The sequence below is a fragment of the Paenibacillus sp. FSL H3-0329 genome, from assembly GCF_037963285.1.
Taxonomy (GTDB): domain Bacteria; phylum Bacillota; class Bacilli; order Paenibacillales; family Paenibacillaceae; genus Paenibacillus_AQ; species Paenibacillus_AQ odorifer.
The window spans coordinates 749,729-1,211,101 of record NZ_CP150150.1 but is presented as its reverse complement, the minus strand read 5'-3'; the positions used below and the strand labels follow the sequence as shown (position 1 = coordinate 1,211,101).

Below are 461,373 nucleotides of genomic sequence, written 5' to 3'. Positions count from 1 at the left end.
TTCCATAATTGAAAGTCGCTCTGCATCTAAATGGTTATAATAGTGCCGTGGAACGCCTATTCTTGCTTGCCGTATAAAGCTTTTATCTAGAAATGGAGTATAGTCCGTAAAAGCATGCTTCTCGCTCGATAATGTTGCTTCATCCCTGTCATCCACTCCCGTTAATGCCCCCAAAATAATCGCCGCATCCGTAACCGTTTTAGCAATAGGTCCAGGAGTGTCTTGGCTAACTGAAATAGGAATCACTCCAGTACGACTGACTAATCCGACCGTTGGTTTGATCCCGATGAGAGCATGCTGACAGGCTGGCCCAACAATTGATCCCGCGGTTTCCGTTCCGATCGAGGCTGCTGCCAAATTCGCCGCAATAGCTGCTGCAGGTCCAGAACTTGAACCACTGACAAATACATTCCCTGGCCCATATGGATTAAGTACTAGACCACCTCGTGAGCTATACCCAGCCGGCATTGAACTAGACATAAAGTTAGACCACTCCGACATATTCGCCTTTCCAAGCAAAACAGCTCCTGCTGACCGGAGCTTCGCAGCTACGAAGGAATCTTTTGCCGCAAATGATCCTGCTAAAGCTACTGACCCAGCACTCGTATGCATTTTATCCGCGGTATCTATATTATCCTTCAACAATATAGGAATGCCGTGTAGACTTCCCCGACTTCCTTGTTCCTTACGTTCAATATCCAGTGTTCTCGCGATGTCTTTAGCCTCTGGATTGATTTCTAAGATTGCGTTTATGTCTATATCGTACTTATGAATCCGTTCCAAATAGGCTACTACCAAATCTTCTGAACTGACTACGCCTGCTTCCATAGCCGCTTGCAGCTTTGCAATATCCGCTTCTATTATCCATTCCTGAAGTTTGATCTTCATCAGAGCAGCTCCTTCAATAATGTAATTCTCCCTAGCATAAACCTACCATAAATGATTAGCTCAATGACATGACGAATTTGACTATAATCATTTAAACCTGTGATTTGACTCCCTCGGCTACAGATGATAGGGTATTTTCGAAGTTAAATTTTTCCGGGAGGGAATGCCCATGACGGAAGTAAAGCTTAGTATCGGATACGACGAATTCGAGGAAGGCCAAAGAATTGGCACGGAAATTGAGAAGCTTAGCAGCACCCCTGAAAGTTCTTCGCTGACAAGTCTAATTATCGGTGATTGGGGGCAAGCCTACGAAAATAGTTCAGAAGAAGTTGTAGAGGCACTGGTTACGCATAGTGCTAGCTTCCCTGCTTTACGCAAGCTTTTCATAGGCGAGATGGGCTATGAGGAATGCGAGATTTCTTGGATTACCCAAAGCGATCTATCGCCGCTGCTCCCTGCTTTTCCAGAGCTACAGTCACTCACGATTCAAGGTGGGAATGAGCTGAGCCTCGCAGAACTAAAACACGATAAGCTAGAAGAATTGATTATTATAAGCGGAGGCTTAGGTAAAGCCGTTCTAGATCATATTGCAACTAGCCAATTGCCGAATTTGCGCAAGCTGGAGCTATATCTAGGTGTAGAAGACTACGGATTTGACGGCAGCCTCGCAGATCTTCTCCCTCTTATAGAAGTAGGAAAGTTTCCTAAGCTTACTTATCTCGGTTTAAAAAATAGCCAGATCCAAGATGAGATCGCAGGTGCACTAGCAAATGCTCCTATTCTGGATCAGCTAGATACGCTCGATCTATCACTCGGTACCCTAAGCGATGAGGGGGCGGAATTGCTTCTAGCCAGCGACAGAATCAAAAAATTAAAAGCATTAAACCTAAGCCATCATTATATGTCTGACGAGATGATTAGCCGCTGGAAGCAAAGTGGATTGCCTGTTGATGTTAGCGACAAGCAGGAAAGCGATGATGAGGAAGACTGGCGTTATCCTTCCATCACAGAGTGAGCCTCTCATGAGGCCGATGATCGTTATCGGTATTCCCGGTGATAAACGGGCTAGCGGCATCCAGCAAGCGCGTTCCGATCTAGGAATGCCCCCTGCCATTATTTTATCGTACGCTGAGTTTCTGCAAGGTAGATCATTAGGTGATCTTATGGAAGAGCAGAAGAAGCAATTATCCCATCAGTCCTCCGTTTACAACGGAGTAGATCTCAGTGCAGCTCCCCCGCTGCTGAGATTGGAATCGCCTGGAAGCAGCTTTGAGGTAGAACGAGCATTGATCGCTCTCGGCGCACCGGATGCCGTTGATGTTGACGATTCGCTGCATCCCTACGCTGAAAGACCTGATCCGCGCCCACTCCGTGTGAAGGTAGCTCATCAATTGAAGGAGATGCAGGGTGTCCTGCATCATCCTTCGCAATGGTTCCGCGGTTATTGCCGCATGCTGGCTAGACTACAGCGCGAAGCCAAAGAGGTTTGTCCAGGTTCGCTATGGTTAAATGACCCCGCAGACATTGCGGCCATGACCGATAAACGTCGGACACAACAGATTCTAAGTGAGGCAGGCATCACTATTCCTCGTCCATTAGGCGTGGAACAGCAGCCTACGGACTATGCCTCTCTCCGTGAGATGATGATATCCCGGCGAATGCACCGGGTATTCATCAAGCTAGCCTTCGGCTCTGCCGCTTCCGGGGTGATCGCCTATCAGCTCCATCCCGTTACAGGTGCCGAAGTTGCCTTAACTACAGTGGGGGTCGAGAATTATATCACCCGACCACCCATTTACTATAATTCCGGTAAACTGCGGCGGTACACAGATACCGCTACGATCTCCGGCATTATTAACTGGATTTATCGACATGGTGGTTATGCCGAGCAATGGATTCCTAAGATCGGCCATAACGGCAAAGCCTTCGATATCCGCCAGCTCGTGGTTCTCCGCGAAGCCTGTCATGCAATTGCTCGTGTAAGTTCCACCCCAATTACGAATCTGCATTTACGCAGCCAGCGGATGTCTCCTTCGGAAGCCGGTCTATCAGAATTCATACAGGAGCAGGTACGAAATACCGCGTTGCAAGCGCTGGCGGCATTTCCCCGTTCTGGAGTTGCCGGGATAGACGTGCTGATATCTGGAGGATCGCAGCAGTGTTTTGTCGCCGATGTTAATCCTTTTGGCGATTTGCTGTACGATGTGAAATACCGTGGCTGCAGCACCTACGAATGGGAAATGAAGGTATTGACCGCCAGAGACTATATTACTCATCCCTCAACACCGCTTATAAAGGAAGGATCCTCTTAATGGATATGAACACTATCGTTGGCACCCATGACATTCTAATGATCACACTCGATACCCTTCGATACGATGCAGCTACTATGGAGGAAGCGAACTGCCCGAACCTGTGCGGAACGGGACCCTGGGAGAAAAGACATACTCCCGGCAGCTTTACTTATGCGGCCCATCACGCTTTTTTCGGCGGCTTCTTGCCAACTCCAGCCACAACGGATAAAACCGAGCATATCCGCATGTTCCATTCCCGAAACACCGGAATGAAGACGCATCCCCATACATGGCTGTTCGATACGCCGGATATCGTGTCAGGACTTGCTGCTGAGGGCTATCGTACGGTTTGTATTGGAGGTGTTATTTTTTTCACCAAAAAAAATCCACTCGCTCGTGTGTTGCCAAGCTATTTCCAGCAAAGCTACTGGCGGATGACCTTCGGTGTGACCAATCCGCGTTCCACAGAGCATCAGGTGAACCATGCCTTGAAGCTGCTAAAGGATACTCCTAGCGAGCAAAGATTGTTTATGTTCCTCAACGTCTCTGCCATTCACGGACCAAATCATTATTTTGTACCTGGTGCTAAAAAAGACTCCGTAGACAGCCAGCGCGCCGCTCTTCGTTATGTGGACGGTGAACTGGGCCGGTTGTTCGATGCGTTCCGGGAACGCGGCAATCCGGTCTTCTGCCTGGCTTTTTCAGATCATGGAACCGCTTATGGGGAAGATGGCTATCAGGGGCATCGCCTAGCCCACGAGACGGTATGGAACGTCCCTTATCGGGAGTTTATTTTATAATATTTATACCAAGGAAAGGATGGAGAACTGATATGACGTTATCGTCCTTCTCTTTAGAAGAGCTTCATAAGTGGAAAAACAGCATTACTGCCCACCCTTACCGTTCTTATCTGTATTCCTATCCACACAAAACGGCTTACAGGGATTTGCAGCCTCCGATGCCGCTAGAAACACTCTGGCGTGATGAGCCTGCGGAATCTTTCTTTCTATATATGCATATTCCGTTTTGTGGCGCACGCTGCGGATTCTGCAACCTATTTACCCTGCCTGATAAACGCGCAAATGTTCATGCCACATACGTGGATGCACTGGAACGCCAAGCAAAGCAATGGGCGGAATTCACCAGACATAAACCTTATGCGCGCTTTGCGATCGGCGGCGGAACTCCCACCCTGCTGGCAGCAGATCAGCTCCGCCGCTTGTTCCACATTGCCGTTGATACGATGGGACTGGATACAAATACAGCCTCCATCTCAGTGGAAACTTCACCGGAGACGATTACCGAAGAGAAGTTGAATATTCTAAAAGAATATACGGTGGATCGGGTCAGCATGGGCATCCAAAGTTTTGTCGCTGCTGAATCGGCGGCCATCTATCGCCCACAAAATCCGGATGAGGTGTATCGGGCACTAGAGCTGCTGGGGAAATATGATTTTCCCATATTAAATTTAGATCTGATCTACGGGCTTCCGGGGCAGACGGTCGACTCTTGGCTATATTCGCTCAATCAAGCGATCAGCTTTGAGCCAGAGGAAATTTTCATCTATCCGCTCTACACCCGAGAGCATACGATTGTGAAGCCTGGTGATATCCAGCGTCAGGACGATATTCGCCTAGATTGCTACAAAGCCGCTGGGCAGCTGCTTAGAGCGAGAGGATATCGCCAATACTCCATGCGTCGTTTCGCCAAGGAAGACGCAGGAACAGCTAAACCCATTCTCGATTATAGCTGCCAAGAAGAAGGAATGGTCGGCTTGGGCTGCGGAGCCAGATCCTACACCCGCCATGTGCATTACGCTTCCCGTTATGGGGTAAGCCGTAAAGCAACCGAGAGCATTATTGCTGATTACATTGCGACGGATCGTTACGATACTGCGGATTACGGAATTGTGCTGAGTCTTGAAGAACAGAAACGCCGCTTTATTCTGAAGGCGATTCTACATAGCGAAGGGCTGAAGCTTGAAGATTACAGCCAGCGTTTCGATCAATCACTCTGGAGTGATTATCCTGAGCTGTCCAACCTGCTTCATTCCGGTCTTGGGCAGGAGGGAGATGGCATCCTGCGTCTTACCACCGAAGGGATGGGTTACTCTGATTCGATTGGGGATTGGTTTATTTCTGGGGAGATCCGAGAGCAGATGGAAAGGTTCGTATTGCCATGAATGCGGTCCTCTACTACCGCGGCTCCCTCACGTCCTGCAACTATGATTGCCCCTATTGTCCTTTTGGCAAAACAAGAGACAGCGCAGCTACGCTCGCCAAGGACCGCCAGGGGTTGGAGGCCTTTGTAGCATGGGCGTCTGAGCAAGGTGCGGCAGGTCATCGGCTTTCTATATTTTTTAATCCCTATGGCGAAGGGCTGATTCATCGCTGGTACAAAGAAGCAATGATTGCGCTCTCCAATATGGACCATGTAGAGAAGGTAGCGATTCAGACCAACCTTTCTGCCAACCTGGATTTCATCTCCCAGCTGAATCGTAAAAAAGTGGCCTTTTGGGCCACCTACCACCCCGGACAAGTGCGGGAGGATAAATTTCTGGCGCAATGTATGACTTTATACGAGAACGACGTTCCGTTTAGTGTGGGAAGCGTTGGAATACGCAGCGCTTTTTCAGCTATAGCTTCACTTCGCTCTGCATTACCGGAAAACGTGTACCTATGGGTCAATGCTTACAAAGATAAACCGGATTATTATACAGCTGAGGATTTTGCCTTCCTTAGCGAGATTGACCCACATTTTTCTGTAAATGCTATGGATTATGAAAGCCTTGGCCAAGCCTGCAATGCAGGAAAAGATGTTTTTTATGTACAGGGTGCTGGACTTGTGAAACGCTGCTATAAGGACAGAGGTGTCATTGGAAATCTTTACCGTGATGGGCTAGAGGGTCTCTCTGCTGTTAGAAGCTGCCGAATGAAGGTATGCGATTGTTATATCGGTTATATTCATATGCCCGAGCTGAAGCTGCGGAGCATCTATGAGGATGGACTTTTGGAACGAATCCCTTATGGCGCTATGAACAACTGAATTAAAATTCCAGACAGGGTTTCTTTACTCTCTGTGGAATATGACAAGTAGCCCCCATCTATAGGGGCATAGCAAACACTAAAGTTGGAGGGACAATAACTTATGAACAACATCATTAATTTTGCGCATCGTGGAGCGTCGGCAGTGTGTCCAGAAAATACTATGGCAGCATTCCGCAAAGGTCTCGAGCTGGGTGCAACCGGAATAGAAACTGATGTACAAATGACCAAGGATGGCGGCCTAGTCCTCATTCATGATGAAACTCTAAACCGCACGACAAGCGGAACCGGCTATGTGAAGGATCATTCACTCGCAGAATTGCTGGAAGTGGACGCAGGCTCATGGTTCGGACCTGAATTCAAAGATGAGCGCCTTCCATTGCTGGAGGATTTATTAGATCTGCTGCAAGGTAGAGATACCATACTAAATATCGAGCTTAAAAATGGCACTTTTTTATATCCGGGCATGGAGGAAAAAGTGATCGCGGCCGTACGGGATTTCAAGATGAGCGATCGCGTCATTTTTTCGAGCTTCAACCATTATTCACTAGCTTACTGTCAGTCGCTGGCACCGGAGATCAGAACAGGAATTCTCTACGGGGAAGGTCTGTATCGTCCTTGGGATTATGCAGCTACGCTTGGAGCGACCGCGTTGCATGCGTATCATTTTGCGGTACTGCCTGAATTCGTCGAAGAAGCTGCAAAGCATGGCGTCGCCTACCATCCTTGGACCGTTAACGATCCCGAGCGGATGAAATATTTAATTGAAGCTGGTGTATCAGGCATTATTACCGATCATCCAGACCTGTTGGCTGGACTTCTGGCTGACAAGGGAGTGTGATGGTGTGAAAAAAGTCTGGCTGCTCGGATTCGGCTTTTTCAGCATCAGCATTACATGGAGTCTGTATAACGCATTTGTACCTTTTTTCCTCGAAAAATATGTACATAGTGTAGCCCTAATCAGCTTCATGATGACGATTGATAATTACTTCGCCTTATTCTTGCAGCCTTGGATCGGCAATCGGAGTGACCGCACGACCTCGCGTTTTGGACGCAGAATGCCTTATCTTATGATCGGTATGCCCTTCGCTGCCGTGCTGACTATGCTGATTCCGTTTCATACCGGACTATTTACACTGCTTTTATTTATGATGCTGATGAATTTAGCCATGAGTTTATACCGTTCCCCTACCGTCGCTCTCATGCCCGACATAACACCTGAAGAGCAGCGTACAAAGGCTAACGGACTAATTAATTTCATGGGTGGATTCGGATCAATTCTGGCTTTCGGCGTGGGTTCGATCCTCTATAAATCAAATCCTGCGCTGCCGTTTCTCGTTGCTGGACTGATTACCCTGTTATGTCTGTTTATCGTATCGCGCTTCATCAAAGAAAAACGGGATGGTGTGAATATAAGCCCTACGCTTCTATCCGATACAGCGGGGAGCCCTTCTGCGACGATAGTTAAGCCTTCCAGAGTCTCCTTTCGCGGCCAGCTGGATCGTACTACAGTATTTCTACTGGCAGCGATTTTCTTCTGGTTTGTAGCTTATCAAGGGGTCGAAACCTTATTCACGTTGTATGGTAAAAACCATCTGGGCCTCAGTGAACAAGCAGCCTCCTTCTCCCTTACCTTTTTCTCCCTTGCCTTTGTGCTGTTCGCTATTCCGAGCGGTTGGCTGGGTGGGCGATTCGGGAAAAAGAAGATCATTATCGTCGGCGTATGTGGCCTGATGACGGTCTTTGCGCTTGTTGGGTTTGCACAGGACCTGCTGGTGCTTCGAGCGTTGCTCCTGACAGGAGGAATCTTCTGGGCTTGTATCAACATCAACTCTTATCCTTATGTTGTTGCTACGGGGACTGAGGAAAGTATTGGTACTCGAACAGGGATGTATTATTTGGTCTCTTCACTGGCAGCGATCAGCTCGCCTCCTTTGCTGGGGCTAATGATTGATATTTTTGATTACTCCATCCTGTTCTATGTAGCAGCGATTAGTATGGCGGTTGCCCTGCTCTGCCTTTTCTTGATGAAGGGACGCAAGCAAGTACCCCACAAGTTTCACACACCGGGAGCCTAAAAAAGCGTCAGCCTTAGACATCTATTTATGTCCAAGGCTGACGCTTATATTTTACATTTAACAAACTAATTTTTAAAAACTGAATAACGACCTGTCCCGAGCTGTTTGGCGGTGTACATCGCTGTATCTGCTTCATGCAGCAGCCTGAAATGATCCACCTTGCCATGACTAATGCTGATGCCTATGCTCGCAGATACAAAGAGGTTGTGCTCTCCCAGCTGATAATGTCTGGTCGTCTTCTCCAGAATCTGCACCGCTAACTGCTCCGCTTCCTTCTGATTGCAGCCTTTAGCTACGATCACAAATTCATCACCGCCTATGCGGAAAATATGGCGTTTTCTTTTGCTGGAGAATTGACTTAACCTTCCTCCCACCTCTTGCAGCAGTAAATCGCCCACATGATGTCCTAAGCTGTCATTAATTGATTTGAAACGGTTCAAATCCATAAACAATACGGCTAGTTGCTCATTTACTTTGCAGCGATCCCAAAAGTGATCCATTCCATTCTTGTTTAACAGCCCCGTTAAGCCATCCTTATAGGCAAGTTCCTTAAGCTGCTCTCTTTCCGCCAAAACAAGGTTCAGCCGTGTAAGCAAAAACATTAAAACAGCTATCGTAAGCGCGTATATCAATAACGGAGTGAAAATCCCCCCATTGACCTCTATAGTTTCTTCTAAGGATTTTTTGCCTAACTGATGCATTGCCCACAATCCAACGACGATAGTTATAATGGAAAGGCCCGTATAAACCGCTCTTTGTTTTGGTTCCTTACTAGCAACATCCCGGTAAAATCTCAATACTAAATAACCTACAACCCCTGCGATGATAATGGACATTAACGTTTGTAAATAAATCTGAACCTCTACCACCTTTAATTCGCACATCCTTCTGAACTACAAATAATTAGCTTACTGTACTGCGATACCAATATATAAAAAAGCTCTGAACATTATCTGAACACTTACTCTTTCTCCAAATGCCGCGCACAATTATATAACTCGCAGTTCCAGGAGCCATCCGATTCGGATTTTGTTATTCGCGTAATTGACGTATTGTTCAATAATACTGTGCCGTCCAGTTCTGGAAGTAGTCTTCTAAGGCTACTGCGTAAAATTGCACCATGGCTAACGATCAGAATATGGCTGCCTGGATGTCTCGCCGCAATTTCTTCAATCACTTCGCTGCCTCTGAGCTCGCTGGCTTCTGGAGTTTCCAAACCCAAATCTAACGTCTTCCAATCGGTTCCCCATCGTTCAATCCGCTCTTGCTGCGTAGTTCCTTCAATAAGTCCCGCATACATCTCTCGAATGCCCGGCGCTAAACCCGTGATCTCAAGGCCTAATCTTTCTGCAATAACCTCTGCCGTTTGCCGCGCTCTGAGTAAATCACTTGAATATATGTAATCCCATTGTTCTGTGCTAAGTCGTTCAGCCAGTAGTTGTGCCTGTTGCAGGCCTTCAGCATCCAATGAATTATCCGTATGCCCTTGCACTCTGCCTTCTTTATTCCACGCGGTACTTCCATGGCGAATTAAACCTATTGTAGTCATAAAAATCTCCTTTTAGCTAATGAGTCTAGTGGCAGTTGTGATACTGGTTGTAGTGCTAGTTATAGTGCTAGTTATAGTGCTAATTTCAGTGCTACTTCAGTGCTAATATAAATAATATAATCTATATTCTATCAGATTCACCCTATGAACATTTAAAAATAAAGGTTATCCAAGTTTTTGAACATGAGGTATAATAAACCTTGTCGTTTTTTACAACAGCTACAAGATAAGGAGTAATTGTTTATGATGAAAAAGCTAGGGTCCACTTTGTTTCTTACCTTCTTACTGCTCATTCCACTTGTCGCCACTTGCCCTTCCACTGTTGGTGCAACACCGCTTCCTAAAAACACCGTCTATGTGGACAAGAATAACCATTCATACATACCACTGCGTCTATTAAATAGCTTCACTGGTATACAATCTGTATGGAATCCTAACGAAAAACGTATAAGCATTACGAATGCAGACACAACCATAACGCTTACATTAGGTCAAACCGCTGCGCTCGTCAATGAAAAGTCGGTTACACTAACTGATCTTGCTTTCAGTGATAACGGCACGGTATATATTCCGTTGTCTTTTATCAGCACAACACTTGGCATTCAATTAACTTGGGATAAGGAAGCCTCTTCATTAACCCTTAAGAGTAATGATATTGCAACCACTGTTCCTGTACAGTCCGGCGCACTAATCAAAGCGGATTCTTCACCAGTTGTCAGCGCTAGTAAAACCTTCAAGGTTGGCGGCAGATCCTTCAAAGCCCAGACGGTTACAGTGTCCCTGCTGCATCCTAAGGTGAAACTTGATGTCGTACTGGCTGGAAATACGGTCGGAAAAGTGGAGGACCTAAGCAGTCTGGCTAAACGTAATAATGCCGTAGTTGCGATTAACGGAACGTTTTTTGATGCCTATACAAAAGGGGCATACAAAGCTCCATACGGTTACATTGTCAGCGGTGGAAAAATGCTTAAAAATAGCTCCGGGGATCGCCGGACGATTTTTACCTATGACAGCAACCATCTAGCGTCACTGATTCCTGGGTTGGATTTCACAAGCCGCTTCGCTTCCGGCTCCATGGAAGGAGCTCTTCAAGCCGGCCCGCGTCTTCTTGTGAACGGCAAGGTATCCCTTAATGTTGCGGCAGAAGGCTTCAAGGATCCGAAAATCTTGACCGGCGGCGGAGCCCGCAGCGCGCTCGGATTAACACGCGACCATAAGCTCATTCTGCTGACCACTGGTGGAGCCACCATCCCACAGCTGGCAGAAATGATGAAGCAAGCTGGAGCGTATCAAGCCATGAATCTGGATGGTGGTGCATCCAGCGGGCTCTACTACAACGGCAAATATCTCACGTCCCCTGGGCGTCAGATCAGCAATGCAATTGTAGCCAAATATCAATAAAATCTCTTGGCCAGACGGCTACTAAGAATATATGATTCTATTGTACAAAGTGTAATCAGAGGCAGTTTGCAGCGCATAATTGCTATAGCGGTATGATTGCTGTACGACGTATGAAACTACTGTGCAGCATATGATTGCCGAGCTCAAACCCAAAAATCCCCTTGACGACTTACCCATCAAGGGGATTTTTCATAGTACGTTGCCAGTTTAGGTACTGCTGACAGATCCAGTGTTGGGGGCAGCCGGTGCAACTTAATCTGTGTGACCTGAATATTCCCACACCTGCAACCAAACTTCAGTAGTAAAGCCCAATTTCTCGTAGAAAGGCTGCATCGAACCTACGTAAACTTTACTAGCTCCGAGTTGTTTTAAACGGTTAAATCCTTCGTGTAGGACCGCCCGTCCCAGTCCCAGCTTTCGATAATTAATGGATGTGCCTACAGGCTCCAGAACGCCAATTCTATTGCTGCTGTCCCAAAAAATATTACAAAAGGAAACCACTTCGCCCGCGTCATTCACAACGCTAAGATCGAGCTGCGGATTATAGCTTGGAGCGTTACTCATATTCCCATAATGCAGCAGCGTGAGCTCTGCCTCCACCGTTTCTGCATAGTCGAAGGCCATAATATGTCCGAGCGCTTTTGCAGTAACCTCGATCTCATCTCCGCTGCAAATTCTGAATCCAGAGGGGAGCTCCACAGGAAATTCCTTATTCAATCGCAAGGAGTTTACGCTTTCCTTACCACCCGTTTGATGATACCCCCTCTTACGAGCAACCTCCGCCGCAGAAGTCATATTCTCCGGTATTGGCACATACAGCTCTACGTAACCACCGTTCTCTTCCTCAGCTTTTTGTTCAGCAAAAGCGAACATTTCTTCAAGTAATTTTTCCGGAGGATTCATCTCAGCACACTGAAAATAGAACCCATCGTCCATGCACACTACAGCTGCAAGCTCTCCATTCTCATACTCCCATAAGCCTACTTTTTGTTCCCACTGCTCCAGCGTTCCACTTCTCGTCTCCTGAAAAAAAACAACGAATTCCCAGCGGTCTATAAGCCAGGTATTTGGAGTCTTTAGCTTACTATAACTTTGTATAAGAAAATGACGTACCTTTAGCAGATCTTCTGAACGGTAGCTTCTAAAATTAATGTTCATTTTCCGCGCCCCTCTCTTTAATTTCATATTAAGGGGGATGCAAAATGAAGCATATATCATAATTAGTTATTATTATTTTATACTACCGAATATGATCCGTACGTTCACAAAACAAACATTTCTTGAGTGGAAATTGTGAGCTCCACACATCCGTTAACTGCATTTAGTGCAACTATTTCCTCAGAATGTTCCTTAAAAAAATAGTTAGTTGTATTTCGTGCAGCTAAATTTCTGGTTTTCCTTTAATTGCACCGAATTCACCCTTTTTAGTTGCACGAAGTGCAATTAAACGGCTTCTAATGAGTATCTACGCAGAAATAAGTGTATAAAGTGCAATTAGAGAAAGTTTTGGAGTGGGCGGTCTTCTTCCGGAGGAAATAGTCACTGATCAAGTATTTTCAAGCGATAATTATGAGCTCCACGCATCCGTTAACTGCATTTAGTGCAACTATTTCCTCAGAATGCTCCTTTAAAAGATAGTTAGTTGTATTTCGTGCAGTTAAATTTCCAGTTTTCCTTTAATTGCATCGAATTCACCCTTTTTAGTTGCACGAAGTGCAATTAAATGGCTTCTAGGGACTATTTACGGAGAAATAAGTGTACAAAGTGCAATTAGAGAAAGTTTTGGCGTTCGCGATCTTCTTCCGGAGGAAAAAGTCACTGATCAAGCTTTTTCAAGCGATAATTATGAGCTCCACGCATCCGTTAACTGCATTTAGTGCAACTATTCCTCAGAATGCTCATTCAAAAGTTAGTTTAGTTGTATTTCGTGCAGTTAAATTTCCGGTTTTCCTTTAATTGCACCGAATTCACCCTTTTTAGTTGCACGAAGTGCAATTAAATGGCTTCTATGGACTATCTACGCAGAAATAAGTGTACAAAGTGCAATTAAGTCTGGATAAGCCGCTTGAGCTAAATTTGGATTGCATAGATCTAGCTGAGTTAGATTTTAGATCAGTTAGTTTTGGATCGATTAGCGGTAGATCGGTTAAAGTTGGATCAGCTAGAGCTATTCAGCTAGAGCTAGGTCAGCTAAAGCTAGGTCAGCTAGAGCTAGGCCAGCTACAGCTAGGTCAGCTAGGCTAGATCAGCTACAGCTAGGTCAGCTAGGCTAGGTTAGCTAGAGCTAGATCAGCTAGAGCTAGGCCAGCTAGGCTAGGTCAGCTAGACTTAGATCAGCTAGACTTAGATCAGCTAGACTTAGGTCAGCTAGACTTAGATCAGCTAAATTCCCCTTCGGTAAAACTAGCTAGATTCTTACGTTGACCACGAATACGAGTACTCTTTTTGCATAATTTTCCTTGTCCATGTTACTGTATTACTGAACAAAGGAGTGAAAATATGGAGACAATTCTAATCATAGAGGACGATGCCAAGCTGGCAAGCTTGCTGAGCACGTACCTATCGAAATATGGGTTCCGTACAATTATTGTAGAGGATTTCAACAGGGTGCTGGAGACTTTTAATGAAAGCTCGGCTGACCTTATCTTACTGGACGTCAATCTGCCTAAATATGATGGGTTCTACTGGTGCCGCCAGATCCGTTCCCTCTCACTCTGCCCGATTCTGTTCATTTCTGCACGGGATAGTGGAATGGATCAGGTGATGGCGCTTGAGAATGGCGGGGATGATTATATCACTAAGCCTTTTCACTATGAGGTTGTACTTGCCAAAATCCGCAGCCACATACGTAGAGCATACGGTTCATACTCACAGACTCAAGAAGAGCATAAACTCCAGTCTGGAGGTTTAATCCTCTATCCTGAACGATATGTGATCCAATACGACGGGCACACGAGTGAGCTAACCCAGAAGGAAGCGGTTCTACTGGAAGCTTTACTGCTTAAGGAAGGACGAGTGGTTAACCGGGAGCGTCTGCTCGATCTCATGTGGAAGGATCAGCATTTCATAGATGACAATACATTAAATGTCTACATAACCCGTGTCCGCAAAAAGCTCAAGGATCTCGGTCTTGGTGACATTGTGGAAACCGTAAGAGGCGCTGGCTATCGGCTTAATGTCTCTAAGGATACGCCATGAGGCTTTTTTGGAGAGACCAGATCTCACTGATCCTATTCTATCTGCTTCAGATGCTGCTTATCCCTTTGCTGTATTGGCTGTCTGGTGAGAACAGACCTATCTCTATCATGCTTTATGGAATCGCCTTGAGTACCGTAGTTCTACTGCTATATCTAGGCTACCGATACGTTCAGCACCGGAGATTGTATGCAGCATTAAGCGAACCTATGGACATGCTCCAAAAACATCTTGTTTCCTTAGGAGACACTCCTCTTTCAGAAGCTATCCATGAGTTATTGCAGCTTATTGACCGCCAGTATCAAGAGCAAGTGAATGCGCATGCGCGCCAGATGGATCAGCATATCGTATTCATGAATCGCTGGGTTCATCAAATGAAGACCCCGCTCTCTGTAATTCAGCTTACGCTAAAGGATCTTGAAGAGGAGGCTGCCGCAAGTATTCAGGAGGAACTGGAACGTCTGCGCGGAGGGCTGGAGATGGTTATCTACACTTCAAGACTTGACCGATTTGAAAATGATTTTCAAGTTGAACCGTTACTTCTGCGCAAAACCGTTAGTGAGGCGGTAGCCGAAAATCGCAGACTATTCATACGCCGGGGCATAAAAGTAGATATACAGGTGGATGCCAATCTAGCGGTATATAGCGATGCCAAATGGTTAATGTTTATGCTGGCCCAAATCTTAACTAATGCCGTAAACTATACCTCCGGTTCTGGCAAAACCGTTACCCTCTCAGCTCAGCGTGTGGGCACCGACACTATTCTGGATATTACCGATCAAGGGATCGGCATTTCTCCTGAGGATCTGAAGCGGGTCTTTAATCCCTACTTTACGGGTGACCGCGGACGACATTATCATGAATCGACAGGGATGGGGCTGTATCTCGTCCGGGAGATTTGCAACAGGCTCGAACACAAGGTGGATATTCAGTCCCGGCTCGGGGAAGGAACCCGCGTGCGGCTTATTTTTAGCAACAGTGATCATCTACAGAAATAATATTGAGGGGACTTCGTCGTCATTATTCATGGCTTTGAAGCCTCCTTCTTCTTTATAGGTTACTTATCTCTCAACCCATTCTTCACAAGGAGAAAGGCGAACATAACCTTAACTTCTCTGTAAGGAAACCTTAAGGTAAATCCATAGCAGCTAATCTCTCGATCTTATAAATTATATACATAACCCGTTCCCCGAATAAGGCGGATGAAATCATTTTTGTATTGGAAGGAATGAATGATATGAACGTATTGGAAGTCAAAGGACTTCATAAGGTATACCCCGGCAAAATAGTGACCCAAGCCCTCACTGATATTCATCTAAATATTGAAAAAGGTGAATTTGTCGGAATTATGGGACCGTCTGGTAGCGGTAAAACAACACTGCTCAATATGGTATCCACAATCGACCAGCCGTCCTCTGGCGAAGTGAATATCAACGGCAGCAACCCTTATCTTTTGAATAAAAAAGAGCTCGCCCACTTTCGCCGAAAACAACTAGGCTTTGTGTTTCAGGACTTCAACCTGCTTGAGACATTAACCGTCGCCGAGAATATTGTGCTGCCCCTGACTTTGGATAACCGTAAGCTCTCCCAGATGGAGATCTTGCTTCAAAGAGTCGCAGAACGCTTAAACATTACCGATATTCTGAGCAAACGCACCTATGAAATTTCAGGGGGACAACGTCAGCGGACCGCAATTGCCCGGGCGATCATCACCTCTCCTTCGATTATTTTGGCCGATGAACCTACGGGTGCGCTTGACTCCAATTCTTCGCGGATGGTGATGGAATCGCTGGAGGATATTAATCACAAAGAAGGCACCACGCTAATGCTCGTAACACATGATCCACTGGCAGCGAGCTACTGCAACCGAATTGTTTTTATAAAAGACGGCAAACTAGCAGCGGAAATTCATCGGGGCGATAACCGTCAGGCCTTCTTCCAAAAGATTATCGACACACTTTCGTTCTGGGGAGGGAATAGTCATGAACTTTCCTCAATTCGCGTTTAATAATGTACGCCGTAATTCACGCGCTTATTTTGCTTTTTTCTTAAGCAGTGCTTTTATGGTCATGATCTTTTTCTCTTATTCAGTCTTTATTTACCACCCTAGTATTACCAACATCGAGCTGGGTGCGAATTCAGCCTCCGGCATGCAAATTGCTTCTTACATCGTGTTTATCTTTGCGTTCTTTTTCGTTCTATATTCGATTAGCGCATTTCTGAAAATGCGTAATCTGGAGTTCGGCATACTGATGATTTTAGGCGCACGCCCTGGCCAGATCAACAAGCTGATTCTTATAGAAAATATGCTTATCGGACTGCTCTCTATTGTAACAGGTGTGTCTTTCGGCATGCTTTTATCCAAGTTATTTTTGCTGCTAAGCACGACAATTATGGGCATGGAGCCACTGCCCTTTTATTGGCCAATGAAGGCGTTAATGATTACCTCTATCTCTTTCATTTCATTATTTCTGGTCATTTCGATCTTCACATTATTGTTCATTCGTAAGCATCAAGTTCTTGAACTGCTTAAGGGAAATGTTAAACCTAAAAAAGAACCCCGTGTCTCCTTATTGTTCTCATTCTTTGGGCTTCTACTGTTGACCGTCGGCGCTCTCGCGATTCGGAAGCAATTGTCCCCGACCTCACTGTTAGTCGCCGCTGTCACAGGTATCGCTGGAACCTACTTTTTCTACTCTCAGTTATCTGTATTGGGCATTCGCTTACTAAAACTAAGACGCAAGCGGCTGTGGCGCGGAACCAATCTGCTGTGGATTTCTGAGATGAGTTATAAGATTAAAGACAATGCAAGAATGCTCTTCCTTGTAACTGTAGTTACCTCGCTTGCCTGCATGGCATCGGGGATTCTTTTATCGATTAATCAAGCGAACTCAGACCTCTATAAAAAATCCCCATTCGCTGTGAGTTATACGATTTATGATCCGAAGGATGAAGCACCAGATTTAGAGCCCATTCACACTAAATTAAAGAATGCTAAAGTCGAGTACACAGAGAATAAAGTAGAACTAATCTCTGCTTCCATTCAAGGAATCGATAAGGAAAAAATACTTGGAATTGATCTGATATCCCGCTCACAGTTCAATCAACTGGGCTTACAAATGGATGTGTCCGAGGTTGGGCCCTTGTCTGAAAAAGAAGCTGTATTACTGCTGAACCCACATATGGATTCACAGAATTTTGCTGCTGATCGAGCGATTCATTTGAAGGTTCAGAAAGATGAGGAGCTGATGCTAAAAGAATTACGAACACCAAAGGTGCATCCAGTAGATCCAATGGCCACCTCACTTCTAATCGTAGATGACAACTTATATCATAAGATTTCTACTTCAACAGAGAAGTACACGAGACCTTATGTGAAATATCTATACAAAATCCCTGCATGGGACGGTCCTACACCTAATGACAGCTCAGCTGAAGCTGTTGTCACCAGAGACCTCATCCAATGGAATAAAGCCGCTAACAAGGCTAATCATCAATACAGCTCTATACTGGGATCGCGAGCAGACAGCTATCTATCGACCAAGCAGGGAGCCGCCATGCTTAGCTTTATAGGGATTTTTATCGCTCTGATCTTCTCACTTTCATCGGCCAGCTTTCTCTTTTTTAAGCTTCATACTGAGCTCAATACAGATAAGCAAATGTATAATGCTTTATCCAAAATCGGTTTAAGCACTAAAGAAATGTCAGCTTCTGCTACCAAACAGATTTCGGTACTTTTCTATATTCCGATTATTATTGCCACCATCCAGACTCTTGTCGTGATTCGTCCGATACTGAAACAGATTAATATCACAAATGTAACTGTGCCCGTGCTTACTACATCAGCTGTATTTCTGGTTGTGCAAACTATCTATTTCCTTATTGCGAGATCACGTTACATTCATAGTCTCAAGAAAATAATGGTGTAACGACATGTCGAAAAGAATCATAACCCTGGATGTACTTCGCGGCTTGGAACTTATGTCAGCACCAAAAGGTTCTCTAGCTGATCATTAGACAATTTGCTATAGTTAGTGAGCTATTAATTAATGAAGCAAGGAGGTTCTTGATTTATGTCCAAGGCTGATCACATGTTATCCATTCTCTGGATGCTCAAGCAACGGGGAAGAACCGCCGGGGAACTAGCAGAAGCGCTAGAGATCAGTGTCCGCTCTGTCTATCGTTACATCGACGCGTTATGCATCAGTGGCGTACCCATTATCGCGGATAGTGGACCTGGTGGTGGCTATAGCCTTCCGGAACATTTTTCCGAGGCCCCGTTATTCTTTGACTCCGACGAACAGCGTTCCCTCCTGCAAGCCGCCTCCTTTGCGCGGGGAACTGGATATCCTTATGTAGAAGCTCTAGATCAAGCAATCGCCAAACTGAAACGATACAGCAATGCGCAGCAATTAGAACAGATGGAGCGTCATGAGGGCGGGATAGAAACCATCCACTCCCCTGCTGTGCCGCTTCCCCACCTGCTGCAAGAGCTTGAATTAGCGACGGCGAACGGACATACCCTCCAGATGGAATATCGGAAGGGAAACGGGGAGACAATTTCTTCCCGCGCTATTGATCCTTATGGACTTGTACTGTGGAAAGGGCAGTGGTACACCGTTGCTTATTGCCATCAGAGGCAAGGAATTCGGTCTTTCCGAGTCGATAGAATGACTGAACTGAAACGTACAGAAGCTGTGTTTGCCCGTCCTGCTGACTTCTCTGCACGTGATTTTTTGTTAAAAAGCTTGCTGCCAACACCAAATACTCCAGAGAAACTCATAGCAGTAGTCATCGCCGCTGATGAAGGAATCCTGAACGATCTATGCAGTCATTGGCTGTTTGGACATACTCTGGTGCAGCGTATTGACGGACAAGCCCGCTTTCAAGTCGATGAGACCTCCTTACTGACTTATGCGCCTTACTTCTTGTTGCCTTATGGATCAACACTACGAATCCTAGAGCCTTTAGCTCTGAAGCAAAAGCTGTCCGCAATAGCTACCGATCTGGCAGCTTATTATAAAACTTAAAATGATTATTTTAGGATCACTGACCGTAATTGTCAGTGATCCTTTTGTATAGTGTAAATAAGTCTAAGGGAATTAATGATTGTACAAACCAAGGAGGAATAACAAATGAAAGAACTTCACTATGAATTTTATATTGGCGGAACACCTGAGCAGGTATGGGAGACTTTGATCTCTCCGGAAGGTACTAAACAGATTTACTACGGTAGCGTAATCCAATCCACCTTTAAAGAAGGCGAATTGCTGGAATATGTTGGTCCCGGTGAAGATGGCGATGAAACGATACATGTATATGGGACTCTGCTGGAGTTCACTCCACAAAAAGCGTTTCGTTTCACGCATAAGGTCGGCCCCTCCTATCATAAGGGTACAGAAAGATATGAATCGCGTATATCTTGGCTGCTTGAACCGGTGGGTGGAACTACTAAGCTTACGCTTATCCACGATGAATGGCATCCTGATGATCCTTCATATGCTGGCAGTATCAACGCCTGGTGGCAGGTTCTGAGTAATATTAAAACCTTGGTCGAGACCGGACGTACACTTGATTTTGGCAGCTGGTCGTAATTTTACTGCTAATTAGGAATTAAGCTCAACCCTGCGGAAAAGAGCGTACAAGCCCTTTTTCGTCAGGGGCTTTTTTTGCTTAATTTTATTTTGCCTAAGGGAAACATTCTTGTTGCAGGGACAAAGTTGTTGCCATATACTAATGTTGTGCCAGACTACAAGAAATGTTCTAATACACAAAATAAAAACCATAGGCGGTAAAAATATAAATGAAAGAAGGGATCTCATGACTGGAACAACTATTCCTTTATCAGAAGCTGCAAAGGGTAGCACGCTGCGCATCAGCGACATTGAAGTCCAAGGTGTGCTTAGAAGAAGATTACTGGACCTCGGGTTCGTAGTCGGGAATATCGTAGAGGTGTTGCGGCGTAGTCCATTAGGAGATCCTATAGCTTTTCGGGTAAGCAATACGACCATTGCATTGCGTAGAGAAGAAAGTTCTTTAATATTCGGAGAATTAATTGGAGGTGTAGAAGCATGAGTCAGTTCACCGTCGCTTTTGCAGGCAATCCTAACACTGGAAAAAGCACACTATTCAACCTGCTAACCGGCATGCGACAGCATACTGGAAACTGGGCAGGTAAAACCGTCATTACTGCCGAAGGGGAATTCAAACACAATAACCATTCATACCTCGCGGTAGATTTACCAGGAACGTACTCCCTATACTCAAATTCCGCGGATGAAGAAGCGGCTAGAGATTATATTATTTTTGAACAGCCAGATGTGACACTTGTAGTGCTTGACGCTACTTCGCTGGAACGTAATCTCAATCTTGCCTTGCAAGTGCTGGAGATTACCGGACGGGCGGTTGTCTGCATCAACCTCATTGATGAAGCACGTAAGCTGGGCATCGACATCAACCTGAAGAGTATCTCCAAACGTCTCGGCGTACCCGTCGTTGCGATATCGGCACGCAATAAAATCGGGATCGATGCCTTATTGGATCAAGTGGAGCGAGTGGCTACAGGCGCATTCACAGCGCAGCCGTTGCGCATTAGTTACAACGAAGAGATCGAACGGGGAATTGCCGAGCTTACACCATTGGTAGAGCAAACCATCGGCACCAAATATCCCGCTCGCTGGATTGCACTGCGCTTATTGGACGGTGATGACAGCCTGCTTACTTCACTCAAAGAACATATGAAAAGCAAGGATTTACCCGAAGCAAAGGAGGTCATCGGCCATGGAGTCACTGCCTATCACTAAGGGTTCTGACGCTCTAGATTCCCTATTGTCTACCGCAAAAAAGCTCGCTGACGGCGGAGCCATTCGGGATGAGATTGTCAGTGGTATATATGGCGTATCCGCAGGCATCTGCGGGGATGCAGTTACTTATCGGGATAAGAAGAAACTGAACAGCACTTATAAGCTGGATAATATCGTGACCTCCAAAATTTGGGGTTTTCCCATCATGCTCGCCATTCTCGGTGTCGTATTCTGGATTACGATTGCCGGGGCTAACTACCCTTCTAGCTGGCTCGCTACCTTCTTTGGCTTCATCGAAGGATATCTGACAGCGGGATTTGAGGCTCTCCATGCCCCAGCTTGGCTGCACGGCGTGCTTGTGCTTGGCTTGTATCGAGGCACCTCATGGGTAATCAGTGTCATGCTGCCACCAATGATGATCTTTTTCCCCGTATTCGCTCTGCTTGAGAATTTCGGGTATCTGCCACGCGTTGCTTTTAACATGGACCGACTATTCAAAAAATCAGGTGGTCATGGCAAGCAAGCTTTAACCATGTCCATGGGCTTCGGCTGTAACGCGGCCGCTATCCTCTCCACACGAATCATCGAATCGCCGCGTGAACGAATGCTGGCTATACTGACCAACAATTTTGTCCCTTGCAACGGCCGCTGGCCCACGCTGATTTTATTGTCTTCCTTATTTATGGCAGGAGCCGCTACGACAGGTGCGCTTCGTACATTCACCACTGCCTCCGTCCTAATGGGGATGGTACTAATCGGCATCATTGTTACCTTGACTGTTTCCTGGGTCATGTCCAAAACCGCGCTGCGTGGGGTTCCCACACATTACACATTGGAGCTTCCTCCCTACCGCCGTCCACAAATCTGGAAGACCATACTTATTTCCTCCAAAGATAAGTCCCTTAACGTACTTACTCGGGCTATCGTCGTTGCTGCCCCTGCCGGGATTATCACTTGGATTCTAGGCAATCTGTTTATTGGCGGCGATTCTGTACTGAATCATATGGCTGCATTCTTTGATCCGTTCGCAAATTTGCTCGGCATGGATGGCTTTATCATCATGGCCTTTATTCTTGGACTTCCTGCGAATGAAATCGTATTGCCTATCCTGCTTATGGGCTATATGTCCTCAGGCGCTATGGTTGATATCGACAGCTTAGGCAGTATTAAAGATGTCTTTCTCTCACATGGCTGGACCTGGTTGACCGCACTCAACATGATGCTGTTCTCCCTGCTCCACTATCCTTGTGGTACGACACTCGTGAACATTTACAAGGAAACAAAAAGCATGAAGTGGGCCGTTCTCTCAGCAGTCATTCCGCTGGGTATCGCCATCGGAGTAACCTTTGCTGTCGCTCAGCTTGCCCGGTTATTTGGGTGGGTGTGACGAGGGCGAGGTAGGCTTGCGATCTAAACCCAACTGACATCGTCTAACTTTAACTAACTTTATCTGACTTCAACTAGCTTCAAGTAACTTCACAACTAACTTCAACTGATTTCAACTTACATCGCAAAAATTCATCATTAACTCATTAAATTCACCTTAATCACATCACCCAAATTAACCTTGCTACACTTTGTAACACCCTACAATATCTAGAGTTCATCTTGCTTCACAGAATTCTGCCCTCCTTGAACTCATATTTAGGGAATTTCTCTCTAAAAATCGAACTTCATAAGCGCACGTTGAACTTTTTGCGGAATTTCTCCCTAATAATCGAACTTTATAAGCATACATTGAACTTTTTGCGGAATTTCTCCCTAATAATTAGCCGATTTTAGGAAAAAAGGGCAATTTCCGCAGAATTTTAGGGAGGAATTCCCCAATTATCGCTAATATTGAGTAAAACACGATAAAATCAGGGAGGATTTCCCTAATTATTGATTCTAGATGGTTCCGAGCTACAATTGAGCACTAGCACCAGCACCAGCACCAGCACCAGCACCAGCACCAGCATCAGCACCAGCATCAGCACAACCACCAGCACAACCACCAGCACCAGCACCAGCACAACCACCAGCACCAGCAGCCACCAACAAGCCCACCAGTTACTCAAGGTCATCTCAAACAAATAAGCGGTCGCTCGGATGTTATCCCGAGCGACCGCTTATTTCAGCACAACACCTTATATACTCTTACTGCCTACTTTGATCTCACCATTACATGACGTGACTCTACAGTTAGAGTCATTTTTTGCGCGTTCCATCATTTCTACGACGGTATAGAACAGCCCCAGCTATAGCTACTAGAACGATAATTATTCCACTAATCCCCACATTAACAAGAGAAAAGGAATCACTGTCCCCAGCAGAATTACCCGTTTGATCAGGCTCATTACTCCCAGCTCCTGACTCCGGTGAATTATTCGGGGTTACCTCCGGAGAAGCGGTAGGTGTCGTTGCCGAAATACCGGGCCCCAGTTCTTTCAGATCCACTGAGTCAGCGGTTAGCCGCTTAGTTCGACTGCATAAACTAGCCTCCAGATTACCAGAGTCTCCACCGTCTCTAGCATAAGCATAGACAATGTAACTTTCCCCTTCCACAAACTCAAAGCCGCAGCTTGCAGAAGATAAAGCCGTAGTCAATGTAACTTGATTCCCCTCGACCCCTTTCCAGCTGGAATCCACCTCAAAGGTTACCTTTACTGGATCAGCAGAAGAAATTATGTTCCCCTGTGACGGCTCCTTCATGTCCACTACTTTCCCGACAAAGACAGCTGTACTTTTCTCAAGAGCTTCCAGTGGCTCCGCAGGCATAACACAGGAACAGGCGTAAGTGACTGAGGGCCGCACCGTCAGCAAAGCCGTAAATATTAATAGGACACCTAGAAATATCATCATTGGACTTCGGAAATTGAACTTTCGGAAATTGATCTTTCGCACTTTGATAACCCCCTTCTTTACCTTACAGACGGAGCAAACGTGGAAAGTGTTACAGGAATTCCCAAACAAGTGATACAAGTTTATCCGGTAGCAATTCCTCTAATCTTCTTAAACTCCTCATATCCTCTTCATTAATCCCCCATACCTGCTGTACCCACTCACAAACTGTGCGCGATCCCAATCAAACGCTGTATTCCTTCGCGTAGCACCCCTTCGCTTGCAAAGGAATAACTTAGGCGAAGCCTTGACTTCATTTCCCCCAGTGGATCAAATAACTCCCCAGGAACAAAAGCGATCGACTGCGCCATACTTGAAGCAAACAGGTGATCCATCGTAAGATGCTCCGGTAGTTTCACCCATAGATTTAATCCGCCTTGCGGAGTCGTCCATTCCCAGCCAGTACCCGCCAGCTCCTCTTCTACGATTTCCTTATGCACTTGAAGCGCAATGCGCAGCTTACCGAGATGCTGTTGCAAGCGTGGGGAGGTGTAGTAATGTAGAAATATTTTTTGATTCAGCAGCGGAGTGCCATTGTCCGCGAGTGATTTGGCCGTGATTAGACGCTCCATAAATGGATATCGGCAAGCCACCGCACAGATTCGTAAGCCAGGGGCTACATATTTACTGAAGCTGCTGATATAGATCACCCACCCCTCCGTATCATAAGCAAAAAAGGGCGGCGGCGGCTCCTCATCAAAATACATATCGCGGAACGGGTCATCCTCCACCAGTAAACAGCGATAACGTTCGGCTAGTTCTACCAACAGCTTGCGTTGTTGCACAGGTACCGTGTATCCAGTTGGATTGTGATGCGTTGGATTAATGTAGAACATACGCGGCTTATGCTTTTTCATCAAAGCTTCTACTTCCTCCAGATCATATCCCTCCGGAGTGATCTCTACCGGAACCAACCGTGCCCCCTCCCGGCGAAAAATATCCATAGCAACACTATAAGTAGGCCGCTCCACAAGCACTGTATCCAGAGGACCAAGTACAACCCGGGCAATCAGATTGATCGCCTGCTGCGCACCCGAGGTAATAAGCAGTTCTTCCGAAGTTAACTGCAGCCGATGTTGCTTCCGAAAATGGTGGCTTAACGTCTCACGCAGCTCGTTATCCCCCTGGACCGAGGCATACGTTCCCATTACCTTGGGATATAGATCGAACACTTTTTTGACATAGTCAGATAGAAAAAGATTCGGCAGCAGCCCCGGATCAATCAGCGCCTGCGAGAACTGATACTTAACTGGCACTCTCTGAATATCAGACAGCGGGTTAGTGAGCGCATAAGCCGATACTGCGGCTCCTACTTCAATAGCAGGAAGCGAGATTATGGGTGCCACGTAATATCCTGATTTATCTTTTACATAAACCTTTCCATCCTCCGTCAACCGTCTGTACGCTTTGAATACGGTCAGTCGATGTACCTTAAGCTCCTCCGCCAGCAGCCGTATAGAAGGAAGCTTATCATGTGCGACCCACTCCCCTCGCTCCATGCGATTTAATAGAAATTCATAGACCTGCCGAAACAAGGGATGATTATGCTCCGCTCCTACAACTTTTTTCATCTGACCAACTCCTCTCCGAACAACCTAGTAATCATATTGTACACGATTTCTGAATTAATCTGTTCTACTCAAGGTAATCTGTTCTGTCCACTCCCCTATATGATTAACAAAATGCCAGCTTATAAATTCTTATATTTTATAAAGCACACAAAAGGGGACTTTCAAAATGATCTTATTTGCTTATGCACTTGTATGTCTGATCTTCGGCACGACCTTTCTAGCTATCAAAATCGGTGTAGATGCCGGTGCGCCTCCTTTTTTTTCAGCGGGCTTAAGATTTTTTGTCGCGGGCGCTGTTCTATTCCTATGGATGGTCTGGAAACGAAAAGCCAGCTTCTCCTTGCTGTTGCGCAAAGAAATGTTGTTCACCGGGTCTGCTCTAACCTTCGGCACCTTCGCGGGTCTCTACTGGGCTGAACAATATGTTTCTTCAGGGCTTGCAGCTGTACTCTCTGCCACTGGACCGATCATGATCCTGCTGCTCCAAACCTCTATTCTTCGGCAAAAAGCACCCGCCATCTCCCTATATGGCTGCATCATCGGCTTCACTGGCGTACTGCTGCTGGTTCTCCCCAATCTCGCCGTTGATATTTCACCACTGTGGCTCATCGGTTGCGCTGTAGTCCTAATTGGAGAGTGTTGCTATGCTGTAGGTGCGATTTACTCCAAAAAAGTAATTAACAGTATACCTGAAGTCTCACCGATCGCACTGAATGCGGCTCAAATGATGTATGGCGGTGCACTGTTATTCATTCTTTCTTTTGCCACGGAAAAAGTACATCCTGCATTTCTCTTCTCATTCGAGACAGCAGGTTCACTGCTCTATCTCACAGTTATCGGCTCCATGGTCGGCCATACCTTATTCTACTGGCTCGTAGCTAAGACCAACCCAGTGTTTCCTTCTACCTGGCTTTATATTTCTCCACCGATTGCGGTGGGTGTAGGCTTTTTCTTTTACAAGGAGTCCGTATCTTGGATTACAATTCTCGGAGTGTTCACCATCATTGCCGGAACAATCCTAGTGAATGCTGATGCTTTAAAGCAATTACTGCAAAAAAAGAAGATAAACACTGTTGCGTTAAAAAAATCAAATATATGACGTACTATATATTGCATTTATGACCACTATTGCGTATTATATAAACAAGTTAAATTAAACACAGCTAAATATGACTCATATATGAAAGGAGGATTCGCTTAACGGCGCTTCTTTTCTAAAGAGGAATGCCTTTTTTATCGGAAGTGGAGGGAATTGTGATCGAACTGACATCACGTCAAATAGAGATTATCGATATCGTTAACAAAAGAGCTCCGATTACCGGCGAACAGATTGCCGAAAGTTTGAATCTTACCCGGCCTACAATTCGCTCGGATCTGTCTGTTTTGGTTATGCTCAAATATATCGACGCCAAGCCGAAGGTCGGGTACTTCCCAGGATTGAAATCATCCAGTCGTCAGGGAAGCGGTTATCTGCTGCAGGAAACGATGGTTAAAGAAATTCAAAGTGTACCTATAGTTATCCGTGAGACCACAACTATTCAAGATGCCGTAGTTACGCTTTTTCTACAAGATGTAGGCACTCTTATTATCTGTGACGAAGAGGGTAAACTCACGGGCGTTGCTTCACGTAAGGATTTCCTAAAGGTAACCTTGGGCAACCCCGGTGCAGTCTCCATGCCCGTAAGCATGGTTATGACGCGCCAGCCCAAAGTGGTCACAACTTCACCGGATGAGCCGGTGCTTGAAGCTGCACATAAGATGATTTTTCACGAGGTAGACAGTTTGCCGGTGGTTGTTCCCAGCGCTGCTGAAGACGGCGGTACAAAACTGGATGTGGTAGGACGTTTAACAAAAACCTCCATCATCAAACTTCTCCTCGAACTTGAAGCCAAAGGATAACAGGAGGAACCCATGAGCATCGAGCAATCTTCCAACTTAATAACGATATGCTCGGATTCTATAGGAGATACGGCAGAGGCTGTCGTGCAGGCCGTTATTCACCAATTTCAGAATCAGCAGGTCACCATTAAAAGATACGGCAATATTAGGCATGAAGACGAGCTACGCAAGCTTATGGAAGAAGCAGCTCAGCATCAAGGTTTTGTCGCCTATACATTAGTGCAGCCAGAATTAAGAGAAATGATCCGCGAGGAAGCGGTACGTCTTGATTTGCGGATCGTTGATATCATGGGCCCTATGATGCAGGCCTTCATTGATACCTTCGACGATGCTCCTCAGCAGCGGCCGGGTCTTCTCCACCAGCTCGACGAGAATTATTTCCGCCGCATAGAAGCTATAGAATTCACCGTCGCCTGTGATGACGGCCGTGATCTGGGTGCCATGCTCAAAGCCGATATCGTTCTGCTGGGCATGTCCCGTACTTCAAAGACACCGCTTAGCATCTTTTTAGCCCATAGAGGAAAAAAAGTCGTTAACTATCCGATTATCCCGGAGATTGGTCCTCCACAAGAACTATTAAGCTTGCCGCCGAACCGGCTTATCGGATTAACCATGAAACCCGAGTACATGCTGAAGGTCCGCTCTGAGCGGCTTAAGGTTCTCGGATTACCGACAGGCTCCCAATATGCAAGTCTGGAGCGGATCACCGAAGAGATGGAATACGCCGCTTCATTGTTCAACAAGCTGGGCTGTCCTGTAATTGATATTACTGACAAGGCTATAGAAGAAACCGCTGGTATTATTATGGGTTATATCTAAATTTCAGTTTACAAAATATATAGAATGCACTGGAGGGAATTAGAATGGAGCGCGAACTGGCCCTTGAGATTGTACGGGTAACTGAACTAGGTGCTTTATCCTCGGCTCGTTGGATTGGGCGGGGCGATAAAAATGCGGCAGATGATGCAGCCACGACTGCGATCCGTTCCATGTTCGATTCTGTGTCCATCGACGGAACTGTTGTGATTGGTGAAGGAGAGATGGATGATGCTCCAATGCTCTATATTGGTGAGAAAGTCGGGAACCAAAAAGGTCCCTCTGTCGATGTAGCCGTCGATCCACTCGAAGGAACTGAGGTTGTTGCCTGCGGCCTGCATAATGCGCAATCTGTTATTGCTATAGCAGATAAAGGCAGCCTGCTGCATGCCCCGGACATTTATATGGAGAAGTTAGCCTGCGGACCCGAGCTTGCCGGTAAGCTTAGACTCGAGGACCCTGTAGAGATCACTCTGCAAAAAGCCTGCCATTACACTGGCAAATCCCTCTCCGAGTTAACCGTAATGGTGCTGGATCGCAAACGGCATGAGCAGCTGATTAATAGCCTGCGTGAAGCCGGGGTACGAATTAAGCTGCTTGGTCACGGAGATGTCGCTGGCGCTATTGCGGCTGCACTACCAGACAGCGATGTCGATTTATATATGGGTTCCGGTGGAGCACCGGAAGGTGTTCTTGCTGCCGCTGCACTGAAATGCCTTGGTGGTGAAATGCAGGGCAGATTGCTCCCGGATGGACCCATAGAGCTGCAGCGCTGTGTACGCATGGGAATTGCCAATCCAACGCGAGTGCTATACATGGAAGACATGGTTGGCACGGGCGACGTCCTCTTTGCCGCCACGGGTGTAACGTCAGGTGAATTCCTGAACGGTGTCCGTTTTATCGGCAAAGAACGCGCGGAGACACATTCGGTAATCATGCGGGCACAGAGCCGGACAATCCGCTATATCCGCAGCATTCATTTCCTGCCAGGAAAAGAAATACCGGCTGCGCAGACCGTTAGACAAAATGCTGTGTCTCTATAAAACCACAAAAAACAGGCTATCTCACTAGCAGTATCCTTTGCTAGTGAGATAGCCTGTTTTGTTTTTTTACACTGAATGCTAATTGCTTCTTATTTATTTCCAATACGCTCACTCGCTAATGGATCTATATTAGCAACTTTCTCAAAGCGTTCTGCGTTCAGGCTGTTATACTTTGTGAAGATTTGTTTCACTTCTTGCTCCTTCTGCTCGCCTTCCACATCCACCATTACTAGAATATGACCTTCATCCACGTAGTTATCGTAGCTTTCTGCTTCCTCTTCAGGGATACCAAGGCCAATAAGTCCGCCGACTAAACCGCCACTGCCTGCGCCTATCGCCGCTCCGGCTAGTGTTGCCGCAAGAGGTCCGGCTGCAATAATAGGTCCAATACCAGGAATAGCCAAAGCGCCAATTCCCATCAGCAGCCCCGTTACTCCACCCAGCAGACCACCAGTAGCTGCACCTGTAGCCATACCTTCCGGGGCCACGGTTCCCGACTCGTCTCTAAGCGTTTCCTCATCCGCTTTATTTCTCGCGATAATCGAAATATCCTCTGTCCTACAGCCCTGACGCTTCAACTCCTCAATAGCTCGCGAAGCTTCGTATTCGGCAGCAAAGACACCCACTATTCTCTTATTCATCTCCATTACCTCCTATTGATGTAGTTAGCTCATACGTTCAGCTTCATAGCTTACTTAACCAAACTGGACAAGGATAAACTACGATATTTAAATTCGCAACAATTCCGAGTTCATATTCCTTCTAAAATATGCTGTATAATAAAAGTAAGCGGGTACAACTACCCTAGATCAACTCTATAAAAGAAAGAGAAGGAATCATCCATGGCGATATTTAACTATAATTCTGAGCGTCCCTTCCGAGGCAATCCCGACTTGCATCTCCATTACTGGGGGCGGGAGCAGTGTCTTCCCGGGCATTTTTTTGGGCCTGGGGTTCGTGACGTATATAAGATACATTTTATCCATGCAGGAACAGGTGAAGTTACTGTGGGTGAACAGACCCATTATCTTAAACCAGGACAAGCTTTTCTCACCTATCCGCATATCGTAACTGCCTACACAGCAGACATAGCAAATCCATGGACCTATTCTTGGGTAGCTTTTACCGGGGAGCAGGTTGATTATATTTTGGCCAAAACCGCCTTGTCACCTGAGCACCCGATCTTTCCAATGGATGAACAGCTTATGCCGAAACTATACGAGCTCCTGACACAAGCAGCTGAAGCTTCGGACAGCCTGGATCTACCTCTAAAAGCAATTATGTATGAGTTCTTTTCTCTGTTACTTCGAGCGGTGCCAGCAGTTCCAGATGTACTTCCTTTACCACGTCAAAAAAGTATTTACGTCGAGCAATGCCTGCACTTTTTGCATACACATTATTGTGAAAATATTTCGGTTGAGATGATGTCCTCTTCGCTCAAGCTGGATCGCAAATATTTATCCTCCTTGTTCAAACGGACAATAGGTATGCCACCACAGCAGTATCTATTAAATTTCCGCATCGCTAAGGCGTGCGAGCTGCTGACAGAGACCCTATGCACGATTGGTGAAATCTCACGTTCTGTAGGCTATCAGGACCCCTTACTCTTTTCGCGGATGTTCAAGAAGGTGAAAGGTTGTTCGCCAAAAGAATACCGTAGCCGTCATCTCGAAAATGACATTGTACTATAAACTCCTTCCTTGCTGACATACGTTTGTCCGCGATCTTTCGCTACAATAAGGACGTAACTTACTAAGTAATAAGTGTTTATAGGAGGAATAAATCATGTATAACGCAAGCGCTACCAGATATGACAATATGAAATATAATCGCACCGGAAAGAGCGGTCTACTCCTGCCAGCGATCTCGCTTGGTCTATGGCATAACTTTGGCGGCAACGACTTATTTGAGAATGGCCGCGCCATGGTAAGAAGAGCTTTTGATCTTGGAATCACTCATTTTGACCTTGCCAATAATTACGGTCCACCCGCAGGCTCCGCCGAAGAAAGCTTTGGCCAAATTCTTAAAAAGGATCTGACCCCTTATCGTGATGAGATGGTTATCTCGACTAAAGCTGGATATTATATGTGGGCTGGTCCTTATGGTGAATGGGGCTCCAAAAAATATCTCGTCTCCAGCCTAGATCAAAGCTTAAAACGTATGGGACTGGATTATGTTGATATTTTTTATCACCACCGCCCAGATCCAAATACACCACTGGAAGAAACCATGGCTGCGCTGGACCTCGTGGTACGCCAAGGTAAAGCGCTGTATGTCGGGATTTCGAATTACGGACCTGAACAAACACGCGAAGCGGCACAAATTCTGCGTCGACTTGGCACGCCATGCCTGATTCATCAGCCAAACTATTCCATGATGTCCCGCTGGATTGAAGATGGCTTGCAGGATGTATTGTCTGAAGAAGGCATCGGCTCCATTGTGTTCTCCCCGCTACAAGGTGGCATACTGACCGATCGCTATCTAAACGGAATCGCTCCTGATTCCCGTGCCGCTGGCCCAAGTGTATTCCTGTCTGAGAATGCCATTACCGAAGAGGCGATCGGCAAGGTTCGCAAACTGAACGAGATTGCTGCCGCACGTGGACAAAAAATGTCTCAGCTAGCTTTATCTTGGGTACTCCGTGGAGGCAAAGTAACTTCTGCATTGATCGGCGCAAGTAAGGTAAGCCAGATTGAAGATGCCGTCGCTTCCTTAAATGCCCCAGAGCTTAGCGCTGAAGAGCTAGAGCAAATTGAGGCGATTCTGCGGGGATAAAGCTTAGTTATAACAAGACAAAGACCAATGAGGTCAGGCAGCTTAAAGCTGCTCTGGCATTTCATTGGTCTTCTTTTTTATAGATTAGAGTTCTATTTGCTCACCCAAATATCTGCGTGATGTACACCATGATCAATAATCCAAAAATAAACGAATACGTCGAAGGACGCTCATAACCATGGCCATGACTCTCCGGAATCAGCTCCTTGTAGACGATAAAGAGCATAGCTCCGGCTGCAAAAGCGAGACCATAACCCACAACATTATGCAGGTAACTGGCAGTAAAATACCCGATCACCGCAGATACCATCTCCATCAAACCGGTAAGCGTAACGATTCCTAAGGCTTTTAGCTTGCTTGTTCGCGAATTCATTAGAAAGACTGCAAGAATCAAACCTTCCGGCATATTCTGTGCGCCAATGGCAATCGCCACGGTAGGACCTAAACTGGCCTGTTCGCTGGCATAACTGAAACCTGTACTGAGGCCTTCTGGTATGTTGTGGATGAACAGCGCAATCATAACAAGCAGCGCTTTTGAATCCATATTGGTATAACCGGGCTTATTCTCCACATCGATATGTGGGATGTTATTTTCAATTAAATCAAGCAGCAGCACTCCGGTAATCAAGCCCAAGGTTAAAGCGATAATCCCCGATTCTTTGATCGATTGCGGCATGAGTCCAAACGTGGAGGCGGACACCATAATCCCCGCAGTGAAGGCTACGAGGATATCTTTCCACTTCTCGGATAACCTCTTCACGAACAGGATCGGAAATGCTCCAAGAACGGTAGCCATTGCCGATACAAAGCTGCCAATAAGCGCAGATTCCAAACCTTCAACTCCTTTGGTACAAGTCGGATAGACCAACATATGTTTCAGAAAAAATAATTATTACTTTTTCATACATTTTCGAATGGTCCAATATAGTATGGATCATATCATAAAAGACCTCCCCTAGGTTCGGTTCATACCCTAAGGAGGTCTTTGTCTCACATATCATTATCCAACTCGGTTACACCAGCTTCTTCCGGATCTTGCCGGAAATCAAATCAATAATTGTGATCATCGCAATGATACCTAGCAGTATAATCCCCACGCGGTCCCAATTCCGTGAACTGAGCGCGAAGATTAACGGTGTGCCGATCCCCCCTGCTCCAATCACACCTAAAATCGTAGCCGAACGAACGTTAATTTCGAATCTATATAAGGTATAGGATAAGAATCCCGGCAGCACCTGCGGTAACACCGCAAACCACAATACCTGCATGCGGCTGGCACCAGAAGAAATTAAAGCTTCGAGTGGACCGTTGTCGATATTCTCAATCTCATCCGCGAACAATTTGCCGAGCATGCCCACCGAATGTAGTCCCAGAGCTAGCACACCTGCAAAAGAACCCGGTCCAACAGCCTTGATGAATAACAAAGCCATAATAATCTCAGGGAAGGTTCGTATAAAGCTCAACATCAGCTTGCCGGAACCTGAAATTACCTTTCCCTTGCTCATGTTAACTGCAGCCCAAAATGCAAAAGGAATACATAAAAAGGTCGAGATAAAAGTGCCTAGGATTGAAATAGCTAACGTCTCGAGCAATCCCCGCAGGAGATCCTCCCCATCTGGTAAATAAACGAAGGCCCAGTCAGGTGAGAATATCCCGGCAAAAATTGCTTTAGTAATGATCCCGGCGGTTTCTTTGAATCCATTAAACGGCACTCCCGAAAAAGCCCAAATATATAACGCGGCTAGGGCTACATAAATCAGCCAACGAAAACGATTTTTACGGGGTTTAGGGACAAGGGTATTCCATGATTTACTCATATTAATTTCTCCCGCAGCTTAGTGCTCACATAATCAATAATCAGTACTACTGCTAATGTGAACAAGATGATGGTGCAAGTCTTATCGTATTCCAAAAAGCCTAGGGTGACTTCATAATAGTGGCCGATCCCACCCGCTCCTACCAGACCTAAAACCGCCGCAGCACGAACATTAATCTCGAAGGCATATAGGACATAAGACATAAAATGAGCCTGTACCTGTGGAATGACTCCGAACATAATGCGTTGAATCTTATTAGCCCCCACTGAAGTCATTGCTTCCAAAGGTCCTTGATCAATCGTCTCCATCGTTTCATAGGTAAGCTTGGCGATCAGCCCCAACGAAAATATCGTCAAAGCAAATATCCCAGGAAGCGCACCGAGGCCGAAAATAGCCACAAAGATAGAAGCCAACAGCAGATCGGGAATCGTGCGGATCAGGTTCAGCAGCATACGGACCGGATAATGAAGCCAACGGCTTTGCGTAATATTGCTTGCACACAACAGCGCAACCGGAACCGCAAGAATGGCACCAAACGTTGTGCCAACCAGCGCCATCCGGATCGTCTCCAGCATCGCATCTATAATGTTGTCAAAATACCCCCAGTTCGGGGGAAACATTTCCTTAAGCAAATCAAGCATATTCGGCAGACCGGAAATCAGCTCTCCGAAGGATGAATCGGTTAAGACAGCACTTCTCCACAGTAATACTACTAATATAATGGCTGTAAAATAATGTTTTATCTTTCTTGGCGGTTTGGGATGTAGCTTCTCTGCATTCACACTCATCTCACACGCCTCCGAGTACAGGCTCACCCAACAACTCATCCTGATGAATCGGTCTGCCGTAAATCTCCGCAAACCTCTCATCGGTTGCCTCTGATACAGGACCATCGAAGACAACCTCTCCTGCCCGGAGCCCGATAATCCGGGTAGCGTATTCTCTAGCCAGATCAATAAAATGCAAATTCACAATGGTCGTAATCCCGAGTTCCATATTAATCTTCTTTAGATCATCCATAACCTGCTTGGTTGTGAGCGGATCTAGTGAAGCTACAGGTTCATCTGCGAGGATAATCTGTGCCTCCTGCGCAAGAACACGGGCAATAGCTACACGTTGCTGCTGACCTCCAGATAGCTGATCTGCACGTGTATAGGCCTTCTCGGCGATATTTACCCGATCAAGGGATTCGAAGGCTAAATCGATATCCTTTTGTGGGAATCTGCCAAGTATCGTCCGCAGTGTGGAATGATAGCCCACCCGTCCTGCCAAAACATTACGAAGCACAGTCGTACGTTTCACTAAGTTGAAGCTTTGGAAGATCATTCCGATATTCCTACGGATCATTCGTAGCCGGCTTCCTTTTGCATTCGTAATGGACTGCCCGTTAATAAGAATATTACCTTCGGAAATATCATGAAGCCGGTTAATGGAACGCAGCAAGGTCGACTTCCCTGCTCCCGAAAGACCAACAATAGCTACAAATTCTCCGGCTGGAATGGTCAGGTTAATGTTGTTTAATCCTTTGGTTCCGTTTAGATACGTTTTGGATACATTACGAAGCTCTATCATGAAATCATCCCTTTATGTGTTTTCGTATATTCGTATAAAAGAGATAGCCAGATCCGGGGGGGAATCCGGAGCTGGCTATCCTTAATGCCTGTTATACACCAACATCGTTGTATCCTTGAACGGCCTGTTCTACTCTGTTTTTACTTTACTGTTGTATTCGCGAACAATGTCAAAGTTGCTGTCTTGTGATTTCACATAACCTTCATGAGAGTAAATGTCTTTGATAATCTCATGGCCTTCTGTGTCAGCTGCGATATCAATGAATGCCTGCTGGATTTTTTCAATCCATTCTTTATTCATATCTGAACGGACCGAAATCGTATCGTTAGGAATTTTATCAGTAAAGGCGAGAACTTGAGTATCTTCAAATACTTTTGGATAATCCTTAACGACCGTGTTCCGGGCATCTTGGAAAATAGCTGCTGCATCTACGTCACCATTCAGCACAGCAAGCACGCCTTGATCATGACCTTTAACCGTAATGGCTTGTACATCCTTCAGCGGATCAAGTCCCGCATCCATAAGCGTTGCAGCCGGCCATACAAATCCTGCAGAGGATGTAACGTTTTGATAGGCAATTTTTTTACCTTTCAAATCGGCAACCGATTTGATCGCAGAATCTTTCTTGACGATAATCATAGATTTATAGAAATCCGCTAATTCATCTGTTGGACCACCGGTTTCATCATTTACACCAAAACGTTGAGCCTGAAGAATAACCTCAGCTGCTCCTTTTTCTTTAGCTAACACGTAAGCAGTTGGAGGAAGGAAACCTACATCCACTTTTTTAGAGGCCATAGCTTCGATAACGGTGTTGTAATCAGTAGAGACACTTACTTCTACAGGAATACCGAGCTTGTCACCCAGTAATTTTTCAAGAGGTTTCGCTTTAGCTTCGAGCGTATCTGCATTTTGAGAAGGAACAAATTGTACAGTAAGCTTCTCTGGAACATAACCCTCTGCTACAGGAGCTGCCGTTTCCTTCGGTGCATTTGCCCCGTCCGTCGATCCTTGGTTTGCATTATTTGTAGTGTTGTTAGCGCCACAACCACTAAGCAATGTAATAGACATCATTAGCGGCAATACGAATTTACTGATTTTTCTCAAACGAAAGACCTCCACTGTTTTCTATTTTTATTTTTGAGTACTTCTAAACTATAGATGTGTTTTATTAAATCAATAGCAACCAAGCATCAAATATATGTAAAATTTATTCCAATCTCTTAAAGTTAGCAATTTATCTGCTAGAATGAGGTCTGAACTTATTATCAGGAGGGGCTACCTATGAATAAAGAGAATTCAATAACCTGTGAAATCCTCGTAACAAGTGATCTACATGGACATTTTGGGCCCGTCGATTACCGCACGGGGGAGAAACGACCAGCAGGCTTAGCAACAATTGCTACCCTCATTAAACAAGAAAGATCCCATACTCCTGAGCTGATCCTTATAGATAACGGCGATCTTATTCAAGGCACACCGTTAACTTATTATGCAGCTACACATTATAGTAATGAGCTGAATCCGGGCATAGCTGCACTAAATGAATTGAAATATGACGCTGCAATTATTGGCAACCATGAATTCAATTTTGGCAAAACTCTGCTGAATAAAGCCGTTCAGGATTCCCGCTTTCCTTGGTTATCAGCTGGAATTATAGATAACACGACAAATCAACCCGCCTTTGGTAAACCCTATATCATCAAATGGGTAGATAAAATCAAAGTAGCCGTTCTAGGGGTTACGACGCATTACATCCCCCACTGGGAGAACCCTAGCCATATTGAAGGGCTTCAATTTGAGGATTCGCTAGAGACTGTAAAGCATTGGTGTGCCATTATACGGGCAGAAGAGCAGCCTGATCTGCTCGTTGTAGCTTACCACGGCGGATTCGAACGCGATCTAAGCAGTGGAGAACCTGTAGAGAGACTAACGGGGGAGAATCAAGCCTACGCCATGTGTACAGAGGTAGAGGGCATAGATGTGCTAATTACCGGACATCAGCACCGCTCCATAGCTGGGAAGTTGAACGGTGTTACAATCATACAACCTGGTTGTAATGGACTTTCCCTCGGTAAAATTTCAGTTATCTTCCAAAAAGAAAATACACACTGGAAGATTCAGCGTAAACATGCCGAGCTCCTTACCGTTAATGAGACAACAGCTGCAGATGAAATAATCCTAGAGCTGAGCAGTACTCTTGAATCAGAAACACAAACCTGGCTGGATGAGAGAATAGGAACGGTTATCGGGGACCTGTCTATTTCCAGTGCTGATGAATGCCGCTTGGCTGACCATCCTTTTATAGAATTTATGAATAAGGTACAAATGGAGGCTGCTGGCGTAGACATTTCTACAGCAGCCTTACTCAGTAACGATTGCAAGGGTTTCAGCGAAACCATCACACGCAGAGACATTTTATCGAACTTCATTTATCCCAACACCTTAACCGTCCTAAGACTGACAGGACAAGATATTAGAGAGGCCTTAGAACAAACCTCTAACTATTTCCAACAAGACGAGAACGGAATAATAGCCGTTAACCCCGCCTACATCGAGCCTAAACCGCAGCATTACAATTATGATATGTGGGAAGGAATACAATACGAGCTTGATACCGCTAGACCTGCAGGCGAAAGAGTCCTCCATCTGCTGTACCGAGGACAGCCTATAGAGGACTCTAAGGAATATGAGGTTGTTATGAACAATTATAGGGCTAGCGGTGGCGGAGATTATGAGATGTATAAGGGTAAACCGATTGTTCAAGAAATTATGATCGACATATCTGAAATTGTCACGGACTACATTGAAAAGCATGGCCAAATTGAAGCTACCTGTGACCATAATTGGAGAGTTGTTTAGGCTTTAGCGATGAACACCCCAATGTCGCTCTCTATCAGCTTCAACGCACTTCTCCAGAAGTCGATGGAGTGAACATCTATATCCATTGTTTGTGCTACATCAACAATATTATGTTTGCTGGTATCCCTAAGGAACTGGTGATACTTAGGGGCGAAATCTTCGCCCCTCTTTAAATATTCCGCGTACAGCCCTTTAGAGAATAACAAACCAAAGGAATACGGGAAATTCAAAAATTCATTACTAGCCATAAAATATCCAGCTTTGTTCATCCACATGTACGGATGGATTGTACCCGGGTCAATGCCCTCACCATAGGCTTCCACCATACAGGCAATCATCAATTCATTTAGCTCTTGAACAGACAGCGGGCCTAATGCTCTTCTCTCATATAATTTGATCTCAAATAAATAACGGGCATAAAAGTCTACAAGATAATAACCGGCATCAGAAATACTTCTCTCCAGAATAAGCAGAGCTTCCTTCTCCGTTGAATTTGTAATTATGGCATGGTTCACTATCGTCTCACAAAAAATCGAAGCCGTTTCAGCAATCGGAATCGGGTAATCCGTATTCAGCATCGTTTCATTAGCCAGACAGGAGCTATGATAGGCATGGCCGAGCTCATGGGCAAGGATACTAATATCTATGGCATTTCCGGTGAACTGGGTCATAATTCTGCTCTCGCCAATCGGAAAAATATCAATGCAGAGTCCATAACCTCCTTTGCCTGATCTAGGTTCTGCATCAATCCATTGCTGATCAAAAGCCTTCTGAGCAAAACCAGCCAGTTCCTCACTAAAGGTTGCGAAGCTCGCGATGATTGTATCTTTGGCGTTAGCGTATGTAATTTTCCCGTTTTCTACACCGACTGGTGCAAAAATATCGTAAAAAGGCAGCTTTGCCGGATGTCCCAGCAGCTCGGCTTTCTTTTGATAATAGGTATGAAAGGCTGGCAGGCTCTCCCCAAGAGCAGTGAGCATAGCTGCTAAAGTCTCACTGTCCATTCTCGAAGCGATTAACACTTTTTCCAGCGAAGATTGATAACCCCGCATGCCATAAATCGTCAGCGCCTCACCACTAATGCCATTTAAGCTGGCTGCGCAGACCTCAGCTATAAGACTACAGGCTTCTGCCTCTGCTTCATAAGCAGCTTTTCTTAAGCTGGCATTATTCTCATAAGCCATACTTCTTAGCTCCGCAAGTGTCACTTGTCTAGTTTCCCCATCCACCACTAAATCTGCAAGTGTACTTAAAGTCCTCTCCATATACAGTCTGCTCCATGCTTTGGATCCTGTACTCTGCATTTTGGCTATAGCCATTTCAAGTTCTTCGCTTAACTCATAGCTGGACTGTAACAGGAGTTCTCGCAAATAAAATTGATGCTCCATTAGATAAGGGGAGCTAACGATAAGCTCATCCATATGATCACAAGTGCTAAACCAGCGCTTAAAAGCCACAACTACCCCAATGATTTCTGAATTGGCCTCCTCAATATCATCAGCAAGATTCATGGCTTCCTCGCAGCAACTATCTGCGCTGAGTGTTAACTCTGCATAAGCTAACAAGCATACATATATGCTTTTATAATCATTATAAATTCTTAAAAAGCCCTCCACAGGCATGGCTGTAACGTCTTTTACATTCAAATGGTGCTTAGCCCACCGCTTTAAATCTTGTACATGCTGGCCCAGTAGCTTGCGATCCCTTTTTAACTGCTCCGATTCAAAGGAAGGATATAAACTATCTAAGTTCCATGTCATATTCATCCGCAAATCTCTCCCCCTTCGATTCCTGTTCTTCTAAGCATAATCCATCCGGCCAGAAAAGTGCATCGACATAATGTACTTCTTCTCTTCTTTCACAAAAAAAGGACCCTGCCAACGTCCGGCAGGGTCAAAGTCTATATTATAAGGGGGTTATGTGATTACTATAACCCTCTTAGCTTAAAATAATATGAATAGTAGATAAAGATTGGCTTAATCTCCGAACCCTATTGACTTAAGGTTGAAGGATTCACTCTAGCCTTGTTAATCTGAATTCCCACATACACGATAAGGAACAACACCATAAACCCAGCCGAATAACGATACATTATCCCATAATCAGTTGCTGCCGAGATTGCCCCCAGAATAATGGCTCCGCTGGCTACACCCAAATCCGTTGAGTTATAGAACATACTGTTGGCCATACCATATTGTGCAGGTGTTGAGGTGCGAAGCATCCAAGCCTGGATCGTTGGCTGAATAGCGCCGAAACCAAGTCCATATAGCAAAGCGGAAACGATGAGCATTGGCATAGAGGTCGTATAAGAAAGCACAGTTAAGCTTGCAACGACGCAAACCGCCGCCGGGATTAGGACAGAAGCTGGTCCTCTTTTATCAAATAATCTGCCGGAGATAGGTCTTATAATGATGATCGTAACCGCATTAAATAAAAAGAACAAACCCACTTGCTCCAGATGAACTGATTCGCCGAATAAAGCGATAAAGCTTAGCAATCCCCCGTAGGTAATTGCCAACATGACATTTAGAATGGCAGGCAATACTAACTTTGTATTAAACGGAACCTTGAGAGGTTTGGTGGATTCGCTTTGATTTGGGGTAGGCTGTTTTTTCGGTTGCGCAGGAAGTGAACGAGAAAATAAAAGTACTGGAAAGGCAAGAAGTAAGGTTACCATACCGATCATAGACAGTGTTCCAAATCCCGAATGCTTCATCACATTCAAGCCAATCATTGGACCGATCGACATCGCCAGGCTGGTAGATAAACCGAAATAACCTATCCCTTCACCCATTCTTTTGCTCGGAATAATCTGCGAAACAATCGTTGGAATAATCGTGCTGGCAATCCCGAATCCAATCCCATAGCCCACACGCATCAGCAGCAGCGAGCCAATGGAATCTGCTACAACATAAAGGCCGGTTATAGCGGCGGCAATTGCTAAGCCAATATATAATAATACATTGCGGCTAACCTTCCGCATCAGGAAAGCGGTCATAAAACGTGAAGCGATCGCAGTTAATGCAAAGACGCTGGTAACGAGGCTGACCATAATATCTCCGGCCTGAAATTCGCTTTTTACGTAAGACGGAAATGAAGATAACAACATCTGTAAATTCATAAATAAAAATAAAGCACTAATCGTTAAAGCAATAAAAGATTTGGTCCATAATTTCGTACGTAGTTCTTGTTGTTCTAACATAACTTGCCTTCCTACTCTCCATCTGTTATTTGATCTACATGATTGTTTATTCTTAGCAGCAATTCCATGAGCAACTCATATTCCTTACTAGAAATACAGTTCATAATCTCTTCTGTTACTTTATCTTCAATAGGAACGGTTTCCTTCACCAGAGACCTTCCTTTTTCCGTAATATAGACTTTAAAAGAACGCCGATCGTTCTCGCCGGTTCTTTTGTAGACCAGTCCCTTTCCCTCCAAATGATCCAGAATTCGCGTTGTAGTTGGCTTATCCTTACCAGAGCGTTTAGCGATATCCTTCTGAATCAGACCTTCCGTTCTGTCAATATGAAAAAGGACTGACCATTGCTCCGGTGTTATATCATGTTCTTTCAGCCCATTTTGAAATAACATGCTTAATTTACGGTAGGTCGTGCCCATCATAAATCCTAACGTAAGCTCGGATTGGTTATGCTTTGTCGTCATGATCGTATCCCTTCTCAATTAACACTGTTTTAATAGTTGCTTAAACAATTATATTCCTAACAACTAATTTTGTAAAGGTGAAGCAAAACTATGAACTAACTATTATAAAGTTGCTTGACAAAGCACACTATGTGCGGTATTATTATCTCATCTTAAAGATACTTAACTTAAAGACAACCAGAGTTTACTACTCTTGAGATAAATAATTTTTAAAGGTTGTGTACTTCATGGGATTTCTAGACAAACTATTTGGTAGAACAAAAATTGAGGAGGAACAAACAATGTCAAAATTAAACATCGGTATTATTCTCGGAAGTACTCGTCAAGGTCGTTTAAGCCCGCAAGTAGGAGAATGGGTTAAAAAGATTGCGGATGCACGCGGGGATGCTAATTATGAGATCATAGATATTGCAGACTTCAAGCTTCCACTATTGGGTGAGGCTGATGCAACTGAACAAGCAACAGCTTGGAACACTAAACTTGCTACGCTAGACGGTTTCGTATTTATCGTACAAGAATATAACCACAGTATTTCTGCATCACTGAAAAATGCGCTCGATTATGCCCGTGAAGCTTGGAATAATAAAGCAGCAGGTATCGTAAGTTATGGTTCTGTAGGCGGCGCTCGTGCAGCTGAACATCTACGTGGAATTTTGGGAGAACTATCTGTAGCAGACGTTCGTGTACACCCTGCGTTGTCACTGTTCACTGATTTCGAGAACGGAACTGTGTTTAAACCAGCGGATCTGCATCTTACCAATCTTAATGGGATGCTAGATCAAGTCTTGGCTTGGAGTGGCGCATTGAAAACTCTACGTTAAGATAGAACGCCTTACCCCTCTGTTATGTTATGAAGTACACCCTTTAGAATAGACATTCGATAAACCTATGGTTTGTCCGGTCGATTCTAGAGGGTGTATTTTTTATGTGTGACGAAATGAGCACCCTGTGTAGAATCTAATCTGGTATAATCGGCGGGGATTTTAATCTACAGCAAGGAGCAATGATTATGTGGTTTATGTTTGCATTATTAACAGCCTTCGCTTGGGGAGGGGCTGACTTATTTTATAAAAAGGGGACCGATAGTCAGGATCGGTATAGCCATATTAAGATTGTCATTATCGTGGGGATAGTCATGGGTATTCACGCGACAGCTTATATGCTCATTCAAGGATTGACCTTTGATCCTATGGACTTAATCCGATATTTCCCTGTGTCTGCACTCTATATCCTGTCGATGGCAGTTGGTTATATTGGACTTAGATATATTGAGTTATCCATTGCCTCCCCCGTACAAAATTCATCTGGCGCTGTAACGACGATATTATTATTTATCTTTTTCACCCATGAGCTAGGGGCGCTTGAAATCGTTGGTGTTGCCGTTATCACCTTGGGCATTATCGGGATCGCCATCTTGGAAAAGAAAGCAGAACACCAAGCGCTTCAAAAAAGTGCCGCACAGATTGATAAAAAATATCAGATGGGTGTGATCGCCATCATTTTTCCAATCCTATACTGCCTAATCGATGGACTTGGCACCTTTGCCGATGCTATTTATTTGGATGAACTTAGCCTGATTAGTGAAAAAGCAGCTCTGCTCGCGTATGAATACACCTTCTTTATATGTGCCATCTTGTCTTTTACATACCTGAAATTTTTAAAAAAGGTAAAGTTCAACCTATTTAAAGAACGGGATAAGGGCTTCGCAGCCATTCTGGAAACGACCGGACAATTCTTCTACGTATTTGCTATGTCCAGCAACGCGATTATCGCGGCACCACTTATTGCTTCATACAGCATTTTTTCCGTAATATTATCGCGAATCTTCCTCAAAGAAAAACTAAGCAAGGCACAATATGCCGTTATTTTCGTTGTGATTCTAGGGATTGCTTTGTTGGGGGTTGCGGACGAGCTGTAGCTTCGGTACACAAAAAGACCTGCTAAGTAGGCTTCATTGCTTACTAGCAGGTCTATTCTATAGTTGCTTATTCTGGCCTATCTATTGTAAAAATCTCTCCAAGGGTTGCGTAATTATTTCCCGCCAAACGGCTCACAGCGTTTAGAACTCTCGGGTCAATACGCCCCTCCTGATAGATCAATTCATCGATATGGAATTGAACAATTTCGCCAATAAACAAGTCACTCTCAGGTTCTTCGCCCCCTAGCGGGATTGCTTGAACAAGCTTGCACTCCATCCGCACCTTCGCTTCCAAAACGCCAGGCACAGCTACACTTGTACTTTGAATCTGTGTAAGATTCGCCAATTCAATTTCACTTTCAGAAGCAGGTAATGTGGCTGCAGTCTGATTGATCTTCGCAACATTCTCCTCATCTACAATATGCACAACAAACTGTTGATTATCGTAAATATTACGGGCTGTATCTTTTAAACGCCCTGCTGGTCTTTGAATAGCCAATGAAACCATCGGAGGATTAGACGAAACGATATTAAAATAGCTAAACGGTGCACCATTTAAGAGACCCTCTTCTGATTGTGTTGTGACAAAGGCTATAGGTCTAGGAATAATAGTGCCAATCAATAATTTATAATTTTCCCGCTCACTGTTGTGCTTTGGATCAATTGAAATCAATCTCCTCAGCTCCTTCTTCACTCTTTCACGAAGTCGATCGTACTTCTAACGGTATCAATAGGACGGACTAACTTCTCAATTTGCTCACGTTTAGGTTCCAAGAAAGGTGGCAAAGAAAGCTTCTCGCCAACGGTTTCATATTCCTCATCTCCCATAAATCCAGGCCCATCAGTCGCAAGCTCAAACAATATTTGTGGTGCAACACGTGTATACAACGACTCGAAGAAGTGACGATCTACATATCCTGAAGTTTGGAATCCAAAGCCTTCAAAACGCTCTGTCCACTCGTCCAGCATCGCACGATCCTCTACACGGAATGCAGCATGGTGAACAGTCCCAAAACCTTGGCGTGAATTCGGTAAGAACTCATTATGCTCTACAATAATTTGTGCACCGTTTCCGCCTTCGCCAACTTCAAATAAATGATATGTCTCTTCCTGAGCGATTTCTTTAAACAACATCACTCTTTCCAATACTTCTTTGAAGTAGTTGAAATCAGCAATTCGTACAAAGATCGGTCCCAAGCCAGTTATTGCATACTCCAAAGGGATAGGTCCTTTTTGCCACGGTGTACCTGATATGACACCTTTATTCAATTCATCTGAAATAAGTTGATACTGCTGATCATCAAAATCTACGAAGAATAATGTCTTTTTGCCGAATTGCTCTTTAATGCCGGTATGCTTCACTTCAAGCCGATCAAAACGCTTAACCCAGTAGTCTAATGCAGCATCTGTTGGTACCCTGAAGGATGTCTTCGCAATCTCGTTAGTTCCATGAACACCCTTAGGGATGTTAGGAAAATCAAAGAAGGTCATATCTGTTCCGGCGCTGCCCTTATCATCTGCAAAAAACAAATGATACGTCTGAATATCATCTTGATTGACTGTTTTCTTCACTAGACGCATACCTAATACGTAAGTAAAAAACTCGTAATTTTTCTCTGCGCTGCTTGTGATGGCTGTAACGTGGTGAATCCCTTTTAAGTTTCTCATTGTTATACACTCCTAATGTTTAGTTGATTTTGACTCGTAATATAATTCCCAAGAATAAGAAGGTTTAGTTTAATTATCTTAATGTTAAGATATCACTTAAAAAAAGATCTTTTCTACTGTACAAGCTCTTTGGTGGATACCATCGAGATTTTTTATCTTCACTTTAAATATCTTTAACTTAAGATAAGTTTAGCACTGAATCTGTAGGAAGTCAACGCTTTGAAGCTTTCCATATAAAAAAAGCTCCACACAAGTTCAATAAACTCTTATGAAGCCGGGATATTTTATATCATCTCATTAGGTTAAGTTATGATGCTGAGTAATGACCGCTGCTTGGCTTTGATGATCCATCTTATAACATATCAAGGTAATCACACATGCCAATATTGCCAGAATGGCAGCAGCTACAGGAAGAGAGATTAATCCTCCATGCCCGGCAACCACTCCACCGATCGCAGACCCGCCTGCAATTCCCAGGTTTGAGGCTACTGGATTCAAGGAAGCAGCAAGATCCTTCGTTTTTGGTGAGAACTGCTTAGCTAAGTCAATCAAATAGAGCTGCGCAGGTGCGCTCACAATACTCGACATCATGGCCAGAGCCATTAGCACAATCATTCCTAGAATGGAAACAGATGCGGTCATACTAAAGATAACATAGACCACAGCTTGGATAAGGAATACGAATCTCAGCTTACTAACCGCATTCCCGGTCGCAACTTTGCCACCAATCCAGTTGCTGACAATCGTGGCAATCCCGTAGGCAAACAGCACGCCGCTAACCGAGCTTTTAGGAACATTCATGACTTGCTCCAGTATAGGTGTAATGTAAGTGTACATCACAAATACGGCTCCCACTGCGGTAACCGGAATGAGAAATGCAAGAATAATGCGGCCGTTTGTGAGCAATCCGATCTGATCTTTGAGTGAGCTAGGCACAGGTTTCGGTAATTGGCGTGGAATATAAATATAATTTAGAACTATGGCAACTCCAGCTAATATCCCATTCAGAACAAACGCTGCTGGCCAATTAAAAAACTGCCCTACAAAAGTACCGATCGGCACACCAAAAACATTCGCAATAGCAAAACCACTCAAAATTGTAGCAATCGCTTTGCCTCTCTTCTCCTGATCAACCGCTTCATTCGCTACCGTAATGGCTACAGAAAGAACAAAGCCACATAGTATGGCAGTAACTATTCTAGTCACCAGCAGCATACTGTAAGTTCCAGTTACAGCACTCCACAAATTCAGCAGCAGAATCAATACAAGTGATACAAGAATCGTAATCCGTTTCGGAACACGGCTGCACAAGGACATCATAATTGGTGTGCCAATGGCATAAGAAATCGCGAAGCCAGATACCAAGCCCCCGGCTGTCGCAAGCGTAACTCCGAGGCTTGAGGATATTTCAGAGAGTAAACCAACAATAATATACTCCGTCGTACCCAGAATAAAAGCCATAAAAGTAAACGAGAAAATCAATGCGTTCTGACGTGTTGTTTTCATGGTGCTCTCCATCCTGTTTATCTCTATTTTTATATGAACATACCTTACTCATAATAATCATTTAGACTATATTGAGCAATCCTATTTTTCATAAAAAAAGAAGCTTCCCACAAGTTCAAAGAACTCATGAGAAGCTTCTAGTTTAAGCCGGTGGCAAAATAATTAAGGTAATGACTTGTTCCTCGGAATAAGATCTGGCTGTTCCAGGTCCATCCGCATCGGCTTTGAACTTAATGAGATAGGTCCCGGGTGCCGGCATCACTTTATTATGAAGTTCAAAAGCGATATCCGAAACACCTATGTTACTTCCTGTGAAAGTTAACGTATGCCCATTATTGCTAATTTGATCACTCGTCGGATGTGTCCATCCACTAATGGTATAATAGTCGTTTGTGGTAAAGATCATGCCTTCCAACGTTACCTGAATTTCAGCATTCGTAAAGCTTTCTCCGGAGAAAAAGTCGAAGCGAATGCGCGATTGTGTAGAACCCGTTATCAGTTGTTTTGTTTTTGAACCGCCGCCTCCGTCAAAACCATATATAGAGCTAGTAACCGTAGGTGTGGTCAGAACACCATTAACAAGCTCAATCGTAACCACATGTGCAGCGTCCTTCGCTGATTCATTATTGGATGAATCCTTAGCGGTAATCACGAAAGTATACGTTCCTGCGGTTAGATCCCCAATATTGGCCGCACTCACAGATCCATCTGCTGCACTAGTGCCTAATGCGATGGCTGTTCCTAATTCGTCGGCATCTACTTCACCGTTCTCATTCGCATCCGTCCACAGGTAGGCTTGTACCGCTGCTCCTTGCTCCCCGATGGCTCCCGCTAACCCGCGAAGCTGATCTTGTGTCCCGTTGTAGTTGTCGATCGCCTCGAACTTGGCTGCGTCCACTACCGGTGCAGTCGTATCCGGAACTTCGTTTTTGCTTAAGGTCACCGTAACCGCATGTGCAGCGTCCTTCGCTGATTCATTATTGGATGAATCCTTAGCGGTAATCACGAAAGTATACGTTCCTGCGGTTAGATCCCCAATATTGGCCGCACTCACAGATCCATCTGCTGCACTAGTGCCTAATGCGATGGCTGTTCCTAATTCGTCGGCATCTACTTCACCGTTCTCATTCGCATCCGTCCACAGGTAGGCTTGTACCGCTGCTCCTTGCTCCCCGATGGCTCCCGCTAACCCGCGAAGCTGATCTTGTGTCCCGTTGTAGTTGTCGATCGCCTCGAACTTGGCTGCGTCCACTACCGGTGCAGTCGTATCCGGAACTTCGTTTTTGCTTAAGGTCACCGTAACCGCATGTGCAGCGTTCTTCGCTGATTCATTATTGGATGAATCCTTAGCGGTAATCACGAAACGATACGTTCCTGCGGCCAGATCCCCCATATTGGCCGCACTCACAGATCCATCTGCTGCACTAGTGCCTAATGCGATGGCTGTTCCTAATTCGTCGGCATCTACTTCACCGTTCTCATTCGCATCCGTCCACAGGTAGGCTTGTACCGCTGCTCCTTGCTCCCCGATGGCTCCCGCTAACCCGCGAAGCTGATCTTGTGTCCCGTTGTAGTTGTCGATCGCCTCGAACTTGGCTGCGTCCACTACCGGTGCAGTCGTATCCGGAACTTCGTTTTTGCTTAAGGTCACCGTAACCGCATGTGCAGCGTTCTTCGCTGATTCATTATTGGATGAATCCTTAGCGGTAATCACGAAACGATACGTTCCTGCGGCCAGATCCCCCATATTGGCCGCACTCACAGATCCATCTGCTGCACTAGTGCCTAATGCGATGGCTGTTCCTAATTCGTCGGCATCTACTTCACCATTCTCATTCGCATCCGTCCACAAGTAGGCTTGTACCGCTGCTCCTTGCTCCCCGATGGCTCCCGCTAACCCGCGAAGCTGATCTTGTGTCCCGTTGTAGTTGTCGATCGCCTCGAACTTGGTACTTTCAACCACAGGTGCATTTGAATCTGAATTACTGCTATGCTCACTTTGCGAAGACGAAGACCCTCCAACAACAGGAGTAGGCACTGTTACCGGCTCTTTACTCGGTTGAGCAGTTGGGGTGGAAGCGGGCTGCTCAGTGTTTCCGTTCTCCTTAAACTTCAGAAACTTAGAAGCTACTAGAGCTACGGCCTGACGATCTACTTTGGCATCAGGATTAAAAAAATTATTATATCCGGTAATCAATCCATATTCCACAGCGGCAGCTATAGAATCCTTAGAATAATCAGCAATTTGGCTACTATCAGCAAATTGCAAAGTTCCAGCTTTACCCGTAGGATTAACTCCCAATGCTCTCACGAACATGACGACCATATCCTGACGTGATAAATTTTGCCCCGTACCGAAAAGATTACTGCCTGTACCCTTAATCAATCCGGCTTTGACAGCCGCCTCCACATAGCTGTATGCGTAGTTACTTGTGGGAACGTCCAGAAAGGTTGGCAGTGCAGGAGGGTTCGAAACATCCAGCTTTAATGTCTTTGCTAAAATAATTGCAAAATCCTGCCTTGTAATATTCGACGTAGGATAGAACTTACTCTCTCCAACACCGGTCACTATCCCCTGATCGAATAGCTCAACAATCGCTTTCTTTGCATATGAGCCATCAATATCAATAAAGGAAGCAGCTGCCGATCCTTTGGTCGGCATAATGATAGGGCTTGATAATACAGCAGCAGCCAATATAGAGCTTATCCATTGCTTTTTGTTCACTTGCTTATCCCCCTGTTCTTTGGATGCGTTATGTCGTTTGTCTATAATCGATTCGTTAACACGATTCGACTTTATATTACAAACTTTTCATCTACAGGATTATAACAAGTATCAATAAACAGATTATAAACAAATAGCCATGGACGAACATTCTCATATCATTGATTCTGTGCATCAAACGAGAAAAAATGATACTATGTATGATGGGTATAGGACTTTGCTATCCTTATATCGTTTTTATATATTACAACAAGAGGAGATAATATGAGTAACGAACAAAACTTTTGGCTTGATTTACCGAAGCCGTTTTTTATATTAGCACCCATGGAAGATGTCACAGATGTTGTATTTCGTCACGTCGTTAGTGAAGCTGCAAAACCCGACGTATTTTTCACAGAATTCACAAATACAGAAAGCTATTGTCACCCTGTAGGAAAAGACAGCGTACGTGGTCGATTAACGTTCACAGAAGATGAGCAACCGATTGTCGCTCATATTTGGGGTGATAAACCCGTATTTTTTGAACAGATGAGCATTGATATGAAAAAACTTGGTTTTCGTGGTATCGATTTAAACATGGGATGCCCAGCACAAAACGTCGCATCGAATGGAAAAGGTGCTGGATTAATAAAACATCCTGAAGTAGCAGCAGAAATTATTCAAGCAGCAAAAGCAGGCGGATTGCCGGTTAGTGTTAAAACAAGATTGGGTTACTCTGATGTTGACGAGTGGCGCGATTGGCTGGGACATATATTGAAACAAGATATTGCCAATCTTTCCATCCACCTTCGTACAAAAAAAGAGATGAGTAAAGTAGAGGCACACTGGGAACTAATCCCTGAAATAAAAAAATTACGCGATGAAATTGCTCCAAATACGTTGTTAACTATTAATGGAGATATTCCTGACCGCGCAACAGGATTAAAATTAGTAGAACAATACGGCGTTGATGGAGTCATGATTGGCCGCGGCATTTTCACCAATCCATTTGCCTTTGAAAAAGAACCTAAAGAACACAGCGCGAAGGATTTTCTCAATTTACTTCTTTTACAGTTGGTTCTTCACGATAAATATTCAAATGAACTTGAGCCACGTTTATTTAAACCACTTCTTCGCTTTTTCAAAATCTATGTTCGTGGATTTAGAGGTGCAGGCGAACTAAGAAACCAATTAATGGATACAAGATCAACTGATGAAGTACGTCGTTTAGTAAAAACTGTTTTAGAGCAAGATTTAGATTAAATTATACCCACAAAAAAATGAGAGACCTCTCAAAAGTTCAATGAACTTATGAAAGGTCTCTCATTTTTGTACTATGTGGTTAAACGGTGTTTCCTCTCAAGGAAACTCATCATCGAATTGCTTCGATAATGATTTCCTTACATCATGCCGCCCATTCCACCCATGCCGCCCATATCTGGCATGCCGCCGCCTTTTTCAGGCTCAGGCTTGTCAGCGATAACAGCTTCAGTAGTCAAGAACATAGCAGCTACGGATGCAGCATTTTGCAGCGCGGAACGAGTTACTTTAGCAGGGTCAACGATACCCGCTTCGAACATGTTCACCCATTCACCAGTAGCAGCGTTGTAGCCGATACCTACTGCTTCTTTTTTCAAGCGGTCCACGATTACGGAACCTTCTTGACCAGCGTTAGCTGCGATGGTGCGAATTGGCTCTTCCAACGCGCGAAGCACGATGTTAACACCAGTTTTCTCGTCACCAGTTACGTCTACAGCAGCAACAGCGTTATATACGTTCACAAGAGCTGTACCCCCACCGGATACGATACCTTCTTCAACCGCTGCGCGTGTTGCGTTCAGGGCATCTTCGATGCGAAGTTTGCGCTCTTTAAGTTCAGTTTCAGTTGCAGCGCCAACTTTGACAACGGCTACGCCACCAGCCAATTTAGCCAGACGCTCTTGCAATTTCTCTTTGTCGAACTCGGAAGTTGTTTCTTCCAGTTGAGCACGGATTTGGCTTACGCGTGCATTGATGTCCGCTTTGTCGCCGCTTCCGTCTACGATTGTTGTGTTTTCTTTAGTTACGCGTACTTGACGTGCGTTACCCAGTTGTTCAATGGAAGTGCTCTTCAGATCAAGACCGAGCTTCTCAGTGATCACTTGGCCACCAGTCAGGGCAGCGATATCTTGCAGCATAGCTTCACGACGGTCGCCAAAGCCAGGAGCTTTAACAGCAACAGCGTTGAATGTTCCACGCAGTTTGTTCACGATCAGCATAGCTTGTGCTTCGCCTTCGATATCTTCAGCGATAATAACAAGCGGTCTAGCTTGTTGAACGATTTTTTCAAGCAATGGAAGAATTTCTTGAGTGCTGCTGATTTTTTTATCAGTGATCAAGATGTATGGATTCTCCAAAACAGCTTCCATTTTGTCTGTATCAGTAATCATGTACGGGGAAATGTAACCACGGTCGAATTGCATACCTTCTACTACTTCAAGCTCAGTAGCGAATCCACGGGATTCTTCAACAGTGATAACACCGTCTTTACCTACTTTTTCCATAGCTTCAGCGATCAATTGACCTACTTCATCGTCAGCAGCAGAGATAGCAGCTACTTGAGCGATAGCTTGGGAATCTTCGATAGGCTTAGCTATTTTTTGCAATTCTTCAACAGCTGCACGAACCGCTTTGTCGATACCTTTACGGATAACCATTGGGTTAGCACCAGCAGTTACGTTCTTCAGACCTTCGCGGATCATAGCTTGAGCCAGAACCGTTGCAGTTGTAGTACCGTCACCGGCTACATCATTAGTCTTAGTAGCAACTTCTTTAACCAATTGAGCACCCATGTTCTCGAATGCATCTTCAAGTTCGATTTCTTTAGCGATCGTTACACCATCGTTAGTGATGAGTGGGCTACCAAATTTCTTCTCAAGCACCACGTTGCGGCCTTTTGGTCCAAGTGTAACTTTTACCGCGTTTGCCAGAGCATCTACACCACGAAGCATAGAGCGGCGAGCTTCTTCACTGAATTTAATTTCTTTAGCCATTGTGTAATTACCTCCTAGAATTTTTTGTATATCCTATTACTTTAAGTAGTTTAGATTTAGCTTATGATCGACTCTTGCTTAGTCAAGAATCGCGTGAATGTCGCTTTCTTTCATAATCAAATATTCTTTACCTTCATATTTGATTTCTGTTCCTGCATATTTAGAGAAAAGAACACGGTCGCCTTCTTTAACTTCAAGCGCTACACGTACTCCATCTTTCAAAGCTCCGCTACCTACTGCGATAATCGTTCCTTCTTGTGGCTTTTCTTTCGAGGAGTCCGGAAGCACAATCCCGAATGAAGTTGTTTCCTCCTGCTCGCTCGGTAGCACCAATACGCGTTCACCTAATGGTTTGATCATGAAAAAATAGCCTCCTTTAAAATTATGTTATTTTGCTTCAAAACATAGTTTAGAACTTACGGGCCAAACTTAGAATTCTGTGATGTTCTTGAAAAATATCAATGGAACCCTGCTAATCTCCAGCCCATCTCCTATTTTTCAAGAGCGTTAGCACTCAACAGCGTGCAGTGCTAACAACAATTTTTATGATACTCAACTTGAGCCCGGATTTCAAGTCTTTTTACACAAATTCGTATTAGTTTTCGCAAAAAAATACGTTTCAATGCTTGTCCAAGCACACACTCTATTACATTGTATCCACGGGTTTTGAAAATATGCGTAGGATTCCAGCGCTTTCCTCTCACCCCTTATAAATATGAACGTTGCTAGAATGGTTAGACCTTTGCATCTAATGATCCTGATCGATCGATAACAATTACTTATTAAGTGTATTCAATCCAACTAATGAAATCAACTTATAGCAAAAAAGCTACCACATTCGTAGAAAATCTACTAAGCGGCAGCCTCTCTCCTCACTCCTGCTTCTGAACATAGCGTTCATCCCGTGCCGCGTCCGCAGCAAGTTGCTTGCGATAGACAAATGCAGATAAAAATACACTGAACTCATACAAAATGAGCAGTGGAATCGTCACCAGAAAGTCTGAGATAAAATCCGGGGGCGTGATAACTACAGCAATAAAAACAAGCGTGAAATAGGCGTACCGACGCATTTTACGCAAGCGTAGCGGGTTGAGAACTCTTAGTTTGGTCAGAAACATCACCAGCAATGGAAGTTCAAACAGCAAGGCCAGCGGCAATACCAGGCTGAACATGAAGTTAAAATACTGTGCAATCCCGTAGGTCTCTTCCAGTCCCATGCTTCTGGTAATTGAGATCGTGAACGAAAGTGCCATTGGAAAAACAATATAATAAGCAAAAGAAAGACCGATAAGGAAAAGAATAAACACATAGGGAACATAACGAAGTGTCGCACTTCGCTCCTCCGGCCGCAGGCCCGGACTGATAAATGCCCACAGCTGGTAGGCAATAAACGGGACAGAAATCACTAGCGAAACGGCCATCGCGATCTTCATGTACATCCCAATGCCATCCCAGAATGAGAATGCATGCAGAACAAAACCTTGCGCCAGGTCCGTGCTAATCAAATAATCGTAAATGGGCTTTGCACAAAATAATCCGCCTATTAATCCAAGGACAAATACGATTAACACATAAATAATCCGTTTGCGCAGCTCGGTGAGATGATCCACCACCGACATTTCTTCCGATTTCAGAGACATCCAGACACCATCCCATGACAAGAGTAAAAAAGATAACACTAACTTTCTTCAAAGCAGTGTCCGTTGCTGCGGAAAGCAAAGAAAAAGGGGCGTCTCCTCAAGTCTAGTAGACTCCTGAGATTGCCCCATTGAAAGATCTTCTATTATTCCGGCAGGCGTTTGTCCTGAGGAATATCTGCAGCGACCGTTTGCGGGGCCGTCGGCACAGGAGCTTCGCTCTTCTTCACCGGTTCATTATCCCCGATGATTTCACGCGCGCCTTCCTTAAATTCACGGAAGGTTCGTCCAACTGCACGGCCTAGCTCTGGCAGTTTATTTGGGCCAAAGAGCAGAAGTGCCAGTATGACCAACAAAATAATACCAGGAGTACCAATTCCACTAAACATTATTATTCCTCCTTGTCCACCTGTCCGTTCATGGTATCGTTTACTTTAATTTAATAATACCATAACTTATGTCACAGTTACATCCACTTTCTTCTATAAATAGATTATCATTGTGACGTGACAAGAAGATGACAAAGGGTTATTGGCGGTATTGGCCAGTTACCATGAGTAGTGCTTCCGGTAATTGATCCATAATAGCTGCCAGATTCTCATGAACACCCTTCGGCGTTCCAGGTAAATTGACAATCAACGTGCGACCGCGAATGCCGCATATCCCACGAAAAAGCATAGCTGCACGGTTTTTTTGCATCACTGTACTGCGCATAGCTTCTGAGAGCCCAGGCACTTCCCGTTCTACCACTCGCCGAGTAGCGTCCGGGGTCACATCACGAATTGCCAGATCTGTGCCTCCGGTGGTCAGTACCAAATCTGCCTGAAAATAGTCCGTCAGTTCAATCAAGGCTGCGATAATCTCATCTTGTTCATCGGGAACGATTCGATATTCAATGATCTCGCCACCTAGTTCCTCTTCCACCAGCTCCCGAATAACCTGGGCGCTCGTGTCTTCCCGTTCACCCCTGGCCCCTTTATCACTGGCCGTTAGGATTGCTGTCTTCCACGCCATAGGTTTGTCCTTCCTCTCTATATGTATAGTTGGCTGTACAGTTCAGCCTGCTCGCATCAGCGCTTCAATTAAAAGCAGCTGATAATTATTTGAGCGCATAATCTCCGTTCTTGCCCCCGCTCTTAGATACCAGAAGCGTCGGTCCGATAATCATATCCTTCTGAATAGCCTTACACATGTCGTACACCGTTAGTGCTGAGGCAGAAACAGCGGTTAAAGCCTCCATCTCTACTCCGGTTTTTCCTGTAGTATGGACTGTTGCTTCTATATAAAGTTCATCTTCGCTGTTATCGGAGAAGCTGATATCAATACCGGTAAGTGGCAGCGGGTGGCACATCGGAATCCAGTCTGACGTCTTCTTAGCCGCCATAATCCCGGCGATCTGCGCAACAGCAAGGACATCACCTTTGCTGATCTTGCCACTCTTAATGGCGCTCAGCGTTCCAGCAGCCATCTTGATCATACTCCGCGCGACAGCTGTCCGCTTCGTGATCTCCTTCTCACTCACATCCACCATACGAGCTCTTCCCTGCTCGTTGAAATGGGTCAATTCCATGGCTCACTCTCCTTTTCGGCAGTGCACTATACCATTTTCAGTAATCAGCATGTCCATTAAAGCGTCATGCTCATCCATCGGCACCCTTGGAACCAACTGCATGCCGTAAGCTAACCCGATCCATATCGGGGGCTGTGCGCTAACGTACCCGGCTTTCTCCCAAGACGCACGTAGCCGGTCATAGTATCCTCGACCGTAGCCAAGCCTGCCGCCCTGAAGATCAAATGCTAGCCCTGGTACGAACACAACAGCAGGTAGCTTAATCTCTTCAATCTCTAATAAATCTCTGCTGGAGACAACAGGTTCATGGATACCATAAGCCCCCGGCTCTAAATCGCTCCATGCATTCACCGCGTGGACACTCATTTCACCGCTTGCTGGAATTACACGCGGCAACAGCACCTTACGCTGATCTTTCCACGCCTGTGTGATAAGTGGGCGGGTATCAAGCTCTGAACGAAAAGACACATAGGCCATTAGTGAAGTTATACCCTTCGTCTCCAGCCACTCCAATGCATAGTGGCAGACTTCAGATGATAGTTTACTTCTCTGGTCCGAAGACAGCTCGTTTCGGGCGATGGTCTTCTCCGCTCGTAATTGTTGCTTTACTTTGGAGATCTCCGACTCCTCGCTGGACATTGTCGGCCTCCCCCTCTTATTCATCCCTAGCTTATCCTTGTTTGTAAATCCAGTTTACCACTCTTCTCCCCGGTTCGCCAAGGTGGATAGAACTGTGTTATCGGACTAGGTCGTTATTCCCTCCTTACATTAGATCGAACCCTCGCTTGGGAAACGCTTTTCATGTAAACTATAGAATAAGTTGTTCATACGGCTGAGGGATAAATACCAAGGCGAAATATGCAAGGGTGGAGGTTTCATCGTTATGCTTCTTCAAGCGACAGGAATTACTAAATCATATGGTATACAGAACGTACTGGATGGCATAAGCCTACAGGTAAATGAAAAGGAACGTGTCGGGCTAGTGGGTGTGAATGGTGCCGGCAAATCAACTTTTCTACAAATTCTGGCCGGTGAGATGTCTTATGACAGCGGTCAAATTCATAAATCAAAAGAAACAACAATCGGATATTTAGCTCAGAATAGCGGACTTCAATCTGACAAAACCATTCATGAAGAAATGATGGCGGTCTTCGCTCCGCTGATCGAAGCCGAAACTGAGCTGAGAGAGTTAGAAGTGAGTATTGCTGATCCCAAGCTCGCGGAAGACCCCAAGCGGTACGAAGAACTGCTTGAACGGTATGCGCGGCGCTCGGATTGGTTCAAGGACCACGGCGGCTACGAAATGAATACACGGATTCGCAGTGTCCTACACGGCATGGGCTTCAGTGATTTCCCACCAGATACACCCATTTCTACCCTTAGTGGAGGCCAAAAGACCCGGCTCGCGCTGGCCCGTATTTTGCTTCAGGCTCCAGATCTTCTGATGCTGGATGAGCCTACTAACCATCTGGATATCGAAACGTTAACGTGGCTGGAGGATTACCTCCGCAGCTATGCTGGCGGGATTCTGGTTGTATCCCATGACCGTTATTTCCTAGACCGGCTCGTGACCACTATTGTAGAGATCGAGCGGCACCAGTCCCGGCGTTATACGGGTAACTACAGTCGTTATGTAGATTTGAAGGCTGCCGAATATGAAGCACGGATGAAGCAATATGAGAAGCAACAGGATGAAATTTCTCGAATGGAGGATTTCGTTCAGAAAAATATTGTCCGGGCTTCCACCACAAAACGTGCGCAAAGCAGACGCAAAGCGCTTGAGAAGATGGATCGTCTAGATCGTCCAATGGGCGATCTGAAGAAAGCTAGCTTCTCCTTTGAGCCAGACTTCATGTCTGGAAAAGAGGTGCTTCAAGTGCGTAATGTTGCGGTTGCCTTTAATGAAGGTTCACCTTTATTCAAGGACGCTTCTTTTGAGCTTCGTCGCGGGGAGACTGCTGCCCTGATCGGTCCCAATGGTATCGGTAAATCCACACTGCTGCAGTGTATGACCGGAACCCGTGAGCCTTCTGCTGGAACGGTGAATTGGGGCACTAAAGTAAAAATTGCTTATTATGATCAGGAACAGACCCGCCTTAATCCACAAAATACGGTTATGGAAGAACTGTGGAGTGAATATCCAATGATCGAGGAAGCCAGAATTCGTACGATCCTTGGTAATTTCCTTTTTAGCGGAGAGGATGTTCTTAAGAAGATTTCCGCACTCAGCGGCGGCGAAAAAGCTCGGGTTTCGTTATCTAAACTAATGCTCCGCGGTGCAAATATGCTAATTCTCGATGAACCTACCAACCATTTGGATCTGGTCAGCCGTGAGGTTCTGGAATCTGCTTTAATTGATTTCGAAGGCACCCTGCTGTTCATCTCCCATGACCGTTATTTTTTGAACAAGATGGCTGAAAGGGTACTGGAGCTGCATCCCGAAGGGATCGACCAATACCTCGGCAACTACGATGACTATGTCGAGAAGAAACGAGAATTAGAAGAGATTGCAAAAGATGCCGCTGAACTAGCTACTAAAAACGTCAATAAGGACGCTGCTGTACCTGAAAAAAGCGCTGTAACCTCTTTTGAAGCAGACAAGCAGGCTAAGCGTGAAGAGCGTAACCGCAAACGGCGTATCGCAGAGCTTGAGGAGAACATCGCCTCACTTGAAGAATCAATCGTATTTATAGAGCATGAAATGACTAAACCTGAAGTTTATCAGGATTATTTAGCACTTCAAGGTTATGAAGAGGACCTGAAGAACAAAAAATCTCAGCTGACAGATTTCTTTAGCGAATGGGAAATCCTTGCTGACGAATAATGTAAATCCTCCTTATAAATATTTTTTCATCGTTCTAGATTTGTTCATAAATAGTTATCCACAGCTCTATACACAGGTTTCGTGTATAACTCCCTACTTCAAAAGACCCTTCGGGGTCTTTTTTATGCGTTAAATCGGTATTTTCAAAGAAAAGGAATTATTATCCACGGATTTATCCACATTATCCACAATTCTCACAGTGTTTCATTGCCAACAAAATTGTTTATTAGAGCATTTTGAAAAAAGCCGTTATTGCTGATTTTACGCACTTTTTACACAACTCAGGCAGAATATGTGGATAACGTTGTCCACAACTTGACAAAAGACGTAACCCCATTTTACAAGACTGATTTTCTGCTAAAAAAGAACCCGCTATCTCCTAAACTGACAGCGGGCACGTCGTATTTTAGACAATCTGTGTAGAGAGCAGGGCAGCATTACAGGCTGCGATATAAGCGATGCCTGCCGCCATAATTATATCTTGATGAGTGGCTGTGCCTCTGAATTTAAGGCCCTCCCACTCCACCATCACCGCTGCTTCTGCTTGCGCATTCTCTCCGCTTCCAAGCGAATGAAGCTCGAGCCCTGCAAAGTCTATCTCCTCAGCAATCCCTTGCCCAATAGCAGCGATAATCGCTTCAAGCGGACCTTCACCAGTGCTGGTATGTGACGTTTCCCGGCCAGTCTGCAGATGGCGTACCGTAACTGCAGCTACACGGCGCTGGGCACTGCCCGCCAATACCTGAACCTCACCCAGCTCATAGACCTGAGCTTGTTGTCCAGTTGTACTGCTTACCATTTGCAGCAGCTGGTCATCACTTACGACCTTTTGACGGTCAGCGGTCTCTTTAAAGGACTCATAAAGTGCATCCAACTCCGCAGGCTCCAGCGTTATTCCATACTTCGCAGCCCGATCCTTCAGCGCATGTCTGCCAGAATGTTTGCCCAGAATGATCATGCTGCGGGGGATGCCCAGCCGTTCGGGATCCATAATCTCATAGGTACTACGATCCTTGAGCAGGCCATCCTGATGAATCCCGGATTCATGCTGGAAGGCATTTCTTCCGACGACCGGCTTGTTATAGGCGATTGGGAAATGCATCGCTCCACTAATCAGCCGTGAAGTATCATACAGTTTATCGAGCACGATGCCTGTTTCTGCACCGATTGCATCGCCGCGGGTTTCGAGCGCCATAACAAGCTCTTCCAGTGCGCAGTTCCCTGTGCGCTCACCTACACCGTTCACGGTGACTTCTATTTGAGTCGCCCCTCCATCAATCGCTGCCAGACTGTTAGCTACAGCCAGCCCCAAGTCATTATGACAGTGGGCACTATAGCTGACCTTGCCGCCACCTCTTGCTCCCTGCCGCACTCTCCGGAACATCTCGCCATATTCATGTGGCAATGCGTATCCTACTGTATCCGGCAGGTTAATAATGGAGGCCCCTTCCTCTATAACTGCCTCAACCATTTCAATCAGATCATCAATCCCTGTCCGTGCAGCGTCCATGGCCGTGAATTCAACTACATCACAGAATTGTCGCGCATAAGCCGTCATCTCGCGCGCTTTAGCTACGACTTCAGCTCTGCTCATACGTAGTTGATGCTGCAAATGAATATCAGAAGAAGAAATAAACAAGTGAATCCGCCGACGTTCAGCGTCTTGAGTGGCCCGGACTGCAGCATCGATGTCTCCTTTTACGGCCCGCGCGAAACCACAAATCTCCACGTTGCGCACCTTGCGCGAAATCGTCTGCACCGCTGCAAAATCTCCAGGACTCGATACCGGGAACCCCGGCTCCATTACATCAACACCCAGATCAGCAAGCTTATAGGCCAGCAATATTTTTTGCTCAGGAGTCAGACTCGCCCCAGGGGCTTGCTCACCATCGCGCAGAGTCGTATCGAAAATTTGTATACGTTTCTTAACTGGAATAATCATCTAAATTCCTCCTAGTTTTGTTTTCATGTAATTGGATGCTTTATCTCTATCCTATGCTTCAGCGCAGAACCACACGTCGACTTGCGGTTCTGCTCATTTCCCACCCACTGCTGCCGGCAGCTGATACAAATGAATCTCTGCACAATGTGCAGAGCGTTCAATTTTGGCGTCTTATGTAGCGATGAGTCCATAACTCGGACTTCTTCTACAAGAACGCAAAAACCCGCCGTCTCTAATAAAGAGACGGCGGGTTACCCCTCCGCGGTACCACTCTTTTTGACGCATCGGCTGTCTTAATAACAAGCCTTAAAGCTGCGTCCAGCTCTTCTTCCCGATTTAAGCTGGAGTGCCAGCTTAAATCCGGAAAGGTCCGATAACGAGGACAATCGTAGGCAGCGTACTCTAGTTCCGCCGCTCCGCTCCCGGGCGAGCTTCAAGAAATCCGGTGACTGCGTCGCACCAACCCGCAGCTCTCTGTTCACCGTCAAACTCTACTACTCCCGTTCTTAGCGTGTGTAATATAAATTATTCACCACTCTAAATCCATACAAAAAAGCCTGCCATCTCATTCAAGAGACGACAGGCTGTTAACCTTCGCGGTACCACTCTTGTTGATGCTCTGTATCGGCTAAGTTACTGTCGATTCCAATTGAACATCCACTCTACGGTCCAGTATGTTAGGTACTAGACCACCCTATCACGGAGGTTACCCGTAAACGGTGTACAAACGTTCCGGCGACAATTGCCAGTAATGCTTCCACCGCTCCGCTCCCAGACGAGTTCAGGACTCCTTCGACTGCGTTGCACCCACCCGCAGTTCTCTTATCCCAGAGTATCCTTACTACTTCCGCTCATCGCGTTTGCTTGTTTAATTGAACTGATTATACTCGTTAGCTCCAAATGATGTCAATAGGCAGATACAGACCATTGTTCCAGTGAGAATCCAGGGTCAGCAACCATATCCAGCGGTATTCCACCGTCATGCTGCCACTTCACGTATGCAGCTGCTCCAATCATCGCCGCATTATCAGTGCAATATACCGGGGGCGGAATAATAAGTTCAATGCCCTCCGTTTCACAGCGCGAGATTAATGCCGAGCGGAGTCCACCATTAGCAGCGACACCCCCACAGAGCAATAACTGTTTGGAGTTAGTGGCTTTAACGGCGCGTACCGCCTTTTCCACCAGCACTTCTACTACCGATTCTTGGAACCCCCGGGCGATGCCTGCGACATTGGGTTCAAGACCTTTCATTTTGCTCTGATTCACCACATTCAGCACCGCCGATTTTAGACCGCTGAAGCTGAAATCATAAGAGTTCGGCTCCAGCCATACCCGCGGCAATGCAACAACTTCCGTCGCTTCGCGTGCCAGGCGGTCTACATGGGGGCCACCGGGATAAGGGAACCCAAGCGCCCGAGCCACTTTATCATATGCTTCACCTACAGCATCATCACGCGTGCGGCCGATAATTCGAAACTCACCCTCACGCTCCATATGAACCAGTTCAGTATGTCCACCTGACACCACTAGTGTCATGCAAGGATACTGCAACTCTGCAACCAGGCGGTTAGCATAGATGTGGCCTGCAATATGATGCGTGCCAATTAACGGCTTGCCCCATGCAAGGGCAAGGCTTTTAGCTGCTACTACACCGACCAGTAAAGCGCCCACCAACCCCGGGCCTTGAGTCACCGCTACCGCAGTCAATTGTTCGGGTGTAACGCCTGCCTTGGCGAGCGCTTCCTCGATTACGAGCGTAATTACCTCCACATGTTTACGGGAAGCCACTTCTGGCACCACGCCCCCAAAAGCGCGATGTGTCTCTATTTGACTCGAGATAATGTTGGATAACACTTCTGATCCGTTTTTGACCACGGCCACCGAGGTTTCATCACAACTAGTCTCTATAGCAAGTATTAGTACAGGTTGAGCTGCGCCTGTTTCTGTCTTCATTTCAAGTCCACGCTTCCTTCCAAATAGCCATGCTCCTTATACTCCGGTAGATCCGCCCACATAATGAGTGCATCCTCGCGATTATCGGAATAATATCCTTTGCGCGTGCCGGCAGAACGAAAGCCTTTTTTACGATATAAATTCTGAGCTACCTCGTTGGATACCCGCACCTCAAGTGTAATGGACTTCATGCCTACGTAAGAGGCAGTATTCATTAACTCTTCCAACAGGCGCTCCCCCCATTTACGTCCATGATAAGCTTCGAGTAAGGCAATATTCGTCACATGCGCCTCATCCACGATAGCCCACATTCCAGCATAGCCAATGATATGACCCGCCAGCTCCATGACCATGTATTTAGCAAAATGATTATGCGTCAGCTCATTCCGGAAAGCTTCCTCTGTCCACGGCATGGTAAAGGCTTCGCGCTCAATAATAAGAATGTCCGGAATATCCTCCAGCTTCATCAGGCGAAAAACAAGATCAGCCTCTTGTGCTCTCAATGATTCCACTTCCGTCATCGTTTTAAGCCTCCTTTACTACTTAACCGCAGATTGGCCTCCGCTTCCGAAATCTGAGTATAGTTAGGGATTAAGCTATGAATATCATCATTCTCTACTTGCAGCCGGGCTTCACCAAGGAAGCCTGTCCAACGCCCCTCCAGCTCATAAGGAACAGCTACAGAAGTGCCGAGTTCCGCCAGCGGATGTAGTGATTCTTCGCTGCCATGCACAGCGGTTTCTCCAACAAACCATAGAATAGCTGGTTTAGTTCCTTCGGCTGAAGCCTGTTGTAAACGTTCTGCCAAGTACTCCACCCAGTCGGCCATCAACCGGATGGCATCTGGTTCAAGGCGGCTGAGAGCACTATTCCCATCCGCTGCGAATAACCCTGTGTAGACCTGTCCCCGGCGCGCATCCATCAGTGGAATGATCCAGTCTGGACCGTAGCCACTGTTCGCACTGGCTTGTCCTGACTCTGCTGTCGTCTTATTCTTAAGGGCAGTTTCATACCCACCCCATGCCACAGCATGCAGGCTCGAAACACCAACTACTGGGACATTCCATGCCCAAGCCAGCGTTTTGGCAGCCGTAACCGCGATCCGTGTTCCCGTATAAGATCCCGGACCCACACCAACTGCAATCCCGCCCAGATTAGCAACGGTTGTTCCCGAAGCTTGCAGCGCCTGCTCTATAATCGGCAGCAAATGCACCGAATGATTCCGTTCACCGGAAGCATTAATTTCATGCAATAATTCTCCATTTTCGGTCACTGCAACCCCCAATACGGCAGTTGATGTATCCAGCGCTAAAAGCCGCTTGCGCGGCTCTGTATTCTCATTCGTCATATTCATTAACCCCACTTCTGGATCAGCTCCCGGCAAAGCTCACCATAAGGCGCCCCGATTCCGGTCACCGTAATGATTCGTTCCTCCGGTCCAACTGTTTCCATGTATATATGCATATGCCGCGGCGGCATTAACTCCGTAATAATACTGCTCCATTCTACCAAACAAACACCCTGACCATAGAAATACTCATCCAATCCAAGCTCATCTGCTTCCTGAAGTGAAATCCGATATACATCCATGTGATATAACGGCAGACGACCTTCGTACTCTTTAATAATAGTAAAAGTAGGACTGTTTACGATCCCTTTCACTCCAAGATGGCGAGCGTAACCTTGCGAGAAGGCCGTTTTTCCTGCGCCTAGATCACCGTCCAAACCGATAACCATTCCTGCCGTTGAAGCAGCAGCTATTGCACTTGCCAGTTGCTCCGTATCCTGCAGATTGTAAGAACGGTACGTGAACACCGCTTCGACTGTTTTGTCCAACTACAACTACCACCTTTTAAAATATCCCTGTCGAAAACCATTACATTCAATTATATCGGTATGGTCCATCCACCGCAACAACTGTCCCTGCCCATTGTTTAAGCCGAAGGAGGTACAGCCCTCTTTTTCACTTGCATGGTTAAGCTGGATTTCGATACAGAACGCTGCGAGATTGAGTGGCTTCGACTACCGCTAATCCGCTCATACTGCTCCTTACCATATCCGTAGCTTGAAAAAATAATACTGTCGCAATAACTCCTGAACTCAGCGCAACAATAATGGACTGTCCTGCCTGACCCAATATATTGGTTTAAATCTTACACCGTCAACCTTGATGTCAGTTATGCACCAAATCAAAAAAGAGACCTTTACGCAAACTTAAGCATAAAAAGTCTCTTTTTTTAAAAACTATAATTCAGCTTTAACGTACGCTCTAAGTTGACCTTTGTTAGTGCTCTTGCTCTTCGAGTCGCTCAACACCCACAGTGTGCGTATTGGTTGGTCGAGAGCCAACTTGTACCGTAGCCATACCGTTCTCTTCATCCACATGTTCAATCCAGACAGGCTCCCCATCCAAATGTACACTTACAGTCTCTTTAGAAGCATAAATATCCTGTGCCCGTTTGACGTCCACAACTGTTCTCCTCCTTTATCTTTCCTAAAGTTTACGATTCTAAGGGTGACGTATCTTCGAGGGTTCGTTCTGCATCCAGCTTTTCCGAATCGGATACCTGACTGGCCTCCGTGGGCGCAATAATGCTCTCCCAATCCACAACTGTGGCCGGAATATCCTGCTCGCTCAGCGCATCGCTCCATTCGTTATCTCTTGGTTCCATACCTTAGATTCTCCTCCTCAACTTCACAGGTCCGAGTTTATTTTTTCCCAAGCTTCTCAAAAAATGCACCCGGCTAGAAAAGCCTTTCCTGCCTCATACTAACCCAAAGCAAATCAACTTAGATCAGGAGGTGTTTCTCATGCATACCGTTTGGAAAGGAGCCATCAGCTTCGGGCTTGTGCATGTTCCGGTTAAAATGTTCTCCGCTACGGAAGACAAGGACATTTCTCTGCGTTATATCCATAAGGAATGTGGCAGCCCACTGTCGTATGTACGCAAATGCCCGGTATGTGACAAAGAAGTAGCTTGGGAAGAGATCGGTAAAGGATATGAGTATGAAAAAGGGAAGTTTGTGCTCTTCGACAAAGAGGAATTGGATCAACTATCCGACGAGACCAGTAAAAGCATCTCCATTCTCGACTTTGTAGACCTGACGGAAATCGATCCGATTTATTTTCAAAAAACCTATTATTTATCCCCGGATCAGGCAGGATCAAATGCTTATCGACTTCTTATGGAGGCCATGAAGCAGACAGGTAAAATTGGCATCGCCAAAATTTCAATTCGCTCAAAAAGCAGTCTGGCAGCGATCCGTGTGCTTGAGGATTGCCTTGCGATTGAGACCATTTTTTATCCCGATGAGGTGCGGCCGATCTCACAAGTGCCCGGTCTGCCCGAAGCAGGGACAGTGAACGATAAAGAGCTGGAAATGGCTAAGCTGCTGATCTCACAGCTATCCACTCCTTTTGATCCGGCAAAATATACCGATGATTATCGCCAGCGTATGCTTGATCTGATTTCACATAAAATTGCAGGCGAGGAATTTCATATCGCTCCTGCTAAACAGGAAAGCAATGTGATTGATCTAATGGCTGCCTTGCAGGCCAGTATTCAAGCTGTGCAGCATATTCCTTCAGACCCTGGTCCTTCATTAACAGGCACCACAAAAACCAAAACTAAAGCGGCTCCTGCTGCCAAAAGAAAAACAACCAAGACCAAAACAACCGCCGCGGAACCTGCGGAGCAGCAAAACGAGGTCTCCGGGCCGACTCCTGTTATTACGCCGAAACCGAAACGCCGCAGCACAAAAAGCAAAACAACCGTATCTTAGGAGGCTCTGCGGATGAAGCTTCAGCCCATTATTCCTTTTGAACCTATACTGGCTGGGCAGCTTCCAGCAGGTGACCAGTGGATCGCACAAATTAAATGGGACGGTGTGCGGATGTTGTCCTATTACGATGGAAGCACTACTCAGCTTATTAACAGACGTGGCAATTACCGTACCATGCAATACCCGGAGCTTACTGATGTATCTGCTTACTGCAAGGCTGGCTCCGTTATTCTTGATGGTGAGATTATCGCACTCAAGGACGGCAAACCCTCATTTCACGAGGTGATGCGGAGGGACAGTTTAAAAAATGGTTCCACGATTTCCGTCGTTAGGCATCAGGTTCCTGTCATTTATATGATTTTTGATATTCTGTTTTATAATGGCCAATCGACGATGGATCAACCATTATTCTTGCGGCAGCAGCTGTTAAGTGACATTCTGCTGCCCCATCCCCATGTTCAAGCTGTGCCAAGTTATACCGATCCTACAGAACTGTTCGCCGCCACTCAGAACCAGCGTTTGGAAGGAATCGTCTGCAAGGACATCAACAGTACTTATGCTCCGGGCGGAAAAGATAAACGTTGGCAGAAACGCAAAATCAGTTCTGATATTACAGCTGTAGCCGGGGGTGTGACGTTCCGTGACGGTATCGTCAACGCACTACTTCTTGGTCTTTATGATGATAAAGGAAATTTGCATTATATCGGACATGCCGGTCCGGGCAAATTGACTGTACAGGATAAACGCGACTTAACTGCGGAGGCACACCGCCTTAAGCTGGATCGGATGCCCTTTGCCGATGTTCCACAGCGAGGCAAGGGTGCTTTTTGGATAAAGCCGGAGCTCGTCTTCAAAGTTCATTTTCTGGAATGGAACACCTCAGGCACTCTGCGTCAGCCTGTTACTCAAGCTAAAGTGGATCTTCCCCCGGAGTCATGCACAATGGAGCAAAAAGGATAAATTAATAAAGAAACGTCCTCCCAATCTGAAGTGGGAGGACGTTTCTTATTGCACTGTAAGTCTTGTTACAAGGGCCTCCAGCTCTGCCTTTGTCTGCGCAGTATTTTTTGTACTCGTAAACGTATAATCGACACTTCCATCAGCACTGGACCATACCAGCTGGACTTTAAGATCTCCGTGATGAGGCCCAAAAACTGTGTAAACCGCCTCAACTCCGTTGATGTTCAAATTCTCATCTTGGTCGCCAGGCAGCTGGGCCAAAGTCAACCCTTCCGGTAGCGTGTATGCAGGTGCAGATCTTAAATTCACCCTCTCTCCATTTCGTAGATAGGTGATAGAAGTTTCTGTATTGCTCCACTTCAAGCTTTGCGAAATCACCTTTTTGCCAGCAGCTTGGGCTTTAGCTTTTAACTGATCCCTGAGAGTCTTATACTCTGAGCTAAAAAACATTGGAATCACTGGATTTAAAACGACATCCTGCAACTTATAATCCTCTGGTAGAGAAGTGGGTATCAGGAGTGACTTCCCGCTTAAGGAAAAAAACTTCTGCGCCGCTTCGTTTACAGAACTGAATCTATATGGCATATAGCTTATACTCAAGGTTTCATATGGATTAGATTTCTTATCATTTACATACAGAACCTTAAGTTCGCCTGCTTGTAAGGGAACCGTATTTTCTTTGGCAATCAAAGCTTCAATCGTTGAAGATACGGGCGTATTCTGCTCAACGGGTGCGGTAGCTTTACTTTTATTATTACTCCCCGCAGGCACTGCGCCTGCTGTTCCACTCACCGCACTCATCAATACTAATAAGCTTAAGGCTGTAATCGCCGCGCTTTCCTTAATCATCATTATGATATCCTCCTTAACCCCTTGGTTATTTGATTATGGTTTTAGCTACCGCCAACATTTCATTTGTCGCCAGCGTACTGGCCCGATTGTCTGAAAGGGTATATTGTATCGTGCCTGAGTTATCCAGCCACACTAGCTTTGTGTTAAAGCTCGCGTCTTTAGCGGAATCAGTTGTAAGTACTACTTTCCTGCCGTTGACCGTTAATTCTTTCTTAGTTTCCGAAGCTCGTACAAAAGGTACCGCTCCTTCCGGAAGTTTGGCGGGCGGCGACCCAGTTACAATGCTAAAATTAGCTTTTCCTTTGGCATACAGCTGCATAGACAAATTCGTCTGGTTCCAGCTGATGATTTTACTAAACAACTGTTTATTAGAATTACCAGCAGCTGCTGCTGCTTTCAATTCCTGCTCTAGTTGCAAGTACAGCTCTGAATCATTAGCTACAGCCGGTGGATAGATGATGGCTGTCGCCAGAGTGAAGCCTTTGGGAAGATTTCCGGGCTGCGGAGAAGACGGACCCTTTAGCGCTTTAAACTTAGCTGCAAAGGATTTATAGTCTTTAAAAACAAACCCTTTACCAGAGAAGCTGATCGTATCCTGTGGATTGGAGACTTTATCCCGTACGTAGTAGGCCAAAAGCGAACCTTCATTCACTCCAGCTACGAGTGCCTGCAATTCCTTTTGAGTCTTCTGATCAGTTTGTGATGCAGCCTGCTGTCCTGATGCCACCGCAATTGTAAGGGACAAGCCAGGTACATCCTCACCCCCGGCCACTCCTGTTCCCAGCAAGATTGCTGCAGAGAGTGCGATCAGTGTTTTTTTGAAATCATAATGAAGCTTCAATTTCTAACATCCTCTCCTTCAAAATGGTAATGTATTTTCACCACTTTTTTTAACTACACTTCTATAACAATCCATCATTAGAAAAAGGGACATTTTCTCACAAAAAAAGAGGTCGTCCCAAGCAACTATTTCATGACTTTGGGGACAGCCTCTTTTTTGTTCTTAACATTACAAGTGACGCACCAAGTGATGCAATAAGTAAAGCTCTTATAGAATAATTGGGGGATTTCTCCCTAAAATTCAGAGATTTCTGTTCATCGGACTTATAATTAGGGAAAACTTCCCTGAAATTCAGCCAATTCGGCAACGAATAAAGAAATTCCCATGATTATTAGGGAGGAATTCCCTGATTTCGTTCATTTAGAGCAAATAGCGGCTATTTTCAGGGAGTTTTTCCCTAATTAGTTTAAAGCACTCTATACATTGCACAAACACAGAACGTAACGCCCATAGTCCACCGTCACATATACCACTAATTCCACAAGATCATCTACTGCAAGCCGCATGAAAATCACACATAGCACATCGCCCACCGCCCCAATCAGTAGCATAGAACACTACGCGTGGCATATCGTCACATGGCACAGTAATATCCATTACTTTTCCTATTCCATAAAAAAAGCTGCCTCCCAAGTAGAATTCACTACTTTTGAGACAGCTTCTCATAATGTACAGTTAGAACAGTAGCTAGTGAATAAAACTGGTGGCAATCTTTTGCCATTGCTCACGAGTCAGTTTACTCTCCTGCTTGTCGCTTAGAGAAAAAACCATCTGGGTGACTTCATCATACCAATACAATCGATTCTGAGAAGACCAAGCTTTCTTCCCTTTTCCAGTACCCGCCGCGATAAAAACTGCCTCTTTCCCCGTGCCTGTCACAGACCATTTTTCAGCAGTCTGGCCTTCCAAGATAGACACTTGCATGGTATAACCCCTAAAGGCACTCTGCCTTAAGGATAGTGTTATTCTTTCATGTCCCTTGTGGTAGGTAACTTCAGCATTATCTATGGAATTTACAGCTATCTTCTCCATAAACAACTTTTGGCCAGTTTTATCGGTTGTAGCCTTTTTTTGAAATTGTTCAAGGATTTCTTCATATTCTGTGTCTAGCGACCTGTATAGGGGAGCTGCATTAAAAGTTCCTTGCTCGAATTCATAACCATCAGCTAACGAGGAAGGCAACCCTGGCCAGAAATCGCCAACATTTTTTAATTCTTTTACGAAGTCTTGATATTTCGAATACACCGGCGAAATAAAAGCAAACTGCAATTGATTTCCATAGCCTAACCCTAACTCCAGCTTATTTAATTCAGCATCCTTCACATAATAAGCAGCCATTTCCCCGGTGTTTAAACGAGCAAGCACTTGCTCTTTATAAGTCATAGATAAGCTCTGATACTTCTCTATCGCAGGCGAGGTTGTCGGATCAGGCGTATTATTATGCACCGTCTTCACAACAGCCTTCCCTCCGCTGTTCACTAGTGTAATAATACCACCTTGGGGTTTTGTGATATCAATTGTAAACTGGCTACCTTGTTCCGATAACTTTCCATGTTCAGACAGCTGCAGAGCACCCAACCCGATAATCCCCAGCAATACAGCCGCGGAGACTCCAGTGAGCACTCTTTTTCTAAACCTAGACGGGTGTTGGGGCATCTCCTTTTGCTTCTGCATAATAGGATCTTCCGGTTCTGGGAACGGCTTCAGCTCGCTAACCATGCTCGTCCTTTCACCGTCAATCCTATTCTGTTGTTCATGAATTGCTCTTACCCGCTTCATAACAGCTGCTTTTACATCCAGCTCTTCGCAGCTCCCTACCGCATCCATTTTCTTGATCATTTTCTCTTCAACAAAGCCTCGTTGCCGCACCATTCCGTTCCCCCTTTCTGAGCATTCAGCATTTTGCCAAGCTTCGTAATCGTTCGCCTGTATTTCTTCTTCACAGCATCAGTATTCTTATCCAGAATCTCCGCAATCTCCGGGAAGCTCTGTTCCTCAAAGATTCTAAGTACTAACAGGTTTCGCTCCTCTGTCTTCAGCTTCGCGAGGGCTAAAGTCAGATGTTCGTTAAATATGTAACGGTCCATCAACTGTTCCGGGCTTTCTGCAGGCGGATCTGGTTGATAAAGCGCCATAAACTTTATATGGCTTTGACGTTTGCGGATTAGACTAAGGCAATGATGGTAGGCAATTTTATATAGCCATGAAGAGAAGCTCGCGGTAGGGCGGTATGTGCCTATATGCTGATATGCCTTTACCAGAATATCCTGTACTGCATCCTCAGCTTCAGTACGGCTCCCAAGCAGCCGACAGCAATAGCGGTAAATCGGCTTTTGAAAAGCCTCGACGACCAAGGCATAAGACTCAACCTCGCCTGCCTGTACCCGAACAACGGTGTGCTCGATCCCGTCCAAAATCAGCAAACTCCCCTTTCTAATAATCGTATATCTTTATAAGTCTTATGATCATCCAAAAGGGACACTTTGGGAATATTTTTTTCATGAAAAGGAGCAGACTGACACATAATACCTTCATTCCTATCACAGAAAGGAGTTTCCCGATGCCGGCAGCGATCAAAGGTACAATTACCATAGACGGAGAAGAAATCATCATCACTAATCCAGAGAAGCTGCTGTGGCCTGAATGTGGCATTACAAAACGGATTTATCTGCAAAAGCTCGCTGCACTCTCTCCCTATCTGCTGCGTTATTGCCGGGACCGGCTGCTTACCGTCATTCGTTATCCGCACGGCATCTCTGGAATGTCCTTTTATCAGAAAAATGCGCCTGATCCTCTTCCGGCCTTTGTCCAAACCGCTGTACACGAGAATATTAACTATATCAAGCTGCAAGGCTTACCTGAGCTGATCTGGCTGGGGAATCTGGCTGCTTTGGAATTTCACCCTTCCCTGCATTATGTAGGCAGCGAGCTGCCCTGTGAATGGATGATTGATCTTGATCCTTCACTTGAAATCGAACCTCGTATCATGGAAGCAACTGCGATCGTTGGGGCGGTTTTAACCTCCCTTGGCCTCTCCTCTGTACCCAAAACCTCTGGTGCTACCGGGGTGCAGATCATCGTCCCTATCGAGACTGGTGTTACTTTTGATGGATTGCGGAAAATCGGGCATTTTGTGGGTCGTTATGTCACCGAAAAGCATCCCAACCTGTTCACCCTGGAACGTCTAAAAAAGAATCGCGGAGATAAAATCTATTTCGACTACCTCCAGCATTATAGCGGCAAAACATTAGCTGCACCTTACACACCGCGTGCAAGACCGCTTGCTACAGTTTCTACACCCTTGCTCTGGGAGGAGGTTCAGCAAAATGTATCTCCCTCTAATTTTCATCTGCTTAATATCGAGGAACGCCTTCAGCGTATGGGAGATCTTTTAGAGAAAGTGCCACCACAGCCTGTTGAACAGCTCATCGCAAAGCTCCCATAAAGGAGCAATCCCATAGAAAAAAGACCCCAAAAACAGCAATAAGCCCGCAGCATCAACTACATGCTACGAGCTTATTTGGCGTCCCACTCAAGGACAGAAGGTATACTATATAAGAATACGGCATGCCGAGCTTTGTTCACCGTATTTATTGCTTTTTTATCCGTAAAAATACCTTCTTTCAGTTAATGATACTTAAGAGCTACGCTAGTGGATGGATTTCTTCTTGAAGCGGCCACCTTTAACATCATGGATGTTACCTATTGCGATGAATGCATCAGAATCCCAATCTTCAACAATGGTTTTAAGCTTAGCTTCTTCCAGACGGGTGATAACTACAAAGATCACTTTCTTGTTCTCACCGGAAAATCCGCCTTCTCCATCTAAATAAGTAACACCACGTCCGAGACGCTCTGTCAGAGCTTCCCCAATATCCCGGAATTTATCGCTGATAATCCATACTGATTTCGATTGATCCAGACCCTCAAGGGTAATGTCAATAACCTTAAATGCAATATAATAAGCAATCAGGGAGAACATCGCGTTATTCCAACCGAACACAAATCCAGCTCCGGACAAGATGAACAGGTTGAAGAACATAACTACTTCACCTACAGAGAAGGGAAGCTTCTTAGCCACTAAAATCGCAACAATTTCTGTACCGTCTAGAGATCCCCCGAAACGTACAACCAACCCAACACCTACACCTAGTATGATACCGCCAAACACGGCAGCAAGCATCGGTTCAACTGTAAAGGCCTCTACATGATGCAGCATTGAAGTGCCGATAGACATAAGTAAAATCGCATATAAGGTAGATAAGGCAAATGTCTTACCGATTTGCTTATAACCGATTAACAGGAACGGAAGATTGAGCAGTGTCAATAAAATACCCAGAGGAATGTCGAATAAATGTGATAAAATAATGGAGATACCGGTAATCCCGCCATCAATCATTTGATTAGGTACTAGGAATATCTCAAGTGCAACAGCCATCATGGCGGCCCCAATGGATAACATAACCATACGCTGCGCGAACTTAGCCATTTTATGGGCACCGGTCTTCTGCAGTTTGTTCTGCTCCTCTTTGGTAAACATTTGTGGACTCACATTCATAGAACTCCCCCTACAATTTAACAATATAGTTTTGAAACATTCGGAAGTATAATTACAATCTATACTTTCTTACATTTCTTCTTATACAATTATTATATCACAAAATATGCTCTAATAATGAATGGAACACGTACTATCCTTCGAAAAATTCAGATTTAGTCCTCTTTCCGGTCATAACAGCGGTGATAACAACTGACATAGCCCTTCACCGAGTTTGACAATTCTCCCTCTCTCCTTAAATTTTACAGGATCAATGAATTCACTATGCTTTTGATCCTTTTCAAACCCCGCGACTAGCACTGCTATCGTCTCAGGATGCAGCAAAACCGCTGTCATTTCGAAATTAGAATAGAAGCTGCGCATATCCAGATTCGCACTTCCCACCGTACCCAGCAGATCATCCACAATCATGACTTTGGCATGCATAAATCCTTTGGTGTAGCGATAGAACTTCACGCCTGCATCTTGTAAATTCTCCAGATAAGACAAAGAAGCATGATAAACGAGCTTATTATCAGGCTTCGCCGGAATGATGATTCTAACATCCACTCCACGAAGGACTGCACTCTTCAAAGCACGACAAATCGCAGGGTCCGGAATAAAATACGGTGAAGTAATCCAGATCCGTTCCCTAGCAGAGCAAAAAGCGGCAAAATACATCTCCTGAGAAGCATCGATCGCAGCATCCGGTCCACTTCCTACAATCTGCACGGCTTCTTGCTCCTTACAAAAATGCTCAGGGAACAAACGAGGATGACTCATACCTTCACCAGAGGCCAGTCTCCAATCCTTCAGGAAGACATACTGAATATAATAAACAGAATCTCCTTCTAGACGCAGATGAGTATCGCGCCAGTAACCCATCTTGGCGTCCTTTCCTAAATAATCATCCCCGATATTCATTCCACCCGTAAAACCAATCAATCCATCCACCACTAGGATCTTCCGATGATTGCGGAAATTAAAACGACGATCCAGTAAAGAACTAACCGGAGGTAAAAAAAAGTGGAACTCCACCCCGGCATTTCTCATGGTTTGAATAAACCTACGGCTTAATCGATGACTGCCCAGTCCATCACAAAGCAAACGCACCTTAACTCCCTGCCGCGCCTTTCGAATCATAACGTCCTGAAATTGCTCTCCGATCTCATCATCACGATAAATATAAAATTGCATGTGGATATGTTCTTTTGCCTCTTCCATGGCTTTCAGCATTGCGTCGTACGCTTCTCTCGCAGTTGACAGTACTCTGCTTTTGTTATGGCCTGTAATAGGCCCTTCCGAGAGCTTTGCAAGCAAAACCAATAAACCTTCGTTATTCTCAAACTGAGCGTTTCCAGTATCCGACGCTTGTTTTACTACCTTAATCTTGCCAGTGACATACGAACGAATTTCCCGGAAGAGCGAAGTACATCTTTTGTTCAATTTTCTATTCTGTCTGTAGTCACGACCTAGAAAATAATAGAATGCCAGACCAAGCGGTGGACAACAGAAGGAAATAAACAACCATGCTATAGCCCTTTGCGGGCGGCGGTACTCCAGAAATACAATCAATGCAATCTGTATGATAAAAAGAATTAGAATTATCGCAAAAATCTTCAATTCTCTACCCCCTCAATTAATAAAAACAGATGCAATAGACTCTCTGCGATGACTCTAGTACAGGTTTTGCCGTAACTCTCCTTCTTTATTCAAACAAACCGTTGTCATGTTCCTGAAAGATATGGAATACATAGAGTAGTAGGACAATTCGGATGAGCCTAATGGAAGAAAAGTCGTTAGCCTCAGGTATCGCAAGCGGCTGCCATAAGCCGCAGAAAGGAGAAGCCATGAAGAGTCAGCCAGATCATAAACGGATTACGCTGCTTGTCGTAAGGGATGCCGGACGTCCAGTCAAACAGCTACACATCTCCAAACCGCTAGCGTTCGCTTTGCCGGCAGCAGCAGCCCTCTCTATCTCCAGTCTGGTCACCTCTATGCATTTCCATGCCTCTCAGTCCATCTCACAGCTAGAAGCCGAGGCAGCCGCACTATCGCTAACCAATCTCCGCATGGAAATGAAGGTCGCCGACAAGGATAAAGATTTAACCCAGCTTCGTAGCCAGGTCAGCGAACTTTCGGAAGAGGCAGATAACATTAAAGACAAGCTGAAGAGTGTAAATGCACTGGAACAGGAGCTGCAAGCATTGATTAACAAAAGCAAAGGTGCTGCTGCCGCTACAGACACGAATGAATCCCAACCGGAGAAATCCGCAACAGAAAAATCAAAAGCTGGATCGGCCACTTCAAATTCAACATTAGGTTTATCGAGCCGTCTTTCTTCTCCTGTTCCTAAAGAGACCTCCTTTAAGCAGAGTACTGAAGAGAACTCATCTTCCACTTCTCTATCCGCCATAAGTTTCCGCTTTGGAGCCATTACTGCAGCCCTTCCAAAAACACTCACCCCACAGGTTGGTGGAGAATACATCGCGGTGTATCAGAACGACGCTACAAGCTTGGTGGAAGAAACTAAGGATGACTTTGAGGAGATTCACGGAATGCTTGATGAAATGGTGGAAAGTATTACACAGACAATCACACAGGCAGAGCATGAGAATAACGTACAAGCAAATCTGCAAGCTCAAAAGGCCCGTGCAGAAAAGGCTAGACTTAACGCAGTACCGCTTTGGCCTACCGAGTCCAAAGTTATTTCTTCAAGCTTCGGCTACCGCTCAGATCCATTCAAAGGTTTGTCTGCTTTCCATTCCGGTGTCGATATTGCCGGGAACATCGGTGATCCTGTATATGCTGCCTTAGATGGCGAGGTTATTACTGCGGAACAAATGGGCGCACGCGGAAAATACATCGTGCTTAAGCATTCAAACGGGTTGGAAACCTGGTACATGCATTTGAACGGAATGAACGTATCTGCCGGAGACAAGGTTAGCAAGGGGCAAAAAATCGGCTTGCTTGGAAGCACTGGCCGAAGCACAGGTCCTCACCTTCATTTTCAGGTTGTGAAGCAGAATAAAACTGTCAACCCTTTGGCGTATGTCAAACCCTAAGGATTCATTCAATTTATATAATAGGAGGAATTTATAAATGTGGAACAAACGGCAGCAGCGTGTCCCCTTTAAATCTACCGATTCCCTAATAGGGCATGGAGGAACACTGGAGGGCAAGGTGCAATGCGATACAAACCTGCGGATTGAGGGTACCTTTAGCGGTGAGATTATTTGCAGTGGTGTCGTGACTGTAGGAGAAGAAGGAACAGTGCGCTCCAGTATTAAAGCGGAGGAAATCGTGATTGCCGGCAAAGTATACGGGGATGTTACCGCAGACCGCAGACTCATTATGACCGGAACCGGGGAGTTACATGGCAATATTTCAGCAGGAGCACTTAGCATTATGGAAGGCAGCCTCCTGAATGGCTCCATTGCCATGCAAGAACAGCCCACCTCTGAAAAAGCAGGTGAGCCCAAAAGTAATATGAAAAAGGACAAGGCAGCCAAGCGCTCCTCCAAAGCACAAGGAACACTCGAAGCCGGCTAGACTTATTTCTATGAGGCAACGTCCCTTTTACGGAAGACAATCCAGGAAATGGCCAGGAATAGGATATAGTACACCGCTAGTACAGCTATGGAGAAGCCAAGTGTAGAGCCCCCCGGACCCGTATCCGACAATAGGTAGCCTCTTAGATCCATATGTGTGAAGATCAAGTATTGGGCCCATTCAAACCGTTCTGGACTAAAAATAACCGTAAAAATACTCTTGGCAAACATAATAAATAAGGATAATCCAATAGCCAGTCCACTTGCGCGGAATACGCTAGATACCATGAAAGCCAGAGCAGCGGTCAGGAAAAGCTCAATGTAACGACATAGGAGATCTAGGAAGGAATATTCCGCTGGGCTCCAAGCCGTAATGGATGACATCGTATCTCCCGAAGATGAGGAGAAGATTAACGAAGCAGCAAAGCCAAAAGCAATCAATACTGCGGTGCTAAGCAAACTGAATAACACCATGGAAATATATTTCGAGAGCAGGATCTTGGAGCGACTCCACGGGCGAATCAGCAACAGCTTGATGGTTCCCCAGGTAAATTCGCCCGCTACGGAGTCAGAAGCCACTACAACGGTAAATATTGTATTCAAGAAGAACGCAATACTCACCGTCATCTGAAAGTTGTCCCAAAGCCCCATAAGCGATGAATCGCCTTCGCTTGTGAAATAAATAAGCGCAGGAAGCAGCACGCTCATCACTGCAAGAATAAGCAGCATAATCCATGTGCGGACACGGCTGTATATTTTGATATTCTCATTATGTATGAGAGCTGTAAATTCACCCAATTCCTTCACCTCCTGTAACCTCTAAGAATTGATCCTCCAGCGTACGGGCAAGGGCTCTGATGCTATACACCTTAATCCCACCTGCCACTAGCTTGGCATTTAATTCTGCGATCTCCTCACGCTCTGCCTCAAGCACAAGTCCCCCACTCTTAAATACTCCACGTCCAATGAGGGCTAGAGCAGCTTCAGCATTATCAACCTCGAACAAGGTTTCTCCCAGAGGCATTGCAGTATTGCCTACCCCTTTCAGCTGCTTCACATCCACCAGTCGTCCATTTTGGATAATCGCCACGCTGTCACACATGAGCTCCATCTCGGAAAGTAAATGACTGGAGACGAATACAGTTGTTCCTTCTTCCTGACATAAACGTCGTAAATAGTCTCTAAGCTCGCGTATCCCTTGTGGATCCAGGCCGTTGGTTGGCTCATCTAGAATCAGCAGCTTGGGTCTGTGCAGCAGTGCCTGAGCCACTCCCAGCCTCTGACGCATTCCCAGTGAATAGGTCTTAACTTTGTCATGAATTCTTTGACCTAGTCCAACTAGCTCGACGACCTCGTCTATCCGTTGCTTCGTTACCCCTGGCACCATCCGTGCATATTGGCGCAGATTCTGATAACCGGATAGGAACTTGTACATCTCAGGATTTTCTACAATGGCCCCTATATTTGCGATAGCCTCTTCAAAATGGTTTTTAATACTACGGCCACAGATCAAGATGTCTCCACGACTAATGGAAATCAACCCCACCATCATCCGTATTGTAGTAGTCTTACCTGCTCCGTTGGGCCCCAAAAAACCGAAGATTTGTCCAGGCGGGATGTCCAGCGTTAAATCGCTCACCAGCGTTTTCGAGCCGATTTTTTTGGTGACTCCCTGCAGGCGGGCAACAGGCTCCATCAATATTTCTGTATTCGACATAGTCTCACTTCCTTTCATCTATAACCTAGTTTACCACATATACCCTTTTTTCCGAAAATCACTAGAGGATACGAGTCTGCCATCTAAAAAAAGGAACCTGACTTCTCCGGCATTAGGAAGAGTCAGGTTCCCTTATTCATTTAGTTCCTATTTCATTCAGGTACAGCAGTTTAGCCGCCAACACGGGCAAGCTCGCGCATATTCGCTTCAAATGCAGCCATCAACGCAGCTTCTCCGGTCAACCCGGTTTGTTCTACCTTACGAATTTGCTCCATCATCCGTTTGTAATCCTTCGGAATGACACGAACGAAGTTCGGCAAGCTATCTGCCCACTGATCCAGTACCCGTGCGCCAGCCGCACTACCTGTAAGCTCGGTATGCCGGATAATCAGCTCACGCAGCTCTTCGATCTCCTCAGACTCTTCCACTCTCTCGAGCAGTACCATTTCGAGATTGCAGCGGCCGATGAAGGTTCTATCCGGGTCGTAGACATAAGCGATACCGCCTGACATCCCTGCCGCAAAGTTACGGCCAGTTTCACCAAGGACAACCACTCGGCCTCCAGTCATGTATTCACAGCCGTGGTCACCCACGCCTTCTACAACAACCTTCGCTCCGGAGTTACGGACGGCAAATCGTTCACCAGCGATACCGTTGATATAAGCTTCTCCACCTGTTGCACCGTAGAATGCAGTATTTCCGATAATGATATTGTCCTCAGCAGCAAAGGTAGCTTTCGGAGATGGCTTGATAATAATCTTACCACCTGACAATCCTTTACCTACATAGTCATTGGAATCTCCTTCCACCGTAAGTGTGATCCCCTTAGGCACGAATGCACCCAAGCTTTGACCAGCAGAACCGGTGAAATGAAACCGAATCGTATCATCTGGCAAACCTGCGGCCCCATACTTGCGGGTCAGCTCGCTGCCAAGGATAGTTCCGACGGCACGATTAACGTTCGTGATTGGCAGTGATGCCTCAACAGCCGTACCCGATTCCAATGCAGGTGCTGCCAGGTCGAGCAGCTGCGAGACATCCAGTGTCTCTTCCAGACCATGATTCTGGTATTTACTGCGGAAGCGTGTGCTTCCTTCCGGTAATTCCGGTGTATGCAGCAGGCTGCTCAAATCTATGCCTTTCTTCTTCCAATGCTTCGACGCCTGAGTTGCGTCTAGGCAATCGGTACGGCCTACCATCTCTTCAATTGTACGGAAGCCGAGACTTGCCATAATTTCACGTAGATCCTGTGCCACGAAGGTCATAAAGTTAACTACATGCTGCGGATCCCCAGTAAAGTTCTTACGAAGATCCGGATTCTGGGTAGCTACACCAACCGGACAAGTATCCATTTGGCAGACACGCATCATAATACAGCCAACAGATACTAGCGGAGCAGTAGCAAATCCATACTCTTCGGCCCCAAGCAATACAGCTACAGCCAGATCGCGGCCGCTTAACATTTTACCATCTGTTTCTAGAACAACACGGTCACGCAGATTGTTGAGCATCAATGTCTGATGGGTTTCAGCCAAGCCAAGCTCCCACGGAAGACCCGCATGACGAATGGAGTTCATCGGCGATGCCCCTGTACCTCCATCATAGCCACTAACCAAGATAATATCAGCGCGCCCTTTGGCTACACCAGCAGCAATCGTACCCACTCCAACTTCCGATACGAGCTTAACATTAATGTTTGCACGTGGATTTGCATTCTTCAGATCATAGATCAGCTCTGCCAAATCCTCGATTGAGTAAATATCATGATGCGGTGGAGGTGAGATCAGACCGACACCTGCTGTTGAGCCACGTACTTCAGCGACCCAAGGATAAACTTTACGTCCTGGAAGCTGTCCACCTTCCCCTGGTTTAGCGCCCTGAGCCATTTTAATCTGGATCTCATCAGCGTTAACTAGGTAGTTCGAGGTAACACCAAAACGTCCGGAAGCTACTTGTTTAATCGCACTGCGGCGTGAATCACCATTGCTATCCGGAATATAGCGAGCTGGATCTTCGCCGCCTTCCCCCGTATTACTCTTGCCACCGATACGGTTCATCGCAATGGCCAGTGTCTCATGTGCTTCCTTACTAATGGAACCAAAGGACATTGCACCCGTCTTAAACCGTTTCATAATAGACGATGCCGGTTCTACTTCTTCCAGTGGAATCGGTTCATAGGCTGACTTGAATTGCAACAAGGAACGAAGCGTCAATTGCTTCTCGCTTTCTCCTTGAACAAGGGCAGCATATTTCTTGTACATATCATAATTCCCACTACGCACAGAGTGCTGAAGCAGATGAATGGTCTGTGGATTGAAAAGATGCTCTTCCCCATCATTACGCCATTGATAATCGCCACCGGAATCAAGCACCTTATCATTTCCGTCTTTTTCTGTAAAAGCACGGTTATGATGGATAAGTGCCTCAGTTGCCACTTCCTCCAGGCCAATACCGCCAATCCGGGAAGGTGTCCAAGTAAAGTAGCGATCCACGAACTCAGAGTTCAGACCCACAGCTTCAAAAATCTGCGCACCGCGGTAAGATTGAATCGTCGAAATTCCCATTTTGGAAAGAATCTTAACTACGCTCTTAGTCGCAGCTTTAATATAGTTCTTCACTGCTTTTTCATGCGAGATTCCCCGCAATAAGCCTTGGCCGATCATATCATCCAAGCTTTCAAAAGCCAGATAAGGATTTACTGCGCTCACCCCATAACCGAGCAGCAGCGCATAATGATGGACTTCACGTGGTTCACCGGATTCCAGCAAAATACTTACTTTCGTCCGTGTTCCTTGGCGGATCAAATGGTGATGCAGACTCGATACCGCAAGCAGCGCTGGAATCGCAGCATTCTCACTGTCCACACCGCGGTCAGTCAGAATCAGAATGTTATGCCCTTTAGCCATAACACGGTCAGCAGCCTCGTTCATGCGCTCAAGCGCGATGCGTAATCCTTCTGCCCCAAGCTCAGCCGGGAAAAGAATTGGAATAGACATCGATTTGAAGCCTGCACGGCGAACATGGCGAATCTTAGCAAAATCTTCGTTCGAAAGAATTGGCGTTTGCAGCGAGATCTGGCGGCAGCTTTCCGGTTCCGGTTTAAGCAAATTACGCTCTGGTCCAATCGTAGTCGTTGTGGATGTAACCAGCTCTTCACGAATGGCATCGATGGGTGGATTCGTTACCTGAGCAAACATTTGTTTGAAATAGTTATAGAGACGTTGCGGGCGGTCCGAAAATACAGCGAGTGGAGCATCATAACCCATGGAACCGACAGCTTCAGCACCAGTAGATGCCATTGGCTCAAGCACCTTGCGCAAGTCTTCAAAAGTATAGCCAAAAGCCTGCTGTAGCTGTTGTACATTGTCATGCTTAGGATTTGGCAGTTCAGGCGCATCCGGAAGCTCATCAAGACTGATCAAATGCTCATCCAGCCACTGGCGATAAGGCTTCTCAGAGGCGATAGCCGATTTAACTTCCTCATCTGAGATAATGCGGCCTTCCTTCGTATCCACAAGCAGCATGCGTCCAGGTTTCAGGCGGTCTTTATATAAGATGTCCTCTGCTGGAATGTCCAGTACACCGGCTTCTGAGGATAAAATAATCATATCGTCTTTCGTTACATAATAACGAGCAGGACGCAGACCGTTACGGTCCAGAATAGCGCCGATTTGTATCCCATCGGTAAAGCCCATTGCAGCAGGCCCGTCCCATGGCTCCATTAGAGTACTGTGATATTCATAAAATGCTTTTTTATCAGCATCCATACTATCATGATTGCTCCATGGTTCAGGAACCATCATCATGGCTACCTGTGGCAGGGAGCGTCCGCTCAAATAGAGAAACTCAAAGGTGTTATCGAACATTGCAGTGTCCGATCCATCCGGGTTAATAACAGGCTTGATCTTGTTCAGATCTTCACCAAACACTTCGCTCTTGAACAATGACTGGCGTGCATGCATCCAGTTCACATTACCACGCAAGGTGTTGATCTCACCGTTGTGGATCATAAAACGGTAGGGATGCGCACGTTCCCAGCTTGGGAAGGTGTTCGTGCTGAAACGGGAGTGAACTAACGCGATCGCTGATTCCAGCTCTTCGTTCTGCAAATCCAGGTAGAATTGTCCGACTTGTTCTGTAGTCAGCATGCCCTTGTATACAATCTTACGGCACGACAAGCTTGGTATATAGAAGGATTCAGCCTCTTCTACACCACCGTAACGAATGGCAAGCTCCGCACGTTTGCGGATAACATAAAGCTTACGTTCAAAAGACAATTCATTCGTGACCAAAGCCGAGCGGCCGATAAACACTTGACGCACAAAAGGCTTAGCAGCTTTCGCTGTCTTGCCAAGCATTTCATCATAGGTAGGTACATCACGATAGCCGAGTACTATTTGACCTTCTTCAGCAATAATATTGCTTAAGAGGGCTTCATGCTGTGCCCGAACTTCTTCGTTATGAGATAAAAAGATCATGCCCACGCCATAATGGCCTTGTTCCGGCAAAGTAAAGCCTAGCTTCTGAGCTTCACTTGCAAAGAAACGGTGCGGAATTTGAAGCATGATACCTGCTCCGTCACCAGAGTTGGGTTCGCTACCTTGGCCTCCCCGATGCTCCATATTAAAGAGCATTGTCAAAGCATTACTTACGATATTGTGAGACGGTGTGCCTTTAATATGAGCTACAAATCCCATGCCGCAAGCATCTTTTTCGAACTGGGGATCATACAGGCCCTGTTTTACGGGCAGTTCAGTGTGTTTCATCGAACGCAACCTTTCTATTATAAAGTATGCAATGTCTTAGGAAAATTTTTCACATGAAAATCTTAATAATCATTCAATCCAGATTAGTGCTATTATTTTATCACCGAGGTAACATCAGCGCAATTTAAACTTTTTTATGATGCTGATTAACATTTGTTTTTGCATCACAGCTTTAGCGAGTAAAAGTTTAAAAAAACTTCACGATGCATAATTATACATAAATAACGCATAAGTGCATATGCAATGAAAGCGTTACAAGATTTTTCATCCCTTCTAATATGTTTGCAAGAAAAAGGGTTTTTATGATTTTAAATCAAAAAAAGCGTCTCCCGGAGGAGACGCTTTTTTATACTTTTTTTTCAAAAAATCTATCAGTTTATACAGTCAAAACTTGTTCACTTTTCACTCCAACTTCATTCTCACGGCTACGAGTCATGAAGTAAGCGAAGGTAAGAGCAAGGAATCCAAGACCAAAGATTGCCAGGATACCTACATCTCCCCACATTGCACTGAAGTCACCTGTAGAAATTACTGCTTTAAGACCACTAACTGTGTAAGTCATTGGAAGCAGTGGATTAAAGAATTTCATCCAATCAGGGATCAATTCAAGTGGGAATGTTCCGGCACTAGTTGTTAATTGGAAAATAAGAATAACGATAACAACGAAACGTCCCGGTTGATCCATCCAAGTAACAATCGCTTGAACTACCCATGTGTAAACTAAACTTGTTAAGAATGTAAATACGAAGAATAGCGGTTTACTTTGTACTTCCAATCCAAGTCCATACAATACAACCACAGCAGCCAGCATAGACTGGATAAAGCTCATGATTGTGAAAGTAAGCGTACGGCTAATGAAACGGTTCATACGGCTAGCACCAAGGACAGCCGAATCACGCATTGGAATAACAATTGTTGAAATCAAAGCACCTACAAACAATCCAAGGGATAGGAAGTAAGGAGCAAAACCTGTACCATAGTTCGGAACATGATTCACAACTTGATCCTCAACCACCACTGGTTGTGCGAACATTTCCATCATTGCATCTGTTTTGTTCACACTGCCTGTTTTTTCAGCAGCATCGCCAAGCTTAGTTGCCAGTTCTGTTGATCCAGATTTCAGATCATCCATACCATCTTTCAGCTCGCCTGCGCCATCAGCCAGTTTTTTCGAACCATCTGCTACAGCACTGATACCGGAACCTAGTTCGCCTACACCGCTTAACAGTTTTGTAGTACCATCGCCAAGCGCTTTACCGCCTTCAGCCAGCTTGCTGCCTCCAGCTGCAGCTTCTTTAAGCTTCGCACCAAATTGTTGCATCCCTGCATTCAGCTTATCTCCACCGGTTACAAGTGCAGATGCGCCTTGTGCCAGTTTTTGTTGTCCTGTCAAAAGCTGTGTGCTACCAGCATTTAATTGCTGTGCTCCATCATGCAACTGAGTTACACCAGCAGCTAACTGCTGTGAACCCGAGTGCAATTGAGTTGCACCTTGTGCCAGCTGCTCTTGCCCACTGTGGAGTGCAGTAGCACCCTGTGCCAGCTGCTCTTGACTTTGTTGCAGTTGCTCACTGCCTTGTGCCACAGCTGCACTGGCTGCCAGCAGCTTCTGTACCGCTGGATTTTGTGCCAGCTCAGGACTAGCCTGTGCCAATTGCTCCAATCCTTGAGCTACCGCTTTAGCACCCTCAGTTACCTTCGTGCTGCCTGCGGCGGAAGCTTGCAAACCTGCTTCCAGTTTCGCGCTGCCATCTACGGAAGAAGTTAAGCCTGCTTCCAGCTTCGCGCTGCCATCAACTAAAGATTGTGTTCCTGCTTGTAGTTTAGAAGTACCATCCACAGCAGACTGCGTTCCCGCCTGAAGCTGTGTTGCCCCTGTTACAGCTTGTTTCAAGCCGTCACTAAGTTGTTTACTGCCGGCAGCACTCTGTGCAACACCGTCTTGAAGCTGCGTATGTGCAGTAGACAGTTGTTGCAATCCGCTTGCCAACGTGGTTGATCCTGTTTTAAGCGCCGTAGCACCTGCATTCAAATCAGTCACGCCTTGTGTAAGGGGTTCTACACCATTTTGAAGTTTACCTGTACCATCTGTCAGTACAAGTAGATTATCTTTCAGCTTCAAGGCTCCGTCATCTAGCTTACCAGCGCCATCAGCGATCTTGGAGGCTCCATCTCCTGCTTCGCCCAATCCATCAGATACTTCTGTAATCTGATTGAATACAGACTCTACATAAGCTTCAGTTACTTTAGCAGATACTTTATTTTTAATTTCTGCTACAGCCGTACCACCGATTTGACCAGCCAAGAAGTTGTAACCTTCATTTGGCTCATAAATAATTTTTGCCGGCTGTGGTTCATCATCCATAAGAGTAGTAGCTTTAGCAGAAAAGTCTTCCGGAACAATGATCGACATATAATAAGTATTGTCCTTCATTCCTGCTTCCGCTTCTTCAAGGGAAACGAAGTTCCACTGGAAGCCGTCGGTTACCTTCAACTCTTCTATAAGATCATTACCGGCTTGTAGTTGCTTGCCTTCATAATTAGCGCCGACATCCTGGTTGACCACAGCAACCGGAAGCTCATTCATCTTGCCATACGGATCCCAGAATGCCTTCAGGAAGAATCCGCTGTACATCACCGGAATAAATAGGATAGCAATCATTGGAATTAGCACCTTCGGATTTCTAAGGGCTGCGCCAAGATCCTTGGTAAATACGGATAATGATTTCATTCTGGTTCTCTCCTTATGAGCTTATGCTCTCTTTAAAATGCTTTGTTTGCGAAATATTACGTAACACTAAGTGACTGTTTTCCCCATTCGGTCAATTCAGGGTATAAAAAAATGCCTCGCGGCTCTTTTTCAATGCCTAATCCATCTTGAGAATTGTTAAGGGAAAGCGAATCGAGTGAAGCTGAGAACGCCATCCCTGTCCTGAATCAACCCTTACTGTGCCAATCCTTCGGCGAGAAACAAATGAAAATACATCTTGATCTGTTCCTTGTCCAAGGGAGTATGTGTTTTATTCAGTTCAGCAGTCAATACAATATATAATCTGAACATGACTACCGAGACGATTTTGGGATCGCAAGGTTTGATTTCTCCCTGTTGGAGCGCTTGTTGCACCTCCCGTTCTAAATATTCTAAAACTACGTTCTCGATCTTCTCGAGTCCTTCTCCAGCCTGCGGCGTACCGAATTCGCGATTCTCCTGGGAAAGTTTTATGAATAGCTCCTGCTCACTTCGAAACTCAAGCAGAGCATCCAGCACACGATGCAAGTTGTCAAAGAAGGGTCTGTCTCGCCTGATCTCCCGCTCAGCAATCGTCTTCATTTCCATCATCATATCGTGCAGGATCTCGTCAAACAATTGCTCTTTGTTTGTAAAAAAGGTGTAGATGGTCCCCTTACCGACATTTGCAATCTTAGCAACCTGATCCATTGTAGTTGCCTTATAGCCAAATAATGAAAAAGATTTTGCTGCGGCCTGAAGCACCTGCTGTCTTCGATCCACCACTGCCACCTGTGCACACTTCCTTTCTCCAGAAAATATCGTTCCCGCTGACTTCTGACCATTTTACTAATCCGGTCAATTGGTCATTCACTACTTTATCATGTTGTTTTCTAGTTTGCAATACTTTGGGCGAACCTTTTATTTTTTTTATTTATTGCAGGGTTTTAACTTTCTATTTACGTCTTACTTGTATAATGTGAGTATAGTATAGATTTCCTAGTATAATTAGAAGAAGAAATGCATTTCTATAGAAAAGGAAAGTAGCAGGTGAACTTATGCGAAAGAAAAGAGTACTGCTGTTTTCGGAAGGCTTCGGTACGGGCCACACAGGAGCAGCCTATGCTCTGGCCGAAGGAATAAAGCTGCTGAATCCGGATGTCCAATGCCGAGTCATCGAGCTGGGGAAATTTCTTAACCCGACGGTCGCCCCTTGGATTCTTTCCGCTTACCGCAAAACAGTTAGCAGCCAGCCTAAGCTGGTCGGCATGATGTATAAGACACAATATCATAAATCATTGAACCCGTTGACTAAAATGGCGCTTCACCGGATTTTTTATACACATGCTTCACAGGTCATTGAGCAGCTAAAGCCTGATTTAATTATCTGCACTCATCCCATTCCGGCTGCGGTCATTTCCAGACTGAAACGTCGTGGACTACATGTGCCTCTGTATACATTAATTACTGATTATGATGCACATGGGAGTTGGGTAAATTCTGAGGTCAATCGTTATCTCGTATCTACCCCACGCGTCAAGTCCATTCTGACAGGCCGTGGGATCGCTCCAGAGCTAGTAACCGTCACTGGCATCCCAGTGCATCCAAAGTTCTGGGAACGCTCCAACAAGACGCTGCTACGCAAGGAGCTGGGATTGGCTGATATTCCAACCGTACTCATTATGGGCGGAGGATGGGGGCTGATGTTCGGCAAAGAGATTATGCATTCCCTCACCGCCAGAATGGATGATATTCAGCTCGTCTTCTGTATGGGCAGCAATGAGAAGCTAATCGCCAAAATGAAGTCCAATCCACTGCTCAATCATCCCAATGTTAAAATTCTGGGATATAGCAGTGAAATCAATAAATTGATGGATGCCTCAGACCTGCTGATTACGAAGCCTGGAGGCATGACCTGTACGGAAGGTCAGGCCAAAGGAATTCCAATGCTTTTCTATAAAGCTATTCCAGGTCAGGAAGAGAAAAACTGCCAATATTTCGTAGAGCTTGGGCTGGCAGAGGTGCTCGACTCGGAAGTAGTGAACAAATGGTTCACTATGATGCTTCGTGAATATTCAGTTCTGGAAGAGCAACGCAGACGACGTCTCGCTCCAGATAAACATCAACCGCAAAGCTGTGCGACTACTGTTCTGAAGATGTTAGGTAACCCCGTAAGCGAGGCAACTGAAATCAGAGGCACAAGAGCGCAAGCACGTAATGAAGAACCTGTATGTATTACACCTTAAAGAATAAGCAGGCAGTCAGGGAATTTCCCCCGGCTACCTGCTTTTTTTATAATATAAATCGGATTGGTTAAATTTCTACGCTCTCACCAGCTTTAAGCGGAAAACCTTCTACTCCCTCTTGATGCAGGCGATCGCAGAAATCAGCACCATCCTGAGCAATATCCGGAAATGTATTGTAATGTAGCGGGATCACTTTATCCGCCCGCAGCCAGCGTGCGGCCAGCAAGGCGTCATCCGGTCCCATGGTTAGCATATCGCCTATAGGAAGAGCTGCCAGGGCAATCGCATTCCTTTCTCCAATGAGGCGCAGATCGCTGAATAGTGCGGTATCCCCCGCATGGAAAATCGTCTTACCCTCAATCGTCAACAAAATCCCCGCGGGTTGTCCAGCATAAATCCAAGAATCGCCCTCCTGAATGGATGAGGAATGAAACGCCTGCGTAAATTTCACAGTCATCCCTGCATAGGTATGACTACCACCTATATTCATGTGCTTAACCTGTGCACCCTTCATCCGGCAATATTCGGCAAGCTCAAACACCGCAAAGATCGGACAATCATTTTGCTTGGCAATTTCGACAGCATCTCCTAAATGATCAGAGTGGCCGTGAGTAAGCAGAACGGCATCAACGGAAATATCGGCAGGTGAAATACCGGAGTTCGGATTACCTGACAAAAAAGGGTCAATAATAACCTTCACGTTCCCCGTCTCTACCAGCAGAGCTGAATGTCCATAATAAGTGATTTTCATGGTTATCTTCCACCTCCAGATTCATATAGTTTAGTTTACCCTATATAGCGCTGAGGTTCACAGATCCACCAAATTATTTATAAAAAGTATGATTGCCAATAGTTTTAACATAAGTCTGTGAATGATGTACGGTCAGATCCTGTGCAAGTTTTAGCGACAAGAAAAAATAAGTATTATCGGGAACTTCCTTTACTCCGGAGAGTGCAGCATTCACCGCTTTAATACTATCATCGTTAGGCTTCACACGGTTAAGACGCCCGTTAGCTACAGGGCTGAACTGGCTCTTCTGATAAATAACTTTATATATCGTGTCGGGGAAATTGGCTGACCGCAGCCTATTCAGAACAACGTTGGCAACTGCCACCTTGCCCTTGTACGGTTCACCTTCCGCCTCTGCCATTACAATTTTTTGTAGCAGAAGCAGTTCTTCTTCGGATACAGCGTAGCGCCGGGTTGCTTTACTTTGCTGCTCCTGGCTTAATAGCTCTGTCCGAGAGAAGTACAATGTTGTGAGGGGATGTTTCTGAGAAGCCGAGGCTATCTTCGCTGTCGCCTGACTACTCTTTGTTGCTGTTTCCGCCAATTGCGACGCTTTTTGCGCAGCTGGCTTGGATTGTACTACATCAGCCTTCACCCGAATAATGGAAACGTTCGATGTGTTTTTTGTGTTTTTTTGTTTTATTTTTTTTACACTAAGCCATTCCACACCCTTCGCCGGTTTCCAAGCGGAACTTAAAAGACTGAATGTGTTATTAAGCTTATTGGCTTGTGTAACTTCAGTAATGCCCCTCGTAATGCTACTCGTTATACTAGACTTCGATTCATCTTGCAAAAGAGAAAGTACGGATGCACGGCTGGTGGATTGCAACTTATCCATCTGCACCCTGTCCATCTTCCCTTCCGCAACTTGTTCGGGTTGCAATAAGCTTATGGCAGAGAAACACACTAGTATAACGCCAACGAGCAACGCAATATAGCGGTTTTGTTTAAAAATTAACATGATATTCCTCCTATTTCACGGCACATTCCTATTGTATGTAACCGAAAACGGAAGCTTTGAAAACTTTATTATCGATTTTAAACTGTAAACTTTTCAATAATTTCATACATAGGAATGGCATACATTCTGGTAGCATACAACACAAAACTATCAATCGTCCAGTCTCTCTGATAGTTTTTTAGGTTCCAATCACCATCCAATTTCAGTAAGTTTTCCAGCAATTTATCATCATATGAATTTTTTCCCCGGTACTTTCGAGCCACGGTAAGATGCGGTTTATAGGCCCTGGATTCGCCTGAAAAACCTAATGGAAACGTCGCAGAATGCACTCTCGCAGCTAATTGATTTAATGCCTCTATTTCGCCAGAAACCCCTATCCACAGGACTCTTGGGGAAGCTGGAAGACCAAATGTGTCCCATTTGTCCAAAGAGAGATTGAAGGGGCTGCCTTGACCCGCGATCTGCCTTAATGATTTTACTAAATCTGGAATTACGGTCTTTGGGGTATCTCCTAAAAATCGCAGGGTAATATGATAATCTTGCGGATTTGTCCATTTAGCAAATTCAAAATTTCCAGCTAGCTTTGAACATGCCTGCGCCACTATTTCTTGCAGCTCAGAAGGTAATTTCACAGCTAGAAAAAGCCGTTCTGATTCGTTCTCTGATACTTTAGTATTCATGGTCAATTTCACCTTCTCCAATAGATTTGGTATTCTTAACCTATAACATGATCCATATCCATTAAACCACAAAGTAGGAGGAACACATCATGACTAAGTCTATAGTATGTCTACAACCACTTACATCTCAGCAGCAGGAAAGGATCAAAGCGGCTGCCCCAGGCTATACATTCACACAAGGAGACGCCAAAAATCCAGATTTGCAGCTGCTTGCAGACGCAGAAATCGTAATCGGCTGGGCTAAAGGTATTTCGGATACAATCCTTCGCCCCGAGTCCTCCCTTCGCTGGGTTCAGTCCTGGTCTGCTGGTATTGAGAAACTTCCTCTCGATCGTCTTAAGGAACAAGGAGTCCTGCTCACCAGTGGGAGCGGAGTGCATGCCGAGCCTATTTCTGCGGTAATCTTCGGGTTCATCCTTCTCTTCACACGTAATTTGCATACGGCTGTACGCAATCAGCAGAACCGGATTTGGAAATCTGATGGCAGTGAAAGCGAGCTGTCCGGCAAAACAGCCGTTATAGCTGGAACTGGAGCGATCGGCAGTGAAACCGCCAGAATTGCTAAAGCCTTCCGGATGAAGACTATCGGTGTCAGCCGTTCCGGTAAGCCAGTCGCAGACTTTGATCAAATCTATACAACAGATCGTTTATCCGAAGCTGTAAGCCAAGGCGATTTCATCATCAATACCCTTCCTATTACCGATGAGACCAAGCATTTATTTAATGCCACCAGCTTCTCCGCGTTTAAAGAAGGCTCCTATTACATTAACATTGGCCGTGGCGCAACTACCGATACTGAGGCTCTGATCGATGCATTGAATCGCGGACAACTCCGTGGCGCTGGGTTGGATGTTTTTGAGACCGAACCCCTTCCGCAGGATCATCCACTTTGGTCTATGGAGCAAGTAATCATCACTCCACACTCCGCTGGAATTACAGATCAATACGCTGACCGGATCGTTAATATTTTTACCGAAAATGTGAAGTCTTACTTATCATCAGGCACACCTTCTCTAAATCTTGTTGATTACGACCGGCAATATTAATAATATGCTTTACAAAACAGGAACATCTGTTCTATAATAAGAAAATCCAAAGTTATCCATAAAGAGAGGGTTAGTGAAATGAAGGTCACGGTCACAGAATTTAACGAGCAATGGAGTCTAATGTTCATTGAAGAAGCTCAGAAGATTAAAGACATCTTTGCTGATGCCCTCGTTGATATTCACCATATTGGCAGCACTTCTGTTTCCGGACTAAAAGCTAAACCAATCATAGATATAATGCCTGTAGTACGAAATATCGAAGCTGTAGATGAGTTCAACCAGCAAATGACAGCACTTGGTTATGAATGTATGGGTGAGTTCGGTATCAGTGGCAGAAGATATTTCAGAAAAGGCGGAAATAGCAGAACCCATCATGTTCATGTCTTCCAGATGGATAATAAGATAGATATCGACCGTCATCTGGCTGTAAGAGACTACCTTCGATCACATCCGGAGACGGTTAAACAGTACGGAGATTTGAAGGATACTCTTGCCAAACAATTCCCAGAGGACATGGCAGCTTATATAGACGGGAAAGAAGAATTTGTGGTTAATCTTGAAAAAACTGCATATGAGTGGTATTTAAATCAATAATCCTTATAAAAATAGCCCCTGCTGTTCATTTAGATTATCCTAAATGAACAGCAGGGACTACTTGTCTAAGCGTCTCTAATCCAAATCATAAATCGAGCCGACTTTCAGTCCGTACAGCTCATTATATATTTTCTCTGCAAAAGCATCAGTCATCCCTGCGATATAATCAATCACCATATGCTCCCAAGTCCAAATCGGTTTTGCCTGCTTCTGATCTTTCTCAAATCGCTGCAGCCAATCCGATGGAATAATGGCTTTAGAGGTTTGTGGATCCAGAAATGCTCCCCACAGACGGCGCAAAATCCACTCACTACGTTTCTGCAGCCGCTGCACACGCAAATCACGGATCATAGTAACCCACGCGAAGCTTTTCAGCACACTTACGGTCCGCAGCATATCTTCGTCTTCTTTTCCTTCCTTTATAAAGGTGACCTTCTTCCAGTCTTCATCTTGGATCACTCCCAAGCTGGCGACAAAGGTACTTACCCAATAAGCCTTAACTTCACGTCGAGTGCGGGAATAGTCATTTTCGCAGGTTGGCATTTTTTCCTTCCAAACCCGAAGAAATGAACTGAGCACTTCCTCGACCTTCGCGCGAATGCCTTCCTCTTCCCAGCCCTTCCAGAAGAAATCCTCGAGCGTGGTGATTTTCTCTACGATTAACCGCTGGATATAAGAATCATGCATAAAGTGTTCATGCACTTCAATCTTTCCGGCTTTAATCCCATCCTCCAGATCATGTGCAGAATAAGCGATATCGTCACAAAGGTCCATAAGCTGAGCCTCTAACGTTTTCTTACCTGTCGGTATTCCCCACTCTTTGCGGATCTCCGAAATATATCCCCATTCGTGAAGGTACATCCCCTTCTTCAGCGAGGTGCCGGGAAAAGGATACTTATTTATGCCTAGCAGCACAGCATCTGACAGATTTAGCCCATCAATATTCTCACGCTTCTCCAGAAACATAATCAGCCTATAATTGTGGGCATTGCCTTCGAAATGCTCATAACGTTGCTTCATCTGCTCATGGATCAGCAGGCGATCCACACCCGTTGCGCCTGATTGCAGCGCAGCTTCGTTAGTTTTCTTTTCAATAAGCTGTTCCAAAATATTATCCAGCACTTCTTCCCCTTTATGTCCAAAGGGAGGATGGCCAAAATCATGAGCGATAGCTGCGCATTCCACTACCTCTGGATCTATAACAAGACCCGGATTCTCCGCCTTGGTGGTTTCCACTTCTGGATACGATCGCAGCAGACTTTTCGCCGCCTCACGAGCAATCTGTGCAACTTCAAGTGAATGAGTCAGACGCGTGCGGTAATAGTCACCCGTCCCAGCCCCGAATACTTGTGATTTACCTTGCAGCCTCCGAAAAGTAGGCGAATGAATCAGGCGTGAATAATCACGCTCATAAGCAGCTCTCGACGTTTCTAGGCGGGTAATCTCCGGATACTGCCGGTGTTCTCTTTTTTCAATAAGTGTCATGTTCCCACCACCCTAACCAAATGTCTGTATATAGTACTTCATTATAAGGCATTTTCATAACAATTTTCACATCAAAATACAAAGGCTAATTTAATTATAGACGGTCACGTGGATAACTATGTAATCGTCAGAAGCCAAAATGAATCTCATAACCTGTACATGAAGATATAGTAGAAAGAAGAATGAGCACGAAAAAAGACTGGTTGCCTATACAAAACTGAAACTATGAATATACCGACCCCCAAAAGGAGCACTCTAAAATAAAAAAAACAGGTGAAATGATGAAAACTTGCAGTAAAATTATGTTGATCACCCTTGCATTCTTTTTATGCTTCACGAACTCTGCTCTAGGTAGTCCAAGCAAAAACCGCGACTACTACGAAAAAAGAGGAGACATGATTTGGGAAGTACATACTAACCAAAAAGTGATTGCATTGACGTTCGACGATGGTCCTGACCCTTCTGAAACCGATCAAATCTTAAAGGTATTGAATCAATATCATGCGAAATGCACCTTTTTTGCGATAGGAAAAAGAATTGCAGCCTATCCAGAGGTAGCGAAACGAGTTATTGCTGAGGGGCATGAATTAGCTAACCATACCTACAATCACGTTTATTTTAAAAAACCTATTAATGAAGCCCAATTTGAGCAGGAGCTAAGATTGACCGAAGAAGAGATTATAAAAGTCTCCGGTAAACATAGTTCACTGTTCAGACCACCAGGCGGCATGTATGACGAGACCTTAGTTGATCTGTCTAACAATATGGGCTTGAAGCCAATATTATGGTCCTGGCATCAAGATACTCGTGACTGGAATCGCCCAGGCGTGTACAGTATTTCGAACAAGGTCATTCGAAATGCACGTAATGGGGACATCGTTCTATTTCATGATCATGTGCACGGGCAGTCACAAACTAGAGAAGCTCTTAAAATTATTTTGCCGGAATTAGAAAAGAAAGGCTTTCGATTTGTCACTGTCTCTGAGTTGATCAAATTATCCAGTACACAGCAGGCGGGTAAACAACAATAGGCTAATTGCACAGGACTTCAAAATAGGGTAGTCTTGTCCTAATATGAAGTTCTGGAGGCTTTTGTCATGTCCGATAATACATCCTATACGACAGAGGAAATTGCCCGCTTATTAAAAATATCAAAATTAAAAGTATATGATCTAATTAAAAAAGGGGAGCTCCCCTCCTACCGTGTAGGAAAACAAATGCGCGTGGATCAATCCGATTTGGAAACCTACAAACAAAATACACGGAGTGGGGCGTCCACCGCTAATCCTACTACTATAATGGCCCAGACTCCACCAGCAATACCCTTGGCCTTTTCCGGTACAACTCCAGCTCAAATGCCAGCACAATCTCCCCACCTTAAAGCTGTAGGACACAGCTTGGTGATTACAGGTCAGGATATGTCACTGGATATTCTAGCTACCTATTTGGAACGGGCTCTGCCTGAACGCCCTCTTCGTTCTTATGCCGGGAGTCTTGATAGCCTGATAGCCATGTATAAAGGGGAGTCGGACATTGTCAGCACACATCTGCTCGACGGGGATACTGGAGAATACAACCTACCCTATATCCGAAAAATACTCGTAGGATGCTCTTATGTTGTAGTTCGCCTACTTACCCGAAGTGCAGGATTTTATGTACAAAAAGGGAATCCCAGGGGTATTCATGAATGGTCTCACTTAGAGCAGAACGGACTCACGCTGATCAATAGAGAACGAGGTTCAGGTGCACGCGTATTATTGGATGAACAGCTTCGATTGCATGGCATTCCAGCAGCCTGCCTATCAGGCTATGAGAACGAGGAGAACAGCCATTTGGCAGTTGCCGGTAAAGTGGCCCGGGGAGAAGCAGATGTAGCCATCGGCACCGAGAAAGCCGCTAAGATTGTCGACGGTGTTGATTTCGTTCCTATGATTCAGGAGTGCTACGATCTGGTGATGATTAAAAAACCGGATCATGAGCAATGGATTGCTGCCGTGATTGATATTTTGCGTTCACCAGCCTTCCAGAGTGAGCTTGGGTCCATTCACGGATATGATCTCACGGAAACAGGGACGATAATTTATGAGACTTAATGGGTCACAGCAGAAGACGGGAGCATTATGCAGAAGCGTTTAACTGTATTTCGTACAACTATATTACTTCGAATAACTCGCAAATTAGATATAACTGTATTTGGTACACCTATTTCTCTTGATTTACTACCCCATAGGCGACTTTTCTAGTTTTAGTTGTATAGAATACAATTAAAGTTAGAACGATTCCTTATGCAGACGGAATAACTGTATAGAATGCAGTTAACTCACAGACTCCATCAAAATCCGACGGCGCTAGAAGCTGACATCAAAGTTGCCGGGTTCACTTGCCCAGCATCTGCTCAAACCACCCGCTTCAAACCAAAAACACCAGGCAGCAACTCTCCAATAACCGGAGAATCGCTGTCTGGTGTTTTTTTAAGAACGCCGATTCACAAACATCAGCATAGCGGCTGAAATAACAATAATTGAACATACCCACATCCACGCGAGCGTCATATTGCCTCCATCTACCGCAACATAGATCGCTGTGGGTAAGGTTTGCGTGCGGCCCGGAATATTGCCAGCTACCATGATGGTAGCGCCAAACTCCCCAAGACCGCGGGCAAAACCAAGAACATAACCGGCTGCCAGCGACCGGCCCGCAAGCGGCAGCGTGACATAACGCAGTACCTGCAGTTCACTTGCCCCTTGTGCCCGCGCCGCATCTTCAAGATCTGCTTCTATCCCTTCGAAACCCGCCTTCACTGTGCGGTATACGAGTGGAAAAGCTACGACTACAGCGGCGATAACAGCTGCCCCCCATGTGAACAGGATCGTCTGCTCCGTCATCTGTTCATACCATCTGCCGATCCAGCTTCGTCGGCCTAAAATAACTAAAAGCACAAATCCTACGACCGTCGGCGGCAATACGAGCGGAAGCAGCATTATAGTCTCTACCAAGCTGTGACCGGGAAACCTCCGGCCCGCCATAGCCTTCGCAGCAGCTGTTGCCAAAATGAATACAATAATGCTTGTAATCACAGATATTTTTACGGAAAGCCATACCGGGGCGAAGAAATCAGTCCAATTTATTTCCAACCTTATTCCACCCGCTTCTACTCGTAATTTCTATTTAAGGAAGCAGGAAGCCATAACTTACAAAGATATCATTAGCTTCCTTGCTTTGAAGGTAACTATACAACTCCTTAGCTGCCTTTTGATTCTTCGAGCTCTTCACGATGCCTGCCGGATAATTAATAGCTTTGTGTACATGTGGACCGACCGTCAAAGCGATTTTAGTTTTCTTTGAAGTAAGCGCATCTGTCTTATAGACAAAACCGGCATCGGCATTTCCTGTTTCTACATAAGAGAGAACCTGACGCACATCCTTGGCAAATACGAGTTTGCTTTGCAGCGGATCCCAGACCTTTTTCGCTGTCAATGATTGCTGAGCATACTGACCCGCTGGTACAGATTCAGGCTGTCCCACTGCCACCTTCTTAAAAGCTTTATCCGTAAGCTGAGTAATCGTTGTTAATTTAACCTTTGAATCTGAGGGTACGACTACAACCAATTGATTCTTAAGCAGAACCTTATGATCGGAGATAAGTCCACCTTCCACCAGTGCATTCATCTGTTTATCACCTGCAGAGAAGAACAGGTCCGCCGGAGCCCCTTGCTCAATCTGCTTTTGCAGAGTACCGGATGCTGCATAATTAAAAACCAAATCAATATCGGGATGTTTCTTTTCATAAAGGAGGGCAATCTTATCCAGGCTATCCTGCAAACTAGCCGCAGCGGAAACAATAATTTCAGTCTTCTTGGTGGCTGCTTGCACCTCTCTCCCTGGACCTGCAGATAAATTCACAACCAGAACGATTGCCAATATCCCCATCACGGAGAGTGTCCATTTCTTAAACATTTCCATTCCTCCCAATTTCGTATGTATATATTTAGATGCTATTCTAGCATACACTTTTTCGTTTTTCTATAACTACAGATATGTTTAGATATGTTTAGTTATATATTGTTATAATTAGACAATATATAATGATGATTTTGGTTTTTTGCACACAAAAAAGATGCCTCTGACTCCCCTAAATAGGGCTGCAAAGACACCTATTTCACGAATGATATTAATTCTTCATCTGTGGGCCAAGCACATCATGTTGACCGTCACCCACCAGGTTAAAGCCAAGTACATTCAACATAATGGATAATCCACTCCCCCAAGAAGCTCACCCGGATTAATATATTCATTTTTAAGAATCAAATGGATCTAGAGAATAGCCCTCTTCTGTATAAAATTGAACAAAGGTCAAATTCGAGGATAAAAATAAACCTCTAAATTACAATTATGTTATTAAATGTATGTGGTATTATAAAAAGACTCACCAAACAAGAGAAATATTCTATAATTTTTGATTTATAACAATATATGTAAACGAATATTTCATTTGAAGGTGAGAATCCATCTTATTTATATTGCGATATCCATTTCTCCAACTGCTGCCTGAGCACTTCACGATAATAAAACGGCTCTATGATTTCCGCATCCTCTTCAAATCGCTTAATCCAGCGGACAAATGCAATATCTTGTTCCAATGCGACTTTAAAATAACAACACCGAGCTTGACGGTCTACTTTATTCGGCTTATAGGGCAAATCCTCTTTCTTTAGCCCTTCCATGATTCGCTCCGAAAATTTCACTTTAAACTCTACCTGCAAACTATCGCGGTCAAGTGACCATTTTTGCTTCATAAAAGCTTGCAAATCAAATGATTCCTTTGAGAAGCAGCGGTTTAATGGCTTTACGTTTGAAAAATCGTTGATATGATATGTACGAATAACACCCTGATGATGGCAAAATCCAATGAGATGAAAACGATTTTCCAGTGGGACTAAACAATAAGGATCGATGGTTATTTCCTTCTCCTCCACCGCATTCTCGCAATAATTCGCTTGAATACTCCTCTGCTTTAATAAAGACTCCAAAATAGGTGTTAAAAAAGATTGATGCTCCATCTGTGCACCGCTTCTTTCCAACCAGCTTGTACCTGCTTCTCTTCTTGCACGTTCTATCGTTTCTTCCCGCTCTGCCTTTCGCTTGTATTCAGCTGCGACTACTTTTTCATAAGCGCCTTCAAAATCGATAGGCAGAACGGGTTTAATATCTTCCATAATATAGCGTAATTGCGAAAACGCAGCCGCCTCTTCTTCCGACCAATCCAAAGGATAAAGTGCAAAATTGCCAATAAAAGCATAGCCTTTTCCATGTCCAAGGTGGGTTATAGGAATATGCATGGCGCTAAGCGCGTCCATATCCCGGTATATCGTTCTCTCGCTGTTGCCGCAGCGTTCCGCCAATTCACGGGCTAATATCCCTGGCTTGGCTTGAACAAGTGTAATAATGCGCATCAGTCGGATTAATCGGTCTGTCATATTCAGTTCCCCTTGATTTATGGTTAAATAGACCCATTATTTTATGAAAAAAAGTAATAGTGTGATAGAACTTTTTTACTATGTTACCACATTTTATATTACAATTCTTCTGATTATTTTCCGCCGAACCCGCTGACAAAACAAATTTATGTATAGGTCTTTTTTCGTCAATATGCATCTTCTAGTTGTATGTCCTATATCAATTTCCAGTAGCAGTTTTACCCCGCTTCTGATACTCGAATCCAATCTGTTTATACAACATTTCGGCCTCTTTAAGTAGTAAAGGATCTCCAGAACGTACGGCTAGTAATAGTAATTTATCTGCGTGACGGCAGAGCATTTCATGAGCTTGACTATGTTGTCCTTCATTTTGCAACGTGGTTGCCTCCTCAATCGTTTCAGCTGTTTTTAACAATTCCAGATGTTTCTCTACATGAAAGCAGCAGGTTTCACTCAGAACCTGAGTATGATGAGTGTATTCTAGCTCAAGAACCTTTACTGGAAGCTCTTGAACACGCTCTACGGTTGGCTTTTTATATTTCCACTGTAAGGAAAGAGCTTCATATCTACCTGCAATAGTAGTAGAGATATTGAATTCCAGTGCAATAAACTTTCGTTGCCCCGTTTTTATTTTGCCAAGCTTAAGAAGTAGCGAACTGCCTTCACCGACTTCAAACTCACACCCATACGAGCGCTTAAAAGTTACATGGGGTTCAAGCCAAACCCGCAGTTCGATTTCACGTGCAACCACTTTATAACTGCTGGGTCGGCTGTGCTCTGAAGGCATATTCCCTTTCCATTCGACAAGCAAGATAACATTACGATTGCCGCCTGCAAAAATACGATTTTGACTCCATGTGAATACGGGATGAATACTTTCTATCATTATTTCCACCTCTTTCTTTTTTTGGGTCTTCTATTAATGTACCAATAATGGCGGACAACTCCATGTCATGGAATGTATGTTCGGTTCTATATTATCGACAAAAAAAGAGTCATTCTACATGCTTAGTAGACTGACTCTTGTAAAAACAACCCCTTTTGTCTTTTTATGACGAAAATTTTATGTTTTTTTTCTCATCGACTCCCTAATTTAGTCTGCACTCGCTCTCGCTTGAAAAATAGTCCCAGTGCCCATTCGGCACACAACAGAGAAAATATAAAAAACAGTGTGGCCCAAAATATAGCCGGTACGGGAGTCATTCTTGCCAGATTGCTGGCATCTCCTGCACGGGACGGTGATACAGCAGCCGCGTATACCAGAAATAAACTTCCCATTACAGACTCCTCCAAGGTTAAAAAGGCCAATAACAAATAATAATATTTGCTGGCCTTCTTCCAAACCACCAGCATTAGAATATTTAACGCAATAAATCCGCCCAACCACATCATGCCAAAGCTTCCTCGTACGTATAGCAGGAGCATAATCAACGCCACACCCGTAGCTAAGATAAGGCCCCAATCATGGCGTCCCTTACTATATAAATAGAAGAGCAGAAGTGCAAATAAGGAGGCTAGCAAATAACCCGAGAGGGAAACTAATATTGCCTTGCCCCCTTCTTGAATGGCTGAATAGGTTACACCGCTATGATCTGCGTATAATTCAATCCTCAGCACACTACCCGACAGTAGTAAGGTCATCAGAGCATGACCAAATTCATGAATCATCGTGTCTAAATTCCGAAACAAAGATGAAAATGGGATCAATCTAGTCAAAAAAGCAGATCCGATCAGAAGCAATATTGTCTTAAGCCATTTGTTCAATCGACAGCAGCCCCTTTCGTCCAAAGTATACGATAAATAGTACCTCTTCTCAATCGAGATAATCACGGACTGATCGTGTTTAATAATGAGTAAACGAAAACCTTAAGGAGGTAAAAATTACTTTCATTATAAGCATTGCCAGTCCCATGGCGTACGCTGTCAGAAGCTGTCAAGCTGTGTTAAAATAAAAGAACTACAAGCCTAAATTGGGTGGTGATTATATAGATGAAGCAACATAAATCCCGAGCATATCTACAGCTGTTATATTCGCTCCTGTTCTTGCTGATGCTTACTGTATGCCTGCCAGCTCCTGTAGCAAAAGCTAATATATTCAGTGATATCTATAATGGAGTTAAAAATTTCTCCGAGCTGCCAAACGAAGTGAATGAATTAAAGGAAGGTTTTCAGCAAACTGCTGAAGAGCTTCAGCAGGCAAAGGATAAGCTCGCGAATACCACGCAGGAGATGGAAGCTTACCGGATACAGAACGAAAGCCTACAAGAGCAGAATCGCCAACTGACGCAGATGGTTGATGAATTAAAAAATGACCGGACGGCACGCGAAGAATATTATCATAAAATCAAAGTGACTATTTTTACAGGGATTGGACTAATCCTAGGTTATTTTATACTGATCCGTTTTATTCGTTTCAGCATGCTTTACCGTTCTCGAAAAGGCGATCGTCTGCGTTAGTCTTACGTATTCATTGAAGATCACAGTCACAGCATGAGGGAGATGAACTATGAACATCGATATCCAAGATGAAAGCGACAGTGGAAGCGGACAAGCCGTAGCCTTCTCCCTTCAGGAGAAGGAAGAGGTTCATGTACTCCATCCACAACAAATTATCGCTTATCAAGGTCCTTCCTCAGGACGAGCGGACAGATTTATGGATGTAAAGGGCATATACCGCAAGCGAAAGTTGATTCGTTCCGATATGGCAGGTCCTTGCCATTTCGTTGCCGCCCTTCCGCCAGGCTATCGCATAAAAATCCTGCAGCTCGATGGTAAAAGCGATCTGCTATACGACTTTAAGCATCTCTTCTTCTACAGTATAGGTATTTCGCTGGAGACCCGGGTGCTAAGCATGAAAAATGTGCTCGTTACACGGGATATTGTAAAGGTGAAATTTTCGGGCAATGGCATGATTGGCATACTGACGGAGGGTACGGTCTGTGAAGCTGTACTGCATCCGACCAACCCCCTTTATGTCGATGCAGGCAGCATTATTGCCTACCCTGAGAATGCCAAGCTGGAGCTCACCGTTTACGGCAACCATTTGGCTAGCCAGCATATGAGCTATCACTGGAAGATGACAGGTCACGGGCCTGTGCTGTTTCAGGCAGGACGTCAGAACCGCCGATTCGAAAGAGATAATAACGATGATGGAATTGTTAAACGATTTCTACGCGAGGTAGTCCCCTTCGGGGGTGTGTTTATTAAATAGTTGTGTTCAGCAGTAAAACAACAAAACAAAGAGCGCCATGCGTATCCTATACGCAGGCGCTCTTTGTGGTTCTATCCTTTATAAGACTGTTGTCTTAGGCGATAAAAGCATTCAACATCCATGCATGTTTCTCAATGCTGCTTCTAATACCAATCAGCAGATCCGCAGTAGGTTGATCAGCCAGTTCTTCTGCAGTAGCAATCGCAGCTTGCAGTTCTTTAGAGACAGTCGTAAAGTCTCTAACCAGCTCCATTACCATACCCTTGGCATCTTCGCCACCACGAGCTTCCTGTAAATCGGAAAGCTCCAAATATTGTTTCATAGAGGAGGCAGGCTGTCCACCAATAGCAAGCAGGCGCTCAGCCAAATCATCTGCATAACCAGCAGCTTCATTGTAGAGTTCTTCAAACTTCTCATGCAGCGTGAAGAATTGGGATCCGCTAACATACCAGTGATAATGATGAAGCTTTACCCCAAGCAGGAACCAGTTCGCGGTCTGGCGGTTCAAAGCAGCGTGCAGTTCAGTTTGGCTCTTTAGTTGTGTACTCATTAATAAAACCTCCTATGGTTAATTTATTATATTGTATTTAGACTCGTTCTAAATCTATATACAATTTAACACATCCTTTTGCTTTTTGCAACCACTTTGAAGATTTACATGTTGCCGATTCTAGCATAACTTTTGTTATACCGCCTATTATCTCTGTCACACTCTGGATAACAGCCTCTTTCTAAACTTAAATCAAAGATATATTTTCCTCCGCCGTCTTCCCTTTCTGACTCCGGAAAAAAGCCCTCATCTCATCGCGTTTGCTCTTTGGACTTAAGACATATACAGTATCCCCTGGCTCAATGACGGTACTGCCATGGGGGGTGACAATGCTTTTATTCCGGATAATAGCAGTAAATAAGATATCATCTGGCAGTCCAATATCGGAGATTTTCTGCCCGGCAATGGGCATGTAAGGTTCAATTCCTATGTGGTTGAACTCGGAATCTGTCTTGCCAAGGGCGACCAGCTCCATCAGTGATGGCTGTGCTGAATCCTCTTGCCCCACCAGCTTCAACCGGGAAGCCAGCGGTGAAATGCTTGTTCCTTGAATCACTGCTGAGGTCAGCACGACGAAGAACACCACATTGAAGAACAGTCGTCCGTGGGGAAGATTGGCTAGCAGCGGATAGGTTGCCAGTACAATTGGAACGGCTCCGCGCAGGCCTGCCCAGGAAATCAGTGTTTTTTCACGAATAGAGAATTTGGAAAAGAGCAAGCTTATAAACACACCAATGGGCCTTGCCACAACCATCAGAATGACGGACAGCAATATACCTTGCCAAGCCACCTCCGCCAGCTCCTGTGGAAATACCAGTAGACCCAGCAATATAAACATAAATATTTGCATCATCCAAGCGAAGCCATGACTAAAATTCATAATTGTTCGATGATACATTAGCTCAGAATTGCCAAGGGTAAGACCCATTACATAGACAGCCAGCAAGCCGCTGCTATGAACGAGTGCAGATAACCCGTAGGTTAGGACAGCAAATCCAATCGCCAATACCGGGTAAAGCCCCGTGGAATCCAGGTTAATTCGATTGATAAGATATACTGCGATTTTGCCAAGTACAATCCCTATCACCAAACCAACTGCCATCTCCCATATAAAGGACAGCACAAGTCCCCATATCGCCATATCCGGATGCTGAATCCATTCGATCAGCGATACTGTCAAAAACACCGCCATAGGATCGTTGCTGCCTGATTCCGCTTCGAGTGTCGAGGTCAGTCGTTTGTCAATATTCTTACCGCCTAATACCGAAAAGACCGCAGCCGCATCAGTCGAACCCACGATAGCTCCGAACAGAAAACTTTCCGCCCATGACACCTCAAGAATCAGCTTAGCGAACACCCCAACGATAGCTGTCGTTAACAATACGCCTACCGTAGATAAGGATAATGCCGGCCGAATAATAGGCTTGATATCCTTAATACTGGTCTGCATCCCACCTTCGAACAGGATAACAACCAGCGCAAAAATCCCGGCCATTTGTGTTAAGGAAGCATTGTTAAAAAAGATAAATTGACTCAGTACCATCCCCGCAGCAAGGAAAAGCACTAGCGCTGGCATTCCAAATTTAGTGGAGAATTTGGTGGAAAACACACCTACAAGTAAGAGAGCTGCCAGCAATAATATGATATTATCTGCAAGTTGGGTCACCGTTTATTCACTTCCCTTTCTCTTCTAGCTTAAAATATAAGCTTCCTTATTTATGTACGTTATTACCCTTATCCACATCCTTTTGAGACATTGAATAATATAAGCAGGATTGAAGATTTCATCCGCTGGGGCTTATACTTAAAATAATTCCTTCCTACCCTGCTCGTATTTACATATAAGGAGGCTGACTGTAAATGCAATTGAGATTAATTAAACCTGCGGAGCTGGATCAAGCCGCGCTTCTAGCCCATTCCATCTTTCGCAAAGCCGGCGACACTTCTATGAAAGAGCTGTTTCCGCTGATTTTCAGCCCTGGTTACACTCACTCTTATGCAGCCGTTGCCGAGGACGGTAACATCGCTGCTTTTATGGGATTAGTGCCCTCCACGATCCGCACTGGAGAAGCTCTCCTGAACGTATTCTCCATCGGTGCAGTTTGCACAGACCCTGCTTATCGCGGCCAGGGACTAGCCGGTCAGCTTCTACAGCTATGCCAGACCCATGCTGCGAATGCCGGCGCATCGCTTATCTTTGTCTCGGGTGACCGCTCGCTGTATACCCGAGCGGGATGCGTACCGTTCGGCGGTACGCAATTTGCCGAGCTGAACGCAAGCTCGGCTCACGCACTTGCTGCCGCAGCAGGGGAAGAATGGACGCTGCGGCCAATGCAGCCGGGCGACTTCTTCGCCGTCAACCGGCTGCTGAATGAACGCGAAGCCGGACAGATGTACAGTCCGGGTGAGCTGGCGCTGCTGCTGGGTGCCGAGGCTTACGCGGGTGTGCTGGGCTTGTCCCAGCGCACACTCGTAGCCGTGCGGGACGGCAGCATCGAGGGGTTCGCCGCGATGGCTGTGCCCGCGGCGGGTGTGCCGGCGGCGAGCCCAGCGACGGCGGTGGAATGGGCCGGCCAGCCGCAAGCGGTAGCGGCGTTGCTGGCCAAGGCGGCTCTGTGCAACGGCGTTGGCACGCTGCAAGTGCCTGTGCCGTGGCAGGAGCGCAGCCTGCTCGCGCTTCTGCGGGACGCCGGCGCCTCCTTAAGCGCCGGCGCGAACAGCGGGACGGTCTGCATAGCAGACCGGGAAGCGCTTTTGCGGCAGACGGAAGTATGCCGCAAGCGTAGCCTCGACTTGTCGTCCGTGGACGACAAGGAGCTGATCTCGCTGCTGTTTGATCCAGCGAGCCCGCTTCGCACCTCAGATTCCTCAGGGGAATCTGAGGCAATTCCATTACCTTATATGTCTGGTCTCCATTTTATTTAAAGCACAAAAATAACCTCAGCGGGAGAATGATCCCGCTGAGGTTATTTAGTATGCTCTATTAACAGTTTTATAAATTCAAAGGATTGCTTATTCTCTGGAGTACACCTGTAGCTCTTGAATAGACCAATAATTCCCGCCCGCTCCGGTCTGTACAATTTTTACATACCTCGTCTTCACTTTAGAAACGGATATCTTAGTAAGCTCTTTCGTACCTTTACCAGACGTGAGTTTTTTCCAGTTTTGAGCATCGTCAGAAATATAAACTACATAGTCTCTTGGATAATCAAATGGTGATAACGTGCTGTCCAAATCTATTCTTTCAATTTCATGTGCTTCACCCAGATCAATCTGAAAATACTCTCCAGAAACCTGATGTTTCCCCGTATCCCAGCGCGTGCGCCGATCCCCATCGATGGCCAGACTTGGAGCTGATGCCACCGTATTCACATTTGAGGTTACCTTCCACTTTGTCCGATCCAGAGGAACCAGGCCGGTGGCTGTAATCTGAATTTTGTCGGAAAGTAGATTTGAACCTGATACCCTTACCGCGTAGGTATATAACGTCCCTTCACGTAAATTATGATCCGTGTATTCTGTAAGCTTCACACCGGTGGCTACCACCTTCATTTCCCCCCCGCTACCTTCAGCACGAAGCAGCTCGTAGCTTGCTCCCGGTGCCTCCAACCAATTTAATTTTACAGCTAAACCTTTTGTTGCTGCGGCTTTGAATCCTTTAGGGGCCGACGGCTTTACTTCAGAGGAAGGCTGCAAAATATACTGCACAGCCTCTCCTGGAGCAAGTGTCTCCGTAAAAGTTAACGTGGGAGTAGCCTTTTTACCTGTTACATAGCTTCTTGCTTTTTCATACGTATCCCCGTTTCCAAAACGTTCCCCTTCATACACCCCGTTTTTCGGCATAGTCACATTTACACTCACAGTTTGTGGAGTAGACTCAAAGTTAACGAAATTAACCAGCACCTTATTTGAGGTCGCTCCGCTTCCCGCAAGAGGCTTCAATGTAGAAGTATCCACGGCCCGAACATATACCAGCTTGTCGGCTAACACATCTTTGTTGGCAACTTGATAAGTTAATGGAGCTCCATGCGTAGCATAGGCAAGACTGAGCCTTCTCATGATGCTGACACGTGAATCCTCATTTTCTTTTGTATAATAAATCTCTGTGGTCGCCGGATCATGCTCTTCTAAATTAAACCCGTATTTGAATAAACTGAAATCCTTAAAAAAAGCAGCATGCTGCACAAACATATCCGCATAACCAATATGTGCACGCATGATCCGGTCGAATACAGCCGCTGTCCGCTCCGTTGCCCCGTATTGATAGGCATCCACATGACTGTCCGAGGTACCAAATTCAGTGGTCAGCATTTTTTTGCCGAGTCCATTTTCTGCGCCAGTGAAGGTCTTCAAATTCTCAGTAAAGCTTCCTCCATTACTAAAAATATAAGAGTCCCCGTAGGAATGTCCATTGGTCAAATCCGTAACCTTCTCCAGCTCCATACGTTGCTCTGGATCACGTTCCCAGCCATCCGGATTTCCACATTCCTTCCCAGTTCCCTTCTGATTACCGCAGGAATCCTCACTGTAACTCGGCCAATACGCCCAGCCCGGAGCAACAGTTTGTAAATGGGGCGCGATTTGCTTGCCCTTTTTATTTAGCCAGTCCGCAATCGCCAAGTTAACTGCCTTAGAACGATTGAATAATCCTGGCTCATTATCTACCTCATAATATTGAAAATAGGGGCTATATTGCTCAAAATAATCCGTCAGCTTTTTCTCTGCATCAGCGGGCAACGATCCGTCTGCCTTAAGCTTAATATCACCAGTATGCAAATACAGAGCAACCGCCTGCATGTTGTAATCCTGCAACACCTTGTAATATTCCATCATATCCGAGCAGGACCGCCCAACATCGCTGGCACAGCTGGTTCGCATCACATTGCCGCTATAAGCCATACCTAGCCATTTGATAACATAAGGCAAGTGCGTAACTGCACCTTCATCGAAATAAAATTGCTTATTATTCACTACTGTTCCGGTCAATGTGTAGCTGCCATGGATAGGCTCAGAAATTGGAGCGTTAAGAGACTCTAAACGGAGATTATCCCAAGTCCACCAGGAATATTCGTCTTCTTTGTCACTGCAATATAAACAGCGAACCGTTTGCAGCTTCAATTCGTTCGTTCCTATCTTCAATTGCTCCTTGGGAATATATAATTCATAGGTCTTTTGAAAGCTATATTCACTTTCTGTGCCAGCAACGCCCGCAATTTGAATGATCCCCGACAATTGATGATTGGAGAACACACTCATTTGCGGCACGGATTTATACGCATCCAGAATACCTACGCTAAATAAGACCCCATTCTCCGGGATCTTATTTAGCTGATATGTGATCGTTAATTCCGGCTGGGTCTTTCCATTCAAGCCTGCAGGCAAGCTCTGCAGAGCCGATGATTTGAGCACCGAAGAAGTAACATTAAAGTCCTTCTTGCTGCCAGAAGTGCCACTCGCAGCGAATTCAGCTGCTGAGCCATCATGTTGTCCCAGATTCCAGATCACAGTACCATCCGGTATTTCTGCTGCAGCATCAGTTCCTGCAGATAGTCTCGGTATATTGGCACCTACCTTATAATCGTTTGTCCTATTCGTTCCGAAGACAGAGACAGACAACAGAAACAAGACGGTTAATGCGGCGAATTTTAGTAATAACAGTAATGGTTTGTTTGCAGATATCTTATTTTTTCTATTAGATATTCTCCTCGTTATTCCCATCCATAGGTCCTCTCTTTCTTCCGGAATGTCTTACCCTATCATTTCATTAGATTAAGGAAGGAACAATGCCCCTTGTGGAATTACCTGCTGCTTCTGGCTGGAACTCTCCCATAGCAAACGAAGATTGGCATCTCCTTCATTCTCATAATATTCAATTTGGATATCATAAAGCGTTCCAGCTGTGAGCGGGATACTTCCTTTATGAAGGGTTGCACTTTGATTTTTCCAATTGTCGATGATCAGCTTTCCGTCAATCCAGACACGGACTCCATCATCAGAGGATGCTGAAATTGTATATTTCTCACTGAATTTGGGTTTGAGCTTCCCTTTCCAGCGTACAGAAAAGTGATCTTCATTTATCCCTGAGGCAGGTGACGCACCATGCCAATTAAAATCAATCTTACGGTCATCGCGGATAAGTACCGCTTCTCCCTCTAAATCAGTATTGTTATAGTATTCTCCAGTTAAACCCGTTAGGGTTACCGGAGTTACGGGTGCTATCGAAGGACCTCCTGTTGTGAGAACATAGTCCTCTCTCGATACTATAAACGAGTCTTTCATAAAGCTTTTAATTGACTGTAGCGTATTATTTTCTGTCAGTAATTTTCCCCAGGTCATCATATAGACCCATTTATTTTGTTTCTCAGTTAATACATCCGGGTTCGGCAGCTGTCCGCTCTCCCCGATTCCGATAGGTTTACCCTCGGCCAATGCGAGCAGATCCTCATAGTAGGACTGCTTATAATCGTTATTGTAGATATCCGCAGCCAGAACATCGAGTTTATCCCCACCGGGATAATATGCAGCATAAGGATCTGACCATTCATTCGGCGCATTCGGATTCCATACCCACAGTAGATTATTTAGCTTGTGTGTGTTTACAAAACGATCATAGACAATACTCCAAAGCTCTGAAAAATTGTCCTTTTTCCCCCACCAAAACCAACCGCCATTCATTTCATGGTAAGGTCGCCATAAGACTGGAACTCCGGCATCACGCAATTGTCCCAAATATCCAGCAACCTCGTCTAGATCTGAGATTAGCCTCTTATACTGAGCTGTCCCAGGTGTAACATAAGCATTAAATTTCTCTTGACTGAGACTTCTGTTTACATTGGACCATTCTGGAGATGTTCCCGGCAAACTCTGATGGAATGTCATGGCTACAATGCCACCCTCGTGATGCCATTCAATTGCACTGTCTATCACTGCTTGCCGCTGTTCTGCGATCGTCCCTTCGGATTGATTATTAATCGCCCCTAATTCATAACCATGTAGAACGGCATTTTGTCCCGAAGTATTCTTCAGCTTATGAACCAGTTCATCTGGGCTTTCTAGATAATCATGCTGGCCGGACAAAATCCCTTTGCCACGTAGATTCACCAAATTACTCAGCAGTTGCTTAGCCTCTTCAGAAGCCGATGGATTACTGGGTATAACCGGAGGTAAAGAGGAAGAAACACTCATAGCCTTCGGAAGACTCTTAACCTCTCCCCAAGGCAGCAAGGAAAAAATAATAAACACCGGTAACATAGTAAACAACAATCTGTTTTTCTTATAATATTTACGCAAATAAATCCTCCTTTCGGTAGCTGTACTGCCTCTACAGGTGCTAAATAAACATACCTGTTATCGGACAATCGTCTTCTGACCTAATGAGGACTATAGCTTAGTAGCTCTGCAATAACGCAGAGCCACTAAGGATCGACCTTTAATTTTCATCAATCAGGAGACATCCGGAAGAAAAAGTGCACTTGCTGGAACTGTCTCTTTAGCTTGACTAGCACTTTCCCACATCAAGCGGACTCTCGCATCGCCTTCATTCTCGTAATACTCCACCTTGATATCGTATAGCCGGCCAGCCTTCAGCGTTATAGTGCCCTTACGCTCAGTACCACTTTGCTTAGTCCAACTATCAATCACGGATTCCCCATTCACCCAGACACGGATGCCATCATCTGAGGTAGTGTAAAATGTATATTGCTCATTATATAACGGCTTAATTTTACCGCTCCAACGTATGGAGAAACGATCAATCCCGAGGGCGGCATCCGGCGAGCCTTGCCGCCAATTGAAATCGATTATTGCATCAGTTCTATTAAGAGCTGCTGCTCCCGACAACAACATGTTGTTGTAATACTCTCCTGCAAGCCCCTTCGCGAGAGGAATTGCTGCCTCCCCCTCTTCTTCGGAAGGTGCCGGCGCTGGTGCGGCGCTAGGTGTCGGTGCCAGACCAGTATTTAATTTATCTCTGGTCAGGGTGTAGTTGCTATTCATAAATGTTTTGATTGTGTCTGCACTGTTATTTTCGTAAAGCATTTTTCCCCAGCTCATCATATACGTCCATTTACTTTGCGATTGCTGAAGCTTCTCCAGATTAGGCATTTCACCATTCTCCCCGATCGCAATCGGTTTGCCTGCGGCTAGACTCAACAAGCTGTCATAGTATTTTTGCTGGTAATCATTTTCGTATATATCTGCTGCCAGAATATCTACTTTATCAGCACCTGGATAAGTTAGCGCATAAGGATCCGACCAAACATTGGGAGCATTCGGACTCCATACCCATAACAAATTATTTAATTTATGAACGTTAACAAAACGGTCATACATTATATTCCATAGTTTAGAAAAGTTATTTTTCTTCCCCCACCAGAACCAGTTCCCGTTCATTTCATGATAGGGTCTCCAAAGCACCGGAACATTGGCATCGCGCAAGCTTTTTAAAGAGACTGCCACCTTATCAAGCTCAGCGATCAGATTATTATATTGCTTGGTACCCGGTGTAACGTAACTATCGAACTCACTCTGGCTGAGTGTTTTTTTCACATTATCCCAGTCATAAGAGGTGCCCGGCAGGTTAGCATGAAAAGTCATAGCTACGATCCCGCCCGCTTTATTCCAGTTGATGGCGCTGTTCACCACATTTTGACGTTGCCAAGCCATCGTTGCTTCGGACTGACCACTGATCGCACCCATTTCATAACCGTGAAGAGCCGCATATTGTCCGCTGGTTCCCTTCAGCATATTGTTAATTTCATCTGGACTTTCTAAATAGTCATGTTGACCAGCAATAATGCCTTTTCCTGAGATCGAGTAAAAATAGTTAAGCAGCTTTACGGCTTCAGGTGAGGCACCTGGGGTAACTGGCGTTCCAGAATTTGAAGCAGCTATGACAATAGACGGCGAAATCCCAACAGCAAGCGGAAGTGCAGTCAGAAACAGGACGAGTGACAGAAATGCACCAAACAATCGATACGTACGGTAAGCTTTCAAAATATTCTCCCTTTCGGTAGCCAGGCTGCCACTCTTTCGAAGGCCCTATAGCTTTGCGTCCCTACCTTTCGATAGGTTTGCCTTTTCAATTTAAGAGAAATATTCTCTCTTACCGTAAGTATCGACGACAATTAATGATATATTTAGTGTTTTTATGACTTTTTTTGATAATTGAGTCATTTTACCTGTTTCAAGAAATTTTGAATTGGTTAAATAGATAGGTTAGACCTATGAAATGAATTGTTGTAGTTCTATATCATTCCAGTCTAAAGTAATACGAATGTTATCTTCTTCTACTAATTCAGACCCCGTCTGTACCTCTATAAACTCAACATCCGTCAAAGCAAGGATCGCGTGTTTCGTTCCTTCCGGTATACGTACCACGTCCCCAGCCTTCACATTATGTTTTTTCTCATTCAGCACAATACTTGCTTCGCCGCTGACGATTGTCCAAATTTCACTACGCTTGCGATGTAATTGATAGCTGATATTATTCCCCTCGGATATAAAAATCCGTTTGGTCAGCACTTCATTGCCTTCATCATATTTCACATAATCAATAACTTTGTAATGGCCCCAGCGGCGTTCCTCGTACATCGGTCTCTGTTCAAAGGTCTTCAGCACTTCTTTAATCCGTGGGCTCTCAGCTTTATGGGTAACTAGAATTCCATCCGGGCTAGCCGCAATGATCAGATCCTTCGCACCAATTACCGTAATCGGAATGTCCAGCTCATTAATCAAGCAAGTCCCCTCAGAATCCGCCGTCACAAAACCTTTTCCTACATGCTTGCTGCTCATTTCCTCTGTCAGCGTATTCCACGTTCCAAGATCCTTCCAGAATCCATCATACGGCTGCACCACAATATGTTCTTCTTTCTCCACCACTTCATAATCAAAGCTGATGGAAGACAATAGCTTATACTGCTTCTGCAATTCTTCATATCCTAAAGGCAACCCTTTACGCTGCAAAATATCTAACAAGTACCCTAAACGGAAGGCAAACACTCCGCAATTCCACAATGCATTTTGCTCGATGAGCTGTTCTGCTTGTATGCGGTCTGGTTTCTCTTGAAAGTGACTCACCTTCATAAAACCATTCCCCCCCGCCTCTTCAGCGGTAGGAATAATATATCCGTATTTCTCTGAGGCATGTTCAGGAACAACACCCATTAGTGCCAGATTTGCTCCACTTTCCAGCATGGTCCCCTCAAGCATAGCTATGGTATCGAAAAAGGATGCTTCTACATAAGGGTCAACAGGCAATATTGCTACCGTCTCCGCTGGAGAAACACCTGCCACTGAATAAAGATAGGTAGCTGTTAAGGCGATAGCCGGAAAAGTATCCCGACGCTCCGGTTCAACGATAATCGGCACATGACTTCCCAGTTGGCTTTGTATCATTTCTACTTGGCCGCGGCCGGTGGCTAGATAAGATGATTCTGCCATCCCTGCTTCCTCCAGCTGTCTCCAGACACGTTGTACCATGGATTCTGGTTCACCTTGAGGGCTTTCAAGTACCTTTAGAAATTGCTTTGAACGTGAGTCGTTAGACAACGGCCATAACCGTTTACCTGAACCGCCTGATAGAAGTACCATTTTCATAGAATGAACCCTCCTTGAATGGAATGTATTAAAAGCTATGTCTTTGTTAGGTAGAATCCACTCCAAGGGATTTTGGACTTCCGATCGCTGTTATCCTCAGATTTCCTGATTGGACCGCTTCTCGCGGTAGAAATCCGAGGATAGCATATGCTTTCGAAGCTAGCTTTCCTACGGAAATCTTTCGGGCGAACACTCCGTTTCTACAGTTCCAAATTCCCTTTCCGTTCTTAACCTAACCAACTACTTTTTAACAATGATCCATGCGCACCGGGCTGTACCAGCCGGAAGCGAGCACGTTTTTCTAAAGATTTGCTTCTGCTCCGGGGGAGGCAGCTGCAACTGCAAGAACAACTGCAAGAACAACTGCAACTACAAGAGCAAGACTAGTTGCCACCACAGAGACAGAGACAATGACAACTACAAATGCTACTGCTACTGCGGTATATAATCAGAGTACCTAACTTTATAAATTGCTTAGAACCTTAAAATAAGGGAATGAAGTGGCGGAAGAGAATTTTGGAACTGGAGGAGCAATAGCATCCGCCTTTGTCTGCGGATTTCTACCGCTATCAGCGGTTAAAATCAGGAAATCTGCAGACAACAGCGGCTGAAAGTCCAAACATTCTCTGGAGTCACGGCTCATCCCTAAATAGAAAAATCACAAGTTCAATCAATATAACTTAGATTAAACCGCTCCAGCCACACTAGCAGAATAACCGCTCAATCCGCCCATCTGCGGGCGGCCGACAGAATGATAAACGAGGCCGGTACCCTCAATTTGCTCCTTGGAATACACATTGCGTCCATCGATCAGCACCCCATTGCGCATGCTTTTCGCCAGCTGATGCAGATCAATCTCCTTGAGTAGGCTCCAATCGGTCAAGAGGCAGACGGCATCGCTGCCCTCAGCCGCTTCCTCAGGCAGATGGCACCAGCGAAGCTGCGGATGATCGTATTGCTGCCTGAAATTTGTAGCTGCGATTGGATCATATAGTTTGACTGTTGCCCCCTCAGCCACCAGTGCCTCAACAATCTCTCTGGCTGGAGCTTCGCGGACATCATCAGTATTAGGCTTAAAGGCAAGCCCCCATATCCCAATCGTCGAACCGCGCAGGCTGCCAAGTGATTCATGCAGCTTGGAGATGATCATAAACCGTTGTCCCTTGTTCACTTCGACTACAGATTTCAATAATTTGAATTCGTAATCGACGTTGCCCGCAATTTGAATGAGCGCATTAGTGTCTTTCGGGAAACAGGAGCCTCCATAACCGATGCCAGCCTGCAGGAAGGATGACCCGATTCTTTGGTCCATACCCATTCCTTCGGCTACCTCGGTTACATCAGCTCCCACTTTTTCACAAATATTGGCGATCTCATTAATAAAGGAGATCTTCGTGGCCAAAAATGCATTCGAAGCATATTTGATCATTTCAGCACTGCGTATATCTGTTACAAATACATTTTCTGTAAAACCCTTATGAAGCTCGCGCATAGTTGGTTCCAGCTCTGGATTATCAAGACCAATGACAATTCTGTCGGGATGGAGGGTATCGCGAATCGCTGAGCCTTCACGTAAAAACTCAGGTGCAGACACGATATCAAAAGGATGATGGGTATGGCTAGAGATCATTTTGGAGATTTTCTCATTTGTCCCTACTGGAACTGTAGATTTAGTCATTATAATTTTGTGCCCTTCCATCGCTTTAGCGATTTCAGCGGCTGCACCCTCAATATAGGTTAAGTCTGCTTCACCATTAGGCAGTGATGGCGTACCTACAGCAAGGATTATAATATCTGAACGGCGCACCGACTCTTGAAGATCTGCAGAAAAAGATAACCGTTCCTCACGAAGATTCAGTTCAATCAGTTCCTCGATTCCCGGCTCATAGATGGGCGATTCCATCTGTTTCAGCTTCTTAATCTTTTCCTCGTCCTTATCCACACAGATGACATGATGTCCGCCCAGTGCAAAGCACACGCCAGATACAAGACCCACATACCCAGTACCGATTACTGTCAGCTTCATATAATCATCCTCCTTTTAGAAAATTGACGTACGCCTGCTCAACATACTGCTTGAACTTAACCATAAACGCCTGCTCATCGAATTTACGTGCATGCTCCATAATTTGATCGATATCCCAAGCGTAGGACTCTACCTCATAAATAGCCTTAAGTAGATCCTCCACTTCTTGATGCTGAAAGAACACACCATTTACATAAGGAATAATAGTATCTAGTGCGCCACCTGCTTGATAAGCAATTACCGGTCTTCCTGCAGCGTTCGCTTCCAGCGGTGTAATTCCAAAGTCCTCTTCTCCTGGAAAAATAAATGCTCGACACTGTGCCATCATTCCAGTCACTTGCTCATCTTCTAGCCGGCCCAGAAACGATACATTATCCTTAGCCATGCCTTCGAGGCGCTTGCGATCCGGTCCATCCCCTACGATATAAAGCTTAAGACCGTTACGATTGAAAGCCTCTACCGCCAGATCAATCCGCTTGTAGGAAACAAGCCGGGAGACAATTAAATAATAGTCACCAATGGTAGAAGAGCTTGTAAACCGGGCTGTATTAATCGGTGGAAATATGACATCTGCATCCCGGTGATAATAATTCTGAATCCTCGTCTTCACTACTGAAGAATTGGCTACGAACTGATTCACATTTTTGGAAGTCCGTTGGTCCCACGTTTTAAGCTGCTGCATGTATACCTTAAGCATTTTCTTGAACAGCCCGGAATTCGACTGACGTTCCATATAGGTGTCATAGTCCCATGCGAAGCGCATAGGCGTATGGCAGTAACAAAGATGAAACGTATGTTTAGGAACCTGAATACTTTTCATAAAAGCACTGCTGGAACTCAGGACGATATCGAAACCGCGAAAGTCCAAATCACGGATGGCCATTGGATAAAGTGGCAGCACCCCTTTAAAATTAGTCTTTACTCCCGGAATCTTTTGCAGCCAGGAGGCACGGATATCCGCATCTTTGAGATTGTCAGTAAGGCGGCTTCCGTTAAAAACCGTTGTGTAGATTGGAGCCTCGGGATACATGTGATGAAAGACTTCCACCACTCTTTCCGCGCCGCCCATTTGGATTAAGTAATCGTGCGCTATCGCAATTTTCATGTGAATCATCCTCAAAGTTTTATGGAGCATCATCTTCAGAATTACCGCGTCATATCATCTGTCAGGTGCCCGCCAACAAACCTTTATAGTAGTCAACGATGTCCTTGACCGTATTCTCGATAACAAAATGCTCTTTCACTCGTTTCATCCCATTGTCCGCCATCCGCCGTCTTTCCTCTGGGTGATCCAGCATCCATTTAATGGAGTCTGCCAGTATCGCCGCGTCACCAGGCTCTATCAGTAATCCTGTCTCACCTTGAACTACAATTTCTACCGGCCCGCCTTCATTGGAGGCGATCACCGGTAATCCCGCTGCCATTCCTTCAACGATAACTTGGCCAAAAGGCTCAGGAGTTACCGAAGTGTGAATCAGTAAATCAGCAGTATTCATAAGGCCTTGAATATCATCCACATGCCCTAGCATGCTTACATTAGTAAGCTCGTCGTTTTTTATCTTTTGCAGCAATTCCTGCTTATAAGCCTCTTCTCCAAACAGAGCGTCTCCGGCCAGCCAGAACTTCACACGAGGTTCGTTCTTAAAGCTTTTTGCGGCTTCCAGCACAATATGCTGACCTTTCCAATGCGCCAATCGACCAACTAGCAGTACGTTAAAATTCTTCTGGTCCCGCATGCCGATCCCATTACCAATCGCTTTAGCGAAAGCGGAGTATACGACCAGCGTTTTTTTGGAACGCGGCAGCTCCAAAGCATTCAGCGTAGAATGTGAATTCGCGATGACTCCATTTGGGAGCAGTCGCGACAGCAAACGAATTCCTTTGGCAACGATAGGCTTTAAATAAGGGGCTCCAATATGATCCCGGATATGCCAGATCAATGGAACGCCTGCTATTTTTGCAGCGATGGCTCCGTATAATGCAGATTTCAGGGAATTGGTGTGCACGCAATCTACCTTCTCCGCTTTTAAGAGCGGCGCAAGCTTGCGACCATAAGCCAACAGCTTGAAGGCTGCAGCAGGTGCTCCCAAGTTGACTGCATTTCTACCACGACTTCTGATGCTCTCATCCAGCGGAATAATACGGACATCCATCCCTTTTTCACGTAGCCGTTCAGCCAGCGCACCATCCTCAGCCAGAATTACCAGTGGATCGATCTGTTCTCCAATATGGGTAAGGATGTTAAACAGGGCAACTTCTCCACCACTCCATTTAGCAGTGTGATCTATATAGGCCACTCTAAGCATTACGTGGTCACCTCCTCTCCTAAGGCTTGTAGGAACACGGATTCTACTTGATCCGTAACATGCTCCCAAGTATATCTCTCTAGTACATGCTCTCTACATTCATCACGGCTCGGAAGCAGCTTTCGATTGCTAAGCATATGGATCATGCCTTCGGCCATGTGGTCGCTACTTGAACTCTTAAATAGCAATTCCGGCCGGAAGCCTTGCAAAATCTCCTTATTGCCGCCAATCGGTGTAGCCATCACTGGCAATCCTGAAGATAAGGCTTCAACGGTAATCAATCCAAAGCCCTCCAATGCCTGTGAGGGAACCACGAACATGTCCGCTGCCTGATAATAAGAGGCTAGTTCGTGATCAGGAATGTAGCCTAGCAGCCTTACCTTGTTGCTTAAGCCATAGTCGGCGATCTTTTCTTCCAGTTCCCCCCGCAACGGCCCTTTACCACCAATCAGCAGAATTGCATTTGGGAATCGCTCCGCAACTTGCTTCCAGGCTTCAAGCAGCTGGAGTAGTCCCATCCGATTGACCAAACGCCGGACAGTCAGCACGGTTGTTGCTCCCTCAGGTAAATTCAAGGTCCGGCGAATCGCCAATCGATTCGTAGCGGGGATAAAACGTTCCACATTAGCTGCGCCTGGAATCACAATAATTTTGTGTAGTGGCACTCCGTGCAGCTTATGGAGAATATCGCGGAACGTCTCACTAAGCACGATGAACTTATCCGCTAGCTTATAGGCTCTATGTTCAATGGATTTGGCGATGGTTGTTTTGACCCGGTGCTTAATGCCTTGACCTTCGATTTTCATTTCTTCATTCCATGGGCCATGAAAAGTCATCACTACAGGAATCCCACGTTTCTTTGCTTCCAAGGCTGGACCAATACCATAAGGAGCAAAGTGAGTGTATAAAATATCTATACGGCCACTGCCCTCTCCCATCAGATCGGCCGCCTTACGCTGGAAAGCATCCTTACGTTTCCAGATCCCATCTTTTGGATCTCCGGCATTGTGAATAATCAATTCCTCAGGGGTAGCAGGCGTCTCTTGACTGCAAATCAGCGCATGCACCCGATTACGTGAGGAGAGTTGCTCGCAAACGGATTTGAAATACGTGTTAAGCCCACCCGGCTGTAGCGACGGCCAGCTAAGGCCTGTCGTCATAATGTTCAATCCGTCACTGTACGGCATAGCTTCTCTCTCCTTTATTCTCCTTCTCGGTCTGACTCGTCTTCGCATTGTGCTGAGTCAGCTTTCCCGATCTAATTAATTCGTAATGCTTGAAGCCGACCATGAATTCATACATGACCCAGAATACGGATACACCGAAGCCTGACATTCCCTTCTTGAACAACCCATGTAAGAAATACTTTTGCAGGAAACGGGCTGGTGGTCTTAACAGCAGATGACTGACCCGAAATCGTTTGCCCTTGGCATACGCACTTTCAGCTTCCAAGTCAGTATACTTATTGAAACGTGCCACATGATCGTTAATACTGCGGTAACCATAATGCCAGAGGGTTCCTGTCAAACGTATGGTTCGCTCTTCTGAGACCTCGGGCATCTCGTGCACCAAGCTATTTCGAATTCCATATGCTTTGCGGTTGTATAGGCGCACTAGATATTCGCCACGATCCAGCCATCTGCCCATAAAATCACCGATCCGGTAGATAGAATAGGCAACCGATTGATCCATAAGCCCCGGTTTCAGTTCAAGAATACTTGCGGCCAACTCGTCGCTGACCACTTCGTCAGTATCAATAAGGAAGACCCAATCATGAACCGCGCGTTCTACTCCGAACTCCCTCTGTTTCGCATATCCGGGCCAAGGGTTGACGTATACTCGACAATTCAAGCTTTCAGAAAGCTGTACTGTACCGTCTTTGCTGCCTCCGTCAATCACAACCACCTCGTCGGCGAATAACCTGCAGGATTGTATGGCCTTAGATATTCGAACTTCGTCATCCTGAGCGATGATGACAGCCGATATTGGATAATTGCCTTGGCCGCCTACCACGCTTTTTACTGAATCCATGAAGGTTTCCTCCTTTATCTTTCGCATTATCCATTCATATCCATAGGTTTCTTGCGAATGTAAGAATTCATCGTCGTCTTCATCCACTGAATGTCCTCGCGGGTAATAAGCAGCCGCGGAAGTTTAACTTTTAAGGTGTACTTTATATTGAGAACAATGAAGAAAAATCGCAGGATTGCTGATGACAACATCGCTATCCCTGCTCCGAGTAAGCCAAATTTAGGGATGAGCAGGAACAACATTGGGATAACCAAGAGTAAGCCAAAACCTTGAAGCATCGAAACAATTTTCGGCTTGCCTAGCGCCATAAAGGCCTGCGCCAGAATGATCGTCCCCCCGCTAATAGTCACTTCAAGGAGCAACAAACGAAACACGGTTAATGCCGCATTGAAGTCTTTGCCGTACATCAACGGAATTACTAAAGGGGCTAAGAGCATCAGAACTACTCCGCCAAGCATGGTGAAGGTCGTACTTATTCGAAAGGCTTTGAATGTTAACTCAACTGCCTGTTCTTTTGACAGCTCAGAAGCCTTAGGAAACAAGACGATCGTAATCGAACTTGAGAAAAAATTAACCATCCGCGATAGACTCACAGCCACTACATACAGCCCCAAATCAGCAGGTCTTAACAAACCGGCAATTACAATCTGATCGATATAGGTAGAGAAATTGCCAAGCAAGTCATTGCCGTAGGAACCCAGCCCGTAAGTGAACAATCTTTTTAAATTCTGATAGGCCCCTCTCATCTTCACCTTATAGGTGCGAAGCAAGGAAATCGTCATTCCGATAAACAGCGGCGCCCCCGGAAGGAGATAGGCAACTGCAGTTGTAAAAGGATTCATCTGATCCAGCGCGATCAATATCCCGATCATCGTCAGTGTAAGCAATGGCACTAGATAGCGAATCCAGTTAAATCTCTTGTATTCTCCTCTGAATTGAAAAGCTGCATTGTTAATTTGAGAGATCGCTATAATCGGACACAGAATCATAGACCACTGAGCAAAGGTCACGACCTCCGGACTGAATGACTTCAGCCAATAAGGCAAGACCACGATACCTATAATCATCGCTATGACCCCAAAAATGGTACCAAGCAGCAACGCCATACGATAAAGCACTCCGGCATCCTCCGGGTTTTTCTTAGCGTTATAGATGAGAGCTGAAGGAATGCCAAAGCTCATGCTAAACGCCAGAAACTGTGACCAGTTAATCATCGCCGTCTGTTCCCCACGACCTGTCGGTCCAAGATAACGGGCGGTCAGTACACCAGTTAACATGTTAATCAATAGGATCATGACACTGACAAACATAGTTTTTACGGCTGCCGAGCTGTTGTCCTTGCTCTTGGCGAACAGTCTAAAAGATGACCAGATTGTTCTAGCGGGGAGAGATTTTGCATTCAACTGCTGCATACGGTGTTCCCTTCCTTCTACTTTGAGTAATCTCCCTTGCGCTGAGGCCAAGACCGATCAGCATCCAGATTAAGTATCCCTTGAGTCCGGGAAACCCATTATCTGAAACTAGACTGACAATCGCACCGGTCCAAGTAGCTAACGCAAGTCGGGCGTAGGGCTGCAATTGGTCCCTGCTGATTACTCTAGCGAATATCTGTTTGACAACTGCGCCTAAAGCTCCGAAGAAGAAAACAGCACCCAGAACACCAAAGGTAAGCAGTAAAGCGATAACTCCGTTATCCATAATTCCGTACTCTCCAAGCTCGCCGTCATTACCAAGCTTAGTCCCTTGGCCTACACTACCAATTCCCTGACCTACTGGATTGGCAGCGACCATCGGCAGCATGTTTTGCCATAAGCTTAGCCGTTCATTATAAGAGTGATCTTCCTGAACAGAAGATAGTGTCTCTACCCGAGCAACCAGTCCTTCGGCGCCAGGCAATTTCGGCACAACCCAGAACAACGCAGCAGCCACAAAAACTAATTGGATCAAGGTTTTCCACTTTCCCTTAGAAGGAGAGGTTCCAACGTACATGAGCAGCATCACCAGAAGTATCAGCCATGCCGCACGTACTAAAGTAGTCAGCAGGCAGATTACAACTAGCAGAACGCCGATCCAGCGCAATGTTCCCCGCCATTTTTTCTCCAGTATCATCGGAACTAAAGCAAACGCTAAGAATGTTGCTGCCGGTCCGGGCGAATTCAACGTAGAGAACACTCGGATTTCCAATGGATATGGATTTCCGATGGACATCATGTCCGCATGTTTCATCCAGAACACATCCCAAGGTGGCACTGTCAAATACTGAACAATCCCGTAAATGGCAACTAGGACTGCAATATTGGCAAAAGCAGTAAGCAATCGATCGATATCCTTCGGCTTGAACTTCGTGACGGCAAAGTACGGCAATAACAGCAGTGGCACAATATAATTCGCTAAGTCATAAACTGAGCCCATGCCATTCTTAGCCAAACCGATTAAAGCACCATAACCCAGCGCAACTGCGAACATTAACATGATCCGCGTGGAGGCTTTTTGAATATTATGAATCTCCTTCAGCAGCGGAATGATCAAGGTCACACCGGTTAACAAGGGAGCTAAGCTCAGCAAGGATACAGAGTGATAAACTCCTTCTGACCAGTCAGCAATGCGGCGCAGCTCTGGAGCTACGGCCCAGATTAGCAAGGTATAAGCAACCAGCATTTTCGGTCTAAGTATGGCTAACAAGAAAGCCGGGAATAGGATGGCTGAGAGAATGGCTCCCTGCAGACTGTTCGATGAACTCAGCATCGCACTGGAGAAGCCAATGATCAGCGGAAGAGAGACACCTACAGCAGCAGTCCCCCCTATTAATCCAGCTGTCTTGATGAACCTAAGTGATGGGGGCGTAAATACACTCATTCCAAGCCTCCTTCCTTCACCTTATCCCGCTTACGCAGTTCCTTAAGTAATAAAAGTAGAAATTGTGCATCGTCCACAAGATATCTTTTCCAGAGCCGGCCGGGCTCCTGGCTAAGCCGCCAGAACCATTCGAACCCTGTTTTTTGCATGAAGCTAGGTGCTCGTTTCACTGAGCCTGACAGAAAATCAAAGGTCGCTCCCACTCCGATCGATATCGGAGCTTGATAAGAGGTATAGTGGCGATAAATCCACTTTTCCTGCTTAGGCGCTCCTACACCAACAAACACGATATCTGGCTGGCACTCTGTCAGCATTTCTATAATGCGTTCATTCTCCTCCTCATTGTGCTCGAATCCATAGGATGGAGAATAACAGCCAACCACATTTATTCCGGGATGCGCTGTTTTCAAATTCATTGCTGCCCGTTCCGCCACGCCTTCAGCTGAGCCTAAGAAGAACAGCCGGTACTTCCTTTGCTCAAAGGCGTTGCCCAATCGATTAAATAGATCCGCGCCGGATACCTTCTGCTTAAGCGGCTTACCTAGCATTTTGGATGCCCAGATCAGTGGCATTCCGTCAGCAACAACTGCGCCTGCCTTCGAATATACCGTTTGAAATTCTTTATCCTTACGAAGCTTGATCACATGATCTACATTACAAGTGAGAATATAAGACTGATTCCTCTCCTGAATGGTTTTATCAATGTAATCAAGCAAATCCATGAAATCATAGTTATCAAAATTGACATCGAACATATTCACTTGACTCATCGTATCACTTCTTTTTGTGGGGAATCGGTTGGCTGTGAAGATCGATACAGGCAGTTCAGGTACCAACAGAACGGAATAATAAATTGGACCGTCGACAGCGTGTTATCGGAGAATGAGTAGATTAAAAACGCTGCAATAAATAATAGATAATAAGGTTTGATCGGCGGAGCCAATGCTCTGTACACCAGTATAAATACAGCCAATAAAGAGAACATCAACAGAATAGCGCCAATATATCCCCCATCGAAGTAAAAGCGGATATACTCGTTGTGCGGAACTACAAAACCCTTATACAACGTTCCATCATTTGCTACCGTCACTGCTCCAAGCCCTCTACCAGACCAAGGAGAGTCCGCAGCCTTATTTAAGAAATACTCCCATGCCTCCGACCTTCCTGATAAATCAACAGCCGTATCTGTCTGTCTCTCAAAGGAACGTTTCTCAAAATTATCAAGCTGCCAGAAAACAGCGACCATAATCAGGAAAAATGCACCCATCAACGGAATTAGCAGATAGGTTCTGCCCTTCAAATATTGGCGAAGAATATCATAGAAGTAGTAGAGAACGGTAAGTCCAAGTGCCAAGATAGGCCCTCTTGTTCCTGTTCCAATCAAGATAAAGAAATTCAGAACTAACATGATATAGAAAAAGCGTGCTTGCTGCGGATTCCGCTTCACCTCAATAAATGGAATCGCTACTCCCATAAAGGCCAGCATCGCTAGATGCGCAGGAATATTAGCCCCCTGAATCCGTACAGCGCCTGTATACTCGATGTTGAGAAAATTATGAACATGCGCAAGCTGCAGCAACAAACCAACCACTACACTAACAAGAGGAAGCATACAGATAATTTTGATTTGCAGCTCGGCTACATTCTTTTTCCAGTTAATTAATAAAAATACGAATGGAATGGATAGACCGATAAAAGCTTTAACTGCAATGGATGAGGTCATTTCCGGCAGCCAGATCGAAGATCCAAAGGTAATCACCAGCAGCGCCACCATTGCCCACAAGGGGTGACTCAGACGAAACCGCAAGCCATTGACCAGAATACAAGGAACAAGCAGCATCACGATAACTAATTTATAAAGGGACAGTATCTCCATTCCGAACATGCTGCCATCATATAAAAAGTTAATCGATATTGCCGTTGTGATTAGAACGAAATAACTGATCAGTTCAGGCCGTGAAATCGAGATTCCCAGCAAAATAATCAGAAGCACGGCAGCTATCGCAATCATCGGCTGGTAGATGACCGCCGTTCCAAAGAACAGGGCCGACATGAGATAGAGCATCCCGTATGGCAAAACATTTAATTTGGAGCCCCACTCAAAATTTGTCATGTTAATCCCTCACCCCGCTGCGGAATGCCTCTCCCGATTGAGAATCATATGAAGCGTTCCACGAATACTCTCCAGCCTGCATTTGTTCAAAAGCCTTCTTCCTTTGCTTCTTGAGAGGATAGAATCAGCCAGGATATACACGAGCTTAGCGGCTGTCTTTCCCACTAGAAGCAGCTTGCCTTTTAGTCCTTCGCTTTTCATAGCGTTAGAGATACCTTGGCTATAATAGCGCCTCATAATCCAGTCTTCCGTCAAGCGGGCCGCCGGCACGAAATGGTCAACCGCCATTTCCGGATGGTAGAGGATGGAATGCCCTTCTTTTTGAATCTGTCCGAATAACCAGGTCTCTTCACCGGAGAGCAGAGAATCACCCTTTCTTCCGAGATCCAGGGGAAAAAGACTGATGTCGAATACGAGCTTCCGCATCGCCATATTGGCCCCACAAGGATGAAGTTGCTTGGGATATTCCTTAATCCGGCTACCTAAATCAACAATCGTGTACGGAAGCTCAAAGGGTTTAATCAACCAGTCCGGACGTTTACTTTCAAATATCGGAGCGATTTTGCCTCCCATAGCCATGACCTCCGGTTTACTCTCGAAAGTACTGACAATCGTTGTTATCCAACGCTGGCAAGGTATCGCATCATCATCGAGAAAGGCAATCAGCGGCGATTTGGAAGCCAGAATTCCTGTATTTCTAGCCGCTGAAAGCCCCTGCATCGGCTCCATCATGTAGCGGATATCCACATCAGCTCCATGCTTTCCTATAAACTTTTTGACGCAAGCTTCAGTATCATCCTTGGAACAGTTATCCACAACAATGATCTCCGCCTGCTCTAAGTGATCCAGCTTTAAAAGTGACTGAAGCGTCTTGATCAATAAAGGTGCTCTGTTGTAGGTACAGATGATAATGGAAAGCTTAGGAACGTCTCCGTATTCACGCATCGGCATTCACCTAATTTCCACATTATTAATAAGCATCTTTTGAACCGAGTAACATCAGTCCGGTTTTAGCAATGATTTTTAGATCCAGCATGGTGCTCCGAATATGGATGTAGGTTAAGTCCAGCTGTACCATTTCGTCGAAGCCGACACTGTTTCGGGCATTTACTTGCCAATATCCGGTACAACCTGGAGTAACCGTCAAACGCTGTTTGTCATAATCCGTATACTGAGCCACCTCTTCTGGCAGCGGAGGACGAGGACCGACCAGACTCATTTGACCTATCAGCACATTCCACAGCTGAGGTAGCTCATCGATGCTCGTCTTGCGCAGGAATCTCCCTATTTGTGTGATCCGCGGATCGTTCTTAATCTTGAACATGGCACCGCTCACTTCGTTATAGGCCATCAGGTTTTCTTTTAACTCCTCAGCGTTACTGACCATGGATCTGAACTTATACATCGGGAATTGCTTTTCATTCTTCCCAACCCGGTTTTGCCGAAAGAACACCTTTCCTTTCGGATCCTCCAGCTTGATCAGAATCGCCACGACAACAAATAATGGCATTAACACGAGAAGACCAAGAGCGGAAAAAAAGATATCGATCATCCGTTTCATTATCAAATAGGACTCTGCTTCTTTCCTTCTCTCATCGGTATGCAGCATGTAAAGTTTCGGCAGGACCGCCTCGTAGTCTTCCGGCAGTTTTTGCATGCTCATCCTCCTCATCTAAAATTTTGCGAACTCAACTTAACTACTCAAGCTGGTTTGTCCCATTTTATTCAGCCATTCCGCCATTGCATCCATCACCGGATAGCGCAAATCTTCGCTTTGCAGTGCAAATTCAAGTGTTGTCAAAATATATCCAAGCCGCTCGCCGACATCATATCTTGTTCCGTCAAAATTATAGGCATATACCCGTTCGCTCTGATTCAGCTTCTGAATGGCATCTGTCAACTGGATCTCTCCGCCAGCGCCTTCTTCCATCAAATCGAGATACTTAAAGATCTTCGGCGTAAACACATACCGGCCCATGATCGCAAGATTGGAAGGTGCCGTACCTAGTGGCGGCTTCTCTACAAAACTGTTAACCCGATACAATTTACCGTCCTGCAAATCCGGTTCAATAATACCGTAACGATTCGTGAATTCATCAGGAATCTCTTGAACTCCGATAACCGAGTTTTGTGTTTCTTCATATTGATCGATCAGCTGCTTAAGGCAAGGTACGGCTCCTGTGACGATATCATCGCCTAACATGACACCGAATGGCTCATCTCCGATAAACCGTCTTGCACACCATACGGCATGTCCGAGACCCTTCGGTTCTTTCTGGCGGATATAGTGAATTTCTACCTTAGCTGAACGTTGAACCTCTTTAAGCAGATCCAGCTTTCCATCTTCCAGAAGCCTAGACTCCAGCTCAAACGCATTGTCAAAATGATCCTCAATGGCTCTTTTACCTTTACCAGTAACAATGATGATATCTTCAATACCGGAAGCAATAGCCTCCTCAACAATGTATTGAATGGTTGGTTTATTGATAATCGGAAGCATTTCTTTAGGCATGGCTTTCGTTGCAGGAAGAAAGCGCGTACCTAGTCCTGCCGCGGGTATGATTACTTTTTTTACCTTTTTCATCGCACTTTACCTCCTAAAAGTTTTGTGAGCATTAGCTTCAATGATTTGACTTCGAGCAAAACTTACTTCGAAAGCATAAACAGTTACTTCGCCTGGTTCATGGCAATTCCGATTAGATTAGAGCCGGTCTGTTCAAGCAGCGTCTTCGCTTTGCGAATCGATTCCCGTTTGGACTTTCCATATCTGGCCACCAGAATCACGCCGTCCGCTTGAGGTGCCAATATACGAGCATCACTGAAATCGACTGCCGAAGGAGAATCCAGCAGGATCAGATCGTAGTTTTCTTTTAGTTCCTCAAGCAAAGCGGTCATTTTGGGGTTGCCTAGCAAATCCGGCGGACTAACATGAGTTTTTCCCGCCGGGATGACTGAAAGATTGGCTAAGTTTCCGAGGACAGCGATGTTATCTGCTTCCTCTTGCCCACTTAAATAAGCCACAAGCCCGTCACTCCCCTCTACTTCAAACACGGTATGAAGACCGGGATGTCTCAGATTGCAGTCAACCACCGCTACCTTCTTGCCATCCTGGACGAAAGAGACCGCGAGATTCGACAATATTGTCGTCTTGCCTGCTCCAGCTTCTGCTGACGTAAAGAGCAGCACTTTTCCTCCGCCGCCCTGTGCTAGTCCAAGCTGACGTATATATGTGCGCAGTGATCGGAACGATTCGGAGATATGCGAGGATGGATTAACGTCTGTAACCAGACTCTTATTTAGCCGCAACATAAGCACCCTCCTTCACTCTGGTGTTGCCTGCCGCCTTACCTAAATCACGTTTACGAATGGTTGCGATCGAAGCAATTACCGGAAGACCAAGGTCATATTCCGCTTCCTTTTCAGACCTTAATGTGCCGTTAAGTGTTTCCATCAGCAAAATAATTCCTAGGGCAGCCATAAGTGATACAACAAAGCTGATGATGAGATTCATCGCAAACCCGCCGTTCGAGGGCCCTGGAACATCAGTCGGATCGGCCGGTGTCAGCAAGGTAACATTGTCTACCCTCATCAGCGATGGCAATTCACGAATGAATGTCTGCGATACCGCATTTACGATCCCGGCAGCTTTAGTGTAGCTTTCATCCTGAACATTGAGGTTGATCACCTGACTCTTCTCTGAAGTTTTAATCTCAAGCTTCTGGCTTAGTTCATCGGCCGTGAGACCAAACTCCGGGTGATTTTCTATTACGCTTTTCATGATGGTCGGTGATTTCATAATTTCCTTGTAACTCTCAATTAAATTCAGGCTAAAGCTCAAATCGTTAAGATTGTTGCTCTCGGGAGCTTTGGCAATGTTGTTGACAAGCAGCTGTCCGGAAGCGGAATAGACGGGTTCAACGAAGTTTTTGCTAACATAGTAAGTCGTAGCACAGGAGATCAAAATGAACACCATGATGAGCCAAAACCTTTTTTTAATCAGGTTAATGTAATCCAGAATCGTCTTTTCCACAGTAACCCTCCTTCCGCTAAAATTACATTCTGAAAGCATTCATGAAAGTTTCAGTTGTTGCTTTAATTCTATCAATCCACACCATTCGCCACATGGCTCATACCATCACTTTCCTCTTCACTTTGGAGTAAGACGTTATACCTCTTAAGAGGGGGATTAGGTATACTTTAGTGCCATATCGAGGGCAAATTTAGGTTTTAACGCACAAAAAAACACGGACAACCTGTCCGTGTTCATGTACTATGCTTACGAATTATTTCAATTTTCACTCGTAAGACATTTCATATTTGGTTAATCCGACAGCATTTGCATAAAGCGCTGCCTGAGTACGATCAGCCACCTGTAATTTAGCTAAAATCTGACTGACATGCTTCTTCACCGTAAATTCACTAATGAAAAGACGTGAAGCAATTTCTCTGTTGCAGGCGCCCTGTCCCAGCTCGATCAGGACTTCCTTTTCTTTGGGTGTTAATTCATCCGTTGGGCTGCTTCCACTCATGCGCATTTTATCTTCCATCAGACCAGGATCGTAATACTTTCTTCCCTTGTGCACCAATTGGATAGCAAACAGTAACTCCTCGGGCAACGCCTCTTTCAGTACATATCCATCTACCAGTACTTCTTCAGCCTTCAGGAAATCCTCTCTGCTCGCAGATGACGTCAACAGAATGAACTTACTAACGATACCACGAGCACGCGCTGTCTTGATGACATCCAATCCCGATTCATCTGCTAGCTTAAGATCAATCAATACGAGATCAGGCTGCGTCTCCTCAATCACAAGAAGCGCTTCTTGGCCATTCGTCGCCTCACCCGCAAACTGCACATTCGGTTGCATCGATATGACAGATGCCAGTCCTCTTCTAACTAAAGGATGATCATCAACAATGACGATTTTCACAGAAACGACCTCCCGCCTAAAGTTTATGCATTCTTTAATTCAGCTACACCGACAGGAATCGAAATCATAATTCTTGTTCCTGTGCTCTCATTACTGGACAACTGAAAGTCGCCACCGAGCGACTGGGTCAAATATTGCATATTCTTCATGCCAAGTCCGCTTACACTATCTTCAGATTCAATCCATAACAAATCAGTATCAAAACCAACACCATTATCACAAATCAATAATCGAATCCAAGTCGGCTTCAGAGACAGTTCTACATCCACTCGACTGGCAGCACCATGCCTGATGGCATTACCCGTGGCTTCGGAGATAATCCGAAAAAGCGCCTTGTGGTAAGGATAAGGGAGACTGAAATCATCGCCCGTTATTTTTAAATCAATATCAACATCATTTAATCTGGATAAGCTCTTCAAATGTGATCTTACCATGCCCAACCAAGTAGGACCGCCACTCTTCTTGGAGCTAAGACTGTAGATCGTGATCCGCAGTTCTTTGGCAACCTTTGTTGCAGAGTCATGAATAAGCTCAATTTGTTCTTCTAGCTCATGATCAGACATTCTCTTCCACGATTCCTTCAGCGAATGCGTCGCATACACAATACCAAAAAGGCTCTGCGACACACTGTCGTGCATTTCATCCGCAATCCGGTTCTGTTCGTTCGTGATGATCAACCGGTTCTCGATCACACCAAGCTCATGTCTTTCAAGAATATTCGCACTTAGCTCAGATAAGAATATCAATTGTTGAATATACCATCTGCGGCCTTCCAGCCCCTCTGTAGACTCCAGCTTGAGTCCAATCATCCCTACAAAACGGGTGCTCATCCGTACAGGCATCAGCAGGAAATCGCCTAATCCCGGCAGATTTCTAAAAATAGGCTCTCGCTGCAATCTCCATTCATGCTCATGTTTTCCCAGTTCTGAGAATAGGAACTGTTCCTCTTCCTGCTGCCAGCCGGTCTGCCTGCTCTGCGGAGCTGGTTCTCCGCTTTTCTTGGCGAACCAAAACAAAGCCTTATCTAGCTTCGTTAGCTTAACAACATAATCGGTGATCACTTGACCGATATTCATGAAATCATGTTGGCTTGAGGTTTCCACGATATGGTACAGGGATTTGATATGCTCCATCGTCTCTTTCGTGCGAGCATTCGATTCTTCACGTTGCCGCTTCATCCGATTAACGATCTGCATTATTATAACCGTAAGTACCAGTGTTAGAAACAGATTCCCATTTATAAATACAATTTCTAAAAAATTTCTGTTCGCAGAATTGATAAAAAAATAACAGAGCACCGCAAAAATACTGATATAGCTTAAGAGCAACGACCATCCAAAATAAATGGACAATGAGCCTGCAGCAATCAATACAGGATTAAGCACATAGAGCCTAAAAGAGCTTTCGTACCCACCCGTAAACAAGGTCAATGCGATAATTCCCACCATCTCTATACTAACAGCCAGGACGAGAGTCTTTGGCCTGCTGCGTAGCCTTCGATAACAAAATGAGAACGTTTGTGCAAACACAACAAGTATAGCAATAATAAGTGATTTATAAATTATGGAAGGTCCCGTCTTATCTAGAAGATACATGAGTGATGTGAGGGACAATGAAAAATACCTGTAATACGCAATCAGTTTGTCTTCTGCAGTTGGTTTGATTTTCATCCCACCACCCTATTCTCCAGTTTTTTGGAAAATGCGAGATTGTACTGTGCTCGATAAAAGCATCATACATGAGAAAAATCACAATAACAAGTTGACATTTCCCATGTTTGCGCTTCCATTTGAAAAATAGTTACAAAAAATTTATTATTTTTTTAGTAGGTTTTATCACTAAAATTTGGAATTTTATCCACTATAGTTAATAAGAACTAACACATTTATGTAATATTAATCCATATTTTTCAACATATCTTATAAAACGACAACAATTATACAAATTATAACAATTACTGTTGGGACTCTAGTAGGAGGATGTCGATTTAAATGTTATTCCGGCAAAGCTGGGGTGCGATCCCCATATATTTTTTAAATAAACGAGAAAAATAGAACGGATCATTATAATGAAGCATACTAGAAATTTCCTTAATTTGTAATGAGGTGTTAAAAAGCAACTTTTTGGCTTCCGCCATTTTTAGACGGTGAATATATTCATGAAGCGGGTATCCACTGCTGCGTCGAACAAGACGACGAAGTGTAGACATCGAAACATGATGTTTTGCCGCTATTTGTTCTAGGTCCATTTCACCATAAATGCATAAGTTCAGGTCTTCCCGAATCTGACGCATATAATCAGCCTGAGAATTCCAACTTTTTTCTTCTATTATAAAAGAACACTCCAGCAGCATTCTTTCGAGCAATAATGCTGCCCGATCCGCATCCACAGGTTCTCCGCTCTCCATCCGTTCCAGCACTTCTTCAAATAAGGTAGTAAGACCTACTATAGATTGGGCTTGAAAAACATTTCCCCCGGCTATGAGGTCCGATTCCAGCCATTCGGATACACGCGTGCCATTAAAGTTAATATAATACTCATCCCAGCTGCCTCCCGGTGGTGGACCAAAGTTATAACTGTAACCTGGGCGAAAAAAGTATAAGCTGCCTTCACGCACCTGCTGCTCTTTTCCCCCAATTTCCATGTAGGAGCCACTACCTGACACTATGTAAACAATGGCCCAGTGCTCAAAAACTACACCTGAACGGAATAACGTTCTTCCTGGCAGATGACCTGCCTGTCCCACCCTTATATTCTTGAGCTTCAGCTTGGAGGATTCAACCTTCGGATCAATAATTCTTATTGGATATGGACTGATCATATAATCCATGTGCTTGGACATTATAGGCATTCCTCCCCTTGTTTAGTAGTGATAAGGTTATTGTGAAGATGATCATATTCTACATGAATAAGAGGTGTCCACGCTATGCTTAATCATTCTACACTACTGCTTTTCCCTAATCCGCGTGAAATCACATTGTCACAAGGCTCCTTCCATTTCCCAACAAGCGGAAGCATCGTGCTTCCTAATATGGAAGAACAATCTGCCATGCCAGCTGCACGAAAACTACAGGAAGTGATTGCACAAGCATTGAATCTGCAGCTGACTTTATCCATTGGCTTACGTCCAACCGTTGTATCTGTCTGTAACTTTAACTATGTGCCATTATTGTCTGCACAGGCATATGAGATTGTTGTCGATCAGAAGGGTATCGTTGTCTCCTATAGCTCTCCTGTAGGCGCCTTCTACGCAGCAGCAACCCTGAAACAAATCATAGAACAAAGTGGCAAATCTATACCTCAGCTGCATATTCGCGATGAACCTGATTTTGGAGCCAGAGGCCTGCTCATAGATATCAGCCGCAATAAAATCCCGAAGCAAGAAACCTTGTACCGGATCATTGACCTTATGGCTGATTTGAAGATGAATGAACTTCAGCTATATATAGAAGGTGCTCCGTTCGCTTATGAATCCTTCCCTCAAGTCTGGGAGCTTGAAACCCCAATTACCGGAGAGGAAATCCTGCTTCTGGATGCCTATTGCAAAGCACGTTATATAGAGCTTGTTCCCAATCAGAACAGCTTTGGGCATATGGAGGGCTGGCTCTCTCGTCCAGAATTCAACGCTTTAGCTGAAATTCCCGAAGGCTTTATGCTTCCGAAGAATTTGTATGCGCAGGACGTTTATCCAGAAGGCTTATTTATGCACCCTGGTACTTTTGATACCGAAGATCCTGCTGTACTACCTCTGCTAGACAAAATGTTTGACGATCTGCTACCTTACTTTAGCTCCAATCAGTTTAATGTAGGCTGCGATGAGACCTATGAACTCGGTCTTGGTAAAAATAAAGCTCTGGCAGAAACTCAAGGCAAAGGTCAACTCTATTTATCATTCCTGCAAAAGATTTATGAGTTGGTTACAAAACGTGGCAAAACGATGCAATTCTGGGGCGATATCATTATCCAGCATCCCGAACTGATTCCTCAGCTTCCTAAGGATATTATTGCTATGGAATGGGGTTATAGCGCTGAGCATCCCTTCGAGTCCGATACGCTCAAATTCCGTGAAGCAGGTATTCCTTTTTATGTCTGCCCAGGCACCAGCTCATGGAACTCCATTACAGGACGCACAGACAATATGTTAGCCAATCTGCGCAGTGCAGCTATTCATGGCAAAAACAACGGCGCTATCGGTTATCTCATTACGGATTGGGGAGATTTTGGACACTGGCAGCATCTGCCGGTCAGCTATGCCGGCTTCGCCTACGGCGCAGCCCTATCCTGGAGTGTAGATCATAATCTGGAAGCAGATACTGCACAGTATTTAAATAGATTTATTTTTGCAGATCGTTCTGAGGGAATTGGCCAGCTGCTCCTGGATCTCGGCAATTACTATCAGCTTGAATCCAGTATCAACCGTTCAAATGATGCAGAAATGTCCCTGCTGCTGCGTACCCATCTGGACAATTTCCTAATCATAGAGAAGCTTACTGAGGAACACTTCAATCATCTCGAAGAATATCTGCTCTCCATTGAGGCGCGGCTATCGGGGTTAGATCTTCAATGTGAAGATGCTGCTCTTGTGCTGAAAGAACTGAGTAATGGCATCCATTTTGTGAAGCATGCTGTGCAGCTGGGCAGAATCAAGCTACAGTTGACATCAGCACCAGATTCGCTTGATCCTGCGCTGATTACGAAGCAAATCAATGACCTTGATGTACTCCTTCACCAATATCGTCTCTTGTGGACGGAACGCAACCGGCTCGGCGGCTTGGAGCAAAGTATCTCGAAACTTCAACGCCTGCGTAGTCAATATGAAGCATTGAAATCAGAACTCTCCGCATCCGTAAGTTCCTAATCCCTCTTATTAATATTCACTATATAGCTGCTGTTGGGTAATCGAACGTTGAACTAACGCTTTCGGTTCGCCCAACGCAGCTCTTCATATTGATTCTCAAGCATCTCCCGCTCACGTTGCTCGTGTTGTTCCCTGCCAATTCCCTCCTGCTGGCTTTCCTCATCCTCATAGATTCGCCATAGGTCAGAGAACAGATAGTCTTTGATTTCTACCACTTTTCCCTTCAAGATTCCGTTTATCCAAAAAAGTCCCGTGGAAGTACGCATAACCATGCGGCCATCCGGTGTTTCCGCCTTTTGACCCATTCGAATAGCCATAAGCATCTGGCCGAAAGTATACCATTCCATATCTGCTAATACCTCCTAAATTTTAGTTGTAATGGAATAAAGAGAAAGCTATAATCAGGGCAAAAGAACCATTTTCGTAAAAATTTTATAGGAGGGTTGTTATGGATTGGCTAAATGACTACGAAGATGAACTGCGCTTGGTATTCCAAGAAAGCAGACGGATTATTTCTGAATTTCCAGAACCTCTAAATCAACAAGGCATGTCCTATCTTGAGCATTTTAACGTATTTAACGCTGAAAGCCACAAAAACTACATATGTTATATTTTACCCTTTTGGCTGCAAAAGGGATGCGGAATCTCTGCAGAGGTTACTCGCCAGATGTCGATGGGCAACGTCTTTTTTATGTTGTATTTCTTCATACAGGATGACCTGATGGACAGCCAAGAATCCTCCGCATACGAAAAATTGCCCTTGGCGAATTTGCTTTATGTGGAATTTTTAAATATCTACCGGATACTATTTCCGGAGCCATCCGCTTTCTGGATCTTATTTAATCGTTATATCATGGAGTGGGCAGATAGTGTTAGCAACGAAAATACCAGTGACTATTTTCTTAATGATCGGGTCAAAATTTCCTATAAAGCCAGTCCGCTCAAGCTATCCAGCACCGCTGCCCTTCTGATGTCTGGAAAGAGTGATTTAGTGCCGCAAGCTGAAGAACTTATCCATTCGGTTTTGCTTACACTGCAAATGCTGGATGACTATGAGGACTGGAAAGAAGATTTATCCGCGGGCAACTATAATTGTCTTCTCTCCCTAACTCGCAAACATCTGCCTAACAGCAGTGCAGCTAAACTCACTTCGCAAGAGGTCGAATTTTATCTATTCACTGCAAATGGTCTACATACCTATACGGAATTAGCACACGACACACATAACAAAGTTACAGCTTCCGACCTTAATGCCCCTCATCTTATCGCGTTCCATTCCATGCTAGTAAGTAACTTACAGCAGATCTCTGATTCCATCGAGGCGGACAAGCAGCTCTTGCTAAACGGAGGATTATATCATTGGTTGTCAAAAAATGTCCATTAATTCTATTATTTTGTAATAAAAAGAATAGTATTAGTAGTTTTGCTATGTTATATTATTAAAGGTAAATATATACAATTTGGGAAGGGTGATTATTATGTCAGAAGCAATTCTTAGAAATCAAGTCATTCAAAAGGCATGGGAAGATCCAAGTTTCAAGAAAAGACTACTCTCAGACCCAAAAGCGGCTCTCCAAGAAGCACTAGGCGTAATCATTCCCGACAGCGTTACCTTGAAAGCCGTTGAAGAAGGCTCCAACGAATTCTATCTTGTAATTCCACCAAGTCCTACATCCGATGTATTGAAGGCAACCGCAGCACCACGCGGTTCGTGGTAAGACAACAAGATTAACCCCCTAAGGAGTGAGAATCATCCGGAGCTTCTGCCAATGGCAGTATGGTGATGGATTCGGTTCCCACTCCTTTTTTGCTTGTGAATTTCACTTTACCTTGCATAGCTTCGATGATACGGAAAGTGACCATTAATCCAAGACCTGTGCCTTTATTCTTTTTAGTGAAATAAGGCTCTCCCAATCGGTGCAGGACATCCGCGTCCATCCCTTCCCCGTTGTCTTTGATATGAATAATTACGTTCTCCTCTTCCGCATACACCGACATATAGATAAATCCTTCGTCACGGAAAGATTCAATGCTATTTTTGATAATGTTGATGAAGGCTTGCTTAAACTTCGAGGAATTCCCCTTCACCCATAATTCGCCCGATACATCGAGAATCATTTTTCCTCCATTTAAATGACAAAGCGGCTGCATAATACTCTCAATATGCTTAAATTCATTATACAAATTCAGACTGGAAATCGTCTCAAATTCCGGTTTTGCGAAGGTTAAGAAATCCGTAATGATCCCGGAAGCACGATCCAGCTCACTAAGGGCCATCGACATAAATATTTCCTCTTCACCAACGGATTTCTCGCTAAGCAGCTGAAGGAAACCCCTAGTTACCTGGAGTGGATTCCGCACTTCATGAGCAACAGATGCAGCAAGCTCGCTAATAATTTCCATTTTTTCTGAACGCTGCAATTCGTTGTTAAAACGCTCTAATTCTTTAGAATAGTTAACAACCTGTTGATGGCTATAGGCTAGTCTTCGCTCCAGAATTACGATCAAGGAGATTATGAAGGCAACAATGCCCCACTTCCACAAGAATAAATCATAGTTCCCCTTATGAATGTAATACCACAGTAACTCTGACACTACAGTAAATGCAGCCGTTCCAAAGCCAATGGCAAAAATGATAGCGTCCCTATTCCCTTTAAGCGAAAATATAATCACACATACGATAAGCAAGATGAACTGAAGGATGAGGATGAACCCGATAATAGTGGTGGATACAAAATAATAAAACTCAATATAGCTATTATTCGATAGAAAATTGATCAAAAGACATAGCAAACAAAATGAGGAGTAAATGACTTGAAATTGACGAAAACGACGGACGATCGCATATTTTCCACTGCCAAATATTTTTTCAAATAAAAGAGTAAGCGCCGGTAAAAGTGAGAATAAAGCCAAATCAAGAAATACATTACTAATCGCGCCCAAATTGCTGTAAAAGGTATAAATAAAAGGAGAATAGGTTATCGAGAGAATTCCGGTTGAACCTATTACAACGGCTAGTGAAGCCACACTGGAAAAATAGTCCCTATTAATGTAGAGAGAACTTATAAATAGAACGATAGCCACAAGAAAAAAAGCACAGCCCAAAATCACATCGCTGAGTCCATTTTTAATATAATCATTGATTAACAGGTTGTGTTCACCGATCACTACTTCATTTTTAATTCCGATTCTATCCTGCAGCGTTTCAGTCCAAATGTATAATGTTTTCCCACTATCGCTTTGACTCAAAGGCAACAACAAAGAATAGTTATCCTTAATATAATTACGATCTTCCTCGAAGATTAAACGGTCGTTCACATACACCTTCACATGAAGAGCATATAAAGTATCAATGTAGATTGAAGGGGAGATATAACTAAAGTTAGGTATGGAAATACGAGTCCAAGAAGTGGATACGCCTGATGGCAGATGTGGGATTTCCTTCGTAGCGTTCACATTTATCCAATACTGCTGGTCATTATTCTGAGGAACCACTACGCCGCTGTTTTCGGTTCCATCGCCCCATCTCATCTGCCAACTGGTAATTTCTTGGGATGGATATGGGGTCGCTGCTGATACAACAATTGAACTATATCCTATCAGAAGGAGAGTAAGGGCTATTGCTATATGTAGGACTTTAATCATCAAGCGCATATATGCACCTCAGAAGTAAGTATCAGAAACAATATTCTGTCTGTACTACTTCGCTCAGCCCCTCACTCTTTCCTTCTAAAAAACGGAATTATCATAAATTACTTCTAAATTCTTCTAAGTTCTGGTATTTTTACTATAATTTCAGTCCCTTCCCCTTTCTCACTGCGAAACTCAGTGCATCCCTCCATCGCCTCAATAATCCGAAAGGTTACCATCAGTCCAAGCCCCGTTCCTTTGGTCTTATTGGAGTAATAAGGTTCCCCTAACCGAGCCAGCTCATTCCGGTTCATCCCTTCCCCATTATCATGAACACTGATTATTATATGTTTTCCAGACTTCCAGGCTGTGACTTTAATCAGCCCATTGTCCTTTAAAGCTTCAATACTATTTTTGAGAATGTTGATAAACGCTTGCTTGAACTTGGCAGATGATCCAGTAACGTAAAGTCCTGGCTGCAGGTTAAGTTCAATGACGCCCCCTTGCAGATTCGCTAACGGAGAAAGAATACCCGTCACATGCCTCAACTCTTCGGACACATCAAGCTGCTCTACGGTTTCAAGTCCTGGTTTAGCGAAGGTTAGGAAGTCTGTAATAATGAGCGTAGCTCGATCCAGTTCTGTAACCGCCATTTGCAGATATTCCCGCTCCTTTTGATCTGAACGCTCCCCAAGAATCTGCAGAAACCCTCGGGTAACCTGCAATGGATTCCGTACTTCATGCGCAACCGAAGCTGCCAGCTCACTAATAATCTCCATCTTCTCCGAGCGCTGCAAATCATTATTGAACTTCTCAAGCTGATGGGAATATTCAATAAGCTGTTCATGGTTTCGAGTAAACCTTCTTCCCAGAATGACGATTAAGGCAATTACGAAAATCACCACTCCCCATTTCCACCAATATAATTGATAGGATTGCCCCGATACATAGAACATGACCAGTTCGCTAAGAGACATGAAAGCAAATATTGAGAACCCTGTAGTAAAAACAACAGCATCTACATTCCCACGATTCGCATGAATAAACGCTAAGCTGATCAACAATATAAATTGCACAATCATAAGGATACCCAGCACACTCGTAGTCATCAATCTATAAAAGTCATCCAACTGATATGACAAAAGGATATTAACAACCATTAGAGAAAAACAGAATATAGAATAGACAATTTGAAACTTGCGGAATCGGGTAACGATTTTCTTTTTCCCTGGACCAAATATTTTTTCAAAATAAAATGTAAAGGAGGGCAGAAGCGTATATAATGCTACATCAAAGAAAACAAGTACAATCTCTCCATAATCGCCTAGGATTGTCGGCAGGAACGATGAATACGTTACCACTAACACGCCAATGGATAAAATAATCAGCACCAATAGAAATCCGCCGGAAAAATAACCTTTTCTCATGAATAGCGAGCAGATCAGCAGTACAATCGCAATAAAAATAAGCGTCGTTCCAATGATCAGATCCATTAAGCCCTGCTTTACATAAACAGATAACAGCTCATCGTATTGGCCTACTCTTATTTCGCCGTGGATCCCTAAGTCTTTGCTGCCACCATGGGTCCATAAATATAGCTGTTGTCCTCCAACACTTTTGGACAGAGGAATGAAAACCTTACTGCCATTGAAATTAAAATCTTTTCCGGAATCATATATTAATTCGTTATTTAAATAAGCCTTAACATTATTTCCATATACTTTATCTATGAATAACGCAGATTTATCACCAATTTGTGGTAAAGTAAACCGCAGCCAGGCTGAGGTTGCCCCACTTGGAGTCTCTGGGCTTTTCCCATGAGGCATAACACGAGTCCATTCTTCATCAAGAGCTGCCACAGCTTCTTCAATATGATCTACTTCTATACGTTCAAATTTAATCTCCCAATTGGGCAGCGTAGAGTCTGATGATTCAGCACTCACTATCGCCGTACCAAAAGGGACCATAGCGGTCAGCAGTAGAATTAATAAAAAAGCAGCCGCTATATTGGGCTTTGGCAACTTCATCGTAGCACCTCAGTAATTCATTAGTTGTTTAAACGTTCATATATGCTTCTTAATTTCGACAAGCTTCGCACTATCCCTGCCTATTCTTGTAAATTTTCTCGAAAAAGGACGTTTTTCATCGGCTTTTGCTTTCACCCATTTTTACTAATCCAATACAGACATACCCATTTATTGGATCAGCGATTCGATCATGGTCAAACGGGTAAAGATAAACATAGGAAGTTCAAATTTTATCATAAAAAAGGAGTGAACGGCTATGGATAGTTCACCAAATAAAACTGAAGCTGACTTTGAATATGAACGTTATATACAAGCTGATATGGATGAAGAGGATATTGTTGATGATGACGCAGATCCTGTCTTGGTTGGCGATAAATACTTGGCAGCAGATATTGGTTTAAACTCACCTAAGGATGTAATCGAAAGAGATGAGTTGGTGGAATCCGATGCATATCTAGCCGCTGAAACCGCAGGATTAACCCTAGATGATACGGATTATACTAAGGATGAGGAACTCTTGGAGATGGAAGAAGAAGATCAGCCGCTAGAGGATGTTCCAGATGCAGACGATGTATATCCAAATTCCATTATTGACCCTGCCTCCCCGCCAGTGGATGTTATGCCGGGAACAGACGTTTTGAACGGTTCGCAGGGAGAATAGCAGCTTAATATGAATAAAGCCGCCGGGCTATGAGCCCGGCGGCTTTATGTTGTTTCTAAATAACGACATGCTCATTGAGTTAGCAGTTAACCCTGCATCGTTGTTGGCTGTTCTGCGGGACGAGCAGCGGCGATTTGTGCTTCCAGCTTGCGGGTCTTAACCAATATCGCTGCTACCAGCAGCATCACTCCATTGATTACAAACACCCAGCGAATTGGAATAACCGCGCCCAATAAGCCGCCGATAATCGGTCCAGCCATCGTCGCAAGCTGAGATGCCGCCTGATTCAGGCCAAAGGCCCGTCCACGGAATCCCGGCTCAATTACTTGTACAATCATGGCATTCACTGACGGCAGCACACCTGCATAGAACAAGCCGTAAGCAAAGCGAAGGATAGCGAACTCTACATAGCCCGAAACAAAAAACTGCAGAATATTACCGATGCCGCCCCCGATCAGTCCAATAAATAAGATCATCCCAAAGCCCTTTCGGCTGCCGATTCTGCCCCACTGCGGAGCCATCAGCACCGTAGCAATCCCCACAGCAGAGAACACTATTCCCGAGCTTAGCGAGGCACTATTTTTGGAGATCCCCATGTCCAGTAGATAAATTGGGATTAACGGTTCCAGAATCATAACGGAGAAGGTACTGATTCCCGCCAGCGAGAGCAAAGTAATAAAGGCTCGGTTACTTCTCGCTTCCCTGATATCATCACTTACATGTGACCTTGGAGCCGAACGGTCGAAGTTCTCCTCTTTTGCAAAAAAAGTAGCAATGAGCGCTGAGATAAGTACAATACCCGCCGAGAATAAAAAAGCAATCCGGTTGCTGGTATAATAGCTCACTACACCGCCGATTAATGGCCCAATAATACTACCTGTAGCTCCGGCTGTAGACATAATACTTAAAGCGTACCCCGTCTTATGCTCAGGGGTATTGGTGGCTACCATTGCAATAGCTGCTGGAACAAAACCGGCAAGCAGTCCTTGCAGCACACGCACAATCAAAAAAACATAAGGATCATGTACAAAATAATTAATAAGATATAAAGCTGCCAGACTAAAACCCGAGCGAATAAGCATCGGTTTCCGACCATACTTGTCGGCTAGCGAACCCCAATAGGGAGAGATTAAAGCGCTGGCAAGAAAGGTTATTCCAAAACTAACCCCTGACCAAATCTCCAAATGATTTGAAACCCCAAGTTCGTCGCTCAAAAAAATGGAAAGGAAGGGAATCGAGATCGAATAAGCTGTACTACAAAAGAAAACCCCTATCCAAAGCACGATCAAATTCCGCTTCCACGAAAAGAGCATCCTATGCACATCCTTTCTCGATGTTCTCTTTGGAAACATCCTACCATTGTAAACTTCTTTTTAAGATGTGCCAATCCCAGAAGTCATAACTGACCTTTGCATGTAATAGGACAAAGGAGGTATTATGGGAAGTACCTACGAGATTATTCAATAAAAAGGAGAGATTATTTAGTGAAGTCTACACGAACAAAATCCGCTATTCTTCTGATCATGTTATGCCTGGTCATGGTTATTGCGGCAGGTTGCGGTAACAAGCCAAACAATAACAATGCAAGCAGTAATAATGGAAGCAGCGGATCAGCACCTGGGGAAGGTGCAGCCCCAACTGAAGGCGTTCCTTCAGCTACGGCAAGTCATCCCTTAGTAACCATTGAAATGGAAGACGGGGATATCATCCAAGCTGAGCTATACCCTGAGGTTGCCCCTAACACCGTAAACAATTTCATCTCACTTATTCAAAAAGGATTTTATGATAACACTATATTCCATAGAGTAATTCCTGACTTCATGATTCAAGGCGGCGACCCTGATGGCACAGGTATGGGAGGCCCGGGTTACAGTATCGCCGGAGAATTCTCTGGCAACGGGTTCACCAATAACCTTCTGCATACAGAAGGTGTTCTATCCATGGCAAGATCACAGGCTCCTGACTCTGCCGGTTCCCAGTTCTTTATTATGGATGCAGCTTACCCTAGTCTAGATGGAAGCTACGCCGCTTTTGGTAAAGTAACCGAAGGTATCGAAGCTGTAAAAAGAATTGTGAGCCTGCCTCGTGACGGTTCTGATCGTCCAGATGAGCCACCAGTAATGAAAAAGGTGACGGTCGACACCTTCGGCGTCACTTACCCAGAACCCCAAAAGGTTCAGTAATTAGGAATAAGCAGAAGCGACGTTACCGTCCTCGAAAGAGGATAAACGTTTCTTGTAGAAATAAAAGAACATAAAAAACTCGGCAGTCCCTCCGAAGTTGTAATCGGATGGAGCTTGCCGAGTTTTTTTACAGCTTATCCCCGCAGCGATCTTCTGGTAAGTGCATGTTGACCATTACGCAGGAAGGTGCTGCGGCTATTTCTTAATAGCGCTATCCGGTCCTCTGCAAGCTGGTTCGCAGCGGCATAAGTAGGTATTCCGTTCAAACGGGAAATTTCCATTACGCGGGTAATATTATCGTAAATCTTCGCCACCTGCTTAAAGGCACGTTCCTTATTATAGCCGTTCAGCTCGTCCGCAATATTAATGACGCCACCTGCATTAATCACGTAATCTGGAGCATATACAATCCCCATCTCATGAAGTGCATCACCATGCGAGGAATCCTTCAGCTGATTATTAGCAGCTCCTGCAATCACTTTCGCCTTGATTACCCGTAAGGATTCGTCGTTAATTGTCGCTCCAAGAGCGCAAGGAGCATAAATATCACAATCTACACTGATGATATCGCCTGGATCTACAGCCTTAGCGCCATAGGCCTCTACTGCACGTTGAACGGCTGGTTTATGGATGTCCGTTACGATAAGCTGTGCTCCTTCTTCATGAAGATGTTTGCACAGTGTAAAGGCCACGTTCCCCACACCTTGAACAGCTACTGTCTTCCCTTCGAGCGAATCACTGCCAAAGGCGGCTTTAGCGGCTGCCTTCATTCCTTGGTAAACACCGTAAGCCGTTGCTGGTGACGGATTGCCCGAAGAACCGTACGTAGGTGAGGTGCCAGTAACATAATCTGTCTCTTGATAAATAATGTTCATGTCCTCTTCCGTAGTCCCTACATCTTCAGCAGTTATGTACCGTCCATTTAAACCTTGTATGTATCTTCCGAAAGCACGGAACATGGCTTCATTTTTATCCTTCTTGGGATCTCCAATGATTACTGTTTTCCCACCACCCAAATTCAGGCCGGATACTGCATTTTTATAGGTCATCCCTTTTGCTAATCGAAGCGCATCAACAATAGCTTCCTCTTCCGTAGCGTAGGTCCACATCCGTGTTCCACCCAGTGCTGGTCCCAGTGTCGTGTCATGAATCGCGATGATCGCCTTTAATCCCGATGCCTTATCCTGACAAAATAATAATTCCTCGTAGTCGTCCCGTTCCAATGCTGCAAACAATTCCATCTCCAATATCCCCTATCCCTTTGTCATATTCCTCATGCTGGTTCAAAGTTCATGCAATTAGAAGAGGATCAGTTGGATCCCCTCCCAAAATATTGTAGCAGAATACGCCGTAAAACAAAAAGAACTCATGTCACCATCTTAACTACTGATGGGGCATGAGCTCTTTTTATCCAATCTACTCTCATAGACAACTGTCAAAATGCTTTACAGTTTAGCAATCGTCTCTGTAAGTACCGGTACGATTTGTGATTTACGGGATACTACACCTTTAAGAAGGGCTTTATTGTCATCAAGCTTCACGTTGTACGCCTGTTCTACTGCACCTGCAACACGGCCCAGAGCCAGACCCACCGAATCGTTGTTGAGGATATCTGTAACTACGAACAGGAACAGATCCAATTCTTTTTCAGCAATAATGGAAGTCAGTGCAGTTTCCAGTTCAGCCTGCTTGGAGAGTACATCATTAACGTCAACCGCGTTCACTTGGGCGATTTCTACTTTGTATTCACCCATTTTGAATTCCTTAGCATCCAAGGAGATCAGTTGAGCGATACTCTTGTCGCTAAGATCAGCACCAGCCTTCAGCATATCAAGGCCGTAGCTTTCTGCATTTACACCAGCGATTTCAGCCAATTCGCGCGCTGCCGCTACATCTTCAGCGGTGCAGGTTGGAGATTTAAACAGCAAGGAATCAGAAATGATTGCAGACAACATCAATCCGGCGATGTCTTTAGGGATAGCTACACCGTTTTCTTTATACATTTTGTTAAGTATAGTAGCAGTACAGCCTACTGGCTCAGCACGATAGTATAACGGATGTGCAGTCTCAAAATTAGCGATCCGGTGATGGTCGATAACTTCAACTACACGCACTCGATCAATGTCATTCGCACTTTGTTGGCGTTCATTATGGTCAACAAGAATAACCTGATTAGCTTCTCCAGCTACGTTCTCTACCAGACGAGGAGCCTCTACTCCGAAATGATCAAGCGCAAATTGCGTTTCACCACTAACGTCTCCCAGACGAACTGGCTCAGCATCCCAGCCTAATTCTTTTTTGAGTGCTGCATAAGCAATTGCCGAACAAATAGTATCCGTATCCGGATTTTTGTGTCCAAAGACCAATGTTTTTTCCATTTCCAATCTCCTTACTATGTTTTAGTGAGATTAATATACCATACATTGATAGCGGCTTCCAGATTGTGCGGGCTGAAAAATTGGTTTAGCCTCTCCCACCTATGGTTGTTCACGTCTGGTCTTTGGAAGCGGATCTGGTTTGGACTCACCATGCAGCGGTTCATTATCGGAGAAAAGATCAGGATTCTCTTTTAGCATCAGGCTTAAAATATCCGTCGTTTCTACTGTTCCACACACTCTAACTAGCGCATCCCCGAAATTCCCCTTACGCATGGCACCGCCTTCCTCAAGCTCGCGTTCCACTTTCCAAAAATGCTCCGACCAAGAGAGACCACAATGTCTGCGAGAAGGCACCATGATTTCATCGCCACCCGGCGTCACAGTATATAATTCCTCATGACTATCCGTCATTCTGCCCGGAATATCCACCCACTCTTCAATACCGTGAATGAACGTATTCCGCCGCAGATCGACGCCCAGCAGTACTATTTCCGCCTTACGATCAAGCAGCTTGCCCCATACTGAACCACGGGCGCATGGCGTATCCCAACGTTCATCCCCTGCAGTAAACGCCTCAGCATCAACACCCAAAGCCGCTACAGAATGAGTCGGATGCCAAGAGCGAACAACGCCCGGACGTTTTCTGAACAGCTCCGGTAATATCCCAACACAAGATGGGGAATCTTGAACAGAGAAGCGTGGATTATCCGCATTAATATAAGCCCATGTATGCGTTGGCAAAACAAGCAGCCCGTCCTTCATATATTCGCTGAGTGCATCCAGCACCGTGTTCGCACCTCCTTCTACTTCGCCAACACTTTTTAACGAGGAATGAACTAGAATGGTCCCCCGTGGATCAATCTCCAACTCCTGTAATTGTTTCATCAAGCTTGTTGTTGTGTGCACTTATACTCTCTCCTTATGTATGAATTAAATTTCATGAAACATTAATATCCACTTGCAAAAGTTTGTTATTACTATTAAAATTATAGTAACTTAATAATATTCACCAATAATTCTATCGATATTAAAAATAATCCACAAACCCTAAGCATTTACACGGAGGTAACTACCATGAGCTTAACGTTAAAAGGACTTCACCATGTCTCAGCTATTACTGGCAAAGCACAGGAGAACTTTAAGTTCTATACAGAGGTACTCGGACTTCGTCTCATTAAAAAAACAGTAAATCAGGATGATATTTCAGTGTACCATTTATTCTATGGAGATGAGAAGGGCAATCCCGGAACCGAATTAACCTTTTTTGAACTTCCGATGGCGGGCCGCAACCGCGAGGGCAATAACAGCATCTCCGCCCTCTCCCTTCGAGTCCCAAGCGATGCCGCACTTACCTATTGGGAGCAACGCTTCACCGAGCTTAACGTGGAGCATGGGACGATACAGGTACTTGGTGGACGCCAGACTTTATCCTTCCGCGATCACGAGAGTCAACGTTTCATTCTCGTATCCGACGAAAATGATAACGGTGTTGCCGGCGGTACTCCTTGGGCTAAAAGCCCAGTGCCTGCCCAATATGGCATTGTAGGCTTAGGTCCCGCACATCTCACAGTCGAAAGTGCAGAACATACAGCGGTGGTGCTGGAGCAGTTGCTTGGCTTCCGCCGTATAGGAACCTACCCTTCAACAGTTGCCTGTCAGCCAGATGTGATCGTATTCGAGACCGGTGAAGGCGGGTCAGGCACTGAGGTACATCTGGAGGAACGCAATGATCTGGATCAAGAGCATTTGGGACGTGGCGGGGTACATCACGTCGCCTTCCGCGTCGATAATGAAGACGAATTGAAGCAATGGATCGAACACATCCGCCAGGCACAGCTTCCTAATTCCGGTTTCGTCGACCGCTTCTACTTCCGTTCCCTCTATTTCCGTGAGCCTAACGGCATCCTTTTCGAGCTAGCTACAGACGGACCAGGCTTTGCTACAGATGAGCCTATGGAAAGTTTAGGTGAATCGCTTGCGCTGCCGCCATTTCTGGAATCGAAACGCCAGCAAATCGAGGCGTATCTGAAGCCGCTGGATACTCGGCAATAAACCTCTTTCAGGTTACTAAATAAAAGGTGTGAGACGCTTATGCGCTCACACCTTATTTTTTTATTGAAGGTTAGTAGCTTTCCCTACAATATCTAGTAGCTCCGAGAGGTTTCGAATTTCGTATTTTGGCTGAACGCCGGACTCATTAATCTTACCGAGCGGGTTAAACCAGCAGGTATCAATCCCATAATTAATTCCGCCTTGAATATCAGAGGTTAAGGAGTCACCCACAATCAATACTTTTTCTTTATCCTCAATCCCCAATTTGGCAAAAGCGTAATCAAAAATCCCGGTCTCTGGCTTCTGACATCCTGCCTCCTCTGAGATAATGATCTGCTCAAATGTATCACTCAGCAGCGAGCCTTGGATTCTGGAAGTTTGCACATCCTTGATTCCATTCGTGATAATCGCCAGGCGGCACTCTGCAAGCTCTCCGCATAGCTCGATCGCTCCCTGCATCAGAAAGGTTCCTTCGCCTAAGAAACGTAGATACGCCTCACTAAATGATTCAGGATCAAGCTCAAGCGCATGTGCAGCAAACAACCGATTGAACCGCTCTACCCGCAGCGCCGCAGATGAAATCCTTCCTTGTTCTAAATCCCTCCACAATGCGTGGTTAATCTCTTGATAACTGGCAGCATAATCTGCTGCACCTGTGGGCATCCCAAAGTGTAGAAAGGCATTAGACAACGCGTGACTTTCTGCCATTCCATAATCAAACAACGTATCGTCGGCATCAAATAAAATAACATCGTATTTCATAAATATCCCCCAAAGAGCTTTTCTCAACAAGGTACTACAGCGATGCTGGCAAGTCAACTTCACACCTCTCACGACAAAATTTTACTTTTTTAAGGTAGATTTAATCGATCTGTGGTATTTTAAAAAGAAAACGGTGGTGAGCGTCATTTTATACGTTTTATCATTTCTAATGTCATTTCTTATCGTCTACTTTCTAATTCCGCCGCTCGGCAAGCTTGCTTTTCGGCTTGATTTTGTGGACAAGCCTCGGCAGGACGTTGAGCGTAAAATTCATAGAGAGCCCATTCCGCTAACGGCCAGCTACGCAATATTTCTCGGATTTTTTGTTACTTATCTGGTGTTCGCGCGTGATTTCTCCATGGAGACTGTCGCATTATTTGTTGGTGGAGTACTGTTGCTGACCATAGGCACGGTGGATGATTGGTACAAAACGAAGGGCAAAGATTTCCCAGCTCTGCCCAAGTTAATTGTACAAGTTAGCGCAGCGATCCTGGTTTATGCTTCTGGCAACGCCTTTACCGGATTTTACAATCCATTTTCAGGTGATTATATCATTTTGCCAGTCATTCTATCGTTTCTGCTGACGATTATCTGGATCTTCGGCGTAACCACTGTTATTAATTTCTCGGATGGCATGGACGGTCTAGCTGGTGCCTTGACGGCCATTTCGGCGGTTACGTTATTCGTAGTCGCACTGGCGAAGGGTCAATCCTCATCTGCCATTATGGCAATTTCGCTGATTGGCGTTACGCTTGCTTATCTGCGCTACAATAAGCCGCCCGCCAAAATCTTTATGGGCGACGCCGGGGCAACCTTTCTCGGCTTCATCCTTGCGGTAATCGCACTCGACGGCGCGTTCAAGCAAGCCACCGTCCTGTCGCTGTTCATCCCTATTCTGGCGCTGGGCGTACCGATCTTCGACAACATTTTTGTCGTAGTCAAACGTTTCATCCAAGGCAAGTCCATTTATCAAGCCGATGCCACCCAGGCTCATTACCGCCTGCTTCGGGCAGGCCTGAACCAGAAGCAGGTCGTTGCCGTGCTATGCCTGATTAGTGTTTGTCTATCCTTATCCTCTATCATTCTGCTGCTGATTGAGACCTAATGTATTAGGGACTAAGGGCATGTCTCATATACTGAGACTGCCCTTTGAAGTTATAAAAAGAGCAAGATTCCGATATGGAATCTTGCTCTTTTTGTGTTTGAGGGTATTCTAGAGTAGCGAGAGATAGCTAAGATGCGATAGTTTGCCAGAGCTTGCGAGATCTACGGGATCTACGGGATCTACGGGATCTACGGTGATCTGCGGTGATCTACGGTGATCTACGGTGATCTACGGGATCTACGGAATCTACGTAGATCCATGGCCAACTCCGCAGCTTTTACTCTTACGGACTCAGTCGCCGTTATTCGTGGATTTGCGGCCATTTAGTGGTGATTTCGGACTCCAGAGACGCTATCTACCCAAAATGGACTCATATTCAGTCTATTTCTACCCAATAGCTGCATTGGAGTCCGATAGCACGCAAATTAGAGTGATTTGTTACTTTTAGCGACTCCTGTGTCCTTTAGCACCCTAACTCCAAATACATCAATCACCCATCGTTCTCTTGCGTAAACTCGGCTAATCTGCGATAAATTCCAATGATCTCTCCCATCGGCATTCTAACTAATCCACTAGAAGAGGGTGCAACGAATTCACGGACACCATCTACCTTTGGAGGCTCGCCCCCTTGAAATCCCCAGTTAGCTTTTGTTCTGCGACTAAACTCTGTATACACACCCTTACCTACAAAACAGGCGACTTGAGGCCGATATTTCTCCAGCTTGGAGCGAAGCAATTCACGACCCTCCTGGTATTCTTCACGAGTAATATCGTCGATTCCCCGTGTGGGACGGGCAACAATATTTGTAAACCCATAGCCCAGCTTTAGCAAGTCCCCGTCCTCAGACGCATCATACAACCGGGGAGTAAGTCCAGACTGATGTAATATTCTCCAAAAATTATTCCGCGGATTCGCGTAATGATGTCCTACCTCACCAGAACGGATACTAGGGTTGAACCCAATAAATACAATCTGTAATCCGTGATCTAAGTGATCTGGAATTTCATCCATGTTATTATGCCTCCTAACCAAACGTCGATCTAGTTCAACTTACGGGGTATACACTTTAAGACATGAAGGCGGTATATGACCTGCCAACCAAACCTTATTACCCGCATTATAAAAGGTTGCACCCATTTGACCCGCTCTAATCGTATCAACGGTTAACAATATCAATTTCCCTCTGCGACTTCCGGCTAAACTGGCAAAATGAGTCCCTTCAGACAAATGAACATACTGCCGTCCCATCGATTGGAGTCCCTCCTCCAAAATCACAGAAAGCACACCAGAATGAGTTCCGTGAAAAAGTACAGCAGGCGGAGTCCCCGGCTCATAAGTGATTTTTGTATGGCTATGCCCGTACCGGGCTTTGATCCGGTCATCAACGATTTCCAATCGTTGCTTGTCGCAGCCTGCGACCACTTGCCGAATATCTCCCACAGTCACCTCTGACCATCTAGGAGTGCTGACAATAACAGACAGCAAATCATTCAACCTACAGGAACCATCCTCTGGATCCAAAATAAGACCATATTGCTCCGGGGTATGCCGAAGCAGCTTAGTCATAAATTTACTTAACGACACTTCCGCTGTATTGCTTAACATTATATTTCCACCTCAATGTTCCCTATTTATATTATTCTACAGTAAAAGATCTGCCGAAGCAGACTCCAGAGGCATTACAGCAATCGCACATCCATGTATTACCTCTAAATATGTAAAAAAAGACCATGGACTCTTTCGTCCATGGTCGGGCTTCACCTAAATACAGAACTCCTTACCAGTTAATACAGCGATGTTATTTTACCGGAACGAATATACTGGCTCTGAGGCTGACCTGAAAGTCCCATTTCATCCTTAACCTATCTCCAAAAGCATATTCCAACTATCCAGTTTATGTCAACCAGTAGTCTTTTATCTTCTGTAATCTTTTACTTACCTTATTCTTAGCTTATTTCAGCAATGCTTTCAATTCGGGCGTCATATCTGATTCTTTTAACATTACAAAATCGCTATAACCCTCTTTGTACATCAACTTCACAATGTAGTTGCCATTCTCAACACCATAATTGAAATGATGGTCCAAAACATCTGTTAATAAAACCTTATCCTTCGTAACAGCCGTACGATTCTTTTCACGTGCAAGCGCTACTCTTTGTTCAGGACTAGTAGGGTTCTTAGGTGTTTTCTCATCCATATAATCATCTTTTATAATCTCTGCCGATTGGATATCTTCAGCTGTTATTCGTATTTTATCGGCATAACCTTTTTCATTCATCCATTTCTCTAACTCATGAAAAGTTGACTTCCACGGATAATAATAACCATAATCTGTAGAAACTTGATTACTGTTCTCTTTTACCTTTACCTCTACTTGGATATTAGCCACATCAGGTTTTCCGTCCTTATCTATCTGTACTTCGTAGGACATATTCGAAATTTCGCGTTTGATAATCTGCTTTAGCTCTGAAATTTCCCCGGGATCCGAGATGGCTACTTTTTTATTCCTGTTAGTAACCCACATAAAATCCAGGTCTTTGTCTAAGAGAGCTAAATTATACTTTTCATACTTGTAAGCTTCGGTATCCTTAACCGCTTTTAGCTCTGATTCAAACCCCTTTTTAGGGATCCAGTATTCCCTCACTAGCTTGTCGCCGTTCTCCAATTGATAAGCCAGAGTAAAATATTCATAAACATATTGTCGTGACGTATGATCTGGACGTACTGCAACTACCGTTTGATGAAGTTTACGGACAGCTTCTATATAATCTTTATCATCGGAAAAAGGGTTCTGCCCCATGTAGGGTGTAGTGTACAAATCATCCGTTGGGGTATACAACCGGTAGTTAGCTCCCATATATACTCCGCTAATCTTATCACCGGAAGGCACTCTGGCTTCATACCCCGTAACACTTGATACCGGGATATACAGAAGTAACCCTATCATTACCGCATAAACTGCAAACTCAGCTACCATTTTACGCGTCATAATCTGCCATGTTTTCCGAATAATCATTTCTGCGGCAACATAACCAATAATGGCTCCGATGGCATATCCACTAATCACCCAGCCCATTTGCTGTTGCTTCATTTGTGCAAAATAATTTCCGGAAATAAGCATAGTACATAACATAACCCCTGCTTTAAACAGTGGATTGAAATATCCAAAAGCAATAGCCTGACCCGCTTTTTCCGTATTACGTTTTCGATATAAAAGGTAAGATAATCCAATAAATAGAAGTGCCAATACCCCATAAATCCATAATTCTGTATTTGTGAAGGGTTTGCCGGTAAAATAATACACGATATGAACAAACGGAGACCAGACTTGCAAACTAGAATCACTGAAGTTTACATTTGCATTTGCATATCCATAAAGATACATGACTAAATGGCTATTGATTAATGAGATCAGTACAACAGGAAGAATAAGCAAAATATAAATGATAATTCCCTGAAGAATAGATTGGCCCGTACATATTCCCACAAAAACACTAAAACAGAAGAGGAACAAAGTCAGAATACTAACTGTGATACACCATTGCCAAATATCTGCGCCTTGAAAAATAAAAAAATTCCCACTCCATGGCTTAACAACGGCAACCACCCCAGCAGTTAACCAAACAGGCAGCAACAGTAAGGTAAGTCCACTCGTCAGATGAGCTGTAAATAAATGCTCTCTGCGTAAAGGCAGGCTATGCCAAAGATCTGCGGGTGATTTTGCCTGAAGGTATCGGAATAAGAATAGTCCTGCGGCAACTGGGATTGTAATGATAAACAAGGCTTGCACACTACCAGCTATGCGAAATAAATGATCAATTTCCTGCGGTTTTGCATCCGGATTGTTGCTCATGAAGAGCTGTAATGGAAGAGCGAATAATAAGCCGAGTGCATATATAATCCCTATCCAGCCATGCTGGCGGAAGTTCTGGCGAAAAACACTGCTATTAAAGTAGTAATGGCTGCGCGTCATATCCGACATCCCCCATTTCATAAATAAAGATCTCTTCTAACGTTAATGGAAGCAAATCGAATACGTATGGCTCGTACACCTGAAAAGCCGCTTTGATCCGTTCACGATCCCCTTTTACAATATATAGGTTCACACTTCCCCGGCGCTCTTGATGCAGAACTTGTAACTTGGCAGCTAACGGAATCTCATGCCGTTCATCCCGAAACGCCACTTGAATCTTATGTGTATCCGCCTTAAGATCATCCAGATCCTTCTCAATCAACATCTTCCCACCATGCATAATCCCGACATGATCGCACAGATCTTCAATCTCACGAAGGTTATGCGAAGATATGATTACCGTCAGCTCGCGTTCAGCAACCTCCTGAAATAGCAGGTTTTTGATCTGACGCCGCATCACCGGATCTAATCCGTCAATCGGTTCATCCATAATCAGCACATCCGGCATACAGCTTAAACACAACCAGAATGACGCTTGCCGCTGCATCCCTTTGGAGAAACGACTGAGTTTGCGCTTTTTATCGAGCTGAAATACGGTTCCCAAATCTTCAAAACGCTTCTGATTCCAGCTCGGATAAATCGAGCGATAGAAGGCCGCCATTTGCAGCATGGTCGATTGTGGGAAAAAATAAGGAGCATCCGGCATAAAAATAACCCGTTGCTTAGTCGTCGGGTGTTCGAATACTGCTTCACCATCCACCCGCACGGTCCCCTTATCTGGAGAGTAGATGCCCGCCAATGTTTTGAGCAGCGTAGTTTTGCCCGCGCCATTAGAGCCGAGCAGCCCATAAATTTTTCCTTTATGTACCGTTAAAGAGATATCGTCGACTGCCTTCTCGCCTTGAAATAACTTGCTGACTCCTCGAATCTCAATCATCACTCTTCCCTCCTTCTCTTTGCTTCTCCACTTGTTGGTACAAAGAACTAATCTCAGCTGCGGTGAACCCAAGGTATACCGCCTCCGCCATCAGCCTCAGCAACTCATTCCGGACTTCCGCTTTTTTGATCGCATTTTGTTCTTTTTTCATTGGGGCTACAAAACTTCCTTTCCCCTGTAATGAATAGATATACCCCTCACGTTCCAATTCACGGTAAGCCTTCTGAATCGTATTGGGATTCACGGTTAGCTGCTGGGATAAAGTCCTTACAGAAGGTAGCTGTTCATCCATCTGCAAAATACCATGCAGAATCATCTCCTTGACCTTATCGGTCAGCTGCTCATAAATCGGCTTCCGACTACGAACGTCCAGTTCGAACATAACCTTCCTCCTTCCACTATCTTGCATTAAATCCATTTTGGTGTGTATTAACTGTACTACTATTATTAATACAGTTTGATTTATATGTCAACAAAAAATCCCCAAGATTATCCTTTGGGGATCTATCTATCCCTTGTTATTAATCAAAATTACGTCCGATTGCGCCGAGCCATCCTCATCCCCGTGGCTTTCGGACACAAATGACGCTGATTCCTGCTTTTAAGTTCACCTGAGGTTGACAGCGCCAAGCCCCCCTATCTCCCGTGGCTTTCGGACCCAGATGACGCTATTCGCACATTTTTCGTCTTTTGAGCAAAGTTTCGGACTCCTGTGCAGCTATTGCCTAGAAAAGCGCTCATTTTGCGCGTTTTTCTAGGCAATAGCGACTTTGGGGTCCGTTACAACTCCAAAAGCCGCTGATTCCCACTTTTAAGGTCATCTGAGTCCGATCGCGCCGAGCCTCCTTATCCCCGCTAGCTTTCGGACCCAGATGACCCTATTCGCACATTTTTCGTCTTTTGAGCGAAGTTTCGGACTCCAGTGCAGCTATTGCCTGGGAAGATGCCCATTTCCGGGCATCCGCTACAACAAACCTCCTAAGTAAACCAAAAAAAAGAGACGTCCCTAAGCCATTTAGGCATAGAAGACGTCCCTTTGAGTATTAGTTACTGTAATTAAGCATACCAGCCCCATACGAAGATGAAGAGCGTACCGAATATCGTAACTAAACCAACGAATAAGGCATAGGCGATATTGATGTAAAGTTCTTTCTTGGTATCTGCTGATTCACCAATATGCATGAACAGGAAGAGCTGCAAGGAAGCCTGAATGAGGGCTGTAACAAGCAGGATTGCCATGTTCGCAGTGTTGGATAGATCAAGGTAGATTACAGCAAGTGCAGCCACAGAAAGGACAAGAGAGGCTAAGAAACCCATCACATGGCGAATTGGAAACAATTGCTTCATCATGCTACATCAGTCCTTTCAGATAGACGAAGCTGAAAATAAAGATCCAGACAACGTCCAAGAAATGCCAGTACAGCGAGAAGATAAAGGATTTATTGGCCGTAGCCGGATTAATACCTTGACGCTTCAACTGGATTAGAATAGCCGCACCCCACAGGAACCCGAACGATACGTGAGCTCCGTGTGTTCCCAGCAGTACAAAGAGACTGGATAGGAAACCACTGGTTTGAAGTGTAGCCCCTTCGTGAACATAAGTGACAAACTCCATGATTTCGATACCAAGGAAGCCGAGACCCATTAGAAGGGTTAGTCCGAAAAAGACCATCATGGCTTTTTGGTAACCATGCCGCATGGCATGAACCGCAAGACCAATCGTAAACGAACTTGTCAGCAGCAGCAATGTTTCGATCATCACCGGACCAATTTCGAAAAGCTCCGGCCCGCTAGGGCCGCTGGCAAAACGGTCTACCATTACAAAGTAAACAGTGAACAACGTAGCGAACAGTGCAATCTCCGCTCCTAGAAAAACCCAGAAGCCAAAGATTTTATTACTATTCTCTTCTGTTGAGTATTCAAGCGGCTTAGACGCATCTATTTTCATACTGTCTCACCCCGCAATTTCTTTTCAGTAGCAATAACTTCTTCTGCTGGGATGTAGAATCCGTGATCCCGATCAAAGGACATAGCAGCTAGAACAATGAGGATACCTACTCCAGAGAGGATCGCTGGAATCCAAAGACTGAAGACCAGAGAGAACCCTGCGATGAAGAAGATAACACCCAGAATAAATGGTTTTCCTGTGTTGCTAGGCATATGAATCTTAGTAATCTTATCTTCAAAAAGTGGTACTTTATCTTGTTTAGCAGACCAGTATGCATCGCGTGTTTTTACATTTGGAACCACTGCGAAGTTGTAAGCTGGAATCGGGCTTTTCGTTGCCCACTCCAAAGTACGTGCATCCCATGGGTCGCCATCAGTATCTCTTGGTTCGTAACGAGTACTCCAGTAAATGTTATAAACCAGGATTACAAATCCAATCGCGAGACCGATCGCACCTACAAATGAAACCATACTCAGCGGGCCAAATCCAGTGTCCGCAGAATATGTGTATTGTCGACGGGTCATACCCTTAAGTCCGAGAATAAACAGCGGGAAGAACGATACGTTAAAGGAAATAATAATCCACCAGAAGGCATGCTTGCCAAGACGTTCATTCAGACGGAAACCGAATACTTTAGGGAACCAGTAATGGAAACCTGCGATAACGGCAAAGACCGCACCTGGAATAAGAACGTAGTGGAAATGGGCAACCAGGAACATCGTATTATGGTACTGGTAATCGGCACTGGCCATAGCCAGCATGACACCTGTTACCCCACCAATCGTAAAGATCGGAATAAAGGCCAGGGTGTATAGCATAGGTGTCGTAAAGGTTATTCGCCCTTTTCGTAAGGTGAATAGCCAGTTAAATATTTTCACACCTGTTGGTACGGCAATGGCCATGGTTGTAATCGAGAAGAAGCTGTTAACCATAGCACCTTGACCCATTGTATAGAAATGGTGAGCCCATACTAAGAAGGACAAGAGGGAAATGATCAACATACTGAATACCATGGATGTATATCCATACAGGTTCTTTTTAGAGAAGGTGGCGATAATTTCACTATAAATACCGAATGCCGGTAAGACAACGATATATACTTCAGGGTGACCCCATACCCAGAACAGGTTGGCCCATAACATATCCATACCGCCATTGGCCATCGTAAAGAATTGAGAGCCGAACAGCCGGTCGAACATCATCAACGCAAGTGCTACCGTAAGCACAGGGAAGGCGAATACGATAATTACGTTGGTGATCAATACGGACCAAGTAAACATCGGCATTTTCATCAACTTCATGCCTGGTGCACGCATTTTCAGAATCGTTACAATAAAGTTAACGCCTGTGATGAGCGTACCAATACCTGAAATTTGTAATGCGAGCGAGTAATAGTTATTACCCACCGTTGGACTGAACTCTAGACTTGCTAGCGGGAAATATGCGGACCAACCAGCATCTGGCGATCCCCCGATAACAAACGAAATGTTAAGCAGCATAGCTCCAAAGAAGAAGAGCCAGAAGCTGACAGCGTTCAGACGCGGGAAGGCAACGTCTCTAGCGCCGATTTGCAGCGGAACGATAACATTCATCAGACCGATAATAAACGGCATGGCCATAAAAAGGATCATAATCAAGCCGTGTGTTGTAAATACCTCGTTATAATGCTGTGCGTCAAGAAATTTCATGTCCGGGGCTGCTGTTTGCAGCTTCATCATAATAGCGTCAACGCCGCCGCGGAAAAGCATAAGCAATGCTGCGAGGATATACATAATCCCAATACGTTTGTGGTCAACAGTAGTCAACCATTCGCGCCATAAATATCCCCATTTTTTAAAATAGGTCAGGCCGACAATAATCCCGATCGTAGCCAGAACAATACTTGCCATAGCTCCGTATATCAAGGGTTCGCCGTGGACCTTAAATTTATCCCAATCCATTAGGAATCGCTCCTTTCAAGTTGTTCAATTAACATTGACTAGTGTCCGTCATGTGTTGTGCTCTCTTCTAATGGAGAACTAGGTGTCGGCTCATCCAGTTCTGGATTAGGCTCGGTGTTGAATTCCGTCTCACTGGATGGTGCTGGAGTCGGGTGAATTTCTTTATTATCCTGATGCTCCATGCTTCCGTTATCCGTATCCATTTCAGTGCCACCATTACTCATATGGTCACCATGGCTTCCCGGAGGCGGGCTAAAGGATAAGTGAGTATTCGTATACGTTTTACGTCCGACATGTTCCATTTCCAAAAGACCTTTAAATTCATCTTCCGTCAGTGGACCCGCCGTTTCTTTAACGTCTTTCACCCATTCCTGATAATCCTTATCTGTCATCGCAAGTGTTTCAAACTCCATGTGGGCAAAGCCCTTACCATTAAAGTTCGCATTTCTTCCGACATAAGAACCTACAGTATCAGCTGAAAGATGCAAGGTTGTGATCATGTCGCTCATCGCGTATTTTTGTCCTCCCAATTGTGGGATCCAAAGACTTGAGATTGTACCGAAAGAATACAATCTGAACTCTACAGCGCGGTGAACTGGAATATTAACGTAGTTTACTGTTTCGATCCCTTCCTCTGGATAGCTGAAATGCCATTTCCAGTTAGAGGAGGAAGCATAGATTACAAGCGGTTTCTGATCTTTATAATCCGCTGCAACATTTTCTACATCTACTGTTGTTTTGACGGTGACTACGGAGAGGAATGCCACGATAATAATCGGAATGGTAATCCAGATAGCCTCCAGCCATTTGTTTCCTTCCTCGTGAGGAGGAATATAATCTTCGTTGCTTTTTTTGGCACGGTATTTCAGAAGCACGAAGACATATAAGATGTAGACAACTGCCAGAACACCGAGCATCATAACAATGGAGAGAATGATCGTGTCAGATAAAGTTCTTGCAGCCGGCCCCTTCGGATTCAGAACAGCGATTGAACTGCATCCTGGCAAGAGTAAAATTAGGCTGAGAAATAAAGCGTATAACGGTCCCTTTTTGTTCATGCTTAAGCTCCTTCCTTCAATACTTCTTTTATTAACCCTCAACATTAACCTTTATATATAGTAAGAATTTATGGGGAAGAAAGCAAAAGACTTATTTTTCCATTTAATCTAAAAAAGACCTTAATAATGGCGAACAAGTTAAATATGTGTGATCAATTTGTTACAAGTTTCTAATAGTATGATAAAGATCACTGTAACGGCGCTGTTTATGGGTTGAAAATTTCCGTTCAAACTTTGTTCAATAGTTTACTAAAGTTGCTAATTTGGACACATCTATTTTGCGCAAAACGGGGTTATTTTAACCATTTTTGTTGATGCGTCAGTATTTAGCCGGAGTTACGTGCTTTTTATGATTGTGGTTGAAATCACAGTTAACTACTAAAAGGTAACAAATTATTCTGCTGGGGGTTACAATCTCTCAAATTTCATTCTATCAATGTATGATAAGGTAATAGACAAATATACATAGATAGGAGATTTTTGACGATGTCTTTAAAGAAAGTATGGCTATTATTAATCGTATTATTCATAGGTTCTGGATCAATACGAGCGATAGATTCAGTGAATGCAGCAGGTGCAGGCTCCCTTAGGTTAGGTGTGAACGATAAGTTAACAACTATTGAAGCAGTTTCGGTAAAAGATACCTATTACGTTCCTCTACGTGATCTGTCACAGGAACTTAAGTTAACGCTAACTGGAGTGAGTGATGGGATAAAAGTTACAGGTCAGAACAGATCAATCAAACTGCTGAATGATCATGCAACAGCTACTCTAAGCGATGGAAAGACCATATCCATGAATACATTTTTGAAAAACGGAAAAACCATGGTTCCACTGAAATTGACTTCTTATCTTGGTTTCGGAATTTCCTTTAAAGCAGATCAAAATTTATTGCGTGTAAAAGATGGCTCAGCTACATTAGATGATGCAACATTTGTGAGTAAATTTAAAAAGGAAATGAAGCCAACCGCAACTCCTGGAACTTCTACGCCAACTGTTGGGAAGCAAGGTAAGACCGTATACCTCACCTTTGATGATGGACCAACGGCCACTACTTCTACATTGCTTGATATTTTGGCAAAATATGATGCGAAGGCAACTTTTTTCATGATCGGACCGAATATGAACCAGCATACTACGCAAGTGAAACGGATTGCGAATGAAGGGCATGGTCTCGCATTGCATGGAATGACGCACCGGAAAGAGAAGTTTTATGCTTCACCTGCCGCTGCACTGGGTGAGATGGATAACGATAACGCCATTTTGAAAAAGATTACAGGTCAAAGCACCACACTAATTCGTCCTCCTTATGGAAGCAAACCTTATTTCACAAAGACCTTTAGAGATAAAGTGTTGGCTCAAGGTTATCATCTGTGGGATTGGAACGTGGACTCTGAGGATTGGAAATACAAGGATGCTAGTACGACGATCTATAATTCGGTTATGAATCAGGTTCATAAGCTGCAGAAATCGCAGACCAATCCAGTTATTCTGATGCATGATCAAAAGGCTACACTTAAAGTGCTTCCTCGTATTTTAGAGTCATTGAAAAAAGAAGGATATACCTTCCACGTCATTAGCTCAGATCTGAAACCTCTGAATTTCTGGAAGGATACACGCTGAGTTTTTATTAAAAATCAAGAGGGCATCCCCACAGCTGTGAACTAGCTGTGGGGATGCCCTCTTTTTTTCAGGTCTTGATCTAAAAACTAATTTTTATTTAATCCGATCACATTCGCGCTCCCGAGTTTTTCTATCGGACCCAGATGACCTTAATTGCTGGATTTGCCACTGTTTCGGGTGCTATCGGACCCCATAGCCGCTATTGGTGCAAAAAACACCAGTTTTCAGCGTTTTCCACACCAATAGCTGCGCTGGTGTCCGAAACTTCGCTACAAAGGCGATAAATGGGCAAATAGCGTCAACTGAGTAGTCCGGAACTCACCCCAATGCCACTAAATGGGCAATTAGCGGCTACTGTGTCCTATAGCCTGTGGGGGTGAGTATAAGCCCACGTTATCGGACCCAGATGACCTTAATTGCTGGATTTAGCTATATTTCGGACGCTATCGGACCTCATAGCCGCTATTGATGCGAAATAAACCAGTTTTCAGCGTTTTCCACACCAATAGCTGCGCTGGTGTCCGAAACTTCGCCCCAATGGCGATAAATGGGCAAATAGCGGCGGCTGTGTCCGATAGCCTGTGGGGGTAAGCATAAGCCCACATTATCGGACCCAGATGACCTTAAACTGGGGAATATCAAGTAGATAGTGTGTTTAAAAAACTAGAGAACAGCCGGGGACACTAGGGGTACGGGGTACGGGGTACGGGGTACGGGGTACGGGGTACGGGGTACGGGGTACGGGGTACGGGGTACGGGGTACGGGGTACGGGGTACGGGGTACGGGGTACGGGGTACGGGGTACGGGGTACGGGGTACGGGGTACGGGGTACGGAGTACGGGGTACGGGGTACGGGGTACGGTTTACAGGTTACGGGGTACGAGCATACCGATCATCGCCGAAGTTTTTATTGTTTCCATCCCTCTGTCTTGCCTGCCAATAGTGTCGCTGGAGGTCACATAGCATATGTTTGCCCGCAACCTACTGAAACCAACTTACATCTCTCCCACCTTGACCAACTGAGACCAACTGGCTCGCGCTTGCTCCCAATCTGCTATAACCACAAACAGCAGAGCAGCGATCTCCGTTACTGGAGAACCGCTGCTCTGCTGGTTTTAACAATATTATGAAGCCTATAGTTTGAAGCTGGACAATGTCTTTTGCAGATCTTCTGCGAGCACCGCTAAATACTGAGCTGAAGCCGACATTTCCTCCATTGCGGATAGTTGCTCCTGACTCGCTGCACTTGTGTCCTGAACACCTTCTGCGCCTTTACTAGATATAACGTTGACCTGTTCCATAGCTGCTGCCACACCTTGTGATTCTAAGGCGACATGAGCAACCGCTTCTCTGATCTCCGCTGTCTGCAGGGTAGCTTCTTTAATGGAAGTCTGAATCTCATGAAAGGCTTGAGATACCAGATGACTTTGAACTACGCCATTAGTGACTAGCTCAGTCCCCAAAGCCATGGATTCTACTGCGCTTTCGGTTTGCTTTTGAATATGTGTAATAATATCTGTAACCCGCAAAGAACTATTTCTAGTTGCTTCCGCCAGATTTCGTATTTCTCCAGCAACTACAGCAAATCCCCGTCCATGCTCCCCAGCTCGTGCCGCTTCTATAGAAGCATTGAGTGCAAGCAGATTCGTCTGTGTAGCAATACCGTTAATCGTTGTAATAATTGTATTAATCTCTTGTGACAATGTCCCCAGATTAGAAACAATCTCCTGACTCTGAGTTACACTGAGGTCAATTTCCTTCATCTGCACAATGATTTGATCTACAGCCTCTACCCCACGATCTGATGAACCAGAGACCACCCCCATAAGGTCTGACATTTCATAGCTGCTGCCCTCTACGGCTGCAATATCATTGGTCATTGCTTTTATGGAACGTGTTGTATTGTTAATGCTCTCTGTCTGTTCATCAAAACCCGCCGCAATCTCTCCAGAAGATACAGCGATCATTTGTGAAGCCAATGAGGTCTGCTCAGCACTAGCGCTCATCTCTTCCGATGAAGCTGACAGCAGTTCTGCACTCTCTGCAATTCCTTGCATCATCTTCCGCAAGCCCTGCAGCATATTGTTAAATGAACTGTTAATTTGGCCAATCTCATCCTTGGCGGTGTACGTTGCTATTACGGTCAAATCTCCATCTTCTGCCCGCTTCATTAGTCCTTGCAGTTCTTTAAGGGGTTTTGTTATCAGTCGAATAATTGCAATACTAATTACGAAACAAATCACCCAGGCGAACGTAATCATTATGGTATTGTTTACCCGCATGCTTTTAGCGGTTGCCATGGAATCTGAATTGTGTTCATCAGCATCTTTAAGCAAAGAATCACTAATTCCTTTAAGTAGGTTGATCATTTTTTCACGGGATTCGTTAAATTCGCCTGAAAATACTTTATAGGCCTCTTGATTATGATTACTATCAGCAATCTTTATAATGTTATCCCGCTGTGCACGATAATCTGGCAAAAAGGACTCATACTCTTTGATTTTACTTACAATAGCAGGATCATTATACTGAATCGCTTTCACCTTGTTCATAAGTTCATTATTATCCTGAACCTTCACTTGAATACTCTCAGAAAGTTCTTTGTTTTTGCTGGCATTTACGCTAATCAAACGCTCCAAAAGATAGGATTCAATAGCCCGATTATTCGTACGCATCTGCCCTACGTAAGAAACAGGCAATAAATTTTCATTATATGTCTCATTTGTTTTTTCGGCCATTCGGGTCATCGTGATGATGCCTATGCCCCCTACAACATTCACCATGATTACAGCGAATACCAAAAGCAACCCTATTTTGTATTTCACTTTCAAATTTTTCATCTACACTCCGCCTTCACATTATCTTATGATCTATCTATTTTTATCGGTCGGAAGGGCTAAGAGTTTGATGATTTTTTAAATATTGTGTCGAATAAAAGTATATATTGTCATAAAACGACTTTTCCAAAAAAATAAAAGGGCGGGCACCCGATCCGCTATTACTCCGAATCCCTGTGCCCGCCTAATTAATCATTCCTCTTCCTTATTCTCCAGAGGTATAGTACCAGTACAAAGTATCACTGTTCTGCAAAATATAACTGTCTGCACTGATGCTTGGATCAGCATCCCGGTTCGTTTTATACTTCCATCCGCTGCTTGGGCCTCCGTCAAATTCAGCCAATCCGTCAATAGATTTCACGTAGATGCTTCCAACGTTGCCGGATGATACTACCTTGGTGCCTAATTGACTGACTAGTAAGCTATAAGCCGTTTCGCCCTCTTTTAGAGCTACTGTTGTACTGGCTAGGATGGTTCCCTTCCGGCTATCTCCAATCACTGAAAGGGTAGCGGTAGCTTTAGCTGGAGCAATAACAGACGATCCAACAGTCAGAGACTGAGTATAACGCGCTACGCTCGGTACGCTGTCTTTAACATAACCGGTAACAGTCATTGTATAGCTATTTGCCGGGAGACCCCCCTCAACAACAGCTACACCTTGTTCATTCGTGATTACCTTCTTATCACCAATCGAAACCTGCACACCTGCAGCTGGTGAGGTAACCGGATCAGAAGTGAAGCTGTCCTGATTCCACACCCACTTTTTCTGGGAAACCTTTACGGTAAAAGCTTCATTAGCTTTTGGCTGCGTTGGGGAAAGCGCCACAGAATCTATAACCTGTGTATTTTCACCTGCATAATAGACAAGCACACGATCGGATTCCTGTAGTTCGAACGCATCCATACCCACACTTGGATATATCCACTCCCCGCCGCGTGATACTACGAAGCTCCACCATCCGTCGTAAGTACCTTGCGAAACTCCATGGATACCTGATACAAAGTTGCCATAAGACGATTTGGTGATATCTACTTTAAAATCATCGGTAGATCCTAGTTGCTGCAACGCTTCAAGAGCATTGGAGGCTTTTAAAGTCCCTTCACTAATCAATCCTTCCGGGCCTTCAACGGTAAGAGAAGCTGTTACATTCTTAGAAGTTACCTTTATAGCTTTTGTATATTTAGCAACCGTTGGCGCTTTACCTTCGCGGTAGCCAGTTACAGACAGTGTATAGTCACCTGCGGGCACATTTCCTGAGAATACGGCCTCACCTTTAGCATTCGTCGTTACCGTGTGAGCTCCAATTTGGACCTGAACACCCGCAGCTTTTGCCGTTACAGGAGAGGTAGTATTCGTAGCAGCGTCCCATTTCCACGTCTTACTAGTTACAGTGACAGTAAAAGAATCGCCCTCTTTAAGATTTTGTTTGGAAAGGGTAACGGAATCCACAAGTTTAGTGTCATCTCCGGCATAATAAACCAGTACCTGATCTGAATCTTTAAGTACAAAATCACTCATGCCTACATCGGGATTAATCCATTTTCCGTCACGTGATACAACATACATCCATCCGTCATAACCACCAAAGCTTCCAGCAGCAATACTTCCGATGCCAGTCACATAACTGCCCGAAGGATTCGTGATCGGCAAGTTCGTTTGAAGCGCCAGCTTCTCTAACGCTCCAAGTGCGTTGCCAGCATAGGCGTACCCTTGTGCCAACGTGGCCCGTGGTCCCTCAATCGTTACAGGAGCGTAGATGAGTGAGCTCTGAACGGAGGATTTGGAAAAATCGTATAGCTTACTGTTGCTTCCTTTATACAGCAAATTATACGCAACCAGCGCCTGAAGTCCTTGCTCTGTCGCCAGAACATTACTGCTTCCACCACGGCTATGGGTGAAGCTACCATCAGCTAGACGATAGCTAAGCAGGTTCTCCATTAGATCCACTTTGTTTTTGGTGTATTCTAATCCACTAGGATCAACTCCGAAGGATGCGAGTCCAAGGATTGCTTGTGCGCTACTTTCAGCACTGTCACCGTAACCCCCATGGCTATCTTGAGCTGCAGATAACCAAGCTACGGCTTGTAGCCCTGCTAAGTAGGCTTCGGGATTATTTTTATGTGCCGCCAGAGCCGTCAAGGTTATCGCTGTCATATCAGGCTCACTTGCGCCTGAGGTTAATGCAAAGCCCCCATCCGGATTCTGTTTGGAGAGAATCTCCGTAAGGAGCTTATCCGCCGTCCATTTCGCGTCACTTGGGATATTATATTTACCAGAATCCAGCGCAAGTAAAGCATATACCGGATTATTTAGCGTCTGTTCACTGAGCTTGCTGTTATTATAAATTTTCTCAATCAGATTATAGCCAGGAGTCGTTCCGTTACCAGCAAAGCTAGTAGGATCTGCACCAATCGCTCTCACTGCGAGCACGATTCGAGCATAATCGGTTACATTGGCGAAATTGCCAGCTGCATCCTTTACTTTTTTCTCAAGCTCTGAATGGTAACTGGCTGGCAGCTTATATCCTGCTTGCGCTAATCCAATAGCTTGCCAATCCGATTGCACGCCACCTTTCAAGAGATATTCTGCAGCCGCATAAGTCGCATCCGCAACATTAATCCGCTCCGCAGCAGTTGCTTCCAGACCGGAGCCAGCGCTCGCTTCTGCAAATATTTGTCCTGCCGGAGCAAGAGATGTTCCTAGAATTGAAATGACCATGAATAAGGCCAGCCCAAGTGCTACAAACTTGGAAGACATGATTTTCTTCATTGTTTAACCTCTTTCTGTATAAGAATGGGTACTGCTGGGAATAAGACGCATAACATAAAGACCGCCCCTTTGGAGGGCGGTCAGGGAAGATTACAAATCGAGGCTGAGGCGCTTGCTTCCTGCCAACAGTCCATCTGTATATGTTCCACATTCTTACCCCACGAAGAATAGAAACGCTCACGAAAAAGGCAGGTCTCCTGGCTGATGCTTCATCGCTGTTCTTCACCTTCCCACCCTACCTTAGGGGCAGTGGCTTATAGAAGAAAAACTCCGCACATACAGTGGCGGGACCGCGCCGGACTCTTGCACCGGACTTCCCTTTTAAGCAGACGACTAGATTGATAGAGTCTGCACCTTTTCCAGTATGTAGTATCTTATTTTGACATCCATAATCATATCTATTAATACATAGCATGTCTATAGAAAAGCTTAGTAAGGGCAGCAAAAAAATGAACAGCAATACGCCACCTGCCGGTAGGTATTGCTGTTCAGAAAGCTTGTTATTCGACTGTTCCTTCCGGACTTGCAGTTGGGGAAGGTTCAGCACTTGAATCAGAAGCTGGTGGAATATTAGGATCGGGATCTACGATCAATGTAAATCTTCCGGCTTTGATCATACTTTTCTCTAAAATTGTCGCTCCAGGCTCCAATGTAACCTCAACCTGATAGGAAGGTTGTTCCCCTTCAGTCACAGCTGTTGCGGAAGGCAACCCAGTGCTGTCCTCAGCATCAGAGGAAGGCGTAGGAGACGGAGATACATCAGCTACAGCATTAGTAGCATCTGCACCTTCTGCTGTTCCTCCAGTAGTGCCAGCGGCATCTGACTCGTCAGCGGCGTTTCTCTCATCCGTCCCATCCGTTGACGGCACTGGACAAGTCCCATTCGTAGCAGCGACCTTAAAGCTTTTATCTATCTCTGTAGACGAAGACATTAAACTAATCTCAGTCGGTTGAAACTGCACACAGTCATCTGCACTTGCGAAGGTGAACACCAATATGCTGCTCCCCTTATCTCCTTCGCCGCTCTGATCCTTCAAGTATACTGAAGCCGGAGGCAGCACATTGCCTGCACTCTGAACAGGGGTCGGCTCAGGGCTTGTTCCCGGCAGAGCCGTCTTCGTATCATCCGGACGCAGCATACTGAATACGATAATTGCAATAATCACCAGAATACCCGTAATGGAGCCGGAGATTAAGAGTCGAAATCGGCTGCGGCTGATCCAGCGCGCCAGCGGGGAAGCCAGTTGGGAGCGGGCTTCATTGTACACATTTTGCAGAGCAGGCCGAGCTGCCGCGACATAGTTCTTTCGGAATTCCCGATTCTTGAACGCTTCACGATCACTGCTCAGGAAATACTTCAGAATCGCCTTACGGTAACCCGGTTGCAGCTTTTTATTCGAAACCGTAAATAAAGGATTGCCTTGCGACCAAGCAAAAAACCGATAGATGATTTCTTTGTCGGAACCGGCTTTACGCTTTAACAGCTCCAGAAGCGCATCGTAATCCAGCGGACCCCCTTCACGCTGAGTTGTATAGTAAAAGGCTAGCGGAAGCCGTTCAAAGGGTTCTAGAACACGCGCCTCTTTTAGCAAACGACGACCCAGTAGCTGCACATCATCTAGTTCCTGCGGAGACAATCCTGTAAAAATCTCTTCATTTGGCTTCTCTTCACCAAACCAGCGGTAAGCGGCACGCAGCGCATTCTCTTTCTGCTTGCTAATCCTATCCAGTGGCGGCTGCCAATCGACAACATTACCATACCGTAAAAAAACTACCTCCAGAAGCTCCTCCTGCGTCATATCAGAAAGCGATAAGCGGTTCAGTAAGAATCTATCTGCTGAAGCAGCAAGATCCTGCATTAGGGAGAGTGCCTTAGGAGCAACTCCTGTTCCTTTGCGGCGATCTTTTTCTGCCTTATCTACAATTTCATGAATTTCCGCCACAGAAGCCACCGGATCATGCTCCAGCTGAAGCTTTTCTAGCAAATAATCCTTCACAGCATTTTGAGCAAAAGACTGCTCTAACGCCACTGGCAGGAACCGCCCCCAATGGAGCACAAAGCTCAGAATATCCGCAGATCTGGACGCCGCAGCTAGTCTTGATTCCATATAAGGCTCAAGTAGCTGCTTACGGAAATAAGTTTCAGACATCACGCGCTGGAAGTAAGCTGCACTTAACTCATCATTACTCTCAATGATCCCGTAAGCAGCACTCAAAATATCCTTGCGGCCCGCTTCCACACTATGAAGCATCCCATTGATGAAATAATCCACGATTCTGACCCTGTAATTGTGATCCTTAAGTACAAAATACTCTTTAAAGCATTCCATAATCGCCGGATCTGGCACATTTCTTTGCCGAATCAGATCAAATTCCCGGTCAAACCGTTCTAAGAAAATATCATTCAAGCGGATTCTAGAATGAATTGCACCGTCTGGCTTTAGGTATGAAAGCAAACCACTTAGCACCGCACTCTTGTTTTCCGTATATAAATGCTCGTTCCCTTGCTCAATCTCATAAAAGATAGCCAGCTCATTATAGAAAGAAAGAGATAGCTTGTGCTCAGGACTCTCTCCACGCAGAATCTGATCGGCGAAGCTTACGAAGTCGTTAATATCTCCTGGATTCAGCAGTAACAGCTTCCATACCAAATCAGCATAAGGCTGGCGGGACTCGCCAAAATCGACATTCCCCATCCGTCCGGAAGCCAAATCAAAGGTATAATCCTTCTCAATACTGCGGTCACCGGGACGAAGTGAACCTTTTTCCACAAAGCTAAGATGTATATATTTACGGCTTTGCGGTTCATTCGCATACGTAATCACGCCTAATCTACGGCGGAATTCATACGGCAGCACGCTATACAGAATTTCTGTAAGCTCCACCGCCCGCGCGGACAACTCGGTGATAGGTACGTTTAGAGCCACGTAGATTTTTTTCTTACCTGCTACAGAGAGCATTACCGCTTGCAATAACGCCTTGAATATCCCTTCATCAATCCCTAGCAAGCGTAAGCCTGCGATTGGATCCGGGCTGCGGTCTGTGCGAACAACTGGAATAGAGGGCAGCTCCGGCAAGGTTCCACCAAGCTCTCCAGTATAACGCTCTGCAAAATCAGCATGCAGCCAGTCTCCATAGCTCTGCACAATTTCTTCGGAACGTGAAGCAGGTACTACATAGTTATGTGCAAAAAAAGCGCTTCGTTGGCCTGTGAAATCGGCCGCTTGATAACGACTAAGCCCAATAACTGTATCCCCGTTCTCAGCATGAAATAGGTGCAGCGCACCAGGATATGCAGCCTCATCCTTCTCCCCACGCGCGGTTAACTCCGCAGGAGCATCGTAGAGGCAGAAGGGATGAAGGATTTTTTTCACAAAATTATTGTCTAGACTATCTGATTTCGCTACCGTATCGAAGCCTTCTGTGGAACGAAACACTCCGCGACGTTCGCGGGTGTACATCTGTTGGGCGATTGTTGACCCTGAGAAAACATTCACGGGCCGTCGCTCCCCTCAATATACTTCAGCTTATGCAGCAGCCAAATAAAAGGCTCGTCTACACGAATCGGGCTTACTACACCCTCAATCTTTTGATTCACAGGGTTGCTGCCCAACGCAGATACTGCAAAATAACCCGTATTCGCGAAATAAACATCCATTGTATCTTTAAAGGGTCTGTCCACCTTACCAATAAATCTGCGAATTTCCCCGTCGATATTATGAAACTCGTCCATGTTTAATGTTTTGCGGTGAACATAGTTATTGAACACATTGCTGTTAGACTTGATGTAATCGCCATCTTCATCCTTGAGTGAATGCAGCATATCACTTTTGGCAAGCACAACCGCTGTTGGAATGTCTGTTTTGCTCTTTTCCTGATAGGCAATAAAATCACCGAACATCGTCAGCACCACATCGCGTGGCTCGTCATATTGTGAGACCCATTCTCCCGGGCGGTCACCGATGTTAATATGAATCTTTTCACGGATAGAACGGATTTGCAGCGGATCGACCATAAACAAAATACCCGCTGAGTTCTTGATATGCTGACCATGAAGTCCAAGATAATCCTGATCCACCATACCCTCACCTGCTACATCAAAGAATACAAGTGTCAGTGGCGGTTTATTTTCATCCTTAAAGACAAATTGAAAGATAAAAGGCTCCTGCATTTTTTCCTTCTGTGTAGAAGCCAGCAGATCCCCACGCTCAAAAAGCGGTTCCTCATACAATGTACGGAACTTACGGCTAATTTCTGCATTAAGCGGCATACAAGCGGCATCAAAATGACCTGCTGTAGTATGCTGCAATGTGTGGATCAGCGAGGTCATATACACCGATTTCCCGACTTGGGATGCCCCGATAATCGAGATGATGTTACTTGGCACCTTCCCGGCAGTCACCGGCAGCTCATTATGGCAGGACGGGCAAAGCCGTCTGCGCGTAAGCACACCGTAACGATCCGTAAGCCCAGTTAACACATGATCTGTGTAATGATGATATTCTTCCGGAATATCTGCCGGGTTGATAATCGCTTCTATGTCATCTACCGTATCAAGCCCGAAGCGCTCACGGTATTTGTTCAAGGCGTCATCCTCACCCAATGCGTAATTTTCATCGTCCTCCCGGCTGTGCATAGCCCGAAAGACGACATCCTCCGGAGAGAACTTGGTGAAGCAATACGGACACACTATATCGTAAAAAAGCGGCCGCGGCTCCGGCTGATTCTTTTTCATAAAACGGCTAAAAAAAGACATCTACTCATCCTCCCAAAAGTTGTATCTACGTACTTGCTATGAACGCACTGCTCATTACCCGCTTGTACGCGTAGACCAAGTCTCACTCCGGTACCAATTCGTAATAAAGCCCATATTTCTTGCCATCGGTGAAAAAGATGCGTACAAAATCATCCTTACCGATTTCAATCGGTGGAAGTACATTGCGTCCAGGAGCGAAATCCTGGACGAAGGGAAAGAGAATACCATCCTCTTTCCCTGACGGATGCCCTCCACGTTTCTTGACATAACAGAGGACATCCCGTGCCACGGGCACTTCTGCCGTAATCGCCATATGTACGGTCTTTTGTTTTCCGAATAAGGCCTTTTTTTGTTGAATGGAATAATAGATCCGGGCTTTGCCTGCACTGACCATCACCCGGTTCACACCATCATTTTGCCTCACCAGGGCAGTCTCACCGTTCTCAGCAAGACGAGCAAATATCGTATAGGATATCAGACCGATCTCATCCAATCGATCACGATAACCATTGTTAGATTTGTATTCCTCACGAGTGTAGAGCTTCATACCGATCGGCGGATCATCTCCGGTTCCCATGTCAGCCGCTTCTGCGGAGGTTTTGTGGATGTACACCGCCTGCACGCCGTCCGGCCAGCGCCATCTCAGCGTACAGAATCGGTCATCCACTTGGGATGTCACATCCGTTATTCCCGGAGCGGAAGCATTAACCTCGGCGTACCTCATTACTGTAAACCCCTTTCCGCTACACTAGAATCCTTTGCTGTTCCGGTTTCTGCGCCGACCCGGAAAGTTATCCGATGCTGGTGCAGGCGCTGCGTTATTGTTTCTTCTATTTCGATAAATACGTCCTTCACCTACCGGAATGACGCCTGTAAATAATGCAATAATAGCAGCTAATATAAGAACAGCCAGAAGACGAATAAGACTATCTGTAAAGGAGTCACCGCTAAGTCCAAATTCCAGAATCAGTCCTGCGAACAAGCCTGATATTACGCCGCCAATCCCAAAGCTTTTAGCCAAATGACGGTTATCAAACATAATTCCCAGACCTAATCCAAGCGCAGCCCCCATCAACATCAATGATAATATACGAACCGCAGCATAATAAGGACTGTCTGCCGTTGAATCACTGCGCTCAGTTAGCAGCGTCCGATCTCCCAGACGGTCATAGATCTGCTGGAACACATCGCCCAGAAGGGCTGAATCCTTGACATCATAATAGTGTCCGCCTGTCACTCTCGCAATATCCTGCAACAGCTGATTGCCTGCTGGATCATTCAGGCCCAGACCAATGGTATTCACGGCAATACCGCGCTCTACATAAGCCTGCAACTCTCTTGTGGTATCGAAATTACTCACTCCGTCAGACAACAAGATGACCATAGCTCCTTGGTCTTTTTTGCCGTCACTATCAATTTCCTTGAGTGCCTCCGAGACTGCACCGCTAATATTCGTGCCGCCTTCGGTTGGCTGCAGATTATCGATTGCAGTCAGCACCTTCTCACGATTCTCCGAATTTGAAAGTGGCGTTAAAGGCTGGACAACTACAGCTTCGTTGTTAAAGGTCACCACGGCCACCTTATTGTCAGTGTCCATTTTTGTAATTAACGCTTTTGCTGCTGAATACCGGCTATTATCGGGATCACTCTGCGTCATACTGCCTGAGTCATCGATAGCCATCACCACATTCTTAACCGGTCTGGCACCGCCAAAATTCAGTTCATAAACGAACTCCGTTAAGGCTCCAACTCCAAGTGCAAGAACAATCATCAGAGGCAGCAGCTTCCACGATAACCCCAGGTAGCGTTGTTTCCATGAAGCTCCGTTCAGTCGTGGCGAGATCATCTCTGCAAGCAGGCAGCCTACACCGACACCCAGCGCCACAATGGCAAAATAAATACCCACAAGCAGGATGGAAGGCAGATCGTTATACCAGCTTAGCAGCCATTCGCCAAAAAGAAAGGCGACCCCGCCGCCGATCAGACTGAAGAAGAGCAGCAGCAGATTGATTTTTCTCTGCATCGTTATACTTCCTTTCCGGGTAAAATCTGAATTGTACTCTTATCCTTTAACATTCCGGGGGTTATGCTGCCTGATAAACGGGCTACCCGGATGTGCTATCATCCCCCAGATTGCGCTTTGTGCAATAGAACGGAATAGGAGGAACATCTATTTCTATTCTATTGCATAGTGTGCATTGAAAATAAGGAGAAATGTCCCTATCCCAGAACTCTAATTAAGGGTTATATCCGATGACTCTATTGCACAAAGGCAATAAAGGGACTCAAAGTGAGGGGACCCAATCTATTACGCCATCAGCGCATCTCAGGAAGCTGATCTTCACTCAGTCCATGGAGCTGATAGCCATTCTGAGCATAAGTCTCATAATAGACCTTACCGTTGCGATAATAGAGCAGGTCCTCTAAATGAAAGCCGCCCATCAGGTTGAGCTTCTCCACTCCGCTCCTCCGCTGCTCATGCACGAATCCTAACCGGTAAATCCGAGTTGTCTCATCCACTCCAAATGCGTAGCGTAGGAATTCTGATGAACTGTCTCCGAAGAAATATTTCTCCTCATGACGATGCTCTTGCGTATATTCGAATAGCCGAACATTAATGGCCGCGCCCTCTTCCAAATTATGATACAAGCGCTTGAACAGCTCTTCCCTCGATAGAACCTGACGATTCTCATAGGCTGCCGCAACATTTGCACGCCGCAGAAGCTCTTCCTCAAAAGATAAATTGAAAGGTTCTGCTGTCAGCAGCTCCCGGCGGCAAATATCAATCAAACGCTCAATCACAGCTTCTTTCCCTTGTTCTAAGAGCTTGGAGATACTGCCCATGTACTTCTCACTGAAGAATATTCCAGGTCCACGCCGGGTTTCGATATCCTTCATCACTTCTTCTGTGACTACGCGGTAGTATTCCATTACGTTCTGGCCCGTTGTTTCGTTTGTTCGCCCAATGCTGTCCATAACAGTAATACGCAATTCTTCCTCCAAAGTCTCCATAGCTTTCACACGAGCCATACTTTCCATATGAAGCTGCTCAAGTGCAGATTCCAAACGACTGCATAGGGCAAGCTCACTTTCTAGGCCCAATAGTTCATATTTTTTGCCATATACGGCTGAGAATAAGTAATGAATGAAGTTACGTACTGTTCTTTTGTCAAAAAGCGGCACACGCTGGAACGGCTGGCGCTCCACGCTTTCTGCATAAAGATCCTCAAGCTCCTCCTGCATGGAGAGAATCGCGGAACGCAAGCCTGCCATGTGCTGACGTAAAAGATGGAGCACACTTCCGGCTTCATCACGATCTGCCGTCCACTCCGCAAGCTGATAAAAGCTTACCGCAGGCGTAGATGTTTCCTGTGCCGCCAGCATAGTGCGCCATTGGCGTAATGGATTCATTCCCTCTACTCTCCGGTTTGACTCTGCCACAAAGTTATTGCGGAAATAAGCTTCGCCCCCTTCACCGAACAACTGCCGTTCAGCTTCACGAAGTGACAGCTGCTTCAGTTCATTATAGGAAGGGCGTCCGTGACTCATTAAACCCGTCATTTCATTCAGGCCGTCTTTCTCCGGAAGTAGCTGTACCGCGTGTTCCCGCAAGCTGTCAGGGTCCAGCCCTAACAACGCCTGCCGTTCACGTATAGTCCACGAACTGCCCTCACGCATATCGGAGACAAGCCGCCGGAACGCATGATACAGCACTGCCAAAGCAATTTGAACATTAGGTCTTCTTACCCCGGAAAAGCCAGCAGAGGCGTAGCCTTGTCTTCCAGTGCTGCCTCTGATGCCGCTTTTGAAGGTCATATTGTTATATCCGCCATGACCAGTAGCCTGATCAGAAGCCGGGCGGACCCGATTTTTGAGCAGACTAATATGAGAAATAATCTCGTAGTTGTCATCCATACCGTGTGCAGACATCATACCGCGCTCATTTTTATCGGAGAGCAGATACACAAGGTCAAATAATGCGGAAGGACCATGGCCAACTGGAATCGACAGACCGTCTTCCGTCACAAGTAACGGCGCATTAAACTTATAGTCCGTAGCCTGCATTCTGTCCAATTCACGCAGAAAAGCCAGCCCTACTGAGCTGGAATATCCAAAATTATCCCCTTGCTCCCGCTCATTGATCAGAGCGTAGAGATCTGTCTGTACGGACTTGAAGGACTGGCCGAGGACAGCACGAGCCAGCAGTGTAATTTCCGGCAGCAATACATTAAGCGGATCATCAACCCGCGTAATGATAGAGAGATGGATGACGTCAAAAGATGAATATAGACGTCCATAATCCGCTATACTGTTGCTCAGCCGCCGGATAACTTTATTCATTTCAGCAAGATAACGTGTATCCTCATGAAACTTGCGGTAAAGTTCATGACGCACAGTGCGTGGATCTGACCCTGCCGTTTCCGGCAAAGCCATGGCCAGCACCCGGTCTTTTCCTCCCGCATCAGATCTACTTTTGCTTCCGTCTGTTCCCTCTTTTTCCGCACCTGACACAGCATGTAATGCCATAACCCCGCCGGCGTTATCCCATTTTCGTTCGCAGCTATCCAGCACCGGACCGATGGCCGGAGCAACCTTGTCGCCTACGAACAGAAACAGGGCAGGGTAATGGATGCTGCTGCGTCCATCCCCTTTGCTGCGCTGTGCCTCTTCCTGTACCGCATATTGTTCACCATAAGATAATGCCTGTGTTTTGATCATAGGCCTATTTCAACTTTCTGCGGATACTGCCGAGCTTGCTAGTCATGCTCTTGTAGAATCCGTACATCTCATCGCCGCTCTCATACTCTACCCGTTCGTACTCCAAGCTGTCGCGTGCTTCCAGGAATGATACATACAGTCCTTCCAGCTTATAGAGCAGCGGGGTAACGTCTTCAGCGGCAGTCATTTCACCTGCACGACGTGCTGCCTTACGCAGCAGTACGCTGCGGCTCTTCTCATCCAGCTCCCGGAAGTGCCGATACACGGCATACTCTACGTAGCTGCGCTCTTTCATCAAATTAGCAAACGGCTCCCAAGCGTCCTCTTCTTCATCACGGTCATAAACGTAGAGTGCGCCTTTTTTGATAATGCTGTCCGTATACAAAGCTTCAATGAACTGATCCATCCACTTATCTTCGTCCAGATATTGATGAAGCACACCTTCAAGCTCAGCGGCTTTGGCAGTCAGTTCAGCATATTTGGCCAACTCCACACGAACACGTGAAATCAGCTGCGGTGAACGAATGAGATTCTCCTGCGCCATGTCCTTGTTGATGCTGCCAAAGATATCTTTAATGCCTTCGCGCTCCAAGCCCTTCTCACGCAGACTCTTCAGCTCATCAACCGCCTTCTTCACTTCACCGAGATTCGGGCGTGTGGATTGCAGTTGCATATCGAAACCACTCAAAATTGCGTCCAGATCAAAAGGTTTGGTGAACACAACAGAATATCTGTTACTTGTGTTCTCATCTACACCTTTTTCAATAATGACTCCACTTGCCAGCGCTTTTGCAAAGTCTGCACGCACTCTAGCGTTATAATCACGTACACGAGAATTGACGTAAGTGTCGCCCCATGATTTTTCCGGAATCGGAGAAGGCAGATACGTCCAGTTGTTCTTATCCGTCATCACGAGATGGCGACCAATCCCTTCCTTGTCGAGAATGGTCCGCTCATAGTTCTCTTCAAACACCCGCAGCGGCGTGTATACGAAAAGTGGCACACCGTTACGTGTGTTAAGCCAGAAAATACGGTTTTTCACTTGGCTTTCCTTGATCGTAAATTGCGATTTGCCAAGCGCATTATTCTGATAATTACGAATCCCTTTTAGGATACCCGGCGCTTTAACAGGCACGGAAACGAAACCCCATGATGGGAAATGTAAGCTGCCCGAGCTATTGCTAAGGTGGAAGGTAGGCACAGCCTCTTCGTCCAATTTACCGGCAATAATCCGCTCAACGAATTTATCCAGCGGCTCTTCATGGCCGAATTTCATCACAAGGAAATCCTCCATCGAACGGGTAATCAGATCCCCAAACTTATCGCTAAGGAATTCCGAAATCGAGCGGACGATATCAATCTCCTGCTCTTTGACCCAACGTCCGGAATGCTTCAGCATTTCACGGGTGAAGTCGCGAATCAGGTCGTCGCCGTCCTTCTGATCCATGATCTTGGAGATGGTCGCCGAAATATCCGGCACGTTAACAATGTTCCAATAATAAGTTTTGTTTCCTTTATAGTCTGCCTGCTCTTCGCCATTGATAAGGATGTCCCCATTCTTGGCAAAAATCGAGCTAAGCGCACTAAGAATCTCTGTAAACACACCGTAAATCCGGCTGTTCTCATCGTTTAAGAGCTCATATAAGTCCTCGTAAAATTGAATCATTTGCTCAGTGCGTTCTACATCGGCATGCAGCCAATACTCATTGATTTTAGCCTCAATATAGGCATTTTTCTTCTTCTCTTTGGATACAAAAGCACTGCGGGCATCGCTCAGCTTCTCATCCGCACTGTCCTGAGCCGTCTCAATATCACGTGGCAAACGCAACAAGCTTTCACGTAAAGCCTCAATATAAGACTGAATCAGCTTCAAAATACAGAAGCCCTTCTCGGTATACAGCAGGCGGGAAACGTAGAATGGCCCTTGCTCTGGGTGCAGGAAGATGCGCTCCAGCTCTTCACTGAAACGTCCCACAATTTCGCCAGGCAACTGCTTTTTCGATTTGATATATTCTTCACGGGCACGAGCCAGGAAGTTCTGCTCCAGCTCTGTATCCATGCTTACCACTTGATTCTTAACAACATTGGCATGGCTCAAGCGTTCGCTGTTCTCGTAGCCTGGCAACGGCTCAGGCACACGGGATTCAAACGTCTTGATCATACTGTCGAGATCAATCCCCAGCTTACGTGCGAATTTCTCTACATCCTCTTGACCAGGGGCCTGCTGGAACATTTTTTCCATTTTATCAAACAAGCGGAAAGCCAGGTAAGTCGTCATTTCCTCAATCGGAAGCACAGCAGACGAGGCACCGATAATGTTGTATTCATAGTTAGCTGGGTAGGTCTTGTTCATCTGCGCAATGTTGGTACGGATATTACTGATATAGTCATGGATGGCGAATTCTTCACCAGACTGTTTTTCTTCACTCGCCATAAAGTTCGTGATGTTCTCCGCCGTTACGTTCATACAGTAATCGTACGCATTCTCCAGCAGCTTACCCTCGGTATTCGTTGCAGAGATCAAATGACATAGATTAAATGGAGGCAGCGGTGAATTTACCGTCAAAATATTACCGTATTGCTGCTGGAATCGCTCACCACGACTGTCCACATTCATCCAGTAATCCAGCTCTTTTAGCGCTGCATAACCGTTCTTGCGAATATATTCACGCGTGTGCTCACTTAGACTTTTATTAGACAGGTTCACGTCAGGTGTAAAGAGATAACCCAGTGTGTTCACACGGTCAATACCGGCTGATCCATAGTCACGTTCAATAATACCGCGTACGATATAGGCAATATCCAAGAAAGCCCCACTGCCTGTACCGCCCGACAGACCTGTCAGCAGAAAGACCATCAGCTTTTTGTTAGTGCCTACGGATAACGTCTTGATCTTCTTATCAATCGCACCTACAACCTGATTAATCTTGGTGAACAAAAGCAGACGTCCAGCCTGCCGCACGCCAGCGGCACCATTCATACCATCTGTAATACTTAACTCAGGTGACAGCCAATCTGTAATATAAGAATCGAGAATACTACGGTTCTGTAGCAGTCCGCCGATTTCAGCATTCGCCAACAGTACAAATTCATTTTGCGGGTCCAGCCCAATGCCTTTGTATTTTTTTCCGCGATCCTGTTCATTCGTCTCAAAAGCTAGAAATTCCACATTATCCGGCTTGTCCCGTTTCTTCTTGGATATCGGATCCTCCGGCAGCTTAAAGCGGCGGTTAATCTGATATTTAAGACGCAGCAGGGCATCAATGCCCGTGCCGCCTAGTCCAATGATCAGGATCGGATTATCAATCGTATCCACCCTGATTTTATCGCTGACAATCCCGCCGCCTAGTGATACATCCAACTGCTGTATATGCTCTCTTACTACTGGTTTCATATGCTTATCCTCCTAAAAGTTTTGCGGAAGCTGTACTTCAGATATCTTGCAGCAAAACTATTTCTGCGGCATACATTGCCATTGCCTACTATACTAAATATTCCAGATAAATCGTCTTATCTACCGTCTGTAGAGATACTGAAACGCGGTCCCCACTCTTCAGTTCAAGACCACGCGAAGCATCCGCAGCACGTCCGGATCTCTCCACAGTAACACCTTCTCCGCTGCGTAACAGCAATCGGTCATTCTTAGCCGGTGTGAAAATAACACTTTCGCTCTCCTTCAGTTCAGGCGCCAATTGCAGCAGCTGATGAAGGGTGAACTTGCCCTTGAAGCCTGCAAGCTTCTTATATTGTGGGTAGGTCTTCTCACCCGTATTGCTGTCTTTAACCTCTACTACCAGCTGTCCTACAAAACCACGTGCCGATTTCTTATTCAGCACATACCATGCTGCACCAGCTGCCAGCACTAAAAGAATGCCCCCTATAATGTAATACAGGGTTTTGGATGAAGCTTCCTTCAGGGGTTCTTCATTGCCAGTCCCTGTAGAAGGTGCTGTTGTTGCTGCTCCGCCTGTCTTCGCGCTGATTTGGACAGGTGCACTTTCCCGATAAAAGCTGCTTTCCTCTGCCCGTACCTTCAACTCGTAGTTATGGCTTTCTTTTACCTCAAATGTACCCTTGAAGACAGCTCCGGAGTTATCCAGTTCGATTTCTTGCACATCACCTGTATCGATATCTGTAGCAAGCAGTACCGCCTTCATATCTTGATACAAATTACTGAGTGTTACCTGAGTACCGTTGCTGAACAGATGCGAGGTGATGTCGATTTTATCACCCTTTTTATAGGTTGCTGATGGCAGCGCATCGATCTTAAGCTCCAAGTCATAGTTAAAGACTAGATTAATATCAATCTTATCCTTTGGCACACCTTTAACCTGAAGTTTCCAATCTCCTTCCTGCGGTGACAGTAGCTTAATCAAGCTATAAGTAGAAGACTTGGACAGCAGGACATTGTTTGAGGGGATCGCAACTTCTTTCCCTGACGGGTCCGTTAATTTCGCTGTCACAGGCTGTGAAGACATAATTGAGATATTGGCTTCCAAAACACTGCCGTTAGGCACGTTGACGGTCACATCCTGATAATCGCCATTTGCAGTAATCGACTGCACAGGCACTACCTTCAGCTTCAAATGGCTGGCAAAAATCTCACTCAGGATTTGCGGCAGATCATCTGCTGAGTCCGTCGAAAATGCTTTACCACCTGTCTCATTGGACAGGTCGGCGAGGCTTTGTTTATTCAGCTTGCCATCTGCATTAAGTCCAATGGTATAGATGGGATAGCCATTCTTTTTGGCAACCTCTACGGCCGCCTTCAGCTCTTTATCTGATTCACTTTGCGTCCGGCCTGTCGCTTTGTTGAAATCATTATTGCCGTCAGCGAGCATTACAATGATAGGCTCATGGGAAGGGTCACTTCCATTCTGCAGAACCTTCACAGCTTCCTCTACGCCAATAGCGATATCGGTGTAAGCTCCTCGGTCCAAACCATCAATAAAATCCTTCAAATCCTGCTTATCGCTCTCCGAGCTAATTTGCAGCAGAGCCTTTTCCCGTTGCACCTTGTCGGTATAGGCAACAATACCTACTTTATCACCTTGGGTGGATAACATATCTATGAACATTTTCATCGCTTCGTTGGCGATTTTGTTCTTGTCACTAGTCTTCATGGAGTTGCTGACATCAATAAGAAGCACAGCATCAATGTGAGATTGCGCCGACGTTGCTGCATAGGCTTTAACAGCTGCAAAAGGCGAGGCAGCTAGACAAAGAGCCAGGAGCAATACCGGAAAGATACGTAGAAAGAGAGTCTTGGTTGTTCTAATACTTTGATATTTACGAAGCATAAATAGGGCTCCTCTTGTGTTATATTAGGCACATATGACAGGTTCAGCACTATCGCTAAAATCTGTAAATAGCATGCCATTATGATATAATTAAACCTTGTAAACTTCAACTTTAGGACCGCCGGACCCAGTGCATTGATGCATAGAAGATTATCATTCTAAAAGCCATCTGGACTGCAGAGCGTCCATGAGAAAGGATTGTTCCATGATTTCATACGTCATTCTTGGGATTACGTTCCTAATTGCCGTAATTCAGATTTCCATTTATGCCGCACATCAGCGCAAACCACTGACACGTGATGATATTAACGATCGACTGCTAGCCGCTTTGAACGGAGGCGATAAAGGCCGTGAATAAGAAAAGACCCGTTACCTTCCGGCCCTTTAAGGCCCCTCGTTACGCTTATGACAAGCTGCGCATCTGTCGCCACTGCGGACGGTATACCGCTCTTGGCGAAGACCGCTGTAGCAAATGTGGCAGAGCCTCACTTATTGCTGTAGAGCAGCACGCAGCATCACTAGCCAGACGGAAGATGCATACCCGTCTACTATTCATCTTACTGCTCACACTAGCCTCTGTCTATTTTGGAAATAGCATCCAACAAATGATATTGTTTGGTGCCGGTGGTCTTGTGCTTGCTGGACTATTGTACTATACGCAGCGAAAAGTAAGGCAGAACGAGAATCTTCGTTCTCTCAATGAGCTGCTTGGTCGTGGGATCGGCATCATCAAGGAAGGGCTGGAGGTCAACCGTCAGGAAGCTGTCTCCGTACTCCGTGAGGATGATGTTCTTGCCTATGAGAAGCTGCGCGAGCTCTCCATCCTGCTTCGCGGCGACCGGATCGCGCGGCAGCGAGTGGCTTTGCTGCATGGATTTTTACTCCGCAAGGATATGGATCTAGAACTGGAGCAGCTTCTTCTAAAAGACTTCGAACCACTGCTAGCCGAATATATCGGCGAGATCGCTAAAGTCCGTCCCGATCTCATTAAGGATCGCACACTACGCTACGTGAAGAACTATGAAGTGGAGATCCGCCAGATGGCTAACGGCTTAACCATCCTTACGAGCGTTGCGGGAGCGGCGGTAAGAATGAAGCGTTATGCCCTGCTCTACTCCAATATGATTGGCCGATACGTGCAAGATCTGCCCAAAGACCGTTTTATGCGGTTGTCCAAACTCATTGCTGCGAATCCCCATGAACCTTGGAACGGCTTAGACCTCAGGGTAGCTGACATTCGTGAAGCCAAATATCACTGGGACCCGGAGGTCCAATAGACCTGAAAGCTAAGATGAGCCAATATAAAGCAAACATCACCCTTATTGATGATAACCAACCGTTTCTCACAGAAATATAAGGATGATGTATACTGTAAAACTTATACTTTCTTAGGCTTTCTTATATTTTGAAAAAAGAGGCTACTCTATATGACGTTCAAACAATTAATAACCCTGCGAAACTTTATGATCATTTTGTGTATATGCATGCTTGTGCTGCTTGGACAGAAGGTTTTTCTCATCGCAGATAAAATACAAATCACCAAAGAAGCCGACCGTCTCTACGCTGCTGGGGATCTGATTAATGCAGAGAATCAGTACCGCCAAGCAGCGGCCAACCATTCTATTCATTACCTGGAAGAAAGAGTCGCAAAGCGTCTGGATGAATTAGCTCCAATCACAGATATCCGCAAAGTTCTGAATGTTTTGGTAGCCTCTACTAAGGAGGAAGCAGCGACTAAGGATTTTGCCGGATTTATGAAGAGCTACCAAGCTCTGCTCAGTTTAAAAGCTACATATATGAAGCCAGACGGCCCCTATGAATCCTATTATCGCCAGTTATCGTCGGCCTCAGGCATTTCAGACCAGTTCACCTCTTATTTCCGTCAGTTTAAGGAGCAGTTCCTTGCCGAGCTTGCCCAGAACCAGAGCGGAGGGGTGAGTAATGAAGAGAACTTCAAATGGAATCTTTTGCAGATTCCTGATGCTTATTATGGAAGTGCAGCTTCCAAAGAGGATTTACTAGCCTCAAAGTTTAAAAGCCATGATACAGCTATATTAAAATCCTTAGCAGGAGCAGGAAACTTTACCGGCATGCTGGAAAGCACCCTGTCCCTGATGAGTGCTTATAGCCAGCATAATTACGAAGCTCCTTGGGTACTTCAACAAGCAGAAAGCAGCGGGAAGATCATCTTGAACAAAGATCTCGAAGGTGACAATATCACAGCTTTTGCTGGGCATGCTGTAGCTTATCGTAATTTTGCAGGATCGGCAGGTGTCACTTCATCCAAGGTGCTGACTTTGATCGATACTAGTAAGACTAAGCTACTAAAAAATGCCAAACGTCTGACTACTAAAGGTCAATATGCTGAGGCGATACAATTATACGGAGAGCTTGCTCCGCTAGAGGATACTTCGACAAACATTGCCGCTGCTAGGCTGGCCTGGAATATCGCTGAGCCTGTTCGCCTCCTTCCTGGCGGTGAAGAGCAAAACAAATACGACAACGTCATCTCCCGCAAAGGACTATCGGGCACAAAAGTGATCGTCGCCGGGACGGATAACAGTGGCGTGCTCTATTATGCTGCGATGAATAACGACGACAATGTGGTCACATTAACCGGAAACAGCTTGCCACGCTTCGAGAGTCTGCGCAGTCTTACTTTTAATGAACAGTTGGCAACCTCTTCAGGTATACCTGTAATTTTAGCCCAATCTGAGGTTGAAGGTGGACGCACCCTTTTCACAGCATATGAGATGAAATCGAATGGTATTTCGCAGTTATTTTCAATAGCTGGCGATAGTTATGAACTGCAGTCCGATGACTCTATTTTCGTGCCTAATGCGGATCTTGGAGACGGTGTTGACGGGCAAACGGCACTTTACCGTAAAGTAGATGGCATCTATCAATTCGCGGAGATTGTTCAGGAGTATGCTGTAATCTCAGCTGCGGATCTGACCACTCATCCTTTTGAAAAGGTCTCTTTTCATGGTGAAATCGTCGTAGATAACTTCGGTAATAGTCTTGCTTACTCGGATGGGATTTATATTTTTCTCCAAGGAGAAGTGGGTTCCGTTACAGGTAACGCGTTAGTTAGTGGCCAATATCAGAATGGATATGAGCTTGTTGGAACAGACATAGGCGAGCAATATGTTCCTGTGTTTATAGTGGAATCCGTGGGTAGCATGAGCTTTGGGCGGTAGAGATTATGGGATGCAGGAGACGGGATTACGGGATTCGGGATTTCGGGATTTCGGGATTACTTATTATGAATATGTGAAGTTGGTAGTGTGGTGGGTGAGATTCAATATAGTGACGGTGGCATAACCTATGTCGACAAGTGAACGACCATGATGAGTAGTGAGATAAGTTTAGCGGGTTGTGTGAATAACTCTGAGTGTAGGGTGTCACCTTCTGACGACTTAGGTGAACGACCCTGGGAGTAGTGAGAACCTTCTAGCGACTTGGATGAAGGACCTTGAGAGTTGCGGGAAACTTTAGCAACTTGGGTGAACGTCCTTGAGAGTCGCGATAAACTTCTAGCGACTTGGATGAACGACCCTGAGAGTTGCGGAAAACTACCTTGAGAGTCGCGGGAAGCTTCTAGTGACTTGGGTGAACGACCTTGAGAGTTGCGGAAAACTTTAGCAACTTGGGTGAACTACCTTGAAAGTCGCGGAAAGCTTCTAGCGTCTTGGGTGAACGACCCTGAGAGTTGCGGGAAACTACCTTGAGAGTCGCAGGAAGCTTCTAGCAACTTGGGTGAACGACCTTGAGAGTTGCGGGAAACTTTAGCAACTTGGGTGAACTACCTTGAGAGTTGCGGGAAACTTTAGCAACTTGGGTGAACTACCTTGAAAGTCGCGGGAAGCTTCTAGCGTCTTGGGTGAATAATCCTATGGGTTGTATGTTCCTTCTATTGGTCATGAGTATGGGAGATCCTGTCTAGTCAGTTTTTGTCCAAGAGGTGTGGGTAGCCCGTCTATACTCTTAGTGTTCTTCTCTCCTCTATATTCTCTCAGACCTGCCTCGCCCTTTTGAATAGACCAACGCTGCAACGTATCTCGCTCACCCGCATAATTCATGAATGGAACCGAAAATCCGCAGGAAGTCTGTACTTTATGAACATCTATCAAAATGATCTGTCTGGCTCCAGGCAGAGATGTAAACATAGGGGACAGTGCTTCCCATTCTGCTGATTCAGGCAAAATCACAGCCCCTGTTCCATACAGTCTTAAAATGTTAGGCGTCCCCTCAAACGCACAAAACATAACCGTCACTCTTCCGTTTTCCAGCAGATGCGCGCTCGTCTCATTACCGCTGCCAGTCATGTCTAGATAGGCCACCTGATTAGGAGACAAAATCCGAAAACAATCATGCCCCTTCGGCGAAAGGTTAACATGCCCATCTTCTGAAAGCGGCGCCGACCCTACGAAAAAAAGGTGCTGCCGAAGAATAAACTCTTCATGTATTGGTAGTATAGCGGTAAATTGTTTTCCCATTTGGCATTCTCCATTTCTGTATATTGGTGTGCTGGCTAATCGGGCATCTCTACTCAACTCCATCAGATCCGCCGACTCAACGAACTACATGAACTACATGAACTACATGAACTACATGAACTACATGAACTACATGAACTACATGAACTACATCAGCTTCACCAATCACTTCAGCTCCATCAACCACATTAGCTTAACTAACTAGCTTTGCCAACTACATCAACTCCATCAACTCCACCAGTTACTTCAGCTCTAACAACTTCGTTAGTTTCTCCCACTAGAGTAGCTCTATCAACCACATTAGTTTAACTAACTAACTTCACCAACTCCAGCTGTTACAAAGTTACACAAGCTCTATCAACTCGTTAGTTTCACCAACTAGATCAGTTCCATAAGCGCATTAACTCCATTAACAATACCAGTACCACTAGCTCCCCTACCAAACTAACTTTGACTAGGTCCGAGCGGCGTTTGCGGCTAATGTAAGGCACTTTTGCCTCTCTTTCTTGCTACTTTGGCTCGATGCGGCTAATGTAGAGCATTTTTGCTCTTATTTCTAACTAATTCGACGCTATGCAGCTGATGTAGAGCATTTTTACCGTTCATCTCTGCTACCTACGCCTAACCCTGCGATTCTACGGGATTTCTACCGTTCATCCCTGCCATTTTGGCTCAACCCAGCAAATCTACGGGATTTATACCGTACATTTCCGCCACTTTGGCTCAACCCAGCAAATCTACGGGATATTTCCCGTTCATTCCCTCCACTTCTGCCCAATCCAGAAAATCTACGGGATTTATACCGTTCATTCCTGCCACTTTGTCTCAATCCAGCAAATCTACGGGATATTTCCCGTTCATTCCCTCCACTTCTACCCAATCCAGAAAATCTACGGGATTTATACCGTTCATTCCTGCCATTTTGGCTCAACCCAGCAAATCTACGGGATATTTCCCGTTCATTCCCTCTACTTCTGCCCAATCCAGCAAATCTACGGGATTTATACCGTACATTTCCGCCACTTTGGCTCAACCCAGCAAATCTACGGGATATTTCCCGTTCATTCCCTCCACTTCTGCCCAATCCAGCAAATCTACGGGATTTATACCGTTCATTCCTGCCACTTTATCTCAATCCAGCTATTCTGCGGGATATTTCCCGTTCATTCCCTCCACTTCTGCCCAATCCAGCAAATCTACGGGATTTATACCGTTCATTCCTGCCACTTTGTCTCAATCCAGCTATTCTGCGGGATATTTCCCGTTCATTCCCTCCACTTCTGCCCAATCCAGAAAATCTACGGGATTTATACCGTTCATCCCTGCCACTTTGTCTCAATCCAGCTATTCTGCGGGATTTCTACCGTACATCCCCGCCATTTCTGCCTAATCCAGCGATTCTACGGGATTTTTACCGTACAATTTTCCGCAGACACATTAGTTATGTATATATACTCTAGGGCTTCTCTTATGTCTCCCCCCGTCTGCCTAAATGCAAGCCTCATCAAGGATTAACAACACATCCCCAGATGAGATGAAAAGTCGTTATCCATTATTTTTACTGATGTATATATTCTTTTCAGGGGTATGTATTCTTTTAATTTGTTTATATTCTCTTCCACCGTCAAGTACCCCTTCATCGCGGTATCCGCTACGCCAACGGAAAAAGGGACTACCTCTCGGCAGCCCCCTTTCTCTCGAAAGTTGCTTGGTACTACTATCAGAAGCAACTCCCTTAAACCCCTTTTTCCCTCTAAAATACTTCCCTTTAAACAATTTCCTATAAAATAAAACTTTTCAAGCACTTAACCCACTAAGCACACAAAAGCATCTTTCCCCTAATCTATTCAATCGCAATATAAATCTCAACCTGCGTGTCAGCAGGATCAAAATTTCGCGAATCATAAATCTCAAAATCCCCCGTGTAAGTTCTTGCCTCCCTAGACTCCTTAAAGTACGCCCAAATCTCCCCCCACGCTTGCGCTACCACTTCAAATACCGGACCTTTTTTCGTCGTAAAAACCATGTATTTGCTCTCCGGTACAACCGCATAGGTGAACTGGCTTTCCTCCAGTCGGTTTTCCTCTAGTTGGTTTTCCACTAGTTGACTTTCCTCTAGTTGGTTTTTCTCTAGCTCGTTTTTCTCTAGCTCGTTTTTCTCTAGCTCGTTTTCCTCTAGTTCGCTTTCCTCTAGCTCGCTTTTCTCTAGCTCGTTTTCCTCTAGCTCGCTTTTCTCTAGTTCGCTTTCCTCTAGCTCGCTTTCCTCTAGACCGTTTTCCTCTAGCTGGTTTCCCTCTAAATGTCTCTCCTCAGCTACTTCATGCCCGATCACAACGGTATACGCTCCGCTCGCATCACTCTCATAATCCGTATACAACGCATAGATATACTCAGAATTTACCGTAGCTACCTGCCCCGCAATATTACTCTGAAAATAAGTTTCCCACAGCTGCGGCAAACCTCCATCAGGTCCCATTTCCACTTCATTAGTTGTGCGTATGCTAACCCCAGCCAAGGTCATTTTTGCTTTCTCTACAAAATAAGTATTCATCATTCTCCCTCATTTCCTGTGATTGAACTTAGTATACACAGGCAAAGTGGACACCTGTCTGTCCAGTTCGAATAGATTGATTTCAGTCTGGGTTATAAAGACACCATTAGGGTAATTAATAGTATGGAACTACACTCGAAGGGAATGACTACAGCATGTCAAAAATCAAATTAGCTGTCATCTACTACAGTGCCACAGGAACTAACTACCAGCTAGCACAATGGGCCGCGGAAAGCGCAGAAGAAGCAGGAGCTGAGGTAAAACTGCTGAAGGTGCAGGAACTGGTCCCCGAGGATAAAATCGCCGCAAATCCAGCCATGAAGGCCCTAGCTGAAGAAACAAAAGATATCCCAGTCGCCACACCCGACGATATAGTCGAAGCAGATGCGATTATTTTCAGTTCCCCAACCCGTTACGGTAACATTGCTTCCCAGATGAAGCAGTTCATTGATACAACCGGTGGCATTTGGGGCAAAGGACTAACAGTAAACAAAGTCGTCAGCGCCATGAGCTCAGCACAGAACCCGCATGGTGGACAAGAAGCTACGATTTTGGCACTCTACACGTCGATGTATCACTGGGGAGCAATTGTTGCAGCACCCGGTTATACTGATCCAGTCACATTCGGTGCGGGAGGCAACCCTTACGGAACAAGTGTCAGCGTAGATGGAGACGGTAAAATGATCGAAGATCAGGATCGGATCCGTGACGCTGTTTTTCATCAAGCGAAGCGTACCGTTGAAGTGGCCGGCTGGGTTCAGGCAGGCAAAAACGCCAATAATCAGAACTAGCGCAGCTTAGTTAATATAACAACACCCCTCGGAGCTACTTGTGCAGCACTACACCGAGGGGTGTTTAATTTATATTTTAATTACTCTCCAGGGTATTTAAGCCCCCACTGTGCACGCACTTGATCCAGCAGTTTCAGAATCGCTAACGATTCATCCAATGTCATCACCGGACTCTCTGTAAGCCCTGCCTGAAGACACCGTCCTACTTCCTCCGCTTCAAAACAATATCCAATAGAAGCACGGTCATCCACAAAGCTCTCTACCTTCTCATCTCCTATATAAAGCGCAGCCGATTTCGGGTTCACTAATGTACCCTCTACAATAATACGGCCTTCTGTGCCAAACACATGCGCTTCCTCCAACATGTTAAGACGAATACCACCGTTCAACGAAGCGGTTTTCCCGTTACCATATGACAACAGCATCGAGAAATGCTCGTCCACTCCAGTCTCACCTATGTGCACTGTGCTGGAAATAGACTCAGGATGAGGTCCAAACACCATGGAGGCAAAAGAAACCGGATAAATCCCCACATCCAGCAGCGCACCCCCGCCCAGCTTCGGATTCAGTAATCTGCCTTCCGGATTCCAGTCGGTACGAAACCCTAGGTCTGCCTTCACCAAACGAACATCACCGATCTTGCCCTCAGCAATCCATTCTCTAACCTTCACAATCGCCGGGATGTAGCGACTCCACATCGCCTCCATCAGGAATAGCTTATGTGTTCTAGCATAGGCCACAACTTCTTCCAATTCACCGCTGTTTACGGTAAAAGGTTTCTCACACAGGACAGCCTTGCCTGCACGCAGCGCCATTAAAGCATTTTCTTTGTGAAAAGGATGCGGCGTTCCAATATATACCGCGTCTACATTCGGGTCATTCAGCAATTCCTCATAGGTTGCATAGGCATGCGGAATTCCATGATTTTTAGCAAATTCATCGGCACTTTCCTGAGATCTTGACCCAACGGCATAAGCCACACCATTACTGGCATGCGCCAAATCAGTAACAAATTGATGAGCAATCCAGCCTGTGCTAATAATTCCCCATCTCACCTTGTAAGCGTTGTCCATTTTCATTTGCATGTTCCTCCTAATCCTTCTGCTAAGTCTCTTTAATTCTATCAGACCATTCTAATGAATGTATAGGAACTGATGCCAGCAAACACCACCGTCACCACCAAAATAGCAATATTCCAGATCTTGCTCAAGGCCGCTGAGTGCTCGTTAGAGCTTTGAATAAACGCTTTATGCAAAAGGAACTGTAAAAGCTTCATGATTATGAATCCCAAACAACCCAGCCCGCTTTGCAAAATAACCTCCAGACTAGCTTTACTTACAAATCGATCAGCCATGTTCCCATCATAATGAATCGGGACGGTATCCGGCATTTTGGAATAAAGGAATAAATAAATAGCTACAGGAATCAAGGCCACCACACTGCTTAAGATCATCGTCAGTTTGGTTTTGAACAACGTTTTACCCTCCTTGTGCGGAAAAATAATCTCCCCGTTATTCTCCTTCCACTTCAATCAGATATATCCCCTTCTTAAATCCACCGCGACGTTTAGCTTTCTCTGCACGTTGCTTCTCCAGCTCCACGCTATTGCTCCCATGTGTCTCCGCCAGAGCCTGAATCACTTCCAGCATATCGGCAAGCTCCTCCAAAGCTTCTTCATCACTTGCTGCCTGAAAATATTCCTCCGACTCTTCTTGCAATTTTTTACGTAGTTCAGTTATGTATTCTTTGGACTCTAATATCCTTGTGTTAAAATCTTTACCTTGAGAAGCTATCAAATCGGGGATGCCGTCACGCACTAGCTTTTCATATACAGGCATTTAAGCTCTTCCTTTCTTCTATATTATATTCTATCTCCCTTCAATCCGGCTTTGATTCCATCAGTAGACGTTCTACAAAAGGAAGATCTGCCGGAGCAAACATGAACTGACCCAGCTCAGCCGGAAGCACCCACCTATGTTCGTCGTGATCCACCAGATCAATTACACCTCCCTGATACCGCGCTTTCCAAGCAATCAATTGGATCTTTATCTCTCCATAGTTATGCTCGTTTATGCCAAAGCTCTCATAGGGAAGGATTGTGATCCCCATCTCTTCCTGAAGCTCTCTTTGCAGACACTCTGCGATGCTCTCATCCTGCTCTATTTTGCCACCAGGAAATTCCCACAGACCTGCCTGCGATTTACCTTGCCGCCGCCGGGCAATAAGAATCTGCCCTTCTACATTATGTATAATTGCTGCCGCCACCTTGATCACAAAGAACACCTCCACTATTGCTAGTTATTCGACAGATACTACTATTAAAACATACAATTCATTCCAAACCAAAGAGACTCTCCCAAACGCCAACACGGCCTGGGAAAATCTCTTCAGTACAGTCTCTCTATAAAATTCACAGCAGCGTTATCCTTACGGAAGAGCTACTATTTTGTCAGCACAAGCTCCAAGCGAACCTCAAGATTATTTTCTGTATCCAGCACAACGGTGTGGGGATTGCTTAGACCAAAGTCAGAAAAGGCTACTGTTGTCGTTCCCGACAACATCAACTGTCCCCCGCTATACGCCGCTTGCGACTGAAAGGTGACGTCCTTTTCTACTCCTTTTACGGTAAGCGTCCCCTGCATTTCAACAGGCACAGTTGCTCCTTCAGTCCATTCTGCCGGCAGCTCCGAAAATGACTTCACTACAAACGTGGATTGTGGAAATTCCGTAACGGATAGAAAATCCTCTCCTTTTACATGCTCGTCCCGTTGGCTATTGCCAGAATCCAGAGCGCTCATATCCACTGTCCCTTCCCCGGCCATCGAAGTAGAATCCTCTATATTTACCTTCCAGGTGCCCTGAACTTTGTTGTCTACGAAGTTTACTGTTTCTTTAGAGGTCGTCACTGACCAATAGACTTTAGAGGTCTCCGCAAGGGTCCAATCCCCGTTTAATTGTTCGGCTGTGACCGCCACCCCTGCTGATGCTCCAGTGTTATTTGTTGTCTCTCCAGCACCTGCTGTTGTTGCTTGATTTGGAATCACGGACTCGATCTCTACATTATTGCCCAGCGATTTATCCAGTAATGTATAACCTGTGACTACTCCTACGATAATAACTCCTGCAGCGATCAAGGCTATTCTTTTTCTCTTCATCCTGTTCCCTCCAATATTCATAATTTCTGTATGCTTTCAAGCTCGTCCCTCATTCTAACAAAGCAATATGTCAGGAAGAAGTCAGAGCAGAGCGGGCTATGATGTGTTAAACTTGTCGTAAATTTTATGGACTGGAGGTACTCCAATTTGACGAAATCCATTCTTGTTGTAGAAGATGAAGAAGCCATCTCTAGGGTCCTCAGTGCTTATCTGAAAAAAGCAGGCTTTCAAGTCACCCGTGTAGCTGATGGACGCGCTGCGCTGGAGTCTTTTGCTATATCTCCTCCTTCATTAGTATTACTAGACATCATGCTGCCAAACATGGACGGCTTTGAACTGCTTAAGCTCATCCGTGAAAAAAGCAGCTGCCCTGTGATCATGCTGACGGCAAGAGATGGGATCAATGACCGGCTAGCCGGCCTCGACGGTGGTGCGGATGATTATATGTCTAAACCTTTTATTCCCGAGGAAGTGGTGGCACGTGTGAACGCTGTCTTACGCCGTCCCTCGCAGTGGTCAGATGGCAGCCGTAAACGGCATTATGGCAGTTTGTTTATCGACTTCACAGCACGTGCTGTCTTTTTGAATGGGGCTGAGCTGAGTCTTAGTCCTCGGGATATGTCAGTGCTGTTATTTCTCGCTGAAAGGCCTAATCAGATTTGTACGCGTGAGCAATTAATAGAATTTGTATGGGAAATGGATTATGAAGGAAGCGACCGGGCGGTAGATTTGTCGATCAAAAGACTACGCCAAGCGTTGTCGCACTGGCCTACTAGTGAGGGGGAAATCCGTACCCTAAGGGGGACGGGATATCAATTATGGACAACTTAAAGAGAAACAACGCCAAACGCACCTCTATCCTTTCTTACTGGACGATACGTTATCTGCTCATTATTAGTGTAGGCCTGCTCCTCACAGCTTTAGCTACATTATGGTGGATCCGTCAGGAGGCTATGAGCAATCGTCTGCAGACTGCGGGGCTTTTGGCACAGGAGATTGCAGATCGCAGCTTAAATATGGAAGGCTCCATTGAAATCAGCCAAAATCTCGAAAAGCTGATCGAAGACCGGAAACGGTTTTTCAAGTTAACCATAGAGATGTGCGTGATCATTACAGATCAACAAGGTCAAATGCTGTTCTCCCTGCCACCTCTAACTGACAAGGAAATGAGATATAAGCTTAATGATAGCCTGAACGACTCCCGTAGTCCGGAGTTTAAAGCTGCTGTGGCTTCCATAAATTCGGATGACAAAACACTGGGACAGGTTATTGTTCTGCAATCCAAAAAATCGCTGCGGCATATTCCACAGGAGGAGATCATATTTTTCTCCATACTGCTGCTGTTTCTAATCATCTTAAGTTGGCTAACCATTTACCTTTTATCTCGTAAACTGGCAAAACCCATTCAGAAGGTAGTCGAGGCAGCGGCTCAAATCAGCCATGGCCGTTATGATATCGTTCTAGATAAGGATGCTAAAGAGCGGGAAATTCATGAGCTGATGATGTCTTTTGAAGAGATGGCAGGCAAGTTACAGCAATTTGAGCAGTCTCGAGCCGTAATGCTGGCCGGAGTCTCCCATGAGTTGAAAACACCCGTAACTTCTATTAAAGGCCTGGTGCATGCCGTCCGCGAAGGGGTCGTTGAAGGTGATGAAGCTGTGGAATTTCTGGATATTGCCCTGCTGGAGGCTGGGCGGTTGCAGCGAATGGTAGCCGACCTTCTGGATTACAATGCCCTGACTGCAGGAATGGTTTCCGTTCGTCACGACCGACTGGATGCCGTACCCCTGATATCCGAAATCGTATATCAATGGAAGCTGACACAGGCGGAAGAAGTTGCTGAACCCGTGCTCCATATGCCGATCAATCCCTTGTTTTTGCGTGGGGACTCCCTTCGTATCCAGCAGATTATCGTCAATCTACTTAATAACAGCGTACAAGCCAAAGCTCCTGATCGAAGGGTGCAGCTTACGATAGAACTGCTGGAGCAGCAAGGTCATGGCTTTGCCGAAATCCGTGTTCAAGATAATGGGCTTGGCATCTCATCCAATCATAGTGAGCATGTCTTCGAAGCCTTCTTCCGGGGCAGCGACAAGCAGAGTACACTGCGTGGTTTAGGACTCGGCCTAACCTTCAGCCGTCTGTTGGCCGAATCTATGAACGGAAGCCTCGTGCTTGAGGAGCACTCAGACAAAGGCTGCACCTTCGTGCTGTCTCTGCCGCTTGATGACTAAAAAAATAGTCTACGATCCATCGACATGGTATAATCATGTGCACAATCACACCGAAAACCGGAGGCTGTATATGCTTACTTTTGAACAAAAATTAGCGATTCTCGACTCTTACCCCCAGCTGGAACGCAAAAATGTATCCCTTGGGCGCGTGAACTATCACTACGAGGAAAGCCAGCATGATAAGAAAACCGTTGCTTTTCACCTGCATCCAAATGGTAATGGCTATGTGTTCGCAGGCTTACTGCGGGGCTACGAGACAGACGATAAGGGCTTCGTGAATATTCGCGACTACTCGGAATCCGAGCTGCGGAGTTTGCTGGATGCCTCCATCACCTCACTGTCTATTTACATTCCTGATGCTCCTGTAGCCAGCAAAAGAAAGAAAAAGGCTGCGGCAACTGCCGATACACTCTGGACTAATGATGAGGGCCATACCCTAACCCTAAAGCTTGAGGATGATTTATGGTATGTCTATGCCGACCTCAATCTGGAGATGGCGTTTGAAACGCTTGAGGAAGCTAAAGAATATTTAGCGGAAGAGGGGTTTACAGCAGCACAGGAGTAATTGTCAGACTTTAATCTACACACTAACAATAAAAGAGGTGTCTGAGCAGCCATTTATTTTGGCCGTTCGGACACCTCTTTTCTAATAAAACGATCCTTAATATACAGGTTCCGTATATATGTAACTATAAATACCCAAATCGAGCTCGGAAACCACTTCATAATCTAGTTGGAATTCTATAGTCTTATTTGATAGACCTCCTACAAAATAACTGCCCTCCACAACCAACCTATCCTTCCCTCCAACTGGGGCGACCAAGATCAGCTGTTCAGCTTTATTGGCTGGGATCACAAAGTTTTGCAGCCCACCCGTCTGATCTTGAATATATTTACGGACAGACACGAGGTTACTGCCTAATTCCGAGAGGCCGGAATTGTTGTTCCGCCATACATCAAGCGCATCTTGTTGGGATTGGTTGGAACTGACACACGCCTGATTAACTGAAAATTCCGGGATTTTATATATATTCCCGCCAATATTATCGATAACTACTTTATGGGTTACTTCCGTACAATTTTCAATTTTCAGAGTCGGCATGGGATCCTTTTCCTTTGAGAACGTCTTTATGATTTTTTGATCACCGGGCTTAAAATTTATTGAGATGTCTTTATTATCCATGTTAGAAAATTCGAGCAAGCTATACAACTGATTATTTTTAATACCGTAGTGCTTTACGTTTATAACAAACCTGTTTCTCTCATCTGATAACGATTTTGATTGCTCTTGACTTCCTACTGAAATTGTTCTGTTAACCGGAGCAATAAGCTTCTCCTCGGCAACTGGTGAGGTTATGTAAATAGATTTTGCACCTTCATCCCAAGTGACACTACTACCCAACACTTCGCTAATAAATCTTAGAGGGACGAGTGTATTATTTTGAAAATTGATACCCTTTAAGACATGCTCATTCTCTTTGGCGTTTACAATTACTCTTCCTTCTTTGACCAGATAAAAAATGTTAATATCCCCTTTAACCGCTGAGACCGACTTCGCATGATTATCCCATTTTATAGTTGCGCCTAAAGCTTCAAATATCGACCGCATGGGTACATATGTAACTCCATCTTTTAGGATAGGACTTACATTAAAATGTAATTGCTTACCGTCCAAATAACATTTGAGATCACTGTCGTCCGCAAAGGCTTGACTTGAAAATAAAACAGCAAAACTTATCATCACCACAAAAAAAGTAATAACTTTTGAAGCAAAGTTGTGGTTTTTCATGTTCTTAATTTAGCTCCTAATCTAGAAAAATAAAAAAATTACAATGCACACCTGAATATATCAAATGGCCAATCAAAATGTAAGTCTAAAAAGAAAACTACCAACAACACCCAAATTATGGTTAGATGAAGGAGAAGCCATATCCTAGAGGGAAAGAAGCGTGAACGCATATGAGTTTTGAAATCGTAGAGGCCACCATACCGGACATCCAAGCTGCATTAGAAGCCGGAGAAATTACGTCAAAACAACTAGTTCTCATGTATTATGAACGTATTGCTGATCACGACAAAAACGGCCTGACGATTAACTCTGTACTGGAGATTAATCCTGATGCGTTGTTTATCGCAGAATCTCTGGATGTGGAACGGGCAATTAAAGGCCCTCGAGGACCCCTGCACGGGATACCTGTGTTATTGAAAGATAACATCAATACTGGGGACAAAATGCATACAAGTGCGGGTTCGCTGGCTTTGGCGAATTCTTTTGCCGGGGAAGATGCGTTTATAGTTACCAAACTGCGTGAAGCCGGAGCCATTATTATGGGTAAAGCCAATATGACCGAATTCGCCAATTTTATGACGAACGGCATGCCCTCCGGTTACAGCTCCCGCGGCGGGCAAGTCCTTAACCCCTACAATATTTCTACGCCAACCGGCGGCTCTAGTGCGGGTTCAGCAGTAGCTGTCGCTTGTAATTTCTGTACGGTCTCTGTTGGCACAGAAACTTCAGGATCGATTCTTAATCCCGGTAATTTGGGCTCCATCATCGGCATTAAGCCAACCGTGGGGCTGCTCAGCCGTTCAGGAATCCTGCCGCTCTCCAATACACAAGACACCGCAGGGCCTATGGCTAGAACCGTTCATGATGCCGTGTTGCTACTAAACGCCATGCTGGGCAATGATCAGCACGATGCAGCGATGGGAACAAATACAGGTAAAGTCCACGGGGATTATACTGTATTCCTTGATCCGAATGGTTTGCAGGGAGCTAGAATTGGGATACCACGTGATTATTATTTTGAGGAGCTAACAGATGAGCAGCTTGCCTTGTTCAACGCTTCCGTCAACAGGATGAGAGAGCTTGGAGCAACCATCATTGATCCCGCGGATATTAAAACCGCCCGCGAAATTAGTTACTCTTCGGTGGTATTAAACGAATTCAAAACAGCACTGAATGCTTATTTATCTCATTTGAGCCCCGGAGCACCTATGCGAACCTTGAAGGATATTATTGATTTTAATCATGCACACCCTGTGGAGACTTTGAGATTTGGTCAAGCTACGTTAATAGATGCGGAATATACCTCCTCCGGCACACAAAGCGAAGCTCAATATTTACGCCATCGTGCGACTGACCTGAAGCTGTGCAAGGAAGAAGGCATCGATGCCACTATGAAAGAATACAATCTGGATGCCCTGCTGTTCCCTGCCGATTTTGGCGCCAGAATTACTTCCAGAGCAGGATATCCGTCCCTCGTCGTTCCTTCTGGGTACACGTCGGCCGGTGCTCCCTTTGGTGTAACCTTCTCAGCAAAAGCTTATCAGGAGCCCACGCTTATCAAGCTAGCCTATGCTTATGAGCAGCATTACAAGGTGCGAAAAGCACCTTCGCTAAAAAGCTTCATTTGATTAAACCTATTCCTGGAGTGGAACAATACCTAAATGCCTGTTTCCCTCATGGGACAGACTCCATGTACGCACTTCATAGCTACGAATACCAGACAGCACGTAAGGATCTTTTTCGGCAAGGAGAACGGCTTCTTCGCGTGAGTTCGCTCTTACAATAACCATGCCGCCAGGACAATCACTAAAGGGACCACACAGCACTAATTGTCCTTTGCGGTCCAGCTCTTGTAAATGTTTAACATGACCACGAATAATCTCCATGTCTCTACGGTCTTGATTCGTCGGGCTAAGCAAAATAACATAACAAATATCTGCTTGATTGACCTCACTCATCCTATTCTCCACCTCTCGTTCAAATAGAAACTAAAGCCCGTAACGGTGATTTCCCAATGCCGATTCGGGCTTTTTTATTTCGCGATGTCTTCGTTCGTAGCTTTATTCATAATCTCGCTGATTTTCTTCATCGGCAATATTTTGAATCTCATCAGAATGAATAAGAAACAGCTCGTAGTCTCCCTCTGCATGCAGCTTCAGCGCTCGTTCTTTAAAAAACTTCGGGCTGCCTTCCGCCGCATCCTCATCATAAAAGAGCAATATTCCGTCACTTTTGCGGAACAACAAGTCATCTCTGGCCCTGAACTGCCAGCTGCCGTCATAAGGGGCATTACTGACCGCCCTGCAAAAGTCCGCACCCGCAATAATACGTCGGTATTCCTCCTGCTTCTCTTCCTTCCACTTCTCTTCCTGTCCAGTATGCGCCGTAATGATCCCCAATTTCAATTCAGGATATTGAGTCTTGAGTTCACATACCACCTCACAAGCCCAAAGATCGACACCATACTGGCCGGGGGTAATAATCCATTCGATGCCTTCTTCAATTAGCGGCTTTAATCTGTTAGACAGCGCCTTTTTGATATAAGGAATTCCCGGATGTTTATTGTCAAAAATACCGAGCTCATGCGCACGGTAGCCTGTTACGAGTAAATTCTTCATGCACTGCCTCTTTCCTGAACGTTGGTTATGTCTTACCATGACTTACCTTTGTAGAGTTTTATCCCACTTATATGATTATTATATAGCATTTCCTTGATCTATTTCTTTAGGCAAACTTTCAGCTGATCTTAAGCAACCTTTCAGAACCGTCTGATATATTTCTCCTAATCAATCTAAAACTATTAAGGAGAGAAAATAAATGAAGAAATTAATACCGATTATGATCTCAGGAAGTCTACTCGCTTCTCTACTATTGGCTGGCTGCAGCACGAATTCGGAGGCCGAAGGAACAGCAGTTGCCAATAACCAAGCGAACACGGCACCCGTAGATAACACTGATGCACAGCAATCTCAAGGAAACGACAATCAACAAAACGGCAGACCCGACATGTCCATGAATTTCGGCAAGATTAAGAGTATTAGCGACAACACGATTACAATCTATACGTCAGAAATGCCTTCCCCGCCCGCACAAGGCACTGGAGGTACGGCTGGAGCCGATATGCAAAATGGTCAGGCCGGTACTCCACCGGAAAGACCCGAAGGTGATCAAGGCTCAGAAAACGGTACACCTCCAGAGGGGGGAATGCCGGAAGGAGGTGGCCCTGACGGCGGTGGACAAGGTGGTGGACCACAGGGCGGTGGGATGCAGCAAACCTTCTCCGAGCAAACCACAGATATTACAATTGATGCTGATACCAAAATTGTAACGGTGACCTCCGACAATGGCACACGTCAGGAGAACACGATCAGCTTAGCTGACCTGAAAGCTGGTGACATTATCCAATATACGCTGAAATCCGATTCCACTTTGGCGGAGAGCATTACTTTAAGCAGCGGAAACCCCATGGGTACGGCTGAAGGCACAATGAGCAGCGACTGAAACACCAAAAGATAACAGAAAAAATCCCCACCTACGATCAGCTTCATAAAAGCGTTTTGTAGTGGGGATTTCAAATTTATATAGGTTAGACGAGACTCAACTATTTTTTATCCGACAAAATCAATACTCCGCGACCCGGCACAACAGCTGAACCGCTAATTACATTACCTGTCAGTAGATCAGTACGCTCAGCCGCCCCAATATCGGCGCTTAAATCACCAGCGGTGTGGTTCAGCAAGAACAGATAAGATACGCCATCCTTCACACGTTGAACAGATTCGATACCTTCCGGTGCAGTTACCAGCGGCTGAATGTTCTTTTCGGCACACAGATTCGCTAGGAATCCTTGCAGGAATCCAGCTTCTGGGCTAGTCGCCACATAATAAGCTTTACCTTCGCCAAATTTATTCACAGTCAGTGCAGGCATTCCTTTATAGAAATCAGAACCGTACTCTGCCAAAACTTCTGCCCCTTCGGCATGGATCAGATCGCAGAGCAGATCACATTTATAAGAACCACTCAAGCTACCCCACGTTTTATCCAGCACGAGCTCATTGCTCATACCTGGCAGTAATGCATCGATTTCCTCTGCCCAAATTCCAAGCACCTTACGCAATTCGCCTGGATAACCTCCAACCGTTACAAGGTCGTTCTCATTAACAATACCGCTGAAATAAGTCGTAATGAATGTGCCGCCCGCTTTTACAAAGGCTTCAACCTTCTCTGCAAAACCTGGCTTGACCATGTACATTACAGGTGCGATAACAATTTCATACTTGGACAGGTTCTCTTCGACCCCGATCATGTCGGCTTCGATATTTTGCTGATACAGCGCATCATAATATTTGTGAACTTCATTCACGTAATCCAAGGCAACCGACGGACCGCTTGATAGATCAAGTGCCCAACGATTTTCCCAATCGTAGATGATCCCTACTTTAGCCGCACTGCGCGCATCCAGTAGTTGATCTCCAAGCTGCTCCAGCTCTTTGCCCAGCTCAGCACATTCACGGAATACCCGTGTGTGTTCATGACCCACATGCTCAATTACCGCTCCATGATACTTTTCACAAGCCCCTATCGAACGACGCAGCTGGAAGAACAACACAGTATCTGCACCACGCGCTACAGCCTGGTAACTCCATAGGCGCATAACGCCTGGACGTTTCAAAGAGTTGTACGGTTGCCAGTTCTGCTGGCTCGGTGTTTGCTCCATCAGCATGAACGGTTGGCCATTTTTTAATCCACGCATAAGATCATGTGTCATTGCTGTAAAGCTGACCGGTGTGTCCAGTGAAGGATAGTTGTCCCAAGAAATTACATCCATATGCTTGGCCCACTCAAAATAATCTAGCTCCGGATAAAAGCCCATCAGGTTCGTTGTAACAGGTACGTTGGTGCTGTGTTCTTTGATCGCTTCATATTCGATTTTGTAACATTCGAGCAAGCTATAAGACATAAAACGGCGATAGTCCAACGAGATCCCTTGGAAGTTAGTACGGTTACCGTTCCATTCTTCACTCAGCTCATTTGGCACCACAATTTCTTCCCAATCATAAAACGTATGTCCCCAAAAGCGTGTATTCCAAGCCTTGTTCAAAGCATCCAGCGAACCATAACGCTCCTTCAACCAGACACGGAAGGCAGCAGCGGACTGTTCGGAATAATCATAGCCACCATATTCATTAGAAATATGCCAAGCTACCAGTGCCGGATGATCCTTGTAACGTTCTGCCAGCTTACCAGCCAGCTTCGCTGCATACTTGCGGTAAACTGAACTGTTCGGATTGGAGTTATGACGTCCACCGAACTTACGTTTTCTGCCCTGGACATCGACACGTGTCACTTCAGGATATCGGTGAGCCATCCAAGCTGGATGCGCTCCTGTTCCTGTAGCTAGACATACATAAGTTCCATTTTTATATAGTCTATCCATTAATTCATCCAATGAGGAGAAATCATAAGTATCTTCGGAAGGTTGAATTAAAGCCCAGGAAAACACATTAATTGTGGCAACATCAATTCCCGCCAGCTTGAACATCCGTTCATCCTCAGCCCATACAGGCGCATCCCATTGCTCCGGATTGTAATCTCCACCGTACCAAATTTTAGGTAATTTATCGTTAATCACACTTCGCACACCCTTTATAGTATAATTATATATCTATTGTAAATGGTTAAGGTTGCCCTTTAAATATAAAATAATATCTCATACATATAAGAATATAGAACTAACAGGAGAGGATAACATTGTCCGAAATCATGCATCGCAGGATCGTATTCGTCCATGAAGGTGGACAGCACTTGCCAATCACTTTAGACAGTATGGGGCACAATCATGATCAGGAAAAAGTATCCCGCCCCGATGGCTATGACACGTATCATTGGCTTCAGACCTCAGAAGGTGAAGGGATTATCCATTTTGACAATAAAACCTTTTCCTTGCCCGTAGGCAGCGGCGTATTACTACTTCCCTATACACCCCATCGTTATGAGGCCTCCACTAAAAACTGGGGTACCTATTATCTAACGTTCGGTGGCGATTCGGCACAATCTATTTTGGAGACGCTTGGGATGAATAGTAATTCTTTTTACCGTTGGGAAAATGAAGCGCCTCTCCCCAATCTGCTGAAGGAAATGCTGGATCGTCATGATGCCTACCAGGATATGTTTGGTCTCGGCGCCTCCACAGATGCTTATCGTTTTTTGCTTACTTTGAGTAAATATGGCCAGCTTCATAACAATACGGCGATTTCCCGCAATGTAGATAAGCTGCAGCCACTGCTAAAATGGATGGACAGCCATTATGGCGATCCTGATCTCGGACTGAACGATCTAGCCGATGAACTAGGGGTATCTGGGCGCTATCTTAACAACCTATTCGTCCAAACTTTCGGACTCTCGCCTTATGCCTACTTCGTACGTTTACGCATCCGCAAAAGCAAAGAAATGCTCGTAAGCCAACCCGATCTTACGGTAAAAGCTATCTCCCAGCTAGTCGGCTTCCGCGATGTCAGCCATTATGTAGCCACATTTCGCAAGCAATCCGGGACTACGCCGGAGCAATTTAGACGCCTGCATTAAAAATGTCCCGCCCACTGTGGAAAAATTGCTCGCTGGGAATATGCGGCTAGAACGTAGTAAGAGTATGGTATGCGCTACTATTGTGTAGAAATGGGCGGTACGGTGAAGTGCGGTACGGTACGGTACGTTGGCTGGGTGCATTTGGCTGCGAGTGTGCGGCACCTCTGAGCTGGATCGTGTAGATCTGTACATGATAGGAGTCTATGTGGAAATCTGATCATGATGGAGTCCATGCGGAAATCTGATCATGTTGGAGCCCATGCGGAAATCTGATCATGTTGGAGTCCATGTGGAAATCTGATCATGATGGAGTCCATTGTGCAGCTCTCTTCAGTTCAGTATGAGTAAGTCAAACGAAATAATTGCACTTTGTACACTTAAAATAGCCTGCAAGGCAGAAATTATCCATATAAGTGTATTCTGTGCAACTATATTCTCGGAAAATGGCCTTGCAGCGGGATAAGCCGATTTTTAGCTGCACAAAGTGCAACTAAAACCAATTAAACACTCCAACACTTCAAATAAGTGTACGAAGTGCAACTATTTTCTGTTGTGCTTCTGTTAAAGTTTCTGCATGCCCTACTCCACTCATTTTTTACTACACACTTCCACTTACTTCACTATTCCTACTCCACACATTCCCCTACACCGCTCTTCCCTTACTCCACACATCCCTCACTCCATCTTCACCAACCTCACTTCACCTTACTCCACACATCCCTCACTCCACTTTCCTCTCTCCTGCCACACTCCCAAACCCACTTCAATACCTCTTTACTCAAAACCACTCAAATCTCCAGCACCTCAACACCATACGGCTCGAGCTGGAGCTCTCCCGATCGAATCTTATTATCCAGCAGGCTGCTGTATTCTCGTGGCAACGGAACGATCACCGACTCGCGGCTCAGGTTAAGCAGGAATAAGAAGCTTCCCTGATTTCCAGTCCGCACGGAGGCTTGTACTCCGTTTGGCAATCCTTCAAAGCGTAATAACCCTTTTTCCTTAGTCAGGTTCTCTAATAGAACTGACCAGTACTTCTCTTCCGCATGAGTTCCGAAGTAATAAACCTGACCTTTACCGAAGGAATTAACAGTTACAGCGGGTGTGCCGCGATAGAAATCATCACCATACCAAGCAATCGGCTGGGCCACTACCGGCCGGAGAATGTCGCACCACTGCGTACATTCGTATTGGTTACCCTCCGCGTCCATGATGGCATGTGTTTCAGCGCCAATCGGATCATACTCCAGCACTTCAACGCCGGTACAGTAGCTCAGCTGCCCGGGCAGCGGTTGCATGACTGCGATGTTGTTTATATTTTTGACACCACTACGGTTGGTGATCAGCAAGGTCCCGCCAGCGAGGGCAAAATCCTCCAGATTACGTACGATCTCCTCATCCAGCAAATATAAATTCGGAGCGATCACTACTTTATATCCATCAAGCGGTTGTCTGAGGTCGATAACATCGCAGCCGATGCCAAGCCTGGTTACCGCCCGGTGAATCTGCTTAATGTTCTCATAATAATCAAAGCCCTCTGCCTGCGGCTGAATATCCAGTGCGGCCTTCTCTTCATGGGAATGGAGGATAGCCACTTCGTTTTTCAGCATCGTTCCTTGGAGCTTGTCGCTCAGCCTATTAACCTCATGACATAGCTGCGTGAACTCCGCTAATCTGCGTCCCGGAACATTGCTGTGGTCAATCAGCCCGTGCCAGAATTGTTCTGCTCCTGAAGTTGCACTTCTCCAGCGAAAATGAACAACCGTATCCGCACCTCTAGCAATCGCCTGCCATGCATAGGCACGAATCAGTCCTGGATAAGGGGTTCGCCACATCGGCATCCAACAACCCGGCGATCCACTCAGCTGCTCCATAATCCAGAAGTTTTGACGTTTGATGCCACGGGTTACGTCCAATGAAAGCGCTCCGCTATAAGGCGTCGTATCTTGTTTGGTTGGCGAAGTATTCGGATAATAATCAAACGCAGCCACATCCAGATCTGCACCCACTGCGTACATATCGAGACGCTGCGGATAGCTGTGAAAGTTATGGGTTATGAAATGCTCTGGACAAATCATACGCAAAATATTGATCTGCGCCGTCTGAAACGCTACCACCGAATCCCACTGAAACCGCTGAAAGTCCAGTAGAAAAGAGGGATTCTGATGAGGTGATCCGCCCAGCGGTACGGTAAGCTCATTCCAATCGCTGTACTCCCCGCTCCAAACTACGGTTCCCCATTCTGCATTGACCTCATCCAGTGTTCCGTATTTAGCTTGTACCCATGCTCGAAAAGCAGTATTACAAGCGTCACAATGACAATCCAACATGCCAAATTCATTATCAGTCTGCCAGCCTATGACGGCCGGGTGTTCACTGTAACGCTCGGCAAGACGCAGAATAATACGGCTGCCATACTCACGCAGTGATGTGCTGTTATAGCAGCGGTGTCCACGTACCCCCGGGTGAAAGGTCTCTCCATTAGCAAACACCGGAAGCACATCCGGAAATTTCGTCGTTAACCATCTTGGCGGTGTAGCTGTTGGAGTACCCATCACAACCTGCAGATCATATTGATGAAAAAGGTTCAGCGCGCGGTCCAGCCACTCGAACTGGTAATTCCCCTCAGTTGGCTCCAGTCGGCTCCATGCGAACTCAGCAACCCGGACTACTTTAACACCTGTTTCTTTCATCAACTTGATATCTGGTTCCCACATGGATTCATCCCAATGCTCCGGGTAATAGTCCACACCCATCTGAACATGATCATATCGTTTCATTGGCGCTTCTCCCCATCCCTTGATATTCAGCCCTGGTTCCCAAAAAAAGCGCTCCCCGTCTCAAATTGATGAGGTATACGGAGAGCGCTTCTGTTAACCACTAATATCCATTAAATCTTCTCTATAAATGTGCTTTACTTATTTTTTAAGCTTGTCCCATGCAGCTTGCATACCAGTCATCCAGCCGTTAACGTCAACCTTGTCAGCGATGAACTGTTGAATCACGCTGGCAAATTCTTGCGTTACACCATCAGGAAATTTGGAGGATTGCAGGCCATAAACTTTGTTTTCTTTTACATAGTTCCATACGTCTGCTCCAAGCATACCGATGTCTTCAGGTGTTGCTTCGATTGTGGACAAAGCAGGGATGAATTTCCATTTTTTAACGATGTACTCTTTACCCATATCGGAAGTTACCAACCAGTTCAAGAAAGTTTTTGCTTCTTCTTTAGAACCGGATTCTTTGTTGACTACTAGGTTCGCAGGGATACCTACAGTCATTTTGTCATTCTTCTCAGCATCTTCATTGATTGGCATAGGGAACATACCAATGTTCATATCAGGAGTGATGTTATCAACAAGAGTTTGTGCCCAGTTACCTTCTTGCATCATTGCAGTTTCGCCTTTAGCGAACATTGCCAGGTGGGTGTTAGCATCTGTGGTCAAAGGATTCTTTTGTCCGTATTGTAAAGTCAGTTTGAGATACTTGCTCCACTCTTCAAACGTTTTATTTCCTACAATTGTACCAGTTCCTTCATTCAAACCTTTGATGAATTCATCTACATTATCTTGTTGTGCAAAGGCTACACTGATCCCTTGGTTACCCAGCAGCCACCATTCCTGATATGCATTACCAAAAGGAGTTACGTCGATAGCTTGCAGCTTTTTAGCTGCTTCTTCAAGCTGTGACAATGTTTTTGGAGTTTCAGTGATTCCTGCTTTAGCGAACAAGTCCTTGTTATACACAATACCGATACCCTCAAGGTTCATTGCCATACCGTATACTTTTCCATCTTTAGTCATAGGCTCAGCAGCCATAGGAATCAGATCTTTTACCCAAGGTTGGTCGGACAGATCTTCCATCTTGTCTCCCCAAAGTTCCATTTCTGCATATCCACCATTGGAGAAAATATCAGGCGCATCGCCGGAAGCGAATTTAGTTTTCAATGCTGCTGCGTAGTCCGCACCACCCCCAACTGTTTGGATATCCAGCTTGATGTTAGGGTATTCTTTTTCGAATTCAACCTTAAGCTCATTGAGGCCTTCTACGATTTCAGTTTTGAATTGGAAGATCTTTACGGTCTTCACTTCACCTGAATTTGTGCCAGCGCTTCCATTTTGTGAGTTACTAGAAGCGTTATTATTACCACCACATGCCGTTAGAGCTAAACTCATTGCCATTACTGCTGATAGAGCAACTGCGGAGTGTTTCTTCTTCATTATATATTCCCCCTTAAAATAGTGGACTGCTTAAAAAATATTTGGAACGAAGGGCTCGGTGTTAACCTTTCACCGAGCCAGCCGCTATTCCCTCAACAATGTAACGTTGCATAAACAGGTAGAAAATGATAATTGGTGCGACCCCGATTACGAGAGCCGGAAGTGCCATATCCCATTGTTTGGTGTATTGACCAAAGAAGGAGAAAGTCGCCAGTGGAATGGTCCGAAGCTCTGGTGCCTGAAGAATCAAGGATGGCAACAGATAGTCATTCCATATTCCAAGTGCGTTTAGCACGATCGTTGTCATCACCATTGGCTTCAGCAAAGGAAGCACAATACGGAAGAACACGGTAATAGGATTACATCCATCTACTGTAGCCGCCTCTTCAATTTCAAGAGGAACGGACTTGATAAAGCCGTGGAACAGGAAGATCGCCATCGGAACACTGATCCCTAGATTCGTGATAATCAAACCAAGGAAAGAGTTGTTTACTCCAATAACATTTACGACCTTCAGAATTGGAATCATGATCGTTTGAAACGGAACTACCATTGCCGCTACAAATATAAGCAGCAAGAACTGATTGAATTTCGTATTCGCCCGAACCATACGATAGGATGCCATCGCACTGAACAGAGAGATTAGAATAACACTGATCACTGTGATAATAACCGAGTTTCGGAAAGCTTCACCGAAACGGGCTAATTTCCAGGCGGTTGAATAGTTCGACCACATAAATACTTTTGGCCAGCTTGCCGCATCACTCAGAATTTCACCGAAGGATTTCACCGAGTTTGCGAGCAAGAAATAGAATGGAGAGAGAAAGAGCAGGGCCAGAAGGATCATTATCACTTCCGTGCCAATATTCCATCTCTTTTTTTCTGTAGGTTTCATTACGCTTCAACCTCCTTGCTCTTCGTGATACGGACCTGAATCAGAGTAATGATGGCTACAATTACAAAGAACAGCAGCGCTTTTGCAGTACCCAGCCCGTAACGATTGTTCAGGAAGGCTTCATTGTAAATATTCATAGCAACGGATTCCGTCGATTTGAACGGTCCGCCCTTCGTCAAGGACAAGTTAAGGTCAAACATTTTGAATGACCAGGAAATGGCCAAGAATAATCCGATAGTTACAGCAGGCATAATTAGTGGAACTACGATATTGCGTAGCACCTGCCAACGGGAAGCCCCATCAATATCAGCCGCTTCTAGTACTTCTTTAGATACGTTACTCAACGAGGCAATGTAGATAACCATTAGATAACCGGAAGACTGCCAAACAAAGACCATTACAATCGCCCAGAATCCTGTTGTGGCATCACCGAGCCAAGGAAGATTAAAGAAGGACCATCCTGTAAGGTCGCCCATAGTGGCGAACCCTTTGATGAAGATAAATTGCCAGATGAAACCAAGCAACAATCCCCCGATCACGTTCGGCATAAAGAAAATGGTCCGAAGCATGTTACGTGTCTTTAAAGGTTTAGTTAACAGATAAGCCAAGAAGAAGCCTACCACGTTAGTCAAAATCACACCTAACACCGTAAATCTTACCGTAAACCAAAAGGAAGACCAGAAGTCAGGGTCATTTGAGAAAATAGTGGAAAAGTTTTGAAATCCGACCCAACTTACATTACCGGATACACCGTTCCAATCTGTGAAAGAGTAATACATCCCCATCAAAAATGGGATAATCGTTATTAAGGTAAAAAACAAAACTGCCGGACCAACGAAAAAAAGCTGTTGACCTAACTGGGACAACTTAGTGCCGCGCATTTATTGCCCCCCCCTTTCTTTTGCTCACTTACTTGTTTATGCTTTATACACATATTATCTGTTTTTTTCAGGGTACCTCACACCTACTAAAGTGATCTTTCAGGTGTAAAATATTGATCGGATGTGACAAATTTCGATGAAATGGAACACGATTCGCACAAAATTGATCGTTTTTATCCTACTGCCAACGTTAATTTGTATTATGGCCACCATGTTTATTAGCTATCACTATAGCACTCAATCCCTAAGAACAAGGGCAGTAGACGAGAATACGAACCTCCTCTTTCAAGGCAATAGAAACATCGAAAGTCTGATTCAGGAGATCAATCGTCTCTCCCTTATCGTTTATTCAGATTCAGATTTCTACAGACTGCTCGAAGCGGGATATGAGGATATGGCAGCAAATACACGAATTTATTCTTCTCTAAATTACATTTCTTCATCCATGCCAGATATATCCCAGGTGTATCTGTACGGTGCCAAGGATAGAAAAGCCACTTTGCTCACCCAGAATACACCCAAACGTTGGCAGGGTATTCCTCCCTATGCCGACTCAGATATCACTAGCAGTTCTCCTGTGGTTATACAAAGTACACATATAAGTCACAGCTACGGCCTAACTTCACCTATCCCGCAACTCATACCGGAGCCTGTGTTCACATTGCATAGACGAATTGAAAGGATTCCAACTACCACTCCAATCGGCTTCCTGTCGATCGATGTTAAGCTAACGGCTCTTACCGACATCGTCAGTCAGTTATATGATCAGAAACAGGAAAACATTTGGCTGCTGGATGGCGATGGCAAGATTGTATACGGAAGCAACAGTGAGGAATACGGCAAGCGTCTACATGCCTCCTGGTACAACAAGCAAATCGCTACCAATCAAAGCTCCCAAGGGTATTTTGAAGAGGAAGATGCTGTGTTTATTTACCAGAGAATCGAAACCCAAGGTTTAAATTGGACCCTCGTGAAGCAGATTCCTACGTCCTATCTCTTCCGGGAAGCCAATGAGGCGGCAGCGATCAATATAATCCTCCTTGTTCTACTTTTGATTACAATTGCCACGTTAACGACCCTGATCTCTTTTCGAATCACGGCTCCTATCAAGCAGTTGACTCGTTACATGAATCAGGTGCAGACCGGTAATCTTGATGTTGAAATTCAGCCTATGGGCAAAGATGAGATTGGCGTGGTTACCGAGCGATTCCGCAGTATGATGGACACGATCAACAACCTGATTTTAAGAGAGTACAAGCTGGAATTGTCCAATAAAACCAATGAACTGCGGGCACTGCAAGCACAAATCAACCCGCATTTTCTGAATAACACGTTGCAAATCATTGGCACGCTGGCCTTAGAGCTTAAAGTGCCCCAAATTTACTCACTTCTTTCAGCTCTAGCCAAAATGATGCGCTACAGCATGTACAATGAGGAGAAGATCGTAACTGTTAAGGATGAGCTGGATCATGTCAAAGCCTACATTGAACTGCAAAAGGAACGTTTTGAAAATAAGTTCAGTTTCCGCTACGATATGGAGGAATCACTTTTAGAGACGTTTATGCCGAAAATGATTTTACAGCCTATTGTAGAAAATTATTTCAAACACGGCTTTAATCTTTCCCGCAGTGACGGATTCATTGAAATCACCGCAGCAAAAGTGGATGACAACCGGATGGAAATCTGTATCCAAAATAACGGAAATGCGATCCCTTCAGCGAAGTTAGATCTTTTAAAGCAGAAGCTACAGCATCCTACTAGAACAGATATAGATTTATTAAGAAATACAGAGCAAACCAAGGAAGCTACAGGATCAGGTATTGGTCTGCCGAACGTTCTGGCTCGACTCAAGTTTGTGTGCGGAGATAGTGCCACTTTAACTGTTGATAACCTTAGAGCGGGTGGAGTAGTAGTGAAATTGGAAATTGAAATTATAGCGGAGCGTGAAAAGATATGAAGGCGTTGATTGTTGATGACGAGGCAAGAGTTAGAAAGGCAGTCAGACTGCTTGTCGACTGGGACGCCCATCAAATAGATGAAGTTCTGGAAGCCGGAAATGGAAATGAAGCCATCGAGATCATCCGGCAGGCTAAACCAGCATTAGTCATTATGGATATGATGATGGAATCAGGTAATGGGATAGAGTTAATGACCTGGGTGAACGAATTCGCCGGCAACACTAAGTTTATTGTAGTCAGCGGACATAATGATTTTGAGTTCGTACGTCAGACTGTGCGGCATGGCGGGATTGATTATATCCTGAAGCCCATCGAAGCCGAGGCAATCAATGTAGCGGTAGCTAAAGCAGTTGCAGCCTGGCGCTCAGAAGAAGATGACCGAAGCGAGCGGCAGAAACAGAGTATTCAGCTTAATGAGTTCAAGCCCATTTATGGGGAAAAGCTATTATCCGCACTAATTGATGATCCGATCAATTCTGATTTATCTTTGCGGAGGTTATGCAGTGATGGTATCATTCCGGAAAACATCCATTCCGCTCGGTTAATATTGGTGCAGACAGATGCGGGTAACAATCCGTTGATTAAACGTTTTGGCGGAGACACCGAGTTAATGAACTACGCTATCGTCAACATTTGTAATGAATTTTTGCACAGTCCGCATAAGGGTGTTGCTTTTCGTTATTGGGGAGGTCCTCCGGAGATTGCAATTATTCTGTGGGATATTCAGACCTCTGTGGTCGAGCTAATAGGCAGAATCAATCATGGCATCTACTCTACCTTGCAGGTCCGAATGCATTTTGGAATCAGCAGCATCGGCAACTTACCTAAGCAGTTACCTTATCAGCGTGCAGAGGTGGCAGAGGCATTACAGCGCCGAAACTTATTAATTCATGAGGATTACTGCCATTTCTCCTCTTCCTCCGAAGAATTCAGAGATCGTAAAGAGATCGCCAAAGCAGAGGTTCGCGGTAATGTATCAACAACGAACTTTGCTGACGTCAAGGAAGATTGGAAAATGGCAGTCATCAGCGGAAGTCCAGAGATATTATCAACAGCTGCGCAGCACTGGGTGGATGAGCTTAGCCGAGGCGGAGTTGTGACACCAGAAATCCTAAACTCATGGAAAAATGATGCTCTACTATTTCGTTCCCAGCTGGTACGGGAAATGTTAGGCCCTGAAGCTGAAGGTGCACTGGCCGAGCTTGAACAGGCCGACCAGCTTCACCCAGCTCCTTATACGAACGGTTACTCGTTCTCCTTATTCGCTTGGCGTGACTGGTCGTATACCCTAATGCAGGAGCTGGCCGAAGTAATCGCCCTGAAACAAGCTAAAGAACGTAATCCGATGCATGATATCGTCAAATATATCGAGCTTAATTATGCTTCCGACCTGTCCTTACAGGAAGTGGCCGGAAAGTTTTTTGTTAGCCGTGAATATATTTCCCGCCGATTCAAACAGGAATACGGTATTAACTTTTCCGACTTTATTGTTAATATCCGAATAGATAAAGCTAAGCTGCTATTGCAGAATCCTCGTCTGAAGCTGACCCAAATCTCCGAAATGGTCGGTTTTCATGATGTTAAATATTTCAGCAAAGTGTTTAAGAAGCAGGTCGGATCTTCACCTAAGGACTACCGGGACACATTTAAGAGTTGATCAATACCAGTTTAAAAAGGCGTCCGCAACCGTCTTACCGGCTATGCCGTTCGGATGCGGGTCGTCTTGTCCACTCATATATTCCGGTCTGATCCGGTGATCGTCTGGTGCAGGCAACGATAATAGGCTTGCTATATCAAACACACGGTCTACTCCAGCGGGTGGGTTAGTCAGGATTTCATGATTCACTCTACGCCAAGTTTCTTCTCTTGCCTCCTGAAAATTAAACGGCGGCACCGTACTTAGAATAATACTAGCATCAGCATTTGCTGTTTTGATCTTAGCAATAATAGTTGTCAGATCACCAAGTAACTCATCTGCAGAGCGGCAGCCAATATCAATATCATTTACGCCGAGGACAATCATCAGTTCATCACTCTGTTTAGCTTTGTGAAGCCAAGGGCCATCCGCAGCCACATCATACGCTCTAGCCCAGCCTGAGCCGAGATTCCATACGCCAATCTCTGCACCAAGACCATCCGCAATTCTCGCTGCCCAATATTCGTATCCGTCCTTTAATGTCCGCACACCTTGAGTAATCGAATCTCCCAAAAATACTAGCTTCTTATTCACAGCTTTCTTATACCCGATATAGCTTGGCAGTACCAGAAGCTTGTCGGATTCTGTAAATCCATCGGCTGATTCCTGTGCAGCCAGATTTCCGGGCGCATCATAAGCGGTTGCCAGCATGCCTTCTACATTGAAAGGAATGGATTTGCCCGCAGCGGTTGTCTTAATCGTCCATGTAAAAGCTAAGTAATGGCCATCGGGTAGATTAATGCTTGTCTCATCACTCCAGAAGCATTCACCGGCCGCTACTGGTTTGGAGACATTGCCTTCAAAGGTGACAGCATGTTGTGTATGCTCAATAATAGCTCCGTTTGGCTCAGTTCCTCCATCAGCGATAAAAGCCGATTCGATCACCCAACTGCCCCCAGGTTCACTACCCGAAGCTTCAAGCCCTTGGTCCCAAGTGGAATCCACTGCATTGCTATGCCAAAATTTTAGCTGCAACGGGCCGTTTTCCCGTAACCGAATATAAGTCCGGAAGGTATGTGTAAAAGGTTCTTGCCTATTCATAATAAAATTAGCGGCGGTTGAAAGAACCGTAGCAGAGGTATAGTCCGTCTGATTCAAAACTCCACTTCCCTTAATTAAATTAGTATTCATAACGTTTCCCCCGTTATTAGTTAAGATTGTAACACTAAAACCTCTCCTACAGACCAGGGAATAGATCGTTCACCCAGTCTACAAGAGAGGTTATGGCTATATCAATATGCTTTAAGAAATCATCTTATTTCAGTGTAATGGTAAACGATACGGATTTTGCACCTGCGTTTACTTTCACTGTAGTCTCATCTACTTGCTCTGCACCTTCTACGGAAGCGATAGCTCCCAGATCTTTAAGGGAAAGCGAGAATTCTTTACCGCTGCCTTCTGCAGTAACTGTTACGCTGTTGCCTTTGCGGGCAGCCTTCACAGTCAATTCAGGAGCACCTTTAAGATCACGTACGGTTGCAGAAGTAGTAGTACCTTCTTCAAGTGAATACAGGCCAAATTTCACGCCATCCGCAAAGTCATAATCGGGTTTGTTGTCGATGCTGCCGATTGCCAGCAAGGAGTTCTGACGAACGAACAGTGGCAAGCTGAAGAAATCATATTTCTCTTTGCGCCATGATCCGCCTTGTACAGTTTCACCAGATAGCAGGTGTGTCCAGCGACCCGCTGGCAGATAGTATTTCACTTCGCCGTTTTCTTGGAAAATAGGTGCTACGAGCAAGGAATCACCCAGCATGTATTGGCGATCGAGCACTTCGCATGTTGGATCTTCCGGGAATTCCATAACCATCGCCCGCATAGAAGCCCAGCCATGCTCTGCAGCCTGGCCAGCCACATCATACAGGTAAGGCATCAAGCTGCATTTAAGCTTCGTGAAGAAGCGGGTAACATCACAAGCTTCATCATCGTACGCCCAAGGTACACGATACGAAGTGCTGCCGTGCAGACGGCTGTGGCTGGACAACAGTCCAAAAGCTAACCAGCGTTTGAATACATGTGCCGGAGCAGTGTTCTCGAAACCACCGATATCGTGACTCCAGAAACCGAAACCGGACAAACCTAGGGACAAACCGCCACGAAGGCTTTCTGCCATGGATTCATAATCTGCGTAGCAATCTCCGCCCCAGTGAACTGGGAACTGTTGGCCGCCAGCAGTTGCAGAACGTGCGAACAATGCTGCCTCATTCTTGCCAAGCTTCTCTTCCAATACTTCAAATACAACTTTGTTGTACAGTTGAGTGTAGTAATTGTGCATTTTCATCGGATCAGATCCGTCGAAATAAACTACATCTGTAGGAATCCGCTCACCGAAGTCTGTCTTAAAGCTGTCTACGCCCATATCTACCAAATCACGCAGGTAGCCGGCATACCATTCACAAGCCGCAGGGTTAGTGAAATCCACCAGTCCCATACCCGCTTGCCACAGGTCACATTGATAAACGTCGCCGTTAGGCTTTTTGATCAAGTATCCGTTTTTCTTGCCTTCTTCAAACAAGCGTGAACGTTGGCCAATATAGGAGTTGATCCATACGCAGATCTTCAGGCCTTTTTCCTTCAGGCGTTTCAGCATGCCCTCTGGATCTGGGAATACACGTTTATCCCATTCAAAATCAGTCCATTGATACTCACGCATCCAGAAGCAGTCAAAGTGGAATACATGCAGCGGCAGATCACGTTCTGCCATACCTTCTACGAAGGAATTTACAGTTTCTTCATCATAGTTGGTAGTAAACGAAGTTGTCAGCCACAATCCAAAAGTCCATGCTGGTGGAAGCGCTGGTTTACCTGTAAGAGCAGTATAGTTGCTAATAACGTCTTTAATGGTAGGTCCATCGATCACGAAATATTCCAAGCTTTCTCCAGCTACGCTGAATTGGGCCTTTTTCACTTTTTCTGAAGCGATTTCATAGGAAACCAATTCCGGATGATTAACGAATACTCCATAACCTTTGCTTGATACATAGAAAGGAATGTTTTTGTAAGCTTGCTCGGAGCTAGTACCGCCGTCTTTGTTCCAGATATCTACGGTTTGTCCATTTTTCACGAAAGCTGTAAAACGTTCGCCCAGACCATATACGAATTCGCCTACGCCGAGATCTAGCTCATCACGCATGTACGTGTTGCCGTCTTGGTCGGTGATGTAAGCCATGGATTTAAAGCCACTGCCTGTAATACGTTCTTCGCCGCGATAGAAATCCACCGCCCATTGTTCGCCTTTGCGAATCACTACACTAAGTCCGCCGCTGATCAGCACGGTTTCGAGATCCGTTTCTTCAATCTTCACATGATCGCCAGTACCTTTAGTCAGTTCGAAAACCGGACCACGTTCCTGTACACCATCATGATGAATAATTTTAATGCCTACCACGCCTGGAAGCGGGGAATGGAATTTTACAGTAAGCAGGGTTGAATTCAGCGTTGCTGCGCGCCCTGTGATTGGAGTCGTTTGTGTAATTGCTGTTAATCCTTCGGGAGTCTTTTCTACAACATAATTTTGAACTGCGCCGTTAATCGTGATACCATCACGAACCAGCCAGAGACCATCAGTAAATTTCATTGTGTACTTGCCACCTTTCAATTTGGTGTTTATAGTTGCATTATACCGATAAAAAATGAACAAAACTAATACTATATAGCTCATTTATAACACTATTTTGATGTTTTTTAAGAAAAGAGGCGTTTATATGGACCGTACAACTCAGAGTTTGCTAAAAGAAAACAGAGTTCATGGAGATAGTATGTTTCCACTCGCAGCTTATTGGATCGAGCTTCCATCCGGAACGCATGTACTTGATACACATTGGCATGAAGAAGCGGAGTTCTTTATGCTACTAGAAGGAGAAATTCTGTTCCAAGTAGACACAGAATATTTTCCACTCCGAGCTGGAGAAGCGGTATTTATCGAATCTGGCGATATACACGCCGCCTATGTGCTGAACGAAGACACCCCCTGCAAATTCTGTGCGCTTGTATTTCTGCCTGATCTTTTGGCTAGCGCCCAGTACGATACGATCCAGCAAAACGCGATTTTGCCACTGCAAGAGAAACGCCAAAGCTTTCCGAGACATATTACACCCGCTATCCCTTGGCAGCAGGAGCTGCTTCATCATCTGAAGCAAATGATGGAGGCATACGCTAATAAAATGCCCGGATTTGAGACCTTTATGAAAGGAACTTTGCTAATCATGCTTTCCAAGATTACCGCAGAGGGCCGATTTGAGAACCGCAGCCAATCGGATGATGCAGATACTACCAAGATTAACCGCCTTAAAAAGGTGATCCTTTATATCCAAGATAACTATCAGGAACCGATCCGTACCCGTGATCTATCAGAGCTTATTCCCATGAGCGAGGGGCAATTCTGCCGCTTCTTCAAAATGATGACTCGTAAAACGCCAGTCGATTACATCAACTCTTACCGGATTCGCCAGGCTGCCGATCTGCTGCAGCAAAGTGAAAGAAAAATATCCGACATCGCATTCGAGGTCGGATTTGATAATGTAAGCTATTTTATAAAGGTTTTCCGCAAAGCGATGAAATGCTCGCCTTCGGAGTTTAGGAAAGGTGCGGGCTAGTTTCATCTACTTCATGCAAAAACGATGGATTCCAACCTGATTTTTAGGAATTACAACCTTTTGGAGGCTCGCGATGAACTCACCGATTCTTAGCTTTATCACACCGCCTATTCCTTATTTCATAGACTGTGGCCGTGCTCACTACAATGCTGGAGACTATCATATCAGTCGTAATTGCATCGGCGTATTTGATCTAATCATTGTTAAAAAGGGTACGTTGCCTATCGCCGAGAACGAGGTGCACTGGGAGCTAAAGGAAGGAGAATTCCTCATCCTTCGACCAGATGCCCATCACTATGGCTTTGCCCCCTGTCCTATCGAAACAGAAATCATCTGGATTCATTTTCAGACTTTCGGCAGCTGGATCGAGTGTCAGGATATGAACGAATGTCTGGAAAATCAGAGCGAGCTCATCGAGAGCCATAAACAAAAAGCTTATTTAAATCACTGCGATGTATGCTCGATTTTTATTCCGAAGTATATGAAAATTTCAGAGAAGGCAATGGAGGTATTAGAGTTCTTTTTCCATCTGGAACAAGAACCCCAATCGATGCGCAACTGGAAGCGCCAAGCCTCCTTTCAACAGTTTCTGCAATTCTTGGACCGCGATCTCGCCGAGGCATCCGATGCAACCGCCATTCATCTCGCCGAGAAGATTGAATTGTTCATTCGGCAAAATTATACTCGTGATATAACTAACTCCTTACTTCAAAAAGAACTTAACTATCATCCCAACTATCTCGCCAAAAACATGCTGAAAATATATGGTGTGACCCCTATGGCCTATCTCCTGTCCTATCGTCTAGAACAATCCAAACGGCTGTTAATTCAGACTTCCTGGTCCATCGCCCGCATTGCTGAAGAGGTTGGCTTCCATCATATTACTTACTACTCTTCCTGCTTCTCCAAAAAAGAAGGCATCTCTCCCTCTCATTTCCGACAAAAATTCACTGGAAAATAGACATGAAAAAGCCTGGAATCGAAAACAGCTTCCTCTTCCGGGCTTTGTTCAGATAGGCTAATCAAATCTTTAGACACGCTGCAAACGAATAACATTCCAGGATAATTAGGACAAAGAAGCCGTTAAGTATCCATCAACCAGCGCTGCGGCTAACAGCTCACCTTATTAAGTATTACTGCTGATTTGCCGATATATTATAGATAGATCTTATCGTCGTAGGAGGATAAAGAACCATGCACATAACGAATATGACCTCATCTATGGGAACGAGGTTTAATGTATCTGTTAGTCACCAAACTAACGATAAAACCATGAAATCAAACAGCAATACTAATGGTAATGGAGACAAATTATCAATAAGTAAATCTGCAAAGGCCGCTTTTCAAAATCAATCCAAAATGGACGGAATGGTTAACTCCCTGCTTAAACAAAAACAAAGTATCATCGACAGTAAGAACAGTCTGATTGAAAGAACTACCAAAAGTTCGCATAATCTCGAATCTATTCAAGATCAACTTAAGGAGTTCGACAAGCAGCTCCAAACGATTGACCAACAAATTGCAAAATACAGCTTCGAAGAGCAACAAAAGAACTTAGAAAATGCTCAAAAAGAAAATCAATCGGATGAACCTAAAACCGAGCAAGAGATACAAAACGAAAGATTAATTACGCTTGTTTCTGTAAGCCAAGATGTTAGCCAAATGGAGGTAGTTTCTTCTACCCACACTAAGATGCGTGGCGAGGCTAAAGTTCTGACCAAGGAAATAGAGCTGGATGAGGCTCGTTCTACTCATTCTGCAACAGCCAAACGGGAGCAGTTATCCAAAATCGAAACTAAACTATCGGAAATGAACGAAACGTTAGGCGATGCCATGAAAGACACGGGAGATAAAATTAAAGATCAGATCGATAAAGCAGGTTCAACAGAAATTAAACCTTCTGAAGAGAATACCAATGAGCGGACAGAACAATTAGCTACCTATCAAGAAATTCAACGTTTAGCCGAAGAATCTGATAAGTCGCAGCTAGAAATACTAATCTAACAAGGGCAAGATTCTCTATATAAAAAAGCAATCGGATCTCCTCTGCATCAGAGGGTCTGCCGATTGCTTTTTTAGATGCAGCTAATGTTATTCTTCGGCTATTCCTTCCGAATCACAATAAAGCAGGTGCTGTCCGGCAGCGCCACTTCCTGTCCGCTCTCATCCATGAACCTTACTCTATCACGCAAAGCTTCGGTATAACCTTCTTGCAGGTAATGCCGGAAGATCTCAAGCTTCGCCTGCTTTCCTAAAATCTGTTCAATAAATGAGGCAAACTCCGTAGGGGTGAAATAACCAAATTGTTCTTGGACTTCATGAATATAAGCCTCTTCCCCCCAGGTATACGTATATAAAAATTCCATGGCATCATTAACGGGCATGAGCACTTCTTGTTCCCCTAATCTTTGAAACTGAATCTGACGTCCAGCAAAATCCTTCGCATAACGCTCCAGCCACACCAGACCGTCCTCTTCAAGAAAGCGAACTCTCCGCAGCAATGATGCGGGTTCGGTCATGATCCCATCGCGGATAATGATAACCCCGCCAGCTGACAATACATCAAAGGCACTTCGCAGAGCTGCGGAGACAGTGTCATGATTGAACTTATTACCATTTAGCGGCACATAAGAATATAGCTCATGCAAAATCGAAGAGAAAATTACCGTGTCCACCGTTCCAGCCTCCACGAAATCTTTAAGGTTCAACGCATCTCCCTGCAGCACCTCCCACTGGCGACCTTCCCGCTGCTTGCGTTGCCGCAAGGCTTCTACTACATTGCTTGAGATATCAATGCCGATAGGGGTAACCTCGGGCATACGCTCTTCCAGCAAATCCAGCAGCACACCGCCGCCCGGGCCGATATCCAGCACTTTTTGACCAGTGACATGTTCCAGAATTACGGCTTTATAATCTGCTGTATTATTCATTTGGCTTAAGTAGGTATCTTCATTATGAAAACGGTCGAAAGCGTCCCTGCGCAGCTCGAATAGGTCGAACAACAGCAATACAGCACGTTCATACAAGGGTGATTTTTCAGCCTCCATACAGAATTCGATCAGCTTCTCAGCCGCTGCCGAGAATTGGAATTGAAAAAACACCGTGTCTGGCAGATGTTCCTTAGAATATTGCCGTAAGATTAGGTGAGGGTTCTCAGCAGGTAAAGTCCCTTGCTCGATATCCTTCCATGTAAGCTCCGCTAAATATTTTTCGATAATCCGCTTCTTATAGACATTGGTCTTCTTAACACCCTTGTAATCATAGTAAATGCTGTTCATGACATGCTCGAAGCTGATATGGCTTAAGGATTCATTCTGCGCCTTCTGGGCAGCAAGCACCATCACCTTCAGAAATTGCTCCAGCGAAAAGGTCTGTAGTGCAGATTCCACATACCAGAAGGTAATCTTACTTAATGACTCCAACCGTTCAGCATGGAAACCTTCCTGCGTCAGCTTAGCCCATTCCGTAGTGAAATCCTCTCCTCTAGAGATCGGACCCATCCGCATTCTGCGCAGTCGTTCCTTCATCGGCATAGGACTAGCAAGATTGCCTGAAGAAATCAGCTCAATAAGCTGCTTCACTTCATGCTGCACATTCTGCCATAACTCGGGAGACACAGCTCCGATGATGCAATGATTGAGCACGGTCAGCAGGCGTTCCAGTTCCTCCGTGGTCAGCAACTGATCTTCCACTATATCATGGAGTGGCTTATTGACTTCCGGCGGCACTTCTCCGCGAATTTGCTGTCCTATGAGTCCATGAGTCTCAATTAGCCGCTGAATCATCGTACCTTTCTCGGAGACAGCCCTCCCTAAATATCTCTCATATAACTGTGCGGAACCTAAATTATGTACAAAACAATTGATCCCTTCCTCCTGCCAAACCAGCCGCTCCTTTGCTGTACCTCCCTTAGCCGTTTCTGACCAAATTAACGTTTCTTCCACCAGCTCTTTTATCCAAATAGAACGGGGGAGTTGGTCCAGAATCTGCAAGCTACGTTCCACATAATCCAGTACGGGATTCCTGCGATCCAGCTCCTCCAGAGATTCCACGCGTTCCAAATTTACTATCTGCTCCTCCGCTTGGACAATAAGCTTCAGCCAAAGGTGATCCTCCAAATGATCTTGCACACCTTCACGGTATAAGGCGATGGCTTCCAGTGATTTCAGCATATGCTCCTCCTTCGCTCCAAAGTGGAGACTATAAAGACCTATTATTATATATATACAATCCCGTTAATTAAAAAACAGAACCAGGATTCATGAAATAGCCATGTCCCGGTTCTGTTTGCATTCCAATCATTAGGTTCCGAACCGCTGCCGATACCCACATTTGCGGCATAGCTCCTCCACAGCTTCTCTACGTGAGAAGCCATAGAATAAATTGTTCGCCCGCTCCCCCTCCACAATCTCTGAGAACGGAGTCTCATGGATGTTGCCTAGGTTAATTACTCCTTCACCATCCAGACAGCATGGCACAACAGTGCCATCCACAAGAATCGCCGCTTGGCTCCGCAGGGCATGACAGAACCCTTTTCCGTCATCTTCCGGCTCATTTAGCGCTGGCCAACGGAACTCATGATCCTGATTAAGGTAGACGCGCGGGGCAATCTTGACACCACTGCCAGGCACAACCTTTTCTTCGATCTTGAAATCCAAGTTGAAGGCTTCCTCCAGCAGGGCAAGGGTTTCACGGTTACGGTTTCTTTCCAGATTCGTCAGATTATCCTCCGTCAAATTCCACAAGCGGAAAGAAATAATGACCCCTTGCGCAGAGGCTTCCCGTACAAAAGAAATTATCTCTGAAAGATAACCTTCACGGTTCTCTGACCCTTCATGCCCATCAAAGCTGTGCAGAGAAAAGTTCATCTGACGCAGTGCGGGCTTACCAAGAATTTTAGGTCCGGCTTTATGAATTAACGTGCCATTAGTTGTAATATTAACCTTGAACCCTTTGGCATGAGCAGCATCCAGCAGTTCACCTATCTTGGGATGCAGCAACGGCTCCCCTTTGACGTGAAGATAAATATGATTGCTGTGTGGTTTAATTTCATCCAATATCGTATTAAACGTATCCAACTTCATGAAATTTTTCGTCCGGGCGGTTTGTGGACAAAAGCTGCAGGCGAGGTTGCAGACGCTTGTTATCTCAATATAAACCTTTTTAAAAGTCTTCAAGTCCTGCTCCCCATTCTATTTATTATAAATCTGAGGCATAGCGGAGACCGATCTGTGCTCTGGCTTCCTCCATAATCTCTGCTGCGGCCATGGAGTTCTCATGAGTATTAATTCTGCTCTCCCGTTCACCATTCTTAATCAAGTTGATGAATTCCTCAACCTCATAATACATAGGTTCAAACACTTGAGGCAACGTAAGCTCCTCAACTGTACCATCACGATAGTAAATCTTCACCTGATAAGGCTCATTGATCTTGTCGATCACCATCGTACCGTTCTCTCCATGAATCTCAGCTGGCAGATAGGAATCGGAAATTTTGGAGTGCATAACTACCGCATCCATATCGTCATATTTCATAATGAGACTTCCTTCACCATCCACACCTGAGGAGAGCATGACACCCACTGCCTGTACTGATTGAGGCTTGCCAAAGAGCACCACCATTGGATACAAACAGTACACACCAAGATCCATTAACGAGCCATTGGAAAAAGCGGGATTAAACGCATTTAGCACAGTCCCCTGCCGATAAGCATCATATCTAGAGGAGTACTTACAATAACTTGCAAAATAACGGCGAACTTGGCCGAGTTTATACAAATTATCCCGAATCACTCCAAAGTTCGGCATAAAGGTCGATTTCATCGCCTCTACCAGCAGCACATCATTTGTGCGCGCAGCTTCAATCATAGCTTTAAGCTCTATACTGTTGGATGCAGCCGGTTTCTCGCAGAGCACATGCTTGCCGTGATTTAAGCACATAATCGCTTGCTCTGCATGCATAGAATTTGGGCTGGCAATATATATAGCATCTACATCTTTGCTTTTCACCATATCTTCCAGATTCGTATAAATTGTAGCTCCCGCATATTTAGCAGCAAAGGCCTGACCTTTCTCCATTGTGCGAGAGTACACGGCTGTCAGGATAAACTCCTCATTCTCCAAGCCGGCTTGCACGAAGCGGTCTGTAATAAAGTTTGTTCCAATGACCCCGAAACGAATTGTCATGATGTTATCCCGTCCTTTTTAGTTATTACTAACTCTACATGCTATTTTCTCACTCATAGGTAGTCATGTCTACTTTTTAAGGCAAATTAACGACAATTTCTGATAAATTCAGCAATTCCCTTGTTACTGGCGGAGCATCTTTCATCGTACAATGCAAAAAAAGGCGTATCCCAGCCACCCTTTCATGGCTTTTGAGATACCCTTTTTTTGGAGTTACAACTATTGCCTCAACTTACGGACCCAGATGAACTCTATATAATCGTCCAGCCGCCATCTACAAACAAAGTCTGACCTGTAGTGTAGCTGGAAGCATCTGAAGCAAAGTAGAGTACAGCACCGTTTAATTCTCCCGGATTACCAGGGCGGCCCATCGGACACACTGCGTTGTACATTTTTAGCGCTTTTTCTGCAAATAACGTATTCTCAGTCATTTCAGTTTTGAACAAGCTTGGTCCAATCGCATTAACAGTAATCCCATGCTTAGCATAAGTTGCCGCCACCCCTCTTGTCAGATGGATCACTCCACCTTTAGCAGCATTGTAAGAATGCGTAGGAACCGAAGCAGAAGCTGTAAGGCCTAGCATTGAAGCTGTATTGACGATTTTACCGTAATTCCGTTCTTTCATATGCCGGATCACATGTTTCGACATCAGGAACACGCCCTTTAAATCAGTATCCAATACCCGATCCCAAGCTTCTTCTTCCAGCGCTTCAATCGGAACCGCATCCACCACACCAGCATTGTTCAGCAGAATATCAATTTTTCCAAAGGCTTCCATAACCTTTTGAACAGCCACAATAATCTGGTCCTCTTTTCTTACATCACACTCAATAGGAATTATTCTGCGTTCAGGGTATTTAGCCCGGATATCCTCGGCTACTGCTACAAGCTTGTCATATCTTCTGGCCAAAATAGCAATGTCTGCTCCTTGCTCAGCAAGCATCTCTGCGAATTGTACCCCGATCCCACTGGATGCTCCTGCGATAATAGCTGTCTTACCCGTCAAATCAAAAAGGTTAGTCATTCTAATTCCTCCTAATGTTTGGTTAGCCAATCCTTCTTCGGTTTCATTTCGCACAAACTCACTTCAAACACATAGGCTTATACTGAGGAAACAGGTTGCAAATTGTTTTCCCACCAGTCCCAGCGGAGATAGCAGTATGGAAGATACTCCATTGGATTCAGAGGCTCCAGAATTTTACCTTTTTCAAGCACATTTGTACTGACGGTGTAAACCGCGCCCAGCATATTCACAACTTCAAGCTCACTCCAAGGATCATGCGGGGAGTCTTGGAAGGTGATAGAGGCTTCTGCCGCTTTATAGACTTTAACCTCACTTACTAAACGCTGTGTGACCAAGGTTGGCATCAGATCGAAGCCGTTTCCGTCAATTGCATTGGCATATTTGATGTTATACAAAGGGATATCTTTGCCGTAATATTCCTCCAGAATCTTCTCGGCTCCATTGTCATTGAAGTGTCCATCCATAGTGGCTTTTACGTTGAAAAAGTCAATGCCATGCCGGCCGATTGCCCCATCAATGCCAGCTTCTGAGGTGTTCATACGCACATCGGCCATTTTCTTAGGCAGCCCACATACTTCCCGGCCCATAGCCATCCCGATATCGCTTGTAATAGGCATCGACAGGCAGTAGTTGCCTAATTGTCCGTTATAGTCTGCTAGAACGAACAATCCAGCTTCACGATAAGGTGGACAAAAGTTCGTAGCTGGGTAATTGGCGATAAAAGCATTTACCAGCGGCCGGCTTGTTGGCTTCAGTGGCTTCGGCAACAAACGCTCGATAATCTCTGGTTTGGTCTCCCAATACACCGTCAGCATCTCAGCATCATAAAAGGTTGTTGGCTTGCCTCCGTATTTCTGCATATCTGCGAAACTTTTCACAAAACTCACCATGAATGAACCCTCCTTAGATTAGTAACCCTTTAGTTCAGCACAAATGCCGTTTCGAATCCAGATTGAATGGCCTGTCCGATTCGTCCTGGCTTGCCTGCATCGCCGATTACCTTCACATTGGGCAGTACCTGCTTCAGCTCATCAACGAATGAGCGATCGGGTGTAACACCAATGGATAATACAACAGCATCCGTCTTTTTCAGCGAAGTTTCCCCAGTGGACGTATTCTCGAGCACGATCGCGCCGTCCTGCACTTCTACCAGCTTGGTTGATGCTAAGAGCTCCACGCCATTCTTTTTCAGCCTAGTCACAATGTCGATCAGATTTGGCAGATAGGCGTCTGGGCCAACCCGCGGCTGCATTTCCACCACCGTGACCTGATTTCCCATATCGGCTAAATATTCAGCCGTTTCCAGCCCTGTCATGCCGGAGCCGATGACCACAGCCTGCTTGTTCTTAATCACAACTGACCCACTAAGTACGTCAACAACCGTGCAGACCGTTGCCTTTTTCACTCCCGGAATAACAGGCACTATAGGCTGTGCCCCAGCGGCAACAAATACCGCATAAGGGTTCAGTTGCTTCAGTTGTTCCAGCGTAGGTTTCGTAGAGAGACGGACATCAACATCCAGGTCCTCTAACTGATGCTGCATATTATCAATAAACCAGTTCAGCTTCTCCTTCAATGGTGGCCGGCTTCCCAGCTCCACACTGCCGCCTAGCACATCTCTGGCTTCGAACAATACAGGTTTAAAATCTCTGAGCGCCAAAATCCGTGCTGCTTCCATACCTGCTGGACCCCCGCCGATCACAGCTACTACTTTGCCATCGCCATCTTTTGCTGGTTCTGCAAATTCAAGCTCCCGGCCCACTCTGGCATTGACAGCACACTTGATTACCTTGCACTCCATCACTTCCTGAATACAGTACAGGCAAGAGATACAGGTTCTGATCTCTGCTTCTTTGCCTGCTGCCGCTTTGTTACCCCACTCCGGATCGGCCAGTTGGGCTCTTCCAAGGGCTACAAAGTCCGTGTTTCCTTCCTGTAGCAGACTCTCAGCAAATTCAGGCTTACGGATCACATCACAAGCAATCACTGGAATTTGCACCGCTTGCTTAATGGCTGCGGAGAGATGTTTTTTCCAGCCTTGCGGGTAGGATATCGGCTCAATGATCGTATTGGATGATTCATAAGTGCCGGAGCTTACATTTATGCAATCCACTCCGATGCTTTCCAGATGTTTCGCAGTCTGGATAGCCTCATCCAGTGTAATCCCGCCTGAGACAAATTCATCGCCGTCGATTCGCACCGATACTGGGAATCCTGCGCCACAGGTCTTTTTGATGCCAAGCACAATTTCATTCAGGAATGACATTCTACCTTCCAGTGAACCGCCATATTTATCAGTTCTCAGATTGGTAAGCGGGCTCAGAAACTGTCCTACAAGATAGCCGTGGGCACCATGGATCTCCACGCCATCAATACCTGCTGTTTTAGCTATATAAGCTCCGAACACAAATTTACGAACTAACTCTTCTACCTCTTCAGTAGACAGCTCCCGGGGCATTTCCCCAATCGCTGAAGACATCACTGCGCTAGGAGCAACAATTTGTTTGCCTCCAATAAGCCGTCCGTGATTTTGCCGGCCCGGATGCTGGAGCTGAAGGAATATTTTGCTGTCATGACGGTGAACAGCTCTTGCCAGTTTCTCCAGACGCGGCACAAACAGCAAGTCACTTGCATTCAGCTGGTTCGGTGTACCTACTCCGGTCTCATTATCCACACGCGTAATTTCCGTAATGATTAGACCACAGCCACCCGCGGCACGTTCCTCATAAAAAGCAATCATTTCGTCCGATGCTTCACCACTGGCCGCGGCCAGTGACGTTCCCATAGCCGGCAATACAATTCTATTCTTAAGTTCAAGGCGTCCAATTTTACCTGCTGCAAACAGTTTTTCATATTTCATCTGCTTAGCACCTCCACCTTTAGTTTAAGGCGTCCAATACTTTGTGAATATATTTACAAGCACCAAAAATCACTTCTTTATAGTGCATATTGCACTATTATTGAACTAGGGGGCGATATGAATGGATGTTTCCTTAAATGAGCAAATATCAGGTAAAATCGAAATGGAGCATTATACCGCATCTTTGTTTACTGCATACATTTCAGGTGCAGGCCTTTCAGCTATCGTACAGACAGCTGCTGAGCTACTGCAGAATCCCGTCATTGTATTTGATTGCAGCTTCAAAATTGTAGCTCACTCTGACCTATCCGATATCGACGATTACATATGGAGTGATAATATCCGCAAAGGTTATTGCTCTTACGACTTCATTGCGGCTGTGAGTAAAATGAACAGTGTCCAGCGTGGGAAACAAAGCGATGAATCTTATGAAGTAACCTGCGAGGAAACGTCAAACTCCAAACTGATCTCCAAAATAAAAGTAGCCGGCAAACAAATCGGCAATGTATTGCTTCTTGGATGCAAAAATCCTTTTCGCGCCAGAGATAACGAGCTGCTGTCCATCACCGCTACCATACTTGCCGAAGAGATGGGCAAAAACAGCTACTATCGCAACGCCAAAAATATAAAAGTTGAAGATTTTATCTGCGCACTGCTAGAGGAACAGCTTCAGGACAACCGGATCATTCAGGACAGAATGCGGAGTGCAGGATTAAAGTTCGGAAATCAGCTGCTTGTGCTGCTGTTCGATCTTACCTGGTATGAGGGTTCAGGCCGTTATGATGATTATTTAAGAGAACGTTTGCAACAGCTTTTTCCGGGCAGTCCTTCCACCTATTATGATGGGCAGATTGTAATGATCCATGACGGAAATCTCTCCAAAGAGCTTGTAAATAAGCAACTGCAGGAATTTCTAACTCAAACCGGCATCTCGCTTGGCATCAGCAATATATTCACTAATCTTACGCAGTGTAGGAGACACTATCTTCACTCCCGAAACGCTATTCGGATCGGTTCCATTCTCAGCCCGCAGCAGCAGCTGACTTACTACTCAGATATCCAGCTCTATGAGATGCTCTCTGCTGATGTTGTGTTTAACGAGGATAATAACTACTACCATCCAGAGCTGCTCAAGCTTCAAGAATACGATACTGTGCACCAGTCCAATCTGTATCATACCTTTTACGTTTATCTCAAAAATAACCGGAACATGCAGATTACCTCAGACGAGCTGTACATTCACCGGAATACACTCAGATATAAGCTCGATCTTATTAGCAGACTGCTGGACACCGACTTTACCGATTCTGAAAAAATGCTGGCGTACTATGTCTCTTACAAGGTCGCTGCTTTTTGTGAAAAAGCTAGGGAGCAGACCCGTACGCCGCAACGTTAATGTTAGAAGCTACTATAAACGCACAAACAGCCCCCGTTCTTATCCCAAGAACGGGGGCTGTGCTGTGAAGTAGAACTGTATATGATATTACAATCCGTAAAAAGCTTGCAGCTGACGCACGATTTCATCCTTGTCATGATCCACTACGGTTTGATGTTGTGGCATCTCGAACAATGCTTTAATCTGTGCCGGGAATTCCTGCTTAATATCGATCAAAGTAATTGCCTCATCGAACTTAGCTGGATGTGCAGTCGCAAAGGTAATGCCAATCTCATCCGGGCCATTAAAGGCTTCGTAAGCCGCGATTCCACATGCTGTATGTGGATCAAGCAGGTAGCCATATTCTTTTTGATACTTAGCGATCGTATTCAAGCATTGATCATTCTTCACACCCAGCGCTGCAAAATCCTTCTGTACCTGCTGAAGCGCCTCGCCTTCAACCGTAATCTTGCCTTCGGTTTGCAGCTTGGACATATACGCGGATAACTTCTCAGAATCCTCGCCTACCAGATAATACAGATACCGTTCGAAATTACTTGCCACTTGGATATCCATCGAAGGGCTGTAAGTGCTTGTGAAATTACCTGGTTTGTATTCGCCAGTATTCACGAAACGCTCCAAAATATTATTTTCATTCGTAGCAATGATTAGCTTGTTAATAGGAAGCCCCATTTGCTTAGCCAAATAGCCCGAGAAAATATTACCGAAGTTACCGGAAGGCACGCTGATATTAATCTTTTTCTCGTTGCTGCCATCGACATGCAGATATGCATAGAAATAATAAACAGTCTGCGCCAGAATCCGCACAAAGTTAATGGAATTGATTGCACGCAGATGATACCGACCTTTAAAGTCCAGATCTGCGAACAGATCCTTAATCACCTTCTGGCAATCATCAAAGTTACCATGAACAGACAGATTCAGTACATTGCTGTCTTCCACCGTAGTCATCTGCAGCTCCTGCACTTTACTTACCTTGCCGTGTGGATGCAGAATACAGATCTTGATGCCTTCTTTGCCGCGTACACCTTGAATAGCCGCCGCTCCAGTGTCCCCAGAGGTTGCACCGAGGATGTGGATGATTTTGTTTTGTTTTTTGGAAATATATGAATACAGCTCACCCATAAACTGCAGCGCTACATCCTTGAAAGCAAAAGTAGGCCCATGGAACAATTCAAGTACATATAAAGAATCATTTACTTGGTGTATAGGCGTTACTTCAGGTGTGCGAAAATTGGCATAACTGGTGTTGACCATTTCCTGCAGATCCTCGTAAGGAATCTCATCATTGGTGTAATAGGCAACAATCTTCAGGAACAACTCCTGATAGCTAAGACTTCTCCACTCTTCCAACGTTGCTGCTGAAACCACTGGAATCTCGGATGGAACCATCAGCCCACCGTCGTCCGCAAGTCCCATCAACACCGTATCAATAAAACCTTTAGGTTCCACATTACCTCTTGTGCTTATAAACTTCATGCTCATCCTCCTGAACCCCTCGTTAATATATGACAAGAATATATGATAAGAAGAAACAACGTTGTCGTCCTATAGAGATGACAACTGTTTCTCGCAGAAATATAAGGCTATTATAGTTGCACCACTTATAAGTTCTTATAATTAACTATAAGTTTCACCCTAAACGTTATCCTTAAGCTAGTTAGGGATGATAAAGCTATTTCTGCTTGTTTTCCCTATATACTACCACGTTTACGCGCTAAAGTCCGTTAATTCTTTGTCTTATTTTGCAGCTCTCTCCAGACTGTTTTGTTGCTGTATTGCCGTTCTGTACTAACATCCTTACCGAACCATTCCGGCTCTTTAAAGCTTTCCGCTTCCTCCAGAGATTCAAATTCAACCTCGAGTACGGACAATTTCAGCTGGGAATATACGTCGATCTCAACCGTTGTGCCATTCCACACCGCTGTAATTCGCTCTTTGACCAAAGCTACCGCATTTACCGCTTCGATCATCTGATTATATAAACCCTCTGAGATAAAATATTCGATCTCTTCGCGTTTGATCCCTTTGCCATCCTTAAACGTATGCGTGTAGGTTACCTCACCTGAGTCCAGATCCGTAATTTTACGCACACGAAGCTCTTGACCACCATCTATCGCCAGATATGTCTGATCGATATTATGACGGGTAACAATCTTCAATTCTCCCTTTTGAATCAGCTGCTCCGGAAATTCCGGCAGCAGAAACTTGCGTTCGATCTCCAAAGCCATGATGTTTCGCTCCTCTTCGTGTCATATATTTTATATTAATAATCATCATAGGGGTGTGACAAACCCAAGTCAATGTGGATTATAGAGAAATAGGACATGCTCTAGCTTAAAAAGGCTACCGTGGTGCTCATTGTGGGATTTATGGAGGTTGTGGAAGCTGGGGCTCACCATAGATTACTGGAAACTACGGATAATTAGCGAGTCAGCCGGCGATCATTGGGAAGCATCATTTGATTAGTTGGTCAGTGTGCCACTGGTCGTACTCACCTATTCGATTAGTTGGTCAGCGCGCACTGGTTGTACTCACCCATTCGATTAGTTGGTCACGCGCCACTGGTCGTACTCACCCATTCGATTAGTTGATCACGCGCTACTGGTCATACTCACCTATTTACTTACGGACCGTATAGCCACTATTTGCGAAAAAAGCACATATTTGAGATGGTATCGGACTCAGGTGCAGCTATTTACTCCAAAACACCCCATGCGGTTGCGATAATTAGTCAATAGCGTCGCTGGAGTCCGAAAGTAGCCTCAATTGCCTCTTTTTCAGCAAATAAGGACTCCTGAGTCCGATCCGAAGCAGGGTACCTAGACCTAGCAGCAGCCAAGAGAACTCTCCATCAAATGGAGTCGGCGCCTTCTCATTCTTATCCCAGACCAGACCAGACCATAATGATTGGAACATCGTTAACTTGTGGCACTCCCCCATACTTTTTCATACTTTCTCATACTCTCTCATACCACCCCTAATCCCTATTTACTTACGGACCGTATAGCCGCTATTTACGAAAAAAACGCTTTTTGGGGAAGCTATCGGACTCAGGTGCAGCTATTTACTCCAAAACACCCCATGCGGTTGCGATAATTAGTCAATAGCGTCGCTGGAGTCCGAAAGTAACCTCAATTGCCTCTTTTTCAGCAAATAAGGACTCCTTAGTCCGATCCGCAGCAGGGTACCTAGGAACCTAGCAGCAACCAAGGGAACTCTCCATTAAATGTAGCCGACGCCTTCTCATTCTTAACCCAGACCAAACCCTAAAGATTAGACCATTGTTAACTGGTGGCACTCCCCCATATCTTACGGACTAATAAAAAACCGAACGAAAATCAGAGGAAATCCTGAAATCCGCTCGGCTCGACGGCAAACTTATTTTATTTCTTTCATAAATGCCTGAAAGTCTTCTACGATTTCTTTTGCTTTAGTGCGATATAAATAATGTCCCTCTTCAAACTTAACTATTTTTCCATGTACAGAGTCCTTGATTTGCTTTTCATGCTCTGGTATCCATCTATCCGTTGCTGGTTGATTCGCTTGTATAAAGAAAATAAGAGGAAGATTTTTAGGAAATGTTAAACTTTCAGCTGATTTAAAATTAGAATACATCATTCCAGCTTCATTTAATTGGGTGGGATTAAATATGTTTTTGCGATTGATCAATCTCATTTGTTCTTTTGTTTTATCATCAAATGGTAGTTCAGCAATTGGGTCAGCACTGAATTTCATTTGCAATCTGATTAGACCTGATTTTTTGAGCAGATTTATAGTTTTTAATTCCGAAGCTTCGATTTTCCTCTCGCTTATCGATGGAACACTACTATCAAGCCCGACAAATGCACTCACTTCATTTTCATACTTGTTAACATAATCTAGTCCATAAATGCCTGAAATGGAGTGGCCCATTAGAATATAACGGTCAATATTAAGAGCCTGTAAAGCCTCATGAATTTCACTTACAATATTCTCTGTGCTGCGCTCCTTTTTGGTCAGATCACTTAATCCATACCCAAAAGGCTCAATCATGACGACTTTGTAAAACGGTGACAGCTCATCTATTAATGATTTAAAATCAAGAGCTGGCGCTGCTGTGCCATAACCCGGTAGTAGCACGACTGTTTCTTCACCTTTTCCTTGAATATAAACATTCATATTTTTCCCATCAACAGGTACTAACTGACCATAGGGCTCTATTTTACTCTGTTCCGATTTGTTGCTGATCAGATTAACTGTATAAACAATGGCGAGAAAAAGCAGGATTGCGATAATTATTGCTCCTATTACTTTAAGTAGTATGTTTAGTATTTTACTTGTTCTCGTGCCCGCCTTCATTTTCATTACTTCTTTTATTTTCAATCGTATCTTCTCCTGTCATCACCTGTGTATTGGACTGCCATAACTAACTGCTAATCTAAGATTAACCAATAAAGATGTACTCTCTATGACCTTAATATGAACGGAATATGAACAGGTAAAAAAGCTACAGCGTCTTACGCAAGGTAGCTGCACAGGATGTCATAACATAAGGAATATATGTGTATAGGCGGAGACGGTCAAGGCTGCCTTGCCATCCGCAGCTTCAGCTGGTTCAAATTCGTCATTGCCAACAAAAAAAGCAAGCCACGAGCTAGGCTCATGGCTTGCTGGTGGCTTGCTCGTGTTTGCTCATGGCTTGCTCGTAGCTTGCTTATGTCTTGCTCGCAGCATTGCTCGTGTTTGCTCGGGGTTTGCTTTCTGTTTATCTAATGAATTCTAATCCTGCACCTTCAATTTATAACATCCGCTAACAAAATCCTGCTGGATATCCGGCAGAGCCAGTCCAGCCTGCATTAGCCGATCACCACCGTAAACCTCACCACTCACCTCCAGAATATAATCCAGCTCCGGATTCAAACCATTCAGCTTCAGGCTACGGCGGGGCGGGTGCGGCACAGCCATTACCCGGAAGTAATAAACTAATGCCTCACGCTGATCATCGGACACGAACATCCATGCTGTCTCATTGCCCTCAAACGGGCTATGCAGCCGGTACAGATTCCCTTGCTGCACAAGACTGCGGATTTGCTTATAGTTCGCAACCTGTTCCTTCACAATTTCCTTCTCTTCGTCTGTAAACTTCGTAAGATCCAGCTCATAACCGAAATTACCGGACATAGCTACATCTCCACGGAAGGACAGCGGGGTGATCCGTCCTACCTGATGATTCGGCACGGCAGACACATGCGCGCCTATCGAACTAACCGGATACACCAGACTTGTTCCATACTGAATCTTCAGTCGTTCCACAGCATCGGTATCATCACTGGTCCAGGTCTGCGGCATGTAATGCAGCATGCCTGGGTCGAAGCGGCCACCACCACTACAGCAGCTCTCGAACAGGATATGTGGAAATTCTGAAGTTATTTGCTCCAATAGCTCATACAGACCAAGCACATAACGATGTGCGGTTTCCCCTTGGCGTTCAGAAGGTAACTCTGCAGAGCCAATCTCCGTTAAACAACGGTTCATATCCCATTTCACATAACTAATGGGCACGGTCGAGAAAATCCGGGACAGTGACTCATAAATGTACTGGCGCACATCCTCCCGAGTATAGTCCAGCACCAATTGCCAGCGAGCTTCGCTGCGGCGGCGTCCCGGCACATGCAGACACCAGTCGGGATGCTTACGATAGAGCTCGCTGTCCGGCGAGATCATCTCCGGCTCGAACCAAAGGCCGAACTGCAAGCCTAGATTGTTCACGCGCTGCGCCACATCAGACAGTCCGCCCGGAAGCTTGCGCAGATCCTCCACCCAGTCTCCGAGAGAGGAGTTGTCAGCGTCTCTTTTGCCAAACCAGCCATCGTCCAGCACGAATAGCTCTATCCCGAGCTTGGCTCCTTCCGCCGCAATCGACTCCAATTTATCCGCATCGAAGTTGAAATAGGTAGCTTCCCAATTGTTGACCAGAATGGGCCGTTCCTTATCTCTATATAATCCTCTGCATAAACGGGTCCGGTACAGGCGATGATAGGTTCTCGACATTTCCCCGATCCCCTCGGAAGAATACACCATCACTACCTCAGGGGTCTGGAATTGTTCGCCCGGCTCCAGCAGCCAGGAGAAATCAAAAGAGTTCAGTCCCATCGTAAACCGGGTCATCCCGAAGGAATCGACCTCTGCCTCAGCTTCAAAGCCTCCACTATATACAAGACTGAAGCCGTAGGCCTCTCCATGATTTTCATCCGTTTCAGGTTTCACCAGCGCAGCAAATGGATTTAACTGGTGGCTGCTCATCCCTCTGCGGCTCCCAATGGTCGTACCACCTTGCACCAGACGTCTACGAGTCAGATTACCTTCCCTTGACCAAGCTCCTGCCAAATAGATCATATCCATATCGCCAGACGAGAAATCGACACTAGCACTCAGTGCACGCTGCAATTGCAGCTGCGTTTTCCCCGCATTGGTGAACTCCACAGAGCGGGTGATTACGTTAGTATGTTCAAAAACTGTATAGCGCAAAATAACATTCAGCTTGGTGTAATCATCTTTAAGTGTAAGCTCCAACGTCTGTGCTTCTTGCGCAGACTCAACATATACGGATGGTAGACCCGGCAGTGAAGGTTTACCCTCAACTACCCGATACCCGCTGTATTTCAACTCTGTAATACGAGTGCCGTCTTCGAGCCGAACTTGATAAGCAGGTGTTCTGAAATCTCCCGTCCCGTATTGTGGGTATTCCTGCGGGAGCCGGTCGAGACCCGTATTTCCTCCCAGATTCAACAGCCCTTCCAAATTGCTGTCACTACGCAGCTTCTTGCCCCAATACGCATGTGCCGGATAATCATTTACAAGCTGAAGAATGTAACTCATCCCTGCACTCTGTAAATGGAATAATCCCTTATCTTCCTGAACTAAAATCCCCATGTGCCAGTCCTTCTCTCCTTAGGATTTACAGCAAATCTTCGCTCACAAAATCAACCATCGATTGAACCTTTAGCCCCTTAGGTGCGGCTGGAATCCAGTCTCTTCCATCGTTCCCGCGTTGTGAGAACTCTATCGTCTTGGTCTGACCTGGGAGAAGGTCAAAATAATTGTCAGAGAATATTCCTTCGTCTTCTGAAGTCAGGTATACGCCTCTAGCTAATACATCACTGGTCACGGTGAAGCTTAATCCGCCACTCTCTGGAGTTTCCAGCACGGTAATCACTGAGCGCTGTAACGCAATTTCTTTTTCCGGAATAAAATAATGCAGCTTGTGATCTATCACCCGGCCATCCGCCTGCAAGCAAATTCCAAGCAATACATCACCCACCCCTTGACCTTCTAGCAGGTCTGCCACAGGAGAAGAGAATACGATAGCAGCAGAATCAGCTCCCAGCTCAAAGGGATGTGTCCACTCTCGCAGCACCGAACCGTTAAACTGATACAAAGTAAGCACCAACTCAGCGCTCACTGCTGTTCTTAAATCAGATACGACATGAACGTCTACCTTCTCACGGTCTGTACCGTCGATAGACAACAAAACATCTTGGAAGCTTGAACGCACGGTATATTGCAGAGCTTTCCAGCGCCCGTTATAATCCATCCCCGCCCAAGAAGCCACCGGCCAGCAATCATTCATCTGCCAATATAAAGTGCCCATACAATAAGGTTTATTTCTTCTGTGGCTTTCAATCGCGATTCGGATCGCTTCGGCCTGCAGGATTTGACTCATATATAAAAAGGCTTTGAAGTCCTTCGGCTGCGGCAGATACATATCCATATATTCTTTAATCAGCAGATTACCGCGACCATTCTTCTGATGTGCCAGCATCACCTCTGAGGTAAGCTCCATATCCTGCTCTTCTGCATAGCTCATTACGGTTTTCAGTTCCGGGAACGACTGGAAGCCGTATTCACTCATAAAGCGGCCAACCTTTGTATTATAGTTCTCAAATGGCTCGATCCCGTGCCACACACCCCAGTAATGCACATCCCCTTCGCCCACAATCCGCGTCGCATGCTGATTTATATCGCCAGTCAGCTCCCGCAGCGGCGAAGACGGCCAATAGTCCACACCTGGATGGAATGCGGCTACAGCCTCCGGCAGAATACGGTGGAAGATTTTAATATAATCGGCCCACATTGTCGCTCTTTGCTCAGCGCCGAGTTTTTCTTTCCAGCCCCAGCCCATATTTTCCTCGAACTGTGACCAGGCCGAATCAATCTCGTTATTGCCACACCATAAGGCGATGCAGGGATGATTGCGCAATCTTTTGACGTTGTATTCGGCTTCTTTTTTCACATTCTCAAGGAACGCCTCGTCCCCGGGATACATACTGCAAGCGAACATAAAGTCCTGCCAGACCAGCAGTCCGTATTCATCACAGAGCTGATAAAAAATATCTTCTTCATATATACCGCCGCCCCAAACGCGCAGCATGTTCATATTCGATTCTACTGCTGTGGCAATTTCATGCCGATACCGCTCCTCGGTTACTTCTGTGGTGAAGCTGTCATTTGGAATATGATTGGCACCTTTGGCGAAGACGGAAACTCCATTCAGCGCAAAAGAAAACGAAGCTCCTTTGGCATCACGCTCCCGAATCAATTCAATACTGCGGAGTCCGGTTTTTACACTTTTGCTAACCTCTACTTCCGTTCCCTGCAGCAATTCCGCTTGGAAGGTATATAAATGAGGCTCTCCAAGGCCCCTGCACCACCAGAGCTTTGGCTCAGGTATAACAATATTCATCTCTAATTGCTGCTTGCCTTCCTCTAAAGTAACCGCTTGCATCCACTCCAAACCATCGGCACTTATTCGCAGCATTCCCCGCCAAGCAGCAGGAGCATCCACTTCTACCATTGCGGTCAGGCGAGCTTCTTCCTTAGCAATCACATTTTGACGGATATAGAGGTCAGTAATTTGAACGGTGTCACGTCCCACCAGAGATGCTGCACGCCAAATTCCACTGGTCAAAAAACGCGGGCCCCAATCCCAGCCGTAATGATAAGGTGCTTTGCGCGCAAAAATACTAATCCGTTGTTCATCTAATCCCCCAAGCTCGGATTGATCATTCGAGGCAGGCAGCGCATAACCCAGCTTCGCTAATTTCGGTAAATCTTCCTTAACCACAGAGCGGAACTTCACCCGTATATTATTTTCTCCAGTCTTCAGCTGACCTTTGACATCCACTTTCCATGCCAGAAACATATTATCAGCAGCGAGCACATGTACATTATTCACGTACACATCTGCATAAGTATCCAGTCCCTCAAAAACTAACTCCGTACAAGCAAGCTCCTGCCACTCTTCCCCCAACTGCAGCGAGGTTTGATATTCCCAGTCCTTCTTATCGATCCACTGTAGATCATGTTCATTTGTTCCATAAAAGGGGTCTGAAATTTTTCCGTTCTTTAGTAAATCCGTATGAACTGTACCTGGCACAGTCGCCGGAAGCCACTCCTCATCACCACAGCCTCTAAATTCCCACTTCGCAAGATTCATATGCAAATGTTTCATAATACCTCCTAAAAGTTTTGTAAGCATAGACTTCTCTGAATGACTTCGCGCAAAACTCGCTTCGGAAGCATATGCCTAAGTTTGGTAAGCATAGACTTCTCAAAAATAGCATAAGACTCAAATTAATTCATTGAACCCTTTTGATATTCTTTGTATTTTGTTATCTTATTGTTAGGTACATGCTAATTATAAACGCAGAAACAAAACAAATAAAGACAATAAATAATAATACAATACATTTATTAACGGCTTCGATAAAGCTATAATGTTCATGTAAACGCTAACAATAAAAACGAAAAGGGGATTAAGCTATGAGAAATAAGTTATTTTCGTTATCCTTTGTTATGATTATGGTCTTATCTTCAACGCTTGCTGGCTGTGGTTCGAATAATGACAACACCACGAATAACGGTGCTGCCGCAACTGATAAGCCCGCAGCAACTAACACAGAGAATACCGGCGGTGACACGAATGCAACTGCAGAACCTGCAGCAGGAGCTGATATCAGCGGCAAAATCACCTTCCTAACTAACAGAACAGACATGATCGGTAAAGAATATGACGAATATGTAAAGCGCTTTAATGAAAAATACCCGAACATTAAAGTCGAGTTCGAAGCTTCCCAAACCGACTATAACCAACAGGCTAAAGTCAGAATGGCCAGCGGCGAGCTTCCAGATGTTATGTTTATTCCTTCCATCCCTAACTCTGACTTGCCGAAATACTTTGCTTCACTGGATGATCTCGGTTTGAATGACCAAATCACCTTTAAAGACTTCAAATCCTTTGATGGTAAGCTGTACGGAATTACTACAGGGAACTCTACTTCCGGAATTGTTTATAACAAAAAAGCATTCACCGATGCCGGCATCACCGAAACGCCTAAGACTTGGGATGAATTCCTGGCTGCCTGCGAGAAGCTGAAAGCAAAAGGTGTCATTCCACTGTCCTCCAACTTCAAAGACAAATGGCCACTTGGTACTTGGGCTTATGATACACCACGCCTAATTGAAGGCAATCCCGACTTTCCTAATGCTAAGCTGAACTCTGAAACACCATTCACTATGGACAACGGTTACGGTAAAGCCTTTAGCCTGCTTAGTGAGCTCAACGAAAAAGGTTATCTGGAAAAAGACATCAACTCCACCAACTGGGAACAATCGAAAAAGGACATCGCTTCCGGCAAGTTCGCCATGTATTATCTTGGCAACTGGGTTATTAACCAAGTCATCGGAGCAGGCGCTGCTTCAGACAATGTCGGCTTCTTCCCATTCCCTTATGACAATTCGGGTAAACCATCTGCTACCCTAAGCCCTGACTTCTTCTATGCCGTTGCCAAAAACAGCAAAAATTTAGAGGCAGCTAAAGCCTTCGTAAAATGGATGATTGAGGATTCGGGCTATGAGGATTTCGCTGGCTTTATCTCTCCATTAAAAGGCAAGGAATCCAATCTGACTCAGCTGAAAGAATTCCAAGCTACCGGAGTAGAACTGGTAGAAGGAACTGTTGACGATGCGAAGGTTACAGAGATCGGTAACAAGGCACAACTGGATCTTCCTGCTGTAGTACAGGAATTCGTGCTTGCCAAGGATCCACAAACTGTATTAGACAAGTGGAATAAAGCTTGGGCTAAAGCCAAGAAGGACCTCGGCTATTAATTTGAGCTTGTGATTAGAAGTACAGAACGGCGCAAAATGGATTATTGCCTTTACGGATAATCCATTTTGCCTTTCCATACCACGCTTTTATGAAAGAAGGGCTAGCGATGTTCGGAACACTTTCCTATAACAAACAGAAGACTATAATCATTGTATCCTTCCTCACGATTCCATTGTTGCTGCTTGCAACATTCACGTATTATCCGGCACTTAAACTGATCTATTACAGCTTTACAAATTGGGATGGCTATAGTCCCGAAAAACCTTGGGTTGGCCTAGATAACTACCGCGAGGTCTTCTCCAATCCTGATATCTTCAAGGTTTTCACACATAACTTTGCTTATTTTGCAATGGGAATTCTCCAGAATATCGTTGCTATTTATTTTGCGGTTGTGCTGAATAGTAGACTAAAAGGGAAAAATGCATTCCGCATCTTACTTTTCCTTCCTTATATCATGAACGGAGTCGCTGTAGCCTTTATGTTCGGTTATGTCTTTGACACTACTAACGGTTCATTGAATATGCTCCTGAATAGCATTGGCCTGACCGGCCTCGGACAGACCAGTTGGCTTGGAACAGAAGGACTAGTCAACTACTCCCTTGCATCCACAGGATTTTGGCGTTTCATGGGCTACAACATGGTCATTTATATCGCATCCTTGCAGGCCATTCCACGTGACATTTATGAAGCTTCTAAGATCGATGGTGCCGGCTCCTTTCAAACGCTGTGGAGAATCACTTTGCCCAATATGAAGGCTGTTATTCAGCTTAATTTATTTCTTACCGTTACAGGGGCACTGGAAGTATTCGATCTCCCCTTCGTGTTGACCAAAGGTGGTCCAGCAGGGGCCAGCCAAACTTATGTACAACGGGTTGTCGATACCGCATTTGCATTTAACAACTACGGCCTTGCATCTGCAATGAGTATAATCCTACTCTTCTTTGTCGTCATCGTACTGCTCATACAACAACTTGTTCTTAGCCGGGGAGGAGATAAGTAGCTATGACACACTCTAAGTTTCGTTTTACAGATATCATTAAATACTTTTCGCTAATTATCGGCGTATTCGTCGTGCTCTTCCCTCCATATGTGGTCATCGTTAACGCCTTCAAATCGACCGAAGAATTCAACAGCAGTAGCTCCACCGCGTTGCCAAAAAGCTTTTTAAACTTCGATAACTTCATTGCCGTGTTTCAGCGTGGAGGTCTACTCAATGGCTTTGGCAACGTATTAATTATTATAGCTATCACTTTAATTCTGAACATTTTGTTCGGGACTATGGTAGCATTTGTATTAGGACGCTTTTCTTTCAAATTGAAACCCATTGTTTTCGGTGCTTATTTAGTAGCCACTATCATTCCTAGTATCACGACACAAGTAGCGACTTTTGGTATCATCAAAAATATGGGTCTTTACAATACGCTTGGCGCCCCGATCGTGCTCTATATTGGAGCAGATGTAATTCAAATCATTTTATACCTGCAATTTATCCGTAATATTCCCGTGGATCTCGATGAAAGTGCGATGGTAGAAGGTGCCTCTCTGTTCAGAATCTATCGGTCGATTATTTTCCCTTTACTTACGCCAGCAACGGCTACTTTGATTATTTTAAAAACCATTAGTATCTATAATGACATGTACATCCCTTATCTCTATATGCCTAAACAAAGCCTTGGTGTAGTTACGACGATCCTGATGCGTTTTCAAGGGGTCAATTCGGGGGAATGGAATTTAATCTGTGCAGCTATTCTGCTTATTCTGCTGCCAACAGTAATTTTATATTTCTTCCTGCAGCGTTACATCTTTGAAGGCGTAACCAGCGGAGCGGTCAAATAAGGTAGCTTATTACAGGAAAGGAACAACGCAAATGCTATCATACATCCGGTTAACTTTACGCAAAATGTGGTTGTTCCTTGCCAATCTACCGATGGAGCGCAAGCTGATCGTTATCTTTGTTTTTCTGATCTCTCTGCCGATCACTTATGTAAGTTATCTATCATCCCGCTCCATGTTCAACTCGGTTCTTGTGAATGCGACTGACGGTGCGGGTCAAATGACATCGAATGCTTCAGATACCATTGACCGGTATATTGCCGACCTCAAGAGATATACAGCCCTGCCGCTGTATAACACCGATGTGCAAGTCTACCTGACACAGCAAAATACCGACTGGGAAAAAAATACGGGCATGGCGATGTTCCTTAGCTATTTGAATCATACTAAGGAAGAGATCATTGCCGTGTATTTGGTAGACCAGTACGGTTCGGTCTTTTATGATAAGGACGCCGGAATTAATGAGCTGTATCCAGAGGAACGATTAGCTAAATGGAGAGCCATGAGTGAAGATGCCGGAGCGGCGCCTGTCATTCAGAGCAGACATACAATCCGTACCAACTCGAATGTCCATAAAGAGGTCTTTAGTGTTCTGCGTACGATTAACTCTGTAAGTACTTTGCAGAATATAGGAATTCTCGTTTTCGATGTAGACATCAATCTGTTTAAGGGTATTATCGATCCCGTAAATGCAGTTACGCAAGGAAATACGTTCATTGTAGATAACAATGGAGAACTGATCTATGCCAGTGAAGATTCAGCGGTTCCGAATCTGGCTGCCGATACACAAACTCTGAATACAAAGCTGTTGCTGCAGCAAGTAAATCAGCAGCAGGATCATTTTCAAATAGACTTGAATGGCCAGTCTTATCTTGCAGTGTATACCGTCTCGAAACAGACCGGTTGGACCACCATGGTTACGATTCCTTTAACACGTATCCTATCCCCTGTACAAAAGAATCGGAATACGCTTATCTTGACCACACTGATCATCATTGCCTTTGCGCTTTTTGTTGCGACTATAATTTCCCATGCCCTGACCAAACCCCTTAAATCCTTGGTCCGCCTAATGAAACGGGTGCAGCATGGTAATCTGGATGTCTGGCAGCATTCCAAATATAATGATGAGATTGGGATGCTGGGCAGTCATTTTAATCGGATGATCGTAAGGGTCAAAGATCTGTTACAAGAAGTATCCATCACGGAGAAACGGAAGCAGAAGGCTGATATGCGGGCACTTCAGAACCAAATCAATCCCCATTTTATTTATAACACGCTGGAATCCATCCGCATGCTTGCAGAAAGCAATGATGATCCACGTGTGGCGAAGCTAACCTATTTACTGGGACTTCAAATGCGTTACAGCATTGTCCGAAACGAAGAGGCTGTTACAATTAGACAAGAGCTGGATCATGTACGGAATTATTATCAGCTGCTGGAAATCCGATTCCCAGACAAATTCAGACTTAACATTGACGTGCCGGACGAACTCCTTCATCTTCCTGTTATTAAACTTGTCTTTCAACCGATCGTAGAAAATGCAGTCTTTCACGGCTTGGATCAAAAAGTAGGACTGGGCACCTTGAGCATCACCGCATGGAGCGAGCATGGAGATGCCGTTTTCTGTGTAGAAGATGATGGGATCGGTATGGATGAAGCTAATCTTCGTTCCTTAAACAATAGTCTGCAAACTGGAACGGACAATGAAAGGTTCGGGATTGGACTACGTAATGTAAATGAGAGAATCCGCCTGCATTACGGCAGCTCGTTTGGACTGCTTGTAGAGAGTGAGCTTGGAGTCGGCACTCGTGTTACCCTGCGCATTGAGGATATTAACGCTAAATATAGCGAAGATGAATTTATTTAGGAGAGGGGCTGCTCTGATTGCTGCGTATTGCGATTGTTGATGATGAGATCTTAATCCGCGAAGGACTGGCTCGAATGATCAGTAAAGAAAGCGCCGAATTTCTGGTCATCGGCACCTACTCCGACGGAAAACATCTATTAGATGAGTTAACCACACTTCAACTTGATGTCGTGATTACAGATATTCGTATGCCGCAAATCAATGGTTTGGAGCTGATTAAGCAGTTAAAAGCCACCCATCCGCAGATCTATTCTATTCTAATGAGTGGATTTGTTGAATTTAATTATGCCCGAGAAGCCATCCGCAGCTCAGCTGTAGACTATTTATTAAAACCAATCAATAAAGAGCAGCTGTTCGAGCTGCTATATCGGCTAGACAAAGAACGGCAGCTCGCGCGCGACAAGGAAGAACGCCACCGTTCCGGGCTTTTATTGACATTCTTACATATCGAAGAGCCCTCTTCCCCTCTACTATTATCCAGCCTTACCTTGCCCCAGACTTATTTCTCGGTCTTTGTCCTCAAAGGGAGCACCAGAGAAACCGTCTGCTCCTGTGCAGACAGTCTGCGGCAAGAGAAGGCGTTGAGCTTTGACAGCTTAGAGCCTCAAAAGGGACTATACGTGTGGATTGTATATTCTGCTGAGCCGCTGTCAGACAACGATTTAAAAGATATCGGTGACATTATGCGGATATCTGCGCACGGAAAGATCCTACATGTAGGTACCAGCGGTTGTTATAATGAGGTTTCCAAGCTTAGACAGGCATACCTAGATGCTAAACAAGCGTGCAACCTGGGCATATATAATCCGGAGCCTGTGCATTACGCGAATATTCAGGATATTCAACAGCCGGAGATAAACATCCTGGATCACTTTAATACAATTAGAGAACCGCTGATCCATAACCTGCAGATTCTGAATGTGACAGGCATCTTAGAATGGGTTCATGACCTGTTCTCAGTGTTGAAAGCGCAACAAGCCGGCCCTGACCAAATTCTCCGTGTCTGTCGATGGATTGAAGAAACCGCACAAAAGGAACTGCAAGAATTCGAGGCCCGCAATAAAAGTGCTCCCGACCTCAGGTTGGATGACAGAATCGCGTCCAGCTTAAGCTTTAGCGACATTGAGGAGATGTTTACCGCCCACTTTACAAATATTCTGACCGAAATCAGAACCCATCGTCTGGAAATGTCCGGTACAGCCATAGAAACCATCAAACGCTGGATATCCGCTAACTATAATCAGCATGCGGATCTGAACACTTTGGCGAATATGGTTTTTTTGACCCCAAGCTATTTAAGCAAGCTGTTCAAGCAAGAGACTGGACTTACACTGACGGACTACATCACCGAAATTCGGCTGCGCAAAGCCAAACATCTGCTCAAGAATGCTCCGGACCTAAAGGTTCACGAGATTGGGGCAGAGGTTGGATATGGCGACCCTGCCTATTTCAACAAGCTTTTTAAACGTGTTGTCGGGGTTACACCCAATGAATATAAACGAATTTCTATTGTATAAGGAGATTGATCACTTGCATTCAGAGCTTCAAAGAAATAGCGAAAATCATGAAATAACCGTCTACGACACAACAGAACTATATGGTGAAAAAGGCTCCTTCCGCGTTATGCAGTTCTCGAATCATGCCACTCAAGGTGCGATGGATCTTAATGACCCGCAACGAATTCTCTTTGAATATCCGCGGGCCATCATTCACTTCATGGAGTTCAACCTCCCCTCTTTTGAGGATGTTTTTCTTATTGGGCATGGAATTGGAACAATTGCCGGGCATTTTCCGGAGAAAAGATTTAAAGTAGCCGAGCTAGACAACGAAGTAGTCGAATTAAGCCGCCGCTGCTTCGGATATAGTCAAGATAACGTAGTGATCGGTGACGGACGTCAGATCCTTGAAGGTGAAAATCCGCAAGTATATGATTACATCATTTTGGACGCATTTACTGCCGCTGGTACACCAAGGCATTTAGTCTCCCGTGAATTTTTCAGTATTACCCGTTCGAAGCTAAACACAGGCGGATATATTCTCATGAATCTAATGGGAAAAGGTGAAAATGACCCGCTTATCAACGCGATTTATACGACGCTTACCGAAGAGTACGCCTATATCAAAGCCTTCTCCCTGCCTTCAGAAGGGGCCGCTGATATCCAAAATATCATTATGGTTGGCGGCAGCTCCCCTGTCCGCTTTCAAGCCCGCCATTTGGCAGGTTTCAAAGAAATACAGCTGGGACAAGGATATCTGATTCAGGATTAACTATAAAAAATGACCTCATCCTCCACTTCATTGTGGATTTCGAGGTCATTTTTGGGTTGTTTTCATATCGCACCATTTAAACCGGATTAGGCACAAAGCTGCCACCACGGCAATATTTCAAGTAATTCAGTGCATGCACCTGGCCGGTCATTTCCAGCTCATCACGATACACTGGATCATGCCAGCCTTCGATATCAATCGTACCTTTATAACCCGCTTGGCGCAGGATGGTGATTACATCTACCCAATTGGTATCCCCGAAGCCAGGGGTTCGATCCCATACATAAGGTTTGGGGCCATGAATACCGTATTCCTTGACGATGTCCCAAGCGATGGTCGCATCCTTGCCATGCACATGGAATACTTTATCCATCCATTTGCGCAGCTGCGGAAGCGGATCAATTAATGCGATCATCTGGTGGCAAGGCTCCCATTCCAATCCCAGATTATCTGCCGGAACGGCATTGAACATCTTCTCCCAGGCCGAAGGATTGTGAGCGATGTTCCACTCTCCGCTCTGCCAGTTTCCGCCCATAGCACAATTCTCAAAAGCAATTCGCAGGCCGCGATCTGCCGCTCTCTTCGCCAGTTCTCCGAACACCTCTGTAAACTTCGGGATGGACTCGTCAATGGACAAACCTGGCAATCGGCCGGTGAACCCGCCTATAATATCTGTGCCAAATAAATGTGCATGATCAATCAGCCGCTCCCAGCTGGCCAATGTGTCGGCATTGTCGCCGCTGCCATCCAGCGGATTGCCATAGATGCCCACAGAAGAGATGACAAAATCATGCTCAGCAGCTAACTCCCTCAGTCGTGCAGCCGTTTCGATCAAATCGGTTTCGCCGGTGGTCTGCCAAAAGTTCAGATTAAATGATTCAAATCCATGCCCCACAATTTGTGGAATGACCTTAACGGCTTCTCCACCACGAACAATCGTACCTATTCTCAGTGTATCTTGCATTTCGGTTCCACTCCAATAAAGGTTTATAGTGTGATCTTAACGAGGTTTAATCATCTTGCAGGAACCACGCTTGAGCAATACCGCATCATAGACAATATGCTGATGGTTTGACCGTCCGGAAATGAGGTCGAACAGAACACCTACACTGGATAAGGCCATTTCCGTACCCGGCTGGCTGATTGTATCCAGAGAAGGATGATAATATTCAGCCATCTCGATCCCGTCAAAGCCAATGATTGAAATGTCATCAGGGATAGATAACCCCGCGGTAAGCACCGCTTTGGCAGCACCGATGGCAATCGTGTCGGAAGCGGCAAATATAGCTGTAATTCCCTTGTTCTTGTTGAGCAGTCTTCGCGCAGCATTAAATCCCGAGCTGGGACTGTATTCACAATCCTCGACCAGCCCCGAATCGTAGGGCAGACCCTGCTCTTCGAGTGCTTTTTTGTAGCCCAAATACCGCCGGTTGCCCGTGGTTTCATCCAATAAAGGAGACTTGGCTAAAAAGCCGATATTCGTATGACCTAATGAGATCAAATAATTGGTAGCCTTATAGGCTTCCTTCGTTTCATTGATAATAACGCTGGAAAAAATAAGCGGGTTCACCTCCTGCGTTGAGGTGATCGTTGTCAGCACAAACGGAACCGTCAGCTGTTTGAACTTCTCTTCAGAATGATCATAGGTTCCACCCATGAAGATAATCCCGCACAGATTCTTCTCCTTCACCAGTTGAATAGCAGCATTGATTTCATCGGTCCCATCCTCTACTTGCTGGATAAGAAACGGGTAGCCCCGCAGATTGACCTGCCGTTCAATTTCTCTGATCATATTAGAGAAAAAAGGATTGGTAATCCCCTTGACCATAAGTGCAATGTTCTTAGATTGTGTAGTTTTCAAATTCCGCGCGTTGGAATTGGGAATATAATTGTATTCCTTAACCACACTCATCACTTTCTCACGTGTAGACTTGCTCACCGGTCCCTTGTTATTGATTACCCTGGAGACCGTCGAGATGCCCACACCGGAAATCCGCGCGATATCCTTGATATTTACATCCACTTTACTCCCCCATTTATGGGTAAAGGAGCTATATCGAATTATAGCTCCCTTACACCCCTTAACTTTCTTTAGTTGACAGGAACAAACGCAGCCAATTGCTTCTCTACTTCGGCAATGACCTTGTCAACTCCTGCTTTTTTCAGCTGATCGCGGTACTCTGCAACAGCTGCTTTTGGATCTTTGCTTGTTTTACCAAGCATCAATTGAATACCGAGCTGTGAATTTACGTTGGAAATTGAAGCAATTTCAGTTGTAACATTGGTTGGATCAAAGCTGAAGCCATTGTAAGGATCATCGATAGCCACTTTATCCCATTCTGCGAATAAGGAGTTACGGATTGGGTTTTCTGTATCCGTAGGAACTACGAATTTGTCATTACGAAGTGACCAAGCAGCGAAACCTCCGCCGTCCGTTTTATCATTGAAGCCTGCAGGCTGCTTTTTAACACCATTTTCCATCACATATTGTTTGCCTTCAATACCGTTTTGGATGAGGTTGTAGTAGCTTTCATCGGTCATGAACTTCTCGATCACCATCAGAGCGCGCTCTGGATTAGCTGAGTTCGTGCTGATTACAGTCGAGTTATCAACGCCCATTTTACGTTTGATCTTCTTATTAGCTTCCGCAAAAGTAAAGAAGTAAGGATCTGATTCCGGTTGTGCTTTCAAATCCGCACCGTATTGGCCGATCCAGTCCTGAGCATGAGTCAAATAACCTGCGGAGTTGGCTGCTCTGAAGTTATCCTTGCTGCCAAGGGTTGCAGACAGCACATCTTTACTCCAGTAGCCTTTATCCGCCCATTCACGCATCTTCACAGCCCAATCTTCAAATTCCTGAGTAAAGGCTGGATGGAAGACGGTCTTGTAGTCCTCTGGACTTTTGGTCACAAGATTCAGCTCATTCAAGGATATACCAGGTGCGTTAAGCCACATCCCTGTAGTATCTACGAGCATTCTGAACATATTGGCCGCATCTTCTGCCTTGCCGTTAATTGGCGGGAAGGACTCATTAGCAACCACATTATCCATGTATTTAACCATATCATCAATGGAAGTGATTTTGTCCATTCCATATTTCTTCAGCAAGTCAGAACGGTAGGCATAACCGGCAGGTGTATATTCGCTATAAAGACTTGGTACACCATAAATTTTGCCTTTGTATTTTGTATTTTCCCACACACTTTCCGGAATTTCCGCCTTCAGCTTAGGAGCAACTTTATCCAGCATTTCTGTAAGGTCCACTAGAGCACCTTCACTAGCCAATGTGAAATAAGACACCGGAGCTCCGGGAGATGCATGCGACATATCAAATTCTTCGCCTGAAGCAAATAGCAGCGGGTACTTAGTAGCGATATCCGGCCAGTCAATATACTTCACTTCAATCGTAGCGTTTAGATCAGCTTTGAGCTTCTTGTTAATCTCAGCGAGGATTTCTTTATTTTTAACTCCTTCGCTGCCCCACAGGTAGTACACCAGCTTAGCTTCCTTGGAAGTATCCACTCCGCCTGCATTGGCTGAAGCCTCTGGAGCTTTCGTGGCTGCCGGATCATTACTCGGCTCATTGTTGTTCTTGGATGTGCAGGCTGTCAGTGCTCCAGTAAGCATGAGGACAGCAATTAAAGAAGACGCGATCTTTTTACCTTTCATTTAGGTAAGCCTCCCTTTTCTCTTCTATTTATGAAACTTTCATTTATAATAAACGCTCTTCGAAAAGAAGATTGCGTCCATTAACCCTTTACAGCCCCGATGGTGAGGCCTGTTACGAAATAACGCTGTACAAATGGATACAGGAGAATAATCGGTCCAGTGGCCAGCACAGCTGTAGCCATCTTGATGGATTGCGTCGGAAGATCAGCAGTATTGATGACCGCTCCCGAGTTGATTAGCGCTCCTAAGTTCGTCTGATTGACCATTCGCTGCAAAAAGTATTGGAGCGGATATTTCGTCGGACTGTCAATATACAACATCCCGTTATACCACTCATTCCAGAAGCCTAGTGCTGAGAAAAGCCCGATGGTAGCCAAGGATGGAACCGCCAGCGGAATAAATATCCGCCAATAGATGCGAAAGTCGCCAGCACCGTCAATGGTAGCGGATTCATATAAGGAATCCGGAATCGCCTTCATGAAATTACGCATCAGGAAGATGGACCATGCGCCAACTACACCTGGCAGAATCATAGCGAATAAGCTGTCCTTCATATGCAGGTGCTTCACCATCAGGATGTATGTCGGAATCAAGCCGCCACTGAATAGTGTTGTAAAGTAAATCAAGAAGGAAAAGAAGTTGCGGTACTTGAAATCCTTACGGTTGAGCACGAATCCGGCCATCGACATCATAAACAGTCCGAGTACCGTACCCACTACGGTAATGAAGATAGTTACCTGATAAGCATTCACCAGCTGAGTAGAGTTGTTGAATAGCATCTCGTAAGCTTTAAAGGAAAATGCCTTCGGCAGCAGCTTATAACCTTCACGAACAATTTCCTGCTCGTTCATGAACGATGAGGAGATCATCAACGCGAAGGGGAATAAACAGAATAGCGCAAAGATTGCGATACAGATATAACTGACTGCTTTTATGAGAATGCTTCCGGAATCCTGTTTGATGGTCGTATTTTCCATATTTATCACCCCTGTTTCGTGTCTAGTCTTAGAACAAAGCGCTGTCCGGTTCTACCTTACGTACAATAAAGTTAACCACAAGCACCAGAATCAGGCCGAATAAGGATTGGTAGAAGCCCACTGCGGCACCCATAGAGAAGTTGAATTGTCCCACCAGTGAACGGAAGACATAGGTATCGATGATATCTGTCTGCGGATACAGTACGGAGTTCGTACCGATCAGATTATAGAAAAGGTCAAAGGATCCCTTGAGAATTCCACCCATACCGAACAGTAGAAGCAGAATAAAGGTTGGCTTCAGAATCGGCAAGGTCATATAACGGATTCGCTGCCAGGTAGTCGCTCCATCCATATAAGCAGCCTCGTACAGATCATGATTAATTCCTGTGATCGTTGCCAGATAAACAATCATTCCATATCCGGTACCCGCCCAGATCTTGAAAGCCACAATAATATATTTCCAGATGCCCGGATCGGAATAGAACTCGTAACGGTCTAGCCCCATTCCAGTTAACATCGTATTGATAAACCCGGAATTGAAATTGAATATATTGTAGGCAAACACACCGACGATAACCATGGAGATGAAATTCGGTAACAGGATAACGGATTGTGATATTTTTTTGAACCACTTGCCTGAGATCTCAGACAACATAATGGCAAATACTATTTGAATGATATTACCTAGAGCTAGAAAGACGATATTATAGAGCAGCGTATTTTTGGTAATATTCCATAGATCCCCATTTTGAACCAGAAACTCAAAGTTCTTAAGGCCGATAAAGTTACTTCCAAAAATCCCCTTATTGAGCTTGTAATCTACAAATGCGACGTAAGCTCCAGGCATTACAGCATAGTGAAAGATAACGAAATATACGATTACAGGCAGCAACATTAGAAAAAGAACTTTGTTCTTAATGACTTCCCGAACAATGTTTCCACCCACAAGCTTCAGTCTCGCCAAAGTGCCCACCTCCAATTTGAAAGATGCATTCAGTCACATGCATAAATTACCTTCCTTTCTTGTCCAGCAGCCAGAATAAAAACAGTTTGCCCAACCTTCATAAAAAAGTGTATCGAGCGTTGTAGAAACGTTTCCAGTGTTTCTGTAAAACTCTCTGTGTGAGAAGCATACTCCCAAAATGTATGCGCTGTCAATTCATTTTATTTTTGAATTACAAGTACTAAAGTTACATTTTTCACGTAAAAAAATATAAATTAGCTGTTTTTCCAAAGGCGATTGACTTTTTTTGGTGTTCAGACTAATATCGAGGTGTATCGTTTGTGGAAACGTTTTTATACTTTTCTTTCATAGACATGTCAGTCTCCATATGTAACATCTTAATGATGCAATCCTCTTCTGATTTAATTCATGCCTCATCCCTGTATCCGAAGAGAGAAATGCTATGATTTTCACAACAATTGAACCTGATTATAGCGCAGGCCCATTCCGCATCTCGGAGCTGCGTGCCAGGAGAGTTAACGGTTCACTCCCATCCTTATCGCCTATATAACGTAAGCTTTGCAAATAAAAATCATGCTTACGCTGCCCGGCGGGGAACTACACATCTATTTAACAAACTAACTTTCGATGCGCTCACGAGGAAGGAGTTAACCATGACTAAAACGTTTATCCAAGATCTTGTGAACGATATGACCCTGGACGAAAAGCTGGCCCAATTAACCCAGCTAGGTCCTCACTATTGGGGTTTGGACGATACCGTGGATTTAACCGGACCATTTAAGGAACTGAACATTAAGCCGCAGGTAATGAAGAACATCGGAAGTGTTCTGAACGGTATTGGAGCTAGGAATGTTATCGAGCAGCAAACCCGACATTTGCAAACCAGCAGACAAAAGATTCCTCTGCTCTTCATGGCGGATGTCATTCACGGCTACCGGACCATCCTCCCGATTCCGCTGGCCATGGGCAGCAGCTTTGACCTTGAAGCCTGTGAAAGGTTTGCCGAAATCGCCGCCAAGGAAAGTGCGGCTGCCGGTATTCACGTTACCTTCTCGCCCATGACTGATCTCGTACGCGACCCGCGCTGGGGACGCGTCATGGAGACATCTGGTGAGGATCCCTATCTGAATGCCCGTGTCACCGAAAGTATGGTGCGGGGTTATCAGGGCAAAGACCTAAAAGAAAAAGGACGCATCGCTGCCTGTGTGAAGCATTTCGCTGGTTACGGTGCTCCCGAAGGCGGACGGGAATACAACACAGTGGATATGTCTTCCGGCGTATTGCGTGAGTTCTACCTGCCAGCCTATAAGGCTGCCGTAGATGCTGGAGTGGCCATGGTTATGGCCGCATTTAATACCATTGACCGTATCCCGGCAAGTGGTAATTCCGAGCTTCTTCGCGGGATTTTACGGGAAGAATGGGGCTTCAACGGCGTTACCATCGCCGATTTCAATTCCGTTAATGAGCTGATTCCCCATGGCGCCGCGATAGATGGCAGTGAGGCAGCGGAGAAAAGTCTGGCTGCTGGGCTGGATATTGAGATGATGTCCACTCACTATCTAAACCACGGCGCTGCTCTGGTCGAGGAAGGCAAGCTTGACATCGCCTTGATCGATGAAGCCGTCATCCGGGTGCTGGAGCTCAAGGATGCGCTCGGCCTGTTCGATAATCCATTCAAGGATGCAGATCCGCTGGTGGATGAGGCTCCGAAACCTAGCGCTGAGCATCTGCAGGCCGCACGGGAGCTTGGAGCTAGCTCAGTTGTGCTGCTCAAAAACGACAATGAAGCTCTGCCCCTTAAACGTGGCATGAAGATTGGTCTGGCTGGTCCTTTCGCCACCTCCATTCATGTGCTGGGCGGTTGGGCCGGGACAGAAAAAGATCCGGCTGTATCACTCTACACCGGCATTTTGCAAAAAACATCTGCCGAAGATATACTTACGGCCATGACTGGTGAGCTGGGAAGCATGCTTGAAGGTGTTTTTGATGTGGAGGATGAAATCGAGGACGCCTACCAGCAGCTGAAGGATTGTGATGTAATTCTCGCCGCTGTCGGTGAGAATCAGCAGGATACCGGGGAAGGCGGAAGTAAAGCCAATCTCCGCCTATCGGCCAATCAGGAGAAGCTGATCTGGCGTCTGAAGGATACCGGCAAAAAGATCGTCACCATTGTATTCAGCGGCAGACCACTGGAGCTGAAACCCGTTCTTGATGCCAGCGACGCTCTGCTGCAGGCTTGGTTTCTGGGTACAGAGTCAGGAAATTCATTGGCCGATGTGCTGTTCGGAGACTATAATCCTTCCGGACGTTTATCGATGAGCTTCCCCTACTCGGTTGGGCAAATTCCTGTCTATTACAACGCTTATCAAACGGGACGACCTTATGATCCTAAGTATCCTAATGTGCGTTACGTGACCCGTTATCTGGACTGCCCGAATGACCCGCTGTTCTGTTTTGGTTATGGCCTGAGCTATTCCAAGTTTGCTTACAACAGCTTCAATGTTGAAGCTGCGGATCGGGTGGTTACCTCCATTGAAGTAGAGAATACTTCGGACATCGCCGGCAAGGAAACCATTCAGCTCTACATCCACGACGTCAGCGCAAGTGTCGTGCGCCCGGTCAAGGAACTGAAAGGCTTCCAGCAGATTACACTCGCACCGCATGAGAAACAGGTGGTTTCCTTCGAAATCACCAGAGAAATGTTAATGTTCTACGGAAAAGACGATCAGTTGGTCTTCGAGCCTGGGGAATATGATATTATGATCGGTAGAAACTCTGGAGATCATTGCACTCAGCGGATCTGGATCGGTTGACCTGCGTATAGCTATGCTTCTAACGACGTCAGCCCTTATTGCCCTCTTGGCGCAATGAGGGGTTGGCGCCTCCACAGCTTGCTATTCAATATTCGATAGTAAGGGAGATTATTCTAATGAGACACAGTTTATCATTTCAGCAAGATGGCACTTTTAAAATCGTACAATTTACAGATCTGCACTGGATGGATGGAAGAGCTGAGGATCAGCTTACCCAGGCACTGATGGAACGCATTCTGGATGCGGAACAACCTGATCTTGTGGTTTTCACGGGAGATCTTATTTACACTGGTCCTGTATCACCGGGAAACAAGGCATGCGAGCACCCCGCACAAGCATTTCGTGAGGCTGTCGCTGCCGTGGAGAGATCCGGCATCCCTTGGACCTTTGTATTTGGCAACCATGACACAGAAACTCTGATTTCAAAGAGTGAACTGATGCAAATTGCCCTGGAACATCCCCACTGCCTGACCGAAGCCGGTCCAGAAGAGCTGGAAGGCTCGGGCAATTACACTCTTGAAATTAAAGATCAGGAAGACCACGCGGCCGCTATTTTGTATTTTCTAGACTCTGGCGGCTATTCCGAGTATGAGGATATCCCGGGCTACAATTGGGTTGGGCGGAATCAGATCAACTGGCTGACGGCTGAATCTGCGCGGGTGAATCCGAAAACTGCTGAGAACAGGCTGCCTGCCTTGGCTTTCTTCCATATCCCAATTCCTGAATATCGGGATGTCTGGTCTACACAGGTCTGTCATGGGCATAAGTTTGAGCGTGTATGCTCACCTGAGGTGAACTCGGGCTTATTCTCGGCTTTGCTGGAAATGGGTGATGTGCTTGGCACCTTCTGTGGACATGACCATATCAACGATTTTAGCGGCAACCTGTATGGCATACGTCTTTCTTATGGCCGTGCTACCGGCTACAATACTTATGGAAAAGAAGGCTTTATGCGGGGAGCACGCGTCATAGAACTGGTCAAAGGCACCCAAGACTTCAATACCTGGCTTCGTCTTGATGACGGATCTGTTATAAATGAACAGCCGATTCATATGCCTGAACCTGCTGCCGATTCAGGACATTAATCTTTTATAGGATTAAATTTAAATACTGATTAAATGAACCAGTGCGCAAATGTTGTGCTGGTTCATTTTTTTGTGCAAATATTAGCTTGTCTCCATATTCCCCATTACATCACTTTTTTTGTTAAAATAGAGAAGTCGACGTATTAAGCACTACAGCGTCAGTCATGGAAACGGAGGCAAGTACCTGTGGATTATATTATTCTGGACATCGAATTCAACGGCCGTAAGTTTGCCAGCGAGCACCCTATGGAGGTCATTGAGATTGGAGCCGTCCGGTTAGACTCTTCACTGCAGTATAAGGATGAATTTTCTTCCTTGATCAAACCTATATATTTCTCCACCCTGAATTCCTTTATTAAGAAAAAAACCGGTATCCCTCAAGAGGAAATCGACATTGCCGCCCGCTTCCCCAAAGTCATCACTGCTTTTAGAGAGTGGCTTGATCTAAGTACAGATGGAGTTCTGCTGCTTACCTGGGGTGGCGAAGATATGAAGCGAATCATTCAGGATGTGCGCATGCACAAGATGGACGAATCCTACTGGATGTCCGCTACGTATTTCGATTTGCTCAAAGGAGTTCTACGTGCGCGTGGTCTTAGCAATGATGTCAGCGTGGAAAGCGCGATGGCATTGTTTGAGCTTGAGCCTACTGGATCTGCACACCGGGCGCTGGATGATGCACGGATGACGTCAGAGATCTTCCGCGCCGTGTTTAAGGATCTGGATTTTGAACGTTCACAGCATTACGTAGATACCTTCTCCAATGCCAAAGAACGCAAAACAGTTAAGGTAGCCATTAAGGCAATGACCTCACAAAAAATTGTACCTACCTGGGACCTTGTCGTTGAACACTACTTCTCAGACAAAGCAACCCTTGCGGACCCTCGCAAGCTGGAGGAATTGCACAATTATTTCACAGCACAAATGGGCCATAAATAAATTCAGGCAGCAGCAAAGCTCAACATTATAGACTTATTCATAGCAGCGGCAGACTTCCCCATGATCATTCAGAGGGTAGCTGCCGCTGTTTTGGATATGCTAAAAAAACCATTTGACCTTCACGTTACGTAAAGGTGTACATTTGAATTGTAGGAGGTGATACTACGGAATACACAGTGCAGAAGCTCGCAGAGTTAGCTGGAATCAGCACACGGACCCTGCGCTACTACGATGAGTTTGGCATTCTTAAGCCGGCGAGAATCAACTCTTCAGGGTATCGTATCTATGGCCGTACCGAAGTAGATCTACTACAGCAAATTTTGTTTTATCGGGAGCTTGGCTTAAGTCTGGAACGTATCAAGGCTATTATGACAGAGCCCTCATTCGACGGAGCCAAAGCGCTGCGGGAGCATCATGACAAGCTACTGGAAAAAAGACAGCAATTAGATCTATTAATCGCTAACGTCGAAAAGACGCTGGCTCAAAAAGAAGGGAGAATTACCATGAGTGATACTGAAAAATTCGAAGGCTTTAAGCAAAAGCTGGTAGATGATAACGAAAAGAAATATGGCCAAGAAATAAGGGAGAAATACGGAGATGACACCATTAATCAATCCAACCAAAAGCTTAAAGGGATGACAGAAGAACAATATGCAGCTATACAACAGCTTGAGGAAGAGATGTTCGAAACGCTCTTGCAAGCGATGGAGCATGGAGATCCTGCCAGTATATTGGCGCAAAAAAGTGCTGACCTACACCGTGAGTGGCTCTCCTTCTACTGGAATTCCTATTCCAAAGAAGCTCATGCTGGTGTTGCACAATTGTATGTTGATGATGAACGTTTTACCGAATACTATGACAAGCGCCACCCTGGACTCGCTGCGTTTCTAAGAGATGCCGTACATGTATATACGGGAAAAAATGCGTAAGCGCACCAACAATACTTTAAAATAGAAAAAGGCATCCGGATATTCCGGACGCCTTTTTTTGCGGCAATATCAACAGCAGAAATCACAGACTGCGGTGCAGCAGTGACAATGTATTCCGAAGCTCAACCACAGCTACCTGTCCAGGTGCAGAAGGTTTATCTGCAGCTCCGAAGGTAAGCGCTGAACCGAAAATTTCACCAGCTAAACGGCTGATCACCCCGGCTCCCGCCATAGACATCGTTATAATTGGGCGGTCTGCATATTTTTCCTTCATGATGTGTGTAGCTTCCAGCAAAGTTAGCACATCGCCTGCATCTCGGGGCATAACGGCAATTTTGGGCAAATCCCCGCCAAGCTCCTGCGCCTTGCATAACCGCGAGATGATCTCCTCTTTAGGAGGTGTTCCCTGAAAATCATGATTTGAAATAATGACAGATACATTATGAGTATGAGCAGCTTCGACCAATAGCTTTACATCCTGCTCATCATTAAATAATTCAACATCTATTATATCTACTAGACCGCTCTCGGCAGCAGCTTTATTCAGTGCTGTGTAATATTCCGTGCTGACTTGCTTCTCTCCGCCTTCTTTTGCACTCCGAAAAGTAAAAATCAGCGGCAGATCTGGAATCACAGAACAGATTTCGCTTAGTGCGTTCTTAACAGAAGCAACGTCTTCCACTTCAGCAAAAAAATCCGTCCGCCACTCCACCAAATCAGGTTGCAGTACTTTCAGCGCTTCAGCTTCCTGCTTCAGCTCAGACAAGGTCGCTCCAATTAGCGGAACACATATCTTAGGGATTCCTTCGCCGATGATCACATTTTTAACGGTTACTGTTCTGCTCATTATTTAAGCTCCTTATCCTATCTCATCTAGTATAGATCTTGAGTATCCTGTACTGTCTATTCTACAGCGATTTACGATTTAGAAACTGCTCGACCTCGGACAACTGCGGCAATGAAGGGATCGCCCCTTCTTTCCCTACAGCCAATGCACCTACAGCATTAGCGAAGCTCACGGCTTCCTCCAAGGTCTTTCCTAAGACTAACTGCTGGGCTAATGCGCCATTAAATGAGTCTCCGGCAGCAACTGTATCTACCGCCTTTACCGGGAAGCCTGGAACAGCCTTGGCTCCTTCAGCATTCACAATCAGAGCGCCTTTTGAGCCCAAGGTTACGATAACGTTCTGTACTCCTTTTTGCAGCAAAATACGGGCTGCCTGCTCAGCAGTCTCTGCGCTATCCACAGTCATTCCGGACAAAATCCCGGCTTCTGTCTCATTAGGTGTCAGGTAAGATACCTGAGCCAGCATCTCATCCTTTAGCACTCTAGCTGGTGCAGGATTAAGGATCACCGGAATCCTCTTACGATGGGCAATCGCAATCGCCTGCTCACTCATCGCCAGATCCATTTCAAGCTGCAGCACAATGATCTTAGCCTGGCTAATCACAGCCTCCAATGCCTGAATATCCTCTACCGTAAGCTCAATATTCGCTCCAGGTACCACGATAATCCGATTTTCTCCATCTTCTTCAATAACGATCGAAGCGACTCCTGTTGCCTGATGTTCACTTACAGAAATATGCTCTATATGAATGCCTTCATTCCTGATAATCTCCAGCATTTCGCTACCAAAGGTATCTTTTCCAACTCTTCCGATCATACTAACCTCTGCACCCAGACGTGCTGCGGCAACGGCCTGATTTGCCCCTTTTCCGCCAGGAGATAGAGCAAAGGCTTGTCCAATTAGGGTTTCTCCAGCATCCGGTGACCGGTTTGTACGTACTACCATGTCCATATTCAAGCTTCCAATCACAACTATATCCAACTTAGACACCACCATTAATTATTTCTTCAATCTCTTTATCTTAGGGGCTTCTGTCCACTTTATCAATCAATTCCGCTCAATTGGATTCAAAATGGTTGTTTTCACCAAATTGACGTTATGCTTTTATTCATCGAGTGTGCTAGAATAGTGGTGCAATCGCTTCCACAATGATTGCTGCACTATTTTGAGCAAACGTTTGCACCTGAGATAATGCCCGCAGCTTCACTGCAATTTAATCTAATCCGTGATTAGGAGGCTTATCAAGTGAACGAACAAAAATTACCGTCAGTCGCTTATTTTAGTATGGAGTACGGGCTGCATTCCGATTTCAAAATGTATGCCGGAGGTCTGGGCATTCTTGCCGGAGACTACATTAAGGGTGCAAAAGATATCAACGCCCCTATCATCCCTATTGGGCTGAAGTGGAAACAAGGTTACACGGACCAAAAGATTGATGCAAACGGCAATCCGTACGACTCCTATCACAATTATGTTTATGAGTTTCTTGAAGATACAGGGGTTAAGGTAACTGTTAAAGTCCGAAAAACCGATGTGGTATGCAAAGTATGGAAAACTGATTATTTTGGCAACAGCACATTGTATTTACTGGATACAGATATACCCGAGAATAATGATGCCTGGATCACAGGCCAATTGTATGGTTGGTTCGGCGAGGAACGGATCGCACAAGAGATCGTGCTTGGGATTGGTGGAGTCAAAGCTATGCGTGCGCTGCAAATCCCTATTGATGTCTATCACTTCAATGAGGGTCATGCGGCTCTAGCGGCTATCGAGCTAATCCGTGAAAAAATGTCCGGAGGCCATACCTTCGAAGAAGCTTGGAAAGCGACTCGCGAAGAAGTAGTATTCACTACCCACACACCAATCAAAGAAGGCAACGAAACCCATCCTCTCGACCGACTTGAGTATATGAGTGCGTTCAACGGCTTAACCCGTGACCAGATGGAGCGGATCGGCGGCGAGCCATTTAATATGACGGTTGCAGGTCTAAGGCTGTCACGTATCTCCAACGCAGTTGCCCAGCTACACGCCGATACGGCTAATAAAATGTGGAAGGAAGTAGCCGGAAGATCAGAAATTATAGGCATTACTAATGCCATCCATACTCCTACCTGGGTAGATGAAAGAATGACGCAAGCCTACGAACAAGATGGCGACTTATGGGCAGTGCATAAAGAGATCAAGGGAGAACTGATCCAGTTCATCAAAGAACGTTCCGGCATTAGCTTAAATGCTGACAATCTACTCATTGGCTTCTCACGCAGAGCAGCTCCATATAAACGAAGCGACCTGATCTTCTCGCAGCCAGAAATTATCGAACCTTATCTGGAGTCTGGAAAGATACAAATTGTATTCTCCGGCAAAGCGCACCCACTCGATGATAACGGTAAAAAAATCGTCAGCAACCTAGTAGCGATGATGAAAAAGTATCCAAAGAGTGTGGTGTTCCTCGAGAATTACGATATGACGATTGGCGCCCAGCTGACGCGCGGTGCCGATATTTGGCTCAACAATCCACGTAGACCATTGGAAGCCAGCGGCACCTCCGGGATGAAAGCAGCTATGAACGGTGTATTGAACTGTTCTATTCTGGATGGCTGGTGGCCGGAAGCCTGCATCGATGGTGAGAATGGCTGGCAGATTGGAGACGGCTTCGAAACTACAGACTTTGAGGTGCTGGATAAGCATGATAGTGATGCACTGTACGACACCTTATTGAAACGTGTGCTCCCAACCTTTTACGAGAATCGTAAACAATGGGTGCAAATGATGAAAAAGAGTATCGAAACCACCCGTACGGAGTTTGCCACCAAAAGAATGCTAGATGAATATTACAACAGAATGTACATTAAAGCCTAAGCACAAGAACCGAATATCTTCTATATCAAAAAATGCAGCGCACCCCTCCAGTCATGGTAGGGATGCGCTGTTTCTTTTTTAATTCTGCTAAGCAATTAATCACTTTGTCTATCATATATATCTGAATGTGCCAACGATGTAATGACGATTCCCACATATTGTAATGTGCCAATTATTTAAAAAGTGTTGCAATTTCTTTAAAAAACATTAATATAGAACTTATACTAAATCTAAAATCAAATCTCATGAGGTGATTCTATTAATGAGCTCCAATAATAATAATCTTACAACCAGCTGGGGTGCTCCAGTAGGCGACAATCAGAATTCAATGACAGCCGGTGACCGCGGTCCCACTTTGCTGCAAGATGTCCATCTGCTTGAGAAATTAGCCCACTTTAACAGAGAACGTGTTCCTGAACGTGTCGTTCATGCTAAAGGTGCTGGCGCTCACGGGTATTTTGAAGTTACAAAAGATCTGACCCAATACACAAAAGCTAACTTTTTGTCTGAAGTAGGCAAACGTACACCGTTGTTCATTCGTTTTTCTACTGTAGCTGGTGAATTAGGTTCTGCTGATACCGTACGCGACCCTCGTGGTTTTGCCGTGAAGTTCTATACTGAAGAAGGAAACTATGATCTCGTAGGTAACAATACGCCTGTATTCTTCGTTCGTGATGCGATTAAATTCCCGGACTTTATTCATACACAGAAACGTGATCCACAGACACATCTGAAGAACCCGAATGCTGTATGGGACTTCTGGTCTTTATCGCCTGAATCTCTGCATCAGGTAACGATTTTGATGTCGGATCGCGGAATTCCAGCTACGCTGAGACATATGCATGGGTTTGGTAGCCATACCTTCAAGTGGGTAAATGCCGAGGGTAATACAGTCTGGGTGAAATACCATTTCAAAACAGAACAAGGCATTAAGAATCTAGATGCAGACCTTGCTTCCAAAATCGCTGGGGAAAACCCGGATTATCATACAGAAGACTTGTTCAATGCTATTGATAAAGGAGATTTCCCTGCTTGGAAGCTCTACGTGCAAATTATGCCGATCGAGGATGCGAAGACTTACCGTTTTGATCCATTTGATGTAACAAAGGTCTGGTCACAAAAAGATTATCCGTTAATCGAGGTTGGCCGTATGGTATTGGATCGCAATCCGGAGAACTACTTCGCTGAAGTAGAACAAGTCACATTCTCTCCCGGCTCTTTCGTTCCTGGTATTGAAGCTTCGCCGGATAAATTGCTACAAGGCCGTCTGTTCGCGTATGGTGATGCACACCGCCACCGGGTTGGCCCTAACCACAACAGCCTGCCTATCAACCGTCCAAAAGTAGAAGTGAAGAACTATCAACGTGATGGTGGCATGGCCTTGGGCAACAATGGCGGTTCCGGAGCCTATTACGAGCCTAACAGCTTAGGGGGACCAAAAGAATCACCGCAGCATAAAACATCGCCGTTCGAAGTCTCCGGATATGCGGATAGTGTCGCCTACAATAGTGACGATCACTATACACAACCAGGTGACTTGTACCGTCTAATGTCTGAAGAAGAACGTACCCGTCTAGTTCAAAACATCGTTGGCGCTATGACTCCCGTTGAAAGTAACGATATCAAACGCCGCCAGATTGATCATTTCTTTAAGGCTGATCCAGACTTGGGACAGCGTATCGCATCCGGTTTGGGTCTATCCGTACCAGACGGAATGTAAGACTGTAAATGCACTTATAAACTAAAGAGGACCTTTGCCCGTAGATGGGAAAGGTCCTCTTTTTACTAATTAGCTGAAAACATAATAAATGATGACAATCACAACGCACAGCGTAGAGACAATGGATAGACATGAAAAAAACGTGTTCCAGTTATTGCCTTTCATTTGTCTTATACACGACCAGTATAGTGGTTCTTTGGTGCTCTGCCCCATCACGTGATGATTTAACTACCGAACCGTAACAGATATTCACAATCTGTTCCTCCCGTAGTCCTGCCAGGAACTCATTAGCTTTATTCTCTGCATAAGAATTATCAGCATCTACAAACTCTTTAACTTGAATCATCCTGATCTCCTCCTTTAATAAATTAAGTAGTTATTTTATAGTTCTGGAATCTATATGTGAACTCAACGAAATGTACATGGCGTATCACTCCCCAGGTAACAATTAATGTAAAAATATCTTCAAAATACAGTATAGGCATTTCGCAGTTTTCTACGAAATGCCTATGCATCAGCCTATCATAGCACCCAAGTATGTAATAGTCAAAGGTTTTCATTACAATATTTAGAAGGTTTTAATTCCCCTTTTAAAATGGATTGGATTTACAAATAGAAGCTGGTATACTGATCAGAAGGTCTCCATTGGGGGACCTCTATTTGTATAGGAGGGATTTTAAGATGGCAACACACCATAACAAGTTTACAAGGAATGTGCTACTTAGAGGGGGTGAAATCTACTATGAACCATAGTCTTATCTATGAAGGCTCACGGACACAGCTGCTTCAGCAGCTTATTTATTTTGATGAGGAAAAAATCGCATTTCTAAATCAATACTTTCCGGTACGAAGCAAGGATAGAAGCAATGCTGAAACGCTGTTGTCCCGTTATTGCTCCGAGCTGGAACAATTACTAACTGAGTTTAATGGTGAAGATTTAAATTCTCAGGTCTTTATCGGAAGCCAGTTGCAGCTTCGTTACTTGGACGATAATACTACAGATATCTATACCATCGTATTTCCTAACCAAGCAGAACCTAACGATAACAAGATTTCTATGTTGTCACCTATAGGCATGCAGTTGCTGCTGGCTGAGCTCGGCAGTACTTGTCAGCTAGCGATTCCTTCAGGTCAACTAGAGGTGAAGATCGAAAGTATTAAGTTCGTGAATAATGGTGAGGTAGGCGTTCTTATATAAGGACGATCCCTTATAAACCCACTACAGCAGCGTCCCTTTCCTATATTAAGGAGGGGGGCGTTTCTATTATTTAAGTCTCCGTAAGATATGTCCAATCAAAAAAACACCCGCCTAATACCGGCAGGTGTTTCTCATTATAAGCGGGTGATGGGAATCGAACCCACGCTATCAGCTTGGAAGGCTGAAGTTCTACCATTGAACTACACCCGCAAAGGTATAAAATCGGGATGACACGATTTGAACATGCGACCCCCTGGTCCCAAACCAGGTGCTCTACCAAGCTGAGCTACATCCCGTTAACAATACTATAACTGCTTAGTAATAAAAATGGCGCGCCCTGAGAGATTCGAACTCCCGGCCTTTTGATTCGTAGTCAAACGCTCTATCCAGCTGAGCTAAGGGCGCAAAATCTATATGGAGCGGACGACGGGAATCGAACCCGCGACCCTCGCCTTGGCAAGGCGATGCTCTACCGCTGAGCCACGTCCGCAAAAACATGGTGCGCGTGAAGGGACTCGAACCCCCACGTCGTGAAACGCCAGATCCTAAGTCTGGTGCGTCTGCCAATTCCGCCACACGCGCACACTTTAAAGAAAATGGTGAGCCATGAAGGACTCGAACCTTCGACACCCTGATTAAAAGTCAGGTGCTCTACCAACTGAGCTAATGGCTCTCATAAATGGCTGGGGATATAGGATTTGAACCTATGCATGACGGAGTCAAAGTCCGTTGCCTTACCGCTTGGCTAATCCCCAATAATAATTAACTAAATGGCGGAACCGACGGGATTCGAACCCGCGATCTCCTGCGTGACAGGCAGGCATGTTAGGCCAACTACACCACGGTTCCATAGACATAATGCATAAGTGTAAATTGGTTGCGGGGGCAGGATTTGAACCTGCGGCCTTCGGGTTATGAGCCCGACGAGCTACCGGGCTGCTCCACCCCGCGTCATTAATAAGTATATACTATTCATTTTCACCATACCAGCTTATCCCTAAACATAATGTATAAGAGTAAATTGGTTGCGGGGGCAGGACTTGAACCTGCGACCTTCGGGTTATGAGCCCGACGAGCTACCGGGCTGCTCCACCCCGCGTCAGTGAAAATAATATGGTGGAGGCTGAGGGGATCGAACCCCCGACCCTCTGCTTGTAAGGCAGATGCTCTCCCAGCTGAGCTAAGCCTCCATGATATGACCCGTATGGGATTCGAACCCATGTTACCTCCGTGAAAGGGAGGTGTCTTAACCCCTTGACCAACGGGCCATGCTAATAATTTTTATGGCGGAGAGAGAGGGATTCGAACCCTCGAGACGCTTGTGGCGCCTACACGATTTCCAATCGTGCTCCTTCGGCCAAACTCGGACACCTCTCCATAAATGGCTCCCCGAACAGGACTCGAACCTGTGACAACTCGATTAACAGTCGAGTGCTCTACCAACTGAGCTATCAGGGAATATGGTGGGCCTTAGTGGACTCGAACCACCGACCTCACCCTTATCAGGGGTGCGCTCTAACCAGCTGAGCTAAAGGCCCTTCTAAGACATATTAATATTAAGGGCAAAAAAAATACCACGGGTAATGTGGTTGTCCGCTTGGCGGCGTCCTACTCTCCCAGGACCCTTCGGTCCAAGTACCATCGGCGCTGGAGGGCTTAACGGTCGTGTTCGGGATGGGTACGTGTGGAACCCCTCCGCTATCGCCACCAAACGGGCATTTACAGCGTAAATGCTCAGGCTTAATCGCCTGAAAACTGAATCCGAATTGAATTTGCGTCGCCCGTCATCTCTTCGGGGCCCCCGGAAAGTATTCGGAATTAGCTTCGCAGCCTTTTCTTCACTTTTTGGGGTATTTTTAGGATAAGCCCTCGACCGATTAGTATTGGTCAGCTCCATGCATTACTGCACTTCCACCTCCAACCTATCTACCTCGTCGTCTTCAAGGGGTCTTACTAATTGGGAAATCTCATCTTGAGGGGGGCTTCACGCTTAGATGCTTTCAGCGCTTATCCCGTCCGTACGTAGCTACCCAGCCATGCTCCTGGCGGAACAACTGGTGCACCAGCGGTACGTCCATCCCGGTCCTCTCGTACTAAGGACAGCTCCTCTCAAATTTCCTGCGCCCACGACAGATAGGGACCGAACTGTCTCACGACGTTCTGAACCCAGCTCGCGTACCGCTTTAATGGGCGAACAGCCCAACCCTTGGGACCTACTTCAGCCCCAGGATGCGATGAGCCGACATCGAGGTGCCAAACCTCCCCGTCGATGTGGACTCTTGGGGGAGATAAGCCTGTTATCCCCAGGGTAGCTTTTATCCGTTGAGCGATGGCCCTTCCATGCGGTACCACCGGATCACTAAGTCCGACTTTCGTCCCTGCTCGACTTGTAGGTCTCGCAGTCAAGCTCCCTTATGCCTTTGCACTCTGCGAATGATTTCCAACCATTCTGAGGGAACCTTGGAACGCCTCCGTTACTCTTTAGGAGGCGACCGCCCCAGTCAAACTGCCCGCCTGACACGGTCCCCGTACCCGGTAAGGGTACTAGGTTAGAACCTAGATACGATCAGGGTGGTATCCCAACGGCGCCTCCACCGAAGCTTGCGCTCCGATTTCTACGGCTCCCACCTATCCTGTACAGATCGTACCCAAATTCAATATCAAGCTGCAGTAAAGCTCCATGGGGTCTTTCCGTCTTGTCGCGGGTAACCTGCATCTTCACAGGTATTAAAATTTCACCGGATCTCTCGTTGAGACAGCGCCCAAGTCGTTACGCCATTCGTGCGGGTCAGAATTTACCTGACAAGGAATTTCGCTACCTTAGGACCGTTATAGTTACGGCCGCCGTTTACTGGGGCTTCGGTTCATAGCTTCGGGTTACCCCTAACCACTCCCCTTAACCTTCCAGCACCGGGCAGGCGTCAGCCCGTATACTTCGCCTTGCGGCTTCGCACAGACCTGTGTTTTTGCTAAACAGTCGCTTGGGCCTTTTCACTGCGGCCCCCTCGTGCTATTCACACTACCGGGGCACCCCTTCTCCCGAAGTTACGGGGTCATTTTGCCGAGTTCCTTAACGAGAGTTCTTCCGCGCGCCTTAGAATTCTCTTCTCGCCTACCTGTGTCGGTTTGCGGTACGGGCACCTTCTCCTGGCTAGAGGCTTTTCTTGGCAGTGTGAGATCATGACCTTCGCTACTATAATTTTCGCTCCCCATCACAGCCCAGCCTTAATGATGTGCGGATTTGCCTACACATCAGCCTCACTGCTTAGACGGACATCCATCAGTCCGCGTCACTACCCTCCTGCGTCACCCCATCGCTCATAGCGGATTACGGTGGTACAGTAATTTCAAACTGTTGTCCTTCGACTACGCCTTTCGGCCTCGCCTTAGGTCCCGACTTACCCTGAGCGGACGAGCCTTCCTCAGGAAACCTTGGGCTTTCGGCGGATCAGATTCTCACTGATCTTTTCGTTACTCATACCGGCATTCTCACTTGTGTAGTGTCCAGCGCTCTTTTCAGTACACCTTCAACCCCTACACAACGCTCCCCTACCCCAGATACATAGTATCTAGCCATAGCTTCGGTGGTGTGTTTAGCCCCGTTACATTTTCGGCGCAGAGTCACTCGACCAGTGAGCTATTACGCACTCTTTCAATGGTGGCTGCTTCTAAGCCAACATCCTGGTTGTCTGTGCAACTCCACATCCTTTCCCACTTAACACACACTTGGGGACCTTAGCTGATGGTCTGGGCTGTTTCCCTTTTGACAATGGATCTTAGCACTCACTGTCTGACTCCCGGCAATAAGTATATGGCATTCGGAGTTTGACTGAGCTTGGTAATCCTTGCGGACCCCGCACCCAATCAGTGCTCTACCTCCACTACTCTTATACCGAGGCTAGCCCTAAAGCTATTTCGGGGAGAACCAGCTATCTCCGAGTTCGATTGGAATTTCTCCGCTACCCCCACCTCATCCCCGCACTTTTCAACGTACGTGGGTTCGGGCCTCCAGTGCGTGTTACCGCACCTTCACCCTGGACAGGGGTAGATCACACGGTTTCGGGTCTACGTCCACATACTCATTCGCCCTATTCAGACTCGCTTTCGCTGCGGCTCCACCTTCTCGGCTTAACCTTGCATGTTAAACGTAACTCGCCGGTTCATTCTACAAAAGGCACGCCATCACCCATAGATCGGGCTCTGACTTTTTGTAAGCACACGGTTTCAGGTTCTATTTCACTCCCCTTCCGGGGTGCTTTTCACCTTTCCCTCACGGTACTGTTTCACTATCGGTCGCCAGGTAGTATTTAGCCTTAGCAGATGGTCCTGCTGGATTCATACGGGGTTTCACGTGCCCCGCACTACTCGGGATCCGTCTCGGAGAGAACACAGTTTAGGTTACAGGGCTTTTACCTCTATCGCGGGCCTTTCCAGACCTCTTCACCTACCATATTCCTTTGTAACTCCATGTGAGACGTCCCACAACCCCAAGAGGCAAGCCCCTTGGTTTAGGCTGTTCCGCGTTCGCTCGCCGCTACTGACGGAATCACTATTGTTTTCTCTTCCTCAGGGTACTTAGATGTTTCAGTTCCCCTGGTCTGCCTCTACACACCCTATGTATTCAGGTATGAGTAACTGCGAATTACCACAGCTGGGTTTCCCCATTCGGACACCCCCGGATCAAAGCTTGCTTACAGCTCCCCGAGGCAGTTTCGTTGTTCGCCACGTCCTTCGTCGGCTCCTGGCGCCTAGGCATCCTCCGTGTGCTCTTATTAGCTTAACCTTGATTCTTCCGAAGAAAAATCTCACTAATAACATTTACTTGTTTACACAAGTTGCTAAAAGATGTTCTAAAACGCAAATTCGTTTCGGTATCCAGTTTTCAAGGATCAAGTCTTACTTGAGAGCTTAAACTCTCAAAACTGAGCAACGAGTGAGTAACAGGCCTAAACCTGAGTTTTGGAAGCTTAGCTTCCGATTTGAATGTTCTCATTGCAGAGAACGATTCTCCATAGAAAGGAGGTGATCCAGCCGCACCTTCCGATACGGCTACCTTGTTACGACTTCACCCCAATCATCTACCCCACCTTCGGCGGCTGGCTCCCTTGCGGGTTACCCCACCGACTTCGGGTGTTGTAAACTCTCGTGGTGTGACGGGCGGTGTGTACAAGACCCGGGAACGTATTCACCGCGGCATGCTGATCCGCGATTACTAGCAATTCCGACTTCATGCAGGCGAGTTGCAGCCTGCAATCCGAACTGAGACCGGCTTTGATGGGATTGGCTCCACCTCGCGGCTTCGCTTCCCGTTGTACCGGCCATTGTAGTACGTGTGTAGCCCAGGTCATAAGGGGCATGATGATTTGACGTCATCCCCACCTTCCTCCGGTTTGTCACCGGCAGTCACTCTAGAGTGCCCAGCATTACCTGCTGGCAACTAAAGTTAAGGGTTGCGCTCGTTGCGGGACTTAACCCAACATCTCACGACACGAGCTGACGACAACCATGCACCACCTGTCTCCTCTGTCCCGAAGGCCGCTGCTATCTCTAGCAGATTCAGAGGGATGTCAAGACCTGGTAAGGTTCTTCGCGTTGCTTCGAATTAAACCACATACTCCACTGCTTGTGCGGGTCCCCGTCAATTCCTTTGAGTTTCAGTCTTGCGACCGTACTCCCCAGGCGGAGTGCTTACTGTGTTAACTTCGGCACCAAGGGTATCGAAACCCCTAACACCTAGCACTCATCGTTTACGGCGTGGACTACCAGGGTATCTAATCCTGTTTGCTCCCCACGCTTTCGCGCCTCAGCGTCAGTTACAGCCCAGAAAGTCGCCTTCGCCACTGGTGTTCCTCCACATATCTACGCATTTCACCGCTACACGTGGAATTCCACTTTCCTCTTCTGTACTCAAGCCACCCAGTTTCCAGTGCGACCTCAGGTTGAGCCCAAGGTTTAAACACCAGACTTAAATAGCCGCCTGCGCGCGCTTTACGCCCAATAATTCCGGACAACGCTTGCCCCCTACGTATTACCGCGGCTGCTGGCACGTAGTTAGCCGGGGCTTTCTTCTCAGGTACCGTCACTCCGGTAGCAGTTACTCTACCGGACGTTCTTCCCTGGCAACAGAGCTTTACGATCCGAAAACCTTCATCACTCACGCGGCGTTGCTCCGTCAGACTTTCGCCCATTGCGGAAGATTCCCTACTGCTGCCTCCCGTAGGAGTCTGGGCCGTGTCTCAGTCCCAGTGTGGCCGTTCACCCTCTCAGGTCGGCTACGCATCGTCGCCTTGGTGGGCCGTTACCCCACCAACTAGCTAATGCGCCGCAGGCCCATCCCTCAGTGACAGATTGCTCCGTCTTTCATTCTTCTCTCAGGAGAAAAAAGAAATTATCCGGTATTAGCTACCGTTTCCGGTAGTTATCCCAGTCTGAAGGGCAGGTTGCCTACGTGTTACTCACCCGTCCGCCGCTAAGTTATTTTGAAAGCAAGCTTTCAAAATAACTCCGCTCGACTTGCATGTATTAGGCACGCCGCCAGCGTTCGTCCTGAGCCAGGATCAAACTCTCCAATTAGTATTGAAAAGAGCGATATGCTCATTTTGAAACATCTGACGAGAAAATTAATTCTCTAATTTTGGATATCACTTACGTGATTTCCTACTCACTCGTTGTTCAGTTTTCAAAGATCAAGTTCTCGTTGGCGCCGTTTAATGTCTCAGCAGCAACTCTTATACTATATCATGTTCGGCTATTTAATGTCAAGCTCTTTTTTCAACTTCTTTTTCGAGCTCGGCATGTGTATTTCTTGGCCGGACTTAGAATATATCATGTATAGAGATTCATTGCAAGCTTTATTTTAAAAAACTAAACACATACTTTTCCCCAATTGTATCGCAACCGCATTCCCCTTTTCCGCGTCTATCTATTCAACATCAAAGTCCCTTCATACATAGGTATCAACTCCATTATTTTTTGGCAAAGAGGTGATTCATATAAAGACCTTGCATGATCTCTAGCTTCCCTCTAAAAGGAGGTTGGAGAATCAATGAGCAGAAGTGTGAAAAAGCAACCCGTGTGCAGCGACCAACAGAAACACGGTTCCTCATGGGCTAAAAAGCAAGCCAATAAAGCCGTCCGCCGCTCCCCTGGCGACATCCCTAAAGGGAAATGGTATCAGAAACTGTATAACAGCTGGAACATTTGCGACTACAGCTTTTACCAAACTAAACAGCAGGCGATTCATGAATGGGAGACAAACAACTGGATCCAGATGAGATTTCCCTCCCGCCAAGAGGCCATTCAAGATTGGCACAAGTCTTATAGAAGAAAGTAAATCAAAAGATGCCCCGGCAGGGAAGCGCCGGGGCATCTTTTTACCTAGAAGCTTAATTTCGCACCTACAGTTACAATCTCAGATGGACCTATCTCTAAGTGGTGAACCGAAGACGTTGCTCCTTGTAAAGCAGGGTTAAGCTGCTCTAAGATATTGCTTTTAAATAAATACTCTTGAGGACTGTTCACTTTCAGTTGCAGTTGTGTCTGCTGAGCGGACATATTGTACCAACGCAAAAACAAGTCGCCTGAAGTTCCGTTCATTTTCATGGATGAGAAGGCCATGTTGTCTCCTTCCCAAACCAATGGGGTATATCCAGAGTTCAACTTCCCGCTATGCAGACCGGTCTGACATACCGTCCAAGGGATCTGGAATTGATAGGCCTCTGTAAATGCCCGCTGTTCACTTCCCTCACCAGAATGAGGAATCAGCTCCAGTTGTGCTGTATATTCACCCAGGCACTGAGCTTCCGGAGTTGGGAACCAACCCCAATCCCCCAATTCCCCTACGCTGCGTAGCAGGGTGACGGCAATAGTATTGCGTCCATCCCGCAGAACCTCATATTCGTTCAATCCCTGGTTGGCTACCGTAAGTCCTACATCGCCATTGCTGACATCCACAAAGGATTGCTGATGTTGAGTGTTGCTCGGATTTGCCCATTCTGGTGCCGGATTATTGTCCCTCGTAGCCACTTCGAACATAGAATCTACACGATGCACATCGGTAGACAGATCGGTAGGGAACAGCATCCGCACCCGGTGATCCTTGGCTTGGTTATTAATTGTGGATTCAATATGCACACCTTTGCCTTCCCGCTCCAGCGAAACGACGGTACGAAGCTTCAAAACCACCGTATTTACACTCCGCTGCGCTTTACGCTCAGGATAATACACAAGTGCACGCTGTTCCGCCTCCAAGGTGTCATCCGCCGAAGCCGGAATCTCCCAGTCTATTCGGATCTCAATGGCCGCACGGAAGGGAGAGTCTTCAATCACCTTAATGACTCCAGGCTGGCCTTTGGTCGTCAGCGCTTGTTCACCTTCTGGCTGCTTGTACATGTATTCATTGCCTACGTCTCCGGTATTCTCGTAAATCCCCAACTCACGATAAGTGGTACCGCTATGCTTATCCAATAACGTAAATGAACCATCCTCAGCAACAACTACCTTGAGAGATGCATTCTCCAAGCTGCGCTCTCCTTCTATTAAAGAGCTTCCCTGAGCGGATTCCGTAGTTGATTGTACCCAAGCGTAAGTACAGAGTCCAAGTGCAGGCACATTGCGGGCTTCAAAAGTAAGTCTCACCTTGCGGCACATATACGGCTGGCGGAATTGGTCATCAGGCAGATCATAACCAAAGCTTAAACCTAGATCTTCCACTGTAGACGCTAATTCCTCCCCTGTGTGATCGACGAGAATCCGGCCGGACAAATCAACAGCCAACATTCTGCGGGCGGTCTCATCCAACGGATAACCCTCGCGCAGATATAACCGTTCAGCATCCAGCTCTATAGTCACCGTTCCCGTACGCTTCCACCCCGTGGTATTCATCACTACAAAAGGAACTGCATCTTCCCCGTAGGCGGAAAAGCCCGAAGTCTCCACTTGATCTGCGATAAACTTAGCACTGTCATCTATGATGCTTTCGGCAACATGCCGGCTTTTATCAAAACGCGTTACCATCTCACGATGCACTTCATCCACACTACAACCACAGATACTGTCATGCGGATGGTTCTGCATCAGCGTCTTCCAGGCATAGGTGAATAGATGATGTGGGTAGTCCTGTCCGGACAGGCGGGCGATGGAGGCCAGCGGCTCGGCTACTTTTTCCAATAGAGTCTGGCCCAGCTGGTTCATCTGCTTCAAATAAACCCGGGCTGAGGCTGTGTTCACTAAGGTGCCCCATCCGTCTGTGCGCTGACTGCGCAGTTCCCCTGTAACGGTGGAGAGCTCCCGCTGATCCGAGGATAATTGCTGATCCAAGGCTTGCAGATAGTCCGGGAAATTTGAATGCACGAACTTCACTTCAGGGTATAGCTTTTCGGCGGTGCGGATAGCTTCCGGCAAATCCAATTGCAGAGGCTGGTGGTCGCACCCGTTCATGAACAATAACTCCCCCGTTGAAGCATACTTCTCTGCATCCGCAAGCTTACGCTCCCAGAATTCCCGGGCCGCACCTTCCTCTACAGGAACTTCATTGCCGTTAGAATACCAGTTGGCAAATAGGATACCGAGAATTTTGGATCCATCCGGCCCTTCCCAGATCAGCTCGGAGAAAGAGGACTCATAACCCGCATCCGATACAGTGTTGTTAAATCCCGTAGGCTTCACCCCGCGTCCAAAAAAAGCATTCGTAATCCCTGACTGCAACATCAGCTGCGGAGTCTGTCCGACCAATCCAAAGGTATCGGGAAAATAACCGATTTTGGAAGGCTCGCCGTATTTCTCGGCATCCTGATGGCCGATCTGCATATTCCGCACATTTGCCTCACCGCTCGTCAGGAACGCATCCTGCAAAATGTACCAAGGTCCAATCAAGATTCGCCCATCCCGGATATACTGCTCCAGCTTCTCTTTGTTCTCTGGCCGAACCTGAAGATAATCCTCCAGAATAATGGTTTGCCCATCGAGGTAGAAACTGCGGAAGGCGGAATCTCCGTCCAGCTTGGCAAGCAGTGCATCCACCAGCTGAACCAGACGGACGTGGTGTTTCTCATAGGGCAAATACCATTCACGGTCCCAGTGAGTATGGGACACGATATGGGCTGTTTTGGTTGTTGTGTGGGTCATCTGTGTGTACACCTCAGTTCTTCAGCATTTATTAAGCGTAATGTTAACCTCTTCAGGTCTATAGACAGCTACCAGCTTGCCCGTTGAATCAGCTGCAAACAACACCGAACGTTCCTTCTCCAGTAAAAATGAGTAATGAGCTCCAGTTGCAGGATCTTTTACTTCAAGTTCGGCATCCCAGGCGTATTCAGATACGAAGATATACAATGAACCTTCTGCAAAAGCAAGCATTCGCCCGTACACACCTGGCAGGTCTCCACCGCTGATCCATTCCAGCTCGGTTTCGATACCTGCGGCTTGTGCAGCATATTGGTAGAGCGCGGCGATTGGCTCGTCGCGGTCATTCAGTTCTAAAGGCAGCGGGCACCAGATCAGGCGACCTGTGCCAATCTGGCGTTCGATGAGGTGATCACCTACACCTCCTGAGCTAGACGAATCAACATCTGCATTTGCTGGCGTTTCTTTGACTAGCTCCGCGATTCGCTTCTGTCCGTAGGAGACGGCAAACTTGCGTCCGTTCAATAGAAGCTGCTCCTCACGGCGCATGTTGCCAAGTTTACGGACTCCTACTATTGCGTCCATACGATCCGAAGGCTGCCAGTATGCATCTACACCCAATGCTCCAGTAATGAGCAGAACGGCACCTGTACGCTCCACTATGTCCAGCAATTGCTGAAGGGCGTCATTATCCAGATTGTGCACACTCGGCAGGAGAATCAACTTAGCCGGCTCTGCCTCCAGCGGAGCCAGATCGTATTCCGATACGGCGCGGAAAGGCAAATGAAGCTGATAAGATAAGATCCGTGTCAGGCGGGTAGTCGCATCATAGGTAAGCTTCCGGTTCGAGAAGTCATTAGAGTAAGGGAAAACCACGGAAATCTCTTCCAGCTTCCGCCCGTCAAATAACCCCCCCGCTTCGCCGATGAACCGCCCAAAATCATAAGACACATCCGCTTCCGGCTTCTCAGTCCCATCGGCCCGCAGCGCACCGATCTGTGATTCATTGGCATTATCCATATAAAAGTTCGTGTTCCAGATCCATTGCACAGCCCCGGCACCTCCAGAAGCAAACGCATAGGCATATTTGCGCTCCAGCATGGCCCGCAATTCTTCCTCACTGCGTTTAGCCCGTCCGTCTGGCGTCTCCACATACATGATGCCGGTCTCCTGGATGAGGTTCGGTTTGTGATGGGTTTTGGCAAAAATCCCATCCCAAAGCAGATTGTCATTCAACCACCAGCTGTGAACAGTGGTGTAATCGACATCGCGCTCATAAAAGAACGGCGATGGCCGCTGGGCACCCAAAGCCTCATCCTGCCCTACAGTCACTAAATGATCTGGGCAGAGTTCCTTGATAGTGCCACTAAGCTCCCTTGCCCATACGTTGTGCATGTCCATGGAGAACAGGCAGTAGTCGAGCCAACGCGTGCCGCGCTTCCCGGAATGAATATCCTGCACACTGAAGTTAATCTCTTCTTGCTCAGGAGGTTGTGCAGCCGCAAAATCCGGCAATTCCAGCGGCGTCATATTCCAGCGCTCTTGCAGCGAAGTTATATCACCATGGCGTTCCTCCAGCCAAGCAGAGAAAGCAGCGCGTTCATATTTATCTCGCGCCGAGCTCGGTCCGTCCGAGAAAATCCGCGGCGGATCAAACATTGACGGTTCATTGATCAGATCCCAATCGACATGGGTTGTCGTGCGATGCCGGGCGACGATGGAGCGGATGAACCGTTTTTGCGCTTCTACACTGCGCGGATCGAGATAAGGATTCGTCCCTTCCCAAGTCTCCGGCGTAAAGGAGAAGAACGTAAAGGTAACTTGCAGCCCATGCCGCTTCGCAGTCAGTAGAAAAGCATCAATCGCCCGCAGCACTTCTTCCGAGGCATGGCCGTCTACCTGCATAATATTGCGGTAGGCTGTCCAGATGCCGGTACGAATCCAGTTGATGCCTGCCTTCCGCATCTGTGCCATATCCCGATCCCAGACATCAGCATTTGGCAGGAATAGAAACTTCCGCGCTACGTCAGAGGTCATATAAGTCATGCCGACAACAGGTAAAGGCTGACCGTCTTTGATAAAATAATCTCTTCCAGCCTTAATCGCTTCCCCCTGCGATAACAGGCCCACGTCATATCCCCAGAAGCCTTGACGCAACATCCGCACTTCGCCTTCTTCAGAAACAGCATGGCAAGAAAGATGATACAGGCCAGGTTGAATTTCTACAGCAAGCGGTACACGCAGGAAGTTCAGCTCGCGACTGACCTCAAGCTTGCACTCGTGAGTAAAACATGGGATAGACTCCCCGTCTTTGCTCAGAGTGATGTTCAGGGTCCACTGCGCTGATGTCGGTGACGATTGGCTGCGGCTTAGCCGCTGGCCCTGCAAAAACAGCAGCGGCCGCTCGCCTTCTTCATAAGAAGCATAGTTAGGCTTCAGCCACAGCTCTGTTACACCCCGAGCGGCAAAAGTTGCCCAGCGGGTTAATGCTTCCGTGCCGCCTTGATTCCAGAAGTCAGGCGTAAGCGGTTGGCCGATGAAGATCCAGCGGCCACCGGCAAAAGGCCCGCCGATATGCTCCCACAGCACAGCTGGAGCTGAAACTTCCCGCCCGGCGGCGGTAATGCCCTTAAGCAGCGGATAAATCCGCGTGTCCATAGGTCCACTGGAACCCATCTGCTCCGGCAGGTCACTGCTTTTAGTGACATGCGGCACCAGGTTCCAGGTATCCGCCAGAGCCAGCAGCTGCTCATCACCTACGAAGAGCGGAATGTCTCTAAGCGCAACATGCTGCTGTATGCGATCTGCGCTGCTCACACGCAGCGCTTCATGGATATGCAGCTGGCGGTGATAGGCAGTCTGCTCAGCTTCGATCCGCCACTCTTCAGCGACTAGGCGGACTGGATGCTTAAACGGGGCACCCCCAATGCTGATCAAGCTGCCGCCTCTGCTCAAATAAGCGACGATGGAAGGCCAAGCCTCCTTCGGGAAGTATGGAGCATGGAAGCTAACGAAGCAGTCCCCGGCCTTGGCGCTGTCCAGCGTTTCGGCCAGCTGTTCTGCATGAACAGGAGAGTCAGTATGATGTAATCCTATGGACTGTGCCTGTTCTGTGGTCAGTCCGCCCGCTGCGGTATACCCGGGAAAAGACGGGTCCGCGAACAGGATGATACGGCCCCCGCTCACAGAATACCTTCCTTCATCGCCCGATAGACGAGCTGCGAAAATAAGCTGTTAGACCATGCAAACCAGCTGCGGGTAAATACACTAGGATCATCTACATGGAAACCTTCATGCATATATCCGGTTCCGGCATCCGTACTTTCCAGCATCGCAATCAGTTCCAGCTTCTCTTCGGCAGTCTGAGCCGTAATGCCCTGCATGGACAACGCCATGTGCCAGATATAGTTCTCCGGAGTGTGCGGACTGCCGATCCCTTTGGCAGCTGTGCCTTCGTAATAGAACGGATTTTCTTTGCTCAATGCGAAACTTCTGGTGTTCTGGTAGATGGGATCATCCGCCGAAGCGTAACCCAGATACGGAATGGAGATCAGTCCGGGCGTTCCCGCATCATCCATCAGGCAGTAATTGCCGAAGCCATCGGTCTCATAAGCATAAATCGGACCAAACTCCGGATGGCGATAAATGCCGTAGAGTTTGATGCCATGATCCACTTCAAATTCCAATTCTTTAAGTTCAGCCAGGAAGTCTAGGTCGCGGAAGACCCACTCCGCGAATTCCTGCATCTGGCGCAGCGCGACAACAGCGAACATATTGCCAGGAATGTTGTAGTGGAAATCACAGGCATCATCGCTGGACCGGAAGCCCGACCAGATCATTCCGGTATAGTTCACCGGCATGCCGAGACCGCTATTGTGCAGAGAATCTTCCGGAATGCCGTTATTGCGGCTGAACCGGTACGGAGACTGCTCGTAATGCCGCTGCTCTCTTTTGAACAAATCGAAGATCTGGCGCATGGCCGACTTGAACCCCGCGTCGAAGAAATCAGTCAGACCCGTCTCTTTCCAGTAGGTATAAGCGAGGCGTACGACAAAACATAACGAATCAATCTCAAATTTACGCTCCCACACCCATGGCGACATCTCGGTCACATCCGTAGTGTTCCAGTGCCAGTCATTGGCCGACTCATTAAATGCATTGGCGTAAGGATCGATATGAATATACTGAATATGGCGTTTGATAAGACCGCCGATAATGCGCTGGAGATCGGGATCGTTTTTGGCCAGAGGCACGTATTGAATTACCTGCTCCACTGAATCACGCAGCCAGGAGGCCGGAATATCGCCGGTAATCACAAAGGTGGTTCCGTCATCCAGCAGTTTAGTCGTCGTCTCCAGCGTATTCGGAAAACAATTCTTGAACAGCTGCAACAGCTTCGGGCGATGTGCCAGCTTCTCCTCTGCTTCGGCAAGCACTTCTTGTACAGCCTGCGGCAGCGGTAGCTGGGGCATTGCTATTTTGGGTAATCGGAATTGTTCCAAGTGAGTTATGCTCCTTTGCATCTGTGATGTGATTATTTAACTTCTGATGTAGATTGTTTTGATCTCGTAAGGGGCAAAGTGAAGTTCCAGTTCACCGCCAGCCGTGTGTTCGATCAGTTCCAGCTGCTCTTCCAGAGCATTGGACAGGTAGACGCTCTGAACCGGATGCTGCCATTTGAGCTGAACCCGCTCGCGGCCTCCCGAGGATTCGTAGAAACGCAGAACAGTCCCCTGCCCATCCTCGGATGGCTTGATCGTATCCAGCACCACATGCTCACCGGAGAATCCGATAAATGAGCCCGTTGGCGGCAGCTGCCCCTGTGTTGATGAAGCGGCAAAAGTATACAGCTCATGATTTAGCTCTGCTGCACGGCGAACAGTATGAGCCTCCTGCCAATCCCCACGGTGCGGATATAGCGAATAGGTGAAGTCATGCTCGCCGAGATCCGCAGTAGCATCCGGCCATTTCGGCGCGCGCAGGAGCGACAAACGAATGGTGCTGCCTTGGATGTCATAGCCGTATTTGCAATCATTCAGCAGACTGACACCATATCCGCGTTCGGATACATCGGCAAAACGGTGCCCGCAAACCTCATATTGCGCCTGCTCCCAGCTGGTGTTGCGGTGGGTCGGACGTTCCAGCGCACCAAAAGGTATCTCGTAAGTCGCTTTATCCGCCAGAACATCAATTGGAAACCCTACCTTAAGCAGCTTATGGGCTTCGTTCCAGCTTACATGCGTCTGGAAATCAATCCGGGGATTATGGTGATGTAGAATCATATCCTGAGTAATCTCGGATTGGCCCAGCTTCCAGCGGAAGCGCAAAATATCCTGCACCGCCCCAGTGCGGATCACTGCCTTTTCTATAAGTTCAGCCTCCCCGGCGGGTTGGGCTTCATAACGGTTGTCAATGTCCCAGGCATCCCAAAGCGTGGGACGGTCGTGGAAAAAGTGGAAGCGATTCGCCGGCTCACCGGATTTTACGATCTCCCGGTTTACTTTTTTATCAAAAAGGCTGGTGATTTCTCCCCGCTCGTTAAAGGTAATACGATAATAGTCCGTCTCCCAACGGTCGCCGAAGGGAACAGCTCCTACAACTGTTTGATTATGTTCAGCAGCGGCAGATTCTGCATGACTTTCATCGGATGTGTTCTGAGACAGTTCACGAATCCAGATCGTTTTGTAACCAAAGGCTGGAATCTCCGGAACGAGAACCGAGACACCAGAAACTGCTGCCTCTTCCGTCAGGACATCTGCTTCCAGCAGTACGTTATCCTCGCCATACACCGCAAAGTTTCCGCTGGCGACTCCTTCTTCATTGAGGGCAAGTTCGACCACGGCATCCCGAGTCCAACCCAAACTATTAAAAACAATGTAAGGTGTGCCCTCGCCTGATGTGTTAATGTTCCCCGCCAATGCCGCAAGCCCCGGCTGAAGGGCAACACGGCCAAGCTCAAACACCTCTGCGTATTCCTTCTCTGAGGTCTCGTAAGCTTCGGTAATCGCCGAGCCCGGAATAATATCATGGAACTGGTTCAACAAAATCAGCTTCCAGCCCTGATGCAGCTGCCCGGCAACTACGGCACGTTGCTCTGTGTCCAGCTGCGGCGAAGCTAGTGTCTGCCACAGCTCCGCTTCACGGTACAACACTTCCGCCTTGCGGTTGTTCCGCTTGTTGCGGCCGTGCGTAGTGTAGGTGCCGCGGTGCAGCTCCAGATACAGATCGCCCCGCCACTGCGGCAGCTGCGGCTGACTGTGCGTAATGCCCGCGAAAAAATCCGCGGCATTACTGTATTTGCTTTCCGGCTGGCCGACCATTAGCTCGGCACGCTGGATATATTCCAGCATCTCGCGCGTGACCCCGCCGCCGCCGTCACCATGCCCATAGAGCAGCATCTGCTCGTTATGTTTATCTTTTTCGCGGAAGGACTGATAGTGTTCATGCACATCTTTGGGCAGCGTATTCTCATTAACCCCGTGATTCAGATAAGACAACATTGGTGTGCCGTCAATGCCGACCCAATGGAACAGATCGTAAGGGAAGACATTAGTGTCATTCCAGCCCAGCTTGGTGGTCATAAAATATTTGATTCCACCATGCTGCAGAATCTGCGGCAGAGAGGCGCAGTAGCCGAAGGTATCCGGCAGCCACTCAATCTGCGAGGTGCGCCCGAACTCTTCCAGATAAAAGCGTTGGCCATACAGCATTTGCCGCATCAGCGATTCTCCGCTCGGAATGTTCAGATCCGGTTCGATCCACATTCCACCGACCAGTTCCCAGCGTCCTTCACGGATGCGCGTCTTGACCTTCTCATAGAGTACCGGGTCATTGTCTTTCAAATATTCGAACAGCAGCGGCTGGCTCTGCGCATATTGATAGTCAGGATATTCGTCCATCAGGGCATTCACCGTCGAGAACGTCCGGCTAGTCTTGCGCACGGTCTCGCGCGCAGGCCACAGCCAAGCAATATCGATATGGGACTGGCCCACCATGTGGATTGTTCCTTCGGCATGACCGCCGATCTCCCCGACTCTGCCCCGCAGCTTCTGCTCGATTCGCGTAATCTCACCACCATCGCGGATCTCCTGCGTGGTAAGGCCGACGAATTCATCCATCGCCACATACAAAGCTTCCAGCATCCGGTTACGGCGCTGGTCCTGCTCAGGCAGCAGAATTGCCGAATCGCGAATCACTACTGCCGTGTACATTAGACTCTGCACAGGTCTGTTCACCAGCACCAGCTGGCTGTGGATCAGCCGAATCGGCGGCTGGATCACCGCCTGTTGATTTAATGGGTCCACCGGCTCGGGGACCGGATCGAAGAGTTCGATTTCCAGTTCCAACGGACGGCCAGAAGGATCACCTGTCAGGGTCACAAAGGTATGATTGCGGTCGAGTCCTTGCCGCGATTCACCGTTCACCCGCAGCAGCCCTTCCCCACCTGAAGCAAAAATCAGTCCGATGTGGCCCGGCAGCCAGTTAGCCGGAATCTCCAAAGTACGGCGGAAGAAATAGGTCGTTCCTTGCACACTCGGGAAGAGATCATAATTGCTGGCGTCCTTGTAAGGCTGCAGCTTGTCATACTGTCCCGGCAATTGATACACCGAGGACATAATCTCCCAATCGCGCAATTCCTCCACCTCTAACCATTGCTGCTCGGAGAGCTCGCGGATGAAGCGTTTAATGCGTTCCATGTCTTTACCCCCTCACCGTCAAATCGGTGCTCAGTGTATCATTCACATGCTTACCCACCAGCACTTTAAAGGCTCCTGGCTCTACAACAGGTCTTAAATCCGGTCCGATATATTGCAATTGCTCCGGTCCTACCGTGAACAACACGGTTTGCTTCTCACCCGGAGCCAACTTGATTTTGTCAAAAGCCTTCAATTCCCTGGCGGGACGGGTGACCTTACTGGCGACATCGGAAATGTACAGTTGCACCACCTCTGCGCCCTCACGGTCTCCTGTATTCTGAACGTCCACGGAAACTGTAGCCGTCTCCCCAGCCGTAATTACTTCTGGTTCTACCTTTAAGCCGGAGTACGTAAATTCGGTGTAGCTAAGCCCGAAGCCGAACGGATACTGAGGCTGGGAATCGGCCTCCAGATATCTTTTGCCACGGGAACGTTTGCCGTTGTAATAGACCGGGAGCTGGCCCACATGCTTCGGCACAGATACAGTCAACTTCCCGGAAGGGTTCACATCGCCGAACAGGATATCCGCAACAGCGTGTCCGCCTTCTTGGCCTGGATACCAGGCTTCCAGAATGGCATGTGCATGCTCGTCAATCCAAGGCTCGCTCACCGGACGGCCGTTAATATAAACGACGATCACAGGTTTGCCGAGCTGATGAACCTGCTGGATCAGTTCCAGCTGCACTCCCGACAGGGTCAACGACACCCGGTCAATGCCTTCGCCGCAGTCCATATCATTCCAGGCATTCTCCGTCACCTTGGACGCGCCTGTCTTGAGATCGATACTGCCTTCCCCGAAATCGCGTGCACTGGAGCCGCCGACGACCATAACAACGGTATCGGCCTGCTCTGCACAAGCGAGCGCGGCTTCAAAACCTTCGCGCGAATCGCCTTTGATCCGGCATCCCGGTGCATAGAGCACCCGCTCCGGCTCTGCAGCCAGCTTGCTGCGGATGCCGCTGAGCACGGTCGCTACCTTAGCCGGAGGCTGTGGCGAGGTGTAATCGCCGAGCTGGTTGTACCCGGCATCGGCGTTAGGGCCAATGACGGCGATCGTGCCGGCCGTCTTGGATAATGGCAGCACACCTGCTTCATTTTTCAGCAGGATGATGCTCTCGCCCGCCACTTGCCGGGCCAGCTCTTGATGCGCCTTACTGCCGATGACGCGTTCAGCCGCATCAGGATCAGCGTATGGCTGCTCGAACAGGCCCAGCCTGAATTTGAGCGTCAGCACGCGGCGGACCGCACGATCCAGCAGTGCCGGGTCCAGCTTGCCATCACGGACGGCAGCCACCAGGTATTTGCCGTACATTTCCCCGGACATCTCCATGTCGATGCCGGCTTCCAGTGACTGCACTGCTGCATCCATGCCATCTTCAGCCACATCATGGCCAGAGGCCAGCATCTCTATAGCTCCGCAATCGGTAATGATTAAGCCATCGAACCCCCATGCTTCGCGGAGTATATCCTCTAGTAGTTCTGTATTTGTCGTGCAAGGCACGCCGTCTATTTCGTTATAAGCAGGCATAATGGAGACTGCACCCGCTTCGACCGCTTTTTTGAAGGGCAGCAGATCCACTTCCAGCAGTTCACGCCAGCCCATGTGCACAGGCCCGGCATTCCGGCCGCCTTCTGAGCTGCCGTATCCCACAAAATGCTTCAGCGTAGCCCCCACGCTGCCGCCGCTCTGCAAGGATTCCCCCTGCAGACCTTCAACGGCCGCAACCGCCATCTCGCTGATCAGGTAAGCGTCCTCGCCGAAGCACTCCTCGGTGCGGCCCCAGCGGGGATCACGCACCACATCCAGCACCGGCGAATACGTAACCGCGCCGCCCTGACTGCGTGTCTCCAGCGCTACGGCGCGGCAGACCTCACGATACAGCTCCACATTCCAGGAGCTGCCAAGCGACAGGGGCACCGGGAATACGGTGGCCCCGATCGCCATGTGGCCATGCGAGCATTCCTCGCCGATCAATACCGGAATGCCCAGCCGCGAATGCTCCAGCACATACCGCTGGAGCGTATTCACCGCTTCCGCACCTTCACGCGGAGACAGACCAGTGGCCAGCGTCACACCGGTCCACGGGTCAGCGCGTAACATCCCGTAAAGCGAGCCCACGCCGCCCCCCGCAACCTTCTCCTTGAAGCTTTCTGTCAAGGTCATCTTACCGTCTCTATGTTCATAGGCCTGCCAGCCAAAAGGCTGAATCAGCTGGCCGGCCTTCTCTTCCAAAGTCATCAGTCCGAGCAGATGCTCCGCCCGTTCTTCAGCAGGTAAATTCGGGTTTGTATAACTCATTCTTTAACAGCCCCTACAGTAAGACCTTGAATGAAATAACGCTGGAAGAACGGATAAGCAAAAATAATCGGCCCTGTCGCCAGCACCACCATCGCCATCCGCGATGTATCCTGCGGCATGGAGCGAAGAGCTTCCAGACTGAGCGAACTGTTCTGGGAGTTCTGCAAAATAAACTGCATACTGGTCTCGATCCGCATCAGCATCGATTGCAGCGGGACTAAATTCGGGTTGTCGATGTACAGCAGCGCATTGAACCAGTCATTCCAATAGCCGAGGGTGCTGAACAAGGCAATCGTAGCCAGACCGGGCAGTGATAAAGGCAACACCAATTTCAGGAAGATACGGAACTCGCCCGCCCCGTCGATTTTGCCGGATTCGATTATGGCATCAGGCACACTCGTGCTGTAGAAGGTGCGCAGAATCATAATGTAAAAAGCATTCACCGCCAGCGGCAAAATCAGCGCCCAGATCGTATCCTTCAGGCTTAGAAACTGCGTAACGATAATATAAGTCGGCACAAGTCCACCGTTGAACAGCATGGTAAAAAACGCGAAGAAAGAGAAGAAATTGCGGTAACGGAAGCTTTTCCGGGAAATGGCATACGCATAAAAAGCGATAAACAAAAGGCTGATGATCGTCCCGATCACCGTAACAAAAATCGTCACACCATAGGAACGCAGCAGCATATCTCCGGATTCAAACACATAGCGGTATGCGCCGAGACTCCATTTTGCCGGAATCAGCTTATAGCCATCCCGCGCCAGTGCCACCTCATCGGTGAAGGAGATGATCACGACGAACAGAAACGGAAACACGCACAGAAACGCAAAGATGCCGGCTATCAGATTAAAAGTGATATTCCAGGGCGTTGAGAGATGGTGGAAATCACGTTCTTTTTTAGTCTTAGTAATGGAAGACATATGGCCCACTCCTTTCATGAGGTTCTAGAACAAAGCGCTATCCTTGTTGTATTTGCGGACAATATAGTTGGAGGTCATCACTAGCGTAAAGCCGACAACCGATTGATACAGACCTGCGGCAGTGCTCATACCAATCTCACCCGTTGTTTTGAGCCCTTGATAGACATAGGTATCAATAACATTCGTGACACTGTAGAGCGTACCGGAATTACGAGGCACCTGGTAAAAGAGACCGAAGTCGGCGTAGAAAATTTTACCGATGGCCAGCAGGGTCATGATCGTGATAATTGGACTCAGCAACGGCAGTGTAATATTGCGAATCTGTTGGAACTTACTAGCTCCGTCTATCATTGCCGCTTCATACAGCGATTTGTCGATCCCCATAATAGCTGCGAGATAAACTACGCTGTTGTAACCAACCGCTTTCCACAGATAGACTAAGATCAGGATAAACGGCCAATAGGCTTTTTCCGAATACCACTGAATTGACTCTGCGCCAAAAAAGCCCATGATCTGGTTCAGCATCCCACGTTCGGAGCTCAGGAAACTAAATGCAAAATAGCCGACCACGACCCATGACAGGAAGTAGGGCAGGAACATGCCGGTCTGATACACTTTGGCCAGCTTCTTGTTCACAATCTCGGACAGCACAATCGCCATCAGAACCGACAAGATCAAGCCAAGCAGGATAAATGCTCCATTGTAGAGCAAGGTGTTGCGGGTAATGATATATGCATCATTGGTGGTGAACAAAAACTTGAAGTTGTCTAGCCCTACCCATTTACTGTTGATAATACTCGCCCAGAAGCCGTCGCGGCTAAAGCGGTATTCCTTGAAAGCAATAATCGTTCCTATCATCGGCAGGTAAGAGAAAAAGAGAAACCAAAGCGCACCTGGTAAAACCATGAGCAGCATAATCTTGTTATTCATAATATTTTTTATAAATCCGCTGATTGTCTTCACACTTAGATCCCTCCTGTATGTCCTTATATTTCAAAAAAAGACCGGGTCAGAGGCCACGCCCCTGCCCCGATCTTCTCTTACGTTGATGTTTTACTTGTTGTTGGACGCTTTCCAGGCATCAATTTGCGATTGCGCTTCAGCGATAATTTTGTCCAAACCAGCTGCCTTGAATTTCTCAATAGCTTTCGGTAGATACTCGTCAGGATCAACGGTTCCAGTCATCAGTGGTGACCAGTATTCTTCTTTTACGTTCTGAACCGCAGCGATTTCAGTGGTCACCTTAGAAGTGTCGAAGTTAAAACCAAGCAGCGGTGCATTTACACCGGATTCATTAAACTTTTTGAACTCTTCCCATTTGTTCTCAGGGTCACCCTCGTTCAAATAGTTGATCATGATATTGCCCAGCGAGAAGGTTGGCATGTCATAGTTCTTGGATTCATCCAGGTTCTTCATGGAATTCTCACCGGTCTTCTCGTAGTGCACGCCTTCGATTCCGGAGTCAATCATGTTGCGCAGCACCGGATCGGTGTTGAGCAGGTTCAGGAACTCCATCGCTTTCTCCGGATATGCGGAGTTAGCCGAGATGGCTTGCATCGAACCCATAACGGACCAGTTGTAGATGTAAGGTTTGCCAGCTGGCGTGGAAACTACAGGATAGCCGTAGCTTGCCGACCACAGATTGTCCGCCATCGGCTGGGTAGCCGCGCGATCCATGAACCAGTTCGAAGATTTATATAGATCATCCACCGAAGTTGTAGTTGCTACTTCCGGCGAGATATAACCTGCCTTGTAATATTTGCGAACGGTTTCAAGAGTGCTTTTGAGTTCTGGGGATTCCAGAATGTTCACGATCTTGTAATCCTTCGTGTCCATATAAACAGCCATTGGCATCTTTTCAATGATGTAGTCGAACGGCAGTACTGGCATGAAATCCTTCACCATAGCGTAAGGCGTGATGCCCGGTTCATTCTCTTTAATCGTCTTCAGCAGTGGTTCAATGCTTTCCATTGTGTTCACCCCGGAAATGTCGAGGTTATATTTGTCGAGCAGCTCTTTATTGAAGCGCCAAACTTCTTGCGCCGGAAGCTCTTTGTTGGCAGGAACGGCATAATTATGTCCATCTACCTTGGAACCTTCCAGGAACGCCGGATCAATCGTGTCTACGATGCCTTTTCCATATTCATTAAGCAGGCTGTCCAATTCCATAAAAGCGCCTTTGCGGGCATTTTGCACATAATCGAACGCCCAAGAGCACGTAAAGAGAATGTCCATGGGTTCACCAGCGGCTACTTTGACCTGCATTTTTTGTGTATAATCACCAAAATCAATCATATTCATCTTCAGGGTGACATTTATCTTCTCTTTAGTGTACTTATTGACTTCTTCCACGACACGGTCCAGATCCTTCTGCGGTCCGCCGATCGTGTACCAGATCAGTTCGACTGGTTTCTCGGATGATGCACCGTCGCCGCCCGCTCCTGAACTGTTAGTTGCCGCGTTGTTTGAATCGCCGCCACATGCGCTGAGCGCAAGCGAGAATGCCATAAGTGATGTCAGTAACAGGGAAAACCTTTTTCTTTTGTTGTTGCCCATTCCTGTATAACCTCCCCTTTGTTTACCTCAAGATCGCTGGCCTAATCCGGAATTAAACCAGCAGCTTTCTCCTTCAAGGACTATCTTTACTGTAATTTATGAAAGCATTTTCAAACAGAAGATAAACTAAATAAATCATGTAGAAAATAAAGAAAAGCTTGCAGCGGGGGTCCGCTAGACAAGCCCTTTGTACTCCGTAGGAGATATCCCGACATGCTTCTTAAATTGTTTGTAAAAATATCCAGTCTCCCAATAACCTACTTTGAGAGCGATTTCATGAACTTTAAGTGAGGTAATCCGCAGCAGCTCCTTCGCCTTCTCAATCCGGTATTTATTGATATATTCGGTGAATGACTCATTCACCTCTTTATGGAACAGCTGTCCCAAATACACCGGGTGAATATGGTATTGGGCACCGAGGGTCTTCAGTGACACATCTTCATTGTAGGACTCATGGATATAATTCAGCACCTGCTGCACGACTGGACTCTTTACGTCCCGAACTAAGGCGTCTACCGTAATGGTAGCGGCTTCCTGAATAATCTGAGTTAGTTCATTTATGGAAACTGTGGAGCGAATGAGGCCAAAACCGTCTGCGAAAAGCTCCGGTTCTTCCACATGACGGATCTCCTGCAGCTGCATCTTGAAGCGGATCAACCATTCCATGGCAATGCCTTGCAGCAGCACAGGTGTAATCCCCTCCATTTGCCGCAGCTGCTCAAAATGATCCTGAATCCGCACCAGCAGCGCTTCCTTATCCTTCGCCATAATCAGCTTGAAATCATCTTCCCAATTCAGCGGCATACCTTGGACAGCAACCTCATGCCTGTCCTGAACTTCCTCATAATGCAGCAGATTCCGCTCTGGAAACAGCATGAAATATTCCTGAGTCATCTTTGCATGGGCATAACTCTGAGCCGCAGCCTCCTCCATCTCCTCCACCGTTCCTACGGAGAGACGCATTGGCGGACCGCCAGTTAGGGATAACAGCAGCTGCGCATGAAGCCTCTCCACCGCTTCTTTGCCCTGCTGATACTCACTAAGCAGATGCAGCAGCACGGTATCTCCATCCATATCCCGGAATGCAATCAAAGACGGGTTACTGCCTACAACCTCTTCCACCGCTTGGAATAGCTCGGCAGCGTCCTGTTCAGGGCGAAGCAGAGCTACCTGCACCAGCGGCTTATCTAGTCTAAGTCCCAGAAAATCAGTCCGTTCGCTGAATTCCTTCGGCCCAATCTGGCACCGCAGCCAACGGTACATCACATTATCGCGCAGAATGGAAATACTATGCGCATTGAATTGACTCTCTTGGCGGGAGACACCCAGCTTCTCGGCGGCAGTTACTAATGTTGCCCGGAACTCTTGCAAATTAATAGGCTTGAGCAGATAATTTTCAATGCCGAGCGCCATTCCTTCCTTAAGATATCCAAATTCATCATAACCACTGAGGATAACAACTTTGATCTCCGGTTGAATCTCCCGCACAGCCCGGATCAGATCCAGTCCGTTCATCAGCGGCATGGAAATATCCGTGATCAGAATATCTGCTGGGACAAAACGCAACGACTCCAGCGCTTCCTGGCCGTTCTCGGCGTGGCCGACAATCTCCATCCCCAGTGCTGCCCAATCCACAATGTCATATAATCCTTCGATAATAAAAGGCTCGTCGTCCACAATGAATATTTTATACATGGTTTGGATCATCCTCTCCCAGATCGGGAAAATACACAGTCACGGTTGTGCCGGTACCCGCTTCGCTTTGTAATTCAATGCCATACTCACTGCCATAAAGCAGCTTCAAACGTTCATGAATACTGCGCAGGCCGAATGATTCCGATTGTTCATCTGGCTGCAAAAGACCTTCTTTGAGCTGGACCAATCTGTCCGGGGCAATCCCCCGCCCATTGTCTGTAACTACCGCACGCAAATATTTGCCATCCTTGGCCACAACCACACTGATGTGATTATCATTCTTGTCCACGCGCATCCCATGTAGAATGTAATTTTCAATGATGGGCTGCAGCGACATTTTGAGTACAACTCTTCCGGTAAGCTCTTTCCCGCATTCCATTGTATAAGAGAATTTATCCTTATAACGGATGCGGAACAGCTCCAGATATAAACGGCAGGCCTCTAGTTCATCCTTCATCGTATGCTTGGGTTTCTGGTGAACATAGCTTTTGAACAACACCGACAAGCTGTAGATCATCTCCCCGACATCTGAAGCTCCTTGAGAGATGGCCCTCATCCGGATCACCTCTAAGGTATTGTAGAGAAAATGTGGGTTTACCCTGGCTTCAAGCGCGGCAATTTCGGTATGTTTTTGCTTGATTTCAGCCTTGAACACACGGTCTATATGAAGATTCAGCTCATCCAGCATGTCGTTGAAGCTCTTGGAGATCTGCCCCAGCTCGTCTTCTCTGACATCGGTAATCCGGGCATCCAGGTCACCGTTTTTCACTTTGCGGGTGAACTTGATAATTTTATGAGTCCGTCTGGCAAAATTATTGATAAATAAAGTGGGCGTAATAATCGCAAACAACAGGCAGATCAAGCAGATAATGAAGATCATGTTCCGCAATCCCCTATAGGTGGCGGCTAATTCCTGCTTAGGCACAGCACTCAACACAGTAAATCCGCCTTGGGTATGAGTCTGCTTAGTAATGATCATCCCGCCAACTTCTTCACCATCTGTATAGGCGGAATTCATCTGCTCGGGATAAGGATAGCGCTTTCCATAATAAGTGCCCGAGGTATCAAATAACACATCCCCATCCGCTGCCAGCACCAAAATCTTTCCCTTGAAGTCATCCTTATAATTGCCCATACTCCCCCAGACCTCGCTGGCATCAAAATAGACTAGAAGCTGACCAATGTTGCGCAGTGATATCTTGTTATTGACCGGGGTACGAACCGTAAACATCGGCCCCTCCGGAGATGAGATCGCCTGACTGACCCAAGTGTTTGGAGCGGTGACACTGCCTTCCTCCTCCAGATACAGCGCATCCGGTACAAAAGAATGGGCTGCATTAGTGGAAATAATCTGAAATTTGCCTTGGTCGTTATAGACATACAACTGCTGCTCAGCTGCACTGTAGAGCATTAAACTGCGGATATCAGAATCATCTTCAACTTGATTGCGAAAAAACTGCACGGTATCCGTCGTAGCATTACTTTCGTTGAAATACCGATCCAGCCGGTACCTCACGTAATCTTCATACGGGTGCTCCAGCAAATACGACGTATTAGCAGTCAGCTCCGTGTCCCGGTACACGTCCCGCATCATAGACTGTACAGAGTCATATTTCTGCTCAATATAGCTGTTGATGCTCTCCACGGTACGTTTCTGAATCTCCATCTGCCGCTGCACTACGGCCTGAGACATGAGCAAGAACATCAGGTAAGAGAAGGTGATAATGGTGACCACGGCAATGACTGAGAAGAGCAGGATGATTTTCATAAACAGATTATTCTTCAGATACTTTCTGTACAATTTCCCCGGAAACATCAGCAACCTCCTACAGCAGGGGGGAAGCCTAAGCTTCGCTGCTTGTCATTATGAATAAAGTATAGCATGAGGTGCTTCCTGCCTGTGGCTGGTAAAAGCTTGCATTCCTCCGCTAAGCAAAGACAGTCTGCCCATGGAGCAAAGGGCTCCTTGGGCAGACCGGGGTGGGACTATATAATCTACCGGATGTAATTCAAGATGAACTGCGCAGCCTCGGCACGGGTCGCCAAGCCACCGGGTACAAAATTCCCGTCCGTGCGGCCATTCACCAGACCCAGTGATGACGCAGCATTCACGCTGTCTGCCGCCCAGGCTGCTACCTCACCGGAATCGGTGAATGTTGCCGGGGCTGAAGACTGAAGCGCTCCATGCTCCAGTACATAGGCACGCATTAGCATAGTCACAATCTCCTGGCGGCTGATGTTCGCACTCGGATCGAAGTGTTCAGCAGTGCGCCCGCCTACAATACCTGCCCGGACCAGACGCGCCAGGTCTTGCTCATACCATACACCAGATGGCACATCACTAAATTTCAATTCCGCCTGAGCTTGCAGTCCCAGCACGCCAGCCAGCAGCTTCACAAATTCCGCTCTTGTAATACTGCGGGCGGGCTCAAATCCATTTTCGGAAGTGCCTTGTATCAGATGTTTAGCCGCCAGCTGGCGGATAGTGTCCGCAGCCCAATGGGTAGACGGAACGTCAGCGAAGGATTTATTGTACTCCAGCACAGCCAGCCTGCCTGTTCCGCTAAACTCTCCTAGCAGGAAGCCATTCGCGTATACTCCGCCGAGATAGGTAAGCGAACCCCCTTCAGCAATAGCATATAAACCAAGCAAATTAGTATTATAATCCGTATTTGCTGCACTCCATTGTATGGTTACTGGTTTGCTGAAGCTTGGAAGACGGTTAGATGTACCATTCCCCGCGATGATGCTCAGATCAAACGTCATCCCCGTACCCCGCAAGACCACCCCACGCTCTGCTTTCAGTGTGCTCATGTTCAAAGTTTCCGGGCTGAGCTTCACCTGAATCTTGCTGCCTGAAGCTTGAGCTTCATTAAGCAGCGCCTTCAATTGCACCAGCAATTCTGGCGCAATACCAAGTGTGGTTCCCGAGGCGGCCAATTCAAGTTGACGGATCCCTAGCAATTCACCTGCATTCACAGGCAGCTCGATAGCTGTAACGCCTGCCGGCACATTTACCGTCACTTTGCCGTTCTCAGTAGATGTACTGAGTACACTTGCTGGAACAGTCAATGTTGCACTAGTCGGACTTGGAAGCGGCGTTGCTGTCGCTGCTGAAGTCGTTCCGCCAGTTCCTGTACCTGTCCCTGGAGCCGATGTCGGCTGCGGTGTAGATACAGGAGTATTGTGGACCTCCAAATCAATAATCCCGCTCTTTTGAACAGCCGTATAAGGGCGGCCATTCAGTATTTTGGTGTTGGTGACTACGGCCGTGTATTCGCCGCTGTCTGTTTCTTTTGCAGAAGCAATTGTATAGTTACGCTCCACAGCGCCTTCAATGGCCTGCCCGTCTTTCAACCATTGGTAGCTTAACTCGCCATAAACTGTAGAAGCCACTACTGCAAAAGACACCTTATCACCTACAGCTGCCGGATTCTTATCTACGCTATAAGCGGTGATAATTGGCGCATCGGGTGCCGGATGTACTGTCACCGTAAGTTCATTACCGGTTCTTGTTGAAGGCTCCGTTCCCTCTTTTCCAGTCAGAACCACACGGAACTGCGTACCGCTGTCTGCTTCAGAAGCAGTAAATGCGTATACCGCCGAAGTCACGCTCTCCGCCACAGTCCATTCCTCTGCGGTTGCTGCCTTCGTCTCCCAGCGAACCGATTCCACATCCCCGCGGATCTGTACGAACAGCTTCACTTCTTCACCAGCAATGACATCAAGTGCAGAAGGAAGATCGGTTATGAAATCAGGCGCTTCCCATGGTGCTTCAGCCGGAGTTACGTTAAGTGTGTACTCTGCTTCACTGCTGTCACCAGATTCATTGATGACGATGACCTTGTACTTATTGCCATCCATCCCGGTAGTCAAAGCAGGGATAGTATAGGAGGCGGACATTCCCAACGCATCTCCATAACCGCTGCCTGTGTCCGCATACCAGGCATAAGTCAGCTGCCCTGCGCCAGTGGCAACTGCCGTTAGTGTCGCGGACGTATTTTCACGGAAGGAGCCTTCCCCTACGATCTGCACCTTTGGAGCTTGCAAGGCCCACTTCGCCTGTAAGTTCAGTTCTCCGGTTATTAGATCTTCGGCAAAATTCCATCTTCGCGCACCTTCTCCTTCTCCAACGTACCAGCCTTCCAGGTCATAGCCCTCTCTAGCAATGCCCGTAGGCTCCAAGAGCAAAGTGCCATACACAGCCTCGGCCACAGTATTTGCTGGTTCACCCCCATTAGCATCAAAGAGAACGGGATAGCTGCCTTTCAGATAGACCGGTTTGGAGCGGTTGCCTGCATAATCCTCCATCACCACATGCACAACTTTTGCCGTCGAGGTAAAGCTTAAGCTCGCCTTAGTTGTCCGTCCACGGATAATCATCGGCTTATTGCCAGAGCTATACGTTGTGGCAAAAGATTTCGGATTCCCATCTTCATACACATACATATACCGCCAGTCTCTGGTATTCGGCATCGGCAGATTCAGCTTACCGTCCGTCCAGGACCATTCTTCCGCGTAAGGTTCCGCGACCGTGTCGATGAACCGGCCGCTGACCGAGACTGGATCGGTGTTGCCTGCGGTAACGGTGACAATGTAATCATCGCCGTTTACCGGCATCCCCGTGAACAGCGCAGTGCTTGCACCTGCCGGGACAACCACTTGCTGTGACACCGGTTCGGATGTCGTAATCCAATTCAAAGACTGCACTCGAACGGTAATGTCACCGGAAGCTTGGGCGGAGTTCGTCCAGTTCACAGTCAACTCCCCGTCCGCGCTTGAATCCACCTTCACTCCGGAAACCGCCGCATCCAGATCAAAAGCCAACGATGCCGCTTCACCCTCCACTCCATCCGCACCCACTGCAACCACTTTAAGGGTTCCAGATTTCACCGGGAGATGCTTCAGATAGAACACCTCATCGTATTTGCCGCCCATAAATACATCATTCACGTACACATTATATTGCTTGATCTTAGTGTAATCGGGACCTAGCTTCCACTTCACAACCATTTCACCTGTATCTGTAAAAGCTTCCGCAACTGTTAATTCCGCAGGAGCTGCGGGCTTTACGGCAGACCCGTCATAAACGCGCAGCTGTCCGACGTTCATCTGGTAGGTGGACGCTGTTCCTTGCCCGGGATCGAAGACCAGTCCAAGGGCTACAATATTATGACCCGCGTATGCACTCAGGTCCAACTCCTTTGTCACCCAACCTTCCGAGTGCTGACCACTGTTTGGAATAGCGACCTCTACTACGGTATTCGGATCATCAGCCAGGATGAGTCCTACCGCCATCGCCGAAGCATCCGTGGCAGATGGCTTATTGAAGCTGATCGACAGCTTGGAGTTGCCATTGACCTCCAGCTCTGTTTTGTAAAGACGCAAGAAGTTCTTCGCATTCAGATTGCCGTTCACCACCAGTGAACTGCCACCGTTATACGCACCGATCTGCTCATAGTTGTAACGGTTTGTACCCGCAAGGTTGTACTCCGGTCCATAATCAAAATCTACAGTAAGCTTATTGCCAGCAGTATCCTGCCACCACTGCCAAGTCACTGGGATATCCTGCAGGCTCATATTAGACCACTCATCCGGGTTCGATATTTCACCGTTCACGGAATAGGACAAGCCCTGTCCAGTGTTAAAATTGGTATAAAAGTTCTTGTCCTTAATTACCGAACGCTCCGCAATGACGGAGGAGATTCCCGGCCAGTAACGGTTGTCGGCATAAACATCGGAAACGGTATTGGTTGCAGATTTGACCGTATTCTTAGGGTCCATGTTCGGGCCTGACCACCATAGCTGCTCACGCAGTTTTGTCATCCATTGGTAGTCATTTTCGGATCTGTGCGAGACCGGGTAGGACAAGTTCATATCCTCATCCAGACCGGCATGAACAAAGTCCGCACCGAGTGTAGCCAAGCTGAGCCGTGGCAAGCCATTGCTGTCCAGCTTGTTCATCAACGCTGTTCCGTTAACGGACTTGAACCGGTCGCGGCCTGCTTCCAGCCCTGCAAAACCAACGTCAAACAAGTTGTAGCTTGTTCCCAGACTGGCATTCAGATTGCTTAAGTAATTAGCCGCGTTGGTAATCTGTGTATTGCCAGCCCCGTAGTCGAAGAAAAACGAATTGGAGACGGGTTCCTTGGTGCTTTTATCCACTAAAAAGGAGATATTGGTATCATTAATCGTCCGGGCGAACGTATTAGCACCGGTATTGGTGTTCAGAGAGTCATACCACTGTACATATAGGCCGCCCTCTTGCAGCACCTTCATAAAACCGATGTAATCGGGGATATCCTGGGTCGCGACATTCGGATTCATCTCTTCCTGATTTACAAAATAACCGTCAAACCCGAAATATCCGGCCATCTCGATCAGTTTATCCGCCACCGGAAAATTACCATTCTTCTCGTCTTTAACTATCATTTGTTTGTACGTCTGCTGTCCACGGTCATTATTGGAAAAAAAGATTCCCGCCAATGACAGCACGCCGTTCTTATGCGCTGCATCGGTGTAGGTAGGGTTCGGGATATTCAGCATGCCGAATTCGAACCATTTTTGCTGCCAGTCCTTCTGGGCCAATTCATCATAATATTCCGGCGGGGTGTACGCAGTTGCTGTACCGTGCCAATAGGAGTAGTAATCGATATATTGCCAAAAGTTAAAATGATACTGCGCAAACTTGTTCGTATACGGCGCGTTCTCAATAAAAGCATTCCCGTAGTCGCCAGCAACGTTGATCATCTGTGTGTCTGCGCTAAGCGCTGGGTTAGCTTGGGTTGCAGCAAATGGGGCATTCCGCTTCTGCAGCGGCACCCGCGATCTCAACAGCTCTGCATCCGGATCAGTTGCCGGACTCCAGTTCGCAATATGGCTGCTCGTATATCCATGTACATTAGGCTGATTGGCACCCGGCGCACTGTCTCCTGTAAAAGGCCACGTATCGCCGGCGTAAGCCGTTAGGGGAAGTCCTGAAACTAGCAAAGCTGCCGCCAGAACAGCTGATGTCAGCTTACGACGCGCCTTTTTACCGGTGTGAAGGTTCATTTTCCACTCTCCTCGTCCTGTAGTTGTTTCGGTTACTCTCATCCATGAAGCGTAATGTGTGCTCAGTATATCGCCGAACAGCAAGTAGATTACTTCTGTTATCCCGTCCCTCTGCCGCTCCTACCCTCTTCTGCCTGCACATTCTGTATCCAACCACATATGTGCAAGCGCATTCATATTTGTCGGCAACCCCCCTGTCTTACTTTGATTAGTCCACCCTAATCTAACCCAGATCTTTCCTTACAAATAGCCGCAAAATTAAAGATATGCTGGATAAATTAAAGATTATCGCGCCAGCAGGGATCGATATCCTGGCAATGAGTGGGTCGTTAAACATATGTTGGTTGAAAATATAAAGAGGATAAAGAAGCGTGGCCTCTTTTGCCTCCTATCTCCGCCACTCCGCCGTATTCGCTCAAATCAGAGGCACTTTTGCCCCTCTTTCACGCCACTCCGCCGTATCGCCGCCCTCCCTCAGACTACCCAGCTACGAAAAAAAGATTGTCTCTCCGTCATCAACGATGACCTTGAGGCAATCTTTTTTCAAACCATCCGATTTAGTTACTTTCCTTGCTTCTCAAGCAAGTTCAGAATGATTGTTACTGCTTCGGCCCGGGACGCTACCTGGTTAGGTGCGAAACGGTTTTGTCCTATGCCATTCACAATGCCCGCGTCTGCTGCTGCCGCAATATATGGTACTGCCCATGCGGGTACATCCTTAGCATCATTGAAGGTTAAGGTCGCTTTTGGATCTACTGTAATGCCCAGAGCCCTAACAACCATAACTGCTAATTCAGTGCGAGTAAGCTCCTGCGTAGGACGGAAGGTACCATCGTCATAGCCGCTGATAATTTGCAAAGCTACTGCCTGAGCTACAAAGGACTTAGCCCATGCCGGAATCTTCGCTGAATCCTTAAAGCTTGAAGTGTTACCACTGTCCGGCAATTGCAGGGCACGAGCCAGCATAGTGATAAATTCAACCCGATTTACTTTCTGATTAGGACGGAAAGTATTATCCGGATAACCGCTAACGAAGCCTCCTGCTACTGCCTTCTCAATAGCCGCTGCTGCCCAATGGCTGCCAGTATCCGTCAATGATGGTTTGACTACTGGCGTTGCAGATGGTGTAGGCACCGTTGTTGGTGCTGGTGTAGCTGTTGGTGCTACTGTTGGCGTTGGTGTTGCTGTCGGTTTTGTTGTTGCCACTGGACCTGTTGATGATCCTGTTGTTGGTGCTGCTGTTGGTGCTGTCGTTGGCGCTGTTGTCGGTTCCGTCGTTGGCGCTGTTGTCGGTTCCGTTGTCGGCGTTGTTGTCGGTTCTGGTGTTGGATTTACTTCCGGATCTGCTTCTTTAATAATACCGAACTCTTCCAGAACGTACGGTTTAGCATCATTAATATTCTGATCGATCTCATAAGATACAGCTGTTAATTTGCCACCATCTACAGTAATACCTACAAAGGTCTGAACTTGACCGCGTTTTGGACGCGTAGCATCACTTGGGTCCGGTCCGTATTTTGCTGCTGTATTCTCATTTGCTACTTCGAAGAGATTATAATACGCATCTCCCAATTCTGGTTTCATGTTCTTGTAGTAAACCTTCGCTCCCGCTGTAGCTGGGATCAGATAAATCGTTCCATCTGGATTTACTGTGTACTCTACAGTTTGACCATTGAAGCTTTCCTTGATCTTCACTGTGTCTGCCGCAGTTCCATCAGCTTTAATTGGCTTGGTCCGGGCATAAATATGGTCGTGTCCTTGAAGAACCAAGTCAATGCCCAGTTCAGCCATCATTGGAGCAACCTTCGCTCTTTCTCCATTTGTACCCATAATGTCTTTGTCAGTAGCATGGTTAGAGGTTGTGTAAGGACCTTTATGCATAGCTACGATAATCCACTTCGCACCAGCAGCCTTCGCTGCTTTTACGTCAGCCTTCATCCAATCCAACTGCGCTTGGCTGAAGTTAGCAAATTCATCTGAATTCTCATTTGTATTTAGGACTACAAAGTGAGCATTGCTGTAGTCATAGGAATAATATGCTCCAGTTTCTGTTGCAGAGCCCGGTGCTTCCTTAATATTGTAGTGCTCATAGAAGGCATTTGCCTTATCCTCATGATTCCCCGCAACAGGCACGATGGTCGTGTTAAGCAGGGTATCCTGCGAATGACCAAGCAACCAATTCCATTGTGATTCATTAGTTCCGGTATCTACGATATCTCCGTTAATCGCCACAAACTCAGCATTCGGGAACGTCGTAAGGGCTTTTGCCATCGTTTCACCGGAAAGAATCGCTTCATCTTCGGTCTTAGCCTGTGTATCAGCCAAATCGATGAAAGTAAATGCTCCTGTCTTAGCGGCAGTTTCAAAAGTTCCCACTGCACTCCACAGGCCTAGTGCTTTATCACCTACACGGAAGTAGTATTTTGTATCAGCTTTCAGGCCAGAAGCTTCCGCTTTATGAACTAATTCATCCTTTGAATTTCTGGAAACCGCCGAACGTCCTGTAAACTCAGCAGCCTTAGCAAAGTCTGGAGTAACGCCCGTATTTTCTACAACCTGCAGATCGTTTCCAGTAGACTTCAACGCTGTGTACCAAGTGAATCCTTTTGCACTCACTGGATCGCCATTAAAGGTAACTGTAACTTTTTTAATCGAATCCGTTGAAGCGATAGCAGCTTCTGAATTTGTTCTTTCACTTACAGCTTTGATAACAAATTGATAGGTTTGGTTTGGATTAGTATTTTCTACAGTGTAAGTATAAGAAGTTTTACCTTCTTCATTAGGAACACTGACCATCCAATTTGCGGATACCAGATCATTTTGCTCATAAATTCGATATCCAGACACTGGTGCACCGGAAGCTGGCGCATCCCAAGTCAACGTTATTTTACCACCATCTGCTGCAGTAGCCTTTGCATTTTGCACAGGTTTAACTGCTACTTCCGATTTATGAATGCTGTAGTTATCATACGAGTCTGTAGAACCACCAGTTGTTGTGGTGTAGGCTTCGTAAGATAGCTCATCATTCGTTACCGTCATCCCCGTGAACATTTCCTTGCCAGGCTGTCCGTATTTAGCTGCAAAAGGGAATGTTCCTGAAGCTACGTTGTATTTTTTATTGCCCGCTGCATTTGTAATCAGGTATAAAGTACCCTTAGGATCAGTTACTACTCCGTTTGAGTCCGGAACAATATCCGTCAATGGTTTGTTGTTGTACATCTGATAGCTTCTAGCAAAGGTGTGGTCATGCCCGCCAATTACCATGTCGATACCAAGCTCATCAAACACCTTCGTTAATTGCGCTCTGTAAAAGAGTACATCTGTATCATTGGTGTGATTGGCAACGGAATAAGGAGATTTATGCAGAAGCACAACCTTCCATTTCTGATTGCTTTTTGCCGCTTCGCTCCGAAGCCACTCCACTTGTTTATTGTAAATTTCGTTATTCTCAAGATTCGAGCTTGCACCATAATATTCTGTATTAATTACCATAAAGTGCGCTGAACCGTAGTCAAAAGAATATACAGAACCATCAGGTTTCGCACCTGTATTCGATACATTCGGCAAGTTAAAATGAGAGCTATAATTGCTATAATTTTTGCTTTCATGGTTGCCTACCAAAGGCACCAACGGAATATTCGCTAAAATATCCTTAGGCTTATTGAAAAACCATCCCCATTGCTCCTCAATATCACCGTTATCCACCAAATCACCAGAATTCAGAATAAACTCACTTTCCGGGAATTTAGCTAATCCTTCTTGAAGGGTATGATTCCAGATATCAAAATCTTCTTCAGTTGTTCCTTGGGAATCCGTTGTATATAGGAATTTAAAAGCTTGGTTGCTGGAACGTTCTGTCTTAAAAGTTCCTACGTCGCTCCAATTATCAGCTTGTCCATCTCCAGCACGGTAAGCATATTCCGTGCCCGGCTGCAGATGATCCGCTATTACCTTATGGCTGGTTAGCACAAGTGGTTTTTTAGCTGATTTATCCGCTTTTGTCATATACACACTAGTTGTAACGGATGTTCCTTCATACAATTGAGCTCCTGCCGCTGGAAACTGGCCATTCTCCAATTTAGAAGCTTCTACCACTTCCAGTTTGGTGCCAGTCACACTTTCAGGTGCATACCAGTTAAATCCCATACTAGTCTGCGGGTTGCCATTAAAAGTAATTGCGATAGAATCTGGCTTCCCAACTCCAGGTTCTACTGTCTCCACTACAGGATAAGCAATCAGGCTCATATCCCAATAAAGGTCAGAGCTAGTGTCTCCCGTCTGGTGAACTTCAGCTGAAAGCTCATTACTTCCATCCTTCAGATTGGCTTTTACGATTTCCGTTAGGTCAACCTTTGTATACTCATTTGGATCACTGCCATTAGTTGTACTAAGTGTCTGATAGTCGATTTCACCAGCTGGCATAGCCTCGCGGTAGATTTCTGCACCGTTCAGATACAGCACAACTCCGTCATCAAATGCAAAATTACCCAATACTTTATCCGATTTTGTAATTTCTTCCTTATTCACAGTTACATTTGTACGGAAATAGGAAGTACGATATTTCTTCTTTTTATCCGAGCCGTAGCTTATATTTGTATTCAGAGCACCAAATTGCTTGCTGCTGACTCCGGCCCCAGAATCTTTATAACCAAGCGGCGCTTGGCCTGATGCCCATGTAGAATCATCGTAAACAGACCGCCATACCGAACCTTGATCCGTTCCGTTATCTAGATATTTCCATGTAGAATTGCCCGCCAGTAGTGTAATTGGCTCTAGCGTTTGTAATTGCAGTAATCCAGCATCCTCATTGCTGTCTTCTGCAAAAGCTGGCATTCCTGTAAATGTAAGTCCCAGTACCATAACGAAGGCTAGTGTCATGGATACTGCTTGTTTAAATAACCTGTTCATAATCAGTCTCCCTTACTGTTATTATGAAATGCTTGCATCCATTCATAGTAACTACTAAATATTTTCACAATGTACGGATTAATCCACTAGTTTGTAAAAACGGCTTGTGTATTTAATCAGGCAAAAGTGGTTACAGTAACGGCAAGGTTATGATCAAGGAGGACAAACATGGACGATACTCAAGCTTTTGTAGACAAAGTACACGACACCCAGAAGAAAGCAGAAAAGAACAAACAGAATCACGGTAAAGGAACACCAAGCCAAAAGCTGCCTAATAAACAGCACAGTAAATAGAACACGCCTCCACGAAAACAAAAAAAGCAGCAAGCCCTCCCGGATCGGAGTGACTTGCTGCTTTACTTTTTGTAAATTGAGCTTTGCTTTTAAAGGAGTTATTTACTCCATTTCACCACATTCACGGCTACCTTCTCTAATTGCGCCTTGCTCAAAGCCTTGTCTGGAGAACTAATCGTCACAAAACGATCATCCAGTTTATAGGTCAAAAACAATGAATCGCTGGTAGGGCTGTACCACTTAGCTTCTGTACCATTGGAAAGCTTTATGGTATCGCCTTTGTAATCATAGGAGTAGTCACGTGGAGAAACGTTCACCCTCATATGGTTGAACAAAAAGTACACTCCATCTTCAGAGCTAGCTGCCTTTTGATAAGCGTCTCCACTCACCATTTGTGCTGGTGCATAAACCGTTTTAAACCCATCGAAATTTGCAAAAGCTTTAGAAATTTGTTCTTTTTGAGCGTTGCTGTACTGTACTGGTGTTAATGTATCTTTATCCGGCACCACAGTTCCAGTACCCAGAATGACCTGATTCGCTGCCGCATCAAAAGTCACTGGCACCTTCAACACATCAGCCAAGGCACGTACAGGAAGATAGGTTGTATTGTTATAAGTAATCGGAGCTAATGTGTTACCTTTATTATCAACAGGCGTATAAGCTGCACCATTCACTTTAAATCCAATGCTGTGATTAAGATATGCGGTGATTTTTTGCAGCTTAGTTCCCGCGTACACACCAGCTGAACCTGTGATTGCCATCCCAAATACCATCGTTGCTATAATGAACTTTTTACTTTTCATATGTTATGCCTCCTTAGAAGATCAATCTCGGTTTTTACTTTAGCTCAAGTTTTGAAAGAATATGTCTCTAAGTTGTATTTAACTTGTACCCAATTTGTAAAGAAACTATTCATCTGGAGCTCTGGTTTGTATAAAAAAAACAGCAACCCGCTTATCCCATAAGGATTTAACGGATTGCTGAGAGCTTTAACCTTGATACGGAGTTGTAACCTTATACACTTCTGAATATAAAATTTCTCTATAAAGTTGGAATTCTTCTTCATCAACAGGGTTAGGGTAAGTCATAATTAAGAGTGGTAAGTCTTCATTTCCTTCACGCAAAGGAGGCTGCACATAATCGTAAGGATTCAAATGAAAGCCCAGCCGCTCATAAAAGCCAATTCTCCGCTGCTCCATTTCACCCAGTGGCCGCTCAACTTCCAAAAGGACAGGCTTGTTAGATAGACTGATGTATTCAGTCATCAGCTTTTTGCCAATTCCTCCGCCTCTAATGCTTGGGTCGACTGCTATATGTTCTACAAAACGAAAGCCGGGAAACTCCCAGCAGGCCATAAAAGCAACAATTTTACCCTCAGAGTTCATCTCGGTAATGAGACGATAATCTGGAACGTCCAATAACTCCTGTTGTCCCTCAAAGGTTCTGATCTCAGAAGTAGGAAATGAGGCTTCCATAATAGCGAATATTTCATCAAAAGTTGTGTGATTCATAACATAAGTTCTCACTTTCTGGATTTGTGGTCTATTATAAGTATACCTTACACATATTATCTTAACCCGAAATTCATTAAGAACTCAAGGTACTAGTACCTGGTACTAGGATAACGTGATATACTAAATAGAACAGTTATACACATCTTGTTTGATATAGGAGAGGTTCATATTGGATAATCAGCAATGGATCGCACCTGAGTTCTACAATCTCACTTCGGAAATGGAAAGCCATGCTCCTGAGAAGATTGCGCTTAAGTGGTTAAATGAGCAAGGAGATTATGAGGAAATTACTTACGGTGAATTACGCAAACAAGCTAACCGGCTGGCCGGAGGACTTGCGAAGCTTGGGCTGCAACAAGGGGATCGTGTTCTTGTTATGGTTCCACGCCGCATCATCGCTTATGTCATCTATTTAGCTTGTCTGAAACAAGGACTTGCCATCATTCCATCCTCAGAAATGCTGCGTGCCAAAGATTTATCCTACCGCCTGCGCCATTCTGAAGCCAGAGCGGTTATTGCTTGGTCCGAAGTAACCGGGGAAGTTAATAAAATCTCAGAGGATCTTCCTGCTCTCGATTACCGTCTTTCCGTATCTGGCAGCTCAGACGAACTCGGTGAAGGCTGGCTGGATCTAGAAAGTCTGATGGTTGGACAACCAGATACCTTCACAGCAGTCGCAAGCCGCCGGGATGATATGGCTATTCTCGCCTACACCTCAGGTACTACCGGCAACCCTAAAGCGGTCGTTCATAGTCATGGCTGGGGTTATGCTCACTTGCGGATCACCTCACCTCAATGGCTGGATATTCAAGGATCTGACACCGTCTGGGCAACAGCAGCTCCCGGCTGGCAAAAGTGGATCTGGAGTCCCTTCTTAACCGTTCTTGGCAACGGAGCTACAGGTTTTGTATATAGTGGATCCTTTCATCCCAAAAAATATTTGCAGCTATTGCAGGATCACAAAATTCAAGTATTATGCTGCACCCCAACGGAATATCGTCTAATGGCTAAAACAGAAGACTTAGGTCGTTACGACTTGTCTACCCTGCGTTGTGCAGTATCTGCCGGAGAGCCATTAAATCAAGAGGTCATTAACACCTTTCAGCGTGAATTCGATATCACAATCCGTGATGGGTACGGCCAGACGGAAAGCACCCTAATTATCGGAACACTCAAAGATACTCCAATACGCATTGGTTCTATGGGTAAATCAATCGCACCCGGCTTAGTCGAGGTTGTGGACGAAGACGGCAAGCCACTACCTGCTGGAGTGGTTGGTGATATTGCCGTACATTTGAGTATGCCAGCCCTGTTCCACACTTATTACAAAGATCCCGGTAGAAAAGAAAGCTCCACACACGGCGAATTCTTCATAACCGGCGACCGGGCAAAAAAAGATGAAGATGGTTATTTCTGGTTCGAGGGCCGTGGGGATGACATTATCATTAGCTCAGGTTACACTATCGGTCCTTTCGAGGTAGAAGAAGCATTGATGAAGCATGCCTCCGTTAAGGAATGTGCGGTCGTAGCCAGTCCAGACGAGATCCGTGGGCACATTGTTAAAGCATTTATCGTGCTCAAGGATGAGATTGTTGGTTCACCAGAGCTTGTAAAAGAGCTGCAATCCCATGTTAAAGAGTGGACAGCCCCTTATAAATATCCGCGCAAAATCGAGTTTATTCAGGATCTTCCGAAAACGACCTCCGGTAAAATACGGCGAGTAGAGCTTCGTGAGCAAGAGAACCAAGCTGCGCAGGAATAAACATAGCCATGGAATTCACCTTATTAAAAAATAAAGAGCAGCTAGTCCATAAATGGACTGCTGCTCTTGTTTATTTGGCATCAGGTCGTTACTCGGACCAATATTTCGCATCCGGGTTCAGCGCCGCGCCAACTTCGCCTTCTAATACTAAATCGCAATCGAGGTAGCCCTCTTCATCCAGGAAATAAACCTCCTGCTTGTAGAACTCGCATAAGGTCTCCAAGAATTTATCGGGCGAATCATACATCACGATTAAATCGCCGAAATCATGGAGCAGGTCACATACCTGTTCCACACCATCGGCAGACTTATAATAACAAATGAAATCACTGCCATAGTTCGTTAAGATAGGCAAGATAACTCCATCAGGATGTTGACCTTTTTCCTCCAATATCCCAGCTAATACCTTCATCTCCTCTTCATATTCATCCATATGAATCAGGCGGTACCCTGGAATAAATTCGATAAGGCTTGGTTCCTCTTCCTCACTGCTTGTCCCTGAGACAGTGCTATAAATAGCTTTCAGCAGTTCAGGAGTCTCCGGCAAAACTGCCGTAATCTTTGCTTCGTTACCGCCCTTGCCCAAGCTGGCAATATAATCAGGGCGTAATTCTGCGGACAGCTTAAGGTATTCTTGAAATTGTTCTGTCAATTTATTGGTGTGCATATTGTCATCCTTTACTTATTCGCAGAAGTCCACATCTTCATCAGCCACGTATCGAAGTCAGCGCCTTTTTCACCTTCATAAGCGTCGTACACGTCAACTCTCATCTTCTTCAGCTTCTCTTTGAAGTCCTCGTAAGAATGATCTCTTGGCAGGCTCTTTTTAATTCTCAGCAGGATCTTGGATACGCCTTTAACTAGTTCAGGCTTGTTCTTCGATGGCACCTTAACGTCTTCACCAAAAGCCTTCAGCTTAAGGTAAGCAGCTTCTTGAACTGTATATACAGGATCGCTCTCCATTAAACGCGTCAGGATATCGATAATTTGTTTGTGGTTGGTCTGTCCCAGCTCTTCAACTGCTTCTAGACGTGCTCTCCAATCCGCAGAGCGGTTGGCAGCTTTCTTTAATTCCTCATAATTCTCCGGTAGTTCATTGTTCAGTTCTTCGATCATTCCGTTCAATCCCCTTCTATTAAAAACTATCTATCTTACAGTAACAGTATAACCAACCATTGCGCAAGCTAAGAGAGGAAGATCTTTGCATGAATTCATGTGAATATCATATTTCCGCAAAAATATGGGTAAAGTATCCGAAGTAAGTATCCAGCGCAACATTCTATCGACTATATACGTTAGTAACTAGAGAAATTCAGACAATACATCAAGGAGAGTGACCTAAGTTGAAAAAGCATACCTTCATGCTAGCGTTAACCATTGTACTAAGTGTGGTGCTTGGCGCCTGTTCCAGCAACAACAGTAACAATGGAGCTGCCATTGAAACGAATCTAACTGCAAAAGAAATGGTCGATCAAATGCTGAGCAAAGTTGAGCAGCCATCATTAATGGAGCTTGATGCGGCTACTGTCGAACAGCTATATCATCTCAACCCAGAATTGCTTGAAGATTATAGCATTAGAATGCCTATGATGAATGTGAAAACTAACGAAATCGCCGTTCTGAAAGTTAAAGATGTAAAAGATATGACCACTGTTGAGGATGCCATTAAAGCGCGTGCAACAGATGTTCAAAAACAATTCGAAACCTATCTGCCTGATCAATACGAAAATGCCAAGAACTATAAACTTATTAAAAAGGGTAACTATTTCCTGTTCGTTATTGCTGATCCTGCGGATCAAGATAAACTCGTAGCAGACTTCGATACTTACTTCACAGAAAAATAAATAACCATGGTATTCAGCAGCCTACTTTTCCTATTCCTATTCCTGCCGGCTGTCCTAGCGCTCTATTATGTTTCGCCCTGGCGAATCAAAAACCTCATATTGTTTTTAAGCAGCCTGGTTTTTTATGCTTGGGGCGAACCTGTCTACATTGTAATCATGTTGCTGTCCACCATTACAGATTACAGCTTTGGTCTACTGCTCAGCAGACCAAAGCTGACTGCGGTGCAGCGCAAGTGGATTGTGGTTAGTTCTGTCATTATTAATCTAGGCTTATTGTCGTATTTTAAATACGCAGATTTTCTCATCCAAAATATAAATGGACTCCTCGGTACACATATTCCTTTAACGGATTTACCTTTACCTATTGGGATTTCATTTTATACTTTTCAATCCATGTCCTATATTATTGACGTCTATAGAGGAACTTCGAAAGCACAACGCAATTGGATTGATTTCGGTACATTCGTAGCGCTGTTTCCACAGTTAGTAGCAGGTCCGATTGTTCAATATAACACCATTGCCGGGCAACTACGTGAACGTTCGGTCGATATCCCCATGTTCGCAGAAGGTGTACGGAGATTCATAATCGGATTAGCCAAAAAAGTACTGCTCGCCAACAACATCGGTCTGCTCTGGCACACCATATCCAGCTCCAACCTAGATTCCCTGCCTGCTTTAACCGCTTGGCTTGGGATTATTGCGTTTGCTTTTCAGATCTATTTTGACTTCAGCGGGTATTCGGATATGGCTATTGGTCTCGGTCTCATGTTCGGCTTCCGCTTTAACGAGAACTTCAACAAACCTTATATCTCTCAGAGTATTACTGACTTCTGGCGGAGATGGCATATTTCCCTTAGCAGTTGGTTTCGTGACTATGTCTACATCCCGCTTGGAGGCAACCGCCGGGGGTTAGGCGTTCAAGTGCGCAACATCCTCATCGTATGGCTGCTCACGGGTATCTGGCACGGGGCAAGCTGGAATTTTCTGCTCTGGGGATTATACTTCGGGGTCATTCTTATCTTTGAAAAATGGTGGGGATTAAAGCTATTAAGCCACCTCCCCCGTTGGACAAGACATTTATATGCTGTAGTACTTATACTCATCGGATGGGTCTTATTCGCTTTTGAAGAACTTCCTCTGGTCATTGGCTACTTACAAGCGATGCTTGGCTTTAATGGACAGCCGTTATGGAATAATACCACTTTATACTTCACTTACACGAACGCGATTCTACTCGTGGTGTTAACCTTTGCCTCTACACCTGTGAAGCTCTCCAAGCGGATGGATTCTAGATCGGTTCCTGCTCTTGTTTGGTATGGCGTGTTATTTTTCCTATCTGTAGCCTACTTAGTAGATGCAACCTTTAATCCATTTTTATATTTCCGATTCTAACCATTAGGGGGTGATTGTTTATGAAGCTGAAGACGGATCGAATCCTGGTTGGGGGATTTGCTGCAACGTTATTTCTGGTCGCTATCCTTTTTTTCTTACTGCCTGTTCAGCGTTTCTCTGAGCTTGAGAACCGGTATTTGCAAAAGGCACCCCATCTGACATGGGACAATTTATTATCCCACACCTATGCGGAAGAGGCCGAAAGCTTTGTAACCGATCATTTTCCATTTCGGGCCAAATGGGTATGGGTGAAATCGGCGGTGGAACAGATGAGGCTGCAGCAAGAGAATAACGGAATCTATAAGGGAAAAGACGGCTATCTTTTCGAAAAATTTGCAGCACCTGATTACACTAAAGTTCAGCAATATGCAGCAGCTGTGAAACGCTTCGCCGATAACAATCCTGATGCAAACACCACTTTCTTATTGGCACCTACATCGGTTGGCTTGTACAAGGAACGTCTACCCTGGTTAGCTCCTGTCTACTCGCAAGCTGAGGTGAATCAAACAATAGCTAAGGATGTAGGAGATAGCCTTACTTTTATAAATGGATTTGATGTTCTTAGCCCACATGCCGCAGAACCCATTTACTATCGGACCGACCATCACTGGACAACCTACGGTGCCTACTTAGCTTATGTAGCCTATGCTCAAAGCATGGGCTGGCAGCCTCTGTCCCGGAGCGAATACCAGATTCAGACTGTGAGTAATTCATTTCTCGGGAGCTATCATACCCGGGGGCAATTTATCGGGGTCACACCTGACTCCATTCAAATGTACAAACCTAATCATGAGGTATCCACCCAAATGTACATTCAAGATACCGGTGAGACTTTAACAAGTATGTATGACCCAAGTTATCTGGCGAAAAAAGATAAGTACTCTTATTTCTTAGGGGGCGTACATGCGCTCATGAAAATTACCAGCCAGCTTGATCCAACAACGGTCAAACAGGAAAAGCTGCTCGTCATCAAAGACTCCTATGCACATAGCGTTATTCCTTTCCTGACTCAGCATGTGCCTGAAATCCATGTGATCGATATCCGTTATTATAATGGAAACATCAGTGATTATATGGCTCAAAATGACATCAAGGATGTCTTGCTGCTTTTTAATACGGCTACTTTTATTGATAATGCGGCGCTTTTGAAGCTTAATTAATGATATTGCGATGGATGCGGTGAAAAGACCTTTAATATGGTGTTGTGCGTAACTGCGGGAATGTTGGACTTTCGGTCGCTGTTGTCTCCAGATGTTTTTGATTTTACCGCTATCAGCGGATAACATCCGGAGACAGCTTATGCTTCCGATGCGAGCTTTCCTTCGGAAAGCTTTCAGGCGAACGCTAACGCTCCTACAGTTCCAAAATTCCCTCCTTAACTTCAAACCAAATACTAAAACTAATATACGAGTCCTCTAATCTGGACTCGTATTTCAGATCGTTTTTAGCAAGTATCTCCGCGACGATGGACAGGCCAAGTCCAGTACCGGAGATTTCTTTATTTCGAGACTCTTCAATTACATAGAATGGGTCCCAGATATACGCTAAATGCTCCGTTTTCAGGCGAGTGGTTTTATTGGAGATCGTAAATTTTAATGTACGCGTAGTGTCACTCCGTAGTTTTATTTCAAAAAAATCCTCTTCACCATACTTAATGGCATTACTAATTAAGTTGTTGAATACTATCTCGATTTGGCTGATATCTTCTTCAACGATAGAGGATTCAAGCGAATGAAAGTCGCTCATTAAGGTTATGTTTTTATTTTTTAACGTAATATTATATTGTGAGATCACTTTTAGCAGAAGCTCTTTAAGATCAAAAGGCTCTTTATGCACTTCTGACTTCTGGATCTTGGACAATTTAATTAAATAATCCACCATATCCGACGTATACTTCACTTGCTCCAAAATGATATCCGTATACGTGCCATCATCCAGACCGTCCTGAATGCCAATCGTATATGCTTGGATTAAGGATAATGGTGTTTTCACTTCATGCGAAATGCTTGAGATAAGGGTATTTAAACTTTGATTTTTCTCCTCCAATTTGGCATGGGTGCTCTTTAGACGCTGACTCATCTGATTGATGCTTTTCGAGAGCTCTTCGATTTCATCCCCCGTTTGAATCGTCACTTGTTTAAAATCGAGATTGGATATATCCTTTGCGACATCCTGCAATTGTTCTAACGGTGTAATGATCTTTTTTGAAAAATAAGCCACTAACAGCAAACTGATAATAATCCCCAATAGAATGGAGTAAAAGCTGAATTGATTTACGAGGGTCAAGGCATCTGTATTGTGCACAACCACAGTTCCGATGAGGATCAGACTGCTATCCTGCTCGTATATTTTCGTTAACAGACTCGATTTCAATTTGCCCTGATTAAATAAAAGATTAACCGTGTTGCCTTGTCTTACTTTTTGTAATACCTCATCTGTGATCCAAAATTTATTAAGTGCCACCTTATCTTTAAACAACGCAAATTGAATATTTTCATTAATTTCTGCTGTACTTCCACTGTTTTCAACCCTAACAATCGTTACGTTATTATTGTTCTCGATCCTGCTTTCATTTTCCATGAGTTGATCCAAACGGAGATCCTTTACTTCGTCATAAATGGTGTTGATCTTGGTTTTCATTTTGTATAGGTAATAATCTGCTGAGAAATAGTTGTGCAGGAAATAAGACGTACCAAAAACAATCAGCAAAATAATGCTCACCATGATCAATAACTTCGTACTTATTTTATGAATTTTTATCATGGAAGCTGTACCCCATTCCCCTATGCGTGATCACGTGGTCGGCCCCAATCTTATCGCGCAGCCTCTTAATATGCGTATCTACCGTTCTTTCTTCGCCCAGATAATCCATTCCCCAAACCGCAGACAATAAGGCATCTCTGGATAAAATACGCCCTTTATGCTCGTACAGGAAGGTTAGCAATTCAAATTCTTTTTTATATAACGCCAGTTCGGCCCCATTCTTGTACACTTTCTTCCGCTCAAAATCGATTTCTAAATCCCTAATCGCAGCCACTTTTTCGGTGCCTAGCATTTTTTTAATTCTAAGCATCAAAATCCGTGGGTCGAATGGTTTTCTTATATATTCATCTGCCCCTATATCCAAGGCACTGAATTCATCATCATGGGAAGACCTTGCGGTCAGCATTACAACTTTAGCCAAACTGACCTTCTTGATTTCATTACAGACCTCAAGACCGCTTCGCTTAGGCATCATCCAATCCAGCACCACAAGATCGATCCTATTCGAAAAAAAGAGCTCAAGCGCCTCCTCACCATCCGCAGCTGTCCAAACGTTATAGCCTTCTTTTTCAAAATAAGTCTTCAATATAGTGATCATATGTTTCTCATCATCCGCAATTAAGATATTCAAAGTTTAGATTCTCCTTGCTGTAGTTATCAGAAGAAAAAGGCGAAATCCTTTACAGGTTTCACCTTTTCATATATTTTCATGCTACGCTATTGCAACTTCTCTAGTCCCTTCGTCAGTACGTTCCATATCGGGTTATCGACTGTCTTTCGATCAGGCTGTTCACCCTTCTCTATCGCTTCCCAATACTCCCAGGTTGGAGGCTCAATGCCAAGTTCATAATCCATGCCATCCCAAGTATCCTCCCGGAACGCATAAAACGCCCAGTGCCAGCCGTAATCATCAAAAATCGAGATTAAATCAGCCAAGTATTGATCTGCACCTTTTACAAGCCGGTTCGTGCCAAATTCTTCAGCGACAATACGATTAGCAGGGATGTTATTCTTTTCTGCCCACTGTGCGATAGGTTCTAGAAAATCCTTTAAAGCTTTCTTATTAAATGCTTTTTCCGTCTTCTCCTCACCCACTTTAACCGTTCCAGGATATTCATAGGTTAAGCCTTTTTTCTTATTTTGGCTGGTGAGTTCGTAAGGTTCATACATATGAAAAGCATATAATACATTTGCATCATCGATGGGTTTCAAATATTTAAAGGCCCATGGCGTGGCATACAGACCTGAATTAACGATAATAGGGGTTTCCGTATCTACGGTTCGAATCGCTGTCACAATAGTCTCATATAAAAGATTCAAATCCGCCGGAGTATTCTCCACTGAGCTATACCACTCGTTGTAATCCTCTGTCCAGAAATCATTAAATCCAGTAGCTTGTTCAGGATGTGGCTCATTAATAAGATTATAGCCGACCACTGCAGGATGATCTTTTAATCTTTCCGCAAGATCCTTCCAAAACGTTGCCGCTTGTTCATGATAACTGAAATCCTTCCAGATTCGATCATCATTTGTATAATCATTAAACTGTCGCCACCGATCTCCGGGCAGACTAAGGACTGTCAGCACTACTTTTGAACCCCGCGCCTCGGCTGCATCCAAGTCTGCCTTTAACGCTGTGAAATCGTCCTCAACAAGCCCCTCGTATTTATCTGCATTCCCTATTAAAAAGTCTTTGTCTGGATTGGCATCCGGTTGATCGTTAAACAGGAAATCACTATCTTTTGCCCATTTATCTGGCGCAAGTCGAATGAACTCTATATTATTTTCTTTCGCCGCATCATAATTTTCGGGTATAGATTTGGAGTTCATAAAATTTGTTCCTTTTCGCTGTTGATCCCAGAAAACGATCTTCTCATTGACCTCTTTCTTTACCTCCTTATCCGGTTCAAGATTTGCTTGTGGTGTTGCTGCACTGCATCCTACAACTGCCAACAAAATCAATACGATAAACCCTTTAAACTTCTTCATTCTCTCACCTCGTAACCTATCGTAGCCAATCTCTGTTACAAGAGTGTCACAAGGCATACCTAAAAAGACTGCCCTAAGGATGTCGGCAGACATTTTAGGACAGCCCGATCATATTAATAGAATATAAAATAAATGCTTACTGATTAGTACTTCGACGGGAATGTGACTCCGCATAGGCATCATGACGGAAGTTCAGAATAGGATCTTCTGAGCATTCAATGCCGGCAGGTACAACCGTCGGATCAAAAACGTACTCTTGAGCCTTCTCGTCTGCCACGCCGGTGATCGACAAATGTCCGACGACAATCCGTTCCCGGTCTTCGGGCCAAGCAGACGTCGGGTCATCCGTAGGATCTCCCTCCTGTCCGAGAATTACTGTCAATTGAAACGTCACAGGACCTTTGGACAGTCTCTCGATTAGTTCATCCTCCAAATAATCGGGAGATCGATTCTCCACCTCTTCCTTGACCAGAAAGTGCAGACCCGCTTCCGGTTCCCACTCATATTTAATAGCCCGCCGCTCGCCAGCAGCATTGATGAAGTAATAGGCATGAATGGAATGATAACGATTGGTTGCAAAACTGAGTGGCGATTGCAGCATTTTCACGGCTTGAAGCCCAGCCCGGCTTTCCGAATACTTCTCCATGACCGCTTTGAATTTGTCTGCAATGGTCGCTCCCTCAAACGAATTTTCTTTAATTGTACGTAAGATATTAATAAAGGATTGCGGTGTTTTGGCAAAAAAGATCGGTAATGTAATTGTCACCAAACTTGTCACGCCCCCATCAGGCAATACAAACTGAACCGCCATTCCTTTTGCAGGCGAAAAAACATCAGGGATGGACGGATTAGTCGAGCTATTGGAGAAGCGTACGAGAGCTTGCACCTCATGATTTTGCAAATGTGCCGCTGTTGTCAAAGGACCCGCTTGGCCGTTAGGGGTGAACACCGCCTGGTAGACAACACCTTTGGCGTGCGCGCGTCGATAACCCGGATATTTGCCTGCTACCTCCTCAATGGAGTTTACTGCTTCTTCTGCGAGTTCAGACGACACTGATTTATTATTGTTCATTTTCGTTCACCTCTTTGTAATTTATCAGGAAGGAAAAGGGGACAAGGCCCCCTTTTCTAGTTTTTCAGCTTTGTGATGCGTCAAGTAGGTCGTTCCAGGCCTTCGTAATTCGCTGTCCACGCCAAATATCTCTGACCGTGGCATCGGGATAAGCACTGTACCAGCCAGATGCAGTGATCTGATGGTTGGCGATGAAATCTTTCGCTTCCGAAGATTCAATTCCCGGAAAATCCTTCACTTCATTAAACATGTTATTCAACAACTCTGGAATTTCAGTTCCAAAATCATCAATATAACTATCCCAGTCGCCATCATAAGCCGTCGCGAACAACAGCCGCGTGTCGTTATCAAAGATTACGAAGCGCATGTCGTGAACGGTCGCGATCTTCGCCATCGTTTCGGCTTGTCTCGATGCGCTTTTTTTCAGCTTCTCACGGAGACGATCCGCCCCACCATCTTTAAGCGGCGCAATGATGGTAAGCTCAGATATTTCACCTTCCCGCAGGCCGGCACGTCCAGCGCTTGTAATCGGATTAGTCTGATCTTGTCCTTCTAACATGTTAATTCCTCCTTAGATATATGTTGATCCAACTCTGCCATCCACCGTAATGCAGTCATGCTGGGAACAAAGAAATACTCCCCGCCTTTGGTGATTGAAAAACTTGGAATTTCTTTCATCCGGTGGCGAATAGGTTTGTCCGGAATGGTAAACATCCCTTCCCCCTCATTCTTACCGGTAATAGGGTCTTTCTCGGTTGACATACCCGCGAAATTGCCTCCATTTAACCAATCGGTCTTGATAAACTCGAATTGGCGGGACAATGAGCTGCATATACCTGCAAAAATAAGGCCTCTATCCTGACCATCATCCTCCATTACACCTTTTGGCAGTATAGGGCCATACATCGTTGACCGCCGGAGCAACCGGTGGATGTTCACATTAACAACCGAACCCTGCAAGCTGTCACGGGGAAATGCACGACGGATATGCGAGCTTACCGGACATTTCAACCCTTTATGATCATCCCCGTACGTAAATGCGTTCCGTCGGCTGACATCTTCGCCCAGTGCCGGGTCATCTGCTTCAGGAGCCAGACTTAAAGGGGCTCCGCTCGGCCATCTTCCTACCATTTTAGCGGCCAAAAGTTCTTCCTCTTCCCGATTATCCGCATGCTCCCGCAAATAACGACGGAAAGCCGCGACCCTCATATGCAATTTGCGGAAACTGAGGTAACTTCCATTGTGGCCAAGTTCTGCCGGCTGTGGTCCCTGTGTTATGGTGCCAGATTCATTTAAATGCCCGAACAGGAATTCACCGGCTTTAATCTCCGCTTCCTGCCCCACCGCGTTGAGTACATGGTTTCCTTCGATTCTCGGATTGCTGATTCCATCCATGAAGCCCAGATGAGTACGTCCGTCAGGATTCATTCCGACATCCAGCTGGTAAACGACGGATACACCATTCAGTTCACAGTGGATTCGACGGGCTGCTTCTTCTGCTTGAAGCAGCGCTTCTTTGGTGGGCGCGAACAGAGCAAGCGCCACATCGACTTTGTCAGTACCCAGCGGGTCTTCCCAGTGCTCCGGGCTGCTTTCGTTTACATCCCCTAGCTTAGCTGCCCGGGCAGCCATACCCTCCCGGAACTCCAGGTCGAAGCTGTTGAGCGACTCCTGAGGAATCCCCAGCTTCTGGAGTCCTTGATAAGTAAAACCAACGTTGACCCAAGCACCTTCGTGAGGATTACTCCACTGTCCGGCCGACGTCACTTCGTCGAGAAGCCGCTTCAGCATCACTTTCCCGTCCTGTTGATGATCGATGGACAGCAATATATAGGTCCCAACGTAAGGGGTAGGGCGTTCTTGTAAGACGATTCCTTGAATGTCATCATAATTCAGTTCTTCCGTTTCTGTACCTATGACGTTCACTCCTCCCTCGTCTTAAAGTTGTCTTCATAATATTAAAAACGGGTATTCTCTCATCCATCTCTCGATCTAATTAAACTTAGCTCTAAATGGTTAATCAGGTTAACAGTCCTCCCCAACTAGACAATAACGGTGCATTGTCTAAAAAATAGACACATCGTTAGATTTGTCTAAAATCGAGACAAAAAAAGAGATATTCCAAAACCGGACCGGCTTTAGAACATCTCTTATCTTCGACTAACCTCACAAATCATATTCATAGTTATCAAACTTGCCATCTGAGGCGAAGACATATTCACAGATGTTCTCACCCCATCTAGCTATAACACTAAAGACGCGACCCGAAGTGGGAATATCACTGGTGGATGCTGGGGGGGTCACAAATTCATATTTCCCTTCGACGAGTGTTACAGGAACTTCTACAATTGGAAGCTGCGATTCATCAAAGCTCTCAGTTAGATAGGCCATCTTTACTGTGACTTCACTCGGTGCGTAATCTCCAAAGTCGACCTGCATTTTCTCCCCTGGTTTCAAGCGATGCAGACCCGTTAGAAGCGTAGGTTCACTATGCCAAGCCGTATAGTAAAAGGAAGCCCGATCATAGTCCGCTCCATTCCAGCTCGTCTTTAGAATGACATAGTTCTCTATAGCATCTGTACTATTCTCATGTGTAATGATAAGGGGCGACGGTTCAGCAGGACTTTTGAAAGAGCTCTCGGATTTACTCATTATTCCTCCGCGTTCCCCAAGCACCACCGCACCAATGATAACCACTGCCAACAGCATTAATGAAATCAATAATATCCTTTTAGACTTATTCCTATGTTTGATAATAGCTCCCGCCTTTCCTTAAACTTCTAACCCTTCTTTCATTTAACACTTGATCATCAAGCCATGCAAGTAGGTAGCTGATGAATTACATAGCAAATCCAAGAGTTAACTCTCCTTCTATCATATTCTATTTCTAGGAGGTGAATATAATATGACCATTCAGTTTGTAGATTTAAGACTATCCAACCAAGCTGCTTCGGATGCTACACCAGCAGTTATTCCACTAGCAGCGACCCCCCTTGTTTTTGGGGATATTGGTATTCAGACCGCAGGCGTGTCGGCTGAGAATCAAGGCAATGTCCGCGTACTTTTGACCGGATTTCTAAAAGTAGAAAACAATCCTCTTTTCAATACCAATACCGTTAATGTTCGCAGAAACGGAACGATCATTTTCACCACGACATTTGGGGTTGCGATCAGCAGAGAAAATGAAGCTTTCGGTTTTACAGCAGTAGATATCCCACCACCAGCGGCTGTCGCAACAGGTCAAATTCAGTATACAGCGGAGATCTTCACCAATGCAGCCGCAACAGATCCCTTTAATAATGTCCAAGCCAGAAACTTTAGTGGCGTTGCAGCTGCGGGTAACTCCTAACATGAACATGTAGTGGGTGAGGGAGCGAATTGCCCCTTTAAAAACAGAAGCTCAACCAAAGGTACTGGTTGAGCTTCTGTTTATTCCCCAAATAATAGATCCAGAATCCGTTCATCCGCCTTTCGGTTCTTCCCTTTATAAGGATAACAATGAATATGAATCGCTGGATTAAAGTTAATCTCAATAACGCTATAGTTGGTATCATTGGCTTCTTCCTTGATGTCATCAATCATCATATCCACTCCACAAAAAGTGGCGCCCGCAGCTTTAGCCGCTTGAATCGCCAGAGCCTTATAACTATCTGGGATCTCATCCGTAAAATCCAGGCTGTCACCACCCGTGCTAATATTAGAGTTCTCCCGAAGATAGATGACTTCGTTTAATGGAGGAATATCACTCCAAGCCTGAGCGTGGTTGTTCAAGAACATCGCTTCTGCTTCACCGATCTGAATTTTCTCAAGTGGTGTCTTGTACCCGCGGCCTCTTAATGGATCCTTATTCTTCTCGTGCACCAGTTGTTCAATCGTATGTACACCATCTCCAATCACATTCGCAGGAACCCGGTGCAATACTCCGACTACTTCATCACCCATGACAAGAAAACGATATTCTTTTCCCGTCATGAACTCCTCTAGTAGCACAGTTCGATCAAATTCGAAGGCGATTTCGAAAGCTTTTTGATAATCTTCTTTAGAGAAGTCGTCTGTAAAAATAGTAATGCCGAGTCCAAAATTGGTTGATTTGGGCTTAATCACAATAGCCTTGTTACGGTAAGTGCCATGCGCATTCATTGCCTCTTCCAGATTTCGAAAAGCTTCTCCTGCGGGAACCCGAATGCCTTGCTGTTTAAGAACTTCTTTCGTAACGATCTTATTTTCCATGATTAATACCGTACTGTAAGAATCAAGGGAGGTCTTCGTTGCTTGCTTAACATATTCTTTATGATCACCTTGCGTAAGCACTACAAAGTTCTCTTCCCGATCGATCAATTGAAACTTAATGCCACGTTTAACCGCTGCCTTCAAAAGAAGCTGTGTAGATAGCTCCAGATCCTCATATCCCACAAAACGGTAACCATTCGCAAGACTTTCCTTAGCACATTGTTTAGCTTTATTCAGATGGTATTGTACAAAAGAGGATTGTTGAACTTCCGACTTCACAATAGCTGCAAAACTCCGGTCTGGCTCTACAATTTTATTCTTAGCTCCATGCAATACGTTCAAAAACACTTCATTTTCCGGGTTCAACAGTTGGATCATATCCTGCATCTCATGAATACAAGTTAATGCCTGCTGCTCCATTGTTGTACATGAATCCCCGTAATCATGCAAACATCCCTTTATCCCTTCCATGATTAGTTGATCATGATTAAGATTCGCCATCTTCTGATCCTCTACTCCGAACGGTTCGTCCTCCTTCAGCAGCATATACAAGATAAATAGATGAATGAAAATCATCGTTTCTTTGCCGATTCCTATTTTGTAGAGTGGATTCAGATCAATAAACCGAAGCTCCAAATAAGCTATCCCATCTTGCATCAGTTCCTCTAAAGGATGTTTGCCTCTTGCTGTCTTCACTCTAACCGGACTATAAAACTCTTTTACACTTAATAATTCTTCCGATTCGATCAAAGCTTGTAAATCATGAACATAATCCTTTAACGAAGCAAAAGATACATAAAGAGGCTTTTCATTTCGATACCCACATTCGCTATTCCGAAGTGAATTCATATTCTGATAATAAAAGCTTTTGTCGTCATCTGATTCCCCGCGAGCTACACATTGTTCCATATAAGTCTTATCAAAAACAGGGCTGGCGCCTGTTAAATAGATAAGAAGCCAACGGTACCGCAATAGGTTGCGGGCTATTTTTAAGTAGGTAGCGTCTTTGAATTCTTTAAAGCTCACCTGCGGATCTGCTATGTCATGAAGCTGTCTCAGAAATTGTTCATCAAAAGAGAAATTGTAATGGATTCCGCTCAGCAATTGTCTTTTGCGACCGTATTTGTCTGCTAGCTGATGTCTGTATTCATCCTCAATCGGATTACCCATCTTGGCAATGGGGATGTCCTGATCATTCGGTAGCCTCGGAGGATTACTACTTGGCCACAGATATTCTTCCTTGAGCTCAAGCGACACAATATCCTGCAGCGCCTCCAGAAAGTTATAAGTTTCATCAATAGAATCAAAAGAAGGGGTGACCATTTCAATTTGACTCTCTGAGAAGTCGGTTTGAATATACGGGTTCTCCATTTTGTTGCCAAAAGCTTTAGGATGTGGTGTCAGCGCAAGTCTTCCCTCTGGATCCACTCTGACATTTTCTTTTTCCAGTCCAAATTCGCCGTGAAAAAGCTCCTTATTCAAATGGTTATCCCTCAGAAGCTGTATGAGTTTACGATTTAATAAAGCCATTTCAACGATCATCCTTTGCTTAGTAGTTTACCTGCTGTTTGTTCATTTTGAATAAAGATCTTCTAAACCAGAACACAAGAATAACTCCTTTAAACACACTGCTTAGAGCAATCGACATCCACACCCCACTCAAGCCAAAAGGTCCGGATAAGATCAAGGCTAGTGGAATTCGCAGTGCTGTAAATGTAATACTAAAGATCGGCGGGATATGGGTTTGGCCAATACCGTTAAAAGCACCTACTGTCATCAATTCCATACACATGAATAATTGTGAGTAACCAATGATGCGCATATAATTAGTGCCTAATTCCAGGCTTGTCTGATCTGATAAAAATAAGGAAAATAGCTGCTGCGGGAACGCGATAAATATAAGCGATATGATCACGCCAAAGATGGAGGTTAAGATCAAAGCCTTACGATAGCCCTGCCCAATACGGTCCAATCGGCGTGCTCCATAATTTTGACCAAAAAAGGCAGCAATAGCTCCCTGTAGTCCTCCAATTGTCATATAAGAAATAGATTCAATTTGAATCCCTACTTTTTGCACCGCAATCGCATCCGCCCCAAAACGTACAATGATCTTAGCAATGACGATCGATATGAGCGTAAAGGTGACCCGTTGGATTGTGATCGGAAGTCCCATACGGATTACTTCTTTCATTTGACGACTGTCCCATGCTGATGTGTTCGAAATGATTTCTGACTTTCTTGTCTTTATGATAAAAAGAGCCGTAACTAAGATGTTCGCTGTCAATGTTGCCGTGGCTGCCCCCGCTACTCCCCAACCTTCAAAACTGCCCCAGCCAAAAATTAAAAATGGATCAAGAACAATATTAACCATAAGACCAATGGAGAAGATCTGAAACGGTTGTTTACTATTTCCCATCGAGTTTAAGAGTGTGGCAAACAAAGTATTTACGATGGAAAATACCGTCCCGAAGATCGAAATCATTAAAAATTGCCGTGCCATCCGTTCAACTTCATCACTTCCAAGATCAAAAAAACCAATCAACCGATTGTTGGTCAACAGAACTAAACTCATATAGAGAAATCCTAATAAAATAGACATCATAAACCCGTTTTTCATATAAGATTTAGCCTTCTCTATCTGGCCAGATCCCATACAAAACGCAACCTTAATCCCTGTACCGATCGTAATCATAGTCGACAATGCAATCGCTAGATTAATGAAAAAACTCGCCGTGCCAATCGCGGCAACAGGACCACTTCCTAATCTTCCAACCCAAATCATATCGACGAGGCCATAAGTTGTGGAAATGAAATTCGTCGCAATAATGGGAAGCGTTAATTTCATTAAGGTAGGCATAATAGGACCCTGAGTCAAATCATTCATGCCCTTCAATTCCTTCAAATCTAATAACACCTTCTTCATCTGATTTTCAGATTTATTATATAACCAAACACTTATATAATCAATTGATTATATTTCAGCAATCTGTTGGACCAGCCTTTCAAGCATCCGTATCCGATTACGGAGTTCCAATTCTTCTTGTCTCAATCCGTCCAGCTGAAGATTCAGAGAATCACCTACTTCCTTAATCAACTCGGCATGGCCACACCCATAACTCCTTTTCAATTTAAAAATAGACTGGATATCCCTTAGTATAACTCCATAACTTTTCAACTCTTGAATGACAAAATAATCTGCCAGATGCTGCTCTGTATATATCCGTTTACCATCTGGTCCCTTGGACATAATCAAGTCCAGATCCTCATAATGTCTGATGGTGTCTTTCGTAGTTCCTGTTAGGGCTATAAATTCACCGATTCGCAAAAGTACAACCTCCTCCATACAAATATAAATTGACACGGGGTTAACCCCGCAACGTTTAATTTTATTAATGGGGGTGCATCAAATGATAGGTTCAAGCCTTATAATCTTGTATGGAATGGTTAGTGTGCTTGGGGCAGTGGGGATTCTAATTAAGGGCTCCGCTAAATCTGCTGTGGGTTATATTTATTTGTTTTTGCTTTCTCATATTACGTTAGTCGTCATCACCCTTTATGCCTTATGTAAACCGCTTAACTTCATTTGGTTTATTATCGGTTTTCTCACCTGTCTTATCTCCCGCTGGCTCAACGGTAAGTTTGTCTTCGGTTGGAATAACTGGCTTCATTACTTTATTGTTGCGCTGATCTTTACTGTGGGCTACTTCTTAACCTAGTCTCTTCATTATGAGCCTGAAGACAGAAAGTGGAACTCCTAAAAAGTATATAAATTGTGTAGACATCAAAAGACAGTTCCTAGTGCACAAAATGTGCCTACCGGAACTGTCTTTTTTCGTAATTAAAATTTCTTTTGTTTTTCAGTCGAATGGCTATTGAAAACGAATTTTAGTTCGTTTACAATAAAACCAATAATAAGTTCTATAATTATAGAACAAATAAATGTTTCAGCAACTTACTCAAAGAATGGAGAAGCTCATGGAATATAAAGTAGAAGTCGATTTTGCCCCCATGTATGAATGTGTGAACAGTATGACTGCTTTTCTAAGCAAGCAGAACCATACTGCTATGGATTCCGGTAAGCTCTGGGTACGTGAAGTCCAAGCAAGATTTGCCCCGATGTTGCTTCGTAAAATGCAAGAGGTCGTTAAAAAACTTGATGATTTCAGTTTGGCTCCCTACATTTGGTCTTCACCGGGCGAGCGTTCTGTAGACGGCTTTTTGAATTGGTTCGATGGTTTATCTTCGGGTGAACTGTATGAAATATCTGGACGTTTCGGCCAATCGGTTCCCTCTAATCTTTCTGAGCTAAGGGACACTGCCTCTGACATCCTGCGCGAATGGAACGCGGGTTACTTCAATGGAATCGACCCTAATATCCTCAAGGGGCTTGAACAGGAAGCCGAGTCAAGACGAACGACACTGAATGGGAACAATGATATGGAAGTCTTTGAAGCAGCAACCGACGGAATGCGCCTCTATCCAACCGAACGTCTGAAGCAGGTCATTATCATTCCGCAATATCATGCCCGCCCACTGGTCACCACCTCTATGTTTGATGAATTCGTGTTCACTAGCTACTCTTGTGATGTTCTCCCTCCGGAAGCTGGCCGGCCTGCTCCAGCACTGCTTCGACTTACCCGGGCACTCTCGGATGAGACGCGGCTGTATATCCTTCGTTTGCTTACAGGCAAGCAGTTGAATTTCACGGAAATCGTGCGGGAAGTCGGACTTTCTAAAAGTACAATCCACTACCATCTGATCGCGTTGCGCGCAGCAGGTCTGGTCATTGTCCATACCAACGTTAAAAGCACATCGTACAGCCTGCGATTGGAAGCCTTAAATGGGCTACCGCAGCAGATTGGGTCGTATCTAGAGAGTCAAGCATAAACGCCTTAAGCGTCCATATAAGGACGGTAAGCGTATATGCGAGAAATATAAGAAAGGAGTGAACAGGCTATGATAAAACGCAGCTATTATGGTTTACTCTCAACCATAACTTTAAGTGCTTTTGGGGATGCTTTTGGCTTGTTGGCTATGGAATGGCTCGTCTATGAATTGACGGGTTCCAAGCTAGCGATGGGAGCACTCGCGCTCAGCTCCGGCATACCTGAGCTGCTGCTGCGCTTGCTGGGCTCGCCGCTGTCCGACCGACTCCACCGGGTACGCTTTATGGCCTGCTTGGCAGCCATTCGCCTGCTGGCTATAGCATTGCCGCTTGGCATGGGTCTGGCTGGCCAACTGCAGCTGTGGCATCTGTTTGTCGCCGCTGGTCTCAGCGGGGCCTGCGCCGCCCTGTTCATGCCAACAGCCATGGCTGTTATTCCCGGCGTTGCCGATAGCGGGAAGCTGGTGCGGGCTTTTGCTATCATCGATGGCAGCAAAAGTGCAGCCGTCTTGCTGGGCCCCGCCCTGGCTGGGGCGTTGACCGCTGCCAGTGGAGCGCTGCCAGCCCTTAGCATCAACATGTTATGTTATGTTGCGGCCATCACTACCTTGCTGTGCCTGCAGAAGCTACCCAAGCCCTCTCCAGCTCCAGGCCGTTTCTCCATTACCGTCTATGTTCGCGAAATAGCTGAGGGTTTTATCTTCTATAAACAATTCCCCGCTATGCTTACGATAATGATGATGGCCTCTATTAGTAATCTAAGCTCAATTGCCGTCTGGACCATGATGGTTCCTTTTGTACGCGAAGTGCTCCACCGTGATGCGGCGACGATGGGCACACTTAGTACAGTTTTCGCACTTGGAACCTTAGTCGGACTAAGCATCATTTCCATGATAGGGGAAATTAAAAAGAGGCGGCTTGTCATGCTCGGCAGTCTGGGGACCATCGGTTTAGTAACAACATTATGGGGGTTATTTCCTAGTTTTTCTTTTGCCCTTGCCGCCGTATTCGCCACCGGAACGATAGCTCCCTTCTTCGGCTCCTTAAGCTCTTCACTCCATGGACGTCTGGTTCCGGGTAATCTGCAAGGAAGAGTCAACTCCATCCGTTTTTTAATCGGTGGCGGCTTGCAGCCTTTTGGTGCTTTTGCCGGCGCCGCGATTGCTGAACTCTATGGCGTGCCTGCGCTTTTTGTCATCGCCGGATTGCTTCCACTGCTCTGTGCCATCGCTGCCTTGCTGCTCCCCGGACTCAAAACACTGGACGGCGACCTCTCCACACTTGAAGCCACTCATCGGCGCCCCGTGGTGGAATGTTCATCGCAAAGTGTTGTAACTGAGCGATAGATGGTAATAGGCTTAAAAAATTCATTTTAATTATTTATGATGAAATGAATAAAAAAAAGAGATGCTTATAAGCATCTCTTTTTTTGACTAAACAGTTAACCTTTGTCTCGGATAACTCGCCGTCACGCACGATTATTTTATGTATAGATAATAACATATATTCTAAAATTAATAAAGAAAAAATCATTTCATTCCTAGTTTAAACCAATCTGAATGCTTTCCCCGCCCCATTCTTTCGAACATCTTTACCATTAAGCTTTTTTCACGTTTTGAATTACAACGTCTAAAATAAAAATCTTTAAATAGCTTTTCTATATCTTTTAGACTTTCAAACTGGGAAAGTACTAATAAAGTGTCATATAGTCTTATTTCATAATAAGTTGAAACTCCTGCAGTATTAATTTTAGTTCTTAAACCTAAATCATTTATTAAACCCGAATCAATCCTTAAACGATTCGATGTCCGAAATCTATTAACTAATTGAAAATGTGCACAAGTATTTCTTAATTCAATAAAAATTCGTACTGAGTTGATAAACTTTTGTTTATCAATGTACTTCATCCCCATATCTTCAATAACCTTTTCAAAAATATCTCTTTCAAATCCTAATAATAAACTAAAGAGAGAACCAAACTCAAGGACTTTAATAGTCACCCAGAACGGCGGGTGATCATAAGTAGATATATAAGGATATTTAGCTCTGCAATGCTCAATGAAATTACTATACGTAGCCCCATTGAAATAAATATTTGTCTGAAATATTTTATGTCCTGTAATATTCTTAGCTAAATCTTTAGGTAAACTCAAATGATTTGAACGTGGATTGGTATACTTATTGATATCAATGTAACATGCAGAATCAGAAGCATTTAAATAATGTTTTTCACAAAACCGATATGCCATGGAAGATTTCAAACGAATTTCAAATTTATCTAAAATTTTCAAAATCTCTAAATTCAATTTTTTATCAAAATCATACAACAATAAAAAGTCTTCAAAAAAAAGACCATTGTATTCTTTATTAGTAGCTTTTGAATCAGTTAATAACAATGTTTCAAATCCATTTATTAAGTCAAAATAATTCTTTTCTAATAAGTGTCGTTTAGCTTTTTCTTCATCCCTAATAATTAATTTTCTTTCTTTTAATAAGTCAATTTGTTGGTCTAAAGATTTGAATGTTTTGGTAACATGTGTGCTCAAATAAATCTCCCCATTATTTTTAATCTATTTATTTAAAGGTTCTATAATTTTCTAAATGAGCGAGCTGCCTAGTTTACTTCCATTTTTCGTAAGAAAATGTAAAAAACCACTCTGAATTATACATTAAATAAAAAAATAGGGATATGAACTTCTAGGACGTTTGGCATAATGAATGAGATACTCCACACAATCGACAAAAACAGGCGATACCGGTATACCGGAACATCGCCTGTTTTTATAAGTTTTCACCTAGGAGCATCACTACTAGGTATATTCTCTTTTCAGTGGTTTGTCACAGTGGCTTGATTCGTAGCCACTAGTTCCCCTCCCCCTTCCGGTAAAAACCGAAGCGGGAGGCGTTGAGCCTTTAGTTTGTGTTTGTGTTTGTGTGTTGGTGTTTTGGAATTCGCGCTGATAGCAGCGGAGAGAACGGACTGATTGTGGAAAAGCGGAGCGTTCGCCCGAAAGCTTTCCGAAGGAAAGCTCACTTCGTAAGCATATGCTGTGTCCGGATTTTACCGTTGAGGTTAAAAATTCAAAAAAATCTGGACACAACAGCGATTGGAACAATAGTCCGTTCTCGGAGCGTCCGCCAGCGTAAAAAGCCCACAGCGCACAACGTCCAAAAGCTAACACCAAGAACCTAAGGCTCAATCAACCCATATTTCGTTTTTATCCGATCCAACTTCTCAATCATAGGATTAGCAATAAAAAACAAAAATACCACCGTCGAGATCGCATGCACCATATCAAACCAAAAACCTGAAATATAAGTGGTCATTAAAGCCGGCCAGGAGAACTCTGAAGTGAACATCATCAACGAGCCTATATTGATAATGCCTCCGTATACGAAAAACGTCGCTAAGCCTCCGAATATACATAGCGACAGCTTATTCTTTTTAAGCAGACCCTTCTTGAAGAAAATGCCCGCCAGGAAGCCAATGATGCCAAAACAAAACATTTGCCAAGGCGTCCAAGGACCCTGCCCAAAGAAGAAATTCGAGACAAAACCTGCAACAGCGCCAACCAGAAACCCTGCCTCCGCACCCAAGCTTACCCCTGCGATGATGACAATAGCAACCACTGGCTTAAACTGCGGCAACATAAAAAAGGCTGCGCGTCCCGCCACGGCAATGGCTGCTAACACTGCTATAACGATCAGCTCCCTCGCCTGCGGCTTCCGGTTCTCGAACACCATCGCAAAAGGAACCATCGTATAGATAACAATTAATAGACTGATAAAATAATACTTCCGATCATTTAGCACAAAGATGCCTAATAAAATCGTAGCTGGAATGACTATGAGGATTAGTAGTGCCGCTAATAAAGTTCGACGACTCAAACGACGATCCGTTATCTGCTTCTTTGACATAAATCAATCACACCCTCTATCGTTACTCCCTCATTCCATACATGACGCGCCATACGGTTGGCAGCAGTTGTATAGAAGCTGTTTCCCGCAAAAAACTTCTGCGCTTCATTCGTAGTGATAATGCTTCCATCAAAAAACATGGCGCAGACCTCAGCGTATTTGGCACAAAATTCAACGTCATGCGAGACCATTACAATAGTAACGCCTTCGGCATTGAGCTTTTGCAGGAATACGGCTAGCTTCTCTTTGAAGGGCCCATCCAGTCCTTTGGTCGGTTCATCCAACAGCAGAATCTTTGGTTCTAACAAAAGGACCTTCGCCAACGCTGCACGCTGTTGTTCTCCCCCGCTGAGATCATACGGATGCATGGAGAGGAGATGTTCCAGTTCTGCGAACTTAACCACAGCTTCAACTCTGGCGTTTTTTTCTTCCTTCGTCAAAGAGAGCTGGGATAACATTTCATATAAATCTAGCTCGACTGTTTTTTTCACAAATAAGGTTTGCGGATTTTGCGGGAGGAAGCCCAGATTGTTAGTAAACAACGCTTTGGCATTCATCTTCGCAGGGTTGCTCCCGCCGATAAGAACTTTCCCTCTATAAGGCTGAAGGATTCCGCTCATCAGCGACAGCGTCGAAGTCTTCCCTGTTCCATTCCCGCCAACAATACAATAAAATTGCCCTTGCTTCACTTCAAACGACAAATCTTTAATGACATTCGGCCCATTTTTATCATATTTAAACCATACGTCCTTAAACTTTATGACTACAGGGCCGGCCTCTTTCGTGCTAGGCTGAGTTTCTGCCATCGTTGCAGGAGTCTTACCCTTTAGAAAAGCATCCAACCATTGGCGTCCTTCCTTTACAGTAACAGGCCACACTAAGTCATGATCTACTCCTGCAACAATCTGCATCGGTGAGGGCATGGACAGAAACATCGGATGGTTCAGCTTACTTAAAGCCTCGCCCACCTTTTGCGGGGTATCATCGGCGATCACAACTCCCTCATTCAGCACAATCAACCGATCTGTAAGCGGAAGAACATCCTCTAGACGATGCTCGGTCATGATCACGGTTGTTCCCAGCTCACGATTTATTTTTTTGACCGTCTCCAGAAAATCGGAAGCCGCAATAGGATCTAGCTGGGAGGTAGGCTCATCGAGGATTAGAACCGAGGGATGCATAGCCATTATGGATGCTAAGTTAAGCAGCTGCTTCTGGCCGCCTGATAGCTCGGTCACACTTTTATGAAACCAGGTCTGGATCCCAAAAAAACTAGCCATTTCCGCCACACGCAGGCGAATCGTAGAATTATCGTACCCTAAGCTCTCAAGCCCAAAAGCAAGCTCATGCCATACTTTATCTGTCACAATTTGATTGTCCGGACTTTGGAGTACATAACCAATTTCCGCTGCCTGTGTGCGTTGATCGATCTCCTCTACAGGTTGACCCTTATAATAAATTGCCCCTTGGCGATTGCCATGTGGGGTTAGGATTGTTTTCAGTTGTCTAAGCAGAGTGCTTTTGCCACAGCCTGACTTTCCACAAATGGTAATGAAGTCTCCACTTTCAATCGTTAGATTAATATTCGAAAGAGCCGCTTGCTCTTGTTCAGGAAAAGTAAAGCTTAGTTCTTCGATTCGATAGATTTCCATTTCATTGCCTCCACCATATTGATGAGCACTGGGATCATACATAACGCAAAATAAGCGATATATATAAGAATACTAAAAGGTGTAATTGTGCTCGCTTTAATCGATGGATAGAATCTCATGGTGTTCTCACCCATCACTGCCCCTACGGCTACCAGCGCAATTAAGCCTGTCATGATCAAGAGAACTACTTTGTCTCGGGCATCTAACCGAAAGATAGAAAAGCTTGTACGCCCCGGCAATCCATACCCTCTCGATCTCATGGAATCCGCTGTCTCAATCGCATTTTCCAAAGCCCAGGTGGTCATAATGGAGAGAATCGTAATCCCATTCCGCGCACGCGCGAGGAGATTTCCCTGTGAGACATCCCGGCCTATACATTTTTGAGCATTAGAAATCACCTTTATTTGCGCTAAATATCTAGGAACAAAACGAAGCACCATCGAAAAAATCAACGACAGTGCCGGCAGTATTTTTCCGAATATATAAATAAACTTATCCGAGGTCATCACGACGTTATAACAGGAGAACCAAATAATTACCGTCACAAACATACACGCCGCTGCCACGCCATAAAGAATCGATTCCTTCGTAATGGGGTTCCCGTTGTTTAAATAGAACAAGATCGTTACCCCTTGATGATTAAAAACAGGATTCATCACTGCCATAAATAGCAGAAAAGGAATCATGTAAAGCAGATTAAATCGGATGCCCTTTTTTCCTTTTAACATAATTGAGTAGGCTACAGCACTACTAAGGGCGATCACCTGAAATATAGGATGCATAAACACCATGCTAAACAGCAATACAACAACAAAATATAGAAAATTCACAAACGGATGAAAGGTAGAAAAGCTATCCTTCATTATTTCTGAGCTCCTCCTGTGGCTACATACCCACCTACATCTCGACCTAGATCACAAGTGTATACCCAATCAATGACATCGCCATCTTTGAGAACATAACGGCTACTGCCGTAGTTAGGGAACCAGCCATTTACTTTGTACATCCATCCACTGAGCTCTCCAGCATCGAATTCATACAGATTATTTATGCCTTCAATATAATTACTGTTATAGATCGGCGTCATGCTAAATTCCATATGGATTTTATTCTTCTTCATTTCTCTTAGTAAAACATCAAACACAGACTCACCTTCATAAAAGGTTACCTTCTGCGCTTTATAAATGATACCATCTGCCGGCAATACTTCAAGCTTATCCTCATTAAAAATATCCATGTTATCTAAAATTGTTGCCGCTGAGACGGACAAGGTAGCCGTTAATTGCTTCTTCTTATCTACTGTTGCATCTTGCCATTCCACTGGTTTAGGTTTCCCGCTCGGCACTGGATCGGTAAGAAATTTATCCCTTTTCGGTTCCTGCTTGGTTTCTGTTGTCGCTACTTTTGAATCAGGTTTTGTTACGGGTTTTGCCGTCGCTTTCGTTTCCGGCACGGGCGTTTTAGCCGCTTTCGGCGTTGTGGTAGGTTGCTTCGTTGCAGCAGGTTTTGTTGTTACGACCGGTGTTACAACTTCTGTTGGTGCTGCAGTTCCTGTTGGTGTTACAGCTTCCGTTGGTGTTGCCGATTCATTTGGTTTTAGGGCTTCAATGGGCTTAGCTGTTTCACTTGGCGTAGCTGACGGTGTTATCTCTGTTGTCTCAGTAGCGATTGCCTCAGTGGGTTCAACATCATCATTTGTTGCGGAAGCAGTGTTCTCAGGCTCTATAACCTGTGTCTCAACGCTACTATTAGCGACCTTGTTTGGGCTCTTCTGGTAATCCCCGCCCCAAAAGAAGGCGATAGCCAATACACCTATGATTAGTATCGCTGTTAACCATTTCTTCTTGTTCATTTCTCTAGTCCCACCTTAAATAATAAGCAAGGGTATACACGCTACCCTTGCTTATCTCTCTAAATAAAATTCTATTTGACGTCTGTCATATCATAAAGACGTGTCTGGCCATTAACGAGCCGATCATAGGAAACCAGTGCATACATCGCCTGATCAGTAGCCATAAGATCTACTTCTCCTGGTTGCGCGCCTCCATTGCCTACTCCACCCTGCTTCACGTGATAAAAGCCACCTTCAGGTGCAGCAAAACTAAGCAATGCGTCTACTGCGGAATGTCCATTTTTAATAAATCTGGAATCCTTATGCGGGTCAATACCAAGGCCAGTTAAAGCTACAATCACCTGAGCGATGCTTTCGGAATTTGTAGATTCCCAGCTTGCAAAACCACCGTCTGCTGTCTGTGTTTTGGATAACCAAGCAATCCCCCGGTCCACAGCAGCTGTTACTTTGGCGTTGGTTTTGTAATAAGGCGTTAAGCCTTGAATGACCATCCCCGTGATATCTGGATCAGCCGCTGTAGCATTACTGCCTAGTGCCCATCCACCGCCGCTGATCTCTCTGCCCAAAATATAATCAATGAGCATCTCTCTAGTCGTCTGCGTCTTTACATCCTTAACCACTGGAATGTCGTAATGATTACTGTCCAGTGCAATGAGAGCAAACACAGGTCCATTAATACCTTGCTTAATTACAGTATCAAAATCCGCGAGCGGTTCCAGTAGGTTATAACCCGCCACTTTATCAATATTTTTGTTGATTGAAGTTAATGCCAAAATAACTCTATCATATTCCGTATATTTTACGCTATGCAGCTTCCCTGATTTTTCTTTAAGAGTCGCTTCTACATTTGCATAGTACTTAGTGTAATAACTATCTGGAACCTTCACACCTGAACGTGCCAGCCCGAAGACTGTCCAGTCCCCGCCAACCGAGGAAATGACCGGGTTTGTTACTGTTTTTTGCAAAAAGGCAGCTGTGTTCTGAATGTAAGAACTAACTGCTGTATTCTGAATAGTTGGACTAACCACTTTGTTCCCACTCTTATAATCATGGGTTCTAGTAGCTACAACAGCCGCCATTTCTCTGGTTACTAGCTCTTTAGGCTTAAATTGATTATCATCACCTAACATCAAACCAGTCGCAACAACGGTCTCTACATCTGCTTTGGCCCATGCCGATACTGTGTTGATATCTTTAATCGCTGTTCCAGGCTTCGTCGCCGGGATGGCCAATGCTCTGACGATAATTGCGGCCATCTGCTCACGAGTAATCTTGTCATTCGGCTTAAATTCATTATTAAAGCCTGTGATTAGACCTGCCTTATGCGCAGCATTCACATATGGATAGAACCAATCGCCTAGAGCGACATCCTTATAGGTAATGCCTTTATCACTCTTAATATCAAGTTCTAATGCAGAAACGAGAATCTTAGTGAACTCCGCTCTTGTGATATAAGCCTTCGGATTCACCTGACCATTGTTACCTTGGATATACCCTTTTACTGTAGCTGTTTCAATCGCTGAATAGGCCCAGGAAGAGATCTTATCAGCATCTGTATACAGTTGTTTAATATCATTCGTATTCTGGGTAGGATCCTTAGGAGTCACTGTTGGAGATGGACTCACATTTGGATCACCACTGCCTTCCGGATTAGCTCCCCCACCAGGAGCCGGAGTAGCACCAGGCTTAGGCGTTGGGGTTGGGCTCATCGTTGGTATCGGTGCATTTAGATCCACACCCAAATTCGTAGTATAACGCCACTGAATTCTGTCCCCGGCACTTAGGTCATATGAAGATGCACCATAATTAGGATATTTCCCATTCACATTATACATCCATCCACTGCCGCTGCCATGGTCAAATTCCCCATCACCAGCTATGGATTCAACATACACACTTCCAAAGTCACTGTTCCAGGAATCTCTATAGTCGATACCGCGGCTATCCAGCACTCTTTTTAGTACAGACCACACTGTGTCACCAGATTGTAGCTCTACCTGTACAGATGGAACAACATATCCCTTATTAATCGTAAGCTTATCCACGGACAGGATTACATATGGTTTCGATGGAGTGGTTCCGCCACCATTGTTGCTGCCATTTCCTTCACCATTTCCACTACCATTACCTTCGCCATTACCGTTACCACCGTCGCCGCCAGGTGTTTGTACTGCACTGGAAGCATAAGCAATGTAGTCAGTGAAGTGATTGGTTTTTACAATTAAATCATTTCCACTATCATAGGCATACTCAGACTTACCGCTTGCAAAACCTAAGTCATCACTTGCAAATTTTTGAATGGCATGAGGAGTGCCATTTTGAATATAAGCTGCATCTTTTCCTTTAAGGTCCTTAAAGGTTAACGTAATAAATTGACTGAATTCTACTCTTGCACTACCACCCATGGAAAATGTTTGAAGAATGTTATCAAGCTTCTTGTCCCCGGGAATAATCTGATTCACACTATCTTTTAGTGCAGATTCTCCACCGGTTAAAGCTGAAATCAGTTCAATTGCAGAGGCATCCCCACTTGTAACTTTTGCACCCTTAGGAATGACTACAGATACGTTACCTTTTATGGCCTCTATCTGAGGAAGGTCGCTGTTACTTGGTAAATTGACACTAACCTTCGATTGATTTCCCTCCGGAATAGCTACTGTGATTTCTTTGTTGCTATCTCCAGTGCTGATCGGAACGATATAATCATTAGCGTCATTTGGGATTTCAACTTTCGGGTTCTCCCCAGAAGGTAACGGAAATTCTTTCGGACCCTCTGGTTGCCCAGGCCCAGGTTCTTCTGGTTGTTCCACTTTCACATCATTCATATCAAAGAGACGGTTGCTATGATTGATCAGACGATCATAAGACACAAGTGCATACGTACCTTGGTCCGTTGCCATATTGTCCACTTTGCCTGTGAGGATATGCTTAAATCCACCCTCAGGTGCAGCAAAGCTAAGCAGTGCATCAATAAGCGAATTTCCACTTTTAACAAATCTAGCGTCCGTGTGCGGATCTACACCTACACCAGTTAAGGCTACAATTACCTGCGAGATACTCTCGCTGCTAGTGCTTCCCCAGCTTGTAAATCCGCCTTGATTGTTTTGGTTATCGGACAGCCATTGGATGGCCCGATCCACGGCAGCTTTTACATCATCTCGGGTTGCATAATAAGGTGCAAGAGCTTGCATCGCCATCGCAGTCATATCGATATCGGCTTTGGTTACGCCTAATGCCCAGCCACCAGCTTGTGCTGTACCTTTTTTAACCTCTTTATCTAAAATATACTGAACTAGTTTTTCTCTTGTGGTCTGTTCTGTAACTCCATCAACTACAGGGATCTCATAGTTATGGCTATCTAGCGCAATCAGAGCAAAAATCGGACCATTATTGCCTTGCTTTTGGATATATTGATAATCAGCGAGTGCTTTTCTCAGATCATATCCCGCAACATTTGTGATATCTTTTCCGATAGAGGTAAGTCCTAGAATCGCTCTGGAATTCTCTGTGCTTTTATTGGCGTCGAGTTTTCCATCCTCTTTAATGATCGATGCTATTTTCGTTGCTACATTGTTGTAATAAAGATCGTAATAACCGTTAGGTACTGTATAGTTCGCCCGTGCCAGAGAAAGGATCGACCATTCTCCACTACCTGTACCAAACGACGGATTCTTTACAGTGTTTAGAATATAGGCAAGGCTTTTATTTAATTGTTGTTTGGCTACAACAGTAGTAGGTTGTTCTAATTGCACATCATTCATATCAAAGAGACGGCTGCTATGATTGATCAGACGATCATAAGACACAAGTGCATACGTACCTTGGTCCGTTGCCATATTGTCTACTTTGCCTGTGAGGATATGCTTAAATCCACCCTCAGGTGCAGCAAAGCTAAGCAATGCATCAATAAGCGAATTTCCACTTTTAACAAATCTAGTGTCAGTGTGCGGATCTACGCCTACACCAGTTAAGGCCACAATTACCTGTGAGATACTTTCGCTGCTAGTGCTTCCCCAGCTTGTAAATCCGCCTTGATTGTTTTGGTTATCGGACAGCCATTGGATGGCCCGATCCACGGCGGCTTTTACATCATCTCGGGTTGCATAATAAGGTGCAAGAGCTTGCATCGCCATCGCAGTCATATCGACATCGGCTTTGGTTACGCCTAATGCCCAGCCACCAGCTTCTGCTGTACCTTTTTTAACCTCTTTATCTAAAATGTACTGAACTAGTTTTTCTCTTGTGGTCTGTTCTGTAACTCCATCAACTACAGGGATCTCATAGTTATGGCTATCTAGCGCAATCAGAGCAAAAATCGGACCATTATTGCCTTGCTTTTGGATATATTGATAATCAGCGAGTGCTTTTCTCAGATCATATCCCGCAACATTTGTGATATCTTTTCCGATAGAGGTAAGCCCTAGAATCGCTCTGGAATTCTCTGTGCTTTTATTGGCGTCGAGTTTTCCATCCTCTTTAATGATCGATGCTATTTTTGTTGCTACATTGTTGTAATAAAGATCGTAATAACCGTTAGGCACTGTATAGTTCGCCCGTGCTAAAGATAGAATCGACCATTCTCCACTACCTGTACCAAACGACGGATTCTTTACAGTGTTTAGAATATAGGCAAGGCTTTTATCTAACTGTTGTTTGACGGCAACTGTAGTTTCCAGTTTGTAAGTAACTTGATAAGTTACATTTGTTTTGTTTCCAGCTCCGTCAAGAGCCGTTACAGTAATTGCATTACTGCCTGAATTCAGAGAAGCTTTGTACTCCCCATTCGCAGGTGATAAAGTAACACCATTCAACTTCACTTCTGGAATGATGTCACTATATACATTGTCTGTGACAGCTACTTTGAAGCTTATATCTTTATTAGATACTTCCTGTTTATCTTGTATGCCACTTACAGTAATAACAGGGGGTTCTATATCTAATGCATGGTTAAGCCCTACAAGCGCATGATCTACACTTATTTGAGAGCTTGCCATATTTTCGAGCACGGAATAGGCTTGATAAACTGCCGATTGTACTACTGGTCTGTCCAAAATAGTTTCTTTATTAGGGTCACTGTTAATCTCGGCGATTTCCGCAGTTAAAGCATCCTTATTGGCAAGTTGAACTGGGATTTCTCCACAGCCGCCAAGATCAGAACCATAGCCATAAGTGGTGAACTGAGTTCGAATGATATCACCGTCTTGAGGCTTATAATCGGTCATCCCAAACGGAGGAAACACATTATTTACTGCATACATCCAACCCGACATGGAAGTATAGTCAAACTGACTTAACCACTCTGGGTCTGCTTTAGTGCCGACTGTATTCCCATCAGCTGAAATCATATCTAAAATATATTGTGGAATATTGACTTCGCTTCTGCCACTATCTTTAACTTCTGATAAATAAAAACCACTATCTATATTTCCTAAATATCTATAATTCCCATCTCCTAGCGCACGTGTTATTAAAGATGCGCCATTATCGCCTTCATAAATCGGAACTTTAATAGGTTCCTTAATATACCCTTGGCCTACGGTGAATTTCTCTACGGCTACAGTTACGTACCCTTTAAGAGTAGAGCTTGCTCCATTTGCTTGAGCCGGGATAACACTTGTAGAGAATGTCGTAATAAATACAGCTACAATGAGTAACCACGCTAAAAACTTATTTTTCTTCATTTTTCCATAACCCTTCCCTTCATACCTATGATAAAAAAACAGAATAAACTTTCTTATAACCACAAAAAAACCACTCAACATAAACGTCAAGAGGTTAAGATAGTGAACCACAATACTAGCTGGCAAACACTATTCAAGCACCTCTCTATCGATCGTAGAGTTTGATGGTGTAACAGAAAAAGGCAGATATTCTGGCTCAAGTATCATCACCCTTGCTGCCTTCCCAGTTTCCCAGTGGCATTTTGCAAGGACTCCTCTTTCACAGCGGCGGGACCGCGCGGGATTCACACCCGCTTTCCATTTAACCAATCTATGATTGTACTTCCGCAACTATCATAGTTGGCACCTATTTCTAATTTTAAATTTTCATGCTTCATCATATCTAATATATATGCTTTTGTCATGTTATATTTCTTTTTTGTATAACGGGCAGCTAGAGATAATCCTATTGAATAACCAATTTCTACGAGTAGGGATATTTAAATAATTTCTTTATCCAACTGTGGGGAAAATTAATTTAAATCACTAATTCTTATATGAATTTGCCACAAATTAGTAAGGTACTCGCTGAGTGAATTCTATGTTAGGGTATATTCAGAAAGCGTTTACAAAAATAACATTGGAGGTGTTCGTGTTCATCTAACCACCAAGTACAGCGTCAAAGCCAGGTCCAAGCATCCTAAATTTATCTCACAAAGGAGAATTCAATGACTACGCGAATCCAGAAATCCTTCTTATCATTGACACTTGTCACCGCTCTTCTGCTCTCTCTGTTCTCATCCATGGCTGCAGCTGCAACTAAGGATGAGCAACAAGCTAAGGCAGCGCCAAAGAGTAAGATCCAATCCTATGTAGACGAAATGCAGCCCGGATGGAACCTCGGTAATACTTTAGATGCTACAGGTGAGGACGAAACCTCCTGGGGCAATCCTCGTGTGACCCAAGAACTTATTAAAAAGATCGCCGCTCAAGGCTATAAAAGTATTCGGATTCCTGTGACCTGGGATACTCACATGGGTGCGGCACCAGACTATACCCTAGAAAAAGCCTACCTCGACCGTGTGGAAGAAGTTGTCGGCTGGGCACTGGACGCCAAGCTTTATGTCATGATTAATGTCCATCATGATTCCTGGCTATGGGTAAGCCATATGGAAGAAAAACACGATGAAACGCTGGCGCGTTATAATGCAGCCTGGACTCAAATTGCCGATCGCTTTAAGGACAAATCCGATAAGCTGATGTTCGAGAGCATAAATGAACCTCGGTTCACCGATGGTGGAAGCACAGACGAAGCAAAAATGGAGCAAATGCTTACTGAACTCAATAACTCCTTCTATCAGATCGTGCGGAAATCCGGTGGGAAAAACGACCTCCGCCCACTTGTATTGCCTTCATTAGAGTCTTCACCTACACAAACAAGAATGGATCATCTCTATAAGACGATTACGGCTCTAAACGATCCGAATATTATTGCGACCGTTCACTTCTATGGCTTCTGGCCTTTTAGTGTGAACATTGCCGGCTACACCACATTTGAAAAAGATACAAAAAACGATATCACTCAAACTTTTGATAACGTTTACAATACATTTGTAGCTAAAGGCATCCCTGTCATCGTCGGCGAATTTGGTTTATTAGGTTTCGATAAAGACACGGGTGTGATTGAACAGGGCGAGAAGCTTAAATTCTTCGAGTATCTGACTTATTATTTGAAAGAAAAGAAAATGACTTCCATGCTCTGGGATAACGGGCAGCATTTCAACCGTAAAACTTATAAGTGGTCTGATCCTGAACTCCACAATGTATTAATGTCTGGTCTGAAGGAGCGTTCCTCCAGCACCGAAAGCGATTTGGTCTACCTAAAAAAAGGTGCACAAATCAAAGATACCAAGGTTAAGCTAAACCTGAACGGCAATAAGCTAACCACCATTAGTGCCAACGGAAAATATCTGACCAAAGGTAAAGATTACACATTAAATGGTGAGGAGCTCATCCTCAAAGCCAGCCAACTCAAAAAGCTCACAGCTTCCCAAAAATACGGTGAAAATGCCGTGCTGACTCTGAAATTCAACAAGGGTGTTGCGTGGAGGCTTAAGGTGATTGTGTATGACACAGCTAAATTAAGCGATGCAAAAGGCACGACTGAATCCTTTGCCATTCCGACCACCTTTAATGGTAACCAGCTTGCCACAATGGAAGCTGTATATACCGCTGGTGGCAATGCAGGTCCGCAGGACTGGACTCCATTTAAGGAATTCGGCAATACCTTCTCACCTTCTTATAACACTAAAGAAATCAAGCTGCTTCCCGCGTTCTTTAAAGATGTTAAAGACGGCGAGGTTATCCTAAAATTCCACTTCTGGAATGGTGATATCATCACCTACAAGATCACGAAGAGCGGAGCAAACGTTGTAGGAAAGTCCTCTTAAGCATCTGTCCTGTTAACAATACAAATAGGGGTGTCCCTACGCGGGAACACCCCTATTTGTATTGTACCCATCACATATAAACCTCGTCATACGAAATTATCATCAACCGATAAATTAAATAAACGCCAAGATAGGCTCCGGTAATAAGAAACATTGGATTTAAAAATATCGCATGGATCGAGGTCATAAATACAGCATGATCCCTTAATATTTCGTAAATCGCCAAAGCGGAAATATTTCCAAAGATAATCGCACTTAAGACCGAAGCAACATTAAATACCATACGCCACTTTATCGATTTACCTTGTAACATCAGCATGACAATGGGAACAATAATACTACCAAGTACGATTAGAAATTTCATCCAGTCACCTCGGTAAATTTTTAATCGTCCAGTTCCACGCTTTCGATTTGTCCGTCTGCATTTACCGTCCACTCGATTTCAACGCCATTATTTAATCCGAGCTTGTCTTCATCTTCAATGACTATATGATCAGGAATCGTTAAGGTTTGCTCTTTACCGCCCTCCACTTGAACGGTAATCTGTTTATCCTTAACCGCAGTGATCCTTCCGTCATATTCAATCTGCTGCAAAACAATCTTTTGATTCGGATCTGTAATGGTAACCCGCTTGCCACCGTCGCTTAACAGTTCAACCTTTTTATGATAGCTATCTTTTAACGAAACATCCTTGATAACTCTCTGAATGCTCACTCCCTCTGGAAGTTCCCCAGTATTTGAACCGGGTGACGCAGATGTCATGGGTTGTTCTGTTGCGTTATTCGTAGGCGCAGGTGTAGTAGCTTCTGCAGAAGGTGCTGTGGTTTCTACTTGAGCCGTTGGAGTAGCCACTTGAGTCTCATCCGCTGCTTTAGTGCATCCACTTAACAATACCGTACATGCACAAATACAACAAAGAATTGTAGCCCTGGTAAAACGTTGTGTTGTTCCTTTATTCGATCTCATCTTTTACCCCCGCATTTTAATGTATTCTTTTTTATATAGTGGACATAGTTTTACCTCTTATCTTCCTTTTATTCACCAGAATATGGCCATCTGAAAGCAGCAGTTGAGTAACAATTCATGAACATGTCAAAAAACCGCCCTGATTTAGATCAGTGGCGGTCTCCATGAAATGATGAGATAAATAAGATCATATTAATTTACAATATGTGTGCCAGCCTGTTGGCTCATCGCAGCTTTCATATTTTCCGGATTAGTAATGATAACTCTACGTCCCTCCTTTTTCAAAAAGCTAAGACTTGCTTCAATTTTAGGCTGCATACTTCCAGCAGGAAAATGACCCTGCTCCGCATATACCATCATTTCTGCCGCTGTAACTTCTTCAAGAGCCTTCTGCTCAGGCGTACCGAAATTTACACATACCTGAGGAACTCCTGTTGTAATGATCAGCGATTCTGCGTCGATCTGTTCGGCCAGCAGACTTGTAGCAAAGTCTTTGTCAATGACCGCATCGATACCTTCGTAGGTATTATTTTCGGTTTTGATCACAGGAATCCCGCCTCCGCCAACAGCGATCACCACATAACCCGTCTCAATGAGTGATTTAATGACGTTCTTTTCAACGATATCAATCGGCTTAGGCGATGGAACAACACGGCGGTAACCACGACCTGAATCCTCAATGATGACCCAATCTGGCTTGGCACGCTTCATCTCCTCTGCTTGCTCAAGCGTGAAGAAGGAGCCCACTGGTTTCGAGGGAGACTGAAAATTCGGATCATTTTTGCTAACCTCGACCTGAGTAATAACTGTGGCAACCTTCTTGTCTAATCTGCGGTGAATGAATTCATTTGTTAAGGCCTGCTGGATTAAATAACCTATGCCCCCTTGCGTGCCCGCCACGCAATTGACCAGCGGAGTAACATCCATTCCAGTGACTTCCGAAGCCACCTCGCTTCGTCTCAGCTCGAATCCAACCTGTGGACCGTTGCCGTGAGTAACCACCACATCGTTGCCTGCTTGCACCAGATCAGCGATATTGACAGCAATTTCACGTACTGCCTCAGATTGATCCTCTATAGAATCGCGGCCATTGTCTTTCACCAATGAATTACCGCCAATGGCTACAACTATAAATTTACTCATTCCATTCCTCCTGACGGATCAGTTGATCCTCATTGATTAGCTTTTAAGGGCCAGCTGAAATTGTTCCTTCGCGGAGTGAAAATCCGGATTGGCAGGATTATAGCTGATAGCAATATCTATTTCTTGAATGGCCATTTCATGATCACCAAGTAAACCAAGTGACTGAGCCTTATGATGATGATATAAAGGATTGCTCGGATCGTTAGCAATTGCGTTCTCAATCGCCTCAACTGCCTCTTGATGCCGGCCAAGTGATCTCAAGCTGTTCGCCTTATGGAACGAGAAATCATACCGGGCAGGCTGCTGTTCCAGAAGCTGATCCATAACTTTGACCGCTTCCTCATGCCTGCCCAACTCTCTTAAATAATTGGATTTATGATAGCGGAAGAAGCTTTCGCCAGGATCGCGTTCTATCGCTTTGTCATACTCTGCTAATGCTTGCTCGGATCGCTTCATCATTCGGTAGGCATTTGCGGTATAGAAATAGAAATCAAGGTCATCCGGATCAATAGTAAGTGCCTGTTGATAAGCTGCCAGAGCTTCGTCATATCTCCCGAGTTCCCCTAAGAAGTATCCTTTATAGTAATAGAAATCTGAATTATTACTGTCCACTTGCATTGCATGTTCCATAACCAAACTTGCTTTCCGGAAATCCTCTGCCCGAGCTAGCTCTTGAGCGCTTTGAATACTTGGATGAATCGTTAGCTTTTCTTTATTGAGAATACGGATGACCCTCTCCTGACCCAGCTCTTCTGCATGCTGCAACGATGATTTTCCGTCACGATCCGGCAAATGAACATCCGCTCCAGCATCCACCAACAACTGAATAATATCGGAGTATAAACGGCCACCATTCCCGAGAATTACTGCCTCCAGCAAGGCAGACCATCCCAGATTGTTCATATGGTTAACTGCAACACCTGCTTCCAAGCATTTCTGAACAGTTCTTAGATACCCCTTCTCGCTGGAGGGAAGCAGTGTAGTTCCCCCAAAACGATTTACACTGGTTGTATCCGCACCTGCGGCAAGAGTTAAAGACAGAATCTCATGAAATCCATTGGCACCGGCACACAGGTAGGGTGATAACATAGTGATATCTCTTGCATTCACATCACTGCCTGCTTCAATCAGCTTTTGAGCGAGAGGAATATGATTTTTTTGCGTTGCCGCCATCAGCGCAGTACGACCACTGGCATCCTTATGATGAACATCGGCACCACGAGCCAAAAGCTGTTCTACGGCAGCTAAATCCCCGCGATCCGCTGCTTGAATTAAATCTTCTGACAGAGTTTGATTAGTCATGGCTTAGCTCTCCTATTTCTTTTTATCAATTATTTATTCGGATTGCAGCTTGTTCGCTGGGTCACGAAGGTCTGAAAAATGCTTATAAACAAATAATCCTGCCACCATCAAGTAGGCGTATACGAACGGCATAAGTGAAGCTTGAGCAAATCCAACAGTCGGCGCGTGAATGATTCCAAATAAAGATAGGCCAGACGCGATTACAGCAAAGACAGCAGCCCGCAGTGGTTTATTCAGGATAGAGAAAATAGTGATGGAGCCCCAAATCAAGCTGCTAAGCGGTGCACCATTTCCTAAATGCATCAGGCCGTTGTAATAAACCCCTTTGCTTAATAAGAGATCAATCCCCACCTTGGAAGCCGAAGTTTCAGCCGCATTAAAAATGTTGTTCGCAAGCGTTAAAGCCCAGTTGGCGATCCATGGGAACAAGGTGATAAAGATAACGGGCACTTCATTTTTAGGTGTCTCTCGAACCACCTGATTCGCCGTAACGACCCCGACATAGACCAGAATCGGAACAATCGCCACAACAGGTATGATAGACAACAGCAGTGCTCCTATGCCAAAGAGACAAATAATTAACATGGAGAAACCAGAAGCTATGGTATAACCAAGTCCAGCCCCAATAGATTTCCAGCCTGCATGACCAATATACACAGTTACCGGGAACGGATTACCTGTGAAAGCACCAATACTTGAAGCAACCCCATTCGTTAGCATAACGTTACGAGTGTTATAAGGGTCTCCGGCAGCATGTGCGCTCTCAATATTTTCAAGGTCAAAAATATAATTCGCCAGTCCCAATGGAATTGCAGAAGCCAGGTATGGCAAGGCATGCGGAATCCCTTGAATTAAGCTGGTAATATGCACCTCAGGTGGATTAAACCCAAGTGTTGAAAGAGCCGTTGTGATCGCTTCTGGATTCTGCAAGCCGAATATCCAAGCCAGCGCGGTTCCAGCAATCAGCAGCAGAAATCCTGTAGGAATTTTTTTGAATATTGGCGATTTGCCAAACCAGTTAATAAAGATGATCACAAGTACAACAAAAGCAACCACTGGTGTTTCGAAGGATTGTAGCATCGGGTTCATGGCCAGCAATAACAATCCAAGTCCAGATAAACAAGATAAAAGTACGGTTCTTGGAATAACCTTGCGCAGCACATCTCCCAGAAATGAGCCGACAATAAGGATCAAGGCTTCGAACAAACACCATACGAGACCAATTTGCAGCGCAAATGATGCATCATTGGTTTCTCTAAATACGGGAATTAACACTAGAAAAGTTACCGTAAAAATCGATGGAGCACTAGGTCCTGAAGGTAATGCGGTTATATCCGTTCGGCCTGTTTTTTTGGCTAGCTGATATCCAAACCAGCCATAAGCAATACTTGCGATAAAAATCGCGAGTCCAAACGCAGGAACGACTCTGCCGTAAACCATACCTTCCGGAAATCCTACTACAAAAATTAACAATGAAATCATCGTAAGCAGATTGGTTAAATTGTTAGCAAGCAGCCCGAAAAACGCGGCCCAATCTCCCTTTTTCCAGAACATCTTCATAAATACTTGATCCATAATAAATCTCCCCCTAGATCGTTAGCGCTTACATACCAATGGCTTATGAAGCCCTCAGACCCTTGAATAGGCCTGAAGGGCGGGTGGTTCTATGAATGCATGCTCTGACTAAAAGCGAGAATGGCTTGCTCGAAACACTCGATTGGAGGATGAGTGATTCCGGCTCCAATCATTCCGATGCCTGGATCCTTATGGGCAATAGCCGTGTTGATCACTGGCATAATGCTGGTTTGACCCACTTTACGAATATCGATTCCAGTAGGAATTCCGCGGAAGTTCAACAAAGGAATCGTCACATTTGGATTCTCCGTCGTAGTGATTTCCTTCATTTTCACAGAATAGTTCATGGCATCATCTACGGTTCCCCCAACTAATGCTACAATCGCCGGCGCGGTTGCCATGGCGAAGCCACCTATACCATACGTTTCGGTAATCGCACTGTCTCCGATATCGAGTCCCGAGTCTTCCGGCTTATACCCTGCAAACATCGGTCCGACAACCTTTTGCGCAGGACCGGTAAACCAGGTATTGCCTTGCATTCCACTGACACGAATACCAAATTCCACGCCATTGCGGGCCATCGTTGTTACGATGGTGCTATGCTCGATGCCATGGGCAGCATCAAGTGCACATTTACAAAGAGCCATCCAAGTTGGTCCGGAGAAATAATCACTCATTGCCACAAAGTCGAACACTTCGATTTTCTGCTCATTAGTAAAATCTGTTCTCAGGATAAGCGGCGTTAATGCCTGAATCAAAAGAGTTGTTCCAGCGTTGTTGCGGTTATGGCATTCATCTCCCATATGGAGCGCCTGTGATAACATGAGCCGCAGATCAATGCCGTTCTCAGAGAACTTCATCGCCTCACGCAGCATCGGTCCAAGCACATCTCTCATCCAGATCAAACGGGCAACGACCGTTTCATCGTTTGCACCCATCCGCAAGATTTTCGACAGTTGCTCACTAAGGTTCGTATAAGCGATGTTGCCATACGTTTTATTCTCTACAATGTGCATAAACATAGAGGCTGAGGTTACCCCTGCCATGGAACCCACACAATTATGCTCGTGACAAGGGGAGAACGTAATCTCACCTGATGCCGCTAGTTCGGCAGCTTCATCGAGATCCTTCGCCAAGCCCTCAAAGACCAAAGCGCCGGTAACTGCACCTTTCATGGGACCACTCATCTTATCCCAAGTAATCGGAGGCCCTGCATGTAATATCGTAGTCTTAGTCATCCCTGGTACGACGTTGATCGCTTGGTCAAAACCAACCAATACCGGTTGTGAATTCACGATTCGCTCTACAGCCAGCTTGTTGGCAGCCTCAATCTTTGCAGCAATTTCCTCTTGCTCTAACGCATCCAGTGCGGCAATTAATTCGGGCTTACCTCCACCAGGTGGCTTCCATTCCAGATGGGTTACGTTGCCTTTTTGCTTCAGGATATCATCCTTGAACATTTCTAGGCCGACATTGATAACGTGAAGTTCACTCTTAAATAACTCATTAATTCTGCTCATGTTATACTCCCTTCTCTACAAAACCTCTGGCAAGAAGTCCTGCATTCGTATTACTGCTTGCATAGGTAACACCCACGGATACCAGCTTATCAAGCTGTTCTTGGACCGAAGGTGTATCCAGATCGGTTCCAAGGACATAGCCGATAATCTCCAAATGTCTGCCTTCTTGTTCCGCTGCTTGCTTAGCCTCAATAATTGCAGGCACCATAACACCTACTGGATCCTCATGCGATCCATAGCCTAATACAAAATCCATAATGATCACGCCCACCGCCGGGTCCTTCGCTTCCTGCTTGAATCTGGCAATCCGTGAAGAAGGATCAATCATCGGATGTGGTTTGCCGTTAGTGAACCCATCATCCCCAAAGTCAATAAACGTATGTGCTTGGCTGATATGGATATCACCCAGCTGATATTCCGGATCTTTTGGAATGTTGCTATAGACATCGTCGTATTTCTCCATCGCTAGATACATTGCTTCATCACATAAAGTACCGCCGCAGAATAGCCCACGAATATACTTCTGTTCTGGCTTCAGCTTGACCTTAATCTCTTCAATCAGCGGAAGGTTTAGCGGATGCTTATCAATTTGACTCTCATCAATGCCGGATAGAATTACCGCCTTCAGCGCGGCCTCTTTGGTTGTTTTGGCAAAATGTCCACCTGCCTCCAGAACAGCTTCCTCCGTTCCTCCGATAAAGCAGACTACGACAGGCTTATGCATATTTTTGATTTCATTCAGCACTTTTTGTTCCACACTTTTGGCTGGTGGCTTGGAAATCAACACAATGATCTTAGTGGCTTCGTCTTCGTTAAGCGCTTTCATAGCATCAAGCATCATTACTCCGCCGACACGTTCACTTAGGTCTCTGCCGCCTGTGCCAATCAACTGTGAGATGCCTCCGCCAAAATCGTGAATCCGCACGCTGATTTCCTGACTTCCTGTGCCGGATGCACCCACGATGCCGATATTGCCTTTACGAACTTTATTGGCAAAACATAAGGCCATATTTCCAATGATCGCGGTTCCGCAATCCGGCCCCATCATCAGTAATCCACGCTCATGTGCTATTTTTTTTAATTCAATTTCGTCTTCTACGCTTACGTTGTCACTGAACATCATGACATGGAGATTATTCTCCAGCGCTTTTCTTGCTTCTCTGGCTGCAAACGCTCCGTTGACTGAAATCACTGCAAGATTAGCTGCTGTCCTATTCTTCACTGCCGACTCAATTGTTGGATATTTAAGCTCTGTACCGCCAACTGCACTGTCTTTTTTAATAAACAGCTCTTCGATTGCTCCAAAGGCAACTTCAGCCAGCTCAGGGGATGCTGCTTTGATTACGATCATCAGGTCACTATTCTTAGCTTCCTCTAGCTCAGGGGTTATCAGCCCTACATTCGCTAATACCTCTTTATTCATTTGAGTAGCCATTGCGATAAAAGCTTGTTCGACACCCTCTATTTGATTCGCTTTGGTCGACAACGACATGAGCGAGACGGAATCAAAGTATGTGTTTCTTTTAATTACTATTTTAGTCGACATATCTTACCTCCAACGTTGTTCTAGATTAAGATCCAAACCGCTAATGATCCCCAAGGCAATATCTGTTCCGGAAGAAGAACCTATATCCAGCACTGCCGATAAGCCAAGAAGCATATTTTCCTTACTCTCATACATGAGCGAATGCAGCATCTGACCCATTGACTCTCTCACCTGACCCCAAGCCGCTTTTTTCAGAGCCATATAGCTTATTTCATTCGTTAATTCAGCTGCTTCGTTCACGACTTCCCTGCACCACGGCTGATATTTATTAATAGGACTCTGAGGCAGATGGATCACAGCAAACAATCCAACTAAAAAATCATCTCCCGACGGAGTCAGACCTGGGCCTAATCCCATTAGTCGAATTGCATAATGAGCAGCATCTCCCATGCTGTCATTCGCCAAAGCATTTAGAAGACCTGAAGATCGCTCTTCCAGCAGCCGCATCGTTTCTCTCTCAAAGCAGCTAGAACCCGCAAACTGCTTCATACCGCCTGGTTTTCCATAGCTATTGATATAAGCTTTTGCCACAGCCAAATTATCTCTTAGCGTCTTTACTTCTTTTGGAAAAATAGATAGAGAGCTCTGCCAAACTGTCAGTTCCTTGATCGATATTGAAAGCTTAGTGCCAATATATAATTGATCATTCTCCGCAAAAACTTCTTCTCCCACAACCAGTCCAAGAACCGAAAAACTACTAACCTCTGTAATCAAAGTATTAGGCGCATTATCTACCCTACTGCTCGCAATGGTATATAATTCATCAGTTGCCTTGCACCTTACATTTATCGTCCGCTCAAATATGCTGTGTATATTTCCGAAAAATCTTGATTCTCGAATCCGATGAAAGAACGCGCTATCACTGGATATCCCAGCTTTTAAATAAGAGGTACACTTGCTCTGAGAATACTCCGTTTGATCGCCCCCTTGAGAAGGAAGTAGATAATGGTTTGGTCACTTATTGTCAGGTTATCCTATATAGAAAGCGTTCTCATAAAAAACCGTAACGGTTGATGATGAATGATAGAAGATGTTACACTCAGTTCATAAAATTCCAAGAATGATGAAGATTGAGCTGCTTTCTGTGTGAAAAAGGATATTTTTGTGAAATATATCACAGTTTAACGGTTAAACGTTACCTGACACCCTTATTGTAGTCCTCCGTACACTGGGGGTCATCATACAAGAACACTAAAAACAACAAGTAATCACTATGCACATTGCACAATGGGTGATGATGAGAGGTGTGAATTGATGCTAACGATAAAAGATATCTTACAAATCAAATCCATCGAAGGCATAAAGATCGTTGCGGGGCATTCTGGCCTAAACAATCAAATCTCCGTAGTTAATATCATCGAGAATCCGGACGTATTTGACTGGCTGACCTCGAACGAGCTGCTTTTATCCACCGGATATATCTTCAAAGACAGCACGGAGCTACAGAACAAATTCATTCATGAGCTGGTGGAGAATAACTGTGCAGGACTCTGCATCAAAATGAAGCGATATTTCGATGCTATCCCGCAGAACATGATCGAGCTTGCTGATAAGCATGGACTTCCGCTACTGGAGCTCCCTTTTGAATACACCTTGTCCAGAGTCATTGCGATCATTAACGAAAAGACCAACGCGGATTACGATGCAGTGAACCGACGTTCGCTCGACCTTCATAATGCGCTGTTCAAAATCGCGCTCGAAGGCGGCGGTATTGAGCAAATATCGGCGGAATTGTCCGACACGATCCATAACCCTGTTCTTATATTAGATAGAGACTGGAACCTACTCTGCTATACAGATCATAAGGACAACCCATCTCCACTTCAGGAATTCCTGCCACTGGTGAAGAACAGGCCTGTTTTTCCAACAGAGTTCACGGTAGCTTTCCCAAAGTATATTACTGAAATCAAAAAATCCATCAAACGCACCTACTATTCTCAGGGACAGCCGTACAAGTGCTGCATTATGCCGGTTTCTGTATCCAGTAATGCTTACGCGTATATCGTCGTTCTGCAAACGGTACGCAAGCTGGTTGAATTTGACTACACCGCGTTAGAGCATGTATCCACGATGCTTGCACTGGACCGGATCAAAGCCAAGGAAATCGAAGAGGTAAAGCATAAAATTAGGCAGGACTTCTTCGACGACTTATTAGCTGGCAATATTACTTCAACAGAAACACTGCATTCCCTATCTGCTATGCATGGGCTTAAAGTTAACTATGCGTATTACTGTACAGTTATCCATGTTGAAGCTACACAGCTGGAAAACTACACGGACATGGTTTATAGAAAATATGAAATGGAGCATATGGTCAAAAAATGTGTCAATTTGATCTATGGCTTGTCCAGTAATGCAGGTGGAGAGCTAATCTGTTACTATCGCAATCAGCAAATCATCATCTTGATCGGCAAAAATGAAAATAAACCGCCAATTTCCGTAAGCGATACGAAAGCCTTTGCTCAAGAGGTGCTGCAGTTGCTGGCTCAGGAAATGACTAAAAATCATTTTCTCATCGGCATTGGCAGTCAGTATAAGACACTTGCTTCGCTCCATCGAAGCTTCTTCGAGGCCCAGGAAGCTATGCGGCTCATGCAGCGGTTTAATAAAGACAGCCGGAGCATTGCTCACTTCGAGGATTATTCTGTCTATCATTTTCTGGATTCCAACATTAAGCCTACGGAAATGGAGACATTCTTTAACAAAGTTCTGGGAGGCATTCATGAACATGACCAGACGATGAACACGAGATTCATGTCTACCTTGGAGTATTATTTTATGTACAATCAGAATGTAACCGAAGCCGCCAAAGCGATGTTTATTCACCGCAACACCTTTATTTACCGGATTGATAAAATCAAAGATTTGCTAAATATAGATCTGAAAAACTCTGATGAGTTATTCGAGATTCAACTGGCACTTAACCTCTATCGATTGCTGCAAAGGGGTTAAAATAACGAAGGGTATTCCCAGCAACCATTACTCTAGTTGCACTGGAATACCCTTTTTTTCATAACGTCATAGCCCGTCCATATCTTGCTAAATATTCTTCCTTCTCCTTATAATCCGGCATTAGGCTTCCAACCCGTCGCCAAAAGGAGCGATCATGGTTCATATGCAGCAAATGACATAACTCATGGATGATCACATAATCGATAACCTCCACGGGAGCCATGGCCAGACGATAGTTAAAGGTTAGCTTTTTATCGGAGCTGCAGCTTCCCCATTTGGTCCTGGACTCTACAATTTCGATACTCTTAGGTTTTACTCTAAGCTGCGTCTGGTACCTAGTGATCCGCTCTCCTATAAGCTTCTTGCAGCTAGAGAAATAGAACTTTTTCAGCTTTAACTGAAGTTGTTCTTCACTTAGCTCCGCTGTCTCTATAAGCTCATGCAGAGAATAATATTTGCCTAGATACAGGAACTTTCCTTCATCTTCGTACGCTCTGATCATCTTTGGCGTTTCACGAGCCGCTTCGAGACTTTGCAGCTTCTCCACAATCATTTTGCCATTACGCTCAACCACACTTTTAATCGTCTCTTCAGATGTTTTCTTAGGTACCTTGAGTGTTATGCGCCCTGACGAATCTATATGAATGGAGATTTTTTTCCCGTTTCCATATTGAACATTAAACTCGATCACCTGATTGTCGTAATCAATCTTCATACCCACCATCGTTTCTATAAGATTATTCGCAATAAAAAAGAAGAACGCACCTAGGCGTTCTCCTATTTTAACACGATTCCTCAATACACCGGATATCCCGCTACAAACATTGCCAAGTAAAGTATACTACCCACAACAGATATAACAGTAAGTGCAACATCCTTCGGCTTTTCATTAGTAAGCGCAACGGCTGCAAAAGCTAGCGGAAAGGCAACAAGCAAATAACGCGGGGCTGACAGCAGCCAGGTAGCTCCCACGACGAAAGCAAAATACACGATAAAATAAGCAGTATAGGATGGCCGTAGTTTTCTTGCTCCCATAAACATGATAATTAGTGCTGAGAATATAGCGATTAAATTGGGCAGCCACATGCCGAGAAAAGAACGGCTATCTCCACTTTTAAAGGTGCCCACCGCATATTCCATCTGATATCTTACGGTATCGAAAAAGAGATAGAACTTCTGTGACCAATGCTCCCTCTGGTAAATACTGAACTGAAAAGCATTTCCCGTAACATAGTAGTTGATGTAAAGATAAGCCAGCAAACCCATCGAAATGATAGCAAGACAACCAATGGCGGTGGTCAGCTTATGTATAAACGCTTTTTTATCTAGTAATTTATAATTCCCTATAAGTTCCCGTGCAAATTCAATCGCAACCGGTACAATCAACAGCACCCCTGGAGAACGCGTATACGCTGCGAGTGCACCGCATAAACATCCGATGAGCCATTCTTTTTTTCTCACAAAATATAAACACAACAGCGATAAGGCCAGAAATAGAGATTCGGTCATAGGGATGAAGAAAAAGAACGCAGCCGGAAATATAAAAATATACTTCACTACTCGCATAGCACTCTTTCGATGCATGTCTAGTGAGGCAAGCTCATAGGCGACCAAGGCAGCAACAAGCGAGCAAATATTAGAAACGATAAATCCAGCGACGAGATAATTCCCTACGAATACCTGAACTACTTTAATTAGATTTGGAAAAAAAGGAAAAAAAACAATATGGTATTTCGGATCTCCCTCCGTCACATACCAATTCTCCGCGATGCCCAAATAATGTGAAGCGTCGATCCCCGATATATGCCAGGTCTCAGCTATCTTGTTAAACAAACCACCGGAATAGCCATTCTGTATGATCAAAAATATATACCCGATAATCATAAGCAAGACCCTACTAGCCACTACCCAGCCGATAATATATAGCCAAGCCTGCTTTCTGTCCCGTGTTTTATTCTCCAAAGTTACTTCAGGCGCTGGATTTGTCATAACAAAATCTGTCAAAACAGGTATAGTACGGAGTCCCAATAATATAAAAAGTACGAAACAGGCCACGGAAGCAAGGGTACCCATCATAGTCCAACTAGTGGTCGAGTTTACCCAGAAAATAGCCGTCACCATCATAATGAACATGAAGATGAAGGAAATGATTTTGTCGTGCTTTTTCATTTGAACCTCCAGAGATAAATTCTTACAATAATCTAGTTAAAAAAGGAAAATATTACGCATAGAAATATAATAGTCTCTGGAAATTTTTTTGTAAATCATTTCTTAGATCATCATAGATTCTAAAAAAGTCTATGCACTGAAATGCATAGACTGTATGTATAGCCCTATTTTAACAACTCTAACACGCCTTGAGGCTGTTGATTAGCTTGAGCCAACATGGCTTGTGATGCTTGAGATAGGACATTGAATTTGGTAAGCTTCATCATTTCCTTTGCCATATCCACATCTCTTATTCGTGATTCAGCTGCTGTTAAGTTTACTTCGTAATTGGTTAGGTTATTATGGATATGTTCTAATGCATTTTGATACGCGCCGTACATTGAACGCTTAGATGAAACGGTATTTATAGCCTTGTCTATTTTCGAAATCGCTAATTCGGCACCTTGTCTAGTTGAAAGATCTATATCCGCAATTCCCAGAGCAGTAGTTCTAGCATCTGTTAATTTAACAGCGAAGTTATCCCCAGAGTTTGCTCCCACCTGAAGGTTTACTGTTTTGTAATCATATGTGGTACCAGGGTTTGATCCGTAAGATACATTGAAATTGGTTATTCCAGTTGTAGTTGAAAAAGTGTAACTTCCGTCATCATTACTAATAATGTTATTTAATCGATCCGTAGAGCCCCCACCATTTAGATTAACATTAGCCAATTCATTTCCCTGTGAATCAAAAATGGAAAGACGATAATTATTATCTACTATTCCTCCAACGATGTAATTCCCATCTTTCATTTCTGTAATGCTAGTAAGTTGACTGGAGTTGGAAGTTTCATTTGAGATATTCTTCTCCCATAATACGTTTCCACTACTGTCTAGTTTATAGATTAATCCACTAGTTTTAGTAGAGTCGTTATAAGAACCAACAATTATGGCCCCTCCATCACTGGTTGCGATGGCGCGGTAACCTTCATCATCCCCAGCAGCACCGACTCGTGTGTCCCATAACGGATTTAAGTTACTATCATATTTCACAACCCAGCTTGACTTATCGGTATAAGAACTGTTTAGTTTGAGACTTGATGAACCAATAGCCAAATAACCGCCGTCAGCAGTTTCAATAATAGAATTAAATTCTTCGCTTCCATAGCCAACAGGATTGGATTGTGAAGAACCCACTATCGAGGTGGATTGTTGCACACCACTGCTATTAAATTTAGCCATAAGGCCATCCCAATTTTGAATACCGGAACCCGTCCCTGCCACAATAAAGGAACCGTCACTAGTCTCAATTACTTCATTCCCCATAATGGAGTAGACGCCAGATACCCCTGTACTCCACTGCTCATTCAAATTCCCATCCCATTTAATTATATTTATCCTTTGATCGGAAATTGCCCCTGCTGAGAAATCATTTCCTAATAAAATATAACCACCATCACTAGATTCCTTAATACTATACACATCCATATTAGGAATTGCTTGTGACCAAACCAGATTACCCATACTATCTAATTTGAAGGGATTATTACCGGGAATTCTTATTCCGACGTAACCTCCATCTGAAGTCTTAGATAAATCTCTGGCAGGTATGTTAGCTGTCCAGTTCGTACTTATATTGCCCTGTACTGGGGTAATATTCGTGTTTACTTCGAGGTCATTATTCAATAAATGAATTCCATTAAATTGAGTGTTATTAGCAATATCATTTATCCCAAGCTTTATCTGCTCAACTTCTTTTTGAATCAATGTTCGATCAAAATTTGTTAAGGTATCATTTGAAGCCTGTATTGCAAGCTCCCGAAGTCTTAGCAGATTAGGATCTTGTATAGTTCCAAGTCCACCCTCAGCAGTCTGAATTAGTGAAATACCATCCTGTGTATTCCTTGCTGCCTGAGATAATCCACGAATCTGTGCTCTCATTTTCTCAGAAATTGCTAATCCTGCAGCATCATCTGCCGCTATATTTATCCGAAGTCCAGAAGATAACCTCTCTTGTGAACTTGTAATAGATTTATTATTTTTATTTAATCTGTTCAAACTATTTAAAGACGTGATGTTGTGACCGATTCGCATTTAATCACCTTTCAATTGTTAGTATCTTCTATATCGGATAGTCCTTAGTAATTTTTTAGGTCAAATTACCCGTGTCTTAAGGCCTCGCCTTAAATTCCCACCGTCCCCCGCTGAAAAGTTGAATATTCACATACTAAAACGGCGATCTATCACCGGTTAAGCACCGACAACAGATCACCGCTAAAATTCTGACTAGATCATTATCATTCAAACGGATAAATCCAGAAATGCTCTGTTCCAAACCGAGCTTGGATCTCTTTATCATTTAAAGGTTTGCTGCCCAACAGCTCAGCAGCTTGGAATTGGGAACGATGCGCCTGAATGGACGCCATCTTGTGCTTGAGGAAATCTCTCACATCATTGATAACCTTTGGCTCCCCAATCTCTACAATATTATTAGCAAAAGCTATACAGTGAACAGGAGGTCTTTCTTCCTTCGGCAATCTTGCAACGGTTCGGATCACTGCAGCTCCAGTAGCATCGTGATCAGGATGAACGCTGTACCCTGGATAGAAAGTGATGATCAGCGAAGGTTTAAGCTCTTTCAAGAGCGCATCAATCTGCCCATCGAGCAAGACTTGATCTTCGAATTCTATCGTCTTGTCGTGAAAACCAAGCATTCTTAAATCCTGTATGCCAATAGCCTCGCAGGATTCCTCCAGCTCCTTCTTACGTATTTCCGGGAGGGTTACCCGATTCGCAAAGGGCGGGATGCCCATATTTCGGCCCATTTCTCCAAGCGTTAGGCATGCGTAGGTAACTTGGGTCCCATTTTGTATATGTTTGGCAAGGGTCCCTGATATACCGAAGGCCTCATCATCCGGATGTGGCAAAATAACAAGAATATGTTTTTCCACAGAACTCTTCATCTCCTCTTCCATTAGAACGGCTCTCGGCTTAATTGTAACGATACGATCAGTTTGCCTTGAGCATCATGTCCAGCCATAATCAATCTGCCTGTCTCACTCTCTTCATAGTGAGTTAGCCCTTCTGAGTAAACCCAGCCCTGCGACATTTTTAAGCCGACCCGATAAGGACCGTTGCCGGAAATCGAACCATGGGAATATCGAATAATAGCATTGGTAATAAAAGTAGCGGCTGGATGCTTCGAACTATCTAAATGGGCAGCGTAGGCTCCCGTTGTCATCTCAAGATGGATATATAGATCCTGATCTTTAAGCAGGTCGATCCTATCTTGTACTTCCGATTGATTGATTAGCTGCAATGTTGCGCCTCCATCTCTGACTGAATATATACATACAAAAAATAAGATCCATACCTTATAGAAGGACGGATCTGTTATATGATAAGCGGGTCCGTATTTCTTTTCAAAGTATAACGTGCAATGCTATGTAATTCAATGGATAGAGCGATCCCCTCCAAGTGTAACAGTTAATGGACTGGCTTTTTACTGTTCACCTGAAGGGGATAATATCACTGAGAGGTTATGCTGTTTATATTAGATCACAAACTGATCTAACATCTTTACGATGACTTCACGCTTTACAGGCTTGCTGATATACTCGTCCATCCCGGCAGCTAGACAATTTTCGCGGTCACCCTTCAAAGCATTAGCCGTGACCGCGATGATGGGCGGACATTTCTCTTGATGCTCATCTCTTAACATCTTCATAGCCTCTATGCCGTTCATAATGGGCATGTGAAGATCCAATAAAATAAGATCAAAGGGTTCTTTCCGTGCTGCTTCAACCGCATCTATGCCGTTTGTTACGGCGATAACGCTGTGACCCATTTTTTCGAGTATTTTGGTCAGTACTAGCGCATTGATAGTGTTGTCTTCAGCAAGTAAAATTCTTGCTTCACGTGCGGTATGAAGCTTGTTAATGTTAGCCTCTTGGCGAGGGATTACCACTGATTTCTTGGGCTTGATTGTGAAGGTAACCGACGTACCGCTCTTGCCGTCACTCTCCGCATAGATCTCACCACCCATCATTTCGACAATTCTGCGGCTGATGGCAAGGCCAAGCCCCGTACCTTCATGTCTCCGCATCATAAAGCTATCCACCTGCTCAAACGGTTCAAAAATATCAGTAAGTCGATCAGGATCAATTCCAATGCCAGTATCGGTTACCGTAAAGGCAAGCAGGGAGGGATCTTCCTTTACAAGCCTAACTTTTACCGATATGCTGCCCGCCGGTGTGAATTTCACAGCATTGCCTAGCAGGTTCAAGAACACCTGCTTCAAGCGTTCCTCGTCACCGTAAATAAATTCCGGAACGTCATGATTTATGATGCTGGTGAGCTCCAGATTTTTTTGTTCAGCTTTTATTGCGATAACAGAAAAGCTGTCCTTGAGGCAAGTTCGCAGATCGAATGTATCCTCTTGCAGCTCGCTACGGCCTGCCTCAATTTTTGAAAGATCAAGGATATCATTGATTATATTGAGCAGGATTCCTCCGCTTTTGCGAATGATTTCTACATATTCACGTTGTTCTTCATTAAGCTCTGTTTCAAGCAGAATATCAGTCATGCCGATCACCCCGTTCATGGGAGTGCGAATTTCATGACTCATCATAGCCAGGAACTCACTTTTAGCTCTATTCGTGGACTCTGCGGCTTCCTTTGCTAGCGACAATTGCCTTTGCTCGGAAATGTCCTTGCATATAAGGTAAAATCCGATATTATGATTGTTCACATAAATGGGTGCAATACTGGTGAGCACTTCAACTACTTCGCTTTCCTTAGTGACAAGCTTATTGATATACTGCTCAACCGTATTATCGTAAAGGGCTCTTTCCAGAATGCGCTGGACATTCTCTTCTCCAATCAGACTCGCAAGCTTCATCCCGATCAACTCGGACTCGATGGCGTAGCCCGTTATCTTTTCAGCCATACTATTAGTGTTAATGATTCGACCGTCAAGGTCAAAGGAAATGACGGCGTCATGGTTGTATTTTTTAAGCGACGTATACCGTTCAACAGACTCCTGAAGGCGTTGCTCGGATTCCTTTTGCTTTGTAATGTTAACGATTTGGCAAATGAAATATGCTGGCTGGTTCGACTCGTCGCTGAATAAGTGGAGAGTAAGCTGTCCCCAAATATAATCTCCATTTTTTGTGATAAACTGCTTTTCCATCTGCACTTCTGTTTCCTCACCCAAGAGTGCTTTTAAATCATGAAGGTTGCCGAAATCTTCGGGGTGAGAAAGGTCTTCTAACCGCATACCCTCAAACTCTTCAGTGGAATAACCAAAAGTCTGTTCAAAGGCTGGGTTTACGGTCAGAATCAAACCATTTGGCGCTAAAAGGGCGATCCCAAAGGAGGCGTGATTAATCACCTGTTGGTTGAACTGTTCCTGGTTTAGATTTACGCGATGCATAGCGACCTCCATGGATGATGTGATTTTTGCGTGAAAAAATAGACCTTCTAATTAGAAGGTCCTATTTATAGCTTATAGTCTAATTTACCCACTTTGTTATTAATTGAATCCGTTAATTTAACGGGATCGAATAGAACACTCGGGACCCCTTATTGTTAGTATACCAAATAATTTTATCACCACTAATAATAGGACTGCACTCTGATAAGGCAAAATGCTTGACCGTTTGGATGTCGCTAGTAGCTTTCCCCGCTCCATCTATAAGAACATATTTCAGATCACCCGGATGATTCTCTTTATCAAACTCCTGCCACAGCACCATCATTTTGTCGTCTGTGATTTTTACTAGTTTAGGGATGGAAGCGATCAGGTTCGTGCCTACATATTTAGCCAAGGTAATGTGATTCACCGAAGTACTGCTCAGGTTGGACTTGGGCAACACACTAAGCATGACATCCCTTTGGTCCGTTTCTAAACCCACCATCTCATAAGATGTATACTCTTTGACTAGGGAATGATCTACCGAATTCATAGCGACTATATAGTTCGCCGGGGACAGCTCAAATCCGCCTATAGAAACACCCGTCGCGTTAGCTCCGATTTTGCCGGGAATATTAAATAAGTCTACTTCGTTATAACTGGCTCCGTCTCCTTTATTCAGAACAATCGAACGGGGATAAGCGTCTCCATGATCGACTAGAACATGCGCTGCACCATCAAACAATACATATTGGTCAAAAGAGTGACTGACATGATTCTTCTGGAATCTTCCCAGATCATTGGTCACGGTCATGGATTTAGTATTTACGATAATGGTAAGCTGGGATTGATGATTTAATTTATCTTCTGTCGTGTATCTTGTACGTGAGGTGTGAAATACAAGCGTATCTCCAGCCTCAGCCATACTACCGGAGCCTGAATCAAACGGGCTAACGGTATAGCTCTCCCCACCCTTTATGGAGACACTGTCTACTCTATTGAAGCTTTTATCATAACGGACAATACGAATGACTTCTTTGCTATCATTCTCTTCGCGGTTCTCTTGGCCAAAAGCAATATAGTTATACTTCTCCCCACAGTAGAAACCACCAAATATCGGAAGCTCAAAAGGGATACTCTTATTTCCAGTTAGTTCAAACTTCTCATTATATGATTCAATCGTAACCTCCTTATTCGCCTCAAGGACACTTACAGTCCCGTCCTTATTATTCACGAGATAGGAAGTGGCCGTACTTTTCCATCTAGGAAAATAAGAAGATTCTGCATTACTCTCAGCTACAGCTGCCGTCTTTACCCGGTAAGCATGATCTGGGATCTTGGAGAATAACGATATGCGATCAGACTGAACGTCAAATTCAATATCGAACGGGATTTTGCCCGCCAAATCTCTCAACTGAAAATAATTGTTATCATCAATATTGTACGCCGTAATAGACTGCAACTGTCCATTTACCAGCACCTTAGAGTTGGAAAGCGTAGCTGCATAATTTTTATTGCGGCTATAATAGTTACTCGTAGTTTTCTTTTCGGGCGTATATGCTTGCCCAGTTATGATCTCAATCGCATTGTTCGCTTTATTCCAAGTGATATCAAACTGGCTGCTCGTTCCCGAGAAATACTCTGCCAAATCGCGTAGTCTGAAATAATTGTTATTCGATATGTTGAACCCATTCAGGTTCCGCTGTTCTCCATCAAAATATGTACTGCTCTCTGTCACCTTAGCCTTCACCGTATTGCCCGCAAAGGTTGTAGTGCCGAGTGCTGGTGTAACCAGTAATAACATCAGCAATATACTAAAAATCCTCTTCATCCGTCTTTCCTCCATTTATATATAAATAACAATACTATAATTTTTATCGGTATTTTATTCGTATTCCTCCACCACATAACTTACAAACGCCAAGCGCTTACTATCCGGAGACCACGAATTCACGTTAATCGTACCTTGTCCTCCAATCAATTGTACTAGTGTGCGATAATCTCCTCCCGTGCTTGCCATCAATCGAATCTCAACATCCTTATTCGCAGGGTGATCGCCAGGATCTACATCTCCTTTGCGGTAACTCAAGTAAGCAATCGTCTGCCCATCTGGCGATACATGCGGGAACCAGTTATTACTCTCATCAAAAGTCATCTGTGTTTGCTCAGTGCCATCGGCATTCATTCGCCATATCTGCATCAGCCCTGTACGCACCGAGTTGAACCATATATTTCCCCCATCTGGTGAATATTCAGGCCCATCATCCAGCCCAGGCGAATCCGTCAGTTGTACCTCTACTCCCCCGTCTACTGGAATGGTATAAATATCATATTGACCATTGCGCTCTGCACAGTAAGCTAACTCAGCACCGTTTGGAGACCAACCATGTAAATAACTTGGAGCATTCGGTGTAACTAGAACCGGTTCGCCACCCTCCATGGGAAGAATATATATACGAGATTTACCATCTTCTTTCGTATGGTGACTAATTGCGATCTTAGTGTTGTCAAAAGACAGAACATGATCGTTATTACATTCCGCAGCAAACCCCGAGTCAATTTGAACAAGCTCACAGGTTGCGATGTCGAACGAATAGAGACAACCTCGACTATTATAAATAAGACGCTTACCATCGCTAGTCCAATTGGGTGCCTCGATTAAATAATCAAATGAGCGGAGGGCAGTACGCTCCCTAGTCTGTACATCTACGATTTCTAATGTGCTAATCACTTTCATTGTCCTCTCTCCCATCGTTAAAATATGTACATAACCCACTTCGACAGCTATTCTAAATCCCCTTTCTTTCTTGGTAATACAATTATAAAGACAAAAAGATCCGCCTCGAAGAGTTCACTCCTCAAGGCAGATCCATAATCATCTTATAAACGTCCAGCCGCTTTTACTTTTACCAGCAAGGCATTACCCGGCAAGTATGCAATCGGAATATCCTCAGACAATACGATCTGAACGGTATCGCGATCTGCACCGGCTAGAACAGCTTGCTCTATTGCATGGCTGCGGGCATCTTCCTTAGCTTCATCATAAGACATTTCGTCCAGGGAATAAATCCGCTCTGTCTCCCCGCTCACCTCACCTAACGCAGCGCCAATCGCATTTGCAGCATCATAGTGATCCGGTCTTACAATCCGTGATACACCTTCAAGCTTGTCTGCCACAAGAATACTTCCGCCACCGACCAAAATGACGTCAACAGGATCTGAGCTTGTCTTCATCCGATCAATCGCTTCCTCGATATCCCGCGTAATGATCTCATCTGCTCTCTTGCAGATCGATTCATCAAGTGCCTCAGTCTGCGCATCTTTCCACTCGTATCGATTAAGCTTCACCGCCACATCGGTTGCTGTGAGCGTATCACCACCAAAGATGAGACCGCGCTTCAATAGCTCGTACCCCACGCTATCCGGACCCACTGTTACCTGATCCTGCGTTTCATCCAAGCGAACGATTGTACCGCCGCCGATCCCGATCGATAAGATATCCGGCATGCGGAAGTTCGTGCGAATCCCGCCAATCTCAACCGCAGCGGAGGATTGACGCGGGAAGCCTTGCATCAGGACGCCGATATCTGTCGTGGTGCCACCGATATCAACAACAAGTGCATCATTCAGACCTGACAAGTGTGCCGCGCCCCGAATGGAATTCGTCGGACCGCAAGCAATCGTCAGAATCGGGTAACGAAGCGCATATTCACTGTACATCAGTGTTCCATCGTTCTGACAGATGTATAGGCTCGCGTCAATTCCATAAGTGTGAAGCGCCTCTTCGAAGCCCTTTACGACTCCAGCAATGACGTTAAGTAATGCGCCGTTCAGCAACGACGCGTTCTCACGCTCGAGCAATCCAATACTTCCAATCTCATGAGACAACGTCACAGGCATATCTGCGCCAAGTACTTGCTTCGCTAGTTCTTCGACACGTTTCTCCTGCGAGGTATTCACTGGGGAGAACACACCACAGATCGCAACCGCTTCGACTTCACCCTTCATTTTCAAAAAGCAGTCTAGAATCTCTTCTTCATCCATTTCAACAATCGTGCGGCCATCATATTCATATCCACCATGAACAACATAAGCATGTGGGCAAACCGTTGCCTTAAGTGTATCGTCCCAATCCGCAAGTGGAGGAACCGCAGTTGTTGCCGGTGCCCCGATTCGAATCAAGCCGACTTTCCCCAAGTGCTTGCGCTCTACAATAGCATTCGTACAGTGCGTAGTTCCGAGCATTGCATAACGAATCTGCGCCGGATTCACACTACTCTCTGCTAACAAACGACGGATGGATTCAGTAATGCCTTCATTCACATCACTTGTGGTATGCACTTTTATCGTATGAATGGTGTTTAGCTTGGAGTCGAGCAAGGCTGCATCTGTATTTGTCCCGCCGACATCAATCCCAATGCGGTATATTTCTTCCATGTTGTCTACATTCGTATGAGACATTACTCTGCTCCCCCTTTCTCTGCTGCCAATTGTTCAATTGGAACATAAGGTGCGTCATAGCCAAAATATTGTGGACCTACCGTCTCGAGGCCCTTTGGTGAACGCCATTTCGGATCACAAGGGAAACCAACCACACTAACCCGAGCACCGTATTTCAAATTCTCAGTCGTGATTGGCATACCGGTATCCTGGTCAAGCACAGAGATCAGATCAGGAGTAATAGCAATTGAATGTCCATCTTCTGTGGCAAGAAGGAACTCATTCTGGAAGAACAAAGTCATCGTACGTCCCTTTTTAGCATCTGTACCTTCGAAGATCGCTTCACCGCGTGTAAATCCGCCTTCTGTACGACGGCGAATGTCTACTGCCTTACCCTGGAACAACGCATATCCATTCAGCTGCTTCAGCAGCATTTCAATTGGATTCTGCTTCAATTCCTTGGACTCAAACAATGTTTTTCCAATTTCATACGCAAGCGTCAAGGTATGTGGAATTGCACTTTGCTTTACCTGCGCTCCAGTTACCGGATAATCACAAATCGAAGCTGATCCGCCCATTTGAATCGTAACCGCACGCGCCATCCGCTCTTCCCAAACACCGTCGATCGCATGCATAAGCACACCATTGCCGCGTTCATCTGCCATCGTAATCGGACTGCAGTCAATACCGTCCAAGTAGAATGTCACCATTTGCGATTCTGGAAAAGCCCGTCCCATGGCATCCGCATCTACGATAGGAATATTGCGTTCCGCAGCCGTAATTACGGGAACCAGAGAGTTACCGCCACCGACCTCAATCGGCATAATGGCGCTCACCTTGCGGCCCAGCTCTTTCTCAATCATATCCAAAGGCTTGATCATTTGCTGAATCGAAGGAATCTTCTCATTCATAACCGTAGGTGCGCCAATCATGGATATAGGAACAACCAATGCATCGTCCTCCAGATCCTCAGGACTTACTAAACGAACAGGACCATATTTGCGAATGGCTTCCATCGCCATCAATTTACCAATATGCGGGTCACCGCCCCCGCCTGTTCCAAGAACGGCTGCACCAACAGCAATGTATTGCACCGCTTGTTCATTTAATTCTGTTAGTTTGTGATTTCTCATGTTGTTATCCCTTCTTTGTCATGATTTTGCCGACAATCCACTGCACGATAAAGGCGAACATAAACGCATCTAATGCCGGTACGCTCGTGATTTGGAACCATCCAAATCCATCTGGCGCTGCGGTTGTCATAAAAGCGAACAACGTAGCTGCAACCCACACCGCTAAGGAGCGAATCACCCAGTTCTTATTGCGATCCAGACCTTCAAAAGTGAATTTCTTTCGATCTACAAGCAAAAATTCGGACGTGTAGATCCCCCCGATTGGAGCGACAAACACCGTAATAATATTTAGGAAAGATAAAAACTTATCATAGATGCCAAATACGGCAAGCAACGTAGCAAAGATACCCGCCACAATAGTAATTAGCTTTTTCGGAACCTTTTGGAACACGACAGAGAACCCTAACGAAGCAGAATATAAATTGTTCGTGTTTGTCGTCCATTGGGCAAGGGTTAAGACGATAATGGCTGGAAGCCCAAGTCCTAGCGCAATGAAAATATTCGTCAGATCATCTGTGTCCATAATTCGAGATAGGAAAATAGCTACAATCGTCATGAAGCTGTTACCCACAAAGAAGCCGATAAAGGCCGCGGTTATAGCATGCTTCGGTGTGCGCGCCCAACGAGCGATATCCGGTGAAAGCACCGTACCGACAATAAATATACCAATAACAAGCGAGATCGCTGTCCCCATCGGGATCGCTGCTCCGCTAATCGGTTCCCACACGGCTGAAGCTCCTTTGGTATGGAACGCGGAATAAATAGCCACTCCGATAAACAAAATAAGCAATGGTACGGACCAGGTGCTTAGTCGTTCAATAGATTGATATCCCCAAATAGCTGTCGACATCATCAAAAGCCCACCTATGAATGAAAGCACCCCTAAGGACAGATGAATATCCCATAATTGACTAAAAGCAGTCTGCATATTCGAAGCGAAGAACCCGACCTGCACCCCAAACCAACCGAGTGAGAAAATACCGAGGATAACTGCTACGACACGTGCACCCACATTTCCGAATAGAAACCGAGAGATCATCGATGTCGATAACCCTGTTTTAGCCCCTACATACGCACATAACGCTCCGATCACCCCTAGGATTAACGAACCGATTATTGTTGCTGTGAGTGAATCCGTCAGATTCATTCCATTGCCAAGCTGAGCACCCAAGAACATCGCTGATAGGTCAATCCCGATGGCGATCCAGACGAGCGACATAGATAGCCATTTTTTACGCAAATGCGCTGGAACCGGCTCTCTCTCAAAATCCCCCGAGCTAAGCTCGTTCCCCTTTACTTCACTTACTTCTGCCATTCTCCCCATCCCCTTGTTGTTATCTTCTTCTGTAGCGCTATGAGGACGCACCTTTCCAATACATTTCAAACGCATGGTTTAGCTTACGCTCATAAATTCCCTTAGAAGTGTAATAGAAATACTGCATGCTTAATCCATCCATCAAGTTGAGAAAAGCATCTGCGAGAAGCTGCACGGATTGATCGCGAATTACGCCCTCTTCCATTCCTTTCGAGATGAATTGTTCAATGATCTTCGTCAGCATCGCGTCGGACTCTAGAAATGCTTCCTCAATCGTTTCCTTTAAGAATGCCGGTGGGAAGACCACATACCTCAGTACAATTTTGCTTGCTTCAGGGCTCTTCTGATAGAACTCATACTGTCTAGACAATATGCCTCGTAGACTTTCCTGCGCACTCAATACTTTCTGCTCTTCCGATAGCTCTTGAATATAAGTGTTATAGGACTGCATAGCCTCACGAAAGACCGTCATAAACAAATCCTCTTTATTCTCAAAAAAGGCATAGATCGCCGGAGTCTTCACGCCAACTTCCTTCGCAATTTCAGAGAGAGCCGTACCCTCGTAACCCTTCTCTCCGAATAGTCGCATCGCTACTTCTTTCAACTTGTTTTTGGTCAAGACATTCCACATCCCTTACTTACTTAATTAACGTTAATTAAAAAACACTATACATCTTTATGCATAATAATTCAATGTTTTTCATAAAAAAAATAGCCCTCAATACATACAAAAAAAGCCGACCAACATCAGGATAATCCCTGAATTATGATCAGCTGAACGGTGAGCTGGGTTTACTTTAGAAGCAAAGTTGTTAATGTAATCTTTCATCAAACATAAGTTGAATTTGAATACCAAAGGGATCCTCAATGATACCGTAGGCTTTACTAAACACATTGCTGGATAACGGAGAAATAATTTTCACGCGCTCGTCTGTGATTAAGCTTTTATAAAAACCTTCAATCCCCTCTAAATCAGCACTTTGAATACATAATGAAGTGTTATTGCCCACTGTATATTTCTCATTCGTATTCATTGTATCTTCTGCTATCATTATTTTTGTTTTTCCGATTAACAGGACAGAGTGAGTAATATAATCCTTATTTTCATCCGTAAGCTGTATGGAGCTGTCACGCTCTGCAAGTTGTTGATAGGTGACACGTAACAATTCCTCTGCGTTAAAATGTTTTTTGTAAAATTCTATAGCTTCCTTGGCTCTTCCCTTCATCGATAAGAAAATAGCTACTTCTAGTGTTGTACTCATAGTGTAAATCTCCTTCGTATATTTGATATGTGATCTTAAACTTATTATCATATATAAAGGTATCAAAACATGACACCTTAATAAGGAGCTTTTTATATGAAGAAATCAGAACGATTAAATGACATGATGAGATACTTAAACGGGCGAGAGTTTTTTAATCTAAGTAACCTTATGGAGAAATACAATATTTCAAAAAGCACAGCGCTACGTGATGTTACTTCATTAGAACAATTGGGTATGCCTATTTTCGCGGAACATGGAAGACACGGACGTTATGGTATTCTAAAAAACAGATTGTTATCCCCTATTATTTTCACGATAGATGAAGTCTATGCGCTGTATTTTGCCATGCTGACGTTAGAATCTTATCAATCCACACCCTTTCATCTAAGTGTTAACAAGCTAAACGAAAAGTTCGAGCACTGTCTATCGAGTACACAAATCAACCAGATTCACAAAATGAAAAAGGTCCTGCAATTCGAAATGTATCAGCATAAGCATGTCAGCCGTTTTTTAGATAAAATCCTAGCAAGTATTCTAAATGAGAGTGCCTGTAACATTGAATATACAAAAGAAAACCAAACAAAAAGCTACCCTGTTCAATTCTTTAGGATTTCCGCTAAGTTTGGTCAATGGTATGCCACTGGAATAGAGCTTGCGACGAATACATATAGAGTTTTTAGATGTGATCGAATAACCTTCATTGAAGAAGAGGAAAGCAAGGCTCGTTATTCTATAGAAGAACTTCTTAGTCGTTCATTAGAAATCTATCAGTCTGCGAAAAGTATTGACTTTGAAGTTGAGATTGCGGAACAAGCAAAGGATATTTTTTATAAAGAACATTATCCTTCTATGGAAATAGAGGCTGGTCCGAAAACAGTCATTAAGGGATTCTATAATCCAGGTGAAGAGGATTTCTTGGCTAATTATTTTATCCGATATGGTCATGCTGTTACATCCGTGAAACCTGAAGCCTTAAAACAAATAATCAAAGATAAGTTAGAGCAACTGGTAAATCACTATCAAAAAATATAAAGCTAATCAAAAGGGGTAAAAAACATAGCTTGGAGAACTGCCTTAGCCTTTTTGAGGTTGCGCGTATCCAGTTGGTTAAGCATGTCTACGATTTGACTCATTTCATCGTTTTCCACTGGCTCAAGAGATGCTCCGGTAGTTAATAGTTCTTTTTCAGCAACAGATTCCGAATGAACCCATGACGCTTCCAAAGTATCCTCGAAGGCTTGGATTATAAATAACAATTCATCCGTGTTATATCTCTGTAGAAACCGGTTTATCCCTTTATTCATCTGCTTATGTAGGGCTAAATGCAAATCGAATATTTCTTTCCCTAGAGATGTTGTAAGAAAAAGCACTTCTTTTTTATTATCGGGGAGAAACTCCGTGCGAATAATCTCCTGTTGTACTAATTTTCTAGTGATTTTGGACACGCTGCCTTTTGGAATTCCGAATTGCTTCGAAATGGTAGTACCATTCACCGGCTCAAGCTGTCCAATCGCATCTATTACATGCAGCATCATGACTGTGGAGTCTTGGAGGAAATCAATGATAAGGGGATTACTGCAGTTCTGAATCAACCATTCCTTCTCTTCGTCATCCTCCGATTGAAATCGCTTTTGTAATTGGGGAATCTTCTCTATTAATTTTTTTATCAAAATATCCTTATTAGGTAAGTTCTCGAAAGAATGCGTCACTGTTACGTCTCCTCGTAAATTCATCTTATGCTCATTTTAACAAGATACAGCTCATAAATAAAGTTTCCTAGAAATAATATTGACAACAAGGAAACTTAAAACGTATTATTGTTTCCATAGTTAATATTTAATTTCTAGGAAACAATAAATCATAAAGAAGGTGTTTATATGAATGTCTTAATTATTTTTGATCATCCCTACGGTGCATCAGCGTCCGAGAATATCCCCCATCAGCGAAGCTATTCCGCAGCTTTATTAGCCTCCGTTATGCGAGGTCTCACCACCAAAGGCCATACGATTGATCTTATCGACCTGCATGCCGATGGATTTGATCCGGTCATGTCACGCGAAGAACTCACTGCTTGGCGACAAAAGAAAACCACCGACCGGCTAGTCGCCAATTATCAGCAGCGTCTTATAGCAGCGGATCATATCGTCTTCATTTTCCCTATATGGTGGGAAGCCATGCCCGCTCTTACCAAAGGTTTTCTTGATAAGGTATTCGCAAAAGGCATTGTCTACGAAGAAACTAAACCTGGGCGGCCCTTCAAATGCTTACTCCCAAATATTAAAGGAGTGTCCTTGCTGACCGTAATGAACACACCCGACTTCTTTTATCGCTGGATTTTTGGCAACCCCATCACCAAAATTCTATTTAGAGGCACCTTCCGCAAAATGGGAATACGGAAGAACCTCCGTTGGTATAATTATTCCGGGATGTCAGATCGCAGCTTAGAAGAGCGGGTGAAGCATCTCGATAAAACAGAACAACGGTTTGCACGACTGTACTAAACTAGACTAGATTAAATTACTCAAGCGCTGACTGATTCTGAGGCTAGCCTAATATAAAAAAACACGCCAATAACTGGCGTGTTTTAGTTAAATTTATTAAAATTCTTCATACGATGCGGGATCTTGATCAGCTATGCGACCTGTTGGCGAGGTTAATGCGGAAATAACGGTCATCTCAGCTTCCGATAATTCAAAATCAAAAATATTCAGATTATCACGCTGATGCTCTAGAGAAGAAGCCTTTGGAATGGGAATAGCCCCAAGCTGTATATGCCAACGTAAGATAACTTGCGATATCGATTTATTATGAACCTTGCCTATTTCCGCTATTTCCTCATTTTCCAGTACACTGCTAGCCCGTCCCAATGGACTCCACGATTCAATCACTATCCCATGCTCTTTGTTCCATGCACGTTGCTCTTCCTGATTAAAATGAGGATGCAGCTCAATCTGATTCATACTCGGCGCTACACCAGTTTCTTGTGTCAAACGCTCAATATGCTCCGGCAAAAAGTTACATACACCGATGGAGCGGATCAAACCTTGCTTACGTGCCTCGACCATCGCCTGCCAGGCTTCAACATATAAATTCACTCTAGGGTTAGGCCAGTGGATGAGATAGAAATCATAATAATCCAATCCGGCTCTGAATAAAGACTCCTGTATGGTGGCTAATGCTTCTTTATAAGAGTGATGGCGACCTGGCAGCTTGGAAGTAATGAGCAGTTCTTCCCTAGGCACAGAAGTTTGCCGAACAGCCTGGCCTACAGCACCTTCGTTCTCATAATTAAACGCAGTGTCGATCAGACGATAGCCAACATCAATCGCCTTAGTGATGTTTTGTGCTCCCTCAGTACCATTTAACGCGTAAGTACCAAAACCAATAGCAGGCACCTTCACTCCATCGTTCAATATGATTTCAGGTATTCTCTCAGTCATCGTCGCACTTCTCCTTTGTTGTCATTTAAGCCCCTGCCGATCCATCTTATAATTATTATAACATCTTCATAGTAAACTCAATCATTGGGTTACCTGAACAACCTCTAGCTTATTGGTATGCCGCTTTCGTGGGCATCCGATTTATTTTTTATAGTAAAATGAATCTACAGCACTGGATTTTCGTAATGTTATGAATTAAAAGTAGAGATAAGAGGTGTACCCAATGAAGGAGCAATATCCAGCTAGGCTTGAATTGTTCGCAGACAACGCTCAGAGGATCAAAAAAGCTTTTCCATGGCAAAATGCAATGGTTAATCGGTTAGCGGCACTATTGTATGCTGTAGAGGACAAAGTTGCAGATGACGAAGCCATTCGTGCTAGCTACGAGCTAATTAAGGAGAGTACCGGGATTTTCTCTCAATTTAGAGGGGCTTCGGTGATCAGCATTGCTGCCCTGCTTTCACTTTCTGACGAAAAGGAAACTCTGCTTGCCAACACATTTACCGTGTATGATTTAATGAAGGAAGCCAAATTCAGAGCCTCTGATTATCTCGTCGTTGCTGCCTATCAAATCGCTGCTAATGCAACATCGGATCGATATCAGCGTACGGTAGAACGGGCAAAGCTATTTTACGATAGTATGAAGGCAAAACATCGTTTCCTTACCGGACAGGACGATTATATCTTCTCCGCTATGCTTGGTCTTTCCGATATCGATGTTGAGAGTGGCGTGGACCGCATGGAGCAGCTCTATGTAACACTTAAGCCCGAATTTATGTCAGGCAACAGTGTGCAAGCCCTGACCCAGGTATTGGTTCTTGGGGAAGAAGCCTCTCAAGTAGCGGACCGTGTATTGGCATTAAGAGATGCATTTCGTGCACAGGGTATCCGGCTAGACAAGGAATACACCCTCTCCTCACTAGGCGTGCTATCCCTGCTCCCTTGCAACAAGGAGGACATCGTTACTGATGTCTCGGAGACTTACGAATTTTTGCGTACAAAAAAGGGCTTCGGTAACTGGTCTATTGGCAAGCAGGAATTACTGCTCTTGTCTTCTGCGCTGGTAGCCTTCAGATCTGTGGAGGATGTACAAAACGGCGTATTAACTACGATGCTTTCCACCAACATTACCAATATTATAATTGCTCAGCAGGCTGCTCTTGCCGGGGCAGCGGCTGCGTCAGCTGCGGCTGCAGCTTCTTCTTCGAATTAGATTGAATCGTGAGGGAAAGATATGGACTCAATAAAAATCTTCACAACTAGAAATGAAGAATTATTAAACCGTCTACTGAACATTTGGGAATCATCCGTGCGGCATACTCATCTTTTTCTAACCGAGCAGGATATTGATGCTTTGCGGCCACTGGTCACGCAGGCGCTTGAGGGCATAAGCGATTTGTTTGCTTTTACAGATGATGAGGAACAGTTGATTGGCTTCATAGGGGTTCAGAATAATAAGATTGAAATGCTGTTCGTAGAACCTGCTGTAATGGGAAAAGGCGTTGGAAAAGCACTTGTAGCTTATGTCATGCAGGAACTCGACGTACACCTCGTAGATGTGAATGAGCAAAATCCCCAAGCTTTAGGTTTCTATGAGCATATGGGATTTCAGGTTTTTGAGCGTTCAGCACTCGACGAACAAGGTAATCCTTTTCCTATCCTGCACATGTCGCTTAAGTAGCTTTTTCCTATGCAGGAGACAGTTCGATGCATTTTAGTATCGTAAAAAAACAACAGAGCAGCGATTCTCAAACGAGAGAATCGCTGCTCTGTGTTTTAGTTGTCTGCTTCAATAGAGTTTAGGTTAGCGAAGCTAGGAGCGGCTAGGAGTAGATATGAGGAGCTAGAAGCAGATAAGAGGAGCTAGGCGAAGCGGCTTCGAGTATTCGGTTCACCTATAACTAATATCTGCAACTACTTCTACTTCTACTTCTACTTCTACTTCTACTTCTACTTCTACTTCTACTTCTACTTCTACTTCTACTTCTACTTCTACTTCTGCTTCTACTTCTACTTCTACCTTTACATCTACTTCTGCAACTACTTCTAAATCTACGCATATCCCCTCATGCACATCACCCAATCAAAGCTCTCTGTTGCTTGCGGACTCAGATGACGCTATTTGCTCATTTATCGCCCTTGAAGCACAGTTTCGGACTCCAGTGTCGCTATTCTATAGAAAGAGCATCATTTCTGGCGTTTTTTATGCCAATAGCTGCTATGGAGTCCGATAACATCCCAAATGGCGGATAATCCGGCGTTTAAGGTCATCTAGGTCCGATAGCGTCGGGCAGAGATTCAGATAGCAAACTATATCGTCAGAAATCGTCGGATGGCATCCGATAGCGAACGATAGCGTCGATTCCTAACCATCCCCTGTTCCTTACGGACCCAGATGACGCTATTTGCTCATTTATCGCCTTTGAAGCATAGTTTCGGACTCCAGTGTCGCTATTACATAGAAAGAGCCGCATTTCTGACGTTTTTTATGCCAATAGCTGCTATGGAGTCCGATAACATCCCAAATGGCGGATAATCCGGCGTTTAAGGTCATCTGGGTCCGATAGCGTCGGGCATAGATTCAGATAGCAAACTATATCGTCAGAAATCGTCGGATGGCATCCGATAGCGAACGATAGCGTCGATTCCTAACCATCCCCTGTTCCTTACAGAGCCAGATGACTCTATTTGCTCATTTATAGCCTTTGAGGCATAGTTTCGGACTCCAGTGAAGCTATCCATAGAAAAAGCCGCAACTATGGCGTTTTTAGATGCTATTCCACCGACTTCAAAGCCTCAATCATATGGATTCGTTTGAGCTTAATATGCATGAACGCCATGACAATACCGGAAAACAACAGTGTTAGGAGCGCCGCATAAATATAACTTGGCCACTTGATGATCGGAGCGAACATCGTCGCATCCAGCTCAGCCGTCTTCAGGACGAAGCTATGCAGCACTATGCCGAGACCCGATCCCGCCACAATACCGAGTAGGCTAAGCAGCATATTTTCGCGGTAAATATACATGGTTACTTCCTTATCGTAGAAGCCCAGTACCTTAATGGTTGACAGCTCCCGGATCCGCTCGGACACATTGATATTGGTCAAATTGTAGAGGACGACAAAAGCCAACGCCGCCGCTGAAACAATGAGCACCAAGGTTACAACGTCCATACTCTTCATAGTCTCATCGAAGGCGGAGCCTACACTGCTGGAAAAGCTGATGGCAGCGACGCCCTCATTAGCCGTCAGCTTTTCACCAAATTTATCTTCCCATGTCTTATCATGTGCGGCGTAGTTCAGCAGTTCTGTGTTGAATAGCGGTTTTTCTCCGAACACAGAAGCATAATACGCCGGTGTCATATAAACATAGTGCATTACATAATTCTCTGTAATCGCTGCGACCTCAATTTCGAACGTCTCATTATCTTTGTCCACCACGGTCAATTTATCGCCAGACTCCAGCCCATACAGCTTAGCCAGTTTTTCTGAGATAATAGCCCCATCATCCGTAAGCATCCGCCCTTCTCCACTCTTTCGATCACGCAACTCCACGAAATCGGATAGAGAGTCAACGGAGGTAGGAACGAACAGATGAACCTCTTGATCATTTACACCACTAGCATGTGCGGTCATCCGTTCTTGCGCCACACTCAGCGTCCCAGTTACTGCAGATTCACCAGTGATTAGTTGGTCGTAGGCTTTTAGCACATCGGTAGATACATCTTCATGCAGTGCCACAAGTGCATCATATTTCATAATCGTGCCGAATTGCGACCCGGCGATGCTGCCAATTGAATCCTTGAGACCAAATCCCGTCAGGATCAGCGCTGTACAGCCAGCCACACCGAATACAGTCATGAACATCCGCTGCTTATAGCGGAATAGATTCCGTGCGGTAACCTTTTGGACAAAGCTCAATCGCTTCCATACAAAAGTGATCCGCTCCAGTAAAATACGCTGGCCACTCTTTGGTGCCTTCGGACGCATCAATACGGAAGCATTGCTGCGTAATTCTACCCGTGAAGCAATCCACGCCGTCAACGTAGTACATATTAACGCTACGATAACGGATATGATCGAATACGAAAGATAGAAATTCTTCGTGATATCCGGCAAGTTATAGATTGCACTATACGCATCGTAGATAATACCCGGAAACAGGGTAAAACCAACCGCAAGACCCGCAATTGAAGCCGCCAGACTGGCAAGCGTACCATAGACCAGGAATTTGGCCATGATGTCGCGGTTAGCATAACCAAGTGCTTTCAGGGTCCCGATCTGCAGGCGATGCTCCTCAACCATCCGTGTCATGGTCGTCAAGCTGACCAGCGCAGCAATCAGGAAAAAGAACACAGGAAACGCACTCGCAATCGCCGACAAGCGATCAGCGTTATCTTTATATTCGGCATATCCCGGATTAGCGCTTCGGTCAGTAACGTAGACCTTAAGCTGCTCCAGCTCTGCAAGCTTTTGCTCCCCTGCCGCCAATTCCTCCTTGGCAGAAGCAAGTCCGGCAGCAATTGCCTTCATGCTTGCAGCCTGTTCCTGCTGCACTTCCTCCGGCTGGCGCTGCAAATCCGCAAGCTGCTGCTCGGCGGCGGCCACCTTTGCGCGGCCACCAGAAAGCTCTTTCTCGCCTTCCGCCCGCAGCTCAGCAAGCCGTGCTTCCGGCACGCCGGACATCGCCTGCTCTACAGCATGGGTATGCTGTTCGATCAGATCTTCATACTCCGGCGAATAAGCCTTCACCCCAGTTGTATCCTTAAATGACAGATAGGCTTCCGTATACACCGGAAGCTTGAAATCTGACTCCGGGATCGCGGCGAACGCATCCGCCGTACCTTTGCCGATCCCACTGGTGCCACGGGTACTTTGCTCAATAAACTGTGGACTTCTAACAAAGCCAACTACGGTATACTCCAGTGTCTCGAAGCTGTTCGACAGCTCCGCATCCGTACCGTTTCCACTGAAAGATACCTTGTCACCCAACGCATATTCTTCCGCTAGCTTATCGTCCAGCACGATTTCACCGGAATGCTCCGGTAGATGGCCTTCAATTATACGGTATTGATTAAGTGGTTTATCCGTGTTGTAAGAATTGACTTTAAGTATTAAGGCATTATCACCCATGAATACATCTGCGCTATAGCTCGGCTGAATCTCATCGATCCCCTGTACATTTCTGAGTAACCCGATGTTGTCTTCAGTCAGGCCGTAGTTAGTCTGCACCTTCAGATCCATCAAGCGCTGCTCTTTGTAAAAGGTTCCAGCTGTATTCAGCATATCTGGCCCTGTAGCCTTGATTCCGGCAAAAAAGCTGACGCCTAACATAATAATTGCAAAAATCGAAATAAACCGGGCTTTGGTATGCCCAATTTCACGAAAAATATCTTTCCACAATGCTCGCTTTTTCATAGATGCCTTCTCCTTACCATTCAATATCGTCAACGGATACCGGCGAAGGATTGATCACCATCTTCCGTACCTTAGCGTTGTTAATCTCTATAACCCTGTCAGCCATCGGAGCGATCGCCAGATTATGTGTAATTACGATGACCGTTGTCCCGGTGTTACGACAAGTATCCTGCAGCAGCTTCAGCACCTGCTTGCCGGTGTTATAATCAAGCGCTCCTGTCGGCTCGTCGCAGAGCAGCAGCTTCGGCTGTTTAGCCAACGCTCTGGCGATAGCGACACGTTGTTGCTCACCACCGGACAACTGAGCCGGGAAATTATCTAACCGCGCGCCCAGACCCACATCCTCCAGCACCTTACGCGCATCTAATGCACGCGGAGAAATCTGTGAAGCAAGCTCAACATTTTCCAGTGTGGTCAGATTAGGCACTAGATTATAGAACTGAAATACAAAACCTACGTCATTTCGGCGGTAGCCTGTCAGCTCCTTGGCACTAAACTTGGCGATATCAATGCCATCCACAATGACCTGACCTTCATCGGCGGAATCCATTCCACCCAGAATATTAAGCACTGTAGATTTACCCGCACCGCTTGGGCCGACGATCACGGCAAATTCACCTTTTTTTATCTCAAAATCAATCCCGTCATTCGCGACAATTACATTCTCGCCCATCTTGTAACGCTTGTACTCCCCTTTTACAGCAACAAAACTCATTCCTCTTCCTCCTGTCCCTATCCCAACTAAGTCTAATTACTCTACATTGTCTCAGTTTATCATAATTAGAACGCCCAAGCCCGAATGGCAAACCCTCATTACACAAGGTGAAATTCACATCATTAATAAGTTCATTTTTTTGTAACAATAATGTAACAAGGAAATTTTACCGTAAACGATACTTAGTCATTTGATAATGTTATAATCACTTTGTTTTATTTACTCTTTTCAGGCAAGAGTGAAAGAACAAGAACAATCAGAAACAGGTGATCAGATGTTCGAACTGAAATGGCTATGGCAGAACCTAGAGGGAAACCGGACGCGATACATTCTGGCACTCTGCCTTTCGGTGGTGGGCTCAAGTCTTACAATCGTGAATCCGTACATCAGTCAGCGCATTGTCGATACGTTTATAGCCGGTGACAACGCCCTGCAGAATCTTACACAAGAACGGCAATTATTGATTATGCTCTGTCTGGGCATGATCGGATTTTCTCTACTGCGCACAGGTCTCGCATATTTCACGACCATGCAGTACGAGATATCCTCGCAAAATATGATGTACAATGTCCGCATTTATTTGTACAACAAAATTCAGGGACAGGACAGAAAATACTACGATCATAATCGTACCGGCGATCTCATGACCAAGATGACAGGCGATCTGGACATGGTCCGTCACTCTATGGCCTGGATTTTTAAGACGATCATTGAATCGCTAACGATTTTTCTTGCCGCCGTTATCTATTTTTTCACCATAGATGCGGAACTGACGCTGTGGATGCTTATCCTGTCACCGCCCATTTTTATCGTGGCTTACATATTCGCTAAACGCGTCCGTCCTATGTATATTGACCTGCGTGAACGGCTGTCCCAGCTTAACACGACTACACAGGAGAATATCTCAGGCAACCGTGTGGTCAAGGCTTTTGCCCGCGAGGAATTCGAGGTCGAAAAATTCACAGAGAAGAACGTCAACTATTCTACGGCGAACAAAAAGGCTGCCCTTGTATGGCTTGATTATTTTCCTTATCTGGAATCCTTCGCTCAGGGCTTCAACGTAATACTTATGTTGGTTGGTGGTTTGTTCCTTATGAACGGCCGGATCACCTTCGGTGAGTTTATGGCCTTCTCTTCGCTTATTTGGGCTATATCGAACCCTATGCGCAACATCGGTATCATTATCAACGACATTCAGCGCTTTTTTGCGAGCTTGTCCAAAATTGTAGATATCTATTATGCCCGGCCAAATATTGTTAACGAGCATACTGTCACTGACAAACGCCGTTATGAAGGCCGTATTGAATTCGATCATGTCCGCTTCAAATATGATAGCGCTATCGTACTGGACGATATTAGCTTTACCGTTGAACCCGGTGAAACTGTAGCAATCATGGGCGCGACAGGATCAGGCAAAACAACAATCATCAACCTCATCCCTCGCTTCTACGATGTAGCTGAAGGGCGCGTACTCGTAGACGGTGTTGATGTTCGGCAGCTGGAGCTTGATGAACTTCGTGGAAATATCGGCATGGCGACCCAAGATGTACTCTTGTTCTCTGATACCATTGATGGAAACATCGCCTATGGCGATCCTGATCTTCCGGAAGAAGATGCAATGGGTTATGCAGAGCTCGCAGCCGCACACGACTTCATTACCAAAATGCCTGAAGGTTATGATACCGTTGTCGGGGAACGCGGAGTCGGACTGTCGGGGGGGCAAAAGCAGCGTATTGCCTTAGCGCGTGCTTTGGCGGTACACCGTCCTATCCTGATTCTCGATGATACGACCTCTGCGGTCGACCTTGAGACGGAGGAGCATATCCAAAAAAGTCTACGTGAACTGGACTATCCTTGTACGAAAATTATTATTGCGCAGCGTGTATCTACTACCTCGCAAGCGGACCGTATTCTCATTCTGGATGGCGGGAAGCTAGTTGAGGAAGGGACTCACACTGAACTGCTGGCGAAACGTGGTTACTATTACGAAGTGTTTAAACTGCAGAACGAGGGTATTGGAAGGCAGGTGACCGCAAGTGGCAAGGAATAAATTTGACGTCGATGAAAATCTTGAATCGCCGTTTAATATAAAACACTTCCGGCGTGCGATGGTATATATCAAACGAAAGAAAACGCCAATGATTGTTGCGTTCGTGCTCAGTGCACTTTCAGCAGCCATTTCACTGTCGGCTCCGCTGATCATGCAACATGTCATCGACGTGACCATTCCGGCAAAAGAGAAGCTTGCACTGCTGGGTTGGGCTGCACTGATGCTTGTGACCATCGTGGTCAGTGTTTATCTGGCTACGATACGCTCGCGCATCATGACGAGTGTTGGGCAGGATATTATTTTTGACATCCGAACGGATTTGTTTAAGCATCTGCAAGAATTGCCTTTCAAATATTATGACGACCGCCCACAGGGCAAGATCCTTATCCGGGTCGTAAACTACGTCAACGCCGTTTCAGATGTGCTGTCCAACGGGATTATCAACTTTATTCTAGAAATCGTGAATTTACTCTTTATCGCAGCCTTCATGTTCGCTGTCGATGTACGACTCTCATTTGTCATCCTTGCCGGACTGCCAGTCTTCCTTGGCATCATGCTGCTGATCAAAACCCGGCAACGCCGGGCATGGCAAGCAGTGTCCAACAAAAGCTCTAACCTGAACGCCTATCTGCAAGAGAGCATCAGCGGTATTGGTGTGACACAAATGTTCTCCCGGGAACAACGTAACGAAGGAATCTTCACACGTCTCGCAGGTAATTTCCGTAAAGAATGGATGAAGGCTCAACGTTACAACTTACTTATTCCGTTCTCTGTAGACAACTTGTCTACGATTGTTACATCATTGATTTTCCTTGTAGGCCTACTAACTCTGAGTCCTCAAGATATGACCCTCGGTGTCATTCTGGCGATGAGCAGCTACGCTGCCCGCTTCTGGCAGCCGATTCTGAGTCTTTCGAACCTGTACAATAACTTCATCAACGCCGTTGCCTATCTTGAGCGTATCTTCGAAACGCTGGATGAACCGGTTACCGTCAGTGATATTCCGGATGCAAAAATACTGCCATCTGTACAGGGCCATGTCACCTTCGACGATGTAACTTTCGCCTATGACCCGGGGCTTAATATTCTGGAAAATATCTCCTTCAAGGTCAAAGCGGGAGAAAGCATCGCGCTGGTAGGACCCACAGGTGCGGGCAAAACAACCGTCGTCAATCTGATCTCACGGTTTTATAACATTTCCAGTGGTCAGATTCTGATCGACGGCCAGGATATCTCGCAGGTGACGTTAAAATCTCTTCGCAGCCAGATGGGGATTATGTTACAGGATAGCTTCATCTTCTCCGGTACCATTCTGGACAATATTCGGTACGGCCGACTGGATGCGACCGAAGAAGAAGTAATCGCCGCTGCAAAGGCCGTTTGCGCCGACGAATTCATCCGTGAATTCGATCAAGGCTACATGACAGAGGTCAATGAACGTGGCTCCAAGCTGTCTCAAGGACAGCGGCAGCTCATTTCGTTCGCAAGAACACTTTTAGCAGATCCGCGCATTCTCATCTTGGATGAAGCCACTTCTTCCATTGATGCGAAGACTGAGCGCTTATTGCAAAAAGGGCTGAATGAACTGCTTAAGGGACGCACCTCGTTCATTATCGCGCATCGCCTCTCCACCGTAAAAAACTGCGATCGTATTATGTACGTATCTAACAAAGGCATCGCGGAAAGCGGCTCACATGATGAGCTTATCGCACAGCGGGGCCTTTATTACCGCCTCTACACAGCACAGAAGATGGAAGCTTAATTGAAGAAATACCAAAAGAGCTCAGGCCGATTTGCAGCCTGAGCTCTTTTGGTGTTTTATATTTTCAAAAAAATATCAAAAACTAATCTATCGCCGTCCAAATATTTAGCGCAAGTGAGCGAACCGCAAGGTTCGTGTGATTTCTGTACAACCGCAGACGCTCTGCAGGCTCTGGACTCCACAATAGAGCACTTCCGGCAACTTCAAGCAACGAAAGTCCAATATACTGAGATTCATAACGGCTCTCAGACCCTAGAACATCTACAATTTCCAATAAAGTTTCCGGACTCCAGTATCCCGTGCTCTCTTCTAAATTATACGCGACCTGCTTATAAACATCGCTTAATAGCTGGGGCTGATTTGAAATAGTGGTAACGATCCGATTCAGATAATTGGCGGATTCCTCCACGTTATTCCAGTCTATTGCTGCTATATACAATTTCATCACAGCTTGCTGTAAGGTCTCATCAGATGCCAGACAGTCAATCAGATCCGTATACAAAGGGATAAGGTGCATCCGGGTGATTTTTGGCAAAGCTATCAGCTGGTTGACTAATTTCAGTAGACGTTGCCGATGAGGCAAATCTCTTTTGGCAGTAGCGTTCCATTCATCACTTATCGCTGCACTAACCAGTCTCTGACATACACCAACTACTACCTCATTGATCTTACCATCGCGACAGGTTTCTACCAGCGTATTCATAGCAGTTTCCCATCTAGTGCTGTCTTCCAAATCCGTAATAGACTGAGCGGTGGCAGCTGCAACAATCCCTTCATTTCCATTTGTCCACCGCATCATAGAAATGAAAGCATATCTGCCAATATACGCATCCTGGTGCCTTGCAATTTCAAGGATTAATCCTAGATAACGTGGTCTAAAGTCTAGCGGAAGAGCATTAGGCTGTTGAGATAATAAACTTCCTGCGATGTCACTTTCTGATGAAGAAGCCATTGTACTTAACATGTCCCAAGCGCGTTCATCATCTAAAAGCTGTTTCGCAGCATGCCCTATGGCTATGATTACATCCTTGTGTGCATTGGGTTTCTCGAACTCGTTCATCAATAGCGGAAGACTGTCATCGCTTCTATAAGCGCCCAGTAAGCGGATGGCTTCTTTTCTGACAGTGATCTTCAGCTTATCCCGATTCAGCAGCTCTTTCAGCATGGTAACCAGTAACACCGGATTCACCCTGCGGATGCATCTGGGTATCGAGTACATGGCTATACGGGCCCGGTCCCCATCCAGATTCTCCAGCAGAACGGGAAGTGCCTTCTCCGGTTCTTCCATAAGTGAAAAGGCATGAAGTGCAGCTTCTACTACAGTTACTTCCTTATCCTGCATAAGCCCCAGTAACCTATCCGAACCGAGATCAGGCATGCTTGCCATGATCTTAATAACGCTTGCACGCTCCCAAAGATTACGTTTGGCATCGTATGCAACTTTTTCTAATAAGGCACTTAAAGCTTGTTGCTGACGTGGCAGCCATCTGTGGAATCCATCCGCGGCCGGCACAAGATAGATAGTTTTGCCTGATAGGAACTTGCCCTTAATGACAGCCCCTGAAATAAAAGGATCGAGCCATTCCTGTCGCTTCAGATGCATATGCTGGAACACTTCATGGATCGTAATATACGATTTATCTAAAGCTAATAATTCCTTAACTCTGGCATCACGCGTTGTATGAGGCGCAAGCCAGTATCTGGCCGCTTGTATGGCTGTAGAATCTGCCTTTGCCCTCGTTGCTTCCTTTAACAGATTCTGAAGTTTTATGATGCCGTAACCTCTTTTACCGAATGAGCTAGCTAGGCTTAACACCAGATTGTAATCTTCTCTTTTGTTGGCCTGTACAGCTAATGTATAAATTTCGTCGAAGATAATCTCTTCTACTCCCCGGGGTAAATTCTTCTCCAATGATGGAAGAGAAAGCTGCCCATTCTGCTTGGCCAATTTCTGAATCGTCTTTAAGGAAAACTTAAACAGCTCACCGTGAGGAAGTAATGCGTTATGCCGGAGAATAGCAAATGCCAGTTGTTGAACGGAAAATTTTGTACCATATGAAGTATCTCTGGCCTCTATAACACTATCAACAAGCAAAGTAAGCTCTTGTACATGGGTATCCGTGAACACAGACGCAGGACTTTCCGATAGCTCTTTAAACACAGCGCCCCGGACAGGATCCTGATCATTTTTAATCCGGCCCAGGTACACCAAAGTTTCATTCATGCCCTGTCTCGACAGAACGGTACTTCTGATCAGCTGCATAAGCGCCGTGGCACGTTCGTCTGCACTGGATACCTTTGCTGCTTGTTCAAGTCCTGCTCTTGAATGAAGAATAGAACGGCAAGCTGTAAATCTGACTGTTCTATCCCGGTCATCATTGATTTCACGAAGGGCAAGCATCCGGGTGGCTTCCTTGTCACGCAAGGCATGCGGTAATACATACAGTAATCTTTCCGGAAAAATACGTTCATTACGTTTATCTTCTTCATACACAGCATCGAAAATGACTTTGCGGTTAGAAGGTGCAATATTATGAAGCAGCTTTGCTATGTGCATAGGGTGATCTGCGAGTAGTTTCGCTATCTCAATCCATTGATCAATGGATAAATATTTTTTCCTTTTAAGAACAGCTTCAGGAACGCCATAAGAAATCAGATCGCTCCGCGACTCCGTTCGTGTTAACAGCTGATACACCTTATTAGGATTTTGGCGTACAAGCGTGCCAAGCTGCTCTTTTAACGCAGGATGTATGATGCCCATCGGTCCATGATTCAGCGCACACTCCAGCACCAAGTCTGCCTTCAGATTGCATAGGATCTCCAGAGCTGATGAGAATCTCCACCAGACATAGCCTTTTTCCCTGAGTGGTGTGCTTTCCAGTGTTGTTGCAAAGTATTCTGCTACTACGTTAAGATGCCGGCTGGATAATTTCTTCCAGTCTTTTATGGCATACCCGATATCAGCAAGCCATTTACTTACCGTTGCCGAATAACAGGCCTGCAATATAATCGCGGCTTCCTCCGCTCCCCATCGGGCATACACTAAAGGCAATAAGCGTTCCGCTAATTCCTGACGGTTAATCTGTGAAATACTATGCAGCAGCTTGCGGCGGCAATCATGGGATAAATGGGGGAGCTCACGTTCAATATCAGCATCCGAAGCCACCTTTGCCAAAAGACCCGCAGCCGTATTTCTGATACTTGCCTTGGGATGCCGCAGTGCTGATAGAATAATAGCAGCATCTTGTGTTGCAATGGCGCCGATTAAGGCAAGTCGCGCTTCATAAACGCCATCCTCCAGCAAAGAGGCTAGTAATTGGGAGTACTGGACAGATCCGAGATGATCACGGCCTAAGATTGCTACTTTTTTGATTCTGTCGGAATAGCCTAGCGAATCCAATTCTTTAAGTAAGCTCTGTTTATCCAATGGATCTCTTTTGAAAATCATAAGTCCTCCTCGTTAACCTGTTCTTATTCCACCCGAACTTTATTCTCTATACCCTAATCTATCCCCTTTATAAAAACTAGAATTCAGCATCTGGTTTCGTTGACCAAAAAATAAAGGTAACCCTGAAGCCGGTTATTCAACCTCCTTCAGGATTACCTTCATGTACTGCTTGCTCTAGTCATTCTTTTTCTGAATAAACACATACGTACTCTCATCCGACAGCTCATCAGCAAAGCTGAAATCAAATCCGTCGAAGCCTTTGATATCCTCCACACAGCTGATTTGCCGCTCAGCCATGAAGCGTACCATTTCACCTCTGGCCATCTTGACCAGGGTCGCTCTCTCCACTACCTTACCGCCGATCTCCTGCCCGAATATACAACTAACCATGCGAACGTTCCCGCCAATATAAGGGGAGATGCACTTGCTGTATTCCTTAGAGGCCAGATTCAGAATGATGTCAGTCTCCGAAAATAGCTGATCTGCCAGCTTCCTGTTCCAGAACTCGTAGATAGACTTGAAACCAGGTCCGCTAAGCTTAGCCTGCATCTCCAGCCTGTACGGAACAACGCCGTCAAATGGCCGGACGATTCCATAGAATCCGGACAATATCCGTAAATGCTGCTGAAGATATTCCAGCTCCTCCATTTGAAGTACCCCGGGTGCCATGTACTGGTACTGGATTCCCTCATAAGAAAAGATAGCCGGTGTAAGATTCCGTGTTACATCCATATCCCGAATCCGTTCCACATTCAGCGTGGCGATGGCATCATTGCATTTCCATAACGATTTGGCTTCTTCATAATTCAACTTTTGTAATAAGGCCAGAAGAGTCTGCGACTCGCTTATGAATTGCGGCATCTGGCGGCAATCCAAGAAATCTGTATCCATCTTCATCTTCTTGGCAGGCGATATAATGATTCTCATGGTGCTCCCTTTTCTTACCCCCGCGGGGAATTTAAATGTAACCTTATCCTATCACACTTAATCTTCGTAGGCTTGGGGCAAGTTCATGAAATTTGTTCACTGCCGCCCACCTTGTGCGCCACCGCCATCTGTACCTGGGTTGCCGTTTCTCCTTGTCCCACCATTCATGCCGGGAGATCCGCCCCCATCTTTCCCCCGCCCGCCGGTGAAGCCCTGTCCCCCGTTCGCTCTTGACCCGGAGTCAGTACTCGTTATCTTCTGTGCGGTAATAGCATCGCAGGAGACGAGCACCATGGAACAACTTAGCACTGCTATGAGCAAAGCGAAATATCGCTTGATCCGCATCTTTGAATCCCCTCTTTCCGAGCGAACATAGTTAACGTGGAAAATATCTTTTTAACATATAATCGTATACGTCCTTAAAACCCATGTAGGATAATACGATCAGCAGCGGATACACCGGGTAAATATACCGGGACTTGATCTCCCATAAAAGATAGAATCCGATAAAGCCCAGCACCACAAGAATCAAAGAGGTCTCTTCAAATCTTTTGGCTCTTATTCCACCGATTAAGCGAACGAGTATAAACACATACATCAGAAAATTCAGAACATACAGCAGCCACAACATTCCACTTCTATAATTGGAGTCTGCCTTAAACAAATCCGTAGCAGCATTAGTGTAGCTATAACGGTCCATGACAAAGCCCATTCTTCCCCCGTTACTGGATGATCCGTCATTTCCGAGCCCATATCGTTCCATCTGGTAGGTTCCTTCCGTCCAGGTCCAAACGATTTTTTTATAATACATCTTCACTAAGTCACTTAGGCCCGCCTCGGAGAGTTTATTACGGATTTCTTCTTTAAATAACTCCGTACTTTCTGCCTTATTATAATTTGCATCCTGCTGATAGATAGCGTAGCTCTCCCGGTTGTCCCAGAACCCAAACGTCTCCAGATTGATCCCCATATTCAGCCACATGTAGACAGGTGCGGAATTTTCGTTCATCGGTTCATCTACAACATTCGTCGCCTGCAGCACAGCATTTTGCGTCCAGCCGGGAACATTAAACAATATGGCCGTGATAAACAAAGCGCTAAGAACCTTTTTCACTCCGATAGAACGTATGTTAAATAAAAGACCCGCCACCACGGTAATCAGAAAAATAACACCGATACTGCGGAAATAGTTGCCTATTGCCAGTAAGAGAGCTGCGAAGAAAATATCCTTAATGGACCTTCTTTTGATAAATCTTATGGCAAAATATAAAGCACTTGTCAGAAAAGCGGTAGCGATCACATCGTTATAGATAAAATTACTCATAAACAATGAAGGGATATAGGTTGCGGCAAACACGAGGATGCCATAATCCTTATCCTTGGACTTATAATTGAGCTCTTTATACAGCATATAAATCATTAATGAGGTTAAGAGTGTAAACAGAATATTAAATATTTTGATTACCAGATAATTATCCGGAAAGATCAACAACAACGTCTTTAAATATAAAACGATCGAAAAATTAAACGGAAACATATGCAGATAGCCGTTCGTGTCAAACGACGAATAATCATTCCTGTACAGCATGTCGAGTGCCAATGAAAGCACTGTCTGCGAATCATCCGTCGGCAAGCGTGGAAACAGAAAGATAATCACCATCTGGATTGCAAAAGAAAATAGCAGTGTGGCTGGAATGACTATTTTCCAACTGTACTTATTAAGCCTCAGGCACATTTTATACAAAATAACGCTTAATGCCAGCACCCCTGCGATCACTAGAATAAAAAGACCCAGCTGTTGTCTCTCCAAAATTGGCGTATCCCCATATACGAAATAATTATATTTCGCCCTAATAAAAAAGGAGGATGCGATAAAAAGACCGATAAAGAATGCAAGTATGAGATACAATGTTTTTTGAATTCCTCTTATCATGGAAAACCTCCTTTGCGCAATCGAAAGCCCTTTACAATCCGCTGCCCCGATTCATAAAAAGCATTATAAACACCCAAACTGAAAATCCAATGAAAATCGGATGTTTGGGAATTCGCAAGGAGGAGATTTAGAAAGAGGGGTACGTCCTACAATTGGGAATCAAAAAATCGCAAATGTGATACGGAAGTTTCAAAATGGAGAAAGTTGCGGAGACAAAGAGAGAAAATGGAAAACTACTCCAATCCTAGGGAGTATTATGACAAGAGTCTTAATTCTCTTTCAAACGATTATGCTATACTGGTGGAGCAAATAGAATAGGCTTAAAGGGTCGGTCGGCTACCTCTCACCGAAGGGAGGGATGCCTTGTGACAGTGTTTGAAGCAATGATGCTTATGCTAACCTTTGGTTCGCTTATCGTAGCGCTGCTGTCCAATAAACGCAAATAGACCGCCCACTCACAAAGGCATGCGGTCTATCTGTCGTGTCCTATTTGCTGAAGCCTACCGCCCTTAAAAGCGGCTATTGCCTTGGGAGTCGTGTTACAGCACGGCTCTCTTTGCATTTTACGTCTTTTCTGCCTTTAATATACCACAAATAATTTAATAACGTAATAATGTACGGTGTTACATTACATTTCCAATCTCCCAGAAAATCCATCCATCCTTGCGTACATCAGAAGAATTTACTATCCATCTTTTTTAAAAACCGATTATCAGCGATTAAACTTTTCACTCTCTTCGTTGTATTAGGCCCTTTCGGTGTGCTACCTCTTCTATTCAGCAAAATCCACCGTAGACATGCCCAAGCTTCAAAGATCTCAAGTTCTTCCTGATCCATATCATTTTCCAATAGATAAGCAGTTCGGAACACATCAGCATAACGCTCGGAGATATATATTTTCAGCAGAATAAGTGACCAGGCAAAATCATATCTAGAGTCTCCCAACTGGCCGTTCGTCCAATCAATTATGGTATATCGCTCTTTATCCTCCACTATATTTCCGATATGAAAATCCCCATGAATGATACAGTCTTGCTTCATTGGAGTTTGCTCAACAAGAATAGTCAACACATTAGAAATATCAGATTGTTCTTTGGCTTCAGGGAAAAAGTAGCCGATGAAATTGTATTTTGGCAGTTGTATATTTCCAATCTCTTCAACGCGAATTTTATGTATTTTTGCTAATAGGCTTGCGAGTTCCTTCATTTTCCTGGTATTCATTTTATGAATAGGGGTTCCGTCAAAACTTGTTAACAACACCTTATCTCCATCCAAATTGATTCCCCAGCCCACTGGTTTAGAGACGGCTACTCCTCGTTCGGATAGAACATCCAATAAACGATATTGAAACTGGACATCCGGTCTGGATTCCTTATTCCATGTTTTCAGTACATAGCTCTCTTGATCAGAATTAATCCTTATGACCTCAGCTTCAAATCCTTGATCCATTGTATGCGCAGTTAAGCTGTCTTCCTGATTTAATAAGTCGTTTATGATTTCGTTGTGCTCTAGCCAATTTATGAGAGATATAGGAGTTTTCAAAAATGGTTCTTCCTTTCGGAGTCAGCTACAACAGATTTACGCAACCCAAAACTACAAATAACATAAAATAGATTGTTCTATCCAGTACATAAATACAGTATCCGGGCTTTTCTTTTCAAACTTTTTCATTTTTAAATACATGTCCATTCCATCAGAAACATCATGCCATAAATCCGTAAATACAAAATCATATTTTTCCTTAGACATATGTTGTTCTGCATATTCGAAAGCATCTGCTTGGATAAGCCTGATCTTGTGAGCATTACTGAATTGTGGCAGTACGTATTTATTAAATAGATCAATGACATCTTGATTTTTTTCAACAACCGTTATGCTTTCAACATTATCTTTTTCAGAAACCATATAAGCATAATAGCCAAGCCCAAGTCCAAACGTAAGAACATTCCCACACGCTTTATCTACAGCTTCTTTCATTGTTTCTATTTCATTTGGCGTGATCGTCATCCAGATTCTATCATTCTCTAATACGGCCGGGAACATGAATTCAGTTTGAAAAAAACCAACCTGAGGAATTTGTCTTCCCTCTTCTGTCCGGATGATATCATTGCAAACAAAACCTTCAAAAGGTTTATATTTTTCATATTTTAATTCACTATTATTAATCTTTATAGTTGGTATCTTGATATTTTTATAATATGGATTGTCATAATATTCATTTGCATCAAGCTTATGAAGCATATTGCTAAAATATTGGTTGAACAATTCCTTATCATCAACATTATCAACCGTATCCATCCCAAAGGCAGAAGCCAACATTAAACCAAAAGCGTATTCATAAGACACTCCAAAGTTAACAATTTCTTCAATTTCTTCTTTGCTAATAAAGTCGGGGGTATTATTCAAATAATGACTTAGTAAAGCAAACACTTTATAGTTATCTTCTTTTACCTTTTCTTTTATTACTCTATTAGATTCCATATCCTCACCTGTTTATTAGAAATTATTTCCACGACTCTTATTAGTCTTTCCAGTATGCCTAGTAGGCAATACTCCCATTTTACCATTTAAAAATCCAGAAGAACAAAAATCGCTTTACTAATCCGTGACAGTTACCACTTCTACAGTGAGAAAATCTTACGTCAAAATCTTCTAATTGCAAGGTTTATGGTCCATTTTTCAGCTAATCTGCTCAATATTTCGTTACCCTATGTTAGAATAGACGACTTGTATAATTTGTGAAAACATTCACTAATAGTCATGATTGATGGTATACTTAATAAGAAGATGAACTAAAGAGAATAACGATGGAAACTGTGGACGTAACCGTAGAAGATTTGAAGTTAGGAGAATAACAGCGACGCGCGCGCTTCTCCACTTCCAACTCCCTCTGATACTTCCTTTCTTTTTTGTCGGGTTCTTTTGGTACATCTTAATAGAGAAATATAAAAGTGGAGGGTTAACAATGAAAAAGAAAGCAGCTGGTGCTCTGAGTCTCGTCCTCTCTGTCATGCTCGTTACCGCAGGTTGCGGTAATGGAAACGACAAGGTGAACGAGAGCAAGAGTAATAACAACGAGAAAAAAGAAGTTGAAGCCGTCTCCGGGGCATCTGAAGCAAGCTACACACCATTCGATCAATTAAAAGATAAATATGATATCATCATTGTCGGTGCGGGTGGTGCGGGAATGTCCGCGGCGCTTGAGGCCAAAGAGAAAGGCATGAACCCTGTTATTTTGGAAAAAATGCCGGTTGCCGGCGGGAACACAACCAAATCCTCTTCGGGAATGAACGCTTCTGAAACAAAATTCCAAAAAGAACAAAACATTGAAGACAGCAATGATTTATTTTATGAAGAGTCATTAAAAGGTGGCCATGACACTAACGACAAAGAAATGCTTCGTTTCTTCGTTGATAATTCCGCGAGTGCGATCGATTGGCTGGATTCCATCGGAATCCGCTTGAACAATATCACCATTACAGGCGGCATGAACGAAAAACGTACACACCGTCCTGAAGATGGCTCTGCTGTGGGTCAATACCTTGTCAAAGGTTTAGTGAAAAACGTACAAGAGAAAGAAATTCCACTTTTCGTGAATGCTGATGTCAAAGAAATTACCGAAAAAGACGGCAAGGTTAATGGCGTTAAAGTCCTCTTTAACCAAACAGAGGAAAAAACAATTACGGCAGATGCTGTCGTTGTAACCACTGGCGGGTTCGGTGCCAATATGGATTTGATCTCCGAAGTAAGACCTGACTTGGAAGGCTACGTTACTACTAACCAAATCGGCAGTACCGGAGACGGCATCAAGATGATTGAGAAACTCGGAGGCACAACCGTCGATATGGATCAAATCCAAGTTCACCCGACTGTGCAGCAAGAAAAATCCTACCTCATTGGCGAAGCTGTTCGTGGGGAAGGCGCTATCCTTGTTTCCAGTGAAGGTACACGCTTCACCAACGAATTGGATACCCGTGATAAAGTAACGGCTTCCATTAATACACTGCCTGAAAAAGCAGCTACGCTGGTCTTTGATTCCGGTGTTAAATCCCGTGTGAAGGCTATTGAACAATATGACAAAATGGGTTTCGTGATTCAGGCGGATTCCATCGAAGCTTTGGCCAAAGAAATCGGTGTTCCAGAGGATAAGCTGGCAACAACGCTTGATACTTGGAACAGCGCCGTTAAGAATAAAAAGGATGCCGAATTTGGCAGAACTACAGGAATGGACAATGACCTGTCCACTGGTCCTTTCTACGCTATTAAAATTGCTCCTGGGATTCACTACACCATGGGTGGCGTGAAGATCAATACGAACACAGAAGTTCTAAATAAAGATGGTGAAGCTATTCCTGGTCTGTTTGCGGCTGGTGAAGTTACAGGCGGCTTACACGGACAAAACCGGATCGGCGGCAACTCTGTTGCAGAAATCATTATTTTCGGCCGTCAAGCTGGGATCAAATCTGCTGAATTCATAAAAGCAAAATAAGTAGATAATAGATACTATAAGCCTCACAGCAAAAAGCTCAAGCATCGGCAAGTTAGCCGCTGGCTTGAGCTTTTTTAATGTAATTAATCGCCAATAGTCCGGATAATAGTATCAAACGGATCTAATTCCAACGTTTGTTGTCCATATTCTGTATCAATCGTAGTTTTTTGAAGCTGGTCGCTATTGTTAATCACGACGAGTATTTTACTTTCTGGATAATACGCACACTCTGTATATAAATTATCCGTAATATACTTTGTGTCCTTTAACTCATTCCCGGCATAACGAATCACATTTAACAGCAATCTTGTATTTTCAAAGCTTAAGGTGAAAGAAGGCAGGTAGATCCCCTTTCCTTTACCAAAGGTATGGGCAGACAATGTTATCATCCCACTCTTTTCACACAATACCGCTGCCGAGCCATCCGTAAGATAAATGTTATTTTTAGGTGTTATACTGGCTCCTTCAGGCACTAAACCTTGCTCATCTCTAGCCTCAAATGTCCATCTTCCATGAGCTACCTTGGAGCCTGTATCCTCATCGAGACCAAGCACATGGGCCATTCTGAAAAAGCTGTCATAACCTTCAAGCGCCGAAGGCTGATTGACACCTATAAAAGTACCGCCCTCATAAACCCACGCTGTCAGTAAGTCCACGCACTTATGGTCACTCCAGTATTCTCCGCCACTCCATGCTGAACCTGCCGAGCCGGCATTAATCACTACATCACACTCTTGTAATACTCCCTTACGGATATCTTCAAAATCAATGAACTGGACTTCAATCGGCAATCCGGACAAAGCCTCATTGATATGAATCAGATCATGGATATACGTTTCATGGAAATGCCCGGACAAAGTCCACGATCTCAATTTACCCCAAGCGTGTAAAATGGCTACCTTCGTCTTAATGTGATACGGTTTGCCTTTATGATGCAGCTCTTTAATTTCTCTGAATTCATCCGCGATCTTTTCGATATAATCACAAAAATCCGGATAAGGCTCTACAAGATGCAAATATCCGCCCAGTCCAATCCGATCTATAGGCTCTCTGAGCAAGGCGCGCCGGATATTAATCCAATACTTTTTGGCATCGAGCGTAGGGTTACCTCCCTCCATAAACGTAGGAAGCCCTCCCAATCCAACCGGAAATAAATAGGGATGCAGCCGAATCTCATGGGTATCTACTTTTACACCAGAACAAAGCCTTGCCTCATATCCTGAGAACACACATTTAATCATCCCGTCAAAACCAAATTCTTCAAAACGGTCATTGTAAGGCTCCATGCCAACCCAACTATCATCATAGAAGACATACGCCAGCTTATCGTGCTTATGCACAATATCAATTAATTGCTTACCAAATTCGATGACAAAATCATTGATAAATGCCATATAGTCCAGCTTCCGTTGCTGCGCCGGGATATGACTGACCCGATATTTCCCACCATTCACAAAATCCTCGGCCGTGAGCGAATACCCATATTTTTTGGCAAACAGATCAAGCGCTCTTGAGCTTACCGTAAAATCATATGAACCCCAGTCCGAGAACAAATGGCGATTGCGCTCATCACTGCCCCAGATCCAGGCGAAATTATAAAAGAGGGAGGTAAATCGAACCACTGTTGTTTCCTTATGCTTATGACACCAATCTTCTATCCAATGGAGTAAATATTTTTGCGTTTCTACATAGATGGGATCAATCTGCATCAGATGCTCTTTTTCCCAGTGATTCGTGGTGTGATTGTACATGGAGATCTCTTCCCAAATCCGATAGACCATGAAGCTGACTGTGTATTTATGCCAAGGTGCAATTCCAGTAATGACTACATTTCCCGATTCCCGCTCATAATTCCACAGTTCTCTTGGAACCTCTTCGCCCGTCGTTCGGTCAAAAACCTGCCAGTACTTAAACGCCTCTTTGGAATCATTCACTCGGAATTGTTCAGCAAAAAAATCCTCCATCAGATAGATGGATAAATAATCTTGTACCGCTACCTTAGGATTTGTTATTAAAAAGCTCTGCTGCAGCTTGTCTGAATTCTGGGACGCCCATTCGTTATGATCTCTGATGATGCAGATTGTAGAATAAATGCCGTATCCTGCGTTGATAATCTCATCGGACAACTGTGTGCCGTCACTGTCACGGATGACATCGGCACCCCAACGTTCAGCTAATTCCAGGGTCAATGCCTCATAACCGGATTCTCCCGGCAGTGTAAAGGCCCCCGTTGTTTTTTTGGACAACTTGGATCCCTCCTATTTAAGCATATCGGATAGAAAAGCTAATGCTAAGCCTTGCCCCCAGCCTTGATTCCAGTCTTTTGGAATATTGCGGTATCCTTCCCGATCCTTCATAACCGCTGTTCCGCCAGAAACACCTAGTACCCGTCCATCTTCACTGATATTGTTCAAAATACCTTTCAGGGCCTTTTGCACATATTTGGTATGCAGCGGATTGCCGTTATTGATCATAGCAGCCGCAATGCCGCAAGACGCGGATACTTCTTCATAAGACTCCTCGTCATCTAGTACAGTCCGCCACAGGCCGTTCTCCGTTTGCACCAGCTTGAGTGCGGCCAGCTGATCGCGCAGCGAACACTCCACGTCCATACACTGCGGATACAGATACCATTCTTTCAAAAGCTTTTTAACTTGCGACATAGTGTATGCGCCCCAAGCATTCGCTCTGCCCCAGAATAGTCCAGACATGTGATCCTGCTTCACATTATTGTAGCCGTGGTACCAAAACCCGCTGCTAGGATCTTGCAGGTATTTGATATGCCAATAATATTGATTCAAGGCATCTTGGATCATTTCCTGATCCTTTAATTTGCTTCCTACACGAAGCAGAAAAAATGCCGCCATAAACAAGGTATCCGCCCATGCCTGTTCTGGAAAATCATTAGAAATAGAGACGGTATGCTGCAACACATGATCTCCGAATCTAAGCGCATTGTTCTGCAGATAATCCACCTTGCTCATCACAATATCCCAATACTTCTGGTTACCTGTTTCTTCATACAAGGTGATCAGCATATGGCCCATAGCACAGGTGTTAACTGTCCAATCCGGCAGACCCAGCTCGATATATTCATCTGCCCACTGGACAAGCATATCCAAATACTCTTTATTTCCTGTAGTTTCATAAGCTCTGGTTACCCCATAATAAGCCACACCACAAGGCCAGTCCCATGTTAGATCCATCGCCATTGTTTTTCTGACCACTTTATCGATGACCCTTAAAATCTCTTCTCTGTCATAATTTAATTGAAGCATCTTGTTTCTCCTCTCTTTCGCACACGCCCCCAAAGGCGCTTGAGAGCTGTCCGTCCATATTGTAAACGCTTTACTAACTCTATTGTAAGTAGTAAAATGGTCTGATTCTAAGCATATTCATAACTAAACTGTGCAATTTCAACCATTAACTAGTAGTTCTTATATTTCGGGATTGGCCGTGACTACAGAGAATGTTTGGACTTCCGGCCGCTGTTGTCGTAAGAATTTCTTGATTTTATACCGCTCTTCGCGGTGGAAATCTGCTGACAAAGGCGGACGCTAACGCTCCTACAGTTCCAAACTTCTCCTCCGCCACTTTTTTCCCAAATTGTATAATATCAAGTTCTCTTTATATAGTTGAATTTGATATAACGTTAACCTATAATCTACTCAACCTACGTAATAAGAATGGGAGTATTGAGAATATGCCCAGAAAAAAGAAGCCCATCATTGAATACCGCCACTACAGCTTACCGATAAACTTTCCTATCCTGCTGTTAAGCGGTGAACGTTGGAAGATTTCTGATATTAAAAGTGAACATCTGCATTTCCATAATCATTTGGAGATTGGCATTTGCCATTCGGATAGCGGCATCATGGAGATCAAAGGAGAATCTGTGCCTTTTAAAGCCGGAGATGTGACCTTCATCCCTAGGTATCTCCCTCATACAACTTATAGTTCGCCGAATGAAGCCAGTCTGTGGTCTTATATCTTTTTTTCGCCTGAGGATCTTTTTCAGCAATCCTTCAAGAGCGCTTACAGCAACTTTGAGCCGAATCTGTGGGCAATTAAGGGAACAAACTGTATTTTGAACAAAGAGGAACATCCCAAGGTTTATACCCTTGCGACATCGGTCTTAGAGGAATTGAAGCAAAAAAATCCTTACTATCAAGAAAGTGCCTACGGCTTATTGTTATCGCTTTATATAGAGCTTCTTAGAATTCATTCCCGGAATGAACCCTTGATTAATCAAGACACAGAGCATAGCCTGAAGGGCGATTTTGTCATCTCACCCGTTCTGGAATACATCACTAAAAACTACATGATGCCGATTACCATCGATTTTTTAGCTGATCTGTGCCACCTAAGTACCACTCATTTCCGCAGGAAATTCCATGAGATTATGGGGTCCGCACCTCTCGACTTCCTAAACAGTACCCGTATTGAAGAGGCCTGCAAGCAGTTAAAAAGTACGGACGATTCCATTCTCTCCATCTCTGAGCAAGTCGGTTTTCAGTCCATATCCAGCTTCAACCGATGTTTCTCCAAGCTTATGGGTGAGTCACCTAAACAATGGCGTAAAGGCGCACAATCCGAAGCACAATCCGCTAAAGCGTCTATTTTGGAGTTTACGGGGTGGATTTGATCCATTTATCCATTGGTCTATTCTAGATCATCTTTCTCCCGATCGTTTTATATAACATGGTTCTTATCTTCTTTAACTGCGCAAAGTTTTCTTCAAATGAAATGCTGTGGGTCAGTGCCAGCCCTTTTGAGAAATCTTTTTTATATAGAAAAATTGATTCCAAATACAAACCTATGACATGAATCTGATTCCAAGTAGGATAACTTGAATTATGATAGAAGACAGTCAGCGTTTCTAATGCATAAAAATTATGACACCATCTCGCTTCCTCCATTATGTACTTCATTGCCGGTCCGTTATTGTTAATCATTATGTCCCGGAATTCATCTAAATGATTAGGCTGAACATCGACATATTCAATTGCATAAAATGGCTTTACATGCCGTTTTCGCGCGCCTTCCCCTGGTGTAGGGTACGTACTGTTTGGTGTAGTTACAAGTAACTCCATACGGATTGTTTCAAGCACGAAAGGTATATTCACATTTTTCAAGGTAGGTAAAATGATTTCGGCATCTTCTTTTTCCTTGATCTGCATTAGGATAAGATAATCCCATATAATGAATTCTCCATGTTTTTCGGCTGTTTTGTTATGACTGTAAACTGAAATATCCTCCACAGCATTATTTTGAGTCATGGATCCTAGAACGTCTGTGAGTTGGCTCTTTATTTCTTTTTTCATATGCTTTTTATACTTCTTATCGACTCCGATACTCCAAGCAATATAATAAGTATCATTTTGTGGTGTCAGTTTTAGATTCTCTACGCTTATTTTCTTATCCATTTCTGTTTCCCTTTCTGTACATGTCCCCAGCCATCGATGTATAATTCGTCTAAGATTTCTAATAGCTCAGGAGGGGTTTGAAGCAAGGCTGCTTATGATTAATCGTAACGCTGCTTCCCAATAAACGCAAATAAGCCAACCCCTATGAACTGCCCCATCAGGCACAACAAAAAGGCATGCGTCCGGTACACTACCGAATTCATACCTAACAAGTCGCCTAATAAAATAAGCTGTTATGTGATAAGGCTCCCCATATCATCCGAGGGCGAAGTTTAAAAGGTACCAAGATAGTCCCTTACTTCAGCAAGTATGTCCACATGGCGAGCTCAGACTTTACAAGCACAGTAGGACTAAGTTGAATTACTGATAGCTCAAAAGAAAGCCTACCCAAGATTTAATTATTTTGAGTAAGCTTCTTTACCTTCAAATCAAAACCTCACTTACTTATGATAAGGTTCTCCGTGATAGTGATAAGCTAAGTTCTATAAATAATTTAGATACTAAAAAATCCCTGAAACAATTACACAAGTAATAATTGTTTCAAGGATTTTGATTCCTTTAATCTAGAAATAGCTGTTACCCTATTTTCCAGACGACCTTGCGGAAGGGTCTTTCATCTAAACTGAATTTTACCACTGTAAAATAGTCAAGTCAATAACATCTTAAGGTTTCACTTTATAATTTCTGACCAGTTTGAATAAAATGTACATTATCTCTCCAAACTCAGAATGTTCTTCATAAAAGGATTTCTTCAATCTACATCTTTTAATGAGACTTACTAATTCTTTTTTACGTTCAACTCTTGAAATTCTTCCTTTAACATAATAATCATGTAAATACAGTAGGGCAGTAATATCATGTGTTTTAAGATTTCTAAGTAGAATATTAGTACTTGAATCACTCATATTACAATTTTGAGTTATATAATTTCGAACTTGCAATTTTATATGCTTTTCATTAGATATAAAAATTGATTAGGCCCTACAATATTAAAATAATAGGTCTACTATGTGCAGAGGAATCTCTAATATTTTTCGAATCAAATAATAGGCTATTCGCCAGTTTTAATTCTTTATATTTATATTTCTTTTTTTGAACATAAAAATTAATAAAGAAACATAATTGACCATAAGACATTAATTCAATGAGTACCCATATGGAAGGTTTGTTTTTCCTTTTAACAATCAAATCATAGCTATAATCTCTTTGAGACTTAAATGCCTCCAATAACTTTTTATCTATAGTTTCATATTTTTTCATTTTATTTTCGATTACTTCAAGCGTTAGTTCTTTTGTTATAAGTTTTCGTCTATAACTTTCTAACTCAAATAATTTATACTCATCAATAATTTCAAAACCATCTTCATCACTCTCAGTTATCAAGCGAATAATTAAAGATTTTATATTATGTTCGATATCTAAAGACAACTTTAAAAATAAATACCTAAAATGCATATCTATTGTAGCTAAATCATTTAAAATTGAAAAATCAACATTTGTGTATTTGTTATCTCTATCTTTATTAAAATTCTTTCTGAAAGCAGTAACTTTATAATAGTAAGTTCGATCCGTTAATATTTCTTTAGCTAATGACTCATTATAGGAATTGAAAGTAATGCCTTTAAATTTTAAATACTCGATTTGCTCTTTTACTGATAACTTCTCTTTTAATTTCGTCTTTTCTACCAAATTCAAAACAGGTTCTTTGCTCAAAATCAGTAAATCTTCTACCGTAGCTGCAACTTCATCTTTAGCCTCTATTCTTTTAAGTGGACTTAAAGATTGTTTAAACTTCAATAACTCTTCTGTTGATGCTCTTTTCAAAAGTATATTCACCACCTATTAGATAACATTGTGACAATTATATCATGTATTACCTAATTCTATCGATGAGTTAAAAATACTCCCTGTTGCTAAACCTGCTTAATTAACAGTTCACAAAATTTCGCCCTAATGATACGGTTCCCCTTTACTTTACCTCACAAAATCTATTTAACAAGGGAATGATTTGTTCCTTGCTCATAGGGGCGTCGTGCCCTGGGATATACGTAGTAAATGAAAGAGTCGATAAAAGCTCAATATATTCTTTCATTTTTATCGGATCAATTTTACCTTCTCCATGATAATAATCCCCGCTATGTGCATCTTATCAAACGTGCGTGATCAAAGCATATTTGGGACGTGGCAGATTGTTATCATCTAAACACTTTATAAAGGCATCTAAATGCGATTTTGAATTGCCACAATCAATCATTATTGAAAAGCTGTCACCTAAAACATATCCCAAAACAGGTCTGTCTGTTTCTCTGACATTTTCTAAATAATAAATAGAGTCATTTATTTGTTTCAGTTTCATCCTATGGGTTCCTCTCCTGTATTCACAATGTACTACGACGTAGTTCATAAAAATATTGCACAATCGGATGCTTTAACTGGATCTTCTCGCTCATGTTTAAAATCCGCTTTTTCCCAACCCGTCTGTCCACTAAAGCCAGAATATTCAATAGGATATCATCGCTCTCTAAGCTTTCTTCTATAGAAGTAGATAAAAACTTATTAGCTATAACGATAAAATTCGATTTACTTAATGAGGTCTGTGCTGACAAAAGCTCCTTTGCAACTTCTGATATCTTTCTGCTTCTTGCAATGACTATTAGACGATCCTCCGGGATGTTCCCTTTACTATCTTTTCTAACCGCTTCGATGTCTTCAGGGTGGACAGGAATTTGGAGTTCTGAATCATTCTTAATCTCCTGCTCCGTCTGATACCATCTGATTGAGCTAGTTCTATCATTCATATTGAGTACGTTCTTTTTATCTACCGAAATATAACAGCTCCCTGATTTATCAGGTAAATAACGGTAACTGCTTGCACGATATTCAACCTTGCCGGATAACGCAGGACAGAGAAAACTCTCCAGTTGTTGCTTTAATTTGCTCCAGGACATGTATCCTCCAACAAGACGATCTCTTCTCCTCGTCTTTGTCTTATTTTTATATTTTCTTTTCCCCAAGAACACATAACATCCACGATCTTATTGGCTGTAACGCCATATTCCGTGAGGCTGTATTCAACTTTTGGCGGCATCTGCTGGTACACGAATCTTTTGACAAGCCCATCCCTCTCAAGTTCACGAAGCTGCTGGATCAGAACCTTTTGTGAGATGCCCTGAATATTACGCTGTAATTCACTTGTTCTTTTGGCACCGGACATCAAAAAGCAAATGATCAAAGCTTTCCACTTTCCGCCGATGATTTCTAGTGTTGCCTCTATCCCTAGATTATATTGTTTCATAGACTAACACCTCGTTCATACTGATCAAATTAAGCTTACTCAAAACTTCATTGTTGCATATATTTTTTTCGGAGTCCAGTACACACCTCGAAGTAACCATCTTACTTTATTGTGTGTATTTTCTTTTTTTACAACCTGCAAGATAATAATAATATTCATAAATAATATAGGCCTGAGAATGGAGATTCATCATGAAAACACTAGTGATTTTGGCGCATCCGGGCCTTGAGAATTCGAGGGTCAACCAGCGCTGGAAAGAAGAACTGCTATTATATCCCAACGATATTACCCTTCATGAGATTTATATGGAGTACCCTGACTGGAATATTAATGTTCCTAGAGAGCAAAATCTAATGGAAGCTTATGACCATGTGATCTTTCAATTCCCGTTGTATTGGTACAGTTATCCGCCGCTATTAAAAAAATGGTTTGACGATGTGTTGGCTTACGGATGGGCTTATGGATCAAACGGTGACAAGCTTAACGGGAAAAAGCTAGGGCTGGCCCTGTCCATCGGTGATAAAAAAGAAAATTATCAGCCAGAGGGCTCTGTATCTTTTACCGTAGACGAAGTGATCGCACCCTTTAAAGCCAGTGCCAAACATGTAGGTGCAGAAGCCCTACCGTACTTTGCTGTTTTTGGAGCTTCATTCCAAGCCAGCGATGAAGAAATTAATACTAGCGCAAAAGAATATATCACCTATATCTTTAATCACCGTATTTGACACAAAACAAATTGGGCTATCCTTAGTCTTGTTCAAAGACTTTAAGGATAGCCCATAACATTGTTGAAGCGGTCTAAAGATTCTCTGTAGTAAGTGTGAATCCTTCGATCACAGCATCTTCGTCAACCTCAATCAAAATGCAGCGTCTCCCATGATAATTCACTTGCTTCACATATTTTAAATCCTGCGGGCTGACCGAAATCGTAGCTACCTTTGTATCGATCTTAATCGATTTGGTAGTGAATTTCGGCATTACGCTGCTCGCCTTCATCTCATAATGCTTATCGTCAACGATCGTTTCAAACGCCCGTTCCACTTTTTCCATTGTCACGTTCTCTACGCCACTTACCGTCAGTACACGTTCCAGATCTCTATAATCGAGCATTGGAGGTTCTTCCTTATCGTCGTTGGTTTCGATGACCTGATGGATCTCCTCGTACACCTGTGCGAGAGTGGTTGCATCAAGCTGTTCGCCCGCCACTTCCTTCACGATGTCTTCGAATATAGCTCTCTCTTCCAGAGCCGTATTGGATCTTTCGGCATTCAAGACCTCTCCGACAAAATGCGGATCCGGGAAGTTCGACTTCCCCGTACAATACAGAATGCGGTTCACATCGGAATAATTGTCCGTCACGCTTGGGTAAAAGAAACCTTGCTCCGGCGTACTTAACTTGACGATCGGATCTACAATGACATTGTACTTGAACTCCCGCTCCACGTAATCAAACAAGAGAGCTTTCCGTTGTTTCTCCGTGGAATTCACGCTGCATAGAATAAAAGGATGCGCGAATAGTTCGTTTTTCTCACTTTCCTCAGCTTCATCGTTTCTATCTTTAGTCGGGCGGAAATACTGTCCGCGAACGAAAGTGATCACCGTATCCCGTTCATAATGAGTATCCGCCATCATTCTGTCCACCAACAGCAGCATCAGGTCCTGCCATTCATCCGGATCCCCTGTCACCAAAGCTTGGTGAAGCATCACCTGCGCTGGCTCCTCCGCTTCCGCTTGAAACTTCAACTCGAACAATTTCTGATCCAGTTCACCGGTCAGGAGTTTTTTGAAATTGCCCATATACAGCTCCTGCTTCTCTCTGTCCACCATTCCAAACGGCTGGCGCTCCCAATGATAGATTTCGTTGCTTTCCTTCATAATATACACGTTGAGAATATCGTAAATACTCATTAAATCGTGATCCAGCTTAAATTGCTTGCGTATATGCGCGACTTCTTTCTTTATCATGATTCGTTAGACAACTCCTAGGAAGATTAATTGGTCTTTTCAGTATAAAGGATAAAAAAAACCTTCGCTATATTAGTTGAACTTAAGATTTTTCTATTAAGGTAAGTACGTGACTGCGGTGAATGTTTGGACTTCCCCTCCATTCGTGCTCGTACTCATCAATTTATCGCATGCTCTAATGCATAGTCTTCAAGCGGAATATCTACCTGTTGATTCATGGCCAGCTTGGCTAGCTGCTCACCAAGAAAGGGTCCCATCGTTAATCCGGATGACCCTAGTCCATTAGCAACAATTAGTTTATTCCATCCTTGAACCCTGCCTAACACGGGAAGAAAATCTGCAGTAAAAGGACGGAACCCTACTCTTATCTCATTTAGGCTACAATCCGCAAGACCGGAAGCCGTTTGCAGACCTTTATTTAATATTTCTTGCATTCCTCCTGCGGTTACAGCAGTATCATAACCTACGACATCATTTTCGTGAGTAGCACCTACCACGATATTTTGATCCGCAAACGCAAGTATATATTGATCTGTAGGCGGCATTACCACAGGCCATTGCTCTGTACTCGCTTGTTGAGCAAGCTTCAAATGCATAATTTGAGCTTTTTGATAACGCACCTGGAGCATGATCCCAAGCGGATGAAGCAAAGCGTTAGACCAAGCCCCTGCGCACACAATCACTTCATCCGCTGTGAATGTCTGTTCTCCTACGCTAACCCCTTTAATTTCATGATCAGCATGCTCTAAAATAGCATCGCCCTCAATCATTTGCGCACCGTTACGCTGTGCCGCTCTTAGCAAAGCATCACGTAATTCACGTCCGTTCACTCTTGCTGCACCAGATACATGCAGCGCATGATAACCTTCCGACAATAATGGAAACTTCTCTTGCGCTTCAAGATCCGTCAGCATCGTAAGTTCCCCTATTTCAGGGGCGTCCTCTCTGCGCAGCTCCGCTCTTTCTTTCATCGCGAGTAACTTTTTCAAATCCTCATGGATACATATCGCTCCTACTTTTGCGTATCCAGTCTCGGTTTCTCCAGCCTCTTCCAACTCTTGAATAAGTGCCGGATAAAAGCTTGCACCCGCTTTAGCAAGACGATACCATGCTTTGTTTCTGCGTTGAGACAACCATGGACAAATAATCCCTGCTGCTGCATCCGTTGCTTGTCCAACATCCTTACGATCTATAATGATGACCTCAGCACCTAACTTACTTAGCTGATAAGCTGCTGAAGCCCCTAATATGCCTGCACCAATTACAATGACCTTGTTCATGTTCGAAGTCCCTTCAGTTATTCATTTTTTTAATCATTCACTACTTACCCATTGTATCTTAAATTTGACATTTATAATGAATTATCGTACTATAAATCTCACTCAGTTAAAAGTACTTTAATTGGAGTACTAAAATAAAAGTGTTATTCAGAAGAAAGAAGGTATACAGTTGAAGTTTTCACAGTTTTTGAAGTCCAAAGGGGCCATTGGTTCTATTTTTATGGGTGTGTTCTATGCCATTGCGATGCTTGGTATTTTCTTACCAGGGTATACAGCACTTCCAGGGAACATGGATGATTTAAAAATTGCTATCGTCAATGATGATGCCGGTCAATATGGGGCTCAGATTTCGAGTCAGTTCACGGAGAGCTTACCATTCAAAACGATAAAAACCGATGTATCGAATAAAAAGGCGATGGATGAATTAGAACATAATAAGTTAGCTCTAGTTGTCCATATTCCAGAAGAATTTTCCGCCAACGTTCAAAGCGGTAAGGTATCCGCAAGTATTGATTTCACAGTCAACGAAGCTTCTGCCACCATGGTATCTTCAGCCATGTCTTCCGTTGTAGGAGAAATTAACAAACAATTAAGCGCGAACTTCTCAGAGCAAACCGCAAAAGGTGTGTTAATGAACTTTAACGTACCAGAAGAACAAGCCACCGCAATGGCTACACAAATTGAAAATAGTTATGTCGGGAATTATGTTGTCATCAATGATGTTCCGGACGGCATGCACAACAACATGCTACCTATGTTCTTAACTATGGCTGGTTATGTTGGGGCAATGATTGCCTCCATGCAATTAGTTGCTTCTTTTAAAGCGAACCGCGGGAAAGCAAGCAAGACAAAACTATTTATGTTCGTTCAACTCACAGCTTTATTAATCGCTGTATTATCAACTGTCGTTGCTTTAACCATTGCCTTCTCTGTTGCAGATGTAGACCTATCCTTACTGTTACCAGTTGCTGCTCAGCAAATTCTAATGTATATGGCTGCATTTAACGTGTGTGCGATTATGGTCTTCCTAGTTGGCGAAGGCGGTATGGTCTTAAATATTCCAATCCTGCTCATGCAAACCATCGCCAATGGTGCTACCATGCCTCGTGATATGATGTATACACCATACGATTGGTTCGGCCGCATCACCCCGATGTATTATTCTGTGCAAGCTTATTTGGCACAAATGTTTGGTTCTATTAGTCCAGCACCCTTCTTATGGGGATTAGCAGGCGTATTTGCCGGGGCTATGATGATTAACATTGTTATCGTCCGGTTTGTTCATAAATCTGTACCTCTGACTAAAGAAACTATACTGCCCGTTGAAGTTAAAAATACAGCTGAAATAACCGCCTAGGTTTGGTAAGATAGAGTTTAGCCAACAATTAGGAGTGGGTTCTGTGATGTCAATTCAAATTTATATCTTAAGTAAGTTAATGGATGAAAATAATTATCCTTATAAATTAAAAAAAGAACTATCCACCCCTATTCCTTTTGATAAATTGCTCAATCTATCTGAAAGCAAACTGTATTATCACTTTGAATCTCTTACGAAACAGGGCTTAGTTGAACAGGTAGAGATTATCAAAGAAGAACATCGTCCAGACAAACAGGTGTTTTCCATTACCGATAAAGGGCGCAAGCAGCTCCCGCTCAAAATTTATAAGGTAATAGAAGATGCAGAATCTATTTCAGATATGATTGTCGCTCTTGTGAATCTTCGTTTTGTAGAGACTGATAAAGTGATCCCGATTATCGAGAAGAAAATTGAACAGTCACTTATAAAAAAAGATCAATTAAATCAAATTTACCAGCAAATAGATGTAGATAGCTCCACCCGTGACGTCGTAGATTTCATGGAAAGCTACTACGCTTCTCAACTAGAGCAATCTATTTACTGGTGGAAAGATCTTTTAGAAAAGCTGAAAACGAAAACTATATAAAAAAGAATGCCTTGGATTATAGTATAATCAAGGCATTCTTTTTTATATCCAGCACCAATCGCAAAGTTTTTTTCAATTATTCACTTTTAATCAATAAATATAAAAAGTATGGAGCACCGATTAAAGCCACGATTACTCCTGCTGGTATTTCAGTATTGGCTACTACCATTTTACCAAGCGCATCTGCAATAACAACTAATCCGCCACCTATTAGTAGGCATGCGGGAATCATTATTTTATGACCACGAAAGAGTCGTCTAACTAAATGTGGAACTACTAAACCTACGAATCCAATACTTCCACTAACGGCAACCGCTGGTGCCGCTAATAAGACACTACACACTAAAAACCAAACACGATATTTATTTAGAGATACCCCTAAACTAATGACTACAGGATCGTTAAGCCTTAGTACATCCAATATAAGATGATTCCGAATTAATAAAGGCACAATAAGAAGTAACCAAGGCAGCATAGCATACACGTGACTCCAATTACTATTCCCTATGTTCCCTGCCAGCCACACCTTAATCATCTGATATTGCGAAGGATCTAGTACAAAGGTTAACACAATCATAAATGCACTAATCGCAGCCGCAACAGCAATACCTGTATAAATTAATCGAATGGGAATAATGCCTTGATTACGATCATAGGAAAGCATAAATAATAGAGCGACAACAATAAATCCGCCCAATAAAGCATACAGTGGCTGAACATACGTATGTAAGCCGGTTGAGCTATTTTGTAACAGTAAAAATAACATCATGGATAATCCAGCACCAGCATTTATCCCCAATATGCCCGGGTCTGCTAAAGCATTTCGGCTTATGGCTTGCAGCAGCATTCCTGCTATTGCCAACGCGCCACCTACTAGAAAACCCAAGATCATACGTGGAATACGGAACTGAAAAAGTACAAGCTCCTGCCTCGGTGTTCCCTTTCCTAATACGGTTTGCCATAACTCTTGTAAGCTTAAGCTGCTTTGACCAGTAGATACACTATATATAAAGCCTAGCAGTAAAATGATTGCTATAATTATAAACTTCCATCTTAGCTTCACTATAGTTCCCGCCTTTCTTTACGTGCCAAATATAGAAAGAACGGAACACCAATAACCGCAATTACAGCACCTACAGGGATTTCATAAGGGGCATTTACGATACGTGCCACTAAATCAGCAAGCACAACAAGGATGGCCCCCAGAACTGCGGATAATGGAATAATATAACGATAATCCACACCCACTATGTAACGTACCAAATGCGGAGCAATTAAGCCCACAAAGCTTACAGATCCAGCTAAAGCACATGAAATCCCAGCCAACATAAATGCGGATAAAAGCGAGAGATTTTTGATAAGCTTAATATTAACGCCTAACCCTTCCGCTGTCTCATCCCCTACAGATAGTATAGTAATCGACTTTGAAATTACGATGGCAAGTAATAGCGCAAGAAGCATCCACGGCAACATTTGCTGTAAATGAGCCATACTAATGCCACTTAAACCTCCTCCATACCAAAAAGCCACCTGCTGTGCCACTGAAAAAAAGATACTTATTCCTTCACTTAGGGCAGTTAGCATTGCAGAGATGGCAGCACCCGCCAATACAAGCCGAATAGGCGTCATGCCTCGTTTACTTAATAAACCAACACTAAAGACTAAACCCGCTCCTAATCCCGCACCTAGAATACAGAGCCAAAGTGTACCTGTGAATGAAATCGTCGGCAGGAAAACCATAGCAATAACTAACGTGACCCCGGCCCCAGCATTTAACCCAAGAATCCCCGAATCGGCTAAAGGATTGCGACTAATCCCTTGAATAATTGCTCCACTTACTGCAAATCCAGCGCCCGTTGCCATAGCGGCAAGTACCCGGGGCAAACGAATGGATTGGATCACCTGATGAGTAGAAGCCTTATCATCAAAAGCGATGATCGACATGAATACATCTGCGAAGGGTATTTTTTTCGCGCCAAGGGCCATAGCAAGCACTAATACGCCTATTAATAGGAGGAGCATGAGGATTAGTAATACTAAAAAGGAGAACTTTTTTTCTCCTGCTAGTGATGATTTCTGAACATTTGCGGCCAATGTTTCCAACCCTTTCCCTTCACTTTACAAAAAGATCCAGCCAAGGGCCAGCTCAGATGCAAACGAATATGATTTCTAACGCAAGTCAGAGGATGTGGTAAGCAAAAATTTGACGGCCCGACTAATCGCACCCGAGATTACACTTACATGCTCCTCTTGCTCAAGCAATGCCCAGCTTACTTCAAAGCTTGGAAGGTGTAAGGACATCATGCTGTTACATAAATCCAAGCTATCCTTGACCATATAATCCAGCTCTTCTCCACCGGCAATCATAAGCGTTTTAGGTAACTGACTTAGCATATTACTGTGTAAATCAGCTTTAAAATTCTCATATTCCTTTAAAAGTGCGTAGTCATTCCACCAGATGGAAGCACTGCTTGCAATATAATGCGAAAACAAGGTAGGTTGTGTAAATAAGGCATGCAGAACAAATAATCCGCCAAAGGAATGACCATATAATGCTTGCTTCTGCTTATTGATAACGAACTGCTGGGCAATGGCTGGCATTAACTCTTTTTCAAAAAAGGCTAGCAGCTCATCTGCCCCGCCAAATGCTGGCCAAGGCTCGCCGTTGGGACGTTTCGGTAAATTCGCGAGCTCGGCGGGCATGGTTAAATCATAGGTTCGACGCACGGTATCAAACGCCTCACCTCCAGGATAACCAATGCCAACAACAATCGCGGGTGGATAGCCTTTAGGCTTACGCGTCAGCAATCGGGTGATTTCTGCTGCGGTTTCAAAAAGTCCATTACCGTCAAGAACATAAATGACACCGTAGCCATCTTTTGCAGGCTCATCCAAAGGTTTGGCAATAAAAATTTCATAGTCCTTATTGTTAGCTTTACTCGTGATCAGCATCGTTTCATAGTTTGGTTTTACATACGGTTTGATAATCATGGCAGCAGGAACGCTACAATATCGTCCATCGTTTTTTGATAAGCAATTAATCCGCTGGATCTCCAGTGATCGCCATCCACCTCGAACACTTTACCTGCTTGAACTGCCGGCAGCGCCTTCCATAAAGGACTAGCTTTAATGTCTGCCAGGAAGGCATCTCCCAGACCATCATTATCGTTAATAAAGATATAATCCGCGTCTAAATCAGACAGCATCTCCAGCGAAATATCAGCGGACATTTCACCTTCTACAAGAGCACTTTGAGCAAAGCCTAGCTCACTCAGCACATAACCCCCGTAATGGAAGTTACCCACTAAAAAGATCGCACGGGCATTCGCATTAATATAAATTGCTTTTTTACCGGCAGATACGCTGGCTAACTGTGCTTTAGTTGCTTCCAGCTTTGTATTGTAAGCAGCAATAGCTTCTGTTGCTTTATCCTCTAAACCTAGCAATTTCGCAATCGTTTCTGTGGCCTCCACTACATTGCCGAGTGCATTCTTAAACACGTAAGTTGGAGCAATTTGCGAGTAGTTTTCATAAACACCATTTTGTGCATAAAAAGCAGTGGGGAATATAATTAATTCCGGCTCCAAATCTACTACAGATTCTGGAGAGGGAACACCATTAGCGAAGCTGATTTCTTTTACACCACTTAACGTATCCTGTAGATACTGCTGCGGTCTTTCACCCGTGGACCATTGGGCTACTGGGGTTACACCAAGGGTAACTAAGTAATCCTCTAGACCAGGGGCATACACCTTTTGTACAGTCCCCGGAATGTTTACTGTATTGCCAACTTGATCAGTTACTACAAACGCTTCTCTAGCCGCTACTTCCGTTTCTTGTACAGCGGGTTCCTCCGTTGCAGTTGCACTCGTTTCGCTAGTTGTTGCTGGAGTATCTGTTGCTTGCTGATTCGCTGTATTATTGCCGCCGCAAGCTGTTAGTAGAATGGATAATAAACCAACCATTACAACATAACTTATTGTTTTTGTATTAAACCCCTTCATGATAGACCTTCCCTCTTTCTTATATTCTCAATAATAATCATTCTCAGTATTGAGTGTATAAGAGATAGGACGCATTGACCATGTAACATCTTATGATTAGACATGTACATTTTCAAGGTATCATCATTACTGCAACTTCCTCTAGCATTCGTTTTAAAGCCACAGGAGAGTATTCAAACCAAGGATCAGAATGAATAACATAGATTTGTTGCTGCTTAATAGCCTCTAACTGTCTAAACCCAGCGTCTCTCTGCAGATGATGCCATGTTGCGCGTGATTCATCATCGGGGCATATAATCGTAAACAGCTTATCTACCTTCAATTCACTTAACTCATCAAAAGTAATCTCGGCATTATATAGAACAGGCTGCTCATAACCAGATTCCGCTCCCAAATCCTGAAACAAAAGATGCTGAATGCCTGTATTACAATAAGCAAAAACTTGTTGCTGATAGATACGTATAACTAGAATTTTAGGTGGATTTGTGATCCACCCTAACTCGCGACGAACGTCTTCCAATCTTGCCCTATACTGCGTGATCCACTGTTTCGCTTCTTCTTGTTTATTTAATCGGGCAGCAAGTTCAGTTAACGCTATTAAGCAATCTTGTTTATCATCCAGCCAATAGATTGGAAAATGATCCTCTATCTGTTTTACCAGCTCTGACGACAGATCTTTTGGAGAAATAAGAAGATCAATTGGCAAATGCAATAGCTCATTTGGGCTGCAATAATTTTTGTTTTGGGTCAAGATTACCTTATGCTCGATTTCTTGCGACCACAAATTATAGTAGTACGGTGTCCATTTTGCACTTAAGGGTGCAGCAAAAGGGACCACTCCTGCCGCATGTAGATATCCCATCATATTCCCAGTTACAACACCGATATTTGATTTTTGTTGGCTGGAATACATCGTTGGGGAGATCCCTTCAACCTTTTTGAACACTCGGCTAAAATAAAACTCATCACTATATCCAACCGCTTCTGCTATAAACTTCAAGCGAACGTCTTGTTTCTGCAATAATTGTTTAGCCTTTTGAATCCGCAGCTGAGTAACATACTCCATTGGACTTTGTATATATTCCTGTTTAAACGCCGAGGAAAAATAACTGGAGCTAAGACCAGAAAGATTAGCTAAATGGGCTAAAGACAAGTGCTTCGTGAAATTCTCTTCTATATATTTTCTAACCTCGCTTAAATCCGTCTTTTGCGATTGTTTTTGCATGCTGTCACCTCTTTACTGCTTATATAAATGCACATAACTCTTTATTCATTCATTAATTGATAATCATTATCAATTATACTTTTGTTTTTGGGGGGTGGCAATGGTTGGGGAACGTTCTATAAAAGTGTGCTCAAAAAAGAAGACGCTCAGGGGACTAATCCCCTCGCGTCTTCTGTGTGTAACTATAGGCTGCTGCTGCCCGGAGTAAGTCTTTTATTTTGAATCTACAGCCGGAGCCGGAGCTGCAACTGCTGCGCCATTCTTTTGCAAGTTCTCCTTCACTTGACCTTGCTCTAAAGGCTGAACAGGCGCACCAATGTTAAAGCTATCAATGATTTTCCCTAGTGTAGCTTGGTCAAAATCTACTTGGGAATACAACTCTACTGTATAGCCATCCTCTTCCCAAATCACAATTCCATTTGCAAAATAAACTTTAGTCCCGTTGATTACTTCTGTCTTCACTTCTTCTGTAGTGCTGATCCCATTGTCGCCGCCCTTGGAGATTAGAAAATTCACAGCATTCTCACCGGAATTATACTGCACTTCAACCATGCTGGTCCCCTGAAGAACACAATTCATAAACTTATAGTCTCCCATCCAGTCGGGTGCCGGGAAGTTCATGCCAAGTGCTGCACGTGCTTCATCTAGGCTCAACTTAGCTGCAACCGGCAATTCAATGACCGCATTCTCCCCGCCTTGGGCATCTTCAGAAGGAGTCATTGACTGTGCAGCCGATGGGATTTCCTTATCGTATTGTGTGATTTCGAGATTTCCCACTTCAAACTTTGCCATGATCGACTGGAACATATCCTGTGCATAGGAGGTTGCAGAGAAAGCTCCACCCAAACAAATTACTGCACTGCCAATCACTATTGCATTTCTCCAGCTGCTTTTTTTCATCGTTATCCCGTCCTTTATCTCTGATTGGGGGTTAAGTGCCCCATGGTCCAATTTGTATATCAAGCGGTTATAGATTCTTTCTTTGGAGATAGTGCTGCCCTGTTCGGCATTCTCAAGCAGTTCTATGGTCTTACTGAATTTGGTGAGATCATCTTTCTTATTCATTTTTGAACCCTCCTGCCTTTAAGGAAATATGCAGTTTTTTCAAGCTTCTATATACTACGACACCGATATTGGACTCACTAACTCCCATGATCTGTGCAATTTCGGAATTTTTCAGCCCAGCCCCATATTTCATTGCAATGATATTGCGTTCCTTCTCACGCAGCTTGGAGAGCGCCTTGAACAGTGCCTGATTATTATCCTCACGGATCACCAGCTCCTCAGGAGACGGCTTGGGAAATATAAGCTCCAGCAACGAATCCAGTGAGGTATAGCTTCTTTTCTTCTGCGCCCGAAAGTAGTCCGTCACAGCATTTCTTACAATGGCAAACAGCCACACCTCAAAATTCGATTTTTCTTGTGAAAAACTATAATACTTACACATCACAGTCTCAAACACCTGACTGCATATGTCCTCTGCCGCGTGGTGGTTATTAATCCGATAACAGATATATTTGTAAACACGTTGGTAGTACGTATCATACATCCGGGTAAATTCCTCTTTGGACATGATAGCTTCACGTGATCTTTCGGTATTCATGTAACGCTCCACTTTACCCTGGATAACCTCCATCTCCACCCTCCTTCCACCTCACCTTCATCGAAAAGCTAAACAAATTGCGCAATTTGTTGTGAAGAAACTTACATAAGTTAATACGGAGAAAAGGGCGGAGCATTAACAAAATGTTTTGATAATTGTGGAATGGCAAGAAACCATCATACAACTTATAGTTCACCAAATGGAGACTGGGGACCTTTTTCAACGTTCGTTCATGAGATTAATAATCACAACACAAAAAACGCAACCCCGAAAGGCTGCGTTAATGTTACCCCCTAACTTCCTGTTCTCCCTAGTCTAATTAGTTATTTTTGCAGGTACAAGCTTTAGTAATTCCACGGTTAGCCTCTGCTCCGCTTCCTCATCAATACGATACCCATCAGCTTCTAAACGTTCAATTTGCCGATCCAAGAAATAAACCGTATTTAAAATCTCAGTAGCACCCAGTACAGATAAGACGGGTTTTAATGCATATTCAATCGCTAGAAGATGGCCTAACGAACCCCCAATAGCAATAGGTACAATTCGCTTACCAACCAGCGCTTTTTGCGGAAGGAGATCTAAATAGGTCTTCAAGATTCACGTATAGGAGGCTTTATAGATAGGCGTTAATACGGCGACAATATCCGCTTCTTCCACTAGCGCATTGGCCCGCAGAATCTCCTCACTGGCGAAATTGGCCGTAAGCAAATCGTCCGCTGGTAACTCATGTACATAGATCGAATGATGCCAAATCCCCTCTTGCGTTAGAAATCTTTCAACCTGCTGATGAATAGCTGTTAATCGAGATTTTCTAGTATTTCCTCCATTAATAATGACTGCTTTGCTCATTACACATTCCCTCCTGTGCTCGCAACGATTAGTACTTTTTCAAGTGTGGGTACAACAGGTACAGATAGTCCTAAATTTCCTCGAAGCGTGTTACTCTCATATTCAGTGCGGAATAAGCCCCTACGCTGTAGTTCAGGAATTACCAATTCAACAATATCGTTAAAGCCCTCTGGGAAATGGGGAGGCATCACATTAAATCCATCTGCCCCTTCATTTAAGAACCATTCTTCTAATTGATCTACGATTTGTTCAGGGGTTCCAACGATTTCCCGGTGTCCGCGTGCTCCAGCGATCCGTTCATAAATTGCACGTATGGATTGCAGATTTTCACGTTTGGCAATATCACGAATAATGTTGTAGCGGATACGCGGATTGGTCTCATCTTCAATGGAACTGAATTCTGGAAGTGGTTCATCGACGTCATACCCAGACAAATCAATGTTGGTGAAAGCTGACAAATACGATAATCCTACGTCAGGCAAAATGTAGCTGTTTAATTGCTGCTGTTTCAACAAAGCTTCTTCCTCAGTTTTCGCTACAGTAATAAACACACCGGGCATGATCGTCAAGTCCTCCGGCTTACGACCATATTTAGCCAACCGACCCTTAACATCCCGATAAAAGGTTTGCGCTTCTTCAAGGGTTTGCCATGCTGTAAAAATAACTTCCGCGGTCTTCGCGGCCAATTCTTTTCCAGATTCAGACGATCCGGCTTGAACTATCACGGGATGTCCTTGTGGTGTTGTGGATGAATCAAGTGAACCTTGTACTTTAAACCAGGCTCCTTCATGGTCAACGGGATGTACCTTGTCTACATTTAAATACTGGCCTTGTTCCTTATCGATGACTAGCGCCTCAGACTCAATGGATAACCAGAGCTGTTTGACAACCTCCACAAATTCCTCTGCACGTTCATAGCGGGATGCATGCTGCAAATGTTTATCCTTACCAAACAGGAGAGCTTCCCCCTCATTAGCTGATGTTACTACATTCCAGGCGGCACGCCCCTTAGACAAATGATCAATGGCTGCGAATTTACGCGCTACATGGTATGGATCGTTATAGGTAGTCGTCAAAGTGGCCGTTAACCCAATATTCTTAGTTACCGCTGCGAGTGCCGAAATAATAATAACGGGGTCTAGCTTCAATGATGATTGTGCATTTCCCGAAAGCTTTTGACCCAATACATCTGCAAAAAACACCATGTCGAACTTACCACGCTCAGCCGTTTGTGCAATCTCCGTTAAATACTCCAAATCAAATGCCCGACTTGCCCCTGAATAAGGATGACGCCAGCTTGCTACATGATGACCAGGTAGATTAATGAATGCCCCGAGTTTCATTTGTTTTTTTGTCATGCTAATCACTCCTATTGTTTATTTTTCAACTTATATAGAAAATTATTTAGCAAAAGGATTAAATTCGTTCGTATATAACTCTTCCGGTTTCACTTGGCCTTCTTTAAGCTCCCCATTTGCCACAAGCCAATCAATCCAAACATCGTATTCCGATGGTGTAATGACGCCGCCCTCTTCAGATATGCCTGTACTCTTCCAAAACTTAAGATTGTCCGTTGTTTCCTTTCGTTCACGCTTATTAATAATTTCCTCAAATCGCTTAATGACTTCCTCCCTAGGTGTGGTTCGTGCCCATTCAATCGCCTTAGCCACTCCATCTACAAATTGCCTGACGGTATTAGGATTATCCTTGATATACTGATCTGTGAAAAAGTAATCACCCGCAGTAAACTCTGTCCCAAACACATCAATATCCTTGAAAATTTCTGCGACCCCTCCTGTTGTTAAAGCCCGATCCCGGGCAATCCCGCTTAACATAACCACATCGATCTGATGATTTCGCAGAATCTGTTCTGCACTAGAACTTGGGACTGTAACCAAGGTTACTTGTTCAATTTCCTTTTCGGTCAAGTTGCCTTGGCGTAAATAATCTTTAATGACGAATTCCGAATGGGCACCGAGAATATTCACCCCTACCTTTTTACCAATAAAATCTTTAGCCGACTTTATAGCTCCCCCCTCGAGGGCATATGCACCTACAAACGTATTTTTATCACTGCCATAGGAGCCAATGACCGACTTTATTTTTACGTTCTTGGCGTAAGATTTAATAATGGCTCCATTGAATGCTGCACCAAAGTCAATTTGTTTCGTCGCGGTTAATTGAATGCTTTCCGGACCACCCACGCTGTCACCTATAGACTCTAGCTTCAAATCTCCTAAGTAACCTAAATCCGCCGCCAGCTCTGGGAAAGAGACACTTCCAGGTGCAGACTGATATTGCAGAATCTGATCTTCTCCACTTTTCGCGGAGGACTTACCCTCTGAGCAGCCAGATAAAATCTCACTAACCAAGCCTACAAGTATAAGCAGTGCTACTGTTTTGTTCATCTCGCTTCTCCTTCGCTAAGCGATTTGCATTCCTTAGGGAGTTGATCAAGATGAATATTGATTTTATACTCGCCTAACTCACCAATTCGTGTGGGAGCAACCTTATTTGGCTTGGAAGTTTGTACCTTTCGCACAGCCTGTGGCGGTATAGTGGCTGATTTTTTGAAGAGACATTAGGACTTTAAACATAGGACGACCTCATATAATCTGTATTTACAGTATGTATGGTTAATCGACAAAATGGAAAGGTCCCCCTTCAAAAAATGCACATAAGAAAAAGACTATCGCGTGGACAGCCTCAGCATAAGCATGTATATGTTTTTTAGTCCATCTTAATCCGAGAGAATAGAAGGAGGAGTAAAGGCATTTGCAAGTTGCATGCCATCCTTGAGCCCTTGGAGATATAGACGTTCATAAAGACGGAGTCCTTTAAAGAAAGCTTATCCTACCAATACTCAAACTCTGGCTTGCGTGCAATATCCATGGAGGCAAACAACGCTTGAAAAGCTTGGTGCTCTTCTTCAAAAGCTTGTCTAGGCTCCGATTGACGTTCAATCCGTGCGCTCACCTCAACCAAGCGACCTTGAATCGTTTGTATAAACCATGCTGGAAAGCTCACCACATCTCCTCCTAGACAGAAGTTTAAACGAACAGCCTCTGAAAATCCCTTATTTTCTTGATGCATCTGATTGCTGAATTCGTCTACCCGACGACTCTGGGCCTGAAGCGCCTCATTGTTGTTTATGGAATCCCCTGCTCCAGTGATTGCTGCCCGAGTTCATTCAGCTTGCGCTTTTCCTCCTCATATTTGTGCATCAGATTGTGATTGCATCCTCACCCTTCTGGAAAAGCTATGTCTGTAGAGACGATGTACAGAAAATTTAATGCGTATTAACCAAATTGTATGCGAGGTAAATATTATTTTAATGCGAATATCGAATTAAAATAAAATATTTTGCGGCGACACCGAAATGTAGCATCGCCAAGAACCACCGGGTGACAAAAATATGATCGGAACCTATGGGATAGCGAATAACAACACGAATGAAGCAAAAGGTTTTTCTCGCCAGGTTGCAAACCTTTGGATTAGACATTAGTTCGACCAGTTTATCACGATTGGAAGGTCAATATAGGCTCGTGTAGAATTATGAGGAAGAGGTTTCTGTTGGGGAGTTGTTGGAGGAGAGTTTGAAAGGTCCCTCTACTCTATAATTAGTAAATCTAATATAAAAATCTTTATATGATATTGGGATAATCATGGCCAAGCTACATCTTTCTATTATTCACAATTAATTAATTCATACAATAAATCTTCGCCTAATTCCTTATATCTGTTCATTGGCATCATCCTCCAAATTCCATGCGCTAACCGCAAGCGACTTATTTTCAATATACCTATCTGCTCTAAAAAGATATCATAGCCTTGATATTTATTCATGAATGTAATAAATTTATCCTTAATGTAATAAAATTCATCTTCAGGTATCAGCCTTATTTCTGCATCTTCGTAAAGAATTCCAAACAAATAGGCCATCTCATCTTGATTATCACCACCACGAGCATTTAAAGACTCACCTAACAGAGGCTTTCCATTAAATTTTTCATGGATTTTTTTATGACATTCTCCACATAATGATATACCATTTCCAAGCTCATATGCCCCTAGAAAACAAACTGTCTTTCAGATGATATGATGAGCTTGCAAATTGTAGGTAGAATGGAAATTAACACATCGATATTCATCACGAGTTCTAATAAAAGTCACTCCATAAATGAAGGCACCACTTTTTAGATCTGCCCTTAGAAATCGCTTTGTGAAGCTTGGATTTTTTTATATTCAACTGTTCCCACAATTTTATCCCCTACCTTCATACAAGAAAGTAAAAAATTCCCTCTTCATTTAGAAATTAAATAAATGTAAAAAAGAACCGCCTCTCATATTTTTTAGAGGAACGATTCCTTAGTTTAATCAGTACTCTTCAGTATTGATAATAACTTCTGAATATAAAAAATCACTTATTATCAATTTAACTACTATCTCTTCACCAAATCTGTAACAGGTATAAATGTATTTATTATCCTGTACATCAATCCAGTCCAGTAATACTAATTGCGTCTTCAATTTCTGTTCTGAACTATGTACAGCCGCCAAATCCAATTCAATAACCATTATTCTGTCATACACCCTGCTTCCTATCTCTGGAAGGAATGAATCACCGATGTTAAATGGAAGTTTAAACTCTTCAATTTCCTCATGGGACATCATATTAGCAAATGAATATCTTAAACTTCCGTTATTTAAACAATAACCTTCTGACAGTTCAAATACTGAGTGCCCTATAGCAAGTTTAAAGATAATTTTAGAAATTCTATCTTCAAATTGAGTTAAACGGTTTTTCTCAATCGTAGTTTCAATCTCTTTGACCAAAGTTTTGTTGTAGACCATTCTTCCCGCTGTATCTTCAGTAAAAACATAGCTATGGCCATAGTGTTTACTTTTTAGTATCTCGATTAAAAGCGATAAAAAAAGCTCATCTTTGGAAAATGATTTATTGCATTCAACGCATGCTGGGACAATCCCTAAATTATCAGGAAATGGTTTTTCAAGAAATACCTTTGAGGGTATATGTTCTCTTGTCTTTGCTTGTTTTCCACAATATATACAGTCGGAATATTGCCCTTCTTTGTAGACGACCTTATGTCTTAATCTTTCGTCTCCTAAATATTCCACATGCTTCACAATGATCCACCCATATTCTATAGAATAATTATTGGTTTTTATATTTGCAATCCTCATGGACATACCAAAAACATCCTTGAACGAATGTTGCAGTGTTATATTTGGGTATCGTGCAATTTGTATCGGAAATCGCTATGTTGCCGATACTTCCTGACTATCATTTCTAGAACCGTATTTTTTAGATCGGAGTTTAGACATCATTTGCATCATTTGCCGCCGTTGCTCTTTCGTCAACGATTCCATCATCAGCGATGTCTTCCTACTCATCCATATCTAAATTGCATGCATCAAGCAATTCCGCAAGTTTTATTGCAATGGCTTTCGCCATTATTGGTGGAACAGCGTTACCTACTTGCTGATATTGTGAATCTTTAGTACCAACAAATATAAAGCTATCTGGGAAAGACTGTAGTCTAGCAGCTTCACGAATACTTATAGCTCGATTCAAAACAGGGTGAATCCACATTGATTTACGAACGTTCGTAACGGTTCCTGACGGCTTGTCATAAACTAAACGTAAATAAATTGAATTCTGTGTTCTTTCTGGTCTTGTATACGTATCCTCAATTAAGCTGCGGTCAAGATCGTGAAAATTCTGTCCAGGCTGCAGAGCTTCAAAACGTTTCATAGCTTTCTCTCGAGTTTCAGTTGCAATATGATTAGTGAGAATATCCGCATTGCGAAGTTGCGCTGTTAATGGGGTCGCCAGATATTCATCGTCTAGATAAACTGGATTATCTTCTATAGTAAAACATGGAGTTACGATTTCTAGATCGCTTATGGCATCACATACAGTATGATATTCGGCTGAAGCAAACTCTGCTTTTGGCAATTCTGGTTGAATATCCAAATCATTTCTTAAGCCTAATGCAATATACCGCTCCCTTAACTGCGGCACACCATACCAAGCTGCATTAAGCACACTGTCAGATATGTTATAGTGCTCTCCCAATCTTTTATTGATATAGTCAATAACTGAGTAAGATTTCACATCAACATATACTCCTTTTTGTTCAAACCTTAAATTGCTCAAGATAATATCACTGTCCAGTAACTCTTTGGCGTACAGTAGCAAACGCTGGACATTAATATAAGCAGACATTAAGGGTTCGGCTTCATCAAAGGATATTTCTCCTCCGGCAAATTGAATAAACTTGTTTAATGCTATCCGTTCAAAATCAACATAATGTCTTGATACATCGACATTTTTCGAGGGCATCAAGGCAATAATTTTAATGCATTTTTTCCCTTGTTTATCTAGAACTTCTTCACGTTTTTTCTCATTCCTTGAATTCTTAAGTAGCATGCGCAAAGCATAAAGAGATTTTTCAGGTAAAATCAGTTTACTGATTATGTGAGTGTTGAATAAATAATCTTTGAAGTCCTCAACAGGACATATTAGATCAAGAAGACATATAGTTTCGTTGCGAGTAGCTATCCCCAAACGCTCTACCTCATATCCATCATTTCTTGAACAGTAGAAGCGGTGAATCTCAGATCTCAGCATTCGAACATTCTCCATAATGAACGCTTTCGGTCTAAGATTGAGTATAACTTCAACATATTTTTTGACTAGGCTATTATTTTGACTAACAATATGATTTTTTTGGCGATTAGCATTTGAGAATCCTTGGCAGGGTGGTCCCCCGACTACAATATCAAATTCACCATATATTTCACGGAACTTATCGTAATCAGTAATATCTAGAATGTCACTTAAAATTTCAGTATCCGAATGATTCAGCTTATACGTTTTCTGGGCGTTTTCATTTTTTTCAACTGCCACAGCGATTTCATACTTACCTGTCTGTGTAAATCCCAGACTCATTCCGCCCGCCCCAGCAAATAAATCCAGCACTCTATACAATGTTCCACACCTCTTTTCAATCCTCTTTCCAGCCTTCCGCAACAGCTTTATTCAGCAATTCAAGCAACTTTTGGCTATGTACTGAGTTTGGCAGCTTAAAAGGGATTTGGCAAGCAATTTTTAATGATTCAGCTTCAGCTTGATAAGGTATCTTCTTTTCAGCAACATAATATTGAACTTTCTTCCAAAAATCCGCACCATAGTTGACAACCCTCGTTTGCGCTTCAATTCCCGTTACCATCCTCTGATCTTTTCGGGCTTTTCTTACTTCTGACTTAACGTTATCTATGTCGATAAGTACAGATTGAATATTTGCATCCAATGTAATATCAAGTTCCTTAACACGGTCCCAGCAGGCCTCACGTTTGCACCATTGAGTTACGTTCGCCATCCCCCTAGATGGATCAGTAATGGAGTCAAGCACAGATTTAGCTATTCTGGCCATTTGGTCCGACAACACACCTGGTATTTCTTGTCTACTCCAGATAATTTGAAGGTCCAGAGTATTGTTCGGATACTGCTTCTTAATTAAATGTGCCATAAGTGATATTGAGTAAGTCACAATATTAGCACGATATCCCTGTTCATACCATTCTTGATGTGTAACCAGCTTTTCAACATGTTTAAATAAAATATAAAGTGCAAGTGATTCCTGAAAATATCGTTCGTTGAATGACTCATCAGATATTGACCATTCATCATCAACCCATTGCGCAAATTCACTAAAATTAGACTGCGCACCTTTACTAACTTTATGGGGAAGCCCTCTCCACGAGTTTCTTGCTTTAGCAAGGTCAGTCTTTGTAATGAGCTGATGCTTTGGATTCTGTGTTATAAAGCGATTGCGTTCAGCTTTTGTCATTCTCATTTGCGCTTGCAAATACTGTCCTCTTGCACGTTCGTAAAACCAATGTGTATCATGCTGCGCCCCTCCTACCGCTGGAGCAAAAATCCTTCTGGATATCTGCTCCATTCGAATATGAAAGGGGTGTGTGGAGAAAAAATCGGCATCGCTAACCTTGTTTTGGCTGTTCGAAGACCGAGATATCTTCTGCATAAGATTATGAGTCTCATCTAAATCTGCATTAATTACTGTTAATTTCATCTGCAAGCTGACTGTGCTGAGATCAGCTTTATCCTTATAACGAGCATTGGATAGTGAGGCAGTTGTCTGCCCGCCATTAATTATTTGAAAGTCCTTTACTGAAGTAATAAACTTCCCTTCGAGTCTATCTTCAATAATTACGTCAACAGCTGTCGCAGATATTCCATTATTGAATGCAAAAAACATTTGTGGCGAACTAATTATGGTCTCTCTTATTTTCTTGTTAACGGCCACCTTAGTACTAAGGAAAGAGCGTACATTCCCCTCTAATAACTGAGCACCGTAGCGATCGTATACATCTGCCAATACCGTGCCTGAAATAACCCCCAGATAACAATCATAAGGATTATCGCCATAATTGCTGGTATCCAAGCAAGGAATGCCTTTTTCTGAATATTGAGTAAAATCAACCTCTATATTCTCCCTTCCCGAATCAGCAAGGAACATTTTATAAAGCCGTTCAATATCCCATATCTGGAATTCGATAGAAACTCCATCGAAATCACGTACAGGGAAACTTTCAATCCTCCCACTCATGTTGCCATCAGAAAAAAGTAGAATGCGAAATTTACGAATTTTCTCCTTATTTGTTAATAGGATATCAATGAGGTCTGCTGCCGAACTGCTAATTTCAATTTTTTCAAGAAGTTTGTTGTGGTATGTCTCATCCAAAAATCTGATGGGCCACTCAAATATCTGTTGAGCTTCTGATCTCGTTAGTGTCTTTACTTTTTCATCATTAGTGTAGTTAGCGACTATTAAATTCATTGTATAATCAAACTCATCTAACGCATACCCATCAATTCGCAACTTGCGATTGTACATACCAGAACCAATATAAAATGCTGGTTCAAAGTCTGGAAGTACTTCTGCATTCACCAAATAATTCGCAACTATTCCAACAAATGCAGCACTCGACCCTTCTCCAAAAGTTGCAGCAGAAGATCTCACATCTTCCAAGAGTTCTTTTCGGAATTCTTGCAGCTCCATAGTAGCCCCCGCTTGTTATTCTATTTTCCAAGCCTCAATAGCCTGAATGCTTATCTGGTAACTGGCAGCAGCTATCTGAGACTGTACATTGCCTTTAACCAACTTAGGAAAATGTTCATCTACTATATAACTCATACTTTTTCCAACCCGATACCACTGCTTGTCATAATCAGGCATATCCATATAACCATACTTTAATAATTTTTGATTATACAAATCGAGTACTGCTGGACTGCTCTCAAGCATCAATCGCAAATCAGCAACTTTACTGGATAACGTAAAAGCATTGTGTCCATTTGGAGCGGTCTTATCAATCAGAAACAAAACAAGCTTTCCAGGATTGTTAACATCCAGCTGTTCAAGGGAGGATATCGAAACAGTCTTTGCACTGATTCCTATGGCTTTTATTTCGTGCCAGCCATTTTCATCCACAAAATCCTGATCTGCCCCTTCGGGTCCAACCCAACTTGCTACTGAATTAAGCAGAGTCTGGCCCTGTTCTATAATCCGCTTCAAAAAGAGCATTTCGCCTAAGAGTCCCTTTCTTTCCGGCTCACTAAGCAGACCACTCCTTTGGAGTTCAAGAAGTTTAAACCACTGAGAGTAGCGTTGCAGAACATACTCAATGCCCTGTTCAGTATCAAGCTGATTACGAGAGGATTCAATTAAGTCGTAGCAGAGTCTAATATATACTTCTTCCTGCTCTTCTCTAATAAGCTTGAAAACAAGCGCCCATTTGCCATCTGTTCTTTTAGCAAATGAAACTAGAATTGACTTTGAGGACTCAACATTTGTCGGTTCGTTTGAAGTTACAAGCAATAACGAGCGTTGATTAATGCCCTCATATCCTATATGCCACTCAAGGGGATGCTCTGCATCGATTCTAACATAGCCGTTGTTATAATGAATGAGAGAGTTCCACCTATTAATTAAAGCTTCATTAGACAGCATCATCATCGTCCTCATCATCATCATCCAGATCCATCCAATTACGCAACTCAACTAAATTAACGACGTAATTGGCAGTGAGAATCCCTCCATTGCCTGGAAGTCCAATTCCTATTGCAAAGAGTATTTCAGGAATTCTTGGGTTGCGAGGTTCATCTTCGTCCTGCATACTCTCAATAACATGAAGCATTAAAAGTGGATTGCGTTCCTTTATTAAATAAGCGCTGTCAGGTATATTTTTCTTCCCAGGATGTGTTCTAATAAAAGCATTCTTAGCATCAGCAATTTGTTTTTTTGAAAGTCCCGCTTTAGTACATCCCCCTGCACCAACACGCACCTTCGTACCCGATACTTTAATCATACCGTTTGCTTCTGTAATCGTTCTGCGCTCAGGTTTTACTGTGATAAGCCCATTTAATCCTTCTATCTCGTAATCCTGATTACTTGAACCATTTGGTAGAAAAACGTCCCACTCTGCAAACTCTGATTTATTTTCTATATATTCCGCTAATGCTTTTCCTTGAAATGATAAGTGCCATGGATGTGTGTCGAAAGTGCGAAGCAGGTCAATAACATATTCTTTTTTAATACCAGACCACATCTTACCATTTTGATCTACTTCAACACCATAATCTACACTGTTTAATTTAGAAACAAATTGTTTAAATACTTTTTCATTTAGTTTTAGTATTTCAGCCTTCGATTTCAATCTTGGAGTTTCCAATAATTTTCCAGTAACCGTTATTGGTCTGCTAACTGGTGTTCCTGTTCGCATTTTATTTCGAGCTGTTACAATTAGAGAGTTAGGGTCCTGTCTGACCTTGAGTCCGAAGTCTCTTGGTGTCTGCTGCAATTTATTCATTTTTCCAATTTCATCTTTTAATTCATTGGCGGCTTCAGTGATATATCCGTACCAATCAATTGCATCTTTTGCCATCCACACTTTAAAAACATCATCATAGTTAGGACGATAGCCAAACCATCGTCCCATTTGTAAGAGGGTATCGTACATTTGCGAATTGCGATAAAAATAGCTGACACACAGTCCCTCCAGTGTCAGTCCACGGGATAAACTATTTCCACCAATTGCAATAACTCTAAACCCACTTTCTTTGTAACTATAATAGTCAAGACTGGAAGCTCCAGTTTTTTGGTTTACAGCCCTCACTTCAATTGGAGCTATTGCCTTATGTAAATAGTTCTGTTGTATATCTCCCCATGAAACCCCAGATTTTTCTGAAAGCCCGTGCTTATCCCAGACATGTTTTAAAAATCTCAAAGATCTAATTTGCATCGCACGATGCTCATCTAATAAAGCATAATTTCGAACATCAGACTGCACCTGGTTTAACCACGCATTGACATGTTCCTTTGTTTTAACTTGAACATCTGTAAATCTACTAACATTTATGAGCATTGAACGATGCTCAGTTGCATCTTTTCTTAGGTCTCTAATAGAATTTGCTAACAAAAAATATGCCATTGCCTCATACATGCTAGGTGGAAGATCATCAATTTCAAGATCTTTCTTATGCTTAAAAGGATAAAACTGCTCAACCTCTTCGGATTCTATTCTTACAAGGCAGTGATCGTATTTAGGCTGTTCCCCAAAAATCGCATCAGCCCCAATATAATTAGTTGGTGGGGAGAGCACATAAATAAAATCTCTTGGGAACAGGTCATCGCCTACCATATCATCATTCGTTTCAGGATTAATAAAGATGTTGGCGAAAGGCGTGGCTGTTATTCCTAGGTATGAAGCCTGATAAAATCGCCCTAAGATTGATCGAATAGCTGTGTTGATAGCAGCTGGATCTTCGTCTTCTTTCTTCGTGTTCACAGATGCATTGTCGGCTTCATCATCAATCAGCAACAGTGGCAGATCTATTTTTCCACTGTTATCCGCATTATTAGACATCAACCAGCTTTCCAGACTCCTAAGAACAGACTTATTTTTCTTTACTACAAAAAGTGCTGGCCCACTACTATCTTTTAATGTTAAATCATTACTATTTAAAATAGATGAATTAAAATCATATAGCACAGTTGTAAATGCAGAGATTCTTCTAGTTGAATCTATTTTTCCAACTCCATCAAATACATTTCTGACTTCTTGCTTACCCTTCTTTTTCAGCAGATCTTTGCTTAATCTTCCAGCAAACTCTTTGTCCAACCTCTCTTGTGTTTGTTTACGCAAGTTTTCCGTTATACCCGTCAGAACTATTATCACCTTATACTCTGTATCGGCAGCCTTATTGCAAATAGCAGTATAATTGGCTGTTTTTCCTGATTGAACATCTCCTAATACAAGCCCTCTTCGTTGCCATGGACTTTTATTCTTAGGATCACCTAGCAAATTCACAATTTCATCAGATACCGTGTCTAGACTAGCTGTTACACGTGAATTCCATCCTTTGCTATCTTCGAGATATCGTCTATAACGATTCCAATAATAGAACTCAAGATCTGCCCTCCGTGCTGGCAACCAAGATTGATGCTCACCACTCTGCTCTGTAATATAGACACCAACGTCCATAGTTATTGGCACTGTAGATTTCAGAATTTTAATAATTTCTTCAAACTCTTCATCAGTTACTGGCATATTGACTCGAAGCGCTTTTGCTTCTTGCATGAATTGCTCTTCAGTTGGCGGTAGAACTTGGTACTTTGTATTAATAGTAATTGAAATGAACCGTTCAAGCATCTGGCCGTTTTGGCTTAACATCTTCATTACCTCCTACAGAAATTCATATAGCCATTCTGGATTTTGATCAAATGGCTCTGTTATTGATAGTCTTTCTGCCATTTCCCTTCGTTCTTGATCACTACTGCATCCAGAAAACATTTGATTTAACATTGGCAGTAAATCGGTCTTAGTCAGTACCTTCTCATTTAAAACTCGTTCGTCACTTGTAAGATCAACATATAACTGGTTTAGAGGCAAACCAAGTTCAATTTGTATAAGCAATTGTTCCACAACATCTTTCTCTGATTTATTCATAGCTTCAATCAGGGGATATCCTCTATTAATTTCATAGACTATGCCCCCCTCTCTAGTTCTAAAGCGGTCCCATATATGTATTTTAGAGTCCTCGGTTTCCTTTTTTCCACGGTAAGTCCAGGTGCGTTTACTGCTCCCAGCAAGCTTCTCAACAATTGGAGCAAGATTCTTTCTTACAATCTCTGGCGGTATTGCTACGGACTTTTTAATATCCAAAGTCCACAGATAATCTAATGAATTAGGAATGTCTACTCTAACACGAGCTAACTTAGACAGTTCCCCTTGCCGCATCAGCCTGAACCAAGTTCCCCATACCAGCAACCGCTTATTGCGGTAAATATAAAATCCTTGCAGTTTGCGAAGACCTTCATCTCCACCAAGCATTTTGATTTCTGCTTGCGACAGCATTGATATATGCGGCAATGTATAAGGACGCACAACAATTTTTTGTCCGTTGATAACAACATTTTCCTCATCCATAACCTGAGTGCTCTTCCCTGATAAAAAAGGATCTATGGATTCCAGATATACCTTATTAATTGAAATTTGAATTTTCTTTACTCCTACTTCCCCAGAGAGGTAGCGATGAAATACAAGTGATAAGTGATCTCTCACACGGTCCATATACTTGCCCATGTTTTCATTGAAATTCAGTTCTCCAACTTTTAGCCGATCAAGTTCTTGCCAAATTACCATTGTGCCATTGCCTCCATTCAACAATTCACTAAAATGAGGAAGAGCTTGGAGCTCATCATTATCCAACAATTTCAATGACCAGTCGTTTGTAGTAGCAATAAAATCCAAATCCCACTGTGCGCCTGTCACTATTTCATCTTTCAAGCTAACAACTGACAATTTCCTGCACTGTGACATAGATGCAGTTTTCATACCAAGTCCAAATCTTCCCAAATCGTTAGTTGTTCTTGTGTCCAGTGGGTTTTTACTGCCATAGCGCATAGCGTTTATTAACTCTTCTTGATCCATTCCATGTCCATTATCTGTTATCGCTACATAGGGACTTCCCATTGGGAAGAATAGTATATCTATTTTTGTCGCATCTGCAGTAATACTATTATCTATTATGTCTGCTAATGCTGTTTCTAGCGAATAACCAATTGCTCGAGTCGCCTCCATAAGTATCGGGGCATTCGGAGGTAAAGATAATATTTCCACACCACTATCTCCTTCCATTAGGTTGCAGAGTACGCATTAATCCCCAATAAAAAATCTCCCTTTTATGTAAATTTCGACTTCATAGTTCTTTCTTCCTGCTTTTGGAACAGAACGAGACACTGAGATTAGGTTTCACTTGCATTCGTACCCTAATAAAAACAAGCAAACAGCTTCCTCATGAGCTTACAAAAAGATTAAATTAATTAAACTTCAAAAAGTGATCCTTGAAAATTTTCATTCCTTGTTGCCTAACTCTTCTTAAAATACTTACTCTCCGCATTACTTTCCCAGCTTATATTTAATGTTAGTCTTGAAGGATTTTCGGAATATTTTAACGAATTCTTCATACTAATTCCATTCTATAGATTTGAGAGGATAAAGATGACAAATACAGGCTCGAATTCATTAGTTCTAAGTTGGTTGAGTAAGCCAAAAATCATAAATTGGTCTATTAAACTTGGTGTTAATACAAGGAAATCCCCAATAGTTTCAGGATCTTTTACCACAACTCTTTCTTACCTTGATGATCAGGGAGAAAAGTGGGGAGACACCTATGTTAAAGTTGTTGGTCAGCATTATGATGACTATGCTCACTGGAATCATGTGAGTCATTTACTTCCAATTGGAGGTATCACTAATCAACTTCAAACATTCGTCCCCTCCTCTTTTAGAGGGCGTCAATATAAAGACGCCGCACCAGGGGTAACAGGATTAATAGGCGAAGTCCTTACAACAACATTTCTACAAAAAGAAGTCGGACTTAAACCTTTTCAAATGGCTCATTTGAAGGGAAATGTTAAAGCGCCTGATCTTTGCTTAGATATTCAACCGAGTATGCTTATTCCCCTAATTCAAAAAGCTAAAAATAGTTCTAATAAAAACGAATTGCTTAATACTTTGAATAATTCTTCTTGGCATGATCCATTTCCTATTGAATGTAAAAGTAGAAGAGACAAAGGAAATAGGCAAATTAGAGATGCATTGAACCAATTAATATCTTATTGGGGAAAGGTTACTTCAATGGCTGGTTTTGGTGTAATAGCTCAGATAGATGTAATCCCTACTACAAATATCAATCTTCATTTAATAATACCCAAAGCCACCGAACTCATTAATGTACAAAAAATCATTTTAGGAGATGTTAGAGGAACAAATTTAACTCCTCTTCCTATTAATCCTACAATCAGCCAATTCAACAGTCTATTAGGAGGTAGAATAATTGGATAAAGAATCTATAGTCCAAAAGTTTCAAATGGCTCGTCTATGTCAATGGATAGGAGCCACTGACGAGGCAGAAAATATATATAGTGAGCTTGAGGAAATGGAAGGTGGATTATCATACGTATTAAAACCTGTAGTTAGAGAAAGAAAAAAAGAAATTCCAAAAAAAACAGAAATAATGCGAGAGCCTGTTACCAATTCAGTTAAAGAAAATCACTTGAAACAACAGCTTTACTTATTCGATGTAGCCAAATTGAAACTTGAGAACAAACATAATATAATACCAAAGTATACAAGTACAAAATGGAAATATTCTATATCAGTAATGTCTAAACTTGATGAAGACCTCAGATTTGAATTAAGAGGTTTTAACCCAAGTGGGGAAATCCCTTTGTTTAATATAGGGGAGTTTTCAGAATTTAATGTAGAACAGTGGAACACCGATGACTCTGATTTAATTTGGTATAGTGGAATTCTGTCTGGTTCAGCAGACTTGCTATATATCTCTGTCGATCGTTGGGGACTACTAAGTGGTACAGCTATAATAAAAGAGAGCCAGCTCGCTATTAGCTTAGCCCTCATACATACTACTATTTGTGAGTTAGATAATTTTATCTGGAAAAAATAAAATCAAAAACTAATCTTAACTAGGCTCTACTTCATCAAAATCATAACAAAAGAAACCAACAAGAAAATCGGACTGCCCCAAAGGGGCATCACAAAACAATCCACGCCATAGCAAACGTGCTGGGGAATCCATTTCGCCTGTATTTAACGTCTGGAGATGTCCATGACTACACAAGTGCGATGGAACCCTCTTTGGAGTAATGTTGTCTTGCTCTTCATGCTTTTCACTATAAAACGGTTAGTTACAACAATAAAATACGTTTTACTGAATGCAACCTGTGCTGGCATTAGCCCTTTGGCATGTTCCGTACTTTTTCTGCTTCCGGACATTACGATTAGGCGATCCTCCGGCACTGGCACCTTGGCAGCTTTTCCGACAGCTTTAATGTCGTTACTAGTGACAGGAGTTTGGGTATCTGAATCATTCTTATTTCCAGCTCTATTGATACCATCTGGTCGTTCGTCTTATCACTCTTAATGAGCACGTTCTTCTTAACTACCCAGAAATAGTAAATCCCTGATTTATCAGCAGATAACGGTAACCATGTGCGCGGTATCCCCTCCGTCCATCTAACGCAGGACTGAGAAAACCCTCCAGTTGCTGCTTTAATTTAATCCAGAACATTTAAACCTTCCATAACAAAACAGAGGAAAGGCTGATTGGCTCCGGGTTACCCCCGCTCCATTCATCCGATCCTCAATTTTTTCAAATTAATGATATAACTCTCCATAGCCCTCAAATGGCCTTATCCCGAAATTACCACCGAACTTTGGATAGCCAATCGCCTTTGTAAGTACGCCTTCAGATGAGGGTCCACACAGTAGATATAGCATCCCTTCGTTCCCCGGGTCATCAAAGTCCTGTAGGTGTTTCGTATAATTTGATCGGCCATTCGGAGCGCCCCGTCCTTATCTTTCTTATACAAGGTCTTGAAGCCAGAAAGAGATTTATCCGTCTTCGCACGTTTAAACGGGTCGGTAATGATACGGTTATTTTCAAAACGCATATCTTCGCCAATGATAACTCCGACATATTCAAATTCAAGTCCCTGTGAGGTATGTATGCAGCCCACTTGTTCGATGGATTCAGGGTCGATCGCCCAGGTCGTCGTATTGTTAAGGTTCCAGCTCATGAAAAATTGATAGCGATCTAATTGAATGTCATGAACGCCAGGATTGTTCTTTCCATCCGTCTTCCAATCCCAGCAGTATCCGGCAAGCATTCTTGCCTTATTATTTATCTGATTTTTGCTGAAGATTTCGTCCCGTAATTCATTCGGGTCATCATAGAGTCGAATGTCATAGTCGAAATCGAAACCATCTGCATTTGCCGTTTCACGGATATCGAGTACATCATCGAGCCATGCCAGATATCCATCGGAGCCATTGCACCGAAATTGAGAAGCCAATGTCAACTCCGTGATATCCGCGTCCATTTGCTTCGCATACCCTCTAATCTGCTCTTTGCTGCCAACATCGTGCATCGCAATCTTCTGATATTCATCGATAAAAAATACAGAAAACCGAGCAGCGCGGATAATCTCCATGGTTTGATTAATTCCTTTATTTTTGAACAAACCCGACTTTTCATTTAAGCGATGAGCCTCGTCAACAATCAAGCAACCGAATTCATCGGGCAATGCTTCATAGTAAACGCCTGATCCCTTAAACAAGTTATCAATGACTGATCTCTTTACGTTTTGCTGCAGCTTTTTCATATATACGGCACGAGGAGCGCTATTTTTGGTTACATATTGGCAGACTAGTTCCCGTGCCGTAAGCTCTACCAAAAGATTAATTCCGAGAACCGACTTACCTGTCCCTGGTCCGCCTTCGACAATCAAGACTTGTTTCTTTCCCGACTGGGCCTGCTGCGCCAATCTTAACGCTTCCTCTTATACTACCTTCTGATCGTCAATCATGATGAATTCTTGATTTCCCTGCAGCATGCTAACGAGTGAATCCTGCAGTGATTTAGAGGGTTTAATTTTGCCATGTTCAATGAGGTACAGCGATTTACTTCTATCAGTTTTTTTGATGTAGGTTGAGATAAACCCTCTTAACTTTAGAACATCCCCCTTCGAGAAGATAGGAGCCTCCTCAATGTATTGATTGTAGACAGGATGCAATAGAGGGTCGTTATCGGTCCGTATATAGTTATGTAAATAAGCACAAGGATAGAGCTGGACCGCTTCGTTCTGCACGGTCTCATTATAATCCCTAATCAACCTAGCATAAGACCATGCCTGATAAGAAGGATGCTGCGTTTTAGTCTTTGTTCGGTTATAGCGAGTTTTAACAAGACCATCTGCATCCTCAACCGTTTCAACTTCTGTCCACTGCTTAAGCTCGACGATGACGACGGAGTATTGATCCTTTTCATTCAAACCTGTAATCATGAAGTCGACTCTTCTCGAGGTCGCTGGAATTTTATATTCAATCGCGATTCCTACGTCATCTGGAATGGTTGATGTGTTTAATACTTTATAAAGGTAGTTCATTGAATTGTTCCATGCGTTGATTTCTCCCATGGAAACTCTGCCGACTTTTTGGACATACTGGTTATGAATCTTTACTGCGATGCTGTCTTCGGTCACATCATTCATAAATTGCTGCTTGGTCGATTCATAGATAATCATGGTGCTTCTCCCCTATTCGTTCACTGCCGCGTACTTTTTTGCGAACTTCCCTTGAAACGGGATACTGGATATTTCTCCGCATTTTTGTTTATTTTCTGAAGGATGGCATCCTTTACGTCGATTTTCAAATCATGAACGAGCGTTAGTGTGTAGATGAGAATATCAGCGATTTCGTCCTGCATGTCGGAATAATTTTGCTCTATGGCTTGCTGGCTGTTCTTCCATTGGAAGAGTTCCAACAGTTCACTCGACTCCAACGAAATGGAAAGAGCCAGATCTTTGGGATCATGGAATTGCTTCCAGTCCCTTTCGTCGCGGAATTGGATAATTTTTTCGATTAGTTCGTCCATTTGTACCCCCGTCTGTCATGTTGTTCAAATTCAATCTCTAGCACTTGCTCTGCACAAAACAATGATAGCCCAATCCTCAATGTAAATCCACGAAATTCCTACAAATTAAAAAGAAAAAGACTCCTGTTAATCAGAAGTCCTCACTGACTAAAAGCGTATATCCAGTCAGGGCATCTCCCACATTTGGTACGACTACGCTACCAGCGCCAAAGTTCTTATAAAAGAGCTTATGCCCTTCAGCCAGTGCAGGCGTATCGGTGATTTGTGTATAGCCGTTATTTGCCGAGCCACTTGGATCGATGGCGCTCACCTTCAGGCCACCCGCAGGGTTAAGCATATTAATTGTAAAAGTCAGCATGGTTGCCGGTCCCGCCGGAACGGACCCGCTAGCTACCACACGTACCTTAACGATGTGCTCACCACTCAAATCCGGCAAGTTGGTTCCGTCGTACCATACGTAAGGTCCGTCGTCCACAGAAAATTCCATACTTGTGTCCAGACCAACAATCGTATTGTTCAGATCATCAGCCGTGACTTCAGGCGCGGACGGGATGACAGCATTCGAGTCATGAACAGTAATCTGAGTGGCAATAGAAGCGAATGCTGTTGCCGTTGCCTTTTCCCGAACATAATACGTGTCTGGCGCAAGGTCAGTAATCATTGTGTCTGTAACTTCTGTCCAAAGACCAGTGCTGCCTATTTTGTATTCCATTTGGACTGTCAGATTCTGAATGGTACCGTTATTAGCCCCATTGTACGTTACATCCGTAACAGTCACACCTACCGGTTTCTCACGTTAGTTCTCGTATGGTTTGTATTCTTTAGTAGAATGAACATGAATAACTTCATATTTCAAGCTAGTTAACTGTGGGAAAGATTGTCGTGAAAGGAGGATTTAGAAAAACATATTACGCGAGAGATCGGTGCGGGATTGTATGTCTGGATAACGAAACATTGTTTGATTCCCGAAAGTTTAAGACGATGGAGGATCAGTTCTTAAGCTTTTGGCTTATGTCGCTGAACAGTAACGAAAAGAGAATCGTTCGAGGCTGGCGAAGGCATTGGTGTAACTCGAGTTGAGTGAGTTACATTTGGACGACCCTAATAAGGAACTGATAATAGATTCATTGAAATTTATGAGGCTTGGAAATCGGGTGAGTTTATTGCCACAGAAGCGACGAGAAGAATTGGAATGAAGAAGGCCCCCATTCTATCGTAAAGTTAAAGAATATGAGAAAACTTTAGTGGTTCATTAAAAGCTTTACTGATAAATTTCATAAATATCACTAACCCTATTCAACTAATAATGAAACCCATATAAATATTACATACAATAATATTGCTACTACAAGGGCGCTTAATGGAATAATCCATGTTAGGTGTGTTTTGAAGGGTTTCAGTAAAGCTATGCATTTTTCTCTTTTTGTGAGTAATTGATTGTTAGCTATTCTAATTATATTTTCAACTTTATGTTCATCTGTGTTAAGCAGTGCCTCCCAAAGTTGATCATACTGTTCTTTGATTGAATCTTTATTGGCGCTATCTTTTAGTATAACCATATCTCCCTCCTATAAATATTTTATATTAACAAAAGATCAGGAGAATATTCATATACATTCTCCTGATTTGAGATTATTAGTTTAGTTATTAGTTCTCATAGACATGACCTCTAATTCTTACTGCATGTGCTACACTTGGATTTGATATTTTTAGATAAACACCTTGTGGAGGGTGTGCTGATGCTACAGATATAGTTTCATAAAAAGCAGCGCCATTCCAAGTGTTAAAACCTGGATGGAATTTTTCCCCTATTGTATCATCGCTAAAAAAACCTTTATATACAACACTGTATCTCATCGTGCTTTCTACAGTTACCCCTGGAACCTGCTGCCATCCTGTTATACCCAGAGAATATTGTGTCATATTAAATTGGCTACTATAAGTTGATTTACCCGTACCAACAGTCTCGTCTCCATAACTTGCTATTAATGTAGATGCTAGGGGAGAAATAAGACTTTTATTATTTTGTAAATTGGATAGTTTTTCTACAGCCGTACTCTTTGTTTCTACTCCGTTTAAAAACAATTTCCAAATTCCATCACGTTCAATTACTGGAAGAGATATTTGGTTTATTTCTCCACTTTCTTTTCGGGTTAGATCAAGAGTAGCTATAAATGAACTATCAGAATCAGGCACAACACTCTCAATACTTGCATTAGAAAAGGGGTCGGTGGTCAAAGATTCCTTGTACTGTTCAATTTGATCCTGCTCTGAACTAAATCTGGTATCAACAACCCATTTCACTGCCTCTGTTATATCTCCAGATTGAACGGCTTCAACATAATTACTTACAGACTCTTTTGCCAATTCTAATGGGGAGATCGATTCTGCATTACTCAATCCAGGGAATACAGAAAGTAAAACTAAGGGTACAACAACCAAGGTTCTTTTCATTTTACTAAAAAATCTATAATTTGTCATTATTGCACTTCACCCTTTCGCCTATTTTTAGAATACTCTATCATTCTACATTATTTGGAGATTATTATAAATAATAGGTTTAATTATGGAATATTATGAGGTATATGGTTTTTGTTATTCATGAAATTTAGTGTAGTAATTAGTTTATATAACACGGAACATCATATGTTCCTGTTCATGTGTATATAACCATCGTTACCAATACACCAAGAGAGCTTCAAATGTTTTATTTTTGTATAGAGAAGGCGCTCAGAAAAATATCGCTGATGAAACCGTAGATCTAGTGGTTACCGATCCACCATATAATCTTTAAAATTCTGCGGAACGTCGAAGACAACCAAATAAAAAACCTAGTTTTCAGATTCCCCCCAATGATAACCTGCTATATCCTGACTACCGCTAGTTTTGGCTCCCCAAGCTGACGAAGCCATCGCTCCTGATGGTGATAACATGAGAAAAAAATGCCTTTGACACTAAAGGGCATGTAATATCGCAATGAATTAATTCAATAAACTCAGATTAAAAGACGAAATTAACATGAGTGTACCAGCTTTACTTGAAAGATCATGATTAGAAGCAAAAAAACTGTCCGCGAGTTCTGGAGAACTGCACTGTTGAGCGATGTGATAAATACGACAATGGATGTTAATCTCGCAAGCAATACTCCTAAAAGGATCAACGGAACTGAATGCTCAAGTTAATACAAAAAACCGAGAAAGGCACTTTATTTAAAAGTGTCTATTTCTCGGTTATAGTTTATTCATCCGTTACGTTAACTAGCTAGATTGCCCTTCCATCGCTCTAATGGATTCATCCACCTTCACCATCATGGAACATTCGACTCTTTTGCGGAAGACGTCACAGCTGAAGTCATAGGTACCAATTAAGGAACCCGTCGCGTGCAGTGCATTGGCAGGACAACCACCGCTGCAGTAGAGTTTAGCCCAGCAGTCTTTGCATTCCGGCTTCGAGTAGCAGTTGCTCTCTTTAAATTGACATTGCAGCTCTGGCTTTGTGATGCCATCCCAGAGGTTTCCCATGCTGTACTCTTCATCCCCTACGAACTGGTGGCAAGGAAAAAGCTCTCCCCAAGGGGTGACAGCAAGATATTCGGTTCCCGAACCACAGCCAGTGATTCTCTTCTGGATGCAAGGTCCTTCCGAGAGGTCAAGCATGTAATGATAAAAGGTAAACCCCTTGCCTTGTTCACCGCGACCAATCATTTCCTTGGCGAGAATTTCGTACTGGTTGTATATCTCCGGGAGGTCCTCCTCGGTAAGTGCATAGGGTTCCTTTGGATCACAGATGACTGGTTCCATAGAGATTTTGTCAAAACCAAGGTCTGCGATATGAAATATATCATTGGTAAAATCGACATTGTTACGAGTGTAAGTTCCCCGTACATAGTACTCTTGGTCTCCGCGCTTTCGAACGAATTCCTGGAACTTCGGAAGAATATGATCGTAGCTGCCTTTTCCGTTAACCGTTTGGCGAAGCCGGTCATGAACCTCTTTTCTTCCATCCAGGCTTAATACGACATTGTACATTTCCTGATTTAAAAACTCGGTGACCTCATCGTTCAGCAGCATCCCGTTCGTCGTGAAGGTGAAGCGGAACTTCTTTTTGTATTCTTGTTCTTTGCTTCTTGCATAAGCTACGATCTGTTTAACTACTTTCCAGGCCAAAAGCGGCTCCCCGCCGAAAAAGTCGATGTCCAGGTTACGATGATGACCCGAATTTTCAAGCAGGTAATCGATAGCCTTTTGTCCAACCTCATAGCTCATGATTGCTCGATCTCCGTTGTATTTCCCCTGGCTGGCGAAGCAATAGTCGCATGATAGATTACAGGTATGCGCAACATTAAGGCAGAGTGCCTTAACATAAGTTTTTCGTTTTTTTAAATCAAGCGAGAGGTTCTCATACTCATCTTTTGTAAAAAGCTGACCATCATTTATAAGCTCCTCGATATCCACGATGGTTTCTCGAATGTCACTCTCAGAAATGCTGGAATCATGCTTATATTTCTCTAACATCATTGTCACGATTTGGTCGACAGAAGTTTTCTCATAAAGCGCTATAATTTCATATGCTAGGTCATCAACAACATGTACTGAGCCACTGTAAGTGTCGAGCACGATATTGTATCCATTTAGTTTATATTGATGAATCATACTTACTAATCAAGCTCCTTTTGCACACTAGTAGAAACGGCTTTGCCATCCTTTAGAGGAAGCGTCCATTTCTTAAAAATAGCCGCCCATCAGCAGAGCAATGGGCGGTAAAATTCCGAATCTTATCTGTTCATTGCATTTTCACACTTCTGGTTTGCAACGCCGCAAGAAGTCTTACAAGCGGACTGGCAAGATGTCTGGCATGCGCCGCATCCGCCGTGTTTTGCGGTATCCATCAGTTTGCGGGTGCTTAGGGTTACGATTCTTTTCACGATAAATAACTCCTTCTGTAATTTCTTGTGATCACTTTCACTTAATTTCCATGGAACATCGTAGCAACATCACGCAAGAACGTCTATGATGCCCGTCACCTAACAGAGTAGAGAGGGCTTAAACATAAGTATCAACGTTAATTTTCGTGCAGTCTTTCATGCTTGTGATCGTAGGATGCGGTAGCAGGAACCAGAGTCAGGGCAATACTAAAAAAGTGAAATCGAGTAGGAGGGGGCGGCTAGCCCCCGACCTCTCACACCACCGTACGTACCGTTCGATATACGGCGGTTCATGAAATATTCCGTAAGGAGTTGTATCTGTCCAATACACTCTTTAATCCATTGGCTTCCCAATATTGGTTATTCAATACATGTTGTAGAATTGGACTCCCTGCAATTCGCCAATACCCTTTTCGGGTATTTCCCCACTCATAGGCTTTATCCTTAGGTACCCCTAAGGATATAAGTCTTTTGACTTTGGTTCTAGGGGTCTTCCACTGCTTCCAGAGGCACATTCGTAGCCTTCTTCGTATCCATTTATCCATATCTCGAAAGGTACTTGGGGTATCCGCCAGCGAGAAATAACCGCACCATCCCATGAGGTAGTGGTTTAGTTCCTTGATTCGCTCTTCCATCTTCATCGATCTCTTTCGAGAGGATATCTCCTGTATTCGAACCTTGACTCTCTGTAAGGATTGCTTCGCAATTCTCACCTTTGGTTCTTTGTCCACACTAAAACTAAATCCTAGAAACTTTCGTTTCCAGGGACGGTCTACCGCGCTCTTTACTTGGTTCACCTTCAGCTTTAGCCTCGTCTCGATGAATCGGGTGACCGTTGTCTTGACTCTCTCTCCTGCTCTTAGCGTTTTCACGTAAATATTGCAATCATCCGCATAACGAACGAAGCGGTGCCCACGTTTCTCGAGTTCTTTGTCGAGCTCATCCAAGACAATGTTAGATAATAACGGACTCAGTGGACCGCCTTGCGGGGCACCTTCCGTTGTCGGGGTTACTAACCCGTTCTCCATCACACCTGACTGAAGATATTTGCGGATAAGCAGGAGAACTTTCTTGTCCTCCACTTTCTCCGAAATCTTCATCATCAGTCGGTCATGGTTGACGCGATCAAAGAATTTCTCCAAGTCTAGGTCGACTACGAATCGATAGCCTTCTTTCATAAAGGTTCGAGCTTTCCTCACCGCATCATGCCCTCGTCTTTTCGGACGGAATCCATAGCTATGGTCGGAAAACTCTGGATCAAACAATGGAGTTAACACCTGCGCGATTGCTTGTTGGATCATTCGATCTGTCACGGTAGGTATTCCTAGTAACCTAACACCTCCGCCACCGGGTTTCGGGATTTCGACTCGGCGCACGGGGCTCGGTTCATAGGTTCCTTCTTCTATGGCATGCCGCAAGGTCTGCCAGTTTTGTACGATGTGTTCTCGTAAGGATTTTACGGACATCCCATCTACGCCATGACTTCCTTTATTCGCTTCAACACGCTTTAAGGCTTGCAGAAGATTTTCCCGTGATAGCAGTTGCTCCAACATTTTTTTTTAACCTCTCTTTACGTGATTTATACCTTCCATTTGTGCCAAAGATGAACTCCGCCCTGCTGAAGTCCCCCACGGGATTCACCGTTTCCTTCTTCAGTCAGGTCCTTTCGGATTTTTTTTTCTGCATTCATCGCTCATCTTGAACGCCTGGATGTATAAATCCTATTCCATGTTCAGCCCTTCCGCAGCTGTTGCAACAGCTTGCGTACTATGGCGTCTGCTGACTTCTGTGCACTCAGCCTACTCTCACAAGTAGGGTTACGAAGTATACTCGCCTATCACACAGATCTCCCCAGGTAAGAACGCTATCTTCCCCTCCATCTATCTGCTTCATTTACTCTCGTACGCCTTTGGCAGTATGGACTTTGGTTTGTTGTGCAACCTCATCCAGCCTACGTTAGCCTTGTATGAAGTTCGTATTCCTCAGACCGGAGATTTGCCGCTGGCTTCCTTCAGATTCCACCTCGCGGTGGACACCCTTGCCTTAAGCTAATGGCTACTACTGCCTTCGCCATTCGGGACTTCAACCCTATAGATAGCGCCCATGCTGGGCGCACACAAAAAAGAGACGGCAATAATGCCATCTCTTTAACAACATTTTTTCTCATACTTGTCCGTAAAGTCCAATAAATATAAGGATCTCATAGCACTGTATCCTTCCTTACCAGTAGAGCGACATTCTCCACATGCGTGGGTGGACAGTGTGAACAAACTTATATTAGGAGCCCTAAGACACTTCCGGACATTTTATCTGCTCTTGAATATTCAATGAATTTATTTATTTTTATAATGTACTACGCCTTAGTTCATAAAAATATTGCACAATCGGATGCTTTAACTTCATCTTCTCGCTCATGTTTAAAATCCAACCGTATTGATAGAAAGCAACTCCGAGCATAGCATCTATGACGTGCTGCAGAGGGACGAGAATGGCCCTCCTATCCATAACCGAACGGATGCTTTTTGTACTCTAGGGGGCTTGAGCCGACTCTATTTTTGAACACACGACTAAAATAGTACTGGCTCTTATACCCTACCTTCACGGCCAGATCCCCGATTTTGATATTCGGCATTACGTCATCCAGAATCTCCTTCGCCTTCGATATCCGAAGCTCGGTGACATAGTCAAGGAATGAAGCACCGATTTCTTGCTTCATACGCTTACTAAGATAGGTTTGGTTGATATGAAATAGCGCTGCTACTCGAGTAATAGACAGCTCCGGATCCTGATAATGACTGTCGATATACTCCGTCACTTTTTGGATAAGCACTGTTCCATCCCCTGTATACCCGGGAAGCTCCCGCTCCTTATCCACCCTGCCTTCATGTGAATGCAAAGGATATTTTACCTGAAGATGCTCATCGATCCGATGAAGCAGCTTGTTCAGATCACTCTTCGGCACAGGTTTCAATACATAATCGAATGCTTGCAGTTGCACGGCTTGACGCGCATATTCAAAGTTATCGTACCCGCTGATGATGACAACCAGAACCGACGGGCAGCGTTCGCGCAATATATTCATCAGATCGAGCCCATTCATATTCGGCATGTTGATGTCCACAAGACATACATGTGGTGGGGCTTCCTCCACCATATTCAATGCTTCGTTTGCACTTTTCGCTTCTCCTGCAACCTCAAAAAGATACGGACTCTCCTCAATGTATTGTCGCAAGCCTTTGCGAATGATCGTTTCATCATCGACGATGACAATCTTCCACATCTTCATTCCACTCCCCGTCCAAAGGTATTCGAATGACCATAACGGTAATGCCATCTTCGCTCTTCACTGCAAGACCATATGGCATCCCGTAAGCTAGTCGAATGCGATGGTTTACACTGTATAGCCCAAAGCCTGTGGCAGAACGATCATATGTATCATCAAGAAGGGCTTGATTCATCTGTTCAAGCTTCTCTTCGGCAATCATAACCCCATTATTTTCAACCTTAATGACCAAATAATCGGCCTGTTTATATGCTGTAATCGAAATTTTGCACTTTTGATCCCCAAGTGGCTTAATCCCGTGATAAATCGCATTTTCCACCAAAGGCTGCAGCATGAAGCGAACGACTTGGCACTGAGCAAGCTTTTCATCATATCGAAGCTCGTAGTCCAGAATCTCCTCATATCGCACACCTTGAATATGAAGATAACTCTCGACATGGTACAACTCCTGATCAAGCAGAATGTAGGGACTGCCTGTGCCAAGCCCTAACCGGAAATACGCGCTAAGCGCTTCCACCATCTCCACCACATTGTCTGCTCCATGTTCCGTTGCCATCCACTGGATCGTATCCAATGTGTTGTATAAAAAGTGCGGCTTGATCTGCTCATGAATCAGTCTGAGTTCCATCTCCTTTCGGTCCTGCTCCACAGCGTATAATTGAACAAGCATGTCATTGAAGCTTCGTCCAAGATCGCCGATCTCATCCGAGCGCGTAACATCTGCTCGTATGGTTTGGTTGCCGTTCTGCACATTTTCCATTACCTGGCGAAGCGACTGAATTGGACGAATAATGGAAGAAGCAAGCAGCACCAGAAAGACGATAAACGCACTACCGATAAGAACGCCTACCAGCAATGCAGTCCGCTGGGTTTTGATCACCGCTAACGATAGACTTGAATTCGGTACTTTGAGTACTAACTTCCAGCCCTCTACATTTTGAATTGGAGCCTCAAATACACTCATGTTCTTCTTATCTGCTGCCTCCTCCGCTCCATCTCCTTCACCCAGCTCTCTGCAATCGACGATAAGCTGGCCTGACTGGTCATATAGCATTACATCTTGAGCAATCTCCTTCATCTTCTTGACGGAGACGGCTGCGGCAATATAAGCTACCTCATCATTCACCGATGGATTAACACGATAAAGAATGACGACGATTTCGGCTGCATTCGCTTTGGATACGATCGGATTGCTCACCACATAATTGGAATCTGAATTCAGCAGTTTTCGATAGTAGGGTCGGTTTAGTATCGAAAAAGGCTTGTCCCTTGCTGACCAGGAATTTCCGTGAATATCCACCACACGTATGGATTCGTACTCTACTTGCTTCTTCGCCTCGAACTTATCGAACTCTTGCAGCAATTCATCTCGTGTCCACTGATGGTCCGAAGCTAGAGAAGCAAGCATGTCTATCTCTCCAATGCGCTGATTAAACCAATAATCAATCTGGTCGCTGCGTGCAGTAACCACTTGCTGCGTTAAGTTCTTATTCAAAGGGACAACCGTATGGTTCATCTCCAAATATATTGTTACAAGCAATGCAACGAACAGCAGCAAGAAGCAGCCTCCTGCGATTAACGTGATTTTTAAGTGAATTGATTTCATTGTAATCATAGCCCTTCACAATATCCGTCTCTTACATGCCCGAAAAAGACAAAAAAACACTAATCTGTGCAAATACATAATGCTGTACTAAATCTATAATAGGTCTTGTGCATATTTTCACATGAAATAACATTCATGTCTAGGCTAGAGATAAAGGATTTGCCTAGCAAATCTTCCTCTCCCTAGTGTATGTAACCAATTCACAACAGAATGAAGGAGATATTATGCGAACTCACACGAAAAAGCTGTTATCTATTCTACTAGTCCTCAGTCTTATGTTCACGCTTGCTGCCTGCGGCGGTAAAGATGCAGAACCCGCTGCAGATGCAAACGGAGTTCAAGTCTTTGAAGGAGTTGGGCAAGGTAAACATGGCGATATTAAAGTACAAGTCTCCTTATTAGATAACAAGATCACTGACATTAAAGTGACAGAGCATAAGGAAAATGAAGTACTTGCAGAACCTGTTTATACGCAGCTCAAGCAAGATGTCATGGCAACTAACAGCGCAAAAGTTGATGCCATTAGCGGATCTACAGTTACAAGCAAAGGATATCTCGAAGCCATTCAAGATGCAATTACGAAGTCTGGACTTACCCTTGTCGCTGGCGCTGCAGTCAGTGGAAGCAAAGACAAAGAAGAAGTCGAGCAAACCTATGATGTTGTCGTCATCGGTGCCGGGGGTGCTGGCTTTAGTGCGGCTATCGAAGCGAAGAGCGCTGGAGCTAATGTAGTTCTGCTCGAGAAAATGCCAGCTGTTGGCGGCAACACATTGATTTCCGGTGGTGAGATGAATGCGCCGGACAACTGGGTTGAACGTGCTCTTGGCATCACTGATGACACGGCTGACTTGTTCTATGATGATACGATGAAAGGCGGAGACAACCTCGGGGATCCAAAGATGGTTCGTATTCTTGCCGACAATGCTCTAGCATCTGCCGAATGGCTGCGCGATGATATCAAGGTAGAGTTCTTACCTGATCATCTGTTCCAATTTGGAGGCCATTCCAGAAAACGTGCGTTGATTCCTGTAGGTCATACAGGTGTTGAATTGATTACTAAGTTAAAAGCCAAAACAGACGCTGATCAAATCACGATCAAAACGAATATGAAAGCCGAAACCTTGCTGAAGGACGAAAGCGGCAAAATAACAGGTGTAACTGCGACTTCGGGTACTGGCGACAAGATCACATTCCATGCGAACAAAGGCGTCATCATCGCTACCGGTGGTTTTGGATCCAATGTAGAGATGCGTAAGAAGTATAACCCTAAAATGGATGAAAAATATATGTCTACCGATACACCAGGATCTACAGGTGACGGTATCGTTATGGCAGAAACGATTGGCGCCAAACTGACAAACATGGAGAGTATTCAAACGTATCCAATCTGTAATCCTGAGACAGGTGTTATTTCCCTGGTTGCAGATTCCCGCTTCGATGGTGCGATCCTGATTAACCAAGAAGGCAAGCGCTTCGTTGAGGAATTAGAACGTCGAGACGTTATTTCTAAAGCAATTCTTGCCCAAACGGGCGGATATACGTATCAATTATGGAACCAAGGTATTGAGGATATCGGTAAAACGATAGAAGTTCATCAAGACGAATACGATCAACTCGTTAAACAAGGCTTGCTCTTTAAAGCCGATACGATTGAGGAGGCAGCTGATTTCTTCAAAATCGACGTGAACACTTTGAAAGAAACGATTAATAAAGTAAATGATTATGCGAAAACAGGTAATGACCTTGATTTCAAACATCGCGGTGGATTGAAATCTCTTGAAAAAGGCCCTTACTACATCGAAAAAGCTGTACCCTCCGTTCACCATACAATGGGCGGCTTGGTGATCGACGAGAAGACTCGCGTATTGAATGAAAAAGGCGAAGTCATCCCTGGGTTGTTCGCTGCAGGTGAAGTAACAGGGGTCATTCATGGTGCAAACCGTCTTGGCGGTAATGCCATCGCTGATATCTTCACATTCGGCCGGATTGCAGGCAAACAAGTTGTAGCAGAGTAATCTTATTTTTTGTGTAACTGCTCTATTAATAAGGTAGACTTAAAAACGTGCAAGATAACTTGTAGAGTGCCGGTTGACTGCTAACTTTCAAGCTGCCCTCTATGACATAGCAAACCGCCCTGTTAGCAACATTGCGAACAGGGCGGTTTATTATGGTGGAGTCTAGGGGCTACGCTCGTCTAACTCGCGGCTCTTTTATCGTTCTCCGTTCGTGGAATTAAAATTCCCCAATTATTTAGTGACTAATTGACAAGGGTTCCTTCAAATTTCCTAGACACTGGAAAACTTAAGTAAGTAAAGGGGGTTGAATCACTGTTACATCCCTCACCAACAAAGGCACTGACTCCACATGTGTGGAAACAAGATATACGATTCCTCCTCCCCTTCAGGCCCAAGTCTACCTTGAACAAAAGCGGAGACCCACAGTAGAACACGTAAATGTGTATCTCAACTACATTTTAACCTCGTCACCTTAGTTTACAACAGCATGAAGCTCATCGTAGATCATGTTAGCAAATAACAAGACATGCAAACAGCATAAAAATAAAAGTGTAATACGATGACATTGGAGTCGTCTGTAATTTTTCAAGTCAATGCATTTTGAAAATGATTCACTTATCGAAAAACTATAATAACATATCTTCGGCAGGGTCAACTCTATAACAATGCTCTGAATTTCGCTTACACTCTAATGCAGGAACCCTTTTTGTAGTTTCACGCTTTCTTCTACCATCACTGTACTGTACCTCTCTCCATTCCACTGGTTTATTATAATATTTCATCTTTCCCCCACATTGAGGACATTTATCAATATGTATTTTCTCTAATGTCAATCTTTTACCATAACCACTGATTGCAAAATTAAAAAACAGAGGGTACCTCGTTTGACTTTTGGCAATTCTCCTAAGACTAAGAAAAACCACAAATAAGATAATCAGTATTACAAATATTATTAAATAAGTCTGGCTTTCAAAACCTACTGATGCCTTCAGAGTTCCATTAAAAACATTCAGACCACTTTTTACTATTTTAATGCCAATAGGAAGGACCCCTCCAATTGCAATGGCAAAGCTAATCCACGTTAAAACAGCCATAGTAAATGGGCTCCGCCATGTTGGTTCAGGCGTATATTTTGCCTCTTGATGATTAGTGTTTTGTATGTTGTTAATGATATCTCCTGCAGCAATTTGTGTTGGTCCATTAAAATTTGTCTTTTCATTAAAATTATTTTGATTAATATTTTTTTGGATTTTCCCCATATTTCCCTCACTTAGTTTTATTTATTTCTTTGAACTATACTTCTTTGTTTTATATTTTGTGACCTGCTAAGTTTGGAAAAACCATCAGCCTTCCCAAGAGACTTATGCAGGTCTTTGGTTAATCTGTTCAATAATCCTAGGATGGATGTAGGAGTAACCTGTAGCCCCATCTTCACTCTATTCGATGAGATAGCTGGTCACCAAGCGAATGCAAGCATCCCGGCCGTCCTTCCGTTTATTCAATTATTTATTTAGAATGATAAAACACCCATGACGCTAGAATTACTTCTATAGACCCAGTACAAAGTCCTGCAAAATATTACAAATTAATCTTTCAATTGCAAACGACAACAGGTTCGAATTCGACCAGCCGACGAGCAAATGGCATTTCAAGAAACGGAGTATTTCAAGGAGAAGGCAAAAGAAAGTTGCAAAATCGAAGCGAAGAACTGCGAACTCAGGCATCGGCACGGGTACGACGTAGCGTCGTCCTCGGGTCTAATAGGGATGCAAATACAAGGGGCAATGGCGATATTCGCGGAACTTGAAGCGAATAATGAACCTGGCAGACTAAGAACAAGGAAAAAACGCCTTGAAAAAAGCGGCACCTTCCGAAAAATCCGGATCAGGTACCGCTTTTTTATTCGCTTGATTCTTGGTCTCCCCGAAAAATTGCTAGTTCTTCAGCGGCCTCTCACAAAGGATTGGGCTTTTAATATAGGTAAATGTGGCTCAGAGATATTACTTTTTAATAAGCGACACACAGCACTCCACATGCACCGTATGCGGGAACATATCCACCGGAGTTACCTCCACTGTCTTGTACCCGCCATCCTCCAACACACGCAAGTCCCTTGCTAATGTCGATGGATTACACGACACATACACCACACGCTCCGGCTTCATAGCCAGAATCGTCTCTAACAACCGCGGATCGCAACCCTTACGCGGTGGATCGACCACGATAACATCCGCCGTAATCCCTTGCTCTTTCCAATTCGGAATGACATCTTCAGAGGCACCAACCTCGAACACTACATTCTTCATCTCATTCAACTTCGCATTCGCCCGGGCATCCTCAATAGCTTCCGGTACAATTTCGACACCGTATACCTTAGCCGCATGCTGCGCCAAAAAGAGGGAGATCGTACCGATCCCGCAATAGGCATCAATAACCGTTTCACTGCCAGTCAGTCCGGCATATTCAACGGTTTTACCGTACAACACCTCAGTCTGTGCCGGGTTCACTTGATAGAACGAACGCGCTGAGATAGCGAACTGTACATCGCCGATGTAGTCATAGATGACGTCTCTGCCCCACAGGACGCGGGTTTCGCCACCGAAGATGACATTCGTGCGCTGAGTGTTGACGTTCTGGCAGATGCTGACTACATCTGGCAGCTGTTCGCGGATGCTGCCGAGCCAGGCGTCCAGGTGTGGGATGTCGCGGCCGTTGGTTACGAGGACAACCATCATTTCACCGGTACGGAAAGCTTTCTTCACGACGACATGGCGCAGCAGGCCACGACCGGTTTCTTCACTATAAGCAGAGATGCCAAGTTCTCTGCCGATGTCTTTCACCTTGCGCACAACGTCATCATTATCCTCATGCTGGATTAAGCAGGTTTCCATATCGATGATACGGTGACTTCCGCGTGCATAGAAGCCTCCTACAAGACCGCCTTCGGTTACACCAATTGGTACCTGAGCCTTGTTGCGGTAACGCCAAGGCTCGTCCATGCCGAGTGTCGGGCGGACAAGAATGCCATCTGTATGAGCTACTCCAGCGCCATCAGTCGTACCATCTGCAATGCCGCCATAGTTGGCACTGTCCGTCTGACTCTCAACAGCTTCATTCTCTTTGCTCTTTCCGCTATCCCCGCCACCACTCACCCGAAGCTTCCCAATCCGCTCCAGGTTGTCCACCACCAGCTGCCGTTTCCACGCCAGCTGAGCAGTGTAGTCCATATGCTGCAGTTGGCAGCCGCCGCATTGGTCATAGATCTCGCAAGGCGCCGCGATGCGGGCGCTGCTCGCTTCTACTATATTCAGCAGTTTGGCGTAGCCATACTGCTTTTTGGTCTTGAGCACCTTTGCCCGGACTTTCTCTCCAGGAAGGGCTCCCTGCACAAAAAGGGTAAAGCCTTCTACGCGGCCTACCCCTTCACCTTCATGGGTCATGCCGATAATATCGAGCATAACCTCATCATTTTTATTCACAGGCAGTCCGGCGACAGGCGCCTTGCCGGCTGGGCGGCTGGTGCTGCGTCCACTGCGGTGTTTACTCATTATTTATAGTTCACTTCTTTCATTATCATCGCTGTATAATCCCACACTCTTACTTTCAAACAACCCTAATTATTCTGAGCAAAAATCCGCAGATGCTGCGGCAAAATCCGAAAACGACCCGGCAGCTCTCCGCCAAGTTCTCCATCCAAGTTCAATTGGACATGCCCTGGAGAGATTACATCCATTGCATCCGTACGGAAATACACAACCTTTTTATCCTGCAAATGCTCGCCACGAAGGGCCAATCTAACCAAACGGACAAACTCTGCTAGGTTGCATTTTTTGACCGCAATAACATCTAACAGACCGTCATCGATTCGAGCGCCGGGAGCAAGCTTTTCAAAGCCGCCGACAGAATTCGTATTTGCAATCAGGAACAGCATGAACTCATCATGAATAACCTCCTGCCCATTGGCACGAATGATTAGTTCCTGAGGAGATAGGCTGACCATTTTTTCAATACCTTTTAAATAGTACGCAAGCTGCCCTATCATGGTCTTCAGCTTACTGGGAACTTCATAGGTCAGTTCGGTTAGACTGCCACCGCCTGCTATATTAATGAAATAACGATCATTGGCTTTACCGATATCAATCGGACGCGACTCTTGACGAAGGATCAAATCAACGGAATCTTCCCAATTCTTTGGGATCCCCATCGCACGTGCAAAATCATTGGTAGTCCCAAGTGGCAATACGCCAAGCGGGGGGAGATTAGGTTTCTCCGCCATACCATTGATAACCTCATTTAAAGTGCCATCCCCACCGGCTGCTATGATTAGATCATAACCGCGCTCTACTGCATCCGCAGCAGCTAACATAGCATCGCCTTCTCCGGTCGTTGCATGGCAGGAGGCTTCAATGCCACCCGTATCCAGCCGGTCCAAAATGTCGGCGAGCCGCTTCTTCATTTCTTCCCGTCCAGAAGTGGGATTATAAATCAATCTCGCAGTTTTCATTACCGGAACGCCACCTGTTTTTTATAATAGAATAACCTAATTGATTATACCTAATTCGGACCACTACAATCAATGTCAGAGGACATTAATCGTAAATATTCCATTATACAACAATTCACGACACCTTATTAGGCAAAAACAACTATATATATGTCTATGCAGCAAATCCCGTATTATCCACGGAAATGGGCACTATTTTTCATGATTAAGTGGGCTAAAAAGGAAGCTTTTTAACTCTTTTTTCGAATCTGTTCGAGGAGTGTCTCTACCTGTCTCTCAATCCAATGCGGAAGAAGCGGATGCGGCAAAAGCGTCTGGCCAGAATACTTATAGGTTAACCCTTTAAGTCTGTTCGGAACCACATGTTTAGTGAAATAACCTTCACTCAAAAAAAGCGGCGCCACCAATACCTCGTGACCCTGCTCCTGCCAATACTCCACTTTGCTTCTTACACTGTCCGGATTCAGCAGACCGTAATCGGCCGCCGCTACGCCGCTCACCTCACGTACACGTCCTGCCAGTGAAGAGATGCCCTGCTGCCAACGCTGGCGGAAGCCCTCATAGATGCTGCCATGACCCACCAGCAGAATTGTCTCACGTTCAGGTTCCGTAGACAGCTTACGAAGCTTGTCCCAGATCATCACAGCGATGTCCGGGTCATCGTCGACAGGATAGCCATAGTGAACCTTAGCCTTCACGTAGAACGGCTCTAAATCGGTCTCACGTTCAGGCTCAGGTTTAGCCCCTAGTGCATATTCTATTTCATCGACATGTGTGCTTCCCGAGGAAACGAACAATGGGATCACAATTATATCTGTGACCCCTGCATGTTCCAGTTCATTTATTCCATCTTGAATCAGACGGCCCTCTACCAGCTCTAAAAAAGAGACCACCACTGGCATCTCTTCATCTAGCGATAATTCGCTTACGGCCTCTTCCACGATCGACACCCAAACCTCGTCGCGGGAGCCGTGACTGATAATAAGTACGCCCGGTACCATAAATTAGCGTCCCAAACGTTCCAGCGTTAATTTATAACCATCGTTTCCGTAGTTCAGGCAACGTTTTACACGGGAAATAGTAGCTGTACTTGCTCCTGTCTCTGCTTCGATCTGATTGTAGGTCGAGCCTTTGCCAAGCATACGCGCTACTTCCAGTCGTTGCGACAGCGATTGAATCTCGTTCACGGTGCACAAGTCATCAAAGAAAACATAACATTCTTCCATATTCTTCAATGTTAAAATGGCTTCAAATAATTGGTCTATACTTTTATCATTTAACTTCTTAAGTTGCATCAATTTTTCATCCCCTAAAAGTTCTATCAGCATTAGTTTCTCTGATTAAGCTCCGTACAAAACTAGCTCCGGAAACATCAACCTAATGTCACTATCCTGCCTTTACTATATTGCACTGGAGCGCATTTTTCAAGCATTAACGATTTCACGCTGTAAAGAACGAAAATGATGGACAAACGTCCACCCCACACGCACACCATTTATGTACCCCAATACAAGTATTTTTCTCTACATAAGAATTATCGCCTACACTATAGTACTACAAAAGCGCCGAAAATCAAGCTCGTACACGGTTTCTTCACTACTTTAACCTGTTTATAGGCATACGCCCTTTTCCGCTCCTATCCCTATTACCCGGGCATTCGTCTATACCGTATGTTCGCCCATGACATACAGTATAGCAGACCACTAACAAAGGAATGTGATATTATGCCTGATCATTACTATAATCATTCCCGCCGGAATCAGCGTTCACTGAGCGATTCGTATAATGCCTCTGCCTACCCTGGCCTCAGTTCATATGCGCCCTCAGCTCTCCCAGGTGAGACCGGAATCCTTCCTGCTTTAGGAGCAGAAGCTGCCACCGAAACTGCGCTAGCGCTCCCTGCAGCTGAAGCTGCAACAAAGGCAAGCGGCGGGCTTGCCGGACTGCTCAGCGGCTTAGGCGGCGGTGGCGGAATTGGTGGGAATATGGAGCAAATCAAAGGCATCATCGATCGAATGGGCGGCATTGACGGGATCGTAAACTCTATGGGTAAAGTACAAAAGGTGATGTCCGGCTTCCAGCAGATGGCTCCAATGGTTAAGCTGTTCATGGGTAGCTTCGGTAAAAACAAAGGCGCAGCAGGCGCACTAGCCGCCGAAGAGGATGCCGCCCTGTACAGTCCTAATCGCCGCAAAAAAAAGCGTTCCACCTCACCCCGTCGCAAATCTACTACAACTACTCGCCGGCGCTCTACTTCTTCTACCGGAAAACGTCGCCGCAAATAGCGGTGACGTTTTCTAGCTATGCACCAGAAAAACAGCAATTCTCGCGGGAAAGAGATTTGCTGTTGGCGCTTCTGCTCTATTTTTACTTAAACCAGCCACTCCGTCGAAACCATCGGAACATCCCAAAACCAACCACCAGCATAAACAGCAGCACACCAAAATAACCATATTCCCACTCTAGTTCAGGCATCTTCACAAAATTCATCCCGTAGATCCCGGCGATAAGCGTCAGCGGCATGAATACGGTCGTGATTACCGTTAGTGTTTTCATAATCGAATTCATCCGGTTGGAATTGAGTGAAATGTAGCTGTCACGCAAATCCGCGGTCATTTCTCGATCAGCCTCAATCATATCCGAGAGCTTTAGCAGATGGTCATAAATGTCGCCAAAATAAATCCGTTCCTCGCCGTTGCTCTGGACATGCTGTGAATTCACGATCCGGTACATCAAATCGCGCATTGGCACAATCGTCCGCCGCATTTTGAGGAGTCTTCCGCGCACGCCAAACACCTGGCTCATCAATTCCTCCACCGACTCACTGCTGCCGCTACTTTCTAGATCCGCAAGCTCGTCCTCTAAACTGTAGAGACATGGAAAATACTTGTCCACCAGCTTGTCCATCACCGTATAGGCAGCTGCCATCGGCCCACCCGACCAGCCTTTTCGACTATGTATTTCGCTTTTCACTTGTTCCCACGCTTCATTCATCTCTGCTTTTTCCTGATGGTGATAGGAGACAAGAAAGTTCGCGCTTAAAAATAGGTCAACCTCCTCAGCATCCAACGTCCGCTCATTTAACGCATGCAGAACAAAAAACTGCACATTCTCATAATGATCCAGCTTCGGCCGCTGCAACACATGCATACAGTCCTCTATCGCCAAGGGGTGAAAATGAAAATATTGATCCAGCAAAAGCGTCTCTTCTGGCGTAGGCGTAGCAAAATCTGCCCATATCCAAGCATAATCCTCCAGCCGGATATTTTGCAGAGGGATCTCTGTCAGCACCTCACCTTTATGTGTGACAACAAGTGTACGTATCATAAATGTTCCTCCGCTTCATCTTCTTCCACGCCTCTATTGTACAGCAAGAAGACAAGTCTTCCAAAAAGCAAAAAACATAACCAGCAGCACCTCTTAAGCTAGACTAAGAAACATTTGGTGCTTCGTCGTTCGTTAATGCTCGATTTATTTGTGTAGGGTTAGTTGCGCTGGGAGCGAGCTATCCTTATTCTCTTCTGTCGGTATCGGGTTTATGAGTGAGATGAATTCATAGCTGTGAATTACTATCGCTATTTTTACTAATTAGTTGGTGAAAAAGTGCTCCTTTGGGGATGGTAAACAACCCTTCGATCGTAAGCAAGCTGGACTTGAATTCGCAAAAGATTGAGTCCATCGCCTCGCGTTCATTTAACGTAAGTAACATATGTTTTACTTTGGGCTGGTAGTGATTTGTGGGATTGGGATGCAATCCTTGCATCGTACATGTAAAGTTCCGGGCAGGATACTGTGAATATAGCGATGCTCATGGACGGCAGAAAAGCAGGGAGAAAGAGAATAGGGTTGGGTTGGGTTGGGTTGGGTTGGGTTGGGTTGGGTTGGGTTGGGTTGGGTTGGGTTGGGTTGGGTTGGGTTGGGTTGGGTTGGGTTAGTTTGTACTAGGTTACTTTGCGATGGACTGGATTAAGGTGCGCTGGGTTTCCTTGAAATGTGTTACGTGGGACTATGCTGAGTTAACTTTGGCTAGGTTACTTTGTACAGGGCTGGACTTCGGTGCGCTGGATTCTGCTGAAATGAGGTAAGTTGGGCTGCGTTTAGTTAGTTGGATCTAGGTTACTTTACGATGGACTGGATTAAGGTGCGCTGGGTTCCCCTGAAATGTGTTACGTGGGACTATACTGAGTTAACTTTGGCTAGGTTACTTTGTGCAGGGCTGGACTTCGGTGCGCTGGATTCTGCTGAAATGAGGTAAGTTGGACTGGGCTGAGTTAGCTTGTGCAAGGTTACGTTACGATGGGCTGGATTAAGGTGCGTTGGGTTCCCTTGAAATGTGTTACGTGGGACTATACTGAGTTAACTTTGGCTAGGTTACTTTATGCAGGGCTGGACTTCGGTGCGCTGGATTTTGCTGAAATAAGTTAAGTTGGACTGTGCTAAGTTAATTTGTGCTAGGTTACGTTACGATGAACTGGATTAAGGCGGGCTGGGTTCCCTTGAAATGTGTTAAGTTGGGCTGGTCCAACTTAACACAAGTCAGGTGCCGTCATTCTAAGGCATTTATGCCTTTCTTTCTGCTTCTTCGACGAAGTGTCTCCAATTCTAGGGCAGTTATGCTCTTCTTTTTGTCACCACCCTCGAATTTCGTAAATTCAGCGGGATTTATACCGTACATTCCCCCTCCGACGCCAAACTCCGTCATTTCTACGGGATTTATACCGTACATTCCCCGTCCGACGCCAAACTCCATCATTTCTGCGGGATTTATACCGTACATTCTCCCTTCAACGCCAAACTTCGTCATTTCTACGGGATTTATACCGTACATTTCCCCTCCAGTGCCAAACTTCGTCATTTCTACGGGATTTATACCGTACATTCCCCCTCCAACTCCAGACTTCGTCATCTCTACGGGATTTATACCGTACATTCCCCCTCCATCGCCAAACTCCATCATTTCTACGGGATTTATACCGTACATTCTCCCTCCAACGCCAAACTCCGCCATTTCTACGGGATTTATACCGTACATTCTCCCTCCAACGCCTAACTCCGTCATTTCTACGGGATTTATACCGTACATTCTCCCTCCAACGCCGATTTCCGCCATTTCTACGGGATTTATACCGTATATTCTTCACTCTCCTCATGTCCACACAACAAAAAAAGATGTCCGCAGCCCAATGGCTAACTGACATCTTTATTAAAGGGTGTTTAAAAAATGATTTTGAAAATCAGACCTGCTAATACCGCACTGATTGGAATCGTGATGAACCAAGTGACCACAATACGTCCGGCTACTCCCCATTTCACTGCAGAGAAACGTTTGGCAGAGCCAACCCCAAGGATCGCTGATGTGATCGCATGCGTTGAGCTTACTGGCAAATGCAGCAGCGTTGCTGAGAAAATAACAGATGCCGCGGAAATATCAGCCGCGAAACCGTTAATAGGTTCGATTTTAAAAATCTTCGTACCCATAGTCTTAATAATCTTCCAACCGCCAATGGAGGTACCGAGCGCCATAGCCGTAGCTGCAGCTATCTTAACCCACAAAGGGATAACATCCATAGTTTCTTGACGTCCTGAGGTAACGAGTGCAAAAGTAATGATCCCCATCGCTTTTTGCGCATCATTTGTACCATGTGTGAACGACTGTAACGCTGCCGTAAGGACTTGCATAGAGCGGAAGCCCTTGTTGACCGTATGTGGACTACGCTTAGCAAAGATCCATTTCAGGATGGTCATGATAATATAACCGATAACAAACGCAATGATTGGGGAGAAAATCAGTCCTTCGACAATTTCCACAAACCCGCCCCAATTGATGTGTGCTGAGCCTGCCCCCACGTATACTGCACCCGCTAAAGCGCCGATCAGTGCATGAGACGATGAGGATGGAATCCCGAGCCACCAAGTAATCAAATTCCAAATAATCGAAGCAATCAGCGTGGCTATTATGATATCCAACCCATTTTCAAGCAAGGTCGGGTCGGTGATACTTCCGCCGATTTTTTTGGCCACACCTGTAAACATCAAGGCCCCAACAAAGTTCATCAGTGCTGCCATAATAATTGCTGTTCGCGGTTTTAAGGCACGTGTCGAGACAGAGGTAGCAATTGCGTTGGCCGTATCATGGAATCCATTGATAAAGTCAAACGCAAGCGCGAGAAATATAACAATTCCAAGAATCCATATAGATGTTTCCATATTCTAGTACCCCTTATGAGTTGCGCATGATGATCGATTCCAACATGTTGGCTACATCTTCACATTTGTCTGTAGTGGTCTCGAGCCGCTCATACAGTTCCTTGCGTTTAATCAGCTCAATCGGGTCTTTTACAGTTTCGAACAGGACCTTAGTACAAATACGCAGCACTTCGTCCCCTTGATTCTCAAGGTCATTCAGACGGATTGTATATTCACGGATCGCCAACAATTTCTTCTGGGAGAGCAAATGAACCGCTTTTTGGATTTCATAAGCACACTGACGAAGGATTTCGGCGAATTGTACAATGTATTCATCCGGGTCAAGAAGGTTGTACATATAGAAACGTGAGGCGGATGCCTCCAGACCATCGATGACATCATCCATGCTTGTGATCAAGTCCATAATGTCGTCACGTTCAAGCGGCGTAATAAACGTCTTGTTCAATTCTTTGATAACGGTGTGAGTGTAAGTATCACATTGGGATTCGTACTTTTTCATCTCTGCAGCGAAATTATCAACATTATTCCGGAGATCAGTGATATTCTGAGCAAAATAATCTGCAGCTTGGACAATAGTATCGGCCATATTTTCCAGCGTCTCAAAGAATATGTCCTTTTTTCTCAACTTCATTGTTTTAAACCCCTTTACATAAAATTACCGTGAATACAGAGCCATTCATATGTAAAAAGCATGAAAATGAATGACAACCCTTGTTATCTTATCATATCCGTACAAGGTATAGAAGCTATAGAAATGAACTTTTTTACACTCTATTAACACATACCCATTATTCCGAACACAAATCTGTATAACACTGGATATTCCGACTTTCTTATGTTGTACCATCCGCCCCGCCATATACCACATGACTGCTAAATGAAGGCGCATTAGGGACCACCAAAATATGGGTAATTCCTGGATACATCAGCTCTTCTTTTCCATCCCTCACAAAGCGGATCACATCCCCTGGTTCACGCGACCATCTGCCTTGGGTGACCTGTCCCCGCTGAAAAAGCAACGCTTCCCCGCCAAGCTCCACATCAATCTGAAGTCTTCCGACATCATCAAGCACTTTATGATCCGCTCCTATAACCATAACATTGGCCGCTTCCACCGGATTATCGTTATTTAGATCCAAATGAGGTTTGTCATTCACATAACGCTGATAGGTCTGACGTTTAGGATCATATTTATAGTCAACTTTATAACTTTTGAGCAGATAGTTTATGCTAAATTCAGCGGCTTTCTCTCCGTCCGCCGGTATGTAATCTGGATTATTAAAAAGATACCCGGGCACCTTCACACTTTGCGCAAACCCAAGCTTCTCGGCACCTTCCCGCAGTTTGGCTGCGTTGCTGTACAGGTTATGTGGTGCTTTTCGCGCTTTATCCCGCCAAAAATAAGCTCCGGCACGGCCGATCTCGTCCATATCTTCTTTTTTCTCTTTTTGCAAAATGGCATAAGCCGCCGGACTCCCTCCGGCATGCACCGTCACACCACCATAGCTCTCGCCAATATCAAGCAGATAGGGGCGAATGCTGCGAATCGGTCCGATTTTCACAACACCTGTATGGCTCTGAAAAATACCAATCAAACGCGTAATGCCACCTTCGGCAAGAATCTCATACAAAATATCTGCTTCACTAACCCCCGATTGCGGCCGGGCGGCAGGAGCATTATTTATCATTACGGCCAAGGGACGTGGAAGACTGTCTTCAGAAACTGGAAGACCTGTTAATCCGGATACGAGCTCAGCAGCGGGATCAATAGTAGGTGAGGGTTGAATCGTTTCGATAGGCGTGGGCTCTGCGGTAGGCTGCTGTGTCGGGGTGATCTCATTATTTGCACTCTGTGTTCCGCAAGCGGAGAGCAATAGGGTGGTCAATACAATGGCAGATAACAGACGGGAAGAAGAGCAATTTACTTTCATAAGCTTGTAGTTCCTCCTAAACGTTTTATGAAACTCACTGATTCCTTCCATTTAATCACAGTCAGTCCCATTTGTCTTGATTACCTACTCCCTTTTTCATAGCAAGCATAAGGAAATTTTATAACATGGAATAGATAAATTCTTATATTAAAAAAAGGGTACAGCCATTGCGGCTGCACCCTGCAGGTTTCTTATTCATTCAGTTAGTCTAGCTTCCAGCAATTCAGACTTAATGTCCCATACTGATAAGCCTGAAAAATCCGCTCTGCCTTCCTGCTGCCATCCGCTGTTCCCATCACGTAAAAGAGAGGTGCAAAATGCTCTCTTCCATAAGAAGGAACCGCATCGCGTACATTTGGAGCCTTTTTCTCATACGCAAAAAGTGAAGGCAAATCCCAGGATTCTAGTCCCTTGGCAATCCAGGCATCGAATTCAAGTGCCCAATCCTCAGGCTGCTCACTTTCACTTAGCATCCGCAAATTGTGAACAAGTCCACCGCTTCCAATCAGCAGTATGCCTTCGTCACGAAGCGGCGCTAACATCCGCCCGATATTGTACTGCTCCTTGGGAGAGCGCAGGGAATCGACGGATAAAGCAACTACCGGAATGTCGGCGTTGGGGAACATTTTTTTCAGTATCACCCAGACTCCATGATCGAGTCCTCGCCCCAGAACGGGCTGATGTGATAGATTGTTATCCTTGAAGAGCTCAGAAATCCGTCTTGTTAGGGCCGGATCGCCCGGGGCCGGATAGGTCAGCGTGTAAACTTCTTCAGGGAATCCGTAGAAGTCATGCTGTGTCTCGTGCAGCTCATCAACGGTAAGTAGCTGTTCAGGGCTATCCCAATGCGCTGAGAAAACTACTATACCGCGTGGCGCTTCAAGTTCTTGACCAAGCCGCTCCAGAAAACGGGTATACTCGTTATCCTCCAGTGCGAGGAGCGGAGAACCGTGCGCAATAAAAAATGACGGTAATTTCATAGGATGCCAACCTCCATAACCCAGTATATGGTGTGCATCTTTATTTTACCGCTTATTGCAAGTTAATGCGAATAAAAACCTTCTCCTAAATCATCCAATTCTGCCACTCTGTCTGCAGATGCTCTTGTTCGTTCATCCATTCTATAGTCCGCTTAAGCAGCTGCTGCTGCGCTGGTCCAGAAGAAAAGGTGTGATCCCCTTGAAAAATGATCTCTTTATCGCAACGTCCTTCCGGACGTGTCCAGAACAGCTTCTGATAAAGAAAAGCGTAATCCACCGGGATGACATCATCAGAGGTGCCATGGATAACGAGTACATCGCCGCTAAATTTGCTCGCTTCTTGGAAGGGCTGAAATGCCGCCAAAGAATTAAAATATACCGGCGTAAACGAGTAGCCCACATAATCGGCTGATCCATTCTTCACAGCACGATCATAAGCCTCCCGCCCTACAATTTTCACAATATCATTGAAAGGATAACCCACAGAGGCCCATAACACGAGATTCTTCACGCGGCGATCGCGAATACTTGTCAGCAGCGCCACCGCGCCACCGAGGCTATGGCCAATCAGCGTCACGCGCTGCGGGTCCACATCAGCAGAGCTAATTCCGTAATTCAGCACTGCTCTAGTCTGAGCGATCATCGATTCCATGTCTTCGCCGCCATAATTTCCGCTGCTCTCGCCGCAGCCCGCATAATCAAAACGAATAACCATATATCCCTCTTGTGCCAGCTCACGAGCCGCCTTCACAAAAATCCGGTCTACACCAATCCGATTCCCCACAAATCCGTGGCAGATCACGGCTAATGGCAGTCTATCCTTGCAACGCGAAGAGGTTCCCTTCTCTTTGTTCGGGTAATGTATGCTCGCCGTCAATTCTTCTCCGTTATGCCGGATTACAATATTCCGTTCCATTGCCGCATCCTCCTATAATTATATTTATATTAATAATTTAATTTATTTTAATTTATTAGAATTCCGATTAACTTAGTATGAATTATAATCTAATTATAAAGATTTCGTTCATATTGTCAACAGCAAGGGACAATTCTTAATAATCTGCGGGGAGTATTGGGCATTAGAGTCTGCACGACAAACAGGGTTTTCTGTAAGATATGAACATGACTCTGGGGCGCACACGTCGAGTGGATTGGAACCGCCAATCGCGCGGGATTCAGCAGCTCTATCGGATTCAGTAGCTCCATCAAACTCGGCGGCTCCTTGAGACTCAGTAGCTTCATCGGGCTCAGCGGCTCTATCGGTCTCACCTGCTCCTTCGGACTCAGCGGCTCCTTCGGATTCAGCGGCTCCTTCGGACTCAGCGGCTCCTTCGGACTCAGCGGCTCCTTCGGACTCAGCAGCTCCTTCGGACTCAGAAGACCCTATTCGCAGATTTAGCACACCTTTTGAATTCTATCGGACCCCATAGTCGCTATCACCCTGAAAAACAGCAAATACGAGCTTCTTTTCGAGCAATAGCGTCACTGGGGTCCGAAACTGTGCTGAAAAGGCGATAATTTGGCTAATAACGTCATCTGAGTCCGAAAGATGATGAATCTAAGACAACCGGGGGCTCTGGGAGCTCTGGGATTCCCGGGTTCCGGGGGTGCTTGGGTTTGGCTTTGGCTTTGGGTATGAGAACCCCACCAAAAAACAAAGAGCAGCGATCCCCAGATCGGAGGATAGCTGCTCTGTTGTTTTTTCGAGATGAATGACCAGGGTTGTTAATCAATCGTAGCTGTCGTTAAACATCTCATGGGTTTCATGGCTGCCTTCCCAATCCTTAAGCAAGCCCTCGGGGGTATCTTCCGCGGAAATCCCGCTGCTGAATCCATCGGATTCAGCAGCTCTATAGGACTCAGAAAACCCTATTCGCAGATTTAGCACACTTTTTGAATTCTATCGGACCCCATAGTCGCTATCACCCTGAAAAACAGCAAATACGAGCTTCTTTTCGAGCAATAGCGTCACTGGAGTCCGAAACTGTGCTGAAAAGGCGATAATTTGGCTAATAACGTCATCTGAGTCCGAAAGATGGTGGATGCTACGACAACCGGGGGTCTGGGGTTCGGGGGTGCTTGAGGTTTGGGTTTGGGTTTGGGTTTGGGTTTGGGTTTGGGTTTGGGTTTGAGAACCCCACCAAAAAAACACAGAGCAGCGATCCCCAGTATCGGAGGATCGCTGCTCTGTTGTTTTTTCGAGATGAATGACCAGGGTTGTTAATCAATCGTAGCTGTCGTTAAACATCTCATGGGTTTCATGGCTGCCTTCCCAATCCTTAAGCAAGCCCTCGGGAGCATCTTCTGCGGAATCCCACATGCTGAATCCATCGGAGCCGCCCCAATCCCCCATTGAATTATTGGGCGTAGGCTCGAAACCGTTGCCCATGGATCTTCCCTGTTCTTTCTTGTTCTCATGTTCCATAAAGCTCCCAACCTTTCCCAATGCTATATTGATCAAGCAACAACATTATCAGTGTTCACTCTTCTAAAAGGATTATGCATATCGCCATAGAAATGGTTGTCCTTGCGTAGACCTGTCATGCAAACGTATACTCTAGGTTAAAGACTATACCGATTAACAACACTGGAGGTTTACATCCAAATTATGAAAGTGAAAGATATGATTAAGGAAAATAACGCCCTGCGTGAGCAGTTGACGCCCTTCAATCGCTCCTATTTAGAAGATATGATTCTTGCAATGCGGGCCAGTCGAATTGACACCCTGCGCGGAGAAGAACTTTTGCTGGATGCGGCCAAGCTGCTGTTGAAGGAACAACGTAAAGGGAAAAATGCCAAGCAAGTATTCGGCGAGAATCCGCACGATTATTTTAAAGAAATCATAGACAGTGTTCCCGGGCGCCCGGTGCGCAGTAAATGGAACTATTACTTGATGATTCCCTGCGCAGCTCTGACCTGTCTTTTTGGGATATTGGCAATCGGTGGACTCTTCTTCCAATGGACTGACGATTCACCTGGAATGTTCGGACAGATCAGCCTTTTCACCCTGTTCGCTGTGGGAGTAGGCTCCATTATCTTAATTGAACTGATTATGAAATGGATGTCTTCCTTGTCGGAAAGCGATGCACCCAGTGCCAAGCCTTTTGATATAAAAAGCCTTGGAATCTATATTGGCATCGCAGTAGCTGCTGTATTTATCGGCATGTTCCTCGATCGGTTATTTCCGGTCATTACAATATCCCCGTGGGTAAGCTTAATTCTGTGCATCATTGGGGGGTTGGGACTGAAATTTATATTTTTCAAAAAATAAATATCTAGGCTGAAAACTTTATTCCATCCGATAGATAGGGGGAAACTTCCATGATTAAGAAACATTATATTCTCTACTCCGTTCTAGCTATAGCCTTAGGGCTAGGCATAGTACCCAGTGCTATTCACGCCGAAGGTGCTACCAGCCCTCCTGGGGAAGGCGCTAAGGCAATTCCTCAAGCAGCTAGCAATAATCATGCAGAGGCTGTCTATAAAGCTGCATTACCGCTGTTATCTACCTCTGACAAGTTACCCGAAGCCATAAAATATTTGAACTCCAATATGTATGCGGTAGGGTCATATCGTGCAACAATGATGACCCTGAAGCTTGAGAATCTGCATAAAGCTGCGCTGCAAGCCTGGGAAAGTAAATTCAGTACCAATGCTGTCCAGCGGAAGCTCACCGCCATTTATAAAGCAGGCGCCAGCATGTCGTCTCTTGCCGCTATTACTGATGATCTCCAGCTACGTACACTGCTGAAAAGTGCCAGCGAAAGCGGATATAAGCTGGAGACAGCAGAGGGTACTTTTTTCCCGGTGATCGATTATGGGGCTTACCGCAAGTACAAGCTATACGTTACCAATGATATCAGCGCTTATATTTCCATTATGGCCACCGAATCGGATCTGCCCTCTTCCAAGGACAACGGGCTAGTTATCGCCTGGACTGAGGTAGCAGCCAGAGCTTTATCTCAAGAGCAATTCATTCAAAATCATCCGAAATCAAACCGAATTTCTGCTGTAAAAGCCTTGTACACTATGTATGTGAATAATACGTTTTACGGCCAGAATAACACTCCTCTCTTCCATTATGACAATCTGGAAATGGATTTGGAGGCGCAAAAGGCTTACTCCAGTATTCTGACCAAAAATAATGACAACAGCCCATTTCTACAAAAGCTGGATAGCTTCATGAAATTAATGAAAGACAATAGCTATAAATTGACCGATGAGGTCGAGCAATATCGTAAGACTTCGTTACCTCTCTAATAAAGAAATCACAAAAGCCCGTCCCTGAAATGAATAGGGACGGGCTTGTTTATGTTTATTAACGTGATTATTAAGTGGATAAGAGAATTAAATAAGGATGTTAAAGAGATTAGAATCCTTATTGATCTCTACATAATCGACGCCCTTCTGCTGCATCCGTTCGATGAGAGGTTCGTAGGCATCCGTTGACAATAATTCAATGCCCACAAGCGCGGGACCATTTTCTTTATCATGCTTCTTGATATACTCGAAACGGGTAATATCATCGTGAGGTCCAAGGATTTCGCCCAAGAACTCACGCAGCGCACCTGCCCGTTGCGGGAAGTTCACCATGAAATAGTGTTTTAAGCCTTCATAAATCAATGAACGCTCCTTGATCTCCTGCATCCGGTCAATATCGTTGTTCCCGCCGCTTATGATACAGACAACTGTTTTGCCGCGGATTTGATCACGATATTGATCAAGCGCTGCGATAGGCAGCGAACCTGCTGGCTCAACCACTATGGCATTCTCGTTATATAGTTCCAGAATCGTGGTACAAGCTTTGCCTTCAGGCACCATCACGATGTCATCCAGATGACGGGAACAAATATCATATGTCAGTCCGCCAACACGTTTTACAGCCGCTCCGTCCACGAACTTGTTAATTTCCTTTAGAGTCACCACTTCTCCAAGCTTGATCGCTTCCGTCATAGAAGCGGCTCCGAGTGGCTCCACACCAATCAACTTGGTAGAAGGACTAACTGTCTTCACATAGGTGGCTATACCCGCTGCCAGGCCGCCTCCACCAATGGTTACGAACATAAAGTCTGCAGGGTTGTCCAGACTCTCCATCACTTCCATTGCAATGGTGCCGTTGCCCGCAATGATTCGTGGCTCATCAAAGGGATGGATCAACGTCATCCCATGATCTATACAAGCTTGCAGTGCTTCATCATAAGCGTCATCAAAGGTATCGCCCTTCAGAATGACCTCAACAAACTCACCACCGAACCGCCGTACCTGCTTAACCTTCTGGTTAGGCGTAGTGCTTGGCATATAGACCTTGCCTTTAATTCCAAGCGCCTTACAGGAATAGGCTACGCCTTGTGCATGGTTGCCCGCACTTGCACAGACAATGCCTTTTGCTCTAT

General features: G+C 44.8%; 369 protein-coding genes, 15 tRNA genes, 3 rRNA genes, 3 pseudogenes, 3 riboswitches and 2 other annotated features (2 of these 395 only partly in view). Of the genes and pseudogenes, 111 read left to right on the top strand and 279 right to left on the bottom strand.

Going from position 1 to position 461,373, the window contains the following annotated elements; genetic code table 11:
* Nucleotides 1-888, bottom strand: the 5' portion of a protein-coding gene (locus NSQ66_RS05240; RefSeq protein ID WP_036680384.1) for an amidase family protein. Its footprint begins 588 nt before the window's first position; the window shows 888 of its 1,476 coding nt (coding positions 1-888); it begins with the start codon at nt 886-888; its stop codon lies off the left edge, out of view.
* A gap of 169 nt (nt 889-1,057) precedes the next feature.
* On the opposite strand from NSQ66_RS05240, the gene NSQ66_RS05235 reads away from it, so the two are divergent.
* The 7 genes from NSQ66_RS05235 to NSQ66_RS05205 all read left to right on the top strand — a co-directional run bounded on the left by NSQ66_RS05235 (nt 1,058) and on the right by NSQ66_RS05205 (nt 8,304).
* Nucleotides 1,058-1,903, top strand: a complete 846-nt coding sequence (locus tag NSQ66_RS05235) for an STM4015 family protein (protein ID WP_036680382.1) — start codon at nt 1,058-1,060, stop codon at nt 1,901-1,903.
* Entirely contained in the window at nt 1,863-3,200 is a 1,338-nt protein-coding gene (locus NSQ66_RS05230; protein WP_249267751.1) for an STM4014 family protein, read from the top strand. The genes NSQ66_RS05235 and NSQ66_RS05230 overlap by 41 nt, the downstream gene beginning before the upstream one ends.
* Nucleotides 3,200-3,982, top strand: coding sequence for an STM4013/SEN3800 family hydrolase (locus NSQ66_RS05225; RefSeq protein WP_038568987.1), 783 nt, complete (start codon nt 3,200-3,202; stop codon nt 3,980-3,982). The genes NSQ66_RS05230 and NSQ66_RS05225 overlap by 1 nt, the downstream gene beginning before the upstream one ends.
* Nucleotides 3,983-4,014: 32 nt before the next feature.
* Nucleotides 4,015-5,364 carry an STM4012 family radical SAM protein gene (locus NSQ66_RS05220; protein WP_038568985.1) on the top strand — a complete coding sequence of 450 codons (1,350 nt, stop codon included), beginning with the start codon at nt 4,015-4,017 and terminating at the stop codon, nt 5,362-5,364.
* A complete protein-coding gene (locus NSQ66_RS05215; protein ID WP_076100449.1) occupies nt 5,361-6,227 on the top strand; it encodes an STM4011 family radical SAM protein in 867 nt (288 codons plus the stop codon). The genes NSQ66_RS05220 and NSQ66_RS05215 overlap by 4 nt, the downstream gene beginning before the upstream one ends.
* A gap of 102 nt (nt 6,228-6,329) precedes the next feature.
* Nucleotides 6,330-7,067, top strand: coding sequence for a glycerophosphodiester phosphodiesterase (locus tag NSQ66_RS05210; RefSeq protein WP_036680373.1), 738 nt, complete (start codon nt 6,330-6,332; stop codon nt 7,065-7,067).
* Between the two features lie 4 nt (nt 7,068-7,071).
* Nucleotides 7,072-8,304, top strand: a complete 1,233-nt coding sequence (locus tag NSQ66_RS05205) for an SLC45 family MFS transporter (RefSeq protein WP_036680370.1) — start codon at nt 7,072-7,074, stop codon at nt 8,302-8,304.
* Nucleotides 8,305-8,369: 65 nt separating this feature from the next.
* On the opposite strand, the gene NSQ66_RS05200 is transcribed toward NSQ66_RS05205, so the two are convergent.
* Together NSQ66_RS05200 and NSQ66_RS05195 are read right to left on the bottom strand one after the other, a co-directional pair.
* A complete protein-coding gene (locus NSQ66_RS05200) occupies nt 8,370-9,188 on the bottom strand; it encodes a GGDEF domain-containing protein (RefSeq protein ID WP_081382558.1) in 819 nt (272 codons plus the stop codon).
* Between the two features lie 77 nt (nt 9,189-9,265).
* A complete protein-coding gene (locus NSQ66_RS05195) occupies nt 9,266-9,853 on the bottom strand; it encodes a histidine phosphatase family protein (RefSeq protein WP_038568983.1) in 588 nt (195 codons plus the stop codon).
* Nucleotides 9,854-10,099: 246 nt separating this feature from the next.
* Between NSQ66_RS05195 and NSQ66_RS05190 the strand changes: the two genes are divergently transcribed.
* Nucleotides 10,100-11,254, top strand: coding sequence for a phosphodiester glycosidase family protein (locus NSQ66_RS05190; protein ID WP_076100456.1), 1,155 nt, complete (start codon nt 10,100-10,102; stop codon nt 11,252-11,254).
* Nucleotides 11,255-11,506: 252 nt separating this feature from the next.
* Here NSQ66_RS05190 and NSQ66_RS05185 read toward each other — a convergent pair whose 3' ends face one another.
* Nucleotides 11,507-12,412: a GNAT family N-acetyltransferase gene (locus NSQ66_RS05185; RefSeq protein WP_052096804.1), complete on the bottom strand. Its 906-nt coding sequence runs from the start codon at nt 12,410-12,412 to the stop codon at nt 11,507-11,509.
* An 873-nt stretch (nt 12,413-13,285) separates the two neighbouring features.
* Here NSQ66_RS05185 and NSQ66_RS05180 point away from each other — a divergent pair.
* The 10 genes from NSQ66_RS05180 (at nt 13,286) to NSQ66_RS05135 (ending at nt 22,639) form a co-directional block, all read left to right on the top strand.
* Nucleotides 13,286-13,498 carry a hypothetical protein gene (locus NSQ66_RS05180; protein ID WP_141118572.1) on the top strand — a complete coding sequence of 71 codons (213 nt, stop codon included), beginning with the start codon at nt 13,286-13,288 and terminating at the stop codon, nt 13,496-13,498.
* Between the two features lie 255 nt (nt 13,499-13,753).
* On the top strand, nt 13,754-14,452 hold the full coding sequence (locus NSQ66_RS05175; protein ID WP_076100491.1) for a response regulator transcription factor: 699 nt from the start codon (nt 13,754-13,756) through the stop codon (nt 14,450-14,452).
* Nucleotides 14,449-15,447 (top strand): sensor histidine kinase, encoded by a 999-nt coding sequence (locus NSQ66_RS05170; protein WP_036679831.1) that lies wholly within the window; start codon nt 14,449-14,451, stop codon nt 15,445-15,447. The genes NSQ66_RS05175 and NSQ66_RS05170 overlap by 4 nt, the downstream gene beginning before the upstream one ends.
* A gap of 239 nt (nt 15,448-15,686) precedes the next feature.
* Nucleotides 15,687-16,457, top strand: coding sequence for an ABC transporter ATP-binding protein (locus tag NSQ66_RS05165; RefSeq protein ID WP_036679832.1), 771 nt, complete (start codon nt 15,687-15,689; stop codon nt 16,455-16,457).
* The gene (locus NSQ66_RS05160) at nt 16,432-18,378 is read left to right on the top strand and encodes an ABC transporter permease (protein ID WP_038568977.1); all 1,947 of its coding nucleotides are present in this window, start codon (nt 16,432-16,434) and stop codon (nt 18,376-18,378) included. Before NSQ66_RS05165 ends, NSQ66_RS05160 begins: the two co-directional genes overlap by 26 nt.
* A 144-nt stretch (nt 18,379-18,522) precedes the next feature.
* Nucleotides 18,523-19,479 (top strand): YafY family protein, encoded by a 957-nt coding sequence (locus NSQ66_RS05155; protein ID WP_038568975.1) that lies wholly within the window; start codon nt 18,523-18,525, stop codon nt 19,477-19,479.
* Nucleotides 19,480-19,584: 105 nt separating this feature from the next.
* Nucleotides 19,585-20,043, top strand: coding sequence for an SRPBCC domain-containing protein (locus tag NSQ66_RS05150; RefSeq protein WP_036679837.1), 459 nt, complete (start codon nt 19,585-19,587; stop codon nt 20,041-20,043).
* 226 nt (nt 20,044-20,269) lie between these two features.
* Complete coding sequence (locus NSQ66_RS05145) at nt 20,270-20,524, top strand: FeoA family protein (RefSeq protein ID WP_036679839.1); 255 nt, start codon at nt 20,270-20,272, stop codon at nt 20,522-20,524.
* Nucleotides 20,521-21,252: a FeoB small GTPase domain-containing protein gene (locus tag NSQ66_RS05140; protein ID WP_038568974.1), complete on the top strand. Its 732-nt coding sequence runs from the start codon at nt 20,521-20,523 to the stop codon at nt 21,250-21,252. The genes NSQ66_RS05145 and NSQ66_RS05140 overlap by 4 nt, the downstream gene beginning before the upstream one ends.
* On the top strand, nt 21,230-22,639 hold the full coding sequence (locus tag NSQ66_RS05135; RefSeq protein ID WP_076141940.1) for a nucleoside recognition domain-containing protein: 1,410 nt from the start codon (nt 21,230-21,232) through the stop codon (nt 22,637-22,639). Before NSQ66_RS05140 ends, NSQ66_RS05135 begins: the two co-directional genes overlap by 23 nt.
* A gap of 487 nt (nt 22,640-23,126) precedes the next feature.
* On the opposite strand, the gene NSQ66_RS05130 is transcribed toward NSQ66_RS05135, so the two are convergent.
* The 3 genes from NSQ66_RS05130 to NSQ66_RS05120 form a co-directional block, all read right to left on the bottom strand.
* The gene (locus NSQ66_RS05130; RefSeq protein WP_170914276.1) at nt 23,127-23,324 is read right to left on the bottom strand and encodes a membrane or secreted protein; all 198 of its coding nucleotides are present in this window, start codon (nt 23,322-23,324) and stop codon (nt 23,127-23,129) included.
* A gap of 115 nt (nt 23,325-23,439) precedes the next feature.
* Complete coding sequence (locus tag NSQ66_RS05125) at nt 23,440-24,135, bottom strand: hypothetical protein (protein WP_081388109.1); 696 nt, start codon at nt 24,133-24,135, stop codon at nt 23,440-23,442.
* Between the two features lie 158 nt (nt 24,136-24,293).
* A complete protein-coding gene (locus NSQ66_RS05120) occupies nt 24,294-25,703 on the bottom strand; it encodes a PLP-dependent aminotransferase family protein (RefSeq protein WP_038568972.1) in 1,410 nt (469 codons plus the stop codon).
* Nucleotides 25,704-25,869: 166 nt separating this feature from the next.
* On the opposite strand from NSQ66_RS05120, the gene NSQ66_RS05115 reads away from it, so the two are divergent.
* From NSQ66_RS05115 to glpX, 4 genes are all read left to right on the top strand, one after another.
* Nucleotides 25,870-26,802 (top strand): EamA family transporter, encoded by a 933-nt coding sequence (locus tag NSQ66_RS05115; RefSeq protein WP_038568971.1) that lies wholly within the window; start codon nt 25,870-25,872, stop codon nt 26,800-26,802.
* Nucleotides 26,803-26,927: 125 nt separating this feature from the next.
* On the top strand, nt 26,928-27,602 hold the full coding sequence (locus tag NSQ66_RS05110) for a helix-turn-helix transcriptional regulator (protein ID WP_051490920.1): 675 nt from the start codon (nt 26,928-26,930) through the stop codon (nt 27,600-27,602).
* A gap of 18 nt (nt 27,603-27,620) precedes the next feature.
* A complete protein-coding gene (locus NSQ66_RS05105; protein WP_080742671.1) occupies nt 27,621-28,421 on the top strand; it encodes a pyruvate, water dikinase regulatory protein in 801 nt (266 codons plus the stop codon).
* Between the two features lie 44 nt (nt 28,422-28,465).
* Nucleotides 28,466-29,461: a class II fructose-bisphosphatase gene (gene glpX / locus NSQ66_RS05100; protein WP_036676445.1), complete on the top strand. Its 996-nt coding sequence runs from the start codon at nt 28,466-28,468 to the stop codon at nt 29,459-29,461.
* A gap of 89 nt (nt 29,462-29,550) precedes the next feature.
* Here the strand turns inward: glpX and NSQ66_RS05095 are convergent, their stop codons facing one another.
* Entirely contained in the window at nt 29,551-30,102 is a 552-nt protein-coding gene (locus tag NSQ66_RS05095; protein WP_076100480.1) for a general stress protein, read from the bottom strand.
* Nucleotides 30,103-30,303: 201 nt separating this feature from the next.
* Here NSQ66_RS05095 and NSQ66_RS05090 point away from each other — a divergent pair, with 201 nt between their 5' ends.
* On the top strand, nt 30,304-31,152 hold the full coding sequence (locus NSQ66_RS05090; protein ID WP_036676452.1) for an AraC family transcriptional regulator: 849 nt from the start codon (nt 30,304-30,306) through the stop codon (nt 31,150-31,152).
* A 91-nt stretch (nt 31,153-31,243) separates the two neighbouring features.
* A complete protein-coding gene (locus NSQ66_RS05085) occupies nt 31,244-32,236 on the top strand; it encodes an aldo/keto reductase (protein ID WP_036676471.1) in 993 nt (330 codons plus the stop codon).
* 100 nt (nt 32,237-32,336) lie between these two features.
* On the opposite strand, the gene NSQ66_RS05080 is transcribed toward NSQ66_RS05085, so the two are convergent.
* The 5 genes from NSQ66_RS05080 to NSQ66_RS05060 all read right to left on the bottom strand — a co-directional run bounded on the left by NSQ66_RS05080 (nt 32,337) and on the right by NSQ66_RS05060 (nt 36,732).
* Nucleotides 32,337-33,068 carry a ZIP family metal transporter gene (locus tag NSQ66_RS05080; RefSeq protein WP_036676473.1) on the bottom strand — a complete coding sequence of 244 codons (732 nt, stop codon included), beginning with the start codon at nt 33,066-33,068 and terminating at the stop codon, nt 32,337-32,339.
* 181 nt (nt 33,069-33,249) lie between these two features.
* Entirely contained in the window at nt 33,250-34,053 is an 804-nt protein-coding gene (gene phnE, locus NSQ66_RS05075; protein WP_036676480.1) for a phosphonate ABC transporter, permease protein PhnE, read from the bottom strand.
* The gene (gene phnE / locus NSQ66_RS05070) at nt 34,050-34,841 is read right to left on the bottom strand and encodes a phosphonate ABC transporter, permease protein PhnE (RefSeq protein WP_036676482.1); all 792 of its coding nucleotides are present in this window, start codon (nt 34,839-34,841) and stop codon (nt 34,050-34,052) included. The genes phnE (NSQ66_RS05075) and phnE (NSQ66_RS05070) overlap by 4 nt, the downstream gene beginning before the upstream one ends.
* Nucleotide 34,842: 1 nt before the next feature.
* Nucleotides 34,843-35,625 (bottom strand): phosphonate ABC transporter ATP-binding protein, encoded by a 783-nt coding sequence (phnC, locus tag NSQ66_RS05065; RefSeq protein ID WP_038568965.1) that lies wholly within the window; start codon nt 35,623-35,625, stop codon nt 34,843-34,845.
* Between the two features lie 129 nt (nt 35,626-35,754).
* Entirely contained in the window at nt 35,755-36,732 is a 978-nt protein-coding gene (locus NSQ66_RS05060) for a phosphate/phosphite/phosphonate ABC transporter substrate-binding protein (protein ID WP_038568963.1), read from the bottom strand.
* A gap of 177 nt (nt 36,733-36,909) precedes the next feature.
* On the opposite strand from NSQ66_RS05060, the gene NSQ66_RS05055 reads away from it, so the two are divergent.
* Nucleotides 36,910-38,487 carry a bifunctional metallophosphatase/5'-nucleotidase gene (locus NSQ66_RS05055; protein WP_339279618.1) on the top strand — a complete coding sequence of 526 codons (1,578 nt, stop codon included), beginning with the start codon at nt 36,910-36,912 and terminating at the stop codon, nt 38,485-38,487.
* Here NSQ66_RS05055 and NSQ66_RS05050 read toward each other — a convergent pair.
* From NSQ66_RS05050 to NSQ66_RS05040, 3 genes are all read right to left on the bottom strand, one after another.
* Entirely contained in the window at nt 38,484-40,253 is a 1,770-nt protein-coding gene (locus NSQ66_RS05050) for a M3 family oligoendopeptidase (RefSeq protein ID WP_339279617.1), read from the bottom strand. The genes NSQ66_RS05055 and NSQ66_RS05050 overlap by 4 nt on opposite strands.
* A 224-nt stretch (nt 40,254-40,477) precedes the next feature.
* Nucleotides 40,478-41,689, bottom strand: a complete 1,212-nt coding sequence (locus NSQ66_RS05045) for an MFS transporter (protein ID WP_339279616.1) — start codon at nt 41,687-41,689, stop codon at nt 40,478-40,480.
* A gap of 11 nt (nt 41,690-41,700) precedes the next feature.
* Entirely contained in the window at nt 41,701-42,153 is a 453-nt protein-coding gene (locus NSQ66_RS05040) for a MarR family transcriptional regulator (protein WP_076145539.1), read from the bottom strand.
* Between the two features lie 281 nt (nt 42,154-42,434).
* Here NSQ66_RS05040 and NSQ66_RS05035 point away from each other — a divergent pair, with 281 nt between their 5' ends.
* Nucleotides 42,435-42,974 carry an NADPH-dependent FMN reductase gene (locus NSQ66_RS05035; protein ID WP_036676495.1) on the top strand — a complete coding sequence of 180 codons (540 nt, stop codon included), beginning with the start codon at nt 42,435-42,437 and terminating at the stop codon, nt 42,972-42,974.
* Nucleotides 42,975-43,162: 188 nt separating this feature from the next.
* The gene (locus tag NSQ66_RS05030; protein ID WP_339279614.1) at nt 43,163-44,071 is read left to right on the top strand and encodes an EamA family transporter; all 909 of its coding nucleotides are present in this window, start codon (nt 43,163-43,165) and stop codon (nt 44,069-44,071) included.
* Between the two features lie 67 nt (nt 44,072-44,138).
* Here the strand turns inward: NSQ66_RS05030 and NSQ66_RS05025 are convergent, their stop codons facing one another.
* From NSQ66_RS05025 to NSQ66_RS05010, 4 genes are all read right to left on the bottom strand, one after another.
* A complete protein-coding gene (locus NSQ66_RS05025) occupies nt 44,139-44,744 on the bottom strand; it encodes a flavin reductase family protein (RefSeq protein ID WP_339279612.1) in 606 nt (201 codons plus the stop codon).
* A 17-nt stretch (nt 44,745-44,761) separates the two neighbouring features.
* The gene (locus NSQ66_RS05020) at nt 44,762-45,739 is read right to left on the bottom strand and encodes a ring-cleaving dioxygenase (RefSeq protein ID WP_339279610.1); all 978 of its coding nucleotides are present in this window, start codon (nt 45,737-45,739) and stop codon (nt 44,762-44,764) included.
* Between the two features lie 297 nt (nt 45,740-46,036).
* Complete coding sequence (locus NSQ66_RS05015; protein ID WP_076104713.1) at nt 46,037-47,245, bottom strand: MFS transporter; 1,209 nt, start codon at nt 47,243-47,245, stop codon at nt 46,037-46,039.
* A gap of 142 nt (nt 47,246-47,387) precedes the next feature.
* Entirely contained in the window at nt 47,388-49,970 is a 2,583-nt protein-coding gene (locus NSQ66_RS05010) for an S-layer homology domain-containing protein (protein WP_339279609.1), read from the bottom strand.
* Between the two features lie 264 nt (nt 49,971-50,234).
* Here NSQ66_RS05010 and NSQ66_RS05005 point away from each other — a divergent pair, with 264 nt between their 5' ends.
* Nucleotides 50,235-51,212, top strand: a complete 978-nt coding sequence (locus tag NSQ66_RS05005; protein WP_076141788.1) for a tRNA-dihydrouridine synthase — start codon at nt 50,235-50,237, stop codon at nt 51,210-51,212.
* Between the two features lie 137 nt (nt 51,213-51,349).
* Here the strand turns inward: NSQ66_RS05005 and groL are convergent, their stop codons facing one another.
* The 7 genes from groL to NSQ66_RS04970 all read right to left on the bottom strand — a co-directional run bounded on the left by groL (nt 51,350) and on the right by NSQ66_RS04970 (nt 56,827).
* Nucleotides 51,350-52,981 carry a chaperonin GroEL gene (gene groL / locus NSQ66_RS05000; protein ID WP_036676504.1) on the bottom strand — a complete coding sequence of 544 codons (1,632 nt, stop codon included), beginning with the start codon at nt 52,979-52,981 and terminating at the stop codon, nt 51,350-51,352.
* Between the two features lie 78 nt (nt 52,982-53,059).
* Nucleotides 53,060-53,341: a co-chaperone GroES gene (gene groES, locus NSQ66_RS04995; RefSeq protein WP_036676506.1), complete on the bottom strand. Its 282-nt coding sequence runs from the start codon at nt 53,339-53,341 to the stop codon at nt 53,060-53,062.
* A 512-nt stretch (nt 53,342-53,853) separates the two neighbouring features.
* Complete coding sequence (gene tatC, locus NSQ66_RS04990) at nt 53,854-54,621, bottom strand: twin-arginine translocase subunit TatC (protein WP_076099398.1); 768 nt, start codon at nt 54,619-54,621, stop codon at nt 53,854-53,856.
* A gap of 143 nt (nt 54,622-54,764) precedes the next feature.
* Nucleotides 54,765-55,007, bottom strand: coding sequence for a twin-arginine translocase TatA/TatE family subunit (locus NSQ66_RS04985; protein WP_036676510.1), 243 nt, complete (start codon nt 55,005-55,007; stop codon nt 54,765-54,767).
* Nucleotides 55,008-55,146: 139 nt separating this feature from the next.
* Nucleotides 55,147-55,632 (bottom strand): MogA/MoaB family molybdenum cofactor biosynthesis protein, encoded by a 486-nt coding sequence (locus NSQ66_RS04980; protein WP_036676512.1) that lies wholly within the window; start codon nt 55,630-55,632, stop codon nt 55,147-55,149.
* 85 nt (nt 55,633-55,717) lie between these two features.
* Nucleotides 55,718-56,188, bottom strand: coding sequence for a cyclic pyranopterin monophosphate synthase MoaC (gene moaC, locus NSQ66_RS04975; protein ID WP_076099399.1), 471 nt, complete (start codon nt 56,186-56,188; stop codon nt 55,718-55,720).
* A 3-nt stretch (nt 56,189-56,191) separates the two neighbouring features.
* Nucleotides 56,192-56,827 (bottom strand): 5-formyltetrahydrofolate cyclo-ligase, encoded by a 636-nt coding sequence (locus NSQ66_RS04970; RefSeq protein ID WP_076137219.1) that lies wholly within the window; start codon nt 56,825-56,827, stop codon nt 56,192-56,194.
* Between the two features lie 244 nt (nt 56,828-57,071).
* Here NSQ66_RS04970 and abc-f point away from each other — a divergent pair, with 244 nt between their 5' ends.
* On the top strand, nt 57,072-59,012 hold the full coding sequence (gene abc-f / locus NSQ66_RS04965; RefSeq protein WP_076129226.1) for an ABC-F type ribosomal protection protein: 1,941 nt from the start codon (nt 57,072-57,074) through the stop codon (nt 59,010-59,012).
* A gap of 406 nt (nt 59,013-59,418) precedes the next feature.
* Here the strand turns inward: abc-f and NSQ66_RS04960 are convergent, their stop codons facing one another.
* From NSQ66_RS04960 to NSQ66_RS04925, 8 genes and pseudogenes are all read right to left on the bottom strand, one after another.
* The gene (locus NSQ66_RS04960; protein ID WP_036676518.1) at nt 59,419-60,954 is read right to left on the bottom strand and encodes a 2-isopropylmalate synthase; all 1,536 of its coding nucleotides are present in this window, start codon (nt 60,952-60,954) and stop codon (nt 59,419-59,421) included.
* A 236-nt stretch (nt 60,955-61,190) separates the two neighbouring features.
* Nucleotides 61,191-61,471 (bottom strand) — a binding site (T-box leader).
* Nucleotides 61,472-61,523: 52 nt separating this feature from the next.
* Nucleotides 61,524-61,818 (bottom strand) — a binding site (T-box leader).
* 42 nt (nt 61,819-61,860) lie between these two features.
* On the bottom strand, nt 61,861-62,910 hold the full coding sequence (gene tsaD, locus NSQ66_RS04955) for a tRNA (adenosine(37)-N6)-threonylcarbamoyltransferase complex transferase subunit TsaD (protein ID WP_036676520.1): 1,050 nt from the start codon (nt 62,908-62,910) through the stop codon (nt 61,861-61,863).
* On the bottom strand, nt 62,907-63,431 hold the full coding sequence (rimI, locus tag NSQ66_RS04950) for a ribosomal protein S18-alanine N-acetyltransferase (protein WP_076141787.1): 525 nt from the start codon (nt 63,429-63,431) through the stop codon (nt 62,907-62,909). Before rimI ends, tsaD begins: the two co-directional genes overlap by 4 nt.
* Complete coding sequence (gene tsaB / locus NSQ66_RS04945; protein ID WP_036676654.1) at nt 63,428-64,258, bottom strand: tRNA (adenosine(37)-N6)-threonylcarbamoyltransferase complex dimerization subunit type 1 TsaB; 831 nt, start codon at nt 64,256-64,258, stop codon at nt 63,428-63,430. Before tsaB ends, rimI begins: the two co-directional genes overlap by 4 nt.
* Before the next feature lie 5 nt (nt 64,259-64,263).
* On the bottom strand, nt 64,264-64,725 hold the full coding sequence (tsaE, locus tag NSQ66_RS04940) for a tRNA (adenosine(37)-N6)-threonylcarbamoyltransferase complex ATPase subunit type 1 TsaE (RefSeq protein WP_235219385.1): 462 nt from the start codon (nt 64,723-64,725) through the stop codon (nt 64,264-64,266).
* A 175-nt stretch (nt 64,726-64,900) separates the two neighbouring features.
* Nucleotides 64,901-65,047, bottom strand: a pseudogene (locus NSQ66_RS04935) (multidrug resistance efflux transporter family protein); the annotation flags it as partial.
* A gap of 147 nt (nt 65,048-65,194) precedes the next feature.
* Nucleotides 65,195-65,380 carry an H-type small acid-soluble spore protein gene (locus NSQ66_RS04930; RefSeq protein ID WP_036676525.1) on the bottom strand — a complete coding sequence of 62 codons (186 nt, stop codon included), beginning with the start codon at nt 65,378-65,380 and terminating at the stop codon, nt 65,195-65,197.
* A gap of 31 nt (nt 65,381-65,411) precedes the next feature.
* Complete coding sequence (locus tag NSQ66_RS04925) at nt 65,412-65,582, bottom strand: hypothetical protein (protein WP_155288087.1); 171 nt, start codon at nt 65,580-65,582, stop codon at nt 65,412-65,414.
* Nucleotides 65,583-65,721: 139 nt separating this feature from the next.
* Here NSQ66_RS04925 and NSQ66_RS04920 point away from each other — a divergent pair, with 139 nt between their 5' ends.
* Nucleotides 65,722-66,693, top strand: coding sequence for a Ku protein (locus tag NSQ66_RS04920; protein WP_038568938.1), 972 nt, complete (start codon nt 65,722-65,724; stop codon nt 66,691-66,693).
* A 12-nt stretch (nt 66,694-66,705) separates the two neighbouring features.
* Nucleotides 66,706-67,653: an RNA ligase family protein gene (locus NSQ66_RS04915; protein WP_038568937.1), complete on the top strand. Its 948-nt coding sequence runs from the start codon at nt 66,706-66,708 to the stop codon at nt 67,651-67,653.
* A gap of 45 nt (nt 67,654-67,698) precedes the next feature.
* On the opposite strand, the gene NSQ66_RS04910 is transcribed toward NSQ66_RS04915, so the two are convergent.
* The 5 genes from NSQ66_RS04910 to NSQ66_RS04890 form a co-directional block, all read right to left on the bottom strand.
* On the bottom strand, nt 67,699-68,505 hold the full coding sequence (locus NSQ66_RS04910) for a hypothetical protein (RefSeq protein WP_076141785.1): 807 nt from the start codon (nt 68,503-68,505) through the stop codon (nt 67,699-67,701).
* 25 nt (nt 68,506-68,530) lie between these two features.
* Nucleotides 68,531-69,346 (bottom strand): hypothetical protein, encoded by an 816-nt coding sequence (locus NSQ66_RS04905; RefSeq protein WP_076141784.1) that lies wholly within the window; start codon nt 69,344-69,346, stop codon nt 68,531-68,533.
* Between the two features lie 416 nt (nt 69,347-69,762).
* Nucleotides 69,763-69,897 (bottom strand): hypothetical protein, encoded by a 135-nt coding sequence (locus NSQ66_RS04900; RefSeq protein ID WP_339279607.1) that lies wholly within the window; start codon nt 69,895-69,897, stop codon nt 69,763-69,765.
* A 136-nt stretch (nt 69,898-70,033) separates the two neighbouring features.
* On the bottom strand, nt 70,034-71,218 hold the full coding sequence (locus tag NSQ66_RS04895; RefSeq protein WP_076141783.1) for a hypothetical protein: 1,185 nt from the start codon (nt 71,216-71,218) through the stop codon (nt 70,034-70,036).
* Nucleotides 71,182-71,760: a sigma-70 family RNA polymerase sigma factor gene (locus NSQ66_RS04890; protein WP_052096798.1), complete on the bottom strand. Its 579-nt coding sequence runs from the start codon at nt 71,758-71,760 to the stop codon at nt 71,182-71,184. The genes NSQ66_RS04895 and NSQ66_RS04890 overlap by 37 nt, the downstream gene beginning before the upstream one ends.
* Before the next feature lie 146 nt (nt 71,761-71,906).
* Here NSQ66_RS04890 and ligD point away from each other — a divergent pair, with 146 nt between their 5' ends.
* Nucleotides 71,907-72,791, top strand: a complete 885-nt coding sequence (gene ligD, locus NSQ66_RS04885) for a non-homologous end-joining DNA ligase (protein ID WP_036676536.1) — start codon at nt 71,907-71,909, stop codon at nt 72,789-72,791.
* Between the two features lie 204 nt (nt 72,792-72,995).
* On the opposite strand, the gene NSQ66_RS04880 is transcribed toward ligD, so the two are convergent.
* Both NSQ66_RS04880 and cls read right to left on the bottom strand, forming a co-directional pair.
* A complete protein-coding gene (locus NSQ66_RS04880; protein ID WP_235219386.1) occupies nt 72,996-73,835 on the bottom strand; it encodes a YitT family protein in 840 nt (279 codons plus the stop codon).
* A 240-nt stretch (nt 73,836-74,075) separates the two neighbouring features.
* Nucleotides 74,076-75,506: a cardiolipin synthase gene (cls, locus tag NSQ66_RS04875; RefSeq protein ID WP_076104236.1), complete on the bottom strand. Its 1,431-nt coding sequence runs from the start codon at nt 75,504-75,506 to the stop codon at nt 74,076-74,078.
* A 152-nt stretch (nt 75,507-75,658) separates the two neighbouring features.
* On the opposite strand from cls, the gene NSQ66_RS04870 reads away from it, so the two are divergent.
* Together NSQ66_RS04870 and NSQ66_RS04865 are read left to right on the top strand one after the other, a co-directional pair.
* The gene (locus tag NSQ66_RS04870) at nt 75,659-76,948 is read left to right on the top strand and encodes a M23 family metallopeptidase (RefSeq protein ID WP_076179869.1); all 1,290 of its coding nucleotides are present in this window, start codon (nt 75,659-75,661) and stop codon (nt 76,946-76,948) included.
* Between the two features lie 37 nt (nt 76,949-76,985).
* A complete protein-coding gene (locus NSQ66_RS04865) occupies nt 76,986-77,435 on the top strand; it encodes a polymer-forming cytoskeletal protein (protein ID WP_038568928.1) in 450 nt (149 codons plus the stop codon).
* Nucleotides 77,436-77,443: 8 nt separating this feature from the next.
* On the opposite strand, the gene NSQ66_RS04860 is transcribed toward NSQ66_RS04865, so the two are convergent.
* The 5 genes from NSQ66_RS04860 to NSQ66_RS04840 form a co-directional block, all read right to left on the bottom strand.
* Complete coding sequence (locus tag NSQ66_RS04860; protein WP_038568926.1) at nt 77,444-78,232, bottom strand: ABC transporter permease; 789 nt, start codon at nt 78,230-78,232, stop codon at nt 77,444-77,446.
* The gene (locus NSQ66_RS04855) at nt 78,225-79,151 is read right to left on the bottom strand and encodes an ABC transporter ATP-binding protein (RefSeq protein ID WP_235219382.1); all 927 of its coding nucleotides are present in this window, start codon (nt 79,149-79,151) and stop codon (nt 78,225-78,227) included. The genes NSQ66_RS04860 and NSQ66_RS04855 overlap by 8 nt, the downstream gene beginning before the upstream one ends.
* A gap of 170 nt (nt 79,152-79,321) precedes the next feature.
* Nucleotides 79,322-83,917 (bottom strand): glutamate synthase large subunit, encoded by a 4,596-nt coding sequence (gene gltB / locus NSQ66_RS04850; RefSeq protein WP_076141782.1) that lies wholly within the window; start codon nt 83,915-83,917, stop codon nt 79,322-79,324.
* Nucleotides 83,918-84,293: 376 nt separating this feature from the next.
* On the bottom strand, nt 84,294-86,648 hold the full coding sequence (locus NSQ66_RS04845; RefSeq protein ID WP_038568922.1) for a YhgE/Pip domain-containing protein: 2,355 nt from the start codon (nt 86,646-86,648) through the stop codon (nt 84,294-84,296).
* 213 nt (nt 86,649-86,861) lie between these two features.
* The gene (locus NSQ66_RS04840; protein WP_036676550.1) at nt 86,862-87,437 is read right to left on the bottom strand and encodes a TetR/AcrR family transcriptional regulator; all 576 of its coding nucleotides are present in this window, start codon (nt 87,435-87,437) and stop codon (nt 86,862-86,864) included.
* A 266-nt stretch (nt 87,438-87,703) separates the two neighbouring features.
* Here NSQ66_RS04840 and NSQ66_RS04835 point away from each other — a divergent pair, with 266 nt between their 5' ends.
* Nucleotides 87,704-88,891 carry a UDP-N-acetylglucosamine--LPS N-acetylglucosamine transferase gene (locus NSQ66_RS04835; protein WP_038568920.1) on the top strand — a complete coding sequence of 396 codons (1,188 nt, stop codon included), beginning with the start codon at nt 87,704-87,706 and terminating at the stop codon, nt 88,889-88,891.
* Between the two features lie 67 nt (nt 88,892-88,958).
* Here NSQ66_RS04835 and NSQ66_RS04830 read toward each other — a convergent pair whose 3' ends face one another.
* From NSQ66_RS04830 to thpR, 3 genes are all read right to left on the bottom strand, one after another.
* The gene (locus NSQ66_RS04830) at nt 88,959-89,642 is read right to left on the bottom strand and encodes a metal-dependent hydrolase (RefSeq protein WP_036676555.1); all 684 of its coding nucleotides are present in this window, start codon (nt 89,640-89,642) and stop codon (nt 88,959-88,961) included.
* 73 nt (nt 89,643-89,715) lie between these two features.
* Nucleotides 89,716-90,642: a cell wall hydrolase gene (locus NSQ66_RS04825; RefSeq protein ID WP_076141781.1), complete on the bottom strand. Its 927-nt coding sequence runs from the start codon at nt 90,640-90,642 to the stop codon at nt 89,716-89,718.
* 77 nt (nt 90,643-90,719) lie between these two features.
* On the bottom strand, nt 90,720-91,322 hold the full coding sequence (gene thpR / locus NSQ66_RS04820; protein ID WP_076141780.1) for an RNA 2',3'-cyclic phosphodiesterase: 603 nt from the start codon (nt 91,320-91,322) through the stop codon (nt 90,720-90,722).
* 89 nt (nt 91,323-91,411) lie between these two features.
* Between thpR and NSQ66_RS04815 the strand changes: the two genes are divergently transcribed.
* The gene (locus NSQ66_RS04815) at nt 91,412-92,368 is read left to right on the top strand and encodes a D-2-hydroxyacid dehydrogenase (RefSeq protein ID WP_076141779.1); all 957 of its coding nucleotides are present in this window, start codon (nt 91,412-91,414) and stop codon (nt 92,366-92,368) included.
* Between the two features lie 78 nt (nt 92,369-92,446).
* Nucleotides 92,447-92,962: a GrpB family protein gene (locus tag NSQ66_RS04810; RefSeq protein ID WP_076141778.1), complete on the top strand. Its 516-nt coding sequence runs from the start codon at nt 92,447-92,449 to the stop codon at nt 92,960-92,962.
* A 75-nt stretch (nt 92,963-93,037) separates the two neighbouring features.
* On the opposite strand, the gene dgt is transcribed toward NSQ66_RS04810, so the two are convergent.
* Nucleotides 93,038-94,447: a dGTP triphosphohydrolase gene (dgt, locus tag NSQ66_RS04805; protein WP_076141777.1), complete on the bottom strand. Its 1,410-nt coding sequence runs from the start codon at nt 94,445-94,447 to the stop codon at nt 93,038-93,040.
* 395 nt (nt 94,448-94,842) lie between these two features.
* On the opposite strand from dgt, the gene NSQ66_RS04800 reads away from it, so the two are divergent.
* Together NSQ66_RS04800 and NSQ66_RS04795 are read left to right on the top strand one after the other, a co-directional pair.
* Nucleotides 94,843-95,478: a polysaccharide deacetylase family protein gene (locus tag NSQ66_RS04800; RefSeq protein WP_305953520.1), complete on the top strand. Its 636-nt coding sequence runs from the start codon at nt 94,843-94,845 to the stop codon at nt 95,476-95,478.
* Nucleotides 95,479-95,544: 66 nt separating this feature from the next.
* Nucleotides 95,545-96,540 carry a helix-turn-helix transcriptional regulator gene (locus tag NSQ66_RS04795; RefSeq protein ID WP_076141776.1) on the top strand — a complete coding sequence of 332 codons (996 nt, stop codon included), beginning with the start codon at nt 95,545-95,547 and terminating at the stop codon, nt 96,538-96,540.
* Between the two features lie 378 nt (nt 96,541-96,918).
* Here the strand turns inward: NSQ66_RS04795 and modB are convergent, their stop codons facing one another.
* The 5 genes from modB to NSQ66_RS04770 all read right to left on the bottom strand — a co-directional run bounded on the left by modB (nt 96,919) and on the right by NSQ66_RS04770 (nt 101,688).
* A complete protein-coding gene (gene modB, locus NSQ66_RS04790) occupies nt 96,919-97,575 on the bottom strand; it encodes a molybdate ABC transporter permease subunit (protein ID WP_170914257.1) in 657 nt (218 codons plus the stop codon).
* A gap of 40 nt (nt 97,576-97,615) precedes the next feature.
* Nucleotides 97,616-98,404: a molybdate ABC transporter substrate-binding protein gene (gene modA, locus NSQ66_RS04785; RefSeq protein ID WP_036676571.1), complete on the bottom strand. Its 789-nt coding sequence runs from the start codon at nt 98,402-98,404 to the stop codon at nt 97,616-97,618.
* A 554-nt stretch (nt 98,405-98,958) separates the two neighbouring features.
* Nucleotides 98,959-99,924, bottom strand: coding sequence for a WYL domain-containing protein (locus tag NSQ66_RS04780; RefSeq protein WP_036676573.1), 966 nt, complete (start codon nt 99,922-99,924; stop codon nt 98,959-98,961).
* Nucleotides 99,925-100,123: 199 nt separating this feature from the next.
* Nucleotides 100,124-100,810, bottom strand: a complete 687-nt coding sequence (locus tag NSQ66_RS04775; protein ID WP_036676574.1) for a hypothetical protein — start codon at nt 100,808-100,810, stop codon at nt 100,124-100,126.
* Nucleotides 100,811-101,001: 191 nt separating this feature from the next.
* Nucleotides 101,002-101,688, bottom strand: coding sequence for a M50 family metallopeptidase (locus NSQ66_RS04770; RefSeq protein WP_339279605.1), 687 nt, complete (start codon nt 101,686-101,688; stop codon nt 101,002-101,004).
* 225 nt (nt 101,689-101,913) lie between these two features.
* On the opposite strand from NSQ66_RS04770, the gene NSQ66_RS04765 reads away from it, so the two are divergent.
* Nucleotides 101,914-102,381 carry a hypothetical protein gene (locus NSQ66_RS04765; protein WP_036676577.1) on the top strand — a complete coding sequence of 156 codons (468 nt, stop codon included), beginning with the start codon at nt 101,914-101,916 and terminating at the stop codon, nt 102,379-102,381.
* A 49-nt stretch (nt 102,382-102,430) separates the two neighbouring features.
* The gene (locus NSQ66_RS04760; protein WP_036676578.1) at nt 102,431-103,135 is read left to right on the top strand and encodes an AIM24 family protein; all 705 of its coding nucleotides are present in this window, start codon (nt 102,431-102,433) and stop codon (nt 103,133-103,135) included.
* Between the two features lie 94 nt (nt 103,136-103,229).
* Here the strand turns inward: NSQ66_RS04760 and NSQ66_RS04755 are convergent, their stop codons facing one another.
* Nucleotides 103,230-103,685 carry a Dps family protein gene (locus NSQ66_RS04755; protein WP_036676579.1) on the bottom strand — a complete coding sequence of 152 codons (456 nt, stop codon included), beginning with the start codon at nt 103,683-103,685 and terminating at the stop codon, nt 103,230-103,232.
* Between the two features lie 187 nt (nt 103,686-103,872).
* Nucleotides 103,873-105,351 (bottom strand): potassium/proton antiporter, encoded by a 1,479-nt coding sequence (locus tag NSQ66_RS04750; RefSeq protein WP_036676580.1) that lies wholly within the window; start codon nt 105,349-105,351, stop codon nt 103,873-103,875.
* 194 nt (nt 105,352-105,545) lie between these two features.
* Between NSQ66_RS04750 and NSQ66_RS04745 the strand changes: the two genes are divergently transcribed.
* Nucleotides 105,546-106,610, top strand: a complete 1,065-nt coding sequence (locus tag NSQ66_RS04745; RefSeq protein WP_076141775.1) for a GNAT family N-acetyltransferase — start codon at nt 105,546-105,548, stop codon at nt 106,608-106,610.
* 87 nt (nt 106,611-106,697) lie between these two features.
* Here NSQ66_RS04745 and NSQ66_RS04740 read toward each other — a convergent pair whose 3' ends face one another.
* The 21 genes from NSQ66_RS04740 to NSQ66_RS04640 form a co-directional block, all read right to left on the bottom strand.
* Nucleotides 106,698-109,403 carry a discoidin domain-containing protein gene (locus NSQ66_RS04740; protein WP_080742406.1) on the bottom strand — a complete coding sequence of 902 codons (2,706 nt, stop codon included), beginning with the start codon at nt 109,401-109,403 and terminating at the stop codon, nt 106,698-106,700.
* A 51-nt stretch (nt 109,404-109,454) separates the two neighbouring features.
* Nucleotides 109,455-110,975 (bottom strand): glycosyl hydrolase, encoded by a 1,521-nt coding sequence (locus NSQ66_RS04735; protein ID WP_036676584.1) that lies wholly within the window; start codon nt 110,973-110,975, stop codon nt 109,455-109,457.
* A gap of 153 nt (nt 110,976-111,128) precedes the next feature.
* The gene (locus tag NSQ66_RS04730; protein WP_081390153.1) at nt 111,129-112,679 is read right to left on the bottom strand and encodes a glycosyl hydrolase; all 1,551 of its coding nucleotides are present in this window, start codon (nt 112,677-112,679) and stop codon (nt 111,129-111,131) included.
* A 12-nt stretch (nt 112,680-112,691) separates the two neighbouring features.
* Nucleotides 112,692-112,771, bottom strand: a riboswitch (cyclic di-GMP riboswitch).
* Nucleotides 112,772-112,907: 136 nt separating this feature from the next.
* Nucleotides 112,908-114,281, bottom strand: a complete 1,374-nt coding sequence (locus tag NSQ66_RS04725) for a sugar phosphate nucleotidyltransferase (protein WP_076104223.1) — start codon at nt 114,279-114,281, stop codon at nt 112,908-112,910.
* 685 nt (nt 114,282-114,966) lie between these two features.
* Nucleotides 114,967-116,307, bottom strand: coding sequence for a UDP-glucose/GDP-mannose dehydrogenase family protein (locus tag NSQ66_RS04720; RefSeq protein ID WP_076141774.1), 1,341 nt, complete (start codon nt 116,305-116,307; stop codon nt 114,967-114,969).
* A gap of 4 nt (nt 116,308-116,311) precedes the next feature.
* Nucleotides 116,312-117,412 carry a glycosyltransferase gene (locus NSQ66_RS04715; RefSeq protein WP_036676592.1) on the bottom strand — a complete coding sequence of 367 codons (1,101 nt, stop codon included), beginning with the start codon at nt 117,410-117,412 and terminating at the stop codon, nt 116,312-116,314.
* 61 nt (nt 117,413-117,473) lie between these two features.
* Nucleotides 117,474-118,613 (bottom strand): glycosyltransferase family 4 protein, encoded by a 1,140-nt coding sequence (locus NSQ66_RS04710; RefSeq protein ID WP_076104221.1) that lies wholly within the window; start codon nt 118,611-118,613, stop codon nt 117,474-117,476.
* Nucleotides 118,613-119,800, bottom strand: coding sequence for a glycosyltransferase family 4 protein (locus tag NSQ66_RS04705; RefSeq protein WP_036676596.1), 1,188 nt, complete (start codon nt 119,798-119,800; stop codon nt 118,613-118,615). Before NSQ66_RS04705 ends, NSQ66_RS04710 begins: the two co-directional genes overlap by 1 nt.
* Complete coding sequence (locus NSQ66_RS04700) at nt 119,787-120,644, bottom strand: glycosyltransferase family 2 protein (protein WP_038568901.1); 858 nt, start codon at nt 120,642-120,644, stop codon at nt 119,787-119,789. Before NSQ66_RS04700 ends, NSQ66_RS04705 begins: the two co-directional genes overlap by 14 nt.
* A gap of 26 nt (nt 120,645-120,670) precedes the next feature.
* Entirely contained in the window at nt 120,671-122,056 is a 1,386-nt protein-coding gene (locus NSQ66_RS04695) for an oligosaccharide flippase family protein (protein ID WP_036676601.1), read from the bottom strand.
* Nucleotides 122,022-123,500 carry an O-antigen ligase family protein gene (locus tag NSQ66_RS04690; RefSeq protein WP_038568898.1) on the bottom strand — a complete coding sequence of 493 codons (1,479 nt, stop codon included), beginning with the start codon at nt 123,498-123,500 and terminating at the stop codon, nt 122,022-122,024. Before NSQ66_RS04690 ends, NSQ66_RS04695 begins: the two co-directional genes overlap by 35 nt.
* Nucleotides 123,497-124,270: a WecB/TagA/CpsF family glycosyltransferase gene (locus NSQ66_RS04685; protein WP_036676606.1), complete on the bottom strand. Its 774-nt coding sequence runs from the start codon at nt 124,268-124,270 to the stop codon at nt 123,497-123,499. Before NSQ66_RS04685 ends, NSQ66_RS04690 begins: the two co-directional genes overlap by 4 nt.
* Nucleotides 124,267-125,613, bottom strand: coding sequence for an O-antigen ligase family protein (locus tag NSQ66_RS04680; RefSeq protein WP_036676609.1), 1,347 nt, complete (start codon nt 125,611-125,613; stop codon nt 124,267-124,269). Before NSQ66_RS04680 ends, NSQ66_RS04685 begins: the two co-directional genes overlap by 4 nt.
* Before the next feature lie 9 nt (nt 125,614-125,622).
* Nucleotides 125,623-126,558, bottom strand: a complete 936-nt coding sequence (locus NSQ66_RS04675) for a glycosyltransferase (RefSeq protein ID WP_036676610.1) — start codon at nt 126,556-126,558, stop codon at nt 125,623-125,625.
* Between the two features lie 25 nt (nt 126,559-126,583).
* Nucleotides 126,584-127,276 (bottom strand): sugar transferase, encoded by a 693-nt coding sequence (locus tag NSQ66_RS04670; RefSeq protein ID WP_076129267.1) that lies wholly within the window; start codon nt 127,274-127,276, stop codon nt 126,584-126,586.
* Nucleotides 127,277-127,306: 30 nt separating this feature from the next.
* Nucleotides 127,307-128,197, bottom strand: coding sequence for a UTP--glucose-1-phosphate uridylyltransferase GalU (gene galU, locus NSQ66_RS04665; protein ID WP_339279604.1), 891 nt, complete (start codon nt 128,195-128,197; stop codon nt 127,307-127,309).
* Between the two features lie 83 nt (nt 128,198-128,280).
* The gene (locus NSQ66_RS04660; RefSeq protein ID WP_076141773.1) at nt 128,281-128,922 is read right to left on the bottom strand and encodes a CpsD/CapB family tyrosine-protein kinase; all 642 of its coding nucleotides are present in this window, start codon (nt 128,920-128,922) and stop codon (nt 128,281-128,283) included.
* Entirely contained in the window at nt 128,906-129,643 is a 738-nt protein-coding gene (locus tag NSQ66_RS04655) for a Wzz/FepE/Etk N-terminal domain-containing protein (RefSeq protein ID WP_076141772.1), read from the bottom strand. Before NSQ66_RS04655 ends, NSQ66_RS04660 begins: the two co-directional genes overlap by 17 nt.
* Before the next feature lie 265 nt (nt 129,644-129,908).
* The gene (locus NSQ66_RS04650) at nt 129,909-130,544 is read right to left on the bottom strand and encodes a response regulator transcription factor (protein ID WP_036676623.1); all 636 of its coding nucleotides are present in this window, start codon (nt 130,542-130,544) and stop codon (nt 129,909-129,911) included.
* 23 nt (nt 130,545-130,567) lie between these two features.
* Nucleotides 130,568-132,214, bottom strand: coding sequence for an ATP-binding protein (locus tag NSQ66_RS04645; RefSeq protein ID WP_036676625.1), 1,647 nt, complete (start codon nt 132,212-132,214; stop codon nt 130,568-130,570).
* 317 nt (nt 132,215-132,531) lie between these two features.
* Complete coding sequence (locus tag NSQ66_RS04640; RefSeq protein WP_076141771.1) at nt 132,532-133,386, bottom strand: helix-turn-helix domain-containing protein; 855 nt, start codon at nt 133,384-133,386, stop codon at nt 132,532-132,534.
* An 84-nt stretch (nt 133,387-133,470) separates the two neighbouring features.
* Between NSQ66_RS04640 and NSQ66_RS04635 the strand changes: the two genes are divergently transcribed.
* The gene (locus NSQ66_RS04635; RefSeq protein WP_036676630.1) at nt 133,471-135,402 is read left to right on the top strand and encodes a glycoside hydrolase family 20 zincin-like fold domain-containing protein; all 1,932 of its coding nucleotides are present in this window, start codon (nt 133,471-133,473) and stop codon (nt 135,400-135,402) included.
* Nucleotides 135,403-135,455: 53 nt separating this feature from the next.
* On the opposite strand, the gene NSQ66_RS04630 is transcribed toward NSQ66_RS04635, so the two are convergent.
* On the bottom strand, nt 135,456-135,749 hold the full coding sequence (locus tag NSQ66_RS04630; RefSeq protein WP_036676631.1) for a hypothetical protein: 294 nt from the start codon (nt 135,747-135,749) through the stop codon (nt 135,456-135,458).
* Nucleotides 135,750-135,850: 101 nt separating this feature from the next.
* Between NSQ66_RS04630 and NSQ66_RS04625 the strand changes: the two genes are divergently transcribed.
* A complete protein-coding gene (locus NSQ66_RS04625) occupies nt 135,851-136,786 on the top strand; it encodes a hypothetical protein (protein WP_076141770.1) in 936 nt (311 codons plus the stop codon).
* A 94-nt stretch (nt 136,787-136,880) separates the two neighbouring features.
* Nucleotides 136,881-137,120 (top strand): NHLP leader peptide family RiPP precursor, encoded by a 240-nt coding sequence (locus NSQ66_RS04620; RefSeq protein WP_170914256.1) that lies wholly within the window; start codon nt 136,881-136,883, stop codon nt 137,118-137,120.
* A 10-nt stretch (nt 137,121-137,130) separates the two neighbouring features.
* On the opposite strand, the gene NSQ66_RS04615 is transcribed toward NSQ66_RS04620, so the two are convergent.
* Nucleotides 137,131-139,047, bottom strand: coding sequence for a sensor histidine kinase (locus NSQ66_RS04615; RefSeq protein WP_235219388.1), 1,917 nt, complete (start codon nt 139,045-139,047; stop codon nt 137,131-137,133).
* A gap of 113 nt (nt 139,048-139,160) precedes the next feature.
* Nucleotides 139,161-141,059, bottom strand: coding sequence for a sensor histidine kinase (locus NSQ66_RS04610; RefSeq protein WP_036676638.1), 1,899 nt, complete (start codon nt 141,057-141,059; stop codon nt 139,161-139,163).
* 256 nt (nt 141,060-141,315) lie between these two features.
* On the opposite strand from NSQ66_RS04610, the gene NSQ66_RS04605 reads away from it, so the two are divergent.
* A complete protein-coding gene (locus tag NSQ66_RS04605) occupies nt 141,316-141,720 on the top strand; it encodes a hypothetical protein (RefSeq protein WP_051490926.1) in 405 nt (134 codons plus the stop codon).
* A gap of 86 nt (nt 141,721-141,806) precedes the next feature.
* Here the strand turns inward: NSQ66_RS04605 and NSQ66_RS04600 are convergent, their stop codons facing one another.
* Nucleotides 141,807-143,033, bottom strand: a complete 1,227-nt coding sequence (locus NSQ66_RS04600) for an MFS transporter (protein ID WP_036680852.1) — start codon at nt 143,031-143,033, stop codon at nt 141,807-141,809.
* A 210-nt stretch (nt 143,034-143,243) separates the two neighbouring features.
* Between NSQ66_RS04600 and NSQ66_RS04595 the strand changes: the two genes are divergently transcribed.
* Nucleotides 143,244-143,903 carry a peptidylprolyl isomerase gene (locus tag NSQ66_RS04595; protein WP_051491160.1) on the top strand — a complete coding sequence of 220 codons (660 nt, stop codon included), beginning with the start codon at nt 143,244-143,246 and terminating at the stop codon, nt 143,901-143,903.
* 134 nt (nt 143,904-144,037) lie between these two features.
* Here the strand turns inward: NSQ66_RS04595 and NSQ66_RS04590 are convergent, their stop codons facing one another.
* The 3 genes from NSQ66_RS04590 to NSQ66_RS04580 form a co-directional block, all read right to left on the bottom strand.
* A complete protein-coding gene (locus NSQ66_RS04590) occupies nt 144,038-145,144 on the bottom strand; it encodes a Glu/Leu/Phe/Val dehydrogenase (RefSeq protein WP_038568887.1) in 1,107 nt (368 codons plus the stop codon).
* A 204-nt stretch (nt 145,145-145,348) separates the two neighbouring features.
* A complete protein-coding gene (locus NSQ66_RS04585; RefSeq protein WP_036680844.1) occupies nt 145,349-146,281 on the bottom strand; it encodes a manganese-dependent inorganic pyrophosphatase in 933 nt (310 codons plus the stop codon).
* 99 nt (nt 146,282-146,380) lie between these two features.
* Nucleotides 146,381-147,187 (bottom strand): AAC(3) family N-acetyltransferase, encoded by an 807-nt coding sequence (locus tag NSQ66_RS04580; protein ID WP_052096796.1) that lies wholly within the window; start codon nt 147,185-147,187, stop codon nt 146,381-146,383.
* 168 nt (nt 147,188-147,355) lie between these two features.
* Between NSQ66_RS04580 and NSQ66_RS04575 the strand changes: the two genes are divergently transcribed.
* The gene (locus NSQ66_RS04575) at nt 147,356-148,333 is read left to right on the top strand and encodes a ring-cleaving dioxygenase (protein ID WP_038568883.1); all 978 of its coding nucleotides are present in this window, start codon (nt 147,356-147,358) and stop codon (nt 148,331-148,333) included.
* A 60-nt stretch (nt 148,334-148,393) separates the two neighbouring features.
* Here the strand turns inward: NSQ66_RS04575 and NSQ66_RS04570 are convergent, their stop codons facing one another.
* The gene (locus NSQ66_RS04570) at nt 148,394-149,095 is read right to left on the bottom strand and encodes a YjjG family noncanonical pyrimidine nucleotidase (protein ID WP_036680840.1); all 702 of its coding nucleotides are present in this window, start codon (nt 149,093-149,095) and stop codon (nt 148,394-148,396) included.
* Nucleotides 149,096-149,264: 169 nt separating this feature from the next.
* Between NSQ66_RS04570 and NSQ66_RS04565 the strand changes: the two genes are divergently transcribed.
* A complete protein-coding gene (locus tag NSQ66_RS04565; RefSeq protein WP_038568881.1) occupies nt 149,265-150,200 on the top strand; it encodes an MraY family glycosyltransferase in 936 nt (311 codons plus the stop codon).
* Nucleotides 150,201-150,690: 490 nt separating this feature from the next.
* Here NSQ66_RS04565 and NSQ66_RS04560 read toward each other — a convergent pair whose 3' ends face one another.
* The 9 genes from NSQ66_RS04560 to qoxA form a co-directional block, all read right to left on the bottom strand.
* Entirely contained in the window at nt 150,691-151,212 is a 522-nt protein-coding gene (locus NSQ66_RS04560; RefSeq protein ID WP_036680837.1) for a mismatch-specific DNA-glycosylase, read from the bottom strand.
* 39 nt (nt 151,213-151,251) lie between these two features.
* Nucleotides 151,252-151,806, bottom strand: a complete 555-nt coding sequence (locus NSQ66_RS04555) for an RNA 2'-phosphotransferase (RefSeq protein ID WP_036680834.1) — start codon at nt 151,804-151,806, stop codon at nt 151,252-151,254.
* A 346-nt stretch (nt 151,807-152,152) separates the two neighbouring features.
* Nucleotides 152,153-154,174, bottom strand: coding sequence for a hypothetical protein (locus NSQ66_RS04550; RefSeq protein WP_339279602.1), 2,022 nt, complete (start codon nt 154,172-154,174; stop codon nt 152,153-152,155).
* Nucleotides 154,149-155,051 carry an ABC transporter ATP-binding protein gene (locus tag NSQ66_RS04545; protein WP_076104214.1) on the bottom strand — a complete coding sequence of 301 codons (903 nt, stop codon included), beginning with the start codon at nt 155,049-155,051 and terminating at the stop codon, nt 154,149-154,151. Before NSQ66_RS04545 ends, NSQ66_RS04550 begins: the two co-directional genes overlap by 26 nt.
* The gene (locus tag NSQ66_RS04540) at nt 155,044-155,433 is read right to left on the bottom strand and encodes a GntR family transcriptional regulator (RefSeq protein WP_339279599.1); all 390 of its coding nucleotides are present in this window, start codon (nt 155,431-155,433) and stop codon (nt 155,044-155,046) included. Before NSQ66_RS04540 ends, NSQ66_RS04545 begins: the two co-directional genes overlap by 8 nt.
* 674 nt (nt 155,434-156,107) lie before the next feature.
* Nucleotides 156,108-156,398 (bottom strand): cytochrome aa3 quinol oxidase subunit IV, encoded by a 291-nt coding sequence (qoxD, locus tag NSQ66_RS04535; RefSeq protein ID WP_036680878.1) that lies wholly within the window; start codon nt 156,396-156,398, stop codon nt 156,108-156,110.
* 4 nt (nt 156,399-156,402) lie between these two features.
* Entirely contained in the window at nt 156,403-156,999 is a 597-nt protein-coding gene (gene qoxC / locus NSQ66_RS04530) for a cytochrome aa3 quinol oxidase subunit III (protein WP_036680826.1), read from the bottom strand.
* A complete protein-coding gene (gene qoxB, locus NSQ66_RS04525; protein ID WP_036680823.1) occupies nt 156,996-158,939 on the bottom strand; it encodes a cytochrome aa3 quinol oxidase subunit I in 1,944 nt (647 codons plus the stop codon). The genes qoxC and qoxB overlap by 4 nt, the downstream gene beginning before the upstream one ends.
* Before the next feature lie 38 nt (nt 158,940-158,977).
* Nucleotides 158,978-159,997, bottom strand: coding sequence for a cytochrome aa3 quinol oxidase subunit II (qoxA, locus tag NSQ66_RS04520; RefSeq protein ID WP_036680822.1), 1,020 nt, complete (start codon nt 159,995-159,997; stop codon nt 158,978-158,980).
* A gap of 486 nt (nt 159,998-160,483) precedes the next feature.
* Between qoxA and NSQ66_RS04515 the strand changes: the two genes are divergently transcribed.
* The gene (locus NSQ66_RS04515) at nt 160,484-161,620 is read left to right on the top strand and encodes a polysaccharide deacetylase (RefSeq protein ID WP_076104213.1); all 1,137 of its coding nucleotides are present in this window, start codon (nt 160,484-160,486) and stop codon (nt 161,618-161,620) included.
* Nucleotides 161,621-162,754: 1,134 nt separating this feature from the next.
* Here the strand turns inward: NSQ66_RS04515 and NSQ66_RS04510 are convergent.
* From NSQ66_RS04510 to NSQ66_RS04470, 9 genes are all read right to left on the bottom strand, one after another.
* Complete coding sequence (locus NSQ66_RS04510; RefSeq protein WP_094903429.1) at nt 162,755-164,461, bottom strand: methyl-accepting chemotaxis protein; 1,707 nt, start codon at nt 164,459-164,461, stop codon at nt 162,755-162,757.
* 202 nt (nt 164,462-164,663) lie between these two features.
* Complete coding sequence (locus NSQ66_RS04505; protein WP_339279596.1) at nt 164,664-167,228, bottom strand: DUF4430 domain-containing protein; 2,565 nt, start codon at nt 167,226-167,228, stop codon at nt 164,664-164,666.
* Nucleotides 167,229-167,397: 169 nt separating this feature from the next.
* A riboswitch (cobalamin riboswitch) is annotated at nt 167,398-167,601 on the bottom strand.
* A gap of 127 nt (nt 167,602-167,728) precedes the next feature.
* A complete protein-coding gene (locus tag NSQ66_RS04500; protein WP_076137120.1) occupies nt 167,729-170,725 on the bottom strand; it encodes a hypothetical protein in 2,997 nt (998 codons plus the stop codon).
* Complete coding sequence (locus NSQ66_RS04495; RefSeq protein ID WP_076129587.1) at nt 170,722-171,984, bottom strand: hypothetical protein; 1,263 nt, start codon at nt 171,982-171,984, stop codon at nt 170,722-170,724. Before NSQ66_RS04495 ends, NSQ66_RS04500 begins: the two co-directional genes overlap by 4 nt.
* An 82-nt stretch (nt 171,985-172,066) precedes the next feature.
* The gene (locus NSQ66_RS04490) at nt 172,067-172,708 is read right to left on the bottom strand and encodes a beta-mannanase (protein ID WP_339279593.1); all 642 of its coding nucleotides are present in this window, start codon (nt 172,706-172,708) and stop codon (nt 172,067-172,069) included.
* Between the two features lie 24 nt (nt 172,709-172,732).
* Nucleotides 172,733-174,007 carry a VWA domain-containing protein gene (locus NSQ66_RS04485; protein ID WP_036680812.1) on the bottom strand — a complete coding sequence of 425 codons (1,275 nt, stop codon included), beginning with the start codon at nt 174,005-174,007 and terminating at the stop codon, nt 172,733-172,735.
* Between the two features lie 293 nt (nt 174,008-174,300).
* Nucleotides 174,301-176,703 (bottom strand): transcription initiation factor TFIID, encoded by a 2,403-nt coding sequence (locus tag NSQ66_RS04480; protein ID WP_339279591.1) that lies wholly within the window; start codon nt 176,701-176,703, stop codon nt 174,301-174,303.
* A gap of 4 nt (nt 176,704-176,707) precedes the next feature.
* Nucleotides 176,708-180,097 carry a tubulin-like doman-containing protein gene (locus NSQ66_RS04475; RefSeq protein WP_076104209.1) on the bottom strand — a complete coding sequence of 1,130 codons (3,390 nt, stop codon included), beginning with the start codon at nt 180,095-180,097 and terminating at the stop codon, nt 176,708-176,710.
* 88 nt (nt 180,098-180,185) lie between these two features.
* Nucleotides 180,186-182,003: a vWA domain-containing protein gene (locus NSQ66_RS04470; RefSeq protein WP_036680809.1), complete on the bottom strand. Its 1,818-nt coding sequence runs from the start codon at nt 182,001-182,003 to the stop codon at nt 180,186-180,188.
* Nucleotides 182,004-182,208: 205 nt separating this feature from the next.
* Between NSQ66_RS04470 and NSQ66_RS04465 the strand changes: the two genes are divergently transcribed.
* From NSQ66_RS04465 to NSQ66_RS04455, 3 genes are all read left to right on the top strand, one after another.
* Nucleotides 182,209-182,361 (top strand): hypothetical protein, encoded by a 153-nt coding sequence (locus NSQ66_RS04465; RefSeq protein WP_155986556.1) that lies wholly within the window; start codon nt 182,209-182,211, stop codon nt 182,359-182,361.
* Entirely contained in the window at nt 182,354-183,280 is a 927-nt protein-coding gene (locus NSQ66_RS04460) for a hypothetical protein (RefSeq protein ID WP_076316996.1), read from the top strand. The genes NSQ66_RS04465 and NSQ66_RS04460 overlap by 8 nt, the downstream gene beginning before the upstream one ends.
* Before the next feature lie 150 nt (nt 183,281-183,430).
* Nucleotides 183,431-185,203, top strand: coding sequence for a hypothetical protein (locus NSQ66_RS04455; RefSeq protein WP_339279588.1), 1,773 nt, complete (start codon nt 183,431-183,433; stop codon nt 185,201-185,203).
* Between the two features lie 720 nt (nt 185,204-185,923).
* On the opposite strand, the gene NSQ66_RS04450 is transcribed toward NSQ66_RS04455, so the two are convergent.
* Nucleotides 185,924-186,502, bottom strand: coding sequence for a pyridoxamine 5'-phosphate oxidase family protein (locus NSQ66_RS04450; RefSeq protein ID WP_038568865.1), 579 nt, complete (start codon nt 186,500-186,502; stop codon nt 185,924-185,926).
* A gap of 718 nt (nt 186,503-187,220) precedes the next feature.
* Here NSQ66_RS04450 and NSQ66_RS04445 point away from each other — a divergent pair.
* Nucleotides 187,221-187,892, top strand: a complete 672-nt coding sequence (locus tag NSQ66_RS04445) for a hypothetical protein (protein ID WP_339279587.1) — start codon at nt 187,221-187,223, stop codon at nt 187,890-187,892.
* A 453-nt stretch (nt 187,893-188,345) separates the two neighbouring features.
* Here NSQ66_RS04445 and NSQ66_RS04440 read toward each other — a convergent pair whose 3' ends face one another.
* Nucleotides 188,346-189,056, bottom strand: a complete 711-nt coding sequence (locus NSQ66_RS04440) for an effector binding domain-containing protein (protein ID WP_339279586.1) — start codon at nt 189,054-189,056, stop codon at nt 188,346-188,348.
* 152 nt (nt 189,057-189,208) lie between these two features.
* Between NSQ66_RS04440 and wrbA the strand changes: the two genes are divergently transcribed.
* Nucleotides 189,209-189,844 carry an NAD(P)H:quinone oxidoreductase type IV gene (gene wrbA, locus NSQ66_RS04435; protein ID WP_339279585.1) on the top strand — a complete coding sequence of 212 codons (636 nt, stop codon included), beginning with the start codon at nt 189,209-189,211 and terminating at the stop codon, nt 189,842-189,844.
* An 80-nt stretch (nt 189,845-189,924) separates the two neighbouring features.
* Here wrbA and NSQ66_RS04430 read toward each other — a convergent pair whose 3' ends face one another.
* The 5 genes from NSQ66_RS04430 to NSQ66_RS04410 form a co-directional block, all read right to left on the bottom strand.
* Nucleotides 189,925-190,917, bottom strand: coding sequence for a Gfo/Idh/MocA family oxidoreductase (locus tag NSQ66_RS04430; RefSeq protein ID WP_076274915.1), 993 nt, complete (start codon nt 190,915-190,917; stop codon nt 189,925-189,927).
* Between the two features lie 50 nt (nt 190,918-190,967).
* Nucleotides 190,968-191,318, bottom strand: a complete 351-nt coding sequence (locus NSQ66_RS04425; RefSeq protein ID WP_143766260.1) for a DUF1648 domain-containing protein — start codon at nt 191,316-191,318, stop codon at nt 190,968-190,970.
* Between the two features lie 37 nt (nt 191,319-191,355).
* Nucleotides 191,356-191,682 carry a nucleoside triphosphate pyrophosphohydrolase gene (locus NSQ66_RS04420; protein WP_076274911.1) on the bottom strand — a complete coding sequence of 109 codons (327 nt, stop codon included), beginning with the start codon at nt 191,680-191,682 and terminating at the stop codon, nt 191,356-191,358.
* A 40-nt stretch (nt 191,683-191,722) separates the two neighbouring features.
* The gene (locus NSQ66_RS04415; protein WP_036680800.1) at nt 191,723-192,118 is read right to left on the bottom strand and encodes a (deoxy)nucleoside triphosphate pyrophosphohydrolase; all 396 of its coding nucleotides are present in this window, start codon (nt 192,116-192,118) and stop codon (nt 191,723-191,725) included.
* A 167-nt stretch (nt 192,119-192,285) separates the two neighbouring features.
* Nucleotides 192,286-192,999 carry a YceI family protein gene (locus NSQ66_RS04410; RefSeq protein WP_038568856.1) on the bottom strand — a complete coding sequence of 238 codons (714 nt, stop codon included), beginning with the start codon at nt 192,997-192,999 and terminating at the stop codon, nt 192,286-192,288.
* A gap of 147 nt (nt 193,000-193,146) precedes the next feature.
* Here NSQ66_RS04410 and NSQ66_RS04405 point away from each other — a divergent pair, with 147 nt between their 5' ends.
* The 3 genes from NSQ66_RS04405 (at nt 193,147) to NSQ66_RS04395 (ending at nt 195,798) form a co-directional block, all read left to right on the top strand.
* A complete protein-coding gene (locus NSQ66_RS04405) occupies nt 193,147-193,830 on the top strand; it encodes a response regulator transcription factor (RefSeq protein WP_232061150.1) in 684 nt (227 codons plus the stop codon).
* Nucleotides 193,818-195,233, top strand: a complete 1,416-nt coding sequence (locus NSQ66_RS04400; RefSeq protein ID WP_036680794.1) for a HAMP domain-containing sensor histidine kinase — start codon at nt 193,818-193,820, stop codon at nt 195,231-195,233. Before NSQ66_RS04405 ends, NSQ66_RS04400 begins: the two co-directional genes overlap by 13 nt.
* A 70-nt stretch (nt 195,234-195,303) precedes the next feature.
* Nucleotides 195,304-195,798: a hypothetical protein gene (locus NSQ66_RS04395; protein ID WP_038568853.1), complete on the top strand. Its 495-nt coding sequence runs from the start codon at nt 195,304-195,306 to the stop codon at nt 195,796-195,798.
* Nucleotides 195,799-195,894: 96 nt separating this feature from the next.
* Here NSQ66_RS04395 and NSQ66_RS04390 read toward each other — a convergent pair whose 3' ends face one another.
* Nucleotides 195,895-197,022 (bottom strand): copper amine oxidase N-terminal domain-containing protein, encoded by a 1,128-nt coding sequence (locus NSQ66_RS04390; RefSeq protein ID WP_076141759.1) that lies wholly within the window; start codon nt 197,020-197,022, stop codon nt 195,895-195,897.
* Between the two features lie 170 nt (nt 197,023-197,192).
* On the opposite strand from NSQ66_RS04390, the gene NSQ66_RS04385 reads away from it, so the two are divergent.
* Nucleotides 197,193-198,650: an amidase family protein gene (locus NSQ66_RS04385; protein WP_076141758.1), complete on the top strand. Its 1,458-nt coding sequence runs from the start codon at nt 197,193-197,195 to the stop codon at nt 198,648-198,650.
* A 6-nt stretch (nt 198,651-198,656) separates the two neighbouring features.
* Here NSQ66_RS04385 and NSQ66_RS04380 read toward each other — a convergent pair whose 3' ends face one another.
* Both NSQ66_RS04380 and NSQ66_RS04375 read right to left on the bottom strand, forming a co-directional pair.
* A complete protein-coding gene (locus tag NSQ66_RS04380; protein WP_051491142.1) occupies nt 198,657-198,980 on the bottom strand; it encodes a YciI family protein in 324 nt (107 codons plus the stop codon).
* 102 nt (nt 198,981-199,082) lie between these two features.
* Nucleotides 199,083-199,640: a DUF1273 domain-containing protein gene (locus NSQ66_RS04375; RefSeq protein WP_076141757.1), complete on the bottom strand. Its 558-nt coding sequence runs from the start codon at nt 199,638-199,640 to the stop codon at nt 199,083-199,085.
* Nucleotides 199,641-199,839: 199 nt separating this feature from the next.
* Here NSQ66_RS04375 and NSQ66_RS04370 point away from each other — a divergent pair, with 199 nt between their 5' ends.
* Nucleotides 199,840-200,523 carry a hypothetical protein gene (locus NSQ66_RS04370; RefSeq protein ID WP_036680782.1) on the top strand — a complete coding sequence of 228 codons (684 nt, stop codon included), beginning with the start codon at nt 199,840-199,842 and terminating at the stop codon, nt 200,521-200,523.
* Nucleotides 200,524-200,623: 100 nt separating this feature from the next.
* On the opposite strand, the gene NSQ66_RS04365 is transcribed toward NSQ66_RS04370, so the two are convergent.
* Nucleotides 200,624-202,654 (bottom strand): beta-galactosidase, encoded by a 2,031-nt coding sequence (locus NSQ66_RS04365; RefSeq protein WP_036680780.1) that lies wholly within the window; start codon nt 202,652-202,654, stop codon nt 200,624-200,626.
* 119 nt (nt 202,655-202,773) lie between these two features.
* Between NSQ66_RS04365 and NSQ66_RS04360 the strand changes: the two genes are divergently transcribed.
* On the top strand, nt 202,774-203,607 hold the full coding sequence (locus NSQ66_RS04360) for an AraC family transcriptional regulator (RefSeq protein WP_235219448.1): 834 nt from the start codon (nt 202,774-202,776) through the stop codon (nt 203,605-203,607).
* A gap of 788 nt (nt 203,608-204,395) precedes the next feature.
* Here the strand turns inward: NSQ66_RS04360 and NSQ66_RS04355 are convergent.
* The 4 genes from NSQ66_RS04355 to NSQ66_RS04340 all read right to left on the bottom strand — a co-directional run bounded on the left by NSQ66_RS04355 (nt 204,396) and on the right by NSQ66_RS04340 (nt 209,603).
* Complete coding sequence (locus NSQ66_RS04355; protein WP_339279583.1) at nt 204,396-206,387, bottom strand: beta-galactosidase; 1,992 nt, start codon at nt 206,385-206,387, stop codon at nt 204,396-204,398.
* Nucleotides 206,388-206,525: 138 nt separating this feature from the next.
* A complete protein-coding gene (locus tag NSQ66_RS04350; RefSeq protein WP_094902687.1) occupies nt 206,526-207,827 on the bottom strand; it encodes an extracellular solute-binding protein in 1,302 nt (433 codons plus the stop codon).
* Between the two features lie 61 nt (nt 207,828-207,888).
* Nucleotides 207,889-208,722: a carbohydrate ABC transporter permease gene (locus tag NSQ66_RS04345; RefSeq protein WP_036680774.1), complete on the bottom strand. Its 834-nt coding sequence runs from the start codon at nt 208,720-208,722 to the stop codon at nt 207,889-207,891.
* Complete coding sequence (locus tag NSQ66_RS04340; protein ID WP_036680772.1) at nt 208,722-209,603, bottom strand: sugar ABC transporter permease; 882 nt, start codon at nt 209,601-209,603, stop codon at nt 208,722-208,724. The genes NSQ66_RS04345 and NSQ66_RS04340 overlap by 1 nt, the downstream gene beginning before the upstream one ends.
* Nucleotides 209,604-209,739: 136 nt before the next feature.
* Here NSQ66_RS04340 and NSQ66_RS04335 point away from each other — a divergent pair, with 136 nt between their 5' ends.
* Complete coding sequence (locus NSQ66_RS04335) at nt 209,740-211,560, top strand: histidine kinase (RefSeq protein WP_339279581.1); 1,821 nt, start codon at nt 209,740-209,742, stop codon at nt 211,558-211,560.
* Nucleotides 211,557-213,218: a helix-turn-helix domain-containing protein gene (locus tag NSQ66_RS04330; protein ID WP_036680768.1), complete on the top strand. Its 1,662-nt coding sequence runs from the start codon at nt 211,557-211,559 to the stop codon at nt 213,216-213,218. The genes NSQ66_RS04335 and NSQ66_RS04330 overlap by 4 nt, the downstream gene beginning before the upstream one ends.
* Here NSQ66_RS04330 and NSQ66_RS04325 read toward each other — a convergent pair whose 3' ends face one another.
* Both NSQ66_RS04325 and yicI read right to left on the bottom strand, forming a co-directional pair.
* Nucleotides 213,219-214,388 (bottom strand): GDSL-type esterase/lipase family protein, encoded by a 1,170-nt coding sequence (locus NSQ66_RS04325; RefSeq protein WP_076099536.1) that lies wholly within the window; start codon nt 214,386-214,388, stop codon nt 213,219-213,221.
* Nucleotides 214,389-214,512: 124 nt separating this feature from the next.
* Nucleotides 214,513-216,834: an alpha-xylosidase gene (gene yicI / locus NSQ66_RS04320; RefSeq protein ID WP_339279579.1), complete on the bottom strand. Its 2,322-nt coding sequence runs from the start codon at nt 216,832-216,834 to the stop codon at nt 214,513-214,515.
* Nucleotides 216,835-216,961: 127 nt separating this feature from the next.
* Between yicI and NSQ66_RS04315 the strand changes: the two genes are divergently transcribed.
* The 3 genes from NSQ66_RS04315 (at nt 216,962) to NSQ66_RS04305 (ending at nt 219,856) form a co-directional block, all read left to right on the top strand.
* Nucleotides 216,962-217,852 carry an AraC family transcriptional regulator gene (locus NSQ66_RS04315; RefSeq protein ID WP_036680763.1) on the top strand — a complete coding sequence of 297 codons (891 nt, stop codon included), beginning with the start codon at nt 216,962-216,964 and terminating at the stop codon, nt 217,850-217,852.
* A 73-nt stretch (nt 217,853-217,925) separates the two neighbouring features.
* The gene (locus tag NSQ66_RS04310; RefSeq protein WP_036680759.1) at nt 217,926-218,813 is read left to right on the top strand and encodes a helix-turn-helix transcriptional regulator; all 888 of its coding nucleotides are present in this window, start codon (nt 217,926-217,928) and stop codon (nt 218,811-218,813) included.
* 233 nt (nt 218,814-219,046) lie between these two features.
* The gene (locus NSQ66_RS04305; RefSeq protein ID WP_339279577.1) at nt 219,047-219,856 is read left to right on the top strand and encodes a hypothetical protein; all 810 of its coding nucleotides are present in this window, start codon (nt 219,047-219,049) and stop codon (nt 219,854-219,856) included.
* Nucleotides 219,857-219,954: 98 nt separating this feature from the next.
* Here NSQ66_RS04305 and NSQ66_RS04300 read toward each other — a convergent pair whose 3' ends face one another.
* The 6 genes from NSQ66_RS04300 to NSQ66_RS04275 form a co-directional block, all read right to left on the bottom strand.
* Complete coding sequence (locus NSQ66_RS04300) at nt 219,955-222,024, bottom strand: class I SAM-dependent methyltransferase (RefSeq protein ID WP_036680755.1); 2,070 nt, start codon at nt 222,022-222,024, stop codon at nt 219,955-219,957.
* A gap of 129 nt (nt 222,025-222,153) precedes the next feature.
* On the bottom strand, nt 222,154-223,029 hold the full coding sequence (locus tag NSQ66_RS04295; RefSeq protein ID WP_036680750.1) for a radical SAM/SPASM domain-containing protein: 876 nt from the start codon (nt 223,027-223,029) through the stop codon (nt 222,154-222,156).
* A gap of 22 nt (nt 223,030-223,051) precedes the next feature.
* On the bottom strand, nt 223,052-224,038 hold the full coding sequence (locus NSQ66_RS04290; RefSeq protein ID WP_036680747.1) for a Gfo/Idh/MocA family oxidoreductase: 987 nt from the start codon (nt 224,036-224,038) through the stop codon (nt 223,052-223,054).
* 251 nt (nt 224,039-224,289) lie between these two features.
* Complete coding sequence (locus NSQ66_RS04285; RefSeq protein WP_036680744.1) at nt 224,290-225,063, bottom strand: glucose 1-dehydrogenase; 774 nt, start codon at nt 225,061-225,063, stop codon at nt 224,290-224,292.
* A gap of 77 nt (nt 225,064-225,140) precedes the next feature.
* A complete protein-coding gene (locus NSQ66_RS04280) occupies nt 225,141-225,953 on the bottom strand; it encodes an acetoacetate decarboxylase family protein (RefSeq protein ID WP_052096788.1) in 813 nt (270 codons plus the stop codon).
* A 29-nt stretch (nt 225,954-225,982) separates the two neighbouring features.
* On the bottom strand, nt 225,983-227,923 hold the full coding sequence (locus NSQ66_RS04275) for an NAD(P)/FAD-dependent oxidoreductase (RefSeq protein WP_339279575.1): 1,941 nt from the start codon (nt 227,921-227,923) through the stop codon (nt 225,983-225,985).
* 121 nt (nt 227,924-228,044) lie between these two features.
* Here NSQ66_RS04275 and NSQ66_RS04270 point away from each other — a divergent pair, with 121 nt between their 5' ends.
* Complete coding sequence (locus tag NSQ66_RS04270) at nt 228,045-229,319, top strand: helix-turn-helix domain-containing protein (protein WP_036680738.1); 1,275 nt, start codon at nt 228,045-228,047, stop codon at nt 229,317-229,319.
* 87 nt (nt 229,320-229,406) lie between these two features.
* On the opposite strand, the gene thrC is transcribed toward NSQ66_RS04270, so the two are convergent.
* The 6 genes from thrC to NSQ66_RS04240 all read right to left on the bottom strand — a co-directional run bounded on the left by thrC (nt 229,407) and on the right by NSQ66_RS04240 (nt 238,812).
* A complete protein-coding gene (thrC, locus tag NSQ66_RS04265; protein WP_076214919.1) occupies nt 229,407-230,798 on the bottom strand; it encodes a threonine synthase in 1,392 nt (463 codons plus the stop codon).
* Nucleotides 230,799-231,046: 248 nt separating this feature from the next.
* Nucleotides 231,047-231,550 (bottom strand): CYTH domain-containing protein, encoded by a 504-nt coding sequence (locus tag NSQ66_RS04260; protein WP_036680734.1) that lies wholly within the window; start codon nt 231,548-231,550, stop codon nt 231,047-231,049.
* A 499-nt stretch (nt 231,551-232,049) separates the two neighbouring features.
* The gene (locus NSQ66_RS04255) at nt 232,050-232,238 is read right to left on the bottom strand and encodes a hypothetical protein (RefSeq protein ID WP_141118538.1); all 189 of its coding nucleotides are present in this window, start codon (nt 232,236-232,238) and stop codon (nt 232,050-232,052) included.
* A 462-nt stretch (nt 232,239-232,700) separates the two neighbouring features.
* Nucleotides 232,701-233,666, bottom strand: a complete 966-nt coding sequence (locus tag NSQ66_RS04250) for an alpha/beta hydrolase (RefSeq protein WP_038574125.1) — start codon at nt 233,664-233,666, stop codon at nt 232,701-232,703.
* Nucleotides 233,667-234,080: 414 nt separating this feature from the next.
* Nucleotides 234,081-236,234 carry an alpha-galactosidase gene (locus tag NSQ66_RS04245; RefSeq protein WP_036686930.1) on the bottom strand — a complete coding sequence of 718 codons (2,154 nt, stop codon included), beginning with the start codon at nt 236,232-236,234 and terminating at the stop codon, nt 234,081-234,083.
* Between the two features lie 25 nt (nt 236,235-236,259).
* Nucleotides 236,260-238,812 carry a glycoside hydrolase family 2 protein gene (locus tag NSQ66_RS04240; protein ID WP_076100564.1) on the bottom strand — a complete coding sequence of 851 codons (2,553 nt, stop codon included), beginning with the start codon at nt 238,810-238,812 and terminating at the stop codon, nt 236,260-236,262.
* Between the two features lie 311 nt (nt 238,813-239,123).
* Between NSQ66_RS04240 and NSQ66_RS04235 the strand changes: the two genes are divergently transcribed.
* From NSQ66_RS04235 to NSQ66_RS04210, 6 genes are all read left to right on the top strand, one after another.
* Complete coding sequence (locus NSQ66_RS04235) at nt 239,124-240,470, top strand: extracellular solute-binding protein (protein ID WP_038568815.1); 1,347 nt, start codon at nt 239,124-239,126, stop codon at nt 240,468-240,470.
* Between the two features lie 107 nt (nt 240,471-240,577).
* The gene (locus tag NSQ66_RS04230) at nt 240,578-241,471 is read left to right on the top strand and encodes a sugar ABC transporter permease (RefSeq protein WP_036686923.1); all 894 of its coding nucleotides are present in this window, start codon (nt 240,578-240,580) and stop codon (nt 241,469-241,471) included.
* A gap of 2 nt (nt 241,472-241,473) precedes the next feature.
* The gene (locus NSQ66_RS04225; RefSeq protein WP_051491485.1) at nt 241,474-242,307 is read left to right on the top strand and encodes a carbohydrate ABC transporter permease; all 834 of its coding nucleotides are present in this window, start codon (nt 241,474-241,476) and stop codon (nt 242,305-242,307) included.
* A 31-nt stretch (nt 242,308-242,338) separates the two neighbouring features.
* Nucleotides 242,339-244,171 (top strand): sensor histidine kinase, encoded by a 1,833-nt coding sequence (locus NSQ66_RS04220; RefSeq protein WP_076142372.1) that lies wholly within the window; start codon nt 242,339-242,341, stop codon nt 244,169-244,171.
* A 17-nt stretch (nt 244,172-244,188) separates the two neighbouring features.
* Complete coding sequence (locus NSQ66_RS04215) at nt 244,189-245,688, top strand: response regulator (RefSeq protein ID WP_076142371.1); 1,500 nt, start codon at nt 244,189-244,191, stop codon at nt 245,686-245,688.
* On the top strand, nt 245,660-246,439 hold the full coding sequence (locus NSQ66_RS04210) for a fused MFS/spermidine synthase (protein ID WP_051491484.1): 780 nt from the start codon (nt 245,660-245,662) through the stop codon (nt 246,437-246,439). The genes NSQ66_RS04215 and NSQ66_RS04210 overlap by 29 nt, the downstream gene beginning before the upstream one ends.
* A gap of 76 nt (nt 246,440-246,515) precedes the next feature.
* Here the strand turns inward: NSQ66_RS04210 and NSQ66_RS04205 are convergent, their stop codons facing one another.
* From NSQ66_RS04205 to NSQ66_RS04185, 5 genes are all read right to left on the bottom strand, one after another.
* Nucleotides 246,516-247,403, bottom strand: a complete 888-nt coding sequence (locus NSQ66_RS04205) for a sugar phosphate isomerase/epimerase family protein (protein WP_036686914.1) — start codon at nt 247,401-247,403, stop codon at nt 246,516-246,518.
* Between the two features lie 36 nt (nt 247,404-247,439).
* The gene (locus tag NSQ66_RS04200) at nt 247,440-248,462 is read right to left on the bottom strand and encodes a LacI family DNA-binding transcriptional regulator (RefSeq protein ID WP_036686912.1); all 1,023 of its coding nucleotides are present in this window, start codon (nt 248,460-248,462) and stop codon (nt 247,440-247,442) included.
* Nucleotides 248,463-248,530: 68 nt separating this feature from the next.
* Nucleotides 248,531-250,108, bottom strand: a complete 1,578-nt coding sequence (locus NSQ66_RS04195) for a DUF3502 domain-containing protein (protein ID WP_036686909.1) — start codon at nt 250,106-250,108, stop codon at nt 248,531-248,533.
* 80 nt (nt 250,109-250,188) lie between these two features.
* On the bottom strand, nt 250,189-251,085 hold the full coding sequence (locus NSQ66_RS04190; RefSeq protein ID WP_036686906.1) for a carbohydrate ABC transporter permease: 897 nt from the start codon (nt 251,083-251,085) through the stop codon (nt 250,189-250,191).
* 28 nt (nt 251,086-251,113) lie between these two features.
* Entirely contained in the window at nt 251,114-252,058 is a 945-nt protein-coding gene (locus tag NSQ66_RS04185; RefSeq protein ID WP_305953532.1) for an ABC transporter permease subunit, read from the bottom strand.
* 644 nt (nt 252,059-252,702) lie between these two features.
* Between NSQ66_RS04185 and bglX the strand changes: the two genes are divergently transcribed.
* The 4 genes from bglX to NSQ66_RS04165 all read left to right on the top strand — a co-directional run bounded on the left by bglX (nt 252,703) and on the right by NSQ66_RS04165 (nt 257,815).
* Complete coding sequence (bglX, locus tag NSQ66_RS04180) at nt 252,703-254,862, top strand: beta-glucosidase BglX (RefSeq protein ID WP_076100566.1); 2,160 nt, start codon at nt 252,703-252,705, stop codon at nt 254,860-254,862.
* Nucleotides 254,863-254,978: 116 nt separating this feature from the next.
* On the top strand, nt 254,979-255,947 hold the full coding sequence (locus NSQ66_RS04175; RefSeq protein WP_036686900.1) for a metallophosphoesterase family protein: 969 nt from the start codon (nt 254,979-254,981) through the stop codon (nt 255,945-255,947).
* Between the two features lie 186 nt (nt 255,948-256,133).
* Nucleotides 256,134-256,886 (top strand): 3'-5' exonuclease, encoded by a 753-nt coding sequence (locus NSQ66_RS04170; RefSeq protein ID WP_036686897.1) that lies wholly within the window; start codon nt 256,134-256,136, stop codon nt 256,884-256,886.
* Between the two features lie 176 nt (nt 256,887-257,062).
* The gene (locus NSQ66_RS04165) at nt 257,063-257,815 is read left to right on the top strand and encodes a MerR family transcriptional regulator (protein WP_235219544.1); all 753 of its coding nucleotides are present in this window, start codon (nt 257,063-257,065) and stop codon (nt 257,813-257,815) included.
* Between the two features lie 82 nt (nt 257,816-257,897).
* Here the strand turns inward: NSQ66_RS04165 and aroD are convergent, their stop codons facing one another.
* Together aroD and rbsK are read right to left on the bottom strand one after the other, a co-directional pair.
* Nucleotides 257,898-258,662: a type I 3-dehydroquinate dehydratase gene (aroD, locus tag NSQ66_RS04160; RefSeq protein WP_036686891.1), complete on the bottom strand. Its 765-nt coding sequence runs from the start codon at nt 258,660-258,662 to the stop codon at nt 257,898-257,900.
* 61 nt (nt 258,663-258,723) lie between these two features.
* Nucleotides 258,724-259,653, bottom strand: coding sequence for a ribokinase (gene rbsK / locus NSQ66_RS04155; RefSeq protein ID WP_200870230.1), 930 nt, complete (start codon nt 259,651-259,653; stop codon nt 258,724-258,726).
* A gap of 255 nt (nt 259,654-259,908) precedes the next feature.
* Between rbsK and glgP the strand changes: the two genes are divergently transcribed.
* Nucleotides 259,909-261,525, top strand: coding sequence for an alpha-glucan family phosphorylase (glgP, locus tag NSQ66_RS04150; RefSeq protein ID WP_036686887.1), 1,617 nt, complete (start codon nt 259,909-259,911; stop codon nt 261,523-261,525).
* Between the two features lie 262 nt (nt 261,526-261,787).
* Entirely contained in the window at nt 261,788-263,245 is a 1,458-nt protein-coding gene (gene katA / locus NSQ66_RS04145; RefSeq protein WP_339279574.1) for a catalase KatA, read from the top strand.
* A gap of 151 nt (nt 263,246-263,396) precedes the next feature.
* Here katA and NSQ66_RS04140 read toward each other — a convergent pair whose 3' ends face one another.
* The gene (locus tag NSQ66_RS04140; RefSeq protein ID WP_036686883.1) at nt 263,397-263,591 is read right to left on the bottom strand and encodes a sporulation protein Cse60; all 195 of its coding nucleotides are present in this window, start codon (nt 263,589-263,591) and stop codon (nt 263,397-263,399) included.
* A gap of 396 nt (nt 263,592-263,987) precedes the next feature.
* On the opposite strand from NSQ66_RS04140, the gene NSQ66_RS04135 reads away from it, so the two are divergent.
* Entirely contained in the window at nt 263,988-264,443 is a 456-nt protein-coding gene (locus NSQ66_RS04135) for a GreA/GreB family elongation factor (protein WP_036686880.1), read from the top strand.
* A gap of 139 nt (nt 264,444-264,582) precedes the next feature.
* On the opposite strand, the gene NSQ66_RS04130 is transcribed toward NSQ66_RS04135, so the two are convergent.
* The 18 genes from NSQ66_RS04130 to NSQ66_RS04045 all read right to left on the bottom strand — a co-directional run bounded on the left by NSQ66_RS04130 (nt 264,583) and on the right by NSQ66_RS04045 (nt 271,016).
* Nucleotides 264,583-264,653, bottom strand: a tRNA-Gly gene (locus NSQ66_RS04130).
* Nucleotides 264,654-264,665: 12 nt separating this feature from the next.
* Nucleotides 264,666-264,739, bottom strand: a tRNA-Pro gene (locus NSQ66_RS04125).
* Between the two features lie 32 nt (nt 264,740-264,771).
* A tRNA-Arg gene (locus tag NSQ66_RS04120) sits at nt 264,772-264,848 on the bottom strand.
* 10 nt (nt 264,849-264,858) lie between these two features.
* Nucleotides 264,859-264,933, bottom strand: a tRNA-Gly gene (locus NSQ66_RS04115).
* A gap of 7 nt (nt 264,934-264,940) precedes the next feature.
* Nucleotides 264,941-265,025, bottom strand: a tRNA-Leu gene (locus NSQ66_RS04110).
* 15 nt (nt 265,026-265,040) lie between these two features.
* A tRNA-Lys gene (locus NSQ66_RS04105) sits at nt 265,041-265,116 on the bottom strand.
* A 7-nt stretch (nt 265,117-265,123) separates the two neighbouring features.
* Nucleotides 265,124-265,198, bottom strand: a tRNA-Gln gene (locus NSQ66_RS04100).
* A gap of 16 nt (nt 265,199-265,214) precedes the next feature.
* Nucleotides 265,215-265,292 (bottom strand) — tRNA-Asp (locus tag NSQ66_RS04095).
* Between the two features lie 25 nt (nt 265,293-265,317).
* A tRNA-Met gene (locus NSQ66_RS04090) sits at nt 265,318-265,394 on the bottom strand.
* 71 nt (nt 265,395-265,465) lie between these two features.
* Nucleotides 265,466-265,542 (bottom strand) — tRNA-Met (locus NSQ66_RS04085).
* A gap of 15 nt (nt 265,543-265,557) precedes the next feature.
* Nucleotides 265,558-265,633: transfer RNA gene (locus NSQ66_RS04080), tRNA-Val, on the bottom strand.
* 6 nt (nt 265,634-265,639) lie between these two features.
* A tRNA-Glu gene (locus tag NSQ66_RS04075) sits at nt 265,640-265,711 on the bottom strand.
* 16 nt (nt 265,712-265,727) lie between these two features.
* A tRNA-Ser gene (locus NSQ66_RS04070) sits at nt 265,728-265,820 on the bottom strand.
* A 5-nt stretch (nt 265,821-265,825) separates the two neighbouring features.
* Nucleotides 265,826-265,901: transfer RNA gene (locus NSQ66_RS04065), tRNA-Asn, on the bottom strand.
* Between the two features lie 3 nt (nt 265,902-265,904).
* Nucleotides 265,905-265,981: transfer RNA gene (locus NSQ66_RS04060), tRNA-Ile, on the bottom strand.
* 57 nt (nt 265,982-266,038) lie between these two features.
* A 5S ribosomal RNA gene (gene rrf, locus NSQ66_RS04055) occupies nt 266,039-266,155 on the bottom strand.
* Nucleotides 266,156-266,300: 145 nt separating this feature from the next.
* A 23S ribosomal RNA gene (locus NSQ66_RS04050) occupies nt 266,301-269,226 on the bottom strand.
* 232 nt (nt 269,227-269,458) lie between these two features.
* A 16S ribosomal RNA gene (locus tag NSQ66_RS04045) occupies nt 269,459-271,016 on the bottom strand.
* The 16S, 23S and 5S rRNA genes sit together here with 15 tRNA genes alongside, the layout of an rRNA operon.
* Nucleotides 271,017-271,488: 472 nt before the next feature.
* Here NSQ66_RS04045 and NSQ66_RS04040 point away from each other — a divergent pair.
* Complete coding sequence (locus NSQ66_RS04040) at nt 271,489-271,776, top strand: hypothetical protein (RefSeq protein ID WP_036684938.1); 288 nt, start codon at nt 271,489-271,491, stop codon at nt 271,774-271,776.
* 44 nt (nt 271,777-271,820) lie between these two features.
* Here the strand turns inward: NSQ66_RS04040 and NSQ66_RS04035 are convergent, their stop codons facing one another.
* The 12 genes from NSQ66_RS04035 to NSQ66_RS03980 all read right to left on the bottom strand — a co-directional run bounded on the left by NSQ66_RS04035 (nt 271,821) and on the right by NSQ66_RS03980 (nt 301,693).
* The gene (locus NSQ66_RS04035) at nt 271,821-274,568 is read right to left on the bottom strand and encodes an alpha-mannosidase (RefSeq protein WP_076098664.1); all 2,748 of its coding nucleotides are present in this window, start codon (nt 274,566-274,568) and stop codon (nt 271,821-271,823) included.
* 21 nt (nt 274,569-274,589) lie between these two features.
* On the bottom strand, nt 274,590-277,751 hold the full coding sequence (locus NSQ66_RS04030; RefSeq protein ID WP_339279573.1) for an alpha-amylase family protein: 3,162 nt from the start codon (nt 277,749-277,751) through the stop codon (nt 274,590-274,592).
* Complete coding sequence (locus NSQ66_RS04025) at nt 277,748-279,067, bottom strand: glycoside hydrolase family 125 protein (protein ID WP_339279727.1); 1,320 nt, start codon at nt 279,065-279,067, stop codon at nt 277,748-277,750. The genes NSQ66_RS04030 and NSQ66_RS04025 overlap by 4 nt, the downstream gene beginning before the upstream one ends.
* 36 nt (nt 279,068-279,103) lie before the next feature.
* The gene (locus NSQ66_RS04020) at nt 279,104-282,262 is read right to left on the bottom strand and encodes an alpha-mannosidase (RefSeq protein ID WP_339279571.1); all 3,159 of its coding nucleotides are present in this window, start codon (nt 282,260-282,262) and stop codon (nt 279,104-279,106) included.
* 4 nt (nt 282,263-282,266) lie between these two features.
* Complete coding sequence (locus NSQ66_RS04015; protein ID WP_339279570.1) at nt 282,267-284,561, bottom strand: glycoside hydrolase family 3 N-terminal domain-containing protein; 2,295 nt, start codon at nt 284,559-284,561, stop codon at nt 282,267-282,269.
* Nucleotides 284,558-285,481: a carbohydrate ABC transporter permease gene (locus NSQ66_RS04010; protein WP_036684927.1), complete on the bottom strand. Its 924-nt coding sequence runs from the start codon at nt 285,479-285,481 to the stop codon at nt 284,558-284,560. Before NSQ66_RS04010 ends, NSQ66_RS04015 begins: the two co-directional genes overlap by 4 nt.
* Nucleotides 285,482-285,505: 24 nt before the next feature.
* Nucleotides 285,506-286,435 carry an ABC transporter permease subunit gene (locus NSQ66_RS04005; RefSeq protein ID WP_036684959.1) on the bottom strand — a complete coding sequence of 310 codons (930 nt, stop codon included), beginning with the start codon at nt 286,433-286,435 and terminating at the stop codon, nt 285,506-285,508.
* Nucleotides 286,436-286,534: 99 nt separating this feature from the next.
* Nucleotides 286,535-288,037 carry an ABC transporter substrate-binding protein gene (locus NSQ66_RS04000; RefSeq protein ID WP_036684926.1) on the bottom strand — a complete coding sequence of 501 codons (1,503 nt, stop codon included), beginning with the start codon at nt 288,035-288,037 and terminating at the stop codon, nt 286,535-286,537.
* A 174-nt stretch (nt 288,038-288,211) separates the two neighbouring features.
* Nucleotides 288,212-289,732 (bottom strand): response regulator transcription factor, encoded by a 1,521-nt coding sequence (locus NSQ66_RS03995; RefSeq protein WP_339279568.1) that lies wholly within the window; start codon nt 289,730-289,732, stop codon nt 288,212-288,214.
* Nucleotides 289,725-291,548: a sensor histidine kinase gene (locus tag NSQ66_RS03990; protein WP_038568798.1), complete on the bottom strand. Its 1,824-nt coding sequence runs from the start codon at nt 291,546-291,548 to the stop codon at nt 289,725-289,727. The genes NSQ66_RS03995 and NSQ66_RS03990 overlap by 8 nt, the downstream gene beginning before the upstream one ends.
* A gap of 179 nt (nt 291,549-291,727) precedes the next feature.
* Nucleotides 291,728-296,827 (bottom strand): S-layer homology domain-containing protein, encoded by a 5,100-nt coding sequence (locus NSQ66_RS03985; RefSeq protein WP_339279566.1) that lies wholly within the window; start codon nt 296,825-296,827, stop codon nt 291,728-291,730.
* Nucleotides 296,828-297,346: 519 nt separating this feature from the next.
* Nucleotides 297,347-301,693, bottom strand: coding sequence for an S-layer homology domain-containing protein (locus NSQ66_RS03980; protein WP_076142144.1), 4,347 nt, complete (start codon nt 301,691-301,693; stop codon nt 297,347-297,349).
* Nucleotides 301,694-301,861: 168 nt separating this feature from the next.
* Between NSQ66_RS03980 and NSQ66_RS03975 the strand changes: the two genes are divergently transcribed.
* On the top strand, nt 301,862-301,987 hold the full coding sequence (locus NSQ66_RS03975) for a DUF4023 domain-containing protein (RefSeq protein ID WP_051491363.1): 126 nt from the start codon (nt 301,862-301,864) through the stop codon (nt 301,985-301,987).
* 98 nt (nt 301,988-302,085) lie between these two features.
* On the opposite strand, the gene NSQ66_RS03970 is transcribed toward NSQ66_RS03975, so the two are convergent.
* Together NSQ66_RS03970 and NSQ66_RS03965 are read right to left on the bottom strand one after the other, a co-directional pair.
* Nucleotides 302,086-302,790: a hypothetical protein gene (locus NSQ66_RS03970; RefSeq protein WP_036684919.1), complete on the bottom strand. Its 705-nt coding sequence runs from the start codon at nt 302,788-302,790 to the stop codon at nt 302,086-302,088.
* 186 nt (nt 302,791-302,976) lie between these two features.
* Nucleotides 302,977-303,498: a GNAT family N-acetyltransferase gene (locus NSQ66_RS03965; RefSeq protein WP_036684918.1), complete on the bottom strand. Its 522-nt coding sequence runs from the start codon at nt 303,496-303,498 to the stop codon at nt 302,977-302,979.
* A 169-nt stretch (nt 303,499-303,667) separates the two neighbouring features.
* Between NSQ66_RS03965 and NSQ66_RS03960 the strand changes: the two genes are divergently transcribed.
* Nucleotides 303,668-305,263 (top strand): AMP-binding protein, encoded by a 1,596-nt coding sequence (locus NSQ66_RS03960; RefSeq protein ID WP_036684916.1) that lies wholly within the window; start codon nt 303,668-303,670, stop codon nt 305,261-305,263.
* An 88-nt stretch (nt 305,264-305,351) separates the two neighbouring features.
* Here the strand turns inward: NSQ66_RS03960 and NSQ66_RS03955 are convergent, their stop codons facing one another.
* Together NSQ66_RS03955 and NSQ66_RS03950 are read right to left on the bottom strand one after the other, a co-directional pair.
* Nucleotides 305,352-305,930: an SMI1/KNR4 family protein gene (locus NSQ66_RS03955; RefSeq protein WP_076098672.1), complete on the bottom strand. Its 579-nt coding sequence runs from the start codon at nt 305,928-305,930 to the stop codon at nt 305,352-305,354.
* Between the two features lie 11 nt (nt 305,931-305,941).
* The gene (locus tag NSQ66_RS03950; RefSeq protein ID WP_036684913.1) at nt 305,942-306,379 is read right to left on the bottom strand and encodes a HEAT repeat domain-containing protein; all 438 of its coding nucleotides are present in this window, start codon (nt 306,377-306,379) and stop codon (nt 305,942-305,944) included.
* Between the two features lie 227 nt (nt 306,380-306,606).
* On the opposite strand from NSQ66_RS03950, the gene NSQ66_RS03945 reads away from it, so the two are divergent.
* The 3 genes from NSQ66_RS03945 to NSQ66_RS03935 are packed head-to-tail and all read left to right on the top strand — an operon-like array spanning nt 306,607 to nt 309,659.
* A complete protein-coding gene (locus tag NSQ66_RS03945) occupies nt 306,607-307,107 on the top strand; it encodes a DUF4358 domain-containing protein (RefSeq protein ID WP_036684911.1) in 501 nt (166 codons plus the stop codon).
* Between the two features lie 6 nt (nt 307,108-307,113).
* The gene (locus NSQ66_RS03940; RefSeq protein WP_036684909.1) at nt 307,114-308,499 is read left to right on the top strand and encodes an MBOAT family O-acyltransferase; all 1,386 of its coding nucleotides are present in this window, start codon (nt 307,114-307,116) and stop codon (nt 308,497-308,499) included.
* 20 nt (nt 308,500-308,519) lie between these two features.
* Nucleotides 308,520-309,659 (top strand): DHHW family protein, encoded by a 1,140-nt coding sequence (locus NSQ66_RS03935; RefSeq protein ID WP_076142145.1) that lies wholly within the window; start codon nt 308,520-308,522, stop codon nt 309,657-309,659.
* A gap of 193 nt (nt 309,660-309,852) precedes the next feature.
* Here the strand turns inward: NSQ66_RS03935 and NSQ66_RS03930 are convergent, their stop codons facing one another.
* The 7 genes from NSQ66_RS03930 to NSQ66_RS03900 all read right to left on the bottom strand — a co-directional run bounded on the left by NSQ66_RS03930 (nt 309,853) and on the right by NSQ66_RS03900 (nt 317,044).
* Nucleotides 309,853-311,262, bottom strand: a complete 1,410-nt coding sequence (locus tag NSQ66_RS03930) for a HAMP domain-containing sensor histidine kinase (RefSeq protein ID WP_081390173.1) — start codon at nt 311,260-311,262, stop codon at nt 309,853-309,855.
* Nucleotides 311,246-311,893: a response regulator transcription factor gene (locus tag NSQ66_RS03925; protein WP_076142146.1), complete on the bottom strand. Its 648-nt coding sequence runs from the start codon at nt 311,891-311,893 to the stop codon at nt 311,246-311,248. Before NSQ66_RS03925 ends, NSQ66_RS03930 begins: the two co-directional genes overlap by 17 nt.
* 86 nt (nt 311,894-311,979) lie before the next feature.
* A complete protein-coding gene (locus NSQ66_RS03920; protein ID WP_052096780.1) occupies nt 311,980-313,251 on the bottom strand; it encodes a cellulase family glycosylhydrolase in 1,272 nt (423 codons plus the stop codon).
* A gap of 136 nt (nt 313,252-313,387) precedes the next feature.
* Nucleotides 313,388-314,323, bottom strand: coding sequence for a catalase family peroxidase (locus tag NSQ66_RS03915; RefSeq protein WP_038568789.1), 936 nt, complete (start codon nt 314,321-314,323; stop codon nt 313,388-313,390).
* Nucleotides 314,324-314,387: 64 nt separating this feature from the next.
* The gene (locus tag NSQ66_RS03910; protein ID WP_052096778.1) at nt 314,388-314,882 is read right to left on the bottom strand and encodes a hypothetical protein; all 495 of its coding nucleotides are present in this window, start codon (nt 314,880-314,882) and stop codon (nt 314,388-314,390) included.
* Nucleotides 314,876-316,249 carry a Dyp-type peroxidase gene (locus tag NSQ66_RS03905; protein ID WP_081386542.1) on the bottom strand — a complete coding sequence of 458 codons (1,374 nt, stop codon included), beginning with the start codon at nt 316,247-316,249 and terminating at the stop codon, nt 314,876-314,878. Before NSQ66_RS03905 ends, NSQ66_RS03910 begins: the two co-directional genes overlap by 7 nt.
* Before the next feature lie 240 nt (nt 316,250-316,489).
* Nucleotides 316,490-317,044, bottom strand: a complete 555-nt coding sequence (locus NSQ66_RS03900) for a hypothetical protein (RefSeq protein ID WP_076142147.1) — start codon at nt 317,042-317,044, stop codon at nt 316,490-316,492.
* Between the two features lie 184 nt (nt 317,045-317,228).
* Here NSQ66_RS03900 and NSQ66_RS03895 point away from each other — a divergent pair, with 184 nt between their 5' ends.
* Nucleotides 317,229-317,672: a hypothetical protein gene (locus tag NSQ66_RS03895; RefSeq protein WP_036684901.1), complete on the top strand. Its 444-nt coding sequence runs from the start codon at nt 317,229-317,231 to the stop codon at nt 317,670-317,672.
* 80 nt (nt 317,673-317,752) lie between these two features.
* Here the strand turns inward: NSQ66_RS03895 and gshAB are convergent, their stop codons facing one another.
* The 3 genes from gshAB to NSQ66_RS03880 are packed head-to-tail and all read right to left on the bottom strand — an operon-like array spanning nt 317,753 to nt 321,896.
* Nucleotides 317,753-320,083, bottom strand: coding sequence for a bifunctional glutamate--cysteine ligase GshA/glutathione synthetase GshB (gene gshAB / locus NSQ66_RS03890; RefSeq protein WP_076142148.1), 2,331 nt, complete (start codon nt 320,081-320,083; stop codon nt 317,753-317,755).
* 19 nt (nt 320,084-320,102) lie between these two features.
* Nucleotides 320,103-321,476: an MATE family efflux transporter gene (locus NSQ66_RS03885; RefSeq protein ID WP_249267769.1), complete on the bottom strand. Its 1,374-nt coding sequence runs from the start codon at nt 321,474-321,476 to the stop codon at nt 320,103-320,105.
* A 48-nt stretch (nt 321,477-321,524) separates the two neighbouring features.
* The gene (locus NSQ66_RS03880) at nt 321,525-321,896 is read right to left on the bottom strand and encodes a MerR family transcriptional regulator (RefSeq protein WP_218640741.1); all 372 of its coding nucleotides are present in this window, start codon (nt 321,894-321,896) and stop codon (nt 321,525-321,527) included.
* 64 nt (nt 321,897-321,960) lie between these two features.
* Here NSQ66_RS03880 and NSQ66_RS03875 point away from each other — a divergent pair, with 64 nt between their 5' ends.
* The 3 genes from NSQ66_RS03875 to NSQ66_RS03865 all read left to right on the top strand — a co-directional run bounded on the left by NSQ66_RS03875 (nt 321,961) and on the right by NSQ66_RS03865 (nt 324,784).
* A complete protein-coding gene (locus NSQ66_RS03875; RefSeq protein WP_076098680.1) occupies nt 321,961-322,269 on the top strand; it encodes a hypothetical protein in 309 nt (102 codons plus the stop codon).
* Between the two features lie 259 nt (nt 322,270-322,528).
* Nucleotides 322,529-323,440 carry a winged helix-turn-helix domain-containing protein gene (locus tag NSQ66_RS03870; protein ID WP_036684895.1) on the top strand — a complete coding sequence of 304 codons (912 nt, stop codon included), beginning with the start codon at nt 322,529-322,531 and terminating at the stop codon, nt 323,438-323,440.
* Between the two features lie 69 nt (nt 323,441-323,509).
* Nucleotides 323,510-324,784 carry an MFS transporter gene (locus NSQ66_RS03865; protein ID WP_076142149.1) on the top strand — a complete coding sequence of 425 codons (1,275 nt, stop codon included), beginning with the start codon at nt 323,510-323,512 and terminating at the stop codon, nt 324,782-324,784.
* Between the two features lie 183 nt (nt 324,785-324,967).
* Here NSQ66_RS03865 and NSQ66_RS03860 read toward each other — a convergent pair whose 3' ends face one another.
* The 6 genes from NSQ66_RS03860 to NSQ66_RS03835 all read right to left on the bottom strand — a co-directional run bounded on the left by NSQ66_RS03860 (nt 324,968) and on the right by NSQ66_RS03835 (nt 336,541).
* On the bottom strand, nt 324,968-325,984 hold the full coding sequence (locus NSQ66_RS03860) for an Abi family protein (RefSeq protein ID WP_076296212.1): 1,017 nt from the start codon (nt 325,982-325,984) through the stop codon (nt 324,968-324,970).
* A 643-nt stretch (nt 325,985-326,627) separates the two neighbouring features.
* Nucleotides 326,628-327,356: an ECF transporter S component gene (locus tag NSQ66_RS03855; protein ID WP_076105347.1), complete on the bottom strand. Its 729-nt coding sequence runs from the start codon at nt 327,354-327,356 to the stop codon at nt 326,628-326,630.
* Nucleotides 327,338-329,008 carry an ATP-binding cassette domain-containing protein gene (locus tag NSQ66_RS03850; protein ID WP_076142151.1) on the bottom strand — a complete coding sequence of 557 codons (1,671 nt, stop codon included), beginning with the start codon at nt 329,006-329,008 and terminating at the stop codon, nt 327,338-327,340. Before NSQ66_RS03850 ends, NSQ66_RS03855 begins: the two co-directional genes overlap by 19 nt.
* Nucleotides 328,981-329,871 carry an energy-coupling factor transporter transmembrane component T gene (locus NSQ66_RS03845; RefSeq protein WP_076142152.1) on the bottom strand — a complete coding sequence of 297 codons (891 nt, stop codon included), beginning with the start codon at nt 329,869-329,871 and terminating at the stop codon, nt 328,981-328,983. The genes NSQ66_RS03850 and NSQ66_RS03845 overlap by 28 nt, the downstream gene beginning before the upstream one ends.
* Entirely contained in the window at nt 329,871-330,860 is a 990-nt protein-coding gene (locus NSQ66_RS03840; protein ID WP_076142153.1) for a DUF4430 domain-containing protein, read from the bottom strand. Before NSQ66_RS03840 ends, NSQ66_RS03845 begins: the two co-directional genes overlap by 1 nt.
* Before the next feature lie 71 nt (nt 330,861-330,931).
* On the bottom strand, nt 330,932-336,541 hold the full coding sequence (locus NSQ66_RS03835; RefSeq protein ID WP_339192742.1) for an S-layer homology domain-containing protein: 5,610 nt from the start codon (nt 336,539-336,541) through the stop codon (nt 330,932-330,934).
* A 163-nt stretch (nt 336,542-336,704) separates the two neighbouring features.
* Nucleotides 336,705-336,906: riboswitch (cobalamin riboswitch) on the bottom strand.
* 342 nt (nt 336,907-337,248) lie between these two features.
* Between NSQ66_RS03835 and NSQ66_RS03830 the strand changes: the two genes are divergently transcribed.
* Nucleotides 337,249-338,970, top strand: coding sequence for a cellulase family glycosylhydrolase (locus NSQ66_RS03830; RefSeq protein WP_038568775.1), 1,722 nt, complete (start codon nt 337,249-337,251; stop codon nt 338,968-338,970).
* Nucleotides 338,971-339,040: 70 nt separating this feature from the next.
* Here the strand turns inward: NSQ66_RS03830 and NSQ66_RS03825 are convergent, their stop codons facing one another.
* From NSQ66_RS03825 to NSQ66_RS03790, 8 genes are all read right to left on the bottom strand, one after another.
* Nucleotides 339,041-339,334 carry a hypothetical protein gene (locus NSQ66_RS03825; protein WP_036684881.1) on the bottom strand — a complete coding sequence of 98 codons (294 nt, stop codon included), beginning with the start codon at nt 339,332-339,334 and terminating at the stop codon, nt 339,041-339,043.
* A gap of 20 nt (nt 339,335-339,354) precedes the next feature.
* Entirely contained in the window at nt 339,355-339,936 is a 582-nt protein-coding gene (locus NSQ66_RS03820) for a hypothetical protein (protein WP_076142348.1), read from the bottom strand.
* A gap of 192 nt (nt 339,937-340,128) precedes the next feature.
* Entirely contained in the window at nt 340,129-341,079 is a 951-nt protein-coding gene (gene arcC / locus NSQ66_RS03815; protein ID WP_076142349.1) for a carbamate kinase, read from the bottom strand.
* A gap of 36 nt (nt 341,080-341,115) precedes the next feature.
* A complete protein-coding gene (locus tag NSQ66_RS03810; protein WP_076142350.1) occupies nt 341,116-342,381 on the bottom strand; it encodes a tetratricopeptide repeat protein in 1,266 nt (421 codons plus the stop codon).
* Between the two features lie 33 nt (nt 342,382-342,414).
* Nucleotides 342,415-343,956, bottom strand: a complete 1,542-nt coding sequence (locus NSQ66_RS03805; protein WP_036684876.1) for a hypothetical protein — start codon at nt 343,954-343,956, stop codon at nt 342,415-342,417.
* Nucleotides 343,957-344,045: 89 nt separating this feature from the next.
* Entirely contained in the window at nt 344,046-345,476 is a 1,431-nt protein-coding gene (locus NSQ66_RS03800; protein WP_076142351.1) for a DUF1116 domain-containing protein, read from the bottom strand.
* 1 nt (nt 345,477) lies between these two features.
* On the bottom strand, nt 345,478-347,022 hold the full coding sequence (gene fdrA, locus NSQ66_RS03795; RefSeq protein WP_036684874.1) for an acyl-CoA synthetase FdrA: 1,545 nt from the start codon (nt 347,020-347,022) through the stop codon (nt 345,478-345,480).
* Nucleotides 347,023-347,025: 3 nt separating this feature from the next.
* The gene (locus tag NSQ66_RS03790; RefSeq protein WP_081383599.1) at nt 347,026-347,736 is read right to left on the bottom strand and encodes a DUF2877 domain-containing protein; all 711 of its coding nucleotides are present in this window, start codon (nt 347,734-347,736) and stop codon (nt 347,026-347,028) included.
* A gap of 540 nt (nt 347,737-348,276) precedes the next feature.
* Between NSQ66_RS03790 and NSQ66_RS03785 the strand changes: the two genes are divergently transcribed.
* A complete protein-coding gene (locus tag NSQ66_RS03785) occupies nt 348,277-349,974 on the top strand; it encodes a PucR family transcriptional regulator (RefSeq protein ID WP_038568767.1) in 1,698 nt (565 codons plus the stop codon).
* A gap of 58 nt (nt 349,975-350,032) precedes the next feature.
* Here the strand turns inward: NSQ66_RS03785 and NSQ66_RS03780 are convergent, their stop codons facing one another.
* The 13 genes from NSQ66_RS03780 to NSQ66_RS03720 form a co-directional block, all read right to left on the bottom strand.
* Nucleotides 350,033-350,689, bottom strand: coding sequence for a SprT family zinc-dependent metalloprotease (locus NSQ66_RS03780; RefSeq protein WP_038574107.1), 657 nt, complete (start codon nt 350,687-350,689; stop codon nt 350,033-350,035).
* A gap of 80 nt (nt 350,690-350,769) precedes the next feature.
* Nucleotides 350,770-352,143: a hypothetical protein gene (locus NSQ66_RS03775; protein WP_076142352.1), complete on the bottom strand. Its 1,374-nt coding sequence runs from the start codon at nt 352,141-352,143 to the stop codon at nt 350,770-350,772.
* A gap of 164 nt (nt 352,144-352,307) precedes the next feature.
* Nucleotides 352,308-354,215 carry a flagellin gene (locus NSQ66_RS03770; protein WP_036684867.1) on the bottom strand — a complete coding sequence of 636 codons (1,908 nt, stop codon included), beginning with the start codon at nt 354,213-354,215 and terminating at the stop codon, nt 352,308-352,310.
* Between the two features lie 203 nt (nt 354,216-354,418).
* Nucleotides 354,419-355,072 (bottom strand): bacillithiol biosynthesis deacetylase BshB2, encoded by a 654-nt coding sequence (gene bshB2, locus NSQ66_RS03765; RefSeq protein WP_038574105.1) that lies wholly within the window; start codon nt 355,070-355,072, stop codon nt 354,419-354,421.
* A gap of 23 nt (nt 355,073-355,095) precedes the next feature.
* Nucleotides 355,096-355,440 (bottom strand): YojF family protein, encoded by a 345-nt coding sequence (locus tag NSQ66_RS03760; protein WP_036684865.1) that lies wholly within the window; start codon nt 355,438-355,440, stop codon nt 355,096-355,098.
* 234 nt (nt 355,441-355,674) lie between these two features.
* Nucleotides 355,675-357,555, bottom strand: a complete 1,881-nt coding sequence (locus NSQ66_RS03755; RefSeq protein ID WP_076142353.1) for a PAS domain S-box protein — start codon at nt 357,553-357,555, stop codon at nt 355,675-355,677.
* Between the two features lie 112 nt (nt 357,556-357,667).
* A complete protein-coding gene (locus NSQ66_RS03750; RefSeq protein WP_052096774.1) occupies nt 357,668-359,365 on the bottom strand; it encodes a hypothetical protein in 1,698 nt (565 codons plus the stop codon).
* 54 nt (nt 359,366-359,419) lie between these two features.
* Entirely contained in the window at nt 359,420-360,271 is an 852-nt protein-coding gene (locus NSQ66_RS03745) for a transporter (RefSeq protein WP_244886420.1), read from the bottom strand.
* A gap of 143 nt (nt 360,272-360,414) precedes the next feature.
* Nucleotides 360,415-361,995, bottom strand: coding sequence for a hydantoinase/oxoprolinase family protein (locus NSQ66_RS03740; RefSeq protein ID WP_038568758.1), 1,581 nt, complete (start codon nt 361,993-361,995; stop codon nt 360,415-360,417).
* Nucleotides 361,995-363,107: a DUF917 domain-containing protein gene (locus NSQ66_RS03735; protein WP_038568756.1), complete on the bottom strand. Its 1,113-nt coding sequence runs from the start codon at nt 363,105-363,107 to the stop codon at nt 361,995-361,997. Before NSQ66_RS03735 ends, NSQ66_RS03740 begins: the two co-directional genes overlap by 1 nt.
* Before the next feature lie 4 nt (nt 363,108-363,111).
* Nucleotides 363,112-364,422, bottom strand: coding sequence for a cytosine permease (locus tag NSQ66_RS03730; protein WP_076142354.1), 1,311 nt, complete (start codon nt 364,420-364,422; stop codon nt 363,112-363,114).
* Nucleotides 364,423-364,459: 37 nt separating this feature from the next.
* Complete coding sequence (locus NSQ66_RS03725) at nt 364,460-365,041, bottom strand: TetR/AcrR family transcriptional regulator (protein ID WP_038568754.1); 582 nt, start codon at nt 365,039-365,041, stop codon at nt 364,460-364,462.
* 193 nt (nt 365,042-365,234) lie between these two features.
* Nucleotides 365,235-365,684 carry a VOC family protein gene (locus tag NSQ66_RS03720; protein ID WP_036684862.1) on the bottom strand — a complete coding sequence of 150 codons (450 nt, stop codon included), beginning with the start codon at nt 365,682-365,684 and terminating at the stop codon, nt 365,235-365,237.
* 96 nt (nt 365,685-365,780) lie between these two features.
* On the opposite strand from NSQ66_RS03720, the gene NSQ66_RS03715 reads away from it, so the two are divergent.
* Nucleotides 365,781-366,719: a YafY family protein gene (locus NSQ66_RS03715; protein WP_038568750.1), complete on the top strand. Its 939-nt coding sequence runs from the start codon at nt 365,781-365,783 to the stop codon at nt 366,717-366,719.
* A gap of 2 nt (nt 366,720-366,721) precedes the next feature.
* On the opposite strand, the gene NSQ66_RS03710 is transcribed toward NSQ66_RS03715, so the two are convergent.
* Nucleotides 366,722-367,396: a MarR family transcriptional regulator gene (locus tag NSQ66_RS03710; RefSeq protein ID WP_080742398.1), complete on the bottom strand. Its 675-nt coding sequence runs from the start codon at nt 367,394-367,396 to the stop codon at nt 366,722-366,724.
* Between the two features lie 168 nt (nt 367,397-367,564).
* On the opposite strand from NSQ66_RS03710, the gene NSQ66_RS03705 reads away from it, so the two are divergent.
* Nucleotides 367,565-368,188, top strand: coding sequence for an NAD(P)H-dependent oxidoreductase (locus NSQ66_RS03705; RefSeq protein WP_076214952.1), 624 nt, complete (start codon nt 367,565-367,567; stop codon nt 368,186-368,188).
* Nucleotides 368,189-368,284: 96 nt separating this feature from the next.
* Here the strand turns inward: NSQ66_RS03705 and NSQ66_RS03700 are convergent, their stop codons facing one another.
* Complete coding sequence (locus NSQ66_RS03700; protein ID WP_339279565.1) at nt 368,285-369,127, bottom strand: aldo/keto reductase; 843 nt, start codon at nt 369,125-369,127, stop codon at nt 368,285-368,287.
* A 223-nt stretch (nt 369,128-369,350) separates the two neighbouring features.
* Between NSQ66_RS03700 and NSQ66_RS03695 the strand changes: the two genes are divergently transcribed.
* Together NSQ66_RS03695 and NSQ66_RS03690 are read left to right on the top strand one after the other, a co-directional pair.
* Complete coding sequence (locus tag NSQ66_RS03695; RefSeq protein WP_339279563.1) at nt 369,351-370,340, top strand: DUF4003 family protein; 990 nt, start codon at nt 369,351-369,353, stop codon at nt 370,338-370,340.
* 21 nt (nt 370,341-370,361) lie between these two features.
* A complete protein-coding gene (locus NSQ66_RS03690) occupies nt 370,362-370,808 on the top strand; it encodes a GNAT family N-acetyltransferase (RefSeq protein WP_339279561.1) in 447 nt (148 codons plus the stop codon).
* Nucleotides 370,809-371,018: 210 nt separating this feature from the next.
* On the opposite strand, the gene NSQ66_RS03685 is transcribed toward NSQ66_RS03690, so the two are convergent.
* The 3 genes from NSQ66_RS03685 to NSQ66_RS03675 all read right to left on the bottom strand — a co-directional run bounded on the left by NSQ66_RS03685 (nt 371,019) and on the right by NSQ66_RS03675 (nt 375,262).
* Nucleotides 371,019-371,210 carry a hypothetical protein gene (locus tag NSQ66_RS03685; RefSeq protein ID WP_339279559.1) on the bottom strand — a complete coding sequence of 64 codons (192 nt, stop codon included), beginning with the start codon at nt 371,208-371,210 and terminating at the stop codon, nt 371,019-371,021.
* 691 nt (nt 371,211-371,901) lie between these two features.
* Nucleotides 371,902-374,547 carry an ABC transporter permease gene (locus NSQ66_RS03680; RefSeq protein WP_076142575.1) on the bottom strand — a complete coding sequence of 882 codons (2,646 nt, stop codon included), beginning with the start codon at nt 374,545-374,547 and terminating at the stop codon, nt 371,902-371,904.
* A 13-nt stretch (nt 374,548-374,560) separates the two neighbouring features.
* On the bottom strand, nt 374,561-375,262 hold the full coding sequence (locus NSQ66_RS03675; protein WP_036684849.1) for an ABC transporter ATP-binding protein: 702 nt from the start codon (nt 375,260-375,262) through the stop codon (nt 374,561-374,563).
* Between the two features lie 238 nt (nt 375,263-375,500).
* Here NSQ66_RS03675 and NSQ66_RS03670 point away from each other — a divergent pair, with 238 nt between their 5' ends.
* Together NSQ66_RS03670 and NSQ66_RS03665 are read left to right on the top strand one after the other, a co-directional pair.
* Complete coding sequence (locus NSQ66_RS03670; RefSeq protein WP_256717556.1) at nt 375,501-377,312, top strand: ABC transporter ATP-binding protein; 1,812 nt, start codon at nt 375,501-375,503, stop codon at nt 377,310-377,312.
* Nucleotides 377,299-379,074, top strand: coding sequence for an ABC transporter ATP-binding protein (locus NSQ66_RS03665; RefSeq protein ID WP_076142576.1), 1,776 nt, complete (start codon nt 377,299-377,301; stop codon nt 379,072-379,074). The genes NSQ66_RS03670 and NSQ66_RS03665 overlap by 14 nt, the downstream gene beginning before the upstream one ends.
* 82 nt (nt 379,075-379,156) lie before the next feature.
* Here NSQ66_RS03665 and NSQ66_RS03660 read toward each other — a convergent pair whose 3' ends face one another.
* From NSQ66_RS03660 to NSQ66_RS03635, 6 genes are all read right to left on the bottom strand, one after another.
* Entirely contained in the window at nt 379,157-382,522 is a 3,366-nt protein-coding gene (locus NSQ66_RS03660) for a hypothetical protein (protein WP_076142578.1), read from the bottom strand.
* A 174-nt stretch (nt 382,523-382,696) separates the two neighbouring features.
* A complete protein-coding gene (gene yaaA, locus NSQ66_RS03655; RefSeq protein WP_036684841.1) occupies nt 382,697-383,449 on the bottom strand; it encodes a peroxide stress protein YaaA in 753 nt (250 codons plus the stop codon).
* 96 nt (nt 383,450-383,545) lie between these two features.
* Nucleotides 383,546-383,794 carry a hypothetical protein gene (locus NSQ66_RS03650; RefSeq protein ID WP_036684840.1) on the bottom strand — a complete coding sequence of 83 codons (249 nt, stop codon included), beginning with the start codon at nt 383,792-383,794 and terminating at the stop codon, nt 383,546-383,548.
* 31 nt (nt 383,795-383,825) lie between these two features.
* Nucleotides 383,826-385,382, bottom strand: coding sequence for a glycosyltransferase family 39 protein (locus tag NSQ66_RS03645; protein WP_076142294.1), 1,557 nt, complete (start codon nt 385,380-385,382; stop codon nt 383,826-383,828).
* A gap of 672 nt (nt 385,383-386,054) precedes the next feature.
* Nucleotides 386,055-386,831, bottom strand: a complete 777-nt coding sequence (locus NSQ66_RS03640) for an aminoglycoside phosphotransferase family protein (RefSeq protein ID WP_081383604.1) — start codon at nt 386,829-386,831, stop codon at nt 386,055-386,057.
* A 144-nt stretch (nt 386,832-386,975) separates the two neighbouring features.
* On the bottom strand, nt 386,976-387,863 hold the full coding sequence (locus NSQ66_RS03635) for a hypothetical protein (RefSeq protein WP_036684835.1): 888 nt from the start codon (nt 387,861-387,863) through the stop codon (nt 386,976-386,978).
* A gap of 484 nt (nt 387,864-388,347) precedes the next feature.
* Here NSQ66_RS03635 and NSQ66_RS03630 point away from each other — a divergent pair, with 484 nt between their 5' ends.
* Nucleotides 388,348-389,871 carry a flavocytochrome c gene (locus tag NSQ66_RS03630; protein ID WP_036684833.1) on the top strand — a complete coding sequence of 508 codons (1,524 nt, stop codon included), beginning with the start codon at nt 388,348-388,350 and terminating at the stop codon, nt 389,869-389,871.
* Nucleotides 389,872-389,954: 83 nt separating this feature from the next.
* On the opposite strand, the gene gnpA is transcribed toward NSQ66_RS03630, so the two are convergent.
* Both gnpA and NSQ66_RS03620 read right to left on the bottom strand, forming a co-directional pair.
* Nucleotides 389,955-392,117: a 1,3-beta-galactosyl-N-acetylhexosamine phosphorylase gene (gene gnpA / locus NSQ66_RS03625; protein WP_036684832.1), complete on the bottom strand. Its 2,163-nt coding sequence runs from the start codon at nt 392,115-392,117 to the stop codon at nt 389,955-389,957.
* Nucleotides 392,118-392,129: 12 nt separating this feature from the next.
* Nucleotides 392,130-393,149, bottom strand: a complete 1,020-nt coding sequence (locus NSQ66_RS03620; RefSeq protein ID WP_036684830.1) for a glycoside hydrolase family 88 protein — start codon at nt 393,147-393,149, stop codon at nt 392,130-392,132.
* A gap of 425 nt (nt 393,150-393,574) precedes the next feature.
* Here NSQ66_RS03620 and NSQ66_RS03615 point away from each other — a divergent pair, with 425 nt between their 5' ends.
* Nucleotides 393,575-394,516, top strand: a complete 942-nt coding sequence (locus NSQ66_RS03615; RefSeq protein WP_076142293.1) for an AraC family transcriptional regulator — start codon at nt 393,575-393,577, stop codon at nt 394,514-394,516.
* Between the two features lie 22 nt (nt 394,517-394,538).
* Here the strand turns inward: NSQ66_RS03615 and NSQ66_RS03610 are convergent, their stop codons facing one another.
* The 5 genes from NSQ66_RS03610 to NSQ66_RS03590 form a co-directional block, all read right to left on the bottom strand.
* Nucleotides 394,539-395,297, bottom strand: a complete 759-nt coding sequence (locus NSQ66_RS03610; protein WP_051491358.1) for a hypothetical protein — start codon at nt 395,295-395,297, stop codon at nt 394,539-394,541.
* A gap of 981 nt (nt 395,298-396,278) precedes the next feature.
* The gene (locus NSQ66_RS03605; RefSeq protein ID WP_076142292.1) at nt 396,279-397,121 is read right to left on the bottom strand and encodes an Abi family protein; all 843 of its coding nucleotides are present in this window, start codon (nt 397,119-397,121) and stop codon (nt 396,279-396,281) included.
* A gap of 325 nt (nt 397,122-397,446) precedes the next feature.
* Nucleotides 397,447-397,653 (bottom strand): hypothetical protein, encoded by a 207-nt coding sequence (locus tag NSQ66_RS03600; RefSeq protein ID WP_036684827.1) that lies wholly within the window; start codon nt 397,651-397,653, stop codon nt 397,447-397,449.
* 22 nt (nt 397,654-397,675) lie between these two features.
* On the bottom strand, nt 397,676-398,245 hold the full coding sequence (locus NSQ66_RS03595) for a hypothetical protein (protein ID WP_036684825.1): 570 nt from the start codon (nt 398,243-398,245) through the stop codon (nt 397,676-397,678).
* On the bottom strand, nt 398,227-398,592 hold the full coding sequence (locus NSQ66_RS03590) for a helix-turn-helix domain-containing protein (RefSeq protein WP_076104112.1): 366 nt from the start codon (nt 398,590-398,592) through the stop codon (nt 398,227-398,229). Before NSQ66_RS03590 ends, NSQ66_RS03595 begins: the two co-directional genes overlap by 19 nt.
* Before the next feature lie 191 nt (nt 398,593-398,783).
* Here NSQ66_RS03590 and NSQ66_RS03585 point away from each other — a divergent pair, with 191 nt between their 5' ends.
* Nucleotides 398,784-399,317 (top strand): NAD(P)H-dependent oxidoreductase, encoded by a 534-nt coding sequence (locus NSQ66_RS03585; protein WP_076142290.1) that lies wholly within the window; start codon nt 398,784-398,786, stop codon nt 399,315-399,317.
* Nucleotides 399,318-399,390: 73 nt separating this feature from the next.
* Here the strand turns inward: NSQ66_RS03585 and NSQ66_RS03580 are convergent, their stop codons facing one another.
* Nucleotides 399,391-400,557: a DUF4317 domain-containing protein gene (locus NSQ66_RS03580; protein ID WP_036684821.1), complete on the bottom strand. Its 1,167-nt coding sequence runs from the start codon at nt 400,555-400,557 to the stop codon at nt 399,391-399,393.
* A 158-nt stretch (nt 400,558-400,715) separates the two neighbouring features.
* Nucleotides 400,716-401,837 (bottom strand): FAD-binding oxidoreductase, encoded by a 1,122-nt coding sequence (locus tag NSQ66_RS03575; protein WP_076142289.1) that lies wholly within the window; start codon nt 401,835-401,837, stop codon nt 400,716-400,718.
* Nucleotides 401,838-402,006: 169 nt separating this feature from the next.
* On the opposite strand from NSQ66_RS03575, the gene NSQ66_RS03570 reads away from it, so the two are divergent.
* Together NSQ66_RS03570 and NSQ66_RS03565 are read left to right on the top strand one after the other, a co-directional pair.
* On the top strand, nt 402,007-403,194 hold the full coding sequence (locus NSQ66_RS03570; protein ID WP_076142288.1) for an ABC transporter permease: 1,188 nt from the start codon (nt 402,007-402,009) through the stop codon (nt 403,192-403,194).
* Nucleotides 403,195-403,240: 46 nt separating this feature from the next.
* The gene (locus NSQ66_RS03565) at nt 403,241-403,780 is read left to right on the top strand and encodes a helix-turn-helix transcriptional regulator (RefSeq protein ID WP_076142287.1); all 540 of its coding nucleotides are present in this window, start codon (nt 403,241-403,243) and stop codon (nt 403,778-403,780) included.
* A gap of 76 nt (nt 403,781-403,856) precedes the next feature.
* On the opposite strand, the gene NSQ66_RS03560 is transcribed toward NSQ66_RS03565, so the two are convergent.
* The 19 genes and pseudogenes from NSQ66_RS03560 to NSQ66_RS03470 form a co-directional block, all read right to left on the bottom strand.
* Nucleotides 403,857-404,843, bottom strand: a complete 987-nt coding sequence (locus tag NSQ66_RS03560) for an iron ABC transporter permease (RefSeq protein WP_170914305.1) — start codon at nt 404,841-404,843, stop codon at nt 403,857-403,859.
* A complete protein-coding gene (locus NSQ66_RS03555; protein ID WP_076142286.1) occupies nt 404,843-405,883 on the bottom strand; it encodes an iron ABC transporter permease in 1,041 nt (346 codons plus the stop codon). The genes NSQ66_RS03560 and NSQ66_RS03555 overlap by 1 nt, the downstream gene beginning before the upstream one ends.
* A 66-nt stretch (nt 405,884-405,949) precedes the next feature.
* On the bottom strand, nt 405,950-406,771 hold the full coding sequence (locus NSQ66_RS03550; RefSeq protein ID WP_076142285.1) for an alpha/beta hydrolase-fold protein: 822 nt from the start codon (nt 406,769-406,771) through the stop codon (nt 405,950-405,952).
* The gene (locus NSQ66_RS03545) at nt 406,768-407,784 is read right to left on the bottom strand and encodes an ABC transporter substrate-binding protein (protein WP_076142284.1); all 1,017 of its coding nucleotides are present in this window, start codon (nt 407,782-407,784) and stop codon (nt 406,768-406,770) included. Before NSQ66_RS03545 ends, NSQ66_RS03550 begins: the two co-directional genes overlap by 4 nt.
* Before the next feature lie 112 nt (nt 407,785-407,896).
* Complete coding sequence (locus NSQ66_RS03540) at nt 407,897-409,009, bottom strand: helix-turn-helix domain-containing protein (protein ID WP_076142283.1); 1,113 nt, start codon at nt 409,007-409,009, stop codon at nt 407,897-407,899.
* Between the two features lie 213 nt (nt 409,010-409,222).
* The gene (locus NSQ66_RS03535; protein ID WP_076098727.1) at nt 409,223-410,074 is read right to left on the bottom strand and encodes a hypothetical protein; all 852 of its coding nucleotides are present in this window, start codon (nt 410,072-410,074) and stop codon (nt 409,223-409,225) included.
* Nucleotides 410,067-410,645 carry a sigma-70 family RNA polymerase sigma factor gene (locus NSQ66_RS03530; protein ID WP_081384440.1) on the bottom strand — a complete coding sequence of 193 codons (579 nt, stop codon included), beginning with the start codon at nt 410,643-410,645 and terminating at the stop codon, nt 410,067-410,069. The genes NSQ66_RS03535 and NSQ66_RS03530 overlap by 8 nt, the downstream gene beginning before the upstream one ends.
* A gap of 282 nt (nt 410,646-410,927) precedes the next feature.
* Nucleotides 410,928-411,461: pseudogene (ssuE, locus tag NSQ66_RS03525) on the bottom strand (NADPH-dependent FMN reductase).
* Nucleotides 411,461-412,819 carry an LLM class flavin-dependent oxidoreductase gene (locus NSQ66_RS03520; RefSeq protein WP_076142282.1) on the bottom strand — a complete coding sequence of 453 codons (1,359 nt, stop codon included), beginning with the start codon at nt 412,817-412,819 and terminating at the stop codon, nt 411,461-411,463. The pseudogene ssuE and the gene NSQ66_RS03520 overlap by 1 nt, the downstream one beginning before the upstream one ends.
* 42 nt (nt 412,820-412,861) lie before the next feature.
* Nucleotides 412,862-413,869 (bottom strand): ABC transporter substrate-binding protein, encoded by a 1,008-nt coding sequence (locus tag NSQ66_RS03515; protein ID WP_076142281.1) that lies wholly within the window; start codon nt 413,867-413,869, stop codon nt 412,862-412,864.
* A gap of 445 nt (nt 413,870-414,314) precedes the next feature.
* The gene (locus tag NSQ66_RS03510; RefSeq protein ID WP_249267781.1) at nt 414,315-414,488 is read right to left on the bottom strand and encodes a hypothetical protein; all 174 of its coding nucleotides are present in this window, start codon (nt 414,486-414,488) and stop codon (nt 414,315-414,317) included.
* Nucleotides 414,489-415,148: 660 nt separating this feature from the next.
* Nucleotides 415,149-415,403 (bottom strand): hypothetical protein, encoded by a 255-nt coding sequence (locus NSQ66_RS03505; RefSeq protein WP_076142280.1) that lies wholly within the window; start codon nt 415,401-415,403, stop codon nt 415,149-415,151.
* Nucleotides 415,404-415,838: 435 nt separating this feature from the next.
* Complete coding sequence (locus NSQ66_RS03500) at nt 415,839-416,672, bottom strand: hypothetical protein (protein WP_076142279.1); 834 nt, start codon at nt 416,670-416,672, stop codon at nt 415,839-415,841.
* 69 nt (nt 416,673-416,741) lie between these two features.
* The gene (locus NSQ66_RS03495; protein WP_339279557.1) at nt 416,742-416,876 is read right to left on the bottom strand and encodes a hypothetical protein; all 135 of its coding nucleotides are present in this window, start codon (nt 416,874-416,876) and stop codon (nt 416,742-416,744) included.
* Nucleotides 416,869-418,467: a DNA cytosine methyltransferase gene (locus NSQ66_RS03490; protein WP_249267780.1), complete on the bottom strand. Its 1,599-nt coding sequence runs from the start codon at nt 418,465-418,467 to the stop codon at nt 416,869-416,871. Before NSQ66_RS03490 ends, NSQ66_RS03495 begins: the two co-directional genes overlap by 8 nt.
* Nucleotides 418,468-418,492: 25 nt before the next feature.
* Nucleotides 418,493-420,571, bottom strand: coding sequence for an AIPR family protein (locus tag NSQ66_RS03485; RefSeq protein WP_076142277.1), 2,079 nt, complete (start codon nt 420,569-420,571; stop codon nt 418,493-418,495).
* 15 nt (nt 420,572-420,586) lie between these two features.
* Nucleotides 420,587-421,528 (bottom strand): PD-(D/E)XK motif protein, encoded by a 942-nt coding sequence (locus NSQ66_RS03480; RefSeq protein ID WP_256720286.1) that lies wholly within the window; start codon nt 421,526-421,528, stop codon nt 420,587-420,589.
* Entirely contained in the window at nt 421,512-424,244 is a 2,733-nt protein-coding gene (locus NSQ66_RS03475) for a Z1 domain-containing protein (RefSeq protein WP_076142276.1), read from the bottom strand. The genes NSQ66_RS03480 and NSQ66_RS03475 overlap by 17 nt, the downstream gene beginning before the upstream one ends.
* 12 nt (nt 424,245-424,256) lie before the next feature.
* Nucleotides 424,257-425,711 carry an ATP-binding protein gene (locus NSQ66_RS03470; RefSeq protein ID WP_339192739.1) on the bottom strand — a complete coding sequence of 485 codons (1,455 nt, stop codon included), beginning with the start codon at nt 425,709-425,711 and terminating at the stop codon, nt 424,257-424,259.
* Nucleotides 425,712-426,074: 363 nt separating this feature from the next.
* On the opposite strand from NSQ66_RS03470, the gene NSQ66_RS03465 reads away from it, so the two are divergent.
* Both NSQ66_RS03465 and NSQ66_RS03460 read left to right on the top strand, forming a co-directional pair.
* Nucleotides 426,075-426,920: a hypothetical protein gene (locus tag NSQ66_RS03465; protein ID WP_076142274.1), complete on the top strand. Its 846-nt coding sequence runs from the start codon at nt 426,075-426,077 to the stop codon at nt 426,918-426,920.
* Nucleotides 426,913-427,542: a hypothetical protein gene (locus NSQ66_RS03460; RefSeq protein WP_076142273.1), complete on the top strand. Its 630-nt coding sequence runs from the start codon at nt 426,913-426,915 to the stop codon at nt 427,540-427,542. The genes NSQ66_RS03465 and NSQ66_RS03460 overlap by 8 nt, the downstream gene beginning before the upstream one ends.
* Nucleotides 427,543-427,685: 143 nt before the next feature.
* Here the strand turns inward: NSQ66_RS03460 and NSQ66_RS03455 are convergent, their stop codons facing one another.
* The 10 genes from NSQ66_RS03455 to ltrA all read right to left on the bottom strand — a co-directional run bounded on the left by NSQ66_RS03455 (nt 427,686) and on the right by ltrA (nt 437,007).
* Nucleotides 427,686-427,895, bottom strand: coding sequence for a hypothetical protein (locus NSQ66_RS03455; RefSeq protein ID WP_170914304.1), 210 nt, complete (start codon nt 427,893-427,895; stop codon nt 427,686-427,688).
* A 392-nt stretch (nt 427,896-428,287) separates the two neighbouring features.
* Nucleotides 428,288-429,421 carry a DUF2075 domain-containing protein gene (locus tag NSQ66_RS03450; protein WP_249267778.1) on the bottom strand — a complete coding sequence of 378 codons (1,134 nt, stop codon included), beginning with the start codon at nt 429,419-429,421 and terminating at the stop codon, nt 428,288-428,290.
* Between the two features lie 15 nt (nt 429,422-429,436).
* Nucleotides 429,437-430,180 carry a hypothetical protein gene (locus tag NSQ66_RS03445; protein WP_249267777.1) on the bottom strand — a complete coding sequence of 248 codons (744 nt, stop codon included), beginning with the start codon at nt 430,178-430,180 and terminating at the stop codon, nt 429,437-429,439.
* Between the two features lie 20 nt (nt 430,181-430,200).
* Nucleotides 430,201-430,530, bottom strand: coding sequence for a MazG-like family protein (locus tag NSQ66_RS03440; RefSeq protein ID WP_076142272.1), 330 nt, complete (start codon nt 430,528-430,530; stop codon nt 430,201-430,203).
* A gap of 130 nt (nt 430,531-430,660) precedes the next feature.
* Nucleotides 430,661-431,242, bottom strand: coding sequence for a hypothetical protein (locus NSQ66_RS03435; protein ID WP_170914303.1), 582 nt, complete (start codon nt 431,240-431,242; stop codon nt 430,661-430,663).
* A 580-nt stretch (nt 431,243-431,822) separates the two neighbouring features.
* Entirely contained in the window at nt 431,823-432,089 is a 267-nt protein-coding gene (locus NSQ66_RS03430) for a hypothetical protein (protein WP_076142270.1), read from the bottom strand.
* A gap of 88 nt (nt 432,090-432,177) precedes the next feature.
* On the bottom strand, nt 432,178-433,011 hold the full coding sequence (locus NSQ66_RS03425; RefSeq protein WP_076142269.1) for a hypothetical protein: 834 nt from the start codon (nt 433,009-433,011) through the stop codon (nt 432,178-432,180).
* Nucleotides 433,012-433,787: 776 nt separating this feature from the next.
* Nucleotides 433,788-435,182, bottom strand: coding sequence for a thioether cross-link-forming SCIFF peptide maturase (gene scfB / locus NSQ66_RS03420; RefSeq protein WP_076142609.1), 1,395 nt, complete (start codon nt 435,180-435,182; stop codon nt 433,788-433,790).
* 122 nt (nt 435,183-435,304) lie between these two features.
* Entirely contained in the window at nt 435,305-435,454 is a 150-nt protein-coding gene (gene scfA / locus NSQ66_RS03415) for a six-cysteine ranthipeptide SCIFF (protein ID WP_076098734.1), read from the bottom strand.
* Nucleotides 435,455-435,744: 290 nt separating this feature from the next.
* A complete protein-coding gene (gene ltrA, locus NSQ66_RS03410; protein ID WP_076317345.1) occupies nt 435,745-437,007 on the bottom strand; it encodes a group II intron reverse transcriptase/maturase in 1,263 nt (420 codons plus the stop codon).
* A 364-nt stretch (nt 437,008-437,371) separates the two neighbouring features.
* Here ltrA and NSQ66_RS03405 point away from each other — a divergent pair, with 364 nt between their 5' ends.
* Nucleotides 437,372-437,506, top strand: coding sequence for a hypothetical protein (locus NSQ66_RS03405; protein ID WP_256720279.1), 135 nt, complete (start codon nt 437,372-437,374; stop codon nt 437,504-437,506).
* 445 nt (nt 437,507-437,951) lie between these two features.
* On the opposite strand, the gene NSQ66_RS03400 is transcribed toward NSQ66_RS03405, so the two are convergent.
* On the bottom strand, nt 437,952-438,734 hold the full coding sequence (locus NSQ66_RS03400; RefSeq protein ID WP_036684791.1) for a response regulator: 783 nt from the start codon (nt 438,732-438,734) through the stop codon (nt 437,952-437,954).
* Nucleotides 438,709-440,343 (bottom strand): histidine kinase, encoded by a 1,635-nt coding sequence (locus NSQ66_RS03395; protein WP_339192737.1) that lies wholly within the window; start codon nt 440,341-440,343, stop codon nt 438,709-438,711. Before NSQ66_RS03395 ends, NSQ66_RS03400 begins: the two co-directional genes overlap by 26 nt.
* 224 nt (nt 440,344-440,567) lie before the next feature.
* Here NSQ66_RS03395 and NSQ66_RS03390 point away from each other — a divergent pair, with 224 nt between their 5' ends.
* Nucleotides 440,568-442,358, top strand: coding sequence for a flavocytochrome c (locus tag NSQ66_RS03390; protein WP_076142561.1), 1,791 nt, complete (start codon nt 440,568-440,570; stop codon nt 442,356-442,358).
* A 626-nt stretch (nt 442,359-442,984) separates the two neighbouring features.
* Here NSQ66_RS03390 and NSQ66_RS03385 read toward each other — a convergent pair.
* A complete protein-coding gene (locus tag NSQ66_RS03385; RefSeq protein ID WP_036684787.1) occupies nt 442,985-443,617 on the bottom strand; it encodes a hypothetical protein in 633 nt (210 codons plus the stop codon).
* A 375-nt stretch (nt 443,618-443,992) separates the two neighbouring features.
* Here NSQ66_RS03385 and NSQ66_RS03380 point away from each other — a divergent pair.
* Nucleotides 443,993-444,191: pseudogene (locus NSQ66_RS03380) on the top strand (IS5/IS1182 family transposase); the annotation flags it as partial.
* 167 nt (nt 444,192-444,358) lie between these two features.
* On the opposite strand, the gene rlmD reads toward NSQ66_RS03380, so the two are convergent.
* From rlmD to NSQ66_RS03360, 4 genes are all read right to left on the bottom strand, one after another.
* The gene (gene rlmD, locus NSQ66_RS03375) at nt 444,359-445,906 is read right to left on the bottom strand and encodes a 23S rRNA (uracil(1939)-C(5))-methyltransferase RlmD (protein WP_076142559.1); all 1,548 of its coding nucleotides are present in this window, start codon (nt 445,904-445,906) and stop codon (nt 444,359-444,361) included.
* 65 nt (nt 445,907-445,971) lie between these two features.
* Complete coding sequence (locus NSQ66_RS03370) at nt 445,972-446,862, bottom strand: diacylglycerol kinase (RefSeq protein WP_036680719.1); 891 nt, start codon at nt 446,860-446,862, stop codon at nt 445,972-445,974.
* A 230-nt stretch (nt 446,863-447,092) separates the two neighbouring features.
* Nucleotides 447,093-447,863: a CbiX/SirB N-terminal domain-containing protein gene (locus NSQ66_RS03365; protein ID WP_076142557.1), complete on the bottom strand. Its 771-nt coding sequence runs from the start codon at nt 447,861-447,863 to the stop codon at nt 447,093-447,095.
* 3 nt (nt 447,864-447,866) lie between these two features.
* Nucleotides 447,867-448,157 carry a YerC/YecD family TrpR-related protein gene (locus NSQ66_RS03360; RefSeq protein ID WP_019913624.1) on the bottom strand — a complete coding sequence of 97 codons (291 nt, stop codon included), beginning with the start codon at nt 448,155-448,157 and terminating at the stop codon, nt 447,867-447,869.
* A 429-nt stretch (nt 448,158-448,586) separates the two neighbouring features.
* Here NSQ66_RS03360 and NSQ66_RS03355 point away from each other — a divergent pair, with 429 nt between their 5' ends.
* A complete protein-coding gene (locus NSQ66_RS03355) occupies nt 448,587-449,147 on the top strand; it encodes a hypothetical protein (protein ID WP_038568686.1) in 561 nt (186 codons plus the stop codon).
* An 82-nt stretch (nt 449,148-449,229) separates the two neighbouring features.
* Here NSQ66_RS03355 and corA read toward each other — a convergent pair whose 3' ends face one another.
* The 9 genes from corA to NSQ66_RS03310 form a co-directional block, all read right to left on the bottom strand.
* Complete coding sequence (corA, locus tag NSQ66_RS03350; protein WP_038568684.1) at nt 449,230-450,189, bottom strand: magnesium/cobalt transporter CorA; 960 nt, start codon at nt 450,187-450,189, stop codon at nt 449,230-449,232.
* A gap of 1,219 nt (nt 450,190-451,408) precedes the next feature.
* Nucleotides 451,409-451,972, bottom strand: coding sequence for a hypothetical protein (locus NSQ66_RS03345; protein ID WP_339192736.1), 564 nt, complete (start codon nt 451,970-451,972; stop codon nt 451,409-451,411).
* 104 nt (nt 451,973-452,076) lie between these two features.
* Nucleotides 452,077-453,069 carry an inorganic phosphate transporter gene (locus NSQ66_RS03340; protein WP_036686873.1) on the bottom strand — a complete coding sequence of 331 codons (993 nt, stop codon included), beginning with the start codon at nt 453,067-453,069 and terminating at the stop codon, nt 452,077-452,079.
* Between the two features lie 13 nt (nt 453,070-453,082).
* Nucleotides 453,083-453,700, bottom strand: a complete 618-nt coding sequence (locus NSQ66_RS03335) for a DUF47 family protein (RefSeq protein WP_036686871.1) — start codon at nt 453,698-453,700, stop codon at nt 453,083-453,085.
* Nucleotides 453,701-453,902: 202 nt separating this feature from the next.
* The gene (locus tag NSQ66_RS03330) at nt 453,903-455,000 is read right to left on the bottom strand and encodes a DUF3048 domain-containing protein (protein ID WP_036686869.1); all 1,098 of its coding nucleotides are present in this window, start codon (nt 454,998-455,000) and stop codon (nt 453,903-453,905) included.
* Nucleotides 455,001-455,203: 203 nt separating this feature from the next.
* The gene (locus NSQ66_RS03325) at nt 455,204-455,980 is read right to left on the bottom strand and encodes a class III extradiol ring-cleavage dioxygenase (RefSeq protein ID WP_076142589.1); all 777 of its coding nucleotides are present in this window, start codon (nt 455,978-455,980) and stop codon (nt 455,204-455,206) included.
* An 85-nt stretch (nt 455,981-456,065) separates the two neighbouring features.
* Nucleotides 456,066-456,896, bottom strand: coding sequence for an alpha/beta fold hydrolase (locus tag NSQ66_RS03320; RefSeq protein WP_076142596.1), 831 nt, complete (start codon nt 456,894-456,896; stop codon nt 456,066-456,068).
* A 108-nt stretch (nt 456,897-457,004) separates the two neighbouring features.
* Nucleotides 457,005-457,382, bottom strand: coding sequence for a hypothetical protein (locus NSQ66_RS03315; protein WP_076142598.1), 378 nt, complete (start codon nt 457,380-457,382; stop codon nt 457,005-457,007).
* Nucleotides 457,383-458,204: 822 nt separating this feature from the next.
* Nucleotides 458,205-458,405, bottom strand: coding sequence for a hypothetical protein (locus NSQ66_RS03310; protein WP_036680885.1), 201 nt, complete (start codon nt 458,403-458,405; stop codon nt 458,205-458,207).
* A gap of 183 nt (nt 458,406-458,588) precedes the next feature.
* On the opposite strand from NSQ66_RS03310, the gene NSQ66_RS03305 reads away from it, so the two are divergent.
* Nucleotides 458,589-459,251 (top strand): DUF1129 family protein, encoded by a 663-nt coding sequence (locus NSQ66_RS03305; RefSeq protein WP_076100613.1) that lies wholly within the window; start codon nt 458,589-458,591, stop codon nt 459,249-459,251.
* A 50-nt stretch (nt 459,252-459,301) separates the two neighbouring features.
* The gene (locus NSQ66_RS03300) at nt 459,302-460,240 is read left to right on the top strand and encodes a hypothetical protein (RefSeq protein ID WP_081390193.1); all 939 of its coding nucleotides are present in this window, start codon (nt 459,302-459,304) and stop codon (nt 460,238-460,240) included.
* Between the two features lie 87 nt (nt 460,241-460,327).
* On the opposite strand, the gene ilvA is transcribed toward NSQ66_RS03300, so the two are convergent.
* A protein-coding gene (gene ilvA / locus NSQ66_RS03295; RefSeq protein WP_076104158.1) for a threonine ammonia-lyase IlvA crosses the window boundary here: on the bottom strand, nt 460,328-461,373 show its 3' portion. 217 nt of this gene lie beyond the right edge of the window; 1,046 of the gene's 1,263 nt are visible here — the last part of the coding sequence; the start codon falls outside the window, past its right edge — the gene reads right to left on this strand; the stop codon is at nt 460,328-460,330.

What these genes read in the sequence shown, in the direction of transcription:
- NSQ66_RS04565 (WP_038568881.1), top strand. Translation starts at nt 149,265, where the DNA reads ATGTCATTTCTTATCGTCTACTTTCTAATTCCGCCGCTCGGCAAGCTT.
- NSQ66_RS03530 (WP_081384440.1), bottom strand. Translation starts at nt 410,645, where the DNA reads ATGGAGGTTATCCAGGGTAAAGTGGAGCGTTACATGAATACCGAAAGA.
- NSQ66_RS04605 (WP_051490926.1), top strand. Translation starts at nt 141,316, where the DNA reads ATGGATAGTTCACCAAATAAAACTGAAGCTGACTTTGAATATGAACGT.
- NSQ66_RS03435 (WP_170914303.1), bottom strand. Translation starts at nt 431,242, where the DNA reads ATGGAATACAAAATAGGCAGCACTGGTCTTTGGACAGAAGTTACAGAC.
- NSQ66_RS03505 (WP_076142280.1), bottom strand. Translation starts at nt 415,403, where the DNA reads ATGGCCTATTTGTTTGGAATTCTTTACGAAGATGCAGAAATAAGGCTG.
- NSQ66_RS04240 (WP_076100564.1), bottom strand. Translation starts at nt 238,812, where the DNA reads ATGAAACATTTGCATATGAATCTTGCGAAGTGGGAATTTAGAGGCTGT.
- NSQ66_RS03955 (WP_076098672.1), bottom strand. Translation starts at nt 305,930, where the DNA reads ATGCACACCAATAAATTGACAGAACAATTTCAAGAATACCTTAAGCTG.
- NSQ66_RS03845 (WP_076142152.1), bottom strand. Translation starts at nt 329,871, where the DNA reads ATGAAGGATAGCTTTTCTACCTTTCATCCGTTTGTGAATTTTCTATAT.
- NSQ66_RS04210 (WP_051491484.1), top strand. Translation starts at nt 245,660, where the DNA reads ATGAATATAAACGAATTTCTATTGTATAAGGAGATTGATCACTTGCAT.
- NSQ66_RS04380 (WP_051491142.1), bottom strand. Translation starts at nt 198,980, where the DNA reads ATGAGTGAGGTCAATCAAGCAGATATTTGTTATGTTATTTTGCTTAGC.
- abc-f (WP_076129226.1), top strand. Translation starts at nt 57,072, where the DNA reads ATGCTTCTTCAAGCGACAGGAATTACTAAATCATATGGTATACAGAAC.
- NSQ66_RS04490 (WP_339279593.1), bottom strand. Translation starts at nt 172,708, where the DNA reads ATGAGGTACGCCGAGGTTAATGCTTCCGCTCCGGGAATAACGGATGTG.
- NSQ66_RS03800 (WP_076142351.1), bottom strand. Translation starts at nt 345,476, where the DNA reads ATGAGCAGAATTAATGAGTTATTTAAGAGTGAACTTCACGTTATCAAT.
- NSQ66_RS05150 (WP_036679837.1), top strand. Translation starts at nt 19,585, where the DNA reads ATGAAAGAACTTCACTATGAATTTTATATTGGCGGAACACCTGAGCAG.
- NSQ66_RS04300 (WP_036680755.1), bottom strand. Translation starts at nt 222,024, where the DNA reads ATGCTGAAATCACTGGAAGCCATCGCCTTATACCGTGAAGGTGTGCAA.
- NSQ66_RS04780 (WP_036676573.1), bottom strand. Translation starts at nt 99,924, where the DNA reads ATGACAGACCGATTAATCCGACTGATGCGCATTATTACACTTGTTCAA.
- NSQ66_RS03880 (WP_218640741.1), bottom strand. Translation starts at nt 321,896, where the DNA reads ATGGAGGAGGTTGTACTTTTGCGAATCGGTGAATTTATAGCCCTAACA.
- NSQ66_RS04275 (WP_339279575.1), bottom strand. Translation starts at nt 227,923, where the DNA reads ATGAAATATGAAAAACTGTTTGCAGCAGGTAAAATTGGACGCCTTGAA.
- NSQ66_RS04315 (WP_036680763.1), top strand. Translation starts at nt 216,962, where the DNA reads ATGGACCGTACAACTCAGAGTTTGCTAAAAGAAAACAGAGTTCATGGA.
- gshAB (WP_076142148.1), bottom strand. Translation starts at nt 320,083, where the DNA reads ATGGCTTTATTAAATCGTAAACTCATACAGCTTCTGAGGGATAACCAT.
- NSQ66_RS04910 (WP_076141785.1), bottom strand. Translation starts at nt 68,505, where the DNA reads ATGATGATTAAGGAAAGCGCGGCGATTACAGCCTTAAGCTTATTAGTA.
- NSQ66_RS04195 (WP_036686909.1), bottom strand. Translation starts at nt 250,108, where the DNA reads ATGAAAGGTAAAAAGATCGCGTCTTCTTTAATTGCTGTCCTCATGCTT.
- NSQ66_RS04755 (WP_036676579.1), bottom strand. Translation starts at nt 103,685, where the DNA reads ATGAGTACACAACTAAAGAGCCAAACTGAACTGCACGCTGCTTTGAAC.
- NSQ66_RS03600 (WP_036684827.1), bottom strand. Translation starts at nt 397,653, where the DNA reads ATGAAACTGAAACAAATAAATGACTCTATTTATTATTTAGAAAATGTC.
- NSQ66_RS03320 (WP_076142596.1), bottom strand. Translation starts at nt 456,896, where the DNA reads ATGGAACGGAATATTGTAATCCGGCATAACGGAGAAGAATTGACGGCG.
- NSQ66_RS03675 (WP_036684849.1), bottom strand. Translation starts at nt 375,262, where the DNA reads ATGAGTTTTGTTGCTGTAAAAGGGGAGTACAAGCGTTACAAGATGGGC.
- moaC (WP_076099399.1), bottom strand. Translation starts at nt 56,188, where the DNA reads ATGGAATTGACCCATTTCAACGAGCAGGGAAGAGCTCGTATGGTGGAT.
- wrbA (WP_339279585.1), top strand. Translation starts at nt 189,209, where the DNA reads ATGTCAAAAATCAAATTAGCTGTCATCTACTACAGTGCCACAGGAACT.
- phnE (WP_036676482.1), bottom strand. Translation starts at nt 34,841, where the DNA reads ATGAGTGTGAATGCAGAGAAGCTACATCCCAAACCGCCAAGAAAGATA.
- NSQ66_RS05035 (WP_036676495.1), top strand. Translation starts at nt 42,435, where the DNA reads ATGTCAAAATTAAACATCGGTATTATTCTCGGAAGTACTCGTCAAGGT.
- NSQ66_RS04285 (WP_036680744.1), bottom strand. Translation starts at nt 225,063, where the DNA reads ATGACTAACCTTTTTGATTTGACGGGTAAGACAGCTATTATCGCAGGA.
- NSQ66_RS04020 (WP_339279571.1), bottom strand. Translation starts at nt 282,262, where the DNA reads ATGGAACGCATTAAACGCTTCATCCGCGAGCTCTCCGAGCAGCAATGG.
- NSQ66_RS03770 (WP_036684867.1), bottom strand. Translation starts at nt 354,215, where the DNA reads ATGCGAATCGGTCACAACATCACGTCTTTAAATAGTTTGAACAGATTA.
- dgt (WP_076141777.1), bottom strand. Translation starts at nt 94,447, where the DNA reads ATGACACTTATTGAAAAAAGAGAACACCGGCAGTATCCGGAGATTACC.
- NSQ66_RS04715 (WP_036676592.1), bottom strand. Translation starts at nt 117,412, where the DNA reads ATGAAAATTGCGATAGCGCACGATTACTTAATCCAAATGGGCGGCGCG.
- NSQ66_RS04660 (WP_076141773.1), bottom strand. Translation starts at nt 128,922, where the DNA reads ATGTTGCGGCTAAATAAGAGTCTGGTTACAGACGTTAATCCATCCTCG.
- aroD (WP_036686891.1), bottom strand. Translation starts at nt 258,662, where the DNA reads ATGAGCAGAACAGTAACCGTTAAAAATGTGATCATCGGCGAAGGAATC.
- NSQ66_RS05235 (WP_036680382.1), top strand. Translation starts at nt 1,058, where the DNA reads ATGACGGAAGTAAAGCTTAGTATCGGATACGACGAATTCGAGGAAGGC.
- phnE (WP_036676480.1), bottom strand. Translation starts at nt 34,053, where the DNA reads ATGAGTAAATCATGGAATACCCTTGTCCCTAAACCCCGTAAAAATCGT.
- NSQ66_RS03740 (WP_038568758.1), bottom strand. Translation starts at nt 361,995, where the DNA reads ATGTCTCATACGAATGTAGACAACATGGAAGAAATATACCGCATTGGG.
- NSQ66_RS04255 (WP_141118538.1), bottom strand. Translation starts at nt 232,238, where the DNA reads ATGTTCCAATCATTATGGTCTGGTCTGGTCTGGGATAAGAATGAGAAG.
- NSQ66_RS04960 (WP_036676518.1), bottom strand. Translation starts at nt 60,954, where the DNA reads ATGATTATTCCAGTTAAGAAACGTATACAAATTTTCGATACGACTCTG.
- NSQ66_RS04040 (WP_036684938.1), top strand. Translation starts at nt 271,489, where the DNA reads ATGAGCAGAAGTGTGAAAAAGCAACCCGTGTGCAGCGACCAACAGAAA.
- NSQ66_RS03920 (WP_052096780.1), bottom strand. Translation starts at nt 313,251, where the DNA reads ATGAAGAAGTTTAAAGGGTTTATCGTATTGATTTTGTTGGCAGTTGTA.
- NSQ66_RS04640 (WP_076141771.1), bottom strand. Translation starts at nt 133,386, where the DNA reads ATGTCCAAGCACATGGATTATATGATCAGTCCATATCCAATAAGAATT.
- NSQ66_RS04915 (WP_038568937.1), top strand. Translation starts at nt 66,706, where the DNA reads ATGAAGCTTCAGCCCATTATTCCTTTTGAACCTATACTGGCTGGGCAG.
- NSQ66_RS03940 (WP_036684909.1), top strand. Translation starts at nt 307,114, where the DNA reads ATGGTATTCAGCAGCCTACTTTTCCTATTCCTATTCCTGCCGGCTGTC.
- NSQ66_RS03975 (WP_051491363.1), top strand. Translation starts at nt 301,862, where the DNA reads ATGGACGATACTCAAGCTTTTGTAGACAAAGTACACGACACCCAGAAG.
- NSQ66_RS05160 (WP_038568977.1), top strand. Translation starts at nt 16,432, where the DNA reads ATGAACTTTCCTCAATTCGCGTTTAATAATGTACGCCGTAATTCACGC.
- NSQ66_RS03500 (WP_076142279.1), bottom strand. Translation starts at nt 416,672, where the DNA reads ATGTCCATGAGGATTGCAAATATAAAAACCAATAATTATTCTATAGAA.
- NSQ66_RS05140 (WP_038568974.1), top strand. Translation starts at nt 20,521, where the DNA reads ATGAGTCAGTTCACCGTCGCTTTTGCAGGCAATCCTAACACTGGAAAA.
- NSQ66_RS03335 (WP_036686871.1), bottom strand. Translation starts at nt 453,700, where the DNA reads ATGAAGTTGAGAAAAAAGGACATATTCTTTGAGACGCTGGAAAATATG.
- NSQ66_RS03630 (WP_036684833.1), top strand. Translation starts at nt 388,348, where the DNA reads ATGAAAAAGAAAGCAGCTGGTGCTCTGAGTCTCGTCCTCTCTGTCATG.
- NSQ66_RS03895 (WP_036684901.1), top strand. Translation starts at nt 317,229, where the DNA reads ATGACCATTCAGTTTGTAGATTTAAGACTATCCAACCAAGCTGCTTCG.
- NSQ66_RS04825 (WP_076141781.1), bottom strand. Translation starts at nt 90,642, where the DNA reads ATGTTAATTTTTAAACAAAACCGCTATATTGCGTTGCTCGTTGGCGTT.
- NSQ66_RS03590 (WP_076104112.1), bottom strand. Translation starts at nt 398,592, where the DNA reads ATGAAACAATATAATCTAGGGATAGAGGCAACACTAGAAATCATCGGC.
- NSQ66_RS04455 (WP_339279588.1), top strand. Translation starts at nt 183,431, where the DNA reads ATGACGTTCAAACAATTAATAACCCTGCGAAACTTTATGATCATTTTG.
- NSQ66_RS04540 (WP_339279599.1), bottom strand. Translation starts at nt 155,433, where the DNA reads ATGTTCGAACTGGACGTTCGTAGTCGGAAGCCGATTTATGAGCAGCTG.
- NSQ66_RS05050 (WP_339279617.1), bottom strand. Translation starts at nt 40,253, where the DNA reads ATGAATATGACATGGAACTTAGATAGTTTATATCCTTCCTTTGAATCG.
- NSQ66_RS04555 (WP_036680834.1), bottom strand. Translation starts at nt 151,806, where the DNA reads ATGTTAAGCAATACAGCGGAAGTGTCGTTAAGTAAATTTATGACTAAG.
- NSQ66_RS03470 (WP_339192739.1), bottom strand. Translation starts at nt 425,711, where the DNA reads ATGGAAGGAGATAGTGGTGTGGAAATATTATCTTTACCTCCGAATGCC.
- NSQ66_RS03475 (WP_076142276.1), bottom strand. Translation starts at nt 424,244, where the DNA reads ATGTTAAGCCAAAACGGCCAGATGCTTGAACGGTTCATTTCAATTACT.
- arcC (WP_076142349.1), bottom strand. Translation starts at nt 341,079, where the DNA reads ATGAGTAAATTTATAGTTGTAGCCATTGGCGGTAATTCATTGGTGAAA.
- NSQ66_RS03810 (WP_076142350.1), bottom strand. Translation starts at nt 342,381, where the DNA reads ATGACTAATCAAACTCTGTCAGAAGATTTAATTCAAGCAGCGGATCGC.
- NSQ66_RS04575 (WP_038568883.1), top strand. Translation starts at nt 147,356, where the DNA reads ATGAGCTTAACGTTAAAAGGACTTCACCATGTCTCAGCTATTACTGGC.
- NSQ66_RS03970 (WP_036684919.1), bottom strand. Translation starts at nt 302,790, where the DNA reads ATGAAAAGTAAAAAGTTCATTATAGCAACGATGGTATTTGGGATGGCA.
- NSQ66_RS03620 (WP_036684830.1), bottom strand. Translation starts at nt 393,149, where the DNA reads ATGCTTCAATTAAATTATGACAGAGAAGAGATTTTAAGGGTCATCGAT.
- NSQ66_RS03520 (WP_076142282.1), bottom strand. Translation starts at nt 412,819, where the DNA reads ATGACAAAAAAACAAATGAAACTCGGGGCATTCATTAATCTACCTGGT.
- NSQ66_RS04630 (WP_036676631.1), bottom strand. Translation starts at nt 135,749, where the DNA reads ATGGAATGGTATACTTTCGGCCAGATGCTTATGGCTATTCGAATGGGT.
- NSQ66_RS03855 (WP_076105347.1), bottom strand. Translation starts at nt 327,356, where the DNA reads ATGTCAAAGAAGCAGATAACGGATCGTCGTTTGAGTCGTCGAACTTTA.
- NSQ66_RS04430 (WP_076274915.1), bottom strand. Translation starts at nt 190,917, where the DNA reads ATGGACAACGCTTACAAGGTGAGATGGGGAATTATTAGCACAGGCTGG.
- NSQ66_RS03910 (WP_052096778.1), bottom strand. Translation starts at nt 314,882, where the DNA reads ATGTTAGAAGGACAAGATCAGACTAATCCGATTACAAGCGCTGGACGT.
- NSQ66_RS04685 (WP_036676606.1), bottom strand. Translation starts at nt 124,270, where the DNA reads ATGAGTCAAGTGAATATGTTCGATGTCAATTTTGATAACTATGATTTC.
- NSQ66_RS03395 (WP_339192737.1), bottom strand. Translation starts at nt 440,343, where the DNA reads ATGAAATCAATTCACTTAAAAATCACGTTAATCGCAGGAGGCTGCTTC.
- NSQ66_RS04720 (WP_076141774.1), bottom strand. Translation starts at nt 116,307, where the DNA reads ATGAAGCTGACAGTAATCGGTACTGGGTATGTGGGTCTTGTATCTGGC.
- NSQ66_RS04600 (WP_036680852.1), bottom strand. Translation starts at nt 143,033, where the DNA reads ATGCTCTTTTCGTGGAAGCGGAATTTGATCGTGCTTTGGATAGGGGTT.
- NSQ66_RS03390 (WP_076142561.1), top strand. Translation starts at nt 440,568, where the DNA reads ATGCGAACTCACACGAAAAAGCTGTTATCTATTCTACTAGTCCTCAGT.
- NSQ66_RS05110 (WP_051490920.1), top strand. Translation starts at nt 26,928, where the DNA reads ATGCCTTTTTTATCGGAAGTGGAGGGAATTGTGATCGAACTGACATCA.
- NSQ66_RS05030 (WP_339279614.1), top strand. Translation starts at nt 43,163, where the DNA reads ATGTGGTTTATGTTTGCATTATTAACAGCCTTCGCTTGGGGAGGGGCT.
- scfB (WP_076142609.1), bottom strand. Translation starts at nt 435,182, where the DNA reads ATGATTCATCAATATAAACTAAATGGATACAATATCGTGCTCGACACT.
- tsaD (WP_036676520.1), bottom strand. Translation starts at nt 62,910, where the DNA reads ATGAAGACAGAAACAGGCGCAGCTCAACCTGTACTAATACTTGCTATA.
- NSQ66_RS03430 (WP_076142270.1), bottom strand. Translation starts at nt 432,089, where the DNA reads ATGGTTATACTAAAAGATAGCGCCAATAAAGATTCAATCAAAGAACAG.
- NSQ66_RS04675 (WP_036676610.1), bottom strand. Translation starts at nt 126,558, where the DNA reads ATGCGTGAATACGGAGACGTTCCTAAGCTTTCCATTATCATCTGTACC.
- NSQ66_RS04000 (WP_036684926.1), bottom strand. Translation starts at nt 288,037, where the DNA reads ATGGGCAACAACAAAAGAAAAAGGTTTTCCCTGTTACTGACATCACTT.
- NSQ66_RS03965 (WP_036684918.1), bottom strand. Translation starts at nt 303,498, where the DNA reads ATGAATCACACAACTTTTGATGAAATATTCGCTATTATGGAAGCCTCA.
- NSQ66_RS04410 (WP_038568856.1), bottom strand. Translation starts at nt 192,999, where the DNA reads ATGAAGAGAAAAAGAATAGCCTTGATCGCTGCAGGAGTTATTATCGTA.
- NSQ66_RS03585 (WP_076142290.1), top strand. Translation starts at nt 398,784, where the DNA reads ATGAAAACACTAGTGATTTTGGCGCATCCGGGCCTTGAGAATTCGAGG.
- NSQ66_RS03875 (WP_076098680.1), top strand. Translation starts at nt 321,961, where the DNA reads ATGATAGGTTCAAGCCTTATAATCTTGTATGGAATGGTTAGTGTGCTT.
- NSQ66_RS04485 (WP_036680812.1), bottom strand. Translation starts at nt 174,007, where the DNA reads ATGCAGAGAAAAATCAATCTGCTGCTGCTCTTCTTCAGTCTGATCGGC.
- NSQ66_RS03360 (WP_019913624.1), bottom strand. Translation starts at nt 448,157, where the DNA reads ATGCAACTTAAGAAGTTAAATGATAAAAGTATAGACCAATTATTTGAA.
- NSQ66_RS04895 (WP_076141783.1), bottom strand. Translation starts at nt 71,218, where the DNA reads ATGGTGCGGCAACGAGGCTTTGTTGAAGAGAAAATGATCAAGAAAATG.
- NSQ66_RS04220 (WP_076142372.1), top strand. Translation starts at nt 242,339, where the DNA reads ATGCTATCATACATCCGGTTAACTTTACGCAAAATGTGGTTGTTCCTT.
- NSQ66_RS04325 (WP_076099536.1), bottom strand. Translation starts at nt 214,388, where the DNA reads ATGAATACTAATTTAATTAAGGGAAGTGGAGTTTTGAATCAGACGGAC.
- modA (WP_036676571.1), bottom strand. Translation starts at nt 98,404, where the DNA reads ATGTTTAAGAAATGGACACTCTCCGTGATGGGGATATTGGCAATCGTT.
- NSQ66_RS03365 (WP_076142557.1), bottom strand. Translation starts at nt 447,863, where the DNA reads ATGGTACCGGGCGTACTTATTATCAGTCACGGCTCCCGCGACGAGGTT.
- NSQ66_RS03835 (WP_339192742.1), bottom strand. Translation starts at nt 336,541, where the DNA reads ATGAAGAAAAATAAGTTTTTAGCGTGGTTACTCATTGTAGCTGTATTT.
- NSQ66_RS05155 (WP_038568975.1), top strand. Translation starts at nt 18,523, where the DNA reads ATGTCCAAGGCTGATCACATGTTATCCATTCTCTGGATGCTCAAGCAA.
- NSQ66_RS05200 (WP_081382558.1), bottom strand. Translation starts at nt 9,188, where the DNA reads ATGTGCGAATTAAAGGTGGTAGAGGTTCAGATTTATTTACAAACGTTA.
- NSQ66_RS03635 (WP_036684835.1), bottom strand. Translation starts at nt 387,863, where the DNA reads ATGGAATCTAATAGAGTAATAAAAGAAAAGGTAAAAGAAGATAACTAT.
- NSQ66_RS03300 (WP_081390193.1), top strand. Translation starts at nt 459,302, where the DNA reads ATGATTAAGAAACATTATATTCTCTACTCCGTTCTAGCTATAGCCTTA.
- NSQ66_RS04330 (WP_036680768.1), top strand. Translation starts at nt 211,557, where the DNA reads ATGAAGGCGTTGATTGTTGATGACGAGGCAAGAGTTAGAAAGGCAGTC.
- NSQ66_RS05115 (WP_038568971.1), top strand. Translation starts at nt 25,870, where the DNA reads ATGATCTTATTTGCTTATGCACTTGTATGTCTGATCTTCGGCACGACC.
- NSQ66_RS03645 (WP_076142294.1), bottom strand. Translation starts at nt 385,382, where the DNA reads ATGATAAGAGGAATTCAAAAAACATTGTATCTCATACTTGCATTCTTT.
- NSQ66_RS03540 (WP_076142283.1), bottom strand. Translation starts at nt 409,009, where the DNA reads ATGCAAAAACAATCGCAAAAGACGGATTTAAGCGAGGTTAGAAAATAT.
- NSQ66_RS04980 (WP_036676512.1), bottom strand. Translation starts at nt 55,632, where the DNA reads ATGGCGTGGAAGACAGCAATCCTAACGGCCAGTGATAAAGGGGCCAGG.
- NSQ66_RS03515 (WP_076142281.1), bottom strand. Translation starts at nt 413,869, where the DNA reads ATGAACAAAACAGTAGCACTGCTTATACTTGTAGGCTTGGTTAGTGAG.
- NSQ66_RS04705 (WP_036676596.1), bottom strand. Translation starts at nt 119,800, where the DNA reads ATGCCGTACAGTGACGGATTGAACATTATGACGACAGGCCTTAGCTGG.
- NSQ66_RS04560 (WP_036680837.1), bottom strand. Translation starts at nt 151,212, where the DNA reads ATGGATGAAATTCCAGATCACTTAGATCACGGATTACAGATTGTATTT.
- groES (WP_036676506.1), bottom strand. Translation starts at nt 53,341, where the DNA reads ATGATCAAACCATTAGGTGAACGCGTATTGGTGCTACCGAGCGAGCAG.
- NSQ66_RS05015 (WP_076104713.1), bottom strand. Translation starts at nt 47,245, where the DNA reads ATGAAAACAACACGTCAGAACGCATTGATTTTCTCGTTTACTTTTATG.
- NSQ66_RS03610 (WP_051491358.1), bottom strand. Translation starts at nt 395,297, where the DNA reads ATGGATAAGAAAATAAGCGTAGAGAATCTAAAACTGACACCACAAAAT.
- NSQ66_RS04855 (WP_235219382.1), bottom strand. Translation starts at nt 79,151, where the DNA reads ATGTCGAATACAGAAATATTGATGGAGCCTGTTGCCCGCCTGCAGGGA.
- NSQ66_RS05220 (WP_038568985.1), top strand. Translation starts at nt 4,015, where the DNA reads ATGACGTTATCGTCCTTCTCTTTAGAAGAGCTTCATAAGTGGAAAAAC.
- NSQ66_RS04505 (WP_339279596.1), bottom strand. Translation starts at nt 167,228, where the DNA reads ATGAAGAAAATCATGTCTTCCAAGTTTGTAGCACTTGGGCTGGCCTTA.
- NSQ66_RS04510 (WP_094903429.1), bottom strand. Translation starts at nt 164,461, where the DNA reads ATGAAAAATTTGAAAGTGAAATACAAAATAGGGTTGCTTTTGGTATTC.
- NSQ66_RS03580 (WP_036684821.1), bottom strand. Translation starts at nt 400,557, where the DNA reads ATGATAAAGAAAGAAGTCGCGCATATACGCAAGCAATTTAAGCTGGAT.
- NSQ66_RS04465 (WP_155986556.1), top strand. Translation starts at nt 182,209, where the DNA reads ATGATTTCATACGTCATTCTTGGGATTACGTTCCTAATTGCCGTAATT.
- NSQ66_RS04615 (WP_235219388.1), bottom strand. Translation starts at nt 139,047, where the DNA reads ATGATTAAAGTCCTACATATAGCAATAGCCCTTACTCTCCTTCTGATA.
- NSQ66_RS04245 (WP_036686930.1), bottom strand. Translation starts at nt 236,234, where the DNA reads ATGGGGATTTTAGTTCAGGAAGATAAGGGATTATTCCATTTACAGAGT.
- NSQ66_RS04690 (WP_038568898.1), bottom strand. Translation starts at nt 123,500, where the DNA reads ATGAGTGTATTTACGCCCCCATCACTTAGGTTCATCAAGACAGCTGGA.
- NSQ66_RS04765 (WP_036676577.1), top strand. Translation starts at nt 101,914, where the DNA reads ATGAAGCAACATAAATCCCGAGCATATCTACAGCTGTTATATTCGCTC.
- NSQ66_RS05185 (WP_052096804.1), bottom strand. Translation starts at nt 12,412, where the DNA reads ATGAACATTAATTTTAGAAGCTACCGTTCAGAAGATCTGCTAAAGGTA.
- NSQ66_RS03780 (WP_038574107.1), bottom strand. Translation starts at nt 350,689, where the DNA reads ATGAAGATTGATTACGACAATCAGGTGATCGAGTTTAATGTTCAATAT.
- NSQ66_RS03700 (WP_339279565.1), bottom strand. Translation starts at nt 369,127, where the DNA reads ATGACTGAGAGAATACCTGAAATCATATTGAACGATGGAGTGAAGGTG.
- katA (WP_339279574.1), top strand. Translation starts at nt 261,788, where the DNA reads ATGAGCTCCAATAATAATAATCTTACAACCAGCTGGGGTGCTCCAGTA.
- NSQ66_RS04470 (WP_036680809.1), bottom strand. Translation starts at nt 182,003, where the DNA reads ATGCTTCGTAAATATCAAAGTATTAGAACAACCAAGACTCTCTTTCTA.
- NSQ66_RS04760 (WP_036676578.1), top strand. Translation starts at nt 102,431, where the DNA reads ATGAACATCGATATCCAAGATGAAAGCGACAGTGGAAGCGGACAAGCC.
- corA (WP_038568684.1), bottom strand. Translation starts at nt 450,189, where the DNA reads ATGATACGTACACTTGTTGTCACACATAAAGGTGAGGTGCTGACAGAG.
- NSQ66_RS04595 (WP_051491160.1), top strand. Translation starts at nt 143,244, where the DNA reads ATGTTATGCCTGGTCATGGTTATTGCGGCAGGTTGCGGTAACAAGCCA.
- NSQ66_RS03990 (WP_038568798.1), bottom strand. Translation starts at nt 291,548, where the DNA reads ATGTTTCCGGGGAAATTGTACAGAAAGTATCTGAAGAATAATCTGTTT.
- NSQ66_RS04570 (WP_036680840.1), bottom strand. Translation starts at nt 149,095, where the DNA reads ATGAAATACGATGTTATTTTATTTGATGCCGACGATACGTTGTTTGAT.
- NSQ66_RS03370 (WP_036680719.1), bottom strand. Translation starts at nt 446,862, where the DNA reads ATGAAAACTGCGAGATTGATTTATAATCCCACTTCTGGACGGGAAGAA.
- tsaB (WP_036676654.1), bottom strand. Translation starts at nt 64,258, where the DNA reads ATGACGAATGAGAATACAGAGCCGCGCAAGCGGCTTTTAGCGCTGGAT.
- NSQ66_RS04620 (WP_170914256.1), top strand. Translation starts at nt 136,881, where the DNA reads ATGTCAGAAGCAATTCTTAGAAATCAAGTCATTCAAAAGGCATGGGAA.
- NSQ66_RS03660 (WP_076142578.1), bottom strand. Translation starts at nt 382,522, where the DNA reads ATGATTTTCAAAAGAGATCCATTGGATAAACAGAGCTTACTTAAAGAA.
- NSQ66_RS03735 (WP_038568756.1), bottom strand. Translation starts at nt 363,107, where the DNA reads ATGAGAAATCACAAACTAACAGAATTAAATGAACAAGCGGTGCAATAC.
- NSQ66_RS03595 (WP_036684825.1), bottom strand. Translation starts at nt 398,245, where the DNA reads ATGTCCTGGAGCAAATTAAAGCAACAACTGGAGAGTTTTCTCTGTCCT.
- NSQ66_RS04590 (WP_038568887.1), bottom strand. Translation starts at nt 145,144, where the DNA reads ATGGAATTGTTTGCAGCATTGGAACGGGACGACTACGAGGAATTATTA.
- NSQ66_RS03930 (WP_081390173.1), bottom strand. Translation starts at nt 311,262, where the DNA reads ATGATAAAAATTCATAAAATAAGTACGAAGTTATTGATCATGGTGAGC.
- ligD (WP_036676536.1), top strand. Translation starts at nt 71,907, where the DNA reads ATGCCGGCAGCGATCAAAGGTACAATTACCATAGACGGAGAAGAAATC.
- NSQ66_RS04835 (WP_038568920.1), top strand. Translation starts at nt 87,704, where the DNA reads ATGCGAAAGAAAAGAGTACTGCTGTTTTCGGAAGGCTTCGGTACGGGC.
- NSQ66_RS04340 (WP_036680772.1), bottom strand. Translation starts at nt 209,603, where the DNA reads ATGCGCGGCACTAAGTTGTCCCAGTTAGGTCAACAGCTTTTTTTCGTT.
- NSQ66_RS03865 (WP_076142149.1), top strand. Translation starts at nt 323,510, where the DNA reads ATGATAAAACGCAGCTATTATGGTTTACTCTCAACCATAACTTTAAGT.
- NSQ66_RS04745 (WP_076141775.1), top strand. Translation starts at nt 105,546, where the DNA reads ATGCAATTGAGATTAATTAAACCTGCGGAGCTGGATCAAGCCGCGCTT.
- NSQ66_RS04710 (WP_076104221.1), bottom strand. Translation starts at nt 118,613, where the DNA reads ATGCTTAGAGTGGCCTATATAGATCACACTGCTAAATGGAGTGGTGGA.
- NSQ66_RS03830 (WP_038568775.1), top strand. Translation starts at nt 337,249, where the DNA reads ATGACTACGCGAATCCAGAAATCCTTCTTATCATTGACACTTGTCACC.
- NSQ66_RS03690 (WP_339279561.1), top strand. Translation starts at nt 370,362, where the DNA reads ATGGACTCAATAAAAATCTTCACAACTAGAAATGAAGAATTATTAAAC.
- NSQ66_RS03575 (WP_076142289.1), bottom strand. Translation starts at nt 401,837, where the DNA reads ATGAACAAGGTCATTGTAATTGGTGCAGGCATATTAGGGGCTTCAGCA.
- NSQ66_RS04700 (WP_038568901.1), bottom strand. Translation starts at nt 120,644, where the DNA reads ATGGATTCAGTAAAAAGCGTGGTAGGCGGCCAAGGCAATTATCCAATA.
- NSQ66_RS04680 (WP_036676609.1), bottom strand. Translation starts at nt 125,613, where the DNA reads ATGACAAATTTTGAGTGGGGCTCCAAATTAAATGTTTTGCCATACGGG.
- NSQ66_RS05215 (WP_076100449.1), top strand. Translation starts at nt 5,361, where the DNA reads ATGAATGCGGTCCTCTACTACCGCGGCTCCCTCACGTCCTGCAACTAT.
- NSQ66_RS04725 (WP_076104223.1), bottom strand. Translation starts at nt 114,281, where the DNA reads ATGAAAATGGTACTTCTATCAGGCGGTTCAGGTAAACGGTTATGGCCG.
- NSQ66_RS04920 (WP_038568938.1), top strand. Translation starts at nt 65,722, where the DNA reads ATGCATACCGTTTGGAAAGGAGCCATCAGCTTCGGGCTTGTGCATGTT.
- NSQ66_RS04740 (WP_080742406.1), bottom strand. Translation starts at nt 109,403, where the DNA reads ATGGGAATAACGAGGAGAATATCTAATAGAAAAAATAAGATATCTGCA.
- NSQ66_RS03985 (WP_339279566.1), bottom strand. Translation starts at nt 296,827, where the DNA reads ATGAGAGTAACCGAAACAACTACAGGACGAGGAGAGTGGAAAATGAAC.
- NSQ66_RS04880 (WP_235219386.1), bottom strand. Translation starts at nt 73,835, where the DNA reads ATGGCTAAGTTCGCGCAGCGTATGGTTATGTTATCCATTGGGGCCGCC.
- NSQ66_RS03705 (WP_076214952.1), top strand. Translation starts at nt 367,565, where the DNA reads ATGAATGTCTTAATTATTTTTGATCATCCCTACGGTGCATCAGCGTCC.
- NSQ66_RS05170 (WP_036679831.1), top strand. Translation starts at nt 14,449, where the DNA reads ATGAGGCTTTTTTGGAGAGACCAGATCTCACTGATCCTATTCTATCTG.
- NSQ66_RS05055 (WP_339279618.1), top strand. Translation starts at nt 36,910, where the DNA reads ATGAATAAAGAGAATTCAATAACCTGTGAAATCCTCGTAACAAGTGAT.
- NSQ66_RS03535 (WP_076098727.1), bottom strand. Translation starts at nt 410,074, where the DNA reads ATGAATAAGAAAGATGATCTCACCAAATTCAGTAAGACCATAGAACTG.
- NSQ66_RS04290 (WP_036680747.1), bottom strand. Translation starts at nt 224,038, where the DNA reads ATGACAATTCGTTTCGGGGTCATTGGAACAAACTTTATTACAGACCGC.
- NSQ66_RS03340 (WP_036686873.1), bottom strand. Translation starts at nt 453,069, where the DNA reads ATGGAAACATCTATATGGATTCTTGGAATTGTTATATTTCTCGCGCTT.
- NSQ66_RS03650 (WP_036684840.1), bottom strand. Translation starts at nt 383,794, where the DNA reads ATGCGGATCAAGCGATATTTCGCTTTGCTCATAGCAGTGCTAAGTTGT.
- NSQ66_RS04335 (WP_339279581.1), top strand. Translation starts at nt 209,740, where the DNA reads ATGAAATGGAACACGATTCGCACAAAATTGATCGTTTTTATCCTACTG.
- NSQ66_RS05095 (WP_076100480.1), bottom strand. Translation starts at nt 30,102, where the DNA reads ATGAATAAGAGAATAGTGGGTGTCTTTGCTGCCGAATACGAAGCTTCG.
- NSQ66_RS04795 (WP_076141776.1), top strand. Translation starts at nt 95,545, where the DNA reads ATGTCCGATAATACATCCTATACGACAGAGGAAATTGCCCGCTTATTA.
- NSQ66_RS03445 (WP_249267777.1), bottom strand. Translation starts at nt 430,180, where the DNA reads ATGATTATCTATGAATCGACCAAGCAGCAATTTATGAATGATGTGACC.
- NSQ66_RS04970 (WP_076137219.1), bottom strand. Translation starts at nt 56,827, where the DNA reads ATGTCCAGCGAGGAGTCGGAGATCTCCAAAGTAAAGCAACAATTACGA.
- ltrA (WP_076317345.1), bottom strand. Translation starts at nt 437,007, where the DNA reads ATGTTGGAGCAACTGCTATCACGGGAAAATCTTCTGCAAGCCTTAAAG.
- NSQ66_RS03615 (WP_076142293.1), top strand. Translation starts at nt 393,575, where the DNA reads ATGCCCAGAAAAAAGAAGCCCATCATTGAATACCGCCACTACAGCTTA.
- NSQ66_RS03755 (WP_076142353.1), bottom strand. Translation starts at nt 357,555, where the DNA reads ATGCATCGCGTAAATCTAAACCAGGAACAGTTCAACCAACAGGTGATT.
- phnC (WP_038568965.1), bottom strand. Translation starts at nt 35,625, where the DNA reads ATGATAGAGCTTCGTAATGTATCCAAAACGTATCTAAACGGAACCAAA.
- NSQ66_RS04450 (WP_038568865.1), bottom strand. Translation starts at nt 186,502, where the DNA reads ATGGGAAAACAATTTACCGCTATACTACCAATACATGAAGAGTTTATT.
- NSQ66_RS04205 (WP_036686914.1), bottom strand. Translation starts at nt 247,403, where the DNA reads ATGCAAGATACACTGAGAATAGGTACGATTGTTCGTGGTGGAGAAGCC.
- yaaA (WP_036684841.1), bottom strand. Translation starts at nt 383,449, where the DNA reads ATGAGAATCATTATATCGCCTGCCAAGAAGATGAAGATGGATACAGAT.
- glpX (WP_036676445.1), top strand. Translation starts at nt 28,466, where the DNA reads ATGGAGCGCGAACTGGCCCTTGAGATTGTACGGGTAACTGAACTAGGT.
- NSQ66_RS04800 (WP_305953520.1), top strand. Translation starts at nt 94,843, where the DNA reads ATGATTTGGGAAGTACATACTAACCAAAAAGTGATTGCATTGACGTTC.
- NSQ66_RS04375 (WP_076141757.1), bottom strand. Translation starts at nt 199,640, where the DNA reads ATGAAGAATTTACTCGTAACAGGCTACCGTGCGCATGAGCTCGGTATT.
- NSQ66_RS03405 (WP_256720279.1), top strand. Translation starts at nt 437,372, where the DNA reads ATGGACTTTGGTTTGTTGTGCAACCTCATCCAGCCTACGTTAGCCTTG.
- NSQ66_RS04815 (WP_076141779.1), top strand. Translation starts at nt 91,412, where the DNA reads ATGACTAAGTCTATAGTATGTCTACAACCACTTACATCTCAGCAGCAG.
- NSQ66_RS04310 (WP_036680759.1), top strand. Translation starts at nt 217,926, where the DNA reads ATGAACTCACCGATTCTTAGCTTTATCACACCGCCTATTCCTTATTTC.
- NSQ66_RS03850 (WP_076142151.1), bottom strand. Translation starts at nt 329,008, where the DNA reads ATGGAAATCTATCGAATCGAAGAACTAAGCTTTACTTTTCCTGAACAA.
- NSQ66_RS03950 (WP_036684913.1), bottom strand. Translation starts at nt 306,379, where the DNA reads ATGATCGAAGAACTGAACAATGAACTACCGGAGAATTATGAGGAATTA.
- NSQ66_RS03980 (WP_076142144.1), bottom strand. Translation starts at nt 301,693, where the DNA reads ATGAACAGGTTATTTAAACAAGCAGTATCCATGACACTAGCCTTCGTT.
- rlmD (WP_076142559.1), bottom strand. Translation starts at nt 445,906, where the DNA reads ATGAGTAAACACCGCAGTGGACGCAGCACCAGCCGCCCAGCCGGCAAG.
- NSQ66_RS03550 (WP_076142285.1), bottom strand. Translation starts at nt 406,771, where the DNA reads ATGATTATCAAACCGTATGTAAAACCAAACTATGAAACGATGCTGATC.
- NSQ66_RS03640 (WP_081383604.1), bottom strand. Translation starts at nt 386,831, where the DNA reads ATGGATCAAGGATTTGAAGCTGAGGTCATAAGGATTAATTCTGATCAA.
- NSQ66_RS04635 (WP_036676630.1), top strand. Translation starts at nt 133,471, where the DNA reads ATGCTTAATCATTCTACACTACTGCTTTTCCCTAATCCGCGTGAAATC.
- thrC (WP_076214919.1), bottom strand. Translation starts at nt 230,798, where the DNA reads ATGAAGTTTATAAGCACAAGAGGTAATGTGGAACCTAAAGGTTTTATT.
- galU (WP_339279604.1), bottom strand. Translation starts at nt 128,197, where the DNA reads ATGAAAAAGGTAAAAAAAGTAATCATACCCGCGGCAGGACTAGGTACG.
- NSQ66_RS04545 (WP_076104214.1), bottom strand. Translation starts at nt 155,051, where the DNA reads ATGATTGAGATTCGAGGAGTCAGCAAGTTATTTCAAGGCGAGAAGGCA.
- NSQ66_RS04610 (WP_036676638.1), bottom strand. Translation starts at nt 141,059, where the DNA reads ATGAAGTTGCCAAAGCCCAATATAGCGGCTGCTTTTTTATTAATTCTA.
- NSQ66_RS03680 (WP_076142575.1), bottom strand. Translation starts at nt 374,547, where the DNA reads ATGAAAAAGCGAGCATTGTGGAAAGATATTTTTCGTGAAATTGGGCAT.
- NSQ66_RS04865 (WP_038568928.1), top strand. Translation starts at nt 76,986, where the DNA reads ATGTGGAACAAACGGCAGCAGCGTGTCCCCTTTAAATCTACCGATTCC.
- NSQ66_RS05225 (WP_038568987.1), top strand. Translation starts at nt 3,200, where the DNA reads ATGGATATGAACACTATCGTTGGCACCCATGACATTCTAATGATCACA.
- NSQ66_RS04225 (WP_051491485.1), top strand. Translation starts at nt 241,474, where the DNA reads ATGACACACTCTAAGTTTCGTTTTACAGATATCATTAAATACTTTTCG.
- NSQ66_RS04900 (WP_339279607.1), bottom strand. Translation starts at nt 69,897, where the DNA reads ATGCTACTGATTGGGGCGGTGGGCGATGTGCTATGTGTGATTTTCATG.
- NSQ66_RS04810 (WP_076141778.1), top strand. Translation starts at nt 92,447, where the DNA reads ATGAAGGTCACGGTCACAGAATTTAACGAGCAATGGAGTCTAATGTTC.
- NSQ66_RS04175 (WP_036686900.1), top strand. Translation starts at nt 254,979, where the DNA reads ATGAGACACAGTTTATCATTTCAGCAAGATGGCACTTTTAAAATCGTA.
- NSQ66_RS05195 (WP_038568983.1), bottom strand. Translation starts at nt 9,853, where the DNA reads ATGACTACAATAGGTTTAATTCGCCATGGAAGTACCGCGTGGAATAAA.
- NSQ66_RS03820 (WP_076142348.1), bottom strand. Translation starts at nt 339,936, where the DNA reads ATGAGATCGAATAAAGGAACAACACAACGTTTTACCAGGGCTACAATT.
- NSQ66_RS03355 (WP_038568686.1), top strand. Translation starts at nt 448,587, where the DNA reads ATGCCTGATCATTACTATAATCATTCCCGCCGGAATCAGCGTTCACTG.
- bglX (WP_076100566.1), top strand. Translation starts at nt 252,703, where the DNA reads ATGACTAAAACGTTTATCCAAGATCTTGTGAACGATATGACCCTGGAC.
- NSQ66_RS03775 (WP_076142352.1), bottom strand. Translation starts at nt 352,143, where the DNA reads ATGAAAAAGCACGACAAAATCATTTCCTTCATCTTCATGTTCATTATG.
- NSQ66_RS04260 (WP_036680734.1), bottom strand. Translation starts at nt 231,550, where the DNA reads ATGGCTTTGGAGATCGAACGCAAGTTTCTGCTGCCGGAATTTCCGGAG.
- NSQ66_RS03330 (WP_036686869.1), bottom strand. Translation starts at nt 455,000, where the DNA reads ATGAAAGTAAATTGCTCTTCTTCCCGTCTGTTATCTGCCATTGTATTG.
- NSQ66_RS04670 (WP_076129267.1), bottom strand. Translation starts at nt 127,276, where the DNA reads ATGAGCATGCAAAAACTGCCGGAAGACTACGAGGCGGTCCTGCCGAAA.
- NSQ66_RS04355 (WP_339279583.1), bottom strand. Translation starts at nt 206,387, where the DNA reads ATGAAACGATATGATCATGTTCAGATGGGTGTGGACTATTACCCGGAG.
- NSQ66_RS03495 (WP_339279557.1), bottom strand. Translation starts at nt 416,876, where the DNA reads ATGAGTAGGAAGACATCGCTGATGATGGAATCGTTGACGAAAGAGCAA.
- NSQ66_RS04140 (WP_036686883.1), bottom strand. Translation starts at nt 263,591, where the DNA reads ATGATTCAAGTTAAAGAGTTTGTAGATGCTGATAATTCTTATGCAGAG.
- NSQ66_RS04925 (WP_155288087.1), bottom strand. Translation starts at nt 65,582, where the DNA reads ATGGAACCAAGAGATAACGAATGGAGCGATGCGCTGAGCGAGCAGGAT.
- NSQ66_RS04385 (WP_076141758.1), top strand. Translation starts at nt 197,193, where the DNA reads ATGAGTTTTGAAATCGTAGAGGCCACCATACCGGACATCCAAGCTGCA.
- NSQ66_RS03720 (WP_036684862.1), bottom strand. Translation starts at nt 365,684, where the DNA reads ATGAGTACAACACTAGAAGTAGCTATTTTCTTATCGATGAAGGGAAGA.
- NSQ66_RS03750 (WP_052096774.1), bottom strand. Translation starts at nt 359,365, where the DNA reads ATGAAGAGGATTTTTAGTATATTGCTGATGTTATTACTGGTTACACCA.
- NSQ66_RS04250 (WP_038574125.1), bottom strand. Translation starts at nt 233,666, where the DNA reads ATGAAAATGAAGGCGGGCACGAGAACAAGTAAAATACTAAACATACTA.
- NSQ66_RS05210 (WP_036680373.1), top strand. Translation starts at nt 6,330, where the DNA reads ATGAACAACATCATTAATTTTGCGCATCGTGGAGCGTCGGCAGTGTGT.
- NSQ66_RS05190 (WP_076100456.1), top strand. Translation starts at nt 10,100, where the DNA reads ATGAAAAAGCTAGGGTCCACTTTGTTTCTTACCTTCTTACTGCTCATT.
- NSQ66_RS03995 (WP_339279568.1), bottom strand. Translation starts at nt 289,732, where the DNA reads ATGTATAAAATATTCATTGTGGACGACGAGCCTTTTATTATCGAAGGA.
- NSQ66_RS05020 (WP_339279610.1), bottom strand. Translation starts at nt 45,739, where the DNA reads ATGAGAAACTTAAAAGGGATTCACCACGTTACAGCCATCACAAGCAGC.
- yicI (WP_339279579.1), bottom strand. Translation starts at nt 216,834, where the DNA reads ATGAAATTTACTGATGGTCTCTGGCTGGTTCGTGATGGTATCACGATT.
- NSQ66_RS05230 (WP_249267751.1), top strand. Translation starts at nt 1,863, where the DNA reads ATGATGAGGAAGACTGGCGTTATCCTTCCATCACAGAGTGAGCCTCTC.
- qoxD (WP_036680878.1), bottom strand. Translation starts at nt 156,398, where the DNA reads ATGAAGCAATTGTTTCCAATTCGCCATGTGATGGGTTTCTTAGCCTCT.
- NSQ66_RS05005 (WP_076141788.1), top strand. Translation starts at nt 50,235, where the DNA reads ATGAGTAACGAACAAAACTTTTGGCTTGATTTACCGAAGCCGTTTTTT.
- qoxA (WP_036680822.1), bottom strand. Translation starts at nt 159,997, where the DNA reads ATGAACAAAAAGGGACCGTTATACGCTTTATTTCTCAGCCTAATTTTA.
- NSQ66_RS03480 (WP_256720286.1), bottom strand. Translation starts at nt 421,528, where the DNA reads ATGATGATGCTGTCTAATGAAGCTTTAATTAATAGGTGGAACTCTCTC.
- NSQ66_RS05145 (WP_036679839.1), top strand. Translation starts at nt 20,270, where the DNA reads ATGACTGGAACAACTATTCCTTTATCAGAAGCTGCAAAGGGTAGCACG.
- NSQ66_RS03840 (WP_076142153.1), bottom strand. Translation starts at nt 330,860, where the DNA reads ATGAACAAGAAGAAATGGTTAACAGCGATACTAATCATAGGTGTATTG.
- NSQ66_RS03695 (WP_339279563.1), top strand. Translation starts at nt 369,351, where the DNA reads ATGAAGGAGCAATATCCAGCTAGGCTTGAATTGTTCGCAGACAACGCT.
- NSQ66_RS03870 (WP_036684895.1), top strand. Translation starts at nt 322,529, where the DNA reads ATGGAATATAAAGTAGAAGTCGATTTTGCCCCCATGTATGAATGTGTG.
- NSQ66_RS03305 (WP_076100613.1), top strand. Translation starts at nt 458,589, where the DNA reads ATGAAAGTGAAAGATATGATTAAGGAAAATAACGCCCTGCGTGAGCAG.
- NSQ66_RS04420 (WP_076274911.1), bottom strand. Translation starts at nt 191,682, where the DNA reads ATGCCTGTATATGAAAAGCTAGTGCGTGACGGCATCCCCGATTTGATA.
- NSQ66_RS04280 (WP_052096788.1), bottom strand. Translation starts at nt 225,953, where the DNA reads ATGGTGAGTTTTGTGAAAAGTTTCGCAGATATGCAGAAATACGGAGGC.
- NSQ66_RS03915 (WP_038568789.1), bottom strand. Translation starts at nt 314,323, where the DNA reads ATGAACAATAATAAATCAGTGTCGTCTGAACTCGCAGAAGAAGCAGTA.
- NSQ66_RS04345 (WP_036680774.1), bottom strand. Translation starts at nt 208,722, where the DNA reads ATGAAACCTACAGAAAAAAAGAGATGGAATATTGGCACGGAAGTGATA.
- NSQ66_RS03325 (WP_076142589.1), bottom strand. Translation starts at nt 455,980, where the DNA reads ATGAAATTACCGTCATTTTTTATTGCGCACGGTTCTCCGCTCCTCGCA.
- NSQ66_RS04495 (WP_076129587.1), bottom strand. Translation starts at nt 171,984, where the DNA reads ATGTCTTTTTTTAGCCGTTTTATGAAAAAGAATCAGCCGGAGCCGCGG.
- NSQ66_RS05120 (WP_038568972.1), bottom strand. Translation starts at nt 25,703, where the DNA reads ATGAAAAAAGTTGTAGGAGCGGAGCATAATCATCCCTTGTTTCGGCAG.
- rimI (WP_076141787.1), bottom strand. Translation starts at nt 63,431, where the DNA reads ATGACGGAAGTGGAATCATTGAGAGCACAAGAGGCTGATCTTGTTTTT.
- NSQ66_RS04625 (WP_076141770.1), top strand. Translation starts at nt 135,851, where the DNA reads ATGGATTGGCTAAATGACTACGAAGATGAACTGCGCTTGGTATTCCAA.
- NSQ66_RS03310 (WP_036680885.1), bottom strand. Translation starts at nt 458,405, where the DNA reads ATGGAACATGAGAACAAGAAAGAACAGGGAAGATCCATGGGCAACGGT.
- NSQ66_RS03345 (WP_339192736.1), bottom strand. Translation starts at nt 451,972, where the DNA reads ATGGCGGAAATCGGCGTTGGAGGGAGAATGTACGGTATAAATCCCGTA.
- NSQ66_RS04830 (WP_036676555.1), bottom strand. Translation starts at nt 89,642, where the DNA reads ATGAAAATCACTTATTATGGACATTCAGCTCTGCTGGTAGAGACGGGG.
- NSQ66_RS04370 (WP_036680782.1), top strand. Translation starts at nt 199,840, where the DNA reads ATGAAGAAATTAATACCGATTATGATCTCAGGAAGTCTACTCGCTTCT.
- NSQ66_RS04270 (WP_036680738.1), top strand. Translation starts at nt 228,045, where the DNA reads ATGGATGTTTCCTTAAATGAGCAAATATCAGGTAAAATCGAAATGGAG.
- NSQ66_RS04550 (WP_339279602.1), bottom strand. Translation starts at nt 154,174, where the DNA reads ATGACGCGCAGCCATTACTACTTTAATAGCAGTGTTTTTCGCCAGAAC.
- NSQ66_RS04775 (WP_036676574.1), bottom strand. Translation starts at nt 100,810, where the DNA reads ATGATAGAAAGTATTCATCCCGTATTCACATGGAGTCAAAATCGTATT.
- qoxC (WP_036680826.1), bottom strand. Translation starts at nt 156,999, where the DNA reads ATGAAAATAGATGCGTCTAAGCCGCTTGAATACTCAACAGAAGAGAAT.
- NSQ66_RS03805 (WP_036684876.1), bottom strand. Translation starts at nt 343,956, where the DNA reads ATGGATCAAGTATTTATGAAGATGTTCTGGAAAAAGGGAGATTGGGCC.
- gltB (WP_076141782.1), bottom strand. Translation starts at nt 83,917, where the DNA reads ATGAAACACACTGAACTGCCCGTAAAACAGGGCCTGTATGATCCCCAG.
- NSQ66_RS04400 (WP_036680794.1), top strand. Translation starts at nt 193,818, where the DNA reads ATGGACAACTTAAAGAGAAACAACGCCAAACGCACCTCTATCCTTTCT.
- NSQ66_RS05045 (WP_339279616.1), bottom strand. Translation starts at nt 41,689, where the DNA reads ATGTTAGAACAACAAGAACTACGTACGAAATTATGGACCAAATCTTTT.
- NSQ66_RS03565 (WP_076142287.1), top strand. Translation starts at nt 403,241, where the DNA reads ATGTCAATTCAAATTTATATCTTAAGTAAGTTAATGGATGAAAATAAT.
- NSQ66_RS04440 (WP_339279586.1), bottom strand. Translation starts at nt 189,056, where the DNA reads ATGATGAATACTTATTTTGTAGAGAAAGCAAAAATGACCTTGGCTGGG.
- NSQ66_RS04135 (WP_036686880.1), top strand. Translation starts at nt 263,988, where the DNA reads ATGAACCATAGTCTTATCTATGAAGGCTCACGGACACAGCTGCTTCAG.
- thpR (WP_076141780.1), bottom strand. Translation starts at nt 91,322, where the DNA reads ATGAATACTAAAGTATCAGAGAACGAATCAGAACGGCTTTTTCTAGCT.
- NSQ66_RS04230 (WP_036686923.1), top strand. Translation starts at nt 240,578, where the DNA reads ATGTTCGGAACACTTTCCTATAACAAACAGAAGACTATAATCATTGTA.
- NSQ66_RS04305 (WP_339279577.1), top strand. Translation starts at nt 219,047, where the DNA reads ATGCACATAACGAATATGACCTCATCTATGGGAACGAGGTTTAATGTA.
- NSQ66_RS05090 (WP_036676452.1), top strand. Translation starts at nt 30,304, where the DNA reads ATGGCGATATTTAACTATAATTCTGAGCGTCCCTTCCGAGGCAATCCC.
- NSQ66_RS04480 (WP_339279591.1), bottom strand. Translation starts at nt 176,703, where the DNA reads ATGATCAAAACACAGGCATTATCTTATGGTGAACAATATGCGGTACAG.
- groL (WP_036676504.1), bottom strand. Translation starts at nt 52,981, where the DNA reads ATGGCTAAAGAAATTAAATTCAGTGAAGAAGCTCGCCGCTCTATGCTT.
- NSQ66_RS04015 (WP_339279570.1), bottom strand. Translation starts at nt 284,561, where the DNA reads ATGAGTTATACAAACCCGAATTTACCTGCTGAAGAACGGGCGGAGCAT.
- NSQ66_RS04010 (WP_036684927.1), bottom strand. Translation starts at nt 285,481, where the DNA reads ATGTCTTCCATTACTAAGACTAAAAAAGAACGTGATTTCCACCATCTC.
- NSQ66_RS03485 (WP_076142277.1), bottom strand. Translation starts at nt 420,571, where the DNA reads ATGGAGCTGCAAGAATTCCGAAAAGAACTCTTGGAAGATGTGAGATCT.
- NSQ66_RS04475 (WP_076104209.1), bottom strand. Translation starts at nt 180,097, where the DNA reads ATGAAACCAGTAGTAAGAGAGCATATACAGCAGTTGGATGTATCACTA.
- NSQ66_RS04870 (WP_076179869.1), top strand. Translation starts at nt 75,659, where the DNA reads ATGAGCCTAATGGAAGAAAAGTCGTTAGCCTCAGGTATCGCAAGCGGC.
- NSQ66_RS04985 (WP_036676510.1), bottom strand. Translation starts at nt 55,007, where the DNA reads ATGTTTAGTGGAATTGGTACTCCTGGTATTATTTTGTTGGTCATACTG.
- NSQ66_RS04515 (WP_076104213.1), top strand. Translation starts at nt 160,484, where the DNA reads ATGTCTTTAAAGAAAGTATGGCTATTATTAATCGTATTATTCATAGGT.
- NSQ66_RS05165 (WP_036679832.1), top strand. Translation starts at nt 15,687, where the DNA reads ATGAACGTATTGGAAGTCAAAGGACTTCATAAGGTATACCCCGGCAAA.
- NSQ66_RS03825 (WP_036684881.1), bottom strand. Translation starts at nt 339,334, where the DNA reads ATGAAATTTCTAATCGTACTTGGTAGTATTATTGTTCCCATTGTCATG.
- qoxB (WP_036680823.1), bottom strand. Translation starts at nt 158,939, where the DNA reads ATGGATTGGGATAAATTTAAGGTCCACGGCGAACCCTTGATATACGGA.
- NSQ66_RS03885 (WP_249267769.1), bottom strand. Translation starts at nt 321,476, where the DNA reads ATGAAGAAGGTGTTATTAGATTTGAAGGAATTGAAGGGCATGAATGAT.
- fdrA (WP_036684874.1), bottom strand. Translation starts at nt 347,022, where the DNA reads ATGTCGACTAAAATAGTAATTAAAAGAAACACATACTTTGATTCCGTC.
- NSQ66_RS04845 (WP_038568922.1), bottom strand. Translation starts at nt 86,648, where the DNA reads ATGAAATCATTATCCGTATTTACCAAGGATCTTGGCGCAGCCCTTAGA.
- NSQ66_RS05135 (WP_076141940.1), top strand. Translation starts at nt 21,230, where the DNA reads ATGGAGTCACTGCCTATCACTAAGGGTTCTGACGCTCTAGATTCCCTA.
- NSQ66_RS04035 (WP_076098664.1), bottom strand. Translation starts at nt 274,568, where the DNA reads ATGACCCACACAACAACCAAAACAGCCCATATCGTGTCCCATACTCAC.
- NSQ66_RS03400 (WP_036684791.1), bottom strand. Translation starts at nt 438,734, where the DNA reads ATGTGGAAGATTGTCATCGTCGATGATGAAACGATCATTCGCAAAGGC.
- NSQ66_RS03935 (WP_076142145.1), top strand. Translation starts at nt 308,520, where the DNA reads ATGAAGCTGAAGACGGATCGAATCCTGGTTGGGGGATTTGCTGCAACG.
- NSQ66_RS03730 (WP_076142354.1), bottom strand. Translation starts at nt 364,422, where the DNA reads ATGGCAGAAGTAAGTGAAGTAAAGGGGAACGAGCTTAGCTCGGGGGAT.
- NSQ66_RS04390 (WP_076141759.1), bottom strand. Translation starts at nt 197,022, where the DNA reads ATGAAAAACCACAACTTTGCTTCAAAAGTTATTACTTTTTTTGTGGTG.
- NSQ66_RS04190 (WP_036686906.1), bottom strand. Translation starts at nt 251,085, where the DNA reads ATGGAAAATACGACCATCAAACAGGATTCCGGAAGCATTCTCATAAAA.
- NSQ66_RS03545 (WP_076142284.1), bottom strand. Translation starts at nt 407,784, where the DNA reads ATGAAGGGGTTTAATACAAAAACAATAAGTTATGTTGTAATGGTTGGT.
- NSQ66_RS03715 (WP_038568750.1), top strand. Translation starts at nt 365,781, where the DNA reads ATGAAGAAATCAGAACGATTAAATGACATGATGAGATACTTAAACGGG.
- NSQ66_RS03745 (WP_244886420.1), bottom strand. Translation starts at nt 360,271, where the DNA reads ATGAAAGTGATTAGCACATTAGAAATCGTAGATGTACAGACTAGGGAG.
- NSQ66_RS04585 (WP_036680844.1), bottom strand. Translation starts at nt 146,281, where the DNA reads ATGGAAAAAACATTGGTCTTTGGACACAAAAATCCGGATACGGATACT.
- NSQ66_RS04235 (WP_038568815.1), top strand. Translation starts at nt 239,124, where the DNA reads ATGAGAAATAAGTTATTTTCGTTATCCTTTGTTATGATTATGGTCTTA.
- NSQ66_RS03385 (WP_036684787.1), bottom strand. Translation starts at nt 443,617, where the DNA reads ATGGGGAAAATCCAAAAAAATATTAATCAAAATAATTTTAATGAAAAG.
- NSQ66_RS03465 (WP_076142274.1), top strand. Translation starts at nt 426,075, where the DNA reads ATGACAAATACAGGCTCGAATTCATTAGTTCTAAGTTGGTTGAGTAAG.
- NSQ66_RS04695 (WP_036676601.1), bottom strand. Translation starts at nt 122,056, where the DNA reads ATGCAGCAGTTGAATGCAAAATCTCTCCCCGCTAGAACAATCTGGTCA.
- NSQ66_RS04645 (WP_036676625.1), bottom strand. Translation starts at nt 132,214, where the DNA reads ATGAAAATCAAACCAACTGCAGAAGACAAACTGATTGCGTATTACAGG.
- NSQ66_RS05175 (WP_076100491.1), top strand. Translation starts at nt 13,754, where the DNA reads ATGGAGACAATTCTAATCATAGAGGACGATGCCAAGCTGGCAAGCTTG.
- NSQ66_RS03785 (WP_038568767.1), top strand. Translation starts at nt 348,277, where the DNA reads ATGCTAACGATAAAAGATATCTTACAAATCAAATCCATCGAAGGCATA.
- NSQ66_RS05040 (WP_076145539.1), bottom strand. Translation starts at nt 42,153, where the DNA reads ATGACGACAAAGCATAACCAATCCGAGCTTACGTTAGGATTTATGATG.
- NSQ66_RS04395 (WP_038568853.1), top strand. Translation starts at nt 195,304, where the DNA reads ATGCTTACTTTTGAACAAAAATTAGCGATTCTCGACTCTTACCCCCAG.
- NSQ66_RS03440 (WP_076142272.1), bottom strand. Translation starts at nt 430,530, where the DNA reads ATGGACGAACTAATCGAAAAAATTATCCAATTCCGCGACGAAAGGGAC.
- NSQ66_RS03425 (WP_076142269.1), bottom strand. Translation starts at nt 433,011, where the DNA reads ATGACAAATTATAGATTTTTTAGTAAAATGAAAAGAACCTTGGTTGTT.
- tatC (WP_076099398.1), bottom strand. Translation starts at nt 54,621, where the DNA reads ATGTCTCTGAAATCGGAAGAAATGTCGGTGGTGGATCATCTCACCGAG.
- NSQ66_RS04350 (WP_094902687.1), bottom strand. Translation starts at nt 207,827, where the DNA reads ATGAAGAAGAAACACTCCGCAGTTGCTCTATCAGCAGTAATGGCAATG.